Genomic DNA, 461,373 nt, shown 5'->3' with positions numbered 1-461,373 from the left:
CATCCTTTAAAAACTTCTTCCAATTTTCATCATTACTCGGAATTTGCTTTCCTTCCCATAACGGAAGTGTATAATTTTCAGCTTGTACTTTTGGCCATGTGAAACTTTCTGCACCAATTGATTCCACTTCAATATTTAAATGATTTTTTTTCTTTTCTACATTCACTTTTATTTTTTGATCTGGATATTCCCAAGATGTACGCCCCTTGTCTTTTTTTACATTTGATACCTTCATTTTCGGTAACGGCTGTGACGCCTGTTCCTTTACACCATCATGTTCCACAGTTAACGTGAAAGTCTCTGGATTTACATCGTAAGTAAACTCTTTATACGTCGCTTTCTTTATTTTAGACTCTTGTACAGTATTGTTACCTTCTACATCACACCCGACTAAAGTCGAAAATGACATCGTTGTAAGAAGACATATTGCTATCATTTTTTTCATCTTCTGCACCTCCACCACTGAATATACAGGGGCTTTGTTACAGGAATGTGGCAAAAAAATAGAACTAGCATAAACTAGCTCTATTTTGAGTATTAAAAATAAGCGTGTATGGACAACTATAATTTATTTAAAGTATATGTAGTACAATCCTCACTACTTATAAAAACAAATAATTCATAACTTTAACGTGCATTTCTTAACTAAAAAAATAAGTGTATATAATATAGCCTAAAACTAGCACTAAAATTACTAGCGCTGTACCTTTCCAATTCATACCACCTGTCATATCAACTGGACTACCTGTTTCAGCTCTGTTTAATCCATCCTTTAAAGAACCAGTAGGATTATTTTTCAATTCACTTTGCCGTATACGTTCTCTTTTTTCTTCCGGTGACTCTTTCTTCATACGATCACCTCCAAATGAATACATACTTTACTAAATTATACATTATTACTTTCCTTTTATATGCCAACTGAAAAGATATTTACAACAAAAAAAGCTAGCAATGCTAGCTTTTTTATAATTCTATATGTTCTTCTTTATTTACAGTAATTCCTTTATGATCGATTTCTAGCTCACACACTTTCATAGACGTAAATACTCTCGCTAATTGCTCAGCAATTTCTTGGCGTTTCTCATATGGCGTTAATATAAAAATGGATGGTCCTGCACCGCTAAGCGCTGTGCCGTATGCACCAAACTCTTTTGCACATTTACGAATAGATGGTAATAACGGTACGAGTTCTAAACGATATGGCTCGTGAAAATGATCCCTTTCCATCATTTCACCTACAACTTCCCATTTCTTTTGACAAAACGCAGCTACCAATACGTTGCTGATCGCACTAGCCTTAACAGCTTCATGAAACGGAAACATATCTGGTAATACAGATCGGCTTTCATCTGTATTTAACTCTTCATTCGGTATAAGAGAAATTACACCTAATTCCTTACTTTCAATTCTTACAACCGAAACATTCTTTCCATCAAGTGCTCCGATTACAGTGCCCCCTAATATAGAAGCAGCAACATTATCAGGATGTCCTTCAAAATTTGTAGCAATTTGAACTTTTTGATCAGTTGTTAAGTTCAAATTTCCTAGTTGATTCGCAAGCTCTATCCCTGCTACAATTGCAGATGCACTACTTCCTAAACCTCTTGTTAGCGGAATATTGCTAGTAACTTCTATTATATAGGGTGACAAAGAGGGACACACTTTACATGCCGTACTAACGATTAAATTTTTATCGTCTGTCGGAATTGAATCATCAAAGGAATGGATGACTTGCCATTTATCAGCTTTCTCTTTTACTACTACATGTAAATACAATGACAACGCTATTCCTACTGAATCAAATCCAGGTCCAACATTCGCTGTACTAGCAGGAACACGAATACTTAATGGTATCACGACATAATCACCCCTTTAATATGCTCTTTAATTTGTTCTATATCATTTGAAACACTTGCAATATCTAATGTATTAGAAGAAATTGCGATATCAGGATCTTTCAAGCCATTTCCAGTTAAAACTGCCACAACTGTTTCCCCTTTTTTGATTTTTCCAGATTGAACATGTTTAATTACGCCCGCTAATGAAGCATTTGATCCCGGCTCAGCGAAAACTCCTTCCGATTTTGCTAATAATCTATATGCATGCAATATTTCCTCATCTGATACCATATCTATTTCACCATGAGACTGCTCAGCAGCCTCTACTGCATATGACCAACTTGCTGGATTACCGATGCGAATCGCTGTTGCAATTGTTTCAGGTTCTTCAATGACATGTCCTTTTACAATAGCAGCTGCTCCTTCCGCTTCAAATCCGTGAATTCTTGGCTTCTTATAGCCTTTTTCTTTCTCATATTCACAGAAACCTTTCCAGTACGCTGTAATATTTCCAGCATTTCCAACAGGAATCGCTAACACATCTGGTGCACTTTGTAACTGATCACAAATTTCAAACGCTGCAGTTTTTTGTCCTTCAATTCGATAAGGATTCACAGAGTTTACTAATGTAATCGGCTCTTCCGCAGCAATATTTCTTACAGCCTTAAGTGCATCATCAAAATTCCCTTCTATTGAAATGATTTCAGCACCATAGGCAACTGCTTGCGCTAATTTTCCGTGAGCAATCTTTCCTTCTGGAATTACGATAATACATTTCATTCCAAGGCGTGCCGCATATGCTGCGGCCGATGCTGATGTATTACCTGTTGATGCACAAATGATTGCCTCTGAACCTTCTTCTTTCGCCTTCGCGACTGCCATTACCATACCACGATCTTTAAAAGAACCTGTCGGATTTGCTCCTTCATACTTACCGTATAACTGAATTCCTAATTGTTTTGATATATTTAATAACGGAATAAGCGGTGTATTCCCTTCCATTAAACTCACATCAGGTGTATTTTCATTCACCGGTAAATAAGAAGCATACTGTTTTAATAATCCTTTATACATATTGTTTTTCCTCCTCAATAATGTAGTAACTGTTTATTTCACTTGCGACATCTTCTATCGCTCCTAAAACTCGTTCGAATTGATACTTTGAAGTTTGATGTGTCACAACAACGACTTCTGCAAGTTGACGATTTAAAGGTAACTGAATCACTTCTTTTAAACTTACAGAATAATTAACGAAACATTCTGTTATTTTTTGTAACATCCCTGGTTCGTCTCGTAATGAAATACGTAAGAAATATTTCGAAACGACTTCATCATCTCCCTGTAATTCGTACGGTTCTGGTTCTTTTAGCACACTTTTATTTTTATGAACTTGATTCATATTTTTAACGATCGAAATAATATCACTTACTACAGCAGAGCCAGTCGGTAACTTCCCAGCTCCAGGTCCGTAAAACATTACTTCTCCCACCGCTTGCCCGTGAACATACACTGCATTAAATTCATTATTTACATTCGATAATGGATGATGACTTGGTAAAAGAGTCGGTTCTACACTTAAATGAATGGCTGACCCTTGTTTCTCTGCTTTCCCAATTAATTTCATAGTAAATCCTAATTTTTCAGCCATTTGTAAATCTTCTTTTTCTACCCTTCGAATCCCTCTCACTTGGACATCATCTAATGAAACATTCATCGAAAATCCTAAGTTTGCAAGAATTGCTACTTTTCTCGCCGCATCTAGTCCATCTACATCAGCTGTCGGGTCTGATTCTGCAAATCCTAATTTTTGCGCCTCTTGTAACGCCTCCTCATACGACCATCCATTTTGACTCATCTTTGTTAACATGTAATTTGTTGTACCATTTACGATTCCCATTATTTTTTCAATTTGATCTGAAGCTAATCCGTCTGTTAACCCTCTTAACACTGGAATACCACCCGCTACACTTGCTTCATAACATAAATCACAATCATTTTCATTCGCTAATCGGAGAAGCTCTGCACCGTATACAGCCATTAAATCTTTATTTGCTGTTACAACATGCTTCTTATTTCGTAAAGCCTTAATGATATGCTGTTTTGCTTCTTCAATTCCGCCCATTACCTCTACTACAATATCAATATTTGAATCATTTAGAACTTCATCGACATGACTTGTTACTACGATTCCATCAATACAAACATCACGTTCTTTTTCTAAATCACGTACAACGACTGTCTTCACTTTCACTTCATACCCTGTATCAAGTGAAATTTTTTTATAATGTTCTTTCAAAATATGGACAACACCACTTCCGACCGTACCTAATCCTAACACCCCAACATTAATAACGTTATTCATCTTCTAATCTCCTCCTACAATTTTATTATTTATCTCTATCAATCACCTTGCTCTGCTTTTTAATCATGCAGGTGGTGGTTATTTCCGTACGTACAAATCGTTTCATGTTACTGCACCTCCTTTCAAAGTAATAAAAAAACACACCCATCCCTAGGAAAGGGACGAATGTGTTTTCGTGGTTCCACCCTTGTTCCAACCAGGGCGTACTTCTCCCTAGGTTGCTCAAGTTCAGATAACGGCTGATTCCGTCAATAATTACTAGATTACTCGTTCACTATTGAAGTTCAAAGGTGGTAAAATCATTTCTCGTGTTAGGAAGCTCACACCCTTGACTTCCCTCTCTGTAAACCGTAAAAATGATTTCATGTCCTTATCGTTACTTTTCGTTCATGTTTATTTGTTAACTCATTATACTCGCATAAAAAACAAAATCAATACTATTTTTTAATTATTTTTAATTTTCAATCTGAAAATCCGTAAAAAAACACACTCATCCCTAGGAAAGGGACGAATGTGTTTTCGTGGTTCCACCCTTGTTCCAATCCAGACGCATTTCCTCCTAGATTGCTCAAGTTCAGATAACGGCTGATTCCGTCAATAATTACTAGATTGCTCGTTCACTATTGAAGTTCAAAGGTGGTAAAATCATTTCTCGTGTTAGGAAGCTCACACCCTTGACTTCCCTCTCTGTAAACCGTAAAAATGATTTCATGTCCTTATCGTTACTTTTTCGTTCATGTCTATTTGTTAACTTATTATAGTTATCAACTTTTTAAAAAGCAAGCCTATTTTTACTAACTATTTTCCAAAACTTCTTTTATTATATTTTACAATAGCATTATTCATCTACAAATGGATCTACCTATTTGTAATTTTCTCTACTTATAAATTAACATTTTATATATGAATATCCCATTAAAAAAACATAGATACTCGTCTACCAAAAAATATATTAATATATTTTTATTAATACAATCTTTTCGTATAACTTTCTTCTAAAGAACGTGCAACATCTTCTTCTGAAGCATTCACTTTCGCATGCTCCAGCAACATTTTTGCTGCTGATGGTAACTCTTTTTTATTTAACCAAGATTCTGGATTCCACATATTAGAACGAATAAAAGCTTTTGCACAATGAATATAACACTCTTCTATTTCAACAACAATTCCAAGTAACGGATTGCGTCCATTCGCCTGCATTTCTTGCAAAATTTCTTCATCGTTTGTAATATACGCACTGCCGTTTATTCGGAGCGTCTCCCCAAGTCCAGGAATAAAAAAGAGTAACCCTACGTATGGATTTGAAATAATATTCAAAATGGAATCTATACGGCGGTTTCCTGGTCTTTCTGGAATGATAATTTTATTATGATTTAATACGTATACAAATCCAGGTGCATCTCCTCTCGGTGAAGCGTCACAATCTCCTAATTTATTTGCCGTAGATAATACTAGAAAAGGAGATTTAGACAGAAAATCTACGCAATGATGGTCTAGTGATGAAATAACTTTCTTTAACGCTCTCTCACTTGGTTGCCCCAATATTTTCCTTAATTCTTCCTCTGTTGAAATAATCGATTTTATTTCCTTCCTCTCTATACCCACTTATAACCTCTCCTTTTTTCTTTATTTTCCCAAAATTCAATACGAATATTGTATAATAAAATTTGCAGAAAGGGGAATTAAAATGACGGAGTGGTTAACAATATTTGATACTGAAAAAAATATACTTGGGAAGAAATTACGTGATGAAGTGCATCGTGACGGTGATTGGCACGAAACATTTCATTGTTGGTTTGTAGAAAAAGATGATGAAGATATGTTTTTATATTTCCAATTACGCTCTAAAAATAAAAAAGAAGCACCGAATATATGGGATATTACTTCAGCCGGACATATTATGCATGATGAAGATGTACAAAGTGGTGGTCTTCGTGAAATTGAAGAGGAATTAGGGCTTTCTTTCCAAACGACTGATTTAGCATACAAAGGCATCTTTGAAATAGATTATGAAATTTCAAATCTTACGGATCGCGAGTTTTGTCATATGTATTTCCACCATGTCATCAATCCACTTCCATTCGCACCAGGTGAAGAAGTAGACGATGTGATGAAAATACATGCAACTTCTTTTCTACAACTATTAAAAAGAGAGATTTCATCTTTTACGGCTATTTCTGTTTTAAACAATAAACCGATAACGATAACATTTGAAGACATTTATCCATATGATCTTGCATACTATGAATTTGTTGTTGAACAAGGAAAAGACTTACTAGAAAATAATAGTTTATAAATAAAATAGGACTCCTAGCATTATATTGCGTGGAGTCCTATTTTTTCATTATTGTTCAAGTATTTTTAATCTACTCTCTACTTGTATAAATAAACGAATGATTAATAACAGCATAACTATCATAATCGCTATCATTGTATGTGGATATCTAAACAGTATACTAATAACACTTCCAATGAACATCATCATGAATCCGTTTTGCTTCATCACTTCTGCACTATACTTATTACCTGCATCCCATAATTCTTTATTTTTCATAGATCGTTTCGTACGATAACCATATGCCGCATTAATATCGGTCGGTGGATTTTTTTGAAGGATAATTGCCGCAAATATAAATATAATACCTATTAAAATACTCATTCCTATGTTTATTAGTGCATACATCAATTATATCCCCTCCTAACCTATACCTTCATTATACGACACAATCCTGTTTTTCCCAATTTATAACACAATCATTTTCTTTCTTTTGATGTCTGGAACATACTTGGAAGCGTTACAAAACGCGCCCCTTTCGTTTTTAACTGCGGAATGATTTTGTCTAATGCATCTACAGATCCTTGCAAATGCCCACCTGGTGTTGAATGCTGAAGGATGACACTTCCAGGAAACGAATTCCCTAACACATTATTTGTAATTGTTTCAGCGCTTATACCTTTCCAATCAACTGTATCAACACTCCACTGTACAATCATAAAATTTTGCTCTGTTGCCCACTTCAATTGATTTTCAAGTATTTCACCATACGGAGGACGAATAAACTTCGGTGCATAACCAGCTAAACGATTTAATATTTCTTCTGTTTTTATAATTTGATTACGGTACTCAGCATCATTTACTTTCGCTAAATTAGGATGGCTATACGTATGATTTCCAATTACATGCCCTTCATTCGAAATACGTTTTACTACATTCGGAAACTTTTCTGCATTTTCACCAAGCAGGAAAAAAGTCGCTTTTACATTATGTTGTTTTAACTTATCTAATATTTTTGGCGTGAATTCTAAATCTGGTCCATCATCAAATGTAAGAGCAACTTCCGCTTTATTGTACGGTCCTGAAAATGCATACGCATATTTTTCGACCCAAGAAAATGGTGTCCATGATCCACGCTCATCTGCTTTCATCTGTACTTCATAATTTTGAGGGATATATGCGTATGGCAATGAGCTTATATAGTCTCCATAATAAAATGAGTTATATGGCATATAGGCGTACGAAACATCTCGTTCTAGTCCCCATTGATATGGAGCAAACATTTGTGGCGAATAAAAATAATACATGATAAAAACCTCCCTAAAGTTTCATATGTGATTCCTCTGCACTTTGTTAGAGAAATTCCCATTCATGAACAAAAATAAGACTGTCCGTAATTTGGACAGTCTTACTGCTTACTATTATTAATAAATCGATGTACTATCTTTCGGTAAAGCTTTCACATGTTTTAAATAGCTTGTCACTCTGTCATCATCACCTTGCGGGTATTGATATCCATAAGCATTAGCAATTTCATTCGCTACTTCCCTAAATAAATTACCCATGACAAAGAATGACTCCCATATGTTTTCATATTCTGCATTAGAAAAAGTTCTTTTAAATTGCTCCCACATATCCTTTTCCATATACTGTTCAAATTGCTTCCCAAACTTTCCTGCATTACCTGTAAAGTCTGTTTTCATACCAATATGCCATTCTAGCATAACGATGAACATATCTCTTACTGGACCATCAAGCATCCCTTTCACATAAGAAAGCTCTTCTCTCCATAGCCCTTTTGCCACATTCGTACTACACCACCAAAATTCATTACAACAATCCAAAAACTCTTTTTCTGTAGGCTTTTTTATTAAGTAGTCTTTATCGCTTGCTGGTGGAAATTCAACCATACAATTATCTTTATCCAGAAGCAGTTCACTTAAACTATCTTGTCCAATGAACTTATTTATTAAATCAAATGGAACGAGCGTTAAATCAATTCGATTTCCATCCATAAACTGCATTAAATACGGAAATTTCCCGTCTGCGTCCGCAGGAACTAATGACATTTCTTCTGGCATTTGTACAATCATTATTTCTCCAAATCTATGAATCCAATTATGATTAGACGTAAAAGATTGTATATCATTTACAACATAGACAATATCATAGTCTTGAAAACAATCTTTTTTCACATTTTGATTTACACGTGATCCATTCATGATGACAGCTCGAATTCGTTCATCCTCTTTTGCTATATTCATAATTAAGTCTAGCATTTCTTTTTCAGTTCTCATCTATTGCTAACCTCCAATTTTTATATAAACTTATATTTTTAAGTATGTTGGAGGTCCACGAGCTAGCTCTGTTGCACACGATTCATGTTATAATTTTTGAAATTTCTTTTTCACTTTTTTATCTCCTTTCGTCATTATTTTACGACTGCGATTACAAACCCATCATAGCCTTTACTCCCGACAGTTTGAAGCGCTATAGCACTAACACATGGCTCAGCAGCTATTAATTCTTAGAAACAAAATATTCCTTTTAAAAGCTATTTATCATTTACATTAGATTATACAGAGCATTTCGTTTCATGTAAAAATAAAGAAGGGACATCTACTCCATTACAGAATAAATATCCCTTCTTTCGTTTATACATTTATCCCTTACGGATTTGTAGACCAAAGTCCTGCTGATTTAATAAATGTACGTTTATTTAATTTCAGCTGTGCTACGATAAACTCTGCAATATCTTCTGCTTGCATTACTTTATCTGGGTTTCCGTCAGTTAATCCTAAATCTACAGCCATATCCGTTGCTACTGTACTTGGAGTTAAAGCTGTTACACGAATATTATGTTTGCGAACTTCCATCGCTAACGATTCTGTTAAGCCAAGGACACCAAATTTTGAAGCACTATATGCACTTGTTACAGGCGCACCTTTTTGTCCTGCTGTAGATGAAATATTAATGATATCACCTGATTGTTGTTCAATCATACTTGGTAAAGCTGCACGAGTTGCATAATATACACCCATTAAGTTTACTTGAATAATTTTTTCCCAATCAGCAACGTCTAGTTCTAAAAACTTACCGAATTTAGAAATACCAGCATTATTAATTAAAATATCGATAGATCCTAAACCGTTTTTTAACGTTTCAATTGCAGTCGTTACCTCTTCATATGAAGATACATCAGCAGTCGCAATAACAGCTTTTACGCCTTCTGCTTCTACTTCTTTCGCTACAGCTTTTAAATTTTCTTCTGAACGAGCTAATAGACCTACATTTACGCCTTCTTTCGCTAATGCGATCGCTACAGCACGACCAATCCCTCTACCTGCTCCTGTAATTAAAGCATTTTTGCCTTGTAATAATTCTGCCAAATATAACACTCCTTAATCGTCTCAGTTGTTTATTATTATATTAAAAGTGTAACTATATTTATGTAAAAAGGCAATGATGCACTTTCATGTGCGTAGGTTACTTATAGGTAACTATGGAAAGTTTTTATTTATAAATCTCATGTTTTTTCCATTATTCATGTAAAATAAAAATAAATCCAGCATAGGAGAGGGTATGTGTATAAAAAGAAAAAAATGGCTCTTATCACTAACTGCAGTCGGACTATGTATCATATTTTTGACTATGTACTTTATATTTGGTAATCCACTACATTATAAAGTAATAGAAAAAGATACTAGCGACTATCTCCATACTATAAAAGGATATAAGCAAAAAGAAATACAAAGCATAACCGGAAAATATACTCCCCTTTATAATATCGGCTATTATGCAACAGTAGTATATAAAGACGAACCTTATTTTACATACTCTTATACATACGATAATAATAAAAAAATAATACAAGACGACGGCATTTTAGGAAGACATACTGAGTCATTTGAGAATCTTAATTTAAACTGGTCATTGTTTGACGAGTTAGTAGCCGGTATACATAAAAATTTGCAAGAAAAGGGATTAAGTAGAAAGAAGGATTATTCTATACGATCCGTTCACTTCATTGATATAGATGATGATAAAAACGGTGCAGAAGCGTACGTTGACTTTAAGAAAGATAAAGAATCAGATTAATCATACCGTATGAATAGCGAAGGAAGAGCTTATCAATATAGTTGCATTAACAGGGAATGTGTATTTAAAGAGATATAGTGTTAGAAGATTTTCCTCCTAACACTACTTTTCTTCATATTTAGGAATACAAACAATAAATTCTGTCCCATTCCCTTCTTCACTCTCGACTTTAATCTCCCCTTGATGAAGGTCAAGTACCTTTTTTACAATGGCTAAACCTAAGCCACTTCCTCCATAAGCACGATTTCGTGAAGAATCTGCTTTATAAAAACGTTCAAAAATATGTTGTTTCTGTTCTTCTGATATACCAATTCCCGAATCGCGAATACTTACTTCTACTACTTTCTCATATTCTTGTAACTGGATTGTAATTGTACCGCTACTTGGAGTAAATTTAATACTATTATGAATTAAATTAATCCAAACTTGACTCATACTTTCTTGGTCTGCGGTTATATGCACTTTTTCTAAATCAAGGTCTAATTCAATTTCTTTCTCAGCCCAGAGCGGTTCACTATTTAATACAATTTGTTTTAACTGTTGGTCTAATCGATAAGTCACTCTTTCTGGTGTATACTCTTCTGACTCTAAAAGAGTTAGTTTCAGTAAATTTTGACTTAGTTTAGATAATCTCGTCGTTTCTGTCTCAATAATGGTAAGATAATGCTTTCTTTTTTCCTCAGAAAGATTATCGTCTTGTAGCGCTCTAGCAAAACCTTTTATAGATGTTAATGGTGACTGTATTTCATGTGAAACATTCGACACAAATTCCTGACGCATTTTCTCCATCGCATTTAGTTCATCTGTCATATCATTTATACTTTTTACGAGTACACCAATTTCTCCATCATACTTTTCTTCATTTCGTATTTTTACTGAGAAGTCTCCTTTTGCAATTTTTTGTATCGGTTCAATAATAGTCCAAATCATTGCCTGTCGTTTTGGCCTCATTAATACACCGATCAACACCCAAATAAAAACAATAAATACAAAGCCGACCATATCACTGATTAAAAAAGTAACAAACGGCGATACGTTTATTTCCAGAGCATCTAATATACTAGATGCTACATAAAAAGCGATAGACCAAATTATAGTGAGAAAAGAAAAGAGCGCTATTATCGCTCCCGTTACTTTCAACATCTTCAACTTACTCATTTGTTTTCTTTTTCTCATTTACTTACCTCTAAGCGATACCCTAAACCTCTTATCGTTTTAATACTAAACTTCGACTTCTCTTCTTGAAACTTCTCACGTAACCGATTTATATGGACATCTAGTGTACGTTCATTCCCTTCAAAATCATATCCCCATACATCTTCAATTAATTGCTCTCTCGAACAAGTTCTTCCCGCTTTAGAACCTAAAGTAAAGAGCAATTCGAATTCTTTTAGCGGTAACGTAACTGTTTGTTCTCGAGTTGTAACTTCAAATGTTTTACGATTTAACAGTACATTTCCAACTTGGATTGATTGCGATACTGTAATTTGGTAACGTTTCAGTAATGCCTTTACTCTCACTACTAGTTCTATCGGATCAAATGGTTTTACAAGATAATCATCTGTTCCAAGATGAAATCCTTTTACTTTTTGAGACGTCTCTCCTTTAGCGGTTAGCATTAAAATTGGGATATCATAGTACTTCCTTAATTCAAAACATAAATCAAATCCATCCATATTCGGCATCATAATATCGAGAATAACCATATCGACTTTCACTTCGTCCATTTTCTGAAGTGCATCTAGACCATCAATTGCCTCATATGTTTGAAAGCCTTCCCGCTCTAAAAAAACAGAAACAAGTTCTCTAATATGCGGATCATCATCCACAATTAATATTTTAGGTATCAAAAGAACCATTTCCTTTCTACTCCGCATCTATTTTATTACTGTTCAAAACAAATAATCAGTGAAGCAAATTCCCCACTGATTATTCATTTTATAATGCAGCCTCTTTAATTTTCAATTGTTGCGTTGCAAATTCACGATACATGTCATGTGTGCGTAACAATTCATCATGCGTACCGCTTCCTGTAAGATTCCCTTTTTCTATAAAGATAATTTTATCTGCATCTACTACAGTAGAAAGTCTATGTGCAATAACTAACGTTGTTCTGCCTTTCATTAAGTTATTTAATGCCTTTTGAACGACAGACTCTGATTTACTATCTAAACTAGAAGTTGCCTCATCTAACATAAGAATTTGTGGATTTCTAAGTAACGCTCGGGCAATGGCAATTCGTTGTCTTTGTCCTCCAGATAGCTTGACACCTCGCTCTCCAACTTCTGTTGCATATCCATTCGGTAAGTCATGAATAAACGCATCAACATATGCCATCGCTGCTACTTTTTCAATTTCTGCATCAGTCACTTCGCCCTCAACACCGTAGCAAATATTATCACGAATCGTTCCATCAATTAACGGACTATCTTGTGATACGTAACCGATTTGACGTCGCCATGACTGTAGTGAATAATTCTTAATTGAGTCTTTTCCTAATTTAATAGCACCGCTAGTTGGCTCATAAAAACGTTCTAATAACGAGAATAGCGTCGTTTTCCCACTACCACTTGGTCCTACGATCGCTGTTACTTTGCCTGATTCAATTGTGAAATCAATATTCTTTAACACTTGCTCTTCTTCGTTATACTCGAAATGTACATTTTCAAGAACGATTGGCTGCTTAGCATTTGTGACCTTCACACCAGTTTCATGATCTTCTACTTCATATTCTAAAATTGTATTAATTCTTTCCGTTGCACCAATTGCCTTTTGGAATTGTGTAAAGAACATAGATAGTTGACTCATTGGCATTATAATTTGAACTAAATATAAAATAAACGCTACAAGTTCCCCTGTAGTTAATGCACCGCTAGAAACTCGCATTCCACCATACCCTACGATAATAACAAGCAATGCCATTAAAACAAACGACATAACTGGTGAAATTAACGCTTGCACTTTTCCTTCTTTCAATCCAAATTGCAATAACTTGTCGATACCTTTATTTCCAGTTTCATATTCTCTTTTTTCTGTGTTCGAAGATTTCACTAAACGAATTTCTGATAACACTTGTGTTAGTACACTAGTAAAAGAAGCCGTTTCATCTTGAAGTGCTTTTGAAATCTTATACATTTTTCGTCCAAGTGGAACTAAAATGAGTACTGATAATGGAATAACCGTTAAAAGTAAAAGTGTCATTTTCCAATCTAAAACAAATAGTACAATTAAAGATCCGACAATTGAAATACCACCTGTTAATAAGTTTGACAAATGCTCAGAAATTAATGTTTTCACAACTCCTGTATCATTTGTCATACGGCTAATTGTATCACCCGTTCTATTTTGATCATAATAAGTTACCGGTAAAATAAGCACCTTTTTCCACAAACGTTCTCTCAGTCCAGCTACAATCTTCTGTCCTATATAATTTAATAAATATATAGACAATCCTGCAGCTATAGTTTGCATAATAAAGAATGCAATTAGTCCAACAATTTGCCCTGTACTAATTGAAGAAAGTGAAAAATTATCTACTAACCCCTTCGTTAACATCGGAATAAATAAACTCGCTCCCGTAGAAAGCAAACTCATTAATAATGCAAAAGCAAGAATCCCTTTCGGAGGATTTGTATCTTGAATAAGGCGTAAAAACTGCCTCCAGCTCCCTTTTTTCTTCATTTCATTTCTAACTTCCATTCCACTGTTCATCTCCTCGTGTTAAACCAAACTGTTCTTTCTAAAAATAGAATACAATACAAATGTAAACTGAATGTAAACACGCTTTTTCTGTTTTTACAAAATATACATAAAAACGCATCTTTACAACAGATATAAACATCTGATATTATTACCTGGTACTTAATATTATTCTATGCGAATTATAAATAACCAATTTACAATACTATATAAATCTCCCGTTATTGAAAGGAGTATCCTTTTTGCAAACAAATATACATTCCGAAAAGGAAACAATCATTTTTATTCATGGATTAGTCGGCAATCGTCGTGCTTTCAAAAAAGAGCATAAACGATTTTCCGCCTCTTACAACATTATTACTTATGACTTATTAGGTCACGGCGACGATAAAGGAGAAGCTATCGAATTTTCATTACAGCGTCTCGTAGATCAATTATTGAATTTATACGAAAAAGAAGGCATTAAAAAGGCCCATATTTGCGCTTTAAGCTACGGCTGTTATATCTCTACAATTTTTGCACAAATGCACCCAGAAAAAGTTTTGAGCATTTGTCATATTGGTGGACATTATAATAACCCATCCCTTTTATATAACGTATTTCAAAAGTTTTGGGAAAAGCGAGGAGACGATTACTCTAAATGGCTCTCTCAATACGCGAATACTATTTTTCCAAGTGGCATATTAAAGGCAAATCCGTTTGCAGTCATTTCAAGAAATATTTATTATCGTTTCGGATTGCAATTACATTCATCAATCATTGCCCAATCATTACGACACCGGTTAGAATTCGACTTGAAATCTAAATTAAAATCACTTCCCCACCCTATTCTATGGGTAATGGGTGAACACGATCATCTCTATAAATCTTGTCTTTTTGATTTAAAGTCCATTCTTCCTAACGTTTTATATAAAGAAATACCGCTTGCAGGACATGCAGCAAACTTATTTCGCCCGAACTACTTTCATGACCTATACGCTCGATTCTTAAATGGGAAGTTACAGTAAAAACTACTACACTCCCAGTTTATCCAACTATAAAAAGGCTTCCCAAGTTTCCCTGGAAAGCCTTTTCTCTATACGAAAAGTATATAAACTACTTTTTCTTAGTATGCTTTTGTATAACCTAATAGGTGCTTGCTCCAGTAAGAGTTGCTTACAGAACTAATACGTACACCAGTTGCATCAGTTTCTGCACTAATGAACTGACCGTTTCCTAAATAAACACCCATGTGAGAAGGACCTGATTTATAAGTATTTTGGAAGTATACTAAATCACCTGGTTGTGGATTGCTAGTTTTTGTTTTAGAGCTCCAGTATCCAGCAACTGTTTGACGAGCGCCTTTATGACCAGTTTGATTTAATACGTAGTGAATGAATCCACTGCAATCAAAACCAGCAGGTGTTGTACCAGCAGTTCTGTATGGTGAACCATTTAATGATCTAGCGAATCCAGCGATTGAAGATGTATTTCCACCTGTTGTTGGTTTTTGTACGTCTTTACCTGGTTGTTGAACGTTATTTGTAACGTTATTGTTATTCGTAACGTTGTTTACTCCGCCTTTTACAAACTTAACGAAGTCTGCGCTTACGTAACCTGTACGGCCGTTATGGTTAATTTTGTACCAACCATTTTCAGCGCCAGTAACGTTTAATACTTTACCTTGTGTTACGCCACCGATTACAGCATTATATGTAGCTGGGCCTGTACGTACTTTTAAAGCACCAGTGTTAACAACATAAGAACCACCAGTTTGAACTGAAGTAGTATTGTTGTTTGTAGTTGGTTGTTTTGTTTCGTTAGATACAGCAGAACCACCTTTTGTTACGAAGTCTTTGCTTACGTATCCAGTTCCACCATTGAAGTTGATTTTAAACCAATCTTGTACTTCACCAACAACTTGTACTGTTTTACCTTTATTTACAGAGCCTAATACTGTATGAGATGTACTTGGGCCTGTACGAACGTTAAGTGAAGAAACGTTTACTGTGTAAGTACCAGTTCCTTGTTGAACAGCAGTTCCTGTTTTACCACCAGTCGTTACGAAGTCACCACTTACATAACCAGTCTTACCGTTTACAGTTACTTTGAACCAACCGTTTTCTTGTCCAATTACTTGTAGTACTTGACCTGATTTCACTTTAGAAATCACGTTATGTCCTGTACCAGCACCTGAACGAACATTTAATACATCAGCAGTTACTGTGTATTTTAAGTCAGATTTTGTTTCTACAGTTTTTGTTTCAGTTACAGTCGTTTGAGTTTGTGTTTGTCCATTAATTTCTTTTAGCGCTTCGTTTGAAACTTGTGCTTGAGCAGAATCCATACCTGGAACTGCAACACCTACTACAGAAGCTGCTGCTAAACCTGCAATTACTTTTTTCATAAGTTGTCTTTACTTCCTTTCCCTACTATCCTCTTAAAAAAACTTATAAACTTAATACATTACAATATTATCAAAGTAAAATATTCATTAAGTTCCATTTTTTAACAAGAGATTTATTTTTCACACAGAGTTCATTTTAAATGAACGAAGTGAATTCCGTGTGAACTTCATGTGAACTTTACCATTAAACTTAGTATTTTTGCAATGCTTTTTTCAAATTCCTTATGTATTTCATTGAAAATTCGACATTTCATTCATTATATTAATATACATTGCCTATCCACTCTGAAAAACTCTATTAATCTAATACAATGCAAAGAATGTATTTTCTAGTAAATTTCTTCCCATGAAGTATACTCTTATCATGACAAAAAATACTATTTTTATCAATAGTATAATATTTTTAGAAAACTATTTTTGATACTATCTTTCACTTTCAAAAGATTTGACGATTTGTAAGATTTAACTTCAAAAATTATGTTCTAATTTGACGAAAATAAACACAAGGCTACCCATTTTTCACTATCTATGGAATTTGCAGGATATTTATATTATCATATATATAGTAGTGTTTTAAATTCATACATTTTTTTACCCTGCACTGAAACCTATCGAACTTTTATAGGTCCTGTACATTGAATTTTAAGATGGAAGTCTTATTGCCCGCAAATAGCGGAATCAAAAAGGAGGTATATTTATGAAAAATATAATAGATAATCCTATCAATAAAAATATAGAACTGTACTATGCTTTTTTTCAATTCGTTTCAATTATTACCTTACAAAAAATATCAACTATTGAAACACGTAAAAACGAATTAAAAGATCAGATGAAAAATTCCTATCAAAAAAATCCTTATTACTTATAAAAGGTGAACAGGTTGTATCCCTGTTCACCTTTTATCGTTCCTACATTATTTATAAATTTTCACACGGTTTTCTAAAGGTTGGTATTCTTTTTCACCAGCAGATACCACCGGTTTACCAAACGGCATTTGCGCAGTAAGTTTCCAGCTTTCTGGAACTTCCCATTCTTTTCTCACTTCTTCATCAATTAATGGATTGTAATGCTGCAATGTAGCACCAAATCCTTCAATTTCTAAAGCTGTCCAAATTGCAAATTGTAACATTCCTGAGGATTGCTGAGACCAAATTGGAAAGTTCTCTTTGTATAATGCGAAGTTTTCTTGCAGTTCTTCCACCACTTGACTATCTTCGAAGTATAGAACTGTTCCATAACCACTTTTAAATGCATTCATTTTTTCTTCAGTAGATATAAAGTTATTTTCAGGTACAATTTTTCGTAACGTTTCTTTCGTAATATCCCATAACTTATCATGTTGTTCTCCAAGTAAGACGACAACGCGAGCGCTCTGAGAGTTAAAAGCTGAAGGTGTATGTTTTACAGCATGATAAATCACTTCTTGAATTTTCTCATCAGAAACTACTTGCTCTTTACTAATTGCATAAATAGATCTTCTGTCTTCAATTGCTGAGTAAAAATCTTTTGCCATCATAATTCCCTCCAATTTTTCATTTGAGGCTTTTTCATATGTACACATCATATTACGCCTCTTAAAACTTATCATTAATAAGCTTCTAACTTTAGAATATCAACAAACAATAATAAACTCAAATGATAACACTCATATTTCTCCTTTTCACTTCCTAATGCTAAAAATAAAAAGACAATTTGTTGTTACTAATAATAAGTAACAACAAATTGCCTTTCTTACATGATGATTGAACTCAATATTTTACTTAATTAACTAAGCCAAATGCATAAGTCATTAGCTTATTCGTCTCTGTAAAACGCTTCGTTTTACCTTTCGTTCCCATAACAACTGTAATAATACGTGTATCACCTTGTTTTGCTGTCCCCGTGAAACAATACCCCGCGCTATCTGTAAATCCTGTTTTTAATCCGTCTATTCCTTCTATATATAAAGCTTTATTATTTTTGTTTAACATATCATTTGTACTTATAACATTAATATTATTAAATGCTAACTGACTTTGACGCAAGTGAGTCACTTCTAATATTTCTGGATAATCTTTTATAAGATTATACGCCAATTTAGCTACATCAGCAGCTGTCATCTTCGTCTCACTTCCATCAGGTTCTTGTAGTCCTGATGCATTTGCGAATTTAGCATACTCCGACATTTTTAACTGCTTTGCTTTTTCATTCATAAGCTGAACGAAATCTTTCTCTGTTTTTGCCATATGTTCTGCTAAAGCCACAGCCGAATTATTTGCTGATTCAATCATTAATGCATGGTACAAATCTTTAACAGTTAATGTGTCATTAACTTGGACTGGGATTCTCGCACCCTCTGTTTGTGCCGCTTTCGCACTCATTTTCACCGGATCTTCCCAGCGAACTTTCCCATTATGTACATTTTCTAATAGAAGGTAGGCTGTCATCATCTTAGACATACTTGCTGGCGCAAAAGCTTCATTTTCATTATGTTGATAAATAATATCTCCATTACTCGCATCGATAATCATAGCTGCTTTTGCATCAATTTCCGGTGGTATGTACTTTGGTGGCACTACTTTTTCAATTAATCCTGTTTTAGGTAGTTCTGCCACCTGTAAAGGTTGTCCCTCTACATTTGTTGCACTCTTTTGAGTTCCTTGGAATAAGAACCAACATATACCTAAAATAATGACTACTAGGATCGTCAGCCTTCCCCATTTTAACCGCTTCATTTCAAAACTCCTTTAGCAAACCATTTATACACTCACATTTAACCATAACAACAATTACTTTAAATCGTCAAGGCAAAAAGCATATTTATTCATCTCATACATTTATGTTACACTTAAAATACCGAAATATAAGAATATTCAATGTTTCGTTATCTTAATTTAACTATTTAATAGAAAGGATTCTTACGATGCTACTTCCAAAAACCTTACAATACGGGGACACAATCGGCATTTATTCGCCCTCTTCACCAGCAACCTATACTTCTCCAAAAAGATTTGAACGAGCGAAATCTTACTTACAACAGAAAGGATTTCACATATTAGAAGGTTCACTAACAGGTCGATATGATTATTACCGTTCTGGCAGTATACAAGAGCGTGCCGAGGAACTGAATGCTTTAATAAGAAATCCTAATATATCTTGTATTATGTCGACAATTGGCGGTATGAACTCTAATTCAATACTACCTTATATTGATTATGACGCTTTTCAAAATAACCCTAAAATAATGATTGGTTATTCAGATGCAACAGCTTTATTACTTGGAATTTATGCAAAAACAGGAATTCCAACATTTTATGGTCCAGCACTCGTCCCCTCTTTTGGAGAATTTGAACCTTATGTTGATTATACATACAACTATTTTGCAGAAACATTACTACATGATCAAGCACTTCCTTACAATATAAAACCGCCTTTATTTTGGTCAGATGAATTTATTAATTGGGAAGAGAAGACGAAAGAAAAAGAACGTAGACCCAACAATTGGATTTCCGTAACGAATGGCCAAGCTACTGGACGTATTATTGGCGGGAATTTAAATACAATAGAGGGAATTTTGGGTAGCCCTTATATGCCAAGCATTCAAGAAGGCGATATTTTATTTATTGAAGATAGCTCAAAAGATGCAGCTACTATTGAAAGAAGCTTTTCATTGCTTAAAATTAACGGTGTATTTGATAAAGTTTCAGGTATAATTCTTGGAAAACATGAGCAATTTGATGATTGTGGTACAAATCGCAAACCTTACGAAATATTATTAGAAGTACTGCAAAATCAAAGAATTCCTTTACTTGCCGACTTTGATTGTTGTCATACCCATCCGATGGTCACTTTGCCTATAGGTGTTCAAATGAACATGGATGTAACTAATAAAACAATACATATTTTAGAAAAATGGAAGATATAAAGGACGCTTATATTATAGGAAGAAAATATGATAAACGTTTCCATTAGGAAACAAAAAAGGCTCCGTTCATCACGGAGCCTTTTTTTATTATTGTCCTAAATTTTGAACCTTGTCTTTCAATTCACGAACTTGATCTATCGTCTGCATAAGCTCAGAGTTTTTAAACTCTTCTACATTCACTTTTCCTTCTTCTATCTTCGTCATCGCCGTATCAATTAATGTATTTAACTTTTCGTTATATCCGACGATTTGTTGATGAAGATCCTTTGCTACATCAGGTGGCGTTAATTCATTGAATGCGGGTATATCTTGTTTAATTTCACTAAGCTTCATTTCTAACTCTTTTCGAGCTTCGCTATCATTAACGGCTTTTTCAGCTAATGCTGGTGCATCATTTGCAAATGCACTTATTTCATTTACATAGTCTGTCGCTTGTTGAGCATAATCTATGGAGTTCTTTCCTTGCTCTACTAGTGAACATCCCATTAAACCAATTGAAACTATACATACTAATAAAATTGATTTGATTTTCATTTTAGACTCCCTTCGTCATTATACTTGTCTGTAATCTTCTTTATCATAACTTCTAGCTAAATCACCTACAACCTTTTTCAAATAGATATTTAACCTCTCACATGCCCTATTATTGTTACAACATCTATTTCTATATGTACGCTAATAATATCTTCAATTATATCGGTATATCCTTGTCCTATAGCTGCTCCATAGTGTAATGTAAGCCCCTTCTTTTCATACACTGATTTCGGTACTGAAAAAATAAATCTCCTCAAGTTTCTTTCATCAGCAGGCTCCATAATTAAAACAATTCCATCCTCTTCAAACATATACACTCGCCCTCCAACTTTACATTCACTATGGCTCAGTATTGCCTTTGTCAGCTAAATTTAAAACCCAAAAAATAAGTTGCACATCTCTCTACAATTAAAATAAGAAGCATTAATTCTTTTTTAAGGTTTAATGCTTCTTCAAAACTTTGATTTAACTATCCATAATCCGTATTCAATTCCTCTCAATTCTTCATTTCCGGACAATATAGAGTACATCAGTTTCAGATAAACCAACTTTCCTCGCACTTCTCATTCCTTGTTTTTCAGCTATGTTATACAAATCAACCTTAAATCCTACATTCATTAATCGTTGTATAAATCCTGATTGATTATAAATTCTTACATGCTCTTCATGACCAAAAGCTAATTTTCTCAATTTTGGCGTTAAAATCAATTCATTCTCTATAATAATATCTACATTCATTACGATTGGAGCTTGAATAATTCCCCATCCATTTGTTTTTAATACTCTATATAACTCTCTCATCGCTTTTTCATCATCTTGAACGTACTGTAATACATGACCACATAAAATCACATCAAATGTATCATTTTCATATGGAATTCTAGTAACATCAATTTCCTGCATTAATGGATCCTTTGGTTCAATATCTCCACATACATATGTAATATTTTTATACTGATCAAACCAACTTCTTAACTTCGCTTCTGGTGCGATATGAAGTATAGTATCATTTCCACGTAATAAGTCCGTTTCCATTTCAATATATACACGATATAACCTTTCACGGTCCATCGAATCACATACCGGACAAATCCCCGTATCTTTATTCCACATCTCGAATTTATATTTTGGAAAATCGTAATGTTCTGGCCAAGGAGAAAATTTTTCAAATTGTTGATTGCAAAATTGACAATAGCAGACTTCTTTCTCAAATATACGATTAACTAGCTTATTAAGTTCCTTCTCTATCTTTTCATTATCAATTTGATTTAATTGACTATTTTTTACCACATTCTTAATTATTAACACCGCATTTTCCAAACAATGAGTTAAACATTCTTTATAATCTTGCTCACAATTTAAAAAACCACTATTATATGCATCTAGTATTAATTCAATCCATTCTTCAATTGTCTTTAATATAAATTGTATTTGTTTTTGATTTTCCCCACTATGTTGTCTAAAATAACTAAGGGGTTCCTCTATATAAACTACTTTCCCTTTCCTCATCATATCTAGCCATGTTGCAATGTCATTAATAGCAGCGTAACCCTTCCCCTTAAAACACCCAAAACTCCCTCCCAAAAATTTTCGATTAAACAGAACTGTTGTAGGCTCACCAACTACATTTTTTAAGTTTTTTAACATATAATCCCCTAATTCTTTCCCTTCAAAAAGTGTAGTTTCTTTGGCGATTTTCATATTCAATGTTGATGGTGGTAATACTTTTCCATTCTCATCAATGAATTCACGATATGACGTCACGAACGAAATGTTTTCTAGACTAAAAAAACAGTTCATCATTCTTTTAATCTTTTCAGGATGAAATAAGTCATCTTCTAATAAAAAGTTTATATAATCTCCATTTGCAAGTTCTATACACTTATTGAAGTTCTCTGCTTCTAATCGAGGTTTATTCTTAACATATGTAATACATTCATATTCACTTAAATATGGTTGGATCATTGCTTGAACTTCATCGTTTGTACTATCGTCAGAAATTATTATTTCAACATTTTCATATGTTTGATTCAAAGCACTTTTGAGAGCTAATTCCAAGTAATGAGGTTTATTATAGGTGGGAATCAGTATACTGACTTTCGGTAAATGAGAGTTGTTATTCCGATACTGTTTTTTCTTTTCTATATTTATTCCCTTTCGCTTAATTTGTCTGTAATAGTCTATTGTATATAATATTGATGATGGAACTAATTTTTTTGCATAGTCTAGGAAATTAGTTATCGCTTTATATAACTCTTTTTCAGTAGATAAAAACCCATACTTTTCTCCAACTATAATACTATGTGAAAAATCCTCTACTCCATCTATAAGTTTATTAGATTCATTCAACTGTTGACCTGGATGTAATCGGAAGTAACTAAGTGTCTCTGCTATATATACTGCTTTTCCTTTACTTAATAAAGATAACCATGAGGCTATATCTACATTACATAAATACCTTCTCTTATCAAAAATTCCATACGGCTCTTGTAAATCATTTTTACGAAATAAAACTGTTGTCGGTTCTCCAATATAATTTTTTTGCTCCACAATTACCCTATTTCCTAATTCAGTTCCCTCTATAATCGTATCCTCTTCAAATAAACGGACAGTTGAATAAATATGTCGTAGTTCTTTCCCTTTATCATCAATTACTTGACGATGAGATGTTACAAGTTTGATTTCATTATCTAGATCATTGACAAAATACTTCATCATTTTTTCAATTTTATTCATATGAAATAGATCATCATCCATTAAAAAATTTATATACTCACCGTTCGCTTCATTAAATAACATTAGCGCATTTTCAAATTGTCCGAGAGTTGACCTGTTTTTTATATAAATAATATTTGAATGATCACATAAGTATTTTTGTAACACTTTTTCCGTTTCGTCATTCGTGCTATCATCTCCAACAATAATTTCTATATTAGAATACGTTTGTTCTAATACACTACACAATGCTTTTTCAAAGTATCTAGGACGATTATAAGTAGGAATTAATACACTTACCAACGGAATTTGCTCTATCGCCTCTTCACTTTTTTCAAAATGATTCCCCATCTTTCCCCTCCATCTTTTCGCATATTATTTATATACGCGACATAATATCCCATTATTTAAACCGTATGAAACCTTTATACTTTTATGCAATCCCATAACAAAATATCCTACTTTTTATTCATTTGATTTATATCATAAAATAATGCGAGACAAATAAAACGTAACTTTCATCAAAGGGGCTTCTCCATCCCTTATAATTATCTCCCTCACCAATCGGACTTTTACGTACAGTTAATCTCCCACCTAACTTCCTCACATCAGCCGGATCTTGAGCTAAGAGTCTTATCCCCTGCAAATAGTGGGATAAATCTATGCCTTTATTTCTTAACAAAAAAATAGCTGCACCATTAGGCGTAGCTATTTTACAAGTATTACTTATTCAAACTATATTCCTTTATCTAAATCATAAAGCTTTCGATACTTCTCATTTTCTTTCAGAAGTTGTTCATGACTCCCTTGCATCACAATTTGACCTCGATCAAGGAATATAACTTCATCTACATGCTCAATTCCTACAAGGTGGTGCGTAATCCAAATTACTGTCTTTTCTTCTGTCGCAGAAAACATTGTTTCTATTAGAGACAATTCTGTCTTTGGATCTAAGCCGATTGTAGGTTCATCCAGCACAATGATTGGTGCTTCTTGCATGAGCGTTCTAGCAAAAGCAACCCGTTGTCTTTCCCCGCCAGAAAACCTTTTTCCCATTTCATGCATTTTTGTTTGTAATCCCTCTGGAAGGGTAGCAATATGCGAAGCTAATTGTGCTTTCTCTAAAGCTTTCCATATCTCTTCATCCGTAGCCTCTGGTTTACCAATTCGTACATTATTTCCAATTGTCGTATCGAATAAATGCGGCTTTTGATTCAATACAGAAATATATTTTGATAAAAGATTCGTATGAGCATGTTCACTATTTAATAAAACTTCACCATGTAACGGTCTTAGCGCACCTGTTAACAATTTTAACAAAGTAGATTTCCCTGTTCCGCTTCTTCCTAAAATGGCGATTTTCTTTCCTGCCTTTATTTGTAGTGATACTTCTTTCAATACGAATTCAATACTACCTGGGTAACTGTACGATACATGATTTAATTCAATGTCTATATGTTTTGATGCAGCATAATCTTTATCTCCATGTAATTCCTTTTCTTCGTGTAAAACATCATTACCTTCTATTTGATTTAGACGATGAGCAGATTCTACATATGATGGAATGCGATCAATAGCATCTGAAAGAGGAATAAGCGCGTTTGTGACAGATAACGTCATCAAGACGAAAGCCGCAATAACGGTAGGTGCAATTTGTTCACTTGCCGCCTGATTTCCAGTCCATATGATCATTGAAATAACTACAATACCAACTACTAATTGAATAATACTGTCCCGAATATGATTCCAGCGTTTCATTCTTTTTTCCGTTTTTAACAACTGCGCATTTTGTTCTACATACTTATCAATGAATTCATCTTTTCTACCACTTGCTTGCCAATCAGATAATCCAAAAACTGCGTCTGTTAGTTGTTGATACAAACGGTTTCTTCCTTGTTTTAAAGTAACATGATGTCGCTTCATTAAAAGTAATGATACAAATGGAAGTAGAAAGACGATAATCGCTAGCATACACCCTGCAATAAGTGCAAACACTACGTCAAACGCACCGATAACAAGTACGAATATGCTATATACAACTAATGCTAATATGCTAGGAAATATTGTACGTAAATATAGGTTTTGCAAATGCTCTATATCTTCGGATAACACCCCTAACATATCGCCCGTTTGAAAGCGTGAACGGAAAAATAACGCCTGCGGTTCTACTATTCTATATAGTTTCGTTCTCATTTTTTCTAATATGCGTAATACGACATCGTGTCCAACTAAACGCTCTAAATAATGAAATACCGCTTGCCCTATACTAAACGCACGTGTTGCAACGATAGGAACATATACAGCCATTACATTTTCTGGTCGAAGAGCAGATTTAGAGATTAAATAACCTGAAATAAAAAGTAACATCGCACCTGAACTAACTCCAAGAAGACCAAGGAAAATAGTTACAGTCATTCTACCTTTATTTTGCTGTATATAAGGTTTAATCCAGTTACTCATCTCTATCCCCTCTCTTTCCTATGAAAATGTAATGCCTCATTCTTTAAAAGCTCTTCATACGTTCCACTTTCTATCATTTCCCCTTTATTTAAAATAAGAATATGATCCATCTGTTTCATCCAGTGAAGACGATGCGTTGCAAGAAATACTAACTTACCTTCAAACAGGCGTAACATCGCTTGCTTTATTTCAAATTCAGTTTCTATATCAAGATGTGCCGTAGGCTCGTCTAATAAAATAATTGGCTTTTTACTTAAAAGTGCACGCGCCATAGCAACACGTTGTTCTTGCCCGCCACTAAGCATACGTCCACCTTCTCCAATTTTTTCGTACATCCCGTTCGGAAGCGATGTAACAAGTGAACGTAGACCAACTTCATTAATAACTCTTTCCACTTCTTCATCCGTTGTATTTGTTTCGTAAAAACAAATGTTATCTTTTAATGAAAGCGGGAAAATATAAGGTTGCTGCGGAATATAAGCAATATTCTTTTGCCACTCTTCACGAGTTGCCCCGTCAATTTCCACACCATTTACGATCATCTTTCCAGCTGAAGGAGTTAAAAATCCTGCTAATACGTCGATTAACGTTGATTTCCCTGCCCCACTTTCACCAATTACACCTATAGCGCCAGTGCCTTTCCAAGTAAAATCAATTCCCTCTAATATAGCTTTTTCAGATTCATCACTCTTTACTTTTACATTTTGTAATTTCAAGTTACTAGTTGAATTCCATATTAAGTCTACATTAGATTCTTTCTTTCCTATTTCTTTTTGTTGCTGTAAAATCTCTTCTATTTGCTCCATTGCTAGTTGTCCATCTAACGTAGCATGATAATTTGCTCCAACTTGTTTAATTGGCAGAAAATATTCCGGAGCTAAAATTAAAATTGTAAGGGCTGGCAGTAGTACAATTGTCCCATCTATTAAACGTATCCCTAATCCGACTGCCACAAATGCGATTGATAAACTCGTAAAGAAATCTAATGCAAAAGAAGAAAGAAAAGCAACTCGCAAAGTACGCATCGTTGCTTTTCTATATCTTTTACTTACTTTTTCAATCTTTCCTTCGTGCTGTTTACTTTTACCTAAATACTTTAATGTTTCTAACCCTTTTAACGTATCTACAAAATGATTAGAAAGTACACGATATGTCTCATACTGACTATCCGCCATTTTCTGCGCTGCTAATCCGAGTAGAATCATAAATATAATTACGATAGGAATCGTTACAACTAAAATGATTCCAGACTCAATATCTAGCGTAAAAACATATAGTACAATTAGTCCCGGTACGATACTACTTCTAATCATTTTAGGAATTGTTAATTCAATATATGTTTTAAATTTCTCAATACCTTCTATTGATAAGGTAACCAGATGACCCGTTCCAGCAGTTTGAACATACCGTGGACCTAATGTGAAATACGCCTCTATTAATTGTTTTCTCAGTAGCGATCCTGTTTTTTCAGCGAAACGTTCCACTAATATTTGCGATACTCGAACTAGCATGTGACGTACTGCAAACGCGACTCCAAAATAAAACGTTTCATTTAACACAGATTGCACTGTTTCTCCTTGAAATAAAAACGTAATAGCCCTCGCTAAAAACACTGTTTGTGCAATAATACTAAAAGCTTCTAAAATGCTAATGATTGTTAACACTACATATAAAACTCGGCTACCAGGATACGACGGAAGTCCTCTTTTTCTTTTCATTAGTACTCCAAATCTTTATCTGACTTAACAGGTTGTCTAAACACATAGAAACTCCATATTTGACTTCCCAAAACAAATGGCAATATAGCAATTGAAAAATACGTCATCAGTTTTAGTGCATAATCTCCTGATGCTGCATTATAAATTGTTAAATCGTATATTGAGCCTAACGAGCTAATTAAGACACGTGGGAACATGCCGGCAAACACACTCGCACTTAGTAAAATGATTGTTAAACTCGTCATAACGAAAGCCCAACCATCTCTTCTTCTTTTATTTAATAATGTTGATGCACATAATGCTACAAAAGCGCCAATCGGAACCATAATCCACTCTGTACCATGACCAGTGAATATATCTGTTTTCCATAACCCTACACCGGCAAAAATTAGAAGTGCTATAATTGCAAGCGGTGCAATTTTCAACGCAGCAATACGTGCGCGTTCTCTTAACTTACCAGTTGTACGTATAGTAAGGAATTGCAATCCGTGAACAATACATAGCAGAAGGAACATAACTCCTCCAAGTAATGCAAATGGATGTAGTAATTGTAAGAATCCACCTACAGCATTTTTCGTCTCATCAATTGGAATACCTACCATAAAGTTAGCAATGGCAACTCCCCAAAGAATAGGCGGTAGTAAACTTCCTAAAAACATACCCCAATCCCAAAAACCTTTCCATTTATGATTATCTATTTTCGCACGGAATTTAAAGGAAACACCTCTAATAATTAAAGCGAGAAGCATAAATACAAACGGAATGTAAAACCCGCTAAATAAAGTTGCATACCAGTGCGGGAATGCTGCGAACATAGCTCCACCTGCACAAACAAGCCATACTTCATTCGCGTGCCAAAATGGACCAATTGTATTTAAGTAAATTCTTTTCTCTAAATCGTTTTCCCCTAAAAACCTTGAAACTATACCTACACCGAAATCGAAACCTTCAAGTACAAAGAAGCCTACGAATAAAACTGCAATAATGATAAACCACAACTCATTAAGAGATAACATACTCATCCTCCTTATCAAATGGATCATGGCTTTGAGAATCCTGTTTCGCTTTCTTATTCTCATGTCCTTTAATAGTACGAACGAATAAGTAAATAGTAATTCCACCTATAATTAAATATAGTGATGTGAACGAAACTAAAGAGAATAATACTTCTCCGAACGTAACATTTGGAGATACAGCATCTTCCGTTTTCATAACACCGAAAACTACCCAAGGCTGACGTCCCATTTCAGTCATAATCCATCCTACTGTATTACCGATAAACGGTAGTGCAATTGCATACACCATTAATTTTAAATACCAAGTTTTTTCAGCTAATCGATCTTTTCTTGATAAGAACCATCCGTACGCTCCTAGAAGAAGCATAAACGTTCCACTCATTACCATCGCTCTAAAACTCCAGAACATAGTGTGTACTGGTGGAATATAGTCTCCAGGCCCATATTTTTCTTCATATTGCTTTTGAATTTGATTCATCCCTTCTACTTGACCGCTAAATTTATCAAATGATAATAGACTTAGCATATAAGGGATTTGAATTTCAAACGAGTTTTCTTGCTTCTCTGCATCAATTTTCGCAAATACTGTAAATGGCGCTGGATCTTCACTCGTATTCCATAACGCTTCAGCTGCTGCCATTTTCATTGGATGTGTCTTAATTAATTGTTGTGCTTGCGCATGACCGAAGAATAATACTAGCGCAGTTGTAAGTGTTCCAACAATGATAGAAATGCGGAACGATTTTTTAAACACTTCAGTTTCTTGAGCTTTCGTTATTTTCCATGCACTCACACCTGCAATAAAGAATGCACCAGTTGCAATCGCCGCTGTAATTGTATGCGGGAATTGTACCCATAATTGTGGGTTTTGAATAATCGCTAAGAAATCATTCATTTGTGCACGTCCATCTGCTGCCATTTCATATCCTACTGGCGATTGCATAAATGCACTTGCAGTTAAAATCCAAAATGCTGATAACATTGTTCCAATTGAAAGGAGCCAAATACATAACAAATGAATTCGCTTCGGTAATTTGTCCTCACCGAATACCCATAAACCTAGGAATGTAGACTCTATGAAAAATGCTAATAACCCTTCAATTGCAAGTGATGGACCAAACACATCACCTACGAAACGTGAATAGGTTGACCAGTTCATGCCAAACTGGAATTCTTGTAAAATACCAGTTACTACACCTACCGCAAAGTTAACTAGGAATATTTGTGTCCAAAACTTCGTCATCTTCTTATAAATTTCTTGTCCCTTTACCACGTATAACGTTTGCATTAACGCAATGATAAAAGCTAAACCAATAGACAGCGGAACAAAAAAGTAATGGAAAATCGTTGTTGATGCGAATTGTATTCGTGCCAATTCGAGCGTTTCCATACTACAATCACTTCCTTCATAATTTTTTATATCGTAATTTCAATTGAGTTGTATGAATAAAACAACTCAAATCTTAGAAATATAGAAAGATAAATTTGTTTATGTACTTTTAGAAAATATAAATTTTCAGTTTTCAAGATAATTACAAAAGAACTTTCTCATAAAATTTACCTTTTCACTATTTCAGTAGTGTTTTATCCGTTAATCGAATTGTATAATATACCTGCATAGTAAATTCAGCTGATTTTTGACGTATTATTGACATCATTTTGTCTGAAATATGTCTTTTGTCATTTTTTTGAATTAGATTTTTCTCATTAATAAAATGTATTTTTTAATATAAGACTTACTTCCATATCAATAAAATAATCATTTTTCTCTTCATACACTTGACTTTCACGCAAAAAAATGTCCTCTAAACCAACGGGGAAATCAGTTGGTTTTTTGTCAATAGAAAAATATATTTCTAAAATTCAAACACGAAATAATGTTATTCAAAAATAGAAAATACCCTCCCTCTTTCTAGACTAAAAATTCATTTTTTTGTCATTTTTCCAAACTGAATTCATACATAAAAAAATACCGAGAATCGATTAGACTCTCGGTATTTTTTAAATTATTTTGCTGTATGTTTTCTAACAGCTGGTAAAATTTCAGTAGCAATTAATTCGATGTTTTTCTCAATTTGATTAAGTGGTACACCACCAAAATCAATTTGTGCCATAAAACGTTGTTGCCCAAACAATTCATATTGGTAAAGCATTTTTTCAATAATTTGTTGCGGGCTACCAACCATTAACGCGTCACGGTAATCTACCGCATTTGTAAATTGTTCTTTCGGATACCCACCACCACGCAGTGTAAGCATACCAGCATTAATATGAGGATAGTATTCATTAAATGCATCTTGTGAATTTTTTGCTGTATAAAATAAACTCGTTGTTGCAACTGGCAAACTTGCTGGATTAAATCCACTTTGCTCAGCAGCCTCACGATAAGCATCTACTGATCCTTTAAAGTTAATAGCTGGACCACCTAGTGTTGTTATCATCATTGGCACACCCGCGCGTCCTGCTTTAATGGCACTAGCTGGTGGGCCACCAACTGCACGCCAAATTGGTAAGTTATTATTTTTAGCTCTTGGAATAACCGATGCATGTGCAAGCGGCGCTCTGAACTGTCCGTTCCATGTTACATATTCCTCTTTATTAATTTTCAATAAAAGATCCATCTTCTCTTCAAATAACTCTTCATAATCATTCACGTCATAACCAAGTAAACTATATCCCCCAATACGGGACCCACGACCAGCCACGATTTCTGCACGTCCATTAGAAATCAAGTCAATTGTAGCAAAATCCTCATATACTCGTACCGGATCAGATGTACTTACGATCGTTGCTGAACTTGCAATTTTTATATTTTTTGTAGCTTGTGCAATAGCCCCTAAAATAACTGTATGAGCTTGCGTTGTAAAATGCGTTTGATGACTTTCACCGACAGCAAATACATCAAGTCCAGCTTCATCCGCTAACTTAGCTGTCTCAATTAATTCATGAATTCTTTGTTCTGCACTAATTTTCTCTCCGTTATGTGGGTTTAATACATGATCCCCAATTGAATATAATCCAAACTCCATTCCTTTACTTGTATCCATACGGTATTTTTCCATAGTTGCTCTCTCCTTTAATGAAGTGTTATTAGTTTCTCTTTTTAAAACGTTGGTAAGTCACATGTATATCCCTATTACCTACACCTTCACTTGATTAGTCAATTGATGGTGTAAAAAAAATTACTCATGTGGTAATTCTTTTTTCTCACTATGTTTATGAACTTTCGTCATTAGCTCGTATAATATTTTCTGCTCTTCTTCATTTAATACATCATCAAAAAAAGATGATTGAAATGCAAGTTGCTCTGGCAATGCTCTCTCTAAAGCTGCTTCCCCTTGCTCTGTCAAACTAATTGTTTTCGTTTTCCAATCTTGCTTTCGTACAATATATCCTTCTTTTTCAAGACGAGTTAACATTCGAGAAATACCACCTTGTGTAACAGTTACCTTTTCAGCTAACTCCATTTGCGTTAGTGGTTGATACGTACGTATTTGCAAAAGCACATCAAATTGAGCTGTCGTTAAATCAAATCGTTTTAAAAACTCATTTGACATCTGATTACTTTGGTTCGTAAATCGTATTAAACGTAACCATATTAATGACCCTATCGTATTATCACGCATATTTGATCACTTCCTATCGTGAATCTTACTATCACTTTACTACGCAAGTGATAAAAAAGCAAGAGAAAAAGTGAAAAATATCTCATTAGAAAATAACGATAAGAAAGAATTCATATTCAAATGAATTCTTTCTTATCGTTATTCTTAACTTTCCATTTCATTCATTGCTATATTTAAAGCTGCCACCGCTTTTGGCCAGCCAACATAAAAAGCCATATGTGTTATTAATGCAATCATTTCATTCTCCATAATTCCATTTTGCTTTGCCAGCCGCAAATGAAATGGTAATTGTTCTGTCTGATTAAGACTAATTAATGCCGCCACTGTACATAAACTTCTTTCTCGTAATGTTAAAGTGTCATCCCGCCACACTTCCCCGAACAATATCTCTTCACTATACTGAGCAAATGCAGGTGCCTTTTCTCTCATTTTCTCTTGAATACAATATTCAATGGATTCATTCATCATTTCACTCCCCCTTCACTTTTACCAATTGTGCCAATCCTTGACCAAATGACCAATTTTCAGCAGATGTCTCATTTAGCGTAATAAAAATATCTGCACTTTTTATACTAGAACATTCAGAGATCTTCGAGGATATCGACTGATACAGATCACTTTTCTGTTTTATCGTTCTTCCCGGTCCACATGTAATAGAAACATAAATCATATTATTTGTTCTCTTTTCTCCTCCTTCCAACAAATAATATGGATTATATAAAAAGTGATTTTGCGAGTAAGATAATAACAGTTGAAAATAATCATTTTCAGGGATGTTAAAATTTTCAATTAATGAAAGATGAATACATTCACCTATCTTTTTAATCTCTTCTTCATTTAGTTTATTTTCATGATAATAAACGTTCACAAAAGGCATACATTTTCATTCCTTTTCTTAATTTAACTTCTACAATTTTTCAAAGTGAAATGTGTAAAACCTCATATATTGTAATTTCCTCTATCTCTTCAATTTCAGGCTTTACTTCATAAAATTCAAACTGACTATACCCCCACTTATCTGGGTTATACACTATTACATTCCCTTTACACTCTTCTGTATTTTGAACATTCTGATTAAAAATTTTAAATTGAGTTCCAATCAATGAATTATTTTGAGGGATACTCCCTGTATATTCAACAACATATCTACATTTTTTAAAATCATCACTTAGATTAACAACTAATGGAACACCTATATTTATTTGTTGCCACCCAAACGATTGTAAAATATTATCGTAATACCCTTCAAATATGAATTTATTCATCCCTTTATGACCATTCCAAATATATAAAGGTGCATAACAGTTATAGAAATTCCCGTCTTTACCTGCCTCAGTAATTAAATAAGCTTTAAAATTTAGGTCTTGAAAACCATCCGTTTTATACCCATTATCCATTACCCTTTTCTTAATAATCTTCATGTCATAATCTTTCGGCAAAATGATCTTATATTGCATTCCAATCATGTTTATCACTCACTTTCTATCTTATATACAAAATGATAAACCGATAATTGACTAACGTAAAATAGGTATAAATTATGTTTAATATCATTTATAATGATACCGTATAAGGGGCTGTGATAAATGGAAATAAATGATCTTATTATATTCAAAACTGTAGCTGGCGAAGGTTCTATTAGTAAAGCTGCTAAAGAGTTAGGATATGTTCAGCCAAACGTAACTGAACGAATCAAAAAATTAGAACAAGAATTAGAAACTCCTTTACTACATAGAGATAATAAAGGCGTTTCCTTATTACCTTCTGGTGACATTTTATTAGACTATACGAATCAAATATTAACTTTAGTAGAAGAAGCGAAAGTTAAAATTAAAACGAGTGGTTCTTCTTATATAATAGCGACGTCACAATCTATTTTGACCAATTATGTAAGTAAGCGTATTAAAGAAAATTTCAGGAATTATCAAATATATGTAGAAAATAGTAGTCATTTGCATAAATTACTGCAACAACAAAAAGTTGATATGGTCATTACTTATGAAGATGATCCCAATGCTGCTTTTAAAAAAGTATTTACTGCTTCCATTTCCGTAGGCTTATTACAAGCGAAAGGAGCGCCTATCATTGACTATTCAAAGGAACTCTTCTTCGTTAGTAATGACAAAAAGTGCCCTTTTAGAAATAAGACGATACAATTTCTAACAGATAATAATTTATCTCAACTTCAACTCCAACAATTAGATTCTTATTCGCTTATGGAAGAGTTTATTCAGGACGGTAAAGGAATAGCCTTTTTACCGATTAAAAATGATAACTTAGTGCCCATTGAAGATGTTCCAATTGAGAAATTAGCTGTTCACTTTTTTACAAATCAAAACTCTTTAAAACAAATACCTAATGAATTATTTGATTAGGATAATATCTTTAAACTAACTAATTACACCCACCCATAAAAATCCCTCCTTTACGAATCTAAAAGAGGGATTTTCATATTCTATACAATTGATTTTTCACACATTTTGCTCCACTTCTGCACTTTTCTCCTTCTTATTCCGTTTCATATTCTTCAAACTCTTTACCGTTCCAACTAATCCTTTCGGGAAAACTAGCAATACGATAATGTACAATAACCCAAGAATAATCGTCCATCGTTCAAAAATCGGATACGCTGTAGCTAGTTCTGATAAATAATATTTCAGTGATTCAATAATTCCAGCTCCAGCAATTGCTCCAATTAACGTTCCAACGCCTCCAATCATCGTCATCAATAATGCATTTAATGTCATTTCAATTGAAAATACAGTTGTATTAACAAAGCGCAGTGTAATAACAAATAAACCACCACTAATCGCAGCTACTACTCCTGCCACAATACTAGCAATAATTTTATAATGAAGAACTTTATATCCTAGTGCTTCCACACGTTGCTCATTTTGTGAAATTGCCTTTAATACTTTTCCAATAGAAGATTTGGTGAAAAGACGTAACAGAACAAAAATGATAAGTAAACATATAAGTGTTACATAATAAAACGTAAAACGATCACGGAATACGTCTGGTACACCAAATGTAAAACCATCCCCTCCGTGAGTGAGCCCACGCCATTTTTCAGCAAGTACGAAAAACAACTGTGAAATAGCAAGTGTTAACATCGCATAAAAATGACTTTTCAGCCGCAAAGAAAGCAAACCGATTATATAACTAACGATTGCTGAAATGATAATTGCAGCTACTATCCCTATGAAAAAGTTTGTTATGGATACTCCTTGCCGATCAAATAAAAGCGCTACGCCATATGCTCCTATTCCAAAGAACATACAATGTCCAAATGATACAATTCCTGTATATCCAAGCAATACATCAAAACTCATTGCAAAAATAGCAAAGATGAAGATTTGAGTGAACAAAATTAACAAACTACGTGAATCATTTACGAATGGAAATACACTTAAACAAATGAGCATACATACTCCGAAGTATACTTTAATTCGATTTGATGTGCTGTTCACCATTTCACCCCTTTTCACCAACAAGTCCATTTGGCTTCACGATTAAGAAAAATAGTAACATTAACATATTGATTGCAAGTGATAAATCTGGTATAAAATACGCTGTAAAAGCACCAGCTAATCCGACAATTAAAGAAGCGATTGCCGAACCTTGTACGCTTCCTAATCCTCCAATGATTACTACTATGAAAGCTAAAATCGCATACTGCATACCCATCTCAGCGAAAATAACGCCTGAATACGGTGCTAATAAGAATCCTCCCAACGCTGCCATCCCTGCTCCTAATAAAAAGACGAAAGAAAATATCGCTTTTACGTTAATACCGAGCGCTTGAACCATCTCTTTATCCATTACGCCTGCACGTATCATAAGACCTATCTTTGTTTTTTTGAGCAATAATAGTAAGGCAATGTAAATGATGATCCCAATTAAAATAACGAATAAACGATATTTAATTAATATAACGCCTCCAAATGTAAAACTTCCTTGTAGCCATAATGGTAATTTTGCAGCAATTGGATTAGGTCCCCAAAATACTTTAATACATTCACTAAGTACAAGCATTCCTCCAAGCGTCACAAGAAGCTGGCGAACATGATTTCCATATACCGGTCTAATAAGAAATCTTTCTAAAATGAATCCAAGGAACATTCCCATAGCTATTGCCCCAATTAAAGCTAATACATAACTACCTGTCATATTAAATAGCCAAACACCTGTAAACGCTCCCCACGCAAATAAACCACCATGTGCGAAGTTTAGAACGCTCATTAAACCGAAAATCAGTGAAAGACCTGATGCTAATAAAAAAATGAGCATCCCTGTTGAAATCCCATTTACAAATAAATTAATTAACACATCCATCCTTCTCACCTCGGATTCATGTTAAGAGATTCCTAAATATTTATGACACATTTCCTTATCCTCTTTTAATTCATGCATAAAACCGTTATGAACAATTTTTCCGTTATCCATAATATAAAAGTAATCACCAATTTGACTAGCCATCATAAAATTTTGTTCAACGAGTAAAACTGTTGTTTTCTCCTTCATTTTCAAAATGGCTATCATTAACTTTTCTATCATAATAGGGGACAAGCCTTTACTCGGTTCATCAATAAGTAATAAACCATCACTATTAATAAATGCTCTTGAAATTGCTAGCATTTGCTTTTGTCCTCCGCTTAATAGTCCGCTTTTTTTGTACCAAAACTGCTTTAAATCTGGAAATAGTTCAAGCATCCACTCAATTTTTTCTTCCGCTTCTTCTCCCTTTCCCCTAGCAAGAGCGAATGTTTCTTCTACTGTCAGATCGTGAAAAATACCTTGATTTTCTGGTACATACCCTATTCCTTTCCTTGAAATTACATGTGTAGATAATCCATTTACTTGTGTGCTATCATAATAAATTTCACCATGTGCAATATGATGAAATCCCATAACCGAACGTAATGTCGTAGTCTTCCCTGCACCATTTCTTCCAAACAGTACAGTAATCGTTCCTTTCTCAACAGCAAGAGATACCCCTTGTAAAATATGAAACTGATCTAAATACGTCTCTATATTATTCACTTGTAATAGTGCCACTATATAATCCCCCTAAATAAGCACTTTGTACTCGCTCATCTTTCATAATTTCTTCGGGCAAACCTTCAGCCAATAACTCTCCATGGAATAAAACGATAAGATGATCTGACAAACCTAGTACCATATCCATTTTGTGTTCAATAAGTACAATTGTACTCTCTGGATGTTTCTTAATATTTTCAATCACTTGTAAAATAGCCGGTACCTCTTCAACTGATATACCTGCGGTCGGCTCATCAAGCAGTAACACATCCGTTTTTAAAGCTAATAACATCGCAAGCTCTAACTTTCGTTTTTCTCCATGCGCTAAATCTTTCGCTAATACATGTTCTTTCTCCTGAAGTAATACTGTTTTTAAGAAACGTCTCGCCTCTCCAACTTGTTGCTTAAATTTTGCCGAACTTGGAAAAAAACTATAGTAATCTTGCACGAATGATTGAACACTTAAACGAACATTTTCAAGTACTGTTAACTCCGGGAATATATTTGTAAGTTGAAAAGAACGACCAATTCCTAATCGCGTTCGATCCGAAATTGATAATTTTGTAATCTCTTGTCCTTTAAAATATACTTCACCCTTCGTTGGAGAAATTTGTCCACTTAGTAAATTAAATAACGTTGTCTTTCCTGCACCATTCGGTCCAATAATGGAAATGAGCTTTCCTTTTTGTACTGTTAAATTCACATCTTTAATAACATGATGCTCGCCAAAAGATACGCTAAGATTTTTCGTTTCTAGCAAATGTGTCACAAAATCCCTCCCTTTAAAGCTTTAAGTATGAAGGAAATACGTATAAAGAGGGTATGCCCCTCTTTATACAAAAACAACAGAAAATTCAGTCTATTTATTTTGAACTGGTGGTTCTGTCTCTTTCATCGTTAATTCTCGCTCTAATACTGGCACTGGATAATCAACACCACCCTGCTTTTTCAATGTGATAGAATACAGTGTCTGCATCGCTTGGTGATCCTTTTCTCTAAACTTCATCTTTCCTTTCGGTGTATCAAATTCCATTCCTTCCATTTTCTTAATTAATGTATCTACATCTGTATCACCTTTTGTTTTCTTTAAAGCTTCTACAATTGAAATTGCCGCTGACATTCCTCCTGCTGTAAATAAATCTGGCACCGCACCATTAAATCGTTTTTTATGTTCTTCCACTAACCAATCATTCACCTTATTTTTCGGGAGTGTGTGATAATAAACAGAAAAACCTTGCATTCCTACTAACGCATCCATAGTTTTTAATGCTGGTATATCTGGTGCACCTGTAGAAATTTTAATACCTTGCGCTTCCACATTCATATCTTTTAACTGTTTCCAAGGTGAGTTTGCCCCTGCCCAAACGATAAATAAATAGTCTGGTTTTGAGCTAATGATATTTTGAATATTTGCAGTGAAGTCAGTCGAATTTGTATCTGCGTATTGCTCGTTTACAATATTTGCCCCTAATTTCTTCGCTCCAGCTTTAAATGCTGCAATTCCCTCACGGCCGTAAGCATTATCTTGTGCTAATGTTGCTATTTTCACATCTTTTTTAGCGATTGCCGCCGCACCAGCGACTGCATCTTGAGAGGAATTTCTACCTGTTCTAAAAATATATTTATTCCAGTTCTTCCCGGTAATACTATCAGCTACTGCTGGTTCTACAACCATTATTTTTTCATATTCTTCAGCTAATGGTAAAACCGCTAATGTATCACTTGAACTAGACGATCCGACTAAAAAATCGACTTTCTCTTCTTCTAATAACTTCGTAGCTTTTTTAACCGCTACATCAGCTTTTGTTTCCGTATCTTCTACAACAAACTTAATCTTCTTCCCTTCAACTTTGCCAGTTCCACCAGTTGCATAGTCTAACCCTAATTCAAATCCGTTCATGGTTTGTTTTCCATATGATTCTAATGGACCTGTTAATGAAGCAAGAACACCTACCTTAATCGTCTTGTCACCCTCTGTACTTGTTTTCTTTCCTGAACAAGCTGCCGTTATTAATAATGAACCTAAAACACAACCAGTAGCCATCATTCTTAGCCATTTACGTTTTTTCATCGACATTGTTATCCTCCCCATACTTTACTTTCTGATAGAATCAAACACGCCAAAGTTACCCAACCGTAATTATGACTTTGCCTTTGAATCATACAAACAAATCTGTTAAAAAATTTAATGAAGTACCTTTACATTCGCCGCCCCTTTCCAAATACCTCCATTTTCCATATGTTCATTTAGAATTTTTCACCACCTAATCACAGTAGCTGCCCACGTATACCCAGTCCCTGCACTAACTACTACTGCAATATCTCCGGTCTGTAATTTTCCCTGTTCATTTGCAAAGTGAAGACCAATGCAAGGATCAAGCGCTGACATATGTCCATAATGATCTAAATATACAACTTGTTCTTCTGCTAGCCCTAGCCCCTGTATCAATTCTATTAACATAGAACGTTTTGTATGCAGTGGTAACAATACTTTAATATCTTTAGGAGTAAATCCACTTTTTCTTAACGACTCCCGAATAACCTTATCGAAATTAGGAGTTGAAATCCTGTCTAGACGTTCTTTCATACTAATAGGATCTATTACATCAATATAATGCTGTCGATTCTCAACTGTATCGTAGCTCGCAACCTGCTTCGATCCACCTGCTGGAATACGAACATCTTCATGAAATGAACCATCTGTTATAATCGCACTTCCTAATATTTCACCGTTTCTAGCGTCTTTTTTCACTAAAGCTGCACTTCCGCCATCAGCGAAATTAAACATAAAACGCGAGCGTGGATTATCATAATCTACAATTTGAGATTCTTTACATCCACCTACTAATAATATATTTTTAATTGAGTTATCGGAGTAGAGCATATCTTTTGCGACTTTGAGAGCAATAGGAAAGCAAGAACTAACATTCATAATTTCAAAAGCATAAGCATTTTTCAATCCAAGTTCATGCTGAATTTTGGGGGCACTAGACCATACGTGGTAATCTTTATGTGGACTGCCAAAATAAATGACTACATCAATAGATTGAGGATCTACTTGTGATAATATTGGCTTTGCAGCAGCAATAGCTAAATCTGATGCATGCATCGTTTCATCTGCGACATGTTTTTCATATAATCCAAACTTTTCTATAATAATGTGCTCAGGAATACCTGTTTTTTTAGATAGGTCTGCAGCCGTCTCTACGTCTTTTGGGAAGAAAACACCAGTCGATTCAATCCCAATATTCATTAGACTACTCCTCCTTCTTTTGGTACCATCATTGTAGCTACACCTGTTAATACTAAATCTCCTTTTTGGTTATGACACTCTGTTAACAATTTCAAAACTCTCTTTTCTATCATAAATTCTTGTACTGTAGCCGTTGCTGTAATTGTATCTCCTATAAAAACTGGCGCTGTAAATTTAATAGTTTGCTCCATATAAACGGATCCTTTTCCAGGTAAATGAATACCAAGCAATTGCGATAATAGACTAGAAGTTAGTAAACCATGTGCTATTCTTTGATTAAATCTAGTTTTTTTCGCATACTCATGATCAATATGGATCGGATTAAAATCCCCACTTAAACCTGCAAATAATACAAAATCCGTTTCTGTTATTGTTTTACTACATGACGCCTTTTGACCCGTGCTGTACATCGTCATCTCTTCACCTACTTTTCAATTGATTTGCTAACTGTGCTTTTTGAATTTTACCAGTTGCATTTTTAGGCAATTCTTTTAGAAAAATAATTTCTTTCGGTAGTTTATATTTTGCTAGAAATAAACGACAATGTTCAATGACTTCCTTTTCAGTTAATCCACTGCTACTCTTTTTTACAATAAAGGCGATTGGAATCTCTCCCCACTTTACATGTTTCCTACCAACGACCGCTACCTCATATACGTCCGAAATCTGATTAATGACCTGCTCTACTTCAAGTGGATAAATATTTTCACCACCGGAAATTATCATTTCTTTTTTTCTACCGACAATGTATACAAAACCATCTTCATCAACTTTAGCTAAATCTCCCGTATATAACCAACCATCTTGAATCGTTTCTTTTGTTGCATCTGGTCGATTCCAGTACTCTTTCATTACATTCGGCCCTCTTATAAGTAACTCTCCAACTTCACCGATTTCAACCTTATTTTTGTTTTCATCAATAAGTATATAATCACAAAACAGAACCGGTTTCCCAATTGAACCTACTTTACGTCTTGCATCTTCTTCTGAAAGCATAAATACGGTTGGTGATGTTTCAGTCATGCCAAAGCCTTGCCCAAATAAAAATCCTCTATCTATAAATTCTCTCATCAACTCTTCTGGACATGGAGCACCACCGTTATAAAACCAGCGGACTGATTGTAAATTTGTAGTTTCAAACTTTGCGCAATTAATGCTTGATGAATTGTAGGTACTCCCATCACTACAGTCACTTTATGTTTTTCTATCATGGAAAGAGCTGTGGTTGGTTCGAATTTTCTTGGAATAATAATTACCCCACCTGCAAATAAAGTTGGAAATGCGAATAAACCAATCCCACCAATATGAAATAAAGGTAATAATACAATAGAGCGGTCGTGAATAGTTAGATCAATCGCAAATGTATTATTTAGCGCATTCCAAAACATATTGTCTTGTGTAAGTACAGCTCCTTTCGGTTTTCCAGTTGTCCCTGAGGTATAACATATAATAAAGGATGCGCTTTCATTTATCTCTTCAAAGTTATCCATTTTTTTATCTTCTATTTCTTTTAAACTTTTAATCGAAATCACACTTTGTACATACGATATCTTCTGCATTGACAGTGCCATATTTTGAAATGTTTCCTCTACAAATAACAATGTAGTCCCACTATCTTTTAACTGAAATATTAGTTCATTTTCTGTTAACCTTATATTCAGTGGAACAGCAATACATTCTACTTTTGCTATAGCGAATAAAAGCACAATATATTCCAAGCTATTTTGCGATAAAATAGCTATCCTTTCTCCTTTTTGCACATGTAAACCGTAAATTAAATATGCGGCTACTTTATTTACATACTCATGTAACTGTTTATATGTCATTTCCTCCTCATCTGTAATAATGGCAATGCGATCTGGATGTAAATAGGCCCGTTTTTCAATCCAATAAGCAATGCCTTGCATATGTTCCCCACTCCCTTATCTCTTTCTCAATCCTTCAAATATTAATGACATCGCTGCTTCAAATACATCTTCTGGAACATCTTTCTCTTCCCAATAACCCCATCGCATACCTAGAAATTGCCCAATTGACATAAGACAATACGCAATTGTTTCTGTATCAAGTTGTTTAAACTCTCCCGCTTCCATACCAGCTGATAAACTTTTTAAAAATCCGTTTGCGAGCTTTGCATAGTACCATCTATATAAATTATCATCAACAACTACCGCCTGTTGTACAATGTTATATAGATTAGGACGATCTTTCACCCACCGAAAAAATGCCTGAAAACCTCTTCTTTGTGCCTCTTCATAACTTGATATCCCCTTCATTTCTTCTTTAATAATTAAGCGTAACTCACGGTTCAATCTGCGAATCAATTCATCAAATATATCTTTTTTAGATGGAAAGTAATTATAGAAAGTTCCGTGCGCTACCTTTGCTTCTTGTGTAATATTCACGATAGAAGCCTCGTAATATCCTTTACTACCAAATACCTCTTCTGCAGCACACAATAAATTCTCTCTCGTTTCTAATCCTTTTGTTGTTAGGTTTTTTACATCCATTATTATTTTTTCTGACACCTGAATCACCTCTTAGATTTGATTATAAATATATTTCTGAATTTTACAATTATTATTGTTAGACAAAATCTGCAAGTGTTTTTCTACATACAAAAAGGCCTAACTAAAAAAATAAGTTAGGCCTTTAATCTTAATTAGAATTATTTTCTACTTTCTCTAACACTTCAGCCAATTGTTTCTTATCTAGCCCTTCCCCTATTACTACCAAGTTCGTTGGGAAACCAAAGTCTTGTTCCAGTAAAGTTGGTACCCCAAATGAATATTGGAATAGGTGCGGGTATTTATCTCCATGGAATTTCACAAATCCTTTTACACGATAAATACTATCTGGTAAATTTGAAAGCCATTCATATAAATTGTCTTGATCAATCGATTTCGTAAATTGATATGTCATCGTTTGTATATGTAAATGCTGTTTGACATGTAGTGTCTCATGTTCCGCGTCATTTGCAAATTCAGCTTCTTCTATGTCTCCTAAAGATATATTACAATATTTTGTTTCAAACAATTTCGCATGATTATTTATCTCTTTCACTTCTTCTATTACTTTGTTCTTATCCGCATCTGTTAGTAAATCTGATTTATTAATTAAAATGTGGCTACCAAACTTCAGTTGCTCATGCAATAATTGCTGAACGTTTGCACTTAATACACTTCGATTTAACCACCTTACTGCATCTAATACAACGACAATTGATTTCACTTCTAAGAAAGGTGCTAAAATTGGTGATACACATGCATCTAACACTTCAATTGGATGCGCAACACCTGTCGTTTCAATATATATGACATCTGGTCTTTCTTGCTGATATAACGAATGCAATTGTATTTCAAGCTCTTCTTTTAGCGTACAACAAATACATCCTTTCAGAAGTTCTCTTAAAACATTCTCTTTTCCAATAATATCGGTATCTACCGAGTATTCACCAATTTCATTCATTAATACTGCAACTTTTCTATTTTTCTTTTTCTCCGCTAACAATAAATTTTGTAATAATGTTGATTTTCCACTACCTAAAAAGCCACCTAATATATGAATTTCTACTTTATTCATGTGATCGACCATCCATTTCTTTACTTTAAACGTATTCAAAGCGTAATAATTACGATTTATATTAATTATTTTATTAAAAGAATAGTGATTTGTAAATATATCTTCACTGTTCGTTTACTTCATAAGCAACTCGAATTCCAGACTCTATTGCTCCTTGCATCCATCCATGCGTTAATGTCGTATGCTCTCCTGCAAAGTGTACTTTTCCAGATGATGGTGTAATATACGGAAATAACTCAAGCTCTTGACCTGGTTCGAAGGCCGTAAATGCGCCGCAAGAATACGGGTTTTTACTCCAGCTAAAAGATGTTCCGGTAACAAACTCACTATAGACGATGTCACCGTATATTTCCGCTAAATTTTTTAATGCGTATTGAATGCGTTCACTATCTGGTAAACTATCCCATGTTAACGCCTCATCTGCCCACGTATAACTCGCTAAGACGGTCGCTGCCCCTGGTGTATGAATGCCATAACTCGGATAATATGTAAACCGTATAGGTAAATCTGTAATAGATTTACCACCACACTGTCCCGCTTTCTCCCAAAATCGACTTTTAAACTCTATCGCAATTTTAGTTGCAGCAATATAATTTAATTCACGAATTGCTCGTCTTTTAAAATAAGAGAATAAATGGTATGGCTGAACTTCTACAAATCGTAACGCTGAAAATGGAATTGTAATAATAGCCATATCACTTGTTATAGTAAATCGCTCTAACGTTTGCTCACGACTTCCTTGTAGCATTACTTTATTATCTTCTTGTATAATTTTCTCTACTTTATATGACATAAAAATATTATCCTTTAGCTGTGGCAAAAATGAATTGGGTAATGCATCCATTCCACCCATAATCTCATAATATTTTGTCGTTGAAGTAAAAAAGATCATTTCACGTAATACTTCAATTAAAGACATTCCCATATAAGCTTCCATATCAAGAAGTACCCCAACCATATCTATTGCACCGTCTGAATAATATTCAGTTAAAAATGAGCCGAGCGAATATGTTTTATACTTTTTTTCAACGATAATCCAGTTTTTATTAGGATCTTTTTTTATAAAATTTAGTATGGGTTCTAATACTACTAACATTAACTCTTCTGCCGTTCTTCCTTTTTCGTTTTCTAAAGTTGGATACCCAAGTATACTTGGATTTTTTTCAAATACGCTCAACCTCGTTTTAATATTATTCGTATATATAATATCTGAAGCGGTTTTATTTATAAAAAGATTTAACGGTAATTTAAATTTACGAATGTAAGCTAAAGTTAACTCGTGTGTTTCAGGAATTCGCATTGGCCCTGCATTAAAATATAAACCAGAGCTAAATGGTTCACGAATCGTATATATTCTTCCGCCTATTCGGTTATTCGCTTCTAAAATTGTTATGTTATGACCTGCTTCTTTCAATAACGATGCTGCAACTAACCCTGAAATCCCTGCACCAACAATAATAATTTGCTTTGGATTATTCGTTTTAACGAGCCCCACATTAATAACATGAAGCATTCTTTCCGTCGTTAATGGCTGCATCATACCCTTTTCCCCTTTAACAAAGGATTTTATTGCATTATATTCGGTTAACTTGATTCCTATGTTTCATGCAAGAAATTGCACGGATACATTTTCAAATACTTGAATATCTTTTATAAAATGTAATAAACTAGATATGAATCTATAGAAGTAAGACGTATTATCTTACATAATAAAATCAATGAAATTGCGAGGAATTTTGAAATGAAAAAAGGTATTAACCGTGTAGTATTAGTAGGAACAGGAGCGGTTGGATGTAGTTATGCTTACTGCATGATTAACCAAGCTGTAGCTGAAGAGTTTGTTTTAGTTGATGTAAACGAGGCAAAAGCTGAAGGAGAGGCAATGGATTTAAGTCATGCTGTTCCTTTTGCGCCAGCTCCAACTAGAGTGTGGAAAGGCAGCTATGAAGATTGTAAAGATGCGGATCTTGTAGTCATTACGGCTGGATTACCACAAAAACCAGGCGAAACACGTTTAGATTTAGTTGAGAAAAACGCAAAAATCTTTAAACAAATCGTTCGCAGTATTATGGATAGCGGATTTGATGGTATCTTCTTAATCGCAACTAACCCTGTCGATATTTTAACTTATGTAACTTGGAAAGAATCTGGTTTACCAAAAGAACGCGTAATTGGTTCTGGTACGACACTTGATTCTGCTCGTTTCCGCTATATGTTAGGTGAGTACTTCAATATTGGTCCACACAACATTCATGCTTATATTATTGGAGAACATGGTGATACGGAACTTCCTGTTTGGAGTCACGTATCGGTTGGTATTCAAAAACTACAAACACTTCTTGATAAAGACAACACATACACACAAGAAGATTTAGACAAAATCTTCATAAACGTTCGTGATGCAGCTTACCATATTATTGAGCGAAAAGGTGCAACTTACTACGGTATCGGTATGTCACTTCTACGTGTTACTAAGGCCATTTTAAACGATGAAAATAGTGTATTAACTGTTTCGGCATATTTAGAAGGTCAATACGGTCAAAAAGATGTTTATATCGGTGTACCTGCTGTATTAAATCGCGGCGGTGTTCGTGAAATTTTAGAAGTAGAATTAAGCGAAGAAGAAGAATTAAAATTCGATCACTCTGTTCAAGTTTTGAAAGAAACAATGGCTCCTGTTCTTTAATCGTGTATTCAAAAAAGCAATCCAATTTACTTTGGATTGCTTTTTTATTTTGACTATTCCTCCCCTATGATAAATGTTACTATTATCCACAATAGAAAGGAGTGATTTCATGAATGACTCTTGGACAATTGTAATCCTCTTGTTGGCTATTTCATCCTTAATACTTTTCCTCTTCTTAATCATCAGGACTCTATTTCCAACCCAAAAATATGACAAAAACCTCGGATTCATTCTACTTATTATATGCTTATTAACAATACCGATAAGTATCTTCCTTATCGGAGGATGGGCAGGTATGGGAATTGGCATAATCGCATTATTTCTTTTTACTGCTGTTACTATAGCTTTAATTGCAAATAAATTCATTAAACTTCCACCTACTAAAAAAAATAAGTGAACCTTTAATTGGTAGCCCTTCATCCCTCCCTACTTTTTATTAGCCTCTACCCTTTAGAATTTTTCAGAATACAAATAACCGATGTTTTCGTCCTTTGAAAACATCGGTTACTTTCTATTATTTCCTATTTTTTAATCGATTCCTCATTATTTACATCAAGTACATCTAATAAAAAGATAAAAATTGGTATCCCGATAATAAGCCCCCATATTCCAAGGAAATGCTCTGAAAAGATGAGAATCATAAATGTATAAAAGATTGGTAAATTCGTTTTCGCAGACATGAACTTCGGGTTTAAAAAATAACTTTCAAGAGCATGGATTACTGTAATGAACACAAGTATGTATACAACGTACATAACTCCTCCTACGTTATAAGCAATAATACAAAGTGGAAACAAGGAAATGATTACACCGGCAACAGGAATCAACCCTAGTAAGAAAATCATGACAGCCAATACGAGAAGCTGTGGAAATCCTAAGACGATTAATGCAATGACAGTAAGAATGCAATTGACAACTGCAATTAAAAACTGTGCTTCAATTACTTTACCGAACGATCTTGCAAACCTTTCACCAAAGTATGCAATCTCCTCATAAAAAACCTTCAGACTACTATCTTTAAATTTCGAAGTAAATGATATTATACGTTCTTTTTCTAACAAGAAAAATAAACTTAAAATAAGAGAGAGTAGTATTTGCAAACTGACTTTTCCTATATTTGCAATCGATTGATAGATGACATCTACACCTTGTTCTATATATTTTGATACTTCCATCCCATTAATTGTTGAAAGTGCATATTTAATGATCTCATTATCAGGTGGATTTTGAAAAAACAATCTAAACTGATAAATGAGTTGGGAAATTTGTATCGTTAGCACAGGTAAATATTTATATAATGTTGTGCCGATAAAAGTAACTAATATTATATACAAACATGCGATAACAATTTTACGATTCACTTTCAATTTCTTTGAAATAAAACGTTGAAACCGATCCATTAAAAATGTCAGTATAAACGTAATTAATATTAAATTGATCATACTTTTTAATCCATATAACACAAGCGCTACTATTATTAAAACGAGAAACCGTTGGAACCCTCTACTTCGAAAAAAATTTTTCACTTCATTCATTAAGATTTAACCTCCCCCTTCAATGGATGGAAATTGAATATATTACATTTTATGAACTTCTATAGACATTCTTTCTTACTAATTGAAAAGAATCCTTTTTTCTTTTTATATTGTTAGATTCTTTTTGTATTAGACCACCAACATATTTTAGTAGAACTCTTTCTTCGTTTTATCCTTTACAGTTTTGGTGATTTTCTATTTTTAGACTGCTGCTCATACGCATACCCCATATTGAACAGTTCTTTCTCACCGAATTGCTTCCCGACAAACACTGCACCTACTGGCTCTCCATTGTTATCATATCCTGCTGGCACCGCTAATTCCGGATAGCCAGCTACAGCTGATAGAAGAACTTCTTCGTTGTTAATCATAACTAAAGCATCCAAACCCTTTTCTACTAAATATCTATCCAGCTCTTTTCTCGCATTACCTTGGCTCGTTTGCACTACTTTTTGAAACTCATCTTTCGTTATAGCAGATTTTTCAGATCCCTCAATTAATGTTTGTCCGTATTTTATTCGTCTATTATTATCCTTTTTATTAAAAGCGATAATCTCTTCTAACGATTTTACCGGCACATCTTTTTGCTTTGAAAGAAAATCGTTAACATTATGTTTGAATTCATATTCTAATGTTTGTAGATTATCTACACCCTCAGCGTTTAACTGAATATCATCCTTCAAGATTGCCCCTGCATCTTGAAGGTCTTTTCTTATCTTTTCTGCTACTTCTTTTCTATTGTCATCTTGTCGATCTATTGAAAATAGCACTCCTACTCTTTTCCCTTTCAAACCGTCTATTGATAAATCCTTCGCAAAATCCACTCTTTCTTTGCCTTTCATTTTTTCTGTCATAGCATCTTTTTCATCATAACTTACCATTATATTAAATAACGTCGCGGCATCCTTTACCGTTCTTGCCATCGGTCCTGCTGTATCAAGTGTTTCAGCTAACGGAATAATACCTGATCTACTCACCATACCTAGTGATGGACGTAATCCAACTACGGATTGCTGCGTCGCTGGTGCTACAATTGATCCAGTCGTTTCCGTCCCGATTGCAAGTGGTGCAAAATCTGCCGCAACTACTGTAGCAGATCCAGAACTTGATCCCGATGTATCAAACATAATCGGACCGTATGGATTCAAATTTTGTCCTTTTTTCCCGCTATATCCGCTAGGCATTGTAAAAGATAAATAATTTGCCCACTCAGACATATTCGCTTTTCCTAAGACGAAAGCACCTTCTTCTTTCAACTTCTTCACGACCGTCGCATCTTCATCTGCAATCCAATCTTTTAACACATAAGTGCCCGCGCTTGTCGGCATCACCTTTTCCGTTTGTACATTATCTTTTACGATGACCGGCATGCCGTATAAGTTCGACTTCTTTTTTAATAACCTTTCTTTATCTAACTTTCGCGCTTCTTCCATTGCATTTGGATTAATCTCTGTAACAGCATTTAATGATATTCCATTTTGGTCATGTTCTTGTATTCTAAAAAGATATATACTCGTTAACTCTTCATATGATAATTTCCCATCATCAATCATTTTTTGAAGCTCACCTATAGTCGCATTTACGACTTCTTTTTCTTTTATCTTTACGCTTTCTATATTAATTCCTTTCAACTGGTTATATATCGGTTTTAATACTCTCTCTTTATCATATACGATACGCTCAGGTTCCTCTGGAAAATAATTTTTATACAAGTAATATCCTCCGGCACATGCCAACAGGACAATTCCTCCAGCAATCGATAACGTTATCTTTACCCACTTTTTCATGTTGTTTCCTCCACTCTAAAAGTTGCTCAATTGTATTGAAAAAGAGAGTTATCCTTATAAATCTCTTTAATTAAAATGCTAAATGAAAAAATGAAGCATTTCAATTTCATTACTTCTTTTTTTGCATTTGCTTCACTAATAATTCCTTCACTTGATTATACGTTAATCCTGAATCTTTATTTAAACGTTTTACTTCCTCAACATCAGTACCTACTACTGTATATTTTTTCTCATCATTCATTTTTCCACTTCCCTTTCTATTACATTATTTCTAATATTTTTTCCCTAAACCTTTAGAAATTAATACAAATAAGGAAACTGTCCGAAATTTAACACCTAAGGGCAATTACGTAAGAGGAAACGATAAAAAAATGTCGAATGTATATACTTGTTGAATTTAAGGGCTTGGAGGGTACATTTTGAAAACATATGAGTTTAAACATAACATTCCAACATTAGAAGAGTACAAATATTTGTGTGATTCTGTTGGGTGGACTAATTATATGAATTTTGATGTAGCAAATATTTCACTGAAGAATTCTATTCACTGCATCACAGTGAGAGATAATGAACAAATAATCGGCATGGGGCGAATTGTTGGTGACGGATCTATCTATTTCTATATTCAAGATATAGTAGTTCATCCAAATTATCAGAAACATGGTATCGGGAAAGAAATCATGCATCGTTTAGTTACATACTTACATGAAAATGCCCCTGACAAGGCGTTTGTCGGTTTGTTTGCATCAGGAGGTAAAGAATCGTTCTATGAGAAATTTGATTTTAAGGATTACTCACCAAACATGACGGGGATGTTTACTGTCATTTCAAAAACATAATAGATTTTTAATTGTAGAGAAAGACTTCGATTCCTATGTAGGAAATTGTGCTTGCAGTAACAGTTTAATATTACATACGAAAGGAGAGTACATATATGGCTGTACTCTCCTTTTATTTCACTCTTTACATATTAAATTTCTTAATAAAATTTCACTACATCTTCAGTAGGTAAGAATGTTCTTTCTCCTGGTTGTTCATTTGGCTCACCAAATGGCATTTGTCCTACTAAGCTCCACTCTGCTGGAATGTTCCAAGTTTCTTTCACTTCAGCATCTACAATCGGATTGTAATGTTGCAGGGATGCTCCAATTCCTTCAGCTGATAATAACATCCATACAGTATGTTGTAACATTGCATTTCCCTGATGAGACCAAAACGGGAACTGCTCTTTATATAATGGTGCATTTTCTTGCATTTTTTCTACTGTTGCTTGATCTTCAAAGAATAGCACAGTCCCAACACCTGTATAGAAACCTTTTAATCTTTCTACAGTTGCTTCGAAGTTTTCTGCTGGTACGCGGGCTCTTAATGTTTCTTTAACAATATCCCAAAACTTTTCATGCTCTCCATCCATTAATACAACCATACGGCCACTTTGCATATTGAAAGATGTTGGTGCGTGTAAAGCTGTTTTTAAAACTTCTTCAATTCTTCCTTTCGTAATTGCATCGTTTTTTGTTACTTTACGAATAGAACGACGGTTCACGATTGCTTCTTTTAAGTTTGTTGTAGTTGCTGACATTTTCATTCCTCCAAATATTTGTTTTATAATTTATTTTGTTATTTCATAACAAGTGAATTAGCAATATCCATCTGTATTACACTGCATACCTTCAAATGAATTTGTTTTTTCCTTTTCAATTTCTTTATCAATGACTCTTTGTAGCGTTTCTTTACTAGCAAGTCCTTGAATGACTTCCTCTCCAATCATGACAGTTGGAACAGCCATAATATTCGCTTCATCATATGCGTGCTGAATTGCTTCTTGATGCTTTTCTTTATATTTACGAGTTACTAAAGCATCTTTAAATTCAGCTTCAGGAAGGCCTACTTCTACCGCTAATTTTGTTAAAACATCGATATCTTCAATGTTTTGCTCTTCTTGGAAAAATGCTGTGAATACGCGGTGATGATACTCATTTCCAAGTCCACGTTCTTTCGCAAATTGACATCCTTCAAAAGCTAAATGTGTATATGGATGCGGAGAAACACGCGGCAAACGCATATCAATTCCTAACTTCTCCGCAGTTGGAAGAATGAAAGCATCCCATGAACCTAATTTTTCCGGTTCATTCCATGGATCTATTTTTGAATATGGACTTGGACGTAATTCAAATGGCATCCATTCAATCTCTACATCATTCTCTTTCGCTACCTCATCTAATGGACCTTTTGCTAAAAAACAAAATGGACATATAAAATCTGAGTATACTTTCATTTTTACAGTCATAATTTTTACACCTTACCTTTATAGTTGTAATCAAATAGGTTACATTAATGATAAAAAAATATAAATATGATTTAAGCATTCATTTTTTCTTGCAAAGTTTCAAACAACTGCCCCATCGTAATATTTCTTAAAACTTCTTCCATCGCAGATTGCGCTTGTATTAATATAACTTCTAATACAGCTTGAATATTTGCTCCAATCGGACAGTCTGGATTCGGTTTCTCGTGAATATGAAATAATTTATCCTCTTCCACTACATTCACTGCATGATACACATCTAACAATGTGATTTCATGTAAATTCTTTAATAATCCCGCACCACCTGGACCGCGGTTTACATATACAAAATCCTCTTGTTTCAAGTACGACATGATTTTGCGAATGACTACTGGATTTGTGTTTACACTTTCAGCCATATAGTCTGAAGTACAAAGTGAAGATGGATTGTTTTTCAAAATAGATAAAATATGAACAGCTATAGAAAAGCGGCTACTAATTTTCATCGTGATCACCACCTTGATGTAATCATTATAGTTACAACAAAAAGATAAGTCAATCCTTTTCATAGATTTTTTATATACAAATAAAAAAAGTGTCCCATTATGATATATGAGACACCTCTTTTTATTCTGCAAATAGCACTTGAAATTCTTCAATAAATAGCTGCACAGCGATTGAGGAATCCTTTAATGAAGGAACAGCTAAAGCAATTTCTCTCCATACTTGTGGTTCCAATTCTCTCGTTTGCACATTCTGTGGTAAATTCGTTAAAGATAATTCGGCTAATATTGCAATACCTAGCCCTTCTTGAATCATATTTAAAGCTGTAGTAACGGTCGATATTACATACTCAGCCCGAAGTGGTACGTTTGCTTGTTTAAACATATCAATAATGGGTGGTTCATATCCGCCCTTACATAATATGATCGGCTCATTCTCTAAATCACTAATTGCAATAGAATCCTTCTTACAAAGAGGATGATCCTCTCTTAAGATAGCAACCATTTTCCCCTTCGTTAATGGGACAATCTCCATCTCTTTATTAGGCAAAATAACAATTCCTATATCAACAACCCTCGATACTAACCAATCTTCAACTTCTTTAATCGTTCCTTCACAAAGAACGATTTCTAAGTTCGGATACTTCTCCTTAAAATGATTTATCATTTTGGGTAAGAAATGTGCAGAAGCACTCGGAAAACTCCCAATTCGAATCGTCCCCACTTCGTGTCCTTTCTCCATCGCAACTTCTTGTTCAATCTTCTCTACACCGTTCAAAATCTCTCTAATATGTACAAGAATTCTGTTTCCTACATCCGTAACAATTAGCCCTTTTCGTTTATCACGTATAAGAATCGTAACTCCTAACTCTGACTCAATACTTGAAATGGCATGACTGACAGCTGGCTGCGTCATATTTAACACCCGAGCAGCCTTCGTAAAACTACCTAACTCAACAGTTTTTATTAATACTTGCAGTTGTGTAATGGTCATAACTAATCACTTATACTCCTTATAAAAAAGATTCATTTTATTTATTACAGTCGATATCATATCATAGTGAAATGAATAACAACAAGGAGGTCTTACCGTGACACAGCTTTCTCGAACTAAGACGGCCATAATCCTTACCTTTCTCGTTTTCATGTGGGGAATCAATTGGCCTTTATCTAAGTTTGCCTTGCATTATACACCACCCGTTTTATTTGCAGGCGTTCGAACTTTAATTGGAGGATTCATTTTACTCCTGTTCGCATTACCGAAATACAAAGAGTTACACTTAAAAGAAACTTGGCATTTATACGTTATTTCTTCTTTACTTAACATCATTATATTTTACGGATTACAAACTGTCGGCCTTCAATATATGCCTGCTGGGCTATTTTCCGCCATCGTATTTCTACAACCCGTTTTACTCGGTATTTTCTCATGGATTTGGCTTGAAGAATCTATGTACGGTTTAAAAATCTTCGGGCTTGTTCTTGGATTTATTGGCGTAGGTGTCATTAGCTCTAGTAGTTTAACTGGACATATTTCTATTATCGGAATCCTTCTCGCGATAGGATGCGCTATTGGCTGGGCACTTGGAACAGTATTTATTAAGAAAACTGGGCACCGCGTTAATTCCATTTGGATGGTAACACTGCAGCTTATTATTGGCGGGCTTTGTTTAATTGGATTTGGATCAGAGTTTGAAAGCTGGTCTAGTATTGCTTGGAGTATACCGTTTGTTAGTGTACTACTCTTTATTTCATTCTTTGTTATTGCAATGGGATGGCTTGCATACTTCACTCTTGTTGGAGCTGGTGAAGCAAGTAAAGTTGGTGCTTATACATTCCTTATTCCTCTAATTGCTATAATTGTAAGTTCAATTTTCTTACATGAGGCCATTACTATTAGCTTATTCATCGGACTATTATTTATTGTGGTGAGTATTTGCTTTGTAAATATAAAGCCGAAAACACTTGCTGTAAGGCAGCAGGTTGAAGTGAAATAAAAATGAAAAAGAGCCTGCTGTTTGTAGGCTCTTTTTCACCCTTTTATCAGTACAGTTCAGTTACGGAGAGTTGTATTAAAAGGAATTTTTTTCTTTTTTATTGTATGATTATACTTAAGTAGTAAGAATATTACCTCTACTATAATGGACTAACAATTCTAATCATAAGGGGGCATTATATGGTTTTACAGTATAAAGAATTTGGAGATTCAAGCTCACCACTTATGGTTTTTATTCATGGGGGCGGAGTCAGTGGTTGGATGTGGGACAAACAAATTAAACATTTTACTAACTATCACTGCCTTGTTCCTGATTTACTTGAGCAAGGAAAAAATAGAAGTAAAGATCCTTTCTCAATAAACTTTAGTGCTGAAAAAATCATAGAACTAATTGAAGAAAAAGGACAAGGGAAAACTGTTATAGTAATTGGTTTTTCATTAGGCGCTCAAGTATTAATTGCTATGCTCAGCATGAAACCAAACTTAATTCAATATGCTATGATAAATAGCGCATTAGTTAAACCAATTTCTTTCTCTAAAACATTAATAAGCTCTCTTAGCTTAACCTACTGTTTAGTAAAGAGTAAGACATTTTCCAAAATACAAGCAAAATCAATGTACATAGATGAAACACAGTTTGATAACTATTATCATGACAGTTGTCAAATAAACAAAAATACATTTGTAAGGATATTAGAAGAAAATATGTCCTTTACAATACCAAAAAGTTTCAAAGATGCTAATAGTAATATATTAGTAACTGTTGGAGACAAAGAAAAAAGAATTATGAAGGACTCAATGACTGAAATCCTTGAAAATAATACGAATTGCACAGGTATTATCATTCCTGAAATTGGTCATGGCATCTCTTTAGCAAATCCCATACTATTTAATACTATAATTGAAAACTGGCTCGAACATGATATCCTGCCGGAAGACTTCATAATCGTCAATTAAATTCCAGACATCAATAAATTTCATTATAGAGTGGCTATAATAGTGCCGATATCCTCATTCCTTCTAATCCATAGACCTAATAAAAAGGTCTCATTATTTACGATGAGACCTTTCAATCTTACTTATCTTTTACGACGTACTACAAAAACACACGCACCTACCGACGATACAATCGCCAAAATAGATAAAACAATCGCTATCAATTGCATGTTACTAGTAGCTTCATTCTTTTCTAGACTAGACACTTCACCATGTTCTCCTGTTAGTGACGTACCTTTTGCAATTGTAGTAAGTGAGTGTGGTTTTTCAGCTTTTTCATCGCCTGTCCATTCAACAATTTCTCCGTCTTTATATTGTTGATATGCATCCCAAGCTATTTTTTGTTCTTTATCAGGGTTTTTAGCGACGAAAGTAAATCGCTGGAACTGACCAGGTAAAATCCCTTCTCCTGTTGCTTCCCATACTACTGTTTTCACTTTTCCATCATTATCTTTTTGCTCTTCCACTCTCCATCCTGGCACTGGTTCATACTGTTGGAACTCCACTCCAGACGGTATTTTCAATGTGATTTTTGTCGTTGCTACATTCTTTTCAACTGGTACTTTTATCGTGTAAGTCTCCCAAGAGTTAACGTCCGAAGTTGCTGGTTTCACAGTAACGTGCGCACTAACAGGTAATGAAAAAATCCCCATTGCAATAATGGTTGCGATTATTGTTGTACCCAATTTTTTTATTCGTTTCATTTTCTATTAGCTCCTTTTTATCTATACCTTCTCTTTATCTGCCGCCTACTATAAATTTATAATCCGTATCAAAGCTATCAAGAGATTTTGTTAATCCGTGCACTTGTATATTCCAGTTTCCTGTCATGTTAATATACATACCTTCCGCTTCATATTCTCCTGGTGAAACGGCGGAAACTTTAAATGAACCTTTTCCCATGTTCATATCTAATGATTGCGTAGTTAAAATAATTTGCTCCATATCGGTAACAGGTTGTCCGTTCTCATCCTTTAAAGTAATATGGAATGTATTTTGTCCTACTTTATTAGGACTTACATGTAAAGTAAGTTCATATCCATTATCTAATTGTTTACTCTCTGTAAAAGGTCCAGTTGGAGGCATCGGCGGTGTTTGTACGTTTGTCATAAAAGCTACGATTATGAAAATAATAATTCCAATGGTAAACTCTATTTTCACCGTAGCGCCTAATCCTTGCTGCGCTCTCATTTTCCCTTTTACATAATGTACAATTCCCAATATCCCCATGAAAATGAATAAAAGCATCTTCACTAATAAAGCTAATCCATACTTCGTATCAAATAACGAGTGGATTGTTGGAATAAAGAATGTACTGTTAAAAAGACCAGTTATTAAAATCACAATGACAGCACCTGTTGCCCACGGTGAAAAACGCTTAATCATATCCCAATACTTACTCCACTTGTCATCCTCTTTACGTAAAAGAAGAATAATGGATGATAGACCACCAATCCATAATGAAGCTGCGAATAAATGTAGAAAATCCATAACGACAGCAATATCTTTAAACTTCAAACCATATGCATGACTATTAAATGCTTTCATAACAAGTATCCCAATAAACAATACTATCGGAATGCTCCATACTTTAACCGACGACAGCTTCTCACACTTCATCGCAAAATAGGTAACAACTATAAGCGAACTAATAAGAACCATTTGAGTAATCCATACATATCCAAAAACAGAAAGCTGTAACGTTTCTTTTAATAGTAACAGATCGGATGCTTCTAACCATGAAACATCAGCATTTATTTTCGCTTGCAATGGTAGATTGAATAGTAAACTAATGAATATACCAATTAATGAGATCCATATTATTTTTTTACTTCTTGATTGAACCGAGATTGCATTCCCTTTATACATAATAAGATTAAAGAACAGTACTCCTATAAATAGTGAGAAACTTGTATATAGAACTCCACGTTCCATAATCATGTCTATTTGTGGGACATACCCCATCTCTTCTACTTGTATATCGTCTGCTCCCGCTTCTGCTGACCCAATTCGGAACGGAATAACCCCTTGAATAGGATGCCCATCAGCAGAAATCACTTTCCACTGAATAGAGTAGAGTCCGTCTTTCAAATTTTCTTTTAATCCTGCTTCTAATAACTTTTTGTTTTTCTTTTCGATATGAGCATCTTTTAAATCTACTCTTTTACCTGATGTATCTCTTACAAACAATGTATTAAAATGCGAAACTTGTATATCCTCATCGAATTCAATTTTCACAACAGATGGTGCCTTCTTCAACGTTTCATTTTCAGCAGGGTTTGATTTCACAATGTGCGCATGAGCAGATGCACTTTTCGGCATCGATATGATAAGTACACATGCAATTAATAACCATGCCCCTAACCTTTTTATTACTTTCACAATCATTTCACTTCTTTCTTACTCATCGCTATACTTCCATTCCTTTAACTTTCCAAGTTCAATTCTCCGGAGAAATATTAACCTGATTAAATATAAATTTCTATACAATATAACTCTTTATTTCTCTCTCACCTCTAAACTTCCAATACAATAGTAACTACCTTGATAGATACAACTTACATTTTTAAAGTCGATTGTTATTATATCATAAAATATATTTATGTAAGTTCCTAAAGAAGAAAAGTTATCGTGAATCATTTGTGAAGAAAGTGTGAAATACATAAATAAAAAGGTATTACGTTATTACGTAATACCCTTCTTCCATCATAAAATTTCTCTACTTCTCTTCCGGATAATCACAATACTCAATGATTGTTCCCTCTGTATCTGCTGGGTTAAGATAAATTAACCTTCTACCGTGCTTATTAATCCGAAGTGTATGCTCTAATGTTCGAATACCTTGTTCTTTTAATTCTTCTAAAGCTACATCTAAATCATCAACACGATATGCAACGTGATGAACACCTTTACCTTTTTGCTTTATAAATCTGGCAATTGGTGAAGTCGTATTATTCGTAGGCGCAAGTAATTCAATTCTATCTCCATCCACTTCAAGAATGGCGACTTCACTTTCAACACCAGGAGCTTCACTTACGTAACGATCTATTAAAGTTCCTAACAACACCTTTTCATAAAAACGTATCGTACTATCTATATCTCGAACTGCGATGCCGATATGATCAATTGTTTTTTTCATTTTATTCCCCTACTACTTTATTTTTTCTCATTATTAATAGTAACAAAAAAAGTTATAGAAACAAATCTATAACTTTTTTCATTTAACCTATTTTCTTATTCGTACTTGCTGCTGGTTGAACTTGATTTTTTACTTTCATAATGCTAATGCCGTATCCGATTAGTCCACCAATAAGTGCTGGTAAAATCCAACCTAATCCTACTTCTTGCATCGGAAGGAATTTAGTGAACACTCGGCTTACTACTTCAATGTTAACTCCAGCTGCACTTAATCCATCGAATAAGCTAATGATAAATGTTACGATTAAGCTCACTTGATAAACTTCAGCTCTTCCTTTGAATAATGAATGGAAGAATGTTAAGAAAATCAATACAATGGCTAGTGGATAAATTGCTGTTAATACTGGAACAGAAACTGCGATTAATTGTGTTAATCCTACGTTTGCAACAATGGCACTAAATACACATAACGTGATTGCAATTGCTTTGTAAGGAACATTTGGGAATAACTTATGGAAGAATGAAGAACATGCTGATACAAGTCCCACACTAGTTGTTAAACAAGCTACTGTAATCATTAATCCTAATAATACTCCGCCATATGATCCAAAATAGTAGTTAGAAACTTTCGCTAATACTTCTCCACCGTTCTCTAAATGTCCAAGCTTTGCAACACTTGAAGCACCCATATAAGAAAGAGCTGTATAGATAATTGCTAAAATAGATGCTGCAATGATTGTTGCTTTTGCACAAACGACCATAATTTGTGTTTTCGTTTTTGCACCTTTTTCTTTAATTGCATTAATGATAATAATTCCAAATACGAATGATGCAAGTGTGTCCATTGTTAAGTATCCTTCTTGGAATCCTTTAAAGAATGCATGTGATGTATAAGCTTCCACTGGTGCTTGCATATCTCCAATCGGATGTATAAAAGCAACGATTACTAAAATACCAATGAAAGTTAACTTAATTGGCGTTAAGATTTTTCCAACAATATCGACAATTTTCGCAGGATTTAGCGAAAAAAAACAAGTAATGCTAAAGAATACAATTGTGAAAAGAATTAAAGGTGTAGAACCTAATCCTTCTGGCATAAACGGTTTAAGACCAATTTCATAAGAAACATTTCCTGTTCTTGGTATTGCAAATAACGGACCAATCGCTAAGTATAAAACTGTTGTAAACACAATCCCGAACACTGGGTGAGCACGACTTGCTAATGACTGTAAATCATCTTTACCCGAAAAACCAAATGCTAGTACACCTAGTAACGGTAACCCTACACCTGTTACTAAAAATCCAGCGTTTGCAATCCATACATTCTCTCCTGCCGATTGACCAAGCATTGCCGGGAATATTAAATTTCCTGCTCCAAAAAATAGTGCGAATAACATTAAACCAATAACTACTATGAACGAAAACGGTACTTTGTTCGTCATAATATAACCTCCATTCCAATCCTTTTATCTCATTTCCATTTTTAACTAATTGAATTTTCTGAATATTTAACTTAAGTATCAACTATTCTTGACCTCATTATAGTTTGAAATATAATATTTTGCAATACTATTTTCAAACTTTTCTTTTATTTTATAAATATACATTTTTTAACATAGAAATAGACTAAAAAACCAACATGGTCATCCATGTTGGTTTTTTATATTTACTATCAATTAAAATTTCGCCGCTACTTTTTTAACGTTCTCTAAACCTTCTTCAACAATTTGTTGTGAACGATCTGGATATTGATTGTGTCCTTCAATTACAACAGTCTCAGGATTTGTAATTCCCCAGAATCCAAGTACAGTTGTTACATAATTAACTGCCATTTCCATAGGAGCCATTTGTTCTGAAGAGTAATCTGAACCACGCGCGCCTAATACAACGACCTTCTTATCACCAGCTAAACCTTCTGGGCCATTTGCTGTATATTTAAATGTTTTTCCAGCTTGAGATAAATATGAAATATACGTAATTAATGGCGCTGGCACTGTGAAGTTCCATAGTGGAAAGGCAAATACAATTTTATCAGCTTCTAAAAACTGATTTAAATATTGATCTACCGTAGCTACAGCCTTCTCTTCTTCTGCTGTTAACTCCATTCCTTGACTACGTTTATATCCACCTGAAATAGCGATATTTCCGTAATACGGCAGATCCAATGCAAATAAATCTAACTCCGTAATTTCTGTATTTGGGTTTGCTTCTTTATAAGCACTTACAAATGTTTCATACATTCTTGAACTAACTGCTTGCTCCGCTGGACGATCGTTTGCTTTTACAAATAATACTTTTGACATTGTTTTATTCTCCTCTACTTTTGTATTTTCTTCTTTTTTACCAAATAACGAGCTAAATAATCCCATTTTCTTCACCTAAACTTTCTTATCATATTCATTATTCATCATCACAAAAATTCTTATTCTAATAAAAAGTTCCAATAGATACCTTAAGTAAAGATACAAAAAACTTTTTTGTTATTTAATTACCTTATGTAAGTGATTGTAATATAGCAACTTACTTTAGTCAAGTAACTTTTAATAAAAAAATAAATCTCAAATTAAAAACATTTACTAAAATACAATTGAACACCAAATACGACTTTATTACTTGTATAATAAAATTAGAGAGGAAAATTCATATTTAGAAAGGATTTATTCATGAGCACTATAGAAAAGATTCAAACTTTTATTATTCTTTTTGCTGTTACATGCGGCATCGTACTCGGACAATTTAATTTCATACATATGTATGCAGACAAATTTATTGTTCCCTTCTTATTTTTCATGCTATATGGATTATTCCTCAGCATCCCATTAAAAGAAATAAAAAACGGATTTCGCAATTTAAAATTTGCTGGAACAAGTCTTACTATTAACTTCTTATGGACACCTTTACTCGCTTGGGGATTAGGAGCACTATTTCTTTCAGATCACCCAGCACTTTGGGTTGGATTTATAATGCTAATGGTTACTCCATGTACAGATTGGTACTTAATCTTTACTGAAATAGCAAAAGGTAATGTAGCACTTTCTACAGTGATTTTACCAGTAAATTTAATTTTACAAGTACTACTACTTCCCATTTATTTATTTTTATTCGCTGGTGTTATGAAGACTGTAGCCGTTTCTGTTTTAGTAGAAAGTATTGTTATCGTAATCGTCTTACCATTTTTACTTGCACACGCTACAAAATTCATTATGAATAAACTGAAAAAAGCTGAAACACTCGAGAATAAACTCATTCCGTTTTTCAGCTCTGCGCAAATTGTATTTTTAAGCTTAGCAATCATAGCGATGTTTGCATCACAAGGTAAATATTTACTACAAAATATGAATGTCGTTTTATTATTACTCATTCCTGTTCTATTGTTCTTCATCATTAATTTTGCACTAGGACAATTTATCGGGCGCGTTATGCGTTTATCTTATAAAGATACAGTAAGTTTAAACTTAACAACGTTAGCAAGAAACTCACCTGTTGCACTTGCTATTGCTGTAACCGCTTTTCCAGACGAGCCTCTTATTGCACTTGCACTCGTTATTGGACCGCTAATTGAATTACCTGTACTTGCTTGTGTTTCACAGGTATTATTACTTATTAAGAAAACAAAGCAATATACATAATAAAAAAAACGTCCTACTTTGGGACGTTTTTTTATTTTCGAGAACTTATAGAAGTAACGATAATTATCGGCTCTAAGGATTTTATACGTGATAGAAAATTAGCTTGTCGTTACATTTACAATGTCTTTCTAATTAAAAATTATAGGAAAAGTAAATATTACGAAAGCTGCCCAAAGTCCGTAGATTGGCAAATACTTCGTAACGGCATCTTGAATAGCTGTCGGTCCTGATTTGTTTTGCAAGAAACGCATATAGGAAAACATAATCCAAATGAGATTTGCCCAAATCAGTATGTTTACGCCTAAAACAGCAAGTCTATTAGGTGTAATACCGTAAGAAGAAAGCCTGAATACGATGGCTGACAATGCGACAGTATCAATAATAAGTGCCAAAACAATTAAGGCAAAATTTATATAATCTGAAATGCTCTTTTTCTCGTCTGAATCACTCTCAACGATAGAAAATATAGTAACAGCCAATACACCAAGGAGTATTCCGTTGAAGGCCATTAGGAAATTGCGGTCCAAGAATGGATTTTTTCCACTCCATATAACCGTTATAAGATAAATCACCAATGTAATCAGTACAAGCGGACTAAAAATTTTAGCTATATATGGTGTAATATTTTTAGCAAGTTTAAGGTTCATTGATACTAAGTATGCAGCCACTACAGCGAGAGCGGCAGCTCCAAATAAAACAACATTACTAAAATAGAATTCTCCTATATCCAAGTCAACAAAGCTAAATAATCGCATTGTGAATAATGCTAGTATCATTCCGCTCACTGCCATGCTCGCGTAGAGAAGACCATATTCTAAATTAAATTTAATATAAGCTAATCTTGTACTGCCTTTTAAATATTCATTTCCCGTAAACGCAAGTCCCAATAAGACCCATAACAATATAGGAAGATGTAAGTACGCAAGGATACTGCTGTCTTTATAATTTAATGGCAACATATTAAGATAAAATCCGACAATTAAGAACAACGCTGCAAGGAAATAAATAATACTTTTCTTCGGAGTATTATTGTAAATAAAATAAGCAGCAATAAAGGGTATTACACCAAAAGCCAAGTTAATTGGAGCAATTGCTTCCTGCTCAACAAAGTGGAAAATGATTCTAGTGCTTAGCCCTGCTAAAATAGCTAACATACCCATGAATAAGAAACCTTTTTGAAACAGCGATATTTTCTCTTTATTTGCCGTCTCCTTGAAATGCAATCTTTCATACCAAGCAGCTAGTACCTGAGAATCAGGATTTTCATCCCATGCTTGTGAGAATGACTTTTTAAAAGCTTTTGGGTCTTTTCTATACATTCTCTCCAACTCATGAGGATTATCCATATTTTCAATAATCAAATTGTGATTGTTCATAGTTTTACCTCCTCTAATAAAAAACAGCGTTGTTACCTTTCTATAAAAAGCACCTCACTGATTTATCATGATATTGATTTTAATACAAAATTTATTGTTTTACAATAAATAATTATCAATTATAAGGATTTTTTTATTGTATATTTTATTTTAAATAAAAATAAATAGTACTACTTATTCAAAAAAATATCCTATAGAATAGACTTTTTTAAGTGTCTATTCTATAGGATACAGTTTAATTATCATATTTTTTTATTTGTTGAAACCACTTGTCGTTACATAAAAAAGTTCTTTACTAACAAGTAGCATAATCAATACATTTATGAATTAGTAAAGAACTTTTTTATATTTAACTATATAGCAACATTTAACTACAAAAGTAGCTTAAGTAAAGAACTTTTTTATATTCATTCAAAATTCACATTATATCAAAAACTTTATAATTATATTTTATCATCACATATTGTTAGTTAAAAGTCTTGATTGCACGGTAGTAGATAATGCATGCATTTAAATTCCGATTCATTTCTGCATTAATAGTGAGATAAGTAGACATACGGCTATATTCAAGAATTTTTGGATTTCCTCATCTTAAAAAGTAATTTAACAGATCCTAAATTAACTTTGTATCTATTTTTATTAATCAAATGTTCTTTTCAGATTTAATTTTTTACATGTTTTTACATCTCTTTTAGATAAAATTACATTAATTTCAAGTTATTTTACCACTATTTCTTATAGAACAGTCTCTTCTAATCCAATCACATCGGTATCATGTTTATTAAAAAACTTAATATAGCTTATTATGAGATTGGACTTGTTCTTCTAGATAATTTTCAACTTCTGGTTTCACTCTATTATAAAGACTCGCTAATTCTTTTATCTTAGGAACAGTAACCATTTGGGCACTGAATTTATTATCTAATAAATGTTTTATCCTTCTTTTCTGAAAGTCCTCCTTAGTTTCTATAACAGAATCTACATATTCTCTAAATAACGGATAATTATCCCCTTTTCTTATTAATAAATCAATAGATATTCCTATTTGAGTTAAAAGAGCGCTTTTTGTGATTTTCTGTAATGCCCCCTTTTCGCTCTCAAATACAGCCCAGTCTGAGATAACCCCTTGAGCGGCCTGCAATAATTTATTGTCCTTTTTTATATAGTACTGATTACTATTCCTCTGCCTCCATCTCACAGGTGGTAAATGTTTCTCCAACCATGCCTTATCATACTTTTGTATCCAAGAGAATGCTGCTCGGTTTAAAGCTTTTAGTTGAGTGCGCTTGAAGTTAGGATTCTGGGTAAAAATAATTTCCCACTCTTCTTTATACTTTTTGGTTTTTTCTTCATTGAACAATTCCTTAATCCTTCTCGTGGGTCGATTATTTATATTTTGTTTACCACTAACCATTTGTTTTTTTATGCTCCTCACTGTCGGACAGCTCATCTTTGTAATGCGACTAATTTCTCTGATAGATAAATTTCGAGATAATAATTTTTGGAATTCATTATTCCATATATCCCCTCTTTCAATTATGCGTAAAGAAAATTTAGTAATCTCCAGAGGTGTTTGTTCAGGTAAAATCAATCTATATTTAAATCCGCAATTACATGTAAAATCACCTTGTAATCTCCTATAAGCCATGTGCGTATCAGTTTCTAAAGTTTCTACACAATCTTCTAAATAATGGTCTGCCAAAGGATTCATACAAATCCACGGACCTGAACCAAACGGTTGATAAATGTAATCATTTTCATAAAATTCTCTTACACTACCGCATAACAAACGCATTATCAATATGTGCCTTACTGGATGTAAATATCTAATCCTATGCTTCTCTGTAATATATCGCACCCAGGATAAAGGATTATCAGGACTTAAATATGAATTAAATAAATCTAAAATTTCTTTGGGATAAAAATCTAATACCTTTTCTGCTAACAAATGTTTTCTCTTAACTATTGGATAAGCAATCCCATGAATTTTTAAAAGTTCCATATATTTATCATAATAATACTGATGTGGGTGAACTGTTAAATTCTCACTAAACAAATACTCAATATCCTTAGCAATATCTAGTAAAATTTCAAATGATTTGTCACTGACCTGTATTTCTTCTACATTTGCATGCACATCATTGATATTAGGCATAATAAATTTATTATATTCCTTTTTGAGATTATTTCTGGGGAGCTTGGTTAAACAAATTTTATGCTTTGTGCAAACTAACACCCCTGACACTTGATGAAATCTATTCCAAAAACCTTCTCCATACGTTTCAAATTGATCTTTCAAACATTTTTTACAATAATATAAGTGTTCTTTTCTCTTTACATCGTCAGCAAGTTCTCGAATTACACGCGTTGAATATAAAGATTTATCCTGTCTCTTGACCTTAAGTAGAATATTATGATAATTATCCTCTTCCATAAATTGGCGAAAGAAAGGTAATATAGAATGTTTTTCTATAAAATAGTCTGCAGTTAGATCCTTCGATACATCTTTTAATTTTTCTACGATTAAATCCATTCCATTAGGAACATCAACATCAAATTTTTTTGCATTACTTCCCAATAACCTTAGTAGTGTTTCACGTTTAGATTTATGTCCAGAGTGATAATGATAACGAGCTATAATACTATAAAATAACTCATTTTCGTATGGGGTTGGAAAATAACAAATCATAATAACTCCTTTCTAATAGCGCTTTCAAACTTTTTCTTGTTAACTCATTTACAAATTAGTTGTATCCTACACTTAATAATTGAGAATTTATGTTCAATTCTTTAAAAATTATTCAATACATAAGTTTTAACTTTGATCCAAAATTATTTTTTTGCTTTCATTAAATTTTTTCATTCTGTATGTTTTCTTCTAATCCATATGTTAAAGCCAGCGATGCTGATTGCTGTAATAAAAATTTAAAGCTTTTCTTTTCTCCATATTCCTCTAATACATTTTCAACAGAAACTTTAGCAACTTCGTAGTCTATTTCCATATTTTGCAGCTTTTGAATAATTCTTATATCTAAGTCATCTTTAGAGTTTTGACTACACAGAGCTTCTTGCTGCTCTAAAAAATAGTTCACATTAACTACGTTAGTTACTTCGTTCAATCCAGAATCTAATGTATCATCTAGTGTACTCAATACTATATCTTCATACCTTGCCATATTAGATTTTTTTCCTGTTTTCATTGCCTTAAGAACTGGTTGAAGTGACTTTAAATAATTTTCAGAAACTCGTTTAATGATAATAGGTGTTATGACTTACTTTTTCTTTTTCATGGTTTCCATTTGTACAAGCATGAATAACTTAACTGCAATTGCAATTATTCCTTGACTGTACTCATAGATTATTTTACTTAATTCAGGGGTCAATTCTGTATATTCTAGATTCCATTGATAGCGCCATAACCCTTTTAACAACAACTGCCATTCTCTATCTGTTTCTTTATGATGCATCCAGACTAGATCCCCTTGGCCACACATTCTCCGGATCTGTCTTAATGCTCTTTTATACAATACTTCTGTTTTGGGAGTCCCTATAAATATAATCGGGATTTTACATGTATTGTTTAAAGTAACAAAGAAGTTCAGCATCATTTCTTCACCTTGGTTTTTTGCTATACTTAGATGTTGAATTTCATCTACAATTAATACTCCTATACCATGCTGAACTATATGACTTTGCATAGCTATAATGAGTTTGGACACGGTCACGTGTGATTTATTATAAATTTGTTGCGTATATTGAGTCCCTAATACACTGTCGAGTTTTTTAAAAAAAGCACCAATTAAACCTTTTAATGTACCATCATGAGGGCAATCTATTTTTAGGTAAACAATTTGTTTCCTAATAAACGGTCGGCCTTTATATTCTGTATGCTGGATGACTTGAGGATAAGTGGAGAGCAACCTGTTTAAACTCCTTGACTTTCCAATACCTGAAGTTCCAACAATCATAAAACCCTCGCCTGGTATTTCACAAACATTTGTTAAAGGTATTTCACCTTTTTGTAAATTATCATATATTTGTCTGAGTAATAATTTTTCTTCTTTATCCATGGGATTTCTACATAGATATCCTTGCCTAAGAGCTCTGTCAAATAGATTATATAGAGCCATCTGTCTGCCATATGGCTGAAAAAAACTGTTTAAACGCATTACATAATGATAACGTAACTCTTTTGGGTGTAATCTTTCCTCTTTATTAAAATGTGGATAAACCGCTAAAGATTTACAAAGACTTTCCGTACTAAGTATAGGAGGCAAAGTCTCTAAGAATGGATTTCCTTCATATTCCTTTACTTGTTGAGGTAAGTATACCGCCTTAGGGTGAAAGCAATTTTCTTCTATGTAGATATTATTAACCATTTTCTTCCTCATAGTTTCCTTCCTCCTCCATTAGCTTTTCATATAGTTTTAGTTGCTCTATCTCATATTCATTTAATTCTGCTTCTTCTTGTTCATATCCTAAGGATAATGTTCTTTTATGTAATTTCTCGCCCTTTTCTTCTTTATTTTCAATTAAAAATGCTTCTTGTGGTTGACGTTCAAAGTTATCTTCTGTTCTTCTGTCTCTAATATTTTTTATTTTTGCTGTGTTACTTTCTTCAAATATCGGGATAATACTTTTTGTTCGCTGCTCTGCATCAGCAACAACTTCTTCAACCCTAGACTGAAAAGTTAATTTTCTTTCTAAATCCTCTCTTATCTTAATCTGCTTTAATTCTCTCTCTGTTTTTTGTAGATATTCTATTTCACTTATACTTTTACCATAATACGCACTAGTCCTGTCCATTTCACAAACTATATAACCACTTTCATTTTCATCTTTAATATAAACAAACGTCATATTTCTCGGATCAAAAAGTAACCTAATTTTCCAACCATTATTTCTAGCTTTTTCAAACCAATGTTCTTGTATTGCTTTTGTGCACGTATACCTCATGTTTTTATATTTAATCCCTTCACCAGAAACTCTTCCTACATCTACAGACATAAAAGCAAATTTCAATTCTTCCTTCAGAAATGTCCCTAAGATCCCTGAGCATTTTTCAATTCCCCAATTCCAAATATTATTTGGAGTAGGAATTACTCGATCTCTTATCATAGCTTCACTTAATTCATAGTGTTCAAGTATTTTTTGATTATGCATTCTTATATATTCAATAATGATTTTACGAATATCTTGAATTGTAAGAACTGCGTTTAGTCGGTAATCTGGTGCTCCTCGTTTCCCAAAATTCTTTTCGACGTATCCTGGTAATAATGGCTTGGCATTCTGTTGAAGAAGTCCTAGCGCACGCTCTACGATACCTTTCAAATCCGCTCTATATGGAGGGGTATTTTCAAGACGAATATTAATTCTATCCGCTAGCTTTTGGGCTTCTTTTCCGATTAATTCTCCTCGATCGGCTAATAGTGCTGCTGGCAAATTAGATGCTATCCATTCACCCGGTTCAATTGGGACTCCCAGACTTTTGCAATATTCTTCTTTATCACTAACGGCACAATAAAGTGCTAATCTGGCCATCTCTAGTGACGCAGATCTAGTATCTACATGAAAACCAACTATCATTCTGCTAAATACATCAACTACAAGATATAAAGTTGGTCGGCCTATGATTGCGTTATAATTATTCGAAGATACAACATAGACGTCTGCAATTGTAGAATCAATTTGATATAAACTACCTGGCCCATAAACATAATCGTTTGATTTGCCTAAGATGGCTCTTTGGGTTAAATTATGTTGCTTTTCCCCTAAACGTTTTATTGATACCTTATGTGAACTGGTTAATTTTTTGGCCCAATAAACAAATTGAACATATGAAGGTGGGTTTGCGTTTTCTTTAAACTTCAATACGGTCTCGCTACCGAAATTTAACTTATTCATAAAATTTTCTGCTAAAAACCTTTCATATGTATAACGGAGGGAATTTTCTTTTTGATTCATATAGTATTTTTGAAACGCATTAACGATAAGTTTTTTTACCTGCTGAGTTATATTAATACCTTCTCCATGAGTATCTTTATCTTTTTTTGGTCTACCAATTTTCATATGTCCAAGATTCTTTTCTTTTCCTTTTCCACCACAATTTTTATAATTAGCAACTATCGCTCCTTTATTTTGACCATTTTTCCAATACATTCTTAATAACTTATATAGAGTTGGTTTTGTGTGTCCTTGCTCAATATATGGTTTCAAAATTCTTCCTCTTGCCTTGCTGTCAAATATAGCTGGAATATTCTCTTCTGATAGTAACTGTTGAATTAAGTTCCAACTTTTTTCTATTCGTATCCTTTGTGACGCATTTAACTCCTCTTCCATGTATAACTTATAATAAGGATCTGATAGACTTACTCTAATCATGTCATTTTGAATATCACTTATAACATCAAGTACATTTACCTTGATAGGAAGAGCATTGCTATCATTCAAGGCAAAAATGTACGTGACTTCTTGTTTAGAATCTATCCATAAAACTCTATAGTAGATTTTATCTTCATCTGTATCTTCTTCTAAAATCATATTATGGTATAAAATGGTCATCGAAGGCCTCCTTATCTACATAAAAATCATTCCTATCTAACATATGCATTTTAAAATCTTGTTGTAAGTTAATATTTATAACATGGTGAAAAACTAAAAAATTAAAGAATGTTAGTGCTGTTCCATTCTTTAAAAGATTTTCTCTTGTAAAGACTTCTAAAGATTGTTCAAGACATGAAGTAGATTCATTTAGATAAACAACAAATTTTTCTAGTAAGTAAATCATTTCTTTGGTTAACATAGAATAACTCATAACTATATTTGCACTTCTAATTCTTTTTAAATTATTAACAAGAGGAAGAGGCACTTCTAATTCTTTTTAAATTATTAACAAGAGGAAGAGGCACGTCTCGTTCAGTTATAATTCCCCAATCTATATTTTTTTGTTTCCAATAGCAACGTTCAATTTCAAATTTCTCCTGAACACGCTTTTTTTCTAATTCATTTGAGGGTTTAACTGTCCTTGCAATTATTTTTTCACAATGATTTTCATTTATCGTGATTATAAAATCTGTACTCATAACATAAGGTGTATTGCTTTTACTATCTGTTGGATATTTAATCTTCTTTTCCTTTGCAATCTCCATTGCTAATTCTAAATCTAGTAGTGGATATTGCTCCCGAATATCGATAACATCCTTTGAGTAATCTAACAATAAAAAATAGTTATACTCAAGACGAGATAAAAAATGGTGCATTCTTTTTGTTTTAAGACCTAATTCCCTAGATACAATACCGTTTGATGGAAAGTCATTTACTGTTATCCACGGGAGGTATTCTGAACCTTCTCCTAATCCTCTACCTTCATCAATCCATTTCCCCATCTTTTTCCATGTCCACATTCTTCCACTCTTCATGATTAAACCGCCCTCTCGTAGTAACAGCTTTTATTAGGGTTAACAATATCCCGAATATTCAAACATTTAAACCGGAAACTCCATCAAGAAAATCTATTACTTAATAAATCATGTAAATTTTTTATCCATTTAATTAAAAAATAGAAGGCATTTGTATCTTTAAACATACAAATGCCTTCTATTTTTATTATTGATATAAGTTTATTAATACTTGTTTTAACTCTGGTTTTATTGCAATAATTGAGCGAACTGCCTTTACTTGTTGTTCTGCATCTTCCACATTAGAAGCATGACCTAATTCTAACATTAGTCCCGTTGCAACTGTACCTGTACGATTACGTCCACCGGAACAATGGAAAAATACTTTCTTATCTTGTTCAACAGCTTCTTTGACCGCTGCAATTGCATTTCTTACTGATTCATCTTGCCCTTCTACACCTTCTACGATTGGATAAGCATGACGTTTTGTTCCAGCCGGAAATCCTTCTGGTTCCTCTCCTCCAGCACGTAAATCAAACACCTCTGTGATCCCATGCTTTTTTACTGCGTCTTGTATAGCGTCTACTCCACCAATATATACTTTTCCTTTTACTAGTTCGTGATAGTTAGTCATGTTTGTTAAGCTCCTTTAACTGTTAGTTAGCAGCAGTTAGATCCGCCACTGATAACAAGGCCTGCCCCTTGTTGATCTTCTACATAGTCTAGTGTCAATGTATTTACTAATTCAACAACCTTTGGATCCATAGCAACTTGAATACCATTTACTGTTTCTGTGACATCGTTTTCTTGTGCTTCGCCTAAATTAATACCGTAGCTAGGACCACAGCATCCAGCACCATCAAATGTAAAACGTAATGTTGAAACACCGTTTTCTTTCATAGCAGTTTCAATAAACTCTTTTGCTTTATCTGTAATATTCATTTTCATTTCTCCCCTTCATAGTAACTGATTAAAAATGTTTTATTTCACTAAAGCTTTAAGTTTCTCATATCCCACAATATCATCCGATTGCCAAGGGATGATAACACAGTTATTTTGTGATTCCTTTTGAACCGCTTGAATCCATTGTACTTCAGACTGCGCTCTCCCTCTTAACACGAAATCAATTGTATGTGTTGCATAAAAACTTTGATTGATTACCCACCATTTTGGATTAATATCTGCACGTTTCAAATCTTCTTGTAGACGGCTTGCTTCATGTACTGGCGTAGCCTCCGCTAATGTTACAATGACAACACTTGTTTCCTCTGGATTACGAAGACGCGGTAATAAGTTCTTCACAGACTGTGGTACTTCACCAGAAGAGCGTGCAATCTCCTTATGATACGTTTGTGCCGCATCCAACAACAATAACGTATGACCCGTTGGCGCTGTATCAATAACTACAATTTCATCATTTGCTCTTTCAACAATATCCGCTAAAGCACGGAAAACTGCAATTTCTTCTGTACAAGGAGAACGTAAATCTTCTTCTAAATACGCTAAACCTTCTTCGTCAACCGTATCTTTTGCTTGCTCTATAACTTCCTTACGATAGTTTTCAACTTCTACTTTTGGATCAATTCGACTTATCGTAATATTCCCTTGTTCCCCATGCATAACATAATCAATATGTGCTGCGGGATCAGTTGTAGTTAAGTGTACATGGTGTCCTTTTTCAGCCAGACCAACTGCAATTGCAGATGCTACCGTAGTCTTTCCAACACCACCTTTTCCCATTGTAAAAATTACTCGTTTTCCAGATTCTGAAAGATTAGTAATCAATGTCTGAAGTGAAGGAATTGAGACAGCATTTGCTTCTTCATTCGAAATCGAGAGATTTTCCATTGGTTGAACCAGCTTTCTCATATTCTCTATCCCAGTAATGTTAAACGGTACTAATGGAACTTCATACATAGGAAGATTCTTTAATTCTTCTGCCATATTTTCTAACGCACTTGATTGTCTCTTAAACAGCGCATTTGAGACATCATCATTTTGTACATAGTCTTTCAAGATACCATTTACAAGTAGAAATTGATTACTAACACCAATTTCTTTTAATTCATGAGCTGCACGTTCCGCTTCTTGTAATGGAGAACTATCTGGTCGTGTGACCAGCAATAGCATTGTTTGATTCGGATTGGATAGTGCCTGAACCGTTTGATTATATAATTCTTTTTTATCTCCAAGACCTGCTAATGGTCCTAAACAAGAAGCTCCATGAGTACTTTCTTCCAGGAAACCACTCCAAGCCGTAGGAAGTTGAAGAAGACGTAACGTATGACCTGTTGGCGCTGTATCAAATATAATGTGATCGAATTTCGATGTTAATTCTTTATTGGTAAGTAACGTAGAGAATTCATCAAATGCGGCCATTTCTACTGTGCAAGCTCCAGATAATTGCTCTTCCATCGTTGCAATAACTGTATCAGGGAGCTTTCCACGGTATGGACCAACAACATGTTCTTTATATTCATGTGCTGCTGTTTCAGGATCCAAGTTAGCTACTTGTAGATTTGGAACACTTGGAATTTCTTTCGGTTTATTCGTAAGTTCTATTTCGAACACATCTTGTAAATTAGAAGCTGGGTCAGTACTTATTAATAAAACTTGTTTCCCCATATCAGCTAATGTAATAGCTGTTGCACATGCAGTAGATGTTTTTCCTACTCCGCCTTTACCAGTAAAGAATAAAAATGGTGTGAATGCTATTGTGTTTGGGTTATATAAGTTTGTCATTGCCTTTCACTTCTTTCTCTATTTTTTCACGTTTAACTTTAAACGTACGACTGGCTTTTGACTCAACTCTTCTTCTGTTATATCTGTTAATTGTGTAAGTTCTTCATTTGTCAGGTGACTTTTTTCTTTTACTACTTTTCCATCTACCAAAGTTACAGGCAACACGTCTGGTCCTTTATCTGTTAATAGTTGACTAATAACTTCATTATTGGCAAATGCATCTGGTTCACTTGCCAAATTATAACGAGTCACATCAATTCCTTTATTCTTCAAGTTGTTAACAGCAACTGAAATACGAATTAACTCTGGATCAACACTTGGACCGCAAACTCCAGTAGAACAACACATTGCAGGATCAAAAATTTCAATCTTTTTCATCTCTGATTTCTCCCCTTCTTTATAAAAAAGCCGAGAAAGAATTCTCGGCCTATTTTATTTTCAATTATTCTCCTGTTTCAGCATACTTTTTAATACGTGCGCCAATTTCATCACGAACTCTTTGGAATACAGACCATTCTTGACCCGCTGGATCATCAAATCCCCAGTGAACTCGTTTTACATGTGGTGGTGTTGTCGGACATACATCATTTGCGTGACCACAAAGTGTTACAACTAAATCTGCTTTGTCTAAAATATCACGGTCAATGATATCAGATGTTTGGTCCGTAATATCAATGTCTACTTCTTTCATTGCTTTAATTGCATTCGGATTTACTCCATGTGCCTCAATACCAGCAGAAAGTACATTCCATTTGTCACCTAAATATTTTTTACCCCAAGCTTCTGCCATTTGGCTACGACATGAGTTTCCTGTGCATAAAAAGTAAATTGTTTTCTTGTTTTCCATGATAATTCCACCTTTATTATGATTGTTTATTTTTATTGTGTTTGAAAGTATTTACGTTGGAACCAAAGTGCTACATTTACAAGTGCTATCATAACTGGCACCTCAACTAAAGGTCCGATAACTGCTGCAAACGCTGCACCTGACTGAATTCCAAATACACCTACAGCTACAGCAATCGCTAATTCAAAGTTATTACTTCCAGCCGTAAACGCTAATGTTGTTGATACCCCGTAACTTGCACCAATTTTTTTGCCCATAAAGAAAGAGACAAAGAACATGATTACAAAGTAAATGAGTAATGGAATTGCAATACGTACAACATCAAATGGTACGCTAACAATCACTTCTCCTTTTAAAGAGAACATCACAATGATTGTAAACAGTAATGCGATTAAAGTAATTGGACTAATCTTTGGAATGAATACTTTTTCATACCATTCTCGTCCTTTCGTTTTTACAAAGATCAAGCGTGTTAGCATTCCTGCGATGAATGGAATTCCTAAATATATAAACACTGATTTCGCAACCTCAGCCATTGTTATATCTACAACAGCACCTTCAATTCCTAACCATTCTGGAATAACTGTTACAAATACATAAGCATATACTGAGAAAAATAACATTTGGAATACAGAGTTAAATGCCACTAATCCTGCCGCATATTCTGTATCACCTTTCGCTAAGTCATTCCATACGATAACCATCGCAATACAACGAGCTAAACCTATCATGATTAAGCCCACCATATATTCTGGCTTATCTGGTAAGAATATAACAGCCAAAGCAAACATTAAAACAGGACCAATAATCCAGTTTTGTACCAGTGATAATACTAATACTTTTACATCTTTAAAAACGCGCCCCATCTCTTCGTAGCGAACTTTTGCAAGTGGTGGATACATCATTAAAATTAGGCCAATCGCTAGTGGAATGGACGTTGTTCCTACCTGTAAACTATTCATTCCATCAACGAATCCAGGTGATAGATATCCAACCCCAATCCCTACTGCCATCGCAAGAAAAATCCATAGGGTTAGATATCGATCTAGGAAAGACAGACGTTTTTTCCCCGTGTTGCTCATCCCTCTCACTTCCCTTTCTAACTATTTATTAACAACCACACCGGAGTGTAGGATTGCTCTTCACAATTTGTTTAATTTTCTCTGTTTGGTCTGGTACATGCGCTAAAATATCTTCTAAAAGCGTGTATAAATCACTTGCTTGATTTAAAGAGTAATAAATCCACTGACCTCTGCGCTCTTCCTGTACTAAACCTAAATCCTTTAACTTTCGAAGATGCTGACTGATAGAAGGTTGACTCATATCAAATACTTCAAGAAGTTCACATACACAACATTCACGTTGTTTAAGGATTGATACAATTGTTAATCTTGTTTTATCTCCTAATAATTTCAGTAATTGGGATGCTCTTGTTACTTCTACAACTGTTTTTTCCATATCTACACCTACCTCTTTATAATTACATAAGCATATGCTTATATGTTGTGTAAAAATAAAACGTATTATTCCTTCAAATTAGCTTATTCTCACTTTCAAAATAAGTATATAACTATTTGCTTATATGTTCAACTGAAAACTCTCACCTTTACAGAACCTTTACATTCGATTTCCTTTTTTAAAATTTGTGCTCTTTTTCTTATCCCAAAAGATATAAATGATAAATCCTATAGGTCCTGTTAAAAAGATAAATATCAACCATATCAGAAAATGTTGCTTACTAATTTTATTTTTTCGATATTCGAGCGTAACATATGAACACATGTAAATTATCAAAAGATATATACCTACAATTAGCAATTGATCTAACAATCCTATCCCCCCATTTTTTAATAGATAATTCTTAGGTGTTTTTTTAAATCATATCATAAGTAAATAATTATATGTCTATATAAAGGGTGATAAACTTTATAAAACCCCTACTAATTTAAATAAGGATTTACTTATCTGAACTATGCTTAAGGATTCGAGGTATATGTAAATAATTACGTTATAAAGGTATTCACATACCCTTCAAATGTGTAAATACCTTTACCATTTATATTTCAGATACAACTTTATTTATTCTGCAGTTAACAATTTTTCCATGATCATCACATCTACATGCTCGCCGTCCATTATTCCCTGCTTTTCAAACACTCCTACTTCACGATAACCCATTTTACGATATAAGCCTTGCCCTAGATTATTAAAAGAAAAGGTAAATAAAACAAATTTATAGAATTCATTTTGCTGTCCGGTCTTTTCTAAAGCTAAAAGTAACTTCTGTCCCAAACCTTTTCCACGATACTCTCTCTTTATGTATATAGATAGCTCCCCTACACCCCGATAAGCGCATCGATGACTATATGGATTAATAGAAGCCCAACCGACAATTTTAGAATTCTCTTCCATAACAATTACCGAATATCTTTTTTCTCGTTGGAATAGCCATTCCATCACATATGTATCTGTTTTTATTTCTGTCTCTAAAGTCGCAATACGGTCCTCGATACCCTCATTATAAATAGTCATAATTTCTTGTACATCTTGTTCAATTGCTTTTCTAATCTCCATACTTATCTCCCCCTTATTCACCTCATATTTTTAAGTAGCTTATTAGCTTTCTCACAACAAATTTAGCATCTGATCCAACTCCCCTTAATGTCGCAGAAGAAAACGAACGCTGACCTTCTAAACCAACATAATACAAACCTTGAACTTCTGTACTTACACCAGCTATTTGTAAAGGTTTCCCTTCTGAATCCAGTGCTCCAATAGCATTGAAGTAAGAGAGATTAGGATGATATCCCGTTGCAAAAATTACTGTATCGATTGGCTCCTTCTTCCCATCAGGCCAAACTACACCATCAGTGTAAAAAGATGTAAACATAGGCGTTTGATCTGGATTCCCCCTAGCTAATCGTTCCTTGTAATCACCTAAATCGATGACTCCACCTGAACTCGGTGCTGTTTTTCCAAATCGCCAAAACGGAAAGGTATCTATGCCTAATACCTTAAGCCAAAAATGTAAATCCTTCCCCCACACTTTTTGTTTTATGAGTTGAACAGGCTTTCGTACAGCTAAAGATACTTTACTTACATCGGCCAATTCAAGCGCAATTTGGACAGCTGAATTCCTCCGCCCCACCACCACTACTCTTTGGTTAATATAATGATTCGGACTCCGGTACATAGCGGAATGTATAACATTCCCCTTGAATTTCTCTTGATCCTTTATTATCGGATTAAACGGACTGTGGAAAGAGCCAGTTGCATTTATAATAGTTCTAGTCAGAAATGCCTTTCCAGAGACTGTTTCGACTTTAAATATTTCATCTTCTCTTTCTACAGATTCAACTCGCTGATTTGTCATTACTGGTAGTTGGAATTTTTCCGCGTAATTTTGCAAGTAATCAATTACTTCATTTCTCGTAGGATAATCATTGGGATGTGCTGGGAACTTCATTCCAGGTAAAGATGAAAAGCGTGCCGGAGAAAACAATTTCAGACTGTCATAATAACAAGGCCAAGATCCTACAGTCTGCTCACTCGCTTCTAATATTAAAAAGTGTAATCCCTTTTTTTGAAGGTGATAACCAGATGCAAGACCAGCCTGCCCTCCTCCGATTACAATGGAATCTAATATTTCTTTCATCTTTATCCCACCTTTTGATTTTATTTGCATTTTGCAACTAATATATATAAGGAGTTATTTCTCTGAGAACTTACAGTATAAATTGAATTCGATATCGAAACGCTAAACGATAAGACGATAACAGTCTCTAAATTCATTAATATATGAGAAAATCCCCTGTGAATATTCATATACTTATCAATCAAATTTACGTTTCGCATAAGCCTCTTTAAAATGCATTTAATTAAGTTGTTTCAATTCTTGATAAGCTTCAAGGAAATTCTGATAAGTTTCTTTTCCTAAACTATTAACTTGGAGCCCAAACATGCTTTGAAAAAGATAATCTTTTGCTTTTTCAACGTTACATTGGTGGGCATTCATTATTAATCGCATGTAGGATAAAAAATAACTCTTTTTCAAAGTACCTGCATGATTAATAACCATTTCATTGTATTCTCCTTTCAAACTTAATTCTTCTATAAGGAAACGTAAAATAAATTACGTCTCCTTACAGGTACTTTCCTTAACAACACGAATCTGTTCCACAACCTGAATCATTGACTTTATTAGTTGTTAAATTTACGCTACAAACACCAGTCTCCGGCAAATCAAGTTCAACTTTTTCTGCTGATTCATAGTCTCCAGTAAGATATGCGACGATAGATCTAACTTGTTCATAACCTGTTGCCATTAAAAATGTCGGTGCCCTACCATAACTCTTTGAACCTACAATATAGAAGTCTTTTTCCGGTTGGCGAAGTTCTTTTTCACCGTGAGGTCGAACTGTACCACAGCTGTGCAAATTAGGATCAATAAGTGGTGCTAATGTTGCTACGCTTTCAGTAGTAGAATCAATAGAAGTACGTATTTCACTTATTATAGATAAGTTAGGACGATTACCTGTATTTACAATCATCTCATGAACATCATTGATTTTTATTTCTTGTTCTTCTTGATGACCTACAATATCCATTCCATCCTTTGTTCTAACTACGTGTTGGATTTTATATGGTGTGATTACTTCCACACTTCCTTCATCAACTAATTGATGAATACGGCTACCTAAGGCACCACGTGCTTCAAGAGCATCTTTTTCCTCTCCACCATAGGCTTCTTCCGCACGTTGTTTCCTCATGATCCAAACAATATTAGTTTTTGGATTGGATTCTTTTAATTTAGCTAACTCCAATAAAGCATTGATTGCGGAATGACCACTTCCAACAACAGCTACACGCTTATTTACATATCGTTTTTGCTCTTTTCCTAAAATATCTGGAATTCCATAAAAAATATGTTTTTTGAGAGATTGTTCTTCTTTCAACCAAATACCATTAGAATTTGCAGGATTTGGATTTCCCCACGTACCTGAAGCATCTAATACCGCTCTAGCTTCATAAACTTGAAGTGCACCATTTTTTTCTGTATAGATCATGAATGGCATTTTTTCACGATTTGCTGTTTTCATTTTATCTGTATCTTTTCTACCTATAGATAGTACTTTAGTATTCAAGTGGATAAATGGTTTAATTTCTGGAAGATTCGCAAGTGGCTGTAAGTATTGTTTTACAATTTCTTTTCCTGTTGGTAATGCTTTTATGTCTGGTGATTCCCAATCATGCTGTTCAAGAAGATCCAAAGCCGCTTTATCTATGTTATATTGCCAAGATGAGAATAGTCGTACATGACCCCATGTAAGAATGTTTGATCCAATATTTTCTCCAGCTTCTAATAAGATAAATGACTCACCATGTTTTGCTAAATGTGCCGCCGCTGCCAACCCTACAGGTCCTCCCCCAATAATGGCTATTGGTAACTGTTTTAATCTCTGCATATCAGTATTGTTTTGTAATGTTTGATTTTCCGTTCCACAACACTCTTGTACTTTGAATGAAAGTTGAATAGGTTTCATGAAAAAAACCTCCTTATTTTATCTAAATTTATAAGTGTAGTTCCTTAATTGGATTCTTTAAATCAAAAAAAATTGATTTAAAAGCTAGGATTATTGTTCAAGTTTAATCACTTATCAAAAAGTTTTGTTAATCAAGAAAAATTGATTTAAGATATATTAAAATACTCTTTCGCCCCAACCAAAATTATGACATAGGACGAAATATACAGCATAATTGCTCAGATAATAGTGCATCTACTTCTTTTTTATTAATATTATAGTAACTCCATGTTCCTTTTGTTTCTTTCGTAATAAGGTTTGCATCAAGTAAAAGTTTTAAATGATATGAAAGTTTTGATTGTGGTAATTCAAGAACACCTGTTAAATCACATACACAAGTTTCCCCACGCTGGCATAATTCGTACAAAATGTGTAACCTTTTTTTATCTGCCAATGCTTTAAACTTCTTTTCATATATTTCAAAAGTTTGTGTAGCTGATTGATTATACAATTTTATTTCTTTCATGGTAATTTCCTTTCATCAATTTTTTTTGATATATCCAATATATACATTTCCATTTCTTTTTGCAACTGATATATTAAAAAAATCGATTTATCATATCTAAATAATACATACCTATGTAAACGAACATTACCTTAAAATCATACAATTTCTATCAGTGGTATGTTCATAAATTCCCGAATATTCCCTCGATTCAACCTACCTTATTAAATTGATAAATATTTTGTAGTGTTATTTCCTAAATTTTCTTCTCTTTAATTAGTTGTTACTCATCATGACTGAAAAAACTTCTTTGTGAAACAACATTCTATTTCTCAACAGTAAAGGGAAAAACATTAATTATAATACATCAATCCAACCTTTATCCACCCTTTTTATTATACAAGAGATGATAAAATTCAAAATCACCTTCAATAATACTCCATATGTAAGAAGAAAAGTTTTCTTTATGAAAACTTTTCAATTCGGCTTTTATAGACAATTTAACTGTGTTTAAAAGCAACAGCAGTACGTAGTAATTTTAGTTCAACTCTATAACTTCCCATCCAGCTTGCATAGCTAATTGTTTTTTTTCATCTAAACTCTTTCCAAAGTTCTGCTTGTTAATAGCTACTGCCGCCAGATGTGTCGGTCTACTTAAGGCAACATAAGCCGTTTTTAATCCATCTCTGATTACTTCATATAATTTCCGATCAGACTTTGTATAATCCCAATACTCACCAATTAAAAACTCGAAAATCTCAGTACAATCATAGAATAATTCTGGATTATTATAATCTCCTTTTGGTACTTCGGACTCTAAAAGAAGAGTCGCTTTATGTGTTTCCCCTTTCACTGCATGGACTGTTCCAAAATAGATTTCTTGCTCTTTTTGTTCAATCTGCTCAGATATAGATTGCTCTTGATTCCTTTGATAGCTAATATAAATTCTTTCAGTATGATCACAGACATAATTAATAGCTCTGTTTAACAAATCATCTCTCTTAAATATTATTCCTTCCAATTCAACAATTTCTTTATACATTTCAACAATTTTCTCTTTTATACACTCGCTTACTATTCCTTTATTTAAATAAACCTCTTTTATATATACTGCCATATGAGCTTTTATACTTAAGTACTCTGGTTTTCTTAATACATCATAAAAATATTTACTCGAATACGCTGCTTTTTCTTTGAGTGCATGTTCCTTTATATACATTAACATCCCTTTTATCATTAATTCATAAAAGCTTTTAATTATTGTTTCAGTTTTAGGTTTTACATCGCTATTTTTTTTATATTTTTTATGATAACTTTTAACTTCATCGTGATATAAACCGACTACTCCTATTTTTTTATTACTATCTCTAAATTCTACTTGTTTTTCTGATAAACTATTTACTATATTTAGAAATTCCTCTATTACATTTTCCTTCGATTTATACAACAATAAATAAGGTTTGAAGGATTTTATATTGGGATTACCTTTTAAAGCAGTATATTCTTCTATACATGCTGTTTTCAGCACATTTGAAATACTATTCCCAAATCTTGTACTATAGGATAACTCGATTGGATCCACATCTTTTTCTTGTGATGGTATCCACGCATCTTTTTTATTACTAAACATTGTATAAAGTGATTGATAAGGATCTCCAAATTTCTGCAATATTGTTGATTCGTTGTTAAATATTCTTTTTAACAAATCATATTGAATATTACTCGTATCTTGTGCTTCATCAATAAATGCCCATGAAAATCGGTTTGCAAATGCATTTTTCACTTGTTTTTCATACTTTTTTATATACCATCTTGAAAAAGATAATATATCATTATGTCTAAAAATCCCCTTTTCTAACATGTTTTTAAATGTATCAACTAATGCGTCCTTATAACCATCACCACAGTAACCTAATATATCAATTTCACTTTTGTCATAAAATTCTAAATAAGTTTCTTTTATCCTACTTGTTGGCGGAGCATATGTATAAGTTAAAGGTTTATATTCTTCAAAAATCTCTATAAATTGCTTTTTATACATATCTTCATCGTATACTATTCCCTTTTTATTTGGATAAAGTTCTTGATAAGCTTTATGAGCAAAAAAGTAATTAAAAAATTCATGTATAGTACCTATAAAATTCGGATATTCAAGATCTGATATTCCAATTTTTCTTAACTGGTTTTTAATTTCATCTACAGCTACATTTGTATGTGTAATAATACATATTCCTTTTTCTTTCTTGCTATCTTTTATTCGTTTAATAACTAATGCGATTTTAGCTATTAAAACTGTTGTTTTTCCACTACCTGGTCCCGCAATAATATTTGCATTCTTCTCTGCCAAGATTACAGATCTTTGTTCACTTGAAAATTCACAATTGACGGGGAGTATAATTTTTTCAATATTTCTTAACTCTTTTATTAAATCTTCTTCTAACAATTTTGTCTCCACGTGTTCCACATCTAATAGCGTCATCATACTTCTCCCCCTTTTGGTGGTTCTGTAACATGATAAATTGCTTTTATTAAGTAATTTAAATAGGGGTCTTCTAACACTTTCCCTTTAAGTACCTTTTGATTTTCTTCTATTCTTTTTGCAAGTTGTTGAGCTACTATAGCTTTAGAAATATATTTATCATTCAAAGGTTTATATACCTTATAAGCAGCTTCTTCTCTCGTATCATCATTTTTTAATTCAGTAATAATTTCATTTAATTTTTGTTGATTTGCTTCACTATTTGGTTGTTTATAGCGAATTGAATGAATTACTTCCGCAAGTGTTACACCTAAAGAACTTAGAGCCAACTCATATTCCAACGTCCAATGAGGGGCAACAAAAACACTTACATTAGCTTCTAGTTCTTCAAAGTCCGACTCGATATGCGATTTTTTATTTTCTCTTAGTTTTATTACTATATCTTGATTAATATTTTTTGAAAGGGATTCTTTTAACATAGTTTCTTGTTCCTTACCCAACGTTATAGAATACCTCTCCATTTCACCTTTAAATTTAGTCATTGACGTGAATGTTTGACCTATTAATTCATTATAATCATTACTATCAATTTTCTCCCCGACTATTTTCCTTAAATCAAACTCATCTACAATAATCAGAACCTTTTTATCACTTTTTATGTTTTTGCTCTTTTCCTTATCTTTGTAAAATTCTACAGGTCGTACATCAACATCTGTAATAATAGAGACAGGCATTTTTAATGTTGAGTAACCATCATTAATCCATTTCTTTGATCTTGAAAATATTTTTGCATATCGTTTAAAAGCAGTATTCCCAATATTTACAATAGAAACGCCATATCTATGTAATGGTCTATCTATTAATTCCGCCAAGGCAGGAAGCAATAAGTTCTCTGCATCTCCTTCTACAAAAATGACTCCTTTTGCAAAAAACAAGTTAGCCTTAGTTGCATCTAGAAAGCGCTGTAAAAATTCGTAATCTTCCTCATCTAGACTAGTGTTACTAGGTCCCATTGGATATGCTTTATTATCATGAATTAGTATTATATGTTCCAAAGATGTAGATGCAGTTAGAGTTGTACTATGAGTTGATAGAATAAATTGTCCTTTATATTCAGAGCTACTTTCTAAACTTTTTTGCAAGTATTTTATTAATCTAAGCTGTGCTTGAGGATGTAAATGTGCCTCTATTTCTTCTATTAAAGTTAAATTTGATCCCATTTCTATTCCATCATTTAATAAAAGTAACTCTGCCGCAATAAATAGCAAGTTTAGGCTACCCAATCCAGATACCTGATCATCTAAGTCTAAACTTAATTTTTTTAGAATATCACTTAATTTAGCAGGAGCTACTTCAAACTTTGGTTTATATGTTTCTTTTCCTGTTGTCGGTAGATTAAAAAATTCATCTAAATAATTGGAAATCTCTCCAATAATCGTTTTATCGTCTATAGGCTTTGTAAAATATCCCTCAATTTGTTGATTAGTTTCTCCAACAATGTCTTCTAATTCATGGTTACCTTCTGAAGGAATTTTAAAAGCAGAATAACTCTTTAAAATTTGAGCAAGTCTAGATTTAAAGCCAGGTCTTAATTCATTTTTAGCGTCTCTTAAAGGCTTTAAATAGGTTGCTTTTATTAATTCTTTAGCAGAACCTTCTAATCTAACATCCGCATTTGCAGGGCCTGCCTTTACAAATTTCTCTATTTTTTCTCCAACTATTTCATTTTTAATTTTTTTCGCTGTAAGTCGAATAATTAATTCATACTCATTTACTTCGTTAAATGATAGCCATTCTAAAAATATTCCCGCTTCTGTTTCAGTGAGATCAGCGAAAATGCATTCTATTTTCATCTCACTACTAGAGGTTCCATGTTCATCAACATAGAAATCTCCTTCTGTTATCTTCAAATTTTCAGAACTTACTGTCCCTAAAGTGAAATGAATAGCATCAATAATCGCACTTTTCCCTGAATCATTTTCTCCAATCAATAGGTTAAAATTCTTATGAAATTTTAATTGAAGGCCTGGGCTATTTGCTTCATTTTCTCCAAATTTCCTGAAATTCCAAATTTTAATTTCTTTTAAAAACATTACTAATCCCCCTACCCTTTATCATTCTTTAATTCTTATATATAATTTTAAATTTTATGTAAGTGATTTACAATCTTTTTAATCTCATCTTTATACTATCTAACTTTATTTTCCCAGCGCTTCCGCTTTATTATATCGATTCTTGGCGGTCTACACACATGATATATTGATTTATAAAGCGTGGCAATATTTGTTAAGTTTTATAACGGGATGTAGAATAGATATGATGGATATACAACACATTTCATTTACATACGCAAACACACGCGCAGGAGGAATAAAATGCAGCAAACCAAACTAGAAATAGACTACATTAGAAAACAAATAAAAGACCTTATACAAAATAATTCGCATAGAGAAGTAACCTTTGAAACGAACCATAAAATTCCAGGGATTTATATGCTGTACATTAATCACCTTACATCTGATACGATTGTCCCTTTTTATATTGGGCAAACAATAGATATACAAAAAAGATATGGTAATCATGTGAAAGAATTAATGGCATTAAACCGTATTTCTTATGAAGAATATAGGAAATATTTCTTTGTGTATAATTCACCTTATTTTAACGGTTCATATAAAGCGTGCAAAATTTTTAAATATATGGTAGAAAATCAATGTACCATTCAAGATTTAAAAATGGTAATTTTAGAAGAAGTGGATATTCCTTATTTAAAAGAAGTAGAACAAGAGTACTTTGACAGACTTGCTCCTGCTTTTCTAGGGTTTAATCAAATGAATACGATTCAAGAATTCAACCTTATAAGAGAAGTCACAGATGAGACTATCTCGAAATTTTTACATGTTTTACAGAAGGATCTAGCCGATATATTTCAGTATTACAAGTATGGTTACACCAAATTCAACTATGAAAATTGTTTTCCAAAGAGTTTAGCATTTATAGAGAAAAGGAAAGAAGAATTACAGGAAAGTTCAATTTCACAGTATAAAAAAGTGAAAAGTGATTTAGAGAAATTAAGAAATCAATTTCCGGCCGACCAGCCAATTTGTGATACAGAAAAGTGTCAGAAACTCATAGATGCTGCAGAGGATGCGTTTGAACGTTCAGAAGCAATATACAAAGAAGCTGTTCTTTCACTTGAATCAAGCCTTATCCAAAAATGTGAAGAATTAGAGATTTATTCAACCAAAACGCCCATTAATAATTTTATAAAGAGTATTGTTACTGATGAGAAAGTAAAATTTAAAAATTACTTTCTTAGATACATGAAATCAAAAGAGTGTCAATTAGATTTTTACGACTTGTTGGATGAGCACATCCAATTAGTAGAGGATGCATTGGTTGACCGAAATACAAAAGAAGAACAAATTCAAATTGTGAAAAATGCTTATGATGAGTGTTTATTTGCGAATAGTAAACAAGAATATCAACTCATTTTTCCGTCTGTTCCTTATCCTCGCTTCCCGTTAAAAGATCAATTAAAGGGACAGGATTTCAAGAAGCCAAACGAACAAAGTATCAACACATGTGAATTAACATTCTACATTTCAAATGATGGAGTACAAAGGAACTACGATATATATACACAACCCGAAATTTTAAGAATGTATTATTTGTATACAAATCAAGAGGGGCAAAGAATAGAGAACGAATACTATATCGAAAATACCTTTACAACTACATGTCAATCTGGCATTAGGTATATTCTAGAAGGTTTTTATAAGCATTTGCATGTGAACAAGTTTAAACTTTCAAGTTTATTTGATGGGTATTTGGATAATTCATTTATTTCACTTGCAGCAGAATATAAACACGGAATGAACGACTATACCATTCAAGATAAACCACTCATTCCATTAGAAAACGTGTTTAAAGAAATTCAACAGGTTACGGACGAAAAGACTACATTTCGAATCTATGCAACAGAAAGTGCAAAATGTCTATCTTACTGTATGAGTGAGAACCAGAAAAATCATCCATTTGTGGAAAGATTACTAAAAATGAGAGTGAAACGAATTAAAAGATAAAAAATTCATACTCTATACGTACGTTTTTCTCATGACATACTTTCGTGTCATAAAATAAAAAGGACCGTTTTTGGTCCTAATAACTCTTCTTCAACGTGGAAGACAAATAGTTTATGCTAGTGATGAAATTAAATGAACTAATAGAAAATAAGAAATAAGAATTAGTAGAACTTGGTGAACGTCGCTTCACTGTTATTACAACAAAATGAAGGTGAAGGGGCGGATCAATAATGAAGAAAATTAACTTACTTATTGCCGGGGTGCTAACTTTAGGGTTAGCAGCTTGCGGTACAGAAAAAACAGAAGTATAAACAAAAAAAACGAAACAAGAAGTAGCGAAGCCAGAAGAACAATAACGGCAAGCGCAGTTAAACAAATAGAAAACGAGGTCCGGTACAGTAAAAGGTGTTTGGCCCTTTTACTGTACCGGAGTTACGTTTACTTTACTTTTTTCGGTACTCTGCATCTAGGAGGTAAATCCGTTGACCACGGCAAGGTTTTATCAACTGTGATTTCTGATATCATTTTTGTTCCACCGCTTGCATCACTTGTGGAGTAAAAGGTACATCTAATTCGATGGTTGCTTCTTGCATGTAATTTCGAATGGTGGCATATATGTTTTCTTCCATTACAGGGACATTCATAGAAATCCAATTCACACGCTCAATTTTATTTTCCTCTTCAGTTTCAGGTGATAACTTTTTCAACCAGTAATATAACCGATGAACCGGTAAGCTCTGTTTTTGACACCAAGCAAATTTGGATGATCCACTGTTTTAATATTCTTGAATATAAGTTTCCCATTCTTTCTTTAATTTGTGTCTTTTCATAAAAAAACTCCACATGTGTATGTAAGGAGATTACCTCATGAGTTATTTCCAAATTGTAGGTGGGGAATATTTGACGCTTACTTATAAACGATTTTTTCATTTATAATCCATTCAAAATCATAAAACCAAATACTCATGTTTTTAAAAAACCTGTTCCAAGGATATTTTATGTTTATCCCCTTCTGTTCGTTCTGTTGGGGCTAAACTTTCCCCAACCCCCTTTTTATTTTTATTAGATATCATCTGTAATACTCTCCGTTTTGCTCCTTTCTTGAATTTGGTTTTAAATTCTATGTCAGGTGCCAAAACCATACTGTGTACGGGAGATATTTGATTTTTATCTGCTAATATACCTGTCCCAAATAAAAATACCTGTTCAATTACATATTCATCATTTGGATAGCGTAACCTATTTTTTATCTTTTTGATTACTTTCTTTGTTTCTACATTGTCCCAATCTTCTTCTGTAGCTCTCTTTATTTTCTCTATTATCACATCAGTTAGCACATCTCCGCTCAAGAATGCTTGTACTTGCCAATAAGTCCAATTCCTCCATGAAATGTCTTCATTAGTTTTTATGTAATCTTCCCTCTGTTCTGCTCTGCTTTCTGGTGTTCCATCAAGACGATATTCTTTATTAAAGGTTGGATTCGACCTTTGTATTCCATCAATTTCCATGAAAAATCTCATATGAGCATTGAGTTTTGTTAATCGATATAACTCAACCTTATAGGTAAAGGTAAAACCCTCTTCAGCATATAAAGCAGAACCATCATCCTTTCCCGTAAGATGAATACTAACTCTTTCTGCAAGATTCTGAGCCTCACCAATATAAATAATCTTATCGTTCTTATCTCTAAAGACATAAACACCACTTTCTTTAAATTTCTTTAATAATCTTCGTTCCCATACATATAAGTCTGTTCTTATATAATTAACGTTTAATTTTCTCGTCCAAGCACTAATAATAATCATCCTCCCCCCAGAGTTAATCTATATTTTGATTCTACTAGAAACTTCTCTTTATTGTAACTATAAAATATTCGAAGTTTTTGATAAGACTTTCGGGACATCAATTAGAACATTGTAAATTTTTCAATTATATACTTCACAACCTATCATAAACATTCATTTTTGATACACAGAAAAAAGAAAAAACCATATTGATTAGGCTTTTCACTACTCATTTATAAACTAAAGGTTAATTGTCATTACCCAAATAGGTACTTATTTCTCTAAACATTGAATTAGTTGCCTCAAAATGTTCCTCACAAATATTTCTTTGTTCATCTAAAATCCCTTCTCCACCGTCAGTTGCTCCTCTCGGTTGTTTCATTCTTACATTATTTTCAGTTATAGTAAAAACTTCACATTCCTCCTATTTTGATTTAATGCTTAATTATATTTTTCGTTATTTTTAATTATATCCACAGTACCTTTGTAGCTTCTCATAGGCTTCTACATATAAACTTACAAACATCAATTCCTTATTTTTAGCCCATTCAGTATCACCTAAGTTAATATTAACTTTTTTTTCTACCCTCCTTTAACCATTGATAATTTTTTTCTAAACAAAGATACTGAGCTTATACAATCATTAATGATCCTAGCACTTTTTGTTTTTTCAACACCTGGTGAACCATAAAACATTAATACGATTGGCTGGTTTGATTGTTTATTAATTAAAGGAAATAAGGATGCTATTATCTACTTTAAAATATTATCTTGTTCTAAAATTTTCTCATTAAAAAATCATTCAGTTTTAACTTTCGAACATAGAATAGGAGGTGCACCAGTTCAAAAACACCGAAGAAAGGGATGAGGTCATCCTCTGTGTTTAATGATGTGAATTTGAAATATAGTTCGACAATTTATAATAAGGTCTGATTGTTTATAAATTGGAAGACTTCTAACCTCTTCAAAGATTGCATTTAACTTTTTTAACGCCTACAGTGGAGCACTCACATCCTATAGGCCCTGTTAATGTAACATTCATGTTCGTTCTATTAAGAACAGTAACAATTCCTTTAGAATCATCTTTTTAAACAATTATTTTATCTTTTAAAGATTTTTATTATTAGTACACAAAAGTCTACAATTATAAAATAAAAAAAGCATGACGTAAAATCGTCATGCTTTTTTATAACAATAACTTTTTCAAACCTAACCTGTTACAGAACATTTTCCTCGGTAAAGAACTTTTTTATTCAGTAAAGGACTTTTTTATTCAGTAAAGACCTTTTTTATCGGCTAACACCACTTAATTCTCAAACACAAAATTAATCTTATTATCTTTCCACTCTAATTTCGCATCAAATGTTTTCTCGCCCTTTGTAAAGCCTTTAATTAAATCGGTCTTTTCACCTTTTAAGAGCTTTGTCATATTCTTTTGCGAAATTGTTTTGCTTAATATCTTCTTTGAGATGGTAAAATCACATTGTGTTGTATTGTAGTTAGAACAACCGTAAAACGTTGATTTATCAATCACATCGCCATCACATTTTTTACAACTACCAACCTTTTTACCTGTTGTAAATTTCGATCCTTTTCGTTCAATCGATTCAACATGTAGTCCAGTGAAATCCCACTTCTCAGACATTTCCACCGCATCTTCAATAATTTTAGCTGATAACTTTTTCGTTTGTTCCATAAATGTAGCTGGTGATGCTGTGCCTTCACCGATTTCCGCAAGGCGCTGCTCCCATTTTGCGGTCATTTCTGGTGAAGCTAGTATTTTATCTCCGATTGCGGTAATTAATACTTTTCCTTTATCAGTCGCATACACTTGGTTTTTTTTCACATCTATATATTTACGGTCTTTCAGCATCGTAATAATTCCAGCGCGCGTTGCTTCTGTACCTAAACCTTCTGTTTTCTTTAATACTTTCTCCAGCTCTTCATTCTCTAAATACTTACCCGCCGTTTTCATTAACGTAATAAGTTGTCCTTCTGTATAACGCTTCGGTGGCTGTGTTTTTCCTTCTTTCACTTTTACCTTTACAACTTTTCCTTGTTCACCTTCTGCGACAATTGGAAGAATTGTTTCGTCATCTTTATCATCTTGGAAAATAACTTTACGCCAACCTTCTTGAATTTGCTGTTTTCCTTTTGAAATGAATTCAGCACGTTCATCTACAAGCGTTACAATCGTTGTATAGTCAAAGATTGCAACTTCATAATGCGCTGCAATGAGTCTTCTTACGATCATATCGTAAATTTTCTTCTCATCACCTGATAATCTGCTTGGGTTTGTAACTTGCTCTGTCGGAATAATGGCGTAGTGATCTGTTACTTTCTTTTCATTCACATAACGCTTATTATTCATAATCGATTCAACTGGAGCTGGTAATAACCCTTTATATTCATCAAACTGACTTAGCTTCTGCAAAATATCAGGGAACGTCGCTGCTTCTCCTTGTGTAACATAGTTAGAATCTGAACGAGGATAGGAGACAATCCCTTTTTGATATAGTGCTTGCGTTATATCGAGCGTCTTTTTCGGTGAGAATTTGAATGCTTTATTTGCCGTAGCTTGCAGTGACGATAAGTTAAATAAAAGCGGTGGCTGAAACTCTTTACGCTCCGTTTTCATTTCCTTCACTACTGCCGGTTTCCCTTGGCAAAATGCCGCAATTTTATTTGCCATATCAGGGTCTTTTAAGCGGGATTCACTATCCTTCTCCCATTTCCCCTCATACTTCTTTCCTTCTATATTAAAGGTTGCGAACACTTCCCAAAACGGCTCTGACTTAAAGTTTTCAATTTCTTTCTCTCGCTTTACGATCAATGCGAGTGTCGGTGTTTGTACACGACCCGCTGAAAATACATCGTTCATTCCTTTTTTCTTTAGCAAAATACTAAAGACACGCGATGCATTCATACCAACGACCCAATCCGCACATGACCTTGTATACGCCTCATAGTACGTATTGATTGTATCTGATTCATCTAGTAAATTTTTAAATCCTTGGTAAATAGCTTGCTTCGTTAAAGATGAAATCCAAAGACGTTTCATCGGCTTTTGCACGTTGCAAAGATTAATAATATTTCGTACGATTAATTCCCCTTCACGCCCGGCATCGCCTGCGTGAATAATTTCTGTTACCTGTGGATTATGTAACAGCTGTTTCACAACGTTAAATTGCTTATACTTTGATTTTGTTACTTCAAATTGAAAACGCTCTGGAATCATCGGTAACGTATTAAGTGACCATTTTTTCCACTCCGCGTGATAATGCTCTGGATTACATAACTGCGTCAAATGACCAATTGCCCATGTACAGTACGCTCCATTTGGAAATAACTCATTTGCTTCTACTTCTAAATATCCATCTTTCCGGCGATATTTAAATTGTGAAACAAGAGCCAAACCTTGATCTGGTTTCTCGGCAATAATTAATTTCATTTTATAACTCCCTATCCGTATTCCAGTGTTACTTTCATTGTCTATCTGTTTAGAGGCGATGATAAAGCAACAATCTTATTTATCATTCGCGGTTTGTCTCGCAAATGGGAGACCTATAATATTATACGCTTATTCTTTATGGCTTCACAATAGAAACTCTTCATTTAACTCTTACATTCACATGCTCACAATTAAAAAGCCTTCCCCAAAAAACCAGAAGCCTTCTTGCTTACCTTTATGAAATTGTGCAGATAATTTGCAGATATAAATAAGCATAAGAACTCTCCATATGAACATATGATGGAATGAATGATAGGACAGGGAGGTATCATAATGTTCGCTTACACATTAACAGCCTTAACACTTTGTTGTATCTCAATTCTTATTACATCATATATTTTTAAACGTAAGGGTACCCTAATGGAGTATATGGTATTTATTATGTCTTTTAGTATGAGTATCGGTTTAAGTATTGGTTTTTATTTCGGTATTCTTTTTAAAGGAGAATTACTCTATTCTACTTTGCTTGCTATATTAATTAGTGGTTGTATCGGTTTTTTAGTCGGTCTACGTTTTCACCTATATACTGCTTTAGAAGGAATGTTCTCTGGATTAATGGCGAGTATGATGGGAGCAATGATTACAGAAATGTTAAACGCTCAACAAGCTCATAGTATACTGTTTATTAGCCTTTTACTTACGATAACAATAACTATGTCATGTATAATTCAACTTGTATCAGAAACTTTTTCTACTTTTATCCAAAGGCGTTTTTTGTTATTACTTTCAATTAGTGTAGTAATTATCTTCGCTGTATTTGTAACATTCCCAGATCATACTCCTCCACCTTCAACCGAGCATGATCAACATATACATTGATACTTGCACCGAAATTAAATAAGCAGCTATCCATAAGATAACTGCTTCATATTATTCTGGCTTATTAGGAATGTTTGGATTTGGAATATAGTCAGATTTATAATCTATATATTTCACTTCTGTTACCATCCCCGCTGAAGCATGGTGTAAATCATGACAGTGGAACATCCAATCACCCGGATTGTCTGCTACAAAGGCTACTTCATATTCTTCTCCTGGTTTTAAGTTCAATGTATCTTTCACAATTGGAGAACCTTCTATCGGTTTCCCATCTTTACTCAACACCTGGAAGAAGTGACCATGTAAATGCATCGGGTGATCGTCCATTTTAGAACGATTCACCAATTTTACTTTTACTAAATCACCCTTTTTCACTGAAATTGGGTCGATATCCGGAAATACTTTTCCGTTAATTGTATATACCATTTTATTTCCATTCATTTTCGTATTTAAGTCCATATTATATGTGGTAGTATACTGCTGATTTAACGTGAAACCACCAAGTTTTTTAGCACCATATGTCGTCATATCTAATTTCGGTAGTTTTTCTTTTTCGTTTGCTTTGTCTTTCATCTCTTTACTACCTTCATATTCAATAACAACTTTCATGCCTTTTGCACCTTTATTTTCTGAATGATCTTCAACATACCATTTCCCAAGATTATTAGCATTAAATTCAATATCATAACGTTCACCCGGTGCGATTGAAATGACTTGATCCTTTATAACTTTTGGATCGTTTATTGGTTGACCATCTGTCGCAATTACTTTTATATCATGACCGTGAACATGTATATCATGTGATAGATAACCAGCATTAACGAGTCGAAGACGAACTTTATCTCCCTTATTCACTTTTAATGGTTCTACTAAATCCCCGCTTTTACCATTGATTGTGAATAAATCATACATACTCATATCATGACCTTCCATCTTCATATTTCCATGTTCCATTCCTGTCATATTGCCTGAATCTTTTTTATCACTGCCCATGTCCATATCAGAATGATCCATGCCTTTCATATCATCATTCTTTTTCGTATTTTCATTATCCTTAGATTTATTACCTGTTTGCCCTTTTTTCATTTCTTTTAACTGCTTATTAATTTCGTCTGTATCTGTTACCCATTCATCTAACATTAATGTGTAATCTTTATCATACTTTTCATTTGTATCCTCTACAATAAGAGCACCATATAATCCTCTATCTAATTGATTGACAGAATCTTGATGTGAATGATACCAATACGTTCCTGGGACGTTCGCTTCAAATTCGTAGGTAAAACTTTTTCCAGGTTCAACCGCATCTTGCGTCACACCTGGAATTCCATCCATATTATTTGGGACAGGATACCCATGCCAATGAAGAGATACTGGTGCAGATAATTCATTTTTTAATGTTACTTTCACCTTTTCACCTTTTTTCACCCGAATTTCCGGACCAGGAGATGAACCATTAAATGTCCAGATTGGAACAATAACACCGTTACTTAACTTTTGCTTTTCTTCTTTCGCTATTAAAGTAACTTCTGGTCCTTTTTCAACTTTCATTGGTTTTGCAGCTGTTTCAGTCTGTGGTGTTTTTTTATCATTCATATTTTTATGATCGTTTTTTGTATTTGTGGTCGCAGAACATGCAGCAATTAAGGATATGACAGAGACTGTAACTGCTATTAATACAAATCGCTTCATGAAAACCCCCTCCTTTTTCTTTTTCAAAATCAGTATAAAAAATGATTTTCAAGAAAATATGGAGATGTGCAATGAGCTAAATAAAAAGACGCCCAAAATTGAGCGCCTCTACTAGTGATTATTTCGTAACAACTTCATCTTCTTTTACATTCACATTATTTTCTCTCATAAACGCTTCAATCTCTTCAACTTCTCTAATGATATCTTTTGACAAGTTTTCATGTCCGTCTTTCGTTACAAGAATATCATCTTCAATACGAATTCCAATTGATTCTTCTGCAATATAAAGACCAGGTTCAATTGTTATAACCATACCTTCTTCTAACACTCTATCTTTATATGTTCCTACATCATGCGTATCTAAACCAAGGAAATGGCTGACACCGTGATAATAGTATTTCGATAACTCTTCGTCTTCTTGAATTAAATCAATTGCTTTACACTCTTCTGCCAGTACCTTTTTTGTATGCTCATTTAATGCAACAAACTTTACTCCTGGCTTAATGAGCTTCGTTGTTTCTTTCAATGCTTTTAATACAATATTATACATTTGTTTTTGGCGACTAGAGAATGTTCCATTTGCCGGGAATGTATAGCTAATATCAGCATTATAGTAGTCTTTTTGAGCGCCTAAATCTAGTAGCACTAAATCACCATTTTGAATTTGTGCATCATTATCTTCATAATGAAGAACTGTAGCATTTTTTCCACTTGCCAAAATTGTATGAAACGCATGGTGTTTAATACCTGCAGATTTCAGCGTAAAATCAAAATGAGCTTCTAATTCATATTCCATCATGTCTGCTTTCGCATGCTTTAACACATTGTAAATACCATCTTTCGTTACAGCAATCGCATCTTTAATAATTTCAACTTCTTCTTCAGTTTTAAACACTCGTAATTCACAAATATTCGGATATACATTACCAATTAATACGTGTGGATATTGTTCTCTTATATGTTTAGCAAACGTTAAAACTTTTGTCTCCGTACCATTCCACTCTCGGCGCTCTAAATCTAAATATATGTGCTTCGCGTTTTCTGTAAAAAGTATATTTGACATTGTCTTTTCAAAGCCATCTAAATATACAACTTTCTTTACACCTGAAATTTTCTCTGCTTCTTCACTAGAAACTGTTTTACCAACCCATTTTTCCATTACTGGATCTGATTTTTCAATGAAAAGTATTTCTTCTACACTATTTCCAAACTTCTTCAACATGAAAATAACATTCGGCTCATCGATTCCTGTTACATAGTAAAAATTTCGATTCGGCACAAACTTATAATGTCCATCAGCTGACATTTGAGGTGCTTGTCCAGCAAATAAAATAGTAATAGACTCGTCTGGTAATGTTTTCGCTAATCGTTCTCTATTTTGAGCAAAAAATGTTGATTTCATAATAATCCCCCTAGCGTTTTATGTATGATTAAAAAACTAATTATCTAATCAATTCATTTTATTATTGTTATAATTTTTCGTCAATTAATTGTGTTTATATAGAAAATCTGACTTTCATTACTAGGCACTCATCACTCCATAATTTCTTGACATTTATTCTATATACTTAAAATCTCATATATAGGAAAGGAGCCACAACTTTGAAACATTATGTAGCAACAGGTTTAGCAATTACTTCTTTATTAATCATTACAGGATGTTCTAACAACGCCGAAATAGCACCGGCGAAGAAAGAAACGGTGCAATCTCAGCCAAAAAATATAGAAACAGCAAATACGAGTCCACAAGACTTCTATAAAGAAATTACATCTGGAAAAATTGAGCACATTCACGGAATTGGCTATGCAGGAAATATGCCTGGGGTTTCTATCGCCACTCATAGCGGGATAAAAGTTTATCAAAATGGAAAATGGCTTGAAACTAAGACTGGATTACATGATTATATGGGCTTTCAGGCAACGAAGAACGGGTTCTTTGCCAGCGGTCATCCTGAACCAGGAGCAAATTTAAAAAATCCTTTAGGATTAATGAAAAGTTCTGATGGTGGTAATACCCTCGAAAAGCTAGCTTTTTATGGAGAATCTGATTTTCATAACCTTGCTGTCGGATATAATACGGAAGCAATTTATTTATACAATGAACGTCCAAATTCTAAATTACAACAAGGTTTTTACTTCAGTACGAACAATGGACAAGAATGGAAAACTAGTAAGTTGAAGGGGCTTTCAGGTCCGATTCATTCCTTTTCAGTACATCCAGATCAATCTAGTGTAGTCGCGGTAAGTGCCAAAGACGGTGTTTACTTATCTACTGATTACGGAAATACGTTTGAACTATTCTCTACATCACTTGAATCGACAGCAGTTACATTAAGTAAAGAAGAAGTTATTTACGCCCCTATCAATAAGCAAATCGTAACGAAGAAATCAATTGCTACAAATGAAGAGACAAACATACAAATTCCAGCTTTAGATGCTAAAGATGCAATTATGTACATATCACAAAACCCTCAAAATTCAGCTGAAATAGCATTTGCGACAATGAAAGCTAATGTGTTCCTTTCTACAGATGAGGGTAAAACGTGGAAAAAGATTATGAAAGAGGGAACGTTCCAACAATTGCCGATATAGTTAATACTACAATCTGCTTAAACGCCATTTTTTCATTGTACATCGGCTTTTGAAGTGATTCATACACGACAACTAATATTGAGCATCTTTTCTATTTCAAGTATTTGTAGTTTTTTTCATTCTTTATCCCCACATACACTTACAAAACAAGGCATGTTTATAAGCATTGACACACATTAAAAGATACGTTACAATAACTATACATTAGTAAGTTACTAATGTAATTATTTCTAACTAGAGGTGAAGAAAAATGAAAAATATTTTATTCCGTATTAACGAATTATCAAAAAAAGAAAAAACATCTGGATTAACAGTTGATGAAAAACAAGAACAACAAATGTTACGTCAAAACTATACAAAAACATTTCGTGGAAGCTTAGATTCCATTTTATTAAACACAAAAATTGTTGATCAAAATGGTCATAACGTAACACCAGCCGCATTACAAGATGCTCAAATACGTTTAAAATTAAGTAAATGAGTTCCGAGCTAAAGAATTTCAATAAAACATAAACAGAGCTGGATTTCCTATATAGAAATTCCAGCTCTGTTTATTGTCTTTTCTAATTTAGTAAACAAGCGATACATCACAATTCTCCACGATATAATCATCGTAAATGCGAGTAAGAAAAACATTCCGCTTAACTCTGCTAAATCAATTGATTGACTTAAATATGATTTTAACGCTATTCGTACAGCTAATAATCCGACTAAAATAAATATGAATGCTTTTGACGGTTTCATATATATATGTTCATTTCTTATTTCGAGCTTCGTTGTTTTAATTAGAAATATAGAGAAAATAAGTCCTATACTAATCGCCTCTACTATTTCTAACGATGTTAATCGAAACTCCGGTATGAAGTACATCATTGCACCAGTACTCATAAAAATTGGCGGCAATATAATTTTCTTTTTCGTTACCGGCTTCTTCGCTGCTTTAAAGCGCAGAAACATCACTCCAACAGCCATACAGACTGCTACGACACTTGATAAAAGTGCGATCATACTCTCCACTCCTATCTATTTAAAAGACTTTTTTAGCAAAATCATAAACCAATAAGTAACTACATGCCGCATTATAGAATTTCTTCATTATATTCCTACTGCTGTATACTTTCCATATTTGCTACAATCATTTTACACAAAGTTTATGAATGGAATATGAACAAAATATTACATTCTATTTTTGAAAATAAAAAATCCATTCCACAACTATTAATTGCGGAATGGATTTTTACTTATTTTAAATCTTCTATTGAGAAAGCACCTGGAAGTAATTGCTCAACCGTCACTTCTTTTTCATCGCCTTTTACATTCGTTAGTAAAACTGGCATTTTCGGTTCACAGAATTCAGCAATTACTTGTCTACAAGCACCACATGGTGAAATCGGTCCGTCCGTTTCGCCTGTAATAACTAAGTAACTAAAATCACGCTCACCTTCTGATACTGCTTTAAAGATCGCTGTTCTTTCTGCACAGTTACATAAACCGTAAGAAGCATTTTCTATATTGCAACCAGTATAGATTTTACCTTCTTTCGTAACTAACGCTGCACCAACAGGAAATTTCGAATACGGAATATATGCTTTCGATAACATCTTATTTGCTTCTTCGATATATTTTTTCTTATCCATATTATTTCCTCCCCAAAGTAAATGTAATTATGATTAGTCAGTAATCACTGTATGAACTAAATTAGGAGCCACTGCTGTTTCAGCAATAGAAATGTTCTCATAAATTTTAGCTTTTACATCTTCTACATTTTCACGGTTTGCATAAATTGTTACGAATGGCTCGCCTTCTTTTACTGCATCGCCAACTTTTTTACGTAACATTAATCCTACTGCTAAATCGATTTCATCTTCTTTCGTTGCACGGCCAGCACCAAGTAACATAGCTGCGATACCGATTTCATCTGCAACAATGTTCGAAATAACACCTGAAGTTTTAGCAGGTACATCAATTACGTACTTCGCCTGTGGCATTTTTTCTGGATTGTCTACAATTGAGCTATCTCCACCTTGATTACTTAAGAACTCTTTAAACTTCTCAGTTGCTTTTCCGTTTTTCATCACTTCAATTAGCATTTCACGAGCTTCTTCTAACGTATTTGCTTTTTTCGCAAGTACGACCATTTGACTTCCTAATACAAGTACTAATTCTGTTAAATCTTCTGGACCTTCACCTTTTAACGTATCAATCGCTTCTTTCACTTCTAGAGCGTTACCAATCGCAAATCCAAGCGGTTGTGACATATCTGAAATAACAGCCATAGTTTGACGTCCTACATTATTTCCGATACGTACCATTGCATGTGCTAATTCTTTTGCATCTTCTTCTGTTTTCATAAATGCGCCAGCACCTGTTTTTACATCAAGTACGATTGCGTCAGCACCAGCTGCAATTTTTTTACTCATAATTGAACTTGCAATTAAAGGAATTGAGTTAACAGTTCCTGTTACGTCGCGTAATGCATAAATCTTTTTATCTGCAGGTGTTAAGTTTCCTGTTTGTCCAATAACAGCTACTTTGTCACGGTTTACAATATCAATGAACTGCTCTTTCGTAATTTCAACGTGGAATCCTTCTACCGCTTCTAATTTATCAATTGTTCCGCCAGTATGTCCTAAACCACGACCAGACATTTTTGCTACTGGTACACCTAAAGCAGCTACTAATGGTCCTAATACTAATGTTGTTGTATCACCAACACCGCCAGTTGAATGTTTGTCTACTTTAATTCCTTCAATTGCTGATAAGTCGATCGTTTCTCCAGACTCAACCATCGCCATCGTTAAATCTGCACGTTCGCGATCTGTCATATCTTTAAAGAAGATTGCCATTGCAAGTGCACTCACTTGATAATCAGGAATACTTCCGTCTGTATATCCATTAATAAAGAATTTGATTTCTTCAGTCGTTAATTCTTTGCCATCACGTTTTTTTGCAATAATATCTACCATTCTCATTACAATCACCATTCCTTTTTATATGATATAAATCTATTAAAATAATAAGCCAACGATTGTTGCTGATAAGAAACTTACTAATGTTGCACCGAAAAGTAATTTCAAACCGAATCTTGCGACTACATTCCCTTGCTTTTCATTTAAGCTCTTAACTGCCCCTGCAATAATTCCAATTGAAGAGAAGTTTGCAAATGAAACTAAGAATACAGATATAATCGCTGTCGTTCTATCTGAGAAATTAAAGTTTCCTTGTGCTAAATCTGTCATAGCGACAAATTCATTTGATACTAATTTTGTTGCCATAATATTTCCGGCATTAACTGCTTCATGCCAAGGTACACCCATAATAAATGCAAATGGTGCAAATACATAACCAAGTATTTCTTGGAATGAAATACCGATTACACCTTTAAATACGGCATTAATGAATGCGATAAGAGCAACGAAACCGACTAACATAGCTGCTACTGTAATCGCAACTTTAAATCCATCTATAATATATTCCCCTAATACTTCAAAGAAAGTCTTTTTCTCTTCTTCTTGTACTTCTAACATATCTTCTTCTTCAGTAACTTCATACGGATTAATGATAGAAGCAATGATGAAACCACCGAATAAGTTAAGCACTAAAGCGGTTACAACATATTGTGGTTTTAATAACACCATATACGATCCAACGATAGACATTGAAACGGTAGACATTGCAGATGCACATAATGTATACATTCTTTTCTCTGGCAATAATCCTAGTTGCTTCTTAACTGAAATAAACACTTCAGATTGTCCTAAAATCGCAGAAGCAACAGCGTTATATGATTCTAGTTTCCCCATTCCATTTACTTTACTTAATGCTAGACCGATAGATTTCACAATAATAGGTAATACTTTAATGTGTTGCAAAATACCGATTAAAGCTGAGATAAATACGATTGGCATTAATACACTTAAAAAGAACGAAAACTCTTTTTGGTTTACTAATCCACCAAATACGAAATTCACACCGTCAGCGGCATATTTTAATAGCTCTCCAAAACCATCTGCTATTCCGCTAATTAATATATTCCCTACACTTGTATTTAATAATAAAAACCCCAAAATGAATTGTAGTATAACCATCGTTATGATTGGGCGATATTTGACTTTCTTTCTATCATTACTAGCAAGCCAAGCGATACCTAAAATCAATACGAGGCCAAAAATACCAATTAAGTATTTCATAAGCCGTCTCCTCCCATTCGTATCCGCTTACATTTTTTTCAATTGTTAAAGCAATAGATACACTTTACTTTGTGTATCCATTGCTCTTCACTTCATTAATGATTAGTAGTTATCTGTAGCACCTTTTGCATCATTTAATACGATTGCAACACTAGCACTTGCTCCAACGCGAGAAGCTCCAGCAGCTACCATTTTGTCTGCATCTTCACGTGTACGAACGCCACCAGATGCTTTTACACCAACGTTTGGTCCTACTGTTTTACGCATTAATGCGATATCTTCAGCAGTTGCTCCGCCAGTTGAGAATCCAGTTGAAGTTTTTACGAAATCAGCACCAGCTTTTACTGATAATTCACAAGCGCGTACTTTCTCTTCATCTGTTAATAGGCAAGTTTCAATGATTACTTTTACAAGAGCTTTTCCTTTTGCTGCTTGTACTACTTCATAAATGTCTTTTTCAACGAACTCGTTATCGCCGTCTTTTAAAGCACCTACGTTGATTACCATATCAACTTCAGTTGCACCTTTTGCAATAGCATCTTTTGTTTCAAATGCTTTTGTTTCAGTTGTGCTTGCTCCTAATGGGAAACCGATTACAGTACAAACATCTACGTCATGTCCAGCTAATTCTTCAGCAGCTAGCTTCACCCATGTAGGATTAATACAAACAGAAGCGAATTTATATTCCTTTGCTTCTTCGATTACTTTCATAACATCTTCTTTAGTAGTATTAGCTTTTAAAATTGTATGGTCAATTAACTTTGCAATGTTCATTATCTTCACTCCTCATATCTTTTAACAACTTCATTCTAACTCTTAGTTGAACAAATGTAAATACACTTTTGAAATTTTGTTCACTCTTTTTGGAAAGTTATTTTCTTGTAGTAAATAAAGCGCATTCTAACTAAGAAACACTTCCTATTTAAAATCAAAACTTTTATATTAACAATGGTAGTATGTATCTCAATATCCATAATTATTTTTTAAAAGGCAATTTATATTCAAAAAACACTTCCGTAATTTATATATAACAAAATAAAAGACTTTCTCAAAATTAACATCTTGAGAAAGCCTTTTATTTCTAACCTTTTTTATAATATAACAGTTCTTTTGCTGTATGCTGATCGATAATTAATACATTTGCATACCCGCCGCGTAACGCACCATCAATTGCTTTTATTTTTCTATTACCACCTGCAACTAAAATCGAGCGTTTCTTTAATTTCAGTTCTTCTAACTCAATTCCAATGGTCCGCTTATTAATTTCTTCACTACTAATATTTCCATCCGCATCAAAGAATCGTGAACAAATGTCACCGACTGATTGTTTTTTGAGTAAACTCGTTTCATCCTTATCGAAATAGCCTAATCGGAATAATAGCGCTTCGTCTCGCACTGTTCCTACAGTGAAAATTGCAATATTCGCTTGTTTTCCCATTTCGATAATGTGATGAATATGTCGATCCTGCTCTACTAATTCCTTTGTCACTGCATTATCAAATATTACTGGGAGTGGTAAATTTCTTGGCGTCGTTTGAAAAGCATCTGCAAATAAAGCTATCGTCTCATTCGCATATGTATTTACACTCGAATGACTAATACCACCTTTTAACTGGACAACTTCTACACCTTTTACATGTTGCGGTACGATTTTTCTAGCGATTTCATACATCGTCATTCCCCAACTTACACCAACGATATCACCAGTTTTAACCGTCTTTTCCATATACTCAGCTGCATATTTACTTATATACTCTGTAGTCGTTGCATATTCTGGCACTGGAGAAAATACGACATGTGCCTCTAACAAGTTATACTTTTCTTTCAGTAAATTCCCAACGTTATCTAAATCAGCAAATGGATCGGCTATACTAATTTGAACAAATCCTTTTTCTTTCGCGTACTTTAATAATCTAGAGATCGTCGGTCTTGAAATATTTAATTTATTTGCAATTTCTTGCTGACTATAATCTGATTGATAATATAATCTTGCAACTTCAACGCTTAATTGTTGTTTATCTTTATCCATAGTAACTCGTTACATACCCTTTCCTGTATTTCCTTTTCGTTACAAGCATTATACAGCTTTATGTAAGAAATTTCGACTATCGAATTTCATCTACTTGAACTTCTACTACACTTATTATATACAATGAAAACTTATTGTGTAGATTTACAAACTCAATATAGATACGCTTGAACACGTAAATCGATTTATATGTAATTCATTCTTTTTTCTTTTTCTGTAGTAACGATAACAAAGCCTTCCAATAAGAAATATGAAACATCGTCTAAAAGCTATTCAAATACCCCTCATAAACAGAAGATACATTTTATGAGGGGTATTTATTCATTTTAAGTATAAATAAATTGGATGGAAACAATGCAAGTTCCCACTTATTTAGAATAAGTGAAAAGATGATGCTTTATTTGTTCAATAAAATATTGATGGTGTATATTATCGTTAGATACGCGACTTGCCATAATGGCTCCCTCCATTGAAGATGCAAGAAAAGAAGCGAGCGATATAATGTCTATATCTTCTTTAAGTTCTTGTTCCTCTATTCCTTCCTTTATGAGAGAGGACATTAACATTACTGTATCATCATAGCCTTTTGCTGCTGCTTTTTGTAATTCTGGAAATACTCCCGTACTTTCAACTGCACTATTAAGCAATGGACAGCCTCCAGCAATAGGTGGATTGTTAGCTGCATCTTGATATACAAGGAAAATTGCAAGAATTTTATCGATTGCTGTCTTTTTATTTTCCATTGCTTTATGAAAATGACTCCACATAATCTCACCACTTTTATCGTAGGCAGCAAGAACAATTTCTTCTTTATTTTTGAATCTACGATAAATAGCTCCTTTAGATAGTTCAGTAGCTGTCATTATATCCTGGATGGATGTGTAAGTTATCCCATTAGTATTAAATAAATATAAAGATGTTTCAATAATCTTTTCTTTTACCTTATCAACTTTAGTCATGCTTGGTGGTCCTCCTAATAAAACGAACTTAATATTTAAGCTGATTGTTACTATAATTTTTTTGAATTTTTATTGTAAGTATAAATAAGTTTGAAGCAAAAATATCTTATCAATCCCTATCTTATAGGAACCTAAAACAATACAGTTTGAGGTTCATTAAATTATTTTACCCATAACATTCGAATGAATTTTCTGTTAATAATAACATGACCAATTGGTTAATTTAGTCATATTATATAACTAATTCTATCTAAAATCATAGAAGAAGTAAAAATATATAGTTAATTATAATGTATAGACATATAACTATTATATATAATTTTTATTAATATGTTTAGCTAAGGGGCGTAAGCTACTCCCACCCCTTCATTTCATTCTATAAAAGGTTAATCATTAATGATTGCTGTAATTTGATTGTAAATAAGCAACTAACATATAATTACATTTGGTTTTTACCATGTTAATTTTATTAATAATTTGTAAAGGGGGTTTAAAAGACTAGAAACTTGTAGTATTATTAGTTTTCGAACCGAACGGTCCGGTCTGGAAACTAATATTAATGAAGGAGAACCTAATGCAGAAAGAAAAATCAAAGATGCTAAGTAATTTAATTATGGAGGTAATGAATTGAACTTTATTAAAATGAATCAAAAAGAACTTATTATGCTAATAATTTATACACTGTTTGCACTACTTCAAATTGGCTTGTTCATATTATTTGGCCTATCACTTTTAACTAACAGCAATTTAGTTGAATCAGAATTTGCTCTTAGTGCCATCGGTTTAACTGTACCTGCTGTTGTAGGAATCATTTTCTTTAGGAAAGAGATTATTGAAAGTTTTACTTATTTTAAAAAGAAGACAATTTTGAAAATAGTAAGTATTCCTATGGTGGTTTTATTTACGGTAATTGTAGAACAGATTGTTATGCGTTTTCTAGCAACTGGTCAGCCAGAGAACCAAGCACAGCTCCTTGAAACGGGCGCGGAGATACCTCTTATACTTACATTGCTTGTATTTGGTATTCTCGGTCCAATACTTGAAGAACTTATATTTCGTTATATAATATTAAATCGTTTTTCGCATTATATTGGTACTGCTATTGCATCCATCATTTCAATTATAATTTTTACAGTGCTGCATACGAACCAGCTTTCGGATTTTGCTCTTTATTTACCTGGCGCGGTGATACTTACTGCGGCTTATCTTATTTCTAACAGATCCCTTGCATATGTTATGGCGATACATATGTTAAACAATTGCATTACTTTCATTCTAAACTAGGTTTGTTTCTGTTGCAGAGTTTAAAAAATAAAAACAGATGTTGATAAATCATTAGACATTGACTAATGATTTATGTAACTCCTTGTATGTCGAAAAACCGCAGTTTGGGTGTAAACTGTGGTTTTTTTATAGGGGGCCAACACATCAACATCAAACTAAGAATAAGAAAAGGAAATACCATGACTAATATATGCTCTCCTTTTATTCCATTACAGTAAAAATTTTTGGAAAATATCCAGAATTTTATTAGCCGATTAGTAATTGAAGCACAGTTTGTTCCACAACCCTTAAGTTATAAGACATAAAAATTAAATTGCTTAGTTAAGATAAGAGATAAATAACCACCACTATTTATCTCTCGTTTCATTTACATATTTATTTTTGGAAAAACAACCTAACTCCAAATACTAATAATACTGCGCCCGTAATACCCTCAATTGTACGGTTCACTCGTTCTTTTCTTAAAAAAGTTCTTAATTGACGTATGAGTGAGATATAAAGTAAATACCATATTGCTGTCAAAGTCGTAAAGATGACTCCTAATAAAAGAAATTGGAGGAAATGATTTTGATTACTCACAATAAATTGGGGTAGAAAACTAAGAAAAAACACAGCAGTTTTTGGGTTTAAAATTGCCGTAGTAAATCCTTGTCTAAAGCTTTTAATTGTTCCAATATCCTTAGAATTCACTCCCACTGAACATGACATATCTTCTTTTTTAGAAAAAGCACTTTTAATTGACTTTACAGCTAAGTAAATTAAATAAAAAGCCCCAGCATATTTTATAAATGTAAATAACATAGCAAACTTCATTAAGATAGCAGAGAGTCCTAACGTAGCCATTATTGTATGAATCATCATTCCAGATACCGTTCCTAAGACGGTCTTTATCCCACCGTTTTTACCATGTGAGATAGTATTTTTTGTAACTAGTGCAAAACCGGGACCAGGCATCATTATAATTAGCATTGCTGTAAGGATAAATAATAAATAATTTTCCATGTTCTGGTGTTTCCTTTCCAATTTTTAGTTTTGATTACAGTATAGCCTTTTTCATTAAAACATTAAATATTAAAAGCTTGATCAGAAGTTTATCTAGATTATTAGTATCAATTTGACTAAACATTACCCAAAAGCTACATTAATAAAACACATGAAAAATTTATTTATCAAATTAAAAGTCCAACTCTCACTAAAAACGAGATAAAAAATAAACAGCAGAACTAGTCCACTGTTTACTGCGCCACGCCTTCATGTAATTTTTCTGTATAATCTTTTACGTCTTTCCAGCTATCTTTTGCTGTATGTAAATCTTCTTTTATAAACGTAAATTCTTCAGGGGTGATTCCTTTTACATTTTGTAATAAGTTATTATATTTTGACCCTACTGTATACCATTGATTTGATATATTTTGCAGTGCTGTAATTGCTGCATCAATTGTTTCGGTCATATTTGTTGTTTTATTTTTTACATCAGTCAATATTGCGACTTCTGCTTGTGCTCCAGAAATTCTATCCTTTAAATTGGCAATTTCTCTTTCTGCATTTGCGATATCTTTTTTCGCAATGGCAATCATCGGTCCGCCAGCGAGACATGTTATTAACGCTACGCAAAGTACACCACCAGCAATGACCATATCATTACTCTTTTTGATTGAATCGTTATATGTATTAATTTGTTGCTCTAGAGCTGGGATACCGGCATTCGTACTTGCTAAAATCGCTGTTAATTGATTTGTATCCTCTTTAAAACTATTTGTATCTTTCGCCATTCTATCGCGAAAAGCTTTCAAACCTCCTAATAATACATCTACCTCATTTTGATTCTTTACAATATCCGCATACAACTTTTCTAAATCCGCTTTTAACTTTACGCTATCTTTTTGCTCAATCGCAATTAACATGCTATTATAATACGCTTGAAAAGTATTATTGTAATTAATAATATTTTGATCCGTTTTCATAATTTGAGGCTTCATACTATTTAACCAATACGTCGCGTTAATCTTTGCATCTCTTTGATGCTGAATCATATTTCCTTTAAACTCACCATTAATGGAACTTATTTTACTCAAATCAGTCTCTTGCTGATTTTGAATTAATTTTGCATATGAATCCATTGCGAATATGCTCGATGTCGTTTGCGCCATTACATCTTGGAATCCAGCTGGCCCTAACGAATAATTTTTCGCACTTTCTTGTAATGTTTTTACATTTACTTCTGCTGCAAAAGGATGTAAAGGAAATGCATTACTCGTTGCCACCCCAGCAATCATTAACGTTAAAAGGCATTTTTTATAAAATCTTTTCTGCATATTTTTCACCTATTTTCTTTATAAGGGTATAAAGTGAAACTTTAATCAGTGGGGGTTTTCTTCATCCCCCACTGATTATTAGTTGAACCAATCGGACTTTTAGGGGCAGTTGATCCCCCACCTAACTTCTTTGCTTTCGCTGAATTTTGAGGTAAGGGTCTTACTGCCCCTTAAAGTGGGATAAAAAGCTCCTGCTCACAAATGAACAGGAGCTTCAAACCAATCATCAATACTTAACGCTTTAACGATTCGTATTCAATTATGCTTTTTTCGTATCTACTACTTTAATATCTTCCGCATAAATCTTTTCTGCATAGTCTTTAATGTTTTTCCAGCTATCTTTCGCAATGTTTAAATCTTCTTTAATGAAAACAAGGTCATTTGGACTAATTGAATCTACATTTTGAAGTAAAGAATTGTATTTTGATCCCATTGTGTACCATTGGTTTGAAATATTTTGCAACGCTGTAATTGCAGTATCAATTGTATTTGTTAAATACTCAGTTTGTGTTTTAATGTTCGTTAACCCAGCTACTTCTAATTGCGCAGTTGTAACTTGTCCTGTTATCTTTTGAATTTCTGCTTGTGCATTATCAAGCTCTTTCTTCGCTAATACGATTCCAGCTGTACCACCGCCTACTGCTGCTGCACCACCTGCAATTAATGCGACTCCTAGCGGCGTTCCTGCACCTGTAGCAATAACTACTGCACCACCAATAATTGCAATTGGCCCTAGAGCTGTCGCAACTGATGAACCGATAATAATTGCATTATATTTACTAATGGCTTCATTGTACGTTGTAATTTGATTTTGCAGAAGCGGGATCCCTGCATCTTGACTAGCTAAAATAGATGTAATTTGATTTGCATCACCTTTGAAGTTTTGTGTATCTGACGTCATTTTATTTCGGAATTTCTTCAAGTCTTCTACTAACTGATCCACTTGCGCTTTATTTTCATTAATACTACTTGATAATCTAGTTAAGCCTTTCGTAAGAGTCGCTTTATCCTTTGCATCAACTGCAGCAACTAAAGTATCATAATAGTTTTGGAATTTCGTATTGTAGTTAATGATATTTTGATTCGTTGAAATAAGCTGTGGTTTTAATACATCTAACCATTGCTTCGCATTTCCTCTAGCTGTATCTTGGTGCTGAATTACTTTCCCTTTTAAAGCCGCATCAACAGACGATACATTTCCAAAGTTAACATTACCTTGTTTAATAATTGTTAAAGCGTACAGATCCATTACTAAAGCATTTGAACCTGTTCTTTCCATTGCATCTTTTAGGCCTTCTGGTCCTAATGAGTATTCCTCGTAGTCATTATAAGCTTTTGCTACCGCATGAACTGGGGCTTGTTTCACCGTGCTTTCAGCTGCATACGTATGAGCCGGCATAATATTTCCTGCTGCAAATACTGCCATAAGTGCTGATAGAGCCATTACTTTATAAGGTTTTTTTGTCATTTTTCTTCTCTCCCTATATCGTTACTTATTTTTAATGTACTTCAACGTTTGTAACGTAATCTTCAAATTGATTCGTTTGTTTATTCATTTCATCACTTACTTTTTTAATTTGGTTGAAATGTTTTTGTAGTAAACTACTGTCTGTATATGTGCCTTCTTCAACATTCTTTTGAATTTGGATCATATTATTGTTTAAAACTTTCCAATCCGTTAATAACGTTTCTAAAGTTGCAATTTGGCGATCAATTAGTTCTGTAAAGCTACTTACTTGATCTTCAACGAATGTAATTTGTGTTGCCTCTGCTTCAGTTTGTGATAACTTTTGAATAAGTGGCAATAGCTCTTTTTGCTTTTGCTGAATGCGAAGAGCGGCTTCTCTCGTTTGACTATCTGCAGCATTTACAATTTCATTACTTAAAGTACCGATAGAAACGAAATCAATTGTCTTCGTTTGTGCAGTTTGATTTGTAATTGTAAATACTTGTTTACCGATATTAATAGAACCTTTAATAATTTCTTGCGGTCTATTCAAAATAGTCGTTAACTCTGCTTGAATTTCTCCTTGAATTCTTTTTATATCTTCTCTTAATTTCACAATATCTCCACTTGATCCTTGTAGTGTTTTTATTGCTTCATCAGCCTTTATCGATAAGTTGTTACTATCTTTGTCTAATACCGTTTTAAATCGATTTAACTCTAATAAATCTTGCTCCATACTCTCTTGGATACTTTGTACTTGCAATTGTAATTTTCCATATGCACCTGTAAAATCTGCTTTTGCCTGTTCATCTTCATTTACGTTTCCTGCTAGTTCATAGAGCTTACTATAATAACTATTAAATCTAGTACTATATCTCATCATCTCTTGATTTAAGTCGATTAGCTTCGGGTTATATTCATCAATCCACTCTCTTACATTTGCCTTCGCAAACTTTTGATGATTCGTCAAACTACTCATCGCATTCACCTTAATGTCTGGCTGTTGTAAAATAACTAATCCGTATGCTTGTATAAGCGGTGACTGTGATCCTAACATTCTAATTGAATTGGATAATGTATTTGGAGCAATCACATTTTGTGCATATACTGCTTTCACCTCTATTTGCCCCTCCTTGGCGTAAGCGCTTACAGGAATAAAGCAACTCGTAGATACTGCTGTAACCAATAACCCTGTAATTAAAGTCTTTTTCACTTTAACTCCTCCTATGTATTAGCAACTATTACTATCGCATTTTATTATTCTATTTTCTTGCATATAGTTTGAGATGGTTAAAATAGAGAACGTTCTCACCGCGATCCATGTATGAACCACCTCTCCCAACTTTTATTGCTACAGTACTTACTTATCGTTATAAAACATTTCATATGTGATTAGTATGAATAACATTGTATAAAATTTCTATTTTATAGCAATCTCCACATTCAAACAGTGAATATATTACATAAAAATATTATTCATTTTAAACTAAATAACGTACGTAAATATGAAATTTCGGTTTGTTTTCATGTAAGTTTTGTACTGTAAGGTCATTTAAACACAGCTATTTATATAACGTAAAGAAGTATTTTCATTCCCTTTATTTCCAAGCTTTCATGTCTTTATTTCAAAATATAATCCGCTTCACTTTTTCAATTGAAATATCCATATATCACAAGAAAAACCTCTACTTACTCATAGACACAAAAATTATATTGATATATCTTTTTAACTCGTATGCAATTATGCATAGCATATACATAAAAGGGATAGCTTCAATTTCTTGAAGCTATCCCTAAAAATCTTCTTACTTTTTCAAATGATATGGAACTGTCGTAATAACAACATTTCGCTTATAGAGTAAATACGCACGAATGAGTAAACTAGATTGATTATGAAGAATGTTATGCCAACCTTTTTTCGGAATGAACTGTGGTATAACTACAGTTACTCGGTAATTTGATTCACTCGCTTTATATTGCACTGTATCAATAAACTTTGTTAGCGGTTGAAGAATACTTCTATAATGAGAATGTAACGTAACAAGTCTTACTTCAGGTTGCCACTTCTTCCATTTCTCTTCAAATTTCTTTTCCTCTTCCCTGTCAAAAGCAACATATACAGCGATAACTTGATCTGCAGAAAGAGACTTCGCATAATTTAATGAATTCTCTACTACATGTGTCATACCAGCTACAGGAACGACGATTACATTTCCTTCTATTGGAACAATTCTCTCACAAGTTTTTAAACTTAATTGATCGCCTACTGCATCATAATGCTTCTTAATTCGGTGGAACAGGAATATGATTGCAGGTAAGAATATAAGGATCGACCAAACTTGTGCGAATTTAGTTAAAAAGAACATACTCATTACGATAAAACTAATGACTGCTCCTATTAAATTGACCGTTAATCTCAAAGCCCATCCTTCAGGTTTTTCACGAAGCCATTTTAATACCATACCCGTTTGAGAAAGGGTAAACGGAATAAATACACCTACTGCGTATAACGGAATTAAATGTTCCGTTTGTCCTTGGAAAGCTACAATTAAAATAATCGATGCGATTCCAAGTATAATAATTCCGTTTGAGTATCCTAGGCGGTCTCCTCTAATCATAAACATTCTCGGTATAAACTTATCTTTTGCAAGATTAACTGCTAATAGTGGGAATGCAGAATAACCTGTATTAGCAGCAAGAATTAATATTAAAGCAGTTGTACCTTGTATGAAATAGTACATGAAATTACGTCCAAATGTTTGTTCAGCAATTTGTGAAACAACTGTTACTTCTTTACTTGGAGAAATTCCGTAATAATAAGCTAAGAACACAATTCCTGAAAATAAAACTGCAAGTAATGCACCCATTGCAAGCAATGTTTTCGCTGCATTGTTTGGCGCAGGATCTTTAAAGTTCGGAATTGCATTTGAAATTGCTTCAACACCTGTTAAAGCAGAACTACCTGATGCAAATGCTCTTAGTAATAAAAATAAACTAATCCCTGCAACTGGTGTTCCAATCGGCGTGTGTAAAGTTGGTGACACGTGCCCCGTTAAAATATTGTATATCCCTACACCAATTAATATAAATAGTGCCAAAACGAATAAATAAACAGGATATGCTAAAACGGAAGCTGATTCCGTTACACCTCTTAAATTTAAGATGGTAATAAATATAACAAATATAATCGCAATGATTACATTATGTGCATGTAAACTAGGAAAAGCAGATGTGAGCGCATCTGTACCTGCAGACACACTTACTGCAACAGTTAAAATATAGTCAACTAATAAAGATCCTCCAGCAATTAAGCCTGGATTCATCCCTAAATTTTCTTTTGATACAACATACGCGCCCCCGCCATGCGGATAAGCAAAAATAATTTGACGATAAGATAAAATAAGGGCCGTCAATAATACTAATACCCCAACAGCGATTGGAATGGAATACCAATAAGCGATCGCTCCAACACCTGCTAAAGCAATTAAAATTTGCTCTGGACCGTAAGCAACTGATGACAATGCGTCAGAAGATAAAATAGCTAAAGCTTTCGTTTTATTAAGCTTCTGTTCTCCAAGCTCTGTTGATTTTAACGGTCTTCCAATTAAAAATCTTTTAATAGATGAAACCACTGCTGTCCACTCTCCAATAATTTTGTACGAACTTTTCTGCTAGTTATAGCGGATAAACGATTTCTTCAGAAAACAAAAAATGTCTACAAGCCATAACGAAATAGACTTGTAGACATTATATTTTTTGTCGCACAAGCTCCACCTTCCTTCTCAATATAACGCTTACGAGGTTAGCTGTCGGATTCGGGCCTATGAGTAGCCCTACCTTTTTCAAGGATTCACCCCATTGGATTAAGAACTAATCCATAAGAACGGGTCCCCCGCACCATGCGGTTTCAGCGATTTAGAAAATTGAAACTGTGGATTATAATACTCCTTTATTTTCAAAATGTAAACAAAAATTTTTAAAAAGAAAAAATTAAAATGATTGCGCATAATCCGCCGGTAAATATACATAATGAATACTAAAAAATCAATAAAGGAGACCTATATGACTAAAGAAAAGAAGCCTATTTTTTCCGATTCCTATTTAGATGCATTAGCAAATGAAATTAATCAATTATACGGTAAACGTGAACAGGAAATAAATTTGACAGATAGAACAAAAAGAAATAAATGATTTGTCATAAAAAAAGAAAGCAATACACTTATATATTGCTTTCTTTTTTATTTTTTCATACATCCAATTGTATTGCTGATTTGTTAGAGGTCATTTCTTCATACACTTTCAAATTTTGATATACTGATCCTAATAATGGTGCTTCTATAGAAAATTGTTCCGCTACATCTAGTAAGTATCCTTGTAAGTGCTTCGCTTCAATAGACGAACCTTTTTCCATATCACGCTGCATCGATGACTTCATATTATACGAAATTTTATCAATTGTTTTCATATGTTCTTGGACAATATTATCTTTAATTGGTGCTCCTACACATCTCATAATTTGCATACATTCTTCAAATAAGTTTTGGATAAAATCGCGTCCACCTTTGCTTTCACGAATCGGTCCTATCGGTGCCCGCATTAATGTTGTCACACCTGACATTACAGTAATAAATAAATATTTATGCCACATATCTTGCATAATGTTTTCACTTAAAATAAAACTAGATTTCGTACCTGCAAATGCTTTAGAAATATGCTTTATTCTCTCTGAATCTTGAGACTTCATTTCTCCAAACACAAGTCTGTTGGCAGCGCTAGTTTGTACAATTTCTCCTTGATCGTTTAACGTCGTCTCGATAAAGCATAAACCGCCAATTACTTTATCCTCACCGAGTTCCTTTTGTAATAGTGATAAATGAGCGATACCATTTAGCAACGGAATGATTACAGTACTTTCGCCAACAAACGGTTTCAAATCTTGAACTGCCTCGTTTAAGTGATACGCTTTTGTTGAAAATAGAATCACATCAAATGGAGCAGTTTGATCTTCTTTCGTTATTAATTTCGGTTGGAAGGAAAAATCACCGTTAATACTTCTGATTACAAGTCCTCTTTCCTCCAATTGTTTTTTACGTTTACTACGAACAAGAAACGTAACATCTTCCCCTTTTTCGACTAATCGGCCACCAAAAAATCCTCCAACGCCTCCCGCTCCTAATACTAAAATACGCATACAACATCCCCCTTTTCAAAATACAATTTTATAACATTCAGTATACATAACATTATACATGTCCCCTACTAAATAAGCTGAATTTTCATTCTTAATCAAGTATAAAACAGTGGTTATTTTCAAATGAATTTGGGCATGTTGTTTTTATAGCATATTTGGAAAGGAAACAATGTAAATGGAGGCAATACATACAATCGAGGAAAAAGATGTAACAACAGCTATATTTCAATTTATATTCCCGTTTTCTTTTAAAACTGGGTATGAACAAAATATGTTCCCTTTCTTACAGAAAAATGACTTTCGTCCTTTTCGACTCGATCATCTTGAAAATGAAAATACATACTATGGAAAGTTTCAAGTTTCACATCAAAATATGGAAGCATACTATCTTTCATTTACAAATAAAATTTTATTTCCTCATTCAGAGCATCAAAAGGGGTTACAGCGCTATTCTAAAGACCTTAACTTAACTGGACATTTAACAACAAATCTTATTTCCGTTCCATTTAAGATTCATTCTATTGACGTAACACTTTGTCCTTATGAGCTTGGCTTCTTAACAATTCGGACAGAAGTAGAGACCGCTCCAAACATGACATTATCAGAAGCAATTGAATTCGCCGCCCGCTTCCGTGTACTTGAAACTAAAAATGATACAAATGAAACGATTTGTATTGAATGTAATGGAAAAAAGTATTCCCAAGTGGAAAGATTCATTTTTGGTTATTTATTTCATGGCGTAACAGATTTCTTTGAGAAGAAGAGATTAAGAAGTTCTTACTTTCAAACCTTTCCTTTCTTTGAAGACCAAAGAATGTACGTTCAAACTTTATTATCTATAAAAGAAGATATGGAACTGAATGAAGTGGATGTTTATCGTACTTCCAGCCTTTCTGGGTTAACAAGTGATGGCAAGGCATATGTGAGTGCAAATAATCTGCTTTATATTCATGATTATTTAAAACAACATGCTTACCAAAGATGGGCTCCGAATCGCTATTTCATAATGGAAGAACATATATTCACATGTGTAACAAATGAAGGAGAACGCGAATTTATTAAACTTGCGAGTCAAATGTATGGGGAGTTTTATTACGCTTTATTATTAAATCTATTTCATAAAATTGTTTTATTAAAAATGGCGAACGCTTATGCTGAACTAAACATTGAACAAGATACAAATGAAATAGAAAAATTAATTTACTCAATCAATTCGTTTACGGCGAATTACTTTTCTTTAGAGCTAGTATCCCAATCACAGAGTGAAGACATTTTCTTTCGCTTAAGAAAGCTTTTTAACATCGAGGGGTTATACTCAAATGCAAAACAAAATCTTGATAGTTTGTTTAAATATCAAGAAAATGTCTCAGCTAAGAAAGATAGCCTTTTATTATTAATTTTAACGCTCTACTCTGTAGTAGGCCAAATGTTAGGGTTTACTATGATTGATCTCTTAAGAAATACCGATTCAAACAAAATATCATCGCCACTTGAATTTTTCGCACTCTTAATAGCAATTAGCGGCATCGTCATTTCACTTATTTTAGGTGCGCAAAGTTTATACCAATGGAGTCTACAACATAAACGAAGAAAAGCATGGGTAAAACAAACTGTTCTTTCTGCTGTGAAAGAGAAAGATGATAAAAATTAAAAATGCGTGGCGCATTTCAGTGAGTGAAATTTATATCAGCGGTTTTTCGATTATATCAGCGCAACTCGAAATATATCGGCGATTTTCAAAACATATCGACTTACCGACAATAACTGACAAAAATACATCATAAAAAAGTACTCCAAACTAAAAATTGGAGTACTTTTTTTACACTAATTTAGCTTACTTCCCTGCTTCGATTTTCTCTAATGCAGCAGCTACTTGCTCTTCAGTTAATTCGTGTTGTATTACGTAGCGATTACGTGGGCTTACACGACATTCATGAGAACATGCACGTAAATATTTCGCTTCGTTTTCTTCAGAACATAAAATTTTCTTGTTACATTCTGGATTTGAACAGTTTACATAGCGCTCACAAGGTTCACCTGTAAAGTGGTCTTTACCAACAATAACATGTTCTTTTTGGTTTACTGGTACAGCGATACGCTCATCGAACACGTAACATTGTCCATCCCAAAGCTCACCTTGTACTTCTGGGTCTTTACCGTACGTTACAATACCGCCGTGAAGCTGGCTTACATCTTCGTAACCTTCACGAACTAACCAACCAGAGAACTTCTCACAACGAATTCCGCCAGTACAATAAGTTAAAATCTTTTTACCTTCAAGCGTTTCTTTGTTTTCTCTAATCCAATCTGGTAATTCACGGAATGATTCAATATCAGGTTTGATTGCACCTTTAAAGTGACCTAAATCAAATTCATAATCATTTCGTGCATCAATGATAACTGTGTCTTCTTGTTTCATTGCCTCATAAAAATCTTTTGGCTCTAAATACTTACCAGTAATTTCGTGTGGGTTAATGTCATCTTCTAGACGCAGTGTAACTAATTCTGGACGAGGACGCACGTGCATTTTCTTGAATGCATGCCCCTCTTCTTCATCTATTTTAAATACAATACCGTCAAAACGTGGATCATTGTTCATCGCTTCCATGTATTTCTCTGTTTGTTCTACAGTACCAGAACAAGTTCCGTTAATACCTTCTTTTGCTACAAGAATTCTACCTTTTAATTCAAGTGAATTACAAAATGCTAAATGCTCTGCCGCGAATTCTTCTGGGTTTTCAATTGTTGTGTACATGTAATATAGTAATACTCTATATGGTTTTGTAGTTGCCAATGTGTTTCTACCACCTATCTAATTTTTAAAATCATGTATAAGTTAACGTTCATATCAAAACATATATAATAAGAAAATGAATCCCATTTTCTTTTCTTTATACTATTTTCTATCAGTTAACAAAAATAAAAAACAAGATTACACACCAAAACACTGTGGTTATGTTGCAATCCCAATATATTATATATCATACAAATGCAATTCCATCAATTAATATGCTATATTATCGGCTTTATGTTCACATAAATTTCAAAAATAGCCCTTTAATTCATTATGTTTCCCCACGTCATCACACCATAAACTCCCAATTTTTTATAACATCACACTATCAATTGCGTAAAGGCATATAATTTGCACTAAGGAAACATTTGTGTTCAAATAAAAATATCACCAATACATTTAAATGTATTGAAATAAACAGTAAGAATACTTACAATAATTTCATCAAGTTAACATTTCAAAGGGGAAAACGACTATGAATAAAGATATATCAAAAGATGAACAAGTCCCTTCTCAAAGTACAACTGTTCAATCAGCGCATTTAGCATTAAGCGGACAAACGAAAGGTTTAAAAAGACTACTACCCTTTTTAGGTCCCGCTTTCATCGCTTCAGTCGCTTATATTGATCCTGGCAATTTCGCGACAAATATTGCCGCTGGATCACAATATGGATATTTATTACTCTGGGTAATTCTCGCTTCTAATTTAATGGCTGTATTAATCCAAACTTTATCAGCTAAATTAGGAATTGCTACAGGCAGGAACCTTCCTGAAATAGCTCGAGAAAACTTCCCAAAGCCTGTATCCATCGGCTTATGGATACAAGGTGAACTCGTTATTATGGCTACTGATTTAGCTGAATTTATCGGGGCAGCACTCGGATTGTATTTATTATTTGGAATTCCGATGTTACCTGCCGCTTTAATTACAGCAGTCGGCTCATTTATTATTCTTGAGTTTCAACGCAGAGGATTTCGTCCATTAGAAGCTATCATAACAGGAATGATTTTCATCGTTGTTATTGCTTTTGGTGTACAAGTCTTTTATGCAAAACCGGAATTAAGTCCTCTACTTTCAGGGCTCTTCATTCCAAAATTCCAAGGTGTAGACAGTATATTACTTGCAGCAGGAATTTTAGGTGCGACAGTTATGCCACACGCAATTTATTTACATTCTGCCTTAACGCAGCGCCGCGTAGTCGGAACAAATGATGAACAAAAGAAAAAGATTTTCCGCTTCGAGTTTATTGATATTATTATTGCAATGGTTATCGCTGGAGCAATCAACGCAAGTATGTTAATAGTAGCAGCTGCACTATTCTTTAAAAACGGCTTGCATGTTGAAGACCTTGATGTTGCTTTTAACCAGTTTAGTACTTTAGTCGGTCCAGTATCAGCTGCTTTATTTGGAATTGGGCTCTTATCAGCAGGACTATCCAGCTCTTCTGTCGGTACAATGTCAGGCGATATTATTATGCAAGGTTTCATTCGAATGCATATTCCGTTATACTTACGCCGCTTTATTACAATGATTCCACCTCTCGTTATTATTGCTTTAGGCGTGAATCCAACTTACGCTCTCGTAATGAGTCAAGTTGTCTTATCATTCGGCATTGCTTTTGCATTAGTACCACTGATTATGTTTACAAGTAGTAAAAAAATAATGGGTGCACTCGTTAACCATCGTATTACAACATTCATCGCGTGGATCATTGCCGCACTTGTTATCGTTTTAAATATTTTCTTGTTGTATCAAACTTTTGCAGGGTAATAAGAAAAGGTATTCCAATAAAAACGGGAATACCTTTTTTAGCGAAGTAATTCTCTTCTACTTACCAATTATGTATGTACCTCTTTCTGGCATTATCGCACCTTTTTCCGTTCGAAAGTAAAGTGGTAATCCTTCCGAAAGAAATATGCTTACCTTGGATGGATCCTGCCTTTGATGATGAATATGCAAATGCGGCTCACTTGAACTTCCTGAGTTACCGACCTGAGCAAGTAATTCTCCTTCATTTACATGTTGTCCTTCTTTAACTTTAATTGATCCTTGCTTTAAATGGGCCAGAACCATAAATGTCCCTGATTCATCTAGTCGTAAATAAATATGATTCCCCGCCATTGACTGAAAATCATCCTCTCCTGGAACTACATCTTTTTCATTATTATTGATAGATACAACTGTTCCAGAAGCTGGTGCCATTACTTCGGCTCCATATATTCCATAATCCTCTAGCTTACTACTTTTCACTTCAGCAGGCGGAATAAGAATATCATATGCCCAGCGTTCATTTGGTTTTATAACATGATAGTTCGTTTCTAATCGATTACCGCCCCATCCCACTAATGCTCGTTCATTCAAAGGAAAGCGAACTACTGCTTTAGGATTCATAGAATGTACATCTGCTGGGTAAGCAAGTCCCCCTATGTTAGCAAACCACCCTAAAGGCCAAGCTCCAATTATAGAGAAAAGAACGATGAAGAGTAATATTCTATCTATTCGCTTTCTGAAAATGCCTTTCCACACAAATAGTAATATTGATCCTATCAAAATAAAGAGTGATACTATGCTAAAGGCTTGTATACTCCACCAAAAAATGACTGATATAAAACCTTTAGCTAAATAAACTACACTCCAACTTATAATTAAAAACGCAACGAAAATTATTAATACATATTTCTTCCACATGTTGTATCCCCACTCTCATATCTTTGTTCTACATAATACGAAGTAAAAGTTACGACATATAAAAGAAATACTTACGAATTTCTTACAATTCTTTATAATGCGGTAAAACGATGGTGAAAACAGTTTCTTTCTCGTTACTGCGCACAGTGATATCCCCTTTATGAAGCTCTGCTATACTTCTCGCAATTGCAAGCCCCATCCCTTTTCCACCCGTATAAGAGCTACGTGATTTTTCACCACGATAAAACTTCTCAAAAACGTAAGGAAGGTTCTCATTCGGAATACACTGTCCAAAATTTTTAATTTCTATTTCAACATTCATGTCTCTTTTAGAAATTTGAATCAAAATCTGTTTTCCGTCTTTCCCGTACATAATACTATTACTAATTACATTTTCGAAAAGCCTCACCATAAGCGCTACATCCATTTCCACATGTAACTCCTTATCACCTTTCATATAAAAGCTCATATTGGCATCATCTAGTTGTGGTACAAAATCAATCATGATTTGTTCAATGAACGCTTTCATATTTACTACACTTGTATGTAATTCAATCTCCCTATAATTTATTTGACAATATTCTAATAAATCATCTACTTGATTTTTTAATTCATAACTTTTTCGCTTTAATATACTTACATACTGTTCACATTCTTCTTTATTTGAATGAAGCTGATTTCCTAACAGGTCTGCGTAACCGATTAGAGATGTTACAGGTGTTCGTAAGTCATGAGAAATATTGCTAATCATTTCATTTTTCGTTTCCTGCGATTTTTTTTCATTTTCGATAGACTCTTTTAAACTTTTAGCCATTCTATTAACATTCGCTGCTAATTCACCAATCTCGTCATTTTTTGAAATAGGTATATGTATTTCCAAATTACCACTACTTATTTCCTTCACACTCTTGTTAATTTCAGATAATCTTTTCATCATTGTTTTTGTCATGAATGCAAAGTATATTGTAGTAAAAGTTAAAAAAGCTATTATATATAAAAGTGAATATTTTTCCTCTAATCCGGTAACTTGACTATATATATTTCCAACTACAATTTGAAACGTTATTATACTTACAGTTGCTAGCAAAATACTGCATATGAATGCACTAAAAAACTTAGCTCTAATGCCTTGTAATGATTTAATCTTCAATTTTATATCCGACTCCCCAAACATTTTGAATAAACTTCGGCTCTTTTGGATTCTCTTCAATTTTATTTCTTAATCTTGCAATATGAACCATTACTGTATTATTACTTTCATAGGCTCTTTCTTTCCAAACGCTCTCATATATTTCTTCAATAGTAAACACACGATTCTTTGCAGCGGCCATTAAGAACAAAATATCATATTCAGTTCTCGTAAGATTGATTGTTTCTCCATATAACATTACTGTTCTAGACAGTTCATCTATTTCTAAACCTCTAATGTTTATTTTCTTTTCTATTTCTTGGGCAGCATTTTGATTGAAATATGTATACCTTCTTAATTGAGCTTTCACTCTCGCTATAAATTCAATTGTACTGAACGGCTTCACAATATAATCATCTGCTCCAGTACTAAATCCTATTACTTTATCTACATCCGATGATTTTGCGCTTAAAAACATAATGGGTAAACTATGTTTCTCTCTAATCCTTCTACACAATTCTATTCCATCCATTTGTGGCATCATAATATCCAAAATAGCAAGTTGAATACTGTTATTATTTATTATTTTTAAAGCCTCTTCTCCATTATGAGCACTAAAAACTTTAAAACCTTCTTGCATTAAATTCACGTTGACAAATCGAACAATATCTTGATCATCATCTACAATTAAAATTGAGTTTTTCTCCATATACAAACCTCTTTTTGAAATATATTCCACAATCAATTTTATCACAAATCCAAACCGTACTTACCTCTTGAATAATCTTTATTTTCAGTCTAAATTATACAATAACAACACATTCTAGTTTCAGAAGAAATGGAGTGAAAGCATGTTTCCTATATTGAAAACCGAGCGACTCATTTTACGAGAACTTACCGAAGGAGATGCACCGAGTATACTACAATGCTTTTCTAATACTGACGTACTGCGCTATTATGGTCAAAAACCATTACAGGATGTTGATCAAGTGAAACAAGTCATTCATAACTTTAAGCTCAGTTACAATGCAAGAAGCGGTATAAAATGGGGAATCGAATTAAAAAACAAGAAAGAACTCATTGGAACAATTGGGTTTCATGATTGGTCTTCTGAGCATAAACGAGCCAATATCAGTTATGCCTTTCTCCCTGAACACTGGGGAAATGGATATGCGACTGAAGCGGTTTCTGACGTTATATTATACGGTTTCCACACACTTCATCTAAAACGGATCGGGGCAATTGTCTTTCTTGAAAATGAAGCTTCCAATAAAGTACTATTAAAATTAGGGTTTGAAAAAGAAGGCGTTCTAAGAAATTATATGTATCAAGATGATATCCCATATGATACGAATTTTTATTCTTTATTAAAATCGGTTTAATAGAATACATGTGTAAAAAACTTGTTTCAGTACAACAGTTATAGGTAGCGAATTTTTAATGAAGGATGCGAAGTACTATACATTATAAAACATTAAAAAAGGGCTATGAGTAAGCTTTTACTCATAGCCCTTTTTTATGTTCTTTTTCTGTTTTCGCAATGCTTTTGGTACGTATACGCAGAAAGGCTCACTTTCCATATAATCCCCCGTCATTGCATATGCTCTAGAACGAGATCCCCCACAAACATATCGAAACTCACAAACACCACACTTTCCCTTATACTTGTCAGGATTACGAAGATTTTGAAAAACAGGGGAGTTTCGATAGGTTTCAGCTAGCGAATTTGTTCTAATATTCCCGGTTTTAATCGGCAATAACCCACTTGGATATACATCTCCAATATGAGAAATAAATACAAAACCGTTTCCATCATTCACCCCTTTTGGAGCACGCCCAAGCCCATTAACTCGCCCCGTCATCCCACTCATCAATACATCCTGATATTGAATGACCTGTTTTTCCTTTTTATGTTCTTTCATTTTTTCTTGGATCACAACACGTCTATAGTGCTGACCAGCTGTTGTTTTAATATCAAAAGAAACCTTTTTACTAAGTTGATATAGCCAACGGAATACCCTTTCATGTTGAGCTGGTGAAATCATATCTTTTTCCTTCCCTCGCCCTATTGGAACTAAGAAAAATATACTCCAGAGTACACATTCTAATTCTTCTATTAACACTGCCATCTCTTCAAGTACATCCACATTATAATTAGAAACAACAGTATTAATTTGAATAGGAATTTTTAATTCATGCAAATAACGAATCGCATTCATCGTTAATTGAAATGACCCTTCTGTCCCTCTAAAATGATCGTGTATTTCAGCTGTTGGTCCATCTAAACTAAATGCCCATCTAGCAAGTCCTACTTCTTTTGCTTTTTGAATCGTTTCTTTCGTAACGTTCGGGGTGGCACTTGGTGTCATAGATACTCGAACACCTTTTTTCACTGCATATTCCGCAATATCATATACATCTGGACGCATTAATGGATCTCCACCAGTAAATACAAGCATTGGATTTTCCATTTCATATATATCATCAATTAGTTTCTTTCCTTCTTCAAATGTTAGCTCTAGAGGATGACGATGATACTGTGCTTCCGCACGACAATGCAAACATTTTAATTGACATGCTCTTGTCAACTCCCATATTACAATAAATGGATTATTATTAAAATCAAGATTCATCAATATTAACCCTCCCATCAATTGATATTCTAATTGTAAAGTTATATATGTATTTATGGTGTGAGATGTATCACAAATCATTCTCTTCCTACTCTACTGTTGATCTAATGTTTCTACCTTCCTCTTCACCAATTACAGAATCTCTTTTTTTAATATAAATACCCCTTTAGACTAAATTATCTAAAGGGGCAAAACTACACAACTTTTTATTAACATCTCTGCTTTCTTCAATTCATCAAATTTAAATTAAGTTTTTTTAAATAGTATTTTTAAAGTCTTTCAACATCATTACCTCTTTTCTAAAACCATAAAGAACGTACTATCTGGTAGCGCAACAGCATTCCCAGACTCATCTGTAAACTCGATTTTCTCGCTAAGATGGTTTGTATATCCATCCTGCAAATAGTTCATAGCTTGAACGATATTTACTTTATCTCCAAAGATACCCTTTACGAAGTCCTTATAGTCGTTTGGCGTAAAAATTCCAAACTGCTCCTGCACTTCATGAACAAAGGAATCCTCGCCCCAAGTATACGTATATAAGAACTCCATTGCATCATTAACAGGCATTTTGACTGTATTGTCTGCAAGTACCTCATACTGGATTATACGCCCCTTAAATTCTTGGACATACTGCTCTAAGAACTTCATTCCGCCTGCATCTTTAAAACGAATCACCCGCATTAACCTTTTATCTTCGGTCATGATGCCATCACGAATGATAATACGGCCTCCTGGCTTTAACACCTCATAAGCACTCTGCAGCCCCTTTTTAATTACTTCATGATTAAATTTCCTACCTTCATACTCGATATAAGAGAACAGCTCATGAAGGATAGAAGAATATACAATCGTATCAACCGATTCTTTTTCAAATGAGCTGCTTAAATTGATTGCATCCCCTTTAATGACGTTCCAAGAACGCCCCTCGTTCTGCTTCTTCTTTTTCAACGTATCAATCACGTTTTCGGAAATATCGATACCGTAGATTCGTTTATCCTCGGTCTCTTCTTCAATCATGTCTAGCATGACACCACCACCGGCTCCGACATCTACAATCATATCTCCCTTTATATAATCAAGAATAATTCGTTTATCATCAGCCGAGCTATTCATATGCTCCAGATACACTTCTTCGTTATGGAATCTATCATATGCATCCTTTCGTAACCCGAAGAAATCAAACAGCAGCACATTTGCCCGAGCATGCATCATATCTATCTTTTCTGCCTCTACACAGAAGGTAATTAACGCCTCACCTACAGCAGAAAACCGAAACGACACATACGCAGTCTTCATATCTTCATCGACTTTAACCTGAAAAGAAACATGCGTTGTATTCGGTTTCTCGTTCTCACGGTACTCCCGTAGATACTTCTCAATAACTCGCTTACGATACACGTTGTCCTTTTTTTCGCCTTTGAAATCATAATGTAGCTGCTGCATCAATTTCTCGAAATGTATATGCTGAACCTTTCTAGTGCCTATCTCATTCTTTAACATAACAAACACTGTCCAAATATCCTCGAAGCTAAGAGCATGCATAGACGGTTCTACATACCACAAATCCTTACTAGATAGGAATGTTTGAACGTCACTCTTCTCGCTCCCCATAATTATATCTTTTTCAAATGCTGACTCCTTATGTTTTGGCGTGAGTCTATGTATACGAGAAGTAAATGGCTCCATATAACCATCAAACAGACCATCAATTGTAATCTTCACATCGTTCTTCACTTCACTCCACAAAGCTTTTGATACGCCCTCAATAATGCATTGGTTAAGATAGTATAGAATCTCCTTTAACCTAACGTCTCCGTATTCTTCTTTATATGTGTTAATTAAATCAACATGAGAGTCCAAACGAGCCTCCCCGCGTATATACTGCCCGATTAATCCATGTGTTCTAATTAAATCTTGAATAAACAAATACTCAGTAGAGTTTAAGTTTGTCTCTACACGTTCAATAAACTGAATATCACTAAAGATATCAGCAGAACCCTCGTTATGTACCAATAGATTAATCCCTTTTTTCTTCCATTGCTCCCGCTGTTTTAAAGATCCTACCTTTGCAAGCTCACTATACGTTAGTACCTTTTCAATAATACGATATGCTTCTTCATCTAAAGACAGTCCATCTAACACTTGCAGCGTACGGTGTACATAGTACAACACCGCATCTGTTTTTAATGCACCAAGTACTTGTACATTCTCATAGTTTTGATGTATCTCCTCTGCCTCAATTAGATGCTTTAACCACGTAGGGATTGCAACAGAACTCCCTTCAATATATGTATTTAGAACTTCAATGCTTTTCAACTTATTTCCCCCCATATATAATCAATATCGGTAGTAAGATCTAGGACACCTTCTCCAAAAAGAGCATCACCTTATGTCCCTCCTCCTAAATACTACTACTTGCTTTTTACCATCTACATCTCTTTCGAATAAAAATGTATCAAACCCAGTCTTTTTATCGTGTAAAAGAGAGTTATAAATTCCGTTACTACCATGCTAAGGTTGTAACATATTTTTTGTTGATCTCTTATTTTAACTTCATTAGGAATTTCGGAAGATCACCTCTTAAATTGATAAACATATGTTGTGACAGAATCAACTGAAAATGGAAACGGCAAGCGGGTGCACTCCACTTGCCGTTTTTTCATAGCTTAGTATGTACTTGAATTTCTTTCGCTTTCTCTTTTTCACCCTTCACGCGTACAATTAAATCATATGATCCGGATTTTGGCGCTTCAAAAGAAAGCAGACCTTCTTTTTGAGAAGTAACTTCTTCTTCATAAATAACCTTATCATCTTTTGTAACTTGCAATAAAATCGTACCTTCCTCAACGGCTGCTTCATAAGGAATTTCCACATTTCCTTTTTCAGCTTTAACCGTTTGCACATCGTAATACCCTTGCAACGAACCAATTTTTAAAGTCGTTTCTCCATTTTTTTGAACCTTTGTGACTTGTGTTGCTGTATTGCATGCACTTAACAATACAACAAGAGTGAGAACCATAAATACACGTATTAATTTCATAGAAATTCCCCTTTTTTATGTATATGTGAATTAAGATTCATTCTTTAACTATTTCAAAAACACCAACACCTAAAAAGAATCACTGCTTTTCTTCAATTTCTTTTTTAAATAATTTTTGAAACTCTAATCATTAAAAATCCTACTTTTTCTTACTTTAATTGTTTCTAAAATATAGATAAGAACCCCTAAACCAAATATCTTTTCAGCATTAGAAATATTATTACCTAATTTAATAATAGGTACATTTAATCCGAATCTTTCGCTCCATTCCAAAGGCATATATCCTCTTTTACAGTTTATTAATATCCGGTTATCCATTGTAAGAAAAGAAGTTTCGAAAAAATCAAATTCAACTTCTACTTCAGAAATTTTTATCTTTTTTTCATTCGTTAAAGCACCACGTACCATTCCAAATCCTTGTATCATATTTTCTTTAAACATCCCTACACAATTATAATTTGAATCATAAATAGCCCAATCATAATTTTCAACTTCACTATGAAAATATGCTAGAATTTCTCCATCACTTGCTTCCAATCCAAAAACTTGTTTATTTTTTAAAACAGGTAATGTTGAAGAAACCATCTTTGTTCCTGCTACATATATCCCATCAGGAGTATATAAGCCCAAATGTTTATTATTTTCAGGTAATTCTAACAAAATATAAGTATCGATATCCCAAAACTTCAAATCATTTTCAACTATATTTTCTTTTAATAAATCACCTTTTCTTAGTTGCCAAAATCCAATACCAAAAACAACAAATGAAACTATAATAATAAAAATTACTGGTCCCCAATTAATATTACCTCGAGTATTATATATACCAATTAATCCATAAAGAAAGAGCCCAATTCCAATCAAACACTTAAACTTCCCCTTTTTTTATAAAACTCAAATAATTCCACCCAAACACCTCTATCAACTCATCTTAATACCCCAAATTACCTTTTAAGTATACCAAGGACAAAATATATAATCTAATATTTTTTTGTATAATTAAAAACAAACATAGTTACAGAAAGAAAATGCTTATATGCTGATTTGTACTACATTCCCTTACTCCTTGTATGCTATATTTCTATTCTTCTTTTTACTTAAACAAACTGCTCAATATTATTTGTTGCAACTTCTTATGAATACGTAACCGTAACTACAATTTTGCACTTCTCTTCTTTATATGCTGGGAATACCACCAAAGGATTTCCCTCTCCCCTGTAAAAAAACCTTACTTTTAAAAAGTAAGGTTTTTTGTATTTATTAATTTATGATATAAGCATTCTTATAAGTATAAACACCACCAAATTGATGCTTTTCAATTCCTTTTACATAATCCTTTTGTACGTAAGCTGAGCCAATTTGGTAAAGCGGTGCGACCGCAGCATCATCTAACAGAATTCGCTCGGCCTCTTGCAATACTTCCCATCGTTTCTTCTGATCTAGTACTAGATCGTTTTTCGCTTTCTTTATTAATTCATCATAGTGAAGGTTAGAATAATTCATTTTGTTATTTAGATTACCCGTCGTAAATAGTTCTAAATAACTAATTGGATCTTTATAGTCAGGTCCCCAATTTGCCATAGATATATCGTAATCACCTGTTTGTTCTAACTGTAATTTTTGCTTAAATGGCTGTTGTTTAATTTGTATCGTTAATCCTTGTAAATTCTTTTCTAAATCACCTTTTATATATTCTGCCATACGTTTTGCGTTATCTTGTTCAAACGTTAAAAACTCGAGGTTTACTTGCTCTACTCCAAGTTCTTTTTTCGCTTCTGCCCAAATCTTTTTCGCATTTTGCAAGTCGTATGAAGAAAGATCTCCGTTTTCTTTTCTAAAATCTTTACCAGTCTCTTCATTTACATGACCAACTGGTACCAATCCACTGGCAGGTTTTGCCCCGTTATTAATAAAATGAGCAACAAAGTCCTCTTTATTTAACGCAAATGAAATAGATTGACGTACCTTTTTATTTGCTAACGCATTATTTTGTTCGTTAAAACGTAGCATAGCAATTCCAGGTTCGCTCGACATATGTAATTCCTTACTTCCTTTATACTTGTCTACAAATTGAGAATTAATAGGCACCCGGTCCAAATCACCAGCTTCGTACAAATTAACAACCGTCATTGTATCCTTTACAATTTGAAATTTTATTTCGTCTAATTTCACTTTCTTTTGATCCCAATAAGTAGCATTCTTCTTTAATTGAAACTCTTGTTCATGTTTCCATTTCTCTAATACAAATGGGCCGTTATATATGAGATTACTAGGTTCCAATGCATAATTCTTTCCTTGTTCTTTCAAAAATGATTCATGCTGTGGTAAATAAATAGGTAATGCCAACAGCTGTAAAAAGTAAGGAATTGGCTGTTCTAGTTCTACTTCTAACTTATAATCATTTATAACTTTAACCCCAAGTGCATCAAGGGGCATTGTTCCCTTATTGATCTCTTTCGCATTTTTCACACAAAATAGCATGTATGCATATTGAGACGCTGTTTCAGGGGTAATTGCACGTTTCCACGCAAACATAAAATCATTTACTGTTACATTATCACCATTTGACCATTTTGCATCTTTACGCAAATCGAATGTATATTTTTTACCGTCTTCACTTCTTTTAAACGATTTTGCTACTGCTGGAATCGGCTGATCTTGATCATCTAATACATACAACCCTTCAAATATGTTTTGCATAATGTGTGCTGACGTACCATCCATCGTTTTCGCTGTATCAAGAGAAGGAATTTCTTCTGATACTGTTACGTTTAATACTTGTTTTTTTGCCTCTTTATCACTTTTATTTTCCTTATTATTACAAGCTGTTAATAATAAAGATGTAACAAGTGCCATTACCATTAAATGGCTCTTTTTTCGCTTCATGAGTTGTTCTCCTTAAATATAAAATATTATAAAGCGTAATATATTATAGCAGAAATACTACCAGAAAGATGCGACATTCTTTTGAATATTTATTCGTTCAAGAAAAAATCTACTCTTAAAAAAAGGATAGCTAAAGATTGAATATTTAATCTGCGCTGTTTGCTCAAGTGTTTATAAAAAATCTCTTATTGCATACCTCTCTTTTTATTTTAACTTTTCTTCTGTTTCATGTAAATTTCCCCATAACTAACTTAATAGACGTATAGGATACAGTTTGGTTGGGATATCTTCCTATCTCCATTCAGCAATGCCACTTTGTTTTTTGGAATTCAGGTCAAGTAGAAAGTGATATTTTACAAATCTTATACACTTAAGGATTTTGTAAGGATCAAGTAAGAAAAACGTGAACTTTGTTTCGTATAGTCAAAATATAAAGTGAAGGAAGAAAGGTTAGGAGTTACCAGAGCGATTACGACAAAATTAGAACTGTTGGTTTTAGATGAACATATCAATGATTTAGACATTGTTACAACAGGACCTTAATTTATCATACCTATTTTTCACCATCACATATTGGAGGTTAAAACATGAATAAAAAAAAGAAAATACAAAAATCAATACTTTCCTTTACCCTACTCTTTTCTTTAGGCATTTCATCTTTTCCGCTTACAACAGCTATTCACGCAAATACACGTGAGGAACCATCTGTAGAAAAAAAACGAGTCTCTTTAACGGAGCGTACATCATTATTTTTTGAATATCTCCAGCAAGATAAGTATGCAGAGGCACTTCAGTTGACGTCTGCTGCTTTTCAATCCAAGTTTACAGCAAACACATTACAAAACTGGTGGACACAGAGTGGCTGGAGCGGGATAAAAAGCATGGGGCCCCCCGTGATCAAAGAACGAAACTTAGTCCATCAGACGGTGGAAATGCCAGCAGTTATCGAAGGAACTACCATACCGCTACTCCTTAAATTTACACCTGGCGGGAAAGTAGATGAAATTGGAGAAAGGCCTCCCAAAGAATCATATACCATACCGCATCCTAGCTATGATCAACCTGACTCTTATCAAGAACGTGAAATCGTCATCGGAAATTCCACCTATCCGTTACCAGCGACATTAACGGTTCCGAAACATAAGCCTGGTGAAAAGCTACCCGTAGTTGTTCTTGTTCATGGTGCTGGCATCCATGATCGCGATAGCACATATATGGGAACAAAAATCTTACGCGATCTTGCGGTGGGCCTTTCATCCAACGGAATTGCAGTGTTGCGCTATGAAAAACGTACCTTAGAACACGCATTAAAGATGAGTGCAGAACCTGTTACGTTAGACCGTGATACTACAGATGATGCCATATATGCAGCAAAATCAGCAGCGCAGCAGGAAGGCATTGATCCAAATAATATTTTCATTCTTGGACATAGTCTAGGAGCTGGCGCAATGCCACGTATACTAAGCAAATCACCTTCTTCACTTGTTAGAGGAAGTATCTTACTCGCACCACCTGCACGCCCCTTGACTGACATTGCCATTGATCAGAATCAATACCTAGGGGCGTCAAAGGAAGTAATCGATGAACTAAAAAGACAGTTCGCTTTTATCCAAGACCCTACGTTCAATCCTGAGCATCCTCCAACTGGCTACAATTTGGGATCGCCTCATTTTATGTATGATGTTTCTAGGTGGCGTCCTGTTGAAGAGGCAAGATCACGAAAAGAACCTTTACTGATTCTGCAAGGAGCACGCGATTATCAAGTAACAGTAAAAAATGAATATACAAAATGGCAGGAAGGGCTTTCAAACCGCAGGAATGTTCAGTTCAATGAATACCCAAAATTGAATCATTTCTTCACAGAGGGTGATGGGGAATTAAGTCTTCCTAGTGAATATGAAATCCCTGCTAATATTCCTGAATACGTAATTCAGGACATTATTAAATGGGTCAACGCGACAAAAGAATAAGAAACATCAAAATCCTTTCAATAATCATTATTACGGGAAGGATTTTTGAAACTAGTGATTTTATCTAAATTATTCTCTTCTTTTTATTAATAAAAAGGGTCAGACACAAAAACAGGCTATGGAGAAGACTTTCTCCACAGCCTGAAAATACCTATCTTTGCAAACCTCGTTTATATCGACTTGCTTCAAATATAATACGCTCTTCATCTAATGTTTTACATTCACCATTCCAAACGACATGTTTTCCGTTAATAATTACATCGCTTATATCTTTTCCACTAGCTGCATATACAAGGTGTGATAACACTTCATCCGCTGGTTGTAAATGAGGCTTATTAGACGGATCAATTGCAATGAAATCAGCACACTTTCCAACCTCAAGTGATCCTGTTTGTTTCATACCGATTACTTCAGCAGCTCCTTTAGTTGCAAGTGTAAGAGCTGTTTCAACCGGTAACGCTGTTGCATCTTGGTGAATACCTTTTTGTAATAAAGTTGCGATGCGCATTTCTTCAAACATATCTAAATTGTTGTTAGATGCCACACTATCTGTTGCAATTCCTACTTTCATTCCCGCTTCTAGCATCGCTTTTACATTCGCTATACCAGAACCTAGTTTTAAATTACTATTCGGATTATGAGCTACTCGAACGTCATGTTCTGCTAAAAATGCACGCTCATTGTCATTTAATACTACACCGTGTGCAATAACCGTCGGTCGTTTAAACAATCCGCAACTTGCTGCATATTCTACTGGACGTTTTCCGTACTGTGCTTCAATATCACGTACTTCACGCTCTGTTTCCGAAAGGTGAATATGAACCATCGTTTGATTTTCTACTGCAATACGTGCACACTCTTCTAACAGTTCTGTACTGCATGTATATGGGCTATGCGGTGCAACCATCGTAGTTAACATACCACTTTCGTTATAGTAACGCTTCACATATTTCTCAGCTTCTTCAATTGCTTTCTTTTCATCCTCTTTCGTTCCGAAGCTAAATAAAGTTCTTGAAACAGCAGCTCGCATCCCGCTCCTTGATACCGTTTCCATAATTGCATCTTGATCTACTCCAATTGGATTAAACATATCAGAGAAAGATGTTGTACCACTTTTCACCATTTCAAGTAATCCTAATTCCGTACTAGCAACCGCAATTTTGGGAGTAAACTGACTTTCAAGTGGCCAAATTCTCGTCTCCAGCCATGGTTGTAATAACATATCATCACCAATACCTCTTAAGAGACTCATTACAACGTGTGTATGTGTATTTACAAGCCCTGGTAAAACCCATTTCCCTTTCATGTCAATTACTTCATCTACTGCAAAATCATTAGCGAATTCTCCGCTCTTTACATCTATAATTTGATCATTTTCTACAATGATATATCCATTTTCTATCACTTCGTTTTGTTCATTCATCGTTACGATTGTAGCGTTTACATAAGTTGTTTTCAAAAGTATTTCCCCTTTCAACTCTATGAAGTTCCCTTTAATAAGTTACCACCATTATAGTAACTTATTAAAGATTAAGAGTCAAAAGATAATTTCAATTCTTTCATTATCTTTTCCTTCAAAATGCTATATTGTTTTTCATTTGTATCTGCAAATGCTTCTTCCCGATTTGATTTCACATCCAAATAATTCAATCTTCCCTTGAACTGAGTATCTGTAAAATCAGACCTCTTTCCATCTATACAGTTATAAAAATGCCACTCCTCTCCAACTTTTGTCTTTTTAATTTTCCCTCCGCATATTTCTTGAACGACTAGAGCCGTTACACCACACTGTCCCTTTGCTGGATTTTCACTTGTCCACTTTGAACTTGTTTCAATCGACCAAGATTTCATTAGTGCTTCATATATTCTTTTTCCCTTTATATGATCCATTCTCAGCTTCTCCTACTATAAATAGTTTTACACATCATATTTCAAAAGGGGCAGTAAACGACCTTTAAAAACCGTTGATGGTGCCTCTCCGATTAACTTTGCTCCCATCTTCAAGTAATATCCTTTTGCATTCGGATCACTATCAATCGTAAAACTTTTTAACCCTAGTTCATTTGCTTTTTCTATTACATACTCCCAAAGTATTTTCCCGTAGCCTTTACCTTTGTAACGAGGATGAATGTATAAGAAATCGAGAGCTTTATCATTACGTAAAAATGAGAAAAATCCAATTTTCGTATTATCGTTTTCTAAAACATATACAAAATTATTTTTTATGTAATCTTCTGTAATTGTCAAATCTTCCTTACAAGCAAGTATGAATTCTTCACTATAATCCCACGTTGCTTTTGATTGTAGTGCGAGTTCACTTAATTCATTTGCCTCACTTAATAACGCTTCTCTTATCTTCATAACTCTCTCTCCTCACCTTTGATATGTAAACTATTAAAATGATTCGAAAAGTAATTTAAAAAACCTCTTATTTCCGTAAATAAGAGCTTACTTTTATAATTCTTCATAATAGGTAACAATTTTTTAAAAGAAAAAACGCCATTCCTGAAAATTGGCGTTCTTTTCTTTTAACCTTTATGGCATATTATATTAAGAATCATTTTTGCACTTCTAAACAGTTTCTACTACCTCTTCAAGCATTGTTCCATTTTTAGCATAATTCGTATGCCAAGAAAAAGCTTTTTCTAAAACATGAGGGGTTTGTCCACCTCTTGTTTGTGCTTCTTCGTAATAAGCTCGTAGCTGGGCACGATACATTGGATGTGCACAATTCTCAATAATGAGTTCCACTCTTTCTCTTGGCGCTAGTCCTCTTAAGTCCGCATATCCTTGTTCAGTGACGATAATATCTACATCATGTTCCGTATGGTCTACATGTGAAACGAAAGGAACGATACTTGAAATGTTACCACCTTTTGCTATCGATTTAGTAACAAAGATAGCTAGACGTGCATTCCTTGCAAAGTCACCAGAACCACCAATACCATTCATCATTTTTGTACCTAAAACGTGAGTAGAGTTAACATTTCCGTATATATCTAATTCTAACGCCGTATTAATCGAGATTAATCCAAGGCGACGAATGATTTCAGGATGATTAGAAATCTCTTGCGGGCGCATCATTAATTTGTCACGATATTTTTCAAAGTTAGAAAATACTTGTTGCATTTTCTCTTCCGAAAGCGTGATTGAGCAGCAGGAAGCGAAATTAACTTTCCCAGCATCCATAAGATCAAAGACCGCATCTTGTAAAACTTCAGAATACACTTCTAACTCTTCAAACTCCGAATCTAACATTCCATGCAGGACTGCATTAGCCACCGAACCAATTCCCGATTGTAACGGAGCTAAACGATTTGTTAATCGGCCTACTTCGACTTCTTTTCGAAGGAACTCTATTAAATGCTGTGCCATAATAACAGTTTCTTCATCTGGAGGAACAATTGTCGATGGCGAATCCAGTTGATTCGTAAACACAATTCCCTTCACTTTTTCAGCATCAATCGGGATACCAATTGTTCCAATTCGATCATCCGTTTTCACGAGCGGAATTGGAAGTCGTTCCCCTTGTTTACCTGGTCCATATAAATCATGTAGCCCCTCTAGTTGCGTAGATTGAGCCATATTCATTTCAATAATAATGGACTTAGCATTTAAAGAGAATGCTAAGGAATTTCCAATTGAAGTCGTTGGAATAATCATTCCGTCTTCAGTAATCGCAACCGCTTCCAAAATAGCGAAATCTATATCCATAACGTCAGCACGAAGTAACTCTGCTGTATGAGATAAGTGCTGATCCACAAATAAAAAGTCTCCGTTATTAATTCCTTTTCGCATAGTCGCATCAGCTTGGAAAGGCAATCTTTTCCCTAAAATTCCTGCCTCAGCAAATAATTTGTCTACATCCGAACCTAAGGAAGCCCCTGTATAAACATTTACTTTAAAAGATTTATCATTTTTAACTCGGTTTACAAGTGCAAACGGGACTGCTTTTACATCCCCAGCACGTGTAAATCCACTTAACCCTAAAGTCATTCCACTTTCAATCCATGAAGCTGCTTCTTCAGGTGTAACTACTCGATCTTTGAAACGTTGATCCCTAATTCTATCTAAATTATTCTCCATATGTAATCCCTCTCCTAATGAATATTCATAATTATTTTACACATTAACACTGTCAAAATAGGGATTTTCTTACACAATGCCGAAAATTCAGATAAAACAGCGAATCTAGGTTCTAAAGCAGAAAAATCTAGAATCCTAGAAGCTTACGAAAATAACTAGCATATGATTGACTTACTGGTACCCTCTCTCCGTTATCCATAGAAAGTAAAAAAGTAGAATGCGTATCAGGATAAATCGCTTTAATATGATTAACATTTACAATAAATGAACGGTGGCATCTAATAAATGAATCCTTCGGAAGCAAGTATTCAAATTCTTGTAGCGAGTATTTATGTGTTCCTGTTAACTCTTCTGAATTCACATATGTCTTTTTATCTTTCGCCTCTAAATACATAACCTTTGAAAAAGGAACTGGAATCCAGCCGTCTGTTGTTTTTAAAGTAACGACTGATTTGCCATCTGTTAAGGCTGGATAAATTGCCGTCACACAGCCTTCAATCTTTCCATCATTTGAAAATGGCACGGCCATTCCATGATAAGGAATACCAAAAACATCTCGGTTAATAAACTCTGAGGCTTTTTGCTTCGTCATCATTGCCTTATGGGCAATCGTTCCTTCCTTAATAGGATCCCCGGCGCTAATCTTTAAATCAATTCGTTTACTTGGCCGATAGTAAATATATTCTTTTGTATTTGAAACTGCGATTGAAATTTCATCTGAAAATAGTTCCCCAACAACATCCAATAGTATACCTAACGTTTTATCTTCCATTCTATTAACACCTCATTCACTATTATACTACTATTATGAACGAGCATCTGTTGCTTTTAAATGCAGCGCAAGTTCACTTAGTTCACTAGCTTTAATTACTATCAATTTTCTTACTTTCATAATTGTTTCTCTCCACCTTCAAAATATGAACTACTAAAACATTGCGACAAGTAATAAAAAAATTTTATTTTTATAGACTTTAAATCAACTTGCTTCTTATATTATTTACATTATAAAATAGAAAAGTATTCTAAAAACATTTCATTTAGGGGGGATTGCCTATGCCGTTGGATTCCATTTCAGGTAACGAATATTCCAACATTTAAAGGAGTGCCTGAAATTTGTTAAACTCATATATCAATTCATTTTTATATAAAAATACAGAAAAATTCAATGGGACAATTTTAATAGCTCATAAAGAAGAGACTCTTTATAAACAGTCATTTGGAAAAGCTAATTATAATTGGGACATACCTAATACATCTACAACGAAGTTTCGTATTGGATCAATAACTAAAATCTTCACAGCAGTTTCAATTTTAATGCTTGTGGAAGAGAAAAAATTACAGCTACATGATACTTTAGATCAATTTATTCCCGATTTCCCAAAAGGAAATCAAATTATGATCAAGCATTTACTAAATCATACTGCTGGAGTCGGTAATATTACGGCTCAACATGACTTTTTATTGCAAGCTTGTCAACCTCGAACACCAGATGAACTAATACAATGGGTTATTGCATGTCCCTTTGAATCGAGCCCTGGTAAAAAATTCAATTATTCGAATTCAGGTTATATTATATTAGGAAAAATTATTGAAGTTATAAGTGGAATGTCTTATGAAGAATTTCTTGAAAAGAAGATTTTCTCCCCACTCTCTATAATGAACACAGGTATTGATTTAAATCACACTATTCAAAAGCATAAAGCAACTGGGTATGAGTTACATCCAAATCATGGCCTACAGAACGCAGGATTTATTCATATGTCCAATTCATATTCAGCTGGTGGATTAATTTCTACAGCCGAAGATTTATATAGATTTGATAAGGCACTAAAAGAAAATCACTTATTATCAAGTAGGATGACGTCTCGCATGTTTACTGCAGAATCTTACGGATATGGTTACGGTTGGAATATTGCTATGGCTGAAAAAAATAATAAACTTATATTCCATCACGGCGGAATTAACGGCTTTACGTCTTCCTATTTACGATTAATTGACAAAGAGGCTACAATCATCATTTTAAGCAATGTATCTACACTATTAACATCGACTCTTGCTAATGAAATAGGTTCTTATATAGAAAGTAATTTTTAAAACTATTATGATTTGTAAAACCGTTCAGCATTTTGAACGGTTTTACAAACAATTTAGTTCACCTTAGCCCCATAACATCTTGCTACTGCAACTGCCTGCGCTATATCTAATTTCACATTTTTTAAATCAAAACTTGTAAAATCAATTCTATCAACTATCGCTCCTTTTAAATTTGCACCGCTAAGTTTCGCCTTACCTAATTGTGCACCTGTTAAATCCGCTTCACGTAAATCTGCCTTTTCTAAATTGCATTCATATAAATCAGCTTCAATGAAACGTATACCTTTTAACATTTGTTTACTTAAGTTCGCGAACCTTAAATTCGTATATGACCAATCACCCGATATTATAGTTATTCCGTCTAAATTCGCTTCTTCAAAGTCAGAACCAGTCATTTTACATTCTTCAAACTTCGATACGAATAAATTTGCACCAACAAACTTACAATTTGCAAATGTAGTTCCTTGATGGATAGAAGCGTTAAAAAGAGCACCGGTAAAATCACATTCTATGAAATTACAATTTTCAGTAGAAACTTCCGATGCATCTATCCCTCTAAAACGGCATTTTATGAAAGTACAATTTTTCAATTCCTCTTCTTTAATCAAAACATCTTGAAAATCTATTTCTACATATTCTTTATTTACAAATTCACTCATAACTATTCCTCCATTTCCTCAAAGAAACCTCACTTCAAAAAGTGAGGTTTCTTCTCATACGATATGTCCATCTAACCAAGAAATCAAATCTTGAAATACTTCATCTCTATTTACTTCGTGGAACATTTCATGTCTTCCATTTTCATATAAACGCAGTGTTACATCTTTCACACCACATTTTTTATAGTTTTCATATACTTCTTTTACACCTTTCCCCATATCCCCAACAGGATCACGATCTCCTGAAAAAATATGTATTGGAAGGGTTTTCGGTGTTTTCTTGAACTCTTCTAGTTTATTTACTTCTAATACACCAGAAAATAATTCTCGATAAAAACTCGTTGTACAAATGAATCCACATAACGGATCCGCAATATATTTATCTACTTGGCTATTATCTGAAGATAGCCAATCAAATTTTGTACGATTTGGCTTAAAGTGTGAGTTAAAGTTTCCGAAAGATAAGAAATTCAGCATCGGACTTTTCGTTTTCACTCCGCGCAGTTTCATTTCAATTGTTGCTACTTTATGACCGATGATACCTAAAAATCCTGGGTTTCCACCAGTTCCTGAAATGAGGAATCCATCATATAATTCGCCTCGAAGTTGCACAGCTCGTCTTGATAAGAAAGAGCCCATACTATGTCCGAGTAAAAACAATGGACATGAATGCTCTTCTTTTATCATTTCCGAAACAAAGATAACATCAGACACAGCCTCATTCCAACCTACATTTGGTTCAAAATGACCATAATCTTCTTCTCTTTTCACCGTTTTCCCATGACCTTTATGATCATGTGCATAAACACCATACCCTACTTCTAATAACGCAGCAATAAAGTCTGTATAAACACCTGCATGTTCTGTCATACCATGTGCAATTTGAATAATCCCTTTCGGTTCACCTTCTGGTAACCACTTGCGTAAATAAATTTCTGATCCATCCAATGCCGTAACGAAACTTTCCTGTACCTTCATTTCGTCAGCCCCCAAATCTATTATGTATCTCAAAAAATGAATACCCATTCATTATTCTTACTATATATTATATGCAATTGCCTTCATTATGACAAATGACTCACTTTTCCAATTAGCTCTTAAACTAATATATTGACGAACATAAAATAAAATTATATAGTAACTTACATAAAGTAATTAAAATATTTTTTGGGAGGTTTCTACTATGATGCCATCATTATTTTTAGCACACGGATCACCGATGCTCGCTATTCAAGATACAGACTATACACGTTTTTTAAAAACACTTGGTGAAACATATAAACCGAAAGCTATTGTTATTTTTACTGCTCACTGGGAAAGTGAAGTATTAACGATTTCCTCATCAGATAACGAATATGAAACAATTTATGATTTTGGAGGTTTTCCTCCAGAGTTATACGAAATTAAATATCGTGCAAAAGGTTCTTCTAGCGTTGCATCTATGTTAGAAACAAAATTTAAAAACAAAGGTATTCCAGTCCATCATAATATGACGAGAGGTTTAGATCATGGCTCATGGACACTCCTCCACCGTATGTATCCAGAAGCAAACATTCCTGTCGTCCAAATATCAGTCAATCCATTCCTTTCTGCAAAAGAGCAATTTAAGATTGGAGAAGCACTTAAAGGACTTGGACAAGAAGATATTTTAGTCATTGGTAGCGGTGTTACCGTTCATAACTTACGAGCATTGAAATGGAATCAAACGACACCTGAACAATGGGCAATTGAATTTGATGATTGGATTATTAAACATATGCAGATTACTCATAAAGATGCATTATTTAATTGGGAGCACAATGCCCCTCATGCACAATTAGCAGTACCAAGAGCAGAGCATTTTGTTCCTTTATTTATCGCTATGGGAAGTGGTGAAAATAACGGTGAAATCATTCACCGCAGTTACGAGCTTGGTACGTTAAGTTATCTTTGTCTCCAATTTTAAAGAAAAGGCTGAAGCAATCGTTGCTTCAGCCTTTTTTCGTTCACTTAGTTAACTAACTTCCAAATGTCGTTTCTCTGATACTTCTTCGTTCTTATTATGAAAATAAACCCAAATGCATGCGATAAATAATAGTGATGAAGTAGAGAAGAACACATATTGGAACCCTGCATGCGCCGCAATTTGTCCACCAAGTACTGGTCCAATCATATTTCCTAAAAACTGAAACGATTGATTATACCCAAATATTCGTCCCGTCACATGGGTTGGCGTATGTTGTTTTAGTAGTGTTTGTACGGAAGGTAATAATCCTGCTTGTGCGATACCTAATAAAAATCGAAGAATTAATAGTTGCCAAGCTGAGGTTACAAATGCTTGCGGAATAAAAATAATTCCTGCAGCAAACAATGCTACAACTAACGTTTTTTGAGGACCAATTTGATCTGATAGTCGTCCGAGTCTTGGTGCTGCCAAAATAACTGCTAATCCTGTCGCTGACATCACTGCACCCGCAATTGTTTCAATATGTGCAGTATGAGGACCCACTAAATTTTTCACGTATAATGTAACAATTGGCTGAACAGACATATTAGCAAGTTGAATAATAAATGTTGTTACAAATAAACTAATAATTAAATGCTTTGCTGGAACCATCGTCCATACTTTTTTCGGTTGTACTTTTTTTGCTTGAGCGGAGTGATTCTCTTCATGTAGGAAGAAAAAAACGATGAGAAAAGAAAGGAATAAAAAAGCTCCTGTAACAAGAAAAACATGGCGCATTCCAATTAACTCAGACAAATATCCTCCAAGTAACGGGCCAAGTAAAGAACCGCTCACGCCCCCAGTTGAAATTGTGGAAATTGCCCAACCTGAATGCTCTTTCGGCGTTTCTGCTGCAATAAATGTCATCGCCGTTGAAAGAAAACCAGATACTGCTCCCATCAAAAACCTTAGTGCGACTAGTTGATATACATCCGTTACAAACCCCATAAGCGTCATAATAATCGCCATACCAAGGCTAGCACGAATTAGCATCAATTTCCGTCCATGTATATCACCAAGCTTTCCCCATATTGGTGATACGATCGCACCCATTAAAAATGTTATACCAAATGCAAGTCCCGACCACTGTGCAATACTAGAAGTGCCAGTCACTCCTAACTCCTCAATATAAAAAGATAAAAAAGGAATTACTAAACTCATACCGGCTGCAGTGGTAAAACAACCTAGCCAACAAATCATCAAATTTCGTTTCCAGCTGGCCATTTTCACACCTTCTTTCTTTAGATACCCATTCTACACCCTTTCTTATAAAAAGTTTAGTAATTTGCTTTATTTGTAAGATTTACTACAAAACCCGCTATTTTCTAGTAAGAATCACTACATCTCTACATCTTTTTCATAAAAAAACCAACTCCCCTATATGAAGTTGGTTACTTATTCTCTATCGGTATTAAACGAGCATTACAATTTCTTTCATAAAACTCAATCGGACCTGCTTGTCCAATAATGGCGTATTCATATCCATCCTGCTTCATACTCTGTAAACAAAGATGTAACAATTGCTTACCTACACCTTTCACGCGATTTTGCTTCGCTGTTCCCATTGGACCAAACAATCCCTTCTTTCCTCTCACTACATCGTAACAAGCGAATCCTACTATCACTTCTTCTTGTTCTGCTATAAAAATAGGTACATTTTCTTTATATGTACGAAATCCATACTCTATTGAACGTAACCAACGTTCACCAAATTCCTCATTAACAAAACTTGCTAATTTTTCAAAATCAGAAAGGTTAGCTTTTCTAACAGTACAAGTTAAATCATTATAAGTAGGAGCAAAACATTTTAGATCAACCGCTAAATCTCTTGGTTCAGCTATAATATGTAACATACCTTTTTGTATTTGTGCATTTTCAATAAACGTATCTGCGCGAAATAGTGCATACATAACATGTCCTTCATTCATTATTACTTGCTGGAAACGTTCCATACGTTTCTTCGCTATTTGTAAAATTTCTAACGCCTTATAAGATACCTTGTATTGTCCTATTTTTTTATACTCTTGATCCGTTAAATCGTATTCTTTTCGTAATAAAAGTTTTTCTAAAAAATCCGTACCCACGTTACGAAACAAATACATATACAACTCGCTACATACTCCCGTACCTTCTTTACACATACCGATAAACAGATGAACTGGTTGAATGATATTACTTTCTGCCTCTTCGGCAGCAATATTCAATATGTTATGAATGCGTTTTGTAAATTGAAATCCCTCCATATGTATCTCCACCCCCTATTACTTTACTATTAAACCGTAACCGTAAATAAGTGAAACGATTATTCCAACTACCAATATACCTGGCAGTAAATTTGCCACTTTAATTTTAATAATACCAAGTAAGTTCAGGCCAATAGCGGCTATCATAATACCACCTGTAGCTGTCATTTCCACTATAAATTGATTCATTAATGCTTTCGGGACAACACTATTAATTTGCGTTGCAAAAACCGCGATACCACCTTCGTATAAAATAACTGGAATTGCCGAAAATACTACACCAATTCCTAAAGTTGTCGTTAATATAATAGAAATAAATCCATCGATAATCGCCTTTGTAAATAAAATATCATGATTGCCGCGAATCCCACTGTCGAGTGCACCAAGTATCCCCATCGCGCCAATTGCAAAAATTAAAGTAGCTGTTACAAAGCCTTCTGATATGCTCCCTTTCCCTTTCGATCCAACTTTATTTTCTAACCAATCCCCTAACAGTTTTAACTTTCCCTCTAGTTGGAGCCATTCTCCGATTACCGTACCAATTACTAAACTTAGTATGACAACAAGAAAGTTTTCACTTTTCAATGCCATTTGAAGTCCAAGCACAGTAACCGCTAAACCGATTGCATGCATAATGGTTCCCTTCATACTTTCTGGAATCCTATTAAATAATTTACCTAGTAAAGTACCAAGTATTATACAAACCCCATTTACAACTGCTCCTAATATAACCATTTCTCATTCTTCACCCTTCGAATTCTTTATTTCTATATTTTGGTTTATTCATTGATTTACAGGTTATCTATATGTTAACTTAATATTGAGAATATTAACAAATGTTTTTTTCACAACATAAACCGCAATTTTTTGTAGTTATACATAATGTGAAGCTTTACTTAACGTGAGGGTTTTTTGCCCACAAATTGCGGTATAAATTCAAAAGGGACGGTATTTATGAAAACTTTACTAAAACGATTTCTGTTAATAGCCTTTTGCATTACACCAATTGTTTTATTAATTAACTACTCTTTTACTTCAAAAGCGAAAGACAAAACCGATTTGCAAAACAAATCTAGTAAAACAGCTTCAACAAATGAAAAGAAAATAGAAAATCCGGAAATCACACTCACCTTCTCTGGTGATACAATGTTCGATTGGCAATTACGTCCTGTAATCGAAAAAAACGGGGCTGATTATCCATTCCAGCATGTAAAAGAAGAAATAACAAAAGCTGATATTTCTTTCGTTAATTTAGAGTCAGCATTTACAACGAGAGAAAAGAAAGCTCCTGGACAACTGTTTTGGATTAAAAGTGATCCATCCACGCTTCAAGCTATAAAAAACACCGGATATGACATCGTAAATATCGGGAATAACCATACACTTGATTATGGGCAAGAGGGATTATTAGACACAATCAATCACGTAGAAAAATTAAAGTTCCCTTATATCGGAGCCGGAAAAAATGCAAAAGATGCATATACAGCACGAGAAATGAATGTAAAAGGGAAAAAGTTTAAATTTCTATCCTTCGTTCGATTTATGCCTGCTACGAATTGGGTAGCTGGTGGCAATAAACCAGGTGTTGCGAACGGATATGATTTAAATCTTGTAACAAATACAATTAAAGAGCAAAAGAAAGATGCAGACTATTTAATTGTCTATATGCATTGGGGCGTTGAAAAATCAAATCGTCCGGTAGAATACCAAAAACAATATGTACCTAAAATGGTTGAAGCAGGAGCTGACGCGATTGTCGGAAGTCACCCACATTGGCTTCAAGGATTTGAGTATTATAATAAAGTTCCTATCGCTTACTCATTAGGAAACTTTTTATTCCCAAGTTACGTGAGCGGGAAAAGCGCCGAAACCGGCGTATTAACTTTAACTTTTAAAGGAAAGGATGTCCAAATGTCATTCAATCCTTACATCATTCGCAACAACCAAATCTCTCCTGTAAATGAGGAGGAAAAGAAAAAAGCTCTACAATATTTACAAACAATTTCAACTGATGTAGACATTGATGATACAGGGAACATAAAAAACAAACGAAACTAGACAACGCAAGATCTATTTCTCTGTAATATACTTTACAGAATAGGTGATGAACATGCTGAAAGATTTATTAGAAAATGTAAGTTTGTTAGAAAACATTTATAAAATATCTATAGCCGTTCTACTTTTATGTTCATTTTTCTCTGTTAGACTTCTAAAAAAAATAAAACGCGAACGAAAACTTACTACCTTTGAATTTACTATGTATGTAATTATTCGCATTGCGATACTCGTTTGGTTAACTAGCTTTATCCTTCTTGAATATGGAAAGTATATGGTTTAATTATAAAAAGATAGATACAAGCAGCATTTCCGCTGTTTGCATCTATCTTTTTTATTTCTAGTAAAACCGTATGCTAGCTCTTTCCTTCTATTAAATAAGTAAATCAAACAAAATAGGATTTTTATTAAGCTCCATAAATTGAATATTATTTTCTTTAAAACGAGTAATTAATTGCTCATAATCTTCTTTATGTTTCAACTCTACGCCAACTAACGCTGGACCATTTTCTTTATTATGTTTCTTAATATATTCAAAGCGCGTAATATCATCTTCTGGTCCTAATCCTTTATCAAGAAATTCTCTTAGCGCACCTGAACGCTGCGGGAATTCAATGATGAAGTAATGTTTTAATCCTTCGTAAATGAGCGAACGTTCTTTCATTTCTTGCATTCTATCAATATCGTTATTTCCACCACTTAGCGTACATACAACTGTTTTACCTTTTATTTCATCTCTATATAAATCAAGCGCTGCAATAGATAGTGCACCAGCCGGTTCAGCTACAATTGCATTTTTCTTATACAGTTCTAAAATCGTCGTACAAACTTTTCCCTCTGGTACTAAAACAATGTCATCAATTACATCTTTACAAGTTTCAAATGTTAACTTTCCTACCTTTTTAACAGCTGCCCCATCAACAAAACTATCTATTTTCTCTAATGCGACATTTTCATTTTGAAAAAAGGCCTCTTTCATAGATGCAGCTCCCATCGGCTCTACACCAATGACCTTTGTAGCAGGACTAACACCTTTCACATATGTACCAACACCTGATGCTAACCCACCACCGCCGATTGCTGTAAAGATATAATCCACTGGTTTCTCCATATCATGCATAATTTCAACTGCAACTGTCCCTTGACCAGCAACTACATACGGATCATCAAACGGATGAACAAACGTCTTCCTATTTTCTTCACAATAGCGCTGTGCTTCTTGGAACGAGCTATCAAATGTATCACCTACTAATACAATTTCTGCAAAATCACCACCGAAAAATTGTACTTGTGATACTTTTTGTTTAGGCGTTGTCGTCGGCATGAAGATTTTTGACGGAATCTTCAATAAATTACACGTATAAGCAACTCCTTGTGCATGATTACCAGCGCTTGCACAAACAACACCATTTTGTAATTGTTCTTTTGATAAACTTTGAATTAAATTATACGCACCACGAATTTTGAAAGAGCGAATCAATTGTAAGTCTTCTCGTTTTACATAAACGTCACAATCATATTTCTCAGATAGAACCGTATCACGTTGTAACGGTGTTTTAATAACGATATCTTTCATGCAATTATGAGCCATTAAGATATCTTCAATTTTCACTCTCTCCTTTACCTTCTGCACCATTATATATCATCCTTATCTCTTTTAAATTGGCTCAATCAAAATTCGGGATTTTTAAAACTGCACCTGTATTCGCCGATGTTACCATCTGTGCATAACGTCCAAGCCAGCCAGTTTTCACTTTCGCTTCTGGTCGTTTCCATTCTTTTTTACGCTTATCTAATTCTTCGTCACTAACTCTTACTTCTAACAATCTTTCCTCAACATCAATACAAACGATATCTCCTTGTTCAAGAAGTGCAATCGTTCCACCCGCAGCTGCTTCTGGCGAAATATGCCCTACTGAAATACCACGTGAAGCACCAGAAAAACGACCATCTGTTAATAGTGCAACATCTGCACCTAATCCCATACCAGCAATCGCTGACGTTGGTGCTAACATTTCTGGCATACCAGGGCCGCCTCTTGGTCCTTCATAGCGAATAACAACTACATCCCCTTTCTTAACCTTACCAAGCATAATGCCCGCAAGCGCCTCATCTTGTGAATTAAAAATAACGCAAGGTCCTTCAAATCGTTTTACTTCAGTTGCCCCGCTTTTAATAACTGCCCCGTCTTTCGCAAGATTTCCTTTTAATATACGTAATCCCCCTTCTTCACTATGAGGGTTTTCGAGAGAATGAATCACTTCCTTATCTTTAATCTCTGCATGAGCAATATTTTCTCTTAACGTTTGCCCAGTAGCGGTAATACGATCTAAATGAAGTACCCCTTCTTTTCGGCTCATCTCTTTCAAAATTGCACTAATCCCGCCTGCACGATCAATATCTTCCATATGCCAATTGGAAGCAGGACTTACTTTACATAAATGTGGTACACGTCTTGAAACGGCATCAATGCGGTTCATATCGTAATCTAAACCCGCTTCTTGTGCGAGAGCTAATGTGTGCAATACTGTATTCGTAGAACCCCCCATGGCCATATCAAGCGCGAACGCATCATCAATGGCTTCTTCCGTTACAATGTCTCTTGGTTTAATATCTCTTTCAATTAAAACCTTTAATTTTTCTGCTGCTTGTTTAATTAATTCTTCGCGTCTTGGATCGATGGCTAAAATACTTCCATTACCAGGAAGAGCTAAACCTAACACTTCACATAAACAGTTCATAGAATTCGCTGTAAACATACCGGAACAAGAACCACAAGATGGACAGCCATGATCTTCAATATCCTTTAATTCTTCTTCTGAAATTTTCCCAGATTGATAGGCTCCTACTCCTTCAAAAACAGAACTTAAATCGACAACTTCTCCTTTAGATGTTTTTCCAGCCGCCATCGGGCCACCTGAAACAAACACAGTTGGAATGTTAATACGAAGTGCAGCCATCATCATACCAGGTGTAATTTTGTCACAGTTTGGAATACAAATCATGCCATCAAACCAATGTGCATTTACAACCGTTTCTACTGAATCTGCAATGATTTCGCGACTCGGAAGCGAGTAACGCATACCGATATGCCCCATCGCAATACCGTCATCTACTCCAATTGTATTAAATTCAAATGGAACCATACCTGCTGCACGCACTGCTTCTTTAACAAGTTTTCCAAACTCATTTAAGTGCTTATGACCTGGAATAATTTCAATAAAAGAATTACAGATAGCTATAAACGGTTTATCAAAATCTTCATCTTTCAAACCAGTTGCTTTTAATAAACTACGGTGCGGTGCTTTATCAAAACCTTTTTTAATCATGTCACTTCTCATCTTGTCAAATCCCCTCTTACGTATTTTCACTTACAATCACTTACTCTATTTCTTTACTAATTCTTTCGGTGCATGAATCCAGCTCATCATTTCACGAAGCTCTGCTCCTACTTTTTCTAACTGATGATTTTGTTCTGCTTTTTTCATCGCATTATACGTTGGACGTCCCGCTTGATTTTCTAAAATCCATTTCTTCGCGAATTCACCTTGCTGAATTTCTGTAAGTACTCGTTTCATTTCCTTCTTCGTTTCATCTGTAACAATTCTCGACCCTGTTACATAATCTCCGAACTCTGCCGTATCGGAAATAGAATGGCGCATGTTCGTTAAACCGCCTTCGTACATTAAATCAACAATTAACTTTAATTCATGTAAACATTCAAAGTATGCAATTTCAGGACGATACCCGCCTTCTGTTAATGTTTCAAAACCAGCTTTCACAAGTGCCGTTACCCCGCCGCAAAGTACAGCTTGCTCTCCGAATAAATCCGTCTCTGTTTCTTCTTGGAATGTCGTTTCAATTACGCCTGCACGTGTACACCCTACACCTTTTGCATACGCAAGTGCTACACTTAATGCCGTGCCTGTTGCATCTTGATGCACTGCGACTAATGCCGGAACACCATTTCCTTCTTGGAATACACGGCGAACGAGATGACCTGGACTTTTTGGTGCGACCATCGCTACATCTACGTAACTTGGCGGATTAATTTGTCCGAAGTGAATATTAAATCCATGTGAGAAAAGTAACATTTGTCCTTCACGAAGATTCTCTTCTACTTCTGCTTTATACACATGTGCTTGCTGTTCATCCGGCAATAACATTTGTACAACTTGCGCGGTTCGAACCGCTTCTGAAACAGACATTACTTCAAATCCATCTGCTTTTGCTACTTCATACGATTTACCAGATCTAACACCAACTACAACTTCTACACCTGAATCACGTAAATTTTGTGCCTGCGCATGCCCTTGAGATCCATAACCAATTACCGCCACTGTTTTCCCTTGTAATAACTCTAAATTTGCATCTTTCTCATAATACGTTTTCATATTCCATACACTCCTTATAATTTATTTACTTGCAGTACATCAATTAATTTTTTCAACTGACCAACAAGTAATGTCGCTTCATTTTCAGTACAAACTGCTGTGAGTTTCATTTCAGAAACGCCACTAGCATCTCTTTCGTTTAAATGTAAAGAAGAAATATAATAACCACGCCGAGCAAAAATCCCACTTATACGTAATAAAACGTTTGGCTCGTTATGAATAACGAGTGAAAAAGTATGACTCATTCTTCCCACCTCTTCATAATCATTTCGTTATTCCCTTTGTTTGGCGGAACCATCGGAAATACGTTTTCAGCTTCTTCTACACAAAAATCAACTACGACAGGACCTTCATGAGCAAATGCTTCTAACATCACTTGTTTCGCTTCTGTTGAATTTGTCGCTCTTAATCCCTTCACTCCATAAGCTTCTGCTACTTTCACAAAGTCTGGTGATCCAATTTTTGATTCCGATAAACGATTTTCATAAAACATTTCTTGCCATTGCCTTACCATCCCTAAAAATTTGTTATTTATAATAAACACTTTTACAGGGACGTTATTTTCAGCAATTGTTTGTAGCTCTTGAATGTTCATTTGAAAAGAAGCATCGCCTGCAATACAAATGACGAGTTCTTCTACTTTCGCAAGCTGAGCACCAATTGCCGCCGGGAACCCAAACCCCATCGTTCCTAGTCCGCCAGATGTGAGAAAAGTCCGTGGATTTTTCGCTTTATAAAAATGCGCAGCCCACATTTGATGCTGTCCTACTTCTGTCGTTACAATCGCTTCACCATTCGTTAATTCACTTACTAGACTAATAACATGCTGTGGTTTTAACTCCCTTTCTTTTTGGTTGTAGGAAATAGGGTATTCCTCTTTCCATCCCTCGATTTTCGTAAGCCATTCATCTGTCTGTGTATCAATCGGCATATGTAACAACATATGTAACGCATTTTTCACATCTCCAACAACCGGATATTCCACAGTTACATTTTTATGGAACTCCGAAGAATCTATATCAATATGTACCTTTTTTGAATGCGGAGAAAAGAGTTCTAATTTTCCTGTTACACGATCATCAAAGCGAACACCTAAAGCAAGTAGTAGATCACATTCTGTTACAGCCATATTTGCAGCGTACGTTCCATGCATACCGAGCATTCCTAAAAACAACGAATCTCCCGGCGGATATGCACCCAGTCCCATTAAAGTGGAAACGACAGGAATACGATGCTCCCTCGCAAATTTGATGAGTTCATCAGATCCACCCGAATGAATGACACCTCCTCCAATATAAAGAAGTGGGCGTTTTGCTTCTGAAATGGCTTTAGCTACCTCTTTCAGCTTCATACTGTCTGGCATAGGCTCTAATTTATATCCTGGAATCTCAATTACTTCATTATAAAAACTTGTTACATTTTCATTTTGAACATCTTTTGGAATATCAATTAATACTGGTCCCGGCCGCCCACTTTCGGCGATGTAAAAAGCTTCTTGTACAATGCGTGACAAATGATTTACATCACGAACTTGATAATTATGCTTCGTAACAGGTACTGTAATCCCGACAACATCTGCTTCTTGAAATCCGTCTTTTCCGATGAAAGGTTTTGCAACTTGCCCTGTAATGACAACTAAAGGAATCGAATCCATATAAGCATCTGCTAAACCCGTAACTAAATTTGTCGCCCCTGGGCCAGAGGTAGCAAAGACTACCCCGACCTTTCCAGAAGCTCTCGCATATCCTTCTGCCGCATGAATGGCAGCTTGTTCATGACGAGTTAAAACGTGCTTCAATCTACTTCCGTATAACGCATCGTATACTGGCAAAATCGCTCCGCCTGGATAACCAAAAACAGTCGTTACACCTAGTTTTTTCAAACATTGAATAACGTGTCCGGCACCTGTCACTTCTTCACACTGTAATTTCTCACGTGTTGTATACTGCTCCATTTCAATTAACTCCTCTCCCTACCTACATTAAGCTTTCCGCCAATCCTGGAACACGTACTCCTCTTTCTCTCGTTAACTTTTTAAATTCCTCTGTTAATTGTTTCGTTACACTTCCTGGTTTCCCATCTCCAATTTCTCTTGAATCAACTTTTACAACTGGAATTAATTCTGCTGCCGTTCCTGTTAAAAACACTTCATCTGCTACATATACGTCATGGCGAGTAAAGGGTCTTTCCTCGCACGGAATATGAAGTCGCTCACATAGCTCAATAACACTATTTCTCGTAATACCTTCTAACGCTCCTAAATACGAAGGAGGTGTTAACACCTTTCCATCTTTCACAACGAAAACATTATCTCCAGATCCTTCACAAACATATCCTTGTTGATTTAACATAAGTGCCTCTAGCACTCCTGCTTGCGCCGCTTCAATTTTTACAAGTACGTTATTTAAGTAGTTCATTGACTTAATGCGTGGGTCCAATGCATCTGGCGTGTTGCGTCTTGATGCAACAGATACAACGCTTAATCCATTATCGTAAAATTCCTGAGGGAATAACTTTAATTGTTCTGCAATGATAATAACGCTCGGTTTCACACAACTTCTAGGATCGAGCCCTAAATCACCTTTTCCTCTTGAGACAATTAACCGAATGTAGGCGTCCGCATACTCATTTTTTTGCAACGTTTGTAAAACCGCTTCTTCCATTTCTTCAACCGTCAATGGGATTGTAAGTAAAATAGATTTTGCCGATTCATATAATCGTTTTACATGTTCTTTTAAACAAAATACATTTCCACCGTAACTACGAATTCCTTCAAATACACCGTCTCCGTATAAAAAACCGTGATCATATACTGAAACAACTGCCTTTTCCTTTTCTACAAATTCCCCATTCATATAAATGTACTGATTTCCCATCTCACATCGCTCCTCTTTTTTTCTCTCTATTTTTGCAATCTATTTCTATATCGATTGCTGAGATGAGTATTTTAACAGAATATTCAGTATATAAACATTAAAAATATACTCGTCTCAACAATCGATTACTTACATACTTGTAGCAATCCATTGCTGAGACGAGGGAATCGCGGTACCACTCAGCTTCCTTACACTTCTCACGAAATATAAGCTCTGCAAGTCCAATTAGACTTTTGTTTTTCTATCGGAAACAACTCCGCTACTTTTTACTAGTTTCAAAGGTAGTGCTCCGAGGTGATCTTCAATGATTAAATTGTTACCACCTTCACAGCTTCTAGGCGGCTCTCTGAAACAATTTTTATCATTTACTCTCCTCTTCTACGCATTCTCTTATTCGATATTTTAAAATAAAAACTCTCGCCTCAGCAATCAACTACTACAATTTAGTAGCTTTGATTGCTGAGGCGAGAGTTTCGCGGTACCACTCAGCTTCCTTATACTTCTCGCGAAATATAAGCTTTGTAGGTCCAATTAGACCCCCGTCCTTTTACCGGAGACGATGCCGTCGCCCTCTACTCAGTTTCCCTTTCGCAAGCGATGCTCCGAGGTGATCTTCAATGATTCGATTGTTACTACTCTCACAGCCTAGGAGCAGCTCTCTGAAACGATCATAACCATCTACTTTCCTCTTCTTTGCATATGCAACATATAAAGTAAGAAAATTCTTAATTCGCTTTTATTTGTTAAACGTATTATAGGACGTTGTTCTTTTCATTGTCAACATGTTTTTCTAAAAAAAAAAATAAAATTCAATCAATTCAAGAGAAGTCTATTTATTTTTTCTCAAAACAAAATCGGAATGAACTTCTTACACATGCTCATATATTACTTAAGTATGTTCGCATTACTACATAAAGAAAAATAACTTAATAACATATAAAATTTTATGAGGAGATGAGAAAACTATGTTAAAAGGAAAAGTGGCATTAGTTACAGGAGCAAGCCGAGGAATTGGACGTGCTATTGCAAAACGTTTAGCAAACGACGGTGCCTTAGTTGCTATTCATTACGGAAATCGAAAAGAAGATGCTGAAGAAACTGTGTATGAAATTCAATCAAATGGCGGATCAGCTTTTTCTATCGGTGCAAATCTTGAATCTTTACATGGTGTAGAGACCCTTTATAGTTCTTTAGATAACGAATTACAAAAAAGAACTGGTGATACTAAATTTGATATTTTAATAAACAACGCTGGAATTGGTCCTGGGGCTTTTATTGAAGAAACGACTGAACAATTTTTTGATAGAATGGTTTCAGTAAATGCTAAAGCACCATTTTTTATCATCCAACAAGCCCTATCTCGTTTACGTGACAATAGCCGAATTATTAATATTTCATCCGCTGCCACTCGTATTTCTTTACCTGATTTCGTTGCCTATAGTATGACGAAAGGCGCTATTAATACAATGACTTTCACATTAGCAAAACAGCTCGGATCACGGGGAATAACAGTGAATGCAATACTTCCTGGATTTATTAAAACAGATATGAATGCAGAACTCTTGAGCGATCCAATGATGAGACAGTACGCCACTACTATTTCCGCTTTTAATCGCTTAGGTGAAGTAGAAGATATTGCCGATACTGCGGCATTTCTCGCTTCTCCAGACAGCCGCTGGGTTACTGGACAATTAATTGATGTTAGCGGAGGATCTTGCTTGTAATTTCTTAATCTACTTACGCAAAAAAGCCAGCATTTTTGCTGGCCTTTTTCACTGTGTAAAACGATATCCTACTCCCCAAATTGTTTCGATGTATGATTTATCGAATGGATCGAGTTCAATTTTTTGACGAATATTTTTCACATGTACAGCAACCGTTGCTGCATCACCAATTACATCCATCCCCCATACAGTTTCAAAGAGACGATCTTTACTAAATACTTGATTTGGATGTTCTGCCATACAAGTTAATAAATCAAATTCTTTTCCTGTTAACATGACCTCAGCTCCATTTACAAATACACGCCTCGCTGATTTATCAATAAGCAATCCTCGAATACGAATTTCATCTTTTATTTGTTCTCGTTTTCCTGTTAAACGATCATAACGAGCTAGATGAGCATTTACACGTGCCACCATTTCACTCGGACTAAACGGTTTTATAATATAATCATCTGCTCCAAAACCTAACCCTTTAATTTTATCGATTTCCTCTTGTTTTGCGGATACCATAAGTATTGGTATGTCCTTTTTCAATCGAACTTGTTTACAAATCTCATATCCATCTATTCCCGGTAACATTATGTCTAAAATTAACAAGTCATAATCCTCCAGAAGAACTCTTTGTAAACCTTTTTCGCCAGAGTAATCAATATCTACTGTATACCCAGCAACCTCTAAATAATCCTTTTCTAACTCTGCTATAATTGCTTCATCTTCAATAATTAAAATTCTTTTCAAGATGCTCTCCTTTTTCTAATTGATTTTTTGTAATGTAAATGCCAGCGTCGTTCCTTTACCTTTTTTGCTTTCTACCCAAATATCACCACCATGTTGTGTGATAATCTGATGTGCGATTGACAAACCAAGTCCGCTTCCACCTGTTTTAGAATTTCTAGAATGATCTGCACGATAAAACCTTTCAAATATATGAGGTAACGCCTTCTCTTCTATTCCCATCCCATTATCTTTTATGTAAATCGTTACATAATCAATAGATTCAGTCATACGAATTCCTATATAGCCCTCTTCTTTATCCATATACTTCACACTATTCCAAATGATATTTGTAATAACGCGTCGTAATTTTTCACGATCACCTTTTACCAAAATAGAAGTATCCTTTTGAGCATCCCATCTCACTGCAATTCCCTTATCTTGTAATTCAAGCTGTAGTTCTTCTATACAATCAGATAAGTATTGATTAATTTCAACCTCTTCAAATTGAAACGGTTCCTCTTTTAAATCAAGTTTTGAAAAGAGAAAAAGCTCGTCAATTAATTGATCCATATCAAACACTTTATGATAAATAATCGTTAAATATTTATCTAATTGTTCTGGAGTTCGAGCGATACCCTCTTTAATTCCTTGTACATAACCTTTAATAGCCGTAATTGGCGTCCGTAAATCATGAGAAATATTTGAAAGTAACTCTTTACGATTTTTTTCATATTGCATTTGCAACTCGACTGATTCCTTCAACCTGCCGCGCATCTCTTCAAACGATAAACTTAATTCACCTATTTCATCTTTCGCAAGTGGCTTTACTTGAAATTCTAAATCACCCTTTTGAATTCTTTCCGTTGCCTGCTTTAATGAATGCAATGGTTTAATAATACTCCGTGATATAAAATATGTTAATATTCCATTCGTAATAATTAACCCCATTATTAAAGAGAATACGAAATACGGGAAAAATTCTCTAATCATTTCTTCTAAAGGGTTTACATACTCAAATACAAAAATACTAACCTTATCCTTCTCTGCATCGTAGTAATCAAATTGCTTATAGTAAAAAGAATTACCCTCTATTTTCACAGCCATTCCTTTTCTTTGTCCTTCCGTTTCAAATGCGGGTAGGTATTTATTAAACGAAGAAATTTTAAAATATGGGGATGAATATGTAAGCTCATCATTTTTTCGAATTAGTAATCCTGCTTGATTATCGTTTAATTCTTCATCAGTTTCCTTTAAAAAATTTATATCCTCCAATTTATCTGGAGCATACGATGAAAGAATTTTCAACCTACTAAAAATATCATCTTCATCTTCTTTTGTACGAATATCACCCTCCTGCTCTTTATCAATGAGAGAATGACTATTTTGATTAAGACCAATGATTGCTTTTGCAATACGAATATCACCAAATAAAGTAACACTAATTAACATAACTGCTATACCGCAAAAAACGATTGGAATAATTACCATCGCAACATACGACAACAGCAATCTAATACGGATTGACATTACAGAACTCCTATGAATATTATAATTTTAGCTTGTTACAGAATTCATCGGAAACGAAACTTGACTCATCCAAATACCAGCTAATAATACGAGTATAGCTAGAACAATTTCTAAGAGCAATAAACGGCGATTAACTGTTCCGATATCGTTACCCCATGTTTTCGTTTGTCTCCATGCTACAATTGTAATTATACATACAGTAAGAATCTTTATATTTAAAAGGTTCGTCCATATTGAATTGAAATTAAAAAGTACCCAATTCCTTGTCTGTAAAAACACAATTAATTCCCCAGAAAGAAATGCTAGAACAAATGAAATACTAGCAATAATACTAAAATGTTTACGGAAACGCTTTTGATCAAATGTAATTTTGTATAATGTTGTCCACGCTATAACAAGAGCTAAATAAATAAGTGCTCCTAGCCACACTGCAATACTCATAACATGGACCATTCTAATTATAACTGCTGCCCAATTTGGATTAGTAATCCATACATGACCTGTGAAAGAAAAACTCACAACAAGAAATCCCCAAACTAGCGCATACCATTCGTTCCCCATACGCTGCAAAGACATAAGAACTAATAATAGCAGTTGAATCATAATAATAACTGAAAATGGCGAATGAATAAGTAAACTTCCTTTCGGAATAATTGACTTATATACTATTAATTCGGCTATTAATCCTACTACAAGTATAGAGAAGAAAATCTTTTTCATATTCTTCATTCTTTGCAATATGGAAGGTAATCTATAACATTTTACAAACATATCGAGCCACTTTACTCCGGCTCCAATTAAAATCATTCCCTCTACAATATAGCGTAGTGTTACTATCATAACATCTGAAAATACTGAGCCACTCCCACTCGCATTCCCCTCTACCACTACATTAGTTTGTACTTCTTCTCCAATTGAAAAGGGGTATCCACCCTCACTCGGATGTCCGTCTGCAGAAATCATAGACCACCTTACTGTGTAAGTACCATTATTTAAGTTTGGTAATTTCACTTTTATTTTTGTTGGATTATCTAATATTTCAACCTTTGATACTTGCACTCTCCTTTCACTTTGATCTAGCAGTTCAATATTGACTACATTTCCTGTAACTGGTTCACTAAATTCAAGAATAATCTGTTCCGGTTGTACTGTAAGAACCTCCCCCTCTTTAGGGATGGTTCCTACAACACTTGTATGAGCAAATACACTACTATGAGAAAATAAAAATATACTTACACTTGTTACAATAAATACTATCATTCTATAAAGCATGAAAACCTCCGTATTATTATTCTGGATGATTACCTGAGTGATCTCCGGTAGAAAATGGAGTAGTTACCCCCTCATAATTCATCATCGTATGCATTCCTTTTTCCGCATGAACGAGATGATGACAATGAACCATCCATAGTCCACTATTATTTGCCTCTAAAGCAATTTCATATTCTTCTCCCGGAAAAACATTAACTGTATCTAAGTAAATTGGACTTCCCTCCATTGGTTTACCATTTTTAGAAATAACCTGGAATGTATGTCCATGCAAATGCATTGGATGAATTTCTTCTCCCTTATTTTTAAAGCGAATCTTAACTTTATCTCCTTTCTCTACTTTAATGGGCGGAATATCAGGTGATGTCTTTCCATTAATCGTATACACCCATTTTTCTTGTCCATTTACATCTTTCACGCCTTCTGCCAAATCCATATCATAGACCTTTGTAAACTTTGAATCTATCGTAAACTTGCCAACTTCTTTTTCTCCATATTTCGTAAAGTCAAACCATGGATAACTCTTTATATCAATAGGTTTTTTCGGCAAAGAACCGTTCCCAATAGTCGTCGTTAACATTCGATTTATTTTCTTAGAGGGATCCACATTAATAAGTTTTACACTCATTGTTTCCGGCATTTTAAAAACAAGGTCATAACGTTGTGCAGCTCCCATCGGAAGAATTGCTTTATCTAGCTCGTCCCCACCTTTTATATCACGACCATCTAATGCGATAATTTGAAATGGCGCCCCAACTAAAGTCATTAAATGCGTATTATTCCCAGCATTAATTAAGCGAAGGCGTACTATTTCACCTGGTTTTGCATCTAATTGTAGCCCCTCACTTGTATCATTTAATGTAAATACATCGTAATCATCTCCATCAGGTAAATCTTTAAGTTGATCATTGCTTGGTATCATAAGCGGACCTTCTAAAGTTTGCGCCTTTTCATTTCGAATATAATTGCTAGGATAGCTATCCCAATCTTTATCTTGTTCGCCATTATGCTTACCGGTTTTTATGACTCCTGTTTTCCATTCATGGATCGCCACTGTATAATCCTTTTCATATTTTATAGCTGATTTATTCGGTTCTATAACAATAGTTCCAAATAGTCCCCGCTCTGTTTGTATCGCACTTTTTTGATGTGAATGATACCAATATGTCCCTACCTGATCAGCATTAAATGCGTATGTATATGTTTCCCCTGGTTTTATAGCATTTTGCGTAACACCTGGAACACCATCCACCGCCGCCGGGACATCTAATCCGTGCCAATGGATTGTAACTGGTTCTAGCAATTCATTTTTCAAATTTACAACAACACGTTCTCCTTGTTTAACTCGAATTTGAGTACCCGGTGATGTTCCATCAAAGGTCCATGCATTTACCTTTTTCCCATTTCCTAAATCTAAACTTGCTATTTTCGCCTTAATATTAAAAGTTTTTGTAACTCTGTCTTTGGCATCTGAATTAGCAAGCGATGTAATTGATTCTGAAGTAGATGTGGCATCCTTTAACTTCTTTTTTTCATTTGAACCTGGGTAATTATTAATTAAAAAATATCCGAAAATAACTAACCCTAATAGTAAACATGCTGCAATCAATATATTTCTTAAATCGCTTTGTATAAATTCCTTTTTCATATTAGTCTCTCTTTCATTTTTTGTTGTAAACTATTAAATTTCATACGTGGATTCATTGGTCTTCACCTCACATATTCACTTCGCTTTACATACTAACACTCAGAAAAAAAGAAACTTTGAAGGAATTTTAAAGACTTTATAAAGAAATATATTTCAATTTTCCTTTACTTCTAAATCTTTTTTATTGCGCAAAAAAACTTTTTGTATAATACTATATAAAACATATATATTTAGGAGGATTACAGCAATGTCCGAAAAAACATACGAACTCGCAACCTTTGCAGGCGGTTGCTTTTGGTGCATGGTAAAGCCATTTGATGAACTTCCTGGTATTCATAAAGTACTTTCTGGCTATGCAGGTGGTCATGTAGAAAAACCAACATATGAACAAGTAAAAGCTGGTACATCTGGTCATTTAGAAGTTGTACAAATAACATTCGATCCTTCTATTTTTCCATATGAAAAATTACTAGATTTATATTGGCCACAAATCGATCCAACTGATGATGGCGGACAATTCTTTGACCGTGGCCCCTCTTATCGCACTGCTATTTTTTATCATAATGAAACGCAAAAAGAGCTTGCTGAAAAATCAAAACAAGCTCTTGCAGAAAGCGGTATGTTTAAAGAGCCAATCGTAACTGAAATTCGCCTGGCTGCACCTTTTTATGAGGCTGAAGAACACCATCAACATTTCTATAAAAAGAATCCAGAGAAATATGCTACTGAGCAAAAGGAATCTGGTCGTGAAGATTTTATAAAAGAAAATTGGCAAAAAAAATAATAAAAACGGATCGTGCTTTTTAGTACGATGCGTTTTTATTTTTGATAAAAGTACCATACAATGATAAAAACAACAGCTGTTAATGCCCAAAGTACTATCTCGTTTTTAGTTTTATTCTTTTTATTAGTCATTTTATTTTCTCCTTATAGCTATTTAACATATTCAAGATTTCCTCTGTTTCATTGTCCACCTTATATACGTGAATACATCCTTACAAATTCTTATAACAAGACCACCAACGATTCCGATTGCAATTGAAATTACTAACATCTGTACAAAACTAAGAGTAGTTGTGTATGTTATGTAGATAACAATACATATAAGTAAAACATCCGGTAAAGAAAGTAAAAACTTTTTAAGCATTTCTTCAGCTCTCCTATGTCTTATTTATAAATTATATCTCTCAAAAAGGAAATCTATTACCATTCTCAAAATAAAAAACCTCCAGTTTAAGCACTAGAGGTCTTCCATTTTATTTCTTTAATCTCTCAATAAAATCATGTAATTTATCAAGTGATTTCATATTCTGATTACAAGCTACACCATCTTTGCAAATATAGTTTCCTTTTTTCACGAAGGTTCCTTGTACATCACCTTTAATTTCAACTAAAAACATTCCTACTTCTTCATGTCCATGACATAATGAACAAATGCTTTTTTTATTTAAGCTTTGGAACGTTCCTTGCAGACCAACAAACTTATTTTCATCATTTTTTGCTATTATAAATTTCCTGCTTGATCCTTTATCAATCCAGCTTAAATAAGATAATTCTTTCATATCCAGTTCTTCCATATCAGGAAGTTTTAATTTTTTTGCTTTAGGAAATAATTTTTTTAATGTTTGCGCTGTAACTTCCTGAAACGGAATGACATACGGATTTATTTTCGTTAAAAATGATTCTGCATCTTCTCTATTTTGAACTGTTAATACGGTATCAATTAACTCTTTCTGTTCATCCGTTAAATTCTCAAATACATGTATTATTTTTTCAATCGCTAATGATTTTAACGCTTGAATGACACCTCTATCATTTGCCGTTGCGTGCCCATTTGCTAAAATATAAGCTTGTGATTTTATAAAATTATATTGATCACTTCTAATAAAAGCTTCCATCTTTATCACTCCATACAAATTGTTGATCTAGTTTTATTGTATACAATGATTCAGCTTTTTGATATGTAAAAGATAACTTAGAAACGAATATTACATACATCGATTATATTCTACCGCTTCATTTCCTGACAAAAGAAACCATCATCTGTTTTCCATTCTGCATATAATACGTCTTCAAATTTAGTAATTCCTTTTTTCTTTATTTGTTTATAAAGCCATCCTTCATCAAAGCCCGCTTCCCTCAAATTATCCTTAACTACTTTCCCGTCGCTAATTAATGAAATAGGTAAGTAAACTGGCTTATGTTTTATATTCAAGTCATTTATAGTGGGAGATTCATATTTACTTTTTTTCAATACACTTATGTTTCCGTTAGGTTCCAATATCATATATTCAACTTCTCGGATTGAAAATATATCCTTTTGTTGCCTAAGCATTTGTTGTAATTGGTTAATATCCAAATGATTCGATTTTAATTGCTCTCTGTCAATACGCCCATTACGGATGATAATAGAAGGAGATCCTTCAAAAAACTTTCTTGTCCTTCTAAATTTTTGTGTTATTGCTTCTATTGCATAAATTAATATTACCCATACAAAAACAGCATATAAAATAGACCATACTCTCACATCAGGATCGTATACAGTGTTTCCAACTAGTTCTCCGATTACAATGGCGGAAATAAAATCAAAAGGTGTTAACTGCGATATTTGTGTTTTCCCTAATATTTTAGTAGCAATTAATAAAACAAAAAAACCAACAAAAAGTTCTATCGTTATTTGCCCTAGATGATTCATAATCGTTCACCTTTCTGTAATATGTAATATAACGTTTTTATTTCTATTCACATTTCTATACGATACAATTGTGATTCATTTTTTTCTATTATCATGCCCATTCACACCCCATATATCCAATACAGGCAAAGTAAAAAGAGTCTAGTTCAATTTAATAATTGAACTAGACTCTTTTATTTTCATTTAGAATACACAATTTTTTTAATCGTTTCTCCGGAAAGAAAATGCTCCTCTGCAAGTTGATGGATGGAAATTCCGCTTTTAAACGCTTCTTTAATCGCTTTGTTTCTTTCATCTAATTGTTTTCTTCCTCCAGATCGTGTACCCCATTTATAATGCTTTGTTTCTTGTTTTGGAATGTAAATTGTTTCACCTTGTATATACTTTTGAATTTCAATAATTAAATTTTCTGGTAAAACCGTCGCAGCTTTAACGTATTTCATTTCTGCTCGCCCCTTATTTTTTATGGTTCATTTCAATAAGGTGCAAAGCCAAATATAAAAAATGATACGAGTTCATTTAGGCGATTGTATATTACTTGTCTACCTCACGCAAAGTATCGCCATTTCCATACTTGGCTTTGCATGAGACGCTGCAGTGTCCGGCAATTGAATTATAATCGCCATATAAACACCTCCTAATATACCTTTTGCATTTTATTATATGATAAATTCCTTCCCCTTGCATCCACATCCTTTTTAAAGCATGAAATTACTTAGTTTGATATAATACTTTTTAGTCCAATCCAAAAATATAGTGAGGTTACTTTATGAAAAAGAAAATAATCATTACAATCGTTACATTATTCATTATTACTGTAGCATTATTTGGAACATACAAATTGATGAACGCAAGAAGTTTTCAATTGTTTGGAGATTTAACAAACCGAGTAGAAACAAATGAAAAAGTAATTGCTTTAACTTTTGATGATGGCCCTACGAACAATATTAAACAAATATTACCACTACTAGATACATACAATGCAAAAGCTACATTCTTTTTAATCGGAAATGAATTAGAGAAAAACCTATCGTTAGGAGAAGATATCGTACAATCTGGACACCAAGTTGGAAACCATACATATTCTCATAACAGAATGGTTTTTAAAACACCTTCTTTTATTAAAGAAGAAATAGAAAAAACGAATGCATTAATCCGCCAAACAGGATTTACAGGTACAATTGATTTCAGACCACCTAACGGAAAAAAGCTAATTGGTCTGCCCTATTATTTAAATACAAACAATATCGAAACAATCACATGGGACCTTGAACCTGATACCTTTTATAAGTCTGCTGCTGATAAAATTGAATATGTTAATAAAAATGTAAAACCAGGTTCTATCATTTTACTGCACCCTATGTATGATGAGTCTAATGAAAATTTACAGACCATCGAAGGTATTTTAGATTCTTTATCTAAAAAGGGCTATCAGTTTGTAACAGTAAACGAACTTCAAAAAAGAGCAAAATAAAAAGGTAGCGTATCATACAATGATGCGCTACCTTTCTTTATTAAATAATGCCAAGTACATTTAAGAATACGATAATAATCGCAATTGGTGCGATAAAGCGAAGTAAGAATAGCCATAATACGAATAATTTATAGCCTTTATTTTTACTTACCCCAAGCTCTTTCATTAATACATCTTTCTTCATTTTTAAAGGAACGAAGATAGAAACTAATAAAACACCAAGTGGCATTAATACGTTACTAACTGCATAATCCGCTAAATCAAAGACTGTCTTTCCAAAAATCTTCAGATCACTTAATATACCGAATGATAATGCTGATGGTACTCCAACAACGAAGATTAGTAATCCTACGATTAAAGCCATTTTTTCACGTTTTCCTTTACCTTTTGCAGTTAAAGATGCAACGCTAATTTCTAACATCGAAATTGCTGATGTAATAGTAGCAAAGAAGAATAGTAATAAGAAAACGATGAAGAATAATTTCCCGAATGCCATTTTACTGAAAATAGCTGGCAATACGATAAATAATAGCCCCGGTCCTTGAGATGGCTCCATTCCAAATGCGAACACTACTGGGAAAATTGCAAGCCCTGCAAGTAATGTAATTACAAGCGTTAAAGCTACGATAGAAAATGCTGAACGTGGTAAGCTTTCTTCTTTCGGTAAGTAAGAGCTATACGTTACCATAACGGCTACCCCGACAGATAGAGAGAAGAACGATTGTCCCATTGCATATAATATGACTTCTGATGTTACGTTTGAGAAATCAGGTTGTAAGAAGAAACGAACCCCTTCTCCAGCACCATCTAACGTAAGTGCACGAACGATTAAAACAAAGAATAAAACGAATAATGCTGGCATAAAATATTTATTTACTTTTTCAACACCATTTTGTACACCTTTACTTACGATGAAAATAGTAATAAGGATGAATAATAGCTGTGATCCAACTGCTAAATACGGATTGGAAATGATTTCACCAAACGTAACTTCGTATGCCCCATTTCCTTCCCATAGTCTACCTGTAATTGCATTCCATAAGTATAATAAAATCCAGCCTCCTACAACACTGTAGAAAGAAAGTAGTATGAAACAAGTTACAATCCCTAATTTCCCTAACCACGGCCATCGTGTTTTTGGTGCGATTTCTCTATATGCATCAACGGCCTCTTTTTGTGTACTTCTTCCGATAACGAATTCAGCTAATAATAGCGGTAAACCAATTAATAATGTGAAACCGATGAAAATAAGGAAGAACGCGCCGCCCCCTCCAATTCCGGCCATATACGGGAACTTCCAAATCGCCCCTAGACCAATTGCTGAACCTGCTGCAGCTAATACGAAACCTAATTTTGATGTCCATTGCTGTGAATTCATCTGTTAATCTCCTCTCTTTATCTTTTTCTGTTTTACAATTCAGTATTTATATTGTTCTATCCACACTCTTTTCTAATACGTTCACTTCCTTCCTACTAATAAAAAAACGCCCCTACGTAAATACGTAGGGACGACAAAAATATCGCGGTACCACCCTAGTTATGAAGATACAACAAAGTTAGGACCTAAATAAAAAACGTCCCTACGCAAATACGTAGGGACGATAAATTATCGCGGTACCACCCTAGTTATGAAGCCACAACAAAGTTAGGACCTAAATAAAAAACGTCCCTACGTAAATACGTAGGGACGATAAATATCGCGGTACCACCCTAGTTGTGAAACAATCTTCACCACTTTATTTGATAACGGTATAAACTACCGTCTTTCATTTCCTCAAAATATGAGATTTATGAAAGATGCTCCAGGACGAACTTCATGAATAATCTATATACTGATTCACACCAACCATCAGCTCTCTGAAATAGGGAGATATTCACTACTATACCCTTTCATTGCCCAAATATTATTTTCCGAATTGATTACTATCATTTTTATCACACATTAAAAATAGTGTCAACTTATATTTTGAATTTTTATGTATTACTTTCTTTTTTAAATTCGAAATATGACTTTTAAATGAATAGTATTAGAACATTTATGGTTTATACTGTATTAACTTCGCTAACGGGTTTATAGTAGTATACGATGAATGCAAGACAGCAAGAGTAGGAGGATAGAATTTTGTCTACTTCAAAAGTTTTAAAAGGTACTGCTTTATTAAGCGGTGCAACAATGATTTCACGTATATTAGGTTTTATATACTTCTTCCCTTTTCAATTACTAGTCGGAACACAAGGGGTCGCTTTATATGGATATGCATACTCTTGGTACGGTATTTTATTAAGCTTCTCAACAGCTGGTATTCCTATTGCCGTTTCCAAATTTGTTGCAAAACATAATGCGCTTGGTGATTATAGTACAAGCAAAAAATTATACAACTCTAGCGTAAAATTAATGCTCTTTATGGGCTTTTTAGGATTTCTAATTTTATTTATTGGGGCACCGTACATATCACAATTTATTATTCGCTCGAAAACGCCAGATCCACAATTTATAGCCGACGTAACACTTACGATGCGAGCATTAAGTTTCGCACTTATTATCGTACCAGCTATGAGTGTTACACGCGGTTATTTCCAAGGTTTTCAACATATGAAACCAAGTGCTGTTTCTCAAGTCGTAGAACAAATTGCGCGTGTTGTTTTCATTTTAGTTGGTAGCTTTATCGTCTCAAAACTATTAGGAGGTTCCGTAGCCTCTTCTGTTGCAGTTGCCACGTTTGGCGCTGTTATCGGAGCGCTTGCCAGCGTTTCGATTTTAATGCTGTACTGGAAAAAATATAATAGATTAAAGCCTCCCGAAGGAGAATTAAAATCAAGAGCATCGAATATCCCATTAAAAAATATTTATATAGAATTACTTCGATATGCAATCCCAATTGTATTTGTCGGTATTGCAATTCCGCTCTATACGTTAGTAGATCAATATACTGTAGCTGATGTCCTGAGGGCGATGGGCGAGCCGTTAGAAACAGCGAATGCAGTTTTCGCTTATATAACGAACTATGCCCAAAAGTTAATTATGATTCCAGCTTCACTTGCAACTGGATTCTCATTAACGATCATCCCGGCAATAACGAAATCTTATACAAGCGGGAAAATAGAAGAATTACAAGAACAAATTGCAAAGATATTTCAAGTCTTATTATTCTTCACTATCCCAGCTGCATTCGGTCTTGCTAGCATCGCTTACGATGCATTCCGTATGGTTTATGTAAATCCTGAAATTGCACTTGGTGGATCACAATATTTAATTTCATTTGCACCTTCTGCTATATTAAGTGCGATTTTCACAGTTTCAGCAGCTATTTTACAAGGAATCGATTATCAAAGAAAAACGATGATTGCTTTCTCATTCGGTATTCTCGTTAAAGTTTTAGTAAATACACCGCTCTTACATTTATTTGGCGGACACGGTGCTGTACTCGGAACAATTCTTGGATACCTCGTTTCCAATGTTATTATGTTGTACTGCATCATTAAGTTTGCGAAATTTAAAATTGGTGAAACAGCAAGAACAGTGCTTCTTATTACAATTTACTCCGCAGCAATGTCTGCTGTTGTAATTGCTTTAAAAGCTATTTTAAAATGGTTAATTCCTGGACAATCTTATATGGAATCACTTCTCATTGTTGTTATATGCGGCACTATAGGAGGGATTGTTTACCTTTTATTCGTCCTAACGAGCGGACTTGCTTCACATATTCTCGGTGATAAGATTCAACGATTACCAGTACTAGGTAAATTAATTAAATAAAAAGAAAGAAGGGATGTAACGCATTGTTACATCCCTTCTTTTTTACTTCGCATATTGAATATGTTTTTGTTGTTCCGCAATATGTAATTCTGGCGCATGTTGTTCTACTAAATGTAATAGCTCTTCGATTAACACTTCTAACTCCTGTACACTATACTCCGGTTTCCCTATTAACGTATTCGCCATACGCTCATATAAGTTTTCAGGCTTAATACTCATTCGTTCCACATTATTCGGCATCCATTTAAACGCAGGGTGATGCACATACATTCGGTTTAGACCAAATAAGACCCCAAATATATTTCTTTGCACTTCACAAATAACATCATATAGCATGAGCCAGTCTTTTCGTTTTAAAAGCGCCTCTCGATTATGCCAACGATTGCTTAACGAAAGATTTTCTGAAATCATCCGTTTCGCTAGATTTTCCGGATATGCTTCGACTCTATCTTTTAATTCATTCACTTTCTTTTCTCCATACAAACTAACACCGTCATGAACGGATGATACGATACATTGTTTTTCATAACTTATATCATATTGATTTACCACATCCGAAATAACTTTCTCTACTGTTTCAGTTAAAAAGTTACTAATCTCTAATTTAATTCCCTCTTTTGTCAAATATGTTTCCGACCATTCTTCTTCCTCGTAAGGATGATATGACAAAATTGTTCCACCAATATGATTAATAGGCCCTTTACGATCCCCATCCTCTGGTGGCATTGACCATAAAATATGTAATTCTATATCTGAATGTTCATCTTCTAACCTTCTAGCTACTGAGCCTGCTAAAATAATAGCCTCCACTTTTGGGTTCTTCCTATAAATCTCTGACATTTCTATTGCTTTCTCTTTTAATCCCACTTCATTTCCCCCTATAGTTGCAGTACAGCCTTACTTTATTTATTTCTATATTACAAATTGTATTCCCTTTTCAAAGTCCCACTAAATCATATTTCTACCCAATAACGCTGAACAATTTCCCCAGTATGAGAAGACACCACTTCATCTTCTAACACACCGCCAACCTTTTGAATCGTTTTAGCAGAGCTGACATTCGATTTATCACAAGTTATTAACACTTTCTTCAATCCTAATTTTTGCGCTTCACCTAATGCTAGTTTCAATTGTTTTGTCGCATAACCTTGGCGACGTTTATCCGGATGTACACTATATCCAATATGACCACTTTCCCGCAATAATTCTTCGTTTAATCGATGTCTAATATTCACAAAACCTATAAGTTCCCCTTTTTCAAAGCTTAAAAATTGGCTAGATGGTACTCGATTACCTTGTAAGTTTTCTCCCACTTCTTGTATACTCACTTTCTCAAACCATTCATCGAGAGAATCAAAATTTTGTAAAGAACTACTGCCGTGTGGTTGTTCTCCTGATTGTAAAAACGCATGTTTATATTCCATAATTTCTCCACTATATTCATGCATTGGTTTTAATAGTTTCATTGTTATTCTCCCCCTCTTTACAACCTAAAACAAACACCTTACTCGTAACAATTTCACGAGTAAGGTGTTTTTATCATTTTTATTCAAATAATCCCATGCTCAAATATCGTTCTCCCGTATCAGGTGCAATACATAAAACTTTTTTACCAGCGCCTAATCGTTTTGCAATCATAATTGCTGCGTAAACAGATGCTCCAGACGATGGCCCAACTAATAATCCCTCTTGTCTAGCTAAGTTTCTCATTGTCGTTAAAGCCTCTTCGTCTGCAATTTGAATAATTTCGTTATACACTTCCGTATTTAAGTTTTTCGGGATAAACCCTGGACTTGTTCCTACTAGTTTATGAGGACCCGGAATACCACCTGATAAAACAGGAGATCCTTTCGGTTCTACTACTGCAACATATAAATTTGGTAGTTTCTCTTTTAACGTTTCACCAGTCCCAGTAATCGTTCCGCCAGTTCCTGCCGTTGCTACGAATGCATCCAGCTCTCCATCCATTTGTTCATAAATTTCAAGTGCAGTTGTATAACGATGAATATTCGGGTTTGCTGGATTTTCAAATTGTTGCGGAATAAAACTATTCGGTATTTGCTTTTGCAGTTCTAACGCCTTCGCAATTGCTCCTGGCATTCTTTGTTCTGCCGGTGTTAACACTACTTCCGCTCCGTATGCTTTCAATAAATTTATACGCTCTTTTGACATATTGTCTGGCATAATTAAAATCGCTTTATACCCTTTCGCAGCTGCATTCATCGCTAAACCTATTCCTGTATTACCACTTGTTGGCTCAATAATTGTATCTCCTGGCTTAATGAGACCATTCTCTTCTGCAACGTGAAGTAAATTATAGGCAGCACGGTCTTTCACACTGCGCGATGGATTAAACATTTCTAGTTTTACATATACATCCGCTGCGTCTTCTGGAATAAATTTAGATAATCGGACGACAGGTGTATCTCCTATTAATTCTGTTACGTTTTCACATAATTTCATGGCGCATCCCCTATTCTATCGTTTTCTTATCACTTGGTAATAACCAAGAAGTAAGTCCAATTAATGGTAGACAACTACATAGTAACATAATGAATTGTAGACTATATATATCAGCCAATTTCCCTAGGACTACAGATCCTAAAGCTCCGAGTCCAAACGCAAGCCCTACAATTAATCCAGATACCATCCCTACTTTTCCCGGTACAAGTTCTTGCGCATAAACAACAATTACACTAAAGCTACTTGAACTAATAAAACCGATACATAAAAATAGCGGTACGACCCATACGAGCGAAACGTGAGGTAATAAAAGTGCAAGCGGTGCTGAACCTAGCATTGAAAATACAATAATTGTTTTCTTTCCAAATCGATCTGCTAACGGTCCACCGAAGAAAGTTCCTAATACACCAGCAATCATAAATGCGAATACGAAATACTGTGCATTTTTTATCGATAAACCGTAATGCTCAATTAAATAAAATTGATAGAAGTTCCCGATACCAGCACCGTACCAAGATCGTACAAAAGTAAGAAAAACAAGAAGTAAAATAACAAATTTAATGTGTGAACTTACAATTGCATTTTCCGCCTCAAGCGCAGCCCTCTTTTTTCTTCTCACAGCGCCAGTCGCTAATTCATTCCTATACCAATTTGATACGAAAATTAATAGCACTATTCCTACCGCTGCAAAGGCTGTAAAACCTAAAGAACCAATTTGGCCGAGCGGCACGAAAATTAATGCTGTAAAAATAGGAGCTAGAGAATTCCCTGTATTTCCTCCCACTTGATAAATTGCTTGCGCTAAACCTCGCTTTGCACCAGCTGCCATATAAGCAACTCGAGCCCCTTCTGGATGAAAGACTGCGGAACCCAATCCGATAAATAAAACAGAAATAATAACAATAATAAAGTTCGGTGCAAAAGCAAGTCCAATCATCCCAAGCATACTCGAAAACATTCCGAGCGGTAATAAAAATGGTGACGGTTTCTTATCCGAATACATACCAAAAACCGGTTGCATAATCGATGATGTCATATTTAACGCAAACGCAATCCACCCTACTTGCATATAGGATAAATTCATCGTTTTTTCCAAAATAGGAAACAACGCGGGCACAACTGCTTGCATCGAATCATTTAAAAAATGACCGAAACTAATCGCAAATAATATTCGATATATTGTCGGTGTTTCTACTGTGTTTTTTTGCGAAACTGCCTGCATATGTGAATCTCTCCTTTCTGTACAAAATATATATTTATTACAGTAGGTGTAATAAATTCTGACTTTTGAAACATTTCTATTCTATACTGGTTTCATTTCTTTTTCCAGAAATATCACTTTTCACATAATATATTTTCTCTATATGTTTTATCGGATTTATTTATAGAAATTTTCTATATTTTCTTTTATACTAAGGCAGAGATGAAGGAAAGGATGACAACTATGAAGAAAAAAACAAAAGGAATCGTTGCACTCTCAATCACATTATCTATGTTTTTAACAGCATGTGGTCAAAAACAAGAGGCAACAACTACTGGAGAAAAGAAAAAAGAATCTTCAAAACAAGTATTAAACATTGTAGAAGCTGGGGAAATTTCTACACTTGATTCATCTATCGCAACCGATGGGTTTTCTTACGCTGCTTTAAACAACGTAATGGAAGGATTATATATGCCTGGGCCTGACAATAAACCTGTTCCTGCAGCCGCTGAATCATACAAACTGAGCGAAGACGGAAAAACATATACATTTACATTACACGATTCAAAATGGTCAAATGGCGATCCAGTAACTGCTCATGATTTTGAATATGCATGGAAACGTGCCGTAAATCCAGAAACTGCTTCTGAATACGCACATATTATGTTCGATATTAAAAACGCAGAAAAAATAAATAAAAAAGAATTGCCAATTGACTCATTTGGTGTAAAAGCAATTGACGATAAAACATTAGAAGTACAGTTAGAACACCCTGTTCCATACTTTTTAGGTTTAATGGGATTTGCAACATTTTATCCTCAAAACAAAAAGGTTGTAGAAGCACAAGGGAAAAATTACGGACTTGAAGCTGCAAATGTAGTGTATAACGGGCCGTTCCAATTAAGTGAATGGAAACATGATACAAGTTATAAAATGACAAAAAACCCGAACTACTGGGATAATAAAAATGTGAAATTAAATGAAATTAATGTAAATATCATAAAAGATACTTCAACAGCTGTTAATTTATTTGAAAGTAAACAAGTAGACCGAATTACGATTAATTCAGAGTTTGTTGATAAATATCAAAAAGATCCGAGCTTAAAGAAGATGGAACGTCCTTCTGTGACGTTTTTCCGATTTAGTCAAAAGAACCCTTTGTTAGCAAACAAAAATGCTCGTAAAGCTATTTCGCTTGCTTTTGATAAACAAGGAATCGCAACAACGATTTTAAACAATGGTTCTATACCTGCAAATGCATTCGTTCCAAAAGGATTCGTAAAAGGACCTGACAATAAAGATTTTCGCAGTACAAGTAATGTAAAAGTAGAAACAAATGTGAAAGAAGCTAAAACACTATGGGAAACTGCGAAAAAAGAAACAAACTTACAAAATGCTTCTCTTTCAATCATAACAACTGATGAATCTAACGATAAAAAAATTAGTGAGTTTTTAAAAGGTGAACTGGAGAAAAACTTACCTGGCTTAAAAATCACATTACAGCCCCTTCCAGTAAAAGCATTTTTAGATCGTGAAGGAAATGGTGACTATGAAATTTCACTTTCTACATGGGGACCAGATTATCCTGATCCTACAACATTTTTAAATATGTTTGTCACTGACGGACCGTTTAATAAGATGAGTTATTCAAACAAACAATACGACGAATTAATTGAAAAAACTAGCTCTACTTTAGTAACTGACTTACCAGCACGTTGGAAAGCGTTCCAAGATGCTGAGAAAATCTTACTTGAAGATGATGCAGCTATCGCTCCAATCTTCCAATCAGGACTTGTATATTTAGAACGTCCAACAGTAAAAGATGTTGTCATTCGTCCATTTGCAGGAATTTATTCTTATAAGTGGGCCTCTATTACAGAATAAGAAAAAGGCGATCCTAACATATATTAGGATCGCCTTTTTTATTAAATTGCAAAACGCTTATACTTTTCGTAGTCACTCGTCTTACATTCTACTTCTAGTTTCGTACCTTCGTTTTCATAACTTGTAGATAAAACATGCGCATGAGTATTAAAATAAGAAACTACCTGTCCTTGATCATACGGAATTAACATTTCACACTTCGTATACTCTTTATAAATGTGTGAACGAATCATTTCGACAAGATCTTCTATCCCAACATGTTTCTTCGCTGATAAATAAACGCAATCTTCTTGTACTTTCGGAATTTCAACATCTACCATATCTGATTTGTTATAAGCATAAATCGTCGGGATATTTTCTACTCCAATTTTCTTTAGCGTTTCATTTGTAATATCAATTAACTGTTCATAATTTGGATTTGCATAATCTACAACGTGAATAAGTAGGTCCGCTTCTGCTACTTCTTCTAACGTTGAACGGAATGCTTTCACGAGGTGATGCGGTAATTTGCTTACAAATCCAACTGTATCTGTTAATAAGAATGATTTGTTATCTGGCAAATCAATATTTCGTACAGATGTTTCTAACGTCGCGAATAACATATCTTTTTCGAATACTTGTTTTTCTTCGGTACCATTGTAAATTTCAAGCATCGCATTCATCGTCGTTGACTTTCCTGCGTTCGTATAACCGACTAAAGCTACAACTGGTACTTCATTTTTCTTACGCTGCTTTCGCTGCGTTTGACGCTGGGCAACAAGAGCTTCTAAATCTTTATTTAAAACTGAAATCTGTTCTTCAATTTTACGACGATCTAACTCTAATTTCTTCTCACCGACACCTTTATTTTTCGTACCAACTCCGCCGCTCTGTCTTCCTAATGATTCACGAAGACCAATTAAACGAGGCATCATATACTGAAGATGGGCCACCTCTACTTGCAGCTGTGCTTCTTTCGTTTTCGCACGTTGCGCAAAAATATCTAAAATTAATATGGTACGGTCGATTACTTTACAATCTAAATCCGCTTCTAAATTTCGAATTTGTGAAGGGGATAATTCGTCATTAAAGATTACCATATTCGCATCTACTTCATTTACATACGCTGCTACTTCTTCAATCTTTCCTTTTCCAATATAATGTGACGGATTTACTCGTTGTAAATTTTGCGTCACTTGCCCAATTACCTCTACATCACAAGCTTCTGCAAGATTTGTTAACTCTTCCATCGAATACGCAAAGTCATCTTCATTACCTAAATTTACTCCAACTAAAACAGCTCTTTGTAATAATTCTTCCATATATTTATTCCTCCATTTCGATTACGTAAAATAAAAAACACAGGTCACTGCCTGTGTTTTCGTAAACGGATAAGGGTTCACCAAAAAAATAGAAGAAAGCTATACTTTCATCCTATCTCATAGTCATTAAGTCCCAAGATCATATACGTATCCACAATAAGTGTTCACCTATACGATCCCATTCTATTAATAAAGGCAAAACAAAAAGAGGGCGTATTCGTCCCTCCCTCTTTTTCACATATAAGCTTCATAAAGGGTTCCTTTAAAATAGGCAGACCAATCCCGTTCACTCTGTACACAGACAGAGCCTTTGAGCGCTATTCAATTATTGGCACAAAGTATTGAGACGTAATCTGATTAAGATCAAAGGAAGCCCCTCCGTTCATTTTAAGTTACATAAAGTGTAGCATAAGTAATTCGCTTTCACAAGATTAAACCACCTATAGAAACAGAAAGAAAATCTTTATATATTTACTTTAATCGTCATTTTTTGCGCGTTCTTCTTACAATAAAAATCACAAGAGCTACTATCAGTAACAGGCCTATAGAAAGAGTAACAACTTGCCACCAACTAAAACCGTTCACCATGTCACCTTTTAAATCGACTTTCTTCGTTCCACTACACATAGATGTCTCTAACTTTTCTTCTCCTCTATAAGAAGAAAAAACCAAATACTCTCCTCCCTCCGCAAAAGGAAATGTACAGCTATTAAAACTTGTATATATAATAACTTGCGAAGAGTTTGTCCCTTTCCAAATTTTCTTCACTTCAAAAGAAGCTGCATTCAAAGATGGATTACCTCCCTTTGAACGCAGCTTCTTTGATTTTAATTTTATTTACCTGTCCGAGACCATATCACAACAGGAATGAGCATGAAAGCTAACACTCCTCCAGCTAATGACAATGCCGCATAACTTGAATTCGCTACTACCATACCTGACATGGCTCCGCCTGAAGCTCCAGCTAGCGCAATAAATACATCTATTTTCCCTTGTGTTTTTGCACGTGTGGAAGGTATAGTTGCATCAACAATTTGAGCAGTACCACTTATTAAACCGAGGTTCCATCCTAATCCAAGTAAAGACAAAGCAACAATTAATAGTATTAAAGAATCACTCGGTGCGATTGCAGCTATAACACCTGCTGCTAGTAAAATTACTCCGCCAGCTATACTCATCGTAGTTCTTCCAATTTTATCAATTAACATTCCTGTAACGAGAGATGGAAGATACATTGCACCTACATGAAAACCAATTACAAGACCTACTGCACTTAAAGCGTGACCGTGGTGTCCCATATGAACTGGCGTCATTGTCATAATCGCAACCATCACGATTTGTGTAAGTATCATTACGATAGCTCCAACCGTAATGCCTCTTTTGTTTTCTTTCGCTTCCTCTGTTACTGGTTGCCCTTTATATGTATGCTCTTGTTTATATGTTTCTATCATATTAGCAATAAGTAACGGATCTGGACGTAGCATAACAAAAAGGACAAGACCCGCCAGTATAAACGCCACTGCTGATAATATGAACGGACCAGCAAGTTCAGGAATTCCAATTGAATGAGCAAACCTTCCCATTACACCTACTAAATTCGGACCAGCGACTGCACCAAAAGTCGTCATTACCATAGTGATACTAATAGCTGTTGCTCTTTGCTTCTTATTCGCTAAATCCGTTCCAGCATAACGTGCTTGTAAATTCGTAGCTGTGCCTGCTCCATATATAAGTAAAGAAACTAGTAAAAGAATAATACTATTTGTTACAGCTGCCATCACAACTCCAATAGCCCCTAGCCCGCCTACTATAAAACCTCCTGCAAGCCCTATGCGGCGACCATACTTTTGCGATAACTTCCCAACAAAGAAAGCTGCTACCGCAGATCCCATTGTAAACATAGCAGCTGGTAATCCTGCAAATGCATCTGTTCCAAGCATTTGCTGCGCAAGAAGTGCACCTACTGTAATTCCAGCAGCTAACCCTGCTCCGCCGAACATTTGTGAAATGCTTACGATTATTAATGTTCTTTTGTATAATTTTTGTTGCTCATCTTCTGTATACATACGATTGCTTATTAAAGCACTCGCTTTATCTAGCATTTCCTCACCCTCCTTTTGAAATTAAGCCCCTTTGTTAATGTACTATAGAACAGCAAAATCCCCAAATTTAAAATGCTGAAATTTATTTATACATGTAAAGAACCCCACGGTTTACATTTTCCCATTACCGAGGGGTTCCCAAAATTACAGGGTGACTCTACTTTATATTTCCTATACAAACCTTGTACTATTCTACAACTACATCTTGATTCTCTTCAAATCCTTCTGCCTTACCTTCTTTCATTTCATAATAATAAGAAGGCAATTCTATACCATGCTCTACAAAATAATCCTCAATTAACGAAATAATCACTTTCAACGTTTTCAATCGAGCGTATAATTTATCGTTACTCGCGATAATTTGCCATTTTGCATTTGGCTTATTCGTTTTTTCAAACATGTCTTCCATCGCTTCAACATACTCATCCCATTTTTCACGATTACGCCAATCTTCATCTGTTATTTTCCATCTTTTCAAAGGATTGTTCTCTCTACCTTTAAACCTCTTTAATTGTTCTTCTTTACTAATATGGTAGAAGAACTTCCCGATTATATAATGATCATCTGTTAATAGTTTTTCAAAATCATTGATCTCATCATACGCTCTCGTCCACTCTTCCTTTGTAGCAAAACCTTCAACACGCTCAACTAACACACGGCCATACCATGAGCGATCAAAAATGGTGATTTGTCCGTATTGAGGAAGTTTACGCCAGAAACGTTGTAAGTAATGGTACCGTTTCTCATGAGGTGCTGGTGCTCCAATTGGATTTACTTGAAACCCACGCGGATCAAGGTGTTCTGTCACTCGTTTAATCGCTCCACCTTTTCCAGCCGCATCCCAGCCTTCCATAACAAGCATAACTGCGATTTTTTCTTCTTTCAAAATTTGCTGCAACGCTAATAAGCGTCTTTGATATTTTTCAAGTTTCTTATTGTACTTAGATTTTGATTCAATTCTTTTCGTTACATCTACTTTAGCAAGATATCCATTTCCCATAAAACAAATCCCCCTTGTTGTATGACAATGTTATTTTAACATATTATTGGGAATTTTTTCACATTAGAAAAAGCTGTGTAGAAAAATCTCTACACAGCTTTTATAAAGAATACAGCAGTTAATATAACCGTAATAACTGTACCTACAATATAAGATGTGTTTAGCGGAATGTTAAAACCAATTTTTGCATTTAAAATATACACTACCGTCATGAGCGTCATAAAGATTGCTGGAATCAAAGAAACGATATATGGTTTTCCTTATTAAATCTATTCCAATGATAAGGCTTAGTACAGCAATACTTATATACACAACTACTGCATACCAAGGATTCAATTCTAATAGCACTCCAGAAATAAATATATACAAAAATAATAGTTGCGAAAAAATACACATTCCTAGCCCGCCATTCATAACAGCCCCCTACATTTTATGGTATATACTCACATAAAGAGAAGATAATAATTAATAAATCCGTTACAGAATGGGAGCTCTCTAAAATGAAACGAAAAATATTTACTCTCTTTGCACTAGTCTGTTTAGCACTACCAATACAAGCTAGTGCATACACATTTCAATCACTACCTATCGAATCAAAGTCAAAACAGTGGTATATCGAAATTGATAAATCTTATAACGCAAACAAACAAGTAGTACAGCCAAAACAGAATTTATACGATACATATCGTTTACTCGTAAAAAACATCGGTAATGATGTATCAAATGTAGCTGTAGAAATCGTTGATAACACTCCTACCTCTAAAACTACTTTTAATCCTACTACATTACATAACAACGTTTCAAAAAGTCAGACAAGCTTTGACTACATCGTATTCCCTTTAGACTTTAACAGCCATAATTTCAAAGTCGTCATTACTTGGGAAGAAAACAATTTCTCTTACAACGGGCATCCGGTAAATGAAGGGAAACAAATGAAGCAAACATTTGTGTTTAATGAAGAGTAAGCCCTAATTTGCGTAGGGCTTACTCTTTATTTACAAAACCAGATTGAATTGCTTCTGTTACTTCTTTTGCGATTTCACATTCCTTTGCTTCCATGCTAATTTTCTTATGCCAAATATGTATGGAAGGCTTTTTGCTACAAAGATGTTTTATTAATACTAGTGAATTATACGTTAACGTATTTTCTCTATGGGTAGCAATATAAACTGTGAAATTTTTTGCTTCAAAGATCTTTTCCTGCAAATTGTATTGGCTGTCCAATTCCTTTGCTACTATATCGTTCAAGTTTTCTATAATCATATAAGTTATTCTCCTTTCCCTTATATCATTAATCAAATCGTCGAATACTCGGTACACATAATGCTACTCCAATTGTTACAAGTACTAAAATAGCTAATGTTATAATCGTTATCTCGCCACCTATGACAGTAGCTAGCCATCCTACAACTACATAACCTAGTGGCAATAAAGCAAATGAGCCTAACATATCAAGGCTTGCCACTCTTCCGAATGCTTCTTCTGGTACAAGCTCTTGTAAACTTGTTTCCCAAATGAGCCCAAATATCATCATACCGAACCCCTCAATTGCCATTAACACTATTAAGGCAGGTGTCCAAGAAACGAAAGGCATAGTTAAAAGTGCTATTCCACTTATTAACACACCACCATATGCAAGTAACCCTCGCTTGTGCCATTGCTCCTTGCCCCCAAAAATGAGTGCAGCAATTACAGCTCCAACACCAGAAGATGCCATTCCTAATCCATACACGTATGCTTCAAAATGATGATGAACATTAAATAACCATGGAATTAATACAACGATAATCCCTGCATAACAAATATTTATGAAAGAAAAGACTAAAATTGTAATCCATAGCCACGGATGACTTTTCAAAACTAAAACACCTTCCATAAACTCTTGTTTGTAATCAATCTTACTCTTTTCAATGGATTTTACTTTTTTAAACTTTATTTCTCTTAAAAATAATAAACATAAAAATGATAACAAATACGTTACTGCATCCAATCCAAATCCTATTCCAGCAGATGCAACTGAAACGATCAATCCTCCAAGAGCCGGCCCGATTAGTCGTATACCTTGATTACTCATTTGTGTTAATGCATTAGCCGCATTTCGAATTTCCGGTACAAATACTTTCGCTCTTACAGCCGCATACGCCGGCTGAAATATCCCTTCCATAAGCCCATATAATGCTACGAGTACATATAGAAGTGGAATTGTTAAAACGTCCATAACTATAAGTGTTGCAAGTAATAGCATTAATATGCAGCGTATTATATCTGTAAATAACATTAATTTCACCCGATCAATTCGATCTACGACTAATCCAGCAAACGGTAACGCAAGAATATTAGGAAGCATATACATTGCCATAGTCATTCCCATTACAACTGTTGAACCAGTCAATGAATACACAACGACTGGCAAAATAACCATCGTTATCGAACTACCTAAAGTCGAAAGTAATTGCCCAATCCATAAAAATTTAAAATGTGGGGACGTTTTAACGGGTAATAACAATTTACCGACATAACTTACATTTTTCTCTGTTCGTATTTCTCCTTGCATACCTCTCTCCTCTTTTCAAATTAAATTAACACCAAATAAAATGCAGAAAATTCATTTTTCAATACCTTTAATTATATATGAAACTGTTAAATTATTGGTAAAAATATAAAGTGAAACTTTAATCAGTGGGGGTTTTGTTCATCCCCCACTGATTATTAGTTGAACCAATCGGACGTTTACGGACAGTTGATCTCCCACCTAACTTCTTTGCTCCAACTGAATTTTGAGGTGGGAGTTTTACTGTCCGTTAACGCGGGATAAAATTGAAACTCATAATACCTCTACCAATATTACATATTGAATATAAATAAAAAGGTGTTTTCATAAATGAAAACACCTTTTTTGTCTATAATTTTAAGTTCTTCTTCAATGTCCAATACTTTTCTTGAGTATTTTCAAGTGAAAATTCTACCCAGCCGTTTGGATCTTCACGATATACATTTACTTTCGTACCATTTTCTAATTTTCCAACTTCATTTTGTGTAACATTTGGTACACTCTTAATTGGATTGTTAAACGGGAATGGAACTTGGTAGTAAGATCCTACCGATTGAACTGTAGCTTTTGCATCTTTTGTATAATCTTTATATGGAATCGCTTCGCCTAGTGCATTTACATTTAATGTATTAGGATTTTTCGCTAATCGTTTTACATTTTGATAATCTTTGTTATTGAAAGGCTTAATACGTTCCATAATATTAGCGATTTTTCCAGCCCATGCTTTATCTGTTGCATACTTAACATTCATAGCAGGTAATGTGTAACCATTGAAATGAGGAGCGCCTTCTTCTAAGTAATTCTTTCTTACATAATCAGCATTGTATGAAATACTTTGCCCGTACGATGGTAAATATTTTGCATATGCAAATGGATCCCAATCAAATGCCTTTAAGCCAAATAAATTATGTTTACGATATGCAATTTCTGATTTCCCGTAACCAGATTCTAAGATTGCATGTGCAGCTAAGTATAATGCGCTCACACCATACTCATTTTGTGCTTGAATAAAATCTTTACCCGTTCCAATAAGCGGACTGTCAGGATGCCATTCTTTAATAAAATTATCAATCTCTTGTGCCGTTATGTTAGATGGTAATGTCACATCTAGATTAATATATGAAGGCTGTTCAACAGGAACATCCTTTTTAATTTGCATCGCTTTATATAATAGTTGTGCATAGCTTTCACGTGTTAATACACCTGATGGATCAAATCCTCCAAGGTTATTCCCTGCTGCTACACCGTTGGATTGCAATGCACTAATTGCTTCTTTTGCCCACCAATGTGTTGCATCTATATCATTAAATGTATGGGGTGCTTTTACTTCTAGTTTAAATGCTTTTTGCAAAATAACAGACATCTCAGCACGAGTTAACGATTCTTTCGGTCTAAATGTTCCTTTACCATCACCTACAAAAATCCCCATATCTGTTAATGCCAAAATTTCTTTTTGGAACATCGTCGTTCCTGCACTAATATCAGAGTATGGATTTTTATAATCGGTTTTTGCTTCTGGTTTTAATGCGCGATACATTAATGCTGCTACTTGCTCACGAGTTACAACATCTCCGAAGCCAAATTTACCATTATCGTAACCTGCAATAACCCCTTTTGACGTTAAATCAGTAATCGCTTCAAGTGCCCAATGATCTTTCGGAACGTCTGGAAATTCTTTTGTAGATGCAAACGAAGTTGCTGGAGCCATCACTACTTGAAGTGCGACTGTCACTGCTAACACATTAGAAATAACTTTTTTCATAATTTTTTTAACACGTTATGTATATGCTTGTCCCGTGTTAACTTGCCTCCCTTTATCGTATAATTTTCCCTATTAAACTAACAAACTCTTAATTAGTCAACAGTAAAAGTATACGTGATAAAAATAAACTAATCTACCATTATTTTATTCATAATTAGTATAATACGATATATCTTTTTATCCTGATATAAAATTACAAAAACTTACATAAAAAGCCCATCTCTATATAGACGATGGGCCTAGCAATCAATATTGTTATTTTGTTAAACGAGATTTTGAAACATCAAAACCTTTCCACTCATAATAATCTAAAATACCCGCATAAATTGCCTCAGCAGCTATTTGTCTTCCAGATTCTGAAGCTAACTTCTCATAATCCGCGCTGTTATCTAAGAATGCTAGTTCAGTTAATACTGCAGGCATCTCATTTTCTCTTAGTACATAAAAGTCTTCTGGTTTCACACCACGATCTCTTGTATCTAGAGCTTTAACTAATCTCTTTTGTATTTTATTGGCTAACATATAACTATCTTTTTCACGCTCAGTTAATTCTTTCTTTTCAGATCCTTTATAATAAAAAGTTTCTGTTCCATGTCCATCATGTTTTTGAGAAGCATTTGCATGGATACTTACAAAAACATCTCCATTATGTTCTTTCGCGAAATCTACACGATTTTTAAGGTCTTCTCCTTGGTTTTCACCAAGACGAATATCTGTTTCACGCGTTAACATTGCACGAAATGGAGTATTTTTCTCTAGTAAACTTTGTAATCTTTTAGATGTATCTAATACAATATCACTTTCATGTAATCCTTGCGTTGCCTTCCCAGGATCTGTTCCTCCATGGCCAGGATCAATAATGATTACCTGTTCTACTAAAGGGTTACCTATTTTAAGCGAGTCCGTCTTTGCAATAAACTGCGCTGCTTCTGCTTTAGTTAGAATTTTTTTCGGCTCCCATTTGTCACCAGTCCCAACAGAAATCCCTAATTCAACTAGAATGTTAGCTTTTTCTTTACCCCAGTTTAATGTTTCTAAATCTTTGAATTTAGTTGCTGGAGTACCGCTTACTTTAGACTCTAATTTGTAAGCTTCTACAAGAAGAGATGCCATTGAAACACGGTCGATTTTTCCGTCTGGCTCAAATCCATTGCCTGTTCCTTTAACAACGCCAGCTTTTTCTACAGCTGCAATGATTGGAGTAGCCCAATGTTTTTGAGAATCCGCGTAAGATGGTTTAGCGTTTTTATCGATTGGTAAGTTTAAAATTTTAGCCATCATTGTAGCTGCTTCTGCACGAGTGATTTCTTTTCCAGGCTCGAACATTCCTTTTTCGTTACCTGTAACTGCGCCTCTTTCTGCTAAGTAGTTAATAGAAGTTTCTGCCCAATCCCCTGCTGGAACATCTGGAAACATTTTTGTTTGTGCGAAACTACTAGATGAATAAGATAATATGCTAGCTGCGATTACTCCTGCTGCGATTATTCTATTTTTCATAGAATATATTCCCCTCTCAAGTACAATGTATTTATGTAACAGACTAATTATAGTTCTGAAAATTAGTAATAGTCAATTGCAATTTGTATAATTTTGTATTATTATTGTATTTTTTGTCATATATAACGCTAGTTAAAAACTATAAGGTTTTATAAGGGAGAGATTCACATGAGCAACAATTGGAAAAATATAGAACACCGTATTTACACGATGTGTATGATTCAGCGGAATAACGAAGTATTGCTAATACAGCGCCCCGATCATCTAGGCTTCCCTGGCCACATCGCTCCTGGCGGAAAAGTAGATTTCCCAGAAAGTATCGTTCAAGCTGCTAAACGAGAAGTAAAAGAAGAAACTGGATTACTTGTTTCAAACTTAACTTTTAAGGGATTAGATGAATACGTAAATCCGAAAGAAAATGTTCGATATATGGTATTTAATTATTGGACAGACTCATTTGAAGGCGAACTTCTTATGAATCCTCCAGAGGGCGAATTATTATGGGTACCAATCGATACAGCATTAAATCTTCCTATGCAAAATTGGTTTAAAGAGAGATTCCCATTATTTTTTGAAAAAGGTACGTTTGAAATTCAACGTGTTTGGGACCGCGACTTAGATAAACAAGTTGCTATGACCATTACGCATACGTAGAAAAGCTTGGGATCTCTCCAAGCTTTTCTTACTTCCCCTCTATTTTCTTAATCTCATACTCAATTTCTAAAAACTTAACCCCAAATATCCACATTCTATGTTTTGCTACTAATATTTGATCCTTGTTCTCTTTAATAATAAAAGTTTCTGCTAACGGTAAACGTATTGTAAAGAAACGAGTATGTAAATAAATCCCCTCATCTCCCTTACCATTTCTTCTCAGCTTACTAGTAATGATTAAATCATTACCCTTATTACATACTTTCAAAATCCCTGTCATATTCGAATATGGTAAAGGTAATGCAATATTCATGTATGTCTCGTTCTCATATGTATGTTTTGAGTAAAGAGCTACAAAAATAGATTCTTCTGCTTCATTTTTTCTTAGCCAAGCCCTTACATTCTCTCTTCCATCCTTCTCATCTATTATCCCGATGATAGAGCCGTGCATCGTTTCCCACTTGCCGCCCATTCCTAAATGTATTTGCCCTACACGTTTACTCATTTTCTCATAGCAAAATGCTACCGGGCGGAACCAGCGATTCCATTTAATATGTGATTGTAACTCATACTCTTTTGTATTTTCATAAAAGTGAACAATACTTAAAGGAATCTTCGTCACGTCAAATGCCTCACTATGAAAATCATTCATATTATCAACTAAACCTTTGTATTCTTTGCTATCTATTAAATTTCTGTTATGTAAAAATGCTTCACCAACTGTCGCATTTCCTCTTAACCCGCTCATTGGTTTCCCGTAATATTTATAATTCGGGGCACTATTTTCAATCATCCAGCCGACAAATGCTGGTAACGCTACTCCAATTCCATTGACAACACCGTGAATCCAAACCATTTGAGCAATTGTAATCGTCATTACATGTTTCAAATTCCCATACGAATATATAAGTGAAAACATAATTGTTACCATGAGTGTGCTAGACGATATAATTAGGAGAATCTTTGCACTAATAGCATTAAATTTCGCGCGCCAAACATAAATACCATAACTATAAATCGCACATAAATATAGGAACACAGCAAAAAATTCAAATACTCTTGAGTATGTAATCCCGATCGCAACTGTCATAGGTGAAATGACGATGACAAACATAATAGCATCATATACTTTACTTCTCTTTTCTCTTTTTCTCCCAATTAAGCCAGCTGATAATGGCAATAGAAATGCCGAATAATGAAAGTGTGCAGCAGTAAGCAACACGATGTCGGAACTAAAGTGCATAATGGAGAGTTTTGCTACAGAAGCAAAAAACCAAAAACCACCTAAAAACAAATATATAAACGCACTATCGATAGCTGTCTCTTCTAGCGGTTTCCATCCTCTTTCTAGTAATCTACTCACACCAAATAATGCAACAATCCCTGTATATACAAACCAAAGTAACGCAAAAAAATAGTGGTTTGTAACGAAAGCTAACATTGCACTCATTGCTGCGATTGGATATAAAAACGATACAAATTTATAAAAAAATACATATGATCCATTTCTTGTTTTCTTATCAATGATACAAAATGACATCGGTATAAATAACAAAATAGATAATAAAATAATTGCTTCCACTGGGTTTATATTTGACCACTCGCATATTAGAAAAATAATATAACAAGCAAGCCCAACTATTATATTTTTCATTTCATTTATTTCCTTTCCACAAATGTTCCCTTATATGAAAATAATGAACCAATTAACGGATTTCGTACTTGTACATGAATTCGAAAGCATTGCCTTGTTTCATCATAACTTTCTACAATGGTGGCCTCCCCGTATAAAAATCTAGGTAACGGGACTTTCCTTCCGAACATGTAAAACCATTGTTTCTTTGAAGAAATATGCATTGCCCCCACCTCATCAATATGAAAATTTAATGTAGATACAAGTAAGTGCGGTTCACCAAAATAATCTACAATTTCATTATTCTCTTCATCCAACTGCATAACGGCATTAAAATATCTTTTTTTATTGTGAAAATAAAAAGTACGATTCCACCGCACAAGTTCATGTCCATGTTCATCCCGCTCAGCCGTATTATGTATTGTAAATGGCACTTCCTTCCCCCGCTCAGAGAAAAATATACGGAACTTCGATGCAATTTTTAATATTAATTTTACAAAAAAAGAACCTCCATAAATCTCATCCATCTTTCCTTCTCCAGTAAAGCTATTTTCTTCCGTAATTTCATAGCGTTTCTGTAATTTCGGATGAAGATTTTTATAAGAATCCCCTAATAGTCTTTCATACAAATTAGCCATACATTATCCCTTTCTCTTCCTCCTGCAATTTTTTGCACTTGGCAAATTCATGCTATTTATATAACCGGCAATCGATAACCCCATGAGTAGAACGTTTAATGTAATTGGATTAAACGGTTCTGTAAGGCTTGCGACATTCGTAAATCCTGCCGCTATTGTTAAGGCTATTAACATAAAAATATGTACGACAAATACTTTTCGCTTTTGAAATGGCAACAGCCATAGGACACCAAAAATAATTTCTAGTAATCCAATTATTTTAAGTACAAAAATACTATGTTCCGTTGAACCAATCATCACCGATAGCATTTTTACTTCTTCTGAATGAGTAAATACTAATTTTGGCACTATCCCTTGATACATCCATACAAAGGCAAATAAAAAACATACGAGCCAATATGTCATTGTTCTTCTAATTAGTAACCTAGGGTGAAGTCCCTTCTCTAACCATAATTTTAATGCATCAAAGCTCCAAGCAGTCGCCCAGCCTAATAACGGCCGAAACATATAGAAATCTATTATATTCCCTATACGACCAAACCTCGTATCATAATCATATTGCGTCTCAAAATGAATGTGTTCTTTACGAGGGGTATACTTCCAATAACCACGCCCTGTTTGAATAAGAGATAATTTATTATCCGTCCAAAATTTTAAAGAAGAAATACGTTCTCCCGTTTCTTTTCTTATTTCACCTATCGATTCCCCTTCTCCAGCTATTTCAAGTCCAAATCCAATTTTTGTTTTATATAAAAACTTCTGTGGTTCTCCTTCTTTTTTCTCTAAATACGAAATTTCAGTAAAGCGGGCATCCCATTCTGTATGTATATGTGGTTCTTGCGTGTATTCCCATAATTTCTCCATTGTTGTGTTCATTTCTGCCGAAACATAAATAGGCTTTTTCCTCTTCATACTTCCACCTCCAATGCACTATAAATTTAATGTACATGCAACGAATTTATTTTGCTACATTTTTCACAAACTTTCTTTTGCAAAAGAAAGAATTTTTAAAATTTATACAAAACACTTGATTCCCCGAAAAATTTAAATTATTATAAAACAAATGTTACCAACAACTTCATAAATCAAACACTCTCGCCTAAAACGTGAGATAGAGGTTGCGATACTTATGATTATTCTAATGGAGACACAGAGATGTCTATGAAATTAGATGAAAGGAAGTATTGCCGAAATTGATAAATTTCTCTGCATTTATCAATTGGGGCTGTTTTCGAATAGAAACAGAACTGTCATATGTACAAACGTGTACGTATGAAGAGCTATCTACAAAAAAGAGATATCATTTTTATGATATTCCTTTTTTGGCGGTTTTTTTATTAGCTCCGTTTTCTGTTTCCCTTTTCCTGTAACAGCACCATCCTCACTTATTTGAGATGGTGTTTTTTGTTTTTCTCTGGTAACTACAGGAATATTGGGATTTATATATGTCCTAATCTATTCTTAAAAATGGATGAAAGAAGGAATTCGTAATGGAAACGATTGTACAAAAATTTGGTGGCACTTCTGTCGGAAGCGTTGAGCGTATTCAACATGTAGCAAATTTAATTATTGAAGAATATGAACGAGGGCATAGTATCGTCTCTGTCGTTTCAGCAATGGGCAAAAGTACAGATGAACTTGTCGCACTTGCTAACGCTATTACAGAAAATCCGAGTAAACGTGAAATGGATATGCTTCTATCTACAGGAGAACAAGTGACTATTTCATTATTAACGATGGCACTACAAGCGAAAGGTTATAACGCGATTTCATTAACAGGATGGCAAGCTGGTATTACGACAGAATCTGTACATAGTAGTGCACGGATTACTGACATTCATACAGATCGAATTCAATCTTATCTTACTGAAGGTACGATCGTTATTGTAGCTGGCTTCCAAGGAGTTAGTGAAAACCATGAAATTACAACGCTTGGCCGCGGTGGTTCTGATACAACTGCTGTTGCATTAGCTGCTGCACTGAAAGCAAAAAAATGTGATATTTACACAGATGTGACCGGCGTCTATACGACAGACCCACGAGTTGTAAAAGATGCTTATAAATTAGATGAAATCTCTTATGACGAAATGTTAGAACTTGCAAACCTCGGTGCTGGTGTATTACACCCGCGTGCGGTTGAGTTTGCTAAAAATCATAATGTCATTTTAGAAGTTCGCTCAAGTATGGAACAAGAAAATGGAACAATTGTAAAAGGAGAATGTAACATGGAACAACAATCAATCGTTAAAGGTATTGCATTTGAAGATAATATTACACGCGTCACAATGAAAGGTTTGGAACAAGGTGCACTTTCAACAGTTTTCTCTACATTAGCAGCGGCACATATTAATGTAGATATCATCATTCAAAGTATTACAAATGAAGGAACTGTTCACCTCTCCTTCTCAATCCATTCTAATGATTTAAAAGAAACATTAGAGGTATTAGAACAACATCAAGAAACATTACAATATGAATCTGTAGAATATGAAAATCATTTAGCAAAAGTATCCATTGTAGGATCTGGTATGGTCTCTAATCCTGGTGTTGCTGCGAATATGTTCACTACTTTAAAAGAAGAAAATATTCATATTAAAATGGTAAGTACATCAGAAATTAAAGTGTCTGTCGTTATTGACCGCCTTCATTTAGTAACAGGTGTTGAGGCGCTGCATCAATCATTTATGGCAAAAATCGTGCCTTTAGTGCAGATGAGTTAATTTCTACTAGTAAAAACTTAAAACAAATTATATGAATCTATTTCCTTCCTATATAAATAGAAACAGGGTAAGACTATTTTGTTGAAAACTCGAAGTTATTCTGTCGAATAGCAATTACTGTATCAAATTCTTGAAACTACTTGAACATAATAAGTTCGCGCATATTTAAATCGTAGAGGGTTTACGGAGTCTTGTTCGTTAACAAGATGTTATGCACTGTACCCGAAAACACCTTGTCACATGTTCCTACACTGTGACAAGGTGTTTTTTGTTTAGAAGAGATTTTAGTATAATTATGAGGAGAGTTAAACAATAAATTTATACATATAAGGAGACAAAGACTATGGCAAACAACAAATTACTAAGAATGGACAATATTAGTATCGTTGTAGAATCTCTTGATAACGCAATCTCTTTCTTCGAGGAGATTGGATTAAAACTTGAAGGGTGCGCTACTGTCGAAGGTGAATGGGCTGGTCGCGTAACCGGACTCGGTTCTCAGTGCGTAGAGATTGCTATGATGGTTACACCAGATGGCCATAGCCGCATTGAACTTTCGCGATTTCTTACCCCACCTACTATTGCAGATCACCGGACAGCACCTGTAAATGCCCTCGGTTATTTGCGCGTCATGTTCACCGTTGAAGACATTGATGAAATGGTATCGAGACTTACTAAGCATGGTGCTCAGCTCGTTGGCGAAGTAGTTCAGTACGAGAACTCATATCGACTTTGCTACATTCGTGGAACGGAAGGAATTTTAATCGGTTTAGCGGAAGAACTCGGTAACAAGTAAGTAATGTTTTTCTGAATTAAAAATATTTGAAAGATATTCTTTCTTAATAAAGCTTAAATTTTCAACCACGTCCTAACTTTAGAACGTGGTTATGCTTGTTTCGGTTTTTTAACATACTATCAATATCCCTAAATTATTATAAAACAATTCAATTACTCGTTATATTCTTTCCTAGGAAATATAACTGACTCTTCTCACTTCTTACCATATATATCTTTTCTTTAAAAAAACGATCTGAACTCATTCAAAATCACTTTCTTTACGTCAGAGTAAAAAACCATCATGAATAGTGCTATTCCTAATAATATCTCTTGCATTCCTTCATAATCAACGAAAGCACTCACAATTAGTAAACCAAATCCAATGTAGAAACCAAATTCATTCTCTTTCTCAAAATCTTCATCTTCTTCATCAATATGTATTTTCTCTTTAAAACCTTGGTACCCTTTTATTAATTCATCTAGCGTGACATTATACATTTCACTCAATAAAATCAAATTTTCAATATCAGGGCAACTTTTATCATTTTCCCACTTATATACCGCTTGCCTCGTTATACCAATCTTTTTAGCAACATCTTCCTGCGAAAATCCTTGTGACTCTCGTAATCTTTTAAGTTGTTGTCCTAAGCTCATAACGTCCCCTCCTTTAACAAATTATTACATAAAAGGGTCCAAAAAAGAAAGAAACCATTAGTAAAACTCACTGTAAACCATTCGTTTACAACATAAAAAAGAGAGGATAACTCTTTGAGCTACCCTCTCTCACTTCTATTAAAACAGATGAATGTTTTCTTTCTTGCAAGCTTCACGTAAATCGTCAGGCCATACAGAAGATTGAACTTCACCAATATGTGCTTTACGTAAGAAGTACATGCACATTCTTGATTGTCCGATACCACCACCAATTGTTAATGGTAGTACGTCTTCTAAAATACCTTTATGGAAATCGTACTCACGTTTGAAGTCTTCACCTGTTTTCGTTAATTGCTCATCAAGTGATTTGCTATCAACACGAATTCCCATTGATGATAATTCGAATGAAGATTGTAATACTGGGTGCCAGAATAAAATGTCACCGTTTAATTTCCAATCATCATAATCAGCTGCGCGCCCATCATGCTTTTCACCTGAACGAAGTGCATCACCAATTCCGATAATGAAGACTGCACCGTGCTCTTTTGCAATTGCGTGTTCACGATCTTTCGGTGTTAATTCTGGATATTTATCTTCTAGTTCTTGGGAAGTGATGAAAACAATTTCTTCTGGTAAATACTTTCCAAGGAACGGATACTTTTCAAATAAGTGGTCTTCCAAATCTTTGAATATTCCATAAATTGTTTGTACTGTTTTTTGTAAGTAATCTACAGTACGCCATTCTTTTTGAACGATTTTTTCCCAATCCCATTGGTCAACGTAAATAGAATGTGTTGCATCAAGTTCTTCATCACGACGGATCGCGTTCATGTTTGTATATAAACCTTCACCAGCTTCATATCCATATTCATGTAATGCGAATCTTTTCCACTTCGCTAGTGAATGAACAATTTCTAATTCTTCTCCTGAATGTAACATATCAAATTCAATTGGACGTTCTACACCGTTTAGGTGATCGTTTAATCCTGATTTTTTCGTTACGAATAATGGTGCAGATACGCGGAATAGTTCAAGGCGTTTTGCTAATTGATCCTCGAAAAATGTTTTAACTTCCTTAATTGCGATTTGAGTCTCTCTTACTGTCATTAATGATTGATACATGGTGGTTTCCTCCTAAAATGTTTGGATGTTGTGAAAAGAAGCCAACAAAAAAAGCCCTTCTTTCCCAAAAAACTGGGACGAAAGGCTTTGGTTCCGCGGTACCACCCAAATTAGCAACAGAGGTTGCTCACTTATACAATACGGAGATGAAATATCTCGATACTGTTCTTCTTGTAACGGCGAAGTTCCCGGCTAAGTCTACTTTCCTGTAAAGGATTTCGGTTAGCAACTCCAGGAGGTTCTTCATAATAGGCTTCGTATCAGGCTCACACCACCCCTGACTCGCTTAGACTACTTCCTACTACTACTCGTCCTTTCATAGTCGTTTTGTTGTCACATCTCTGAAACATTTTATTAATGATTATTCTATACAAAAAATAAAGAAAGTCAATAAAAATTTAAAAATATTTTTCAATTCTTTATTTTACGGCTTTATTGATTGTTGCTAATTTAACATCTTTACTTTTTCTGTCTCGTCAATCCAAAAAACGTTTCACTAACCGAGACTAACATATACACAACAAGTAATGTAATCGTTCGAAATATAGAATCCGCAGTATTTCGTATTATTTTCATTTTCTTTGTAATTCCTTTCAGTTTACGTGCAAATTCGTGTTATACTATAGCATTCAAGCAGTTTATTTTTACTTAAAGCAATCATAGTCATTTATAAAGAGTATGTTCTAAATCATTGACTATTATCAAATAAGATTTTTATATAACGGAGTGATCATATGAGTAAAACGAAAGCAAAACCGAAAAAAGGTGTAGGACAAGGTACAGGAAGTAAAGGATGGAATCGTTGGCAATCAAGTGCAAAGAAAAAGGCAGCTGCCAAGCCATATAAAAGTAAAGGGACTAAAAAGTAAATTCTGTATTATCTCTTTACTTTCTTCAAAACAAATTATAATTATTACACTAAAAAAGCTATGCTCTCATATATTTGAAAGCATAGCTTTTTATCCCGCTTTAACGGGCAGTAAGACCCCATCTCAAAATTCAGCGAAAGCAAAGAAGTTAGATGCGGGATCAACTGCCCGTTAAAGCCCGATTGGTTCAACTAATAATCAGTGGGTGAGGGATTCATCCCCACCCACTGATTAAAGTTTCACTTTATATTAAATCATTAAAATATCTCGTATTTCTTCCTCCGTGATTGATGATAATTTCTCTTCTCCTGGCTCAATCACTTCAGCGATTAAATTTTTCTTACTTTCTTGCAGTTCATGCATTTTTTCCTCAATTGTTCCGTGGGCCACTAACTTAATAACTTGTACCGTATTTTTTTGTCCCATTCGATATGCTCTATCTGCTGCTTGTTGTTCAACAGCTGGATTCCACCATAAATCATACAATATAACCGTATCAGCACCCGTTAAGTTAAGACCTGTACCACCAGCTTTTAAAGAAATGAGAAATAGATCCCCTTCCCCTTCGTTAAACCGGTCACATAGCTCTACACGTTCCTGCGAAGGTGTATTTCCGTCTAAATAAAAGTATGGAACCGCTTGACGATTTAACTCACGACCGATAATGGACAGCATCTTCGTAAATTGAGAAAAAATTAAAATTCTCTTACCAGTACTTCTACATTCCTCTAGTATCTCTAACAGTTGTTCAAACTTAGCTGAGCTCCCCTTGTAATCATCAACGAATAAAGCGGGATGATTACAAATTTGTCGCAATCTCGTTAAGCCAGCTAAAATTCTAATTTTATTTTTACGTAACGTATCTTTGTCTAAATGTTTTAACGTTTCTTCCCTTAATTTCGCTAAATAAGCAGCATATAGTCTCTTTTGATCTGGTAATAATTCCGATGACTGTAGGTGCTCTATTTTATCCGGAAGCTCCTGTAATACGTCTTCTTTTAGTCGTCTTAATACGAAAGGTTTTACGCGCTTTGCTATATCTTCTCTCCTTAAATCACCGAATTCTTTTCTTCCTGGTAGTAATTCTGGAAATACGACGTGGAAGATAGACCATAGCTCTTCTAATGAATTTTCTACAGGAGTTCCCGTTAGTCCGAAACGATATTCAGCTTGAATTGTTTTCACTGCTCTTGCAGTTTGCGTTGTAGGATTTTTAAACGCCTGTGCCTCATCAAGAAATAGTGTATGAAACGGCCTCGCATACGATCTTATATCTCTTCTCAGTAACGGATATGACGTAATTACGACATCAAATTCCGCTACGTCATTTAAAATTTTTCGTCGTTCTGTTTGATTTCCATCAGCAATAACCGCTCTAATATGCGGGGCGAATTTTTTCAATTCACTAAACCAATTGTAAACGAGAGAGGACGGTGAAACGACTAATATAGGCAGCTTCTTCTCTCGAATTTCAGGCAAAACAGAATCTATAAAAGCAATGCTTTGCAGCGTTTTTCCAAGTCCCATATCGTCTGCTAAAATACCGCCAAAACGGTAATAGGCAAGTGTTTTCATCCACTCGAATCCGTATACTTGATACTCTCTCATTACAGCATGTAAAGTTTGTGGTACTGTAAACTTTAATTTTTTCGGGTTTTGAATACTTTCAACTAAATCTTGCACAGAATCATCTAAACTTAAAACATTACCTTCGTGAAGTCCGTTCATCCATTTCACACTCCGAATAAGCGGAACATTCACTTCTTCCCCATGTAAAAATTCTTTTCGAATACCTGATTCTTTTACAAACTGATTAATTTCATTAAACTCTTTGCTCTCTAGTGATAATAAAGAACCATTCGCTAATCGATAATATTTGCGTTTCTCTTCAAGAGCCACTAACACACCTTTAATTTCCGCTTCCGGTATTCCTTTTATATCAAAACGAAATGATAACCAATCAATTCTTTCTTTTCTTCTCACTCTAATTAGAGGTGCGGTATCGCCTTTATGAATGCGTAATTTAATTGCTGTTGTCGCGTAAATATCAACTAAGCCTTTTAACGTTGGAACGACATGATATAAAAAGTTATACTCAGCCTCTTCATTATGCATAAAATAACCGCCTTCTGTTTTCGCGAAGGCACTTTCACTCATAATGTCCAAAATCTCTTTTTCCTTTTTCTCATCACGATTAAAAACAGATGGTTGCCCGTCTTCTTCTAGCGGATTGATCACGACGTTTCCATAATGGAATTCAAGACCTGCTAACAAACGATTTTTCACTCGATCTAAATACAGTTTCGCTTTTAAAGACGGCGTTTCAACACGATCCGATATTACTTCATCAATGCGTACCGTTCCAAGTTTCATTAATCCAGGCACAACTTTCGCTACAAAATGTTCCATCTTACTTTCAGGAATATAAAACTGATTGCTATTTGAGCGACTCATCATTTTTTGCAATTCAATAAGCCGCATACAATCTTCCATAGGTAAATCATATAATTTCCCATCGTAAAGAGCGTTGTTATACATTTCCATAACTTGAACACGATTCAGGCCATCTATATGAAGTGTGAACCCACCATTATTTCCTTTCGTAAACTCAAAATATAATGGCAATAAACCGTTTGACATTTGCAAGCCATGAAACAGTTGCTCATTTTGTTTCAGCTGTACATACTCTACTTTAGAAAGTGAAGAGAGCATATCTTTCCACGAAGCTGGCGGTATGAATATCATACTTTCATCTTGTTTCGCATGTACTTCTAACGCATCTTCATACATTTTTTCATTATGATACATTTTAATAAGCTGCTGAATAACCGCATCGGTCTCTTTCCTGAAGCTATGTACATCTGGCGTGTATGTAAATTCATTAGAACAATGAAAAGCCTCTCTTTTCTCCACTTTAGAAAGAAATTCTCTAATATGCTTTATAAAATATGTTTTCGCAAGTTTTAACTGAATTCCAAGAAGGGCCCCACCACTTTTCGTCGCTACTGGTGAACATATAAACGCAACTTCTAATATTTCACGTGTATCAAAGCGGTGTTGTTTACTTTTTGGCCGCAGTGGTTTGTCTGCAAACAACTGAAACATCCCGCTCGTTAATTGATCATTTCCGCTCATATTTTCGGCCATTCCGCCCGTTTGCTGGTTATAATTTATTTGTATTAGTACAGCTGCAACATGTTGACAGTACGTTTGAAAAGACGCTAATGAAGGACAACTACATCTCGCAACTACATCACCTTTTTTCGCTTTTTCTACTGTAACATGAAAATCTTCATTCCCTTTTACCGTCGCCTCACAAATTCCTTTCGTTTCATCATAATGATTCACGATTACTTTATTTGCTTTATAATAAGCTTCGCCTCTTTTATAAGAGGTCTCTCCGCATACTTCTTTTATAATCGATTTATTTAATGTAAAACTCATTGTTTTGACACTTCCTTAATGTAAAACCATTTTCTCTTACTTAACATTTTACATGCTCAACGAGAAAATATAAAATGTTGATTCAACAAAAAAGATGCTTATTTATAAGCATCTTCTTCACTCTATCTCCATCAACCGTTTCGCCTCAAAATACAACACTTGAATAAATTTTTTCGTATTAATTCGTATATGGCCAGAGGCTGCTATTTCATCCTTTGTCATTTCTGTCATCCGTTTTCTAACTACAGTGAAATCAAAAAATTTCGGAGCATAACTTTCAAATTTCGGATTTGAAAAGTCTGTTAGTCCTAGAGAAGCTAAATGATTCAGCGATTGATAAATTGCTCTTCTTACACGTTGTTCAGAAGCTTTTCTCTCTTTATCTATATCTGCATCCGAAGCTATATGATCTAATTTTTTTAATGTTATTTGGTGAAAAATATCTTTTAACGCAGGGAATCCAAATTCAAATGTTTGCGCCTTTTCTTTCCCATATAAATATTCCAGCATATTAAGTAAATCTTTACTTCCATTCTCTCCCGCGATACCGAGTTCTGCTAGTAAGAAGCGTCCGGAATCTGATATCTTTTTTTCTTCTTGCACTGTTTCATTACGCATTTGCGGCTTTTCCCACTGAAATACATTATTTAATGATTTTTGAATGTCATATATAGAACGTTCCAAACGAATACGCTCTATTACTTTTCGTACAACCGATACTACTTCTATTTTGTTTAGTGGTTTCGTAATATAATATTCCACACCAAGTGTATACGCCTCACCAATGAGCTGTTTCGATTCAACTTGAGAAATCATAATAATTTTCCCAGTAAATGAAGACGCTATATGACGAACTGTTTCGATGCCATCTCTCATCGGCATTAGTAAATCAATAAATAAAATATCTACTTTTTTATAATTTAGCTGTTCTGCTTCAATAAACGCTCCATCTTCCGATTCTCCAATTACTTCCCCAAGATCGCCATCTTCAATAATTTGCGAAAGCATCGAACGGAAAACTTCATCATCATCTACGATATAATAAAACAAACCTATTCCCCTTCCCGCTTTAAACTGCCCTCCGGTAAACAAACGATAAACTTACACCCTTTTCCGGCTTCATTGTCTTCTAATCTTACTTCTCCGCCGAGCTCTGTTACCATTTCATGTATGTAAGAAAGTCCAATGCCTGTTGACGGCGTTCCCGTTTGATCATACTTTGAAGTAAATCCGGGCTTAAATACTAATTTCTTATACTTTTGTGCTATACCAGGCCCATCGTCAATTACTTCAAAGACTACATGTTGCTCTCGTTTATATAATTTAATATGAATGAGACCTCTATCTTCAATTGCTTCTACTGCATTCGCAACTAAGTTATTAAAGATTGATAGCACTGTATACACGTGGTATGCAGCGTGTTCACCTTCTATATGTTTAGAAAAACGTATATCTTTACCTAGCATTTCAGCATACTTTTCATTTATTCTTACAATCATTTCTGTAAGCTCATGACCTTCTACATACTCCGCCACATTTTTATCTAATAGCAGTTTAGATAATCCTGCAAAAATTCTTTGATTATCTTTTTTTATTTCGTGCACTTCTCCTGCTATTTTCAATGCTGTTTTACTACTGGAATCATCGTTTGCTTGTAAATTTCGATATAGTTGATATGCTTCTTGTGTAATCAACTCTGCATTTTGTAACGTTTTTTTCAAATGAACTGATTCTACATATAAATTTGAAAGGTGCATGAACATTTTTTCATTTTCTTTTCGAACTTGTGATTCTTTTAGTTTCGTTTCATATAAGTTCATCATATTTAAAAATCCAAGCGCAAAGAAACTACGGAAAATAGCAATAATAATAAGTTTATTTACTTCAGAAACTGTTATCGTTGTACCGAGCACGACCATATGATAAATCGCTAGTTCTGACATACTTGCGATAATTTCAATTGTAATTCCAAGGCAACCAATAACAATTGGTTTCTGATGAAACTTATTCACCCTACAAAGTGAAAAAAGACTTCCATAAATAAAATAATAAAAGAACACAGGATAACGCAAATAAAATGATTCTGTCATATGAAAGGAACCTTGCATAACCCAGTCAAGACATATGCGAAATAAAACGACACATATACCGACAAGAATCCCTGCAGCTGCTGCTGGTATTCTTCTTAAAAATAGTAATAAAAAAAAGAAAAGCGGTGTCCCAAAGCTAACGCGAAACATATCATTAAAAGGATGAAAATTAAGCTCTCCAGCAATCGGAACAACAACCATTAATATAATTAAAAGAGATATATCTTTCTTCCATAACTGATTCCAATTCAAAGGTGCCACTTCCTATACTTTTTGTCAGTAGTAAAAGTGAAAGCCCGCTTATATAATAAACGGGCTTTATTTCTATATTCTAACCTTTTCTACCGCTTTTATTTGGCGATACTCAGGCTCCCAGATTGCTTCTTTCACTGCAATCTTGATATCGTTATCACTTAAATTCTCTCTAGCTACACCTTCTGCAACGGCAACTTTCGCTACTTCAATTGCAACCATTTCCGAGATGTTACGTAACTCTTCAACTTCTGGCAAAATAGGTGCTCCTGGCTGACTTGTATCTACCATGCTTGCAACTGCTTCAGCAGCTGCTGCGAACATTCCATCCGTCATGACGCTTGCACGTACGACAATTGTTCCAAGACCAAGCCCTGGGAAAATAAGTGCATTATTTGATTGTCCAATCACATACGTTACACCGTTATATGTAACTGGTTCAAATGGACTTCCTGTTGCAACTAATGCTCTTCCTTCTGTCCACTCTATTAAGTCTACTGGTTTTGCTTCAGCAAGTGGCGTCGGATTCGACATTGGTAAAATGATTGGTCTTTCTACGTGAGAAGCCATTTCTTTAATAATTTCTTCTTTAAATGCGCCTGCAACAGTTGATGTACCGATTAAAATTGTCGGTTTTACATGCTTCACAACTTCAGCAAGTCCAATCACATCATTTTGTTTCCACTCACTTACTTCCGCTTCTTTTCTTGCATACGGCATTTGGAAATCAAGAAGATCTTCCATATTATCTGTAACTAACCCGTTACGATCAATACACCAGAAACGCTTATATGATTCTTCTTCTGATACGCCTACGCGAACCATTGCATCTCTAACTTGATCTGCGATACCGATTCCAGCTGTACCAGCACCAAATACAACAACGCGGTGTTCACTTAGCGGTACACCCGAAGCTTTCACTGCCGATAATACAGCAGCAAGCGAAACTGCACCTGTACCTTGAATATCATCATTAAATGTACAAATATCATGACGATATTTATCTAAAATTTTTCGTGCATTTCGAGAACTGAAGTCTTCCCAATGTAAAAGTGCTTTCGGGAATTGTTTATTTACCGCTTGTACAAACGTATCAATAAATTCATCGTAAGCTTCACCAGTTATACGAGGATGACGATTTCCAATATAAAATGGATTGTTTAATAGTTCTTCACGGTTTGTACCTACATCTAAAATTACTGGTAATACACGACTAGGATCGATTCCAACTGCGGCCGTATAAACAGCTAACTTTCCGATGGCGATGTTAATACCACCAACGCCCCAGTCACCAATTCCAAGTATGCCTTCTCCATCTGTAACAACGACTAAATCAATATTTTCTGCTGTTGCACCTATATTGGCGAATGCTTCTTCAATGCCTGATGGATCGTTAATTGATAAATACACACCACGTGGTTTACGGTATTCATGACTATATCTTTGAATCGCTACACCGACTGTTGGTGTATATACAATTGGTAACATTTCGCGCAGGTGATCTGTTAAAATACGATAAAATAGTACTTCATTTCGATCATGTAACGCTGTTAAGTATACGTTCTTTAATAAATCATCCGGCTGAGAACAAAATTGTTCATATGCTCGGCGTGCTTGTTCTTCTAATGTTAAAACTGCTGGCGGTAATAACCCTTTTAAACCTAATTCTTCTCTCTCTTCTTGCGTGAAAGCGACCCCTTTATTTAAAAGTGGTGTTGATAATACTTCTACTCCTCTTAATGTCGTTTCTAATGAACCATTAGAAGCTACTGTAAACTTACTCATAACATCCCTACCTCTATTCATATATAGCATTTCTATATTGTAAACAAAAAAGAGGGGCTTGTCCCCCTCTTCTTTTAATTTTTCTTTAAAAGAGTTGCTCCTGCAATCCCTGGGTGTGTCATTTCGAATGGATCTAGAATTAACTCTAAGTCTTCTTGTGACAGTACACCATTTTTCACACAAAGTTCTCGAACGGATTGCCCTGTCGCGATTGCTTCTTTCGCAACGCGAGCTGCTGCTTCATAACCGATATGAGGGTTCACGGCTGTAATAATTCCTACACTCTTCTCAACATACTCTTTTAAGCGATCTTCATTCGCTTCAATTCCTTTTAAGCAATTATCTGTAAAGGCACGGAAACCGTTATTCATAATGCTAATTGATTGAAGTAAGTTGAAAACAAGTACTGGTTCCATAACGTTTAATTCTAATTGTCCTGCTTCTGAAGCAAGGCAAATTGTATGGTCGTTACCAATTACTTGGAACGCAATTTGATTAATTACTTCTGGCATAACAGGATTTACTTTCCCTGGCATAATTGATGAACCTGGTTGACGAGCTGGTAGCATAATTTCCGCTAAACCAACGCGTGGACCTGATGCCATTAAGCGAAGGTCATTCGCGATTTTAGACATATTCATCATACATACTTTAAGTGCTGCTGATACTTCTGTATATGCATCCGTATTTTGCGTTGCATCTACTAAGTCTTCTGCGCCAACAAGTGGTAGTTCACTAATTGCAGCTAAATGTTTTACAACTGCTTCAATATATTCTGGATCTGCATTTAAGCCTGTACCAACTGCAGTTGCTCCCATATTTACTTCATATAGATGTTGACGTGATTGCTTAATACGCTTCATATCACGTTCAAGTACGCGAGAGTACGCTTTAAATTCTTGTCCAAGACGAATTGGCACAGCGTCTTGTAAATGTGTACGACCCATTTTAATAACATGGTCAAACTGCTCTGCTTTTAATTCAAACACATCGTGCATATAACCCATCGTTTGTAATAAACCTTCTAATGCGTTTAATGTTGCGATATGAATCGCCGTTGGGAATGCATCGTTTGTTGATTGTGCCATGTTTACATGACTATTTGGACTAATATAATGATAGTCTCCCTTTTCCATTCCTAATAATTCAAGAGCACGATTGGCCATGACTTCATTTGCATTCATGTTCATTGAAGTACCTGCTCCGCCTTGAATTGGATCTACGATGAAATGATCATGCCATTTTCCATCAAGAATTTCTTGAGCGGCTTCTGCGATCGCACCGCCCTTATTCAATTCCAATCTTCCTACATCTGTATTAGCAAGTGCTGCAGCTTTCTTTACAATTGCGAACGCTTTAATTAAGCCTTCATGAATTTTGTATCCTGTAATTGGGAAGTTTTCAACTGCACGCATTGTTTGTACGCCGTAGTATGCATAGTTTGGTACTTCTTTTTCACCTAAAAAATCTTTTTCAATTCGAACACCATTTTTAACTTCAGTTAATGTTGCCATGATTATTCACTCCTTAACGATTTCTTATGCTGCTTTTGTTTCTTTGACTGTTTCTACATATTGTTTTGCTTTCTCATTATCGAATTCGCCTTCCCACTTCGACATAACAATGGCCGCTAATGCATTGCCTAATACATTGACAGATGAGCGAATCATATCTAAAATGCGGTCAATTCCCGCAATTAATGCGATACCTTCTAGTGGTAACCCCATTGAACCTAACGTTGCTAATACAACAACGAACGATGCACCTGGAACTCCCGCCATACCCTTGGATGTTAACATGAGAACGAATAATAACGTTATTTGCTCTGTCAGTGACATGTGCACACCGTACATTTGTGCAACAAACAATGCCGCTAACGCTTGATAAATAGCCGATCCAGTCAAGTTAAATGTATAACCTGTTGGAATAACGAAAGAGGCAACTGCCTTTGGACAACCGAACTCTTCCATTTTTCTCATTATATTAGGTAAAACAGCTTCTGAACTTGCTGTCGTAAATGAAAGAATAAGTTCTTCTTTTAAAATTTTCATTAATGTAAAAATGTTTACGCCAACCATTCGTGCATTAATACCTAATACAATCACAACGAATAGTATAACAGTTACGTATACAGCTAGCACTAGTTTTCCTAAAGGAAGTAGTGTTGCTACACCAAATTTTGCAACCGTAACCGCAATTAATGCGAATACACCAAATGGCGCAAATTTCATAACTTGATTTGTAACCCAAAACATCGCTTCGAGTACACCTTCAAAGAAGTGGAAAACAGGTTTCCCTTTTTCTCCAATTGCCGCAACTCCTAAACCGAATAATACTGAGAAGAAAATAATCGGTAATAAGTCACCTTGTGCAATTGATTCAAATACGTTTTTCGGTACGATATGAACAATCGTCTCAGCGAATCCTTGCTTCTCTGTAGCATCTGCTGTTTGTTTATAAGAAGAAATATCACTTTGCTGTAAGTTATTCATATCAACGCCAGTACCTGGCTGGAATATATTAGCCGCAAGTAATCCCATTAAAATAGCGATTGTCGTAATAATTTCGAAATAAAGAATTGTTTTTCCGCCTAGTTTTCCAAGCTTCTTCATATCTCCTACACCAGCTACTGCAACAATTAATGCTGAAATAACAATCGGCACTACAATCATTTTAATTAAGTGAATAAATATATCCCCAACTGGTGTGATATAAGAAATAGCCGTTTTATTACCATAGAAGATTGCCCCTACTACAATCCCTAAAACAAGTGCAACGAAAATTTGTGTTGCCAATCCGAATTTTTTCATTTATGTTCATCCCCTTTATGCGAACGCTTTCATTTCGTATTTATAAAAGCTTACTCACACATCATATAGGCGAACCTACAAAATCATACAAAAACCTACAAGTTCGTCACAAAAAATTCGAAAATTTTTCTTTTCTTTTTCATTGACACCTTTTCATGAAAAAGAAATAATATATACTTGATAAGTAATCAGATTGTTTCGTATAATCAAAAAGATATATACTTACAACAAATCGAAATGAAAAGGAGTGGATAGTATGAAAAATTATGTACAAAAATTCGTTCTATCTTCTTCTTTTCTTTTTCATTTTCTTAAAAAGGAACAAAGGCATTTGCCTTTGTTCCTTTTTTATTGCGATCTATATAGGGGGAATTGTTATGAGACCATATAAACGTGTCTTAATTAAATTAAGTGGCGGTGCACTTGCCGATCAAACAGGAAATAGCTTTAACTCCAAACGATTAGAACATATCGCAAATGAGATTTTATCCATCGTTGATTTAGGTATTGAAGTATCTATCGTCATCGGAGGCGGGAACATTTTCAGAGGTCATTTAGCTGAAGAATGGGGCATTGATCGTGTAGAAGCTGATAATATCGGTACACTAGGTACAATTATTAATAGCTTAATGCTACGCGGCGTTTTAACGAGTAAAACAAATAAAGAAGTGCGCGTTATGACTTCCATCCCGTTTAATGCTGTAGCTGAACCATACATTCGCCTACGTGCAGTACACCATTTAGATAGCGGCTATATCGTTATTTTTGGAGGCGGAAACGGGCAACCGTTCGTTACGACAGATTATCCAAGTGTTCAAAGAGCCATTGAAATGAATAGTGACGCAATATTAGTCGCAAAACAAGGAGTAGATGGCGTCTTTACTAGCGATCCAAAGCATAATAAAGCAGCAAAAATGTACAAAAAACTAAACTATAACGATATTGTTAGGCAAAACATACAAGTAATGGATCAAGCTGCTTTACTACTTGCCCGTGATTATAATTTGCCAGCACACGTCTTTAACTTCGATGAGCCGGGGGTTATGAAAAGAATTTGTTTAGGTGAGCATGTGGGGACTTTGATTAATGATGATGCTTCATTGCTTGTGCATGAGAAATAATTATTTCTCATAAAAAAGGGTGTCTATAAAAGACTCCCTTTTCTTTAAACTTTATAAATAAAAATCAACCAATCCCGCTAACTTTTCCTTACAACGCTCCCAAAACGATAACTTCTCAAAAAACTCTTTCGTCATTTCCTTTGAATCACGAAAATCTTTTGTTAATGCCTCATTCACTTCTGATACGATAGTCCCACCATGAATATACAAATTCATCTCATCATTAATATAAAAACTACGTGCCGTTATGTTCGTTGTACCGATAACAGTTAGTTCATTATCAATCAGCATTAACTTCCCATGAAACATTCCTTTTTTATAACCATATACTTTAATTCCGTTATGAACAGCTTGACGAATATACGGATACGCCGCCTCTTTAATAAGAGGAATATCTGGTTTATATGACCAAAGTATTTTCACTGTCACACCACGTTTTTGCGCTTCCATTAATGCATTCATAAATTCTTTATTTTTCGCTATAAAATAAGGTGTTATAATTATGATTGAATGCTTCGCTTGTTTTATTAATTCAATATATGTTTCCGCGACGTGATGTCCATTGTAGCTAGCCATCGTATGTAATGTATTCCCTTTACTAGCTTTATTCGTACTTCTTTTTATCTCTTCTTTCGTATCTCGTTTCCAATCTAAAGCGAATTGTTCTTCTAAATCTTTTGCCCCTTCTCCCCTAAGCCGCACATGATAGTCACGCCAATATCCAAATCGCTTATCTTTTCCTAAGTACTCATCTCCTATATTAAAACCACCCGTATAACCAATCTCCCCATCAATCGTCGTAATACGGCGATGATTACGATGGTGAAGTGAATAAAACCCGAATGGTAATTCAGGTTTTCTACTATACGTAAAATGAACACCACTTTCCCGCAATTCATTTATCATCTTTCTTTCAAATGATAAATCATTAATGCGATCCACTGATAAATAGACGTTTACTCCTTCTTTTGCCTTCTCTTTTAATAAATTTAAAAAAGTATGGCTACTTTTATCATCCGACAAAATAAAAAAATATGTATAAATAGATTGCTTCGCTTCTCTTATATCAGCAAATAACTGTTTATAAAACGACTTCCCTTCTACATATAATTGAAAATCACTATAGTGGGGAGCATACTCTGTCGGCATATTTTTGCCAGCTTCCATTTTCCTTCCTAAGGTAACGTCAATATGCATCCAAATTAAAATAAAAACGAAAATAGCAATAATAATAGAAGTAACTCGCAATATTTTTTTAATCATTTTAATTTCCTTCCGCTCGTTTTCTTTCCTCCTTTCTATTTTGTCATTCAAATTTACATTTCATGCTTCATACAAAAAAAGGGTGCGACTTAACGTCGCACCCTTTTCATATTAAACAAAATTTCTCGCATCATTATTTCTTCCAAACTTATAAATAGCAATTAAGAAGAATGCAATTGCGAAAGCGAATAAAATTAAAATGTTTAAATACAACTCCGAGAATGGTACTCCTTGTTGTAGTTTTGATACTGTGTCTAATAGCCATCTCTGCGGAAGAAAATCAGCTACTTTTTGTACCGCTTTTGGCATAATATCATACGGAAAATAACATCCGGCCAGTAAACATGTCGGTACAATAACCATATTTTGCAGTGCATTTGCTGATGCTGAGTTTTTCGAAAAAGCGACAAGGACTAACGATATTCCAATCGCTATTAAAGCAAATAGCATGAGTACGCCGATCATCACTATAAAAGGCATATTGATATTCGTATGAAAAACATTCGTTAGGAATAAGATTGTAATCAGAATTTGTACTGTTAATAGCATCATATTTACCCCGACATTAGATAATATGAACTTCTTCCCATCTATCGGCGTTGATAAGAGTCTAAAATACGTTCTATTTTCTTTTTCTTTTAAAATATAACCTGATAAGTTCGCTGCTGAAAATAGCATAAACATAATAAGATAACCCATCGTTTGGTTTGTCATATCTTTATTTTTCGAAGTATCTTCCAGCGTCTCAGTTTTCATTTTAAATGAACCTTTTTGATATCCTGCGTACATACTATCAAATGCACTTTGATCTGTACCTGCTACTTTACTAATAGCTGCTACATTATCAATATAATTGTATAAATGTGATTTTATAAATCCTGTTACTTGATCACCTTTAATCGATGAAATTTCAATATGAGCGGGTTTCCCTTCTCGAACACTTTTTGAAAAACCAGAATCTAATGTAATAACTCCATCAAGTTTTTTGGAAGTGAGTTTATCTTCTACTTCAGATTCTTTAATTTTACTTATCTTTACATGATTTAATCCTTCTAAAAATTTCACCGTATCATTTGCTATAGATTGATTTTCGTTATTTATAACCCCGATATTTAACATCCCTTGCCCCACATTCCCATACATTGAGAAGGAGATTAGCGTTCCGATTATGGGCAAACTAATAATAATGAATAACCCTTTTTTATTTTTCAAAAGTACAGATAACGTTTTTTGTATGAGCCATAAAATATCTTTCATACTATAGCCCCTCCCGTCTACGTAATGCAATAATTGCAACTAATAAAAAGAGTGCCGATATGCCAAGATTTAAACATATTACTGGCAGCGCTGCTCCTACATCATTTGCATAAATAATTTTCATAACAGCTGTGTTTGCCCACGTTAATGGTGATAAATTCGTAACGAAATTTTCTTCTATTACGAAATATGCACCACCAAAAATGGAGGCTAATTGCACAACTACAAGAATAATCGCTCTCGATGATTCAGCTGTTTTCGTAATATATCCAATCCCTAAACCGAAGCTAATTGCTAGAAAGATTTGTGTTAATAAAATAATAAATATGATTCCAAGATGTTCGCCCCAATTCGCTTGAAATACAAATTTGCTAAATAACATAACAAGTAATACGCAAAGGGCATTTGCTACTAAGCTACCAAGTACTTTTCCAATGAATATTTCAGCCTTACTTATAGGTGCAGCAATGAGACGATCTCCTGTTTTGCGTATTCGTTCTCCTCGAATTAAAGAACTCGCTCCCATCCCAGCATATAGTGCAATCATCGTTGTCATTACAACCGCATAGTAATCCATAGAACCTGGTTTTTTTGCAGCTTGTAAAGATATTTCTTTTATATAATCATTATGATTTCCATTTGAAATAACTGTGTTCACCTTACTAGGATCTACTTTTGCAACTTCGATTGCTACATTGTACTTATCAACAAATGTTGTAAGCATGCCCTCCACAACACTTCCCTCAATACTACTTTTGTCACTTCCGTACAATTTTGCACCATCTTTATTTAACTCTACATAAGCAGCATATTTATTTTGCTTCACTTCTTCTTTCCCATCTATACTATCGGAAGCTTTTTTAAAATGAATACCAGATTTATCGACTTCTTTCGTAAATGCTTCAAACGATTGAGAAAATGTGCTACTCGATTCATCTTTATACAGCACTTGTATATCCTTAATCGATTGACTATCACTATTAAATGCATTACTTAACGCTGTTCCTAACACAAGCATAAGTACGACCGGAAATGCTAACATAAAAACTAAAGTTCTTACGTCCCTGAAATCTCTTTTAATATGCATAACTGCAATATTGAAGATGTTCAATTGATGAACCTCCCTTTACCTTTTCTTCATTTACCTTTTATTTATCTCGTAAGTTTCTTCCAGTTAACGTAAGGAATACTGTTTCTAAGTTTGGAGCCTGCTCCTCTAACGAGCGGATTTCAATGTCATGATTAATGAAGTGCTGAATAATTTTATTTAAATTGTTTACTCCTGCATCCGAGTTTACTTTAATTACGTTCTCTTCAATTTGAACAGCTTTTACACCGTTTATCTCTTTTAACTGGTCTACATCTAAATTTTCTACTGACTTCACTTCAACCCAAACGTCTTTCGTATCAGTAATAATCGCTTTCAACTGCTCTTTCGTACCTTCTGCAATTACTTTACCGTGATCTACAATTGCTATTTTCGTACAAATCTCTTCTACTTCTTCCATGTAGTGGCTCGTGTAAATAATGGTACTTCCCATTTCATTTAATTTTCGAACAGATTGGAGAATATAGTTTCTTGACTGTGGATCAATTCCAACTGTCGGCTCATCCATAATAATTAACTTCGGTCTATGAGCGATTGCACAAGCGATATTCAGTCTTCGTTTCATCCCGCCTGAAAAGTTTTTCGGGTAACTTTTATGTTTATCACTAAGCCCTACAAACTGAAGTGCTTCCTCTACTCTCGCTTTTAGTTCGGCCCCTCTTAACCCGTACAATCCAGCAAAGAATTTCACATTTTCATAGGCCGTTAACTCTTCATAAATCGCAATATCTTGCGGAACGATACCGATATTCATCTTCGCAAATCGATTATGTTTCTTTATATTTTTTCCTAATATGCTAATTTCACCTTCATTACTTCTTAACAACCCAGCGATCATATTTATCGTTGTACTCTTACCAGCACCATTTGATCCTAAAAAGCCAAATATCTCTCCTTCTTTAATAGATAAAGACATATTATCTACCGCGATGAAATCACCAAATTTTTTCGTTAAATTTTTAATTTCTAATGTATTCATCATTTCACCCCTATTTCGGTTTCTCTGCTGTTTATTATAAACAAAAAAAATGAACCTGCTCAGTGCAGAAGTTCATTCTTTTCACATGAAATTATTCACTTTTTTCATATGAGATGATTCATCCTCATCACCATGTCCTATATGGGTAATAACATTGTTACTGAAAAACCACTTGTTCCATCTACAATAATTTTTCCGTTTACTGATGCTGTTCGCTCCTCCATCCCCATAATCCCGAGGCCTTTCTTAACGAGAGCTGCACCTTTTCCGTTATCCTTCACTTGTACTTTTACCATCTTATTAAGTACATGAATATCGATTGAAATGACTGTCGCATCAGCATATTTCATCGCATTTGTTAATGCCTCCGTAACATTTTCACCAATAATCTTCCACTGAATCGGTGAAATCATATCTAAATTCCCTTTATATACGAAAGGAATATTTATTTCATGCTTACCGGCAAATTCCTCTATGAATAATTTCATACGGTGAATACCAATTTGCTCAGTTGGTGGCTTCATATTTTTTAATGTAACCCGAATGCTTTCAATCCCGTCTTTTGAAATATGAATTGCATTTTGTAATAACTCCGCAGATTTTTCTTTATCTACCTCCATTAATCTCTTTGCTGCCTCCATTTGAATTAGCGCTCCTGTCATCGAGTGGCCAATTTTATCATGAATTTCTTGAGAGAGCCGGTTTCTCTCTTCTAACTTAAATGTGTACTCCGATTGCTTTATGTACTCTTTATTTTCATTTAAGCTTTTTGTAAGTCGCTGCATATCTTTTCGCATCTTATCATTTTGTGATTCAAGCTTTAATACACGCGATATATACCGTTCTGCCATAGTTAATACGATGAAGGCAAATGCAACAATTAATCCATATGTCATTCGAATACTTTCATCTGTAAAGATAATAGGAACCATCATCATGATAAAGAGCTGCCATTTCTTCTCTATATAACGAAATATAAGTTCATATAAGTTCAATGGTAAAAACAAAATAAAAAACGGATGAACCTTCCATACAAATAATATAACTACTCCAATTGATAGAGAAGTTAATATGTTTTTGTGCGTATCTTTTTTACATATAGAAATTAGCACGTTTACAGAAAGATATAAAAGCAAAGTCAGTATAATCCATGGTAAGTTCGCAACATTTAAATAAATGTAACTAAACACAATATATGTAAATACAATTAGTTTACTTACAATTAACCAAAATTCCATATCTTTAATCTACTTTCCCTGTTAAATAATAAATCGCAATTTGTGTACGATGTTCAAGTCCAGTTTTCCCTAAAACTGATGTAATATAATTTGCTATCGTTCCTTCTGATATGAAAAGTTGCTTTGAAATTTCTTTATTCGAAAAACCTTTCGCAATTAACGCGATAATACTAAGCTCTCTTTCTGTAAAAAGACTCTTATCTATTTTACATTCGTCCTCTTTGCTTTCCATTAAATTGCACTTAATTTTATCAAGCACTACATCTTGCATAACAGTTTGACCGTTAAATACTCCTTTTATTGCATCACGAATACGCTCCGGATCATTATTTTTTAATAAATAACCTTTCGCTCCGTTTTTTACTGCGTCCAAAATATATTCATCATCATCGAACGTCGTTAAAATTAGCGGTTTCGTTTTCGTCTCTTCACAAATGAATTTCGTCGCCTCTACCCCGTTCATATTTGGCATACGAACATCTAAAAGAGCGATATCAACGTCGTTCTTTTTGCAATATTCCACTGCTTCTTTCCCGTCATTTACTGTATCTACTACTTCGAACTCTTCATATGTATTTAAAATAATTTTCATGCCTTCTCTAATAAAAGAATTATCGTCTGCTATTAATATTTTAATTTTCATGTTTGTTAGTATGGACCTTCTCCTACTAACATTCACATCCTTTCTTCCCGTAACATTTCCCACTTGCTCATTATATACTTCTTTTTACCATTTTTTCACACTTTTTTTCATATAGCCTCCTTTCTAAAAATATATTATTCTTTTTTTACAACATGTGTAGGGTGACCGGTCATTTCTTACGTCTATATAATAGAATGCGTCAAAAAGGAGGGAGAGACCCATTGAGGAAAAACAATTAATTGAAAAAGCACAGCAAGGAAGCGAACATGCTTTTCGTATCCTTGTGCAAACATATCGTCACTATATTTTCCAAGTTATCTTTTCTATTTTAAGACATGAAGAAGATGCGAAAGATGTTACACAAGAAGTATTCGTAAAAATTCACGCCTCTCTCCCTAATTATCAATTTCGCGGATTAAAAACGTGGATGGCGCGTATTGCCACCAATCACGCTATTGATTATAAGAGAAAAAAAGCTAGAGAAAACGAAGAACTCTCCTTATGTAAAGAAACTGAGGAAAATATAAAATCCTCTCATAATATTGAGGCTTTATTATTGACGAAAGAGCAAAAATTACTCATTGCTCAAAAACTGAGAGAACTTCCCGAAAATTACCGTGACGTCGTTCTCTCACATTACTTAGAAGAAAAAAGCTATCAAGAAATTGCTTTACAGGAAAACATCGAAGTGAAAACAGTCGAAATGAAACTGTATCGAGCAAGAAAATGGATTAAAAAACATTGGAAGGAGGAAGAGTTTCTATGACGCATTATTCAAAAGAAGATTGGCGCAATTATACTTTAGATTTTTTAGAAAGCAATGAACGTGAATCTATGGAAGAACACCTTTATGAATGTGATCATTGTTTAGCACTTTATATGGAAAGTATTGATGAACAACATGAAAACCTTCCAATGATAAATGATGATTCATTTACGAACGAAGTTATGACGCAAATTGATTTTGAAACGCTACAACCTAATGAAAATATAAAAACAAACTCACTAAAGCGTACGATTATTCACTACATAATTGCGACCGCGGCTACCATTATTTTTATGGTAAGTGGTTTATTCCAATATATTTTCACAGCGACATCAAATTTCGAGAAATCTTCAAAACATAACGAGTCTTCTATCTCACAACAAATTGTAAACAAATCGGTCGATACATCAAAAAAGGACGGAGGTTTAAAGCATGAATAAAAATCCCTTTTTAGCACTTGTATTAGGGCTAATTCCTGGGCTTGGACATTTATATTTAAAGAAGTTTGGACGGTTTATTTTATATGGCGGAGGGGCTTTATTACTATTTTCCATTGCAGTTTTTTGCGTAGTAGAATTAATAGCGCGCGAACTTGCTTTTCTTTCTCTATTTTTACTAGCCGTGTTATGGGTGGTCAACTTACTAGATTTAGTTATCACAATTATTAACCAATCGAAAAAACAAGCAACCGGAGAGTTGACAGAATCCTCTAAAGAGAGCGAACGATTTTATATCATTCTTCTTTCCATCATCCCTGGACTTGGTCATTTTCAATTAGGACTTATGCAACGTGGTCTTACATTTTTAGTAGCTTGTACAGGAATCGGAAGTATGATTATTTTCGTTGCCCTTTTAACATCTCAAGAAAGTTTCCTTATCTTTCTCGTGACGTTACCTGTTTTATGGATTTATAATTTCTTCGATGTTGTTCAGCAGCTCCAGAAAAAAGAACGTGGTGAGCAATTAGTTGACCGCACTATTTTTGAAGAGTTTGAAGAGCACCGTGAACAAGGAAAGAAAAGCAAAACATTCGCTTCTATTTTAGCGATGTTTCCTGGAGCAGGACATATGTATTTAGGCTTACAGCGCCGTGGCCTTCAGCTTATGGCAGCCTTTTTACTTTCAATATATTTACTCGACTTATTAAGACTTTCAGCGTTTTTATTTTTAGTACCAATCATTTGGTTCTATAGCTTTTTTGACGCTTTACAGCAAACTTCAAAATACGGAAAAGAACGTGTAAATGATGAACCTATCATTGATTATTTTATCAATCATCAAAGATGGATCGGTATTGGGTTAATTATACTCGGTGGTTATTATTTATTAGACCAAACACTCCTTCCTATTTTGGACAATTATTTTGCATCTCTATTTAACATTCATCTTAGCGAGCTGTATTATCGCTATTTCCAAACATCTATCGTTGCACTTCTCTTAATTGGTGGCGGCTTTAAATTGTTACTTGGAAATAAAGAAAACAAAGGTGGTACGAAAGAATGAGAACATGGCGCGTTGGAACATTTTCAATGGGGCTTTCTATTATTGCATTAGGATGCTTTTTACTATTTTCAGTTATAAAAGGTACTGAGGTATTAGATTCCTTAACAGCATGGTGGCCTGTTTTACTTATTATACTTGGCGTGGAAATTTTACTTTATCTTCTATTTTCTAAAAAGGAACAACCCTTTATTAAATATGATATTTTTAGTATTTTCTTTATCGGCGTTTTAGGAAGCGCCGGAATTGCTTTTTACTGTTTATTATCAACTGGATTGCTAGAAGAAGTTCGCCATTCTATTAATACAACTCGGCAAACGGGTAATATTCCAGACGGACAATTTGATATACCTGAATCTATCAAAAAAATCGTAGTGGATGCGGGGCATCGTCCTCTAACAATAGAGGGAAATAATACAAATCAAATTCACCTTCTTGGAACATATGAAATGACGACGAAAGCTAATGAAAAACTCAATTTAAAACAAGAAGATTTCCTTTCCGTTCAAACAGCTGGGGAAACGATGTATGTCACTTTAAAATCATTACCAGTTCAACATAAGTTCTTTAACTCAACACCACAAGTGACACGGACACTTGTACTTCCGCAAAATAAAAGTGTGGAAATTCGCGCTTCTAATAACGAACTATCTCTTTATCCAGGTCAATTACAAAACAATTGGTTTGTACAAGAAAGCTCAAGAGTGTCTGTCCATCTTGCAAAAGAGAGTGATGTATCTTTAACAGCAGTAACAAATCAAAAAGAAACACATGGCAGCACACCTTGGGAACAAGTTGAAGATGTAACGAAAAAAGAAGATACTACTTCAGAAGAAAATCCAGAATTCAACGGGCAAGAACATTGGTATAAAAATTCGATTAAAACCGGGAATGGAACGTACAAGTTAAACATTGAGAAAGCTTACAATTTAAATATGAGTGTTATTGAAAAATAAGAAACCTTCCACAATTGTGGAAGGTTTCTTTCATATAATCGCTTTAATTCCTTCTAACACTAATCCGATCATAAATCCGCAAACAGCTCCGTTTACTCGGATCCACTGTAAATCTTTACCGACGTTATTTTCAATCATTTCAATTAACGTTTTATCATCTAACTTATCAAGATTTTCTTGTACAAGTTTTCCGATTTTCGAATGATTCTTTTCCACAAGTGTGACAACTTGTTTTTGTAACCACTCTTCTATTTTTTGAACAGTCTGTTCATCTTCTTTTATTTTATTCATTTGCGTTTGTAAAAATGGAATAACATACTTATCCGCAAATTCTTCGTTTTTCACAAAAGTAATTGCCCTTTGTTGTACTTGCTCCAGCATCTCTTTAATTTTGTCAGTAGCATTCCAATTGGCAATCCATTTTTCTTTCCAATTTTCTAATTCTTGTAGTAACGCTTCATTTTCTTTTACATTTATAATTTCTTGACGAATTTTCGATAATATAAGTTGTCTCGTACTATTATCTGCATCTTGTAAGCTGTTAATATTGCTAATAATAAATTTTTGCAAAATGCCGCCAATTTTATCTTCATCTACAATATTCATAAACGATTTCAAAGTAAACTGTAAGAAACCATCTACTTTTATGTTTTCCATCGCCTTCATACCTAAGCTTCCGAGCTGGTATCTGGCTTCATCTTGCGCTGTCCAATCTTTCACTTTTACTAAAATGTAATCAAGTGTCTTTTCATCATATTCTTGAACCACCAATTGATCAACAAGTACTTGTAATATGTTACTTGTATTAATTGTATGCAAATACGTTTTTAATTCTTTTTCAATAATAACAGCTAACTTTTCCGTATCTATCGTAACAATCGCCTTCTCAGCAATTGTTACAATTCCCTTTTTCACAGCGTCAGACTGCATTTCTCTCTCAGCGATTTGCAGCACCATTTGCGCTAGCTGCATTTCTTTTACTTTATTCGTAATACTTTCTTTCGTCAGCCACTCATTTTCTAACGTATGAATGAGCCCTTTCGTTACTCGTTTACGATTTTTAGGTAATAACGCTGTATGCGGAATTGGAATTCCCATCGGATGACGGAATAATGCTGTAACTGCGAACCAATCCGCAAGTCCACCAACTAACCCAGCTTCAAATCCCCCTTGAATAATCTCTCCAGCTACCGTCCCTTGAAACGGGATAGAAGCGGCAAAGCCTACTCCCATAACCCCAAGCGAAATACCCGCTATATATTTAGTCTGTAATGACATCGTATACACATCCTCTTATTATGTAAAATAAAGCTTTTTTGTTATATGTATTTCATATTCGTTCTTTATATCTATACTATAATGAACTAATGCGAAAATAACAAAGAATTTTATGCACATGAAAAAAATGAGGCTGTAAAAAGCCCCATTTTTATTTTAACGTTAATGCCTCACCTGTTTTATAATATCCATTCATCACATCTTCTGGAACCATACTACCACCAGTTCCCCACACAATATGAGTACCTTTCTTCACCTTTTCTGTTAACTGTTGTTTTTGTAGATACTCATCTTCTTTACATACTTTCACCGGTCCTATCATACCGGCTAACGCAGAAGGTTCTAAATAAATATTTTCCGTATCTGCTAGTTCTTTCAACAATCTATATAACTCTTCATCACTTACTGTGTAATTTCCACTCAAAAATGGTTCCATCGTTTTACCGACAAATCCAGACGGTCTTCCTACCGCTAGTCCGTCCGCGTCTGTTACATTATCAATCCCGATATCTTGAACAGCAATCTTATCATGAAGTCCTGTCATTAAACCGAGTAACATACAAGGAGAGTGCGTAGGCTCCGCAAAGAAACAGTGCACGTTGTCTTTATACAATAACTTTAAACCGAATGCGACGCCACCAGGTCCGCCTCCTACTCCGCACGGAAGGTAAACGAATAAAGGATGCTCTTCATCTACTACAATCTCTAACTCTTCTAATTGTTTTTGTAGACGCGATGCTGCTACTGCGTATCCTAAAAATAAATCATGTGAGTTCTCATCATCTACAAAATAACAGCTAGGATCTGCATCTGCTTGCTGACGCCCCTCTTCTACTGCTTTACTATAATCCGCTTCATATTCAATAACGTTTACACCTTTACTTCTTAATAAATCTTTTTTCCATTCTTTTGCGTCTGCTGACATATGAACAGTTACGTTAAAACCTAGTTTCGCACTCATAATCCCAATACTTAGCCCTAAATTACCTGTAGAACCTACCGCAATTGAGTATTTTGCAAAAAACTTTCTACATGTATCACTGTCTAAAATAGAGTAATCATCATTTTCTGTTAACATTCCATGCTGCGAAGCTAATTGCTCAGCATGTTTCAGCACTTCATAAATGCCGCCTCTAGCTTTAATTGACCCTGATATCGGAAGGCCACTATCACATTTTAATAGTAATTCTCCTAGTATAGGTTTTCCGTAATTTTTTTCCAAAGACCTTTTCATAGAAGCTATCTTCACTAAAGGTGATTCTATAATGCCCCCCGTTTCTTTCGTTTCTGGAAAAACTTTCGCAATGTATGGTGCAAAACGTTTTAATCTTTCTTCCGCATCTTTTACATTCTCTTCATTAAGTGGCGAATCTTTTATTGCCGTTTCATACTTTTCCATGTTCGGATTCACCCAAAAAACTTCTTCTGTTGCGATTAATTTATTTATTAGTGGATATTCCTCTATTAAATTCTCTATTCCCTTCATTTCTCTTCCTCCTCATAACCTTGTAGCTTACGATTCAATAAATTATAATTAAATTAATTTTAATATAGTTTAACACAAATTATTCACTTTAGTTAATTTTAATTTAATTTATTTAAATATAATTTAATAAATAGTAAGGAGCCTTTCATTATGGAAAATATAGATATTGGTAAAAAGATTGAAAAACAAAGAAAAGAAAGAGGGTTAACGAGTAAAGACTTAGCAAAGATGGCCGAGATTACACCATCTATGTTAAGTCAAATTGAGCGCGGGTCTGCTAACCCTTCTATCCAAACATTAAAAGTACTCGCTAAAGCGTTAGATGTTCCAACATTTAGCTTTTTACTTGAAGATACAAATACAGACGATTTAATTGTACGTTCTCATAAGCGAAAAAAAATGATTATCGATAATTTATCATATGAATTGTTATCACCTGATTTCACAGGAAATTTAGCAACAGCAATTATGACTGTTCCTCCGAATACAGCTTCATCAGAAAATGTACTAGAACATAAAGGGGAAGAATTGGCATTTGTATTAGACGGAACAATTACATTGTATTTAAACGAAGAAGAGTACACTTTAGAAACGGGTGATAGCGTAAAAATACCCGCTTATTTAAAACATAAATGGGTAAATCAATTCGAGAAAAATGCCATTGTTTTATTTTCAGTTACTCCGCCGATTTTTTAATATAAAATAAAAAAGATAGCCACACATGGACATACTCCATATGTAGCTATCTTTTTATTTTTTCGGCACCAATAAAATCCCTAAACTAATAACAAAGAAGCTCATTATTTGCTGTATTGATAAACCAAATAGAACCGATTGTTGTTCACTAATAAGTGAAATAATAATATGAGCAACACCCTCAACTATTAGAAAAACACTTATGTTCTTTCCATTTCCGAGTCTTTCATTTTTCATCCATAACAAGCCCATTATGCAAAAGGCAAGGATGATCTCGTATACAAAAATGGGGTGATATAAAAATTTAGATTCGTATATTTTCACACCCCAAGGCAATGTCGTTTGTACACCTACTTTTTGGTGGAATAGAAAATAAAAACCAATACTCATACATAATCCAATAGGCATGGCATCAAGTAAAATACGAAGTGAAAATTGCTCCTTTTTACTTTTCCAAACAATGTATACACTCGCAATTATGCATCCTGCTATAATATGCTTCATACTTCCTATAGCTAATAGTGCTTGCACTGGCGACCTAAAAGCCCATACTGGATTTAAAAATGCCGGTGCAAATTTCCACACAAATACGATGATTAGAAATGCATTTGTTACTGCATCCATCATTTTTTCATATGGTACACTTTCGTTCTTCATCTTTCGTTTCATCAACATAAATCCAAATAGACTTCCAATTATAAGAGATACGGGTTGTAACCTCACGATCCATTCCATCAATACAAAATCCCCTCTTTAACCCTCAATTAATTTCTTAAATTTCTCTTCTAATTGATCTGGAGGTAATACGCCTCGTACTTGCTCTACTATAATTCCATCTTTATTAACAAAAAATGTCGTTGGTAAAGAAAATACTTTATAATCTAACCCAGCTACTCCATCCATATCTAGTAAAACCGGAAACTCAAACCCATAGCGATCCGCAAATGCACCTGCTTCTTGTACTGGGTCACTTACAGTTGCATTCACCGCAAAAATTTCAACGTCCTTTTTATATTTATCATACATACGAACTAAGTCAGGTGCCTCCATTTCACATGGACCACACCATGATGCCCAAAAATTAATAAGATACGGTTTTCCTTTTGCATCATTTAACGAATGCAACTTCCCGTCTAATCCTTTTAACGTTATGTTTGGCGCTTTAAATCCTACTTGTGGTAATACTTCTGTTTCTTGTAACTCCGCTTGTTTTGCTTTTCTTTCTTGTTCTTCTTTTTTTGTATTATAAAAGTTCACTCCGGCCCAAATTAGTGCCCCGGCCAGTATAATCGCAATTAGTTTCTTCACTTTTCTTCCTCCTCATTATTAAAAGCCTGTAAATCCACCGAATAGACGAATAAAGAATGCTGTAATTTTCGTCATTTGATTTGTATACAATAAGATACCTGTTACAATCATCATTCCGCCGCCAATTTTCATCATGACATTGGCATATGTAACGATCCATTTTATCTTCCCAATAAAGAATGCCATCACGAAAAACGGAACCGCGAACCCAAGAGTATATGCGGTAATATAAAGAAGTGCTCCTTCAGGATTCGTCGCACCAAGCATGAGTACAGCTGAAAATATCGGTCCAACACATGGCGTCCATCCTGCTGCATATGTCATACCGACTATAATAGAGCGAATATACCCAGTCGATTTACTTCTATACTGCACTTTTTTCTCTGCCATAAGCCACTTAGGTTGAAATAAGCCTGTCATAAACAATCCCATCAAAATAATAAAAATCCCACCAATTTGTTGAATCAATTTTTGGTTAGATGAAAATGTTATTCCAATCCAGCTTACCGATAACCCTAACGCATAAAATATAACCGAAAATCCAATCACAAAAAATACGGTATGCATAATCGCTGATTTTTGCATCATACCACGATTTTCTTTTAAATCTTGAATTGACACACCTGTAATATATGATAAATAAGATGGGTATAGCGGTAAAGAACATGGTGATATAAATGACAATACCCCTGCTCCAGCTACAAGCCAAATTGTTAAATCTGCTGCATTCATTTTATTCCCCCCAAAACACTACATCGAGTAGTGTTGATTCGTAAAAAAAAGAGGCTATATGCACTCTCCGACAATAAGTACAATCGACATACAGAATAGACCTAATGTGACATACACCGAGTTCGTATGTAACGGAATCGTAAGCTTAACAACCTTTTCATTTAACACTTGCTCGATTCGTAAATTTATTGCTGTTTTTGCAAATGAAGCTGTCACACATCGATTTTCCATCGTCTTTATTTTAATTAATTTTAATAATGCACTGCCTAACTCGAATTTAGATTTCATTTTTCGCATTGCATACTTATCTGCAGCTAACTCCTGATACACATGATAACGCTGCAATAGCCCTTTTAATATCGGGATATATATCATTCCTTCTGCTAATAACGTAAAACAAAATAATTTTAATGGATCTCGATTCGTTTGATGATATTCTTCATGAAAAATAATCGCATCCATTTCTTCATCTGAAAATGTTTGAAGCATCCCTTCTGACATGACAACTTTCGGACGAAATAACCCAATTGTAAATGCCGCAATTTCCTCGGTCGGCAATATATATATTTGCTTTCCTTTTCGAATGAAAGGGATAAGTACTTTTTGTAACTTTTTACTATAGAAAAATTGCCGCCAAATTCTTTTGCATACGATGAACACAGTAAGTAGTAAAAATCCAGCAATTACAATACGAATGAGCGATAATTCCTTCATATGTTGTTCTAACTGGAACAAGCAAAAATTCGAAAGAAAGAAAGCCTTATTTTGAAACAGAAATGGATATGTAACATAATACACTAACATACTGAAAAAGAGGGTACTAACAATGACTGCTAACAATACGATTTTACGCATTTGCCATTTCATTTTATTGATCCTCTTTTTTCAACTGACTCAATTTGTCTTCTAATTTTTTTATTAAAATCGGATCGGCCTGTTCTAACTCATCTAGCATATGATTTACAACTAAATCTCCAAACTCTCCCATCAATTCCTGTGTCATTTTCTTCGTTTGATTGGATAAGAATTCTTCTTTTGTTTGTACAGCACGATATATGCCACTTCTTTTCACAGTCTGTTTTTCTAAGTGTAATTTCTCCACTAACCTGTTCATAACTGTCATAACAGTATTAAAATTCACAGTTGATTCTTCACTTAACTTCTGCTGCACTTCTTTAATCGTAATACCCTCGGTAGACCAAACAATCTCCATAATTTTCGCTTCAAGTGGTCCAAAAAAGTGATTTAACCCTTGCTCATTTAACTTATAGTTTTGAGTAAACATAGTATGTCTCCTTTCACACTACGAATTGTAGTATAAATTAAATGAAAGGTCAAACGCGAATGATATACACTAAAATTCACTACCCTATCCTATTCATTGTAAACCTAACTTCTCTCCAAATGTCTCAAAGAGATACTGCTCTAATATTTGTACACTAAACGTTTCATTACGCCCAAGTGCAAATAATTCCCGATCTTTCGCTACGATAGTATCTAACGGAATAACGACATTATCCACTATTTTTGTAATTTCAATGATGTTATTTTTGACATTTACCTCTGTTTTAAATTCAATATTTTCCAATACGATATGTGAACGTCTTCCTGATGTAAAAAAAGTAAAGTTAGGATTTTTTACAACGCCAATTTCAGCCTCTAACGCATATAAATAGTGAAAAATTATATCTCTATGTCCATCTTTTATTATTTTTTCATCCTTCTCATCATCTAAGTATTCTTTCACTTTCGCTGCAAACTCAAATCGAAAATCCACTCTTTCACGCTCCCTCTATCCATTCTATAATAAATAAATAAATATATTGAAATAATTTTACCATATTGCGATATAAGTTCCTATTAAAAGTAAAAAGTACTTTTCAAATCTCTATTATTTCTAATTCTTTTTTAATTCAATATTAATTACTACGTCGTTATATTAATTTAAACATATTTTTCCTGTTTTTTGAAATAATAGTATGAAATATTATATATCAATAAACTGTTTCTAATTCATTTTTCATTTAGCTATCATCACCATTGCTATTCCAATATACTGAAGGTACATTTTCTACTTATTCATTACATGATAGAAGGAATGTAACTCTCTTCTATCGAATTTTTATATAACGAAAATGATTAGGTGGTGCTTTACTATGAAATTAGCTGTCATTGGTGGCGGTGATTTACAAGATTCAAATCACTCGCCTATTAATGAGCGACTTATAGAATTAACAAATAAACTGTACCCAAAAGTATTATTCATTCCTACAGCTAGTCATGATGATGAGAGCTATATAAAATTATTTTTAGACACGTTCGAAAAACAATTACACTGTGAAGTACAAATTTTACGTACTATAGCGGATACACCTTCTACATATGAAATAGACGAAATGATTCAATCAGCTGATTTAATTTATCTCGGTGGCGGGAACTATATTCACATGCTTACACAATGGAAAGAACATAAACTTGACGAAAAATTATTATTCGCTTTGCAGCAAGGAACGCTCATTGCGGGATGCAGCGCCGGTGCTATGTGCTGGTTCACATCTAGTATCCGATCAGATTATGAAGGCTCTGGTTATATAGAGAGCAATGGCTGGGGGATTGTGAACAAAAGATTTTGTCCACATTATAATCAATTAAATAGAATGAACGCCTTCCATTCCTTTTTACAAAATCATCAAGGTAATATAGAAGGAATTGCATTAGAGGATAATTGCGCTCTATATATTACAGAAGAATCTTTTGAAATTATCGGTGAACCTGAAAAAGCGTGGGAGTTTTATATGAGTGATAACAAACTCATTAGACAACATTTTGATATCACTTTAAAAAGCTATTTGTAAACCTACACTTACAAAAAATGTCCCTAAGTATAATAACTTAGGGACATTTGCATGAGTTAACTTACTAATCGTGTAATTCGTTTCTTCTGCCATGAAAGCTTATAATATGCATACTGTAAAATTAAGCTGACAATAAATGCTGCTGGGTACCCAATCCATATTCCTTCTATACCAAGACTTGTGTGATAAGAAAGGTAATACGCTACAGGTACTTCAACAAGCCAAATTGATACAACACCGATAACAGTTGGCCATAATACTGTACCACTCGCTCGCATTGTCGCACTAATAATTTGTGCATGACCGAAAATTAAATAACTCCATAACGTAATCATAACGAGGCTATGAGCAATTTCAATTGTAGTTTGACTCGTTAAAAATAGTGATAGAATGTCTCTTGAGAACAAGTAAATAAGAGATATTAGCACACCACCGATGACGTAGTTCATAATAATTCCAGCCTTCACAACTTTCTGCAATCGATCAAATTGATTTGCACCAATTGATTGTGCTGCAAAAATAGAAACTGTAATACCAAGGCTAACGGCTGGCATTTGTACATAACTGGCAACTTGGTTCACGACGCCATATGCTGCTGTTGCATCCGAACCGTAACGATTTACAAACGCGATTACCGCAATTTCAGATAATGAAACTAATATCATATTAATACTCGCTGGAATTCCAAGTCGTAGCAATAGCTTTAATAACTCCCCATCCATACGAAGATATTTCCTCACCGTACTATCTAATTGTAGTGGGTGATTTTTCTTCTTTAAATACACTAACATGACAATAAACGTAATAACTGTAGATATAACAGAAGCATAAGCTGCTCCATACACATCTAATTTCGGAGCTCCTAACCATCCAAAAATAAGAATCGGTAATAAGATCATATTTAGCGCTGTACTTACAATTAAAAAGTAAAATGGCGTTTTAGAATCTCCTGTACCCCTCATAAACGTTGTGTATGCAAAATATAAAAATAAGACTGGCATCGATATAAATAAAATACGCGCATAATGAACACTTATATCAATAATATTTTCTGGCGTTCCCATAAGGCGCATAATATCCATCGCAAACATGCTACCTACTATCGCCAACACAACTCCAATAATAAAGGTAAATGTCAGTGTCGTACCAACGATTGCTTTTAAACGATCTTCGTTTTTAGCACCAAACGCCTGACCAATTAAAATCGAACTACCTGAACCAATACCAATTACAAATGAAACGAGTAAGAAAAATAACGGGAAGAATGCGGATATGGCCGCTAAATCATTCACTCCAAGCCATCTTCCTACTACTACCATACCGAATAATTGTCCAATTGATTGTAGTACATTACTTAATAGTAACGGTACTAAAAACATGGACATCGATTTCCAAATTGGTTTGCTCTCACTCTCTAGCTTATGTGATTCCGCACCTTCTTTATTGTTATCTGTAGGTGGTTTCAAATTTCATTTCTCCTTTTATTAAACTTCTATCTCTTTGTATAGTTGTTATAATGATATGCTTCTATTCATTTTCTTTTCCGCACTACTATAACTTCACCCAATATTGGCTTCCATCAGCTGTTCTATCTAAAAAACCATATTCAATTAAATATCTTCTTAAGGTTACAAAATCCGGGTATACGCTTTCTATGACAGTATTTACTTCTTTTTCAGTGTACTTTTTATTACTATCAAACTTCGTCACTAAATGGCGTAATATAATTAATTTACGCTTTTGCTTTTTCGGGAATTTAGAAAGTGGTCCATCTAATCCTTCTGTAAAATGTGCTTTTAATACTTCCTCATTTTCTTCTTCCGTAATATTGTAGCGATCATCTACCATCGTTGCGGTTCTATGAATGGGTACAAATTTCGTTTGTACTTTTGATTTTTCTTCCGACAGTTCCATTAACGCTAAAAACACTTTCGCTTGCTTCATTTTCTCTCGAAGTGTAAATCGATGATTACGAATGGTTGAAGTACTTCCGCCATCCATCTCTTTTACAATCTCTTTATCATTCAGCCCCATATGGAAAAACTGAACCATCTTCTTTTGCAAATCAGTTAAACCAGTGTATTTCTTATCAAGATCTAATAAATAATCAAACATAGACGTATGTTCATTTTGCACATGCAATTGTACAAACTTCTCTGCTTCATACAAAACTTGATTATCTTGATAAATTACGCCCTTAATAAACGATTCTCCACAAGCTAAACAAATATACTCCTCTGCTTCCTCTTCAAACACATACCCTTTCTTCAATTCCTCAACCGAAGCGTCCCAAAACTTCTCTGAAATATCACTCACACTAAACACTCCTTTAAATTGTTTATTAATAAATAAACAAATTCCAATAACGTTTACTATTACTTCATCATCTTAACATAATTAAAATAAACTTTTCAATGTTTCGTTTACCTATTTTACAAACTTTTATAAAAATGTCTATTAGATATTCTTTAAAAAGGACATAAAGCAATAAAAAGCGAATGTATTTAATAAATGAATTACGATAGGATGTGAAACAAAACATGACTATTCTGCACGACCCTTGGTTTACTGTTAAACAAATTGCCCAAAATACATATGCAATTAGTGAATACGGACATTGGGAGAAAGTACATTCCTTGTTACTTGTAGGCGATACTACCGCACTCCTTATTGACACTGGACTAGGTATCGATAATCTGAAGCGTATAACTGACCAACTAACAACCTTACCAATTACTGTTGTCACAACACATGTCCATTGGGATCATATCGGTAGTCACTCACAATATGAAGAGATCTATGTACATGCTTTAGAAGCAGATTGGCTCATTAACGGGATAAAATAAAAGGACTTCCTATTACTCAAATTAGGCATGACATCGCTCGTGATATCACTTTACCTACACCTAAAACATTTCAACCTGAAACATTCAAGCCTTTTCAAGGAACACCAACAAAATTACTACAAGATGGAGATATGATTGATATCGGAAATAGGAAAGTTCAAATTATACATACGCCAGGTCACTCACCTGGACATATTTGCTTATACGATTATGAAACTGAGTTTTTATTTACGGGAGATTTACTTTATGAGGGCACAATTTTTGCGTTTTATCCATCGACAAATCCTGTAGATTTAGTCCGGTCTCTACACAAAATTACAAATTTCTCACCTATTAATCGAATTTACGGTTCACATCATACACTTGGTCTCTCACCTACTATACTAAAAGAAGTGAAATACGCTATTCAATATTTAATTGATAACAACCTAGTTCAACACGGAACCGGTATTCACTCCTTCCAAAACTTCAACATTCAATTTTAACTACAAAAAAGGTATTTCCGTATATGGAAATACCTTTTATCCATTATATATTCTATTTATAACCTCGACTAAAGCTTTACTTACCTGTACAAATAGATGTTTTCGATTTCGATCTTCAACAAATGTATTAACACAACTACCCATAATCATCATACAACTAATTATGACTAACGCTACCTTTCTATTCTTGTAAGTCACTTCATGCCACTCCACTATTACAAAACTTCTTTTGAATTTATCCCATCAAGAAATTTTACATGAATAATAAGCTGAAGGAATATGCAATTCTGCATATTTACACGTTTTATCACGATGTTATGATTTAATTTAGTTAAAGAACACGTATACCGGGGTGACTAACTTGAAATTTAAAGCGAAAAAAAATCCATTTCACGTCATTTTTATTTCATTATTTATCATAATTTTTTTCATTTCGCTATTCTTCCAAAATGAAAATTCTATTTTTTTCACTCTCATGATGCTGCTAAATGTCATAAATCTTTCTTCCTTCTATTTTTCTCACTACCATATAACTGCTTCATCTCTTATTGTAAAACACGGTTTCATATTTCATACCGAAATTCCATTTGAAGACATTCGTCACGTTAAATACTCTGGTAAAAAACTTCATTCAATGAAATGGACTAGACAGCAATTAGAAATCCATTACAATTTATTTGACTCCGTAACTGTTTTTATACCCCAAGAAGAAGAAAAATTCATTTCAGTCTTAAAAGAAAACTGTCCGCATATGAAAGTATTGAATATGTCTGCTAACAAATAATATATTTTGGCACTTACAGTAATACAAATAGAAGAGATAAATATTAAAGAAGCCAAGACTCTATCATAAGAATCTTGGCTTTGTCTATTATTCTTTCGGAGCAATCATTTTTTTCGGATCGACAATTTCATCGAATTGTTCTTCTGTTAGTAGTCCAGATTGCAGTGCTGCTTCTTTTAGCGTTAACCCTTCTTTATGAGCATGCTTCGCAATTTTCGCAGCATTTTCATATCCGATATGCGGATTTAATGCTGTAACAAGCATTAATGAACGATTCACATTCTCTTTAATTACTTCTTCATCTGCTTCAATACCAATTGCACAATTATCATTAAATGAAACAATTGCATCTGCTAATAGATGAGCAGATTGTAAGAAATTATATGCAATAACTGGTTTAAATACGTTTAACTCAAAATTACCTTGGCTCGCGGCAAATCCGATTGTTGCATCATTTCCCATTACTTGCGCTACAACCATCGTTAACGCTTCACTTTGCGTTGGATTTACTTTACCTGGCATAATAGAACTTCCTGGCTCATTTGCTGGAATAATAATTTCTCCTAGACCACTACGTGGACCGCTTGCCAGCCAGCGTACATCATTAGCAATCTTCATTAAATCAGCTGCTAATGCTTTTAATGCACCATGCGTATATACAGCTTCATCATGGCTCGTTAATGCGTGGAATTTATTTGGTGCAGAAATAAATTGCTTTCCTGTAAATTGGCTAATTTCCTCTGACACCATCTCACCAAATTTAGGATGAGCATTAATACCTGTTCCAACAGCAGTACCACCAATTGCAAGCTCTTTCATATATGTATTGCTCTCTGCAACCATACGCTCTGTTTTTTCAAGCATACGATGCCATCCACTAATTTCTTGTCCTAATGTTAAAGGTGTTGCATCTTGTAAGTGCGTACGACCAATTTTTATAATATGTTCAAATGCAGTTACTTTTTCTGCTAACGTTTCTTTTAATTTCGTAATTGCTGGTAATACGTGATTTTCTACTGCAATTACACATGCTACATGAAGTGCTGTTGGAAATGTGTCATTTGAACTTTGAGACATGTTCACATCATCATTCGGATGAATATGTACGTCAGATCCGATACGATAAACTTAACTAAATCTATACAATTCAATCAAATTTACACAAGTTAGTGCTTCATCGTGTTCTCGCAGCCCCAAAGGGACGAGGGGTATAACACTCCACACGAGGCAGTATCGTTACCTCCTATTATCAAGCATTTATTTTTACCCATCTTGATAAATTTATCGACGCATTTACATCCCTATCGTGATGGCTATTGCATGAAGCACAACACCACTCACGTATTTTTAAACTCCACTGTCCTTCTGGTTGAACTGAATGGTCGTATTTAACGCCGCAACATGAACAAATCTTGCTTGAGGCGAACCATTTATCAGCTTTTACATACGCAATGCCATACTTCTCACACTTGTATGACAAACATTGAAAGAAGAAGTTTAATTTTTGAAATGAAAATGCTTTCGATAGTTTTTTGTTTTTTAACAGGTTTGAGATAGATAAGTCTTCCACAACAATCCTCATTGGTTTGGTTTTCACCAATTTAGCTGTTGCTTGATGGATATGGTTATTTCGGATATTCATAATTTTCCTAGATAACCGCAGGTGCTCAGTTTTCGCTTTTTTATATCCGGCAGACTGAATTTTTACACCTTTTTTAAATCACCTAGACATATCTCTTTGCGCTGACTTTTTCCTTTTCAAAAGTTTTTTAACCTTAGCATCTTTGTTTATATTTCGTTCTTTCATACCATTAGAAGCTACAAAAAGTTCTTTTAAACCAACATCCACACCAATCGACTCATTCGTTAGTTCTTGGGATTCAAAGTTTTCTTGGAACCCTACACTCATCCACCAGTGACGACCATCAAAGGTAACTCTTGGATTGGATGGTTTTTTATTTCTTGGTAGTTGTTGGCTTGTTTTCACTTCTCCAATAGACTGAATATGAACGACTTTCTTTCCTATAATCAGCCTTTCATAATTGGCATAAAATCCTTGAATCAAATCTTTTTTGGATTTATAAGAAGTGTGATAACCATTTTTGTACTTTTTGAACGAATGTTTTCTCGCCATATCAAAATCTTTTGAAGCCTGTTTGGGAACTTGTGCATTAATGTCTTTTAACCACTCATATTTCTTTCGCTTCTTGATCTTTGTAAATCGTTTCTGTAAAGCTAACTGTGAAACAGATTTTCCAAATAGCTTATAGTATCTATCACTCATTCTTTTACAATAGTTATAAGCAAATCTCGCAGCACCGGCATGGTTTCTAAGCACTTTTTCTTGTTCAGGCGTTGGAATCAGTCTGACTTTCTTCGCCAATATCATCAGAATGTAACTCCTTTAATGAAAGATTTGTTCTTCTGAATCGTAGCGTGTTCCACCAGCATTCTCCTGAGACTACCAGGATACAAACCTGTTAATTCCGATACTTGACTAACTCGTGAAAATTTCATTATTACTCTCACCTCATTGAACCAAACATAGCACGTACGTTCGATATTTTCAATGAAGTTTGATAGATTTAATAAAATTTATCTTGTTCAACTAGGGGCGCAACTCCTTAGCCAGTTCTCTTATGAACTTCTCATGTTTTCACATGAGCGCAGACTATATGTTTATCTACTTAAAGATAGAGGATTTTTCCACCACCATAGGCTTGTGATGTACTCTCGTCAGTTATACGAGATAGTCGTTGAACGTTCATCTTATCACTTTTGACTTAGATGATTCGAGGCGGAAGACCCATTGTTCTAATGTTTAGGATTTAACCTTGCACCATCTGATTGATTTTTTCTGCTTTCGCGACATTCACGCTCGCTATTTCTAGCCACGTTGTAGTTCAATCAGCTTTAGGGATTGCCCGCAGTTAACCCTCACTACTAGCCAATCACTTGACTAGCAGGGCTTACTGATATATTTAATTAACTTTCGTTATAATTGGTTAAATAAATCGTAACAGTTAATTACCCTTCTCTTTCAAAATTTGATTCCCTCGATTTGCAATGACTTCATTTACATTCATGTTTGACTGTGTACCACTACCTGTTTGCCATACGACAAGTGGAAAATGTTCATTCCACTTCCCCGCAATCACTTCGTCAGCTGCCGCCACAATTGCTTCTGCTTTTTCTTCTGATAGCTTTCCTAATTTTTGATTACTAAGCGCTGCACTCTTCTTTAAAATGGCAAATGCTTTTACAATTTCAAGCGGCATTTGCTCTGTTCCAATCGGGAAGTTTTCTTTACTACGTTGCGTTTGTGCTGCCCATAATTTATCAGCTGGAACTTTTATTTCTCCTATTGTATCTCTTTCAATTCTGTACTCCATTTTTTCATCCCCTTGAAAATAAAATACCTACATTTTTCATTTTAACAGACTTTCATTCAAATGATAAGAGTTCTCACTCGTGTATATAAAAAAAAACTTCTGCCATCGCAGAAGTTTTTTTTTATGATGCTTGCTTTCCTTTTTCAACGTCATCTACATACCAAATAAATTTGCCAGTATATCCGTAAATAACCGCTAAAATTAACGATACGAAGCTTAACCACATAAATGGAACGTATGAGAACGTTGCTACACCTAAAATACCAGCCATAAAAATACCATTGTCAGACCATGGAACCATACCTGAAGTTAACGTTCCACCTACTTCTGAATTACGTGCTAATACACGTCGGTCTATTTTTAATTTATCATAGCTATCTTCCATAATTTTCGGTGTTAAAATTAGTGATACGTACATCGCACAACCGAATACATTCGCTAAGAATGCCACGATTAATGTAGACAATGTTACATTACCTGCAGAATTTAATTTCTTCTCAAATTTTGATACGATTACTTTTAAAACACCTAGTTTTTCAAGTAATCCACCAAATCCTAAACCGAAAATAATAACGGCTACTGATCCAAGCATACCGTTAATTCCACCACGGTTTAATAACTTGTCCACAAATTCAACACCAGATTGAATTGAGAATCCGTTATACGCTGTTCCAATCGCCTCTCCAAAGTTCATTCCTTGGAAAAGAGTTGCCCAAATCGCACCAATTAAAGCTCCCATTGCAATTGTTGGCATAGATGGTTTCTTCATCGCTAATAGTGCGATAACAATGACCGCCGGAACAAGCATCCATATTTTAATATCAAATTCCTTTAATAAAGCTTCTTTTAAAAACTCTACTCGATTCAAATCTACATTATCGCCGCCATACATCCAACCAGCTACAGTAAACATAATGCTAGTAATAATGTAAGCCGGGACGTCTAATACGAGCATAGCTCGAACGTGAGCAATAACATCTACTTTCGCCATAGAAGCTGCCAGAACTGTACTATCAGAAAGTGGTGATAGTTTGTCGCCAAAATAAGCTCCTGAAAGAACTGCACCAGCAACAAGCGGAAGTGGTAATCCAAGTCCTTCACCAATCGCCATCATGGCAATACCTGCTGTTCCAACTGTTCCCCATGATGTTCCTGTCGCGATAGAAGTTATCGAACAAATAATTAATGTTGCCAGTAAGAATATGCTAGGGTGAATAAACTCTAATCCATAATAGATTAATGTTGGTACAACGCCACCAGCGATCCATGTTCCAATTAAAGCACCTACTGCAACTAAAATCAGTATTGCTTCTAATCCGTTAGAAATCCCTTTCGTAATTGCATCTTGCAATTCTTGATAACGAAATCCTAATCTTAATCCAAGCGCAATTACTAAAAACCATGAAATAAATAGCGCTAATTGAATTGGGAGATCAAAAATCGTTTGGAAGGAAAAGACAACAGCAAGAAATAGTAATAAAAGAACTATGATTTCTAGCATCGATGGTAATCTTACACTTTTCATTTTTTTCTCTCCTTACAAGTCGATAACATGACGTATGTCGTCTTACATGTATGTAACATACAATTAGCGAAGACAAAACAAAATTTTCATATTATTTCGATTTATTTTTCCAGTATAATATATTGGACACCTTTTCTATTGTAAAAGTAGATGTTACTTTTCGCAATGGAAAATATAAAAAATGTTACATTTTTATATAAAACAATCCAAGAATAACTTTTTTAATATTTGTCATTACAAAACTTTTTACTATGATCCTCACCTTTTAAGGACTACCATTTTTCTCCACAAAAAAAGCACACATCATTAAAATGATGCATGCTCCACTTTTATTTATACATATTTTGTATTTCTTCTTTATTCTTAAGTATTTCCACAAACTGATCGCTACAACCTTTCGGAAATAATACTCCGAGCCCATATGAATGTTCAAACTGAAAATGAGGGTACTTCGCCTTGACCTCATCCCAAAATTTATACACGCCGAAGTTTCGATTTTTCACCTCAATATCATGAAATAACACGATACCGTTATTCGCAAGTTTCGGTAACCACGTTTTATAATCATGAGAAACTGCTTCATACGTATGATAACCATCAATATGCAACAAATTTATCTTTCCATCTTGAAACTGATCCACAGCCTCGTCAAAAGTAGACCGAATTAAATTCCCTATTTGAGGATAACTCGTGCTCACGAATTTACTCACTATTTGAAAAACACCTTCTCCGTATGGACCTGTATGCTCATCTCCTGCCCAAGTATCTACAGCAAAGCATTTTGTAGATAATCCTCCATCTTTTACCCCTTGGCAAAAACTAAAAAAAGAAGCTCCTAGATGTGTACCTAACTCAACTAATATTTCTGGCTTTTCAAATCGTACTAAATCATAAGCGAAGTTTAAATGCCCCACCCACGCAGAGTTCATACGAATATATGGACTATATTGATCAAATTCGAATGTTGGTTTATGAGTAACCCAGCTCATCACATTTCTCCTTCTACACATATTTTTAACAAACCAAATTACTCTTATCTTTATTTTTTTATCATTGTAATTATGATTTTATTTCACAAAAAAATGAAAAATTAACTCTTTCTCATTGAGGTAAAGCATCGTATACATATGGGTCTGTAGGCGTATTGATTTTCTCTACTTTGCTTACTTGTACAAGTGGAAATAGTGTTCCTTTATATGTCGTTTCGTCCAACAAACCTGTTATTTTCACCCATGTTTCCGGTGGGAGTTTTTTTACGTTTTCCCCTGCAACAATCATCCCCCAGACTGATGCATCCGCAATACAACAAGTTATGCCGTATCGCGCCACTACCACTTTATCCCCCGTCACATCCTTATCATTATATATGAACCCTGAGAATGTAATTTCTTTCCCTTTAAACCCTTTTACATCTTGGCCAATTATACTCATTGTTTGAATATAATCCTTATCCTCTACTTTTATTTTTCGTTGTCCTAACATACTTTTTTCTAATTGCTCTTCTACTTGATCTGTCACTTTTAAATTCGAGGTTTCATCTTGTTCTTGCCAATCAGGATTTACCTGTATTCCCTCTTTTCCGTTCTTTTCTATACTTCTCGCCTGTACACTTTGATTCATACCCCTTTTTCCGGCTAAACTTCCGTCAATTGTTACACCTCCAAATAAAAAAGCACTAATAATTGGAACAACAAATAAAACATATACAAAGAAACTTTTCATCCCTGATTTTAATGCTGTATGATGCTTACAACAATTACAATCATCCTGTTTTTCTCTCCCATCTCTCCAAACTTGTAATGAACCAAGAAGTAAAATTACTACAAAAGCGATATACGTAAATTTAATCATTTTTGGAGCGATAAAATTATAAATATTCCCTGTTACAAGTAGTTTAAATAAGAGCAGTGCTAAACCAATTAAAATAATGCCACGAATATAGCGATGATAGGCCTTCTGTTCCTTTTTCCCCACTGTTTCTCACCTCCTATAACGTTGTAATTTGCACGATTGTGTACACTGATAAAATAATAATTCCAATCAAAAAGAATACAAATTTCTTTTGAAAATATGCAAATAGCATTAACGTATTTTTCATATCAAGCATAGGTCCAAATACAAGAAATGCGAGAAGTGCTTTTACAGAGAAAACATGTCCAAAAGATGCCGCTATAAATGCATCGGCTGCTGAGCAAATTGATAAAACATAACCCAATCCCATCATAATAATTGGGGAAATCACTTCATTGTGCGCCACTGTATCAAGTACATTTCGATCAAAAAATGTTTGAAATACACTCGCAAAAAAAGCACCAATCAACAAATATTTACCCGTATCAAAAAACTCATCTACAGTGTGATTCACGACATTCCCCCAGCTCTTTTTTTCTTTTTTCTGAACCGGATCCTCTATATCTTTTAAAATATTTTTCCCACGATAGAAATAACACACAATTATCCCTACTAATAGCGCCGCACAAATTGTTATCCCAAAGCGTGCATATACAACTACTTCATTTTTTTGAAATGCATATACGGTAGATAAAAGAACAATCGGATTCATAATAGGTGCACTCAATAAAATTACAATTCCAACATGAAGAGGGAGTCCTTTTTGAATAAGTCTTCTTACGATTGGTATAATGACACATTCACACATCGGAAAAATGATTCCGACAAATACCGCTGGAATCATTGCAACAATCTGTGATTTCGGCATTACTTTTTGAACCATATCTTCCGTCACAAACACTTGAATGAGAGAAGAAACAATTACCCCTAATAAAATAAAAGGTATTGCTTCAAATATAATACTTAAAAACACCGTATTCACATTCAACCATTCTTTTGGCATACTTTTATGCAAATTTGCTAAACTTGTAAAATCTACGAAAAATAATAAAAAAAGAAAAATAGCAATAAGGGCTATTCCTATTAATTCTTTTGAAGCTCTATTAAAAACCAATATGATCCCCCCACTTTATTCATATTAGACCGTATACTTGTCCAAATTCCCTACACTACTACAGCACAAATTTGATAGTTTATTCCTATTCTTAAATCGTAATCATTATGATTTATTATTGATTTTTTCTTTTTTATCACTTAATATAAAACGTAATCATTACGATTTAAAGGAGAGATCATTTTATGAAAAAAGTACCTATCACTGTATTAAGTGGTTTTTTAGGAGCTGGAAAAACCACTCTACTACATCATATTTTGGCTAATAAGAGCAACTTAAAAGTGGCTGTTATCGTTAATGATATGAGTGAACTAAACATTGATGCGTCGCTTATAAAAAAAGGTGGGTTTTCACGTACGGAAGAGAAATTAGTAGAAATTCAAAATGGTTGTATCTGCTGTACACTACGAGAAGATTTAATGATAGAAGTGAGTCGGCTTGTTGAAAACGATGATATTGACTATATAGTTATTGAATCTTCAGGTATAAGTGAGCCGATTCCAGTTGCCCAAACATTTACTTATACTGACGAAGTACTTCATATCGATTTAACGAAAAATTGTCGCCTCGATACGATGGTTACCGTTGTAGATGCAAATAAATTTTGGGATGACTTTGCAGATGGTGAAAGTTTATTAGACCGTAAACAGGCTATCGATGAAAATGATACTCGAGAAGTTATTGATTTACTAATAGACCAAATTGAATTTGCGAATGTCATTATTCTTAATAAAATTGATTTAATAGAAAAAGAAGATAGGATAGAACTTCATCATTTATTACAAAAATTAAATCCAGGTGCAAAAATTATTGAAGCTTCATTTAGCAACGTACCATTGCAAGAAATTTTAAATACAAATTTATTCAATTATGAGGAAGCGAGTCAATCGGCGGGCTGGATGCAAGAACTAAATAGTGACCATCATACACCCGAAACTGAAGAATATAGTATCAATTCCTTTGTGTACCGTCGTAAATCCCCTTTCCATCCTCAACGCCTTATGAATTGGCTAAAAAAATGTCCTGTAGATGTTGTAAGAGCGAAAGGCTTTTTCTGGCTCGCATCTCGTAATAATATGATAGGGCTTCTATCTCAAGCAGGTTCCTCTATTACAATTCAAGGAGCCGGTGAATGGATAGCGGCATTACCTGAAACTGAAAGAAATCAAATTATTACAGAAGAACCCGAAGTATTGAAAAACTGGGACGAGCAATATGGAGATCGAATAACTGAGCTCGTATTTATCGGGATTGATATGAATCGTTCTTTAATTGAACAATCATTAGATGATTGTCTATTAACAGAAAAGGAAATGGAACAAAACTGGAATACATTTGTTGACCCTATTCCAGCTTTTACTTACACTTTATAATTCAAAATAGAAAGGCTTCTGTAAATGGAAGCCTTTCTATTTTATCGTTTTCTTATTTAACAAACTTCTTTCATTTGAATAACAACTTTACATCAAGTAAGAAATTTCAGTTTATTTCTTATACACTCTGTGATATATTGCATACTGTATACAATATACTTTTTTGAAAGGAGGACTATATACATTATGGATCCAAATCGTTTAAAAGGAATCCTTATGGTTGTAATTGGTGCTTGTTTATGGGGATTGTCCGGAACAGCTGCACAACAACTTTTTCAATATGAACATGTTTCTACTGAATGGTTAGTTACAATCCGATTGCTAATATCGGGTGTTATCTTGCTCATTATTTCATCATTCGGAACGAACAAAAAAGAAATATTCGGCATATGGAAACAAAGATCTGATGCTACTAAAATGATATTGTTTGGCCTATTTGGTATGCTTGCTGTACAGTACACGTACTTTGCTTCTATTAAAGAAGGAAATGCCGCCGTTGCAACATTATTGCAATATTTAGCACCTATATTTATTACTGTATACTTACTTTTCAAATGGAACGTTCGTCCATCAAAAATTGATTTCATTTCAATTACCCTTTCATTAGTAGGCACTTTTCTCTTACTAACAAATGGGTCGGTTCATAACTTAGCTGTTTCTACACCAGCTATTATTTGGGGTATTTTATCTGGATTATCTCTTGCTTTTTATAGTTTATATTCAAAGGGATTACTAGAAAGATGGTCTTCCTCTGTTATCGTTGGATGGGGCATGATTATTGGAGGTATTGGTGTAACGATTGTACACTTTATTTCGACGAAAGAATTCATTTTATTATCAACTATGAAATATGTAAAACTAAGTACTCTACCGCTCATCACATTTGTCGTCATTTTCGGGACACTTATTGCATTTTATTTATACTTAGACAGCATACGATACTTGACACCGAAAGAAACGACATTATTCGGTTGTACTGAACCACTTGCAGCTATTATTTCTTCCGTACTTATATTACATGTACCGTTTCAATCTTTTCAGTTATTAGGAGCTTTTTGTGTCATTGTAATGGTGCTCATCTTAAGCCAAAAACCGGATGAAGGGAAACCTAAATCAAAGCTTGTTCATGAGAAAAAGGAAAATATACAATGAAAGGATTGAATTCACTATGCCTATCCCTCAAAATTATAAAAAACAAGGAAGAGTTTCAGCGAAATCACTCGTTTTAAATCAATTACAAGATTGGATTATTGAAGGTGTACTGAAGCCTAATGAAAAAGTTAATGATGGGGAATTGGCTGAAGCACTAGGAGTAAGCAGAACACCTGTGAGAGAAGCACTTCAAATATTAGAGCTTTCTGGATTAGTGGAAATGGTACCTGGGCAAAAAACAAAAATTGCTCCTATTAAGTTAGATGACATACCTATTATTTATGAAACGATGGCTGGTCTTCACTCTATTATAGGAAAGCAAGCACTTCAAAACATTACAGACGCTGATTTGAAACTACTTTCTGAAATAAATGATGAGTTTCAGCGCTCTATAGAGAAGAAAAACGCAAAACAAGCTTTACAACTAGATATACAATTTCACAATACAATTTCTTCCATTGCTAAAAATCAATATATTGAACCGTTTCTAGAAAATATGCAACTTCACGTTTTACGTCTTGAATATTTATTTTTCCAAAACTTTGTTCCAGCAAGTCAATCTATTGAAGAGCATCACTCTATCATTCAAGCACTGCAAAAGCAGGACGAAAAACAAATGGAACTAATGATGTCTCAAAACTGGCTTCGTCCAATGAAAGAAATATCAAAAATAATGTCTATGAAATAATAATAGAGCTGGTTACACAAAATCGTAACCAGCTCACCTTTTACTAATCTATATAGCTATGCCTGAATATCTGCATAATCTTCCATATCTTCGTACTCTTTTTCCAATTCCTCTAAAGACAGCTCGTATAATTGTCGGTCGCGAATCTTAAACACACCTGCTCCAATTAACTCATCGATTAAATGCCTCTTACGATTTTCAACAGCAAAACGGAGTTGACTACTCATCTTTTAAAAAACTCCTTTCTACGATCATTGAAAATGATAATCTTTATCAATTACCACTTTTGATTATAAAAGATGACTCTTTATAAGTAAAGTAATTTCATGAAATATTTACCTTACAAAGTATTTGTGGCCACATTATATATATGTATGCCCCGCGAAAAATGTTATGACACTTTTTCTTATCCTTTTTCTTTCATACTTTGCAAGTTGTCTCACTATGAGTAAATTCACCATCTATCTCTACTTGAATGGTGACATGTTCTACATGAAACTTCTCTTTTAATACGTCCGTAGCCTCTTTTAGTACACTTTGCGTTTCATTTCCTTTAATAATCAAATGGCAAGTTAATACTTGAAAATCAGATGTGACAGACCATATATGCAAATCATGAACTTCTTTTACAACCGTAATATTTAATAATGTACTTTTTACCTCTTCAATATTTATATGCTGCGGTGCACCTTCCATTAATATATGGACCGTATCACGTGTTACACGCCATCCACTAATAATGACTAAAATAGACACAAGAATACTAGCAATCGCATCTGCAGCATTCCATCCAAAAAATTTAATACATAGCGCTGCAATAATGGCTCCGACTGATCCTAATAGATCACCTAATACGTGTAAGAAAGCACTTCGTAAATTCAAATTACCTTTCACATCTCCGCCCCTCATTAATATCCAAGCTGATAAAATATTAATAAGTAGACCAAGTACAGCAATAATGAGCATCCCATTACTAGCAATCTCAACTGGTTCTTTAAAACGGCGAATTGCTTCAATAAAAATGTATACTGAAATGACTATAAGAACGACGCCGTTACATAATGCCGCTAACATTTCGATTCGCTTATACCCATATGTTTTCGCAGCTGTTGCTGTTTTTTCTCCAAGCTTAAACGCAAGTAAACTTAACGCTAACGATACCGCATCACTTAACATATGCCCCGCGTCAGATAGTAGTGCCAAACTATTTGTTACAAATCCCCCAATTACTTCAGCAATCATAAAACTCGTCGTTAATACGAAAGCAATTAGCAACGCCTTTTTATTGTTAGAATGACCGTGATCATGTGAATGTCCCATACAAATGCTCCTTTAAGTGCTATATCTGTATGTTAGTATGAAACAAACTCCCCATCTTTATCCCGAATTAACGCTCATAAACGTCCGCTTCCTCTATCTATACACTTCGCTATTTTTCAAACAAGTCCTTTTTCTCAACAAAAAATAAGACTACTTCTTTTTCAGCTTCATATTGTTTACTAATGAAAGAAATTTGAAGGAGGTTATGAAATTGAAACGACTATTTCTCTGTATGGAACGTGAACTTATCGTTGTAAAAGAACGATACGGTAACTATGAAACCGCATATCACTTACAAAATATGCAACCTACCTGTATTGCAGTTGATCCATTCCAAAAGAATCGCGTATATTGCGGAACATTTGGACGAGGTTTATGGTTAAGCGACGATGGTGGGGATTCGTGGAGACCGATTGGAGATTCATATCGGTACTTTGATTTTCCTAAAGAAGATGGTATTTTACATTCTTCTATTACTTCTATAACGATAAGCTCAAATGAACAAGTTAACGGCTATGGCGTCGTTTATGTCGGCACAGAACCGAGCGCTTTATTCCGTTCGGAAAATGGCGGTGAAACGTGGACGGAACTTAAAAATATGAAATCCTTATTATCTTCTTATACGTGGGCTTTCCCGCCTAGACCTTTTACTCATCACGTACGCTGGATTACAGTTGATCCAAACAATCCTAATACAATCCACGTTTCAATTGAAGCTGGTGCTGTTATTCAAAGTAATGATAAAGGGCATACATGGATTGATAAAAAATTCGGTGCTCCTATCGATGCTCATCAATTGCTTATGCACCCTGACGCTCCAAATCGCCTTTATGCATCATGTGGTGACGGATTTATGGGCGGACCTGATCGTGCATACCTTGAAAGTTATAACAGTGGAAATAGCTGGATCTCATGCAGTGAAGGACTTGAACATCATTATTTATACAGCATGGCTATTGACCCAGCTGATTGCGATACAATTCTCGTTTCTGCCGCACCAAGCGCTGACCTCGCCCATCACCATATTCCTTATGAATCTTATATATATCGTAAAACGAAAGATACTCCTTTCCAGCAAGTACAACAAGGTCTACCATCTGCAATCGGTACAGTCATTTCGATGTTTGCGACAAATCCAGCCGAACCACATACGTTTTACACGTTAAATAACAATGGCGTGTTTCAATCCAATGATAGCGGCGAATCATGGGATCAACTAAATATTCCTTGGAAAGACGAATATAAAACGCAGCATCCTCATGCCTTACTCGTAACTAGTTCTTAACGAAAAGCGACTGCCTAATGGTTTTAGGCAGTCGCTCTTCTATTTCTTTAAATCAATTATGATATCATCTAGAACAATATCTTTACTCTTCGCTTCTTTTTTCGGAACTTCAATTTTCTTCTCTTTTCCATTCACATACTCCACTCCACCATGATTTTCAGGTGTATGAACTCGCAAGTGTACGCGAGGGGTAACGATAAGCTTTGTTGCATTTTCGTTTAGTTTTTGGAATGTAGCACTCCAACTACTTTTATGTGGCTCTGCTACTGTACTAGTTCCACCATTTCCTTCACCTGCATAATGATTTCCTAAATCATCTTTTATTTCTAATTCCACATCAGCGCTATCCCATATACTTCGTAACGCCTTAGATTCTTCCTGATTGAAAAAAACGATAAATGACATCGGGGTTACTTCCATTTTGTCTATATTTACTCTTATTAATTCATTTTCAGAAGCCCCATTAACCTTTACTTCCTTACTATCCATTGCCTTTAAACTAAGTGCGAAATTCCAATTCCCCTTAATTGAATTACCTTTATAATCCATCCTAATTTCTTCCATATCCCACCAAACATTTGCAACATCTAACCTTTTACTACTATTACCACTCATTGTAGTCATACCTACGTACTTTTTCTCTCCAACTTTTGTTACTTGAGAGCTTCCTCCCCCGCCATTAAACCCCATCACCTGCGGATATCCAAATATATTTGGCTTCTCCCCTAAATCTTTATCACTCTCAATAGAGTATGTGATTGTGATTGTTCTACCATCAAACACAGCATCATTAATTGTAACCTTAACCCCATTACTCTCCCTCGTCATATTCAACTCAGTCGAAAACTCTTTATAATTTTCATATAACCCTGTTCTACCATTATCTAAAAATCGGAATATATCACCTACAATTGGTAATCCCCCTGCATATGTGGGAAATCCGATACCAAGCGTTGCAACTGATAATCCTACTAAAATAGATGCAGCAGCGACACCTTTTTTCCAACTTTTCATCTTTTTCTTCGTACGTATCGATTGTTTTAAGTTACGCTTCACTTTTTCTTTTTCAGTTTCAGAAGCCTCAATTTCCTCAATTTCCTCAAGTTCTTTCTCATCTATATCAATATCATTTAATAGTTCATAAATGTCTTTCATATGGCACTACCTCCAAAACTAATATTCGTAGCATTTTGTTGTAGTTTCTTTTTCCCACGGTACACTCGATTATCGATTGCTGCCCGAGTTAACCCTAACTTGTCTCCTATTTCTTCTGTCTTCATACCGAGAAGATATTTCATAATGAACACCTTTTGATCTAACGGTTCTAATTGATTAATAAGCTTCAATAATTCTTCTCTATCTTCCATAACAATTAATTCATCTTCCGCTGACTTTTCCGTACTAATATGAAACTCATCTGAAATAATTTCTACTTTTCTAGTTGCTTTTCGGTAATAATCAATCGCTTTAAATTTCGCAATCGCCGCAATCCATTTTTTAAAGTCACTTGGCTCTCCATGAAATTTATTTGCGTTATTCCAAATGGAAAGAAATATATCGTTTACACATTCCTCAATGAGTCCGTCATTTTGAACTGGAAGAAGAACTTTGTGCGTGATTCCTTTTATGAGTGGTAAGTATGTATCGACAACGAATTCCAGCGCATCTTCTTTTTGCCGTTGTAATCTTTTTATATAATTTTTCTCATTTGATTTCATGTAGCGATTCCCCTTATTTTTTTGTAAAAGCTTTTACACCCTATATAACGTCTAAAAAAATATTTTCTCTCATTTTTTTATTATTTTTTGTATGTAATGGAATACTTTCCCTTAGCCATTGTCTCACATAACTATGCATTACAAGAAAATTTTCTCAAGTCTGCAATTTAATTCATGTAGTACACTATTTATATGGTAATCCTTTAACTAGATGTACATTTTATTTCATTAATCTACTTTTCAACATTTTAAATTAGGAGATGAGATGTGTATGTGTGGAATTACAGGTTGGGTAAATTGGAATAAGGATCTTTCCAATGAACATGCTATTTTAGAAAAGATGGCCAATAGTATCCAGCATCGTGGTCCGGATGCTGAAGGATTTTGGTTTTCACCTCGTGCGGCCTTTGCACACCGGCGTTTAATTGTAATTGATCCAGAAGGCGGGGCACAGCCGAAGACATTTCGTGCTGGTGATTATACGTATGCTCTTACTTATAATGGAGAAATTTATAATTTCCGTGAGCTGAGGGAACAACTTAGGAAATGTGGTCATGCATTTGAAACGCATTCAGATACAGAAGTGTTACTACATGCTTATTTAGAATGGAAAGAAGAATGCGTGCAACATTTAAACGGAATTTTCGCTTTTGCCTTATGGGATGATCAAAAGCAACAACTGTTTTTAGCACGTGATCATTTAGGCGTAAAGCCACTCTTTTATACAGAAAGAAATGACAGCATTATTTTCGGATCTGAAATTAAAGCATTATTAGCTCATCCATCTGTTCCTGCTGAAATTGATGCGAATGGCATAAATGAAATATTTGGATTAGGGTTATTTCGAACTCCAGGATGTGGCGTCTTTAAACATATTCAAGAAGTACGTGCCGGACATTCTATAACATTTACATGTGATAAAAAAGTAGTTACGAAGTACTGGAATTTAAAAAGTAAGATTCATACAGACTCTACCGAAGATACGTCATCGCATATTTTATCTATTTTACAAGATACAGTAAAAAGACAATTAATTGCCGATGTTCCTCTCGTTTGTATGTTATCAGGCGGATTAGATTCTAGCGGTATTACTGCACTAGCGGGAAAAGAATTTGCTGCTGAAAATAAAACACTTCATACGTATTCCGTTGACTTTGTAAATAGCGCAAAAGATTTTGAGCTGACATTTGCTCGCACTGGTTTAGACGCTCCTTGGGTAAAACGCGTTTCTGAACATGTAGGAACATCACATCATGATATTATTGTGAATGCTGAAGAATTAGCAAATCACTTATTCGTTCCCCTCCGTGCAAAAGATTTACCGAGTGCTGGCGAAATGGAAACTTCACTATATTTACTATTTTGCGAAATGAAAAAAGATGCGACCGTAGCTTTATCCGGAGAATCTGCTGATGAAGTATTCGGTGGATATCCTTGGTTTCATCAAGAAGAATTACTATATGTAGATAAATTTCCTTGGCTAACAAATTGGAAAAATACATCTCCGCTTCTATTAAATGAAGTAAATAACCACTGTAACTTAGAAGATTATATTGATACACGATTCCAAGAAGCGATTCTTGAAGTACCTACTCTTGAAGGTGAAAGTAAAAAATCCGCGAAACAACGTCAAATGTTTTATTTATTTTTAACGAGATTTCTCCCATTCTTACTTGACCGGAAAGACCGTATGAGTATGGCTGTAGGATTTGAAGTTCGCGTACCGTTTTGCGATTATCGATTAGTTGAATATTTATGGAACGTTCCTTTCAACATAAAAAGCATTGATAATATTGAAAAAGGCATTTTACGTAGAGCACTACAACCTGCTTTACCTGACGATGTACGCAATAGAAGAAAAAGTGCTTACCCAACTTCACAAGACCCACATTATTTACAAACAATCCGTCATTTATCACTCGACATGTGCAGCAATAAAAACAATCCTATTTTCTCATTTATTAATCATTCTACATTCCTTGCCATTGCCGATGAAAGCAATAAAAACATTAACAATTTTGAAGCAAGAAGTGCTATGGAATACATGCTTCAAGTAAATGAATGGTTGAAAACATATCACATCCATATCGCTTAACAAAAAGGAGTTCAAGGATAAAAACCTTGAACTCCTTTTATATTAATTAGCGCATCTTTTATTTTCAGTATCGATGGACCATCCAATAATAGTGGCACAATCTCTACCTTTCCACTGCAGTACATTTGTTAATACTGGCTCAATCTGTAAGCAACTTCCGTCGTGCAATATTTCTAATAAAGATTGATCATCATCAAACCTTCGTTTATCACACTCTAAAATACCGTCCGTTGCCATTACAATGTGATTCATTCCTTTTTCTAATCCTCTTACACCTGACGTAAAGCAAGGTGTATTTGCTGCGAAAATATTTTTTCTACCGATATATTCGTAATTTTTTCGTTTATTTAATCGCCCTTTACCATTCTTCGTTTTCTCAGAATGAAATAAATATGCGAAGCAATCACCAACTGATAGCCAATATAAAAATTCGCCTTTTCGCAAACAAATTATGCATGCAAGTTCCTCATCATCTTGATCACATTTTTCAATAAACAATTCATCTGTAAATAACGCTAATAAGTACATATGTGTATGATGAAAAGCTAAATGTATCGGGTAGGAAAATAACTCTTTTAATTTCTCTTTTCTTTCTGAAATTGCTTCTATTATATAATTTATATTTTTTGTTTTGTGGTGTGTATCAAAAATCATAACAAATTCAAATTGTAATTCAGGGTCCCACCAAGCAAGCACCGCATCTCCTCGTTCATATGCATCACTTTCTTGATTTCCCCCATATACGCCGACTGAAAGAGGACCACATTTTTCAACATGTATTTCATCTACATACATCTGTTCATGACTCATCCATTTGAATGTATTCACAGCTATCATCCTCTCTCTTGCTAAATGTATACCTTTACACATAGATTACCTTATATTTCAATAAAAATAAACTTTTTCAACATTTTTTATCCAAATAAAAGGATTTTATTTCTACCCTCACGAATATATCTTATTGTACGATATAAAAAAAACAGGGGGATTTATCATTATGAAAGACATTAATCAACATTGGGAGAGCATTTATTATCACTTACGATATGAGTATGAGGACAACCTTTCTCACCAAGCCATTCGTATTTTACAACTCATTTCTCGTGAGAAAGATATAACAATTGGAAAAGTCGCTACTGAGCTTAGTCTCTCTCATAACACAGCGTCTGAACATGTAAAGCGCCTTATTCAAAAAGGATTTATCATGAAAGAAAGAAACAAACAAGATGAAAGAGTGGTGAACCTTACATTAACGAAAGAAGGCATTGAAGTATTAGAAAAGCATACTTTACTAGATAAAGAAAAGATAAAGATATTAGAATCACAGTTATCGAAAGAAGAACAACAATTAATCGAAAAAGCTTTTTCGTTATTAGCGAAGGAGGCAAAGTATGCATTTCCTCGTTAAAGTAATCGTTTCGGCACTTATTATCGGTGTTATTACTGAAGTAGCTAAACATTATAGTACGATTGGCGGCTTTATTGCTGCCCTTCCTCTCGTTAGTTTACTGAGTCTATTTTGGATTTCTTTCGAAGGCGGGAACAAACAAGAATTAAGTCAATTTGCTATAGGCGTATTATATGGATTTCCTGCATCCGCACTATTATTATTTATCGTCTATATTGGTTTAAAAAACTCATTTTCACTTAGTACATCTGTCCTACTTGGTATAGGTGTTTGGTGCATTGTTTTTGCTTGTCAAAAATTATTTCAAGCTTAGTTAGGAGGGTTTACTATTTATAAATTTGTAGAGGTATTGGGGCAAACTATAGAAGTATATATAAAAGGATGTAATACACAAACTGTAGTCATTCAAACCGGAATGGGTTGCTCATTTTATGATTGGTTTCCTATTATAGAAAAGCTTTCACAACACTTTACAGTCGTTTCATACCATCGCCCAGGTTACGGAAAAAGTGATCTAGGAAATGATTCGCGTACTATAAGGCAAGTGACAAAAGAATTACATATTTTAATACAGAAATTAGCTATTCACGAGCCTATCATTCTAATTGGTCATTCCTACGGAGGCTTATGTGCACAACATTTTGCGATGTTACATGAAGATAAGTTGCAAGCACTTATTTTAGTTGATTCTACTTCCATGAACTTACACCGATTAGATGAACTTCATTTACCAATTTCTGATCAAACGGATTCGGATGATATGTGGCTTAAAAAATATAATACATATTCCAAAATGGATGTAGACATGCTTTCTAATGAACTAAAACCTATGCTATCCGGTCAATCAAGACAGCAAATTGAATTTTCTACCTCTCCTCTATTGTATAAAGCAACAGCTTCTGAACTATATGAATGGAAAAATTGTGCTCACTCAATAAAAGAGCTATATAAAACATTAGAAATAGCATTAATCGTTATCGGTAGAGATCCTCATTATTCTATTACTCAGTTGACTGAGGATGGCATGCCAAAAGAGGAAGCGACACAACTTGAAGCAATGTGGCAAGAACTGATTCATGAACAATTACAACTCTCAATACATAGCCAATATATACTTGCCGAACATGCTGGTCACGGAATCGAAAATGATCGACCTGATATTATTATTAAAGCAATTCAATCTCTATAAATAAAAAAAGGAAGCAACTAAAGCTGCTTCCTTACTTATCTATTCATAATCTTCTTCATCATCGATTTCTTCGTAATACGCATTCCCATTACTTACATAAATAGGACCGTTCGCAACATCAATACGTAATACCCATGCCCATGGCACAGCTAAACGCTTATGTATTGCTCGCCAAAAGCTCATTGATTTTCTTTCGTACTCCTGGAACTCCTGAAGTAACTCTTTGTAGGAGGAACCGTCTAACTGAATATTTGCTTCTAGCAAACGAGAATGGGCATAGTACTGCAGCTCTAGTTCAGCAGCAATTTCCATTTCTTCTTCCGTTGCCATACCTATAATTGTTCCATCTGCTGGTACAATTTCATATACGTTGTGAACTTCAATAAGCCCTTCTTTCTCTTTCTCAAACATGTAAACAGCCTCCTTTAACATATATATTTTTTGTTACAAAGTCATACTTCTACAATAACTTCTCTCTTTCCTCTTTTTTTGATAAACTTTTACAAATTATTTATCTGATAATCTGTAGACTCTATTCTTTCAGCAGAAATGAAACAATAATTATCAAAAGTTATTTTATACACGTCAGGCATATGGAGGTTTTTCCAAAACTGAAGATCATATTTCGAGTCGAAATAATTCATTAGTAATACCATAATATTTCCATGCGTACCTATTGCAATATTCTTACCTTTATATTTTTTTAATATATTTTGCATACATATTACAGCACGCCTTTGCGCCACATCATTCGACTCTCCGCCTTCATATGCAAAACTCCAATCCCCCCACACATTCTCCATAGCATCATTAAAATCTACTACTGGCTCTGAACTTAATAACCTTTCTTTTAAATCTTCTTCTATTTCTATTGATACATGATATGTATTCGCAATTCCTTGTACAGTTTGAATTGCTCTTTTATACGGGCTAGAAATCACAACATCAATATGTTTATCTTTTAATAAGTGTGTTACATTCTCTGCATCTAAGTGCCCTTTTTCAGATAAAGGACGCTCCCGTTCTTCTTTTGTATAGGTAGAATGGGCATGGCGAACGAAATATATTGTCGTCATTTGTTCATCCCCCTTTTTTATTTCTATTCAAATTCAATAAATTAACATCAAATTCCTTTACTTTTATAATACATGCTGTCAATTTTACATGTTGCTTTTCATATTAATGAAAGGGAAACACCTTAATACGGCGTTTCCCTCATTTAACATCATCTTGTTTACATAATAAAATTATTCCATTATAACTTCTTTCTAAACTCTTCATCCACTATAGCATCTTGAATAAAATAATCTATATTATTTATCAGCTTTTGATATACAACTTGATCTTCTATATCGTTAAACATAATGACAACTTCTACTTTATTCCCTTTCTTATCTGTAGTATACAAGCTTTTTGTCAATACGAATGCGGTAGAACCACCTTTTTGACCAGCATATTCTAACTTACTATTTTTAACTGTTCCTTTGAAAATGTTCTCGATCTCTGCTTGCATTGTTTTTGGAAAATAACCCCTGCTATTTATCTTTTCCATTATACTCATATAATCTTTAGCGTTTGCACCCACTAATCGATCTGACCAAATTCGCTGAAATTCCATATCTACCTTTAATGGAATATCCCGTTTTTTCCATTCTTCTTCATCTTTCATCCATTCATGAATTTGTAACACATGTTTATTATATTCTTCCTTTGACATGTTACGTATCATTTCTAACGATTGATTTTCTGGCTCATGAAGCTCTTTTTCCACATACCCTCTCATATATAGTGAAGCAGTATACGAAGAGAACTTGTCATGACTAGTAAGCTCTAACTCTTTTAAACTATCATTTACTCTTTCTATTCCAAGCTTATCTAACAAATATGTCGTATTTGCATTAGAGCTATAATGAATCATTCCTTTTGCAACTTCTTCTAAAGCAATTTGTCCATTTTTCACTAATTCTCTCGCTTTTGCATCCTCTAACCAATCAGGATGTGCCCCACCATCAGTGTTTTTAACATAATATTTTTCTAGCTCCTGCAATGAAATTTGTTCATCACGATTGATTTTTCCTTCTGACACTTGCTTAGCAAATTCAACTGCTATTACGATTTTTGCCGTACTCGCTAATGGTAATTTTACATTTTCATTTATAGATGTTACTATTTCCCCATTTTTTCTAATGAGTAATGAACATGTTTTATCACCTTTATGTTCTTTTATGTACTTTAATACGTAATTCGGATCTTCTTTTGACAAATAGTACTTCATAATAAAAAAGAAAGCTATAATGGCTACTATAATGACACATAAAACGGTTCCTATAATCTTTACTATGTTCACGATATGCCCCCTTTACTGAATTCCCTTCTATATAATTATAACGAACGGAGTTACAAAATTATACAAAATAGAATATCTCTTCCTAAAAAAGAAAGAGTTATTCTATTTCACATGATGTTATTTGTCCATTTAACGTAACGACTATATTTGATTCGTCACTTTTTTTCACACTATTTATTCGATTTGAGTTAGGAGGACCAATTACAACTGATTCCTTAATTGGCGAAAGGTCTTTCTCTAATTTTTCTGCACTTACACCGTATGCAGCTTGAAATACTTCTGGCGGTGTTAATCTCAGTATGTCTGACCCTTCTGCTGTTTCAAACTGATCGTTATTGAAGAACAAATGTAATTGTACTTCTTCTGTTACCGCTGTGATCCAATGCCACCATCCCATTGGAATAAAGACAGTTTGCCCCGCTTTCACATGATAATTTTGTAATTGATTCGTTTCTGGATTTAAGATAGATGTAATTGCTTCTCCTGATACAACAACATCCAATTCCCACGCATTCGGATGCCAATGCGGTTCTCGCATATGTCCTTTTGTCATAAACAAATCAACAAACGCTCCTCCTATCATCGCTGGTAACTGCGTTGACGTAACTTCATATGCAACGTTTTTCTCATCCCTTTTAAAAAAGATATTTTTTCTTGAATCAAAGAAAAGATTTGGAGTTCCTGAACTTTTCTTTAAATTTTTATTATCTGGAACATAACCTGAACTACTCATTTTATCCCTCTTTTCCACTCCGAACATTTCGACTTTCACACTGTATCGTATGGAAAAAATGTATGAATGTGCCTAAGCATTGATATAACAAAAAAACATGCCTTCATAAGGAGAGCATGTTTTGTGATATTCTTCACATTATTTAGCTAAAAATAAAATTTTTACTTACCATGATGTAACATTAAATCACTAAGCTCTTCTTCAATGTGATTTAATTTCGCAACGCCTTCTTTCCATTTATGAATATAACGTGAAACCCCGACAATAAATAAAACAATAATTGTAGAAAGAATAATACCATATACGATTGCTACAGTACTCATAGTTACACTTCCTTATAATTAGTAATGTGGTTATTAGTTATATTTTTATTATAAACCTTTTTCTTTTAAAATACTTCGATTTCAACTTTTTGTAACAAAATTGATTTTTCTAATATTTCGTTCATAAAAATGGCATATTTTTCACAAATTATACAAAACTTCACCTTATGTACTATTACCATATGAGTTATATTATTTAATAGGAAAAAGGGGATGATATACTATGACGACTTGGTTTATTGTAATGTTAGTTGTATTTGGGGCATTTAAAATTATCGTTTCTAGCCTTCCGAACTCTGTTATTGAATCCATTATTAGCAAGTACGAAACACATCCACAACTGGAAGAAGAGAATTCGACAGTTACAATCAATGGAAATAACTTAGAAGGCGAACAAAAATCTAAAATTATTCATGATTTTAACGAAGGTTTATTTTTAGATCGCTATTATGCACCACCACACAATGAGGGTACTCCTTTAATTATTAATGCAAAACGCGGCAAAAAAGATTTTACATTTTATATTTATAGTCATGAAGAGCATGTTGATGTTGTAAAGCAACATAAAAAGAAGGTCGTTGCTTATAGTTTACGCTCTAAAAACCTTCAAAATAATGATATGTTCGTGTCAGCTGATTTAGCTTAATACCCATATATAAAAGGAATCCATGGCATATGGATTCCTTTTTACTATTTATTGAAAAATAAGCTCTGTCTTCAAACTATCTTTCGGTAACAACCATCCTTTTTGTTCTAAACTCTTCATTAATAATTCTCTTTGTTCTTTCGCAATACTTTCCTCATTGGTTTTAAACGACAGTTCTATTACGAAATCATCTTCTATTTTCCCTGTATTACTTAGTGGCCAAACTTCAATATTCGTTTTACTATTTTCAAACTCCCCTGTATACCTTTTCATTAATACAGGACCATAAATACGGGAATCCCTTAACATCTCTTCTCCCCAATTCGTATACAGCCATTTATTCATTTTCCCTGGTAACTTTTCTATTAACATGTTTTGAGCAGCTTGTTCGTCTGGTAGATCAAGTACTCCATATCCTTTAGCACTGTAACTTTTCTTATTTGAAATACTTAACGTTTTCTTCTCAAATCCCCAGTCTATTTCTGCCTCATAATTATCAGTTTTACTGTCAAATCCATCTTTTTTAGCTACTTCTAGTGCATCTTGAATTACACCGTTTTGAATCGGGTATCTTTTTTTATATGTTAGCTCAAAATCTTTACTAAATTCTTTCCTTCGAATTCTGGCAAACCAGCCTTCATTACTTAAATTTTTATTTGCCGTATCTAAAAACTGTACTTGTATTCTTTCATAATTTGTACCAGCCTGGAAATGCTCTAGTACATCTTGCTTCATCTCTTTGTTAGGACCTAGTACTTGTTCTGGCTTTAATAATAACTTCACTTCAAAACTAGGTGTCATTGGACTAGCAGTAAACCCTTCCTTAACTTTATAAAGGAAGCAACAAAAGAAAATACTTACGAATACAAATACTCTTTTCATATACCTATCCCCTTTACATTTCAAATGACTTCTATACGTTCCATAGTAAGTGAATATACATTTTCATACCCTGCCGTGCTAAGCTTTTTCTGTAATCGATCCGTATCCTCTTTCAAAGCGTGTACTAACACCGTATGTTCTGGTGATAATGTATTTAACATCTCTTTCACATCTCTTATACTTTGGTGAACTTTGTATAGAACCCGTTTCACCCTACATTCTTTACCTACACGTTCTTTCAAAACTTTTTCTGCAAAACTCCCTTTGGCAATATGTCCCGTAAAGATAATAGAATTTCGTTCTTCATGTCGGAGTTGTTCATAATATAACTGAGCTCGTTTCGTTTGCATATTCGCATCACTCATTACAACTATTCCATAACTATTTTGCATGCATATGTCATGATCCATAACTATTATGTTTCTTTTTAAACGCTCTACAATCTGTTCCAGTTCTTCATTATTTTTTATCCAATCTTTATATACGAACATCTCTTGGAATCCAGCTAAGATTTCTTTATCTACTATGATGGGAAGTTTTTTATATTTTTCATATAAATACAGTACGATATCTTGCGCCCTACCCAGTGGGGGCAGTGGTAGTAATGCTACCCCTTTACTTTGCACCACTCGTTCAATTTCTGCACATAGTTCGTCTACTCGTTCATTTTGCGAAACATCATCAGTGTGATATGCGGCATCTACGATGGCAACTTTTATATCGCCACGCAATTTCTCAGGTAAATTAGCTCGTAGTATGTTAGACTCTGCTGAATAATCGCCAGAATAAAATACATATGTATGACTCATATCCACTAAAAACCAAACAGCCCCTAATACATGTCCACTATACCCCCATTGAAAACGCAATGTTGGAGTAATTTGTATCCATTCATTTGGATTACTAATCTCATCAACATATACATAATTTAAATCTTTTATGTTTTGGTCACTATAAGGTACATTCCATCCTCGCGTCACATTGTATTTTCTCCATTTTTCATAATAAGCTGGAAGTTGCTCCTTCGTATAACGAGTCGTCCAAATTTTTTTCTTATATCCATACTTCGCTAATAAAGGTAAACCCATCGTATGATCTTCATGAATATGTGATAAAAATACTGCATCTAAAAACGGCACAACTTCCCTCTCTATTTTTGGATAACTATCCTCATATGATCGATTAATACCACAATCAAATACTATTTTCGTTTCTTTATTTTTTACGAAGTAGCAGGACCGACCGTATTCTCCCGCTCCTCCCCATACTTCCATCCTCATCATGCTACCCCTTTTCGTTTTTGCTCCATATGCTGCAGAAGTAATAAACATAGTGTTGTAAGTCCAACTGAAACGACGGCCATCGCCATTCCAATAGATACTTCTCCTTGTTCAAATTGAGCAAAAATAAATGTTGCTGACGTTTCTACCGATGGAGGTAGTACGAGAAGCGATGCTACTAACTCCCTTATCGAGATTGTAAATGTCATCGCCCATCCGGCAAGAATACCCGGGATAATAAGAGGTAATATTATTTTTCTAAAGATATACATGTAATTCCCAGAAAAAATACTTCCTGCCTGCACAAGAGAATCATCAATTTGCCCGAGTGATGCTTTTACATACTGCACCGTATAAGGTAAAAAAAGAACAACGTACGTTACGATAACCATGACTGGTGTATTGTAAATGGACAGAGGCATATAAGGTGAATTCCAAAATAAAATAAGCCCTACAACCATCACGATTCCTGGTACCATATTCGGTAACATACCGCACATATCAAGCCATTTTTCAGAGGACTTTTTCCCCTTTCGAATCATAAGTGCCAAAAACACTCCAATCATAACAGCAATAATCGCTGTTATAAGTGAAAAAAGAAAACTGTTCCATAAAGCTTCTAATCCTGGAGATCCGATTGTAAATAATGCTTCATAATGGCTTGTTGTAAAATTATTCAGATGCAAACCGCCGCCTCTTAATTTCGATAATGAAGCAATCAGTATAGAAAAATACGGGATTCCAATTGATACGATTAATAAACCAATTACATAAACCCATGCTACAACGCGCGTAAATATAGACAAAGTATACCTTTTAGATTTCACACCTTTTCCACTAACCATTGCATATGAGTACTTTCGATTCAATACATTTTGCATATACCAAATGAGCATACACGCACTAAGTAATAAAGAAGATAATGCTGTTGCACTACTAAAATCAATCGGCCAACTCGAAATAAATTTATGAATCTCAGATGTTAACACATGAAATCCTATCCTTCGTCCGAATGTAGCTGGTGTCCCAAATTCAGCAATCGTCTTTACGAAAATGAGTAAGGCACCCATTACATAACTTGATACCAATAGCGGCAATATGATTTTTCGTAAACGATAGAAAAAGTTTCCACCATGAACTGCTGCTGCTTCTTCTTTACTACTCCCAATTTGAAGTAACGTATTTTTCAACATAAAATAAAGGAATGGGAATAAATGCAGACTCATAATTAAAACCATACCTCCTAAACTAAAAAACGAGGATGATATCGTCTTTAGCATCGGAAAAAACTGTTCGAAATAGCCGTTAGGTTGCATGAACAAAATCCAGCCCATTGACCCAATATACGGCGGTGTCATAAATGGGATCATAAAAACAACATCTAACTTGCTATACTTTCCAACATCTGTTTTGCTCATAATGAACGCTAATGGAAATGCAAATACGGTAGCTCCTATTACTACAAGTACACCGAGAAGCATCGAATTTAGAAAAATCCCAGCTAATCCACCACTCTGCATCACTTCAAAAGGCTTTAAAAAATTCCAACTACTATTTTCATATACACTAGAAAATAAAATGAGAAAAAGCGGAACGACGATTAACATCGCCACAAGTAACAACGCTACCGTCATTCCAATTTGCCTTACTGATACGAATCGATTTACCATGTAATCACCATCTTATTGAAATACTTTCTTAAATTGTTTTCCTATTTCATCCTGTTCTTTCTCCACTGTTTTCCAATCAATATTTAATACTGGAATCTCTTCTACATTCGGTCTATTTTCAGCTTTTATATCTGTTCTACCAGGCAATAAATATGCTTTAGAAATTTGTTTTTGCACATCATCTGATAATAAATAATCAATAAACTCTTTTGCACCTTCTACATTTTTACTATCCTTCATAATGCCTGCTGCGCGTGGACTAATGACTGTTCCGCTTTTTGGATATACGATATCAACTGGTTCACCCTTTGCTTTTGCACTGTACGTCATATAATCAACACCCGCAATGACCATATCTTTTGCACCTGTTACTACTGGATCTAATGCTTCTTGGTTTGCCCCCGCTACTGTAACTTCATTTTTCTTAAGCTGTTCAAATAAATTCCATCCATCTTTTCCATTCTTTTTCACGTATCCTGTTACAAAGTCTAAAGCCGAACCTGAAAGTGCTGGATCCGGAAAATTCACCTTCCCTTTCCATTCTCCTTTTGTTATATCGCTCCAATCTTCAGGTGCTGCCTTCACATTTTTTGTATTGTACACAATTCCTAATGCTGAAGCACTATATCCGAAATAATGCCCTTTATCATCCGACCATTCAGAACGAAGCTTATCAGCTTGTTTCGCTTCTTTATAAGCTAACGTTTGACCATCTTTCTTTAATCCTTCCATCGCTGGTAAAGAAGCAAGTACCACTACGTCAACGACTGGTTTTTTCTTTTCAGCTTCCATTCTCGCTAAAATCTTACCTGTTGTTCCTTGAAACATTTCCACTTTTATACCCGTTTTCTTTTCAAAGTCCTTTTGAATTTTTTCTGCTAATCCTTTTGGTCCTGCACTATATACAACAATTTTCTTTTCATTCGTAGTTTTACTTTTTGCATCTGCATTACCTGTCTTTGAGCTACACCCTGTTACTACTGCAGAAAACAGTAAAGTACATACAAATAAAGACTTAAGCGAACTGAATTTCTTCATACGATTCTCCCCCTATATGATGAATACATTTTTTTGGTACATATAACGATACTGGTTTCCCAATGCTTAGTTTACTATTGTGATAAGCTGTCCATATTCCGAGTGTCCCCATGTTTACTTTCACTTCATAACGCTCTCCTACATATGTAACGTACTGAACTTCACCTGTATACATTTCGCACACATCATTTTTTGTCCAGCTCACATGCTCTGGACGAATCATTTTTTTACCCTCTACAAGCCAATTTGCCTTACCAACAAATTTTGCAACAAATTCATGAGACGGTTTCACATAAATATCTTCTGGTGTTCCTTTTTGTAATACCTCTCCTTGTTTCATTACAATAATTTGGTCTGACATTGACATAGCTTCTGTTTGATCGTGAGTGACATACAATGCCGTTAAACCGATCGAATGAACGATATCCATAAGCTCTAATCGCATTTCTTCTCGCAAAATTGCATCGAGTGCACTAAGCGGTTCATCAAACAAAATAAAATGCGGTTTTGTTACAATTGCTCTAGCAAATGCGACACGTTGCTGCTGTCCGCCAGAGAGTTCATGCGGATATCTTTTCTCCATCCCTTGCAAACGAACTCGCTTTATTGCCTCTTCTACTTTTTCTCGTAATTGATTCGTTTGCTTTGTAGCTCTTAAACCAAATGCAACATTTTCAAAAACAGTCATGTGCGGCCATAAAGCAAAATCTTGAAATACCATACCGATATTACGTTCATGAGGAGATGTTTTTATTTTTTTAGCAGAAGAATACATGCACGTATCTCCGAAATATATTTCACCTTTATCTGGCTCTTCCAGTCCTGCAATCATTCTAAGTAATGTCGTTTTCCCGCATCCCGAAGGTCCTAAAAGTGTGGTGAATTCACCTTGTTTCATAACAATTTGTAGCGGTTTTAACGCCTGCGTTTTTCCAAATGCCTTTTCTAATCCACTAATTGTAATATCCATTGCTTCACCTCTCTCCCCTCATTCTTAACCTGCTTTCATTCTATATGGAAGATTTATACTGAATGTTAATGTACTGTAAAGATTAAATTAAAAAACTTCTAATAAACTATTTATTTCTATAGATTTTTTCTATAGTTAAAATAAAAAAGGCGGCAATTCATAATGAATCTCTTAAAATTAGAAATTGTAGTACTTATTAAGAAATACAAAAAGCTTACAATCGTTGCAGAAAAACTTGGCGTTAAACAACCAACTATTACATTTCATATAAAAAGCTTAGAAGAAGAACTCGGTGTATCTCTATTCGAATTACGTTCTGGAAGGTATTTCTTAACAGAGGCTGGTGAGGCTTTGCACCATTATGCTTGTAAAATAGATGCACTTATGAAAGAAGCTAGACGTGTCACGCAAGAGTTTAAAGATTTTCATAAAGGTGCTATAACAATCGGCGCTAGTTATGTACCAGCGACTTATCTTTTGCCAGAAGTCGTTCATCAATTTCAATGTGAATTTCCCAATATAAAAATAACGCTACTAGTGAAAACAGCCCCTGAAATTCGAATGATGCTACAAAATCACGAAATCGATCTTGGGATAATTTCCGCTGCTCCATTTGATGAACCACTTTTAAAACAAACGAATATAATGCCCGATACACTTGTTCTTGCCTTTTCCAAAGAACATCATTTTTCAAAGAAAGACAATGTATCGTTACAAAATATCGAAAAGGAACGCATACTATTGCATCGTAATCCATCTACAACGAGAGATTTACTTACAAAATGGATGTTAGCTCATAACATTACATTCCAATCAGAAATTGAATTAGATTCATTAGAAACGATGAAACAAATTTTAAAATACGGTAATGGGGTTGCCTTTATTTCTAAACTTGCTATTGAACAAGAAGTACAACGAAATGAACTACGCTACATTCCCATCCCTGGATTTGAATTCCAACGTAACATTTATACGATTCATCATGAGGACAGATGGAATTCTAAAATTATTTCTTTTTTACTACATAACATCACTTCTTATGCAGAAAAAAATTAAAAGGCTGTCGTGTATAACGACAGCCTTTTAAACTATAACTCTATTTATTTTTCTTCGCTTCAATTTTTGCTTGTGCCTCTTCAGCCTTATCTAATGCTTCTGAAACTTTCTTCTCTTTTTCTTTCACGTCATCTATACTATCTACAGCTTTAATGAGTTTATCGATTCCTTCTTCTTCTACTTTTCTACGCTTTGCTACTCTTTCGTTCACTTTCTCTTCTACATCTTTTGCTTTTTGAAGCATATTCTCTGCATTTGATGTTACAGCTGTTTCAAGTGCATCGTCTTTTTTCATTTGCAACACTTCATTTGCAATGTCTTTCGCTTCTAAATACTTACCGTCTTTTAATGCTGTTGCTCCGTGATCCATTTTCTCGGCCATTTCTTTATATGATTTCGCTTCATTTCCTGATTTCTCTTTTTCTGCTTTTTCGAACCACATTGTTGCATCACTATATTTTTCATCTTTCAATGATTGCATACCTGTTTCAATATATGTGTCATAATTGCTACATCCAGCCAGTACGACTAATAGAAAAAGCATAACAAAACTTAATTTTTTCATGCTGTTGTCTCCTTTTCTTTGCAAGCTCACTTTACTTTAACATACATGAAAAAGAGTTTCAAAAACTAAAATACTAATTTAGTCATTTTTATAATGATAAGTCAAATTTTTATTATTTTCTTATTTTTAAGCGGACACATCTACTTGTTTTTTCGCCATATGTTGCTTTACTCCAACTAATACAACTAACAATAAACCTCCGCCTATTGTCATCATAACAATGCTAGTTGGCAACATATCTAATAGTAGTCCATATACAATCATACCAAGCGGCGCGATTGCAGTCGCAATTGTTTCAAGTAGGCCAAACACACGCCCTAGGTAGCTCGGATCTGTCGTTTTTTGCATATGTACTTGCATTGGAATGTTTACAATCATAATTGCTATACCAGTTAACATCATAAAAGCAATATAGTAAATAAAACTTGCTACTTTTGGAATGATAACTAACAACGGAAAGACTGTACATAAACTTAAACCTGCAAACAAAAACAGTCCAGTATAAATAGAACGAAACGGATTATTCACTTCTTTACGCACTGATAAAGCAATCGCTCCCATTAGCATCCCGACTGCTAACATTCCCTCTACAGTACCGAGTTGCTTTGAAGATAAATGCAATGTATGGACGATAATGTACGGAAGTGCAACTGTTAGACCACACGCAAAAAAGTTTACCCACAATGCTATTTTCATTAAACCATATATTTCACGTTGTCTTTTTACATATAAAAAACCTTCTTTTATACTCGTCAAGAAATGCTCTGTACTTTCAGCCACTTCTTTTTTATATAAATCAAATACGATAAATAATTGCAAAATAACCGCTAAAAAGAACGTAATGCTATTCAATAGGAAAAACGATTTAATTGAAAAGAAACCATATACAACTCCGCCAATAATCGGCCCTAAAATATTTGATAAAGAAGCCGCCGTTTGATTTAAAGCACTCGCTTTTTGAATACGTCCTTCATCTACTAAACTCGGAATAGACGAAGTTAATGCAACAGAATAAAAACTTGCACAAATTGATAATAATGCTGCTGAAATATAAATAAAAAGAAGTGACGGCCCAAAAGTAGTCGCAAGAATAAACATAATAAGCATCGTTAAACTACTTAATAAATCAGTACCAATAACGAGCCATCTTCGATTCACACGGTCTGCTACAGCACCCGCAATCGGACCACAGATCATCCGTGGAAGTGATCCGCAAACGAGCGTAGTTGCAAATCCCATCCCTGAACCAGTTGTCTTTAATACGTATAATCCCATTGCAAACGTATAAATACCCGCCCCTAACAAAGACGTCATTTTTCCAATCATCATTAAAATAATATTTCTCGTTGCAATCTTCATTTTCGAATCATTTTGACCTATACTTACATCCCCCATAATGACACTCTCCCCTTAAAAGTTAAATTGTGTTAAACTTATTATATAATCGACTTTCTAATTTTTACAACAAAAAGTTAAATACAATTTAACTTCCCAATTATAAAGGAGCAATAATATGGCAACTCTCGGTGAAAAAATTAAAGCGTTACGTAAAGAAAAAAAACTTACACAAACAGATCTGGCAGGTTCGAAACTTACAAAAAGTATGCTTAGTCAAATTGAAAATGGAAAAGCTACACCTTCCATGAAAACATTACAATATATCGCTGAAAAACTTGAATGTGAAGCGAGTTTTTTATTAGAAGATGATGATGGAGAAATTGTAGAACTGATTACAAAAATGGAGCAACTCATAAAGGAAAACAAATGTGATGAAGTGTACAAGACTTTACTACCTATCGTTCAAAAAGAGCTCCCTTCTACTTTAAATACGGCTCGTATATACAAACAATTCGTAACTGCTGCGGTGATTATGAAAGATTACAACATTGAATCTTACGTAGAAAAAGCTGTTTCTATTTTCGAAAAATATAAGTTATACCGAGACAGTACGGAAACAAAATTAAAATTATCTTTTGCGATATTTACACGTAAAAAGTATGCAGAATGTTTACAACTTATATCTAATATTAGAAATGATTATGAAGAGAAACATTTAGAAATGGATCTCATTATACATATTGATTTATGTTTATATGAAGCCATCATATTACTAGCATGTGGCGATTATGAAAAATGTGAAGAAACGATATTAGAGACACTCGCATTTTCAAAAAAACATCAAGTGTATTATAAAACAGATGTATTTTACCGGATTTTATCTTACCAAAAAGTCATTACAGTTGATAAAGAGCGTTATTTATATTACATAAAAAAATCTGAACAATTTGCCATTTTTACAGAAGATACTCTATCCATTGCGATGACTAATATTTTAAAAGCTTACTACTACAACACGATTACTAATGAATATACAATCGCATTAAAACATCTAGAACAATATCGAGAAAAACTAAAAGATCAGCCCATTTTTCAAGACGACGGATTGTATTATCTTGAAAAAGGAAAATCTTTATACGGATTAAAACGTTACGAAGAAGCTTTAGAAGCATTGCAACGTGGCATTATACCGGATTATATAAACCATCCATTGGATCAATCGTGGCTTACAACAGCAGGTGCATATCGTGCACTTTGTTACGTCAAACTGAATGATAAAAAAAGAGCTCTTGAAGAAGCAACAAAAGCAAATGAAATGATACAATCGTATCCGGATTCTATTTTCTCTTCATTTATTAAAGAAACATTACAAATAATACAAAAACTTTAAGAATGTCTCTAAATGGTATATTATTCCTCTTTTTTAGCAAAGATAATAATGATGGGAGGAATATAAATGAATATTCAACGTGCAAAAGAGCTTTCTGTGTCATCTGAACAAGCGAATGTCAGTTTTCAAGGCATGCCTGTTACAATTCAACACGTCGACGAAAGCAACGAAACCGCCCGCATATATGAAGTTAAAAATCCAGGACGCGAATTAACGGTTCCAGTTAATAGCTTAGAGGAAATATAAAAAATGCCACTTCGATTTTGAAGTGGCATTTTTCTTTTTTCTATATAAAGTGAAACTTTAATCAGTGGGGGTTTTCTTCATCCCTCACTGATTATCAGCCCTCACCAATCGGACTTTAATGGGCAGCCCGACCCCCACCTAACTTCTTTGCTTTCGCTGAATTTTGAGGTGGGGGTCTTACTGCCCATTAAAGCGGGATAAATGTCATTCCTATTTTCTCCTTAGTAATCCATATAAACCAATACAAATTACAATGAAACCTACTATTCCGCAAGCTAGTTTTATCAATATGTCTCTTGTTTCATAACTTCTAACTTCGACTACACTCTTTTTCAGACGTTCCATTTCATTTTGCTCACTTTCTACTCGCTCCCCATATACTAACAAACGATATTTGCTTGATGTATATGGTTCACATGTAAGCAGTGTAACTTTATCTTTTCCTTTTATTACATTTAATTTATCTACTTGATTTGGATAAATGATTTCACGGCCAATTACTTTATACACGTGCTGCTTTCCAAATACCTTTACATAGAATACATCTCCATCACTTAACCGATCAAGATGACGAAACATCGTTGCCCCGTGATATCCACGATGTCCTGCCAATACAGCATGTGTATCATTCCCACCAATCGGTAATGAAGTCCCTTCAATTTGCCCTACTCCTTTACTTAAGTTTTCTTGACTTGCTCCTAAGTAAATTGGCAACTCCTCATTTATTTTCGGAATAGAAATCGCACCAAATATTTCATCTTTATTTATAAAATGTAACGGTTCCGTACTTATTTCATCATCCTGTACAAATGGGTCACTCATTTTGAAAGTAGTTTTCCCTAACGATTTATTATACGTTTCCATCTTTCGAAACTTTTCATTTACATCTTCTGTTTTTAAATCATCAACCATTTTTTCATAACGTATCACTTCTGTCTTATACACATAATCGTTTATATAATTAGCAATCATTGGATATAAAAATAAGGATAATCCTGTAAGAAACAATACTATGCTTATAAATCCCCTTCTCACACACTCACCACACAATACATACTATTTTCGTTTTTTCAAATAGATTATTAGAAGAACGATGCAAATAATACCAATAGGAAAAACGATCATCCAATCTTCTAAAATGAAGGACTTTGTAATCATTTCCTTTTCTCCAGCATCATATGGAACACGGTGTCCTCTCACTAGTAACCTGTGCGTGTTCACTCCATAAGGGGTACACGTAATTAATGTTGCGTAATCTTGTCCTTGTACTACTAATAAATCTGCTGTCTCGTTTGGTAATACAACTTTTATTTGATCTACCTTATAGGCAAGTACTTTATCTAAGGAATGTATATAAAAGATATCATTCTGTTCGACTTTATCTAAATGAGTAAACATGAGTGCTGAGGGTAAACCACGATGCCCAGTTAAAACTGTATGCGTATTTTCTCCCCCTACTGGTAATGAAGATTCGTTCAGTTGTCCAATTCCGCGGCTTAGCACTTCTTCCGTCGTCCCCTGATAAATTGGAAGATTTACATTAATTTTAGGGATTTCTACATACCCCATAACATCCCCTATATTTAACATATCTACATATGAACTTTTCCCCTCATCACTCTTTTCATGAAATGGGTCCGAAAATGTTTGCGTCGTATTTTGAACGTTCTTATTATACTCTCGCGCTTCAGTTTCTTTACGCTCAATCTCTTCTTTCTCCAGCTTCTTTACCGCTTCATCATACATACTTACTTCTGAATAGTGGGTTCTCGTTGCAAACCAATTACTCACAGTTGGATATAGAAATATACTTAATCCTAGTAAAAAAATACTTCCAAAAATAATATTTCGCTTCATAACATCCTCTTTCACTTCGGATAGAATGTGGAAAAGAGGAAAGCATTATGCCTTTCCTCTTTTCCAAACTCAATTATTATAAAATGTGAATTAAGAATTCTTCACAGGTTTCTTTCTAAAGAAGATAAACGCTGCTGTCACCATTAATAACAGACCAACTATCGTGAAGAGAATTGTTCCCATACCACCCGTTGCTGGAATAATCCATCCACTCTTATTATTCTCAACTTGCAAATCAATTACATTTTTATCTTTATCTATTTTAATCTCAATCGGATCTCTTAATTTTTGGTATTGTTCTACCGCACCATCTTCGTCTTTATACGTTGGTGCTACCGTTTCAACAATTTGATATTCACCGTATGGGATTTCATTCCATGTAATAATACCATTCGCATCTGTGATATCATCCATTTTCTTGTTGTTTACTGTTACAACATTTCCTTTTTTATCTCGTAATTCGAATCTCGCACCTTCTAATTTCAAATCCTTATTCTTTCCGTCAACTTTTTCAATCTTAATAGTCCCCATTGTCGGTGTAACAATAACTTCATTAGATGGCTTTCCATCTTTTTCTGATGTAACATCATCTTTGTTTACAAAATCAAGTACTGCTTTGTTCGGAATTTTCACTCCAGATTCAACATCACCTTTAATTTTCGCAGTAATCTGTAAGTGTAATTTTCCCGCTGTTATTTTCGAAAAATCTTCTATCGAAGCAATAACCTTTTGTCCAGCTACAATCACATTTACAGTACTATCAGCAACCTTTTCACCATCAATCATTACTACTGGAGTCCCAACGATTTCTAAACGATCATCTAAAACATCTGTTACGACATAATTTTTATACGTTTGAATATCCTCAGGAAGCAATGTTTTAATATCATACGTATACTCTTTTTCACGATTTATTCCCGCATTTTTAGAATCATCATTAATCGTTTTTTCAATTGTCGGTTCTTTATAGTTCTTAACTTCTTTTTCTAGCTTCACTAATTTACCAGTTTCTTTAATAGAAAAAGGATATTCTTCTTTACTTGTTAAATAACCTTCTGGAGCCTTCTCCTCAATAAAATAATAGTCTCCATACTCTAACGACTCCACATGAATCTTACCATCTGTTCCTGATACTAATGGATGAGGTGTTTTTACTTGTGTGTGTGTTCCATCTTCATTTTTCTTAAATAAATGGAATTCCGCACCTTCTAATACACGACCGCCCTCACCTTTTTTTATTAACTCTACTGGAGCGCGTTTCGTTTCATTTTTTGGATAAATGTGAACATCGTAATTTAATTCTTTACCATCTGCACTCGTCATTGGAATATCAACTATAAACTTAGTCTTATCCAACTCAATATGTTCTGGACCTTTAGTAGCTTTTACTTCATAACGTCCTAAAGGAAGATTTGAAAAAACTGCTTCTCCATTAGCATCTGTTACTTTTGTAATAGAACTATCTGTTACTTTATCAATATTTTCTTTTACTATTTTCCCATCAGAAGTTTGCTCAAATGATGCGATACGTTTAATTTCAAATGTTACGTCCTTTAAAGGTTTTGCTCCATCTGGGACACTTTGTCCTTCTTTACCATTGCCCTCTACACCAGGCTTCGCATCCTTACCTTGCTCATATTTATGAATCGTTAACGTACCTGTACTTTTAGTCTCAGCACTAACCGTCATATTCATTAATGTTGAAAAAGCTAAAATACAAATTAAAAAAGTGCTAAAAATCTTTTTCATCAAATTCCACTCCCCTATTGTGTCTACTGTTTTTGCAAACTACTATTCTTTCTTTTTCTAAAGAAGAAGAAAGATGTAATGAACATCAACATTCCACCAATTACGTAAAAAATAATTGTTCCTACGCCACCCGTTTCCGGGATAATCCATTCATTTTTACTATTTTCTATTGTTATCTTTTGTGTCGATACATCGCTAGTCACATTAACTTCAATTGGCTCTTTCATAAGCATGTACCCTACTGGTGCTTGTACTTCTTTTAACTTATATTGTCCAACTAATAGTGGATGAGAAACTGCCAAACCGTTCTTATCTGTTGTTAATTCCGTTACTACATCGCCATCTTTATTTATCACTTGAAACACTGCACCTATTAATTTGAGTGTTTCGTCTGTCCCATCTACTTTCTCTATCTCTATTTTCCCAAAAGTAGGTGGTATAATTACCGCTTCATTTGATATAAAACTCTTTTGATCAATTAGTAATTCCGCTTTATTTCGTATACCGCCATTTGCAGTATACGTTTCTAAAGTATCCACACCCATACTCATATCCAGCTTTGATGTAATGTGCATCGTATACGATTGATTCATAAGATATTCGTAACTGCCGCCCTGCTTCGGCAGTTCAATTTTCACCTTTTTCGACTGCTCATCGATTTCTGGTATAACTTGTACCTCTTCACCATTGGTATTTACAAGCCTTACTTGTTCAACTTTTAAAATATCTTCTAACTCATCTTGTAATACGATTTTCTCCAAGTATGCTACATCATTTCCAAAATGATAGTTTACATGCCATGTAAATTCTTCATTCTCACTTTGCAATGTTGCCTTTTCAACTTCTTTTTCATCTGCATCAGACACCGTTTTTATAACCTTTTGTTCCTTCGCTTCCACTTTCGTTTTTACATTTGGTTTTTCTGGTGGTAAATCTTTACCATCAGGTGTTTTCCCTTCCACAACCGCTATATTTTCTATTTCTTTCGTTTTTAGCGATTCCTTTGTAACCTTCACCTTAAAAGTTACAATTCGTTCTTCTGTATCAAATACATCACCAACATTAACTTTAACTGTATGATCCTCATACGATCCCGCATCTTCATCTAGCGCATCAGTTAACGAATTCCCATTCATTTTCATACTATCCGCTATATACTCCACTCCGTCAGGAAGCTTATCAGCAATGCGAACATCTTTTATAAGTCCATTTTCAACTTTATTCCGAAGCTTAATTTTATACTCAAGCTCATCGTCTACATGTGCTTTTCCATCTACTCCACCCGTTACTTCTTTCTTTGCATCTAGTTGTCCGTACAACGGATTAACTGATGTTTCGACTTCTGGCTTCTCTTGTTCTGGTACACTAATAGACTCTACCACTGCACTATTTTTGATTTTTTTATTTGCCATTTCTGGTTTGACAACGACTTCAAATGAAATTGCCCGTTCTTCATCTCCATTAAGGTCACCAATATTAGCATATATAATTCCATCTTTTATATGTGCACGATCATCATCTTCCGCGTCTGTTTGTTTCTTTCCATCTATCTTCAATGTATTCGGAACATACTCTATCCCTTCAGGTAGTGGATCCGTTACAGTGACAGCTTTTAATATAGAGTCGGTTACACTATTTTTAGCTTTTATCGTGTACTCAAGTTTATCTCCTACATTAAGAGTTTCACCATTTACATTTTTAGCTAGTTTTTCAGCCTCAAGTTTACCTTGTTTCACATCAATATTAGGCTTTACTTTTACTACTACTTTATTAGAAGCGTTATCCTCGACTTTACTTCCTGTCAGCTCATCAATTCCTCGAACAATAGCAGTATTAGGAATTTCACTTTCTATTTTTCTTCCTCTTAATTTCGCCTTAAATTCAACAATTGTTTCAGGCGTTTTATCAGTATAAATTCCGCCTTTTGAAGCATTTGCTCCTTCACCAATTCTAATCGTTAACTTTCTCGTCTTCTCATCATAATCAACTTGATCATCCATCAATTGATCTGTTTGATCTCCTGCGTTCGGACCAGAAATAATTTTCACCGATCCAGGTATAAACTTTAATCGGCGGTCTAGAACATCTTCAATCTTTGTATCAATTGCACTCGAATTCGGCTCAATATTTTTGACTTTTAATCGATATGTGATTTCCTCACCTGATTCGTATTTCTCTTTCACATTAACGACTGACTTCTCAATATCAAGCTCTGGCGCTGTTGCATTCACCGCAAAAGCTAAAGTGTTTAATACGTAGTCATCACCAGATGTGTATGCTCTCAACTTAATTTCTTTTTGTCCTGGCTGAATATAACCTTCTGGTAATTTAATTAGATCCGCATCAATGCCTAAGTTATTTCGATAATCTGGCAGAAATGTACCCGGGTACTTATCACGCATATGTTGTCCATATTCAGAAATAGTTGAGTTGAATATATTATTAAGAGGATTTAATTCATCAGTGATTTCTTTAAATTTATTTTTACCGTCAATATCAATTTCAAGTTTATCATATAGCCAGTACCGATCACCCTGCACAGCAAATACAGATACTTTCGGATTTAATTGGCCACTTTTAGCTGCCATAAAATCTTTTAGGGTAAACACTTTAAATCCTGAACTACCTGCTCTCTTTAACCCGCCATCATACACAGTGAATGCTTTACGCGTTTGTGACTTATCCTTCGTGATAACTAGCATATACCACCCCGCAAAAGAGTAGTACCCATAACTATAGGCAGTATTCGAATTAGGATAAGGAATATTCGCTACAGTATAGCTTCCGCCTTTTGAATTAGACATTTGCAAAAGTTGTGTCACATCTGCATAATTTGAATAATACGTACCATTTATTCCGAAACCACTTCCTAACCCACTTCCGAAATACGTATGTTTTGGCACAACATTAAAATGCTCCCCAGTTGGAGTTGAGAACTTTATAGGTGCAGTATATTGCTGTGGTGTTAACTCATAACGTGTTGAACTCCAATATAACCCTGCCCATTCAATCTCAGCTTCACCTGGAATAGGAATATATGCCTTTGAAGAGTTGGATGTTTCTGGATCATCATCAACATCGATTAATTCACGGTAATATTTTGCTGGTGCCGTGTCCCATGTCACATCATTAATATCAGAATATAAAGCTTTTTCTCTTTGTTTACCTTCAGCTTTTATTCCTAAATTCACATTCCCGGTAGAATACATATCCCCCTTATGAATAGATTGATAAGTCGGTGCATCAAACCCTTCTGCATCTGTAACTGCTGCTTGTGCCGTATCAATTGGACTTAAAAACTGCAACTGAGATAATAGCAAGAATAAACTCATAACAACTATAAATGCATTTAATAGTTTTTTATTTTCTTTCATACTATTGTACAAAGAGGTCACCTCCTTAATTACAATTTATTAGTATATTATATGCATATACTTTATACGTATTATTCTAATATAAATCTTACTATTTGTTAATGAAATATATTGTTAATTTTAAATTTTATAAATTTTTATATAAAGATTCTTAAATTAACAAACTATTTAATTATAATTAATTTTATGTTAAAAAAATATAAATCCAATACTTTCCATCTATTCTATGATATTCTATATAATGGTAATTAAAAAATCCTTATAATAAAATATAAAAGGTTTTATAATTCCATACCCTATTAATAAAGGAGGCTTTTCATGAACCTTTCTATTTACGAAGGTTTAGGTATTATTTTTCTCTTAATAATTATGATTTACGCTCTCGCCCATAAATATTTATGGTCAAAAAAATTACTTATTATTCTATTTCTCGTTAGTAATGCTATTTATCTTATTTGGCGAACTTTTTATTCTCTACCTACTATTAATCTCATAAGCATTATCGCTGGTATTATATTGTTAGTTACTGAGTGGGCTGGTTACTTACAGTCCATCGTTTTCAGCATTATTTCATGGAAACCATATAAGCGGAAAGAAGTACCGTTATCATCTTTCAAAAAACTACCTACAGTTGACATTTTTATCGCAACTTACAATGAGCCACTCGATTTATTAAAACGAACTGTCGCTGGTTGTACAATGATGAATTATCCGAAAGAGTTGCTAAACATTTATATTTGTGACGACGGACGCCGTGAAAGTGTAAAGCAGCTCGCGACAGAATTTTCTGTCCACCACATAACTCGTACAGAAAATACGCATGCAAAAGCGGGTAATTTAAATCATGCCATGCTTCATTCGAAAGGTGATATTATCGTCACAATGGATGCTGATATGGTACCAAGAGCAAACTTTTTAGAGCGAACGATTGGCTATTTTTCTAAAAATAATGTTGTATTTGTTCAAGCACCACAAGTGTTTTATAATGCTGATCCATTTCAATATAATTTGTTTTTTGAAGATAACATCGCCAATGAACAAGATTTCTTTATGCGACAGTTAGAGGAAGGGAAAGATCGATTTAATGCTACGATGTATGTTGGTAGTAATGCTCTATTTCGTCGTACTGCGCTAGAAGAAATTGGAGGATTTGCAACTGGCGTTATTACTGAGGATATGGCAACTGGTATGTTACTACAAGCGAACAAATGGGAAACTGTATTTGTCAATGAAACACTCGCTGTTGGATTATCTCCAGAAACCTTTAGTGATTTATTGAAACAGCGTGATCGCTGGTGCCGAGGGAATATTCAAGTCGTAAAAAAATGGAATCCTTTCACTATAAAAGGATTATCTTTTATGCAGCGTCTTTTATATGCAGATGGAATCCATTATTGGTTTTTCGGCGTTTATAAAATGGTATTTTTACTAGCACCACTATTATTTTTAGTATTCGATATTTATAGTTTAGAAATTAATTTTATGCACTTATTTATGTTTTGGGCACCTGCCTTTTTAACGTCACAGCTTATTTTCAAAGCTGTTTCTAATAAAAAACGAACGACAACGTGGAGTCATGTGTATGAAGTTGCAATGGCTCCTTATATGGGATTTGCTATTTTATCAGAAACGTTCTTACGGAAAAAGTTTCAATTTCATGTAACGAGAAAAGGTGTTCAAAATAACACGAGGCATTTTTTATGGATTGCAAGTGTTCCTCACCTCGTGTTACTCATACTAACAATTATTGCACTAATTCGGGCAACACTTATGCTCTTATACCCTGAGCAATATCATATTGAAAGAGAAAGTTTATATATTAATATTTTCTGGGTACTATACAACGGGGTAGCTATTATCACTTCATTATTTGTAGCATTTGAAAGACCGCGTTTCCGAAACTCCGAGCGTTTCGTAGTGAATTTACCAGGTACTTTATATACTGAGGATATGACCATCTCTTGCCGCGTTCTTGATATTAGTGAAACTGGTGCACGTTTTGAAGTAGATTCATCCATTCCATTTGAAACTTTATCAAGCCTATCTTCCTATACATTATCTTTTGGAGAGGTAGAAAAGATTCATAGTACAAAAAAATGGATTCGGAGACAAACAAATTCCGTGCAAGTTGGTGTGTCATTTGATGATGTATCTCATGAACAATATTGTAAACTCGTTCTTCATCTATTTAGTAAGCCGGTTAATGACCGGGTGGAAAAAGTGTACGATAAGGCATTTCTTACACTAGCAATTGCATCTTTCATAAAAAACACAAAGAAATCACCAAGGCAATTTCGCAGGCAACATATACGTGAAGAACTTATGGCTCCTGGAACATTACATATGAACGGGATGCCAATTGAAGCGACCATTATCGACTATAGTACCGGTGGGTGCCAAGTACAAACGAACACCCCACTCGCCATTGACCAAATTATACAAGTAACAATGTATGAACGTAATATTCAAAAGAAAAAGGCACAAGTATGTTGGATTCAAAAAAAGGGCCGTAAAATATATGCTGGATTAAAATTTACAGCGTAAAAAAGAAAAGAAGCCTCATGCTTCTTTTCTTTTTTCATATGCTAAAATATGTATAAAAGGGGGAAATCATATGAAACATGCTCCACAAAAAACGAGTCATTATTATGCAGTTATATTCACTTCTAATTTATCAAATGATACGACAGATTATAGTGCCGCCTCTGACAAAATGGAGGAACTTGCAAAACAGCAACCTGGATTTCTAGGTGTAGAAAGTGTACGAGATCATTCGGGACTCGGAATCACAATTTCTTATTGGGAGTCACTTGAGTCTATTGAAAACTGGAAACAAAACGCCTTACATAAAGAAGCGAAAAAAAGAGGCCGTGAGCAATGGTATGAAAACTTCCATCTACGTATATGCCTTGTTGAGAAAGAATTTAAGTTTCAAAGAGGTACTTTATAACTATGAAGAAAAAATTAGCTCTCGTTGTTGTTCATGAAATATATGGTGTGAACGACCATATGCATCACGTTACCAACCACTTCACTTCATCTCATATAGATGTATTCTGTCCTAATCTGCTACAATCGCAGCCTGCATTTCATTATAGTGATGAAGAAAAAGCATATCATTTTTTTATGAATCATATTGGATTTGAAGATGGAAAAAAGCAAATTGAAGAATTCATTACTCATCTTTCTAATAGTTACACACATATTGGACTTATTGGCTTTAGTGTTGGTGCTACCATCTCATGGCTATGTAGTAACAATCCGAAAATAGATTTTATTATCGGATGTTACGGTTCCCGTATACGTGACTATATTCATATAAAACCAACATGTTCTACTTTACTTATTTTCCCTGAAAAAGAAGCTAGTTTTTCAGTACCCTCTTTCATTCAAACATTGCAGCAACAAAATAATCCTTTATTAGAAATACACCAACTAAACGGTGAACATGGTTTTCTAAATCCGTACACTGAAAAATATAACGAGCACTCTACAAATCAAGCATATAATGTAATAGATTCATTTCTTATAAAGGAGATCTAAATGACACTTACATTACTCTTACTTATTTTCATATTCATTGCCTTTTTCTCAGCGCTAACTATCATTTTTTTAACCGTAAAAAAGGGGGAGTTTTCCAAGCGCCCCTACTTACAATCTATTATCGTTTACATTTTATTTTTTACAAATTGGATCTTATATTTAACAACTTTTTATACGTTACTCCCCGAGAAAGTTAGCGAGTTCATATTCTTACCCATTTGGTTTTTCCTTTGTATATTAGGTTTTATCACTTTCTGGCGCGAATGGAGAAATAATCGTGTGTTCTCAATATGTATCGGTTTTCTTTCCTGTTTTAGTTTTCTATTTGGGTTATTGTTGTTACTTCTTTCGGGGATGTGACTGTTATAAAGAGGATATAAAACCTCTTTATAACAGTCTTTTTCGTACCATGACGAAAGGAATTATTAAATAAAGAGCGTAAGCAATAACCATCCAAATGGTAAATGACATGATTTGCTGTGAGGATAATTGTGAGAATATATTAGAAGAATGATACAAGATGTAAGAATCTAAAGTTAAACCAATCGCTGTGCCACATATACCTAACTTAATAACTGCATATTTTGAAGTATCCAATTTTTGATATAACCACATTACAAAATATAAAGCTATAGCTGTCCCTAATTCAAGCAACGTCATTTGTAGAAAAAATCTATTTGAGGTGTACTCTAATAAGACTAAAGAACCAAAGACAACAAAGAACGTCGAGGCAATAAACCAAATTCCAATAGAAAATAAAATAGTGAGCCAAAGTTTATTATTCACTACCATTACCTCCCTTTTGTAGCGCTATGAACTTTTCCAATAGTAGGTGCAAATCACCATATACTTTGTCGCTAGAAAAAGATGGATTGAATAACGCTTGCAATGCCAAACCGTCAATTAATGCATTACATAAAACGCTCCACGTTTCAATTGAAATTTGAGATGTCATATTATCTCCTACTATTTCATTTAACACCCTTGCTAGTTCTTGATTTTCATACTGTAACAGTTCACCAATTTTATCTTTCATCGCATCATTTTGCAATCCACTAGCCACTAATTGAAAAAACAAATGATGATACATTGAATCTTTCACGCATCTACTTTCAGCAGACTGTAAAGCCTTTTCTAACTGTACATCCTTTCCTATTTGTTCCCACGACGCTTTACAAAACGATTCAGTTACTTCAAGTAATAATTGATCTTTCGTTTTAAAATGATAATATACGGTACCTTGTGTAACTTGAGCACTCTCTGCGACTGCTTTTAATGTCAACTTTTCCATCCCGTGCTCTGCAATAATTTCTTTTGCTGCTTCTAGTAACTTCTCTTTATTAACAATATTCGGTTTTGCCATTTCTATAACCACCTTTTAAGTTAGTCAGCTAACTAACTTAAATTATACAGAAAAATCAGATAAAACAAAAGAAAGAAAAGCCACCATTCAACTTTTCTTCCTTCTATGTTTACCTTTAGACTTTACTGTCACTGATTCACAAGGTGTATAATAAATTTGAGGTGTCGCTCTATCAACAAACATCATAAACGTAATAAAGCCGATAATAAAGAAAATAAATAACGTTAACAAAATTGCTCCTATCGTTAAAAGTATCATAACACCACCCCTATATTTTTCATGTTATTACACCTTTCGCTATTATATGAGCGTAATCCTTTTTAGAAAAAGAAACGTAACAAAATAATCACAATCACGCCAGTTAATACTGTACCTAATAAACTACGAGTATATATTGCAACAAGAAATGTTGGAATTGCTGCAATAAGGTAATCCCACTGCACCGTCTCATGCATAAATAATACTTGTGCTAAAAGTGCTGCTAATATCGCAATTGGTATGTAATTTAACCATTTTAAACCCCAGTCTGGAATTTGTAGTTTGCTAAATACGAGTAGAGGTAAAATACGCGGCACGAGTGTGACAGCTCCGGCTGCTAATAAAAGTAATAATACGTCTAATCTCATTTCCATTTTTCAATCACCACTCCAATCGTCGCAGCTAATAATGTTGCGATAATAACCGCTATACTATCTGGCATAAATAAGTGTGAAACATATGCGATGACAATCGCTACAATTGCAACAGTAAGATGAATTGCTAGTTTCGGTTTACTACTTATGAGCTGAAGTACAAATAACCCGATAAACATTGCTGGTAATGCATAATCCATGCCGTACGTATGCGGATCTGGTATCCACTCACCAAACAACCCGCCAATAATAGTAGCAAGAATCCAATTTAAATATGCTGTGACATTTAAGCCCATCATCCATCTGTCGCCTACATATCCTTTTTGCGCTGCGTGCTGTACTGCAACGCCGAACGTTTCATCTGTAATTTGAGAACCGATTAGTAAGTTTTTAAATAGAGGCAGTTTCGTAAAGTATGGCGCAAGCGCAGCACTCATAAGAAGGTGGCGCAAATTAACAAAAAATACGGTGAAAATGATCGCTGAAGCAGGTGCACCAGCTGCATACATACCAGCTAATATAAATTGGGCAGAACCTGCATAAATTAAAGTGGACATAAACGCAATTTCAATGATGGAGAAACCAGCTGTTTTTGCAATTACACCAGCTGCTATACCGATGCTTAAATAACCAAATACAGTTGGTAAACAATCTTTTACTCCTTGCTGAAATGTATCATCGCTCTGCAAAGCTACATGTGCCTGAGCTTTACTCATTCCTATCATCCTCCATTCCTTTCATCGTTCGTTTTCCTGTCACGACATGAACTAAATCAATATTTTCACGCCATAATGTATCTAGCTTATCCGCTCCAAACTCCTTGGTGATTTCTTCAACCATAATATCGTGCCGGACATACTCTGTAGCTACGAGAACTAGCGCTGGGTCATACGTTGTAACGGCCCATGAAGTGTTATCATTTGAGAAGTTGGCAATTAATACTTCTTCCCCGTCACGCGCGATTACAGTTAAATGACCACCCATTCTCTTTTCAACAACGTGGGGCGTCATATAATTATGGTGAAACGTCGCTCCTATTTTTGTATCTGGAGCGCCAAATAAGATTGAAAATATATGTACACCTTCCTTTTCTTTTTGACGAATATATGGCTCAATTTCATGCACTTGATCTTCCCATACAGAAATCCATAACTCTTCCTTCGCCCTATTCATTATATTGCATATTTCTTTTACAACACGATCATTTGAGCGAATATGCGAAATTACATCTATTTGTCGCTCTTGTTCTAAACCATTTAATTTCTCATCTAAAAATTCAAAGGATTTTTCAAAATCTTTTCGCATTCTATCCATTAACTCCGTAGCTGGTACTGGTACATATTTCACCGGTTCAGTAGGAACGATATGCACCGCTCCTTTATCCATCAATTTACCGAGCACTTCATAAATCATCGAACGAGGTACTCCTGTCTGTTTACTCACTTCATACCCTGTTACTGGGGAATGTTTTAGTAGTCCAATATACGCTTTACATTCATATTGGGAAAAACCTAACTTTTGTAATTCTTTTATAATTTCATCCATCATTACCCCTCACAATCTATATAACTTTCATTTCAAAACGATCTATGTATGTTAGTAGTTATTAGTATACCTACTAATATAAAAAAACAGACCCACAAAGTCAATTGATAATTCTGAAATTTAAATCAAAAATAAAAAGCCTTCTTACGAAAGGCTTTTCTACATACTATCTCACCTATTTTAGCTGCAACGTATTTGATAAATTCTCCTCCAAATGTTCTCGTAAAGTAGAACCTGTATATTCTTCCCTAAATATACCGGCCTTCACGAATAAAGGAATAACTCTACTTAAGAATAGATCTAGTGACTTTGGAGGTCCTCCTGGAATAGCGATAAATCCATCTAACGCCCCGGCCTCAAACCTATCTATAATTTGTTTCGCAACGTCTTGCGCTGTACCAACCGCAACCCAATGAGCCGATCCAACAACTTCTGGTCGTTCGAGTATTTGTTCAAGTGTTGGTTCATTTTTAATAATGTAGTTCCGTAATAATTCAGCGTGTGTTTTACTGCGAACAGTTTGATCACGACTTGGCAACATCTCTTCCGTAATCTTACTTTCTAGCGGAATTCCTCTAGCGTCTAGTCCGAGAACCATTTCGAGTAACGAGTATCTTTTCTCTTTTGTGAGATGTTGATGTGCTTGCCTATGCATTTCTAACGCTTCTTCATATGTATCACCTATAAAGAAATATAACCCAGGCAATACACGTATATCATCTTGCTTTCGGCCATGCTGCTTTGCTCTTCTTCTTAAATCTTGACGCAGTTCCATCCCTGACTCTACATCCGGCGTTGCAGCAAAAATTGCATCCGCAACAGAAGCGGCGAAATTCCGGCCTGACTCTGAAGCACCAGCTTGAAATAATGGCATTTCTCCTGAAATGTGCTGCGGAATATTAAGTGGACCTTTCACCTTAAAGTATTCGCCATTATGCTCAATAGGCTTTACCATCTCTCTAATCACATCAGGATTATCTACTTTCAATACTTCATTAGGATGACTCCCCCAAAGCTTTCTTACTAATGCTGTACATTCTGCCGCTTTCGCGTATCGCTCTTCAGATGATGGCATACCTTCCTCACCAAAGTTTTCAGCACCGTCAATAGATGTAACAATATTCCACCCTACTCGGCCGTTACTAATCCAATGTAAAGATTGTAATTGCCTTGCTAATATATATGGTGGGTAAAACGAAGTTGAAGCAGTCGTAACGACACCAATTTTTTCTGTTGCATAAGCAATAGCAGTGAACAGTAATGTCGGATCTAAAATGACATTTCCCTTATTACGAGCAATTAAATCCGGGTGCGCCACTAAATAATCTGCCTTAAAAACAAAATCTAACTTCGCCTTTTCTGCCCGCTTTGCTAACTCTACTTGTTCGTTAATTCCTGAATTAAATATACTATCTTCTTCTTTCTTTCTAGAAATTAAACATAATCCAATGCAAAGTTGTTTTTTTGTAGACATATACACACCATCCCCTTGTTTTTAATTTACCTAGTTAAGCAATGTTGCTGTCATTATGAAATTCCATTCCTATGAAAATAGATAAAATGATATTGATAATCATTATCATTTTATGATGTAACTGTAATAAAAGCAATAATAAAAAAGACTTCCGCTAACGGAAGTCTCCTATCTCAATATTTCATTCGCTTCTTTTTCATAAATTTTATCAAATGAAGTCATAACACGTTGTGATGCTGAAATCATTCTTTGATCGGTCATAAGATCTGCCATCTCTTTCGTCATATCTACATTTGAATTTTCTAGCATATGGTTTTTTACTAAGCCTGTTCCGTTCGGTAAATCAGTAATGTTTCCTTCTGCTAGTGTAAAGCTTTTGTTCTCTCGTTGCACAAGACGATTATTCGTTTCTGCATCTACTGTTTTTGTTTGCAGGCGAGCAATATTATTTTGTGTTCCCTCATCATATAATGTGCCATCTGCTTGTACAGCGATCTTCGCTCCTTCTGGAATACGAACACGTTCATTATTTACATCCATCACATAAGCGCCAGATGATGTTTGCAAGTAACGATCACTATTTATTGTAAAACTACCATCCCTCGTTAAAAACGTTTCATCATTTTTAGATGTAACGAAAAATGATGTTGTACCGTTTGCACCATCATCTAAAAAGAAATCTGTAGCACTATTTGTCATTTGTATATTTCCTTGTACTAAGTTCACATGCGTTGCGGCTGGTACTACAGCGTAATCGACTGAGCCAATATTTGTTACAGCACCATCTCCGCGGCGATATGTATCTTGTACATCGAATACTTTAGAAGTCATATTTTCTGCTTTGAATCCTGTCGTTTGAGCATTTGCAACGTTATTCGAATGAACATTAATACGCTGCATGTAATTCATCATACCCATAGAACCTATATAAAGACCGTTCATACTCGTTTGAATAAGGCAAGTGCCTTATCCTTCACCTCTTTTCTATGATGTTTGCAACATTTGTTTCGCTAAATGTTCCGCTGTAGCGATATGTATATGTTGCTTCACGTCTTGTCCATCTGTCATTAATACAATGGGAGCTGATGATACTGCTGGAATTTTCAACAATTCACCACTACTTGCCGTTTCATCAAATTTCGTAAATACGATACCATCAATATGAATATCTTTAAAATTTGTAATGATTTCAATCATATCTTTACTTTTCATCGACGCTGATAACGTTAAACAAATATAATCTGGCTCTACTTGTCCCATCGTTTCAATCATTTCTTCCACTGTTTCTGACGCACGATAATTTTTCCCAGCTGTATCAATTAAAATATAATCGACACGCGCTTCTTCTTTAAAATACGTAAGCGCTCTTGTCATTGCATATTCATCACGGACAGCGATTACTTCAAATCCAATTGTCTTTACGTAATCTTGCAGCTGCTGTACTGTTCCAATGCGTGAATGATCTGTTGTAATAAAACCGACCGTTTTGTTCTTACTGTGAAACTGCCATGCCATTTTTGCAAGTGTCGTCGTTTTTCCAACACCAGTTGGACCTATTAATGCAATTGTTTGCACTTCTTTTTCAAATACGTTTTCCGTATTGAAATGCGACCTCATATCTTCTAATATATATCCGATCACTTCTTCTTCTGTAATCATCGTCGCATCCTCAAACTTCACTTTTAACTTTTCAGCATATGCATGAATGAAATATTGTTCTACATCGTTTTGCTCTAGCATGCGAATTACTTTTTGAATAATAAACGGTACAGATTCTTGCTTTTCTTTTTTTACAACCACTTCTTCTTTCTTGACAGGAACGACTTTTTTTACAGCTTTTTGCTTTTTCGTTTCTTCCGTCTGTTTCACAACGACGATACCTTTTTCAAACAACTTTAATAGTTTCTCTTTCTTTCTCGTCCATTCTTCACTATTTCCTGTTTGCATCGCCGCGTATGACATAGGAGTCGTCACGTTTTCTAAATTATGCAGTACCGATTGAATGCCGTTCGCCTTCACAATTTGTTCTGAAGGATCGTTCACAACATCCATTAATTGTTCATGAAACTGAGCTGTACCTTCGTTCACTTCTTCCTGTTTATCCTCTGGAAAAGCAACTAACATTTCATAATTCTTTTTCCAAAAAAACGGGATATTGCGTTTTACGCTTTCATCGACAACGTAATAATAATCTGTACCATATTGGTCAAATAATTTTCGATACAATTCATTTTTCGAAGCTGCTTTTATTCGCATTAACGCTTCTTTCTTTTCTGTATTTTCCATTACTTCACCCCCTACTATTCAATGTAAGCAATTTGATCTACAACAATCTCTGGTGCTAATTCGCTAATACAAAGTACTTGTGCCTCTATTTGATAACGCTCTAGCAGTCTTACAATCGCAAACCTGAAATCTTTTCTACGCGTTAATAATACTGGTTCTCTTCCCATTAACCTTGCTTGTTTAAATACGCGTTGTACTTGCTCAACGACTCGCGATTCTAAATCTAAATCCCAGTTTAATAAATAGCCTTGATAAGAATTGTTCACAACGTCCGCATCTAATTCGATTGAATCTGAGAAGAGCGCCGCATAAATTTTACCGTCAGGATTTTTCGCATTTTCACAAATAACTTTTGAAATACATTCACGGACGAATGACGTTACACCGTCAACGTGATTTTGATAAATTTCTTTTCCGTCAATAATACCTTCAATAATGGTTGGTAAATCACGAATAGAAATACCTTCTTTTAGCAGTTGTTTAATAACATTTTGAACAAGTGATAAGTCGATTTCTTTCTTCTTAATCTCTTCTAATAAAACGCCGTTATCATTTTCAAGCGAGTTAATTAAGTCTTTTACATGTTGACGCTGAATTAACTCATGAAGATTACGTCTAACGACAACATCTAAATGCGTAATTAATATGCTAAGCGGCTCTAATACTTGATAGCCTTTCATTTGTGCATCTTGTACCATATGCTCTAAAATCCAATATCCATCTTCACCGAAAATTGGATCTTTCGCTGGTTCTGCATCTAAATCGGCCATTACATTCGGTGTTTTCAGTGCTAATAAGTAACCTGATTTTAAAACACCTTCAGCTGCCTTCGCACCTTTAATACGAATAATGTAACGTCCTCGTGGTCTAAAACTCGTATTATCTTTAAAGTTAATACCAGGAACGTTAATACCGAGGTCGGTAATAATCGACTTCCTCATAAGAACAACTTTATCACGAGCTGTTTCCCCGTTAATTTTCTGCTTTACAAGTGCTGCTAAATCTAAACCGAGTTCTACAATAATTGGATATTTATCTGTAAATACTCCAAATGAATCTTCCACTTGTTGCAGTTGCTCATCTTCTCCTTGAATCATTTCTATTTCTTTTTGAAGCTCGTCTTCTTTTTCTTTCTTTATTCGGTTTTTATTACGAATTCCTAAGAAGACAATTGTTCCACCAACGAGTGCGAATGGTAGAAATGGTAGCGGAGTAAAAATACCCATTGCTATAAATAAACCACCGAGCGCATATACAACGACTTCATGTGCTAATAACTCTTTAAAGATTCCTTCAGTTACTGTATCCGGTGAACCGTCAAATACACGCGTTACGATAATACCCGTTGAAATTGCAAGCATTAAAGAACCAATTTGGTTTACGATTCCGTCACCGACAGTTAACTGTGTATAGTGAATAGCCGCATCTGCAAAACTCATTCCTTGCTGCATCATGCCGACAATTAAACCGAAAATAATGTTTACGAATAAAATGACAATCCCGAAAATAACGTCCCCTTTAATGAACTTCCCGGCACCATCCATAGCTCCGTAAAACTCTGTTTCCATATTTAATTTTTTTCGTTTTGCCTGTGCATCTTTTTCAGTAATAATACGCTGATTTAAATCCGCATCGATTGACATTTGTTTCCCTGGTAAAGAATCAAGTGTAAAACGAGCTGCAACTTCAGCTGTACGAGATGCACCGTTTGCAACGATAAACTGGAATATGATTAATACTGTAAAAATAACGATACCAATTAATAAGTTCCCGCCAATTACGAACTGGCCGAACTCTTCAATAACATGACCTGCATTTCCATCTGTCAAAATCGCTCGCGTCGTCGATACGTTAATCGATACGCGGAAAATCCCGATTAATAACAACATCGTTGGAAATGACTTTAATTCATCCCACTCGTTAATACTTGTTGCTCGCATATAAATAAGCACTGACATACTTAGTAAAAAAACGATAACGATATCAAGTATAAATGGTGGGAGTGGAATTAAGAGCGCCACTACGAATGACGCTGCTAAAAAGATAGAAAAATAGGTTCTTGCAGAATCTATCTTAAACACAAGAGATCTCCTCCAACCGCGCTATTACACTTCAAGTTCATTCGTTTGAATTAAATAGCGCATAACTTCAATTACAGCTACGTATAAATCTTCTGGAATCGTCTCATCTTCCTCGACTTGATAATATAAAGAACGAGCTAGCGGACGATTTTCCACCATTGGTATTTCTTGTTCACGGGCAAGCGTTCGTATATATAATGCGAGCTCATCTTCCCCTTTTGCAACGACAATTGGTGCTGCGTCAACGTGTTTATTGTAACGAAGTACGACCGAAATATGAGTCGGGTTATTTACAATAAACGTTGCGCCATCCATCTTCTTCGCAATTGTTCCTTGCAAAATCGCATGCATAAAGTTTTTTCGTTTCCCTTTTACTTGCGGGTCCCCTTCATTATCTTTATGCTCTTGTTTTACTTCTTCTTTTTTCATCTTAATATCTTGTTCGTACTCCCATTTTTGATAAATAAAATCAATAATAGAAAGAACGATTAATATAATTAAAATAGCTAAAAAGATAAATTTAATTTGCCTAATAATTTCAGTAAGAGACGCAGTCCAGTTAAATCCAATCATACTTACGATTTTCTCTAAATTCTTTTTAAAGAGAACGTAAGAAACGTATCCGATTAATCCCATATAAAACAGTGATTTCAAAATATCTACTAAACTTTTACGACTAAACAACCTCGTAAAATAGTTTTTCGGGTTAATACGCGACGCTTTCGGCTTAATAACTTTAGAAGAAAATAAGAAACCGACTTGAATCATATAATTGAATAAATGAAATGCGTATACGAGTATTAATATCGGAGCTGATACTTTTAGTAATAAAATACCCATTAAATAAAAATACTCGGTTGAATCTGTATTTTTTCCAATTTGATCAAACAGCACCGCTACAGAGTTTGCAATCTCAAACCCTAGCCAATCTCCGAAAAAGTAAACGACAACTGCTAATACAAGTATGGAAAATAAATTATTTAAATCTTTACTCCGGGCAATATTCCCTTCTTCACGCGATTTCTTACGCTTCTGCGGGGTGGCCTTTTCTGTTTTATTATCCTTTGCCATGCGCGTCCCCCTACTTCGTTAAGAAAAAGTTAAATAGTTTCGTATATTCTTCAAGCAATACGTCCGTCATATTTTTAAACACATAACCGAGCATCGGTACACTCATCGCAATAAACAAAATACCACACGTAATTTTAATAACGTACGCATTCATAAAAACGTTTAATTGCGGAGCGTTTTTTGCGATTAAAATTAAAACAAAGTTAATGATGAACAAACTTCCCATAAGCGGAAGAGCAATTTCAACCGCTGATGTGATCGCAAATAATAACGTTGCGAGTAGACTATCTAGAAAACTAGTCGTCAGCAATTTTGAAATCGCCTCTGTATATTGAAACGACTTTAAAATCGTGGCAACGAAATAATTAATGCCGCCAAGTGAAATAAAAATAATGAGAAAAAATATATCAAAAATGGTTGATAATAAAGTAGACTGTGATCCTGCATTTACATCAAACAAACTTGCCTGTGATAAACCGATATCAAAGTCTAAAATATGCCCTGCCATTTTTGGAATGTTCCACAGCATTTCTACAATTTTTGAAAGTGATAATCCAATTACAATTTGCGTACCTGCATAAGCTGCCACGTCCCAAACTGTCTTGATGTGCGAGACATCAACTTGATCAGCCACTGTAATGGAAAGAGCAAGTCCAACTGTAACCTTCGCCATTGCTGGAATGGATCGACCTGAGAAAAACGGTAAAAAATATAAAAATGAAGTAATGCGGCAAAACGCAAAAAACGTCGCCGCCCATAATTCCATATTCATTTCAGTTCACCCATCTTAGTACGAACGCAATAGCGATGGAATTTTATCAAATAAATCTAAAATAAGCGTCGTTAACTCTTGAAACATCCACGGACCTAAAATGATAATAACGAGTACGATACTCGCCATTTTCGGTAAAAACGTCAGCGTTTGCTCTTGAATTTGCATCATCGCCATAATAACAGCGATTATAATAACGACAATCATACTTACGCCGGCAACCGGCATTAAAATCATAACCCCTTTATAAAAAAAGGTTTGAAAAATATCTATAATTGGTGACGTATTCATTTATATGACTCCTATCACATAGCATCAAACGCTTCAGGCGACCGTTTTAAACATAATGTCGACGATTTTTGTATATCCACCTAAATATACGAAAACGAGTATTTTAAATGGTAAACTTAAAATCATCGGCGGTACCATCATCATCCCGAGGTACATTAAAAGTGTACTAATAATCAAATCTATAAATACAAACGCTAAATAAATGAACATCCCCGTTAATAATCCCTTTTGAATTTGCGTTAACGTAAAGGATGGTACGAGCGTAAATAAGGAAAGATCCTTTAAATCTTTCGGCAACTCTTCTCCGCGCACTTTCAGCATCATCTTTAAATCATGCTTATACGTATGCTTTGACATATACTCTTTCATAATCGGAGCTGTCGTCTCCGCAGCTTGACTTACTGTTATTTTCTCTTTCGTCATCGGATCCCACACATCGCTCTTTAGCTGCCCAAGTACAGGCTGCATCGTAAAGAGTGATAAAAATAATGCGAGTCCAACAAGTACTTGGTTCGGTGGTAAATTCATTACCCCAAGTCCTTGACGTGTAATCCCAAGAACGATCATAAAATAAGTAAAATGTGTAAATAATAGAACGATAGAAGAAGATAATGATAAAAGGGTAACGAGCGCAAATAACTGTACACTTGAATTGCTCGTAAACTCTTTTCCATTTTCGAAATTAATAAAACCGTTCGGGGCCGCATACGCTGGATTTACAAAAATAATTGAAAAAACGATAGAAAATACGAAAATAACGGCTAATAATGATAACTGTTTCTTTATTCTCATGATGGATCCTCTACTTTTTTCGTTTCACTCTTCACCGCGTCTTCTAGTGCTTGTTGAAACTGATTTCCTGTTCCTGTTAATTGCACAGATTGTACACCGTTATTACTAATAACAGTGAACACTTGCTTGCCATCCACTTCAAATAAAAAGGCACTCGTTTGATGATTTAAATACACGCCGTCTTTCACTTGAATATGGCCATTTTCACCTTGTTTAAAAAACTGCTGCTTGCGTGTCTTTTTCGTCATATAATATGCACCGTAGCCGAGCGCACCAAACAGTAAAACGACTTGAAATAAGGTCGTCATATACGACATATGACTCCTCCTCTACTCTTTATCTTGCATTTGACTTTGCGCTTTCATAAGCGCAGCTTGCTTCTTATCGGCTTCAATTTCAGAAATGATAATACCGAACTTCTCGTCCATTACGATCGCTTCACCGATGCCGACTTTCATATTACTTAAATACACATCTACTTTATGTCCTAAGTTTTTCTCTACTTCCAGAACATCGCCAACTTTTAACTGTTTCACATCACCAAGCGTAATAGATGACTTTCCAAGCTTTACACCAAGTTCAATCGAAATATCTGAAACGGTATCAATATGTGCTTTACCCGCTTCATTTCGCTTTCCTGCAAAATCTTCTAATCCCATTAATGACACAGGAGATACTTCATGCTTCATATGGATCCTCCTACTCTACAAAACTTTTAAATAAGAGCGCCTTACGCGTTCCATCTTTTCCAATAAAACAATTAAATTTATGCTTTCCATCTACATAACCAAGTAATTCGTCCGAAACTTTCGTATGAAGCGGAATAATATCGCCTTCTTCAATTTGTTCAATCTCACCCATTGTCATCTTTTGCTCGCCAATTGCAACGTGAACAGGTTTATACACTTGATTTACTTTCACTTCCACTTCAGACGTATACTTTTTACGCTTATCCGAAGAATGTTCGACAATATTTTCAGACGTTAACTTATCCATAATTTCTTCAACAGATAAGAACGGAATACCGATACGCACCGTCGTATTCCAAAAATCTGTTTTCATATTTACGTTCAGTAATGAAATGATATCACTCGCTGTCGTAATCTTTAATGCATTCGGGTCTGTCTCCGTCGTTACAAATTTCGGTTCAATCGCAACAACGCTTTCAAATGATTGCTCTAAATTTTTACAAAGGAGCATAAAAATATTATCCAGTGTTAAAAACTCAAATGCTGTAAGTGGCCTGCGCATCGTAAAGTTACGCTTACTATCTCCGCCAAGCCAACATTCATGAATATAAATAACGAACGCTAAATCAATCTCAATAACAATTTCTCCAAGCTCCGGGAGGCCAAGATCAATAACGCAATATAAATAGTAATCTTTCGGCATTTTCTCCACATACTCACTCGTAAACGGAACTTGCTCAACCGTTGAAGGCTCTAACTCAATCGGAATACGCATACGTGCTGCCAACGTCTGTGACGTCTGTTTACCAAATGTAGAAGCAATTGCTTGCAAGCTACGTAAATGCTCAACACCGAACTTCTCCGGTCTATTAAAATCATACTCTTGAAATTTCTCTTGCTTCCCTGCTTCTTGTGCAAAAGCTGGCATTTCCTCGCCTTCATTTACCGCCTTCAGCAGGGCATCAATTTGTTCTTGGCTTAATTTTTCGCCACTCATGACAATCCCCTTCCCTACCTTTTCAATTCAACGATTTCAACGTACATCTTCCCATTTTTCGTCAAAATCTTTCCGGTTCCAATCTCTTCATTCTCAAGCATAAGACGTACCGTATTTTTCGTTGAATTTTCAAGACGATACAATGTACCTTTCGTTATATGAAGCAAATCTTCAATTTTCTTTTTCGTATTTCCGATTTCAAAATAAATTGTTAACGGAATATCATCTTGTAATTTCAAATCTAGCCAACTCCCATATCATGTTCACAAAAATTTCATGTTCTCTCTATATATGAAATTTCTTATTTTGAAACGTCGATATTTAATATTTTTTTAATATATCCTTGCGTTTCTTTAAATGGCGGTACGCCTCCGTACTTTCTCACATTACCAGGACCAGCATTATAAGAAGCAAGTGCCAATACTAAGTCGCCGTTATTTTTCTTTAAATAACCGCTTAACTCTTTCACACCGCCCTCAATACTTTCAGCTGGTGAAAATGGATTTTTTATACCCATCTCTTTCACATTCGCTGGCATAAGCTGCATAAGACCCATCGCACCTGCATGTGACACCGTTTTCGGATTAAAATTAGATTCTACTTCAATCATTTTTTGAATTAACGTTTTCGGAATTCCGTATGTACGACTTACCCGATCAATAATATCCTCATATTTCCCCTCATTGGAAGAACGTATTTTTTGAATATTATACTTCTTCGTTAATTCCCACGTATCAGCAGCCTCATTTTTCGTTTCTGGGAAACGTCGTTCAAACTCTTTTTGTGCGACTTGCACTTCATCTACGTTCTTCGTTTCAGTCTTTTCTTCAGGCTTACTCGCTTCCTCTACTTTATTAATAGATTGTTCCGTTTTATTTACGACCGTTTCTATTTTCGTAGATTGTACCGGCTGACTCATATCCTCTACCTCTACCTTTGCCGGCTGCGTAGTGCCCTTCGTCTCCTTCGCAGGTTCACTCTGCAACTTCTCTTGAAAACGACTACTAACGAATGCTTGTGGACTACTTAGCTTTTGCTGAATTTGCCCTTTCTTATATGCAAGCACTTCTTTTACTATATTTCCAACTAACATAATATCACCTTTTCGGTAAACAAAGATAATCTAATATTAGAGTTTTTTTTTAAAGTTTGCAATAATCCTTTTAATAATTATGTAATAAAAAAATGAATATATTGTTAAACTGTTATTTTTTTATATTTATTAATTCGAATTTTTAGTTGACACCCACTACGACAGGGATTACAATAAATCTCGAAATTGATTTTTTTGCATATTACCGTTTTTCAATTTGCAGAAAAATCAATATAAAAAAATGGGGGTTCTTAACATGAGAATTAACACAAACATTAATAGCATGCGTACGCAAGAGTACATGCGCCAAAACCAAGAAAAAATGAATACAGCTATGAACCGTTTATCAAGCGGTAAACGCATCAATAGTGCTGCGGATGATGCAGCGGGTCTTGCTATTGCTACTCGTATGCGTGCACAAGAAAGCGGGTTAAATGTCGCGTCTCGTAATACTCAAGACGGTATCTCTTTAATTCAAACAGCTGATTCTGCATTAGGCACAGTATCTAACATTTTACATCGTATGCGTGACCTTGCTGTTCAATCTGCTAACGGCTCAAATGGAGAAACAGATCGTGACGCTTTAGATGGTGAATACCAACAGCTAATTACCCAAATTGGATACATTGCAGATAATACAGAATTTAATGGAACAAATCTGTTAAAAGCTGATACTACAATTTCCATCAAATCTACTGATAAATCAAAAGCTAGTACAATTGACATCGAAACTAAAGCAGTTGACGGAAGTGGTTTAGGTAGTATTACAGGTACTGATGGTACTACAGCAGATGAGGCAATTGAAACAATAGATACAATGATAGATGCAATTGCAGGAAACCGAGCTACATTAGGTGCTACATTAAATCGTTTACAATATAATGCCGAAAACTTAAACAATCAATCTACAGCTATGTCATCTTCAGCTTCTCAAATTGAAGATGCTGATATGGCAAAAGAAATGTCTGAAATGACTAAGTTCAAAATCTTGAACGAAGCTGGCATCAGCATGCTTTCTCAAGCAAACCAAACTCCACAAATGGTAAGTAAATTATTACAATAATCCATTTGATGCTTTATTAAAAATACATCTCTCCCCTTATGGAGAGATGTATTTTTTTACAATAACTAAGAAGGTGTTCCTATACTCTATGGTATATCTTCAATTAAGACGAAATCCTTTTCATCATATGCAAATAAAATTCCTATATACTCAACAATCAATTACATTGAACAAACTCCTAAACTCGCAGATAGTTCTTCTACAAAAATAAGTAACAAACTTCAAAAGAGAAAACATACGTTACAATCTACTAGTCATTCTAATATAAAAGAGTGTTTAAAATTAAAGAACTTAACATCTTCATTATAAACTCTCACGAATATGCTAATAAAAATGCGTGATTTTATTATGAATTTTCTTAATAAAATCACTCTTAATCAAACCGTTATAAATATAGAATCCAAAAGATTATCAGAACCACTTACTCATGCCAATAATACTACAGATGTAAATACACTTGATTCTACAACAAGTCTATCATTCTCCTCATTAAGTAAAAAGGCAGCCTCTTTAATGAAAAGTACTCTTAAAGTTTCAACAAAGACTAATGCTAGTAAGACAATTACAAAAATAAATATTACATCCCAAGAAGTACAACATCATCATATTGAAATTAATGTAATGATACAACGCCTTCAATTACATATTGGACACTTAAATACTCAAAACATATCCCTGTATTCTATTCCATCTATAGGTAAGAATTATACAACGAAAAAGCTCAGTGAATTTGTGAAACATAAATTATTATCAGAAACAGCAATATGTAAAATTCCCCTTATTTTTTCTTTTCACTTACCTATTCATTTTAACTATACCATTAATGTTTATTCGATTAACATGTTCCTATCCCCCTTCTCTGTTCAGCATTCTAATGTCAAATTTCACTTTTAACATGTCTTATTTTGATTATGTTTTTTATCCTCTTCTATCTAAAATCCCTCCAAGAAAGTTCAAAAAGCATCAGGTATTTTCTTTTCAGAAATGTCCTGATGCTTTTTTATAAATAATTATAAAAATTATTTATTCATTTACTCCGCAATATAATCTTTTGCTGTGCGTGCACTTTCTAGCTTATTATTCTTTGTGATAGTAACATAAACTTTTCCTGCCTGTTCCCCTAGTTGTTTAATCTTTACATTTACTGCTGTCTTTTTATCTCCTACAGTTCCTGTGCCCAGTTTTTCCCCTTCTGTTAATGCGTCATAAACATTTACAACATCACCTGTAGCTAACCCTGTTACTCTCACAATATCATCTTCACCATCATTGTTTAGCACAACAATATTGCTTGCTTTTAGAGCTTCTGATACTTCTGTTGCGTATTTTACTGCCGTTCTACTACTTTCATCTTTATTTGGTTTTGTCACAGTTACGTACACTGTTCCACCTGTTGATTCTAATAAGTCTTTCATTTCAATTGTTGCTTCTTTTCCACCTTCAGCTACTGCTTCTGATGTCGCTTTTGCTTCTCCATCTTTCGCTACGTTGTATACTTTTACAATGTCACCTTCTGTTAAATCTGTTACTTGGATTGTATCTTCTACACCGTTTTTATTGTTTTTTACTACAATTGTTTTTGCTGCTGGCGCTGCTGATACTTCCGTATCATACTTCACTGCTGTTCGTGGGCTTTCTAAACCATCTACACCTTTTACGCTCACGTACACTGTTCCACCTGTTGCTTTTAAAAGATCTGCTTTTTTAATCTCTACTTCTTGTTTCTCTTTTTCTACTGTTTCTGTTGCTAATGCATTTCCTTTTGTTGCTACGTCATATACCGTTACGATATCGCCTTCAGCTAAACCTGTTACTTTAATTGTATCTTCTGCTGCTTTTTTATTATTTGCTACTGTGATTGTATCCGCCGCTGGCGCCTTTGTTACTGGCTCTGTTTCGTATTTTACTGCTGTTCGGCTACTTTCATCTTTATTTGGTTTTGTCACAGTTACGTACACTGTTCCACCTGTTGATTCTAATAAGTCTTTCATTTCAATTGTTGCTTCTTTTCCACCTTCAGCTACTGCTTCTGATGTCGCTTTTGCTTCTCCATCTTTCGCTACGTTGTATACTTTTACAATGTCACCTTCTGTTAAATCTGTTACTTGGATTGTATCTTCTACACCGTTTTTATTGTTTTTTACTACAATTGTTTTTGCTGCTGGCGCTGCTGATACTTCCGTATCATACTTCACTGCTGTTCGTGGGCTTTCTAAACCATCTACACCTTTTACGCTCACGTACACTGTTCCACCTGTTGCTTTTAAAAGATCTGCTTTTTTAATCTCTACTTCTTGTTTCTCTTTTTCTACTGTTTCTGTTGCTAATGCATTTCCTTTTGTTGCTACGTCATATACCGTTACGATATCGCCTTCAGCTAAACCTGTTACTTTAATTGTATCTTCTGCTGCTTTTTTATTATTTGCTACTGTGATTGTATCCGCCGCTGGCGCCTTTGTTACTGGCTCTGTTTCGTATTTTACTGCTGTTCGGCTACTTTCATCTTTATTTGGTTTTGTCACAGTTACGTACACTGTTCCACCTGTTGATTCTAATAAGTCTTTCATTTCAATTGTTGCTTCTTTTCCACCTTCAGCTACTGCTTCTGATGTCGCTTTTGCTTCTCCATCTTTCGCTACGTTGTATACTTTTACAATGTCACCTTCTGTTAAATCTGTTACTTGGATTGTATCTTCTACACCGTTTTTATTGTTTTTTACTACAATTGTTTTTGCTGCTGGCGCTGCTGATACTTCCGTATCATACTTCACTGCTGTTCGTGGGCTTTCTAAACCATCTACACCTTTTACGCTCACGTACACTGTTCCACCTGTTGCTTTTAAAAGATCTGCTTTTTTAATCTCTACTTCTTGTTTCTCTTTTTCTACTGTTTCTGTTGCTAATGCATTTCCTTTTGTTGCTACGTCATATACCGTTACGATATCGCCTTCAGCTAAACCTGTTACTTTAATTGTATCTTCTGCTGCTTTTTTATTATTTGCTACTGTGATTGTATCCGCCGCTGGCGCCTTTGTTACTGGCTCTGTTTCGTATTTTACTGCTGTTCGGCTACTTTCATCTTTATTTGGTTTTGTCACAGTTACGTACACTGTTCCACCTGTTGATTCTAATAAGTCTTTCATTTCAATTGTTGCTTCTTTTCCACCTTCAGCTACTGCTTCTGATGTCGCTTTTGCTTCTCCATCTTTCGCTACGTTGTATACTTTTACAATGTCACCTTCTGTTAAATCTGTTACTTGGATTGTATCTTCTACACCGTTTTTATTGTTTTTTACTACAATTGTTTTTGCTGCTGGCGCTGCTGATACTTCCGTATCATACTTCACTGCTGTTCGTGGGCTTTCTAAACCATCTACACCTTTTACGCTCACGTACACTGTTCCACCTGTTGCTTTTAAAAGATCTGCTTTTTTAATCTCTACTTCTTGTTTCTCTTTTTCTACTGTTTCTGTTGCTAATGCATTTCCTTTTGTTGCTACGTCATATACCGTTACGATATCGCCTTCAGCTAAACCTGTTACTTTAATTGTATCTTCTGCTGCTTTTTTATTATTTGCTACTGTGATTGTATCCGCCGCTGGCGCCTTTGTTACTGGCTCTGTTTCGTATTTTACTGCTGTTCGGCTACTTTCATCTTTATTTGGTTTTGTCACAGTTACGTACACTGTTCCACCTGTTGATTCTAATAAGTCTTTCATTTCAATTGTTGCTTCTTTTCCACCTTCAGCTACTGCTTCTGATGTCGCTTTTGCTTCTCCATCTTTCGCTACGTTGTATACTTTTACAATGTCACCTTCTGTTAAATCTGTTACTTGGATTGTATCTTCTACACCGTTTTTATTGTTTTTTACTACAATTGTTTTTGCTGCTGGCGCTGCTGATACTTCCGTATCATACTTCACTGCTGTTCGTGGGCTTTCTAACTCTTCTACATTTTCAACACTTACATATATTGTCCCAGTAGTTTTTGCATTTTTTGCAATTTGTTTGATTTTCACTATACCTATTTCTAGCTCAGAATCTCCCTTTACAATTGCTTTCCCTAGCTCTTTCCCTCCACTAGAAGCATCATAAACTCTTACTGTAGCCCCTTTTTTTACACCTTCCACTTTTACTTCATCTTCTACACTTGCTTTATTATTCACTACTGTTATCATTTTTACAGCCGGTGCTTTTGTTACTGGCTCCGCAGTATATTTTATCGCTGTTCGGGAACTTTCTTCCTTTTCTTTTTTCGTCACAGTGACATACACTGTGCCACCTTTTGCTTCTAATAAATCCTTCTTAGAAATTGTCAAAGATTTACCCTGCTCTTCTACTGTGCCCTCTGCTAATATCTCTGTAGATTTGATTGTACTATAAACTCTTACTTTATCCCCTGCTTCCAATTCACTTACTTGAATCGAATCTGTATCACCAGTTTTTTTATTTTCTATTTTTACATATGTCGCTTTTAGATCACCAGATTTCTCTACTGCTGCAAAAGCTGTAGAAGTTGGATGAATAGCAGACATCAATAATATTGAACTCATACCAAGACCTGTTAAAAATTTTGTATTTTTATTTTTCATTTTTATAGCCTCCCAAATCTTATTTTTTATTTATAAAAATAATTTTATATTTTTATTTTACAATACTATATATTAACGATTTATATTATCCTACTTTTTTTAAAAATAAGCTAGATAGTTAATTAAATTTTTTTATAAAAATATTTAATTAACTATCATTTAAAGTATTTCTGAGAATTGTTTCACTTAAAATTTAATTTTCAAACTAGTGGCCAATAAAAATACAAGCAACTGTCATATATACTCATAATCCCCTTATATGAAACCCAATATCGAATGAATACTAACTTAAAAATTTTAACAAAGAACTAAATATTGTTTCTACTCGTCTATAGAATATCTTAATTACGAGTTGTGCCCATACAGGTATAAATATTTTTTTATTAGTTGCTCAACCTTCCAATGTTACCGCTCCAAAAAGAAAACGTGATTTGCATAGATAACGAGTTTCAAATATTAACAGAACAAATTTTCTATATGGATTAAGCTATAGTACTCAATAATCAATTTTTATTTAATGGGTAAAGTGTACAATATCAGTAAATATATTCCACCCTACTATGGATAAAGAACATCTAATCCCCTTTTTATATCCTCCCGTACCGTCTAGTAGTATAATAAAAGTGTTTCAACCTACTAATAAAGAAAACGAACTAGATTATCTAATCCTGATGGATAGGCGAATAATAGCTCTTAATTGCAATATAACTTTGTTCGTATAAACCTTTTAAATGGATAGATTTTAGAAAATCTTCTCCCAGTAATGTTCTTTCTCGTTTCACGTGTGATTTTTCACTAAGCATCTAGGTACGGATACTAGATTTTACTAATAATATTTAGCTAATAAACATTTATAATTCTCTACTGATACACCGTTAATTGTAATTAATATATCTTCTTTTACTTAACACTTTTTCACAACTGGCACTTCGCTGTAATCAAATATAGCAAAGAAGAAATGAAATACCTAGATTGATGTAAACTCTTAGTTTCCTAAAAATCATTCCTTTTCGAATATCTTTACCTCGGAAAGAATCCTTATCTCTTTTTTAATTAAATGCTTCATTTTCACATATTCTCCCTTTTCCCGGAACGATTTCATACAAAACAAAAGGGAAATACATATAAACTATGTATCTCCCTTTTATTTTATACCCAATTTTTATTACTGCGTTACAGTCATAACCTGCCCACTACGATCAACCATAATTTTCATTTTACCGTCTTGTGCATTATATAACCCTAATTTATGCAAATCTTGTTTACATTCTTTTACGAAGAAAGGTAATGTGCGAATTTGATCGATATCAGAGCTCGTAATGAAATGAATTAAATGATGCGTCATTTCTTTTATATCATGAACAAGCTCTTCCTTTTCTCGCTTAAGCCTTTCATTTTCAACCCGTAATATATGTAGTTCACCTTCGAGTCCACGAGCATTCTTTTCATCTTTTGAACGCTCTGCGGCCATGCTAGAAAGCTTATAGATTCCTTCCATAAACTGATGTAGTTCATGCTCTTTTCTTTCACTACACTCGTTAATCGTTTCAAAATTATCAACAATGCCAGATATAACTGTTACAAGATTTTTTTCATTCTCTATATTTTGAATTTCTTTTCTTAATTCTTTCTCGTTTCCTTTTTTCATCTCAACAATCGGTTCTTTTACAGGCATGTATTTTCGCTTTCGTCCTGGTTTTTGTTTTTCAATATTTTCAAACGGTATTTCACATTTTTTTAATTTGTAATACGTATTTTGTAATTGACTTGCTGTTTTCGGAAAAAGATTTAGTTCTTTTTTACTAACGTATTTTGAAATATTAATAATGTTTAAACCGTGACGTTGGGAAAATTGATACACTTCATACAGTAACTCTAACTCAGACTTCAGCCATGTAATTGTAGATTTTTCATACGCCCGCATCCCGCCATTTTTTTCTATATCTATTTGAAATAATACCATTCTATTATATAAATCAACTAATTCTTCATACTCTACTCGGAATTGTTTCTCTATTTTTTTTAATTCCTCTTCTAGTTGCACATCGTTCATTTTATTATTTGACATGTTTTGTAAAAGACTTAATACATTGATTGCTGTGTGGTGATACATAATCTGCGCCACGCCCCCTCATCCTTTCACAATTCTCATCTGACTCCCATGTCTTTTCAGAAAATAGAAATTTTTCCATATCAATATTATAACATTTCAAAATTATCTGTCAAATATTAAACATACAAAAATGTATAGAAAGTATAGAAACAGGAAAATTATTTTTAATTAATATGTATAATTACATATTAATTATATTATATGGTATTCTGGATGTACTTTCACCAAAAAAGTTTGCGTTACTACGCAACCTTACTAGCATATTCCAAAAATACGCTCTCTTATGTTTTCAAATAAACAAGCCCGTTATTTATTCATTAAACGAATTGAAAATCTCGAAGTAGAGACTATTCATATAGTCACAAACACTCCAGAAACGTTTAATCTTTCTACCTGTACAGTTAGAGTATAGAATGCAAAAAAGGAACTAGCCAGTACTACTTACACATGGCTAGTTCCCTCCTCCCTACTAAAAAAATAGAGTTGTATATCAGTTCTTCAAACCCTCAATCAAAGGCTCTTTTCTTCTACTGACCTAAAACCACTCCATATATCTGATCTCACATCGCATGGGGCTCTATTAGGCACTAACCGCCACCACGAATGGCTAGAATATAACGCAACTATACACCGGTTCTTCTCAAACTCTCTCGGTATACCACTTCCTACATTTACCCAAAAAAGCTTCATATCTCTGGTCTCACATCGCATAGGGCTCTATTAGGCACTGAAACGCTCTACGCATGGTTAGAGCTTCTATTCCAGCTAAAAAAAGCTTTTCAAAACGTTTTTTACAGCACTAACTTATCAACTAAACCAATTAACTCTTGAATATCTGGCTTACTTACTTGAGCATTTGCTCCTACAGCTTCGCCTTTATGGAATAATTCATTTGTAATTAATGAAGAGAAAATAATGACCGGTAAACGATTCATTACTTCACTATCCTTTACCACTTTCGTTAAATGATGTCCATCCATTTTCGGCATTTCAATATCCGTAATTAGCAAGTGAATATGTTCAAACATTTTTTCCCCTTGCTCTTTCGCTAATTTTTCAATTTGTGCTAATGCTTCGGCGCCATTGCTGAAGAAATTCATTTTCGTATATCCAGCTGATGATAATGTTTCTTCTAATATTTGACGAAGCATCGCTGAATCTTCGGCAATATAAATCACTTTTTCAGCTCGATCTGTTTTCTGTTCTAACCCTGCAAGTGATTTATTGTCATAACCAGTACCGCTAATTTCACATACAATTTTCTCATAATCCAATAGTAAAATGATTTGCCCATCCAGCTTTACAATACCAGATGTCGTTTCTTCTAGTCCCATAGACAATGAAGCTGGTTCATCAATTTGTTCCCACGAAATACGTTGAATTCGATGCACTTCATCAACACGGAAAATAACTTTCATTTGATTTAATTCTGAAATAATAAATTTCGTTTGATCAAGTGGCTTTGTCGATTTTAAATTAAGAGCTGTCGCTAAGTTAATAACAGGTAAAATTTCACCGCGTACTTGAACAACACCTTCAACTGCATGATGAGATTCTGGCACAGTTGTAACAGGGAATGGATTAATGATTTCACGTACTTTCATTACGTTAATACTAAATAGGTTTTCACCAACAGTATATGTAACAATCTCTAATTCATTTGTTCCGCTTTCTAATAAAATACTTTGTGCTTGTGACATAAAGATGTCGCTCCCCTTCCATTAATTCCGTATATCTAATTATTAAGCTTTATTAAACCAAAAAAGTCAACTATCTATATAAAAAATATAGATAGCTGGACGATTGATTTATTTAAAAAGACAATTAATCTTGTATAAACGAAGCAAGTGCCTCTAATAACACTTCTTGTGCTCCTACAATTTCTGTCGGCATCGCTTCCCACTTTTTCGAAAGCTCCGTTTCTACTCTTATTCTTAGCTCCGAATCCATTTCTTCTAGCACATATTCTTTCGTCGCTATATCAACATCAAGTAGCGCAAGCGCATATAATTCTGGATCATTTATTTTTTTAAATAATTGTTTCAATATAGCTGGTGCTATATGTTTTAATTTTTCAATATGAATTTCCTTATCCGAAAATAGTAACTCATATTGAATAAATGTAACATTTTCTTTAATCACTTTAAAATAGCAATTATTTTTTTTATCATTTACAAAATAACCGTTCGGATCTGCAATAATACTCTCTACTTTACGAATTAAATCTGGCAAACTACTCGCCGCCATTACAGTCCGCTGCTCAACCTCACTTGGCGAAATGAATGTAACGCGATACTTATTCTGCGCCATCCTCCTCACCTCTCCTTTTATAAAAATCTATCAACATAAACTATCCAAAAGGCACTGACCTACTATGAAATGATTATCTCATTCCCAACCATTCCAGTACCTCTCATCCCTATGTTCTTACAACTACTTGCGGATCATAGCTGTTATCTACACCTCGCTTAAATCTTCTTACACTCCCCTAGTAACTCTCCATATCTCTGGTCTTACACAACGGTCGAGCACCTACATAAGCACTGACCGATACCACATACCGCCAGGCCCTCTCTCAAAACCTAAAAAAGGGCTTTTAAAAACTTTTTAAGAGCTTTTAAGAACTTTTCAGTAACTCGATGTTATTGAACCAAAACGCTATTTGCTGATCCGCAACATTTGGCAACGTAACAAAAAACTCACGGCACTTCATCTCATCTTTAAATAGTTGATACTTCCACTCGCCTTCACTACCAACACTTACGAAATAAAATTGGTGAATACGGCCAATGATTGCTTGTTTTTCACCAAATGAATAGGGAGGTACTTGCTTAATTTCAAATTGATCCGGTAAATATACATGCTCTTCTCGTTCCATTTTTAACACTTGCTGGGCAAGTTCACGTTTATTTTCGAAAAAAGGCAATTGTAAAATTCGCTCTTGTCTTGTCATACGAATAAAAAACCCTTTCTACTACATTACAATTTTTCTTTATTATATATTATCGAATTAAGTTTACAACTTCATTTAGTACTTCATCTGACACTTTAATTACTTTCGCATTTCCTTGGAATCCACGTTGATATAACATTAAATCAACGAATTCTACAGATAAATCTACGTTTGAACTTTCTTTCGCTCCACCACGTACATTACCTGCGCCATTCTCACCTGCAACTCCTACTCCTGGGATACCTGCTGATGGTGTTGCAATATAATTACCATTTCCTGATTTCATTAAACCGCCTGAGTTCGGGAATGTAGATACTGCTAATTGTCCTACAACTTTCATACTACCATCTGAGTATCTCATCATAATAAAACCACCGTCAGAAATCGAGTAATCATTTGCAATTGCTGCTGGACGTCCCGTTACTTCTGTCGCTGCAATTGTTTTTCCAGTTGGATAGTTCGTTAATCCACTTAAATTTAAGTCCAATTCACCAGATCCAAAAGGAATTTTCACAGTTCCACCATTTATAATTTCCTCTGTTTGAGGATCTCTTTGTACATCAACATCCAGTTTTTCTAACTTACCTACTTTATCGAATTTAAGCTCTTTTGTTAATGGTGTCCCACCAGGACCATTAATAGGCGAAAACTCTTTTTCATTTTTCGAATTGTTTCTTAAAGATAAAGTATACGTATATTCACCCGCAATTGGTGTTTCTACTGGTTTACCTCCTACCATCTCTGTTTTTGTTTTTTGTTTAATATCCATACGTAATGTTAATGAATTTCCTTCATCATCATATACTGTAAAATCTTTTGATGCTGTTAATTGATTACGAGATAAGTTCCCACTAATTGACGCTTTATCAGTTTGAATACCACCAACAGCTGTTCCGATTGGAATTTTAATTGGATTGGGTTGTGATGAGAAATCTATATCTTGTGTTCCCGGTTTTACACCATATCCTAGTACGTATTGACCACCAGTAGTCGTTACAAAGTTATCCATCGACACACCGAATGTACCTTTTCTTGTATATTCTACATTTCCACCATTTCTATCACCGACCATAAAGAAGCCAGTTCCTTCAATTGCCGTTTCCATTTTATCGCCTGTTAAAGAAATTGAACCGTCACTGTAATCTGTAGCTGTCCCACTAAATTTCACACCATTACCAATACTTTTTGGATTCGTACCAGCATAAGAACCATCACCACGAGAACCAACAGTATTATTATATAGTAAATCATCAAATATAGCTTTTTGCTTCTTGTATCCTGTTGTTTGTGCATTCGCAATATTGTTTGAAGTAACACTTAATGCATTTTGCGTTGCATTCATTCCTGTAATACTTGTATATAGCGCTTTAATCATAACTTATGTACACTCCTTATTTATTTTCTGAAACCTCTTCAGTTTCTCCAGTCGTTTCTGTATTTTCTTTTTTCTCGTCTTCTGGATTTGTTTCTGCTATCGGTTTATCTGAAACTCTTTCTACGAAACGAAGTGAGACAACTTGATTATCAACTATAAGTTGCACATCGTTATTTTCGGCAAGCCGAACTGTTTCCACCTGACCAGTCACTTGCTCTCCCTTATCATTTACACCTCTAACGTACTTTCCTAAAAACTTCATCCCTCCATCAAGAGCCGTCGAATACATCGTTGATTGCAGTTTATCTACTGCTTTCGTCATATTCTGTACTTGCTCCATAAGCGATAGCTGTGCTGTTTGGTTCATCATTTGGTTCATATCCATCGCATTAAACGGGTCTTGATGTTGAAAGCTTGCTAAGAAAAGTTTCAGAAAATCATCTTTATCCATAATACCGGGTGTTTTTTGAGTACTTGCTGATACTCCGTTTGCTTGTTGAGCTGTCGACTGTGCACCAGTAACAGATGCGTTTTTTGTTTGTGCCCCTGCTTGTAACGGAATATGATTTGTACTCGTTGTATTTAATCCAACTGTTGGCACACTTTATTCCTCCAATAATCCCGCAAATTCTTTTGCATGTTGTTTTTCATGTTTCGTACTTGCTAATTTTTGTTTTTGTCTTTGCTCTTGTTCTCGCTGTTCTTTTCGATTTTCATCTTTATCTGAATAGCTAATTTGAATATTGATTTCTTTTTCTTTTAACTTCAGTCTCAATTCATCAAAAATGATTTCAACACGTTTTTTCGCATCATGTTTTTCCATTTCTACGTGAACATCAATTTGATCTCCATGTTTTTTCATAAACACCGTTAATGTACCAAGTTTTTCTGGGTTTAACTGAAATAACACACGTTCTTGTTTCACTACAAATTTTTGCAACGCTTCTACTTGTGCTTCCATTTTCTTTCCTAAGTCAGGTAACGTAACTTTCTCAGCGCCACTATTTGATTTTCCTATTTGATCCGTATCCGTTGCTTTATTTAGTAACTCCGCACCCGTTGAACTCGAATCGTTTAACACATCACCTTCCGGCAACTCTATCTTTACATCATCGCCCTCAGCTTTTGGAAGATCTACATCTAAGTCTTTGGCATCTTCTTGTTTCTTTGCAATATTACAAGTTTCTGTTTCTACAATTTTTAATGCTTGCATCGTTTGCTCTGGCATCTTCATTTTGTCTAATGCCATTTGTATTGTATCTTCTAAACATATAGCATTTTTGATATTCATATTTGAAAGAAGTTCTTGTAATTGTTGTAATTCTGCTGCGGGTAATTCGTTAAGTTTTATATTTCCATATTCTTTATACAGCTCTTGTATTTTTTGTATGTATTGATATAACAATTCTGGTTGCACACGTAATTGCTCAATTGCAACCATTTGCTCAGATACAGCTAATAACAACTGTTCTGTCTCTTTTTTTTCTTCTTTCTTTACAATTGGCTCTTCTTTCGTTACTGATTGTTTAGAAAGAATATATTCTTTTTTTTCTTCTTTTGGTGCTTCTTCTCGTTTCATTTTCTCCGTTTTCGGCTGCTTTTTATTTTCCATTCTCATCGTACGATCGAATGAAGAATCTTCACTTTTTGATTGTACTTCTAGCCCTTTTTCTTTTTGCGGAGGTAAACTTTGTTGCACCGGTAATACAGACTGTATCACTATATTCACCTCATCCATTCATACACATTTTCAAATCAAGAAGCATTTTTTCTTCCTGCTTTTCTCGTACTTTAGCAAGCTTTCTACAACCTTCTTGATACATCTCATCAATGACACGTTCTTTTTCTTTTACTTGCTCTAAAAGGCTTTCATTTTTTTGAATAAAATCTTCCGTTTTTTTAATTTTCCGATTCCATTCTTCTATTCTTTCAGGTGAAAAAGTATGTGACGAAAGCATGCCAGCCATTATACGCTGCCCAGTTTGTACGACTTTACTACGCGATTTTACTACATATAAATCATATTCTTTTTTTTGTTCTATTTTTCTTTTTTCACCTGTTAATTCATACACTTCTTTCAAAATCTGTTCTTTTTCTTGATTTATTTGCAATTTTATCGTGTCGTACTGCTGCTTATCCACCTGTTTTTATAGCCCCTTCCTATTATAACGTTCTCTTTTTCTATTATATAGTTTTTTCCCAAAAAAATCTGTGAAATATTAAAAAACAAAAAAATAAGACCTCTTGGGCAGAGGTCTTATACTATATGGTGCATCGCTTCAACAATATCATCAAATTGGAAACTATCAGATCGACCTTGTTTTAAAAACGTATTTATACCTTCTACTTTGTTTTTACATTCAAAAATATAAGCATTTTCTGCATTTTCTTGAATCGTTCCTAATTTAAAATACAATTCATTTTCTTTATAAACAGATAAGATTTTTCTCATTTCATTTGCAAGTTGCCAATGAAATGGCGAAACGATTTCTTCCATAATCCTACTCACTGAGTCTAGCACTGAAATAGCAGGGTAATGACTAAGTGTTGCAAGCTCACGTTTTAATACAATATGTCCATCTAAAATACCACGCGCTAAATCTGGTACAGGGCCGTTTAAATCGTCTCCATCGACGAGTACGGTATAAATACCTGTTATAGATCCCTTTTGTGTTTTCCCAGAGCGCTCTAATAGCTTCTTCATATAACTTTCCATTAAGAGTGTCTTACCACCAATCGGCAACTCTTTAACGGCAATATCAACGCTTCTGCGGGCATCCGCAAAACGAGTAACAGAATCCATCATAAGTAGTACGTTATTGCCTTGATCACGGAAGTATTCAGCAATAGACGTTGCAAGCTTCGCTGCACGAAGTTGCATTAGGTGACTTTCATCTGACGTCGCTACAACAACGACGCTTTTTCGCATTCCCTCTTCACCTAATTCTTTTCGAATAAAGTCTTTTACTTCTCGGCCACGTTCTCCTACTAAACTAATAACATTAATGTCAGCTTTTGCGTTTTTCGCAATCATTCCGAGTAAAGTAGATTTACCAACACCAGAACCTGCAAAAATACCAATCTTTTGACCGATGCCAATTGTTAGCATGGAATCAATAGATTTGATTCCCGTTTCAAATACATCGGTAATTTCTTCACGTTCAAATGCATGAATAGGCGGGGCATCTAGTTTTATTTTTTGTAGTGGAATATTCTCTGCATCCTCATTTAGTACTTCGCCATTTGCACTTAACACTTTTCCGAGTAAATGATTGCCACGAGGTATAACAACATCTTCTGCAATTAGTGTAACTGAATCTCCGTAACATACTTTTTCTGTTTGTTCAAATGGAAGTAACATGTTGTTCTCTTTTTCAATCGCAATCACTTCACATAAAACATTATGTTCTCCAACGAAACAAACATCACCAATTTTCGCCTTTGGCCCTTTCGCTACAAAAAACTGTTCTTGTACACTATGAACTTTACCGACTTTCGTATAAAACGGCGTTTCAATAAATGTATTCCATTTTTGGTTTTCATTCATTAATAGTCGATTCATACATTTTGCTCCTCAAATAACTTCTCTTCTTCCCATTTCTGGCGAAGTTTCGCAAATATAGGTGCAAATTTAAATTCAAAGAACTCTTTCTCTTCTTCTAGAACAAATTCACCGAACTGTAAGGAGAAATCATATTTCCATTCTACTAATTGTAGTAACCAATATTCTTTCGTATTTTCCTTCTCTTCTTGAATACGTTCAAATGTTTCTGGATGTACGGTAATGATTAATTTTTCAAACGAAGTAGGCAACGTTTGAACGATACCAGTTAAAATGGGTAACACATCAAGCAATCGCGAATCTACTGCTTGATTCACGATTTTTTCTGCTAGATGAAAAGATTGATTCCATAATAACTCTGTCCATTCATATGCTGTTTCTTGTTGTTCTTTTTGAAACTGCATATGTGCCGATTCTATCTCTTTCATTTGCTGCTGAACATGCATTTGGAATTGTTCTTGATCATGTAATAACTGCTGACGCTCTCGTTCTAACATTTGTTGTTCTTGCCTTAGCTGAGTCATTTCCATATGTAACGATTGTTGCTGCGCAAGAAGTTCTTCATGATCTACTTGGATTTCTTCTTCTACGTGAGCTACTATTGGTTTTGGAAATTGTAATTCATACGTTTCTTCAGAAAAAGAAACAGAATTCTTCGGAATTCTGTTTTTAAATAAGGACATCATCTTCACCTCTTTGAACGATAATTCTTCCTTCCTTCTCTAGCTTTTTCACTGTGCCTGTAATCGTTTGCTGTGCCTTTTCAGCATCCGTCATCTTAAGCGGTCCTAAGCCATCTAATTCTTCTAGAATCATCTCTTTACGGTTTGAAGACATACATGTAAATAATTTCTCTTTAATTTCTTCTTTTGCAATTTTAAGTGCTTTCGCAATAACACCGTTATCTGTAATTTCTTCTAATACACGACGAAGTGCAAGATCTTCAAGTCCGAGTAAGTCTTCAAATACAAACATGTTTTCTTTAATTTTCTCAGATAACTCATAATCCATTTCATCCAACTTTTGAAAGACTGTTTTTTCAACACCTCGTGAAACATTATTTAAAATGTTTACTATTGTTTTCAAGCCATCCGTTTTATTAATTGCATTAAATGCCATATTATTTAATTTTGATTTTAATAAATCCCCAATTTGATTTATTAATTCACCATCAACTTGCTCTAGCTTCGCAATCCCCATTACCGTTTCTACTCGCTTATGATCTGGTAATCTCTCAATTAATTGAGAAGCAAGCTGCGGTTTAATATAAGAAGCGATAATTGCAATTGTTTGTGGTGACTCATCATTAAGTACAGTAAGAAGCGGTTCTAAATCTGTAAGTGAATTTAAGAATTCAAACGGATTATCTTTGTTATACCAAAGATCTTCTAATAATTTTTCTAGTTCGTCTTCTGGCATGTTTTTAAATATGCGACGAATATATTCTTTATCCGGAGTCACTAGGTTTAATTCTTTTACATTTAATTCATACAAGAATTCCCCTAGTACATTTTCTAACGTTTCCGGTTTATATACACGAAACTTCGCGATTTCACGAAGTAATACTTCTTTTTCCTCAGCTGTCATATATTCAATGACTTTTGCTGCCACCCCTTCTTCTAATGTACGAATAAGGATGGCAGCTTTTTCTTTGGAGGAGATTTCATCTAACATCGTTGTTCCTCCCTTACTGTCCATTTAACCATTTTTTAATTACTTTTGCAGTTCCTTCTACATGTTCTTTCGTAGCATCATGCACTTGTTCATCTAACGTTGGTTCTTTCGGTTCTTCTGGTTCTGGTTTTGGCTCTGGTACTATTTTTTCTTCAGGAATTTCCATGATACTTTCATTACTTGCAGCAATTTCCTCTTCTGCTAAGTATTCTTCATATTCCTCTTCTTCTTTCTTTCTCTTACGTCTTGCTAATAAGAACCATACTAGACCACCAATCGCTAATAAACCAGCTGGAATTCCACCGAATAACCACCAGTTTATATCGCTTTCTTCTGGTTCTTTCTTCTTCTCTTCTTTCGGCTGATCAAACTGAACAGTTACAACGTTAACTTGACCGTTTGTAAAGTTTCCATTCGGATCAGCTTGAAGCCCAGCAGCTGTACCGATTGCTTCTTTGAAAGTAGTCATATCTATTTTTCGTTTTACTAACGTATCGTTGTCTACCCATACTACAACATTTGTTTTCGTTAATTCTGGGTGTTTCTTAATTGTTTCAACTGTTTTATCTATTTCATAGTTTTCAATTTTGTTACCATTTTTATTATCATAGACGATTTTACCATTTTGATTATTGTTCGTACCGTAGTTTGGTACTTCGCCGTTTGCTGTAATACCAGCGCCTTGTTTCGTCTCTGCTCCTTCTTGTGCAGTAGAGCTTTCTTCTTGCTCTTGTTTACTACGAAGTACACCTTTATCACCATATTTTTCTGACTGGCGTGTAACTTCGTCGTAGTTTACAGAGACTTTCGTATTCACTTTATATTCATTTGGCTTAAACATCGTCATTAACGTTGCATCGATATCTTGCTTTAATTTACCTTCAATTTGGTGTTGCATCTCTACTTCTTTCTCATAAGAAGAGGAACTACTAGAATGTGCTTCATCTGCCCCTTTTGAGATAACACCTTTTTTACTATCTATAACACTCACTTCTTCGGCTTTTACACCAGGAACTGCCGCACTAATCATTTGCTGTATACCCGCAACTTGATCAGCCGTTAATAATTGACCACGCTTCACTCCAACCGTAATCGCCGCTGTCCCCTTTGCTTTCTCTTCATCAAAAATTGTCTCTTTTTCAGGTAATGTAATTTGAACATTCGCCGTTTCAACTGTCGCAAAGTTTCTTACAATATCTTGTTCCAATTGCTTTTTCGTACCGACAATTTGTTTCATTTTTTTATCTTGCTCACTTGAACCGAGCGAGCTTTCTAATAAAATTTCCTCACCGCTTTTAGAATTAAACGGTAAGCCCATCCCATTCATTTCTTTTCGAACCCATGGAGCATCATTTTTTTGCACACGAATCGATCCATCGGCCGCTAACTGATAATCGACACCTAACTTTGATAATTCTGCTGTAATCTCTTGCTTATCTGTATCATTTAAATTTTGATATACAACAACATATTTATCTGGCAAGGTGAAGTATAAAAGTGCTCCTGTTACAATCGCTAAAAGCGCAGCGCCGATTACTAACTTATGCCACGTTTTTAACGATTGGATAACATTTTTCATCTTTTCCATTTAAACACACCCGTCCACTTTCCTAAATTTGCATATTAATTAGTGACTTATAATTTTCAATAAGATTATCACGTACGAGAGCAGCCGTTTTCATTTGAGACTCAGCCTTCTTCTGCTGAATTAAAACGTCATGCGTTTCTCCTACCCCTTTAGTTAGTAAATCATATACTGCTGTTTGCGCATTGTTTTGTGTTTGATTCATATCTTCCAATAAATCAATAAACTTTTTCCCTTCAACTACAGATGTTTGAGAAGTTTTCGGTGCACCAATTGACTGAATTGCTCCAAATGGTTGCGTATTTAACATTGGTTGGATTTTCATATTGCTATATTCCCCCTTATCCTCGGCCAATTTCTAAATCTTTATCAAGCATTTTTTTATTCGCATTTAATACACTTGTATTTGCTTCGTACATTTTTTGGGCAACCATTACATTCGTCATTTCAGCAGTCACATCAATATTTGGATAACGTACATATCCTTCTTCATTTGCATGCGGATGTGTTGGGTCATACACTAAGTTTTCAGTTTTATCTGCTTCAATACTTTTTATTTTTACTCCATTTGTAGGAGACCCATCTAACATATTTGCAAAACTATTGTTTGATTCTAGTACTACACTACGACGCTCATATAAATTTGCCCCCGGAGCAGCCGTTGTATTTGCATTTACAATATTGTTAGAAGTAACTTCCATCCACTTTCTCGCTGTCGTTAGCCCTGAGCCACTTGCATTAATTGCCTGAAACATCGTTGTCTCTCCTTCTACTTTTAACGTCCGCGTGCCGCTTGGTTAATTGCATATTGTGTATTAATCGCGTTAATTGAAATACCGTATAACTGATTTGCTTTCATTAGATCTAGCATTTCTGTCGTTACATCCACACTATTTCCATCTTTATTCGTTTGCATTGATTTTGTTTGAATCTTTGCATATGTATTTTTCGTATTTACTGTCGGTAAGTGCATTTCATTCGTTTGATATAAATTCGGATTACTCTTTAAGTCTGCAGCATTGTTCTTATATAATGCACTACTTTTATTCATTTGCTCAGCAAATGCTACATCTTGTGCTTTATAGCCGGGTGTATTCGCATTTGCAATATTACTAGAAACCGTATTTCGTTTCGTCACTAAATAATTCATATAATGGCCTACATCACTCACTAAATCTGGCATATTCCACACCCTTTCTTTACTAATTTCATGATCCACTGATGGAAGTTTCACTTCATTATTTATTTTCTTATATGTATTTATTAAAATATTAACAATCATGTACCCTTACATATTTTATTCCATTTTTTCATTGTTGTCTTTAGAAAAATACAAAAATATAAAAAAGAATACAAAAAAACTGTATACACGCAATAATCTATGCAACATTTCAATATATGATCTACAAAACAAAGTTCATTTTTACATTATTTAGATTACTACTTTTTTCATTACAGTCATAAAATGAAACCTCAATCAGCGGAAGTCTTTATTTAAACAAAGGAATGGATCCCCTCCAAAAAGGGGAATCCGTTTCTAAACTCTATCATTAAAATTTACCGTAAAATGAGTTAGCTTTCATGCGTCCATCATTTGTCATAATCATTTCTTCCAAAATCTTTTGCTTATCTCGAATATGCTGCGCCGCCTTAATAATGAATGGACTTACTTCTGCTGCAACTTGCGCACGCGTATCCTCATCCAAAGTCATCATCCAGCGATTTAACATTTCACTCTTCTCAGCAAACTCTTCATCTGACACTTGCAATTCACCGATTTCATTAAAACAGCCGACAAACGTTCGATAAATATCATTGTTCATTTTCAAGTGCTCCGCGGTAACCATCTATTAAATCTTGTAACACTTTCACAATCGCATCAATATCTTTTGCTTCACGTGTTACTTTCATCGTTTGAATTTGAACGCTAATCCAATCGTATAAACCATAAAGACTATCATATAAATCTTTCGTAATCTCAGGGTTTAATTGAAGCTTTAATTCTTCAAAAATACGTTCAAGTTTTTCAAGAAGATCGTTTCCTTCTTGTAGTTTAAAAGCACTTAAAATTTCTTCTAGTTTATGAAATTCAACAATACATCTTTCATAAACAAAAATTGTATTTTTAATCGGATTACTCGTCATAATATCATTTTGCATATAACGTTGCCATGCTTGCATACAATCACTTCCTCAGCTTTCATTAATCATCACTTTTTTGTTTTGTCATTGCTTTAATTGTTTTTAGTTGGCTATCAAGCTCAGCTAATGTACTTTCTAGTTTTTGATATTTATCAACAATTGCTTCTTGTCTTTGTTTATTTAGTTCATCGATATCCTTAATTTTTCTATCTATTTTCCTTATTTGTTCATCAATACTTTTAGAGCGTTTTCCTATAACTCCCTCATCACCAAAAATACCATCTAAGTTTTTTTCCATCTCATGACCAATTCCATTGAACCCAAAGAAAAATTGTTTTGCAGCTTCAGGGTTTGCTTTAAAAGCTGTATTTAATTTTTCTTCATCTAGTGTCATCTTACCAGTTTTATCAACTTGAATACCGAAAGAAAATAAATACTTATTGTCTTGAGAATATTTAAATAGATTCGACATCGTATTACTAAGTGAAAAAGCAATATTACTCCCTTGCATCGCACCATTTTTACCAGCAAATAAGTCTAAATTCTCAACAGCTTTATTATATTCATCTTTCATTTTTTTAATTAAATCAATAGAATCCTTTACATTTGAGTCTTCAATAGTAATTTTTATAGGTTCACTTGTTGCTTTCTCTAAATTAATAGTTAAACCTGGAATTGTATCAATTTTATTAGATGTACTCGAATCTTTAATCCCATTTATCGTATATTCAGCATTTGTAGCTGCTGTTATTTCATTAGCAATCGTAAATACCTTCTTATTAGTATCCTTGTCTATAGATGAATTCACTAAACCAATTTCCTCTAAAAAGCCTTCTTTACCATCTACTAAATTTATTTCTCCTTTTTCTCCAGCTGTAGTAGACGTAAAGAACAATTGTCCACCTAGTGAATATACAGACACTCCATAGTTCCCATTATTAATTTTATTTACTAAATCTTTATAAGTCATATCCTTCGACACTTTAACTTCTTTACCATTAATTTCAAACGCAACATCTTTTTCAAGTTTTGCATCTAAGTCTATTTTATTCTTCGGATTATTGGGGTCAGATAAATCTACTGACCTTGTTGTAATTTGATGACGTTCTGCAACTTTTTCAACTGTAATATTGTATGTTCCCGCAATAGCAGATGCATCTGCTTGTGCAGTAACAAATCCCTCTTTTGATACAGATGTTTTCTTCTCATTCCCTTTAAAAGCATACATATCTTTAAAAACTTGCACAAAGTTATTAAATTCCTTCTTCATACTAGCATAAATATTTCGCTCATTACTTAATGTTTGCTTTTGATTGTTGTATGGTGTTTTTTTCATTTCTAAAGCTTGTAGCTCTAAATTTACTAGATTAGAAGTATCAATTATATTATTACCAAGGTTCCAAATTTGTTGTCTACCACCCAAATTAGATACTGCTGTTCCCATAAAACATCACTCCTTTTCTACATATAATCTAAAATACTCGTTTTACTCATCGTACTAACTGCCTTAAGTGTTGCTTCATATGTTGCGTTTATGTACGCCAACTCTGAAATAGCTGCTGCTAAATCAACATCTTCAATCTCTTTCCGATTTTCTTGTAACGCTAAGTTTTGTTCACTTAAAATCGTTTTAAACGTATCAACCGTATTCATCGTTGAACCAACTTCCGTCGTACGGTTAATAACACCATCTAAATTTTGCTTATTTTCTTCTAAAAACGGTTGTAATGCTTTTTGATCACCACTTTGCAAAGCATCATTCATCTTCACTAACGTTTGAATAACAGGCGTTAATAAATCCTCACCTTTACGAAAAGCTTTAATTTCATAGCCATCGTTTAGCTTCCACATGACATCCTTTTCGCCACCTTGGTATGTACCATCATCCGTAAATGGTGGTTTTCCTGCGCTATCCCCACCAAAAAGGTAACGTCCTTGTTCTTTCGTATTCGCTAAATAAACAACTTGTTTTAGAAGTTGATCAACTTCTGCTCCAATTGCTTTCAATTCTTTTTCACTATTTGTACCATTTAATGCTTGTATCGTTAATTGATCCACTCTCGTTAAAGACTTCACAATACCTTGTAATGTATTTTCTGTCTGACTTAGCACATTTCTAGAATCCGCGATATCCTTTTGCATTTGTTCAATATTCGCCAATGAATGTTGAATCGCAAATGATTTTCCCGCTGCAAGTGGGTCCTCACTCATAAGAAGATTTTTCTTGCCTGAAGTTACTTGATTTCGATGATATTGCTGTTGCACATTCAAATCCATTAACTGATTTTTTGCCCAGTTTGCATTTTGAAATGTAGATACTCTCATTTCTATCTCCTCCTTTATCAATTTTAAATTGATTTGAAGAAGAAACCGGAACTATTTCCGGCTCTCTTCTTCCCTAACTTATCCCACTACCGCCTCTACACTCTGCTGGCACTCTCTTCAAACATAAAAGAAAAAGGTTTTGTTTTTACCTCTCATTATCTAATAATCGAAAACAGACTATCAAACACTTCATTCATCGTTGTAATAGCTTTAGAGTTCGCCACGAAATATTTTTGGAAAGCCATTAAATTAACCATTTCCTCTTCCATATTCACGCCTTCGATGCTCATTTTTTCTTGCTGAATTCCTTCTAATAAGTCTTTATGTATCTTTTGGTAAGCATTTACTGAACTTTTATCAGAAGCTACACCTACTAAAAGTTGATCTAGCCCTTGTTTATACGTAAGTCCATCTTTAAAGTCTTTATCAGTAATACCTGCAAGATTATTTGCAGTTTCAGCTGAAATTTTCATTTTCGAAATATCTTTTGTAAAATCAGGGTTTATTTCAATCTTTTTCGCATCTTCTCCAACAAAGAAGTTTTTTTTCATAACTGTATTTACTTGTTTTTTTAATGAATTTACAAATTCATTTAGATTATCTTTATAACTAGTAATCTTTGCTTTCGTATCAATTGCTGATTGAATTGCTCCATCATTTAATGGGATATCGGTTCCGTATATTTGTACCGACATAGGATCCTTATCCTTCTGCAATTGAAGTGGATATGTATCTTGTCCATTTACTGTTAAAACACCGTTCATTCTAACACTCGCGATATTAGGATTTACAGATTCATACGATACTTCTATCTCTGCATACTTAGACATTTCTGTCATAATACGATCACGTTCATCTAATAGTTGATTCGGTACTTGTGTGCCAGCTTGTCCGATTTTCTTGTTCGCTTCTGCTAAACTAGTAGCAAGTCGATTAAATTCTTCTACGTGAGCTTCAATATCTGTTGTTGTTTGCCTTTCTATTTCTTCAAACTGCTTAGCAAGTCGATTCACTTGGTTCGTAAACTTCCCAGTTTCAGCAATTAATGTGTCGTAATAGTTCGATTGCTCTGGATTTTTTGCCACTTCACGAAAAGCATTAAAAAATCCGTCCATTAAACTAGATAATGAGTTTTTACCCGTCGTTCCTACCATAGACTCTACTCGTGACAAAGTAGAATTCATATATGCATAGTAAGAGAACTGTGACATTTGATCATTAAACTGTTTTGTCTTCACTTCATCTGTAATACGATCAACACCTAACGTTTGTACACCATAACCAATTCTCTGTTCCGGCGTATGACCATTACTTGCTCCAGCAGAACCGAAATTCACTGCTTGACGCACATAACCAGGCGTATGAATGTTAGATAAATTTTGTTTCGTCGTTTGTAATCCCATTTGTGCCGCTAACAAACCCGATAGCGGCGTATTATAATCAGATAGTCTCATTATGTTTCACTTCCCCTTTACAATAGTTCGTTCATAAAGATTTGTGAATTATTGTTTCGCTCTAAATTATATTCAGAAACGGAATCCACAATACTTTCTGTAGTTTTTAATAGTACGTTTAAGTAATATTGATTTTTCAAAAGAATCATTTTTACATTTTCTTCTAATCCAGCTACATTTTTTTGTAATTCTTCCATTTTTCCAATTTCTTCATGAGAAAAATACGAAAATAACGCACTTACGCGAAATGATTCCACGCCCTGTTCTTTACAAAACTGAACAACCATTTCTTCAAATGAACTTGATAACTTTTTTAAACCATCAATGTACTGCAATTGCTCTACTTGTAACTTTTGAACTGCATTTACATTTTTATGTTTTAAATTCTCATATATTTGTTCTCCGAGCGCTTGAATGTTTTCATATGCTTTTTGAATAATAACGAGCTTTTCATATAATTGTATGTACATATCGTTTCCTTCCCTTTTACAAGACTAAATTTACAATTAAACCGTGGATTTCTCCAATCTGATTTAACATTTCTAAATGTCCCGTTTTCGTATTAATTAAATTCATAACATCTTCTAACTCATTTAATCCCATTTCCGCCTGTTTCACAATCGTCATTTTCTGTGAATATCCATAACGTGGATGACGCGACATGACATCTTTATATTGCAATACATTATCTACGTAAAAATTCAAAAATGATTTTACTGTATTTTTGTATTCCATTACATTATCAAGCGTTAATTCCATTTCAATTTTCTCTTTAATTTCTCCAATGTTATCGACAAATGCTTCCATTTGTTCTAGCAATTTATCTTTTTTCGGATCTGCATGCAAATTATCCGAAAATGCAAGTCCTGTCCTGACATTTGCTTCTTTCGGCATTTGAGTAGCAGGCGGTATATGCGATAAAATTGGATTATGCGAGATCGAACGCAGCATATATATCACCTATTTATTTTTTTATTTCTTCCTAAACTTAATCGTAAAATCCAGTTATTTATAATTATACTCTGAACACTAATATTTTGCAGTTATTTTTTATAAAAGATATGTTACAATTTAGCATGAGGTGGCACAAATCTATGAATATTTTTCTTTGTGGTTCAAATCAATTAACAGCATTAGATCAAGAAGAAATAAAAAAATTTTTAACTGACTATGCTCACAAACATAAAATTTACATATTATGTTATAAATCTATCGAAAATGAGATTCTTCGTTTTTTCATCGAAAACGAAAGACTCGCTCAAAATTTATGCCTTTACACGCTACAGCCGTTACAAGCATTAACAGATGAATTTCAAGAGGTCGTTGATTACTTAAAAAGACATGGAGCCGAGTATGTTGCTTTTGATCATCCTTCCGATTCCATTTACCGATCAGATTATATGTTTTTTGTAAAACAAATAATTGAAGATACCGATTTAGTTCTCTGTTTTTATAATGGGGACAAGCATACATCTGTCATTCCCGTTGATGTTGCAAAAGATGCAGGAATTGATGCTGTTATTTATGATTTACCTGGTTTACATGAAAAACAGATGAAAAAAAACTTTGAACAAAAAATCCGTATGATGTAAAGGGGGAGGCACAATATCGTTATTGTGCCTATTATAAATATGATAATTGAACAAGATTATGATCATTTTATCGCAAGTTTTAAACAACAATTTAATATGGATATCGCTTCATATAAACAAGATAGAATGCGTCGTAGAATCGATGCTTTTATTTCGAGAAAAGGCTTTGAGAACTACACTAATTTTTTAAGTAATTTACGTACCGATCAAAATTTATTTTTAAGTTTTATTGATTATATTACAATTAACGTTTCAGAATTTTTTAGAAATAAAGAACGTTGGCAAACGTTAGAGACGAAAGCACTACCAAAATTACTTAAACAAAATAACGGAAAATTAAAAGTATGGAGTGCCGCTTGCGCTGCCGGTGAAGAACCATATACACTCTCTTTGATTTTATCGAAGCATCTATCTCCATTTCGTTTTGAAATACAAGCAACAGATCTTGATTTTCACATTTTAGAAACTGCAAAACGCGGTCAATATACAGAACGTTCTTTAAAGGAATTACCTATCGATTTGAAAGAGCGTCATTTCACAAAAGAGAATGATATATATTCATTACATCAAAATATTAAGCAAAACGTCACGTTCAAACAACACGACCTGTTAATGCAGTCGTTCGATACAAATTATGATTTAATCATTTGTCGCAATGTAATGATATACTTTACTGAAGAAGCAAGGGTAAAACTTTATGAAAAGTTTAGTCGTTCTTTACGAAAAGGCGGCGTATTATTTGTTGGTAGTACCGAACAAATTTTAACACCTGAACGTTATAATCTTCAGAGATTTGATACATTCTTCTACGAAAAAATATAAAAGAGGTCGTCACAATGTAAAGTGACGACCTTTTTATATAACTCGAATTAAAATAATAGCAACAATCCATACAAAGAGAAAAAGAAATGTCATAGACCATTTATGTTCTTGCATCGTTTGTTTCAGGGCCTGTGATAATTGTGTCATATTCATTTCTGCGAGCGCTCTCCATACACTTACATCCCGCTCTTTAGCAGTGCGATCTGTAACGCTAATTAAAATAGTTTCGTTAGACAATTTCGTTATGTAAGCAGTAATAACCGTTACCATTAAATTTATATTTCCTTCTGACGAATCGCTTTCCACTCTAGAAAGGAGTGCACTTACATCTAGTAACGGAATATGTACCTTTCTACCAAATGATAGTTGTACTTCTGCGAAATCATACGTTCCATCTAACAAGGGAAGTTCTTTTATATGCGCCTGCTTAACAAGCCCTTGTAAACTTCTCATTACTTGTTCAAATACTTTTTCTGTTTGCTTCCCTTCACCAGATAACGTATGTAACTTTTTAAAGAGTTGTAATACTGTATCCATCTCTTTAGAAAGCATTTCCTTCATAACCTTTCCATCACCTAAACTCGCAAGTAAAATCCCTATTTCATTATTTCTCGAAATAATCTTAGACTGTCCAGTAAACACTAGATTACTATGCTTTCGTTCTTTCTGGATTTCATGTTCCGAAATAGCTGCAGGCTGTTTTAATGGTTGTAGCGTCTTATTTTCAATTGTCGTACGTTTAATCTCCATCTAAGCGCCTCCACTACTATGAAATTATTAGCCCCATTCTTTATTACTTTTTAAAACTAAAAACAATACGAATAAACCTGACATGATAGCAAATACATTAGAAGCTTGTATTCCCTGTTCGCTATTTGCTTCTTTCTTCTCTTCTGGCTCTTCTTTTTTCTCTTTCTTTTTAGAAACGACTTGATTGTTATTATCTTTATCTTTTTGAGCCTTCGCTTTATTTACTTCCTTGTTGTCTGTGAGAGGCTCTTTTATAACATAATTAATTTTTTCTTTCTCTTTCAATGGTTCTTTTATAAGATCGTTTACTTGCTCTTCTTTTTTCGGAATTTGAACAACTGGCGGTTTTTCTTCTGGAAGCGTGATTTCTACTTTCGAGTCTTCCTGCTTCTCAGTTTCTTTCTTATCTTCTAATTTATTTTCATTCTCTCGTTCTTCTATCTTTTTATCATCTTCTGTTTTTTGCTCCAAAACAGAAACGATATACTCACTTTCCTCAACGAGTTTATTGCCGGCCGCATCCACTATCTCTACAAGTAATTCGTATGAGCCAATTGGCAACGCATCCGTTATTTCAAATACTTTTTGCCAATCCATATCACGCTTATTGTAATCTAATAAAAATGTAGTCTCTTTATTTTCTTTCCCCTTTAATGTCACGCGGACCTCTTTCACAACCGATTCTTTGTCTGCTGCCTTCACTCGCACACGTATAGAATCGCCTTGTTTCCGTTCAATTAAGTTCTCTGTTGCTTCATCAATAGTAACCTTCTGCAACTTCGGTAACTCTTTATCTATAGTTGGCGTTTCATTATTTATATGGATGAGCGGGACTTTCACTTCATTTTCAGTGAGTTCTTCTTTCTCATTTTCTTTATAGCTTTGAATGAGCTGCAGATTCCAATCACCTTGCAAATCAAAAGTTTCGACCTTGTAGTTAGCAATCCATCGCTTCGTTTCCTCTTCATACTTAAACGATAGCATTCTTTCTTGTTCATACTGATCGCCGTTTTTGGGCAAGCGCAAAATACCTTTTATACTTTGAATATTTTGCTCTTTCGGCTCTACAATAACCCGCACTTCTTCGCCAACTTTTAATTCTGGCTTATTTACTGTAATAACCCCTTGATCCGTCTCTATCTTTTTTTCGACCTCTTGTTCATTTGCTACTTCTTGTTGTTCCTCTTTACCTTGATTCACTTCCACTTGCTCTGGCCGCTCTTGCACTTCTTTGTTTTCTTCTTGCATATTCACTTCATTTATTTTTTGAGCTGGCTCAATTTGTTCTTCCGCCTGACTTTGCAGAGGGACGAACAGACACATATGTATAAATAACCAGCTCATTAGAAAAAACTTTACGTTTTTCATCCACTAACTCAAACTCCTATTTCAACGACTTATAGCGATTTCGTCACTTTTACTCCGAAAAATCCATCTACATTTACAAGTTCACCATACGCCACTAATACATCATTTACATAAATACGAATTGGTTCGTCAATATCCTCATCTAGTACAACTGCTTCATTCTCTTGTAAACTTAAAATATCTTGAATTGTTTTCACTGTGCTTCCAAATACAAATTTCACGTTCATCTCTACATTTTGTAGGATGGATGTGTCCATGTATACTGGTTCCATTTGTTTTACTTCTTTAAATTCAATAGGTTGCACAACAGGTTCTACAATTTTTTCTTCTTCAATTTCTTCCGTAACAATCTCTTCTTCCTCTTCCATCATTGGATATAGAAGTCTTCTTACCATTTCTTTCGCTTCTGAAATCGGTAAAATTTGATACATTTTCGATTGAAGCAGGTCGCCAATTTCAAGGTTGAACGTAATTTGGACGAGTTCGTCCACTTTCATTGACTCTCCCAAATATTCCATTTCTTCTTTTAACGTTACGAATTTAACATTTGGTGGTGTCATGTCCATTTTTTCTTGAAACATTTCTGACATCGCCGTCGCAGCATGCCCCATCATTTGGTTCATGATTTCTTTTATACCGCTCAGTTCTAATTCACTAAGCTCCTTCTCTGGATCAACTTCCCCTGTTCCCATCATCATTAAATCTACCATTGTTAAAGCGACATCTTTCGTAAATACGAATACATTCTCATTCTTTAGTCCTTCAACAAAATCAACATTTAAAATAACAAACGGGACTGGTACTCCGTCATAATGACGAACATTGATTGATTCTACATTGGGCGTACTAATTGTAACTGGCTGATTTAATAGTGTTGACAATACTGTTGAAGCTGAACCAATTGAAATATTTGCAATTTCACCAAGGACATCTTTCTCTTCTTGTGTTAAATGCTCTTTTTCAACTTGTTCTTCTACAATCTCAGTTTCCACTACTTCCGCTGGCTCGTCTTTTTCTTCTACTCCACCAGATAATTGCATTAATTTATTTACCATTCGTTTCGCATGTTCAACTGAAACAATTTGCACAAGTTTAGAGTTTACAAGATTATCTATCTTTAAATCAAACGATACTTTAACAACCGTTTGATTCCCATCAATCTCAGAAATTTTCTCCATTTCTTCTGATAACTTTACAACTTTAATTGTCGGCGGAGACATATCTACTGTATCTTGAAAGAATTCTGACATAGATGTAGCTGCGAACCCCATCATTTGATTCATCGCTTCTTGTACAGCACTTAGCTCTAATTCACCAAGTTCTTTTCCGTCTTCCACTTCACCTGTTCCCATCATCATTAAATCAGCAATGGATAATGCAACATCTTGCTTAAGGACAAGAAGGTTTTCCATATCTAATCCTTTTGTAAAATGAATGTTTAATACAACGTGTGGAACTTCGACGTCGCTTGAATCATATAAATCTACCAATTCTATGCGAGGAGCAGTAATGCTTACTTGCCTATTTAAGATTGTTGATAATACAGTCGAAGCTGAACCAAATGATATATTTGCAATTTCGCCAAGAATATCGCATTCTTGAGGCGTTAAATGCTCATTTTCTTTTTCTAGCACAATTGTGCTCGTATCCCCTTTTGTGTGTTGCTCAGGCATTTTCTCTGCCTCCTCATTTCTGTTTTTCTATCAAACGATATAAACTCACATTTTATTTTAACAAACTTATTATATAAAACGTTAATATGTATTTATTCCCACTTTTAGATTCGTAACGATTAACCAAAAAGCTCCCCAATTGTATACAAGTGGGGAGCTTTCCTTCATTCCTATTATAAACCTTCTGGGTTTAAAATGAGGACCACTCGTCCATCACCGAGAATTGTCGCACCAGAGAAATAATTAGAACTCTCTGCAAAGAAGTCACCTAATGACTTTAAGACTATTTCTCTTTGACCGATAATTGTGTTTACAATAAGTCCATAGCTGCGATGTGTATTACGAACAATTAACACAGGAACCATTTGACCATCATATGACGCAAACGCCTCATCTACTGTTTTTTCACCAAATACAGTACTTAAATGCTTCACTTCAATAATTTGATTACGGTAATTTAACACATCTTTTCCTTGTAAGGATTGGATGTCTTCCCTCTTAATCCGAATTGCTTCAACAATATTACCAAGAGGGAAAGCATAACGTTTATCATTCGTTTGAACAAGCATAGATTGAATAATAGACAACGTTAATGGCAGTTCAATTCTAAATGTACTACCTTTTCCTTCTTCAGAATCAATAATTAAATGTCCACCTAAACTATGGATCGTATGTTTCACTACATCTAATCCAACGCCACGCCCAGAAAGGTCTGATACAACTTCAGCTGTACTAAATCCTGGTTGGAAGATTAAATCAAATACTTCACGGTCCGTTAATTTATTTGCTTCAGATTCTGTTACAACACCATTTTTAATCGCTTTTTCTAATACTTTCCCTTTATGAATACCATTTCCATCATCCGTAATTTGAATAACGACATGATTTCCACTATGAAACGCTTCTAATTTAATCGTACCAGTCTCATTTTTACCTGCATCACGACGTTGTTCAACAGTTTCAACACCGTGATCAATTGCATTACGAATTAAATGAACGAGTGGATCACCGATTTCATCAATAACAATTTTATCAACTTCGGTGTCTTCACCTGTAATTTGTAAATCGATTTTCTTCCCTAAATCTTTCGCTAACATACGTACCATACGTGGGAAACGATTAAAGACTGTTTCAATTGGCACCATACGCATGTTTAGTAGTACATTTTGAATATCTTTTGAAATATCACCTAATCGATTTAAATGCTCAATTAATTCCTTGTTTTGAATTGCTTGTGCCAATTCATCTATACGGCCACGCTCAATTACACTTTCTTCAAACATGTTCATTAATCTTTCAATTTTTTCTAATTGAACACGTATGGAACGATTTTCCACTTTACCATTTTTCGTTTTTGCAGCGCTTTTAGCTGGTGTAGCATTAGCTGATTGCTTCGATTCTTCTTTAGTTGGTTCCACATGCGTAGCTACTTGTATATCTTCCTGCACGGCTTCTTGTGTACCCAATTCTTTCGAGACTACTTCTTTTAATGTATGCCCTTGCTTCACTTCTACTTTCTCAATTTCAGAAACATGAAGCACTACTTGTTTTAATTCTTCTTCACTTTGATCAGTATCCATAAATACTGTGAACTCAAACCCGAAAGCATCTGCTTCAATTTCTTCAATACTTGGAACTGTTTTTTGTACATTCCCTACATTTTGCAGTGCTTCAATACACATAATTGCACGTACTGCTTTTAAAATAGCATGTTGCTCAACAGTTATATGCACTTCATGCGAAACTGCATCATCATTATTTATAGGTTGTTGCTCAATATATTCCGCAGGAGTTTCTACATTGCCATTCAATAATGCTTCTAATTTCTGCTTAGTTGTAATTACATCAATATTGCCCATTCCGCCTTGTTGCACATCTGCAACCATCTTCTCCAAATTATCAATGCACTCAAAAATCACATCAATAATCTCCGCATTTACAACTATATTCCCATGACGAATTTCATCTAAAACGTTTTCCATTTTGTGCGTTAAATCCGCCATTTCCGTAAATTCCATACTCGCTGACATACCTTTAAATGTATGGGCTGAGCGGAATATTTCTCCCACAACATCCATATCAGTGGGATTTTGTTCTAAAGTTAGCACATTTTCATTTAGCGATTGTAAATGTTCTTCTGATTCCTCAAAAAATATATTTAATAGATCTGTTTGCATTTTAATCCCCTACCTGTCTAACAAACATTTCATTCATGTATAACAATTTAGTGTTTTAAAGCAAGAAAAAAGGGGGCCACACGCATATCCGCTATCAATGTTTAGATTCCTTGTGGCACCCCTTCTATATTAGCTGTTTGCTACTTTTGTTAAAGCTTCGATTACGCGATCTGCTTGGAATGGCTTTACAATAAAGTCTTTTGCCCCACCCTTAATTGCATCTAATACCATACCTTGTTGTCCCATTGCAGAACAAATAACAACTTTTGCACTTGAATCAATTTTAATAATTTCTTTTAATGCTTCAAGTCCGTCCATCTCTGGCATAGTAATATCTAATGTAACAATATCAGGTTGAAGTTCTTTATACTTTTGAATTGCCTCCACTCCATTTTCCGCTTCTCCGATTACTTCAAATTCAGAATTACTTTTTAATAAGTTTTTAATCATTGTTCGCATGAACATCGCATCGTCTACAACTAAAATTTTATGTGCCATTCTTTTTGATTCTCTCCTTCTATGTATAAATATATCTTAATATTTCACCTTATCATTCTCACTCATTATACAAAATAAAATGATAAAATTTAATATTTTTTTAAAAGAATTTTCGTATTTTTATTATTTATTATCAAAATAACAATATACTATTCTTTTATATAAATGACAACGCGACGGTTTTTTTCCCAATTTTGTGGTGAATCATTTGGTACTACTGGCTTAGTATCTGCATATCCGACCGCAGCTAGCCTTTTATCGTCCACATTATACACTTCAATTAAGTGATGAATCATATTTGCCGCTCGTGCGGAAGATAATTCCCAGTTTGAAGGGAATTTGTCGTTATGAATCGGTCTACTGTCTGTATGTCCTTCTACAACAATGGGATTTGGTACAGATTGGAAAAATCCAACTAATTGGCTTATTATCTCTTTCGCCTCCGGTTTAACGTTCGCATCACCCGTATCGAATATTAAATTATCTACTATAACGACACTTACCCCTGTGTCCTCTCGATATACATTCACTTGACTAATACCGTTATTATCTACATATGCTTTTAACTTCTTATATAATTCATCCATTCTTTTTTTCGAAATCATTTTTTCATCATTTTTTTCATGTGAAATATCTGGTATTGTATTTTCCATTACTTTTGCATCTACTTGCTCCGTATCACTAAACTTTTCAAGCATCTTCGACAATTTTACTGCATCCTGCTTTGATGTAGCAACTAGTAATACAAAGAAAGTTAATAATAACATCGTTAAATCTGTAAAAGTCGTCATCCAACGAGGCGATCCCTTTTGCGGTCGTTTCATCATAACCATACCACTCCTTGAAATATTAGGCTGCTCGTTTTACTTTTTTTATCTTTGTTTCGTATACATATGTATCGAGTTTCAACTTTAATTTAGAAGGAATTTGACCGCGATATAATTCTGAAATCGCTTCAATAACAAACTTCTTCTCTGTATATAAATCTTCAATACCTCGATACACTTTTTCAGCAAGAGGGATTGCAATCATATTTGCAAGTACTGATCCATACAATGTCGTTAACATCGCAACTGCCATCCCTGTACCAATTTGCGATGTGTCTTGCAAGTTTTGAAGCATAATGATAAGACCGATTAAAGTCCCTATCATGCCCCAAGCCGGAGCGAAATCGCCAATTTTATCTAGTAATGCTGCCCCTTTTCTTAACTCATACACTTCCGTTTCAACATCTTTCATTAACACTTCTTTTAATTCATCTTCATCGTAACCACTTAACATTAATCGAATTCCTTTTTGAATAAAAGGATTGTCTACTTGCTCTCCATCAACTTCTAAAGAAAGCAGGCCGTGTTTTTTAGACTTTTTCGAAAAATCAACAAACAAATCCGTTAACTGTTCTAAATCTTCTTCTTTTCTATGTAAAACAGTAAAAATACTTTTCGTATATTTTTTTATTTCTCCAAATCGATATGCCACAACAACTGTCGCTGTAGTTCCCCCTATGACAATTAAAATAGATGAAACATCTAAAAAGTTTTTAAAAGCTTTTATTCCGCCCCCGCCAAGCATAATTGCCGCTATTACTATGGCAAAACCTACTAGAATGCCAACTGGGCTAGAAATGTCAAACTTTCTTTTTCTTCTTTGCGGTCTAGCAAATCCTTGATTTTCGTCTCCCATATTTCTGCCCTTCCCTTTTCATTTTTATAAAACATTTTTTTATTTTAATAATGCGTTTTCACATATAATTTTTATTATACGCTTTCTATCTATTTATCGCAATATACTCATAAAATTGACACAATTCATTTCCATATTAAAATTATAGTATGGAAATATGAGGAGGATCTCGATGGAACATAACATTTTACAAGTCATTGCACTAGCAGAAAAATTAAAATATGAAATGCGACATAGCTGGCTTTCTAACGGACGTCAAGAAAGCGTTGCTGAACATACGTGGCGCATGTCTCTCATGGCCATTTTAGTTGAACCTTATTTAGATCAAAAAGTAAACATTGAAAAATTACTTAAAATGGTTATTATTCACGACCTAGTCGAAGCTGAAGCTGGTGATATTCCTGCTTTTGATACAATGAATAGTCATGAATTACAATTACAAAAACAAAAAAATGAGCAAGAAGCCATTTTAAATATTAAACGAACATTAAAAGGTTCTCTCGGTGAGGAATTATATGATTTATGGATGGAGTTTGAAGCGAAAGAAACGTACGAAGCAAAAGTTGCTAACGCACTTGATAAACTTGAGGTGAAAATTCAGCATAACGAAGCTGATATTGATACATGGCTACCAATCGAGCATAAAATGACATTCCAAGTAGCAAAGCATACAAACTTTGATTCTTTCCTATCTAAATTACAAAAGATCATCGAACAAAACGGAGAAAAGAAATTATTAGATGCCGGCATTGACGTGGAAGCTTGCAAACAATAATGAAAAGACACTCATATTGAGTGTCTTATTTCATTATTGTTGATATAGCTTGCTTGTAAATAAGTTGTTGTTTTCCATCAACTAACATTAAAACAGTAAATTTATCTATCGCAACAATTTCTCCTACTATTCTAACGCCACTCTTTAAAAAAATTGTAACGATACCTTTTTCTTCTTTTATTTGTTTATATAGCTCTTCTTGTAAATGTTCCAAATACTGTTCTCTCCTTCTTTTATAAAATATCTTAATATAAAAAACTACAAATTATTTATTTATGTACTTTATCTTTTACATTCATAAACTTATTAATTAGTATATCTAAATCTCGGCTAAATAACAAAACTTTATCATGATCCAATCCATGTCTAGCAACAAGTTGAATTAGCTCTTTCTTTTTGTTTTCTATTTTATTGTGTAATTTTCCCATCTCCATCTCTTTACTAAAACTCCCTTTTCCCATAATATTACTTGTAAAATTATAGTACAAATTCACTCATAAAAAAATATAAAAATGGTTTTTTTTACAATTTTTATATTTTTTTATGAATAAATCGCAAAATATATAACAATTCATTCACATATCCCTAGCTAAATATACAATCAAAATGACCATACAGGCGTTTGTCTAATTACAAAAGAGACTGGCTCCTTTTCCATACAAAAAACATACTGTATATAGTAGTCCATGAATTATATAGATTAATTTACTCAAAAGGAGGAAAACATATGAGCTATGGTGGAAGTTGCGCTGGTTTCGGCGGTGGATTTGCTTTGCTTATCGTACTATTCATCCTTCTAATCATCATCGGATGTAGCTGTTGGGGTGGCGGCGGATACGGATACTAATATATCCTATCCTTAACAAATGAACGAAAAACTATACGAAAACAGCTCATATTTGAGCTGTTTTTTCATACTTTCGTATGAATTTATGTCCCTCTTTTTTGTGATTTCAACTCATAAAAAAAATGTTTACTATGAAATAAGAAACATTTTTACTTAGGAGGATTACAATGATTAAAGGTCTTTACGAAGCACATTTACCTGTCCGTAACTTAGAGATATCAATATCTTTTTATGAATCACTTGGACTGAAATTATATAAAAGAGGAGATGATATTGCTTTCTTTTGGATTAAAGAAAATGAAAGTTGGCTCGGCCTTTGGGAAGGCACAGAATACAAAGTTAAGTATCACCCCTCTTTACGACACATCGCCTTTCAAGTATGCTTACATGATTTAGAAAATGCGATTCATTGGCTAAACCAAAAAGGAATTTCCGCACGAAAGGACTTTGGAATGGAACCAATTGAACCAATTGTTTTTCCAGAATTAGCACATGCCGCCGTATACTTTAACGATCCTGACGGAAATAGTTTAGAATTGATTGCACAATTACCTGTTGGACTTCCTACAGAAGAGAAAGTGTATTTAAGCGAATGGAAAAAACAAGTTCAAGCAGCATCATTACATAAGGATTAAGCTTTTTATGTCAGTTTCTTATTCTGCACTTCTTAAAACAAATGATGACTTCAAAAAACTATTTTACGGGCAAACATTAAGTGTACTTGGAGATTGGTTTCATACTGTAGCTTTATTAACATTCGTCTATAGTACAACGGAATCACCTTTTATGGTCGCCCTTACTTTGATAAGTAAAGGTTTACCACAGCTTCTTCTTAGTCCATTCATAGGTGGAATTGTAGATCGTTTTTCTAAAAAGAATATTATGATTTTTACCGATATTACACGGGGAATTCTAGTCCTTACATACTTACTCGCAAGCTATAATATTGAAATTATTTTCATTGCTAATATATGTTTATCTGTACTTTCTTGTTTATTTGAACCAGCTAAACAAGCAACCTTAAAGAATATCGTACACCAAAATCATTTCGTAACTGCTAACTCTCTTTCTAGTACAATGAATGGTTTTATGTCCATTATGGGGGCTTCTTTGGGCGGGATAATTGCACAATCATTACATATTGAGTTCGCTTTTTTAGTAAATAGCCTATCATACTTTATTTCAGCTTATTTTATTTATAGTATGAGTATCACTTCTCATACTACTTGTAACAAGAAAAAAGCCTTTTTTACTGATATAAAAGATGGTTATACATACATATTACAAACAAAAATCATTTTAATATTAATTCTTGTCGGCATTTCATGGGGCATTATTGGCGGCGCTTATCAGCTACTTCTAACGATCTATGCCGAAAAAATTTTCCACACCAACATTGGAGTTTTATATTCGGTTCAAGGGGCTGGGCTTATCCTTGGAAGCCTCCTCGTTAATCTTTATCTGTCTCATAATAAAGAGAAAATGAAAAAAGCATTTGGTTGGGCCTACTTACTACAAGGAATTTTCTTTCTCGGATTCATTTTATCTGATCAACTTATTATCGGTATCATTACTTTGCTCTGTATGCGCATAGCAGGAGGAATCATCGTTCCGCTTGATACGACATTACTTCAAACGTACACGCACGAAAATATGATTGGTAAAGTTTTTTCCTTTCATTACTCTATTTATGGTTCACTTATACATTTATCTATGCTCATTACAGGATGGCTATTAGAAATACTTTCTCCTCAAATCATTGGTAGTTTACTAGCTATATGCTGTATCTTTGTAAGTTTCATATGGCTTTACCTGTTTTATCGCGGGAAACTTAGTGAAGAATCTACTATCACTTAATAGCATGTTTATGTACATGCTATTTTTATTTGTGTCGAAATATAAAGGAAAAAGGCGATTTATTTACCTTACGTTCTAATTTTTTAGAATGTACAATAAATTTAGATTATAAGAAAGGAGATGCCATTATGTTTGACGATAGACTTACTATTTCGGCTGAGCAGCAGAAGCTCATTTCTAATGCAACTCGCATTCAAATTCTTCACCTTTTAAAAGATGAAGCACTTACTGCAAAGCAACTCGCTACTAAACTAAACAAATCTGCCGGTAGCGTACATTATCACGTTCAAATTTTATATGATGGAGGGTTACTTGAATTAGTAGACACGAAGGAAAAACGAGGAATTATTGAAAAATATTATAAAGCAAAAGCTGCTCATTTCTATATTGAAGAAAGCGGCACAGAAGGAACGAATACAGGGAGTCATATTGTTTCTCATTTATTTTTAACTCCGGAAGAATTACAACAACTTACTTGGGAAGTTTCACAAGTTTTATTACGGTGGGAAAACAAAACCGCTCGTCAATCAAACTCTGAAGAGGAATACGCTATTTCCTGCAGGATAAAAAAACAATGAAAGAAAGGTCCAGCTGCTCATGAAAAATAAATTATTATTATTGTCAGGAACAGGAATTTCTCGTTTAGGTGATTTTATGTATCTCGTCGCCCTAAACGTAATGGTGTTACATAGCACAAACTCCCCTGCTGCTGTAGCAGGATTATGGATTGTCGGTCCAATTGCGACCGTTGTTACAAAAATATGGTCTGGTAGTATAGTAGATCGATTAAACAAACGGTCCATTATGCTCATCACAGATATAATTCGAGCAGTTCTCATTGGCTTCGTTCCACTATTTGATTCTATTTGGGCCATTTATATTTTTATCTTTTTAACTCGCATCGCTACATCATTTTTCGATCCAGCTTCACTCACTTATAAAACGATGCTCATACGAGCAGAAGAACGCGCTCAATTTAACGCTTGGAATAGCTTATTTACAAACGGAGCTTTCATTATTGGTCCTGCTCTTGCTGGAATACTTCTCACCACGTACTCAGCATCCTTTGTAATTTACTGCAATTCACTTTCCTTTCTACTTTCTACTATTCTCATTTATTTCCTGCCTAATATTACGTTACAAACAAAGCAAAACGAAGAAGTTGCAAATACTTTCGTACAAACATTACGAAGTGATTGGAAACAAGTTTTTTCATTCGCTCGAACTGAAACTTATATCATTCTCATATTCGTTTTATTTCAAGCCACTATGCTTGTTTCTATGGCGCTCGATTCACAAGAAGTTGTATTCACAAATCAAGTACTGTTTTTATCCGTCATGGAATATAGCATGCTTGTTAGTATAACTGGTGCTGCATATATTTTCGGTTCATTTCTTGTTTCTCTCTTTGCTAAACGATTACCGATTCAACATTGTATCGGATTCGGTACGATATTCACAGCAATAGGTTATGTGATTTTCGCCTTTTCAAATTCATTTATAGTCGCGGCAGGCGGTTTCATTTTACTGGGCATTTCTTCATCATTCGCTGGTACTGGCTTTATAACATTTTATCAAAATAACATCCCAGTTCATATGATAGGACGTATCGATAGCGTGTTTGATTCAATAAAAAGTTTTATCCAAATCTTTTTCATTTTAGCAATTGGGGCATCCGCACAATTTCTTTCCGTTCGAATCACTGTAATAAGTAGCGCATTACTCATTCTTTTCCTTTCCTGTTTATTAGCAATCCGAGTAATGACTCCTTCACGTGAAAAATATTTTAAGGCTACAGGATCATCATCGGAATATTAATTGCAACGTCAACTCCCCCCACTGATTAAAGGTTCACTTTATGTTAAAATATGTATTGGACCTAATTATGTAGGAGGGCTATTTTTGGAGATTATATTCACTTTCATATGTATTATATTAGTAGCTTCTATTTTACAAACAAGCACAGGTTTTGGCTTTTCTATTATGGCAACACCTTTCTTACTCATGTTATTTCTACCACAAGAAGCTATACAAATAAATATCATTTTATCATTAATTATTTCCATATCACTCATTTGGAAAATAAGAACGGACATTGATTTTATTCTACTGAAAAGATTAATTTTCGGAAGTATAGTTGGTGTTCCTTTTGGTATTTTCATTTTTATTTCCATTAACATCAATACGTTTAAATTAGCAATTAGCGTCCTGCTTTTACTATTAACATTGATGCTAATCTGTAACTTTAAGATTCAATCAACCAAATCTAGAGATTTCTTAGTGGGGGGATTATCCGGTCTTTTAACGACAAGTATCGGTATGCCAGGACCACCCCTGTTACTGTACTTTACAGGAACTGATACGAAAAAAGAGAAGTTAAGAGCAACTACTTTAGCTTTTTATCTATTTATATATTTCATTAGCCTACTAACTCAAATACTCTTTACTGGTACAAACAAAACAATTTGGGAATCAAGTTTTTATGCTATTCCAATCGTATTTCTAGGTTTGTATATAGGTCAAATTATTTTCAAATGGCTTAATCAACGAGTTTTTAAAATATTTACGTATATTCTTTTGAGTTGTACAGGTATATATCTTCTTATTGAAAGTTTGCATTTGTTATAGCAGGTGCTTTAGTTTGTGCCATAACAGATAGAATTTAAAATGAAGTATTGTTTTATTTATAAACGTAGTAATGATAAAAAGCGGCTATTTTGCCGCTTTTTATTTTCAAATTAAATATTTTAAAACTAGAAGCCCACCTATCACTATTACAAACACATTGAAAAAAATCAACCAACCTTTTTCAAAATCTTTATATCTCTCTTCTTTCACTCCACGTTGTTTTAACTTCTCAATTACGTTTTTCAATTCTTGTTCATGCTCGGTACTTCCTAATTGTATATAGTTATTATCTATAGTAATTCCATATACGTTCTTCATTTTTTTATGTCGCGAAACTGCTTGAATTGAGTTTATTAGTACATTGTATTCATTTAATTTTTTAAAATAACAATCTAACGCTATAATGTGTAACCTTGTATTAGTTAAAACAATGTAATAATAAAAGGTAGCACCTGCCGTGAATATATTCGGTATAACTTTAGAATTTACAAGACTTCCTTCTTCCACTAATATTTCACATTCGATTTTTTCTCCTTCTTGTAACTCTTTACGAACTGATTCTTCCAACATTTGCATCGTTAATTTCTTCAATAACTCCCCGTTTTTCACATAATACTTATCTATATTGATAGACTCATTTGCTTCTTTCTCTAAACGTGTAATCTCTTCCTCTGAATATTGGAGCTCATTTAACATAGATAATAATCTTTTATCCATATTACACACTCCCTTTCCACAGTTTTTGAATTTTTTTCTTCCCGCGTGAAATTCGATTATATATAATCCACCGTTACTTTTAATTCTTTCGCAATATCGTCAATGGAATATCCATCAATATACCTCTTTAAAAATATATATCGATCTTTCTTATTTAAATCTTGAACTATTTCCATAATCTCTTCTTCTTGTTCTATTTCATATCTATCAGGGACACCTGTATCTATTTCTACGTCTTTATCGATTTTATTCTCTTTATATGCTTTCTTTTTATATTCCAGTGCCTTTAATTTAGTAATACCAATCATCCAAGATTTTAAGTTCCCCTTGTCTATATCAAATTGATCGATATGAAACCAAATGACAGTAAATACATCGTTATAACAATCATCCACATATTGTTTCTCCATAGGGGTACTTAATGATTTATGAATAATGTACAAAATTAATTTTCCATATTGATCAATCACTTCTTTCAAAGCGTCTTGATCGCGTTTTTTCATAGCTATAATTAAATCCTCTTCAGAATTGAAAATCATAAGCATCTTCCTTCCTCAATTCCCTTTTAGCAGCTGCCTTTACTTACTATTGGCATTTCATTCTCATTTTCTATCACTTTTGTAAAAAATTATTAATTTTTATTTCTATGTATATGATAACAAACAAAATACCTAAGTTCAGAAAGTAGTATCTACATTCTGAACTTAGGTATTAGCAATCAAACTATTCACTTATGCCAACGTTTCATCACAAGTCTCTTTTACGTTTTTAAAATATTGCAAGTTCTCCTTCGCTTCAGCTTCATTAAATAAATTGAGTTGCTTCATTATTTCAGTAGCAAATTCAACGTACGCAGACCCTACCGCTGTTATTATTTTTCCATCAACCGTTACATCTTTGTTTTGTTTATATTCCCATTCATGTAAATGAGCTAATTGTTTTTCATCTGATGTTAATGATGTTGAGAATTTCTTCTTATTCAGCACCCCTGCTGCATGTAATAAAGATGTTCCGGCACAAATACCCGCTATCCATTTATTTTGCTTATGTAATTTGTTCACAATAGATAACAATTGTTCATTTTCTAAATGATCAAAAATATGTCCGCCTGGTACGATAAACACTTCATAGTCCTCTATTTTAATTTGCTCAATAGAGACATGTGGTTGACACAAAAAACCGCCTTCTCCTGTAACTGTTTTTCCGTCTACAGTTGCTGTTATTATTTCAAATTGCTTACTTATCAAAAATAAACTCGCTATATTCACTTCAAATTCTGCAAACCCATCAAACAAAAAAATTAAGGCTTTTTTTCATATTATCTCCTCCCCCTATACTTATTCGAAGACAATCAACTTTCTCCTCCAAAAAAAAAGCAAACCTGCATCACAGGTTTGCCTCTTTGCTCTCTTTGCTCACTTCTTATTAAATCCTTTTTCACTTAAAAACTCTTTCATATGCATTCTTTTTTCTTTAGACATAAATGAACTCATTGATTCCGTCCATGTTACGTTTTTTTGATTTGATGATCTTTCTTTATAATACGCGCTCATCGTTTCGTCGTATTCGTTTAATAATTCATCATATTTCTTTTCATCATATCCATTTTCATGAAGGATAGCTGTTACTGGTAAACGTGGTTTCACTCCATGATCTTCATCTGGTACACCGACTGTCATTCCGAATACAGGATATACTTTATCTGGTAAATGAAGCAATTCACTCACTTCTCTTGGGTTATTACGAATACCACCAATGTAACAAATACCGTATCCTAACGATTCTGCTGCTAGCGCTAAGTTTTGCGCAAAAAGTGAAGCATCTACTGTCGCAACGATAAAATCTTCTACTCCTTCATGCTTTATCTCGGTACCATGTTTTTCACATGCCATTTCAAGTCGTTTTAAATCTGCACAACAAACAAAGAATGCTGCACAGTCTTTCACGTGACGATTTCCGGATAGTTCAGCTAGTTTAGCCTTTAGGTCTTGATCGGTTACATATATAACAGAATAAGCCTGTACAAAATGCGAGGAAGCAGCATGCTGCGCAGCTTGCACCATTCTTTCTACTACATCTTTCGGAATAGGTTCTTCTTTATATTTACGAACTGAAACGTGTTGCTCCATTTTATGTATCATCTCATTCATGAAAATCACTCCTTTTTCTCTTCCTAATGAAAAATTAACATATCTTTTTCAATATTCACAACTTATAAGCACAAAAAGAGCAATTCTTTTTGAATTGCTCTTTTTAAAACGTTTATTAATACGGTAAATGAAATTATACCGACAGATTTACATCATATTATTTCTTATCTTATTACGCCGTTTTCAAAACTTTAATACCTTTTACGATATTCCAAATGAAGTAGTAAATTCCTACAAGAATGAACACTGCATATGTGATCATCATTCCAATTCCAGCACCGTCAGATTGATTGAATCCTAAACCGAATATTCCTGATATCGCTAATCCTCCGAATAAAATTGCGTACGGGAAAATATGTGACCAAAATGCTTTTTTCGCGTGGTATTTCACTTCATCTTCCGCAACGAAGTACACGATAATTGGTAGTAAAAATGGTGCAAAAAAGATACTAAAGTAACATAATGAAGATAATATATTATTTCCTTTCATCCGATTCACCTCTAAATAGTTTTTGTTATCTTCATTATGTCAGGAATCCATTATAGAAACTATCGCTTTACCTTTCATGAACGTGACATATTTGTAAGATTTCCATCAAAAATAATCCCGCCTAGATTTCCAGGCGGGATTACTTTCTCTATATTCGATTCATAAACCAATATTGCGTAATGGCTAAATACTCACGTATATTCGATGAAATAACAATTCGCTTCGGTGTTTCGGCCGGAAGACCTTCTAATTGTAACCCTTGCTTAGCTGCTATTTTTTTCGCTCTAAACATGTGGAAATCGTTTGTTACAATCATTCCTTTTTTCATATTTTCCGGAATTAAAGGTTTTGAGAATGTAATATTTTCATCTGTACTCGTTGACTTATCTTCCATAATAATGCGGTCTTCTGCAATTTTTAATTTCATTAATTCATTTTTCATTGCTAATGCTTCTGAAATATCTTCTCCTTTTCCTTTCCCTCCAGACACGATAGCAATTGCTTTCTCATGTGATTTCAAATACTCAGCTGCTTTATCAATACGATATTGCAATGAGTACGATGGTTTCGTTCCGTTTACTTTCGATCCTAATACAATGATGTAATCAGCATCATAGGTCGCATTCATTTGCCCATGCTTATAAATGTTATATTGTAAAAAGCCCGCATAAACAACGCAAACCATTATAATTCCTATCATATACTTCATTATTTTCTTCTTTCTCATATCCACATACTCCTATGTTCTTTGCTTCTTTCATGATAATATCCATTTATTTGTTTGTATACAGACAAATTCCAACCAACCCTAATTTATCCTCCAAAAGGTAATATTTCTATTATTTTCGGGAATAGTAAGTACAACTTCGCACGAAGGAGTGTCCCTATTGCTTCTCTTTTTATGTAACGTATCATTCTTTTTCATCTTATTTTTACTATCGCTTAAGATGCTCGGTAAATCCGCGTTAGCACAACTAACGCCTCATGATTTTGGGGCTATTATCTTTTTATCTTATTTAGCTTTTCAAGCCATACCAGTCTCTGGTGCCTTGCAAGCCTTCCTCGGTATGGTCGTTATTACATGTTTACATTTACTCCTTACTAAATTGAGCTTACTCAACAAACTAAATCGTTTCATTCTTGGACACCCCATTATTTTAATTAAACATGGTGATATAATTTTTGAGAATTTACAAAAAAGTAGATATCCGATCGCCGAATTACTTTCTAACCTTCGCGTCGCAGGATATCCAAGTGTTCATGAAATTGAATATGCAATTTTAGAAGCGAATGGAGCCATTAGTATTTTACCAAAGAGGGAGCTTGTACCATTAACTCCGAAAGATTTGAACATAGATGTTTCATATGCCGGATTACCAATTGCCCTTATCGTTGATTCACAAATTCAATACGATAACTTAAAGTTAATTCATAAGGACGAAAAATGGCTATATCAAGAATTAAAAGAAAAAGGCATTACAAATATAAAGACTGTTGCTTTCGCATCTGTTCAAGAAACAGATGGATCTTTTGCAATTAGTTTAAAGGAATAAAAAATCCCATTAATTTCTTAATGGGATTTTCTTCATTATATTGCTTCTTTCTTTCCCGCCATATTTAATGGAACAGGATGTTTCATACGATTCATCGTAAATACGATAATTGCTGTCAATACTTCCGCTACTGGCATAACGAGCCAAATTCCATTTATACCAAATAATTTCGGCATAATCCATAACAATGGAATGATAAATAATAACCCTCGACTCATTATAATAAGTATTGATTTCTTCGTTTGTCGCACGGATTGGAAGTACTCTCCATACACAATGTTATAGCCTAAAAATACATATTGGATAAAGAACAAGCTAATACCCGTTAATGTTAACTCCAATAGCTCTGGAGATTGGACATCAAACAGACCAATAATATATTTCCCGAAGAATAATCCGACAATTATTGCGACGCCTCCAAGTACAACTGCAATTTTCACAGCAAACTGCAATCCTTCGCGCAATCTTTCTGATAAATTTGCACCGTAGTGGAAACTCGCAATTGGTTGTAACGCTGCTCCAACACCGAAGAATAGTAGTAATGTCATCGCGTGAATACTATTCACCATCGCATAGGAAGCGACACCTACTTCTCCTGCATATTGAACGAATGCAATATTAAAACCAATCGTTACAACCGCCACTGTACTTTCTGCTGTAAAACTTGGGAAACCTATTATCATAATTTGTTTCACTGTATCCCATTCAAAATGGAATTTCGTCCACTTTAAAATACTACTTTTTCTAAAGAAGTGAGATAATAATACAAGGAAACCAACCGCTGCCGAAAGAATAGTCGCTGAAGCAGCACCTGTTACGCCCCATCCAAAAATGAAAATAAAGATATAGTCAAACACTATATTTAAGACAGCCGTTACAACTAAACCTGCCATTGCTAAATTAGGATTTCCATCATTTCGTATAAACGTACTTAAAATATTTTCTAACACGTATATCATTCCAAATGTTAATAACACGTGTAAATAGTCTAACGCATACGGTAGAATCACTTCGTTTGCACCGAATAAGTATGCTAAATCTTCTATTCTCCATAAGCAAATCGCCGCTAAAACACCTACGATAACAACTGCTACCGTCATAGATTGCGTAAAAATAGACCTTGCTCTTTCTATTTTATTTTCACCTAATGCAATGGAATATAACGTTGCGCCTCCCATTCCAATCCATAATGAAATAGAGAAGAAAATTGAAAACGCTGGAATAGCCACGTTTACTCCTGCTAATCCATTTGCTCCAACTCCCCGACTAATCATTACCGCATCAATTACAATATTAACTGACATTAATACCATTCCTAGAACAGCTGGTATTAAATAAGAAATAAATAAACTTTTTATCGGTTTTTCTCTTAATTTTTCTGTTGCTTCCATACTATTATGCTCCTTTTTTCAACTCTCTTTTCTTAGTTTAAACCTTCAAGTTACTTGAAGGTCAATAGAGAATTTAAAAAATAGGTAACTTAATTATCGTGTTTAATACCAATTTGTAATGATACGAGTGCTACAACTTATTGCTTTATTTTTTCATTATAGGAATTTGAATTTCTGTTACTTGCTCCTCTGGATTTTCTGTTACAGACCAATCGATTAATCCAATCTCAATCGCATCTCCACTTACTTCATATCCTTCTTGATCAATGTATGCAAGTAATTCCTTATACGTTGCATCTGTTTCTTCATACGGTCCATGATGATAAGAACAAGCATATAAACCTTCCTTAATCTCATCTGAAGTATGCACTTCATACGGCATATAATCCAAAAGAATAAATACGCTACTATACGCTTGAAACTCATTTTGCATGAATCCTTTTTTCGAAACAGTTACACCAATATCTCCAGAAAATAGACTATCATCCATTTGTCTCATATTTTTTTGCAACGAATGGATGTAGTACTCAAACATGTCATCCGTCGTATTTGGAGCAACCGCAATTGCTGTAATTTTTCGACGCGGGATCTCTTTCATTACCATTTGTTTAGCTTTTGCTTTTGTTGCTTCCTTAATCAAATGAATTCTATGCTCCATTTTCGCCAAAGCATACTCAATTTCTCTTTGTTTTTTCAACATCATTTCTTGTTGTTTTTCCAACAAATTGAGTGCGTATGCCGGATTTCTTTCATCAATATATTTCTTAATTTCCTTTAATGGAATATTTAATTGGCGTAAAAACTTAATCGTATCTAATAGTGAAAATTGATCGATTGTGTAATAGCGATAATTTGTTTGTGGGTCCACAATCGACGGATGAAAAATTCCTTTTTCATCATAATAACGTAAAGTAGATTCCGCTATATTATGCATTTTTGCCATTTCTCCAATTGTAAAGCGTTTGTTTAATAACATCTTGTATTCCCTTCCATTTCTATTTATTTCATTATATGTTCATTCTGTTTTCAAAACAAAAAAGAATTCCCACAAGAGAATTCTTTTTATTCATTATTACACCTCTATAATTATAGGAAGAATCATCGGTTTTCTTTTCGTACTCGTATATATATACTTCCCTAAAGCTTCTCTTACTTCTCTTTTCAAAATACCCCAGCTATTCACTTTCTCTTTCTTTACATTATTAATCGTAATAACAGCTAATTTATTTAATTCCTTCAAAAATTCTTCTGAATCACGAACATAGACAAATCCACGAGAAATAATATCAGGACCTGAAATTATTTCTCCATCCACTTTATTAAAAGTAATAACTATAACGAGCATTCCATCTTCTGAAAGTTGTTTTCGATCACGTAATAATGCATTTCCAACATCACCAATTCCTAATCCATCTACATATATATTTCCTGCTTGTATTTTTCTCGATTGAATTGCCACTTGATTACTTATATCTACAACATCTCCATTACGAACGATAAAGATATTCTCTTTTTCAACACCAATTGATTCTGCTAACAAACTATGGTGATGTAGCATTCTAAACTCTCCATGAATTGGGATAAAATATTTTGGCTTCATTAATGTGAGCATTAACTTTAATTCTTCTTGATATGCATGACCAGATACATGGACTCCAGTAGAACTGCCTGATCCGTAAATCACTCTTGCCCCCAATGCAAATAAGTTATCGATAATTCGCGAAACATTACGTTCATTTCCTGGAATAGGAGTAGCAGCTATAATAACTGTATCTTCTGGTAAAATATCTACTTGTCTATAGTTTCCACTAGCTAAACGGGCTAAAGCTGCCATTGGTTCTCCTTGACTTCCTGTACAAAGTATTGCGACCTGCGATGGATCTAAATGATTTACCTCATTTGCTTCAATTAACATACCATCCGGAATATTTAGATAACCTTTCTCTAGAGCAACTTCTACTACATTTACCATACTTCTACCGAGCAAAGCCAGTTTTCGATTTGTTTTTATACAAGCTTCAACTATTTGCTGAACACGATTCACATTAGAAGCAAAAGTAGAAATAATCACTTTCCTATTTGCTTTCATAAATATTTCCTCTATCCGTTCCCCTACCGACCTTTCTGATGGGGTAAAGCCAGGTCGTTCTGCATTTGTACTTTCAGATATTAAAGCTAACACACCTTCACTACCTATTTTAGCCATTTTATGAATATCAGGATGTTGATTATTAACTGGTGTTAAATCAAATTTAAAATCACCTGTATGTACTATAGTACCTTCTGGTGTATGAAAAACAATACCGAGACAATCTGGGATACTATGATTCGTTTTAAAAAAAGTTGTCTTAATAGCACCAAAATCAATTTCTGATTCTGAATGAATAACGATTAATTCTGTATCATCTTGAAGGTTATGTTCCTTTAATTTAATTTCAATTAAACCTAACGTTAACTTCGTAGCATAGATTGGTACGTTTAGTTGTTTTAAAAAATATGGTATTCCGCCAATATGATCTTCATGTCCATGCGTCACTACTAATCCGCGAATTTTTTCTTTATTTTCTTGCAAGTATGTGACGTCTGGAATGATTAAATCGATTCCTAATAAACTTTCATCTGGAAATTTAGATCCACAGTCAATAACGACAATATCATTTTCAGATTGAATAACATACATATTTTTCCCAATTTCATTTACTCCACCTAAAGCAACAATAGACACGTTGTTTTTTAATGACTTCAAATTATAAACCCTCCTTTTCACAGTTATAACTCGTGAAATAGTATTTAGGCTTTATTATTCGTAATGAAAAAGGACTTCATACTATTTCATACATATAAAATTCACACGCTACTCTTATACCCATATCCCCTATAACACAGGTTCTCTCTAAAAAAGCTCCCATTTTTTCATTGATTTTTTGTAAAATCTATTATATATTAATTACAGGTTCAAATTACGAGTTCAAAAGAACTTGTAATCAGACCCTTTGTTTAATGGGTTTTACATATTTTCATTAGGCAAATTCCGAGAAATCGTATGATAAAAATAAAAATGATAAGGAGAGGATCCGATGGAATTCGAATTTTTCTTTCAAATTGCACTTATTTTATTAAGTACAAAGCTTGCTGGTGATCTTAGTGTTAGATTAGGTCAACCTTCTGTACTAGGTAAATTAATTGTCGGTATCGTTATCGGTCCAGCTGTATTAGGTTGGATTGAAAATTCAGAGCTTCTAACACAATTAAGTAATGTCGGTGTTATTCTTTTAATGTTTATGGCAGGACTTGAAACAGACTTAGATGAATTAAACGCAAATCGTAATTCTTCTTTAGCTGTTGCCCTTGGAGGTATCATTCTTCCGTTCGTAGGTGGTTACGTTTCTGGTCTTGTTATGGGAATGGAACAAGGAAATGCTGTATTTTTAGGATTACTTCTATGTGCGACAAGTGTTAGTATTTCCGTACAAACACTTCGCGATTTAGGAAAGATGAAAACACGTGAAAGTACAACTATGCTGGGCGCAGCTGTATTTGATGACATTCTTGTCGTTATTTTATTAGCATTTGCAATGAGCTTCTTAGGTACAGACGATGTTAACTTAACAATGGTTATCTTGAAGAAAGTTGTATTCTTCGCTTCTATTATTTTAATCGGATGGAAAGGTGTTCCTGCGATTATGCGCTGGTTATCACCGCTACGCGTATCTGAGTCTATCGTCAGCGCGGCTCTCATCATCTGTTTCTCATTCGCATATTTCGGCGAACTATTAGGAATTGCTGGTATTATCGGTGCTTTCGCAGCTGGTATCGCTATTTCTCAAACGAACTACAAACATGAAGTAGAAAAGAAAGTTGAACCAATCGCTTACGCTATGTTCGTTCCAGTATTCTTCGTAAGTATCGGTATGAATATTACATTTGACGGTATTGGCAATCAAATTTGGTTCATTCTAGCATTAACAGTAATCGCTGTATTAACGAAACTAATCGGATGTGGATTCGGTGCACGAATGACTGGATTTGACGCTAAGTCTTCAGCAATTATTGGCGCTGGAATGGTTTCTCGTGGTGAAGTTGCACTTATCATCGCAGGAACAGGACTTTCTTCCGGTCTACTAGCACAAGATTACTTTACAGCTATCGTTATTGTCGTTATTTTAACAACAATGATTACACCACCAATGTTAAAATACACTTTTGGTGCAAAAGATAAAGCAATGAAAGCAAGTAAATAAGTTTCATATGATAAAAGGAGATTGCTATCTTATAAGATAGCAATCTCCTTTTTTTGTTTTATCTTTAAACAAGCCCGTTCTTTTTTAACCATTTTTCAAAAATAATTCGCGCTTCATCATCATCAATATCATTACGAAATGAATACACCATAATGCCATAATCATCTATATATTCACCTAGCTTCATTTCCTCCACTTTCTTATAAAAATCGTCTACTTCATAGTGCGGAATATAAGCATCCCAAACTGGTTCATTTATTCTTTTGTACGCTGTCACTTCCAAATCATATCCATCTTCATAATATCCGATGTGATAATGTTGACTAGGATCATATTTCTTCATAATAGTTCCCCTCCCTTTGAAAAATTTATCATATTTCACTTTATAAACAAAAGCGAGCTGTATATTACAGCTCGCTCGATTCATTAAATACGTTCCATTGCTGTCTTCAACGTTCCCACAACGAAAGCAATCTCTTCACTTGAAATAATAAGCGGTGGTGCTAGCGTTAAAACGTTATTATACCCTGCTGTTGTCATACCGTTTCGTCCTATAATTAACCCTTTTTCTTTACAAGCATTTACCACACTTGCAATTTTGTCGTTATCAATTGGCTCTTTCGTCTCTTTATCATTTACTAGTTCAATTCCCACTAGTAGACCTTTCCCTCTAATATTCCCAACAAGTGGATGCTCCCCCATTTCTTCTTTTAATTGCTCTAATAAAAGAGAACCCATTTGTGCAGATCGCTCAATTAAATTTTCATTTTCCATAATTTCTAAGTTTTTAAGCGCTAATGCACAAGCTGCAGGATTTCCACCAAATGTATTAATGTGACGGAAGAATTCATATTCTCCCTTTCCTTTAAATTCTTCATATATTTCTTTTTTCACAGCTGTTGCTGATAATGGTAAATATGCACTCGTAATCCCTTTTGCCATTGTAATAATATCTGGTTTCACATCATAATTCATAAATCCAAATGCCTTTCCTGTACGCCCAAAACCGCAAATCACTTCATCGCTAATGAGCAAGGCACCGTGTTTTTGACACGTTTCATGAACAGCTTTCATATAGTCTTGTGGCGGCATTAAAATGCCTCCGCCCGTAATAATTGGTTCCATAATAAAAGCTGCAATCGTTTCACTTAATTCCCATGTCATAACACGATCTACTTCTTTCACACATTCTACATCATAAATGTTCTCTCTTTCTATTCCAGGCATACGATAGCAATCTGGCGGCGTTACATGTAAAAAACCTGAAGCAAATGGCTCATATTGATATCTACGCTGCGCTTGTCCCGTCGCTGCCATCGTTGCCATTGTATTTCCATGATATCCGCGGTAACGTGACATAAATTTATAACGATGCGGTTCACCTTTTTGAGCATAGTATTGCCTTGCTATTTTAAAAGCTGTTTCGTTCGCTTCCGAACCACTATTAGAGAAGAAAATAACATACTCTCCTCCAAGCCACTCATTTAATTTTTCTGCAAGCTTTATAGCCGGTTCATGCGATTGTGACATCGGAAAGTATGATAATGTTTGTAATTGCTTATAAGCCGCCTCTGCGAGCTCTTTTCTGCCGTATCCACTATTCACACACCAAAGACCGCTCATACCATCTAAATATCTTTTTCCTTGTATATCTTCAACCCAGCACCCTTCTGCTTTTGCCCCTACCATTGTACTATTTGGACTAAAGGGACGCATTCCGTGCCAAACATATTGCTCATCTTTTGCTAATAATTCATCAGTCTGTTTCGTTTTCATCATTTCTTCCACCTTCCATAACAACTTATTTTTCACAAAAGCTGCGCTGGTGCCATGATGGTTTAATTTTCTCCCTGCTTATTTTCATTCCACAAAATTAAGACAAAATCCTACTTACAATAAAGTAATATTTACAAGAAAAAAAGAGCTTTTCTTATATTTCGAAAAGCTCCTCTCTTTTTAATGGGATGATGCATCACTAATACCATGACCAGTATTAGATTTCACAAGAATTTCATCAAACTTCGCTGCATCTTCTTTCTTACTAGATAAAACAGTTCCTAAATATGCTGCAAGGAATCCAAGCGGAATGGAAATAATTCCAGGTGTCGTATATGGGAATAGCGCTTCTCCAACAAATATAGCTTTTCCAGCTACAGGGTTCCAGACATTTGGACTTAACGCTACGAGAACAATGGCTGATACAAGACCAACAACCATACCCGAAATGGCACCTGTCGTATTGAAGCGCTTCCAATATATTGTGAATAATATAACCGGCAAGTTTGCACTCGCTGCAACTGCAAATGCTAATGAAACTAAAAATGCTACGTTCAATGTTTGAGCAAATAACGCTAGTATAATGGATAATACCGCTACTCCAATAGACGCATAGCGAGCCATTGACACTTGCTCTTTTTCCGTTGATTTCCCCTTGCGGATAATTTCATTATAAAAATCATGTGCGAATGCGGATGCTGCTGTTAATACAAGACCTGCCACTACAGCTAAAATCGTTGCAAAAGCAATTGCTGATACGAAAGCAAATAAGAAATCTCCGCCCAACGCTTTCGCTAATAAAGGTGCTGCCATATTACCAGCAGGATTTGCTTTAATAATTGCTTCATTCCCTACAAATGCCGCTGCTCCAAATCCTAAGAAAATTGTCATAATATAAAATGCACCAATTAACCACGTCGCGTATACAACAGATTGACGTGCTGTTTTTGCATCACGCACTGTAAAGAAGCGTACAAGAATATGTGGTAATCCAGCTGTACCAAGAACTAGTCCTAAATTTAAAGATAGCGTATCAAGGCCATCTTTATACTTTACTCCTGGATTTAAAAACGAATCTTTTAACGGTGTAGCTGTCTTCATTTGCGCGAACATTTCAGTCACACTAAAATTAAATTTTGCGAAAACGATAACAGAAATAATAAATGTACCAGCCATAAGTAATACAGCCTTAACAATTTGTACCCAACTCGTCGCAGTCATTCCGCCAAAAATAACGTACACTGTCATTAATGTACCAACGATTAAAACAGATGTCGTATATTCAATCCCTAATAATAATTTAATAAGTGCACCAGCCCCAACTAATTGTGCAATCATATAAAAAATCGAAATCGTCATCGTATTAAGCGCTGCAACTCCGCGAACTTTTTTCGCATCAAAACGCGCCGCAATCATATCTGCTAATGTGTACTTTCCTAAATTTCGAAGCGGCTCTGCAACTAAGTATAATACAACTAAGTAAGCAACTAAGAAACCGATGCTATAAAAGAATCCATCAAACCCAGTTAACGCGATCGCCCCAGCTATACCAAGAAAGGACGCAGCAGACATATAATCTCCCGCAATGGCCAGACCATTTTGCCAACCAGTTAATCCCCCTCCAGCCGTATAAAACTCACTTGCATTTTTCGTTTTCTTCGATGCAAAATAAGTTATGACGAGTGTACCAAGTACGATGATTAAAAATAGTGCAAAAGCGGTTATATTCAAAGTCAGCCCCTCCCTTTTTGCATGTCTTGCAGAATGTTTTGTGAGATTTTATCAAAGGATTCCGCTTTTTTACTGTAAATCATACATAATGACCACGTCATAATAAATTGAGCAAATGCAAACACCCATGCCCACGTAACATCACCGAATGCTGGTGTATTGAGTACCTTTGAATACGATGTTAAAATAGGTAACGCAATAAAAAAGCTTAAAAAGAAAATACTCATTGGAACGATGAACTTCTTTTTCGTATTTAATAGCAATTGAAATTCTTCTGACTGAACAACCTCTGTATAATTCACCTCATTTTGCAACTTACGTGCTGACGTTTCATCTCGTTTCATTCTCTAATCCCCTCTCTTACTAAAAATACAATTCCCCCTTGCATGCCTAAAGACTAAATTTTATAAATATTCAGAAACTTATTTTCATTTTAGACAATCCATACATTCCTGCAAAGATTTTTCGATAGACATTTTTCGGCAATTTCCCCTAAGTTTTTAATATACTTTTTCAGCATAAAATTTGCGTACTTCACTTCCGCATCAGCCAAGCTTTCATACTCGTTATAACAAAATAAAAAAGTAGTGCTTAACGCACCACTTCTGTTTTTTTCTCTTTTTCTAAATTACGAGCTGTTTCGCTTAATTCAACATTTTTTCCATCTTTAAGCGTTCCAAATAGGAAATCGAATACCGGATTTGAAACACCGAACCAAAACTTTTCATTTTTATAATGGTGTAATATGTGCTGTTTTTTTAGCCATCGCCCAAACTTAGTAACGGGACGAATTGGCTTATGTGCAATATAATGTTTCCATTCATAAACGAGAAGCATAATAATCATTCCGATTCCGAATGAAAGTGTAATAGTAATGCTTTTTGTTATAGCGTATGATATAAGTAAATATATAGTAAAGCTCGGTATACTAAACCATACAGGTAAAAATAAAAGTTTTAAATCATCTGGATATACGTGATGATCATAATGTAATCTTCTTAACATTTTTAATAAAAATACGTTTTTAGGTGGTTTTAAGTGAAATAAAAACCGGTGTGTCATATATTCGTTAAGTGTATAAAAAACAATCCCAAACAAACACGCTAACATACCGATCCATGTGAAAAATTGCATTTTTAAAATAATGATGAAAACTAATAGAATACTATACATAATAACGATATCATGTTGTAAAAAGAACTCTTTCCCCACTCTCTTCATCTTCCTTCCTCCTTTTCCAAAAAAACAGCCGCAACTTATCGTTACGACTATTTCTTTTATTCTATTCTATTCACTTTACAAATTTGCCTGCTGCTCTATTGTCGAGAAAAAATTGTTCGATCCAAATATATTTTGCTTCGGAATAATATGTTCCACCGCAAATACTGTTACTTCTCCTCTTTGAACCTCTCCAATAATAAGCCCAAATATTTCATTATTTACCGCAAACGTCGGTTGCTTTGTTTGTAGTAATCTTGCTGCATTATGAAATACCGCTTCATATAGTGGATTTCTATCGGTAATTTCTTTTCGGATTTTTGGTGCTAACGTAATAATAATTTCTTTTCCGTCAATAGTGGTTCGATACATAAAAATCTCCCCTTCAATCTTATGTGAACAACTGTAAAGCTTTGTATGCAAAATGGATAGAATATCCTACTAAAATAATACCGGCTCCGGCTGTTATATAGCCTAATGCTTTTTGCTTTAATAATGTTCTGCCAAAATGGACAGAAAAAGCGATATTTAAATTCCACAAAATAATACCAACGATAATACAAAGGCTGTACAAAAAGGCTTCTTGTTTCGTTACCTTCGTAAGCAATGAGCTAAGTGTACTTCCGTATATACCAAACCAAAAAACAAGATTTAATGGATTGGATATCGCAATTAAAAAACCTGCCATAAACGATTGTTTCAGCCCACCTACCTCTTCTTTTTTATATTCCATATTCGAGTGGGAAATTCCTTGTTTTACACTTTGAAATCCTAAATAAAATAATAAGAAAAACCCTGTACAATACATAAAAGCTTGTACATATGTATACATAAACACAGAAGATAAACCGAAATAGATGAGAAGCATAAACAAAATATCTGCAGTCATTCCACCAATTCCAACAACCCACGCATGCCAAAAACCTCGTTCAATTCCTCGTTTTAACATTTCAATATTAATCGGGCCTACTGGTGCAGCTAATGAAATACCTAATACAATTTGTTGTATAATCGCTCCAAACATCGCTCTATCCTTTCTACTTCCTTTACTATTAAGTAATGATGTAATGATTAAAAATAGACTAGCTTTCATCAAAATATTTACTATTAAAATACCCTTTTTTATCCAAAATATGCAAAAGAGCCATCTAGATGATGGCTCTTACTTTTCTAACTTATGAAGAAAAGGACATTTTCCTTTTATCGGCTCTACATCGTCTCCTATGAAATATTGTTTCCATTCGCGATGATCCGGATCGCCATAATGACTAATGTTAGGATGCTTCGGCAGCTGATCCCACTTTTCAACCCGCTCGCGGACCGTTTGTCTTGAATATGCTCCTTTAGGACGATCCCCTTCTAATCCATCAAAGATGGTACGTGGTTGAAACCCAATAACGAGAGAATTTCCTAAATGTCTCGTTTTCCGTTGTTTATAAGCTGGCGCATTTCCAAATGCGAATATCGGTTCACCACCAAATGAAAATTCCCATAAGTAATGGTCTGGGTCTTCAGGAATTTGCTTCGGCCATGTTTGATCATCGTTTTCATGTAAATATTGTAGTACTTTCCAAAAGTAATCCCGATAATATTCCAGTGAGTGTTCCTCACATTCCGGTTCCACAAAGAGGAAAAATCCTCTTCTTACAATTGGGCGCTCTTTCATTAATTCTAAAAAAGATAACATTGTATGTGGCAAATGACTCCAATCATTATGAGAGAGGAAGGAATAACGAAGTTCATTCTTTTTCAAAGCTGTTAAGCCGAAATAACACGGGAAAGTTGGTTCTAGCACAACACTCGAAAAATTTTGAAATTCTTTTGTAACCCAATTCGGTATGTCCGTTCTCGTTCTCATTCCTTCATTATCTAATAAATAAGACTCATTCATTCATTCTTTCACCTCATTATGTATAGCATTCAATTAAGAATATTACATACTCGGCCTGTCCTATACCTATTTATAAATTCGGCTGAAAAATTATTTAAAAATACAAAAAAATAAAATCGCTTACTTGACTAAATTCTACCAATTCGTGTATATTTAAATTAATCATTTAGCAGAATATTCAAGATTATAGCATTTTTAGTTTATATTATCTTTTCAAATGAATTTCACTAAATGAAAAAAGCAAATGTTTTTAGGAGGAATTGTAACATGCAAGGAAAAGTAAAATGGTTTAACAACGAAAAAGGTTTTGGATTTATCGAAATGGAAGGCGCTGACGATGTATTCGTACATTTCTCTGCTATTCAAGGCGACGGCTACAAAGCTTTAGAAGAAGGTCAAGAAGTATCTTTCGATATCACTGAAGGAAACCGCGGACCTCAAGCTGCTAACGTAGTAAAACTTTAATCCAACATATGACAGGAGGTTACCTAACTTGGTAACCTCCTTTGTTATTCCTTTGTATATTTCCGTTTTCCAGAGCAAAAACTATGTGAAATGCGCAATATATAAAGGAGGAATTAACAATGGGATCAGAAGTAAATGATTTTGAAGAAGTAAAATTCCGTGTAGAAACAGCACAAAAAATGGTAGGATCAGCGACAATTTCAATGGATCCAGATACATTAGAGCATGCTACTACTGCTGTAGAAGCCGCTCGCTCCCAGCTTGAAATTATGAAGTCTGTGGCAACAGATTTAGATGAGCCCTTTTTAATGAATGAGGAAAAAAAATTAAGCAAATGCGAGCATCAACTAAACGAAGCTAGACACTAAAAAACATCCAGAGAATTTTCTCTGGATGTTTTTTCATGACAACTGTTCTCCATACTTTTTCAACGTTTCTCCAACTGTACATTGCCTAATACAAAAGGAATGAGCATAATACTTACTATTTGTCTTTCGATTATGTTCTCGCAAAAAACACCCTTCACAATACGTTTCTAATAAGTCATTTACCTCTGTAATGAGTTGCTTTTTATCCACCTTTGCACCTCTCTATTCGGTTATTTCTTTATGACTATCAATGACTGTTCCTTCTAATGCTTGCGTAGCTAATTGATGCGCTTCTTTATTTTGTTTTCTAGATATCGGCTCACATACAAGTTTTAATTTCATTTGCTTCGCTTTTTGTTCAATTTGATCTAAGTAATGATTTAAATGCTCATCATAACAAGGCCATTCTCCAGCCAATTGCTGCAGTACAACTTGAGAATCACCGCGAAGCGTAACTGCTTCATACTTAATTGCTAATTCCTCGAGTATATTCATTCCGTATAGTAATGATGCATATTCCGCTTCATTATTATCATATATACCTTCTATATATGCATTACGGCGAATTCGGTATTTTATATTTCCTTTTTTATAGTATACACATATACCTACTCCAGCTTCTTTCGTCTGTACATCATAACCACCATCAAAATAAATGAGTATTTCTTGTAGCTCTTCCTCCACTTGTTTACTCAGCTTTTTCATTTCTTTTAATGACCATTCTGCATCCATTTCATCATAAAATGATAGTTCTTTCACTCTTCCTGTTTTCTCAAAATCATCTGCAAATTGTAGTACATCTTCTATGTTCATATAATCTGTCGTTAATTCCGTCTGCAAACCACGCTTCGTTTTATACAACCAATGAATTTTATATTTCATACTAGATTCCCCTTATATAAGACTTCTTATATGTAGCCAGCTAATGAAAGCCTCACTTTATTTTATTATATTTTATCAATAGTCACAGCATTATATTCAATGTGATTACATACAAAAAGAGCTATCCTTTTAGGAATAGCTCTTTCATCTATTACATAAATCTTTCAAATTGTACTCGCTTATTAATCCAGTACATTACAGGCATACCAATCGCCATGACAACAAATTCACCGATTGCACATGTTAACCAAGTCAACATAAACGGTAAATCAAATGCAAGATGAAGTTCAATTGCAATCATAAACATAGTAATTGTAAAAATAACTGTATTAAAAATCATACGAGCCCAAACACCTTTAATAAATCGCATAGAAATAATCGTTGCAACTAATGCAAGAATAGATTGCCCTACTCCAAATACTAAATCGTAAGCGATCATTGGTGAGAAAAAGAGATTCGTTAAAAATACACCTAATACAATTCCGTAAATTGCTTTCTTATTAAATACAACAAGATGATTAAACATCTCTGAAATACGAAACTGTACATTCGTAAAGCCAAATGGCTGAATAAGCATAGAAACAGCAATATATAATGCCGCTAAAATACCATTACCGACTAAAGTTCTAATATTCATGACAAAATCTCCTTAGTTTTTTTACGTGGGATGGTTTCGAACCACGTTATTCGTTTTTTAAGCAACAAGATTATATTCTACGCAATACACACTCTTTCGTCAATAGATTCCTATCATTAACTACCTTTTTTCTTTTAGACAACGTATAATAAAACATATGAAAGTTTTAGGAGGTTTCACTTCATGACAGCAACAATTCAAAATGAAAAAGTGATCGTTTCCATTTCTGACAAAGGTGCAGAATTACAAAGCGTTCGCTTAAAAGAAGATAACACTGAATACTTATGGCAAGGCGATTCTACTTATTGGGGGCGCCGCGCACCAATTTTATTCCCAATTGTCGGTCGATTAGTAGATAATACATACTACGTAGATGGTAAACCATATTCTTTAACACAACACGGCTTTGCTCGTGACCTTACATTCTCTGTGAAAGAACAAAGTGAAACGAAAATCACTTATATTGTTACTAGTAATGAAGAAACATTAAAAAAATACCCATACGAATTCGAATTACTTGTTTCTTATGAGCTAGACGGACAAATCGTTCATGTAACATATGAAGTAACTAATCCTGCTTCAAAAGAGATGTTCTTCTCAATCGGAGCACATCCTGGTTTCAACTTCCCGTTATTAGAGGGCGAATCATTTACAGATTATCATTTATCCTTTAATGGTTCTGAACGCTTAGAAACTAGCGTATTAGAAGGTCCTTACCTTTCAAGCAAAAAACAATTAATCGCTGAAAATACGAATGAATTACCACTTACATACGATTTATTCAAAAATGATGCACTTATTTTTGAAAATATGAATACGGATGAAATCTCTATTCGTTCTCATAAACATAATAAATTTGTAAAAGTAGAATTTGATGGCTTCCCATTTGTCGGCGTATGGACACCAGGCGAAAATGCACCTTTCTTATGTATTGAACCTTGGTACGGAATTGCCGATGAAGTAACTCCAGCAAAAGATTTCAAGGAAAAAAAAGGAATTCAATCTTTACAAACGAATGAAACATTTACATGTCGTTATAGCATTACAATCGGCTAATTACTCTATCCCCTACTTCAAAGAAACATATAAGTAGGGGATCATCTTATCATTTGGAGGTTTCTCATTTTGATTGAAGTATATATTGATGGTGCATCAAAAGGAAATCCTGGTCCTTCTGGTGCGGGAGTATTTATTAAAGGGGTTCAACCAGCTGTACAATTATCATTACCCCTTGGGACAATGTCCAATCATGAAGCAGAATACCACGCTTTACTTGCGGCATTAAAATATTGCACGGAGCATAATTATAACATTGTCTCTTTTCGTACAGATTCGCAACTTGTTGAGCGAGCTGTTGAAAAAGAATACGCAAAAAATAAAATGTTTGCGCCACTATTAGAAGAAGCACTGCAGTACATAAAAAGTTTCGATCTCTTTTTTATTAAGTGGATTCCAAGTAGTCAAAATAAAGTTGCTGATGAGTTAGCTAGAAAGGCTATCTTACAAAATTAACGGGGGTATGAGTGTGAAAAAAGATTGGATTGCTCCTCTAGCTTTATTATTTGTCTCTTTTATTTGGGGAGCTACGTTTGTTGTCGTTCAAAATGCTATGTCTTTCGTTGGCCCATTTACTTTTAATGGTATTCGCTTTTTATTCGCCGGAACTATTTTATTGTTCGTTCAAATGATTTTCGCAAAAAAAACTTCAAAACAAGATATAAAACAGAGTAGTCTTGCCGGATTAATCGTTGGATTCTTTTTATGTGTTGGCTATGTATTACAAACATTCGGCTTACTTTATACAACCTCTTCAAAAGCAGGATTCTTAACAGGGCTTAGTATCGTTATGGTGCCCATTTTGTCTTTTATCTTTTTAAAACAAAAAGCTACTATTTTTATCGTAATGGGCATTGCTGTAGCAACGGCAGGTTTATACTTATTAACAGCTGGTGATTCATTTCAATTAAACATTGGAGATATACTCGTTCTCGGTTGCGCAGTTGCTTTCGCTGCTCATATTCTCGTTAACGGCTTCTTCTCTAAAAAAATATCACCTTTATTGTTAAGCACATCGCAAGTATTAGCTGTCGGTATATTTTCTTCTATTTGCGCCTTTTTGTTTGAAGATTGGGAAAAATTATTTTCAGTAGCACTATGGACGAATTCTTCCTTTTTATTTGCTCTCTTTCTAACTTCCCTATTCGCGACATCCATTGCTTTTTTCATTCAAACATCAGCGCAAAAACATACGTCTCCAACGAGAGTAGCCATTATTTTCGCAATGGAACCCGTTTTTGCTGCCTTAACAGGCGTTCTCGTTGCAAACGAACAACTTTCTATTTCTGCTATTATCGGATGCCTATGTATTTTCCTAGGCATGGTTTTTGTTGAATTACCTTCCAAAACAAAAAAAGAAGCGCAGGCTGCGTGAAGTTACGCTTGTAACTTCCGCATAAAAGCCTTAGCGCTTTTTTTATCTGTAATCTCTTCTTCTTTCAATCGTTCTAATAACGCAACAAAATAACTGCCATCAAACTGAAATTGATGTTTAATTGTCGCTTCTATTGCCGCGTTCACAATTCCATCAGATGCACCTGTATACCCTTGTCCGAACATAATAAACCCTTGTGCTTCCTCTGATAGTTTAAATCCTTTCGTATGTAAGAATGAAAGATAATCTTCTACTGTTTGCATGTTATTCCCACCTACTCAAAAATTCTCCATCTCCTATCATACATGTTTTTACACGCTATGAGAATGAAATTTCTTTGACAACTTTGTAAATCAATCGTCTACTTCGCTTGAAATGGAGGATTTCCTAACAATATAAAGGAATATGTACAGTGGAACTTATTTCATATTAAAGGGGAGACACGATGAAACAAGCACTATTAATTATCGATGCGCAACAAGAATTAATTGATGGAAATGAGCAAGAAAATGAGGTGTTTCGTAAAACCGAGCTATTATCGACACTAAATACAGCCCTGCAGAAAGCAATAGATTCCAATGCCCTTATTGTTTTCGTAAGAGATATCGATGTTGCTTCTGGTAGCGGAGAAGGATTTGAAGTACATAATCAAATTAAAGTACCTCAGTCTGCAATCCTTATTAATAAAGCAGCCACAAATTCATTTTACGGTACTTCGTTACTTGAACTTTTAAAAGAAGAAAAAATCAATCATATTGTTATAGGCGGCTGTAAAACAGAACATTGCATCGACACCGCCGTTAGAACAGCCACTGTACAAGGCTTTGATGTTACATTAATTAAAAATGGTCATTCAACCACTGATTCTAACGTATTGTCTGCAGAGCAAATTATTAGTCATCATAATAAAACTTTACATGGGCATTATAACGTCGATCATTTTTCTATGGTAAGAGATATCGAGGAAGACCTCTTTCAACCAACTCACGACCAATATCGTGATTAAATTACCTAAAAAAGAATCCTTACGTGAAAAGGATTCTTTTTTCATCCAAAAATTTGCGCTGCAATGCTATATAGCTCATTATTCCGTTTTAATAATTGATCACTATTTCTCATCATAATTGGTGGTGTATTAACCTTTTGAAAGCCAACAGCCTCTAATTGATTTAGAAAATCTTTTTTCCCCTCTGGTACATCAATTCTTACTTTACCATGATGTCCTCTTGCTAAATCATGTACAATTCTCATTGCCATCTCATCATTTTTAGCAACGACTGGACCTATTATTTTATTTTCGGGTGTTTGTACACTCAAACCATATCCTAATGCATTTTGTTCCTTATCCTTTACAACGATACACTGTTCACTTTGCATAATTCTTTTCGTTAAAAACTCTTCTCTATTTGTTCCAAACGCATATTCATCTAATTTTATTATTTCTTCTAAATCATACTCTTTATAATTCATTATATAATCTTCATTTCCTATACAATAATCATTCACATTGTACGAGTTACATATGTATTTAGAAACATAGCTTACTGTTCTAAATCCTAATTTTTCATATAAAAGTTTTCCCTCGTCCGTAGCAATAAGCATTATTGGAGTTTGAGCTGATACAGTCATAATGCATGAATTTGTTATCACCTTTCCAATCCCACTTCCCTTATAATTCGGATGCACAATCACCATTCCGATAGACGCTAATTCCTCCCCATATAATATAATTGCTGCGCTAGCAATAAGTTCCTTCCTCCCACTCCACACACCGTATACAATACCTGAGTCAAAAATAGTCTCAATTTCTTCTCCGTTATAATCCCAGCCAATATAAGAAGATAATGAAACAATATCATTTATACTTTCTTTTCTAAGACGCTCCACTCTCATTTCCAAGTCAATCATTCTCCATCTCTTTATCTAGACTCTTAAATCATTCTTTCCGAATCAACCTGTACATGTTTCCCTTTATTTGTCACATACATATCCTATTTTGACCAAGACTATATTGTAAATGAGGTGACAACATGCCCATTACGAATCGATTTTCTACCACCACTAACGGCGCACTCGCAATTACAGGGAATACTTTAGGCTTAAGTAAAATTAGTAATCAAAACCGTGCTGGTACAATCGGGGCAATTGGTGCATTCGCAACTACGAATACCGCTTTACAAGTACCTACTTTTCCTGCTGGTACAACGTTAAACTATACACAAAATAGTTCTACCGCCCTTTTAAATATCCCTGCTGGTAGTACTATTCTTTACGCAGAACTCGTTTGGGGAGGAAACTACTTATCTCGTGATCAAAATATTACGAGTGTATTAGGAAATCCTATTTCTTTTACAACACCTGTGTCAACATACTCGATTACCCCTTCAAGTGTTACAGCCTCTAATCAAACATTCGTTTCTGGATCTGTCACATTTGGATTCTATACACGATCCGCAGATGTAACATCGCTCATTCAAGCCGGAGGGGCTGGCTCTTATACAGCCGGCTCTGTCCCTGGACTTGTAGATCCTATAGATGCTTCTAATGGAACAATTAATTCAGCTGGATGGACACTTATCGTTGCTTATCAAAACGGGACCTTGCCTGCAAGGAACTTAACCATTTATGTAGCTGGTAACCGTGTTTCTGCGGAAACTGGTAGTGCCGATGTATCTGTTTCAGGATTTTTAACACCTTCAGGAGGACCTGTAAGTGGGAGGTTATTTTTAAGTTCTACTGAAGGAGATGCTGATTTAACTGGGGATCAAGCATTATTTGGACCAAATTTCAGTTCATTAAATGCTTTATCCGGGCCAAATAATGCTGTAAATAATTTCTTCGGTTCTCAAGTGAATAATGCTGCCGGAAATTTAGATACAACTGGGACATTTGGAACACGGAATCAAAGTGCTTCTACAAGTACAAATATCTCGGCAGGAAGGCAAGGCTGGGACATTACTTCTATTGATATTTCTCCTTATTTAACAAATTCCCAAGTATCCGCTGCAATCCGTTTAACAACTAACGGAGACGCGTATATGTTAAATACAGTCGGATTACAAATTAATATAAATTCACCTAACATACAAGCAACGAAAAGCGTGAATAAAAGTGTCGCTGCAATTGGAGACGTCCTCACTTATACCGTTACGATCCCTAATACCGGACTTCTTCCCGCCAATAACGTTATTTTTATAGATAGTCTTCCTAACGGCACTTCCTTTATACCTGGCACTGTAACGGTAGATAACATACCACAAACAAATGCAAATCCGGCTGCGGGTATATCTCTTGGAACAATTAATAACAGCGCTTCTCGTACAGTAACTTTCCAAGCAACTGTCGTTTCTCTTCCAAATCAAAATCCGATTTCTAACACTGCGAACATTACATTTCAATATACACCAATAGCCGGTGGAACGACTTTTAACGGTCTTGCAACAAGCAACTCTGCAGGAACACAAATTAACCTCGCAGATATTAATGGAACAAAATCAGTTAACAAAATCTTTACTGATATTGGCGAAACGTTAACTTACAGTATTGCCTTAGCTAATATAGGAAATATCGCCGCAACGAACGTTTTATATACAGATCCGATTCCTAGCGGGACTACTTTCATTCCAGGAAGTGTAACTGTTAACGGGGTTACGCAAGCAGGCTCAAATCCAGCTAATGGTATAGCAATTGGATCTATTGCTGCTAATTCTACGACTACTGTTTCATTTCAAGTATTCGTTCCTTCTATTCCCCAAACAAATCCAATATTAAATAGTGGTACAACAACATATCAATATATTCCTGTACCAAATCAGCCTGCAGTAAGCGGGACTGATACGACGAATATTGTCTCCACTCAAGTGAATAATGCTACTGTAACAATGACGAAAGCAGTAGATAAAATTTTTGCAGATATTGGTGATACGCTAACGTACACTGTTTCCTTTACAAGTACAGGTAATACGAATGCAAACAATGTTATTTTTACAGATGTCATTCCTACTGGAACAACATTCGTTCTAAACAGTCTAACAATTGACGGTACGACACAAGTTGGAGCAAATCCCGCCACTGGTGTGAATATAGGATCTATTCCAACTGGTACAACAAAAAATGTTTCATTTCAAGTAGTAGTAAATACAATTCCAGCGTCGAATGTCGTATCTAATGGTTCAAGCGCTTCTTATCAATATACCGTCAACCCTAGCCAATCACCCGTTACGAAAAACATTTCTTCGAATCTCGTTTCCACTCAAATTAACAATGCGAATGTAACATTAACAAAATCAACAAATAAACCATTTGCTACAGTTGGCGAAACAATCAGTTATACAATTCTTATTACAAACAGTGGAAATACAGCTGCAACTAACGTACAACTAACGGATCCACTTCCAAATGGAACGATATTGACTCCTGGTACTGTAACACTAAACGGAGTTTTGCAAAATGTAGATTCTCTCGTTGCTTTACCTATCGGAACAATTCCTGGCGGAGCTACTTTTACTCTTTCTTTCCAAGTAACAGTTATCAATATTACCGCCCAAAATCCTATCATTAATAATGCTTTCGCTTCTTATCTATATACTGTAAACGCAAGTCTGCCACCAACTTCAAAAACAGCAAATTCTAATTCTGTTACATCAACAATTAGACTAGCAAACATTCAAGCTACTAAGTCTGTAGATAAAACATTTGCGGAAGTTGGAGATGTATTAACTTATACCTTTTCTCTTACAAACGATGGAAATGTTTCGGCGAACAATGTAGTACTATCCGATTCAATTGCGAATGGTACTGCCTTTGTGCCAGACAGTGTTATAGTTAACAATGTTGCTCAGCCAGGTGTTACACCAGCTAGCATCAATATCGGTAGCATCAATGCGAATACTACAATTTCTGCTTCATTCCAAGTATTAATAACTAACATCCCAAATCCAAATCCTATTTCAAATAGCGCTTCAATTCTCTATAACTTTATCGTGGATCCAAATGCTTCACCTATAAATAAGAACACTACTTCAACCACTACATTTACTCAAGTAAACGATGCAAATGTCATTTCAACCAAAGCAGTGGATCGAGCGTTCGCTACCGTAGGGGATATATTAACTTATACCGTTACTTTGGCGAATGCAGGAAGTGTTTCCGCTGATGGTCCTACTTTTGTTGATACGAATCCAGACGGTACTACCTTTATCCCAAACACTTTCCTTATTAATGGTGCACTCCAAAATAACGCCGATCCAAATGTCGGTGTTCCGTTACCTTCTATTCCTGCTAACGGCTCACTTACTGTCTCTTATCAAGTAACTGTCACCTCTTTACCAGCGCAAAATCCAACAATAAATTCATCTAGTACACAGTATAGCTTTATTCTAAATCCAGGAGATCCACCAACTATAGAAACATCTTTAAGTAACACTGTAAGTACACAAATCAACTTAGCAAATGTAATTATTTTCAAGGATGTAGATTTAACTATCGCCGATGTTGGGCAACCAATCACATATACAATTGCCCTAGCTAACCCTGGAAATACTCCAGCAAATAACGTAGTCGTTACCGATATACTCCCTCCTGGTACGACACTTGTACCAAATAGTATTTTTATAGGCGGTGCTTTACAGCTAGGTGCGGATCCAAGTGTTGGTCTTCAAGTTGGTACGATTCCCGCTGGCGGCATTACAACAATTGTTTTCCAAATTAGTGCAAATAGTTTACCTTCACCTAATCCAGTTCAAAACAGTGCTGCACTTCAATATAGCTTTATTGCAGATCCAAATTTACCTGCTGTTGTTAGGAACGCTATTAGCAATATCGTAGCTACACAAATTAATACTGCTAATATAGTTGCTACGAAACTAACAAGCACAAACTTTGCTGATGTTGGCGACATCATAACGTATGCAACGATTTTAACGAATAACGGCAATATCCCTGCCTCTAATGTAACGTTTACAGATATCATTCCAGCTGGTACCATTTTCCTTCCTAATACTGTAACGATTAACGGTGTCCCTATAGCTAATGCAAATCCTGCTAACGGCATTTTAATTGGTACAATTGGAGCGAATTCATCACGTACTGTTGCATTCCAGGTTTTTGTACCAACTATTCCTAGTGCAAATCCGCTTACAAATCAATCCGGCACTACTTTCCAATACACATATGACCCATCTAAACCAGCTATAATGCAGATGGTTGCCTCCAACACCGTACAGACAACTATTAATAACGCTACGATTACCTCTGTAAAATCTGCAGATAAGCAGTTTGCGAACGTAAATGATATCATTACGTACACGACTACTTTAACGAATAACGGAAACACACTTGCATCAAATATAGTGTTTACCGATGCAATTCCAAGCGGTACATCTTTTATTCCAAATAGTGTAACAGTAAATGGGAATATACTGCCTAATGTAAATCCAGCGAATGGAATAGCAATTGATCCAATAAATCCGAATGCAAATACGATAATTTCGTTCCAAGTGCAAGTAAATTCCATCCCGAATCCGAATCCAATCCCGAACCAAAGTAACACAACGTACCAATATGTAGTAGACCCGAACTTACCTCCAGCATCCGCCAATGCATCAAGTAATGTAATAACAACTCAAATTAACAACGCTACTATTATCGCAACGAAATCAGTGAACACACCGAATGCTGCAATTGGAGATATCGTTACTTATACGATTGCAGTTACGAACACAGGAAACATCCCTGCTAGTGCTACAGTTTTAACAGATGGACTTGGACCAGGTGCATCCTTCATCCCGAATTCTGTTACGATAAATAACGTATCTCAACCTGGTTTAGATCCTTCATTAGGTATTCATTTAGACGATATTTCACCAGGAGGGACTACTTTTATTACATTCCAAGTGAAAATTCTTGAGATTCCTCCTAGTGGCACTTTAACGAATAACGCCCTTGTAAATTATGAATATACAGTGAATCCAAACCAAACACCTGCTGTTGGAAGCACTGTAACAAACACGACAGTTACTCCAATTATTGACGCTACTTTAGTTTTAAATAAAAATGCGAGTACAACTTTCGCTACGATTGGTGATATGATTACATTCACTTCATCTGTTACAAACACAGGAAATACTACTGCGAACAACATTGTATTTACAGATACAATTCCAAACGGTACCACCTTTGTCCCAAATAGCTTTAAAATAAATGGTGTAACAATCCCGAATACAAATCCACAAAACGGTATCAATATTGGTAACTTAAATGCAAATGCATCGATTACACTCAGTTTTCAAGTAAACATTACAACTCTTCCAAACCCTAATCCAATTCCTAACAAATCATCGCTTCAATATAGCTTTATTGTTGATATAAACGAACCTCCTGTTTCACGAACAGTTCAATCCAATAAAACTTTTACACAAGTAAATACTGCCTCCGTTATCGCAACAAAAACTGCGAGTAATGCATTTGCCGCTGTTGGAGATACAATTACGTATACAACTACTCTCACTAATAGCGGAAATACTACCGCTAACACACCTGTTTTTATCGATATATTACCACCTGAACTTTCATTCGTACCTGATAGCGTACAAATTAACACTATCCCACAACTCGGCTTTAGACCAGATAGCGGGATTTCTTTAGACGCAATTCCAGTTGGAGGAACGACAACAATTAGTTTTCAAGCGATCGTCGGCTCAATACCAGCTACAAACCCAACATTGAATCAATCTAGCACAACTTATTCTATCATTGTGGATCCTACCCAGCCGCCAGTGACAGAAACCGCTACAAGTAATCCAACTTTAGTGCAAATTAACGAAGCAATCATCCAAGCAACGAAAAGCGTGGATCGTCTATTTTCTGACATCGCTCCTGGAAATTCATTTTTAACGTATACAGTTTTATTAGACAATATCGGGAACACGACTGCTACGAATATCATTTTTACAGATCCAATTCCAAATAACACAATATTCATAGAAGATAGCGTTCGAGTAGGTGGAGTTTTATTACCTGGGGTAAATCCAGCGAATGGAATACCAATTGGGGATATTATTGCAGGAGATTTTATAAACGTTACCTTCCGCGTGCAAGTAGTTAGTATCCCAAATCCTATTTTTACAATCGGACCTGGAGGGCCAAATTCACCGGTTGTAAACGGAGCTTCCATTGATTATCAATTTATGACAGGACCTAATTTACCACTTGTTTCACGAAGTACGACATCTAATTCTGTTTCAACACAAATAAATTCTGGAGAAGTTGCGGCAATCAAATCTGTAGATAAAACTTTCGCAACGATTGGCGATACAATTTCTTATACTATTTCTTTAAGCAATCCTGGAAATGTAGCATCACAAAATGTGATATTTACTGATATTTTACCTGAAGGCACAACATTTATTTCTGGAACTCTTATAAATGAATTAGGCACTCAACAAATTGGAAATCCAGCGAACGGGATTCAGGTTGGAAATATAAACCCTGGCAGTACGGTTTCTATTACGATAAACGTACTTGTTACAAACATTCCAAGTATAAATCCAATTTCGAATTTTAGTTCTGTGCAATTTGAACATGTGGTCGATCCTAGCCAACCTGCCGTATCACAAACGAATGTATCTAATGCAGTTTCAACAACAATTAATAGTGCAATATTAAATACGACAAAAACTGTTGATAAATCTATTATTTCCGTCGGGGATACACTTACGTATACAACTACGATTACGAATACAGGAAATACACCAGCAACGAATATTACTTTTACAAGTACCATTCCTCCTAGCACTACTTTCGTACCAGATTCGGTCACAATAAATGGTATCCAACAGTTTGGTGCACAGCCAGCACTTGGAGTAACTATACCAAATATCGCTCCAGGTGAAACAGTAACTGTTACTTTCCAAGTAAATGTTATTTCCGTTCCCCCTTCAAGCTCGATTATGGGTAACGATACGATTTTATACTCTTATACTGTTGATCCAAACGGAGCCCCTGCTACTACTTCTACTTCAACGAATATTGTTACAAACCCTGTATTAGATGCTATGATTACGATGATTAAATCAGTCGATCAAACACTTGTAACGCTAGGTGATACCATTACCTATACGACAATTTTAACGAATAGTGGTAATACAAATGCTACGAATATTACGTTCATTGACCTTATACCAGATGGGACAACATTTATTGCTGATAGCGTTACAATTGATGGCATCACACAAATTGGACTTAATCCTAATACAGGCATAACAATTGGAGCAATTGCTCCTAACAGCTCAATAGCAATAGCATTTCAAGTTACCGCTACTTCTACTCCTGTTCAAAATCCTATTGCCAATTCCGCTAGTGCTTCTTACACATTTATCGCTGATCCTAATGCCCCTATTGTTTCAAGGAATGTTACTTCAAACACAGTGTTTACTACAATTAACACAGCTACCATCCTTTCATTAAAACAAGTCGATAAATCCTTTAGTCGTATTGGAGACACACTCACCTATACCGTCACCCTATCAAACAACGGAAATTCCGCCGCACAAAATGTTATATTCACTGATACAATGCCAAGCGGAACTACATTTATTACAAACTCTTTTTCTATTAATGGCATTCCCCAAAGCGGTGCGGACCCATCGAACGGTGTAAATATTGGGACTATAACAGCTGGGACTACAGTAACAGTTTCGTTCCAAGTAACTGTAACTTCATTACCAACCGAAAACCCAGTTGTAAATTTCTCATCAACATCGTATCAATTAGTCTCACCGCCTGATGCAGAAACTTCAATTAGCAATCCTGTTTCAACGCAAATTAAAGAAGCTATATTATCCATGACGAAAAACGAAAGTGTATCCTTTATAGACGTCGGGCAAACTGCCTTTTACACTACTTCTATTTCGAATATAGGAAATGCGGATGCGACTACTATTGTATTCACGGATGTATTACCGAGCGGACTCACATTTGTTCCTAACACATTAACTGTTGATGGTATTTTACAACCTGACGCGAATCCAAATACCGGTGTATTACTTGCAACACTTCCGCCTAATGAAATATATAGTATCGTCTTTCAAGTTACAGTGAACAGCATCCCACCTATTAATCCTGCACCAAATACAGCATCAACGACGTATGAGTTTACTGTTGATCCTGTTAATCCTCCCGTTTCAAGTACAGCTAATTCTAACACGACGCTTCTTCAAATAAACAATGCAACTATTATTAGTACAAAAACAGCAAATCTTAGTTTTGCGGATGTTGGTAATACAATAACATTTACACTTAACCTTCCTAATACCGGGAATGTTGCTGCAACCGATGTTACCGTTATCGATATACTTGATAGCAATTTAAGTTTCGTCCCAAACAGTTTTACAGTTAATGGGCAAACTATTCCAAACGCTGATTTATCTACTGGTGTAAATATCGGTTCAATTAATGGTGGAAGCACATCAATTGTCACATTCCAAGCCATCGTTTCAGCCCTTCCAATCAACAACCCTATTTCTAATTCAGCACTTACCAATTACCGTTATATTGTTGATCCAGATCAGCCGTTCATTTCAACTTCTAATCAATCTAATACAACGACAGCGCAAATTAATAGCGCTATCCTTACTGCACAAAAAAATTCAAATGTATCAACAGTAGATATTGGGCAAGATATTATCTACTCCGTTACGATTACAAATAGCGGAAATGTTAGTGCGACGAATGTTATTTTTACCGACCTAATTCCAGATGGAACTTCCTTTGAACCGAATAGTTTTACACTTAACGGAACTACCATCCCAAATGCAGACCTAATTACAGGCGTTCCAATTGGTGATATCGCGCCAAATCAGTCTGTCATCGTAGCATTTCATATTAATGCCGATGAAATTCCGCCTATAAATCCAATTACCAATCAAGCTAGCGTTAGCTTCCAGCATATCGTTAATCCAGCTAATCCTCCTGTTTCAAAAAACATTAATTCAAATAGTGTTACAACAACAATTGAAAGTGCTATTTTAACTACTACTAAAATTGGAGATAAAGCTTTTGCAACAATTGGTGATACGATTACGTATACAACTACGATTACGAATACAGGAAATATCCCTGCTAATAACGTTATTTTCTCAGACCCTATACCATCGTGGACACAATTTGTTGCAGGATCAGTTATTGTTGATGGTACTCCGTTACCATCCGCTTCTATCACCAGCGGTATTGGCATAAATACGATCATTCCAAATCAAACTGTAACAATCATATTCCAAGTTCAAATCGTAAGTAATCCAACAACATTCACACCTGAACTCCAAAACTTAGGATTTGTAAACTTCCAATATAACGTAGGAAATGCATTACAGGCTCAGCCTGGAAATGTGGAAACGAACGTCTTCGTTACTTCTATTAACTCAGCAATACTTTCAGCTGTAAAAACTGCTAGTACAGCCTTTGCGAATATTGGAGACACGATCACTTATACAGTTCTAATTCAAAATAGCGGCAATACAAACGCTACGAATGTAAATTTCTCAGACCTCATTCCGGCAGGAACGACCTTTGTTGAAAATAGTTTTGCTGTAAATGGAAGTACCATTCCAGGTGCAAATCCAAATAACGGAGTTAATATCGGGACCGTGAACGCGGGTAGTTCCTTAACTGTTACTTTCCAAGTCGTAGTTACATCTACTCCACCTTCGAACCCAATTACAAATGTTGCATCTATTCAATACGAATTTATAGTTAATCCGGCCTCTCCTCCTGTTACAGGTACAATAACTTCTAATAGTGCTTCCACACAAATTAATAACGCGACTGTTACTACTGTTTTAGAAGCAAATCGTACAATCGTATCTATCGGCGATATCATTACGTATACAGCAACATTAACGAATACTGGAAACTTCCCTGCAAATTCTGTATTACTCATTAACGGAGTTCCTGAAGGGGCATTATTTGTTCCAAATAGTGTTACGCTTAATGGAATTTCACTTCCAGACGCCAGTCCAACTCTCGGTATTCCAGTTGGCATTATCGCACCAGGTGATTCTGCTACGATTACGTTCCAATTTCTTGCAAGTTCTATTCCACCGCAAGGAGCGATTATAAATCAAGCACTTACAAGTTACACGTATATTGTCGACCCAAGTCAACCTCCAGTTACAGCAACATCTTCATCTAATACGGTAAATACAGCTGTCGTTGATGCATCACTATCTGTAATTAAAAATACAGATTCCCTCGTACAGTCTACTGACGGTACAATCACTTACACTGTAGTCATTCAAAATAATGGGAATACAACTGCAAATACAGTTACTTTAACAGATTTAGTCCCAGAAGGAACTGCATTTATTCCGAATAGCGTGACCATTAATGGCGTTTCAGCCCCAGGTGCCGATCCAAACGTAGGAATCCCCTTAAACGCCATTGCACCTTCAGAAATCGTCACAGTCACATTCCAAGTTATCGTGCAAGCAATTCCAAGCGTGAATCCAATTTCAAATATAGCCCGTATTGACTATACTTTTATCGCCGACCCAACTGCTCCTATCATCTCTCGAACCATTACGTCTAATCCAGCTTTCACACAAATTTCGGATGCAAATGTTCTTTCTTTAAAAGCAGTCAATGCAGAGCAAGCAACAACAGGGGATATTTTGACCTATACGATAACACTAGAAAATACCGGAAATATTCCAGCTACTAATCTATTATTTTCAGATACGATTCCAGAAGGGACTACATTCGTAGAAAATAGTTTTACACTTAACGGAACAGCTATACTTGGTGCAAATCCAAATGTAGGTGTTACTTTGCCTAACCTAGCAGCAAACGCTACTCACCTAATTTCATTCCAAATTCTAATTAACGATTCATTCTCGCAACAATCGATTACAAATCAATCTAATACAACATATACAATTCAACCAGACCCAGGACAACCGCCTATTACTGAAACATCTACAAGTAATATTGTCATTACAAATTTCGTGCTAGCACAATTGACAGTTACAAAAACGTCCAATCCAATAACTGTAGATATTGGCGGAACTATACTTTATATTTCTGAAGTGAAAAATATCGGCAATGTTGACGCAATAAATATTACTTTTACAGATGCTATTCCAGCTGGGACTACATTCGTTCCAGACAGTGTCACAATTAACGGTGTACTTCAGCCTGGTGTAACTCCAGAAAACGGAATACCAATTGGAACGATTCCACCAAACAGTTCCAAAACAATACTATTTCAAGTACAAACAAATAATCCACCTACTGAAACCGAAATTGTAAATCAATCATCTGTAAATTACCAATATGTAAGTATTCCTACAGCTCCACCAGTGAATCGCACTGCAAATTCTAATATCGTTACAACATCACTTCAAAATGCAAATATTATTTCTGTTAAACAGGCGGATGTTACTTTCGTATCCACCGGGCAAAATATCACCTACACAAATACACTACAAAATATAGGAAATGTTCCAGCTAACAATACGGTGTTCATTGACAACATTCCAGAAGGGACTATATTCATTGAAGATAGCTTATCAATAAATAATATAATTCAGCCTGGTGCGAACCCTGAAAATGGAGTAACTCTTGGCACGATACAACCAGATGAAACAGTCACTATTTCATTCCAAGTACAACTTATAAGCATACCAGAGGGCAACACAGTCATTAACATTTCAGACACTTCGTATGAATACCAAATTGATCCTAGTTCTCCTATTATTCAGCGCAGGTCGTTATCAAATGCAGTAAATACTGAAGTGCGGACGGCAAGTGTTAGTGCAATTAAATCCGCTAATAGATCCATTACACGCATCGGTCAAATCATCACATATACAGTCGCAGTTACAAACGCTGGTACAGTACCTATTACAAATACTCTCCTAATTGACGCAATTGCTGCTGGCACCACATTCGTTCCAAATAGCATTCTTGTAGATGGCATACCAAGACCTAACGAAAATCCAATTACCGGAATCACCCTTGATATTATCCTTCCAAACAATACAATTATCGTTACATTCCAAGTAAATGTAGTCTCTATACCTTCTCAAAATAACATTAATAATGTCGCCGTCATCCACTATGAGTATCAGCCAGACCCAAGCGCACCACCAATCTCAGAAACAACCTCTTCCAATACTACAAATATACAATTTATTGATGTGATTCTTATCACTACAAAAACCGCTAATACAGTATTAGCTAATATTGATGAAACCATTATATATACAGTCTTTATTCAAAATAACGGATCCACTACAACTAACTCCATCTTTTTTACTGATATTATAGAAGATGGAACAGTATTTATTCCAGGGAGTGTAACAGTTAACAATACTGTACTTCCTGCAGCAGATCCGAATATCGGCTTCTCCATTCCTAATATTATGTCAGGTCAAGCGACTACAATAACGTTCCAAGTTTCCGTTACGAATTTACCTACCATAAATCCAACGCCTAATACTGCAAACATCGTCTACGATTTTATTTTCAATCCTGACTTTGCACCAATTCAAAAATCTACTACTTCCAATACTACTTTCGTTCAAATTAATGACGCTGATATCGTTTCACTTAAAACTGTTGATTTGACCTCTGTAACAATTGGTGACATTTTAACTTATACAACAACTTTAACGAACACAGGAAATACGGATGCTACTTCTGTTGTGTTTACAGACAATATCCCTGATGGAACAACCTTTATTAACGGTAGCGTGTTAGTAAATAATATTCCTCAGCTTAACGCCAATCCAAGTGCTGGTATACTTGTAGGAACAATTGCTCCTAACATTTCTATCCCAGTCACGTTTTCCGTTACTGTGGTATCTCTTCCAGCTAGCAGTCGTATTCAAAACCAATCAACTTCTCGTTATACGATAAACGAGGCAGAACAAATATCGACTAGTAATATTACCTTCACTGAAGTTATTTCTGCTAATGTACTCGCTATAAAAACAACACCTATCCAATATGCTGACCTACAAACGATTATCCCTTACACAATTTCCATTACAAACAATGGGAATATACAAGTAGAAAACATTATCGTTACAGATATCATCCCAGCAAATACGAGCTTTATAGAGAACAGTGTTATTGTGAATGGCACCGTTCGTCCAAATGACAATCCACTTAGCGGGATACAAATTGATAACATTCCACCTAATACGACAGCAACTATTCTATTCCAAGTACGAGTTACTTCAATTCCACAAACAAATCCAATCTCTAACACAAGTACAATTGAATATCAATACACGATACCGAATCGACCACCTATTACCGAAACTATCATTTCGTCTGCTGCCACAACAGAAATTAATCACGCAAATTTGAATAGTAATAAAGCTGTGGACCTTGCATTTGCAACAATCGGTGATACGTTAACGTATACGATTACGCTCAATCAAACTGGTAATGTTGCAGCAAATGATGTAGTTATTCAGGATACTATTCCTCAAGGTACTACATTTATAGAAAATAGCGTTATTGTAAACGGAGAAACTCTTCCGGGAGTTAATCCAGTAAGCGGTATACCAATTGGCACTATAATTGCTGGTGGAGATGCTATCGTTTCATTCCAAGTTTCTGTGACTTCTATCCCAACACCAAATGAACTCAACAACAATGCAATTACTACCTTTAACTATATAGTCAACCCAAATAGCGCACCTGTTACGAATACGACGACAACAAATACAGTCACAACAACCGTTCAAAATGATAATGTCATTGCCATAAAAGCTGTTGATTTCACAAGTGCCTTACCTGGTCAAACTTTAACTTACACCATTACGATTACTAATAGTGGTAATATCACTATTGAAGATCTTCTGCTAGTAGACACGGCACCTGTAGATACGACATTCGTTATTGGTAGTGTTACGATTAACGGAACCAATCAACCTAATGCGAATCCTGAAAATGGTATTGCGTTAGGAGCTCTTGTTCCTAATGACTCTGTTATTATTACATTCCAAGTGACAATATCTTCTTCTACTCTTCAATCTATAATCAATAACGATGCTACTATTTCCTATACACCTATTGTCGGTCCAACCGAACCACCTATTACGATCACAAGGCAAATAAATACCATTACAAAGCAAACAAATACTGTTACAACGACAATCATTGATCCAATGGTTCACATTGAAAAAACAGCTGACAAATCTATTGTCGTGACAGGAGATATTATTACGTTCACGTTAGAGATATTTAATGATTCTCCAATCCCTACAGTAAGTACTTCCATTATAGACAGCATTCCAGCTGGTACAACATTTATAGAAAATAGCGTAACAATTAACGGTACTCCTGTTCCGAATGTTCGCCCAGATACTGGTATTAATATCGGCTCTTTACCTGCTGATTCAGTAGCAACGATAACATTTAAAGTTCTCGTCACTTCTATCCCTTCAAACAGTACCATTATCAATTCCGCGACAGTTACAGCCGCCTTCCAATTGACACCGCAGGACCCCATTATCACCTTTATTGTTAATTCGAATATTGTTCGTATACCAGTTCAATTCGTAACTGCGACAGTCACGAAAAACGCTTCCGTCAGCTCAGCTTATTTAAATCAATATTTTGATTATACAGTGCGTATTACGAATACTTCTGATATTTCACTTTCAAATGTTTCGTTACAAGATACCATTCCAGCAGGTTTACAATTTATAAACGGCACTGTCTTTATTAACGGGGAACGCTCTCCACTAGCGAATCCGAATATCGGTTTCCAAGTAGCTACTAATTTGGAACCGAACGAAACAATTATCGTGTTATTCACAGTGCAAGTGATAAATCCGCCTGTTAATAATGAATTTAAAAATAGCGCAAATGTTTCATTACAACTTCAAGTCTCGCCTACGGATCCACCAATTACAGTAACGGTTACAAGTAACGAAAACATCGTCACCTTTGTTCCAGGAAATCCAGATGAAACACTTCCAAATTTTAATTGCTTCTTTGACGGGGAACGTTTTATACGTATCACTCCTCGAAATATACGAAACTACTTTTGGACTTGGATATGGTGGCGTTAATGTAAACAAAAAGAGATTGTAGTTTGGTTGAAACCAAATTACAATCTCTTTTTCATTCCCTTTATCGTACTACCTAATAACTCGTCCAAGCATTTACAACCAATCATCTCAAGTTATTTTAGTCGTAATAAGTTGGCCAGCCTCATTAATAGTTACTTTCCATTTCACTCCACTAGTAGTCTTCATAATAATACCTTTACTTGCTTCTATTTCAATATCTCCAAACATTCTTCCACCAGTTGTCGCTAACCAAGCATTCCCATTCTCCATAGAAGACCTCGCAAACATACGATTAATCCGAAAACGTTTATGGTCTTGAACGTAACCACTGAGTGTAATTCTTATTTTATATAACTGACTCGCCTTCATATTCGATATAATTGTATCGCCTACATTTAATGGAACATCCGATGCAACAACCCAATTTCCAGTTGCACTTAATGCATATTCAATTTTAATTTTCTTCGGACTCTCTCCCCATCCAAAATACATTCCAAAACAATTCAACATTTTGATTGGATTTTTCGTGAAATCTAGTTCAATCACAACTGGATTACTATCTGGAACATCGATATAGTTTACACTTTGTTCATCTATTAAATTAAAACAATTTGCGAGATTCCCCCCGTAAGGTAATTTCCCACTTGCTTGCTTAACAGTATACTTCTGCTGAGCGTTTACTAAAATATCATCTTGGTTCCCTATTAAATGAGGTTTATTTAAAGTAATCGGCAACTGAATCCGAAGAGATTCTTCATAGGTAGACTTACAAACATTGTATTGTCCTTTATCTACAATAGTTGTGGAAAGTAAATTCGAAAAAAGATAGTTACGATGCGAATTAGAAGAAAATTCAATGACAATCGGTTCGCTACTCATCCGGTACGTATCCCAAATCATACAATCAAATGTATTATAGGCACCCGTACAACGAATTACTTTTTTCGTTTGCTGTCTACATTGCACTTGAATATCATGAAATGTATTGCCTGAACTTTCATTTGGCAAATCACTATTTCCATCTACTTCAATCCCATACACACATCCATCAATAAATATAGATTGAAATACATTTGCGTTAATCCAGCAAGGTGTATTTATATCATCTATATATTCTGTCTTCAAATGTATTGCAGTTTGAAAGTTTTTAATTTGAATAAAGTTAACTTGAAAGAAACTAATATAATCCCATGCTTTTTGACAATAGAAATATATAGCTTTTCCTTTATAGGATGTCGTTGTATTTATTATATTTACATTTGATATAGTAGATTGATTAGGCACTTCTATTTGTTGTGAACCTGAAACATAAATAACAGATGACTGAAATCCTTGATTTATAACTTGAATCGTACCACCAGTTATCGAAGCATTATTTTTTAGCTCAAACGCATTAAAATCTCCATCAATTTGTAGTATTACAGTAGGGTCTAACTCTAGTCTTACGTTTGATTTAATAATAATTGGCTTTAAAATTTTGTACGTATTTACACCTGTAATTCTTACCGTGGAAATCCGATTCGATACACAGTATTCAATCGCTTGTTGAATTGCTATTGAACTATCATTTCCCGAGTTCGGAACTGCTCCAAAACAATCAATATGAACGCTATTTTCTGGTGCACAATCTTCTTGGGAAGAAATATATTCTGACAAAATAAATTCACTCCTCATATTACCTTTTTCATATAATATGTGAGTTTTCTCTTAAAAGTTTCTATAATAAAAAAAACAAACGACTTGCACGGTCATTTGTTTAATTCATATATATCTTTCGTTTCTTCTATCATTTTAGTTAATGAGAAATATCTCTCTGCTTTCTCTCGTGCTTTCAGTCTAATACCATTCACCTTTTCCTCATTTCCTTGTAGTTCCTCAAGCGCCCTTGCAAATCCTAACTCACAATATTCAGACAACAAAACGCCTGATTCTCCATCTATTACCGCTTCATTTATTCCGCCGACATCTATTGAAATAATTGGTGTCCCTGTCGCCATCGCTTCAATTACCACCATTGGAAACACTTCACGAAAAGATAATAAAAGTAAGGCATCCATATTCCCTATAAATCCATGTGGTTCAGAAATATTCCCTAACATCTTTACACTTTGCTGCAATCCATACTTTTCTATCTCTTTCATAATAGACTCTTTCTCCGGTCCATCACCAGCAATATAAAACAAAAAGTCATCTCTTTTTTTTAACACATTTGCAATTTTTACAAATAATTGATGGTTTTTCTCTTTGGATAATCTAGCTAATATGCCTACATTATAAGTAGATTCTGTCTTTTTCTGCTGGAATAAAAACTTTTCAATATCCACACCGTTATAAATCGTCTTTATTTTTTCTTCAGCTACATGCATTGAAATTAAATTATTCTTTTCAAACTCACTTACTGTAATAATATTGTTCACATATTTATTCATGAAATAACGAAAAAGCGTTGGCATTTTCTTTTCTAATATCGTTACATTATGTTTCGTATACACGACTTTTATCTTTTTTTTCATAAACTTTTGAAGTAGAGAAGCATATAATACCATCCGCAAACTATTCGCATGAATAAGTTCTATCTTCCGTTTACAAATTTCGTTCCGTAAGTAATAAATATTTCTCAAATGATTCCATCGACTAAGCAACATAAAATTTTCTTTTCTAGTAAGAGATTCATATAGTTCTCCATCACCTGCAGCTGTATAAACTTTAAAATCCTCATAACGCAAATTGCTTTCCAATTTACAGAAATAACTTTCGGCTCCTCCAGTTATCAATTTATCTGTCATCAACAGTATATTCATAATTGCGTCTTCCCAACTACATTGATTTTATTTTTTCTATAGGCATGATAAGCATACTTACTAAAATAGTAAAAGATTTGTACTGCATTTAGTCGTTTTTGTTCCCTTAATAATTTCCAATACCGAAAAGCTGCTCTCATTTTATTTCTCGAAACAGAATTTTCTACAATTCTATACTTCGCTAACACTTGCTGTATTCCTTTCGCTTCATGCCCTTCATGTAATAAATTCAGCCATAGCGCTGTATCTTCTGGCTGCACACTAGGCATTTCAATATGCGGAATTTTTTCACGATCAATCATTACTGTTAAACAACCGATAATTGTATTTCCTGCCAAGCAATGATAGTCAACAGATCTTGGTACATTCACTTCTCGATTTAGTTCATTACCGTTTTCATCGATTAAACGATACGATGTATATGAAAAGGACGCATTCGTTTCTTCCATAAATAATAATTGTGTCTGCAATTTATGTGGCAACCATATATCATCACTATCTAAAAAAGCAATATACCTTCCTCTTGCCTCTGCAATCGCTAAATTCCGAGCTTTAGCAGCACCACCATTTTCTTTTAATGATAATACTCTAATACGCGAGTCCCCTTCTATTAGCTCTTTAATTTTTTCAAGAGATTGGTCAGTTGAAGCGTCATCAACGATAATCATTTCCCAATTTTCATATGATTGATTTTGTACAGATAAAATCGTCTCACCTATAAATTGGATACTATTATAAGAAGGTGTTATTACAGAAACATGAGGCGCCTTATTATGTGCTGATAGACATTTTACCATCTACCTTTCCCCTTCCTTCATATATTGAAATGTACTTCACAACAATTGCTAAAAATAAAAAGAACGCTTCGTTAATAATGAGTGACAATGACATCATCTGAAATAAAAATGCAATCATTGTCAATAAAAGATACGGTTTTTCACGAAACAGAGTATACTGCGTTAACTTGAACATTAATATGAATAAAAAAGCGCTATATAAAAGAAAACCTATTGTACCCGATTCAGACAAAATTTCTAAAAATGTATTGTGCACATATAATTTTTCATTAAATTGAAATTCATAATAATTCGAAAAATTAAATGCACCGATTCCGATATATGGATTGGATAAATAATATTTAAAAGCAGCTTCCCATAACGTAAATCTACCACTTCCATTATCGTGCGAAAAATCAGAAATCCGCTTATTCAATATGTCATCCAATTGGCCACCCATTACACTATTCGATAAACTAAAAATTACTACGCCAAACAATAGTAAACTCATCATTATTTTTATTTTTTTTGCAAAACTAGATGTACATACATATACAAAAACGACAAGCACAAGCGCTAATATCCCTCCCCTTGAAAAAGTTAATAAACTTGTCGTAACACATAAAATCAATCCTAAAATGTTCGTCATATTATGTAGGTTTGTCATATAATACATAAAAAATATTGTATTATAAAAAATAAAAATGTTAGGATCATCTAGCAAACCAATTAATCTTGGATACCCTCTATCAACTAATAGTCCCGCAAAAATTTCCCTTTCTTCTCCACCGTATAATCCAAAGTGCTGTAAACCGACTATATACAGTATTAGGCTTACAATATTAAATACTAATCCTACATAGGCAATAGATGATTCCAGTGTTGCTATTTCAACATTTCCTACTAAATTTCTCATTATAAAATAACACCCTAAAACAAGTAGCACACCAAAAATCATACGAATACTAGCATGTAAATATATAGAAAGAATTCCACTGAAACAATAGATGAAATAAAATAGTAAAAATACAATTTCATGAAAATATAGCTTTTGAATATGAAATTTTTTAACTGTTAAACAAAAATATATGACTAAAAAAATCATATATATCTTCAATGAAAACCCAATATATATGTTGTATTTACTTAACATGACAAATAATATTAAAAGCATAATCCATTTCATCGATATTTTAACATTATTTTCCATATGCTATATCCCCTGTTTCGTAATATAATCCTTTTTGCGTGTTTTTCTTATAAACGAAAGAAGAAGTTTTTTCAGCTCATAATCATATAGGAATATACCAACTACTACGATTAACGTATTAAGAACGAGCGCAATGAAATGATATGTATGCAATATATATTGCACTCCAATAAAAGTTACACCAAAATAAATTGTATAAGGTATAACAATTTGAAATACAATTTTCCCCTGCACTGCACTTACTGCTATATATCCAACTAAAGCTACAATTTCAAATAAAACCATAGCATAAGCTGCTCCTATCACTCCACCAATACTACTAAAGCTATAAAGCATAATCCCACCTATTACTAATGCTATACATTGCACAACCGTTCTTTTATTTTGACGTCCACTCGTTGTTAAGCCGTCAGCTATAGCAATATTTAAACTTTGTAGCACAATGAGAAATGATAATATTTGGAGTGGCTCTACTGCATTTCCCCATTCCTCACGAAAAAATATAGAAATAAAGTATGGCGCTAAATGATATAAACCTATCGTCATACATATTCCCACAATCGCCATTGATTTTATTTGAAGTAAGTTTAATTTCGTATGCTCTTCTAAATTATTCTGATTATAATGCCTAAAAAGCACTGGATAAAATGCACCTGCAATCACTCCTGGCACTTGATATAAAGCTGCTGGCATCCGATACGCCACTGCGAAAACACCTACCATACTTAATGGCAATGTATAGTTAAGTAAGATAGGTGCTAATTGCGGGGTACTCATTATTAAAAAACCGCTAATAATAAAAGGTGTCAATTGCCAAAATAACGCTTTATGAATTACGACTTTCATATTCATACTCGTCTTTCTTTTCATTACATATATACTGAATAAACCACCAATCATATAACCAAATCCATATAAACGAGCAGTTATATAAACTGGTAACTCTCCGAAAATACAAAAACATGTAATGATAATGACAACTATCGCTGATACAACTTTAATAAGCGCTATATACTTCATACGCTCCGTTAGCTGAAAGTAGGCAATCCCTATATTTTGCCAAGTTAATCCTATTAACATGAAAAACATTACGTTTATCATCATATAAATCAAATTTCTATCCGCATACATATAATGAATAGCAATATAGCCGATTATAGAAATAAAAATAAGTAAAATCATCCTTACTTTTATATACGACGATAAAATCGTCTCTAAGTCTACTCCATCTTTTGCCCCTTCTCGAAGAAACGTATTCGTAAGTCCTAAATCTGTAAAAAATAACATAACAAACGTCACTGCTACGGCAACACTAAACATCCCATAATTTTGTGCATTTAAAAAATTTGCTAAAGCAATTAAACTAACAGCCTGAAGAAGATTAGCTAAAATCGTGCTATAAAATAGATGGATGATATTATTGAAAATAGATCTCCCCATACCTGCTCTCCTTTGCAAGCAACCTACTTACATATATTTATCTTGCACCATTACCGTTCAATACTATTAAAACGGTTTTACATAAAATACGAACGTCCATTCCAATCGTTTTCATTTCAATATACTCCATGTCCCATTTTAACTTTTCTTTCGGATCAAGGTTATACCCTCCATTTATTTGTGCCCATCCTGTTAACCCTGGTTTCACAATTAAGCGACTTTTAAATTCTGGAATATACGCATCAAATTGTTTATAAAAATACTCTCTTTCTGGTCTAGGTCCAACAAAAGACATCTCACCTTTTAAAATATTTAAAAGTTGCGGCAACTCATCAATTCTCGTTTTTCTTATAAACGATCCAACTGTAGTAATTCTTGAATCATTTTCATCTGCCCATTGTGGCCCATTTATTTCAGCATCTTTTACCATCGACCTTAATTTGAATACATTAAATTTCTTCCCATTAATCCCTAAACGTTCTTGAAAATAAATTGGAGCTCCTGCTGTTTCGAAAACAATCACAATACAAAAGAACAACATAATTGGTAGCGTTAATAGTAACAATATGAGTGAAAATATTATATCAAACAAGCGTTTCATACTTCGATTCAAAATACTGGTCTTTTCTTGAGCCGGAATCGTATACAACTTGGCTTGATTTGTTTCACGAATCATAGATCGTTACCCCCACATTCAAGAATATAAAACTATACCTATTAATTCACATTCTTTCCGCTTTATATCCGCTATTACTTTTTGCACGGTACGCAGGGAATCTTTTCGCTTTTTGACTGCTAAAACTACCCCATCGCATTTCCCTGCAATAATGTGCGTAGCAGGAAGCTCAAATACTTCAGAGGAATACAAGAAAATGTAATCAAAATCTTCTTTCCACTTCGTAATTACATGATCAAATTCATCCGTAGCAACTAAAGGTGTTCCCAGGTGTACTGTTTTTTGGGCAGGAATACAATATAAGTATTTAGATAAATTACTAGAAAAAGATTCATAACTACTAGGGAATTCGCTTATTATATCGTTCACCGTTTTCGTATAATTGATTTGTAATAGTAGATGTAGTTTAGGATCAGAAAAATTCACATCGATAAGTAGCACCTTTTTTTTCATTTCCGCAAACACTAGCCCCATATTTACTATAAGCGAAGCAACAACGCCTCTATCCTTTGTTGAAGTTACTGTGAACACTTGTTTTCCCGATTTTTTCAACTCATGATACACAGTATAAAACTGCTCTTTCATTAGAGCATCATGCGGATCAAATGGCAGCTTTTTCTTTGTCTTAAACATCGACATGTTCACCTCGATATATAGATGATTGCGCATCAACTTCTTTAGATTTCTTTTTTCTATTCGGTTTCATATTTATGTGACCAATAACAGATACGGTCGTTATTTTCTCTAAATCTTGTTCCACGTATATACGCTCATCAAAATAATCTCGAAATACAGCTAAACCTACCCCAACAAAAAAACTAACAATTAAAGAGATAGGAATGATAAGTTGAAATTTCGGAAACAACTTTTCAGCTTTTTCCTGTAACTCTGGGTCAGTTAATATTTTTATCCCCTGTACATTTGTATACTGTTGAAAGCTTTTTTGAGATTGTTCTGCCAATGACTTTACAATTTCTTTGACGAGTGTAGGATCCGAATCTTTTACTGTGACAGTAACGATTTGTGAGTTGTCCATATTCACCACTGAAATTTTTTGTGCTAATTCATAAGTTGATTGCTCTAATTTTAAAGTCTTTTTGACTGTTGAAATAATGAGTGGACTTTTTAAAATATCAACATACGAAGTTACGAGCTGCTTATTTTCTTGTGTTTTATTCACTGCATTCTCCTTATTAAACCCATCTAAATTCCCAACGAGAATTTGCGTTGAATATTGATACGAAGGCTTTAATACGTACATAGAGATAAGAACTAAAGAAGCGGTTAAACAACTCATTGTTAAAATGATCGTTACGAATCTTCTTTTCAATAATTGTTGAAAATCTTTTATACTCATTTCCTGCTTCAATTATTTCACCGCCTTTGTCTGATTAATATTCTGCAAATCATTCTTTACAGACAACCCTTTCTTCTTTGTATTCGCTTGCTTTGTTACATACTTTCCGACTCTGAATGCAAATTTTTCTACAAATATATATGAAAGCATTGCAAGTATAAACGAAAAAACGAGTGAAAAAATTAAAATAATAGGCAACGGCAATATTTCATGGAGCATGTATATAAGGGAAAATAACGATATGATATGGTATAAATAAAGACTGTAAGAAATCTTCCCCAAATATAACAAGTATTTATTACGCAGCAAGGATGACAAAGTTGATACTGACAAACTTAATATAACAAATAAACATGCACTTATCGCTACTACGTAGTCTCGAAATATAAAATTATTGAGCAATTTAATTTCTCCAATAAGCCCTTCATACATATAAAGTAAAATCGCAAATAAAAACCATGCAATTTTCTCATTTTTAGTACGATTACTATAAAAAACTATTACATTTTTTTTATATTTCGCAACTAGTGCTCCTAGTAAAAACAGCACTGTGTAATGTAGAGTTAATGCATAACTAGTTAATGTCAAACTTGAGTGAAATAATAATAAAATCACGACAGAACATATACTAAAACTAAATAATGACAATAATGAACCCCTCAACGTTTTTCGTAAACAAACCATCAAAACTAACGGGAAAATCATTGATATTCGCATTTCATGAACAAGTGACCAAATTACGCCGTTATATGCATCTGTATTATATTTCCCAACCAATAATATATGCTGCACAATTAAGCTTAAAGAACTTTCAATCGTCCATGAGCGATTAAACCATTCACTTAAATGAGAAATTCCATATTCACTCATTGTAGTTTGGCATAAAATAGCTATAAGTATTGCTACGATATATGGAATATAAATTCTGCATATACGTTTTAAAAGGAACGACCCATAACTATCGTAGTTGTTTTGAATGGATCTATACAAAACAAACCCACTCAAAACAAAAAAGATAATAACAGATTCGTTACCACTACTAAAAATTAAGCGAGCAGGCGTTTCTTTTAATAGATACATAACAAATGGTTTATTATCTTGATAACTGTAATTTTGAAATACTGAAAAAATCATTAAATGATGACCAATCATTACTACCAATGAAGAAATTCCTCTAATTGAATCCAATTCTTCATACCTATTCATCGCTTTATATCAACTCCTAATGAAATGATACTAATCATTTCAAAGCGACACCATTATTCATATTCCTCTCCTTTCTTTTCATTCCAATTTTTCATATTAAAATGATTTATAGCGTAATTTTGAATGTATTGTAACACTTTTTGTAATATTATTAATAGTGAATTTTCTATATTGGTATATGCCAATTTCAATCTCGAAAAATGAAAAAAATTGGCAGAAAAACACTATGAAAATATCTTATATATTTACAAAAATTAAAGAGAGAAATATAGTTATTTAAATATAAAACAAAAAAAGATAGCCTTTATCGGCTATCTTTCTTTATTTAGTTGCTAGAGCCACTATATGCTACATGTCGTTTCTCAATTCGTTCCTCAATTTCTTTCATATTTTCTTTATTATTTAATAGTGATTGTTTATTTTCAATTAATAATTGTTTAAAAGATTTTCTCACTTTTTTTCTCATTTTTATTGTCCTCCTTGGGGGATGGTTTATATAAAGTGAAACTTTAATCAGTGGGGGTTTTCTTCATCCCCCACTGATTATTAGTTGAACCAATCGGACTTTTATGGGCAGTTGATCCCCACCTAACTTCTTTGCTGTCGCTGAATTTTGAGGTGGGGGTCTTACTGCCCATTAAAGTGGGATAAAAGATAAAGAATTATCTGGTTGTTCTTATAATAATTGATTGTTGTGAATTCCATTTGAACTTCATATGAAAATTCCGTTTATTTTCTGACAACTTTGTGAACACGAAAAAAAGAGATTCTCCTAAAACCGTTTTGAAGTTGCTATTTTCATCATCTTATGTCGAATTATCTCTTAAAATATTTATATATTTTAAGAGAAATTCCACATACTTTCACATACTAAAATTCTCTTTTTCAAAATAATAAAGAGGGATGTTGCATAAGTCGAACTTTGACTTATGCAACATCCCTCTCTCAAAACTATTTACAGCATATTGATTAATATTTCAGGTCTTCCCCAATTCATTTCTTCACAAACGAATCTTAGCTTTTCTTCATCCATTGTGTGTAATCCTTCTTCTAGTGAACATGAAATTGGAACTTCACAATGAATTTGCGCTAATTGTAATGAAATATTTAAATTCTCTAAATCACTTTCAATCTTCGTACGTTGTGCTTTCGTTAAAGATGCCACATTTTCTAGTACAGTTGCTACTGTACCATGCTCTTGAATAAGCTTATATGCTGTTTTTTCACCGATACCTTTTACACCTGGATAATTATCGCTCGTATCTCCCATGAAAGCTTTTGCATGCACGATTTGCCACGGTTCCACACCTTTTTCTTCCATAATTTTCTCTGGTGTGTAATACTCGTAATTTCCAATTCCTTTACGCAGAAGCATAACTGTAACGCTCTTATCAACAAGCTGCAGTAAGTCCGTATCACCTGTTAAAATGTAAACTTCCGCTTCATTACAATATTGTTTTGCAAGCGTACCGATGCAATCATCCGCTTCATACCCTTTCATACCGATAACTGGAATAGACAATTTCGCAGTCATTTCTTGTACTAAATCAAATTGCGGAATTAATTCTTCAGGCGGCGCTGCACGATTCGCTTTATAATTTGAGAACGATTCTGTTCTAAATGTCGTACTTCCCATATCCCAGCATGTTACGATGTGTGTCGGTTCAATTGCTTGCATAGCTGTTAATAAATGTTTCATATAACCATGAATCCCGTTTGTAGGGGTACCATCTTGTCGTTTCATAAATTGTCCATAGACACTTGTTGCATAAAAAGCACGAAATAATAGTGCCATACCATCAACTAATAATACTTTTTTCATAATTCCTCTCCTACTACAAAAAATAATAACCTCACGTCATCACGTAAGGTTATATAAATAGATTACCATTCTACGTTTTTTCAACTTTGTCTATTATACATTGTTTTTGTATATTTAGCATCATTTACACATTAAGACGTTCTACTGCAACAAGTATGAAGAATTCCTGAATACGTATTTTTCCCAGTAGAAACAACTACAGCTTTTGCATTTCCACCAACAATATACGTCCCTTTGAAACATACATTTTCAAGTTCAAGTGGATTATAGTCTTTCATTCGTTTTAGAGGAATAAATCGTTTACGCTCAAGATGATAGCAACTTTCAAATTTCTCAATACTTGCATCTTTTCCTGTTAACACAGATTCATTTACTAATAAATCATTCGCGTAAATGATACGTACATCTGCTGGTACTGTATCACCTTCTGAAAGAAAAATCATATCGCCAGGAACAAGCTCTTGTACTGGCAAAGTCATCATTTTCAATTCACCGTTTAAACCCGTTACACTAGAACATTCTACTCGAGACACAGTAATTTTCTCACATTGTAATCCATCACGCACATGTTGTTTTGAAAGACCTGGGATCATTCTAGTTAGCTTCATCATGACTTCCGCAATACGCGCTCTTTTTGAAATTAATTCATTTCGGCCGTATACTTGAATACGTTTTTGTGCCTCTTTCATAGATAATCCGTCTCTTGTTGTTTTAAAATACGCAAATACAGATTTTACATCTCTCGTTGCGATTTCAATTAATAAATCTTTATTTTTTTGAAGCATTGTTTGTTCTTTCATTGATTTTTTACTTAATTTATATGACGTGTTACCCACAGTTTTGTTTGCATATAACATATTATCGTCTCCTCCATTACAACATAGGAAGAAACGCTTTGTTTCTCAATTTATCCACTTTACTGTGAAAGTGTCTAGCGCTTAAACATACATATAAACGCTACATGATGATAAATATAGAGGGAGGAACAAGTCGTTTCCTGCCTACATCATATATTTTTGATTTGAAGTATATGGGTAACGGAACCGAGTCAGAATTTGACATGCTCCTCACCTCCTCGTTTCATTTTATAGTTTATACTATGAAATTACTCATAGCTTTGTAACAAAAAGACCTTTACTCCGAAAAGAGTAAAGGTCATGACATACACAAATAAACGATTCCTAATACAATTAGAAATCTACGGACCTCTCCCTCGCCGAGTTTTAGCACTGTATAGCATAGGTTCATTACCAGCTACGTTAAGAAAAACCTTAATTCGATCATTCCTGTTGACCCATTGGCGTCTCTCGACATTTTTGGGCAGTAGCATTTCTCTATACAGGAGCCTCACCTAACAGAGACTTATTTTAATTACATAGAAAATGTTACTCTTATTTAAAATAGATGTCAACACTTTGAATGGAATCTTTTCCTTATTACAACAACCCCCTCTCATAATACACTACTTCTCTTTCGACTCATTAAATGAATCAAACACACATTTCAAAATTAGCAAAAATAAAAACCTTACGTTTAAACGTAAGGTTTTTAATAAGTTATACAACCAGCAATTACAATCCCAATTGAAAGCGATACAAACATAAGAAAAAGACCGACTGCTTGATTATCTTCTTCAAGACTTTTATTTATATTAAAGCGTGGTGTAAGCCACTCAGCTAAATAAAAGACGATAATTTGAGCCAAAATCCCAACTGCTCCCCACGAAACCATATCAAGAAGTGAAATAGAATTAGCTGCTGTTGAATATAAAACAATAGCTAACCCAAGTAATCGCCCTCCAAGTACATAGCTTACCGCCTTATTCCCTTGGGCCATTAGCTTAAACTCTTTTACTTTCGTTGTTACTTCCATTAGGAAAAGACCAAGGCATAAAAGGCCAAGTGTTACTGCTAAATATAATAAAAAATTAATCATATACTTTCCTCCTTTTTTATACCTACCGGTAAATAGTACGATTCATTCCCCGTAATTTTTTCCCCCGCACGAATACCGATACTACTCGCTTTTCCGGCAATTAAAAACGAACCAAACACATACGACAGTTTCTCCATCCCTTTTTCTGTTTGCAAGGATATGACTGGAAGTTCTGTATACTTTTGAAATATCGGCAGTGACGCTTTATACGTTTGATGTGCATTTTGAAGCATAATATGTTCGTCCTTATCGCGAATGGTAATTGTGTCCCCTTCTCTACCAAATGAAGGTTTTTGAACGAAAGAACCTTTTCCTAAAAATAAATCTGGTTCTAAATATGTAGGTAACATATATTCTTTAATCCATTGTTGTTCCTCATTTGTATAAAAGGCCCCTTCTTCTGCTAACCCCCAAATAAGACACTGGATTGATTTTGGCTGAAGTAAAAATGCTGACAATGGATTTATTATAAAAAGCTTTCCGGCTTTTACAAGCTGCAACAGTTCCACACCTACAAAATCTCCTGTTTCAGGATCTTGATCCTCAATTAAATCTTCTATCGGATATGTTTGGCGATATAAAACATCAATCTGTACTCCATCCCTATCTACTAAAGCATCTTTTGTAATTCTAAGTTCTGACATTGGTACTACTTTATTTTCAACATGGCATAACTGACTCAAATATATGGTCGTATTCCAATCCTCAATATGTTCATGATGTGCTGTAAAAACAACATTTGGATTGTCTATTCCCTTTGTCGCTTCCATTACAGCTTTTGTAATACCAGAAGATAGTAATCGCTCTTGATTAGAGTTTGGATCATCATAGCCTAGTTTCTCGCAAACTTTCCCATTCATTTGAAAGCATTCCATAATAAAAGTTGGTGTATCACTATTAAACTCAAGCATTTTAATTTGGTTATCAGCTGTTAAAACGAAATCAAATCGCGAAATAACAGATTCAGGATATAACCCTTTCATTCTAATGAACGATAAGCTCGCAGGAGGAAACCCAAGTTCAAGAAGCTGTTCGTCACTTAAATTACGCAAAAGTCTAGCAATCTTAAAAAATATTTTCCCCATTCGTTCAGTTGCTAATTGTAATTGTTTCATAGTCTCATTTGTTATAGAGAAAACATGAAACAAACTATACTCAGATTCATATAAATCCGACCAGAAATCCGGATATTTTGAATAAAACTCTTTTCGATCCCTTATGTACTGCGACATATTTTAGCCCCCAAATCCTCCCTTTGAACCACTTCCAATCCCACCTTTAAATTCCGCAGACGATTGATACGATTTAAACGCCGATGAATTTTTAAAAGTGGATTTATTTTGATAGTATGTTCCGCCATAGAAATAATGCCCACGATAACCTGAACTACTATCATCACACTGCCATACCCCAAGTTCATCATCCCAATCCCAATCTGAACAACTATTATCATTCGGTTTTGGGGGAAGATCTTGTGCGCAGCCAAATAAGGTGCCGGTCATTAAAGACGTTACGACACCGCCTACTAGCCATTTCGTTTTTTTCACCTTCGCACTCCCCTTTTTAAATTCTATTCCTATTATATAGGATGACATGATAAAGTAGAAGAAAAAGGAAGAAGAGGGATGAAATGCGCTTAGAATATCGACTTAATGATGAAACAAAAGGGTATCCTGCTTTATGGAACTACGCAAATATTTCTAATTCTGAAATCATCGCACGCATGACTTGTGAATATTTTATAAAAGATAAAAATACATATGTTGTTACTGCAACTTCAGTAGATCCAGATGGAACAGCAGTTATATATATTCAACAAGAAACTTTTTCTAACGATCCTTCAGATCCTACTTACTTCCACATCGGTTTTGAAATTAGAGAGCTAAAGGATACGAGTTCAAACTTGATTGAAAGTAAAGATGTATGGAACTATGAAGAAATTTTGCCATCTCTTCATTCAGATATTATATATATTCAGCGCGACGGCATGCATATGGAGTTCACTTTAGATTCAAGAGAGATTGATGAAGACAGAAAATGCTATATTTATTATGGAAACTTCACAGGTGAATCGAGATAAAGTGAACCTTTAATCAGTGGGGGTTTTCTTCATCCCCCACTAATTATTAGTTGAACCAATCGGACTTTAATGGGCAGTTAATCCCCCACCTAAATTCTTTGCTTTCGGTGAATTTTGAGGCGGGGTTCTTACTGCCCATTAAAGTGGGATAAAATGGATATATGTATGCAACAAAAAAACCTTACGTATAAAACGTAAGGTTTTTATATAGCCCCACATATGCCGTTCTCTCTAGATGTCCATAAACCTGCTCTCACAGGTGGATGCTCTCACAAATGTTTGTAACTTCCTTCTTAAAAAGATGGCATGTTAGCTACATTTAAATATTGAACTTCCATATTAAACTTATTGGTTTAAGACATACATAAGCTACGTACACCGTAGGAATTTTATATAATGTTAGTTGAAATAAGACCCCCGCACGTGCCGCTCCTCGTAAATGTCCAAAAACCCGCTACTCGCAGGTGGATGCCCTCACAGTTACCGTACATCTTCCTCCACAAGGAAGGCTTGATGATGGTCGCTAAATATTGAGCTTCCGTATAACTAACATCGGTTTTAGACATAAATAAGTTACGTACACCGCAGGATGTATTATTTACTTGTCGTTATATTATCACATTGTTTCCAATGTGTAAAATACAAAGTTTTTCGAGCAATCTCTTGCTTGTGACCTTATTTTAATACAAATTTTTTTTGCATGCAAGTGATTAATCTTCTTCTTTTGCAATTTGATTTTCTGGATAGGAAATCCAATCACTCCAGCTACCTGCATACAATTTCACATTTTGGAATCCAGCTAATTTCAATGCAAGGATGTTTGGACATGCTGTCACACCAGAACCACAATACACTATTGTTTCCTTATCTTTCGCAAGATTTTGGAATCGTTCTTGTTGCTGAGCTTCATTCTTAAATTGTCCTGATTGCAGTATTCCATCCTTCCAAAAATGGTTTACTGCTGTTGGAATATGTCCTGCTTTTGAATCAACAAGTTCCTCTACACCAGCATAACGTTTTGGCTCTCTAGAATCAATTAACGTAACATCTGCACCTGCATGAATATTCTCTTTGACCGTTTCCATCGTTACAAGCATATGATCTTGTACATTTGCTCTGAATGCTTTTCGTTTAGCAACAGGAATTTCCGTTGTTATCGGTAGTCCATTCTCTTTCCAAGCAGGAAATCCGCCGTCTAATATATATACTTTCTCATGTCCTACATAACGGAGTAACCACCATAAACGAGAAGCATTTGCGCCAGCTTGACTGTCATACGCAATTACTGTCGTATGTTCATCAATACTAGCTCGTGAAAGCTTGTCTGCAAACTCCTCAATATTTGGCAACGGATGGCGACCACCGTGTTCTGTTACAGGACTTGATAGATCTAAATTTAAATCAAAATATAACGCATGAGGGATATGTTCTTCCTCATACTTTTCTCTACCCCAATTAGGATTCGCTAAATCAAACCGACAATCGATTATACGGACGTTCTCATCTTCTATATGCTCACGTAGCCATTCGACTGTAACAATCATCTTTAACGACCTTCTTTCTCTTGCAAACGACTTACATACTCCATAACCATTTCTTCTGTAACATATTTACGCTGCAAGGTAACACCATTTTTTGCAAGATCATTAATTTGCTTTGTTACAACATTAATGACATCAACCGAAAATTCTTTCCCATTTGACGCAAGAGATACGGCTGCTTCAATAGCTGCTTCACGCTGCGCATCTAATTGTAAACATGCTTTTACACTTTCATTTTGTTTACGAGAATGTGCTGTAATTGCTTTATGTACTTCCATCTTCTCTTCCCCCTAAATAAGTTATATGTTCTAATTCAATTCCATTGCAAGCCGAATCATATCACGGCATACAATCCCATTTTCAATAATCTCTTCTTCATAATGCTTCGAAAAGTAATCAAAATCAATAGAAAAAATACGAAATCCACATTTTTGATATAAAGCAAGTTGTGAAACACTAGAATTACCTGTACCAACTTCAAGTTTTGACATACCATATCCTTTAGCAGTTTCTATAGCATGACTTAATAGCTTCTTTCCAATCCCTTTTCCTTGCAAATGCTCTACAACCGCAATATTCATAATTTCCATCGTCTTCGGTCTTGTTTCCAAAAGAACGTACGCACCGATAACTCTCTCCTCTTGCTTAGCTACATATGTTAATCCTCTTTGTACATATGCATCAATTTGCTCCTCACTTGGATCAGCAAGCAATAATAAAGGTTTCGGTATAGCTTCTTTCGAAATAAGTTCTATTACAACAGGCATAAAAATTTCCCTCTTTTCTATTGTTCTAATCCCTCCTTGTCTACCATAAATAATAGAAAGGAGGGATTCACCATGGACAACAATGAGAAAAAGTGCAACGTCATCTCTATTGATGGAAAGAAGAAGAAAAGCGACACGTATTCCTATCCAAAATTAGTAGTAGAAAACAAAACATATGAATTTTCTTCATTCGTCTTATGCGGTGAAACACCAGACGGCAGACGGCTCGTTCTTACTCATATGATTTCTACCGATGAATTTGCTGGGTTTGTCAAATCTTTAGATACAGTACTGCAAAAGAAAATTGAACGAATCTTTTTCTCATAACGACTAGATCACATAAATTTCTTTTTCAATCTCCACTAACTGCTTTTGCAATTGTTCTTTACTTTGTTCATATAGTGATACATCAATCGTTTCAGCCAATGCAAATAATATACTTTCATAATAATTCATCACATCTTGCTGCATCACTGTTTGGAATACATTCCATTTCATATCCCATTCTTGTTTATAATGATGAACAAATAAATCTTTTTCATCAGCTACATAGTTTGATACGAAAGGCTCTAATACAAGTTTAGCCTCTTCTTGCATGAAAGCTTTATCGTTCTTTTCAAAAAAGCTTTTTTCATTTTTAAAATGTGTCAGCGCTTTTTTGAAATCTTTGATTTTCACTGAAGGGAACGGTTCTTTATGTGTGATATCTTTATACTCATAATCCACTGTTCCACTCATAGAGATTGATTCATTTTCTACTTTACAGTTCACCACAATTTCATTCTTTGCACGCTTCATCGCTTCATCTATCCATTTTTCAAGGCGTAATGATGTCGCACGCATTTCTTGTAATAAATCATGCTGAATAAATGCGACTAATTCCATAACGCACTGTTGCAACTGCACTTTCACATTTCCGTCCGTTCGAAGCGATGCTGGATTAATAAATTCAGTAAACACATCGTTATAGCGTAGGAATAGACGCTGTTGTACGTAATAAAGCAATTCTTTCACTTCATTTTGCATCGCTTGCTCTTCAGCAAGCACACTATATGATGAAATAATATGAAGTAGTTGATCACGCTCTGCTTCATATTTTTTCGTTTGCTTCTCTTTCTCCTCATTCCCCTGCTTTGCACCATTTATCATATTTACTAAAAGCTGATCCGCTCCTTGCAACGCACCATATAAAGCATGAACAGATACGAGCATTAAATCTCTCATCATAAAGGATGTAAATGATTCCTCGAACTTAGCAACCCCAGAGTTTTGTAAAATACCGTATTTCTCTTTTTCAATATGTTTTCCTTGTTTCTCTTCAAGCGCACATAAACTTGAAATCGCAAATAAACGCGGATTCCTAATACCGTATTGCAGTAGCTGGTCTGCAATATACCCTTTTACCATTTCAAGTTCTTCTTCAGACTCTGCTAAATCGGCCGCATTAATTAAGAAGAACATTTTATCAAGAGCGAAAGTATCCTTTACACGACCAAGCTGGATTAAAAATTCACGGTCAGCACGGGAGAACACATGATTATAATACGTTACAAATAAAATAGCATCTGCATTTTTAATATATTGGAACGCAACGTCCGTATGACGGGCGTTAATAGAATCCGCTCCTGGCGTGTCTACAAGCGCTACGCCTTGCCTTGTTAATGCACAATCATAATAAAGCTCCATGTACTCAACAAAACACGATTTTTCTTCATTCGCTACATAATCAGAAAACTCTTCTAATGTAACTTGTACTTGCTCCCCTAAATGAGCAGAAACTGTATCATACCCTTTTTGTACCGCTCGTAAAAAGCTAAATGTTGTTTTTTGCTTCCCAGTTGGTGAAGGATATTTCATAACTTTATCAATTTGTGCTAACGCTTCATCTAACGTAGTAATCTCATAATGAAATAGCTTATATACAGCTTTCATATCTTCTAATAAAGCTTGCTTTGATTTAAATTGAACTATTACTGTTCCGTGTGGTTTTTCTTCTGTAACCGGCAAAATTTGATTAATTGTTGCCGTCGTCGGATTTGGTGACACAGGAAGTACCTTCTCACCAAGCAATGCATTAGCAAATGATGATTTCCCAGCGCTAAAAGCTCCGAATAACGCTACTGTAAATTGTTTCGTTTCCACACGACGCCTTTTTTCTATTACTTCTTGCTGTACATGTTTCAGCGCTGGCAACGGCTCTAATATCGTTTCAGCTTTCTTCACTTTCTCTAATATACGCTGAATATTTAAAGCTGCCGTTCCTTTTATCTCTTCTTCACGAGCTGCTACGTTATCATTTACAATTTCCTGCGCTTGTAATGTAAATTTCTCACTAACAATTTGTTTTTTACTTTGTAATATCTCCTCTATTTGCAATCCTTCTGGTGTAGCAACACGCTCATGCCAAACATTTTGTAAATAGCTTTCATATGTCTCCAAATTGTTACTGTATTGCAATTTCGTTTCTTTTGCCGTTTGCAACATCGTATATTTTTCAATCTCTTCTTCAATGCGAGCAACTGCTTCCTTCACCTTTTGCTTTAAAACAACTGCACTTTTATCAAAAATTTGCTGTGCTTTTGTAAAATAACGTTTCTTCAGTTCATTCGCTACATCCGCTGTATAAAGAAGTAAGTAATCACCTGTGAAACCTGCCCCTTGTTTAATAACTTCAGCCAACATTTCTGGCCTAAAAGCAATCTCTAAAGCATATATGTCTTTCCCAAGTTCCTCTGTAAACAATCCTTCTTCTTTTAAGAAGGCAACAATAAACTCTTTTACATGAAAATCAAGTTGCGTTTCAACAGTCTTTTGCAAAGCAGAATAAAAAGTATCTAAACGTCTCTGTTTTTCTTGCTCCGTCTTTCCTTTCGCAAATAGCAAACCAACCTTAAATTTTGTTAATTTCGTTTCTAAATACGCATTTGCCAACTCTCTCATTTCAAATGGCATTAAATACGCGTTATCTAATATAGCTTGTAAGCCTTTTATAAATTCGTTTCTCACATGAGACTCTTTACTAGCCTCGCGATGTTTCGTTTCCGTTAGCTCTTCTTTCTTTTCAACTATCTCTGAAATGGAAAGCGGTGATGCTAACTCTTCCTCATATTTCAAAAGAGCTTTTTCATTTTCAGAAAGAATAAACGAGAAATGTTCCCCCATTAAATATTCTGTTTCTCTCTCCATTCCATCTCTTACATACTGCTCTTTTTCTTTCATAATAGAAGTAATTAACGTTTCTAAGCTTCCAATTTCATTATGTGGATGGTTCATCATTCGTAATGACGTATAATACACTCCATCTACTTCAATATCCCAATTAGAAAACGATTGTTTTACACTACCTTTATAATTTTCAAACGATAATTCGTTTTCTTTATGTTTATCTATTTGATTTACAACGAGATAAACCGTTTTATTACGTTGTTTCAATTCTTTAACAAATTGCAAATTCACTTCCGATTGGACGTGATTATAATCCATCATATAAAAAATTACGTCTGCTAGATGCAGCGTTGATTCTGTCGCTAGTTGATGGGCATCATCTGTTGAATCAATCCCTGGTGTATCAACTAACATAACTCCTTCAGGAATTGGCGCATCATTCCGATAAATGTGAACACCAATTACCTCATCACCATCTTTACAAATTTGTTTTAATTCTTCAGCTGAATATGCACCGTCATACTCGTACTGCTCTCCAGATTTAACTGTTACAACTACACGATCCATTCCTTTTTCAATTTTGACAACGTTAGCGCTTGTCGGAATTGGACTTGTCGGTAATAACTGCGCTTTATATAGATGATTCATCATCGTTGATTTTCCTGCCGAGAAGTGACCGCAGAACGCAATCATAAGTTGCTCTTGTTTATACTTTTGAATCACCTCAAACAACTTTACACTATTCTCTGCATCGCCGTGTTTTTGCCACTCTTCATAAAAACAAACAAGTTTTTTCATACCGTTTGTCTGTACTATGTTTGTCATCCCCTTGTTCCCCTTTATCCAAGATGTATATACTTTTCCCCGCAATTTGCGAGCTCGTAATCAGTGAGAGTTACACCTATCCATTGATTACAGTTTCACTTTACTATCATACTAAATTTTCAGCATATTCTCATTAAAAATAAAAAATCCCTTTCATTCTTTTTACAAATGAAAGGGATTTTATGTCATATCACTCATTTTGCTGTTCCTACTCCATTTAAAACATACTTTGCAATAACTGCATATACAGCTACTGTACCTGCTACTAATGCATATACCATGCTGATGCACCAACCTTTTTTTGATAATGATTATCACTTTTGAATACATTTTATCATTAAAGATAATCATTATCAACACTTTTCATAAAGAAAGCCCCTTATAAGAAGGAGCTTCACTGCCTGTTTTGAAGAAGGTTAAAACTTGTTGTGCACTCTTATTATATCTCATAATACACATCTTAACAGTTTTAAAAATTGGAAATTACCTATATACCCTCCACCTTACATTTTGTATAATAAAAGGGAATTACTTAACAAGGAGGAAAATAATGACACAAAACATTTCACAAGGCGAGAGGATACATTCCATCGATATTATTAGAGGAATAGCTGTACTAGGTATTTTTCTTGTTAACTGGCCTGTTATCGCTGGGATTGACTCACGTGATCTTTCAGGAGTTTATGAAGGGCTAGATAGCTATATCCGTCTATTTTACGATATGTTTATTCAAACAAAGTTTTATACAATCTTTTCGTTTTTATTCGGACTAGGCTTTTATATTTTTATGACTCGTGCTGAAGCGAAAACAGATCGACCAAAAACTTTATTTGTTCGTCGCTTACTTATTTTATTATTATTCGGTTTCTTACATTACGTTCTTTTATGGGACGGAGACATTTTACATAGTTATGCAATCGCTGGATTCTTCTTATTTTTATTTTATAAGAGAGAACCTCGTACCATTTTAATATGGGCAATCGTTTTATTAAGTATTTTTCAATTTATTATGCTAATTGCTAGTATTGGTATTGCCTTTATGCCAAAGGAGGAACTCGGGTTATCCTTACCAATCATGCCACTTGAAGACTGGATGTCACAAATACAAAATCGTTTCCATGCATTTTATGCTAATGGGATAGGGCTAAATATTTCAATGCTGCCAGAAACACTCGGATTATTTTTACTCGGTTTATACGCTGGTAAAAAAGACATTTTCCGTCGCACGAAAGAGTTAGATCCAAAACTAAAAAAATGGCAAATCATTATGTTCGTTTTAACATTACCGTTTTGGTTCTTTATGGTTCGTTATTTCTTATCAACATCGTCATATGAACCACTTTATATGCAAGGACTTGCAATGTTTAGCGGCAAAACATTATTCATATTCTACATTTTCACGCTCATGCGTTTATTACAAAAAGAAAGATGGCAAACATTATTACGCCCATTCCAATACGTTGGCCGAATGGCGTTAACAAACTACATCTCGCATACAATTGTTACATTACTTGTATTCGGACTATTACTCAAAAATTATTATCCTGCTCCATTGTGGGTAGGACCACTATTTTGCATCGGTTTCTACACATTACAAATCTTTATTAGCCGCTGGTGGCTGTCACGCTACCAATTCGGGCCACTTGAATACATTTGGCGCCTTGGTACGTATGGAAAAATGATGCCACTTAAAAAGAAAAGCAAGGTCTCATAACGAGACCTTGCTTTTTTATGCTTCTCTTACCGCACTTTGCATAGCAACTGGCTCTTCTTTTACTTTCACTTTACGCTGCGGCACCATATTGAATACGATATTTAAAAGTACTGCTGACGCACTTCCAAGTACAATTCCGTTATCTGTTAAAATACGAATATTTTCAGGAAGTTGTGAGAATAAAGTAGGAACGACTGTAACTCCAAGTCCAATTCCGACAGAGCATGCAACGATTAATAAATTTTCTTGTTTACCAAAATCAACGCTACTTAACATTTTAATACCATATGCCATAACCATACCGAACATCGCTAACATTGCACCACCAAGTACTGATTTCGGAATGATTGTAGTAATAGCTGCGATTTTTGGAATGAACCCAAGAACGATTAACATACCACCACAAGTATAAATAATAACGCGATTTCTTACTCCAGTTAATTGAACAAGTCCTACGTTTTGAGAGTATGTTGTATATGGGAACGCGTTGAAAATACCACCTAACACCATTGCTAATCCTTCTGCGCGATACCCTTTTGTTAATTCTTTTTCACCGATCTTTTTATTGCAAATATCAGATAATGCAAAGTAAACACCTGTTGCTTCTACAATGCCTACGCAAGCAACTAAAATCATCGTAATAATTGGCGTCAATTCGAACGTTGGTGTACCGAAATAAAATGGCTGAATACCATGGAACCAATCCGCTTCTCCAACTGCTTGCAAGCTTACTTTTCCCATAAATGCTGCAACGATTGTACCGAACAATAGACCTAGTAAAATAGAGATTGAACGAATAAACCCGTCAAAGAAACGATACATAATGATGATAAATAGTAACACACCAAATGCTAATGCTAAATTTTCAAGACTACCGAAATCTTTACTTCCTACTCCTCCAGCCATATCATTAATCGCTGCTGGAACAAGTGTAACTCCAATTACAGTAACGACAGATCCCGTTACAACAGGTGGAAACAGCTTTACAAGCTTTCCAAATAATTTCGCAAAGATAACAACGAATAACCCGGCGGCAATAATTGCTCCGTAAATAGAAGACACGCCGTATTGTTTCCCAATTGCAATCATCGGCCCAACCGCTGTAAATGTACAACCAAGCACAACTGGAAGTCCAATACCGAAAAAGCGATTTGATAGTGCTTGTAAAATTGTCGCAACGCCGCACATTAATAAATCAATTGAGACTAAGTATGTTAATTCTTTTTGATTTAAACCAAGTCCACCGCCCACAATAAGCGGAACGATAATTGCACCAGCATACATAGCGAGCATATGCTGCATACCGAGCGATGCGATTTTAAATGGATGTTGCTTCATCGTTTATTTCACCTCCGCAGTTTCTTGCTGTACAAATGTAACTGCGTTATTATCAAGTGATGCAATTTCCGCTAGTGACTCAACACGAACTCCTTGTTCACGAAGCTTCTTTCCTCCATCTTGAAATGCTTTTTCAATAACAATCCCAATACCTGCAATACTTGCTCCCGCTTGCTCTACTAAACTCATTAAACCTAAAGCAGCCTGACCGTTTGCTAAAAAGTCATCGATAATTAACACGCGATCATTTTCATCGATATGATTTCGGGATAATGAAATTTCATTCGTTTCTTGTTTCGTAAATGAATATACGTTTGCAACATACATATTATCTTGTAACGTTAACGATTTACGTTTTCTTGCAAAGATTACTTTTACACCAAGTTCTAATGCAGCCATAACCGCTGGTGCAATGCCTGAAGATTCAATCGTCACGATTTTTGTAATGTTCTCTTCTTTAAAACGTTTAGCAAATTCTTTTCCGATTTCTTGCATAAGTACTGGGTCAATTTGATGGTTTAAAAAAGCATCTACCTTTAATACGTCACCAGATAAAACCTTTCCTTCGTTCAAAATCTTTTCTTGTAATAATTTCATGTTTGTTCCCCCTCTTATGCAATAAAAAAACTCCAAAAGCCGCCACCACTCGTTACAAGTGAGAGACGCGCTTTTGGAGTTTCGCAAAAAAGAATGCTAAACAAGCAAATATATTCGTCCTCACTCATAGTCAAAGTATTTACGGTACTTCGGTAGAAACTTGCAGGCCATATCCCCGCGATTATATGAGTGTAGCTAACTATTTATTTTATAGATGGATTATAACGCACTTTTTATACTTTGAAAAGTATTTATTAACAAAACACGTACAAATTTTATCAAAACATCATTTTCGTTCGAGTTTTGTAAACTCTTACATATTATTTCAAAGCGTCGTTAAAACGATTGGCCCATCTTTTGTAATGGCAATTGTATGCTCATATTGCGCTGATAATTTCCCGTCCATCGTTCTTGCAGCCCATCCATTTAAATCTACTTTCGAATATCGCATACCTACATTTACAATTGGCTCAATTGTAATTACCATTCCTTCTTGCAGCTCAGGCCCTTGTCCTTGTTTCCCAAAATGAAAAATTGCTGGTTCTTCATGAATCTCCTTACCGATTCCATGTCCCGTAAAGTCTCTTGCGACAGAAAAGCCTTCATTTGCTACGTAACTTTCAATTGCATAGCCAATATCTCCAACATGATTACCGATTACCGCCTGATCAATTCCTTTATACAATGCATTCTCAGCTACTAACAATAACCTTTCTGCTTCTTCTGAAACATTTCCAACTCTATACGTCCAAGCAGAATCTGAAAGACCACCATTTAAGTTTACTACCATGTCAATTGTTACAATATCGCCCTCAGTTAAAGGTACATCCACCGGAAACCCATGACACATTTCATCGTTTATAGATGCACATATCGCATATGGATACCCGTTATATCCTTTCTGCTGAGATATTGCACCGTGCTTTTCTAAATATGCTTCAACAAACGTATTAATTTCTTTTGTCGTAATACCTGGTTTCATCATTTTTGCAATTTCCCTATGACATGAAGCAAGTAACTTCCCGGATTCGTGCATCAAATCTATTTCATTTGTCGTTTTAATTGTAACCATGCTTACCTCTACCTTCCTTGCTAAACTTACTATTTGCTACTAATACAAATCCTCTTCCAAAACTTCCAATTATAAAAGCTAACATCATTTCTTCTATTTTCCGAATGTAAATTTTTATTTAATTCGTTTTTACATAGTACATCTAGTATTTTTTGTTGATGTTTACTTATAAACAAAGTATAGTAACACTATACTATTAAAAGGAGGATTGTTAAAGATGATGCATGCAGGAAGACTACGTCAGCAAACTTTGAACAATAAGTAACTTAATATGTTCAAAGGCTCTGTTTTCATAAAGCAGAGTAAACGGGATTAGTCTGCACATTTTTAATAATCTTCAACGGAAGAATACACTTTCCATATGAAGAAAGGCAGATATACATCTGTCTTTTTTTCGTATATTTTTTTGATACAAAAAGAGACGTTTTTTCATTATATCCTCGTTTACTCTTAACCACAGACAGAAGCCCGTCTGTGGTTTTTTTATGATTACATTTCTTTAATCATATTGATGTATTTAGAATGATTAGTAACAGAAAACGTGTGAAAGCATTAAAATCAGAATAAACATTTGGAGGAAACAAAAATGAATACACTTAAAGTTAAACAATTAGCAAATAAAGAAGGCCTAAATATCTTAGAAGATTCAATAGAAATTAATGAATCTGGCGTTGACTTTCAAGTAGCACACGTTACAGAACAAAACGGGGATAAATGGATACTAAGAATTCCTCGTAGACCAGAATCTATGAGACATGCCCTACGAGAAAAAGAAGCGTTAGAAATTATGAAAAAACATGCAGAATTCCAAGTTCCTGATTGGTCTATATTTTCTGAAGAACTAATTGCTTATAAACAACTAAATGGCATTCCTGCCGCTACTATCGATATAGAACAACAAGGTTATGTATGGAAATTTAACGAAAAGAATGTACCAACCGAATACTATATTTCATTAGGAAAAGTTCTAGCGAATTTACACACATTACCTCAGCAAAAATTTAATAATACAGGTGTTGAAATTCTAACTGCTAATGAATTAAGAACTTCTATGAAACAAAGGATGAATCGAGTGAAGGAACAATACCATATCAATCAAAACTTATGGGATCGTTGGCAGGCATGGCTAGCTGAAGACTCTTTTTGGCCATCTCACGTAGGAGTAACGCACGGGGATATACATCCAGGTCATATCCTGGTTGATAATAAAAATAATGTAACTGGTTTAATCGATTGGACAGAAGTAGGAATAGCTGATGTATCTATAGATTTCACATCGCATTATCTACTCTTCGGAAAAGATGGACTAACAAAATTAATTAGCTCTTATGACAACGCCGGCGGTAAAACATGGTCAAGAATGGATGAACATATTATCGAACTTCTAGCAACAAGTAGTATCACTGTTGCTGAATACGCTCAAGTATCAGGTTTGAAAAACATGCATGAAGCAGCTGTACACATGCTAGCAACTGAAAATTAATGAAGTTGCTAAAAAACATTAAACTAAAAAACATTAAACTAAAAAACAGAAGAACCCTCTTCTGTTTTTTGTTATTTTTCACATATATAATTCATTTTCAAAAACTCAAAACAGCTACCATTCGTCTTCTGTATAAACGTTCCAACTGCTTCAAATCCTGCCCTTTTATATACTTTAATAGCTCTTTTATTAAATGTCGCTACTGATAACGTTATATAATTGCATCCGTATTTTTCTTTACTAAAAGCTAGTCCAGCATTTACGAACTGTAAACCAAATCCATTTCCAGTTATATCAGGTTTCATTCCAAGACCTATATCAACCGTTCCATCATTTATTTTACAAACAGTAAAATAACCAATGAGAATGCCATTTTCCTTTACAGAAAATGTATGATCCCCTCTACTCTCATCATGTAAAAATTCAGCTAAATCTTCTTCATCTGCCTCTATATCGTAAAAGGAATATTTCCCTTCATAGTACCAGTTGTATGCAATTTCTTCTGCTTCTTCTTGCTTCATTACTGTATATGTATAAACCATTCTTCTATCCCCCTAAAAAAAAGAGCTGCAAGTAAGCAGCTCTTTTTTATAACTCATAAATTTCTTTATACTTTGCTTCTAAATAATCTGCTAAGTAATTCGCATTTAATCCTTCGCCTGTTACATCTTCTAAAATTTCAAGCGGCTTTTTCGTTTTACCGTATTGATGAATGTTTTCTGTTAACCATTCACGAATTGGTGTTACGTTTCCTTCTTCTAATAATGCATCAAAGTTCGGAATGTCTTTTACCATTCTTTGCTTAAACTGTGCTGCATACATATAACCAAGCGCATAAGATGGGAAGTATCCAAATGAACCACCAGCCCAGTGAACATCTTGTAATACGCCTTGTGCATCGTTAGCCGGACGAATTCCTAAATATGCTTCCATCTTATCGTTCCAAGCCGCTGGCAAATCCTTCACTTGTAATGTACCATCAAATAATTCTTTCTCAAGTTCATAACGAACCATGACGTGAAGCGGATATGTAAGCTCATCTGCTTCTATACGAATAAACGACGGCTTTGATTCGTTAATCGCATCATAAAACTCATCTACTGATATATCATTGAATTGACCATCGCTATACTCTTTTAATAAATCATAATTTTTCTTCCAGAATGATTTATTACGACCGATAAAGTTCTCAAAGAATAATGATTGTGACTCATGAATACCCATAGATGTTCCACTACATAGCGGTGTACCTTCAAATTTCTCTGCAATATTTTGTTCATATACAGCATGACCACATTCATGAATTGTTCCAAACACAGCCATACGGAAATCTTTTTCGTCATAGCGTGTCGTAATACGAACATCCCCTCTATTTAATGTAATCTCAAATGGATGCACCGTTTCATCAAGACGACCTGCTTCAAAGTCATAATTCAGCTGCTTTAATAGTTCTAATGTAAAATTCTTTTGTTTTTCTTTTGAAAAATGTTCTGATAAAGCACTTGTCTTTAATCTCTTTTGTGACTCCGCTATTTCTTTTACGAGCGGAACGATACGCTCACGAAGTTGACCAAATACATGATCTAACACTTCTACTGTAATACCCGGCTCATACATATCTAACAATGTATTATATTTGTATGTTTCGTAACCCCAATATGTAATGAACTTCTTTTTAAATTCAACTATTTGTTCTAAATAAGGACGGAACATTTCGAAATCAGATTTTTCGCGGGCTTCTTCCCACACACTTTCCGCTTTCGCTTCTAATTTTACATACGCTTCATATTCCGCTTGTGGAATTTTTTTATTTCTATCATATTCTTTACGACACTCTTCAACCATTTTCTTCGTCGTTTCAGAAAGTTTGTCTTCACTTATTAAAGCTTCAAGCTCTGTTAAATAATTTCCCATCTCATCTGAAGTCGACATAGCAAACACTTCTGATGAAAGCATACCAATTACTTCTGAACGCTGGTCCACACCTTTTTTAGGCGCACCTGTTCTTAAGTCCCAAAACATTAAACTTAATGCTTCTCCGTAATTTTGTATCTTCTTCACATATGTTAAAAATTGTTTTTCTACTTCATATGTAGCTACTGTCATCGTATAAAAACCTCCCTTTTCTACCTCAAACTTAATTCGACATGAAAATCTAAATTCCTTTTATAATAGAAAAAAAGCTTGGCAAGCGCCAAGCTTTCTCCTTATAATTCTTTTCCTTCTACCGGTAGCACGTTTTTCACCGCTTCTACCACTTTCTCATCTTCTGTATCAGATAAGAAGATTGAAATAGCACCTTTATCGTCGCTCGTACGAATTAAACGGCCAATTCCTTGACGAAGACGTAAAATCATATATGGTACATCTACATCCCAGAACGGATCATTAACATGTTTACGCTTCGCTTCAAACACAGGGTCGTTTGGAGGGAATGGTAATGACCAAATGATAACATGAGATAATGATGAACCAGGAATATCTAAACCTTCCCATAAATGAACGGCACAAAGTACAGTCTCTTCTTCATTTTGGAAACGAGAAACGAGCTGACTAATTTCTTGGTCCCCTTCATATAGGAACGGAACTGACATTTGTTCTTTACTTACATATTCTTTAAACGCTGCAAGCTCTTGTGTTGTACGGAATAATACAAGTGTACGTCCATTTGTTTTTTGTATATTTTCAAGTGTATATTGACACTTTCTTTCCCATTCATTTTCTTTCGTATGCGATAGTAAGTTTACTGCCATTTGCTCTTCATAATCAAATGGTGAGGCAACTGAGAATGATAAGTAATCTTTTACCCCTAAGCTATTTGCTGTAAACGCGAATGAATCGTTATTAGATAATGTAGCAGACGAGAAGATATACGGGATTTTCTTCGAGAATACTTTCTCTTGTAACACTTCTTCAACTGCACGTGGCATAATCACTAACGTGAAGGCTCCATCACCTTCTTCACCCCATGTAATTACATTTTTCTCGTGCATGAACAGACGAAGTGAATGTTCTAACACATCTAAATGTTCATCAACGATATTTAAATCATACGTATTTACTGTATGCATTTCACTTTCAAATACTAATGCATCACCGACTTCACCAATTTTCGCATAAAGTCGTTTTGCTTCAGCTGTTACTTTTTCTGTCACAGTAATTTCCAAACGATCCGAACCGGCAATTTCCTTTTTATTTTCTTGTAACACATCAAAGAATCGCTCTGTTTGCCAAATAGTTTCTTCTACTAAATGTGCAAACTCTTCACGAATATCATTTTGTAATAATCTCGTTAAAAGCTGCTCCATCATCGTTTGCTTTAAACGATATGTTAAAGCTTTTTGAGCTGCATATTCTACAAGATGTCCTTCATCGAATACAACGCAACTACTTTCTGGTAATAATGGAATTTGTCCTTCACGCTTACGAGCATCGTACGTCCAAATATGATCCATATAGAAATCTTGAGAACAAATAATTAAATCTGCTGCTTTACGATAATGTTCACGTGAAAGAGTTTGACCGCAACGATGACGAGAATCACAAGTGAAGCAATCTTGGAAGTAATCCCAATTTACTTTTGACCATTCTTCGTCATTTAATAGTGGAAATTCTTTTCGGTCACCGTAGTGAGTAAAGTTTTGCATCGTACCGTGATCGAATACGAATTGCGGTAATTCATAATATACGTCTTCAATTACTTCTGGAGCTCGTCCACTCATAACATCTTCAAGCTTACGTAAACATAAATAATTATCCATTGATTTCGCAAGTCTTACATCTACTGATAAGCCTAACGCTTCAGATAATTTCGCAATGTCTCCTTCTTCTTTCACAAGCTGCTCAATTAACGTTTCATCTGCACAAGCGATAATAGCTGGCTTTCCAGTATAACGCGCATAGCAAATTGCATATAGAAGATATACAATTGTTTTCCCTGTTCCTACACCTGCTTCTGCAAACATTACTTTCTTTTCTTGGAAAGCACGCTCTAATTGAAACGCCATAAAAATTTGTTCATCACGCTCTTCAAAGCCTTTTTCCGGAAGGATGTCGTAAAACACATCTCCAATCCACTCATTCAACTTATCATAAAAATTATCTTGTTTTCCTACTTCAAATGGTAATCTCTTCTCAGTAAACATCCTTAGCCTCCAACCAAAAAGTTTTTCTATAAAAAGATATAGCAACCGCTACTCATATGTATGCAGTCACTTTCCCCTGTTGCCATACATAGAAATACACGAAAAAAAATTTTCCTTTCGAAAAAGGAAAATTTTCTTCTATATTAATGACTTTAAATACCGTTTATCAATCGCTGTTTCATGTGAAAGAGCTGACAAATATTCTTCTTGTGCTTTTTGTATTTCATCTACAACCACACCTTGGCTATCCACTTCTTTTCCGAGCTCGTCATACGTACGGTGAATAGCTTTTTGAATCATTGATAATTGGAAACTATCCATATCAGTTCCTCCTTTACGCAATACATAATAGCCAGTATATGCGCGCTGGAGGAGTTTTATACTATGAGTTACGCGGTGGACGTTTTCCGAAGTATTGATAGTAATCTGTACGGATAAATCCGTTAAATAGTTTACGTTTCTTCGATGCATCTTTTCCATAACACTTCTCAAATGCTTCGTAACTTGTTAATACATACGCTGACCATGTATCTAATGGACGGAATACTTGTCCCATTTCTTTGTACAATTGTTCAACAAGTGCTTTTTCACTTAAACGTTCCCCGTATGGAGGATTCGTTACAACATAGCCATAATCCTCTTTTGTCGTGAAATCTTTTACTTGCATTTGTTTAAATGTAATTAAATCACCTAAGCCTACTTCTTCTGCGTTATCTTGAGCAACTCGAATCATACGATGATCGATATCTGATCCAATAATTTGCAGTCGTTGATCATAATTCGCCAAATCTTCAGCTTCTTGACGAGCTTCACGCCAGTTTTGTTTACCTACCCAGCCCCACTCATCTGATGCAAAGCCACGGTTAAATCCTGGTGCGATATTTTGTCCAATTAATGCTGCTTCAATCGGAATTGTACCTGATCCACAGAAAGGATCCACGAAAGGACGATCTGGCTTCCAGTTTGTTAACTTAATTAAAGACGCAGCTAATGTTTCTTTTAATGGAGCTTCCCCTTGATCCATACGGTATCCACGTTTATGAAGCCCAACACCACTTGCATCAATTGTTAATGTTGCAATATCCTTAAGCATTGCAATCTCAATGCGGAATAGCGGACCATCTTCTTCAAACCAAGTTGTACGTTTATACGTTGTTTTTAATTTTTCAACGACAGCTTTTTTAACGATACGTTGGCAATCTGAAACACTGAACAACTCAGATTTTAAAGACTTACCAATTACAGGGAATTCTCCATTCTCTGGAATATAATCTCCCCAGTTTAATGCTTTCGTTTTCTCAAACAGCTCATCAAATGTTGTCGCTTTGAATTCGCCAACTTTAATTTTCACACGGTCCGCAGTACGTAACCATAAGTTCGTGCGACAAATCGCCTTTTCATCTGCTTCAAATGTTACTTTGCTGTTTTCTACTTGGCATTCATAACCAAGATCACGAACTTCTCGGGCAACTAACGCTTCAATACCCATTGCCGCTGTTGCGATTAAAGTAACTTTTCCCATTTGCATTCACCTCTTATGTATATTCAAACAATAATTAATAGCCATTTATCCTATTAATCATTACATTTTACAAAGAATTTTCTCATTAACCATTTTAACTCATAAACTATAACTTCATACAAATAAAAAGCCCTCCTCTAACAAAGGAGAGCTGAGTTATTTCATAGTTGGTTCATAACGTTCTGTAAGCCATGTTCTGTTCCTTTGTACTGCAAACGGCCCACGCCTCGTACTCCGGTGGCAATCATCTATCTACAGGTTATACAACCTGTCCTTTCCCATCGTTCATTTCCTTGGAAAAGATTCCCCTACCATTATTTGGGTTTCTCGCTCGTGGGGTTTACCTCGTTCCACTCCTATCATTTCTTCAAGGACTTCGTCACTGTGGCACTTTAAAGGTAGTCAAACCATATCCGAAGACTTAGGTTTTTTCCCTGCCGTTAAACCAGCCTTACAGCCAGAATACCCTAGCTTATGAATTGGCTAGGCACGAACACTACAGCCATCTCAGGCCGTGCGAGCATGGACTTTCCTCTACAACGTTGGCGTTGCAGCGATTACCCAAACGTTATGACATCCATTAGTATAGTGGAAACAAAAAGATTTTGCAATGTTTTTTTCTATGTAAAATGCTTTAACCTTTTTACCACTAGAATTTATTCGTATAACTTACTTCCAAATACAGCTTTTTCTAAATTAGATAGACGTTTTAAAATGTCCGTATTCGTGTTGTTATATACAGGTTGTGCAACTGGTGTTTGTACAACTGGTTGTTGTGGCACTTGTGTTGCTACTAATTTTTGTTCCTCTAATTCACGCTTTAAACGAGCATTTTGTTGCTTTAATTGCTCAAACTCCTTGTGGAAAGCTTCATAGTCTTTAATGATCATATCAAGAAACTTGTCTACTTCTTCTTGTTGATAGCCTCTCATGCCTGTTTTAAATTCTTTTTCTAAAATATCTTTCGCTGTTAATTTAATTTTATCCGAAATCATTTTCTTCACCTCAAATTTTTGCCAAAACTTTCATTACCTAAATTTTTTCAGAAACAATGCCTTTTGTCAATCATATATACGAGTACTATATTACATATTACTCAGCATTATTCCACTGTTCCTCTTCTATTATATCTTGTAAATCGGAAAAAAGAATGAAATAACTATGATAATTTTCTATTTCTCCTTTTTTCTTTGCTGCTTCTACAATATATTTAGGACTCCCTGGTTTCTCTTCATCATATACAGCTAAAAGTGCATCACTTTTTTCAATAAAAAATTGATTTTTTAATTTAAATTGCTCTGGGCTTTCGTACTTCCGTTTCGTAATACTATCAATATGGTCTGCTTGAGAGAGAATAAATTCGTAATATTCACGGTTATCTTCCTTCCAGCTTTCTTCTTGTTCTAAAAACGGGGTAAATACCGCTAATTTTAAATCTGGATATTCTACTTGAATTTCAAAAACAACTTCAGCAGCCCATAATTCGACCCCTAACTGCCCACTTATTATGACCCATTCCAAACCTTCTTCTACAAAAGTAGTTAACTTTCGGTGCAATGCCTTTTTTATACATTCCACCCCTGGATGATCATTTTTAAATATACCAAGTTCAAATGGCTTATATCCCGTTACAGCAATAATTTTCATATCAACACTCCAATGACAAAAAAAAGAACTAGCATTTCGCTAGTTCTAACATATCATTTACTTTTTAAATATTCCACCAACGTTTGGTCCAATATTCGGACCTACTGGTGATACATTGTTTGGTCCAAATGGTGATACATTTGGTCCTGGTCCAAATGGTGATACATTCGGTCCTGGTCCAAATGGTGATACATTCGGTCCTGGTCCAAATGGTGATACTTGATGACCGTGGCCACACGGTCCACATCCGCCGCCAAATCCTGGATCAACTGGGTCTACAACATTTACATTTGAGTTTGTTTGTGGGAAGAAGTTTTGGTTTTTAATTTGCTGATGATGTACATGTGTTGTATGCGTCGGGAAAATGTGTGGCACCACCGTTGTTGAAAAAGAATGTGTTACGCACTGTTTCGTCGGATGAACGACAGGAGCAGTTGTACAAATAGGTCCTACAGGCTTATGCCCTCCAAAGCAAGGATGACAATGATGCATAGTTTTTCTCTCCTCTCTCGTTAAAGAAAATCTGATTACACTTTACATTATGAGAAAAGAGGGAAAGCCGTTTGTTATATATACCCATTTATTACAAGGAAATTTGTCTAGTCCCCAATTCATATGCAATATTTTTTATAGACAACCCTCCAAAATTACTTACCAAAAAAACCTCCAACTTGCTTTACAATACCTGTTACTTGATTCATTGCATTCATCATTTGTCCAGCAGTATTCATCATTTTATTTACATCATAGTTACCATCTGAGTTTTTAAATTGGGAAACAAAACTAGAAAACTGACTCGGTTGTTGTTGTTTTTGTTTATTCTGCGTCGGATACGGTTGTTTTGGTGGATAAAACATTGCTTGTTGATTTCCATAAGGGGATGGCGGCATATAATATTGCGAATTCATATACGGCTGCTGTTGTTGGTTCATATAAGGTTGCTGCTGTTGCTGCTGTTGTTGTTGTTGATTCATAAACGACACTTCAAATGGCTGATAATAATTTTGATTTCCATAATAAGGTTCGAAAGGATACATATTATACCGTAAATATGTATCTGCATTATATTGGTACATATTTTGCTGGGGATATGGATTAGCTTGCTGATATGCGTTAGGTTGTTGAAACATGCATTCTCTCCTCCTTCTCATAAGTTTCTACATATATAATATGTACCTACAAAATAATATGTGTGACGGAGTATCTGTCTATTTTTGTCGGAAGTTTAAATTTTTAAAAAATTAAAAAAGAAAACCCTTCCATGCTATGATAATGAAGAAGAAGATTCTCATGGGGGAGGAATCAACATGGTATTAGGGGATTTAAAACAAGCGTTTTCTCAAAAAAAGGGGTATTACACAGAGAATGTAAATGAATTGTTAGACTTTGCGAGACATTGGTATCTCGAAGGAAAAATATGCATTTCAGATTACCGAACATTAATAAAAGAATTAGAAATAAGCGGTGCAACAAAACCGACAACAATGACAGAAGCATAAAAAAACAAGAGGGTTTCCCCTCTTGTTACTTACATTGCTCAATTATATTTTGCAAAGTATACGAAATAGCTTGATGTGTTTCAAAGAATCGCTTACCCTTACCTTTATTTACAAAACATTGCAGCACATTTGTTTGTAAATTATCGTACACTTGATCAATTTGCTGTACATGTATATACTTCGGTTTTTCTTCCTTAATCCATTTATAAGCTAATTCTTTCCACACTTTTAATTCTTCATCTACCATATCTACAAACGGTTTCATATCCTTATAAAAATCGTATTCAACCATTTCTCTTTTTTTCACATTTGCTTCATTATTATACTGCATTAGTTTTTCCGAAGACTGTATTAACGCTTCATACACCATTTTATTCCCACCTTATTATGCACTCACTACGACGTTTTGAAATGCCTTCACCCAATTCCCTTTTTCTTCGTGATGCACTAATTTATTTTCCATATGCTCAATATGCATTTCTGTTATTTCTATCTTATTACATATTTTTTCGCTCTTATCCTTCAATGCATGATTCATTCTAATCCCTATATTCATTTCCAGCAAATCGAGAGAACTTAACATTTGATCCATCGTTTTCATTACATCTTCCTTCTGAACCATCGCCATATACAAAACGCCTCCTTCTTTGCTTTTCCTTTGTCATGTAATTTCGCCGAATGATTTCTCACTCCTGCCTACATGACAAAACTAGTTGTTATTCGTCAAAGAAATCATTTTGTATGTCATTTATAGAAATGGTAACAATACAAAAAGGAGGTGTATGAAAATGGCAAAGAACAAAAATGAAAAAAAGAAAAAACAAAGCAAACAAAATAAACCCGAAACTGGTAATCCAAAGTTAGATGGTCCAAACTTCCCTGCTACATAAAGTGAAACTTTAATGATTTTACAAAAAGCTAATTTCTGAAACATCCTTAATCTCTTATGTTCATTACGTTTTGAGATTAAATTTTTAGCACTCGTGGCAGGATTACTTCACATTAAGAAGTCCCGTCTTCGTAAATGAAGACGGGACTTCTTTTTTATTATATCACGAACTCATCTATCCTTTTAATAAAACGATTTACGATAGAAGCAGCATAAATTTGCTCCCTCTTTCTTTTATACCATTCTGTTATATCAACTTCTCCCTTATACTCTTCTGGCAAAAACAGCTCCTTTATTTCCTTATCTCTACAAAACCAATCTCTCATACTTATCTCCTCATGCACAACAACAGGATAAACCTCTCTAAGGGCTGGTGTACAAGATTTTCTAGCTTCTCTTACATAACATTCATAATCTGCTCTGGATCCTGTGTGTGTAGTTTGTAATGCAAACCTATGGAATAAACTTTTATAATTCGGATGAAATAGTAACTCCCCTAATTTCTTTCCTAATTCTATACGCTTTTGTAACGTTTCAAATTGATAAACTGAAAAACCATACATATTCCCTTCAATAGTTGGAAAAATAACGGCGCTCACATGAAGCATTTCTTGCAATTTAAAAAGCGCTGTATGAAATACATGTTTTTTAAAATATGCATTCTCAATAATTGGTTTTTGAATTTTATTTTGTTCATTTATAATAAGCGCTGTCATGAGCCTATTTATATCTTTTTTCTCCCAAAAATATATCCATTCTTTTTCCATGAAAATTGACACGTTGAAATATTGTAACAAATAGAATAGTGGTACCTGCCTCCTCTTACTTTCTTCGTATAACAATAGCTGCGGAAAAGCATCTAAAAAAATAATCCAATTCGCCTGTTCATACGTCAAAAACAAATGTTTTTTTACTGTTTGAGGTAAAATAGTAGCATAATACCTCCCTTTTAAATCAGTCATATTCCATCCCGCATTTCTCGAGACCATACTCGCTAAAAAGGCCCACCTAACTTCACTATTTCTTTCATAGTAGTCTTGATAAGACTGTGTTCGAGAAATATTGTCCCTATTAGCTATTTTTATTTCCCTCTTAATGTTGTAGACGATTGTTTTTTCTTCTTCTGTACATTCCATATTTTTACGATATTGCTTAATTTCTCTATAATCATTCCATGTAAACATGAACAAGTCATCATACCTTTCTTCAAAAAGGTCACATCTTTTTTCATTTTTTTGTTATAATCACCTTTGTAAGTAATTCTTAGCAAGTTGGGAGTGGACACACTATGACCATTCGTTACCCAAATGGAAAACGGTACAATCAAGCTTCACAACCTCATAAAACACCAATTAAAAAACATACTTATAGTAATAGAGGTATGTCCCTTGAAGAGGAATTGAATGAAACGAATGAATATTACTTAACCCATAATATTGCATGCGTACATAAAAAACCTACACCTCTTCAAATTGTAAAAGTAGATTACCCCGCTCGAAGTGCTGCAGTGGTAAAAGAAGCGTATTTTAAACAACCTTCTACAACAGATTACAACGGTGTATATAAAGGGAAATACATCGATTTTGAAGCGAAAGAGACAAAAAATAAAACCAGCTTTCCACTTCAAAACTTCCACCTTCATCAAATTGAACATATGAAGCAAGTAATCGCTCATAATGGAATTGCATTTGTTATTATTAAATTTACACTTTTTGATGAACTTTATTTATTAGATGCAAAACATATTATTGCATTTTGGAAACGTCAAAATACTGGTGGACGAAAATCGATTACGAAAGAAGAAATAGAAGAGCATGGATCTTTATTATCATGCGGTTATCACCCTCGGATTGATTATATCCGTGTACTAGACACGGTTTATTTTTCGTGATAGAGTCATCACTAAGGCTCTTTTTTCGACTTTTGGGGAGAGAATGAAAGGTAGGAGAAAGTATAATGTCAGATAATTATCGTTCTCGTACAGAACGAAATCATGTAAAAAATCAAAAGCAAGAAACAAATACAGAGAAAAAACCAAAGAAAAAAGGCTCCTTTTTTAAAAAATTCCTTATAGGTTGTCTACTTCTTGGTATCGTTGGTCTTGTAGCTGGCGTTTCCGCTTTCTTTGTTATGGTAAAGGATGCTCCAAAATTAGACAAATCAAAACTTGTTAATCCTTTATCAACAAAGTTTCTTGATAAGAATGGGAACTTTTTCTATGAATACGGTGCTGAAAAACGAACCCACGTTACGTATGATCAAATTCCAAAAGTAGTTGAAAATGCATTCCTTGCAACTGAGGATTCACGTTTCTATGATCATAATGGGATTGATTTTAAACGAACTACAAAAGCAGTTATGGAAAATGTCACTGGAGGATTCGGGTCTCAAGGTGGTAGTACGATTACACAACAAGTAGTCAAAAACTATTTTCTAACGATGGACAAAACTGCAAAGAGAAAAGTGCAAGAATGGTACCTATCTTACAAATTAGAGCAACAATATTCTAAACATGAAATTTTAGAAATGTACTTAAATAAGATTAACTTAGGTAACCGTTCGTACGGTATTGCAACAGCAGCAAAAAAATATTATGACAAAGATTTAAAAGACTTACAGTTACATGAAGCTGCAATGCTTGCAGGCTTACCCCAAGGTCCTAATATTTATGATCCAACAAAACAAGACAACGTTGAACGGGCTACACAACGTCGTAACGTCGTATTATCATTAATGAATCGACATGGTTACATAACAAAGGATGAAATGAATAACGCAATGAAAATCTCTGTAACTGAGGGTCTTCAACCATCTTCAGAAGTAACAGAGATGAAGTATCAAGCATTTTTAGATGCTGTTGTAAAAGAAGTTGAAAAAGAATATCCTGATGTAAATATTGGTTCCGATGGTTTAACGATTCATACAACACTTGATCAAGATGCTCAAGATTATGCTGAAAAAATTATGGATGGCAATCTTATTAAGTATCCAAACGATCAATTCCAAGGATCATTCGTATTTATGGATACACAATCTGGAGAAGTTCGAGCAATTGGAGCTGGGCGTAAAGAAAGTAAGTCTACTTTCAAAGGTCATAATATGGCCACTGATTTAAAACGCCAAGTCGGTTCAACAATGAAACCAATTTTCGACTACGGACCAGCAATTGAGAATTTACAATGGTCTACATACCATCAATTAAATGACTCAGAGTATACGTACTCCAATGGTAAAAAAATACGAAATGCAACAAATAGTTACAAAGGTGACGTTTCACTACGTGAAGCACTGAAAAAATCATTAAACATTCCGGCTTTAAAAACAGCTCAAGCGGTTGGTCTTCCTAAGTCACAAGCGTTTGCTGAAGGCTTAGGTATGACATTTAAAGACGGCAAAACATATGAATCAACAGCAATTGGTAGTAACGATAGTTCTCCATTACAAGTAGCTGGGGCGTATGCCGCATTTGGCAATGACGGTGTGTATAATAAGCCTCACTTCGTAAAAGAAGTCATCTTCCCAGACGGGAAAAAGAAAAGTTTTAAACCGAAAGAACAACGTGCAATGCAAGACTATACAGCTTACATGGTGACTGACGTTCTTCGTGACGTAGTAAAACCTGGTTCTGGTGGTACAGGTCCAACAGCATACGTTTCAGGTATTGACGTAGCAGGTAAAACAGGAACACAAAACTTTGACGAAGACGCTATAAAAAAATACGGTATTCCAGCTGATGCAAACAGAGATAGCTGGTTCGCTGGATATACACCGCAATATACAATGGCAGTATGGACTGGTTACGAAAAAAATGGCCCAGAAAACTACATTAGTGATCGTTATACTCGAATTGCACAGCAAATGTTCCAAGTAATGATGAGCAAATTCGCTACAGATAAATCTCGTTTCGAACGCCCTTCTTCTGTACAAGAGCTAAATGGTGAATTGTACGTAAAAGGTGCTAAGAAAGATGCAATTAAACAAATTAAAGTAGATGCACCTAGTGGTCTGAATGTCACTTTCGATGGCGCTAGCACAGTTACACTAAACTGGTCTGGACCAGCAGCAGTTGATGCGTATGCAGCAAGCTATAAAGCGACTGACGGTTCAAGTGGTAGTTTATCAGTAAAAGGTACAACAGCTACTCTTGGTGGTATTAAACCAGGCGTTACTTACAGTTTCTCCGTAGTAGCGAAAAAAGGTACTGGAACAAGCCCAGCAGTTGGAGCATCCTTCACTGCGCCTGGCGGAACTCCAGACGCGAAGAAAACTGAAGATGAGGCTGCTAAAAAGAAAGCCGAAGAAGAAGCTGCTAAAAAGAAAGCTGATGAGGACGCTCAGAAAAAAGCTAATGAAGATAAATTAAAACAAGAAGAGGCTCAGAAAAAGGCTGCTGAAGAACAGCGTAAACAACAAGAGCAGCAACAAGAGCAACAACGTAAACAACAAGAAGAAGCTCAGAAAAAGGCTGCTGAAGAAGAAGCCGCTAAAAAGAAAGCCGAAGAAGAAGCTGCTAGAAAGAAAGCTGAAGAAGAGGCTGCCAAAAAGAAAGCTGAAGAAGAACAGCAAAAACAAGAGCAAGAGCAACAACAAAATACCGGAGGAGATACACCTCACGCAGACGGAAATGTTGTTACAACAGAATCTTAATACAAAAAAGAAGTCCTTTTCTCTTAACGAGAAAAGGACTTCTTTTTTGTTATCATTTTCTTTACATATAACTTTTCTATTTCAATATACAACTGTGCTAACTGAATATAAGAATGATAATTATTTGGTTTCTTTATAATGAACGAATATCGCTCCATAAAATTAACTGGTTGTACTTCCAATTTGCTCGTGTAATCTTCCATTTCATTCAAACTTTGAACAGGTTGCTCATTTAGCCAATATACAATTGAAAGCAAATGTGCTGCAAAAAGAATCATTGGGCCTTCAGCTTCTTGCTTATTTCTGTTTCGAAATAGTGTAGCAATATCTTCATGCTTACTTTTCCATACATTCAATAGTACTGGAATACTATTTTCAATTTCATTCCACGGCTCATATTGTCTTTCCATATCATATATAAAGTAAGTATTTTGTATGATTTCTTCAAAAGGCTGTTCTGTATAATACACAACCGAATGTATACTTGCTTTAAAAAATGGTAAGCACCGAAACTCTTTCGGTATTTCTATAACTCGCTCCATCCTTTATTTCCCCTTCATTCGCTTCTTTCCTTCACGACATACTTCTAGTAAAGGGCACTCTTCACATTGTGGTCGCTGTGCTTTACAGTGATAACGTCCAAAGAAAATCATACGGTGATGTGTAACGCTCCATTCATCCATCGGAACTTTCTTCATTAATGTCTTTTCTACTTCTAACACGGAATCTTTCCATCTACAAATCGCTAACCGTTTACTTACTCTCTCTACATGCGTATCAACAGCAATTGCCGGAATACCATATGCTACCGAAACAACTACATTTGCTGTTTTTCTCCCTACTCCTGGTAATTTCGTCAGCTCGTCACGGTCTTCTGGAACTTTTCCGTTATAATCATCCAGCAACATTCGGCACAATTTTTGAATGTTTTTTGCTTTATTTCTATACAACCCAATAGAACGTATATCTTGTTGTAACTCTTCTAGGGAAACACTTAAATAATCTTCTGGCGTTTTATATTTTTGAAATAAATTTTTCGTCACTTTATTTACAAGTACATCTGTACATTGTGCAGATAATGCTACCGCGATTACTAGTTCAAATGGATTATCATGAATTAGTTCACAATGTGCTTCTGGGTACATATCCGCCATTGTGTCTAAACAATAGCGAATTTGCGTTTTATTTAACATATACTGCCTCCTACATTACTGCTCCAACCAATTATAAAAAGGTACTTTCCCAGTAAATTTCGTCTCTTGTTTTGTCGTTTGCTGCGTTCGTTGTTGATTTGCTCTAAATTTTCGTCCTTGGTTTTGGGCTTGATCTACTGTTTTAATACCATTCTTTTTCCACTCAAATAAAATACGATCAATATATCGGAAATTAAGCTTACCACTCATTACAGCTTCCCTGAGGGCCGCTTGAATTAAATTCGGATGATGTTGATCTTGATCTTCCCACATTCCTAACGTCTCACATTCAAATGGAGAAAGTGGTCTTCCAAATTCTTTTTCAAATACTGTATATAAATTTACTTGCAATTGTTTTATTTCTTTTTGTTCTTCCTCTATTGATTCATTCATTAAGAAATGCAATATTTTTTCCCAAAGCGGTTGTAAAGAATAACTTTCACACATCATCGCTTCTGATCTTTGTCCACCTTCTAGTGATAAAAAACCTTTTTGAATCAACGTCTGAATGACTTCCATACATTTCATTTCACTAATTGTCATCCGTTCTGAAATCTCTGACGGAGTCGGAAACGTATTGCCCGATTCTAAAAATGTGTGTACATGAAGTACAACCATAAATTCCGTTTCATTTAACCCTAATTTTTTATAATGCATCATAAGTAATTTTGGAATTGCAATGCTTCCCTGCTCAAACCACTGTAACATCATTTTCTTTTTCATCACCAAACACCTCGCTCTCTAGTATAACACACCTTTCGCTATTTCTTTTTGCCACAATTCGTCAAAAAAACCTCCCTATTATGTAGGAAGGTTTTTTGTATTGCGTTCATAAAATATTAGGGTTAAGCTTGCACTTTACTTTTCATAAACGTATGAATGCGTTCTAATGCTTTCTCTACTTGTTCAAGAGATGTCGCATATGATAAGCGAACGTTATTCGGAGCACCAAATCCTGTACCTGGTACAAGAGCCACTTTTTCCTCTTCTAATAAAGCTTTTGCCCAATCATCAACGTTTTCGTATCCTGATAAAGCTACAGCTTCTTTTACATTAGGGAATAAGTAAAATGCACCTTGTGGTTTAATGCAAGTAAAGCCAGGGATTTGAATTAATTTATCATAAATAATGTTTAATCTCTCTTCAAATGCTTGACGCATTGTTTCTACAGGTTCTTGTGAGCCTGCATATGCCGCAATTGCGCCGTATTGAGCGATTGAAGTAGGGTTTGACGTACTATGACTCGCTAAGTTCGTCATCGCTTTAATAAGCTGCTTATTTCCTGCTGCATATCCAATACGCCATCCTGTCATAGAATGAGATTTAGATACACCATTAATAATAAGTGTTTGTTCTTTTAATGCATTAGAAAGCTGGGCAACCGAAGTATATTCTGCTCCACCATAAATTAACTTTTCATAAATTTCATCTGAAACGATTAAAATATCGTGTTCTAAACATACTTCTCCAAGCTGTTGTAATTCTTCTTTGCTGTAAATCATTCCTGTTGGATTGCTCGGTGAATTAATAATAACTGCTTTCGTTTTCTCTGTAATTGCCTCACGCAGCTGCTTCGCTGTAATTTTGTATTCATTGTCTTCAAGGCCTTCTACATAAACTGGCTTACCACCAGCAAGCTTTACTTGTTCCGGATAACTTACCCAGTAAGGCGTAGGGATGATAACTTCATCTCCTTCATCAAGTAACACTTGGAATAATGTATATAATGCATGCTTTGCGCCGTTACATACAATAATTTCAGACGGATCATACGCAATTCCTTGATCGCGAGTAAACTTCTTCACAATTTCTTGTTTTAACGCTTGTAATCCACCTGTTGGTGTATACTTCGTATGTCCTTCTAACATCGCTTTATGTGCAGCATTCATAATATGTTCTGGCGTATTAAAGTCAGGTTCTCCTGCTCCTAATCCAATTACATCATGACCTTCTGCTTTTAATGCTTGTGCCTTTGCTGTAATTTCTAAAGTTGCAGATGGTGTTAAAGCAGCTACTCGCTTTGCTAATTTCATTTGTAGTTCCCCCTACATCTATTTTTCAATGCTGTATCGTCGTAAAAACTGACCATCTTCAAATGCAAGATAGTAATAACTATAACGATTGTCATCATCAATATATGTAACTTCCCATAGTGGTATATTATTTTCAAAGCCTAATTTTACTTTTAAAATTTCTTTAGGCTTACTTTTGGGTTCTTTACTGTCATCTCCGACTTGTTCAATCGTTCTTTGTAAAGCATCTTTTTCAGAAATACCTTCGCTCTTTTTCCTTACTATAGTTTCCCCTTTTTTATTAGGCACCCAAACGATAAGTTGTTCTCCTTTTTCATCTGTACCTTGTACGACTGTATATGAAGATTCTCCGTTATAATAATCAACAGATTTTACTTTTGTAAGCTTTGCCTTTTCTTTCGCAATTTCTACAGATTTTGCCTCTTTAGGGATTTTCTTTTCCATTGCTTTATTGTAAACATACGCCCCATATATTCCGCTAGCAACGATTACGATAACGATTGCAAAGATCCACTTTTTCATTGTATCACTACGTTCTGTAAATCGTAAATACAGCTGTTTCTTTATCTTTTTCGTCTAATGCTAATCCGAACATGAGGTCCTGCTCTTTTAACGTACGATTCAAACTATCAACAATTTTATACAAGTCAGACGAATATTTAATACGCGTCGTTGATAGGACTTCGATTTTCTTATCCATGAAAAAACTCCTCCGTTACACAAAAATTTCTAATTATAGAAGAACGCAATGCGGTTACAATAAGAGTACATTCTTTACAACCCCTGCTTCATCACCCATCTATTATAGCAGGACATGTACTGCAAAAAAAGGTTTCAAGTCGAAAACCAATACATTTTGTATACAAGAAGTAAGAAAAATAAAATTCCTCCTACCCACATTTTTTACGCCTGAAGTTTAAACGTACTTCAGGCGTATTTTTTCTTCCAATTTTATTCAGTTGGCTGTCCCTTTAATTTGTTCTAACAATTCTACTAGAGGGCCTTCATAGAGCGGGACAGTTGGGATTGATTGTAAAAATCGTTTTCCATAGGAAGCGCTCGTCAAACGACGATCTAATACAAATACTGTTCCGGTATCTGTACTTGTTCTAATAAGACGACCAAATCCTTGCTTGAAACGCAGTATGGCTTGCGGAAGTGCTAACTTAGCGAATACGTCCTCTCCTTGATTTTTTAACCACTCTCCTTTTGCTTCCATCATCGGTTGATGAGGAGGAGTAAAGGGCAGCCGGACAATAACAAGACAACTAAGTGCATCTCCAGGTATATCTATCCCTTCCCAAAAACTACTTGTTCCTAATAAAATCGATTTATCGAATTCTTGAAATTTACGGATGAGACGACTTCGGCTCTTATTATTCACACTTTGCGTTAATAATAAATACCCTTCTAATTCATCATCATTTTTCAAATTCGTATACGCTTCTTTCAACATTTCATATGAAGTGAATAAAACGAGCATTCTACCTTTTGTAGCTTTCGCTATTTTTGCAATATGTGCCGATACAGATTCAATATATTCTTCATTACTTGCTTGCTTAATAAAAGGCACATCCGTTGAAACCATTAATTTCATCTGTTCTTCAAAACGGAATGGTGACGGGACTTGTAATGTATTTGGAGCAAAATCATGTAAACCTAGCTCCTCTTTTATATAGTCAAACGAATCATTTACTGTTAACGTTGCTGATGTGAAAATAACACTTTTTTTCTGTGTTAAAAATTCATCCGCAAATCTTTCACCAATATGAACAGGCTGTGCATATAAAACGGTTGAATGAATGGTTCCCTTCGTTTCAGTTTCCATCCATGTCACGTATGAATTTTTTTCTAAAATGAGTAATTGTAAAGATTGTTCCATCTTTCTCAACAACTCAATTAAATGCATAAATTCACCTGTAACAACATGCATCTCCCATTCTAATTTACTTTGCAATATATCAACTTGCTTCTCAAGTGTAGTTAACAATTTTCTTACATCGTATACAAAACGATTTGTTAACTCGGTAATGCTATCCCATAACTTACCTTTCTCTACTTCCGTGTTATATCGATAAATGAGTGGCATATTGCTTATCCCTTGTTCCTGCTTTGTTTGCTTAAAGATAAAAGCACGTAGCATTTGGAATAGCTCATCCGCATCAAATTTCAATTCCTTCAAACTATGACTCACCATACGGAAAGTGGAACGAGAGGCTTGCTCTGATTTTTTCATCATTTTATATACTTTAGAAAGTACATCATCTGTTTCTAGCGTACCAAGACGAGATAAAACTAGCTGGAAATACATACAGGAGAACTGTTCACCTAACGTTCTACTCGCCGCTTCCTCAATATGATGAGCCTCATCAAAAATAATATGTTCACATGAAGCAAATAGTGGTTCTTCACTTGAAAAATCTTGAAATAATAACGCATGATTTGTAATAACGATATCTGCAAATAACGCTTTATTCTTTGCACGTTGATAAAAACAACGGCTATACCAGTTGCTTTGCATCCCGCCTGGACTATGTACATCGCTACAAATACGGTTCCAAAGTAACTTTCCGCCCTCAGGAATATTTAATTCATCTCGATCGCCAGTTTCCGTTTGCAATAACCATACTAAAATTTTTGCCTTTGTGAGCGCCATATCATAATTTTTCTCTTCCTCTTGCAAAGCATATTCAAATTTATGCAGACAAAGATAATGCTTTCTTCCTTTCAAAAGAGCTACTTCAAATGAAAATGGCATTATTTTCTGTAATAATGGAATTTCTTTTTCTAGTATTTGTTGTTGCAGTTGCACTGTTTGGGTACTTATGATGACAGGTTCCTCTTTTTTCGTTGCAAAATAAATACTCGGAAGTAAATATGCAAGAGTCTTCCCTGTTCCTGTTCCTGCTTCAATTAGCGAAAACCTAGAATCTCTTAGTGCTGTATATATTTCCTTCATCATAATTTGTTGGCTTTCTCTTTTTTCAAACTTTGGCATATTCAATTCAAGTTTCTCAACTGTCTTATGCAAGAAAGCATCAAATTTTAATGAACACGTTTCACTGAGGTTTAAAGAATAATTCCGTTTTCGAAGCGCAATGTTTCGATACACTTCATACCCCTCTGCCTCTTTTTTACCATGCATCATTTTCTTTAAAATATTTTCAGAAAGTACATCCGCTATATCACTTTGAAAAACATCGCTCAATTCATAAAGCGATTGTAAGGTGACAAGTGGTAACTCTTCAATTTCATTTAAAAATTGTAAAAACAATTCCGCTGTTGCAAGAGCATCGCTATCCGCACGATGCGGTTGATCGTGCTCTAATTCATGTTGTTTAGCTAAATCACGTAATTTATAACTATCAGCCGTCGGCAAAAGAATTTGCGCCAATTCGACTGTATCAACTTTAGGACAATGTACTTCTGTATATCCAGCCTGCCTTAATTCTTCCGTTAAAAAATTCCAATCAAAGTGAACGTTATGTGCAACGAAAGCTGCACCTTGTAATAGCTCAACAACCATCGGGGCTACATCTTGAAATAACGGGGCTTGCTTAACCATACTCTCATCAATCCCTGTTAGTTCTGTAATAAATGGCGGAATCTCTCTCTTCGGATTAATAAAAGATGAAAAAATCTCTAATATCTCTCCATCTTCCACTACAACAGCTGCAATTTGGGTAATTTTATCCTTCCCATCCTTCCAGGAGTTCCCTGTCGTTTCTAAATCCACAACGACATAACGCTTACTCATATATGTAACACCTCAATTTCTTACCTATCAAACACAAAATTATATAATGTTACTATACCACGTTTTATCTCATCTTAATGAAAAGATGCACAAAAAAGCTATCTCCGTAATAGAGATAGCCTTCTTACTTATAAGATCGTACCCGCTTTTTCAGCACCTAACATTTCAATAATTTTATTCTCATCATCTAATACTGCAATTTTCGGCTCTTGTTTATGAATATTTTCTTCTGCCACTAAACCGTAGCAAATAATAATAACTTTATCTCCAGGCTGTACAAGCCTTGCAGCTGCACCATTTAAACAAACAACACCGCTACCGCGTTCTCCCTTAATAACATATGTCTCTAAGCGAGCACCATTATTGTTATTTACAATTTGTACTTTTTCATTTTCTACAATATTTACTGCATCCATTAAATCTTCATCAATTGTAATACTACCTACATAATTTAAATTTGCTTCTGTTACTGTTGCGCGGTGTAACTTCGCTCTCATCATTGTGCGAAACATAGATGCTCCCCCTTATTCAACCGTTAATGTTATATTGTCAATTAATCGTACATTCTCAAATTTAACTGCGATCGCTAAAATAATTCGTCCTTCAATTTCATCCATTTCTTGTAGTGAAGGATAAGCATATAAATCAACATAATCTACAGTGCCTTTCGTATACGTCTCAATATACTCTTTCACAAGAGTTGTAATGATTTCTGCATTACGTTCGCCTGCCTCAATTCTCTCCTTCGCTACACATAGACTGCGGTATAATTGAGGGGCCTCTTCACGCTCTTCTTGTGATAAATACACGTTACGAGAACTCTTCGCTAATCCGTCTTCTTCCCTTACAATATCTACTGGTACGATCGTAACCGGAATATTAAAATCAGCGACAAATCCTTCAATAACAGCAACTTGCTGCGCATCTTTCATACCGAAATAAGCACGCGTTGGTAATGTAATATTAAATAGTTTCATTAGTACAGTCGCAACACCAGCGAAATGACCAGGTCTTTGTTTGCCACATAATACATCGGTACGCTTCACAACTTCTACTGTTGTCGTTTGTTCTACTGGATACATTTCTTCTACGCTCGGATAAAATAAATAATCTACACCGTTTTCTTTTGCTACATTTTCATCTCTATCAATATCACGAGGGTATCGATCTAAATCTTCATTCGGTCCAAACTGTAGCGGATTAACAAACACGCTTAACACTACAATTTCATTTTCTTTTCTTGCCTGACGTAATAAAGTCGCATGCCCTTCATGTAAATAACCCATCGTTGGGACAAAACCAATACTTTTTCCACTTGCATGCAGTTCTTTTGTAATTTGCTGCATCTCTTGCACTGTAGTTACGATTTTCATTATTGTTTTCCTCCGTATAACGCTAAGCACTCTTCCTCTTTCATTGTGAATGAATGTTTTTCTTCTGGAAATTGCCCTGTCTTTACTTCAGTAACGTATTGTGAAATCCCTCGCACAATCTCCCCTTGAACAGACGTATATTGCTTCACGAATTTCGGAACACGATTTACGCCGTATGAGATAAGATCATGATAAACAAGTACTTGCCCATCTACTTTTTTCCCTGCTCCAATTCCAATCGTCGGAATTGTTAATTGCTTCGAAATTAATTCCGCTAATTGCATTGGCACACATTCTAACACAAGCGCAATTGCACCAGCTTCCTCACATCTCTTCGCATCTTCTATTAATTTCCTTGCACTTTCAGCATCTTTTCCTTGTACTTTATACCCACCTAGTACTCCTACAGATTGAGGAGTTAAGCCTAAGTGCGCCACGACAGGAATTCCCGCGTTCGTCAAGTAATGAATCGTTGATACCACTTCCCCTGCACCTTCTACCTTCAGTGCATGAGCACCACTTTCTTGAACGATGCGGCGTGCATTCACCATCGTATCTTGCAGCGACACATGGTACGACATAAATGGCATATCAGTTACAATAAACGTCTCTTTCGCTCCTCGGCGTACAGCTTTCGTATGATGAATCATATCCTCTACTGTTACAGGTACTGTTGAATCGTAGCCGAGCACAACCATCCCAAGGGAATCTCCAACTAGAATCATATCAACTTCAGCTTCTTCTGCTAACTTAGCAGATGGGTAATCATACGCCGTTAGCATTGTAATCGGCTCACCTTGCTCTTTCATTTTCAAAAAATCTGTTTTTGTTTTCAAAAACTACTCCTCCTTTATGCAGGAGAGAGGAGATGGCCGAAATCATATAAAAAACCCCTCTGGCCATAAAAGGGCAGAAGGGTTGTGTGTTAGTCGGCATTATTCATCCCTCTGTCCCAGTCCGTTATTGGATCAAGGCAGAATCCAAGTTATTATTTTTCATATTGCTTCGAATCATGGTGCAGTTCGATCTGATACTGCCCACATTCGAACTAATTATAGCAAACTCCAAAAAGGAATTACTACATTTTTTTGAAAAAATAATTTTTATCCCCATTACGGTATGTGAAATTTTTACAATTAACGCACTTATAGAAAGGAGAAACAGCTTTTTTACACGCATTGTATAACTCGTGAACTAATGATGCAGGTTAATTGGGGAAAGTACTTACAAAAGGAGAATTACGAATGTCTATGAACAAATGGTTATTTCGATTCACCGGTCTACTTGTGATAATTGTAGGGATGATAACTTTTAGCTCCTTCCATGCATTTGCCTCAGTTAACGTCGTAACACAACCTATCGATGCAACGAAAGTCATTGAAGTTGAACTGAATGATGATTACTTTAACCCTAATGTCGTCACGATTCCGATTGAACAATCCACAACCTTTCTTTTGAAAAACAAAGGTAAAAGCGAGCACACCTTTACAGTAAAAAAACTCGGCATTGACGTCGTAGTCGAGTCAGGAAAAGAAAAAAACATTACCGTAAAACCTAAAAATACTGGTACATATGAATTAATATGCCGGTACCATCTTCTGAAAGGAATGGAAGGCAAAGTAATAGTCAAATAAAAAGAAGTTCCAAAAAGGAACTTCTTTTACTTAATTTCGATATCCGCAGAATGAATGTGATGTACTTTTCCTTCGTGGTCCTCTAGAAGCAATACACCATCCTCTGTAATTCCTTTTGCTACCCCTGTAATCGTCTCTCTCATCATTCGAGCGGTAATTTCTTTCCCGATGCTCACAGCGTAACTTTCCCAAAGAATTTTAATGACAGAGAAACCATTTTGTAAATACTCTTCATATAATTTTTCTAGTTGTAAAAAGATTTGTTGCATAAGCTCCGCGCGAACAATCGGCTTACCAGATTCAATTGCTAAAGAAGTAGCAATATGCTGAATTTCCTCATCAAAATGTTCTTGCTTTTGATTCGCATTAATACCAATACCCATAATGACAGCATTAATTTTATCAGGATCCGCCTGCATTTCTGTTAATATCCCTACAGCCTTTTTACCTTGAATTAAAATATCATTTGGCCATTTTATTCCTACGTTTACACCCGTGCACTTTTCAATTGCTTGTGCAACGCTAACAGCTGCTAACAAAGTAAGTTGTGGTGCATGATGAACCGGAATCGATGGACGTAAAATAATACTCATCCAAATTCCTGTTCCTTTTGGTGAATACCATTTTCTGCTTAAACGACCTCTGCCCGATGTTTGTTCTTCTGCCACAACAATTGTTCCTTCTTCTGCGCCTTCATAAGCAAGTTTGGCTGCAATATGCTGCGTAGATTCAACAGTTTCTTCAAAATATACCGTTCTACCAATATGTTTCGTTTGTAGCCCTAACTGAATTTCATTAGCAGTTACTTTGTCTGGCTTACCTGCAATTCGATAACCTAATCGACGCACAGCTTCAAGTTCATATCCCTCATTCCGAAGGTCCTCCATATGTTTCCACACAGCGGTTCTTGAACAACCAAGTTTATCACTAATCGTTTGGCCAGATACAAACTCGCCATCCGCTTCTGAAAAAACTTGTAATAACTGCTTTCTTATAGTAGATTGCATTCTTGCAGCCACTCCCTTATACACTCTTTCTCATTAACTACGTTTCCTTGTACGATTGCTTCCTCAATGTTTTGAATCATTTCAGCAACCCACGGACCTGGCTTTTTATTTGCCCAGTTTAATAAATCATTCCCCGTCACATTCATTTCTTGTCGACTCTTGATTGGTAATACTTCAAACAACGTTTGTACTCGTTTCACAGATGTATTGTCATAGCTTTCAATCATCGCCTCATATACTCTTTCTGCCATTTCAGCGATATGAATTCCCGTTTTATATAGAAGGACTGTATCCCAATCCTTCTCCTTTCTCGTACGGATTGTTAATAAAACTGCGACGATATCTTTTATTTTTTTATTCGAAAACTTCCATTGACGTAAAAAGACAGATGGATGTTCTTCCCCGATACAATATAAGAAAAATGCCCATGCCTCAATGTCTGTTTCAAAAGAATCCCATTTATACTGCGTAGCTTTTACCAATCTCTCTTCTGACATTTGTAAATATGGCAGATGAGAGAACAGCTTCGTTTCTACTAATTCTTGCAAACCCTTCACACAATATGTGCCAGTTAACAGCTTCTCAAACTCCACTGTAATTCTCTCAATTGCTATATGTTCCAGCAAATTCCCATATGTTTCAATTGCTTGTTTCGTGTTATTTTCTAAAGAAAACCCTAACGTACTTACGAACCGAATACCACGCATCATTCGCAGGGCGTCTTCTTGAAAACGATCCGCAGCATTTCCAACTGTCACAATCTCTCTCTTTTGAATCGCTTCCTGTCCAGCAAATAAATCAACCATTTCGCCTTCTTCTGTCATAGCAATTGCATTCATTGTGAAATCACGACGTTTCAAATCCTCTTCTAATGAACGAACAAATTGAACACTGCTAGGTCTTCGAAAATCTTCATATTCGCTCTCTGTTCGAAAAGTGGTTACCTCATAAGGTTCACCATTTTCTACTACAATTACAGTTCCATGCTCAAGACCAACAGGAACATGCCTCGGAAATATTCCCATTACTTCTTCTGGTAAAGCAGATGTCGCAATATCAATATCTCCAATCGGTCTGTCGATAATAAGATCTCGTACGCTCCCGCCAACAAAGTAAGCCTCATGTCCTTGTTGCTTTAAAGTCTCAATAATAGAACTAGCTTTTTTAAATCTTTCCATTTTTGTCATCCCTTAGTACATCATAATAAATCGTTTCATATTGTGAGACGATTTTTTCAGAGCGGAACTGTTCGTAAACACTTGCTCTTGCTCGCTCTCCCATATTACGGTGAAGTTCTTCATCCTTTAATAGCTGGATGGCTTGATTTGCCACTCCTGTTGGATCACCAACTTCACATAAATATCCTGTTTCACCATGTTGAATGACTTCTGGAATACCCCCAACCCTTGTTCCGATACAAGGTACACCACACGCCATCGCTTCTAATAAAACAAGACCAAAACTCTCCTTCTCTGATAAAAGCAACATTAAATCACTCATCGCTAGTAGCTCTGCAACATTATCTTGCTTCCCTAAGAATAAGACGCGATCTTCAATATGTAGATTTTTCACTAACTGTAAAATCGTGCAAAATTCTGGTCCATCTCCAACAAGAAGCAACTTCGCATTTACTTCTGTAACAATTTTAGCAAATGCCTGCACTACATCTTGCACACGTTTCACTTTACGGAAATTTGAAATATGAATGAGTATCTTTTCACTCTCACTTATACCGTATTCTTTCTTTAATTGAGTCATATCACGCTTGAAATATACACGTTCATCTATAAAATTATATACTGTTTGAATGTCTTTATTTGGTTTGACAAGCTCATGCGTTTCGTTAATTAATGAATGCGAGACAGCCGTCACAACATCGGATTGCTCAATACCAAAACGAATTAAATTATTTAACGAAGGGTCGGAACCTAACACAGTAATATCTGTTCCATGCAAGGTTGTAACAATTTTAATACGCTCTCCAATCATTTGTTTCGCTAAATAAGCACAAATGGCATGTGGTATTGCGTAATGCACATGTAAAATGTCTAGGTTTTCTCTTTGTGCAACCTCTGCCATTTTACTCGCTAACGCTAAATCGTATGGTGGATATTGAAATACAGAGTATTGATTTACCGTCACTTCATGAAAATAAATGTTTGGATACACTTTATTTAACCGGAATGGTAAACCCGATGTAATAAAATGAATTTCATGCCCACGCTCCGCTAATTGCTTTCCTAATTCTGTTCCAACAACTCCAGAACCACCTACAGAAGGATAACATGTAATACCTATTTTTAATTTCATTTACATCCCCCTATTAAATCAGCATGTAATAAAACCGGTTTCTTACTCATAAATCCTTCGGCATATAAGACTCCAACTTCTTTTCCAAACATTTTCTCACGAGCGACTACAGTTTCAACGTAACCTTCTGTTAACGGCGTTTTCACACCATCACTCCCTGTTGAAAACTGACTTTCATACGCTTCTAATGCTTCCACTTTTTGCGATACGTACTCACTTATATCTATACAGAAATTCGGTTTATGAAAACCATTAATCATATAATGATAAAAAGACTCCACACGATGTGGTGGAACCTCTGGCATATATTTACGAATTCCCGCTGAAAAAATAGCTTCTTCCACAAGTTTTGCACAATTTGCATGATCTGGATGACGATCTTCATAATACGGCGCAAAAACTAGTTTTGGTTTATATGTACGAATCACCTTTACAATTTCACGTATATATTCTTCTTTCATATACAAACCACGGTCTGGCATCGCTAAATTTAGTCTCGTTTTTACTCCCATTATACGAGCTGCCGCCTTAGCTTCTTCTTTTCTTAACTCTATCGTTCCATTAGAAGAAAGATCAGCTTCTGTTAAATCACAAATACCTACTTCATACCCTTGCTTCGTATATTTAGCAATGGTACCAGCCATGCCGATTTCAACATCATCGGCATGAGCACCAAACGCTAATATATGTAATCCACTCATAATTGTTCCCCTCATTTTCTAAACTTGCGGTAATCTAAATCTCCTCGCTCTAATGCGTGCATTAACATTTCAGCACTTGCCATATTTGTTGCAAGTGGAATCGCATATACATCACATAAACGAAGTAATGCATTTACATCTGGTTCATGCGGCTGAGCAGTTAGTGGATCTCGGAAAAAAATCACCATATCCATATCGTTTTTTGCAATCATGGCACCAATTTCTTGATCGCCACCAAGAGGACCCGATTGATATCTTGTTACAACTAAACCAGTTGCCTCCATAATACGAAGTCCTGTCGTTCCTGTTGCAAATAATTCATGTTGTTCAAAAATTGGTTTATATGCGTATGCAAACGAAACCATGTCATTTTTCTTTTTGTCATGTGCGATTAAGGCAATTTTCATCCGTTGTCTCCCCTTTAGTCGATAATGTTTTCTAAACCGTACACAAGATGATCTAGATTCATTACTGTCTCAATTGATAGTTTTACACCAGACATAAATGATGCACGATTAAATGAATCATGGCGAACCGTTAACATTTGTCCATCTCCACCAAACATTACTTCTTGGTGTGCGATAAGTCCTGGTAAACGTACACTATGAATGTGAATGCCGTCTACATTTGCACCACGAGCACCTTCTAGTTGTTCTACTTCATTTGGATGGCCTTGCTGCTTTGATTCACGATTTTGACGAATTAATTCTACTGTTTTTACTGCTGTACCAGATGGTGCATCTAACTTTTGATCATGATGCAATTCAATTACTTCAACATCTTGGAAATACTTCGCTGCCATTTGTGAGAATTTCATCATAAGAACTGCACCAATTGCAAAGTTAGGAGCGATAATTGTTCCTACTGCTTTTTCTTTTGCAGTCTCTGTTAATTGTTTTAGTTCTTCTTCTGTAAATCCAGTTGTACCAATAACAGAACGAAGTCCACGCTCAACTGCTAGTGTTACGTGTTGTTTCCCAACTTCTGGTGTTGTTAAATCTAACAACACATCAGCTTCTACTTCTTCTAAACAAGTATGTAAATCTGCGTAAACAGGTGCATTTAGCGCTGGCATGCCTGGTAAATCTGAAATTTTCTCTCCGCCATGTTTATAATCTACTGCTGCTACTAAATTAAAATGTTCCGTTCTTTCCATAAGAAGGACTGCTTCATGTCCCATACGTCCTCTTGGTCCAGCGATAATTACTTTAATTTCTTTCATTATTCTTTCTCTCCCTCATCAATACGTGTCCAGCGATCTTTATCGCGAGTATTAAATTTATTCATTACAATGTTATGCGCTGTTTCTAAATCAATATTTAAACTATTTGCCATACAAATCATAACAAATAATACATCTCCAAGCTCTTCTTCAATACTACGTTCTGTTTCAGTTGTTTTCTTCGGTTTCTCACCATAATAATGATTCACCTCTCTTGCAAGCTCCCCCATTTCTTCCGTTAAACGAGCCATCATTGCAAGTGGACTGAAATAACCTTCTTTAAACTGACCAATATATGCATCTACTTCTTTCTGCATATCCTTCATCGTTTTTGCTTCCATACAATTCACCTCTAATCCTTCCTCTTTCATGTTAGCCAATTCATCGCGATTTGACAAATATTATTCCCCGCCAAACACCTATTTGCTACCCTTTTTTGGATAGAATATAATAAAGTGAAACTTCTTTTGCGATTTTTGCAAAAGATTAGTTGAACCAATCGGGTTCCTACGGCTGGTTCGACCTTCTTCAGCGCTTTATCTCCTACCAGCCGTTGGAACGGGGTAAAGTGAAACTTCTTTTGCGATTTTTGCAAAAGATTAGCCCAGACCAATCATTTTTATAGACTCCTTTAGTTTTACTAACAACTAGAAATTACTTGTCATTATGTTTTTACCGTTTCAACAGAGCAATACCATTTACATAATTAGGGGGATTTCTATATGACATCAAATTTGAAGATTCGAAATATCATTTTCATTTTAATCGGTTCCGCTATTTTTTCTTTCGGTATTGTGAATATCAATATTGAAAATCACCTTGCAGAAGGTGGATTTACCGGTATTACACTATTATTGTATTTTCTATTTAAGTTTGATCCTTCTTACTCAAACTTAATTTTAAATATCCCTATATTTTTTATTGGTTGGAAGTTACTTGGAAGAACGACATTTATCTATACACTAATCGGCACCTTTAGCGTATCTTTATTTCTATGGATTTTTCAGCGCTACGACGTTCTTAACTTACATTTAAACTTACAAAATGATATGACACTCGCGGCTTTATTCGCCGGGGCATTTATTGGTATCGGTCTTGGCATAATATTTAAATATGGCGGGACTACTGGCGGTGTAGATATTATCGCGAGACTCGCTCATAAGTATGTTGGCTGGAGTATGGGGAAAACGATGTTTATGTTTGATGCTATCGTCATTATCGTCTCTATTCTTACCTATTTATCATATCGCGAAGGCATGTATACGTTAGTTGCTGTTTTTATCGGGGCGAAAGTCATTGATTTTATGCAAGAAGGAGCCTATGCAGCGAAAGGAGCAACAATTATCTCAGATAAAAATGATGAAATTGCTGCCAAAATTTTATCTGAGATGGAGCGCGGTGCAACCTTTTTAAAAGCTGTTGGATCGTATACGAAAGTGGAACGGAACGTATTGTATTGCGTTGTCGCTAAAAATGAAATCGTGAAATTAAAAAATATTATTACTTCAGTAGATCCTCATGCCTTCGTCGCTGTAAGTGACGTACATGATGTAGTTGGTGAAGGTTTTACATTAGATGAAAATAAAAATCCGTTACATACATAAACCGAACTAGAAAAGCGCTTTAGCTTTTCTAGTTTTTTATTACATATTTTTTAAGCTCCTCTAAATCCTCATAAATAAGCTTCAATAAACTCCGATTATAAAAAATGGAAGCCGGATGAAAGGTCGGGAAAATATGATATTCTTCCTCTGACCATGTAAACGCTGCACTTTGCATATCCTTTAATTTTTGAATGGGCTGTTTTAATAATTGTCCGTGAACATCAGTTATTTTTTTATTTTTTCCTGTTAAACGTTGAAGGCCGATATTTCCAAGTGTGACGATAAGCTTCGGATTTATTTTCTCCAGTTCATAATCTAACAAAGGCGCATGGGCGAGTATTTCTCCTTGATTTGGCGTTCTATTATACTTTTTCTGTATGATTTCACCATTTCTTTCTTTTTTCTCTCGCCACTTATACGGTCTGCTTCGTACAGCGCTCGTAATATATACTTCTTCCCTAGTAACGTGAATACGTTCTAAAAAAACCATTAATTGTTTTCCCGCTCTCCCGCTAAACGGAATTCCATTATGAATTTCCGTTTCACCAGGCGCTTCTCCTAGCAACATAAATTTTGGATTTTCAGGACCTTGTCCACTTAGAAAGCCTTCTAGCTGATAAGGAGCACTACGTTCTTTCACTTGTTTTACTAAGTGACTTGGATATTTCATTTCCCCACCACCTTTCCGCATTACTTCTATTATTTCTATTTGCAATACATTATATAATTCAATCCACAATACAAAAAAGACTATCAAATGATAGTCTTTAGTCGTCGCTACGCTGCATACCAGTATACATTAATACGAGACGTAATAATTCAAATACCGCTACAGCTGCAGCTGCTACATATGTTAATGCTGCCGCATTTAATACTTTACGAGCTTGCCCATATTCATCAGTTGATACGATACCTAACGCTTCAATTTGTTGCATTGCACGCTTGGATGCATCAAACTCAACTGGTAATGTAACGAGTTGGAACACAACACCTGCTGCCATTAAAATAATTCCTAATAACAATAGTTTTGACATTGTTGCAAATATACCAATCATAATAAATACCCATGATATATTCGATCCAAAATTCGCCACAGGAACTAACGAATGACGAATACGCATAAAGTTATAATCTTGTGCATCTTGAATTGCGTGTCCTACTTCGTGTGCTGCAACTGCTGTACCAGCAACTGAATGACCGTAATAGTTGTCTGTTGATAATCGAACTGTTTTCGCAGTTGGATCATAATGGTCTGATAAATGACCTGGCGTTTCTTCTACAGCTACGTTGTATAATCCATTCTCATCTAAAATTTTTCGAGCCACTTCCGCTCCTGTCATACCTGATGTTGAATAAACTTGTGAATACTTGCTATAGGCACTACGTACTTTTGACTGTGCATACAACGGTATGATCATTATGATCGCGAAGTAAATTAAATAAAACATCATGAACCTCCATTGAAGTTTTAATTATAGTACTTCTCATTCTATTTTCTTCTGTCATCATTGTCAATGAATAAACCTTACAATCTGTATCTTTATTTATTACATTATCTATTCTTAGAATGTACATTACTTTTTCTTTTTTCTCTCTCTCCTTTATACTTTCTCCATCCAACATAAGTTAATGTGAATAAAATAAGACCTCCAGTAATTGTCATAAACCAAATGAGAGAGGGTGCAATTTCATCTTTTTTTACTGTGTGAAATATTTTTTGTAAATCGCCTTTAATGATTCCTACTTGCATTTGTCCGCCTTTTGTTTTTAACATAACGTTACGAAATTCATCCAAATAAGATAAATGAGCGTTTACACGTTGCACTTCATTTTCTGGCAAGGCAATCATTAAGCTTGGATAAATAATGTTAAATTCATGTAAAAATGTGTTTAACGTTTGTTGAAACTGTCCCGTATCTTCTTTTGACATCGCTTTTTCCATTTGAGAAAAGGCATCCATTACTTTTCCTTCTCTTTCCATCCAAAGCGGTTGATACTTTGATACTTGTGCATCAACAGCGAGCTGCAGGGCTAACACATTATCAATTTTAACTTGTTTACTTGCAGATTCTTCCGCGAGAGATTGTTTCGCCCTGTCATAAGCTAACGAAATAACTCTAACTTGATCTGGTGTTACTTCTTGCTTCTTTTCATTCCCCTTTATGACAAACTGCTCCGAGAAATGTTGTAATACTTGTACTGCTTTTTCATCTTCATTACGCTTCACTAATTGTAATGAGTCATCTAACAACCCTGTTAGTTCACTCCACTCTTCAGCATATATACGTAACGGAAACATTATAATTAGAAATGCTATCAATCCAATTAATGTTCTCTTCATCACGGTCCCCCCTATAACTACTAGTACAAAATATGTTAATTGGGACAAGAATAGAACAGAACTGGACCGAAAAATATATTACCGTTTTACAAACAAAAAAATTCTCTTTAAACAGAGAATTTTTCCTTTGAAATCCTTTTCTTATTTACGAAATATCTATACAAGCTATAAGAAATTATGCTACCGAATAAAATAAATAATAAAATAGCACACGCAGCATGCATAAAGAATTCTTCTGGTAACATTAATATAATCGGATCCGTTTCAATATCAAACATCCAATAATCATTACTAAATAACAGCTTATGAAATAATACAAAACTCTTTTCAAAATTAATAGCGATCGGTAACATAAGCGCTATCGGAAAAATAATTGTTAAAATTGATCCGTGTAGTAAAAACTTTTCATTTTTCTTTTTTAATAAATACATGCCACCTACTATTGCAATCATAATTGTCGCATACATCACATATTGAATTTTCACTAAAATATTTTTAACATCTACAAAATGAATACGGCCATTTGTAGACATGTCTAATGTAGGCAACTGTAATGCTCCGTCATAAAACGGGGATAAATATGTGATAAGCACATCATAATTTCTTTTAATATCAGCCTTCGTCATATCCGCTAAGTCTGGAATGTTTAAAAAATCAATTTCAAAATAATATAGCCACTTTCCGTATACAACCGCCGTTGTTGCGAGTGCAAATATAGAAAATGCTATGCTATATGAAACAACTATCGTAATCAATCGATCCAATATTTTTGTACCACTCTTATTCTTCTTCATTTTCTCCCCCTAAATGTTCATAAAGAAAACTGTTTTCGGTTCTCACGTAAGCAATAATAATATGTAACACAAAGCACTGTGATACTTAGCCAGAACGTAAAATAACCAATTTCTCCTACAAACAAATGCATAATTCCATACCTCGGCATTTGCCAAAATAAATAATCAATTGCATCATTATGTAATGTCCATATAGCCGCTACCGCAAAGTGCCATTTTTTTATACGGTAAAACGGCGCATATAGCACTGCTTGTACTGCCATCGCAAAATGCGAAAGCATTAACATATACCCAATAAGACCAATAGGACCTTTGACATAGATCATAACCCCATTTACAACAACAGCCCATATACCATATTTTATTAACGTAACAATCGCTAGCGCCTCTATTAATCCCCAATTTCTCTTTATTAAAAAAGCAATTAAAACAAAGACAAAAAAGAGACTCGCCATCGGGCTATCGGGTACAAACGGCCAAAATATAGGTGAAGTTTCTTTTAATTGATTTCCATACCATATAAATCCGTATATCGTACCTAATATGTTAACAACTAATAAAAAAAATAATACAGAGCGTTGCCTTAACATTGCATACAAGTAAACCAAGCTGTATGTCCAACACCTTTCAAACAAAGTCATTCTTTTCTCAAACTCTACTCTATTATATAGTAAACTTTCTTTCATCAAAATAAAAAGCTGACTACAATTTTTTTGTAGTCAGCTTTTTATTATTTTTTATTATACTTTGCAACGAATTCCGAAAGCTTCTTCAGTTCCTCATCTGTACCTTTAAATATTCCTTTAGGCATTGAACCTTTTCCGTCTTTCGCAATTTTAGCAATTTCTTCTGGCTTCAAAGTTAAGTTTTGCAATGCCGGTGCTGCTGCCCCGCCTTGTAAATTGTCACCATGACATGTTAAACATGTATTTTTTTGCATTAATTTATAGCCATCATCATTTTTATCAACTGGTGCTGTTTTTACAATTGCTCCTTGTTTTTTTGCAGCTTCCCAGTCGTGGTGTGCTACAGATTCCCAAGTTAAAAAGATAATCGACGCAATTGCTAAAAGCATAAATCCAGTTGCTACAGGGCGCTTCAATGGACGTCTTTCTGGGCCTCGATCAAGAAATGGAGCTAACAGTAATGCGCCAAACGCAATCCCTGGCATAATAAACGCTCCAATTACGGTAAATGAGCCAGAAGCATAAGAATACTTTAATAACTGATACAAGAATAAGAAATACCAATCTGGAAGTGGTATATATCCGGCATCAGTTGGATCCGCCATTCTCTCAAGCGGTGACGGATGCGCCACTGTTAAACATAAATAACCGATTAAAAAAACTGCACCAACCATCCATTCTTTTAACAAGAAATTTGGCCAAAATGCTTCTGTTTTCCCTGGGTATTCAGAATAGTCTTTTGGAATATTTGGTTTCCGAGCTACCGGTACCCGAGAATCTCCTACAAACTTCATCCCTTTGCCGCGATGCATAATCTCCCTCCTTTAGTTCTTTCCCCTTTAATTTAGCAATCTCTTATAGCGGACCGGAAATACCTTGTTTGCGAATCATGATGAAGTGGAAGGCCATTAAACCTAGAAGTGCTGCTGGTAAGAAGAAGACGTGAATAGCAAAGAAGCGAGTTAATGTTTGAGCGCCAACAATTTCGGAATGACCAGCGAGTAATGTTTTAATATAAGGACCAATAAGCGGCGTTTGCTCTGCAATTTGAATCCCTACTTTCGTAGCAAATAACGCTTTCATATCCCACGGTAATAAATATCCGGTAAAACCAAGACCTAACATAACAAAGAAAATAAGAACACCAACAATCCAGTTTAGCTCACGAGGCTTTTTATATGCACCCTGGAAGAAAACTCTAAGTGTATGTAAAAACATCATTACAATTACGAGACTAGCACCCCAGTGGTGCATACCACGAACAATTTGCCCATATGCAACTTCATTTTGTAAATAATAAACCGATTCCCAAGCATTTTTAATATCAGGCACATAATACATCGTTAAAAACATTCCAGACAAAATTTGAATTACAGTAACGAAAAAGGTAAGTCCGCCAAAGCAGTAGACGAATGCAGAAAAGTGATGCGCCGGGTTAACATGCTCAGGTACTTCATGATCGGCGATATCACGCCATATTGGTGTAATATCTAACCTTTCATCTACCCAATCATAAATTTTATTTAACATCTACTTTGCACCCCCTTTTGGCTTCGCTTTTCCTAGATACAGTGTTCCATCTTTCACTTTAGATTCATAAATATCAAGCGGAGCAAGGGGCGGCGTGCCTTTAACGTTCATCCCGTCTTTTGTGTAACGGCCCCCATGACATGGACAAAAGAATTGATTTGGATGTGCTTTGTCCGAATTCCAGTTAACTGTACATCCTAAATGTTTACATACCGGAGAGAACGCAACAATGTCTCCGCTTTCATCTTTATGAACCCAAGCTGATTTTGGCTCTTCGGACTTGTACCAACCATCAACCTGCTTCACCTTAAAGTCGAAACGTTTCGGCTCTGTTGTAATATCCTTTACTTGTGCAACAGCTACCATATCTGTTCCTGCTTCTTTTCTTAACACCGGATCAAGCGCAAATCGCGTCATCGGCATTAAAATACCCGCTGCCATAAAGCCTCCTACCCCTGTAAGGGTGTAATTTAAAAACTGTCTTCTTGACACACGATGTTCTTTCTCGCTCACGAAAATTTCCCCCCTCTATCAGAAATTGTCCCCTCGTGATAAATTATATAAAAAATAAAAACTAGGACACTATCATGATATAATACGCTCATGCACAGGTCAATATCATACTACTCATAATAATAAGAACTTTCTGTTTATTATTACTTTCCCCATTTTTCTTCTAACATCACCATTATATTTTTTATATGTGCATGAATAACTTCTCTTTTTGCTTGATCACTAAATTGTTCTAACGCTAATGAAGGAAACCAAAATAAATCTCCCTGCAATTCTTGCATATCTTCTTTCCATGAAAAATCACTTGTAACATAAGCAATATGCTTAAAACCTTGCTCTTGTAAATGATTTGTCCATTCTTGCAAACGACCTTTTTCATTTTTTTGACTTTCTACTAAATACGTAAATGCAGGTAGTAAAAGCACTCTTCCTTTATATTCTCTTTCCAGCTCCATACTTAGCAATTCGATAAATTCGCCTTGTTCTACTACCGTTTTCATTTCTTTTGCTGCTGAAATTGATAAAAGTGGTATAACACCTGTATCTACATACTCTCTTGCTTGCTCAAACTGTTCTACATCTTTTACAATCCATTTCAAATTACTTCCCTCCTTCCCTCGTAAATGACAGAACTTTCACTTTATATATATTAAACCATACTAAAAGAGGTAAAAAAAGAAAAACTACCTATATTAAGGTAGTTTTTCTTAAAAAGTCTGAAATTTGTAAAATTTTATGAATCCAAATGAATTCTACAACAACTTTAACTCAGCTGTTAACTTATGAAACGCTTCCTTATCTTGCTTATCTAGCGCTTCATCAATTTGTTTCAACAGACGTTCTCTTCTAAAAGAAAATACACTTTCTTCTAAAAATCTTTCTGCAAGTAAACGATCTTTTTCATTTACTTCAATATGCTTTGGTAAATACGGGTTTTCTTCTAATACAGCTACATAATTGGCATTTTGAAACGATGATTTAAAATTGAGTTGAATATAAATATCCTCATCTCGATTTAAACGAATATCATGAAACGATTTTTCAGCATCTGTTGTCATAACATTTTGTTTAAAAAAGTGAAACGGTGTATCTTTTACACAATTCGCGGACATCACTAAGCCACGCGGACAATATTTTGCATGCTCTACGAAGTGGACTTTATGCATCAATTGGTCGTGACTCATTAAATAATTCAAAATCCATACACATTCACGCTGTTTCAGTTGGTAATTATTCAAAAACCATTTTACAAAATCCTTCTTCTCGTTTACAGAAACAGGGGTATTCATAGCAATTAAGTCCCTCCTCTGTCTTTCTCTTTTCTTTTTAGATTCAAGAAGCGGCATTCAGTTTCCTTCCAACTTATGAAAAATCCTCTAAATTATATAACAATTCTTCAATATGAATTTGTGTCGGGTCTAGTTGTATTAACTGAGTAAATACTTCTTTCGCCTCTTTTCGCATACCTTCTTCCAATAAGAAATAACCGTACTCTTCCAAGAAGTCTGGATGATTCTTAAAAGAAGTATATGCACTTTCATAGTGTTTTAATGCATCCGAATACATTTCTAATTGTTTTTTTGCAAACGCAAGATCCCAAAGTAGTTGTGTATCTGGTTCTCCGCTATCAATTGCACGCTCTACAACAGCAATTAGCTCTTCATACTTTTCTTGTTCCTTTAAGATATACGCATATTTTAATGTTGCACCTAGATGTCCTGGATCTAACTCAAGCGCTTTTTGAAGTACTTCCTCTGCTTCCGCTATTTTTCCTAATTTCGCCGCAATGTTCGCTAATTCTACATAAAATGGTACAGAAAGCTCATCTACTTTAATTCCTTCATGAAGTGTTTCATAGCTTTCTTGAAGCATTCCTTCTTTTTCATAGCTTTTCGCTAAATACATGTAAAGAGATGCATACTCAGGATCTAATTCTTTTAGCTCTTGCCAAGCACCAATTGCTCGTTGATATTCTTCACCTTGATATAACGTAAAGGCATATCCAAATAATGAGTGAATATCTTTTTGTTCCTCTAAACCTGCTTCGTAATAAGAAATCGCTTCTTCCCAATTTCCAATCGCACTTAACGTTTCTCCGAGGCGAAGTGCAATGACAACACCACCCATTACTTTATGCTCCGCTAATAGCGACTCATAATAAGTAATTGCCTTTTGTTCTTCCCCTTTACTACTATATAACTCTGCTAATCCAAACGTAATAACAGGCTCGTCAGGCATCATTTCTTTCGCCTTTAATAGTTTTTGTTCTGCTACATCATCGAAACCTTGCATTTGGAATAAATCCGCAACAAGTAATAACGATTGAACATATAAATCATCATTTTCCGGAATATCATGAAGTACTTCAATCGCTTCATCTTCTTTATCTAGATCAATATATAATTCTGCTAAAAATACAGTGAATTCACTTTCTTCCGGATACAATAAACGTAAATCTTCTGTAATAGCTAACGCTTCATCTGTAAATCCAAGTGTATGATAATAGCGAGCGATATCATACTTCTCTTCATCATTCGCAATTTTTAATTGTTCTTTTAATAATTGTAATCCTTTTTCCGCTTCACCATTTTCAATATATGAAACAGCTTGTTCAAACTTTTGCATAAACGTCTCCTTTAATTATAAAGAATATTCTTTTCTGTTCATTTCACCCGCTATTTGCAGGCAGCCCAATTGGTGCGGGCTAATAATCAATGAGGGATGAATAGCCCCACTAATTAAAGTTTCACTTTATCATAAGCAACTAGGTGTAACAACGCTACCTTTAGAAAGAGCATACTTCTTCTTGTACTTTCACTCATAACGATTCGAATATGACACCGATACCGCATTACTACTTTCTATTGTACCGTTTTCTTTCATTACCGTGCAAATAACTTCCCTTATAAATTATTGGCCCGCACGAACTCTTTACAGTTCTTCTTTATTTAAATAAAAAAGACTCCTATATTAGGAGCCTTTACAAACTCTTAAGAGTATGTTTCTTCTTTCTTTACTTGCTCGTTTACAATCTCTTTCAATAGTTCTATAATTTCATCATTTTCTTCTTTCAAACCGACAGTAATACGAATACCATCCTGTATACCAAATGCAGCGCCAGAACGAACAATATAGCCTTTCTTCATTAATCGTTCGAAAGCCTCATTACCAGGAATACCAAGTTTTAAGAAAATGAAATTTGTTTGAGATGGATAATAGAATACGTTATATTCCTTACAAAATGCGTAATATTGATTTAATCCTTCTTCATTCTTTTTCACACATTCTTGTAAAAACGTTTGATCTTCTAATGCAGCAAGTGCTACAGATTGCGCTACAGTCGATGTGTTAAATGGTAACCTTGCTACTTCTAGTTGCCCGATTAACTTCTCATTACCAACCGCATATCCAATACGGAAAGCAGCTAAACCATATGCTTTTGAAAACGTGCGTAAAATCATAAGGTTTTCATACTTTTCAAGAAGTGGTAATGTTTGCGGATAGTCTTCTGCTCCCGCATATTCATAGTATGCTTCGTCCATAATAACGAGCGCTGACTTAGGAACTGATTCTAAAAATGAAAGTAAGTTTTGTTTCTCTACATATGTACCTGTTGGATTATTCGGGTTACAAATCCATACAATCTTCGTTTTATCATCTACTTGCTGTAACATCGCATCTAAATCGTGAATGCCATCTTTAAGTGGTACTTCACGAACTTCTGCTCCTTCAATAACAGCATGGTGATGGTATTGCGAGAATGTTGGATTCGCCATTACAACATTTGTTCCTTCGTGTAGTAATGCACGGCTAATCATTTGAATGACTTCATCTAATCCACTACCAAATAACAGTTGTTCGGCCTTAACACCTAACTGCTCTGCTACTTTTGTTCGAAGTTCAAAGGCATACCCATCTGGATAAAGAGCGTATTGACTCGCTAAAGAAGTTAATGCTTCTGTTACACGTGCTGAGCAACCGAATGGATTTTCGTTCGATGCTAATTTCACAATTTTTGATAACCCATATTCCCTTTTTACTTCTTCAATATTTTTTCCAGGTACATATGCTCGCAAAGTTAACAATTGCTCTTTCACTCTCATTTTTCTTCCCCCAGTCATTTTATTCAATTCGATTACGAGACGGTTGTCATCCCTCACTGTAATCGTTTATCTTAACCGCCACTATTACGAGAATACCTCTAACACTTCTTAAGCCATATCCTTTTGAAATGCCTCTAACGCAATATGAACAGTCTCATCTGGAATAGATACGACATTCACTACCCCATATTCCTGCATTAATACCATATGAATTGCTCCAGCATTCGCTTTCTTATCTTGTTTCATCAACCCGACGAGGCGCTCTACATTCAAATCACTTGGCATTTTTGGATAGCCGTACTTTAAGAACCACTGCTTCATCTCTTCATAAGAAAGATCAACATTGTACACTTGCTCACTTAAAAACAAAGCAAATAACATTCCAACCGCTACCCCGTCACCGTGAGTAATGTTTCCATATCCTAGTTCTTTTTCAAGAGCATGGCCTAACGTATGTCCAAAGTTCAAATGAGCACGTACACCTTTTTCTGTTTCATCTTGCGATACAATGTTTGCCTTTACAGGAATCGCCTTCGTTAATATATGGATTAATTTCTCATCACGAAGATCTGATAATGTTTGCACTTCTTCTTTCAGCCAATGATACAGTTTTACATCACCAATAAGAGCATGTTTTATCACTTCTGCATAACCTGAACGCCACTCTTTTTCAGGAAGAGACTGTAAAAACGGCGTATGATATACAACTGCTTCTGGTTGATGGAATGCCCCTATCATATTTTTACCTAACGGGTGATTAATCGCTACTTTCCCACCTACTGCGCTATCGTGAGCTAATAAAGTTGTTGGAACTTGAACGAAACGAATTCCACGCATAAACGACGCGGCAACAAAACCAGCTAAATCTCCAATCATCCCGCCTCCAAGTGCGATAATTAAAGAATTTCTATCTAATTTATTTTCAAGAGCTGACGTTTGGGCCGCATAGAAATTTTCAAAAGACTTCTCTTTTTCACCACTCGGTACAACGAATGAAAATACATTTTTCTCTATTTGCAACGCATCTATAACTGTCTGTAAATGCAAAGACGCAACAGCTTCATCTGAAATGATCATAATGTTTGATACAGATGGCTGCATGTTTTGAACGATTGTTTTCAAATGTGACAACGATTCTTTTCCTACGTGTACATCATATTCTTTTGATTTCGTTTGAATATGTATGTTTTCCATTAAAATCCCCTCGCATATTCATTATGTTTCTCAATATTTTCACGAATAAGGTCGATACGATCTAATCCGAATTGTTCTATTAAAGCTGTCGCTAATTCCCAAGCTACAACCGCTTCTGCAACGACACTAGCCGCTGGAACAGCACAACTATCTGAACGTTCAATGCTTGCTGTAAAAGGCTCTTTCGTATCAATATCGATACTTTGAAGAGGTTTATATAGTGTAGGTATCGGTTTCATCACACCGCGCACAACAATTGGCATTCCAGTGGTCATTCCGCCTTCTAAACCACCTGCGTTATTTGTTCTTCTTGTATATCCATTCTCTTCATTCCAAAGAATCTCATCATGAACTTCGCTACCTGGTCTATGTGCTGCCTCAAAACCAATTCCAATCTCGACACCTTTAAAAGCATTAATGCTCATAATTGCAGCCGCTAATTTTGCATCTAGTTTTCGATCATAATGTACATAGCTACCGACCCCAATTGGCATTCCTTCCACAATTACTTCAACGATGCCACCGATGGAATCACCATTTGATTTCGCATCATCAATTGCTTTTATCATTTGATTACCAGCTTCTTCATCTAAACAACGTACGGGTGATGCTTCTGTAATGCTTTTTAATTCTTCAATTGAACGATACGTAGTCTCCTTAGCCTCAATGCCGCCAATTTCAATTACATGGCCCGCTACTGTAATACCAAGCTCCGCTAACACTTTTTTAGCAACCGCACCAGCAGCAACACGCACTGTCGTTTCACGAGCTGAAGAACGTTCCAGTACATTTCTCATATCTCTATGACCATATTTAATCGCACCATTTAAATCAGCATGTCCAGGTCTTGGTTTTGTTACTTTCCTTTTCATCTCTTTTTCTTCTTGTTCCGTTAACGGCTCTGCACCCATAATTTTTGTCCAATGTGCAAAATCACGGTTTTCAACAACAAGTGCAATTGGAGAACCTAATGTCTCTCCATGTCTAACACCACTTACAATTTGCACTTGATCTGTTTCAATTTGCATGCGTCTACCACGCCCATATCCCTTTTGCCTTCTAGCTAACTCTTCATTTATATCATCGGCTACTAAAGGTAAACCCGCTGGTACACCTTCTATAATCGTTGTAAGTTGTGGACCATGAGATTCACCAGCTGTAATATATCGCATACGTTATTCCTCTTTTCGTATATGTATTTATCTCGCTATATTAAGCAATAATATTATCCTTCATTACTCTACAAATAAAAAATTATATAATACATCGGCCATTCGCTTATTCCCCGATAAGCCGTTTACTTTACATATCAATATATCATAACAGCTCAAAATTCGTAACTAATTGAAATAAAAAAAGTGCAAGAAGAATACCCCTATTCTCCTTGCACTTTCTACTATTATCACAGTGATTAAAGCGTTTACAAATTATTTCAAAATAATTAGTAAATCCATTCATTCATTAATTTTGAGTAGTCAACTAATTCTTCTTCTTTAAAGAAAATAGCAATCTCGCGCTCTGCACTTTCTAACGAATCAGAACCATGGATAATGTTTTTCGCAACAGTTACACCGAAATCTCCACGAATTGTTCCAGGAGCTGCTTCATGTGGTCTTGTTTTACCCATCATGTTACGAGCTGTATCTACTACACCTTCACCTTGCCATACCATTGCGAATACAGGGCCAGATGTAATAAAGTCTACTAATTCACCAAAGAAAGGTTTTTCTGTGTGCTCAGCATAGTGTTGTCCAGCAATTTCCGGAGTGACTTGCATTAATTTTGCACCAACTAATTGAAAGCCCTTCTTCTCAAAACGAGCTACAATTTCCCCAATGAAGGCACGTTGTACACCGTCTGGTTTAACCATTAGAAATGTTTTTTCCATAAAAAATCTCTCCACTTCTGAATTATGTATGTAATTGTATATCCCCACACACATATTAACACCCTTATCACAATTGTGCAATAGTTTTGAAATAGAGAGATTATTTTATTTTTTAGAAAAAACACTAAAATTTTCGTTTTCCAATATACTTTGCTACATTTTGTAACGCATACTTCGCTTGTCCACGCGGGAGTGGTTTTATAATTTCTAATGCTTTATGTAAATAACGTTCACTAAATGCAAATGCTTTATCAATAGCAGCACTATTCTTTACAGCCTCAATAATTTCTTTCATTTCATCCGCTGTTGTATTTTCATGTACAGATTTGATTTTCTTACAAAGAACCGGATCTTCCATCGCATATAAGGCAGGAAGCGTAATATTCCCTTGTAGTAAATCTCCGCCAGCAGGCTTTCCAAGTTTCTCTTCTGTGGAAACGAAATCTAAAATATCATCAATTATTTGATACGACATCCCTACGAAATACCCATACCAAAACAGACGATTTACCGTATCACGATTAGCGCCAGCAGCAATCGCTCCTAATTGGCAACTCGCAGCAATTAATAATGCTGTTTTTCGCTTTATTCTTCTTAAATACGTTCTTAAATTTTGATCATAGTTATACTTATCTTTAATTTGTTCAATTTCACCTTTACACACTTCTAAAATGGTATGCGATAGCGCCTGATGCGCCTCAGGAATTTCGATATTTGTAATACATTCAAGAGACTTAGCGAATAGATAATCCCCTGTATACATTGCAATGCGATCTCCCCATTTCGCATTCACAGTTGCACTACCACGACGTAAAAACGCAGCATCAATAACATCATCGTGAACAAGAGAAGCCATATGAATAAGTTCTAACGCAACAGCTACATGCTTAATTGCATCTAACTTATAATCTCCAAATTTCCCCGCAAGCAACACAAATACAGGACGAATTCGCTTCCCACCAGCTTCAATAAGTTGTAATGCTGCTTCTTCTACTAATGGCTGTTCAGAAGCAACTGTCTTTTTTAATTCTTTTTCTATCACATTAATATCCGATCGTAAAAAAGAGTACATAAGTTGTAACTTCATATTGTTCACCTTAACCTAAAACTTCTTTTTTCTTTTTCTATTTTGATTCTGGTTTCATACCTAAGTGCATCGCTGCTACCCCAAAAGTAAACGGCTTCACTTGTACACGTTCAAGTCCAGCTTTTTCGAACATATTAGCCAATTCTTTCATACCAGGGAATGTACTAGCAGATTCTTGTAACCATGAATATTCTTTATAACTTTTCGCAAATAACTTTCCAAATAATGGCATGATGTATTTAAAGTATAAAACATACCCTTGTCGAAAACCAATCATTGTTGGCTGAGATGTTTCTAAACAAATTACTTTTCCACCTGGTTTTACTACACGCGTCATTTCTTTTAATACGTGCATATAATCCGGTACGTTACGTAAACCAAATCCAATCGTTACATAATCAAATGTGTTATCTTCAAATGGAAGTTCCATTGCATTCCCGTGTAGAAGTTCAACTTGTTTTAATTGTAACGCCTCTACCTTCTGCTTACCGACAGATAACATATTTTCACTGAAGTCTAAACCAACAACCTTACCCTGTTCACCTACCGCTCCAGCTAGCGCGATTGTCCAGTCCGCTGTCCCGCAGCATACATCAAGTGCCTTACTACCTGGTTTTACATCCATAATGCGCATCGTCTCTTTACGCCACGCTTTATGTCTTTGAAAACTAATTACAGAATTCATTACATCGTATTTATCAGAGATTTTCTCAAATACATCATGTACTCTTTCTTCTTTTGATTGTTGCATGCTCGTACCTTCTTCCAATGTAAAATTGCTTATGTCTTCGATTTATCTCTTAACACAGAGTTTATTTCGCTTATATCTGTGTGATTTTCTAAAAATTGATTTTCTTTCTTTCTGAGTTCCATCATCCATCCATTCATAACTGTTTCTGCATCCGCTTTATCGTCCAAAATCTCTTGAACAGCTTGAAAAACAGGTGAATGTTGTTTATCAGCGTATCGTTCACATTCTTTTTGAAGACGATTTTCCCCTAGTACATACGTTATAAACGGCTTCCAATGTGATAAATGAAAATGATCACATGTTTTTTGTAAGAGTGCAGACTCAATCGTTACTACACTTTCCATTATGTCATCGATCGTTTTATGCGCCCTTTGATATAACATTATTTTGTGTTCATTAATTTCTTTAATTCCTTCAGCAAGCGCACGAATTAAAACAATATCACGATTCATAGACAATAAGTAATAATATAACCCGCTATAGTAATCACCAGCAAGCACTGTTAACTGGCGACGTTTATGCGATTCATTTGCTTCTTCCCCTGCCTTATTTGATACTCTTTCATGTGTATCAAGCGCAATTTGAACAAGCATAATCGTTACTACATAATGCTCAATTTGTTCTATATGTAATTTTGCACTTTTTAAAGCACCATATAACAATGCTATTTTCTCTTCATCAATATATGGTTCTTCAATATAGTTTATAAAATAAGGATGGCGTAATTTCTCCATCAATTTCTCTCTTATACCCGCATACCCTCCGTAGATGTCACACACAAAAATCACCCTTGTTTTCTAATTCATAAAACTTATTATAACACATACATTCTATTTTCTATAACCAAAACTTGGCTACTCTTTCCAAACTTCCACCGAATGAAATAACATCTTCCATTCTTGTAAGTAGTCTTTCTATTCTCACTCTGCCTTCCTAAAACTATATCATTTATTTACAAAAAAAAAAAAGAAAAGCAGTTTCCCACTTTTCTTTACTTCGTTTTAATAAAAGATAAAATTTCACTACGTGCCGCAGCATCATTTTCTAACACACCACGTACTGCTGTTGTTACTGTTTTCGCACCTGGCTTTTTCACGCCACGCATCGTCATACACATATGTTCCGCTTCTACTACTACCATTACACCATGCGGCTCTAGTACTTCCATAATAGAGTTCGCTACTGTTGATGTAATACGTTCTTGTAGTTGTGGACGACGTGCAATTGTGTCTACAGTGCGAGCTAATTTACTTAACCCTGTCACTTTTCCGCCTTGCGGAATATATGCAACGTGAGCAACTCCATAGAATGGAACTAAATGATGCTCACACATCGAATAAAACGGTATATCTTTTACTAGTACAAGCTCCTCGTGATCTTCTCCGAACACTTTATGCAAATGTTCTTTCGGATCTTCATGCATACCTGAGAACACTTCTGCGTACATTTTCGCAACACGCTTTGGTGTATCAAGTACTCCCTCACGATTTGGGTCATCTCCGATTGCCTCTAAAATAAGGCGTACTGCATGCTCAATTTGTTCTAAATTAACTTTTGCCATCCGCTAGCCCTCCCGAAAACCTAAAAGTGATACGAACACATTCTAGCATATTTATGTTTTTAAAAGCAAAAAGAAGAGTTTCCAAAAAGGAAACTCTTCTTCCCTGTTAATATGTAAGGATTATTTAACCGCATCTTTTAACGCTTTACCAGGTTTGAATGCAGGTACTTTACTTGCTGCGATTTCAATCTCCTCACCTGTTTGTGGGTTACGACCTTTACGAGCCGCACGCTCACGAACTTCGAAGTTACCGAATCCGATCAGTTGTACTTTATCACCTTGTTTTAAAGCTTCTAAGATAGAATCAAAAACAGCGTCTACTGCTTTTGTTGCGTCCTTTTTAGAAAGGGAACTTGCTTCTGCAACAGCATTGATTAAATCTGTCTTGTTCATGCCATTCACCTCCTCCCAAAGATAAGACTGTATAATGATCATAAAATGAGTCTTACTTTCATTTGTAGGCAATTTTTGCAAATTCTATACTACAAAGATGTAGATAAATCATTATCAACGCCTATATTATACGATTCTCCTTTATAATTCAATATTTTTAAGGAAATTGTTACTCTTAAAATGTGAAAATCTGATGAAACTTGACAATTTACAACAATATATTAGATAATGACTGTTTATTTTTCTATTTTATATGCAAAAATTAAAAAAATCCCTCTACGATGAGAGGGATTTTTTTCTTATAATATAATCGCAATTAATCCGCCAGATCCTTCATTAATAATTCTTTCTAACGTTTCTTTTAATTTATATCTCGCATTTTCTGGCATTAAAGATAGTTTCGCTTGAATACCTTCCCGAACAATAGAGCTAAGCGAACGCCCAAATATATCAGAGTTCCAAATTGATAATGGGTCATCTTCAAAATCTTGCATTAAATAACGAACTAATTCTTCACTTTGCTTTTCAGTACCAATGATCGGCTCAAACGTAGACTCTACATCTACCTTAATCATATGAATAGATGGAGCTACAGCTTTTAATTTCACACCAAACCTTGAACCGTGACGAATAATTTCTGGCTCATCTAAGCTCATGTCAGCTAACGCTGGTGCCGCTACACCATATCCTGTTTGCTTCACCATACGCAGGGCATCCGCCACTTGATCGTATTCTATTTTCGCATGAGATAAATCGAGCATAAGCTTCAATAAATGATCTTTCCCTCGAATTTCTACCCCTACTACTTCTTTTAAAATTTGATCGTATAATTCATCTGGTGCATATAAATCAATCTCCGCTACGCCTTGCCCCATATCAATGCCAGCTAGGCTCGCTCGATCAATAAATTCATACTGACTAAACTGCCACACGACACGGTCCACATCACGAAGACGTTTTATATCCTTAACAGTCTCTTGAACAGCTTCTTGATAACTTTGGCGTAACCAATGCCCTTCATTCAGCACCATTACCCAGCTCGGAAGGTTCACATTCACTTCTAAAACAGGGAACTCAAATAACGCCTCTCGAAGCACATTGTACACATCTGTTTCTCTTAAACTTTCGACACTCATCGCAATGACTGGAATATCATATTCTTCAGATAAACTTTGACGCAATTGCTCTGTATCCGGATGATACGGCTGTACAGTGTTGATGATCATAATGAAAGGTTTTCCGACTTCTTTTAACTCATTTACGACGCGTTCTTCTGCCTCTATATAATCTCTTCTTGGAATTTCACCAATCGTTCCATCTGTTGTAATTACAACACCAATTGTTGAATGTTCTTGAATTACTTTACGTGTTCCGATTTCTGCAGCTTCATGGAATGGAATAGGTTCTTCATACCAAGGAGTATTAATCATGCGCGGGCCATTCTCATCTTCATAGCCTTTTGCTCCTGGAACCGTATATCCAACGCAATCTACTAATCGAATATTCACTTCAAGTCCTTCATCTACTTCGATAGAAACCGCTTGGTTTGGAACAAACTTCGGTTCCGTCGTCATAATTGTACGGCCAGCTGCACTTTGAGGCAGTTCATCCTGCGCCCTTTGACGGTCAGACTCATTCTCAATATTAGGAATAACTACAAGTTCCATAAATTTTTTAATGAATGTTGATTTCCCTGTTCGAACAGCTCCTACAACTCCAAAATAAATATCACCGCCTGTGCGTTCCGCAATATCTTTAAAAATATCTACCTTTTCCAAGTGATTCCCTCCCTCAATATTTTTGGGAATAATTCCACGTTTATAGTCAACTAATACCTTCTCTAACGTTGCCTATAATATCTGATATAATATAATGGTATTCTAGAAGTTCGGACAATATATCATATAATTTTGTCCAATTTCATATGACTATTAAAAAATACCTTTTGTTTGCATCATAAGTTGTGCAACATAAAAAACCTTTCTTCTAGAACTTATTCACTAAAAGAAAGGTTCATGACTTATGATTTTAAAAAAATTGGTTCTCCATTCTTTACCGTATACGGCAAAGAATACGCCGGTGCAAATGGAGAATCTTTCGAAAGTATATTCCGTATATCTTCTCCCTCCTTAAATTGCCCTTCATTTTTTTTCAGCGCTTCATATAAATCGATTCTATAATCAACAAAAATTTCTCCTTTTTCATTGATTACAAACGGAAGTCCTTTACCAGAATACGGACTTGTCACTTGCGGTACATCTTTATATCCTAGTTTTTTGAAATCTAATTCATACACTCCATCTGAAATTACCTTTTTAAAAGGTGGATATTGATGTTCATCCCGATACATCCGAAGCTTTAATGATAATTGCTGAATTTGTTCAGCCATCCTAACATCAATTAACTTTACTGTTGGGTTTGTTTCAACATCTATTAATACGTACTGATATACTCCTCCGCTTTCATACGCGTTCCCTGGCGCTTCTTGTATGTAACGCGGAGCAATCTTTTGAAAATCAATTGGATACTTTTGATAAATAGGCGTATTCATCTCCCGGGTCTTAATTGGTAATATCCCATCATTTTGCTCCTTAAATGTCGCAACGGCTTTTTGAACGACCTGTAGCTGATCTTCATAAGGAATAGCATTTTGTTTCATATTTTCTTTCGGATACAGGCATCCTGTTAAAAGGCTCATACAACAAAATATTAAAATAATATGGACTTTTTTCACTAGCAATCACCTTTTCATACTAATATAACTTGCTCTGTATGTAGCATTTTCGCGACCATTTCCTTTACTGCTGTACAGGTCCACTAAATACAACAAGAAAAATAACAATTCCTGACACAACCATAAGGGTGTAGGCTACCAAAGCTGTAATCCCTTTCAAAATTTTATTCTTTATTTTATATCTGCTTAGCAAAATAAAACTTACTGCAAAAAACATAAATCCAATTGCCCCTAACGCAAACCACATTTTTATAAGCCCTTCCGACATATACACACCCCTTTTTATTAATCTATTTTTATACTATTTTAACAAATTAAAATCTTTAAACAAATACAAAAAATAACATTTCACTACAAATTGTGAATATGTAACGTTAATCAGCAGGTTTTTCCGTATTTCCATTCATTTAGATAAACATAAAAACCGAAGCGAGTGTATCTCTCGCTTCGGTTGACCAAATATGCCCAAAACAGCTCTATTCCCATACTTTCATGGCTATCATATGCAATCTACAAACTCTTTGTTTCTCATATTTTATTTTTTAAACATTTTGCTTAACGAGCCAAAATCTGCCGGCATATTATTGTTAATAATCGCTTTTACGATTTGATCCTCTTGTTCTTTTGGCACTTCACGTCCTGCCATAAGAGCCACTTGATGAATCAATTGACGAAGCACAGTCTCATCGCGTAAATTCGCATTCTGTACAGATGATGCTAATTTAAAAATATCTTCTTTATTCACTTTCGCTTCTTTTTCAATGTTATTAAAAATGTTATTATCCATTCTTTTCACCCTCTCCTCAAGTTACTCTTCATCCTATGCAAAAATAAAAAAATGGTGAAAAGACCCAAAAAAATAAAAAGCGACAGAAGTACAATTGTACTTCTGTCGCTTTTCTTTAAAGTAAGTCAGGTATAGCTTCCACTTCGTGTTTTCGAACACGCCCCATTAATGAGCCTACTGCATCTTTTACATTATTCCCATTAAATAGCACGTCATATAAAGCAGCTGTAATCGGCATTTCCACTTCCATTTTCTCTGCCAATTCATGAGCAGCTTTCGTTGTTCTTACACCTTCCACAACCATACCCATACTTTCTAACACTTCTTCTAAAGAGTGCCCTTTTCCAAGTAAATTACCCGCGCGCCAATTTCGGCTATGAACACTTGTACAGGTTACAATTAAGTCTCCCATACCAGTTAGACCAGCAAACGTTAACGGATTTCCGCCCATTTTTCTTCCTAAACGAGCAATCTCTGTTAAACCACGTGTCATTAGTGCCGCTTTCGCATTATCACCTAATCCAAGACCATCAGTTATCCCAGCAGCTAACGCGATAATATTTTTTAACGCACCACCAAGTTCAACTCCAACGATATCTGGATTTGTGTATACACGGAAGTAACTATTCATAAACAAATCTTGTACTTCCTCAGCCGCCTCCATACGCTTTGCCGCAGACGTAACAGTTGTTGCTTGACGTAAACCAACTTCTTCAGCATGACTCGGCCCAGACAGTACAACAACATCTTTAATTAAGTCCTCTGGAATTTCTTCCTCAATCACTTCCGAAATACGTTTTGACGTACCAGGTTCAATTCCTTTACTTGCATGAATCCAAGTAGTCGGACCCGTTACATATTTCTTCATATCTTGCAATACTTCTCTGTACGCTTTCGTTGGTACTACAAGAAGTACTACATTTACATCTACTAATGCTTCTTCTAAAGAAGAGTAGGCTACGATTGTGCTTGGCAATGTAATTCCTGGAAGGTATCGACTATTCTCATGTTTTGTATTAATTTCATCCATAAGTTCAGAACGATTTCCCCAAATACGTACATCATGCCCATTGTCAGCTAATACCATCGCTAACGCTGTTCCCCAGCTACCTGCTCCAACTACTGTGATTTTTGTCATAAAATCACATCCTCTCCATTAGTCTCTTGCTCTAGCGATAATGTGAATCGGCGTTCCTACAAAGCCAAATGATTCACGTAAACGATTCTTTAAGAAGCGCTCATATGAGAAGTGCAATAATTCTGGATCGTTTACAAACACAACAAATGTTGGTGGTTTTACCGCAACTTGTGTTGCATAGAAAATCTTCAGACGACTACCGTTATGCGTTGGCGTTGGGTTCATCGCTACCGCATCCATAATTACATCATTTAATACATTCGTTTGAATACGGATACTGTGACTCTCATTTACCTCATCGATAACCGGAATTAACGTTTGTGTACGTTTTCTCGTTTTCGCAGATAAGAACACAATCGGTGCGTACTCTAAAAATTGGAAGTGAGCACGGATGTTTTCTTCAAATGCTTTCATTGTTTTCTCATCTTTTTTCACTGCGTCCCATTTGTTTACAACGATAACGACAGCTCGCCCTGAATCATGAGCATATCCAGCGATTTTTTTATCTTGTTCAATAATTCCTTCTTCACCGTCTAAAACGACTAAAACAACGTCAGAACGTTCAATCGCTCTTAGTGCACGAAGTACACTATACTTTTCTGTACTTTCATACACTTTCCCTTTTTTACGCATACCAGCTGTATCGATAATTACATAATCTTTACCGTCTTTACTATATGGTGTATCGACAGCATCACGAGTTGTTCCTGCTACATTACTAACAATTACACGTTCTTGACCAAGAAGGGCATTTACAAGTGATGATTTCCCTACGTTTGGACGTCCAATTAAAGAGAAACGAATTGTATCTTCATCATATCCGTCTTCTTCAATCTTCGGAAAATGCTGTGCAGCTTCGTCTAATAAATCACCTAATCCTAATCCATGTGTACCTGAAATTGGGAATGGTTCGCCAAATCCTAATGCATAAAAGTCATAAATATCACTGCGCATTTCAGGATTGTCCACTTTATTTACCGCAAGTACAATTGGTTTTTTAGAACGATATAAAATTTTGGCAACTTCTTCATCCGCTGCTGTTACACCGTCACGACCATTTGTCATAAAAATGATAACATCTGCTTCATCAATCGCTACTTCAGCTTGTTGACGAATTTGTGTCAAAAACGGCTCGTCTCCAATATCAATTCCACCTGTATCAATAATGTTAAATTCATGATTTAACCATTCTCCAGCGCTATAAATACGGTCACGCGTTACACCTGGAATATCTTCTACGATTGAAACTCTCTCTCCAACAATTCTATTGAAAATAGTAGATTTCCCTACGTTCGGGCGGCCTACTATTGCTATTACTGGTTTCGGCATATACTTTCATCCTTTCAACTTGCTTCTGTTTATTATGTAAAAAACCCTTCTTTGTGCAAGAAGGGATTTGCATTCCAGAATATTTCTCAACGTATCAAAACACCTCACATTATAACACACGTTGCTAATGTTTCACAATAATATATACATTCTCTTGTAAGCGATGCGCAATACCATCTAAAATTGCCTCTAAATTATTTGCAACAAATTCTAACTCCTCTGTCGATTCACAGGTAAACAAAGGAGCACCACCAGCAAATTTCTCCGGCGCTGTTGTAATAACTGCGAGAATTACACTTTCTAACATCATCCCTTATCTCCCCTTCCTTTCGGGGCTTCCGATGACATATGAACAGCACTTTCTAACGTCGGCACATTCCCTATGACACCTATCGCTTTCTCTGCATCTTGATCTTGCGGCAAGACAAAGATTCCAACCCTACCATCTTCTAAATCACGCTTTGCTAACGGCACAAGCGCCGGCGTACCAGAATCTCTATAAATCCCCAGGGCAACAGAAACATCATGCAAAATAGCCTGCCGTTGTCCTAAGTTGGAGATTGTCACCATTGCATCAATTGATTTCGGCTTTAAAATAAAACCCATTCCATATTTCATAATTTCTTCTTGTCTTGCTGGCAATCCAATATTCATAATATAAATATTATCAATATACAGCCCTGCTCCTTCAAAACGAAGTGGAACATGCTCGATATCAACAAGATCATGTAACCTTCTGCCAGACATTAATTTTTTCGCAATAAAAAATGCGATGATAGCCATAATTACTCCAGCAATCCATGAACGGAACCCTATATACGCAAACGTCGTCGCAAACGACGTTAACATCGCCAAATAGTTGCGACTTTCAAAAACTAATGCAATTCCTTCAATGTATGTATTTCCACGCGGTACGAGCTCATAACCATCTAATTGTTGCAATGTATTTCTTTCCATATTACGTACATCACGAAACTGTGTTGCTGCTAACGTAAGAAACGTAATGGCAGAAAAATCTTTTTTCAAAATGGACGGAATTGCAATCGCTCCTAAAGCGGCTGCAATTAACCCCATCGCAATGTGAATAATTTTCCCATGGAGCCTCGTCGGATATTGCCGCGTATCCGTCCGGAGCATTAGCACCCTCGTTACTGTCCCCGCTATTACGCCGCATAAAATGGCCGGTGTATATTCAGTCATGTATTACCCTCGCCTTTCTTTTACGTGTTTTTCTCTTGAACTGTTCCATATATATTGATGCTTTTGCAATCCAAAACAAAATTGCCATGAACAATGTGGAAACGGCGACGATATCAAAAAACGCTAAACTTCCGTAATCATAAGGGAAATGTAACTTTCGAAAAATAAATGTCACTAACAATTCTCCCTGTAACATTCCTATATAAAGAGAACATAATCGTAATATGCGATCCTCATGTAATAAAACCGATGCATACACAAGGGCGCTGCTTAACAAAAACAACCTGTCCACCACAATCCAAATTGGATCATATACTTCTAACAAATGAAAACTTGTATATAACATTGCAATAATAAGTGCCGAAAGTAAGCTATATATTTTTTTCCAAATAGAATAGAGCGTGATTCCTATAAAAGCAACAATACAAAGCAAAAGTGCATTTACTGATACCGTGAATGAAGCAATCGTTACATGTAACGGAGAGCAAATAATAAAAATCAATATACAAGCGCTTATCTTCCACCGAATAGAGTCCTTTTTCATAAAAAATGTTACGACGATCCACCCTATCCAAGCTACAAAATAAAAAGTACTCCCTTCCATCATTTCACCTCCTATGTTTTCCATTATGGGAACTTTTTATGAAAGTTAATCCCCTTTCTTCGCGCATAGTTTTTTCATATAACAGCAACACTTTTAATAAGGAGGTGCTATTCATTATGGGTAAAGATCGTCAAGAAAGAAAACTAAGAGAATCACGCCGCGTTGAATCTGACCGTGACCAATCACTACAATATCCGGGTGCTACTGGACTTGATACACCAGAGCAAGCTCGAAAACAAAATCAGCACTAATGAATACAAAAAGACGGTTTCGATATTGTACGAAACCGTCTTTTACATTTTTGTTTATATTGAAATAATATTTTATATACAAATCTTCCTATGCTTTATTTTTATCCCTCCCTATTTCCCTTGACAAAATTAAACCTTTTCAACAATTCAGTAACACACTATCTACATTTTTCTGTCGTAACTTTTACAACATAATGTTTATATATAAGAATTATTTCATTTTTACAGAATATTTATTCCATCCCTCACTTTATATTACTAAAACGAATAAAATACAAAAAATCAACCAAACGGTTGATTTTTTTATCTTCTACTATAATGCGTCGTATCAATACCACGTTGCGTTAACCAATGATATGTTTCGCCCTTTACAACAAGAGGTACAGATTGCAATTCTTCTATCGTCTTCGCACCGAGAGCTGTCATAATAAATTTCAAATCTGTATGTAAAAGGTCAATTTCATCCACTAACTTCTCGATACCATCTTGCATTAAAATGCGTAAAAAGTAACCAGCAAACGCAGTTGTATTCGCCCCTAATGCGATTGCTTTCGCTACGTCAAGCGCTGTTTGTATACCCCCAGATGCAATAAAAGAGAGGTTATTATTTGTAGAGGTTGCTTCAATAATCGAGGTAGCTGTTTGTATGCCCCAGTTATTAAAATAAGAAAGCATTCGCTGTCTTCTTTCATTTTCAACAGCAGCAAAATTCGTACCACCTTGTCCACCAATATCAATTGCCGTTACACCCACGCTCGCTAACTGTTGCATTGTTTCCTTACTCATCCCAAATCCAACTTCTTTCACAATGACAGGAACTTTACTATTTAAAACAATTTTCTCAATGCGCTGAAGTACACCAGTAAAGTCACGGTCTCCTTCTGGCATCGTTAACTCTTGTATGACATTTAAATGAATTTGCAATGCATTTGCTTCAATCATATCAACGGCACGCTCTGCCTGTTCGATAGTTGCCTCACTACCTAAATTAGCAAAGAAAATACCATTCGGATTTACTTTTCTGATAATCTTATAAGAAGCAGCCTCACTTTCATCTTTTAACGCCGCCATTTGCGAACCTACAGCCATAGCAAGATTATGATGTTTCGCTACATATGCTAATTGCTCATTAATATGTAACGTTTTCTCTCCTCCACCACCAGTCATCGCATTGATAAAAATCGGCGAACTTAGTGAAAGTTCGCCGATTTTTGTTTCACATGTTATTGTGTCATAACTTGAATTTGGCAAACCTTGATGCACAAAATCAATATCATGAAAGCCATGCGTACGAGACTGACCAGTAGAAAGAGCGTATTCAATATGATCTAATTTACGTTTTGCCCTTACCACTTGTACCCCTCTTTATTTCTTTAATTTTTTCAGTTGTTCACCAATAATATCACTTAATTGGAAAGTAGCAGAATCTGCATTTGGTTCATACTGACTGTAATCTTCAATTACATTATTTTCCTCAAGCGCTTCTTTTATACTTAAAGAAATACGTTTCTCTGCTACATGGACTTCAAGCACTTTCACTTTTACCTCTTGTCCCATTTCCAATACTTCATTTGGATTTTTCACGTGACGATTTGCAATTTGAGATACGTGCACAAGACCTTCAACGCCAGGTAAAACTTCAACGAATGCACCGAATGTAACAAGACGTTTTACGACTCCTTCACGAATATCTCCAGCTTTTAGTTCGCCAGCAACATTTTCCCAAGGTCCTGGTTGAGCTGCTTTAATTGATAAAGAAATACGTTGTGTATCAGCATCAACAGATAATACCTTCACCTTTACTTTTTGACCTTGCTCTAATACTTCAGAAGGTTGCTCTACACGTTCGTGTGAAATTTGTGAAATATGAACTAAACCGTCCACACCACCAACATTAACGAAAGCACCAAAATCAGTTAATCGTTGTACTGTTCCTTCAACAACGTCTCCTTCTTTTAATGAAGAGATTGCTTCTTTTTTCTTAGAATCTAGTTCTAATTCTACTACTGCTTTATGTGAAAGAATCACGCGATTTTTTTCGCGGTCTAATTCAACAATTTTCACAGCTAATGTTTTGCCTTTATAGTCAGTAAAATCTTCTACATAATGTACTTCTACAAGTGAAGCTGGGATAAAACCACGAACACCAAGGTCCACAACTAATCCACCATTCACAATATCTTTTACAGTAACATCAAACACATGACCAGAAGTGAACTTCTCTTGTAATTCTATCCATGCTTTTTCTGCATCAACAGCACGTTTAGATAGGACAAGATCTTCTTCTTCTAATTTAATAACCTTTAATTCTAGCTTTTGATCTAATTCTACAACATCGCTTGCTTTTTCAATATGAACGTTAGCTAATTCACTAATTGGAATTACGCCATCTGTTTTGTATCCAACATTTACAAGCACTTGTTTTTCTTCAACTTTCGTTACAGAACCTGTAACAACGTCACCAACTTGTAATTCTTTTGAATCCATAACTTCTTCATTCATTTTCTCTACCATGGAAATACCTCCCTACAGAATTGACAAAGCATTTTTTATGTATATACGAAATGAAAACAATTGTTTTCATTTGCATGTTTAAGAATTTATCATCACATACTCAGGCTTCATCCATTTCACTAGAAAATATATTAAACCTATATAAATAGTATACAGCAAAATCATCTTGAAGAAAGTATGTTTTGAAATATAATAGCGAATATATTCTGAAAGTTTTATCTCTCTTTTACTAACTTCTTACAAATCCGATCATTTGTCAAGGAAAGAGACTCACAATTCACGTATCCTTTACATTTCTATACAAACAAAAAAGAAAGAGGCTATCCCCTTTCTTTATTTCGCAAACACTCCTGAAACAATACTCATAATTTTTTGGACAACTTCTTCAATTGATAAAGAAGTTGTATCTAATTCCAATGCATCATCAGCCTTTTTGAGAGGAGAAACTTCGCGTTCTGAATCTAATTTATCACGCTGAGCAATTTCTCCTTTTAACTGCTCTAAATTAGAATCGAAACCTTTATTCATATTTTCTAAATGTCTTCTTTCCGCTCTTTCTTCAACAGAAGCAAGCATAAAGATCTTCACTTCAGCATCTGGTAACACATGTGTACCGATATCACGGCCATCCATTACAACGCCGCCTTTTTCCGCTAACTCTTGTTGACGACGTACCATTTCTTCACGAACAAGACGATGTTTTGCCACAATCGATACTCGATTCGTCACCTCAGGTGTACGAATTACTTCCGAAACATCTTGTCCATTTAAAAATACAAGTTGTGTATTTTCTCCTTGCTGAAACTCAATTTTCACATTTTTTACAACTTCCATTAACTGCTCTTCATTTTCAATATCCACTTTTTGCTCAAGGGCTGCATATGTAATCGCACGATACATTGCGCCTGTATCAATATAAACGTAAGAAAGCTTCTTCGCTACAACTTTCGCAACTGTACTTTTTCCAGCGGCTGCTGGACCATCTATAGCAATTGAAATTCGTTTATCCATTGTAACACCTCATTTTTTCACTTATAAAACAAAACGAAAAGCAGGTATTCTCCTGCTTCTTCTCATTTGCTTCACGTCATTAAATCCTCAATTATTGTAGCATAATCCTTCATAGAAGAAAATGAAAACTACCTATTCACCTGTAAGATTTCTACTTTGTTTTTTACCATGACACCTTCATAATAAACAATTTTAGATAAATATTTAACTGATCCCTTATGTATAAATAACAATTGCACAACAGAAAGACAAATGAATTGTATTATTAATATACGTATAAGAATTCTCTCCATCTTTTTCAACGTAATAGCTCCCTCCTATACTATATTTGCACATTTCGTTTCGTGATTTTATACAACGTACATATAGCAGTTAATTTTATTGTCATTTTCGAAGCATACTTTTATACATTTCCATTGTCGAATTTACTCAAAACATGTTATGTTCTAAATGTATTTTTTTACTTGAAAGGGGTATAAGCATTGAAAAGAATCCTAGTTTTACACACAGGTGGAACAATTGCAATGGAGGAAGACAAAGAAACTGGTGTCGTACAACCAGGTGAAAAAAATCCTCTTTTAAAATTTATTCCTGATTTAGAAGGCGATGTGGATTTAATCGTTGAAGACGTGTTCCATCTACCATCTCCTCATATGACACCGAGCGAAATGTTACAGTTACAAGTCATCATTGATGAAAGAGTAAAACAAGACAACATTCATGGCGTAGTCATTACGCATGGTACGGATACATTAGAAGAAACTGCCTATTTCTTAGATTTAACGGTACAAGCAACTATTCCGATCGTTGTGACAGGCGCAATGCGCTCTAGTAATGAATTAGGTGCTGACGGTCTATATAACTTCTTATCAGCTGTAAAAGTCGCTAGCAGTAATGAAGCCGCAGAAAAAGGCGTTTTAGTCGTATTAAACGACGAAATTCATTGCGCTACAAATGTAACGAAAACACATACAAGTAATGTAGCAACATTCCAAAGCCCACAATATGGACCAATTGGTATGGTAACAAAACGTGGTGTTGTATTCCACCATGCTTTAGTACATCACGAAACATATTCAGTAAAAAAAGTTTCTAAAAATGTAGTCGTTCTAAAAGCGTACGCTGGTATGGACGATACATTGTTAGCAGCAATTGAAAATCTTCCAGTAGACGGGATTGTTATTGAAGCACTTGGACAAGGTAATTTACCTCCAAGAACACTTCCTAGTCTAGAACGATTAATAAATAAAGGAATTCCTGTCGTATTAGTTTCTCGCTGTTTCAACGGCATCGTTCAAGATGTATATTCATATGAAGGTGGCGGCAAACAATTAAAAGATATGGGGATTGTATTCACATACGGTTTAAATGCTCAAAAAGCACGTATTAAATTATTAGTTGCACTAGAGAATACAACTTCACATGAAACAATCCAAAATATGTTTATGCACGATTAAAAAAAAGCTGTCGAAGTTTATTTCGACAGCTTTTTTTACATCTCTCTTGTTGCAATGGTTTGCGCAATCGCCTCTCCATGAAATCGACCATTCTCAATAAATATTTCATTTGCATTATTTCCAGCAGCGATTACACCTGCAATGAAAATATTTTCAGCGTTTGTTTCCATCGTATCCTCTGCATAAATCGGACGTCCTGTCTCTTCATCAATTCGAACACCCATCTTCGTTAAGAAGCTATGATCAGGATGGTAACCAGTCATCGCAAATACAAAATCATTTTGGATTGTATTTGCCTCGCCATCAACTGTATACGTTAACGTATGTTCAGTAATTTCTTTCACATGGGCCTCGAAATGCATGTGAATTGTGCCATTTCGTACTAATGCCTCAAACTCCGGCAAAATCCACGGCTTTACACTTGGTGAATACTCACTTCCGCGATATAGTACCGTTACACGCGCACCTGCTTTAACAAGTTCTAACGCGGCATCTACACTCGAGTTTTTTCCACCTATAACTACTACATCTCGATCAAAATAAGGATGTCCCTCTTTAAAATAGTGAGCTACTTTCTTCAATTCCTCACCTGGAACATTCATATAATTTGGATTGTCATAATATCCAGTTGCTACAACAACATATTTCGCTATATATATTTCTTTACTTCCGTCACGCTTTGTTGTCTCAACATGAAAAACTTCTCCATCTTTTTGAACTTTCTCCACTCGCTCAAAAGCATTTACACGTACAGATTTACGCTTTACTACTTCACGATAATACGCAAGCGCTTGATTTCGAACTGGCTTACGATTTTCCGTAATAAAAGCTACATCACCAATTTCTAATTTTTCACTAGAAGAGAAAAATGTTTGATGAGTTGGATAATTATAAATCGCATTTACAATGTTTCCTTTTTCAATTACTAACGGATTTATCCCTACCTTTTGCAACGAAATTGCTGCTGCTAATCCGCACGGACCGCCTCCAATTATGATAGCTGTTTCTTTCTGCATACCCGGCTCACTCCTAGTCTTCTACCAATACACTATTTATAAAAACAAGAAAAAACCTACTTACAGCAGTAGGCACCTATCTTTATTGTATTCATTTTTCATATATTTGTCATCTAAACGAAACGTACATCCGATAGACATCTGCTAAAAACTGCTGAAATTTAATACCTTGTTTCCCTAATACATTTTCAGGATCAATCTTTCTAGCTGGGTCAAGGGTTTTGTGTGATACGATAGCCTTTTTCGGATTCAAGCCGAAATTTTGACATAAATACGCATGGTACCACGTAAAACGGGTATACGCTTCCCAAAAATTAACATTACCGCCATAACAAAGTTCCACTCCAATGGCCGCCTTATTTGCATCATAACCATATAAATCATTATCCGTCGACACACCATATCGAACATGGTAGGCCACTTCATTTATAGGGATAATTTCCAATATTGTTTTGTCATCTATAAATGTATGTGCCGAAGCTTTCGGTTGTATTTCATTAAAATAATCCCGATTCCCTATCGCATTGCTACCAGGATTCCCCGTATCATGACTTACAATAAACCTGACTTTAGAAAGAGGGATTCCCGGCCGTGAACTTCCATATCCAATATAATTACGTTCTATAGGAAACATCGCCATTACTACCAACTCCCGCTTCAGAAGATTACCTTACTTCTTTATATATGTATTCGGTAGCAATGCCCTTATAGCATATTTCTTACACGAAGAGAAAATCGAAAATATTTGATGTGAACACCATAAATAATAAAATACTTACAGCAACGCCATAAAAACCGTAAAACCAAACACAATCTTCTTTCGTATCTAAACCGAAAAATGTATTTACTGATTGTAATAATGTGCCGCGCTTACTTTGTTTGTTTCTTAATACTTCCACTCGCTCTACAACATCTGCTGGCATCATAAATCTTTGGTCTACTGTCATTTTCATCATTTATCTCTCCTTAAAATCATTTCCGTTTTGTTTATCTAAGGAAAGTATAGCACGTTTGTTCGCGCAGAACAAGCGTTCTTTTATTTTTCTTTTTTATTTTTCAGCCAACGAAGTAAGAATCGTGATTACAAAGGCGATAATCGGCCCTACTACAACCGCACCAAATATTAAAAACAGCAGTCCTTCCCCGAACACCCGAACGATACTTGTTTTTTCGGATTTCGTCGTTCTCGCGAGTTCTCCCTCTAACCTCTTAACCTTTTCTTCTAATAGTTCTACTCGTTCCATCATTTTATTTTCCATATACAACACCTCACTCTAATACTTCAACAAAAAAAACGTGATTCCCTCGAAAGGAATCACGTTTTCTCACATTATAATATTATACCCAACCTCTGAAGCGACTTGCTTCAGCCATTTTACGAACACCGACCATGTACGCAGCTAAGCGCATGTTCACTTTACGAACTTGTGCTGTTTCATAAATAGAATCAAATGATCTTACCATTACTTTTTCTAAACGTTGTTCTACTTCTTCTTCAGTCCAGTAGTAACCTTGGTTATTTTGTACCCACTCAAAGTAAGATACCGTTACACCACCAGCACTTGCTAATACGTCTGGAACTAGTAAAATGCCGCGATCAGTTAAAATTTTAGTTGCTTCTAATGTTGTTGGACCATTTGCGGCTTCAACAACGATTTTCGCTTTAATATTATTAGCATTTTCTTCTGTAATTTGGTTCTCAATTGCAGCTGGAACTAAAATATCGCAATCAAGTTCTAACAATTCTTTATTTGAAATTGTATTATTAAATAATTTTGTTACTGTACCGAAGCTATCACGACGGTCTAATAAATAATCAATATCTAATCCGTTTGGGTCATGCAATGCACCGTAAGCATCTGAGATTGCAATAACTTTCGCACCTGCATCATGCATAAATTTAGCTAAGAAGCTACCAGCATTACCGAATCCTTGAACAACAACGCGTGCACCTTTAATATCAATGTCGCGTTTTTTTGCAGCTTCGCGAATACAAATTGTTACACCTTTCGCTGTTGCTGTTTCACGTCCATGTGATCCACCTAATACAAGTGGCTTACCTGTAATAAATCCTGGTGAATTAAATTCATCGATACGGCTATACTCATCCATCATCCATGCCATAATTTGAGAGTTTGTGAATACATCTGGAGCTGGAATGTCTTTTGTCGGTCCTACGATTTGGCTAATTGCTCGTACATAACCGCGGCTTAATCTTTCTAACTCACGGAATGACATTTCACGTGGGTCACAAATAATTCCACCTTTACCTCCGCCGTATGGTAAATCAACAATACCACACTTTAAACTCATCCAGATTGAAAGTGCTTTCACTTCATTTTCTGTTACATTCGGATGGAAGCGAATTCCACCTTTCGTTGGACCAACAGCATCATTATGTTGTGCACGATATCCTGTAAATATTTTAACAGTCCCGTCATCCATACGAACTGGTATTTTCACTGTCATCATACGAATTGGTTCTTTTAATAATTCATATACTTCGTTTGGATAACCCAATTTTTCTAATGCTTCACTAATAACAATTTGTGTCGAATTCAATAGTTCAAAATGTTGTTCCCTTTGTTGTTGTGTTTTTGTTTGAGTTCCCTTTTCGGCTACCATAGTAAGTAAACCCCCTGTAATTTCACTTGTTTAGTAAACCTTCATTGCCTAGTATACACCGTTAAATTTGGAATGCAATAGAAAACGCTAACAAATATATACAAACTATTTTTTATTGCAAGCGTTTTCACTATCATTATAGTCCTTTTGTTGCTTTTAGAAAAGTAAAATACTTAAATATTTAAATATTTTTTATTTTACTTACATACAGCAATCTGGAAAGATACATTTAAGTAAATAAAAAAACAAAACCTTAGCTATATTTTATTAGCCAAGGTTTTGTTTTTTCACAAAGTAATTGTGTATTTGTTCAATTGCTTGAGAATCCATTAATTCTTTACCATATTCCATTAGGCGATAAATAGTTGCCGTAGACGGATTGCCATATTCCGCTAAAATAGCTATAAAATCTGCCTTCAGTAATTGAATTTGCTCCTCTTCTTCCATCCAAAGATAGAAACGTCCATCCCACGTATATAATTTTCCGCCAGTTACATCAAGGTTATATAAACGATTCGACAGGTTAATTACGTCATCTAGTGTAGCAAACTCATAAAGTATATGCTCGCTTTCATCTAGAGTCACTTGCATTTCAATAAACTCGTCACGGAACTCATCATCTGTATCAACTTCTTGATGTTCTTTCGTTACAATTACGACCATCCCTTGCGCTTGTAGAGAAAATACTTCAACTGCAATCGGACCATCTGCTTCAAATCCTAATTCCTTATTTGCTTCTTGCATCATATCACGAAATAATTGCTGTACTTTCGGTGCATTTCTCCACAAATCTTCTTTCGTTAATCCTCGTTCAGATAAATCATCAAATGTTAAGAAAATTTTTATTTTATTGTAATTTAATCGTTCCAGCCTCATCTCATACCCTCCCTACGTAACCAATGAATATAATTTTTATTATATGAAATAGAAAATAGATGGTTCTTTTCGAACAACTATTCTAACATTTTTAACCAATCATCCCATTCTTCTTTCGTATCACCAATTAGGTTTGTTTGAATGTTCAACTGATCTCGAGCACTTAGTTCTCCTATAACACCAACAGAAAAGGCCTCATTTTTTTCTTGTAATACATTCACGTTCTTAAGTTCTCGTCCATCATCAAAAGAGACTACTACATATGTAGGTTGTATTTGCTCAACAGCTAATAAAATACAATCTTCTGCTAAGCTTGACCTAATATATATCACCTCATATCCTTTTAATCGTAAATACGTTGAGAAAACAAACCCTTTCAACATATTATTTTCTAACACAACAACTTTGTGTATAGAAGAAAACGATGATGCATTATGATACACCATCCCTAGACGAGTTTGTAAAAATGATACGACATATTGAAACTGCATCATTGTAACTTCATTATTATTTTTTAACGTTAACAATTTATTTGACACTTGAAGAACAATACTTGCTATCACTTTTTCTGTTGCATAAAT

441 protein-coding genes, 3 other RNA genes, 11 pseudogenes, 5 riboswitches and 6 other annotated features (2 of these 466 cut by a window edge) are annotated in these 461,373 nt (G+C 34.7%); of the genes and pseudogenes, 93 read left to right on the top strand and 362 right to left on the bottom strand.

The genetic code is table 11. The features are described from left to right. The 6 genes from VF726_RS04135 to VF726_RS04110 all read right to left on the bottom strand — a co-directional run. Nucleotides 1-445, bottom strand: partial view of a glycoside hydrolase gene (locus tag VF726_RS04135; RefSeq protein WP_440166066.1) — the beginning only. It extends 1,859 nt beyond the left edge of the window; only the first 445 of its 2,304 coding nucleotides appear in the window; the start codon lies at nt 443-445; its stop codon lies off the left edge, out of view. Between the two features lie 196 nt (nt 446-641). Beyond that, nucleotides 642-851, bottom strand: coding sequence for a DUF6366 family protein (locus VF726_RS04130; protein ID WP_429604746.1), 210 nt, complete (start codon nt 849-851; stop codon nt 642-644). A gap of 112 nt (nt 852-963) precedes the next feature. Further along, the gene (gene thrB / locus VF726_RS04125) at nt 964-1,857 is read right to left on the bottom strand and encodes a homoserine kinase (RefSeq protein ID WP_440166064.1); all 894 of its coding nucleotides are present in this window, start codon (nt 1,855-1,857) and stop codon (nt 964-966) included. Beyond that, on the bottom strand, nt 1,854-2,912 hold the full coding sequence (gene thrC, locus VF726_RS04120) for a threonine synthase (protein WP_071757907.1): 1,059 nt from the start codon (nt 2,910-2,912) through the stop codon (nt 1,854-1,856). The genes thrB and thrC overlap by 4 nt, the downstream gene beginning before the upstream one ends. Beyond that, nucleotides 2,905-4,200: a homoserine dehydrogenase gene (locus tag VF726_RS04115; protein WP_440166062.1), complete on the bottom strand. Its 1,296-nt coding sequence runs from the start codon at nt 4,198-4,200 to the stop codon at nt 2,905-2,907. Before VF726_RS04115 ends, thrC begins: the two co-directional genes overlap by 8 nt. Nucleotides 4,201-4,354: 154 nt before the next feature. Further along, nucleotides 4,355-4,586, bottom strand: a binding site (T-box leader). 114 nt (nt 4,587-4,700) lie between these two features. Then, nucleotides 4,701-4,932, bottom strand: a binding site (T-box leader). 234 nt (nt 4,933-5,166) lie between these two features. Then, complete coding sequence (locus VF726_RS04110; RefSeq protein ID WP_440166060.1) at nt 5,167-5,805, bottom strand: pyridoxamine 5'-phosphate oxidase family protein; 639 nt, start codon at nt 5,803-5,805, stop codon at nt 5,167-5,169. Nucleotides 5,806-5,887: 82 nt separating this feature from the next. Here VF726_RS04110 and VF726_RS04105 point away from each other — a divergent pair, with 82 nt between their 5' ends. Next, the gene (locus tag VF726_RS04105; RefSeq protein ID WP_440166058.1) at nt 5,888-6,496 is read left to right on the top strand and encodes an NUDIX hydrolase; all 609 of its coding nucleotides are present in this window, start codon (nt 5,888-5,890) and stop codon (nt 6,494-6,496) included. 48 nt (nt 6,497-6,544) lie between these two features. On the opposite strand, the gene VF726_RS04100 is transcribed toward VF726_RS04105, so the two are convergent. The 5 genes and pseudogenes from VF726_RS04100 to VF726_RS04080 form a co-directional block, all read right to left on the bottom strand. Next, nucleotides 6,545-6,883: an SdpI family protein gene (locus VF726_RS04100; protein ID WP_440166701.1), complete on the bottom strand. Its 339-nt coding sequence runs from the start codon at nt 6,881-6,883 to the stop codon at nt 6,545-6,547. Between the two features lie 71 nt (nt 6,884-6,954). Then, nucleotides 6,955-7,782 (bottom strand): peptidoglycan-N-acetylglucosamine deacetylase, encoded by an 828-nt coding sequence (locus VF726_RS04095; protein ID WP_440166056.1) that lies wholly within the window; start codon nt 7,780-7,782, stop codon nt 6,955-6,957. A gap of 117 nt (nt 7,783-7,899) precedes the next feature. Continuing rightward, nucleotides 7,900-8,772 carry an aminoglycoside 6-adenylyltransferase gene (locus VF726_RS04090; protein ID WP_440166055.1) on the bottom strand — a complete coding sequence of 291 codons (873 nt, stop codon included), beginning with the start codon at nt 8,770-8,772 and terminating at the stop codon, nt 7,900-7,902. A gap of 134 nt (nt 8,773-8,906) precedes the next feature. Beyond that, nucleotides 8,907-9,002: pseudogene (locus tag VF726_RS04085) on the bottom strand (O-methyltransferase); the annotation flags it as partial. 142 nt (nt 9,003-9,144) lie between these two features. Further along, nucleotides 9,145-9,864 carry a 3-ketoacyl-ACP reductase gene (locus VF726_RS04080; RefSeq protein WP_000818985.1) on the bottom strand — a complete coding sequence of 240 codons (720 nt, stop codon included), beginning with the start codon at nt 9,862-9,864 and terminating at the stop codon, nt 9,145-9,147. A gap of 193 nt (nt 9,865-10,057) precedes the next feature. Between VF726_RS04080 and VF726_RS04075 the strand changes: the two are divergent. Beyond that, nucleotides 10,058-10,651 (top strand): annotated as a pseudogene (locus tag VF726_RS04075) (DUF3139 domain-containing protein). A gap of 24 nt (nt 10,652-10,675) precedes the next feature. Here VF726_RS04075 and hitS read toward each other — a convergent pair. The 3 genes from hitS to VF726_RS04060 all read right to left on the bottom strand — a co-directional run bounded on the left by hitS (nt 10,676) and on the right by VF726_RS04060 (nt 14,272). Then, nucleotides 10,676-11,749 carry an envelope stress sensor histidine kinase HitS gene (gene hitS / locus VF726_RS04070; RefSeq protein ID WP_440166052.1) on the bottom strand — a complete coding sequence of 358 codons (1,074 nt, stop codon included), beginning with the start codon at nt 11,747-11,749 and terminating at the stop codon, nt 10,676-10,678. Next, a complete protein-coding gene (gene hitR / locus VF726_RS04065) occupies nt 11,746-12,423 on the bottom strand; it encodes an envelope stress response regulator transcription factor HitR (protein WP_440166699.1) in 678 nt (225 codons plus the stop codon). Before hitR ends, hitS begins: the two co-directional genes overlap by 4 nt. An 88-nt stretch (nt 12,424-12,511) precedes the next feature. Beyond that, on the bottom strand, nt 12,512-14,272 hold the full coding sequence (locus tag VF726_RS04060) for an ABC transporter ATP-binding protein (protein WP_440166050.1): 1,761 nt from the start codon (nt 14,270-14,272) through the stop codon (nt 12,512-12,514). A 242-nt stretch (nt 14,273-14,514) separates the two neighbouring features. Here VF726_RS04060 and VF726_RS04055 point away from each other — a divergent pair, with 242 nt between their 5' ends. After that, the gene (locus tag VF726_RS04055; RefSeq protein WP_440166048.1) at nt 14,515-15,279 is read left to right on the top strand and encodes an alpha/beta fold hydrolase; all 765 of its coding nucleotides are present in this window, start codon (nt 14,515-14,517) and stop codon (nt 15,277-15,279) included. Between the two features lie 98 nt (nt 15,280-15,377). Here the strand turns inward: VF726_RS04055 and entFM are convergent, their stop codons facing one another. Beyond that, on the bottom strand, nt 15,378-16,658 hold the full coding sequence (entFM, locus tag VF726_RS04050) for an enterotoxin EntFM (RefSeq protein WP_440166046.1): 1,281 nt from the start codon (nt 16,656-16,658) through the stop codon (nt 15,378-15,380). Nucleotides 16,659-17,355: 697 nt separating this feature from the next. On the opposite strand from entFM, the gene VF726_RS04045 reads away from it, so the two are divergent. Beyond that, the gene (locus VF726_RS04045; RefSeq protein ID WP_440166044.1) at nt 17,356-17,526 is read left to right on the top strand and encodes a DNA mismatch repair protein MutT; all 171 of its coding nucleotides are present in this window, start codon (nt 17,356-17,358) and stop codon (nt 17,524-17,526) included. A 45-nt stretch (nt 17,527-17,571) separates the two neighbouring features. Here VF726_RS04045 and VF726_RS04040 read toward each other — a convergent pair whose 3' ends face one another. Beyond that, nucleotides 17,572-18,174: a nitroreductase family protein gene (locus VF726_RS04040; protein WP_440166697.1), complete on the bottom strand. Its 603-nt coding sequence runs from the start codon at nt 18,172-18,174 to the stop codon at nt 17,572-17,574. 244 nt (nt 18,175-18,418) lie between these two features. Next, nucleotides 18,419-19,372, bottom strand: coding sequence for a D-alanyl-D-alanine carboxypeptidase family protein (locus tag VF726_RS04035; RefSeq protein ID WP_440166042.1), 954 nt, complete (start codon nt 19,370-19,372; stop codon nt 18,419-18,421). A gap of 188 nt (nt 19,373-19,560) precedes the next feature. On the opposite strand from VF726_RS04035, the gene VF726_RS04030 reads away from it, so the two are divergent. Then, complete coding sequence (locus tag VF726_RS04030) at nt 19,561-20,562, top strand: S66 family peptidase (protein WP_440166040.1); 1,002 nt, start codon at nt 19,561-19,563, stop codon at nt 20,560-20,562. A gap of 87 nt (nt 20,563-20,649) precedes the next feature. On the opposite strand, the gene VF726_RS04025 is transcribed toward VF726_RS04030, so the two are convergent. The 12 genes from VF726_RS04025 to VF726_RS03970 form a co-directional block, all read right to left on the bottom strand. Then, on the bottom strand, nt 20,650-21,096 hold the full coding sequence (locus VF726_RS04025; protein WP_440166039.1) for a DUF6376 family protein: 447 nt from the start codon (nt 21,094-21,096) through the stop codon (nt 20,650-20,652). Nucleotides 21,097-21,185: 89 nt separating this feature from the next. Beyond that, entirely contained in the window at nt 21,186-21,407 is a 222-nt protein-coding gene (locus VF726_RS04020) for a hypothetical protein (RefSeq protein WP_440166037.1), read from the bottom strand. A gap of 193 nt (nt 21,408-21,600) precedes the next feature. Next, nucleotides 21,601-24,162: a glycosyltransferase gene (locus VF726_RS04015; RefSeq protein ID WP_440166035.1), complete on the bottom strand. Its 2,562-nt coding sequence runs from the start codon at nt 24,160-24,162 to the stop codon at nt 21,601-21,603. A gap of 384 nt (nt 24,163-24,546) precedes the next feature. Next, nucleotides 24,547-26,271: a thiol reductant ABC exporter subunit CydC gene (gene cydC / locus VF726_RS04010; protein ID WP_440166033.1), complete on the bottom strand. Its 1,725-nt coding sequence runs from the start codon at nt 26,269-26,271 to the stop codon at nt 24,547-24,549. Between the two features lie 2 nt (nt 26,272-26,273). Beyond that, nucleotides 26,274-27,989, bottom strand: coding sequence for a thiol reductant ABC exporter subunit CydD (gene cydD / locus VF726_RS04005; protein ID WP_440166031.1), 1,716 nt, complete (start codon nt 27,987-27,989; stop codon nt 26,274-26,276). Continuing rightward, a complete protein-coding gene (gene cydB / locus VF726_RS04000; RefSeq protein WP_016088315.1) occupies nt 27,989-29,005 on the bottom strand; it encodes a cytochrome d ubiquinol oxidase subunit II in 1,017 nt (338 codons plus the stop codon). The genes cydD and cydB overlap by 1 nt, the downstream gene beginning before the upstream one ends. Then, a complete protein-coding gene (gene cydA / locus VF726_RS03995; protein WP_071757893.1) occupies nt 28,992-30,395 on the bottom strand; it encodes a cytochrome ubiquinol oxidase subunit I in 1,404 nt (467 codons plus the stop codon). The genes cydB and cydA overlap by 14 nt, the downstream gene beginning before the upstream one ends. A 616-nt stretch (nt 30,396-31,011) precedes the next feature. After that, nucleotides 31,012-32,067: an LLM class flavin-dependent oxidoreductase gene (locus VF726_RS03990; protein ID WP_440166028.1), complete on the bottom strand. Its 1,056-nt coding sequence runs from the start codon at nt 32,065-32,067 to the stop codon at nt 31,012-31,014. A gap of 120 nt (nt 32,068-32,187) precedes the next feature. Next, on the bottom strand, nt 32,188-32,631 hold the full coding sequence (locus VF726_RS03985) for a MarR family winged helix-turn-helix transcriptional regulator (RefSeq protein WP_001205521.1): 444 nt from the start codon (nt 32,629-32,631) through the stop codon (nt 32,188-32,190). Between the two features lie 144 nt (nt 32,632-32,775). Further along, nucleotides 32,776-33,099 (bottom strand): carboxymuconolactone decarboxylase family protein, encoded by a 324-nt coding sequence (locus VF726_RS03980; RefSeq protein ID WP_440166026.1) that lies wholly within the window; start codon nt 33,097-33,099, stop codon nt 32,776-32,778. 1 nt (nt 33,100) lies between these two features. Beyond that, nucleotides 33,101-33,508: a tautomerase family protein gene (locus VF726_RS03975; protein ID WP_440166024.1), complete on the bottom strand. Its 408-nt coding sequence runs from the start codon at nt 33,506-33,508 to the stop codon at nt 33,101-33,103. A 40-nt stretch (nt 33,509-33,548) separates the two neighbouring features. After that, nucleotides 33,549-34,097 carry a DUF4865 family protein gene (locus tag VF726_RS03970; protein WP_440166022.1) on the bottom strand — a complete coding sequence of 183 codons (549 nt, stop codon included), beginning with the start codon at nt 34,095-34,097 and terminating at the stop codon, nt 33,549-33,551. Between the two features lie 120 nt (nt 34,098-34,217). Here VF726_RS03970 and VF726_RS03965 point away from each other — a divergent pair, with 120 nt between their 5' ends. Further along, nucleotides 34,218-35,006, top strand: coding sequence for a LysR family transcriptional regulator (locus VF726_RS03965; protein WP_440166020.1), 789 nt, complete (start codon nt 34,218-34,220; stop codon nt 35,004-35,006). A gap of 96 nt (nt 35,007-35,102) precedes the next feature. Here VF726_RS03965 and VF726_RS03960 read toward each other — a convergent pair whose 3' ends face one another. From VF726_RS03960 to VF726_RS03910, 11 genes and pseudogenes are all read right to left on the bottom strand, one after another. Further along, nucleotides 35,103-36,056: a branched-chain amino acid ABC transporter permease gene (locus VF726_RS03960; protein WP_046197779.1), complete on the bottom strand. Its 954-nt coding sequence runs from the start codon at nt 36,054-36,056 to the stop codon at nt 35,103-35,105. A gap of 49 nt (nt 36,057-36,105) precedes the next feature. Continuing rightward, entirely contained in the window at nt 36,106-36,966 is an 861-nt protein-coding gene (locus tag VF726_RS03955) for a branched-chain amino acid ABC transporter permease (RefSeq protein WP_440166018.1), read from the bottom strand. A 21-nt stretch (nt 36,967-36,987) separates the two neighbouring features. Then, nucleotides 36,988-37,689 carry a branched-chain amino acid ABC transporter ATP-binding protein gene (locus tag VF726_RS03950; RefSeq protein WP_046197657.1) on the bottom strand — a complete coding sequence of 234 codons (702 nt, stop codon included), beginning with the start codon at nt 37,687-37,689 and terminating at the stop codon, nt 36,988-36,990. After that, nucleotides 37,667-38,440, bottom strand: a complete 774-nt coding sequence (locus VF726_RS03945) for an ABC transporter ATP-binding protein (protein ID WP_046197658.1) — start codon at nt 38,438-38,440, stop codon at nt 37,667-37,669. Before VF726_RS03945 ends, VF726_RS03950 begins: the two co-directional genes overlap by 23 nt. 90 nt (nt 38,441-38,530) lie before the next feature. Continuing rightward, entirely contained in the window at nt 38,531-39,748 is a 1,218-nt protein-coding gene (locus VF726_RS03940) for a substrate-binding domain-containing protein (RefSeq protein ID WP_000062023.1), read from the bottom strand. A gap of 180 nt (nt 39,749-39,928) precedes the next feature. Beyond that, nucleotides 39,929-40,924, bottom strand: a complete 996-nt coding sequence (locus VF726_RS03935; RefSeq protein WP_440166014.1) for a 3-oxoacyl-ACP synthase — start codon at nt 40,922-40,924, stop codon at nt 39,929-39,931. Further along, nucleotides 40,924-41,340, bottom strand: coding sequence for a MaoC family dehydratase (locus VF726_RS03930; protein WP_001976845.1), 417 nt, complete (start codon nt 41,338-41,340; stop codon nt 40,924-40,926). Before VF726_RS03930 ends, VF726_RS03935 begins: the two co-directional genes overlap by 1 nt. A 4-nt stretch (nt 41,341-41,344) precedes the next feature. Beyond that, nucleotides 41,345-42,831 (bottom strand): annotated as a pseudogene (locus VF726_RS03925) (o-succinylbenzoate--CoA ligase). A 15-nt stretch (nt 42,832-42,846) separates the two neighbouring features. Further along, a complete protein-coding gene (locus VF726_RS03920; RefSeq protein ID WP_440166012.1) occupies nt 42,847-43,452 on the bottom strand; it encodes a TetR/AcrR family transcriptional regulator in 606 nt (201 codons plus the stop codon). A gap of 130 nt (nt 43,453-43,582) precedes the next feature. Beyond that, the gene (locus VF726_RS03915) at nt 43,583-44,506 is read right to left on the bottom strand and encodes a CobW family GTP-binding protein (protein ID WP_440166010.1); all 924 of its coding nucleotides are present in this window, start codon (nt 44,504-44,506) and stop codon (nt 43,583-43,585) included. A gap of 103 nt (nt 44,507-44,609) precedes the next feature. Then, complete coding sequence (locus tag VF726_RS03910; RefSeq protein ID WP_440166008.1) at nt 44,610-46,046, bottom strand: flavin monoamine oxidase family protein; 1,437 nt, start codon at nt 46,044-46,046, stop codon at nt 44,610-44,612. Between the two features lie 201 nt (nt 46,047-46,247). On the opposite strand from VF726_RS03910, the gene VF726_RS03905 reads away from it, so the two are divergent. Together VF726_RS03905 and VF726_RS03900 are read left to right on the top strand one after the other, a co-directional pair. Next, nucleotides 46,248-47,192, top strand: coding sequence for an L-lactate dehydrogenase (locus tag VF726_RS03905; protein ID WP_016088332.1), 945 nt, complete (start codon nt 46,248-46,250; stop codon nt 47,190-47,192). Between the two features lie 109 nt (nt 47,193-47,301). Further along, the gene (locus VF726_RS03900) at nt 47,302-47,589 is read left to right on the top strand and encodes a YesK family protein (RefSeq protein WP_440166004.1); all 288 of its coding nucleotides are present in this window, start codon (nt 47,302-47,304) and stop codon (nt 47,587-47,589) included. 124 nt (nt 47,590-47,713) lie between these two features. On the opposite strand, the gene VF726_RS03895 is transcribed toward VF726_RS03900, so the two are convergent. The 3 genes from VF726_RS03895 to VF726_RS03885 form a co-directional block, all read right to left on the bottom strand. Then, complete coding sequence (locus VF726_RS03895; RefSeq protein WP_440166002.1) at nt 47,714-48,727, bottom strand: AI-2E family transporter; 1,014 nt, start codon at nt 48,725-48,727, stop codon at nt 47,714-47,716. Nucleotides 48,728-48,903: 176 nt separating this feature from the next. Then, nucleotides 48,904-50,514: an amidase family protein gene (locus VF726_RS03890; protein WP_440166000.1), complete on the bottom strand. Its 1,611-nt coding sequence runs from the start codon at nt 50,512-50,514 to the stop codon at nt 48,904-48,906. Nucleotides 50,515-50,623: 109 nt separating this feature from the next. Further along, nucleotides 50,624-50,755, bottom strand: coding sequence for a hypothetical protein (locus VF726_RS03885; RefSeq protein ID WP_048527332.1), 132 nt, complete (start codon nt 50,753-50,755; stop codon nt 50,624-50,626). 178 nt (nt 50,756-50,933) lie between these two features. Between VF726_RS03885 and VF726_RS03880 the strand changes: the two genes are divergently transcribed. Next, on the top strand, nt 50,934-51,353 hold the full coding sequence (locus VF726_RS03880; RefSeq protein ID WP_440165998.1) for a GNAT family N-acetyltransferase: 420 nt from the start codon (nt 50,934-50,936) through the stop codon (nt 51,351-51,353). Between the two features lie 140 nt (nt 51,354-51,493). Here VF726_RS03880 and VF726_RS03875 read toward each other — a convergent pair whose 3' ends face one another. From VF726_RS03875 to VF726_RS03860, 4 genes are all read right to left on the bottom strand, one after another. After that, a complete protein-coding gene (locus VF726_RS03875) occupies nt 51,494-52,096 on the bottom strand; it encodes a nitroreductase family protein (RefSeq protein WP_440165996.1) in 603 nt (200 codons plus the stop codon). A gap of 57 nt (nt 52,097-52,153) precedes the next feature. Further along, a complete protein-coding gene (locus VF726_RS03870; protein ID WP_440165994.1) occupies nt 52,154-52,804 on the bottom strand; it encodes a DsbA family oxidoreductase in 651 nt (216 codons plus the stop codon). 71 nt (nt 52,805-52,875) lie between these two features. Next, entirely contained in the window at nt 52,876-53,307 is a 432-nt protein-coding gene (locus VF726_RS03865) for an Rrf2 family transcriptional regulator (protein WP_440165992.1), read from the bottom strand. A 121-nt stretch (nt 53,308-53,428) separates the two neighbouring features. After that, complete coding sequence (locus VF726_RS03860) at nt 53,429-54,298, bottom strand: LysR family transcriptional regulator (RefSeq protein ID WP_440165990.1); 870 nt, start codon at nt 54,296-54,298, stop codon at nt 53,429-53,431. Between the two features lie 97 nt (nt 54,299-54,395). Here VF726_RS03860 and VF726_RS03855 point away from each other — a divergent pair, with 97 nt between their 5' ends. Both VF726_RS03855 and VF726_RS03850 read left to right on the top strand, forming a co-directional pair. Beyond that, nucleotides 54,396-55,301 (top strand): DMT family transporter, encoded by a 906-nt coding sequence (locus tag VF726_RS03855; protein WP_000192802.1) that lies wholly within the window; start codon nt 54,396-54,398, stop codon nt 55,299-55,301. Between the two features lie 179 nt (nt 55,302-55,480). Continuing rightward, nucleotides 55,481-56,257: an alpha/beta fold hydrolase gene (locus tag VF726_RS03850; protein ID WP_440165987.1), complete on the top strand. Its 777-nt coding sequence runs from the start codon at nt 55,481-55,483 to the stop codon at nt 56,255-56,257. 122 nt (nt 56,258-56,379) lie between these two features. Here VF726_RS03850 and VF726_RS03845 read toward each other — a convergent pair whose 3' ends face one another. From VF726_RS03845 to VF726_RS03825, 5 genes are all read right to left on the bottom strand, one after another. Then, complete coding sequence (locus tag VF726_RS03845; RefSeq protein WP_440165985.1) at nt 56,380-57,000, bottom strand: YcnI family copper-binding membrane protein; 621 nt, start codon at nt 56,998-57,000, stop codon at nt 56,380-56,382. A gap of 34 nt (nt 57,001-57,034) precedes the next feature. Beyond that, complete coding sequence (locus VF726_RS03840) at nt 57,035-58,684, bottom strand: copper resistance CopC/CopD family protein (RefSeq protein WP_440165983.1); 1,650 nt, start codon at nt 58,682-58,684, stop codon at nt 57,035-57,037. A 331-nt stretch (nt 58,685-59,015) separates the two neighbouring features. Further along, on the bottom strand, nt 59,016-59,435 hold the full coding sequence (locus VF726_RS03835) for a VOC family protein (protein WP_000750833.1): 420 nt from the start codon (nt 59,433-59,435) through the stop codon (nt 59,016-59,018). An 82-nt stretch (nt 59,436-59,517) separates the two neighbouring features. Beyond that, nucleotides 59,518-60,876: a branched-chain amino acid transport system II carrier protein gene (gene brnQ, locus VF726_RS03830; RefSeq protein WP_440165981.1), complete on the bottom strand. Its 1,359-nt coding sequence runs from the start codon at nt 60,874-60,876 to the stop codon at nt 59,518-59,520. Between the two features lie 234 nt (nt 60,877-61,110). After that, complete coding sequence (locus VF726_RS03825) at nt 61,111-61,803, bottom strand: FMN-dependent NADH-azoreductase (RefSeq protein ID WP_440165979.1); 693 nt, start codon at nt 61,801-61,803, stop codon at nt 61,111-61,113. 294 nt (nt 61,804-62,097) lie between these two features. On the opposite strand from VF726_RS03825, the gene VF726_RS03820 reads away from it, so the two are divergent. Beyond that, nucleotides 62,098-63,063 carry an arsenic resistance protein gene (locus VF726_RS03820; protein WP_440165977.1) on the top strand — a complete coding sequence of 322 codons (966 nt, stop codon included), beginning with the start codon at nt 62,098-62,100 and terminating at the stop codon, nt 63,061-63,063. 128 nt (nt 63,064-63,191) lie between these two features. On the opposite strand, the gene VF726_RS03815 is transcribed toward VF726_RS03820, so the two are convergent. The 21 genes from VF726_RS03815 to VF726_RS03715 form a co-directional block, all read right to left on the bottom strand. Further along, nucleotides 63,192-64,439 (bottom strand): DUF4153 domain-containing protein, encoded by a 1,248-nt coding sequence (locus tag VF726_RS03815; RefSeq protein ID WP_440165975.1) that lies wholly within the window; start codon nt 64,437-64,439, stop codon nt 63,192-63,194. A 790-nt stretch (nt 64,440-65,229) separates the two neighbouring features. Next, nucleotides 65,230-67,128 carry a TnsD family Tn7-like transposition protein gene (locus tag VF726_RS03810; protein ID WP_440165973.1) on the bottom strand — a complete coding sequence of 633 codons (1,899 nt, stop codon included), beginning with the start codon at nt 67,126-67,128 and terminating at the stop codon, nt 65,230-65,232. Nucleotides 67,129-67,288: 160 nt separating this feature from the next. After that, complete coding sequence (locus VF726_RS03805) at nt 67,289-67,591, bottom strand: hypothetical protein (RefSeq protein ID WP_440165971.1); 303 nt, start codon at nt 67,589-67,591, stop codon at nt 67,289-67,291. Between the two features lie 120 nt (nt 67,592-67,711). After that, nucleotides 67,712-68,830 carry an ATP-binding protein gene (locus VF726_RS03800; protein WP_440165969.1) on the bottom strand — a complete coding sequence of 373 codons (1,119 nt, stop codon included), beginning with the start codon at nt 68,828-68,830 and terminating at the stop codon, nt 67,712-67,714. Beyond that, nucleotides 68,811-71,000, bottom strand: a complete 2,190-nt coding sequence (locus tag VF726_RS03795; RefSeq protein WP_440165967.1) for a DNA-binding protein — start codon at nt 70,998-71,000, stop codon at nt 68,811-68,813. The genes VF726_RS03800 and VF726_RS03795 overlap by 20 nt, the downstream gene beginning before the upstream one ends. Beyond that, the gene (locus VF726_RS03790; protein ID WP_440165965.1) at nt 70,981-71,253 is read right to left on the bottom strand and encodes a hypothetical protein; all 273 of its coding nucleotides are present in this window, start codon (nt 71,251-71,253) and stop codon (nt 70,981-70,983) included. Before VF726_RS03790 ends, VF726_RS03795 begins: the two co-directional genes overlap by 20 nt. A gap of 34 nt (nt 71,254-71,287) precedes the next feature. After that, nucleotides 71,288-71,842, bottom strand: a complete 555-nt coding sequence (locus tag VF726_RS03785; RefSeq protein ID WP_440165963.1) for a TnsA endonuclease N-terminal domain-containing protein — start codon at nt 71,840-71,842, stop codon at nt 71,288-71,290. A 202-nt stretch (nt 71,843-72,044) separates the two neighbouring features. Next, entirely contained in the window at nt 72,045-72,470 is a 426-nt protein-coding gene (locus tag VF726_RS03780; protein WP_440165961.1) for a protein-tyrosine phosphatase family protein, read from the bottom strand. A gap of 26 nt (nt 72,471-72,496) precedes the next feature. After that, a complete protein-coding gene (locus VF726_RS03775; RefSeq protein ID WP_001027743.1) occupies nt 72,497-72,778 on the bottom strand; it encodes a HesB/IscA family protein in 282 nt (93 codons plus the stop codon). Nucleotides 72,779-72,817: 39 nt separating this feature from the next. After that, complete coding sequence (gene arsA / locus VF726_RS03770) at nt 72,818-74,578, bottom strand: arsenical pump-driving ATPase (protein WP_440165959.1); 1,761 nt, start codon at nt 74,576-74,578, stop codon at nt 72,818-72,820. An 18-nt stretch (nt 74,579-74,596) separates the two neighbouring features. Beyond that, entirely contained in the window at nt 74,597-74,956 is a 360-nt protein-coding gene (gene arsD / locus VF726_RS03765; protein ID WP_267999150.1) for an arsenite efflux transporter metallochaperone ArsD, read from the bottom strand. Nucleotides 74,957-75,020: 64 nt separating this feature from the next. Beyond that, nucleotides 75,021-75,425, bottom strand: coding sequence for an arsenate reductase (thioredoxin) (gene arsC, locus VF726_RS03760; protein WP_000428327.1), 405 nt, complete (start codon nt 75,423-75,425; stop codon nt 75,021-75,023). A gap of 32 nt (nt 75,426-75,457) precedes the next feature. Then, nucleotides 75,458-76,507, bottom strand: a complete 1,050-nt coding sequence (gene arsB / locus VF726_RS03755) for an ACR3 family arsenite efflux transporter (RefSeq protein ID WP_000072357.1) — start codon at nt 76,505-76,507, stop codon at nt 75,458-75,460. Between the two features lie 28 nt (nt 76,508-76,535). After that, nucleotides 76,536-76,883, bottom strand: coding sequence for an ArsR/SmtB family transcription factor (locus VF726_RS03750; protein ID WP_000416313.1), 348 nt, complete (start codon nt 76,881-76,883; stop codon nt 76,536-76,538). A gap of 621 nt (nt 76,884-77,504) precedes the next feature. Beyond that, nucleotides 77,505-77,999, bottom strand: coding sequence for an arsinothricin resistance N-acetyltransferase ArsN1 family A (locus VF726_RS03745; RefSeq protein WP_440165954.1), 495 nt, complete (start codon nt 77,997-77,999; stop codon nt 77,505-77,507). Nucleotides 78,000-78,021: 22 nt separating this feature from the next. Continuing rightward, on the bottom strand, nt 78,022-79,080 hold the full coding sequence (locus VF726_RS03740) for a flavin-containing monooxygenase (RefSeq protein WP_440165951.1): 1,059 nt from the start codon (nt 79,078-79,080) through the stop codon (nt 78,022-78,024). Nucleotides 79,081-79,299: 219 nt separating this feature from the next. Beyond that, a complete protein-coding gene (locus tag VF726_RS03735) occupies nt 79,300-79,503 on the bottom strand; it encodes a hypothetical protein (protein ID WP_088115784.1) in 204 nt (67 codons plus the stop codon). 79 nt (nt 79,504-79,582) lie between these two features. Next, nucleotides 79,583-80,968, bottom strand: a complete 1,386-nt coding sequence (locus VF726_RS03730; protein WP_440165948.1) for an FAD-dependent oxidoreductase — start codon at nt 80,966-80,968, stop codon at nt 79,583-79,585. 184 nt (nt 80,969-81,152) lie between these two features. Continuing rightward, nucleotides 81,153-81,473, bottom strand: coding sequence for an ArsR/SmtB family transcription factor (locus VF726_RS03725; RefSeq protein ID WP_047956533.1), 321 nt, complete (start codon nt 81,471-81,473; stop codon nt 81,153-81,155). Between the two features lie 517 nt (nt 81,474-81,990). Continuing rightward, a complete protein-coding gene (locus tag VF726_RS03720; RefSeq protein WP_440165946.1) occupies nt 81,991-83,934 on the bottom strand; it encodes a UvrD-helicase domain-containing protein in 1,944 nt (647 codons plus the stop codon). Further along, complete coding sequence (locus tag VF726_RS03715) at nt 83,931-86,024, bottom strand: AAA family ATPase (RefSeq protein WP_440165944.1); 2,094 nt, start codon at nt 86,022-86,024, stop codon at nt 83,931-83,933. Before VF726_RS03715 ends, VF726_RS03720 begins: the two co-directional genes overlap by 4 nt. Before the next feature lie 282 nt (nt 86,025-86,306). Here VF726_RS03715 and VF726_RS03710 point away from each other — a divergent pair, with 282 nt between their 5' ends. After that, nucleotides 86,307-88,016, top strand: a complete 1,710-nt coding sequence (locus tag VF726_RS03710) for an excinuclease ABC subunit C (protein ID WP_440165942.1) — start codon at nt 86,307-86,309, stop codon at nt 88,014-88,016. Between the two features lie 521 nt (nt 88,017-88,537). Here VF726_RS03710 and tnpA read toward each other — a convergent pair. The 3 genes and pseudogenes from tnpA to topB form a co-directional block, all read right to left on the bottom strand. Next, a pseudogene (gene tnpA / locus VF726_RS03705) lies at nt 88,538-88,780 on the bottom strand (IS66 family insertion sequence element accessory protein TnpA); the annotation flags it as partial. Nucleotides 88,781-88,987: 207 nt separating this feature from the next. Then, nucleotides 88,988-89,821, bottom strand: coding sequence for a GIY-YIG nuclease family protein (locus VF726_RS03700; protein ID WP_440165940.1), 834 nt, complete (start codon nt 89,819-89,821; stop codon nt 88,988-88,990). A 1,285-nt stretch (nt 89,822-91,106) separates the two neighbouring features. Then, the gene (gene topB / locus VF726_RS03695) at nt 91,107-93,251 is read right to left on the bottom strand and encodes a DNA topoisomerase III (protein WP_440165938.1); all 2,145 of its coding nucleotides are present in this window, start codon (nt 93,249-93,251) and stop codon (nt 91,107-91,109) included. A 333-nt stretch (nt 93,252-93,584) separates the two neighbouring features. Between topB and VF726_RS03690 the strand changes: the two genes are divergently transcribed. Next, nucleotides 93,585-94,130 carry a hypothetical protein gene (locus VF726_RS03690; protein ID WP_440165936.1) on the top strand — a complete coding sequence of 182 codons (546 nt, stop codon included), beginning with the start codon at nt 93,585-93,587 and terminating at the stop codon, nt 94,128-94,130. Between the two features lie 51 nt (nt 94,131-94,181). On the opposite strand, the gene VF726_RS03685 is transcribed toward VF726_RS03690, so the two are convergent. Continuing rightward, nucleotides 94,182-95,822 carry a multicopper oxidase family protein gene (locus VF726_RS03685; RefSeq protein ID WP_440165934.1) on the bottom strand — a complete coding sequence of 547 codons (1,641 nt, stop codon included), beginning with the start codon at nt 95,820-95,822 and terminating at the stop codon, nt 94,182-94,184. 118 nt (nt 95,823-95,940) lie between these two features. Further along, nucleotides 95,941-97,224, bottom strand: coding sequence for an aminopeptidase P family protein (locus tag VF726_RS03680; RefSeq protein WP_440165932.1), 1,284 nt, complete (start codon nt 97,222-97,224; stop codon nt 95,941-95,943). Nucleotides 97,225-97,424: 200 nt separating this feature from the next. On the opposite strand from VF726_RS03680, the gene VF726_RS03675 reads away from it, so the two are divergent. Together VF726_RS03675 and VF726_RS03670 are read left to right on the top strand one after the other, a co-directional pair. Then, on the top strand, nt 97,425-98,414 hold the full coding sequence (locus VF726_RS03675; protein ID WP_440165930.1) for a F510_1955 family glycosylhydrolase: 990 nt from the start codon (nt 97,425-97,427) through the stop codon (nt 98,412-98,414). Nucleotides 98,415-98,664: 250 nt separating this feature from the next. After that, nucleotides 98,665-98,895: a DUF896 domain-containing protein gene (locus VF726_RS03670; protein ID WP_071757868.1), complete on the top strand. Its 231-nt coding sequence runs from the start codon at nt 98,665-98,667 to the stop codon at nt 98,893-98,895. Between the two features lie 47 nt (nt 98,896-98,942). On the opposite strand, the gene VF726_RS03665 is transcribed toward VF726_RS03670, so the two are convergent. The 7 genes from VF726_RS03665 to VF726_RS03635 form a co-directional block, all read right to left on the bottom strand. Beyond that, entirely contained in the window at nt 98,943-99,422 is a 480-nt protein-coding gene (locus VF726_RS03665) for a CcdC family protein (protein WP_440165928.1), read from the bottom strand. Between the two features lie 233 nt (nt 99,423-99,655). Continuing rightward, nucleotides 99,656-100,051: a cytidine deaminase gene (locus VF726_RS03660; RefSeq protein WP_000358539.1), complete on the bottom strand. Its 396-nt coding sequence runs from the start codon at nt 100,049-100,051 to the stop codon at nt 99,656-99,658. A gap of 33 nt (nt 100,052-100,084) precedes the next feature. Further along, nucleotides 100,085-101,386 carry a pyrimidine-nucleoside phosphorylase gene (locus VF726_RS03655; protein WP_440165926.1) on the bottom strand — a complete coding sequence of 434 codons (1,302 nt, stop codon included), beginning with the start codon at nt 101,384-101,386 and terminating at the stop codon, nt 100,085-100,087. A gap of 36 nt (nt 101,387-101,422) precedes the next feature. Continuing rightward, nucleotides 101,423-102,604, bottom strand: coding sequence for a NupC/NupG family nucleoside CNT transporter (locus VF726_RS03650; protein WP_000876170.1), 1,182 nt, complete (start codon nt 102,602-102,604; stop codon nt 101,423-101,425). A 102-nt stretch (nt 102,605-102,706) separates the two neighbouring features. After that, nucleotides 102,707-103,378 (bottom strand): deoxyribose-phosphate aldolase, encoded by a 672-nt coding sequence (gene deoC, locus VF726_RS03645; RefSeq protein WP_001017444.1) that lies wholly within the window; start codon nt 103,376-103,378, stop codon nt 102,707-102,709. A gap of 307 nt (nt 103,379-103,685) precedes the next feature. Next, entirely contained in the window at nt 103,686-104,633 is a 948-nt protein-coding gene (locus tag VF726_RS03640; RefSeq protein WP_440165923.1) for a sugar-binding transcriptional regulator, read from the bottom strand. Between the two features lie 368 nt (nt 104,634-105,001). Then, entirely contained in the window at nt 105,002-105,592 is a 591-nt protein-coding gene (locus VF726_RS03635) for a TetR/AcrR family transcriptional regulator (RefSeq protein ID WP_440165921.1), read from the bottom strand. A 627-nt stretch (nt 105,593-106,219) separates the two neighbouring features. Here VF726_RS03635 and VF726_RS03630 point away from each other — a divergent pair. Further along, the gene (locus VF726_RS03630; protein WP_440165919.1) at nt 106,220-106,876 is read left to right on the top strand and encodes a lysostaphin resistance A-like protein; all 657 of its coding nucleotides are present in this window, start codon (nt 106,220-106,222) and stop codon (nt 106,874-106,876) included. Nucleotides 106,877-107,251: 375 nt separating this feature from the next. On the opposite strand, the gene VF726_RS03625 is transcribed toward VF726_RS03630, so the two are convergent. From VF726_RS03625 to VF726_RS03605, 5 genes are all read right to left on the bottom strand, one after another. Then, nucleotides 107,252-107,878, bottom strand: coding sequence for a LysE family translocator (locus VF726_RS03625; RefSeq protein WP_440165916.1), 627 nt, complete (start codon nt 107,876-107,878; stop codon nt 107,252-107,254). Nucleotides 107,879-108,111: 233 nt separating this feature from the next. Beyond that, nucleotides 108,112-109,191, bottom strand: coding sequence for a non-hemolytic enterotoxin NHE subunit C (nheC, locus tag VF726_RS03620; protein ID WP_440165914.1), 1,080 nt, complete (start codon nt 109,189-109,191; stop codon nt 108,112-108,114). A 259-nt stretch (nt 109,192-109,450) separates the two neighbouring features. After that, nucleotides 109,451-110,659 (bottom strand): non-hemolytic enterotoxin NHE subunit B, encoded by a 1,209-nt coding sequence (nheB, locus tag VF726_RS03615; RefSeq protein WP_000162968.1) that lies wholly within the window; start codon nt 110,657-110,659, stop codon nt 109,451-109,453. 31 nt (nt 110,660-110,690) lie between these two features. Further along, nucleotides 110,691-111,851, bottom strand: a complete 1,161-nt coding sequence (nheA, locus tag VF726_RS03610; protein WP_440165912.1) for a non-hemolytic enterotoxin NHE subunit A — start codon at nt 111,849-111,851, stop codon at nt 110,691-110,693. Between the two features lie 592 nt (nt 111,852-112,443). Next, the gene (locus VF726_RS03605; RefSeq protein ID WP_440165910.1) at nt 112,444-114,270 is read right to left on the bottom strand and encodes an APC family permease; all 1,827 of its coding nucleotides are present in this window, start codon (nt 114,268-114,270) and stop codon (nt 112,444-112,446) included. A gap of 144 nt (nt 114,271-114,414) precedes the next feature. Then, a riboswitch (cyclic di-AMP (ydaO/yuaA leader) is annotated at nt 114,415-114,561 on the bottom strand. A 139-nt stretch (nt 114,562-114,700) separates the two neighbouring features. Between VF726_RS03605 and VF726_RS03600 the strand changes: the two genes are divergently transcribed. Further along, complete coding sequence (locus VF726_RS03600) at nt 114,701-114,829, top strand: hypothetical protein (RefSeq protein WP_440165908.1); 129 nt, start codon at nt 114,701-114,703, stop codon at nt 114,827-114,829. A gap of 55 nt (nt 114,830-114,884) precedes the next feature. On the opposite strand, the gene panE is transcribed toward VF726_RS03600, so the two are convergent. Further along, entirely contained in the window at nt 114,885-115,829 is a 945-nt protein-coding gene (gene panE, locus VF726_RS03595) for a 2-dehydropantoate 2-reductase (RefSeq protein WP_440165906.1), read from the bottom strand. A 175-nt stretch (nt 115,830-116,004) separates the two neighbouring features. Here panE and VF726_RS03590 point away from each other — a divergent pair, with 175 nt between their 5' ends. Beyond that, nucleotides 116,005-117,480, top strand: a complete 1,476-nt coding sequence (locus VF726_RS03590; protein ID WP_440165904.1) for a hypothetical protein — start codon at nt 116,005-116,007, stop codon at nt 117,478-117,480. Between the two features lie 183 nt (nt 117,481-117,663). On the opposite strand, the gene trhO is transcribed toward VF726_RS03590, so the two are convergent. Beyond that, nucleotides 117,664-118,623 (bottom strand): oxygen-dependent tRNA uridine(34) hydroxylase TrhO, encoded by a 960-nt coding sequence (trhO, locus tag VF726_RS03585; RefSeq protein WP_000246224.1) that lies wholly within the window; start codon nt 118,621-118,623, stop codon nt 117,664-117,666. 475 nt (nt 118,624-119,098) lie between these two features. On the opposite strand from trhO, the gene VF726_RS03580 reads away from it, so the two are divergent. Further along, nucleotides 119,099-120,394 carry an Nramp family divalent metal transporter gene (locus VF726_RS03580; protein ID WP_440165902.1) on the top strand — a complete coding sequence of 432 codons (1,296 nt, stop codon included), beginning with the start codon at nt 119,099-119,101 and terminating at the stop codon, nt 120,392-120,394. A 57-nt stretch (nt 120,395-120,451) separates the two neighbouring features. Here VF726_RS03580 and VF726_RS03575 read toward each other — a convergent pair whose 3' ends face one another. The 3 genes from VF726_RS03575 to VF726_RS03565 form a co-directional block, all read right to left on the bottom strand. Then, nucleotides 120,452-121,312 carry a peptidoglycan DD-metalloendopeptidase family protein gene (locus tag VF726_RS03575; RefSeq protein WP_440165900.1) on the bottom strand — a complete coding sequence of 287 codons (861 nt, stop codon included), beginning with the start codon at nt 121,310-121,312 and terminating at the stop codon, nt 120,452-120,454. An 82-nt stretch (nt 121,313-121,394) separates the two neighbouring features. Continuing rightward, complete coding sequence (locus tag VF726_RS03570; RefSeq protein ID WP_440165898.1) at nt 121,395-122,462, bottom strand: sensor histidine kinase; 1,068 nt, start codon at nt 122,460-122,462, stop codon at nt 121,395-121,397. Then, nucleotides 122,452-123,150, bottom strand: a complete 699-nt coding sequence (locus tag VF726_RS03565) for a response regulator transcription factor (RefSeq protein WP_440165896.1) — start codon at nt 123,148-123,150, stop codon at nt 122,452-122,454. Before VF726_RS03565 ends, VF726_RS03570 begins: the two co-directional genes overlap by 11 nt. Before the next feature lie 142 nt (nt 123,151-123,292). Between VF726_RS03565 and VF726_RS03560 the strand changes: the two genes are divergently transcribed. Next, on the top strand, nt 123,293-123,823 hold the full coding sequence (locus tag VF726_RS03560; RefSeq protein WP_440165894.1) for a GNAT family N-acetyltransferase: 531 nt from the start codon (nt 123,293-123,295) through the stop codon (nt 123,821-123,823). A 117-nt stretch (nt 123,824-123,940) separates the two neighbouring features. On the opposite strand, the gene VF726_RS03555 is transcribed toward VF726_RS03560, so the two are convergent. From VF726_RS03555 to VF726_RS03535, 5 genes and pseudogenes are all read right to left on the bottom strand, one after another. Beyond that, entirely contained in the window at nt 123,941-125,074 is a 1,134-nt protein-coding gene (locus VF726_RS03555; RefSeq protein ID WP_440166695.1) for a TIGR04053 family radical SAM/SPASM domain-containing protein, read from the bottom strand. Nucleotides 125,075-125,362: 288 nt separating this feature from the next. Then, nucleotides 125,363-127,408, bottom strand: a complete 2,046-nt coding sequence (locus VF726_RS03550; RefSeq protein ID WP_440165892.1) for a class I SAM-dependent methyltransferase — start codon at nt 127,406-127,408, stop codon at nt 125,363-125,365. A 328-nt stretch (nt 127,409-127,736) separates the two neighbouring features. Further along, a complete protein-coding gene (locus VF726_RS03545) occupies nt 127,737-128,117 on the bottom strand; it encodes a BA_1872 family lipoprotein (RefSeq protein WP_440165890.1) in 381 nt (126 codons plus the stop codon). Nucleotides 128,118-128,240: 123 nt separating this feature from the next. After that, nucleotides 128,241-129,025 (bottom strand): annotated as a pseudogene (locus VF726_RS03540) (ABC transporter ATP-binding protein). Between the two features lie 352 nt (nt 129,026-129,377). Beyond that, complete coding sequence (locus VF726_RS03535; RefSeq protein ID WP_440165888.1) at nt 129,378-131,003, bottom strand: peptide ABC transporter substrate-binding protein; 1,626 nt, start codon at nt 131,001-131,003, stop codon at nt 129,378-129,380. Nucleotides 131,004-131,590: 587 nt separating this feature from the next. Between VF726_RS03535 and VF726_RS03530 the strand changes: the two genes are divergently transcribed. Further along, the gene (locus tag VF726_RS03530) at nt 131,591-132,973 is read left to right on the top strand and encodes an alpha/beta hydrolase family protein (RefSeq protein WP_440165886.1); all 1,383 of its coding nucleotides are present in this window, start codon (nt 131,591-131,593) and stop codon (nt 132,971-132,973) included. A 151-nt stretch (nt 132,974-133,124) separates the two neighbouring features. Here VF726_RS03530 and VF726_RS03525 read toward each other — a convergent pair whose 3' ends face one another. From VF726_RS03525 to VF726_RS03505, 5 genes are all read right to left on the bottom strand, one after another. Further along, a complete protein-coding gene (locus tag VF726_RS03525; protein WP_440165884.1) occupies nt 133,125-134,450 on the bottom strand; it encodes a bifunctional S-methyl-5'-thioadenosine deaminase/S-adenosylhomocysteine deaminase in 1,326 nt (441 codons plus the stop codon). Between the two features lie 53 nt (nt 134,451-134,503). After that, nucleotides 134,504-134,863, bottom strand: coding sequence for a YunG family protein (locus VF726_RS03520; RefSeq protein ID WP_440165882.1), 360 nt, complete (start codon nt 134,861-134,863; stop codon nt 134,504-134,506). Between the two features lie 27 nt (nt 134,864-134,890). Further along, a complete protein-coding gene (locus VF726_RS03515) occupies nt 134,891-135,334 on the bottom strand; it encodes a GNAT family N-acetyltransferase (RefSeq protein ID WP_440165880.1) in 444 nt (147 codons plus the stop codon). A gap of 210 nt (nt 135,335-135,544) precedes the next feature. Continuing rightward, nucleotides 135,545-137,059 carry an acetyl-CoA hydrolase/transferase family protein gene (locus tag VF726_RS03510; protein ID WP_440165878.1) on the bottom strand — a complete coding sequence of 505 codons (1,515 nt, stop codon included), beginning with the start codon at nt 137,057-137,059 and terminating at the stop codon, nt 135,545-135,547. Nucleotides 137,060-137,186: 127 nt separating this feature from the next. After that, nucleotides 137,187-137,831: a LytTR family DNA-binding domain-containing protein gene (locus VF726_RS03505; protein WP_440165876.1), complete on the bottom strand. Its 645-nt coding sequence runs from the start codon at nt 137,829-137,831 to the stop codon at nt 137,187-137,189. 341 nt (nt 137,832-138,172) lie between these two features. On the opposite strand from VF726_RS03505, the gene VF726_RS03500 reads away from it, so the two are divergent. Beyond that, on the top strand, nt 138,173-139,153 hold the full coding sequence (locus tag VF726_RS03500) for a serine hydrolase domain-containing protein (RefSeq protein ID WP_440165874.1): 981 nt from the start codon (nt 138,173-138,175) through the stop codon (nt 139,151-139,153). A 53-nt stretch (nt 139,154-139,206) separates the two neighbouring features. Here VF726_RS03500 and VF726_RS03495 read toward each other — a convergent pair whose 3' ends face one another. After that, a complete protein-coding gene (locus VF726_RS03495; RefSeq protein ID WP_440165872.1) occupies nt 139,207-139,812 on the bottom strand; it encodes a pentapeptide repeat-containing protein in 606 nt (201 codons plus the stop codon). Between the two features lie 54 nt (nt 139,813-139,866). Further along, nucleotides 139,867-140,790: an alpha/beta fold hydrolase gene (locus tag VF726_RS03490; protein ID WP_440165870.1), complete on the bottom strand. Its 924-nt coding sequence runs from the start codon at nt 140,788-140,790 to the stop codon at nt 139,867-139,869. Between the two features lie 205 nt (nt 140,791-140,995). Between VF726_RS03490 and VF726_RS03485 the strand changes: the two genes are divergently transcribed. Beyond that, a complete protein-coding gene (locus tag VF726_RS03485) occupies nt 140,996-141,757 on the top strand; it encodes a DODA-type extradiol aromatic ring-opening family dioxygenase (RefSeq protein WP_440165868.1) in 762 nt (253 codons plus the stop codon). A 48-nt stretch (nt 141,758-141,805) separates the two neighbouring features. Here the strand turns inward: VF726_RS03485 and VF726_RS03480 are convergent, their stop codons facing one another. From VF726_RS03480 to VF726_RS03470, 3 genes are all read right to left on the bottom strand, one after another. Continuing rightward, complete coding sequence (locus tag VF726_RS03480) at nt 141,806-143,020, bottom strand: multidrug efflux MFS transporter (protein WP_098667637.1); 1,215 nt, start codon at nt 143,018-143,020, stop codon at nt 141,806-141,808. Between the two features lie 167 nt (nt 143,021-143,187). Further along, entirely contained in the window at nt 143,188-144,039 is an 852-nt protein-coding gene (locus tag VF726_RS03475) for a GNAT family N-acetyltransferase (protein WP_440165867.1), read from the bottom strand. Nucleotides 144,040-144,057: 18 nt separating this feature from the next. Beyond that, nucleotides 144,058-144,774: a DUF554 domain-containing protein gene (locus tag VF726_RS03470; protein ID WP_440165866.1), complete on the bottom strand. Its 717-nt coding sequence runs from the start codon at nt 144,772-144,774 to the stop codon at nt 144,058-144,060. 219 nt (nt 144,775-144,993) lie between these two features. Here VF726_RS03470 and VF726_RS03465 point away from each other — a divergent pair, with 219 nt between their 5' ends. Both VF726_RS03465 and VF726_RS03460 read left to right on the top strand, forming a co-directional pair. After that, the gene (locus VF726_RS03465) at nt 144,994-146,097 is read left to right on the top strand and encodes a CapA family protein (RefSeq protein WP_440165864.1); all 1,104 of its coding nucleotides are present in this window, start codon (nt 144,994-144,996) and stop codon (nt 146,095-146,097) included. Between the two features lie 52 nt (nt 146,098-146,149). Next, the gene (locus VF726_RS03460; RefSeq protein WP_440165862.1) at nt 146,150-146,377 is read left to right on the top strand and encodes a hypothetical protein; all 228 of its coding nucleotides are present in this window, start codon (nt 146,150-146,152) and stop codon (nt 146,375-146,377) included. Nucleotides 146,378-146,467: 90 nt separating this feature from the next. Here VF726_RS03460 and ilvA read toward each other — a convergent pair whose 3' ends face one another. The 6 genes from ilvA to ilvE are packed head-to-tail and all read right to left on the bottom strand — an operon-like array spanning nt 146,468 to nt 153,364. Continuing rightward, nucleotides 146,468-147,730 (bottom strand): threonine ammonia-lyase IlvA, encoded by a 1,263-nt coding sequence (ilvA, locus tag VF726_RS03455; protein WP_440165860.1) that lies wholly within the window; start codon nt 147,728-147,730, stop codon nt 146,468-146,470. Nucleotides 147,731-147,761: 31 nt separating this feature from the next. Next, entirely contained in the window at nt 147,762-149,435 is a 1,674-nt protein-coding gene (ilvD, locus tag VF726_RS03450; RefSeq protein WP_440165857.1) for a dihydroxy-acid dehydratase, read from the bottom strand. Between the two features lie 45 nt (nt 149,436-149,480). Then, nucleotides 149,481-150,488, bottom strand: coding sequence for a ketol-acid reductoisomerase (gene ilvC, locus VF726_RS03445; protein ID WP_440165855.1), 1,008 nt, complete (start codon nt 150,486-150,488; stop codon nt 149,481-149,483). Between the two features lie 14 nt (nt 150,489-150,502). Further along, complete coding sequence (locus VF726_RS03440) at nt 150,503-150,733, bottom strand: ACT domain-containing protein (RefSeq protein ID WP_440165853.1); 231 nt, start codon at nt 150,731-150,733, stop codon at nt 150,503-150,505. Further along, nucleotides 150,730-152,442, bottom strand: a complete 1,713-nt coding sequence (gene ilvB, locus VF726_RS03435) for an acetolactate synthase large subunit (RefSeq protein ID WP_440165851.1) — start codon at nt 152,440-152,442, stop codon at nt 150,730-150,732. Before ilvB ends, VF726_RS03440 begins: the two co-directional genes overlap by 4 nt. Before the next feature lie 22 nt (nt 152,443-152,464). Continuing rightward, entirely contained in the window at nt 152,465-153,364 is a 900-nt protein-coding gene (gene ilvE / locus VF726_RS03430) for a branched-chain-amino-acid transaminase (protein ID WP_000528138.1), read from the bottom strand. 151 nt (nt 153,365-153,515) lie between these two features. Next, nucleotides 153,516-153,754 (bottom strand) — a binding site (T-box leader). A 67-nt stretch (nt 153,755-153,821) separates the two neighbouring features. Further along, nucleotides 153,822-154,067 (bottom strand) — a binding site (T-box leader). A 262-nt stretch (nt 154,068-154,329) separates the two neighbouring features. Here ilvE and VF726_RS03425 point away from each other — a divergent pair. Further along, nucleotides 154,330-155,088 carry an SDR family oxidoreductase gene (locus tag VF726_RS03425; protein ID WP_098520277.1) on the top strand — a complete coding sequence of 253 codons (759 nt, stop codon included), beginning with the start codon at nt 154,330-154,332 and terminating at the stop codon, nt 155,086-155,088. A gap of 48 nt (nt 155,089-155,136) precedes the next feature. On the opposite strand, the gene VF726_RS03420 is transcribed toward VF726_RS03425, so the two are convergent. Genes VF726_RS03420 through VF726_RS03405 form a run of 4 tightly spaced genes read right to left on the bottom strand, consistent with a single transcriptional unit; the run spans nt 155,137 to nt 160,249 of the window. Continuing rightward, a complete protein-coding gene (locus VF726_RS03420; RefSeq protein WP_440165847.1) occupies nt 155,137-155,826 on the bottom strand; it encodes a response regulator transcription factor in 690 nt (229 codons plus the stop codon). Nucleotides 155,827-155,841: 15 nt separating this feature from the next. Then, entirely contained in the window at nt 155,842-157,332 is a 1,491-nt protein-coding gene (locus VF726_RS03415) for an ATP-binding protein (protein WP_440165845.1), read from the bottom strand. Nucleotides 157,333-157,359: 27 nt separating this feature from the next. Continuing rightward, nucleotides 157,360-158,604, bottom strand: coding sequence for a copper resistance CopC/CopD family protein (locus tag VF726_RS03410; RefSeq protein WP_440165843.1), 1,245 nt, complete (start codon nt 158,602-158,604; stop codon nt 157,360-157,362). A 16-nt stretch (nt 158,605-158,620) separates the two neighbouring features. Further along, nucleotides 158,621-160,249, bottom strand: coding sequence for a multicopper oxidase family protein (locus VF726_RS03405; RefSeq protein WP_440165841.1), 1,629 nt, complete (start codon nt 160,247-160,249; stop codon nt 158,621-158,623). Nucleotides 160,250-160,496: 247 nt separating this feature from the next. Between VF726_RS03405 and msrA the strand changes: the two genes are divergently transcribed. Beyond that, nucleotides 160,497-161,033 carry a peptide-methionine (S)-S-oxide reductase MsrA gene (msrA, locus tag VF726_RS03400; RefSeq protein WP_440165839.1) on the top strand — a complete coding sequence of 179 codons (537 nt, stop codon included), beginning with the start codon at nt 160,497-160,499 and terminating at the stop codon, nt 161,031-161,033. Nucleotides 161,034-161,195: 162 nt separating this feature from the next. On the opposite strand, the gene VF726_RS03395 is transcribed toward msrA, so the two are convergent. The 4 genes from VF726_RS03395 to VF726_RS03380 all read right to left on the bottom strand — a co-directional run bounded on the left by VF726_RS03395 (nt 161,196) and on the right by VF726_RS03380 (nt 163,387). Continuing rightward, entirely contained in the window at nt 161,196-161,396 is a 201-nt protein-coding gene (locus VF726_RS03395; protein WP_440165837.1) for a hypothetical protein, read from the bottom strand. Between the two features lie 109 nt (nt 161,397-161,505). Further along, nucleotides 161,506-162,147 (bottom strand): FusB/FusC family EF-G-binding protein, encoded by a 642-nt coding sequence (locus tag VF726_RS03390; protein ID WP_440165836.1) that lies wholly within the window; start codon nt 162,145-162,147, stop codon nt 161,506-161,508. A 110-nt stretch (nt 162,148-162,257) separates the two neighbouring features. Next, nucleotides 162,258-162,944, bottom strand: a complete 687-nt coding sequence (locus tag VF726_RS03385) for a DUF421 domain-containing protein (protein WP_440165834.1) — start codon at nt 162,942-162,944, stop codon at nt 162,258-162,260. A 179-nt stretch (nt 162,945-163,123) separates the two neighbouring features. After that, nucleotides 163,124-163,387, bottom strand: a complete 264-nt coding sequence (locus VF726_RS03380; protein ID WP_440165832.1) for a CD3324 family protein — start codon at nt 163,385-163,387, stop codon at nt 163,124-163,126. 326 nt (nt 163,388-163,713) lie between these two features. Between VF726_RS03380 and VF726_RS03375 the strand changes: the two genes are divergently transcribed. Then, on the top strand, nt 163,714-164,418 hold the full coding sequence (locus tag VF726_RS03375) for a polysaccharide deacetylase family protein (RefSeq protein ID WP_440165830.1): 705 nt from the start codon (nt 163,714-163,716) through the stop codon (nt 164,416-164,418). A 40-nt stretch (nt 164,419-164,458) separates the two neighbouring features. On the opposite strand, the gene VF726_RS03370 is transcribed toward VF726_RS03375, so the two are convergent. Next, entirely contained in the window at nt 164,459-165,796 is a 1,338-nt protein-coding gene (locus VF726_RS03370; RefSeq protein WP_440165828.1) for a sodium-dependent transporter, read from the bottom strand. Nucleotides 165,797-166,098: 302 nt separating this feature from the next. Continuing rightward, nucleotides 166,099-166,321: a binding site (T-box leader), on the bottom strand. 219 nt (nt 166,322-166,540) lie between these two features. On the opposite strand from VF726_RS03370, the gene VF726_RS03365 reads away from it, so the two are divergent. Next, entirely contained in the window at nt 166,541-168,175 is a 1,635-nt protein-coding gene (locus VF726_RS03365) for a putative polysaccharide biosynthesis protein (protein WP_440165826.1), read from the top strand. A gap of 42 nt (nt 168,176-168,217) precedes the next feature. Here the strand turns inward: VF726_RS03365 and VF726_RS03360 are convergent, their stop codons facing one another. From VF726_RS03360 to VF726_RS03345, 4 genes are all read right to left on the bottom strand, one after another. After that, the gene (locus VF726_RS03360; protein WP_440165824.1) at nt 168,218-169,042 is read right to left on the bottom strand and encodes a DUF4037 domain-containing protein; all 825 of its coding nucleotides are present in this window, start codon (nt 169,040-169,042) and stop codon (nt 168,218-168,220) included. A gap of 86 nt (nt 169,043-169,128) precedes the next feature. After that, nucleotides 169,129-169,641 (bottom strand): GNAT family N-acetyltransferase, encoded by a 513-nt coding sequence (locus tag VF726_RS03355; RefSeq protein ID WP_440165822.1) that lies wholly within the window; start codon nt 169,639-169,641, stop codon nt 169,129-169,131. Nucleotides 169,642-169,720: 79 nt separating this feature from the next. Further along, nucleotides 169,721-170,638 (bottom strand): cysteine synthase A, encoded by a 918-nt coding sequence (gene cysK, locus VF726_RS03350; RefSeq protein ID WP_440165820.1) that lies wholly within the window; start codon nt 170,636-170,638, stop codon nt 169,721-169,723. Nucleotides 170,639-170,648: 10 nt separating this feature from the next. Beyond that, nucleotides 170,649-171,860, bottom strand: coding sequence for an MFS transporter (locus VF726_RS03345; RefSeq protein ID WP_440165818.1), 1,212 nt, complete (start codon nt 171,858-171,860; stop codon nt 170,649-170,651). Nucleotides 171,861-172,082: 222 nt separating this feature from the next. On the opposite strand from VF726_RS03345, the gene VF726_RS03340 reads away from it, so the two are divergent. Next, the gene (locus tag VF726_RS03340) at nt 172,083-173,723 is read left to right on the top strand and encodes a peptide ABC transporter substrate-binding protein (protein ID WP_440165816.1); all 1,641 of its coding nucleotides are present in this window, start codon (nt 172,083-172,085) and stop codon (nt 173,721-173,723) included. Nucleotides 173,724-173,764: 41 nt separating this feature from the next. Here VF726_RS03340 and hflX read toward each other — a convergent pair whose 3' ends face one another. The 5 genes from hflX to VF726_RS03315 form a co-directional block, all read right to left on the bottom strand. After that, nucleotides 173,765-175,024, bottom strand: a complete 1,260-nt coding sequence (gene hflX / locus VF726_RS03335; protein WP_440165814.1) for a GTPase HflX — start codon at nt 175,022-175,024, stop codon at nt 173,765-173,767. Between the two features lie 483 nt (nt 175,025-175,507). Continuing rightward, nucleotides 175,508-175,840, bottom strand: a complete 333-nt coding sequence (locus VF726_RS03330) for a cobalamin biosynthesis protein CbiN (protein ID WP_440166693.1) — start codon at nt 175,838-175,840, stop codon at nt 175,508-175,510. A 17-nt stretch (nt 175,841-175,857) separates the two neighbouring features. Next, nucleotides 175,858-177,126 (bottom strand): MFS transporter, encoded by a 1,269-nt coding sequence (locus VF726_RS03325; RefSeq protein WP_440165812.1) that lies wholly within the window; start codon nt 177,124-177,126, stop codon nt 175,858-175,860. Between the two features lie 187 nt (nt 177,127-177,313). Next, nucleotides 177,314-178,126 (bottom strand): polyphosphate kinase 2 family protein, encoded by an 813-nt coding sequence (locus VF726_RS03320; protein WP_440165810.1) that lies wholly within the window; start codon nt 178,124-178,126, stop codon nt 177,314-177,316. Nucleotides 178,127-178,297: 171 nt separating this feature from the next. Beyond that, a complete protein-coding gene (locus VF726_RS03315; RefSeq protein ID WP_440165808.1) occupies nt 178,298-178,540 on the bottom strand; it encodes an alpha/beta hydrolase in 243 nt (80 codons plus the stop codon). Nucleotides 178,541-178,626: 86 nt separating this feature from the next. On the opposite strand from VF726_RS03315, the gene VF726_RS03310 reads away from it, so the two are divergent. After that, nucleotides 178,627-179,091: a hypothetical protein gene (locus tag VF726_RS03310; protein ID WP_440165806.1), complete on the top strand. Its 465-nt coding sequence runs from the start codon at nt 178,627-178,629 to the stop codon at nt 179,089-179,091. A gap of 19 nt (nt 179,092-179,110) precedes the next feature. On the opposite strand, the gene VF726_RS03305 is transcribed toward VF726_RS03310, so the two are convergent. The 4 genes from VF726_RS03305 to VF726_RS03290 form a co-directional block, all read right to left on the bottom strand. Continuing rightward, nucleotides 179,111-179,389, bottom strand: a complete 279-nt coding sequence (locus VF726_RS03305; RefSeq protein WP_440165804.1) for a hypothetical protein — start codon at nt 179,387-179,389, stop codon at nt 179,111-179,113. Between the two features lie 28 nt (nt 179,390-179,417). Further along, the gene (locus VF726_RS03300; protein WP_440165802.1) at nt 179,418-180,680 is read right to left on the bottom strand and encodes an MFS transporter; all 1,263 of its coding nucleotides are present in this window, start codon (nt 180,678-180,680) and stop codon (nt 179,418-179,420) included. Nucleotides 180,681-181,026: 346 nt separating this feature from the next. Then, nucleotides 181,027-182,439: an S-layer homology domain-containing protein gene (locus tag VF726_RS03295; RefSeq protein WP_440165799.1), complete on the bottom strand. Its 1,413-nt coding sequence runs from the start codon at nt 182,437-182,439 to the stop codon at nt 181,027-181,029. 255 nt (nt 182,440-182,694) lie between these two features. Beyond that, on the bottom strand, nt 182,695-183,936 hold the full coding sequence (locus tag VF726_RS03290) for an N-acetylmuramoyl-L-alanine amidase (protein WP_440165796.1): 1,242 nt from the start codon (nt 183,934-183,936) through the stop codon (nt 182,695-182,697). A gap of 168 nt (nt 183,937-184,104) precedes the next feature. On the opposite strand from VF726_RS03290, the gene VF726_RS03285 reads away from it, so the two are divergent. Next, complete coding sequence (locus VF726_RS03285; RefSeq protein WP_440165794.1) at nt 184,105-184,590, top strand: 8-oxo-dGTP diphosphatase; 486 nt, start codon at nt 184,105-184,107, stop codon at nt 184,588-184,590. A 28-nt stretch (nt 184,591-184,618) separates the two neighbouring features. Here VF726_RS03285 and VF726_RS03280 read toward each other — a convergent pair whose 3' ends face one another. Genes VF726_RS03280 through VF726_RS03270 form a run of 3 tightly spaced genes read right to left on the bottom strand, consistent with a single transcriptional unit; the run spans nt 184,619 to nt 187,773 of the window. Then, nucleotides 184,619-186,244, bottom strand: a complete 1,626-nt coding sequence (locus tag VF726_RS03280) for a YndJ family protein (protein ID WP_440165792.1) — start codon at nt 186,242-186,244, stop codon at nt 184,619-184,621. 5 nt (nt 186,245-186,249) lie between these two features. Beyond that, a complete protein-coding gene (locus VF726_RS03275) occupies nt 186,250-186,861 on the bottom strand; it encodes a DUF4166 domain-containing protein (RefSeq protein ID WP_440165790.1) in 612 nt (203 codons plus the stop codon). Between the two features lie 3 nt (nt 186,862-186,864). Further along, entirely contained in the window at nt 186,865-187,773 is a 909-nt protein-coding gene (locus VF726_RS03270) for a DoxX-like family protein (protein WP_440165788.1), read from the bottom strand. Nucleotides 187,774-187,965: 192 nt separating this feature from the next. Beyond that, nucleotides 187,966-188,152: riboswitch (Lysine riboswitch) on the top strand. 199 nt (nt 188,153-188,351) lie between these two features. On the opposite strand from VF726_RS03270, the gene VF726_RS03265 reads away from it, so the two are divergent. Next, entirely contained in the window at nt 188,352-189,581 is a 1,230-nt protein-coding gene (locus tag VF726_RS03265; protein WP_440165786.1) for an aspartate kinase, read from the top strand. Nucleotides 189,582-189,924: 343 nt separating this feature from the next. Continuing rightward, complete coding sequence (locus VF726_RS03260; RefSeq protein WP_440165784.1) at nt 189,925-190,377, top strand: VOC family protein; 453 nt, start codon at nt 189,925-189,927, stop codon at nt 190,375-190,377. Nucleotides 190,378-190,598: 221 nt separating this feature from the next. Here VF726_RS03260 and VF726_RS03255 read toward each other — a convergent pair whose 3' ends face one another. After that, a complete protein-coding gene (locus tag VF726_RS03255) occupies nt 190,599-191,012 on the bottom strand; it encodes a helix-turn-helix domain-containing protein (RefSeq protein ID WP_440165782.1) in 414 nt (137 codons plus the stop codon). 138 nt (nt 191,013-191,150) lie between these two features. Next, on the bottom strand, nt 191,151-192,134 hold the full coding sequence (gene asnA / locus VF726_RS03250; protein ID WP_061676615.1) for an aspartate--ammonia ligase: 984 nt from the start codon (nt 192,132-192,134) through the stop codon (nt 191,151-191,153). Between the two features lie 70 nt (nt 192,135-192,204). Next, nucleotides 192,205-192,463 (bottom strand) — a binding site (T-box leader). Nucleotides 192,464-192,868: 405 nt separating this feature from the next. Here asnA and VF726_RS03245 point away from each other — a divergent pair. Then, entirely contained in the window at nt 192,869-193,003 is a 135-nt protein-coding gene (locus VF726_RS03245; protein WP_000047588.1) for a DUF3934 domain-containing protein, read from the top strand. Between the two features lie 249 nt (nt 193,004-193,252). Here the strand turns inward: VF726_RS03245 and VF726_RS03240 are convergent, their stop codons facing one another. The 6 genes from VF726_RS03240 to VF726_RS03215 all read right to left on the bottom strand — a co-directional run bounded on the left by VF726_RS03240 (nt 193,253) and on the right by VF726_RS03215 (nt 203,384). Continuing rightward, nucleotides 193,253-196,447 (bottom strand): DEAD/DEAH box helicase, encoded by a 3,195-nt coding sequence (locus VF726_RS03240; protein WP_440165779.1) that lies wholly within the window; start codon nt 196,445-196,447, stop codon nt 193,253-193,255. A 117-nt stretch (nt 196,448-196,564) separates the two neighbouring features. Continuing rightward, a complete protein-coding gene (locus tag VF726_RS03235; RefSeq protein WP_440165778.1) occupies nt 196,565-197,497 on the bottom strand; it encodes a response regulator in 933 nt (310 codons plus the stop codon). A gap of 2 nt (nt 197,498-197,499) precedes the next feature. Continuing rightward, complete coding sequence (locus VF726_RS03230; protein WP_440165776.1) at nt 197,500-198,798, bottom strand: sensor histidine kinase; 1,299 nt, start codon at nt 198,796-198,798, stop codon at nt 197,500-197,502. Between the two features lie 63 nt (nt 198,799-198,861). Further along, nucleotides 198,862-200,574: an oxaloacetate-decarboxylating malate dehydrogenase gene (gene malS / locus VF726_RS03225; protein ID WP_142286565.1), complete on the bottom strand. Its 1,713-nt coding sequence runs from the start codon at nt 200,572-200,574 to the stop codon at nt 198,862-198,864. Between the two features lie 74 nt (nt 200,575-200,648). Beyond that, nucleotides 200,649-202,088, bottom strand: coding sequence for an aspartate ammonia-lyase (gene aspA / locus VF726_RS03220; protein ID WP_061676611.1), 1,440 nt, complete (start codon nt 202,086-202,088; stop codon nt 200,649-200,651). Nucleotides 202,089-202,112: 24 nt separating this feature from the next. After that, nucleotides 202,113-203,384, bottom strand: coding sequence for a cation:dicarboxylate symporter family transporter (locus VF726_RS03215; RefSeq protein ID WP_000713281.1), 1,272 nt, complete (start codon nt 203,382-203,384; stop codon nt 202,113-202,115). A 377-nt stretch (nt 203,385-203,761) separates the two neighbouring features. Between VF726_RS03215 and pyrH the strand changes: the two genes are divergently transcribed. After that, nucleotides 203,762-204,505 (top strand): UMP kinase, encoded by a 744-nt coding sequence (gene pyrH / locus VF726_RS03210; RefSeq protein WP_048527234.1) that lies wholly within the window; start codon nt 203,762-203,764, stop codon nt 204,503-204,505. 51 nt (nt 204,506-204,556) lie between these two features. Here the strand turns inward: pyrH and cls are convergent, their stop codons facing one another. The 6 genes from cls to VF726_RS03180 all read right to left on the bottom strand — a co-directional run bounded on the left by cls (nt 204,557) and on the right by VF726_RS03180 (nt 210,993). Continuing rightward, the gene (gene cls, locus VF726_RS03205; RefSeq protein ID WP_440165772.1) at nt 204,557-205,768 is read right to left on the bottom strand and encodes a cardiolipin synthase; all 1,212 of its coding nucleotides are present in this window, start codon (nt 205,766-205,768) and stop codon (nt 204,557-204,559) included. Between the two features lie 111 nt (nt 205,769-205,879). After that, nucleotides 205,880-207,025, bottom strand: coding sequence for an ABC transporter permease (locus VF726_RS03200; protein ID WP_440165770.1), 1,146 nt, complete (start codon nt 207,023-207,025; stop codon nt 205,880-205,882). 1 nt (nt 207,026) lies between these two features. After that, complete coding sequence (locus VF726_RS03195) at nt 207,027-208,136, bottom strand: ABC transporter permease (RefSeq protein ID WP_440165768.1); 1,110 nt, start codon at nt 208,134-208,136, stop codon at nt 207,027-207,029. A 37-nt stretch (nt 208,137-208,173) separates the two neighbouring features. Further along, nucleotides 208,174-209,112, bottom strand: coding sequence for an ATP-binding cassette domain-containing protein (locus tag VF726_RS03190; protein ID WP_440165766.1), 939 nt, complete (start codon nt 209,110-209,112; stop codon nt 208,174-208,176). A gap of 137 nt (nt 209,113-209,249) precedes the next feature. After that, nucleotides 209,250-210,350: a sensor histidine kinase gene (locus VF726_RS03185; protein ID WP_440165764.1), complete on the bottom strand. Its 1,101-nt coding sequence runs from the start codon at nt 210,348-210,350 to the stop codon at nt 209,250-209,252. A gap of 4 nt (nt 210,351-210,354) precedes the next feature. After that, entirely contained in the window at nt 210,355-210,993 is a 639-nt protein-coding gene (locus tag VF726_RS03180) for a response regulator (protein WP_440166691.1), read from the bottom strand. Nucleotides 210,994-211,276: 283 nt separating this feature from the next. Between VF726_RS03180 and VF726_RS03175 the strand changes: the two genes are divergently transcribed. From VF726_RS03175 to exsE, 4 genes are read left to right on the top strand one after another with little or no spacing between them, the layout of a single operon-like run. Continuing rightward, nucleotides 211,277-211,759, top strand: coding sequence for an RNA polymerase sigma factor (locus tag VF726_RS03175; RefSeq protein ID WP_001195472.1), 483 nt, complete (start codon nt 211,277-211,279; stop codon nt 211,757-211,759). Further along, nucleotides 211,756-212,199, top strand: a complete 444-nt coding sequence (locus VF726_RS03170; protein WP_440165762.1) for a hypothetical protein — start codon at nt 211,756-211,758, stop codon at nt 212,197-212,199. Before VF726_RS03175 ends, VF726_RS03170 begins: the two co-directional genes overlap by 4 nt. Further along, nucleotides 212,192-213,262 carry a hypothetical protein gene (locus VF726_RS03165; protein WP_226640197.1) on the top strand — a complete coding sequence of 357 codons (1,071 nt, stop codon included), beginning with the start codon at nt 212,192-212,194 and terminating at the stop codon, nt 213,260-213,262. The genes VF726_RS03170 and VF726_RS03165 overlap by 8 nt, the downstream gene beginning before the upstream one ends. Next, the gene (gene exsE / locus VF726_RS03160; RefSeq protein ID WP_440165760.1) at nt 213,259-214,215 is read left to right on the top strand and encodes an exosporium protein ExsE; all 957 of its coding nucleotides are present in this window, start codon (nt 213,259-213,261) and stop codon (nt 214,213-214,215) included. The genes VF726_RS03165 and exsE overlap by 4 nt, the downstream gene beginning before the upstream one ends. A gap of 30 nt (nt 214,216-214,245) precedes the next feature. On the opposite strand, the gene VF726_RS03155 is transcribed toward exsE, so the two are convergent. Next, nucleotides 214,246-215,493 carry a DUF445 domain-containing protein gene (locus VF726_RS03155; protein ID WP_440165757.1) on the bottom strand — a complete coding sequence of 416 codons (1,248 nt, stop codon included), beginning with the start codon at nt 215,491-215,493 and terminating at the stop codon, nt 214,246-214,248. Nucleotides 215,494-215,644: 151 nt separating this feature from the next. Continuing rightward, on the bottom strand, nt 215,645-216,979 hold the full coding sequence (locus VF726_RS03150; RefSeq protein ID WP_440165755.1) for a D-serine ammonia-lyase: 1,335 nt from the start codon (nt 216,977-216,979) through the stop codon (nt 215,645-215,647). Between the two features lie 150 nt (nt 216,980-217,129). Between VF726_RS03150 and VF726_RS03145 the strand changes: the two genes are divergently transcribed. Continuing rightward, nucleotides 217,130-217,675 (top strand): helix-turn-helix domain-containing protein, encoded by a 546-nt coding sequence (locus VF726_RS03145; protein ID WP_440165753.1) that lies wholly within the window; start codon nt 217,130-217,132, stop codon nt 217,673-217,675. Between the two features lie 54 nt (nt 217,676-217,729). Here VF726_RS03145 and VF726_RS03140 read toward each other — a convergent pair whose 3' ends face one another. The 6 genes from VF726_RS03140 to VF726_RS03115 form a co-directional block, all read right to left on the bottom strand. Next, the gene (locus tag VF726_RS03140; protein WP_440165751.1) at nt 217,730-218,410 is read right to left on the bottom strand and encodes a prolipoprotein diacylglyceryl transferase family protein; all 681 of its coding nucleotides are present in this window, start codon (nt 218,408-218,410) and stop codon (nt 217,730-217,732) included. Between the two features lie 18 nt (nt 218,411-218,428). Then, nucleotides 218,429-218,983 carry a TlpA family protein disulfide reductase gene (locus tag VF726_RS03135; RefSeq protein WP_440165749.1) on the bottom strand — a complete coding sequence of 185 codons (555 nt, stop codon included), beginning with the start codon at nt 218,981-218,983 and terminating at the stop codon, nt 218,429-218,431. A gap of 18 nt (nt 218,984-219,001) precedes the next feature. Continuing rightward, on the bottom strand, nt 219,002-219,715 hold the full coding sequence (gene ccdA, locus VF726_RS03130) for a cytochrome c-type biogenesis protein CcdA (RefSeq protein WP_440165747.1): 714 nt from the start codon (nt 219,713-219,715) through the stop codon (nt 219,002-219,004). Nucleotides 219,716-219,769: 54 nt separating this feature from the next. Further along, the gene (locus VF726_RS03125; RefSeq protein ID WP_440165745.1) at nt 219,770-220,582 is read right to left on the bottom strand and encodes a M56 family metallopeptidase; all 813 of its coding nucleotides are present in this window, start codon (nt 220,580-220,582) and stop codon (nt 219,770-219,772) included. A gap of 1 nt (nt 220,583) precedes the next feature. Continuing rightward, nucleotides 220,584-221,000 carry a BlaI/MecI/CopY family transcriptional regulator gene (locus tag VF726_RS03120; RefSeq protein ID WP_440165743.1) on the bottom strand — a complete coding sequence of 139 codons (417 nt, stop codon included), beginning with the start codon at nt 220,998-221,000 and terminating at the stop codon, nt 220,584-220,586. A gap of 93 nt (nt 221,001-221,093) precedes the next feature. Continuing rightward, nucleotides 221,094-221,492: a DUF3942 family protein gene (locus VF726_RS03115; protein ID WP_440165741.1), complete on the bottom strand. Its 399-nt coding sequence runs from the start codon at nt 221,490-221,492 to the stop codon at nt 221,094-221,096. 379 nt (nt 221,493-221,871) lie between these two features. Here VF726_RS03115 and VF726_RS03110 point away from each other — a divergent pair, with 379 nt between their 5' ends. Next, nucleotides 221,872-222,570, top strand: coding sequence for a peptidase E (locus tag VF726_RS03110; protein WP_440165739.1), 699 nt, complete (start codon nt 221,872-221,874; stop codon nt 222,568-222,570). Nucleotides 222,571-222,626: 56 nt separating this feature from the next. Here VF726_RS03110 and VF726_RS03105 read toward each other — a convergent pair whose 3' ends face one another. After that, nucleotides 222,627-224,036: an MATE family efflux transporter gene (locus tag VF726_RS03105; protein WP_440165737.1), complete on the bottom strand. Its 1,410-nt coding sequence runs from the start codon at nt 224,034-224,036 to the stop codon at nt 222,627-222,629. Between the two features lie 85 nt (nt 224,037-224,121). Further along, on the bottom strand, nt 224,122-224,886 hold the full coding sequence (locus VF726_RS03100) for a DUF2087 domain-containing protein (RefSeq protein WP_440165735.1): 765 nt from the start codon (nt 224,884-224,886) through the stop codon (nt 224,122-224,124). Nucleotides 224,887-225,110: 224 nt separating this feature from the next. On the opposite strand from VF726_RS03100, the pseudogene VF726_RS03095 reads away from it, so the two are divergent. Then, a pseudogene (locus VF726_RS03095) lies at nt 225,111-225,901 on the top strand (MBL fold metallo-hydrolase). Between the two features lie 361 nt (nt 225,902-226,262). Further along, nucleotides 226,263-226,685 (top strand): PH domain-containing protein, encoded by a 423-nt coding sequence (locus VF726_RS03090; protein WP_087958264.1) that lies wholly within the window; start codon nt 226,263-226,265, stop codon nt 226,683-226,685. A gap of 87 nt (nt 226,686-226,772) precedes the next feature. On the opposite strand, the pseudogene VF726_RS03085 reads toward VF726_RS03090, so the two are convergent. The 7 genes and pseudogenes from VF726_RS03085 to VF726_RS03055 all read right to left on the bottom strand — a co-directional run. Then, nucleotides 226,773-227,801 (bottom strand): annotated as a pseudogene (locus VF726_RS03085) (class II fumarate hydratase); the annotation flags it as partial. A 133-nt stretch (nt 227,802-227,934) separates the two neighbouring features. Further along, nucleotides 227,935-229,074, bottom strand: a pseudogene (locus VF726_RS03080) (RNA-guided endonuclease InsQ/TnpB family protein). A gap of 640 nt (nt 229,075-229,714) precedes the next feature. Continuing rightward, nucleotides 229,715-230,077 (bottom strand): annotated as a pseudogene (locus VF726_RS03075) (lyase family protein); the annotation flags it as partial. Between the two features lie 121 nt (nt 230,078-230,198). After that, nucleotides 230,199-231,602 (bottom strand): Na+/H+ antiporter NhaC, encoded by a 1,404-nt coding sequence (nhaC, locus tag VF726_RS03070; RefSeq protein ID WP_440165732.1) that lies wholly within the window; start codon nt 231,600-231,602, stop codon nt 230,199-230,201. Between the two features lie 329 nt (nt 231,603-231,931). After that, the gene (locus VF726_RS03065; protein WP_440165730.1) at nt 231,932-232,591 is read right to left on the bottom strand and encodes a class I SAM-dependent methyltransferase; all 660 of its coding nucleotides are present in this window, start codon (nt 232,589-232,591) and stop codon (nt 231,932-231,934) included. Nucleotides 232,592-232,703: 112 nt separating this feature from the next. Further along, a complete protein-coding gene (locus VF726_RS03060) occupies nt 232,704-233,576 on the bottom strand; it encodes a TIGR03943 family putative permease subunit (RefSeq protein WP_440165727.1) in 873 nt (290 codons plus the stop codon). Between the two features lie 13 nt (nt 233,577-233,589). Continuing rightward, entirely contained in the window at nt 233,590-234,567 is a 978-nt protein-coding gene (locus tag VF726_RS03055) for a permease (protein ID WP_440165725.1), read from the bottom strand. A 185-nt stretch (nt 234,568-234,752) separates the two neighbouring features. Here VF726_RS03055 and VF726_RS03050 point away from each other — a divergent pair, with 185 nt between their 5' ends. The 3 genes from VF726_RS03050 (at nt 234,753) to VF726_RS03040 (ending at nt 237,780) form a co-directional block, all read left to right on the top strand. After that, nucleotides 234,753-235,940, top strand: coding sequence for a GTP-binding protein (locus VF726_RS03050; protein ID WP_440165723.1), 1,188 nt, complete (start codon nt 234,753-234,755; stop codon nt 235,938-235,940). A 186-nt stretch (nt 235,941-236,126) separates the two neighbouring features. Further along, nucleotides 236,127-237,092: a DMT family transporter gene (locus VF726_RS03045; RefSeq protein WP_440165721.1), complete on the top strand. Its 966-nt coding sequence runs from the start codon at nt 236,127-236,129 to the stop codon at nt 237,090-237,092. Nucleotides 237,093-237,108: 16 nt separating this feature from the next. Next, nucleotides 237,109-237,780 carry a GntR family transcriptional regulator gene (locus tag VF726_RS03040; protein WP_440165719.1) on the top strand — a complete coding sequence of 224 codons (672 nt, stop codon included), beginning with the start codon at nt 237,109-237,111 and terminating at the stop codon, nt 237,778-237,780. Between the two features lie 56 nt (nt 237,781-237,836). Here VF726_RS03040 and fbpA read toward each other — a convergent pair whose 3' ends face one another. Both fbpA and VF726_RS03030 read right to left on the bottom strand, forming a co-directional pair. After that, entirely contained in the window at nt 237,837-238,007 is a 171-nt protein-coding gene (fbpA, locus tag VF726_RS03035) for a Fur-regulated basic protein FbpA (RefSeq protein WP_000098301.1), read from the bottom strand. Nucleotides 238,008-238,200: 193 nt separating this feature from the next. Beyond that, nucleotides 238,201-239,100: a cation diffusion facilitator family transporter gene (locus VF726_RS03030; RefSeq protein WP_440165716.1), complete on the bottom strand. Its 900-nt coding sequence runs from the start codon at nt 239,098-239,100 to the stop codon at nt 238,201-238,203. Between the two features lie 211 nt (nt 239,101-239,311). Between VF726_RS03030 and VF726_RS03025 the strand changes: the two genes are divergently transcribed. Beyond that, nucleotides 239,312-240,385 (top strand): WD40/YVTN/BNR-like repeat-containing protein, encoded by a 1,074-nt coding sequence (locus VF726_RS03025; RefSeq protein ID WP_440165714.1) that lies wholly within the window; start codon nt 239,312-239,314, stop codon nt 240,383-240,385. A 39-nt stretch (nt 240,386-240,424) separates the two neighbouring features. On the opposite strand, the gene VF726_RS03020 is transcribed toward VF726_RS03025, so the two are convergent. Beyond that, nucleotides 240,425-241,540, bottom strand: a complete 1,116-nt coding sequence (locus VF726_RS03020; RefSeq protein WP_440165712.1) for a DUF4179 domain-containing protein — start codon at nt 241,538-241,540, stop codon at nt 240,425-240,427. Further along, nucleotides 241,537-242,103, bottom strand: a complete 567-nt coding sequence (locus tag VF726_RS03015) for a sigma-70 family RNA polymerase sigma factor (protein ID WP_440165709.1) — start codon at nt 242,101-242,103, stop codon at nt 241,537-241,539. Before VF726_RS03015 ends, VF726_RS03020 begins: the two co-directional genes overlap by 4 nt. A 271-nt stretch (nt 242,104-242,374) precedes the next feature. Here VF726_RS03015 and asnB point away from each other — a divergent pair, with 271 nt between their 5' ends. Continuing rightward, nucleotides 242,375-244,198, top strand: coding sequence for an asparagine synthase (glutamine-hydrolyzing) (asnB, locus tag VF726_RS03010; protein ID WP_440165707.1), 1,824 nt, complete (start codon nt 242,375-242,377; stop codon nt 244,196-244,198). Between the two features lie 42 nt (nt 244,199-244,240). On the opposite strand, the gene VF726_RS03005 is transcribed toward asnB, so the two are convergent. Beyond that, nucleotides 244,241-245,068, bottom strand: a complete 828-nt coding sequence (locus tag VF726_RS03005; RefSeq protein WP_440165705.1) for a protein phosphatase 2C domain-containing protein — start codon at nt 245,066-245,068, stop codon at nt 244,241-244,243. Nucleotides 245,069-245,195: 127 nt separating this feature from the next. On the opposite strand from VF726_RS03005, the gene VF726_RS03000 reads away from it, so the two are divergent. The 3 genes from VF726_RS03000 to VF726_RS02990 are packed head-to-tail and all read left to right on the top strand — an operon-like array spanning nt 245,196 to nt 246,795. Further along, nucleotides 245,196-245,606: a MarR family winged helix-turn-helix transcriptional regulator gene (locus VF726_RS03000; protein ID WP_440165703.1), complete on the top strand. Its 411-nt coding sequence runs from the start codon at nt 245,196-245,198 to the stop codon at nt 245,604-245,606. After that, nucleotides 245,590-245,919, top strand: a complete 330-nt coding sequence (locus VF726_RS02995) for a DUF3147 family protein (protein ID WP_000545634.1) — start codon at nt 245,590-245,592, stop codon at nt 245,917-245,919. The genes VF726_RS03000 and VF726_RS02995 overlap by 17 nt, the downstream gene beginning before the upstream one ends. Nucleotides 245,920-245,955: 36 nt before the next feature. Beyond that, on the top strand, nt 245,956-246,795 hold the full coding sequence (locus VF726_RS02990) for an alpha/beta fold hydrolase (RefSeq protein ID WP_440165700.1): 840 nt from the start codon (nt 245,956-245,958) through the stop codon (nt 246,793-246,795). Nucleotides 246,796-246,834: 39 nt separating this feature from the next. On the opposite strand, the gene VF726_RS02985 is transcribed toward VF726_RS02990, so the two are convergent. From VF726_RS02985 to VF726_RS02960, 6 genes are all read right to left on the bottom strand, one after another. Next, entirely contained in the window at nt 246,835-247,206 is a 372-nt protein-coding gene (locus tag VF726_RS02985) for a hypothetical protein (RefSeq protein WP_253621535.1), read from the bottom strand. A gap of 89 nt (nt 247,207-247,295) precedes the next feature. Then, nucleotides 247,296-247,871 (bottom strand): histidine phosphatase family protein, encoded by a 576-nt coding sequence (locus tag VF726_RS02980; protein WP_440165698.1) that lies wholly within the window; start codon nt 247,869-247,871, stop codon nt 247,296-247,298. Between the two features lie 179 nt (nt 247,872-248,050). Further along, nucleotides 248,051-249,142, bottom strand: a complete 1,092-nt coding sequence (locus tag VF726_RS02975) for a serine hydrolase (protein WP_440165696.1) — start codon at nt 249,140-249,142, stop codon at nt 248,051-248,053. Between the two features lie 97 nt (nt 249,143-249,239). Continuing rightward, nucleotides 249,240-249,875, bottom strand: coding sequence for a cupin domain-containing protein (locus VF726_RS02970; protein ID WP_440165694.1), 636 nt, complete (start codon nt 249,873-249,875; stop codon nt 249,240-249,242). Between the two features lie 161 nt (nt 249,876-250,036). Next, nucleotides 250,037-250,198: a peptidase gene (locus VF726_RS02965; RefSeq protein ID WP_098776925.1), complete on the bottom strand. Its 162-nt coding sequence runs from the start codon at nt 250,196-250,198 to the stop codon at nt 250,037-250,039. Nucleotides 250,199-250,263: 65 nt separating this feature from the next. After that, a complete protein-coding gene (locus VF726_RS02960; RefSeq protein WP_002052063.1) occupies nt 250,264-250,380 on the bottom strand; it encodes a hypothetical protein in 117 nt (38 codons plus the stop codon). 41 nt (nt 250,381-250,421) lie between these two features. Between VF726_RS02960 and VF726_RS02955 the strand changes: the two genes are divergently transcribed. Continuing rightward, nucleotides 250,422-250,844: a YfmQ family protein gene (locus VF726_RS02955; RefSeq protein ID WP_075310251.1), complete on the top strand. Its 423-nt coding sequence runs from the start codon at nt 250,422-250,424 to the stop codon at nt 250,842-250,844. Between the two features lie 48 nt (nt 250,845-250,892). Here VF726_RS02955 and VF726_RS02950 read toward each other — a convergent pair whose 3' ends face one another. From VF726_RS02950 to VF726_RS02930, 5 genes are read right to left on the bottom strand one after another with little or no spacing between them, the layout of a single operon-like run. Continuing rightward, nucleotides 250,893-251,726, bottom strand: a complete 834-nt coding sequence (locus VF726_RS02950) for a hypothetical protein (RefSeq protein ID WP_440165691.1) — start codon at nt 251,724-251,726, stop codon at nt 250,893-250,895. A gap of 20 nt (nt 251,727-251,746) precedes the next feature. After that, on the bottom strand, nt 251,747-253,009 hold the full coding sequence (locus tag VF726_RS02945) for an MBL fold metallo-hydrolase (protein WP_440165689.1): 1,263 nt from the start codon (nt 253,007-253,009) through the stop codon (nt 251,747-251,749). Then, a complete protein-coding gene (locus VF726_RS02940; protein WP_440165687.1) occupies nt 253,006-254,676 on the bottom strand; it encodes an ABC transporter permease in 1,671 nt (556 codons plus the stop codon). The genes VF726_RS02945 and VF726_RS02940 overlap by 4 nt, the downstream gene beginning before the upstream one ends. A gap of 12 nt (nt 254,677-254,688) precedes the next feature. Further along, the gene (locus tag VF726_RS02935) at nt 254,689-255,714 is read right to left on the bottom strand and encodes an ABC transporter substrate-binding protein (protein WP_429672523.1); all 1,026 of its coding nucleotides are present in this window, start codon (nt 255,712-255,714) and stop codon (nt 254,689-254,691) included. Continuing rightward, nucleotides 255,692-256,684, bottom strand: coding sequence for an ABC transporter ATP-binding protein (locus VF726_RS02930; RefSeq protein ID WP_440165685.1), 993 nt, complete (start codon nt 256,682-256,684; stop codon nt 255,692-255,694). The genes VF726_RS02935 and VF726_RS02930 overlap by 23 nt, the downstream gene beginning before the upstream one ends. Before the next feature lie 162 nt (nt 256,685-256,846). Between VF726_RS02930 and VF726_RS02925 the strand changes: the two genes are divergently transcribed. Beyond that, entirely contained in the window at nt 256,847-257,740 is an 894-nt protein-coding gene (locus VF726_RS02925; RefSeq protein WP_440165683.1) for a LysR substrate-binding domain-containing protein, read from the top strand. A 40-nt stretch (nt 257,741-257,780) separates the two neighbouring features. Here the strand turns inward: VF726_RS02925 and VF726_RS02920 are convergent, their stop codons facing one another. Both VF726_RS02920 and VF726_RS02915 read right to left on the bottom strand, forming a co-directional pair. Then, nucleotides 257,781-258,305, bottom strand: a complete 525-nt coding sequence (locus VF726_RS02920; protein WP_440165681.1) for a hypothetical protein — start codon at nt 258,303-258,305, stop codon at nt 257,781-257,783. A gap of 126 nt (nt 258,306-258,431) precedes the next feature. Further along, on the bottom strand, nt 258,432-259,700 hold the full coding sequence (locus tag VF726_RS02915) for an MFS transporter (RefSeq protein ID WP_440165679.1): 1,269 nt from the start codon (nt 259,698-259,700) through the stop codon (nt 258,432-258,434). 118 nt (nt 259,701-259,818) lie between these two features. On the opposite strand from VF726_RS02915, the gene VF726_RS02910 reads away from it, so the two are divergent. Then, a complete protein-coding gene (locus tag VF726_RS02910; protein ID WP_440165677.1) occupies nt 259,819-261,033 on the top strand; it encodes a helix-turn-helix domain-containing protein in 1,215 nt (404 codons plus the stop codon). A gap of 66 nt (nt 261,034-261,099) precedes the next feature. After that, nucleotides 261,100-261,279, top strand: coding sequence for an H-type small acid-soluble spore protein (locus VF726_RS02905; RefSeq protein ID WP_071723071.1), 180 nt, complete (start codon nt 261,100-261,102; stop codon nt 261,277-261,279). Between the two features lie 210 nt (nt 261,280-261,489). On the opposite strand, the gene VF726_RS02900 is transcribed toward VF726_RS02905, so the two are convergent. From VF726_RS02900 to VF726_RS02885, 4 genes are all read right to left on the bottom strand, one after another. Then, the gene (locus VF726_RS02900) at nt 261,490-262,314 is read right to left on the bottom strand and encodes a class C sortase (RefSeq protein WP_440165674.1); all 825 of its coding nucleotides are present in this window, start codon (nt 262,312-262,314) and stop codon (nt 261,490-261,492) included. 21 nt (nt 262,315-262,335) lie between these two features. Continuing rightward, entirely contained in the window at nt 262,336-263,136 is an 801-nt protein-coding gene (locus VF726_RS02895) for a class C sortase (RefSeq protein ID WP_440165672.1), read from the bottom strand. Between the two features lie 90 nt (nt 263,137-263,226). Next, on the bottom strand, nt 263,227-264,885 hold the full coding sequence (locus tag VF726_RS02890) for a SpaH/EbpB family LPXTG-anchored major pilin (protein ID WP_440165671.1): 1,659 nt from the start codon (nt 264,883-264,885) through the stop codon (nt 263,227-263,229). Between the two features lie 23 nt (nt 264,886-264,908). Further along, nucleotides 264,909-268,259: an isopeptide-forming domain-containing fimbrial protein gene (locus VF726_RS02885; RefSeq protein WP_440166689.1), complete on the bottom strand. Its 3,351-nt coding sequence runs from the start codon at nt 268,257-268,259 to the stop codon at nt 264,909-264,911. Between the two features lie 318 nt (nt 268,260-268,577). Here VF726_RS02885 and VF726_RS02880 point away from each other — a divergent pair, with 318 nt between their 5' ends. The 4 genes from VF726_RS02880 (at nt 268,578) to VF726_RS02865 (ending at nt 272,162) form a co-directional block, all read left to right on the top strand. After that, complete coding sequence (locus tag VF726_RS02880) at nt 268,578-270,803, top strand: glycosyltransferase (protein WP_440165669.1); 2,226 nt, start codon at nt 268,578-268,580, stop codon at nt 270,801-270,803. Nucleotides 270,804-270,873: 70 nt separating this feature from the next. Next, nucleotides 270,874-271,209, top strand: a complete 336-nt coding sequence (locus tag VF726_RS02875; RefSeq protein ID WP_440165667.1) for an antibiotic biosynthesis monooxygenase family protein — start codon at nt 270,874-270,876, stop codon at nt 271,207-271,209. 2 nt (nt 271,210-271,211) lie between these two features. Continuing rightward, nucleotides 271,212-271,802, top strand: coding sequence for a dienelactone hydrolase family protein (locus VF726_RS02870; protein ID WP_440165665.1), 591 nt, complete (start codon nt 271,212-271,214; stop codon nt 271,800-271,802). After that, nucleotides 271,803-272,162: a hypothetical protein gene (locus VF726_RS02865; RefSeq protein WP_440165663.1), complete on the top strand. Its 360-nt coding sequence runs from the start codon at nt 271,803-271,805 to the stop codon at nt 272,160-272,162. A 27-nt stretch (nt 272,163-272,189) separates the two neighbouring features. Here the strand turns inward: VF726_RS02865 and VF726_RS02860 are convergent, their stop codons facing one another. The 19 genes from VF726_RS02860 to VF726_RS02770 form a co-directional block, all read right to left on the bottom strand. Beyond that, nucleotides 272,190-272,588, bottom strand: a complete 399-nt coding sequence (locus VF726_RS02860; RefSeq protein WP_440166687.1) for a DUF5367 family protein — start codon at nt 272,586-272,588, stop codon at nt 272,190-272,192. After that, nucleotides 272,581-273,165 (bottom strand): TetR/AcrR family transcriptional regulator, encoded by a 585-nt coding sequence (locus tag VF726_RS02855; RefSeq protein WP_440165661.1) that lies wholly within the window; start codon nt 273,163-273,165, stop codon nt 272,581-272,583. Before VF726_RS02855 ends, VF726_RS02860 begins: the two co-directional genes overlap by 8 nt. Nucleotides 273,166-273,252: 87 nt before the next feature. Next, nucleotides 273,253-273,423: a DUF3951 domain-containing protein gene (locus tag VF726_RS02850; RefSeq protein ID WP_063224060.1), complete on the bottom strand. Its 171-nt coding sequence runs from the start codon at nt 273,421-273,423 to the stop codon at nt 273,253-273,255. A 62-nt stretch (nt 273,424-273,485) separates the two neighbouring features. Beyond that, entirely contained in the window at nt 273,486-273,797 is a 312-nt protein-coding gene (locus VF726_RS02845; protein WP_000425945.1) for an AzlD domain-containing protein, read from the bottom strand. Then, the gene (locus VF726_RS02840; protein ID WP_440165658.1) at nt 273,788-274,513 is read right to left on the bottom strand and encodes an AzlC family ABC transporter permease; all 726 of its coding nucleotides are present in this window, start codon (nt 274,511-274,513) and stop codon (nt 273,788-273,790) included. The genes VF726_RS02845 and VF726_RS02840 overlap by 10 nt, the downstream gene beginning before the upstream one ends. Then, nucleotides 274,506-275,342, bottom strand: coding sequence for a TrmB family transcriptional regulator (locus VF726_RS02835; RefSeq protein ID WP_440165656.1), 837 nt, complete (start codon nt 275,340-275,342; stop codon nt 274,506-274,508). The genes VF726_RS02840 and VF726_RS02835 overlap by 8 nt, the downstream gene beginning before the upstream one ends. A gap of 175 nt (nt 275,343-275,517) precedes the next feature. Continuing rightward, nucleotides 275,518-276,816, bottom strand: a complete 1,299-nt coding sequence (locus VF726_RS02830) for an NtaA/DmoA family FMN-dependent monooxygenase (RefSeq protein WP_440165654.1) — start codon at nt 276,814-276,816, stop codon at nt 275,518-275,520. Between the two features lie 168 nt (nt 276,817-276,984). Then, complete coding sequence (locus tag VF726_RS02825) at nt 276,985-277,758, bottom strand: flagellar basal-body rod protein FlgG (RefSeq protein ID WP_440165652.1); 774 nt, start codon at nt 277,756-277,758, stop codon at nt 276,985-276,987. 42 nt (nt 277,759-277,800) lie between these two features. Next, nucleotides 277,801-279,102: a flagellar biosynthesis protein FlhF gene (flhF, locus tag VF726_RS02820; RefSeq protein WP_440165650.1), complete on the bottom strand. Its 1,302-nt coding sequence runs from the start codon at nt 279,100-279,102 to the stop codon at nt 277,801-277,803. Nucleotides 279,103-279,116: 14 nt separating this feature from the next. Then, a complete protein-coding gene (flhA, locus tag VF726_RS02815) occupies nt 279,117-281,183 on the bottom strand; it encodes a flagellar biosynthesis protein FlhA (RefSeq protein WP_440165648.1) in 2,067 nt (688 codons plus the stop codon). A 24-nt stretch (nt 281,184-281,207) separates the two neighbouring features. Continuing rightward, nucleotides 281,208-282,254: a flagellar type III secretion system protein FlhB gene (flhB, locus tag VF726_RS02810; RefSeq protein WP_078401711.1), complete on the bottom strand. Its 1,047-nt coding sequence runs from the start codon at nt 282,252-282,254 to the stop codon at nt 281,208-281,210. 10 nt (nt 282,255-282,264) lie between these two features. After that, nucleotides 282,265-283,026 carry a flagellar biosynthetic protein FliR gene (locus VF726_RS02805; RefSeq protein ID WP_001055718.1) on the bottom strand — a complete coding sequence of 254 codons (762 nt, stop codon included), beginning with the start codon at nt 283,024-283,026 and terminating at the stop codon, nt 282,265-282,267. A gap of 15 nt (nt 283,027-283,041) precedes the next feature. Beyond that, nucleotides 283,042-283,317: a flagellar biosynthetic protein FliQ gene (locus VF726_RS02800; RefSeq protein WP_001098085.1), complete on the bottom strand. Its 276-nt coding sequence runs from the start codon at nt 283,315-283,317 to the stop codon at nt 283,042-283,044. A 33-nt stretch (nt 283,318-283,350) separates the two neighbouring features. Continuing rightward, on the bottom strand, nt 283,351-284,109 hold the full coding sequence (locus tag VF726_RS02795; RefSeq protein WP_001220582.1) for a flagellar type III secretion system pore protein FliP: 759 nt from the start codon (nt 284,107-284,109) through the stop codon (nt 283,351-283,353). Then, a complete protein-coding gene (locus VF726_RS02790; RefSeq protein WP_000121176.1) occupies nt 284,106-284,426 on the bottom strand; it encodes a hypothetical protein in 321 nt (106 codons plus the stop codon). The genes VF726_RS02795 and VF726_RS02790 overlap by 4 nt, the downstream gene beginning before the upstream one ends. 12 nt (nt 284,427-284,438) lie before the next feature. Beyond that, nucleotides 284,439-284,798 carry a flagellar motor switch protein FliN gene (gene fliN / locus VF726_RS02785; protein ID WP_000680010.1) on the bottom strand — a complete coding sequence of 120 codons (360 nt, stop codon included), beginning with the start codon at nt 284,796-284,798 and terminating at the stop codon, nt 284,439-284,441. A gap of 10 nt (nt 284,799-284,808) precedes the next feature. After that, nucleotides 284,809-285,795 carry a flagellar motor switch protein FliM gene (gene fliM, locus VF726_RS02780; RefSeq protein WP_064459929.1) on the bottom strand — a complete coding sequence of 329 codons (987 nt, stop codon included), beginning with the start codon at nt 285,793-285,795 and terminating at the stop codon, nt 284,809-284,811. 14 nt (nt 285,796-285,809) lie between these two features. After that, nucleotides 285,810-286,034 (bottom strand): flagellar motor switch protein FliN, encoded by a 225-nt coding sequence (locus VF726_RS02775; protein WP_000775712.1) that lies wholly within the window; start codon nt 286,032-286,034, stop codon nt 285,810-285,812. Between the two features lie 62 nt (nt 286,035-286,096). Further along, complete coding sequence (locus VF726_RS02770; RefSeq protein ID WP_440165638.1) at nt 286,097-286,888, bottom strand: lytic transglycosylase domain-containing protein; 792 nt, start codon at nt 286,886-286,888, stop codon at nt 286,097-286,099. A 256-nt stretch (nt 286,889-287,144) separates the two neighbouring features. Here VF726_RS02770 and VF726_RS02765 point away from each other — a divergent pair, with 256 nt between their 5' ends. Together VF726_RS02765 and VF726_RS02760 are read left to right on the top strand one after the other, a co-directional pair. After that, nucleotides 287,145-287,951, top strand: coding sequence for a flagellin N-terminal helical domain-containing protein (locus VF726_RS02765; protein ID WP_001222389.1), 807 nt, complete (start codon nt 287,145-287,147; stop codon nt 287,949-287,951). 348 nt (nt 287,952-288,299) lie between these two features. After that, on the top strand, nt 288,300-288,845 hold the full coding sequence (locus tag VF726_RS02760) for a hypothetical protein (protein ID WP_440165636.1): 546 nt from the start codon (nt 288,300-288,302) through the stop codon (nt 288,843-288,845). Between the two features lie 137 nt (nt 288,846-288,982). Here the strand turns inward: VF726_RS02760 and VF726_RS02755 are convergent, their stop codons facing one another. From VF726_RS02755 to VF726_RS02640, 24 genes and pseudogenes are all read right to left on the bottom strand, one after another. Further along, nucleotides 288,983-292,543 (bottom strand): hypothetical protein, encoded by a 3,561-nt coding sequence (locus VF726_RS02755; RefSeq protein ID WP_440165634.1) that lies wholly within the window; start codon nt 292,541-292,543, stop codon nt 288,983-288,985. Between the two features lie 631 nt (nt 292,544-293,174). Continuing rightward, nucleotides 293,175-293,346 (bottom strand): annotated as a pseudogene (locus VF726_RS02750) (molybdopterin molybdenumtransferase MoeA); the annotation flags it as partial. A 362-nt stretch (nt 293,347-293,708) separates the two neighbouring features. Then, complete coding sequence (locus VF726_RS02745; protein ID WP_440166685.1) at nt 293,709-294,656, bottom strand: DNA-binding domain-containing protein; 948 nt, start codon at nt 294,654-294,656, stop codon at nt 293,709-293,711. Between the two features lie 791 nt (nt 294,657-295,447). Next, nucleotides 295,448-296,356: a chemotaxis protein gene (locus VF726_RS02740; protein ID WP_000075958.1), complete on the bottom strand. Its 909-nt coding sequence runs from the start codon at nt 296,354-296,356 to the stop codon at nt 295,448-295,450. Nucleotides 296,357-296,480: 124 nt separating this feature from the next. Further along, nucleotides 296,481-296,966, bottom strand: a complete 486-nt coding sequence (locus VF726_RS02735; RefSeq protein ID WP_000068318.1) for a hypothetical protein — start codon at nt 296,964-296,966, stop codon at nt 296,481-296,483. Nucleotides 296,967-297,273: 307 nt separating this feature from the next. Next, complete coding sequence (locus tag VF726_RS02730; RefSeq protein ID WP_440165631.1) at nt 297,274-297,609, bottom strand: DUF3964 family protein; 336 nt, start codon at nt 297,607-297,609, stop codon at nt 297,274-297,276. A gap of 49 nt (nt 297,610-297,658) precedes the next feature. Further along, entirely contained in the window at nt 297,659-298,984 is a 1,326-nt protein-coding gene (flgE, locus tag VF726_RS02725; RefSeq protein WP_440165629.1) for a flagellar hook protein FlgE, read from the bottom strand. 16 nt (nt 298,985-299,000) lie between these two features. Further along, nucleotides 299,001-299,585, bottom strand: a complete 585-nt coding sequence (locus tag VF726_RS02720; protein WP_440165627.1) for a flagellar hook assembly protein FlgD — start codon at nt 299,583-299,585, stop codon at nt 299,001-299,003. 3 nt (nt 299,586-299,588) lie between these two features. Beyond that, nucleotides 299,589-300,704, bottom strand: a complete 1,116-nt coding sequence (locus VF726_RS02715; protein WP_440165625.1) for a flagellar hook-length control protein FliK — start codon at nt 300,702-300,704, stop codon at nt 299,589-299,591. Between the two features lie 10 nt (nt 300,705-300,714). Then, nucleotides 300,715-301,125, bottom strand: a complete 411-nt coding sequence (locus tag VF726_RS02710; protein ID WP_098080157.1) for a cytoplasmic protein — start codon at nt 301,123-301,125, stop codon at nt 300,715-300,717. A gap of 116 nt (nt 301,126-301,241) precedes the next feature. After that, nucleotides 301,242-302,546 (bottom strand): flagellar protein export ATPase FliI, encoded by a 1,305-nt coding sequence (gene fliI, locus VF726_RS02705; RefSeq protein WP_440165623.1) that lies wholly within the window; start codon nt 302,544-302,546, stop codon nt 301,242-301,244. Further along, a complete protein-coding gene (locus VF726_RS02700) occupies nt 302,543-303,229 on the bottom strand; it encodes a FliH/SctL family protein (RefSeq protein WP_395761416.1) in 687 nt (228 codons plus the stop codon). Before VF726_RS02700 ends, fliI begins: the two co-directional genes overlap by 4 nt. After that, complete coding sequence (locus VF726_RS02695; RefSeq protein WP_000883361.1) at nt 303,216-304,220, bottom strand: flagellar motor switch protein FliG; 1,005 nt, start codon at nt 304,218-304,220, stop codon at nt 303,216-303,218. Before VF726_RS02695 ends, VF726_RS02700 begins: the two co-directional genes overlap by 14 nt. A 13-nt stretch (nt 304,221-304,233) precedes the next feature. Next, complete coding sequence (locus VF726_RS02690) at nt 304,234-305,808, bottom strand: flagellar M-ring protein FliF C-terminal domain-containing protein (protein ID WP_440165621.1); 1,575 nt, start codon at nt 305,806-305,808, stop codon at nt 304,234-304,236. Between the two features lie 22 nt (nt 305,809-305,830). Beyond that, nucleotides 305,831-306,130: a flagellar hook-basal body complex protein FliE gene (gene fliE, locus VF726_RS02685; protein ID WP_000701682.1), complete on the bottom strand. Its 300-nt coding sequence runs from the start codon at nt 306,128-306,130 to the stop codon at nt 305,831-305,833. Nucleotides 306,131-306,146: 16 nt separating this feature from the next. Next, a complete protein-coding gene (gene flgC, locus VF726_RS02680) occupies nt 306,147-306,560 on the bottom strand; it encodes a flagellar basal body rod protein FlgC (protein WP_042511534.1) in 414 nt (137 codons plus the stop codon). 20 nt (nt 306,561-306,580) lie between these two features. Next, entirely contained in the window at nt 306,581-306,988 is a 408-nt protein-coding gene (gene flgB / locus VF726_RS02675; protein ID WP_440166683.1) for a flagellar basal body rod protein FlgB, read from the bottom strand. A 367-nt stretch (nt 306,989-307,355) separates the two neighbouring features. Then, a complete protein-coding gene (locus VF726_RS02670) occupies nt 307,356-307,628 on the bottom strand; it encodes a hypothetical protein (RefSeq protein WP_001058074.1) in 273 nt (90 codons plus the stop codon). Then, the gene (locus VF726_RS02665) at nt 307,618-307,986 is read right to left on the bottom strand and encodes a flagellar export chaperone FliS (RefSeq protein ID WP_440165617.1); all 369 of its coding nucleotides are present in this window, start codon (nt 307,984-307,986) and stop codon (nt 307,618-307,620) included. Before VF726_RS02665 ends, VF726_RS02670 begins: the two co-directional genes overlap by 11 nt. 22 nt (nt 307,987-308,008) lie before the next feature. Further along, nucleotides 308,009-309,391 carry a flagellar hook-associated protein 2 gene (locus tag VF726_RS02660; RefSeq protein WP_440165615.1) on the bottom strand — a complete coding sequence of 461 codons (1,383 nt, stop codon included), beginning with the start codon at nt 309,389-309,391 and terminating at the stop codon, nt 308,009-308,011. Between the two features lie 17 nt (nt 309,392-309,408). After that, on the bottom strand, nt 309,409-310,272 hold the full coding sequence (locus VF726_RS02655) for a flagellar hook-associated protein 3 (protein WP_001266393.1): 864 nt from the start codon (nt 310,270-310,272) through the stop codon (nt 309,409-309,411). A gap of 155 nt (nt 310,273-310,427) precedes the next feature. After that, a complete protein-coding gene (gene flgK, locus VF726_RS02650; protein ID WP_440165613.1) occupies nt 310,428-311,726 on the bottom strand; it encodes a flagellar hook-associated protein FlgK in 1,299 nt (432 codons plus the stop codon). 17 nt (nt 311,727-311,743) lie between these two features. Further along, nucleotides 311,744-312,196 (bottom strand): hypothetical protein, encoded by a 453-nt coding sequence (locus tag VF726_RS02645; protein WP_440165611.1) that lies wholly within the window; start codon nt 312,194-312,196, stop codon nt 311,744-311,746. Nucleotides 312,197-312,212: 16 nt separating this feature from the next. Next, nucleotides 312,213-312,677 (bottom strand): YaaR family protein, encoded by a 465-nt coding sequence (locus tag VF726_RS02640; protein WP_000946323.1) that lies wholly within the window; start codon nt 312,675-312,677, stop codon nt 312,213-312,215. Nucleotides 312,678-312,820: 143 nt separating this feature from the next. Between VF726_RS02640 and VF726_RS02635 the strand changes: the two genes are divergently transcribed. Together VF726_RS02635 and cheR are read left to right on the top strand one after the other, a co-directional pair. Beyond that, nucleotides 312,821-313,318 carry a hypothetical protein gene (locus tag VF726_RS02635; RefSeq protein ID WP_064470780.1) on the top strand — a complete coding sequence of 166 codons (498 nt, stop codon included), beginning with the start codon at nt 312,821-312,823 and terminating at the stop codon, nt 313,316-313,318. A 39-nt stretch (nt 313,319-313,357) separates the two neighbouring features. After that, nucleotides 313,358-314,140, top strand: coding sequence for a protein-glutamate O-methyltransferase CheR (cheR, locus tag VF726_RS02630; RefSeq protein ID WP_440165608.1), 783 nt, complete (start codon nt 313,358-313,360; stop codon nt 314,138-314,140). A 33-nt stretch (nt 314,141-314,173) separates the two neighbouring features. On the opposite strand, the gene VF726_RS02625 is transcribed toward cheR, so the two are convergent. From VF726_RS02625 to VF726_RS02595, 7 genes are all read right to left on the bottom strand, one after another. Next, nucleotides 314,174-314,890, bottom strand: coding sequence for a hypothetical protein (locus tag VF726_RS02625; protein ID WP_088095855.1), 717 nt, complete (start codon nt 314,888-314,890; stop codon nt 314,174-314,176). 27 nt (nt 314,891-314,917) lie between these two features. Next, the gene (locus VF726_RS02620) at nt 314,918-316,258 is read right to left on the bottom strand and encodes a transglycosylase (RefSeq protein ID WP_440165606.1); all 1,341 of its coding nucleotides are present in this window, start codon (nt 316,256-316,258) and stop codon (nt 314,918-314,920) included. Nucleotides 316,259-316,287: 29 nt separating this feature from the next. Next, on the bottom strand, nt 316,288-317,931 hold the full coding sequence (locus tag VF726_RS02615) for a flagellar motor switch protein (protein WP_440165604.1): 1,644 nt from the start codon (nt 317,929-317,931) through the stop codon (nt 316,288-316,290). Nucleotides 317,932-318,104: 173 nt separating this feature from the next. Continuing rightward, the gene (locus VF726_RS02610; RefSeq protein WP_440165602.1) at nt 318,105-320,108 is read right to left on the bottom strand and encodes a chemotaxis protein CheW; all 2,004 of its coding nucleotides are present in this window, start codon (nt 320,106-320,108) and stop codon (nt 318,105-318,107) included. A gap of 129 nt (nt 320,109-320,237) precedes the next feature. Further along, nucleotides 320,238-320,606 carry a response regulator gene (locus VF726_RS02605; protein ID WP_000940576.1) on the bottom strand — a complete coding sequence of 123 codons (369 nt, stop codon included), beginning with the start codon at nt 320,604-320,606 and terminating at the stop codon, nt 320,238-320,240. Between the two features lie 149 nt (nt 320,607-320,755). Beyond that, nucleotides 320,756-321,433: an OmpA family protein gene (locus tag VF726_RS02600; protein ID WP_000977942.1), complete on the bottom strand. Its 678-nt coding sequence runs from the start codon at nt 321,431-321,433 to the stop codon at nt 320,756-320,758. 22 nt (nt 321,434-321,455) lie between these two features. After that, on the bottom strand, nt 321,456-322,289 hold the full coding sequence (locus VF726_RS02595; protein ID WP_440165600.1) for a flagellar motor protein MotP: 834 nt from the start codon (nt 322,287-322,289) through the stop codon (nt 321,456-321,458). A gap of 172 nt (nt 322,290-322,461) precedes the next feature. Between VF726_RS02595 and VF726_RS02590 the strand changes: the two genes are divergently transcribed. Continuing rightward, complete coding sequence (locus VF726_RS02590; protein WP_242301182.1) at nt 322,462-323,064, top strand: HD domain-containing protein; 603 nt, start codon at nt 322,462-322,464, stop codon at nt 323,062-323,064. Between the two features lie 25 nt (nt 323,065-323,089). On the opposite strand, the gene hfq is transcribed toward VF726_RS02590, so the two are convergent. Both hfq and VF726_RS02580 read right to left on the bottom strand, forming a co-directional pair. Then, nucleotides 323,090-323,278: an RNA chaperone Hfq gene (gene hfq / locus VF726_RS02585; protein ID WP_098093065.1), complete on the bottom strand. Its 189-nt coding sequence runs from the start codon at nt 323,276-323,278 to the stop codon at nt 323,090-323,092. 55 nt (nt 323,279-323,333) lie between these two features. Beyond that, the gene (locus VF726_RS02580; RefSeq protein WP_002096752.1) at nt 323,334-323,552 is read right to left on the bottom strand and encodes an aspartyl-phosphate phosphatase Spo0E family protein; all 219 of its coding nucleotides are present in this window, start codon (nt 323,550-323,552) and stop codon (nt 323,334-323,336) included. A 239-nt stretch (nt 323,553-323,791) separates the two neighbouring features. Between VF726_RS02580 and VF726_RS02575 the strand changes: the two genes are divergently transcribed. The 6 genes from VF726_RS02575 to VF726_RS02550 all read left to right on the top strand — a co-directional run bounded on the left by VF726_RS02575 (nt 323,792) and on the right by VF726_RS02550 (nt 328,396). Next, the gene (locus VF726_RS02575; protein ID WP_000120179.1) at nt 323,792-323,911 is read left to right on the top strand and encodes a YjcZ family sporulation protein; all 120 of its coding nucleotides are present in this window, start codon (nt 323,792-323,794) and stop codon (nt 323,909-323,911) included. Nucleotides 323,912-324,078: 167 nt separating this feature from the next. Continuing rightward, nucleotides 324,079-324,546, top strand: a complete 468-nt coding sequence (locus VF726_RS02570) for a VOC family protein (protein ID WP_440165595.1) — start codon at nt 324,079-324,081, stop codon at nt 324,544-324,546. Nucleotides 324,547-324,553: 7 nt separating this feature from the next. Then, on the top strand, nt 324,554-325,768 hold the full coding sequence (locus VF726_RS02565) for an MFS transporter (RefSeq protein ID WP_440165593.1): 1,215 nt from the start codon (nt 324,554-324,556) through the stop codon (nt 325,766-325,768). A gap of 128 nt (nt 325,769-325,896) precedes the next feature. After that, nucleotides 325,897-326,346 carry an ArsR/SmtB family transcription factor gene (locus VF726_RS02560; protein ID WP_440165591.1) on the top strand — a complete coding sequence of 150 codons (450 nt, stop codon included), beginning with the start codon at nt 325,897-325,899 and terminating at the stop codon, nt 326,344-326,346. A gap of 19 nt (nt 326,347-326,365) precedes the next feature. Beyond that, nucleotides 326,366-327,586, top strand: a complete 1,221-nt coding sequence (locus VF726_RS02555) for an MFS transporter (RefSeq protein ID WP_440165589.1) — start codon at nt 326,366-326,368, stop codon at nt 327,584-327,586. 84 nt (nt 327,587-327,670) lie between these two features. Next, nucleotides 327,671-328,396: a sulfite exporter TauE/SafE family protein gene (locus VF726_RS02550; protein WP_242301177.1), complete on the top strand. Its 726-nt coding sequence runs from the start codon at nt 327,671-327,673 to the stop codon at nt 328,394-328,396. Nucleotides 328,397-328,501: 105 nt separating this feature from the next. Here VF726_RS02550 and VF726_RS02545 read toward each other — a convergent pair whose 3' ends face one another. The 6 genes and pseudogenes from VF726_RS02545 to VF726_RS02520 form a co-directional block, all read right to left on the bottom strand. After that, nucleotides 328,502-329,113 (bottom strand): flagellar motor switch protein FliG, encoded by a 612-nt coding sequence (locus VF726_RS02545; RefSeq protein WP_242301176.1) that lies wholly within the window; start codon nt 329,111-329,113, stop codon nt 328,502-328,504. 1 nt (nt 329,114) lies between these two features. Continuing rightward, nucleotides 329,115-329,658: pseudogene (locus VF726_RS02540) on the bottom strand (sigma-70 family RNA polymerase sigma factor). A 186-nt stretch (nt 329,659-329,844) separates the two neighbouring features. Then, the gene (locus tag VF726_RS02535) at nt 329,845-330,414 is read right to left on the bottom strand and encodes a type 1 glutamine amidotransferase family protein (RefSeq protein ID WP_440166681.1); all 570 of its coding nucleotides are present in this window, start codon (nt 330,412-330,414) and stop codon (nt 329,845-329,847) included. 114 nt (nt 330,415-330,528) lie between these two features. Next, the gene (gene nfsA / locus VF726_RS02530) at nt 330,529-331,263 is read right to left on the bottom strand and encodes an oxygen-insensitive NADPH nitroreductase (protein ID WP_434611547.1); all 735 of its coding nucleotides are present in this window, start codon (nt 331,261-331,263) and stop codon (nt 330,529-330,531) included. A 172-nt stretch (nt 331,264-331,435) separates the two neighbouring features. After that, nucleotides 331,436-331,753, bottom strand: coding sequence for a DUF4870 domain-containing protein (locus tag VF726_RS02525; protein ID WP_000678038.1), 318 nt, complete (start codon nt 331,751-331,753; stop codon nt 331,436-331,438). Nucleotides 331,754-331,901: 148 nt separating this feature from the next. After that, entirely contained in the window at nt 331,902-332,453 is a 552-nt protein-coding gene (locus tag VF726_RS02520) for a YdcF family protein (protein ID WP_440166679.1), read from the bottom strand. Nucleotides 332,454-332,640: 187 nt separating this feature from the next. Between VF726_RS02520 and VF726_RS02515 the strand changes: the two genes are divergently transcribed. Then, nucleotides 332,641-333,306 carry a DUF421 domain-containing protein gene (locus VF726_RS02515; RefSeq protein ID WP_440165586.1) on the top strand — a complete coding sequence of 222 codons (666 nt, stop codon included), beginning with the start codon at nt 332,641-332,643 and terminating at the stop codon, nt 333,304-333,306. Nucleotides 333,307-333,341: 35 nt separating this feature from the next. Here the strand turns inward: VF726_RS02515 and VF726_RS02510 are convergent, their stop codons facing one another. From VF726_RS02510 to VF726_RS02500, 3 genes are all read right to left on the bottom strand, one after another. Beyond that, the gene (locus tag VF726_RS02510) at nt 333,342-334,697 is read right to left on the bottom strand and encodes an MATE family efflux transporter (RefSeq protein ID WP_440165584.1); all 1,356 of its coding nucleotides are present in this window, start codon (nt 334,695-334,697) and stop codon (nt 333,342-333,344) included. A 145-nt stretch (nt 334,698-334,842) separates the two neighbouring features. Next, complete coding sequence (locus VF726_RS02505; RefSeq protein ID WP_000925928.1) at nt 334,843-335,673, bottom strand: MerR family transcriptional regulator; 831 nt, start codon at nt 335,671-335,673, stop codon at nt 334,843-334,845. 96 nt (nt 335,674-335,769) lie between these two features. Further along, on the bottom strand, nt 335,770-337,443 hold the full coding sequence (locus tag VF726_RS02500; protein ID WP_071679351.1) for a ribonuclease J: 1,674 nt from the start codon (nt 337,441-337,443) through the stop codon (nt 335,770-335,772). A 331-nt stretch (nt 337,444-337,774) separates the two neighbouring features. On the opposite strand from VF726_RS02500, the gene VF726_RS02495 reads away from it, so the two are divergent. Next, nucleotides 337,775-338,938: a cation:proton antiporter gene (locus VF726_RS02495; protein ID WP_000393884.1), complete on the top strand. Its 1,164-nt coding sequence runs from the start codon at nt 337,775-337,777 to the stop codon at nt 338,936-338,938. Between the two features lie 64 nt (nt 338,939-339,002). On the opposite strand, the gene VF726_RS02490 is transcribed toward VF726_RS02495, so the two are convergent. From VF726_RS02490 to VF726_RS02455, 8 genes are all read right to left on the bottom strand, one after another. Further along, nucleotides 339,003-339,365, bottom strand: coding sequence for a DUF3986 family protein (locus VF726_RS02490; protein WP_139254166.1), 363 nt, complete (start codon nt 339,363-339,365; stop codon nt 339,003-339,005). Next, nucleotides 339,365-340,714, bottom strand: a complete 1,350-nt coding sequence (locus VF726_RS02485; protein WP_440165580.1) for an aspartate aminotransferase family protein — start codon at nt 340,712-340,714, stop codon at nt 339,365-339,367. The genes VF726_RS02490 and VF726_RS02485 overlap by 1 nt, the downstream gene beginning before the upstream one ends. A 180-nt stretch (nt 340,715-340,894) precedes the next feature. Further along, the gene (locus VF726_RS02480) at nt 340,895-342,445 is read right to left on the bottom strand and encodes a solute symporter family protein (protein WP_242301165.1); all 1,551 of its coding nucleotides are present in this window, start codon (nt 342,443-342,445) and stop codon (nt 340,895-340,897) included. A gap of 2 nt (nt 342,446-342,447) precedes the next feature. After that, nucleotides 342,448-342,789: a DUF485 domain-containing protein gene (locus VF726_RS02475; protein WP_242301164.1), complete on the bottom strand. Its 342-nt coding sequence runs from the start codon at nt 342,787-342,789 to the stop codon at nt 342,448-342,450. 247 nt (nt 342,790-343,036) lie between these two features. After that, nucleotides 343,037-343,666, bottom strand: a complete 630-nt coding sequence (locus VF726_RS02470) for a sterol desaturase family protein (RefSeq protein ID WP_440165577.1) — start codon at nt 343,664-343,666, stop codon at nt 343,037-343,039. A 75-nt stretch (nt 343,667-343,741) separates the two neighbouring features. Next, complete coding sequence (locus VF726_RS02465) at nt 343,742-344,035, bottom strand: cytoplasmic protein (RefSeq protein ID WP_242301162.1); 294 nt, start codon at nt 344,033-344,035, stop codon at nt 343,742-343,744. A 19-nt stretch (nt 344,036-344,054) separates the two neighbouring features. Then, a complete protein-coding gene (locus VF726_RS02460; RefSeq protein WP_000466560.1) occupies nt 344,055-344,687 on the bottom strand; it encodes a LysE family transporter in 633 nt (210 codons plus the stop codon). Between the two features lie 138 nt (nt 344,688-344,825). After that, nucleotides 344,826-345,554: a YqcI/YcgG family protein gene (locus VF726_RS02455; protein WP_440165575.1), complete on the bottom strand. Its 729-nt coding sequence runs from the start codon at nt 345,552-345,554 to the stop codon at nt 344,826-344,828. Nucleotides 345,555-345,821: 267 nt separating this feature from the next. Here VF726_RS02455 and cspB point away from each other — a divergent pair, with 267 nt between their 5' ends. Next, nucleotides 345,822-346,019, top strand: a complete 198-nt coding sequence (gene cspB, locus VF726_RS02450) for a cold shock-like protein CspB (RefSeq protein WP_001161731.1) — start codon at nt 345,822-345,824, stop codon at nt 346,017-346,019. 119 nt (nt 346,020-346,138) lie between these two features. Beyond that, nucleotides 346,139-346,387, top strand: a complete 249-nt coding sequence (locus tag VF726_RS02445; protein WP_000534395.1) for a DUF2564 family protein — start codon at nt 346,139-346,141, stop codon at nt 346,385-346,387. A gap of 33 nt (nt 346,388-346,420) precedes the next feature. Here the strand turns inward: VF726_RS02445 and VF726_RS02440 are convergent, their stop codons facing one another. From VF726_RS02440 to VF726_RS02430, 3 genes are all read right to left on the bottom strand, one after another. Next, nucleotides 346,421-346,597, bottom strand: a complete 177-nt coding sequence (locus tag VF726_RS02440) for a zinc-finger domain-containing protein (RefSeq protein ID WP_000358801.1) — start codon at nt 346,595-346,597, stop codon at nt 346,421-346,423. 12 nt (nt 346,598-346,609) lie between these two features. Beyond that, nucleotides 346,610-347,269: a ribonuclease H family protein gene (locus tag VF726_RS02435; RefSeq protein ID WP_440165570.1), complete on the bottom strand. Its 660-nt coding sequence runs from the start codon at nt 347,267-347,269 to the stop codon at nt 346,610-346,612. Between the two features lie 151 nt (nt 347,270-347,420). Then, nucleotides 347,421-347,906, bottom strand: coding sequence for a QueT transporter family protein (locus tag VF726_RS02430; protein WP_001026467.1), 486 nt, complete (start codon nt 347,904-347,906; stop codon nt 347,421-347,423). 6 nt (nt 347,907-347,912) lie between these two features. Further along, nucleotides 347,913-347,957: riboswitch (PreQ1 riboswitch) on the bottom strand. A gap of 132 nt (nt 347,958-348,089) precedes the next feature. Between VF726_RS02430 and VF726_RS02425 the strand changes: the two genes are divergently transcribed. The 3 genes from VF726_RS02425 (at nt 348,090) to VF726_RS02415 (ending at nt 350,337) form a co-directional block, all read left to right on the top strand. After that, the gene (locus VF726_RS02425; RefSeq protein ID WP_440165568.1) at nt 348,090-348,962 is read left to right on the top strand and encodes an aldose 1-epimerase family protein; all 873 of its coding nucleotides are present in this window, start codon (nt 348,090-348,092) and stop codon (nt 348,960-348,962) included. A gap of 69 nt (nt 348,963-349,031) precedes the next feature. Then, the gene (locus VF726_RS02420) at nt 349,032-349,418 is read left to right on the top strand and encodes a reverse transcriptase-like protein (protein ID WP_000573873.1); all 387 of its coding nucleotides are present in this window, start codon (nt 349,032-349,034) and stop codon (nt 349,416-349,418) included. Nucleotides 349,419-349,431: 13 nt separating this feature from the next. Further along, nucleotides 349,432-350,337: a DMT family transporter gene (locus VF726_RS02415; RefSeq protein ID WP_440165565.1), complete on the top strand. Its 906-nt coding sequence runs from the start codon at nt 349,432-349,434 to the stop codon at nt 350,335-350,337. Nucleotides 350,338-350,339: 2 nt separating this feature from the next. Here the strand turns inward: VF726_RS02415 and VF726_RS02410 are convergent, their stop codons facing one another. Beyond that, entirely contained in the window at nt 350,340-350,600 is a 261-nt protein-coding gene (locus VF726_RS02410; protein WP_063224108.1) for a DUF6123 family protein, read from the bottom strand. A 182-nt stretch (nt 350,601-350,782) separates the two neighbouring features. Here VF726_RS02410 and VF726_RS02405 point away from each other — a divergent pair, with 182 nt between their 5' ends. Next, nucleotides 350,783-351,343 carry a cysteine hydrolase family protein gene (locus VF726_RS02405; protein WP_440165563.1) on the top strand — a complete coding sequence of 187 codons (561 nt, stop codon included), beginning with the start codon at nt 350,783-350,785 and terminating at the stop codon, nt 351,341-351,343. 41 nt (nt 351,344-351,384) lie between these two features. Here the strand turns inward: VF726_RS02405 and VF726_RS02400 are convergent, their stop codons facing one another. Continuing rightward, on the bottom strand, nt 351,385-352,245 hold the full coding sequence (locus VF726_RS02400; RefSeq protein WP_440165561.1) for a GNAT family N-acetyltransferase: 861 nt from the start codon (nt 352,243-352,245) through the stop codon (nt 351,385-351,387). Nucleotides 352,246-352,367: 122 nt separating this feature from the next. Here VF726_RS02400 and VF726_RS02395 point away from each other — a divergent pair, with 122 nt between their 5' ends. Next, nucleotides 352,368-367,421 carry a DUF7507 domain-containing protein gene (locus VF726_RS02395; protein WP_440165559.1) on the top strand — a complete coding sequence of 5,018 codons (15,054 nt, stop codon included), beginning with the start codon at nt 352,368-352,370 and terminating at the stop codon, nt 367,419-367,421. Nucleotides 367,422-367,529: 108 nt separating this feature from the next. On the opposite strand, the gene VF726_RS02390 is transcribed toward VF726_RS02395, so the two are convergent. From VF726_RS02390 to VF726_RS02320, 15 genes are all read right to left on the bottom strand, one after another. After that, the gene (locus tag VF726_RS02390; RefSeq protein ID WP_440165557.1) at nt 367,530-369,077 is read right to left on the bottom strand and encodes a hypothetical protein; all 1,548 of its coding nucleotides are present in this window, start codon (nt 369,075-369,077) and stop codon (nt 367,530-367,532) included. 92 nt (nt 369,078-369,169) lie between these two features. Then, entirely contained in the window at nt 369,170-370,222 is a 1,053-nt protein-coding gene (locus VF726_RS02385) for a glycosyltransferase family 4 protein (RefSeq protein ID WP_440165555.1), read from the bottom strand. Next, entirely contained in the window at nt 370,219-371,019 is an 801-nt protein-coding gene (locus VF726_RS02380; protein ID WP_440165553.1) for a glycosyltransferase family 2 protein, read from the bottom strand. Before VF726_RS02380 ends, VF726_RS02385 begins: the two co-directional genes overlap by 4 nt. Beyond that, nucleotides 370,994-372,208, bottom strand: coding sequence for an O-antigen ligase family protein (locus tag VF726_RS02375; protein ID WP_440165551.1), 1,215 nt, complete (start codon nt 372,206-372,208; stop codon nt 370,994-370,996). The genes VF726_RS02380 and VF726_RS02375 overlap by 26 nt, the downstream gene beginning before the upstream one ends. Nucleotides 372,209-372,211: 3 nt before the next feature. Further along, a complete protein-coding gene (locus VF726_RS02370) occupies nt 372,212-373,648 on the bottom strand; it encodes an oligosaccharide flippase family protein (protein ID WP_440165549.1) in 1,437 nt (478 codons plus the stop codon). A gap of 37 nt (nt 373,649-373,685) precedes the next feature. Then, the gene (locus VF726_RS02365) at nt 373,686-374,324 is read right to left on the bottom strand and encodes a sugar transferase (RefSeq protein ID WP_440165547.1); all 639 of its coding nucleotides are present in this window, start codon (nt 374,322-374,324) and stop codon (nt 373,686-373,688) included. Between the two features lie 18 nt (nt 374,325-374,342). Continuing rightward, complete coding sequence (locus VF726_RS02360; protein WP_440165545.1) at nt 374,343-374,963, bottom strand: CpsD/CapB family tyrosine-protein kinase; 621 nt, start codon at nt 374,961-374,963, stop codon at nt 374,343-374,345. Continuing rightward, nucleotides 374,950-375,693 carry a YveK family protein gene (locus tag VF726_RS02355; protein WP_440165543.1) on the bottom strand — a complete coding sequence of 248 codons (744 nt, stop codon included), beginning with the start codon at nt 375,691-375,693 and terminating at the stop codon, nt 374,950-374,952. The genes VF726_RS02360 and VF726_RS02355 overlap by 14 nt, the downstream gene beginning before the upstream one ends. Next, nucleotides 375,694-376,887: an acyltransferase family protein gene (locus VF726_RS02350; RefSeq protein ID WP_440165541.1), complete on the bottom strand. Its 1,194-nt coding sequence runs from the start codon at nt 376,885-376,887 to the stop codon at nt 375,694-375,696. Between the two features lie 325 nt (nt 376,888-377,212). Then, nucleotides 377,213-377,353 (bottom strand): FbpB family small basic protein, encoded by a 141-nt coding sequence (locus VF726_RS02345; RefSeq protein WP_048527108.1) that lies wholly within the window; start codon nt 377,351-377,353, stop codon nt 377,213-377,215. A gap of 489 nt (nt 377,354-377,842) precedes the next feature. Further along, nucleotides 377,843-378,709, bottom strand: a complete 867-nt coding sequence (locus VF726_RS02340; protein WP_270705612.1) for a 5'-3' exonuclease — start codon at nt 378,707-378,709, stop codon at nt 377,843-377,845. A 131-nt stretch (nt 378,710-378,840) separates the two neighbouring features. Next, nucleotides 378,841-379,566 (bottom strand): P-type ATPase, encoded by a 726-nt coding sequence (locus VF726_RS02335; RefSeq protein WP_270705613.1) that lies wholly within the window; start codon nt 379,564-379,566, stop codon nt 378,841-378,843. 343 nt (nt 379,567-379,909) lie between these two features. After that, nucleotides 379,910-380,075, bottom strand: a riboswitch (M-box (ykoK) riboswitch). Between the two features lie 182 nt (nt 380,076-380,257). Continuing rightward, entirely contained in the window at nt 380,258-380,644 is a 387-nt protein-coding gene (locus VF726_RS02330; RefSeq protein ID WP_060630227.1) for a DUF350 domain-containing protein, read from the bottom strand. Continuing rightward, on the bottom strand, nt 380,641-381,876 hold the full coding sequence (locus tag VF726_RS02325; RefSeq protein ID WP_440165538.1) for a glutathionylspermidine synthase family protein: 1,236 nt from the start codon (nt 381,874-381,876) through the stop codon (nt 380,641-380,643). The genes VF726_RS02330 and VF726_RS02325 overlap by 4 nt, the downstream gene beginning before the upstream one ends. A gap of 3 nt (nt 381,877-381,879) precedes the next feature. Beyond that, a complete protein-coding gene (locus VF726_RS02320) occupies nt 381,880-382,191 on the bottom strand; it encodes a hypothetical protein (RefSeq protein ID WP_440165536.1) in 312 nt (103 codons plus the stop codon). A gap of 83 nt (nt 382,192-382,274) precedes the next feature. On the opposite strand from VF726_RS02320, the gene VF726_RS02315 reads away from it, so the two are divergent. Then, nucleotides 382,275-382,724, top strand: coding sequence for a hypothetical protein (locus tag VF726_RS02315; protein WP_001235514.1), 450 nt, complete (start codon nt 382,275-382,277; stop codon nt 382,722-382,724). A gap of 206 nt (nt 382,725-382,930) precedes the next feature. On the opposite strand, the gene ssrS (VF726_RS02310) is transcribed toward VF726_RS02315, so the two are convergent. The 5 genes from ssrS (VF726_RS02310) to VF726_RS02290 form a co-directional block, all read right to left on the bottom strand. Then, a non-coding RNA gene (gene ssrS, locus VF726_RS02310) (6S RNA) lies at nt 382,931-383,114 on the bottom strand. 21 nt (nt 383,115-383,135) lie between these two features. Further along, a non-coding RNA gene (ssrS, locus tag VF726_RS02305) (6S RNA) lies at nt 383,136-383,318 on the bottom strand. A gap of 116 nt (nt 383,319-383,434) precedes the next feature. Continuing rightward, complete coding sequence (locus VF726_RS02300) at nt 383,435-384,268, bottom strand: sulfurtransferase (RefSeq protein WP_440165534.1); 834 nt, start codon at nt 384,266-384,268, stop codon at nt 383,435-383,437. Between the two features lie 2 nt (nt 384,269-384,270). Beyond that, nucleotides 384,271-384,543 carry a YpbS family protein gene (locus VF726_RS02295; protein ID WP_000451820.1) on the bottom strand — a complete coding sequence of 91 codons (273 nt, stop codon included), beginning with the start codon at nt 384,541-384,543 and terminating at the stop codon, nt 384,271-384,273. Nucleotides 384,544-384,573: 30 nt separating this feature from the next. Further along, nucleotides 384,574-385,032 (bottom strand): GNAT family N-acetyltransferase, encoded by a 459-nt coding sequence (locus VF726_RS02290; RefSeq protein ID WP_270705623.1) that lies wholly within the window; start codon nt 385,030-385,032, stop codon nt 384,574-384,576. 72 nt (nt 385,033-385,104) lie between these two features. Here VF726_RS02290 and VF726_RS02285 point away from each other — a divergent pair, with 72 nt between their 5' ends. Further along, nucleotides 385,105-385,359: a DUF3931 domain-containing protein gene (locus VF726_RS02285; protein ID WP_000369740.1), complete on the top strand. Its 255-nt coding sequence runs from the start codon at nt 385,105-385,107 to the stop codon at nt 385,357-385,359. A 3-nt stretch (nt 385,360-385,362) separates the two neighbouring features. On the opposite strand, the gene VF726_RS02280 is transcribed toward VF726_RS02285, so the two are convergent. Then, entirely contained in the window at nt 385,363-389,022 is a 3,660-nt protein-coding gene (locus VF726_RS02280) for a dynamin family protein (RefSeq protein WP_440165530.1), read from the bottom strand. Nucleotides 389,023-389,572: 550 nt separating this feature from the next. Between VF726_RS02280 and VF726_RS02275 the strand changes: the two genes are divergently transcribed. Next, a complete protein-coding gene (locus tag VF726_RS02275) occupies nt 389,573-390,736 on the top strand; it encodes a DUF418 domain-containing protein (protein WP_440165528.1) in 1,164 nt (387 codons plus the stop codon). 15 nt (nt 390,737-390,751) lie between these two features. On the opposite strand, the gene pbuX is transcribed toward VF726_RS02275, so the two are convergent. The 3 genes from pbuX to VF726_RS02260 form a co-directional block, all read right to left on the bottom strand. Continuing rightward, complete coding sequence (pbuX, locus tag VF726_RS02270; RefSeq protein ID WP_087958159.1) at nt 390,752-392,074, bottom strand: xanthine permease PbuX; 1,323 nt, start codon at nt 392,072-392,074, stop codon at nt 390,752-390,754. Between the two features lie 3 nt (nt 392,075-392,077). Next, the gene (locus VF726_RS02265) at nt 392,078-392,671 is read right to left on the bottom strand and encodes a xanthine phosphoribosyltransferase (protein WP_270705631.1); all 594 of its coding nucleotides are present in this window, start codon (nt 392,669-392,671) and stop codon (nt 392,078-392,080) included. Nucleotides 392,672-392,778: 107 nt separating this feature from the next. After that, nucleotides 392,779-392,880, bottom strand: a riboswitch (purine riboswitch). A gap of 116 nt (nt 392,881-392,996) precedes the next feature. Beyond that, nucleotides 392,997-393,743: a type I methionyl aminopeptidase gene (locus tag VF726_RS02260; protein WP_440165525.1), complete on the bottom strand. Its 747-nt coding sequence runs from the start codon at nt 393,741-393,743 to the stop codon at nt 392,997-392,999. A 586-nt stretch (nt 393,744-394,329) separates the two neighbouring features. Here VF726_RS02260 and mphL point away from each other — a divergent pair. Beyond that, entirely contained in the window at nt 394,330-395,226 is an 897-nt protein-coding gene (gene mphL / locus VF726_RS02255) for a macrolide 2'-phosphotransferase MphL (protein ID WP_440165523.1), read from the top strand. Between the two features lie 71 nt (nt 395,227-395,297). Here the strand turns inward: mphL and VF726_RS02250 are convergent, their stop codons facing one another. The 10 genes from VF726_RS02250 to VF726_RS02205 all read right to left on the bottom strand — a co-directional run bounded on the left by VF726_RS02250 (nt 395,298) and on the right by VF726_RS02205 (nt 403,670). After that, complete coding sequence (locus VF726_RS02250) at nt 395,298-395,768, bottom strand: GNAT family N-acetyltransferase (RefSeq protein ID WP_440165521.1); 471 nt, start codon at nt 395,766-395,768, stop codon at nt 395,298-395,300. 46 nt (nt 395,769-395,814) lie between these two features. Then, the gene (gene ypwA / locus VF726_RS02245) at nt 395,815-397,332 is read right to left on the bottom strand and encodes a carboxypeptidase (RefSeq protein WP_440165519.1); all 1,518 of its coding nucleotides are present in this window, start codon (nt 397,330-397,332) and stop codon (nt 395,815-395,817) included. A 101-nt stretch (nt 397,333-397,433) separates the two neighbouring features. Next, nucleotides 397,434-399,371, bottom strand: a complete 1,938-nt coding sequence (locus VF726_RS02240) for an ATP-dependent DNA helicase (protein WP_000493699.1) — start codon at nt 399,369-399,371, stop codon at nt 397,434-397,436. 138 nt (nt 399,372-399,509) lie between these two features. Then, nucleotides 399,510-399,692: a DUF3921 domain-containing protein gene (locus VF726_RS02235; protein WP_166702199.1), complete on the bottom strand. Its 183-nt coding sequence runs from the start codon at nt 399,690-399,692 to the stop codon at nt 399,510-399,512. 61 nt (nt 399,693-399,753) lie between these two features. Next, nucleotides 399,754-400,893, bottom strand: a complete 1,140-nt coding sequence (locus tag VF726_RS02230; RefSeq protein WP_000521224.1) for a THUMP domain-containing class I SAM-dependent RNA methyltransferase — start codon at nt 400,891-400,893, stop codon at nt 399,754-399,756. Nucleotides 400,894-401,073: 180 nt separating this feature from the next. After that, an RNA gene (rnpB, locus tag VF726_RS02225) (RNase P RNA component class B) lies at nt 401,074-401,462 on the bottom strand. Between the two features lie 87 nt (nt 401,463-401,549). Further along, nucleotides 401,550-401,888 carry a cell division regulator GpsB gene (gene gpsB / locus VF726_RS02220; RefSeq protein WP_000622433.1) on the bottom strand — a complete coding sequence of 113 codons (339 nt, stop codon included), beginning with the start codon at nt 401,886-401,888 and terminating at the stop codon, nt 401,550-401,552. A 97-nt stretch (nt 401,889-401,985) separates the two neighbouring features. After that, the gene (locus tag VF726_RS02215) at nt 401,986-402,540 is read right to left on the bottom strand and encodes a DUF1273 domain-containing protein (RefSeq protein ID WP_440165515.1); all 555 of its coding nucleotides are present in this window, start codon (nt 402,538-402,540) and stop codon (nt 401,986-401,988) included. A 57-nt stretch (nt 402,541-402,597) separates the two neighbouring features. Further along, complete coding sequence (locus VF726_RS02210) at nt 402,598-403,032, bottom strand: CotD family spore coat protein (protein WP_440165513.1); 435 nt, start codon at nt 403,030-403,032, stop codon at nt 402,598-402,600. 155 nt (nt 403,033-403,187) lie between these two features. Next, nucleotides 403,188-403,670: a YppG family protein gene (locus VF726_RS02205; RefSeq protein ID WP_440165511.1), complete on the bottom strand. Its 483-nt coding sequence runs from the start codon at nt 403,668-403,670 to the stop codon at nt 403,188-403,190. 177 nt (nt 403,671-403,847) lie between these two features. Here VF726_RS02205 and VF726_RS02200 point away from each other — a divergent pair, with 177 nt between their 5' ends. Further along, nucleotides 403,848-404,039, top strand: a complete 192-nt coding sequence (locus VF726_RS02200) for a YppF family protein (protein ID WP_048527089.1) — start codon at nt 403,848-403,850, stop codon at nt 404,037-404,039. A gap of 25 nt (nt 404,040-404,064) precedes the next feature. Here the strand turns inward: VF726_RS02200 and VF726_RS02195 are convergent, their stop codons facing one another. Both VF726_RS02195 and VF726_RS02190 read right to left on the bottom strand, forming a co-directional pair. Further along, nucleotides 404,065-404,409 carry a YppE family protein gene (locus VF726_RS02195; protein WP_048527087.1) on the bottom strand — a complete coding sequence of 115 codons (345 nt, stop codon included), beginning with the start codon at nt 404,407-404,409 and terminating at the stop codon, nt 404,065-404,067. 15 nt (nt 404,410-404,424) lie between these two features. Continuing rightward, entirely contained in the window at nt 404,425-404,667 is a 243-nt protein-coding gene (locus VF726_RS02190) for a hypothetical protein (RefSeq protein ID WP_001252039.1), read from the bottom strand. Nucleotides 404,668-404,752: 85 nt separating this feature from the next. On the opposite strand from VF726_RS02190, the gene VF726_RS02185 reads away from it, so the two are divergent. After that, nucleotides 404,753-404,929: a phage portal protein gene (locus VF726_RS02185; RefSeq protein WP_440165508.1), complete on the top strand. Its 177-nt coding sequence runs from the start codon at nt 404,753-404,755 to the stop codon at nt 404,927-404,929. A 157-nt stretch (nt 404,930-405,086) separates the two neighbouring features. Here VF726_RS02185 and VF726_RS02180 read toward each other — a convergent pair whose 3' ends face one another. After that, nucleotides 405,087-406,112, bottom strand: coding sequence for a DUF2515 domain-containing protein (locus VF726_RS02180; protein WP_440165506.1), 1,026 nt, complete (start codon nt 406,110-406,112; stop codon nt 405,087-405,089). Nucleotides 406,113-406,216: 104 nt separating this feature from the next. Here VF726_RS02180 and recU point away from each other — a divergent pair, with 104 nt between their 5' ends. After that, on the top strand, nt 406,217-406,819 hold the full coding sequence (gene recU / locus VF726_RS02175) for a Holliday junction resolvase RecU (RefSeq protein WP_270606207.1): 603 nt from the start codon (nt 406,217-406,219) through the stop codon (nt 406,817-406,819). A 65-nt stretch (nt 406,820-406,884) separates the two neighbouring features. Further along, nucleotides 406,885-409,575 carry a PBP1A family penicillin-binding protein gene (locus tag VF726_RS02170; protein WP_440165504.1) on the top strand — a complete coding sequence of 897 codons (2,691 nt, stop codon included), beginning with the start codon at nt 406,885-406,887 and terminating at the stop codon, nt 409,573-409,575. A 23-nt stretch (nt 409,576-409,598) separates the two neighbouring features. Here the strand turns inward: VF726_RS02170 and VF726_RS02165 are convergent, their stop codons facing one another. The 10 genes from VF726_RS02165 to panB all read right to left on the bottom strand — a co-directional run bounded on the left by VF726_RS02165 (nt 409,599) and on the right by panB (nt 418,767). Continuing rightward, the gene (locus VF726_RS02165; protein ID WP_440165502.1) at nt 409,599-410,117 is read right to left on the bottom strand and encodes a YpoC family protein; all 519 of its coding nucleotides are present in this window, start codon (nt 410,115-410,117) and stop codon (nt 409,599-409,601) included. A gap of 3 nt (nt 410,118-410,120) precedes the next feature. Then, complete coding sequence (gene nth, locus VF726_RS02160; protein ID WP_440165500.1) at nt 410,121-410,768, bottom strand: endonuclease III; 648 nt, start codon at nt 410,766-410,768, stop codon at nt 410,121-410,123. 15 nt (nt 410,769-410,783) lie between these two features. Beyond that, nucleotides 410,784-411,491, bottom strand: coding sequence for a DNA replication protein DnaD (dnaD, locus tag VF726_RS02155; RefSeq protein ID WP_440165498.1), 708 nt, complete (start codon nt 411,489-411,491; stop codon nt 410,784-410,786). Between the two features lie 122 nt (nt 411,492-411,613). Then, nucleotides 411,614-412,801 (bottom strand): aspartate transaminase AspB, encoded by a 1,188-nt coding sequence (gene aspB / locus VF726_RS02150; protein WP_073517791.1) that lies wholly within the window; start codon nt 412,799-412,801, stop codon nt 411,614-411,616. A gap of 18 nt (nt 412,802-412,819) precedes the next feature. Further along, a complete protein-coding gene (locus VF726_RS02145) occupies nt 412,820-413,323 on the bottom strand; it encodes a cell wall elongation regulator TseB-like domain-containing protein (protein ID WP_440165496.1) in 504 nt (167 codons plus the stop codon). Nucleotides 413,324-413,330: 7 nt separating this feature from the next. After that, complete coding sequence (locus tag VF726_RS02140; protein ID WP_000358352.1) at nt 413,331-413,501, bottom strand: YpmA family protein; 171 nt, start codon at nt 413,499-413,501, stop codon at nt 413,331-413,333. Between the two features lie 255 nt (nt 413,502-413,756). Continuing rightward, a complete protein-coding gene (gene dinG, locus VF726_RS02135) occupies nt 413,757-416,558 on the bottom strand; it encodes an ATP-dependent DNA helicase DinG (protein ID WP_440165493.1) in 2,802 nt (933 codons plus the stop codon). Nucleotides 416,559-416,686: 128 nt separating this feature from the next. Further along, nucleotides 416,687-417,070 (bottom strand): aspartate 1-decarboxylase, encoded by a 384-nt coding sequence (gene panD, locus VF726_RS02130; protein WP_048527069.1) that lies wholly within the window; start codon nt 417,068-417,070, stop codon nt 416,687-416,689. 12 nt (nt 417,071-417,082) lie between these two features. Next, a complete protein-coding gene (gene panC / locus VF726_RS02125) occupies nt 417,083-417,931 on the bottom strand; it encodes a pantoate--beta-alanine ligase (protein ID WP_212955230.1) in 849 nt (282 codons plus the stop codon). Continuing rightward, nucleotides 417,931-418,767, bottom strand: a complete 837-nt coding sequence (gene panB, locus VF726_RS02120) for a 3-methyl-2-oxobutanoate hydroxymethyltransferase (RefSeq protein WP_212955231.1) — start codon at nt 418,765-418,767, stop codon at nt 417,931-417,933. Before panB ends, panC begins: the two co-directional genes overlap by 1 nt. 408 nt (nt 418,768-419,175) lie before the next feature. Between panB and VF726_RS02115 the strand changes: the two genes are divergently transcribed. Beyond that, entirely contained in the window at nt 419,176-419,565 is a 390-nt protein-coding gene (locus VF726_RS02115) for a cupredoxin domain-containing protein (protein ID WP_212955232.1), read from the top strand. A 26-nt stretch (nt 419,566-419,591) separates the two neighbouring features. Here VF726_RS02115 and VF726_RS02110 read toward each other — a convergent pair whose 3' ends face one another. From VF726_RS02110 to VF726_RS02080, 7 genes are read right to left on the bottom strand one after another with little or no spacing between them, the layout of a single operon-like run. Next, nucleotides 419,592-420,572: a biotin--[acetyl-CoA-carboxylase] ligase gene (locus VF726_RS02110; RefSeq protein WP_440165490.1), complete on the bottom strand. Its 981-nt coding sequence runs from the start codon at nt 420,570-420,572 to the stop codon at nt 419,592-419,594. After that, complete coding sequence (locus VF726_RS02105; protein WP_440165488.1) at nt 420,557-421,750, bottom strand: CCA tRNA nucleotidyltransferase; 1,194 nt, start codon at nt 421,748-421,750, stop codon at nt 420,557-420,559. The genes VF726_RS02110 and VF726_RS02105 overlap by 16 nt, the downstream gene beginning before the upstream one ends. After that, complete coding sequence (bshA, locus tag VF726_RS02100) at nt 421,737-422,882, bottom strand: N-acetyl-alpha-D-glucosaminyl L-malate synthase BshA (protein ID WP_440165486.1); 1,146 nt, start codon at nt 422,880-422,882, stop codon at nt 421,737-421,739. The genes VF726_RS02105 and bshA overlap by 14 nt, the downstream gene beginning before the upstream one ends. Next, on the bottom strand, nt 422,879-423,583 hold the full coding sequence (gene bshB1 / locus VF726_RS02095; protein WP_000015666.1) for a bacillithiol biosynthesis deacetylase BshB1: 705 nt from the start codon (nt 423,581-423,583) through the stop codon (nt 422,879-422,881). The genes bshA and bshB1 overlap by 4 nt, the downstream gene beginning before the upstream one ends. An 11-nt stretch (nt 423,584-423,594) precedes the next feature. Further along, a complete protein-coding gene (gene mgsA / locus VF726_RS02090; RefSeq protein WP_000684766.1) occupies nt 423,595-423,990 on the bottom strand; it encodes a methylglyoxal synthase in 396 nt (131 codons plus the stop codon). A gap of 14 nt (nt 423,991-424,004) precedes the next feature. Further along, complete coding sequence (dapB, locus tag VF726_RS02085) at nt 424,005-424,805, bottom strand: dihydrodipicolinate reductase (protein ID WP_098345136.1); 801 nt, start codon at nt 424,803-424,805, stop codon at nt 424,005-424,007. Beyond that, nucleotides 424,805-425,146 (bottom strand): nucleotide pyrophosphohydrolase, encoded by a 342-nt coding sequence (locus tag VF726_RS02080; protein ID WP_001992677.1) that lies wholly within the window; start codon nt 425,144-425,146, stop codon nt 424,805-424,807. The genes dapB and VF726_RS02080 overlap by 1 nt, the downstream gene beginning before the upstream one ends. Nucleotides 425,147-425,527: 381 nt before the next feature. Between VF726_RS02080 and VF726_RS02075 the strand changes: the two genes are divergently transcribed. Next, nucleotides 425,528-426,409, top strand: a complete 882-nt coding sequence (locus VF726_RS02075) for a YitT family protein (RefSeq protein ID WP_098521185.1) — start codon at nt 425,528-425,530, stop codon at nt 426,407-426,409. Between the two features lie 28 nt (nt 426,410-426,437). Here the strand turns inward: VF726_RS02075 and VF726_RS02070 are convergent, their stop codons facing one another. From VF726_RS02070 to VF726_RS01930, 29 genes are all read right to left on the bottom strand, one after another. Then, entirely contained in the window at nt 426,438-427,079 is a 642-nt protein-coding gene (locus tag VF726_RS02070) for a uracil-DNA glycosylase (RefSeq protein ID WP_440165482.1), read from the bottom strand. A gap of 97 nt (nt 427,080-427,176) precedes the next feature. After that, a complete protein-coding gene (locus VF726_RS02065) occupies nt 427,177-427,860 on the bottom strand; it encodes a zinc metallopeptidase (RefSeq protein WP_087958132.1) in 684 nt (227 codons plus the stop codon). Nucleotides 427,861-427,961: 101 nt separating this feature from the next. Beyond that, a complete protein-coding gene (gene ypjB / locus VF726_RS02060; RefSeq protein WP_440165480.1) occupies nt 427,962-428,750 on the bottom strand; it encodes a sporulation protein YpjB in 789 nt (262 codons plus the stop codon). A 107-nt stretch (nt 428,751-428,857) separates the two neighbouring features. Continuing rightward, the gene (gene lit, locus VF726_RS02055; protein ID WP_440165477.1) at nt 428,858-429,544 is read right to left on the bottom strand and encodes a lipoprotein intramolecular transacylase Lit; all 687 of its coding nucleotides are present in this window, start codon (nt 429,542-429,544) and stop codon (nt 428,858-428,860) included. A 17-nt stretch (nt 429,545-429,561) separates the two neighbouring features. Continuing rightward, nucleotides 429,562-430,152 (bottom strand): DUF1405 domain-containing protein, encoded by a 591-nt coding sequence (locus VF726_RS02050; RefSeq protein ID WP_440165475.1) that lies wholly within the window; start codon nt 430,150-430,152, stop codon nt 429,562-429,564. A gap of 122 nt (nt 430,153-430,274) precedes the next feature. Further along, on the bottom strand, nt 430,275-431,042 hold the full coding sequence (gene qcrC, locus VF726_RS02045; protein WP_098345131.1) for a menaquinol-cytochrome c reductase cytochrome b/c subunit: 768 nt from the start codon (nt 431,040-431,042) through the stop codon (nt 430,275-430,277). Between the two features lie 43 nt (nt 431,043-431,085). After that, nucleotides 431,086-431,760, bottom strand: coding sequence for a menaquinol-cytochrome c reductase cytochrome b subunit (qcrB, locus tag VF726_RS02040; RefSeq protein ID WP_000932700.1), 675 nt, complete (start codon nt 431,758-431,760; stop codon nt 431,086-431,088). Next, nucleotides 431,761-432,273: a menaquinol-cytochrome c reductase iron-sulfur subunit gene (gene qcrA, locus VF726_RS02035; RefSeq protein WP_048527045.1), complete on the bottom strand. Its 513-nt coding sequence runs from the start codon at nt 432,271-432,273 to the stop codon at nt 431,761-431,763. Nucleotides 432,274-432,416: 143 nt separating this feature from the next. Next, a complete protein-coding gene (locus tag VF726_RS02030; RefSeq protein ID WP_166702170.1) occupies nt 432,417-432,872 on the bottom strand; it encodes a YpiF family protein in 456 nt (151 codons plus the stop codon). A gap of 153 nt (nt 432,873-433,025) precedes the next feature. Further along, entirely contained in the window at nt 433,026-433,562 is a 537-nt protein-coding gene (locus VF726_RS02025; protein WP_151631068.1) for a ReoY family proteolytic degradation factor, read from the bottom strand. Between the two features lie 73 nt (nt 433,563-433,635). Then, complete coding sequence (locus tag VF726_RS02020; protein WP_001168676.1) at nt 433,636-434,898, bottom strand: tetratricopeptide repeat protein; 1,263 nt, start codon at nt 434,896-434,898, stop codon at nt 433,636-433,638. A gap of 365 nt (nt 434,899-435,263) precedes the next feature. Beyond that, nucleotides 435,264-436,376, bottom strand: coding sequence for a histidinol-phosphate transaminase (gene hisC, locus VF726_RS02015; RefSeq protein ID WP_440165468.1), 1,113 nt, complete (start codon nt 436,374-436,376; stop codon nt 435,264-435,266). Nucleotides 436,377-436,484: 108 nt separating this feature from the next. Beyond that, nucleotides 436,485-437,570 carry a 3-dehydroquinate synthase gene (gene aroB / locus VF726_RS02010; RefSeq protein WP_440165465.1) on the bottom strand — a complete coding sequence of 362 codons (1,086 nt, stop codon included), beginning with the start codon at nt 437,568-437,570 and terminating at the stop codon, nt 436,485-436,487. Next, entirely contained in the window at nt 437,570-438,742 is a 1,173-nt protein-coding gene (gene aroC / locus VF726_RS02005) for a chorismate synthase (protein WP_440165462.1), read from the bottom strand. Before aroC ends, aroB begins: the two co-directional genes overlap by 1 nt. Before the next feature lie 269 nt (nt 438,743-439,011). Beyond that, nucleotides 439,012-439,458 (bottom strand): nucleoside-diphosphate kinase, encoded by a 447-nt coding sequence (ndk, locus tag VF726_RS02000; protein WP_000415885.1) that lies wholly within the window; start codon nt 439,456-439,458, stop codon nt 439,012-439,014. 124 nt (nt 439,459-439,582) lie between these two features. Beyond that, the gene (hepT, locus tag VF726_RS01995) at nt 439,583-440,545 is read right to left on the bottom strand and encodes a heptaprenyl diphosphate synthase component II (protein WP_048527036.1); all 963 of its coding nucleotides are present in this window, start codon (nt 440,543-440,545) and stop codon (nt 439,583-439,585) included. Nucleotides 440,546-440,582: 37 nt separating this feature from the next. Beyond that, nucleotides 440,583-441,296 (bottom strand): 2-heptaprenyl-1,4-naphthoquinone methyltransferase, encoded by a 714-nt coding sequence (menG, locus tag VF726_RS01990; protein ID WP_048527034.1) that lies wholly within the window; start codon nt 441,294-441,296, stop codon nt 440,583-440,585. A 29-nt stretch (nt 441,297-441,325) separates the two neighbouring features. Further along, a complete protein-coding gene (locus VF726_RS01985) occupies nt 441,326-442,075 on the bottom strand; it encodes a heptaprenyl diphosphate synthase component 1 (RefSeq protein WP_440165459.1) in 750 nt (249 codons plus the stop codon). A 212-nt stretch (nt 442,076-442,287) separates the two neighbouring features. Continuing rightward, nucleotides 442,288-442,857 (bottom strand): GTP cyclohydrolase I FolE, encoded by a 570-nt coding sequence (gene folE, locus VF726_RS01980; protein WP_001151482.1) that lies wholly within the window; start codon nt 442,855-442,857, stop codon nt 442,288-442,290. Nucleotides 442,858-442,977: 120 nt separating this feature from the next. Further along, nucleotides 442,978-443,250, bottom strand: a complete 273-nt coding sequence (locus VF726_RS01975; RefSeq protein ID WP_001043860.1) for an HU family DNA-binding protein — start codon at nt 443,248-443,250, stop codon at nt 442,978-442,980. Nucleotides 443,251-443,549: 299 nt separating this feature from the next. Next, complete coding sequence (spoIVA, locus tag VF726_RS01970) at nt 443,550-445,028, bottom strand: stage IV sporulation protein A (protein WP_000416519.1); 1,479 nt, start codon at nt 445,026-445,028, stop codon at nt 443,550-443,552. 242 nt (nt 445,029-445,270) lie between these two features. After that, complete coding sequence (locus VF726_RS01965; RefSeq protein ID WP_440165454.1) at nt 445,271-445,984, bottom strand: hypothetical protein; 714 nt, start codon at nt 445,982-445,984, stop codon at nt 445,271-445,273. A 64-nt stretch (nt 445,985-446,048) separates the two neighbouring features. Then, nucleotides 446,049-446,252, bottom strand: a complete 204-nt coding sequence (locus tag VF726_RS01960) for a DUF2768 domain-containing protein (protein WP_001288997.1) — start codon at nt 446,250-446,252, stop codon at nt 446,049-446,051. 267 nt (nt 446,253-446,519) lie between these two features. Then, on the bottom strand, nt 446,520-446,771 hold the full coding sequence (locus tag VF726_RS01955; protein ID WP_000369753.1) for a stage VI sporulation protein F: 252 nt from the start codon (nt 446,769-446,771) through the stop codon (nt 446,520-446,522). Nucleotides 446,772-446,886: 115 nt separating this feature from the next. After that, complete coding sequence (locus VF726_RS01950; RefSeq protein WP_440165451.1) at nt 446,887-447,909, bottom strand: NAD(P)H-dependent glycerol-3-phosphate dehydrogenase; 1,023 nt, start codon at nt 447,907-447,909, stop codon at nt 446,887-446,889. Nucleotides 447,910-447,927: 18 nt separating this feature from the next. Beyond that, nucleotides 447,928-449,238, bottom strand: coding sequence for a ribosome biogenesis GTPase Der (gene der / locus VF726_RS01945; protein ID WP_048527026.1), 1,311 nt, complete (start codon nt 449,236-449,238; stop codon nt 447,928-447,930). Nucleotides 449,239-449,362: 124 nt separating this feature from the next. Then, nucleotides 449,363-449,548 carry a capping complex subunit for YIEGIA gene (locus VF726_RS01940; protein ID WP_061677809.1) on the bottom strand — a complete coding sequence of 62 codons (186 nt, stop codon included), beginning with the start codon at nt 449,546-449,548 and terminating at the stop codon, nt 449,363-449,365. Then, the gene (locus tag VF726_RS01935; RefSeq protein ID WP_440165448.1) at nt 449,545-450,438 is read right to left on the bottom strand and encodes a YIEGIA family protein; all 894 of its coding nucleotides are present in this window, start codon (nt 450,436-450,438) and stop codon (nt 449,545-449,547) included. Before VF726_RS01935 ends, VF726_RS01940 begins: the two co-directional genes overlap by 4 nt. After that, nucleotides 450,431-451,042 carry a YphA family membrane protein gene (locus VF726_RS01930; protein ID WP_440165446.1) on the bottom strand — a complete coding sequence of 204 codons (612 nt, stop codon included), beginning with the start codon at nt 451,040-451,042 and terminating at the stop codon, nt 450,431-450,433. Before VF726_RS01930 ends, VF726_RS01935 begins: the two co-directional genes overlap by 8 nt. 116 nt (nt 451,043-451,158) lie before the next feature. On the opposite strand from VF726_RS01930, the gene VF726_RS01925 reads away from it, so the two are divergent. Next, on the top strand, nt 451,159-451,293 hold the full coding sequence (locus tag VF726_RS01925; RefSeq protein ID WP_000513900.1) for a YpzI family protein: 135 nt from the start codon (nt 451,159-451,161) through the stop codon (nt 451,291-451,293). A gap of 303 nt (nt 451,294-451,596) precedes the next feature. Here VF726_RS01925 and VF726_RS01920 read toward each other — a convergent pair whose 3' ends face one another. From VF726_RS01920 to VF726_RS01905, 4 genes are all read right to left on the bottom strand, one after another. Continuing rightward, complete coding sequence (locus tag VF726_RS01920) at nt 451,597-452,646, bottom strand: type 2 isopentenyl-diphosphate Delta-isomerase (protein ID WP_440165442.1); 1,050 nt, start codon at nt 452,644-452,646, stop codon at nt 451,597-451,599. A gap of 12 nt (nt 452,647-452,658) precedes the next feature. Continuing rightward, on the bottom strand, nt 452,659-453,807 hold the full coding sequence (gene rpsA, locus VF726_RS01915; protein ID WP_440165440.1) for a 30S ribosomal protein S1: 1,149 nt from the start codon (nt 453,805-453,807) through the stop codon (nt 452,659-452,661). Nucleotides 453,808-454,140: 333 nt separating this feature from the next. Next, the gene (gene cmk / locus VF726_RS01910; protein ID WP_440165438.1) at nt 454,141-454,818 is read right to left on the bottom strand and encodes a (d)CMP kinase; all 678 of its coding nucleotides are present in this window, start codon (nt 454,816-454,818) and stop codon (nt 454,141-454,143) included. A 128-nt stretch (nt 454,819-454,946) separates the two neighbouring features. Further along, a complete protein-coding gene (locus VF726_RS01905; RefSeq protein ID WP_440165436.1) occupies nt 454,947-455,120 on the bottom strand; it encodes a DUF5359 family protein in 174 nt (57 codons plus the stop codon). Nucleotides 455,121-455,300: 180 nt separating this feature from the next. Here VF726_RS01905 and ansA point away from each other — a divergent pair, with 180 nt between their 5' ends. Beyond that, nucleotides 455,301-456,275: an asparaginase gene (ansA, locus tag VF726_RS01900; RefSeq protein ID WP_071757508.1), complete on the top strand. Its 975-nt coding sequence runs from the start codon at nt 455,301-455,303 to the stop codon at nt 456,273-456,275. Nucleotides 456,276-456,310: 35 nt separating this feature from the next. On the opposite strand, the gene VF726_RS01895 is transcribed toward ansA, so the two are convergent. From VF726_RS01895 to VF726_RS01865, 7 genes are all read right to left on the bottom strand, one after another. Further along, nucleotides 456,311-457,291: a YpdA family putative bacillithiol disulfide reductase gene (locus tag VF726_RS01895; protein ID WP_440165434.1), complete on the bottom strand. Its 981-nt coding sequence runs from the start codon at nt 457,289-457,291 to the stop codon at nt 456,311-456,313. 109 nt (nt 457,292-457,400) lie between these two features. Further along, on the bottom strand, nt 457,401-457,931 hold the full coding sequence (locus VF726_RS01890; protein ID WP_001240645.1) for a peptidoglycan recognition protein family protein: 531 nt from the start codon (nt 457,929-457,931) through the stop codon (nt 457,401-457,403). Between the two features lie 79 nt (nt 457,932-458,010). Next, a complete protein-coding gene (locus VF726_RS01885; protein WP_166702159.1) occupies nt 458,011-458,247 on the bottom strand; it encodes a DUF3961 domain-containing protein in 237 nt (78 codons plus the stop codon). A 93-nt stretch (nt 458,248-458,340) separates the two neighbouring features. Further along, complete coding sequence (locus tag VF726_RS01880; protein WP_440165432.1) at nt 458,341-458,550, bottom strand: hypothetical protein; 210 nt, start codon at nt 458,548-458,550, stop codon at nt 458,341-458,343. Between the two features lie 79 nt (nt 458,551-458,629). Continuing rightward, nucleotides 458,630-459,916 carry an NAD-specific glutamate dehydrogenase gene (gene gudB / locus VF726_RS01875; RefSeq protein WP_000225171.1) on the bottom strand — a complete coding sequence of 429 codons (1,287 nt, stop codon included), beginning with the start codon at nt 459,914-459,916 and terminating at the stop codon, nt 458,630-458,632. 267 nt (nt 459,917-460,183) lie between these two features. Then, nucleotides 460,184-460,792: a genetic competence negative regulator gene (locus tag VF726_RS01870; protein WP_440165429.1), complete on the bottom strand. Its 609-nt coding sequence runs from the start codon at nt 460,790-460,792 to the stop codon at nt 460,184-460,186. A gap of 77 nt (nt 460,793-460,869) precedes the next feature. Beyond that, nucleotides 460,870-461,373 carry the 3' portion of a MerR family transcriptional regulator gene (locus VF726_RS01865; protein ID WP_440165427.1) on the bottom strand. It continues 360 nt past the right edge of the window, so the window shows 504 of its 864 coding nt (coding positions 361-864); the start codon falls outside the window, past its right edge; it ends in the stop codon at nt 460,870-460,872.

It is taken from the genome of Bacillus sp. Brlt_9, assembly GCF_051948935.1.
In the GTDB taxonomy this organism is placed as follows: domain Bacteria; phylum Bacillota; class Bacilli; order Bacillales; family Bacillaceae_G; genus Bacillus_A.
The sequence above is the reverse complement of the archived record's forward strand: the minus strand, read 5'-3'. Positions and strand labels throughout refer to the sequence as shown.

What these genes read in the sequence shown, in the direction of transcription:
- VF726_RS02080 (WP_001992677.1), bottom strand. Translation starts at nt 425,146, where the DNA reads ATGGAAGCAAAAACGATGAAGGATATGCAGAAAGAAGTAGATGCATAT.
- VF726_RS03470 (WP_440165866.1), bottom strand. Translation starts at nt 144,774, where the DNA reads ATGGTTATATTAGGAGCAGTTGTAAATGGGGTTTGTATAATACTTGGT.
- VF726_RS02610 (WP_440165602.1), bottom strand. Translation starts at nt 320,108, where the DNA reads ATGCAAACAGATCTATTAAATATATTTTTTGAGGAATCAGAAGAACAT.
- VF726_RS02385 (WP_440165555.1), bottom strand. Translation starts at nt 370,222, where the DNA reads ATGAATATACTGTTGATGACAGATAAATTGATAACTGGAGGAGCCGAA.
- VF726_RS03875 (WP_440165996.1), bottom strand. Translation starts at nt 52,096, where the DNA reads ATGTCAGCAACTACAACAAACTTAAAAGAAGCAATCGTGAACCGTCGT.
- ilvD (WP_440165857.1), bottom strand. Translation starts at nt 149,435, where the DNA reads ATGAGAAGTGACATGATTAAAAAAGGTTTTGATAAAGCACCGCACCGT.
- VF726_RS02070 (WP_440165482.1), bottom strand. Translation starts at nt 427,079, where the DNA reads ATGAAATATCCAAGTCACTTAGTAAAACAAGTGAAAGAACGTAGTGCT.
- VF726_RS04115 (WP_440166062.1), bottom strand. Translation starts at nt 4,200, where the DNA reads ATGAATAACGTTATTAATGTTGGGGTGTTAGGATTAGGTACGGTCGGA.
- VF726_RS02950 (WP_440165691.1), bottom strand. Translation starts at nt 251,726, where the DNA reads ATGAAAAGAGTATTTGTATTCGTAAGTATTTTCTTTTGTTGCTTCCTT.
- dnaD (WP_440165498.1), bottom strand. Translation starts at nt 411,491, where the DNA reads ATGAAAAAGAAAATGATGTTACAGTGGTTTGAGCAGGGAAGCATTGCA.
- VF726_RS02955 (WP_075310251.1), top strand. Translation starts at nt 250,422, where the DNA reads ATGACGACTTGGTTTATTGTAATGTTAGTTGTATTTGGGGCATTTAAA.
- VF726_RS02935 (WP_429672523.1), bottom strand. Translation starts at nt 255,714, where the DNA reads ATGAAGAAATTCAGTTCGCTTAAGTCTTTATTTGTATGTACTTTACTG.
- VF726_RS02800 (WP_001098085.1), bottom strand. Translation starts at nt 283,317, where the DNA reads ATGAATACGTCACCAATTATAGATATTTTTCAAACCTTTTTTTATAAA.
- VF726_RS02615 (WP_440165604.1), bottom strand. Translation starts at nt 317,931, where the DNA reads ATGCCTGAGCAACACACAAAAGGGGATACGAGCACAATTGTGCTAGAA.
- VF726_RS01950 (WP_440165451.1), bottom strand. Translation starts at nt 447,909, where the DNA reads ATGACAAAAATCACAGTAGTTGGAGCAGGTAGCTGGGGAACAGCGTTA.
- VF726_RS02770 (WP_440165638.1), bottom strand. Translation starts at nt 286,888, where the DNA reads ATGTTAGTTGGAAATATAGTAAAAGAAGTGCTTGCATATAAGAAAGGG.
- VF726_RS02765 (WP_001222389.1), top strand. Translation starts at nt 287,145, where the DNA reads ATGAGAATTAACACAAACATTAATAGCATGCGTACGCAAGAGTACATG.
- VF726_RS02395 (WP_440165559.1), top strand. Translation starts at nt 352,368, where the DNA reads ATGCCCATTACGAATCGATTTTCTACCACCACTAACGGCGCACTCGCA.
- VF726_RS03580 (WP_440165902.1), top strand. Translation starts at nt 119,099, where the DNA reads ATGAATAAAGATATATCAAAAGATGAACAAGTCCCTTCTCAAAGTACA.
- VF726_RS03475 (WP_440165867.1), bottom strand. Translation starts at nt 144,039, where the DNA reads ATGGAGGGATTTCAATTTACAAAACGCATTCATAACATATTGAATATT.
- VF726_RS04045 (WP_440166044.1), top strand. Translation starts at nt 17,356, where the DNA reads ATGAAAAATATAATAGATAATCCTATCAATAAAAATATAGAACTGTAC.
- VF726_RS02345 (WP_048527108.1), bottom strand. Translation starts at nt 377,353, where the DNA reads ATGAGAAAAAAAGTGAGAAAATCTTTTAAACAATTATTAATTGAAAAT.
- VF726_RS03260 (WP_440165784.1), top strand. Translation starts at nt 189,925, where the DNA reads ATGGCAAACAACAAATTACTAAGAATGGACAATATTAGTATCGTTGTA.
- cysK (WP_440165820.1), bottom strand. Translation starts at nt 170,638, where the DNA reads ATGAAATTATGTGAAAACGTAACAGAATTAATAGGAGATACACCTGTC.
- VF726_RS02165 (WP_440165502.1), bottom strand. Translation starts at nt 410,117, where the DNA reads ATGGAGCGAGTTATAGAAATACCGAAAGAGTTTCGGTGCTTACCATTT.
- VF726_RS02570 (WP_440165595.1), top strand. Translation starts at nt 324,079, where the DNA reads ATGATTAAAGGTCTTTACGAAGCACATTTACCTGTCCGTAACTTAGAG.
- VF726_RS02285 (WP_000369740.1), top strand. Translation starts at nt 385,105, where the DNA reads ATGGACAACAATGAGAAAAAGTGCAACGTCATCTCTATTGATGGAAAG.
- VF726_RS01880 (WP_440165432.1), bottom strand. Translation starts at nt 458,550, where the DNA reads ATGGAAAATAAAATGATGGAACGAGTAGAACTATTAGAAGAAAAGGTT.
- VF726_RS03485 (WP_440165868.1), top strand. Translation starts at nt 140,996, where the DNA reads ATGATGCCATCATTATTTTTAGCACACGGATCACCGATGCTCGCTATT.
- VF726_RS02635 (WP_064470780.1), top strand. Translation starts at nt 312,821, where the DNA reads ATGAATATTTTTCTTTGTGGTTCAAATCAATTAACAGCATTAGATCAA.
- VF726_RS03745 (WP_440165954.1), bottom strand. Translation starts at nt 77,999, where the DNA reads ATGGAGATTAGAAAAGCAATTGAACAAGATGTACAAGAAATTATGACT.
- VF726_RS03505 (WP_440165876.1), bottom strand. Translation starts at nt 137,831, where the DNA reads ATGGAAGATAAAACGTTAGGTATACTATTGGATGTTGTTGGGGAACTA.
- VF726_RS03255 (WP_440165782.1), bottom strand. Translation starts at nt 191,012, where the DNA reads ATGAGCTTAGGACAACAACTTAAAAGATTACGAGAGTCACAAGGATTT.
- VF726_RS03120 (WP_440165743.1), bottom strand. Translation starts at nt 221,000, where the DNA reads ATGTTTACTCAAAACTATAAGTTAAATGAGCAAGGGTTAAATCACTTT.
- VF726_RS03835 (WP_000750833.1), bottom strand. Translation starts at nt 59,435, where the DNA reads ATGAAAAAAACAATTGATCATATCGGCATCGCAGTTCGAGATATAGAT.
- VF726_RS03285 (WP_440165794.1), top strand. Translation starts at nt 184,105, where the DNA reads ATGAGCAACAATTGGAAAAATATAGAACACCGTATTTACACGATGTGT.
- VF726_RS03710 (WP_440165942.1), top strand. Translation starts at nt 86,307, where the DNA reads ATGCAGCAAACCAAACTAGAAATAGACTACATTAGAAAACAAATAAAA.
- VF726_RS03715 (WP_440165944.1), bottom strand. Translation starts at nt 86,024, where the DNA reads ATGTTTTTAAAAGAAATTAAAATTTGGAATTTCAGGAAATTTGGAGAA.
- aspA (WP_061676611.1), bottom strand. Translation starts at nt 202,088, where the DNA reads ATGGCAACATTAACTGAAGTTAAAAATGGTGTTCGAATTGAAAAAGAT.
- flgK (WP_440165613.1), bottom strand. Translation starts at nt 311,726, where the DNA reads ATGAGACTATCTGATTATAATACGCCGCTATCGGGTTTGTTAGCGGCA.
- VF726_RS01960 (WP_001288997.1), bottom strand. Translation starts at nt 446,252, where the DNA reads ATGTCGGAAGGGCTTATAAAAATGTGGTTTGCGTTAGGGGCAATTGGA.
- VF726_RS02140 (WP_000358352.1), bottom strand. Translation starts at nt 413,501, where the DNA reads ATGGATAAGAAAATCGAAGTCCTATCAACGACGCGTATTAAATATTCG.
- VF726_RS03440 (WP_440165853.1), bottom strand. Translation starts at nt 150,733, where the DNA reads ATGAGTCATACTTTTTCACTCGTTATTCATAACGAGCCAAACGTTTTA.
- VF726_RS02240 (WP_000493699.1), bottom strand. Translation starts at nt 399,371, where the DNA reads ATGTTTACTGAGAAGAGATTACCATTTGAAGTAGGAAAACAAGATAAT.
- pbuX (WP_087958159.1), bottom strand. Translation starts at nt 392,074, where the DNA reads ATGAAGCAACATCCATTTAAAATCGCATCGCTCGGTATGCAGCATATG.
- VF726_RS04100 (WP_440166701.1), bottom strand. Translation starts at nt 6,883, where the DNA reads ATGTATGCACTAATAAACATAGGAATGAGTATTTTAATAGGTATTATA.
- VF726_RS03425 (WP_098520277.1), top strand. Translation starts at nt 154,330, where the DNA reads ATGTTAAAAGGAAAAGTGGCATTAGTTACAGGAGCAAGCCGAGGAATT.
- VF726_RS04105 (WP_440166058.1), top strand. Translation starts at nt 5,888, where the DNA reads ATGACGGAGTGGTTAACAATATTTGATACTGAAAAAAATATACTTGGG.
- VF726_RS03200 (WP_440165770.1), bottom strand. Translation starts at nt 207,025, where the DNA reads ATGAAAGATATTTTATGGCTCATACAAAAAACGTTATCTGTACTTTTG.
- VF726_RS03955 (WP_440166018.1), bottom strand. Translation starts at nt 36,966, where the DNA reads ATGGATGTGTTAATTAATTTATTTGTAAATGGGATTTCAACAGGGATG.
- VF726_RS03545 (WP_440165890.1), bottom strand. Translation starts at nt 128,117, where the DNA reads ATGAAATTAATACGTGTATTTATGGTTCTCACTCTTGTTGTATTGTTA.
- VF726_RS03270 (WP_440165788.1), bottom strand. Translation starts at nt 187,773, where the DNA reads ATGAAGAGGAAAAAGCCTATTTATGTTTCGGCAGAAATGAACACAACA.
- VF726_RS03700 (WP_440165940.1), bottom strand. Translation starts at nt 89,821, where the DNA reads ATGATTATTATTAGTGCTTGGACGAGAAAATTAAACGTTAATTATATA.
- VF726_RS04095 (WP_440166056.1), bottom strand. Translation starts at nt 7,782, where the DNA reads ATGTATTATTTTTATTCGCCACAAATGTTTGCTCCATATCAATGGGGA.
- VF726_RS02985 (WP_253621535.1), bottom strand. Translation starts at nt 247,206, where the DNA reads ATGTTTGAGAAAGAGAAAGAAGGGCTTATTGAAGTTCACAACGTATAT.
- VF726_RS02365 (WP_440165547.1), bottom strand. Translation starts at nt 374,324, where the DNA reads ATGATTCGTGAAACAAATCAAGCCAAGTTGTATACGATTCCGGCTCAA.
- VF726_RS02235 (WP_166702199.1), bottom strand. Translation starts at nt 399,692, where the DNA reads ATGGATAGTTTCCAATTATCAATGATTCAAAAAGCTATTCACCGTACG.
- VF726_RS03980 (WP_440166026.1), bottom strand. Translation starts at nt 33,099, where the DNA reads ATGATGAATGAATCCATTGAATATTGTATTCAAGAGAAAATGAGAGAA.
- VF726_RS02230 (WP_000521224.1), bottom strand. Translation starts at nt 400,893, where the DNA reads ATGGGAAAAGTTACTTTAATCGCAACAGCGGCAATGGGTATTGAAGCG.
- VF726_RS02980 (WP_440165698.1), bottom strand. Translation starts at nt 247,871, where the DNA reads ATGACGACAATATATTTCGTTCGCCATGCCCATTCTACCTATACAAAA.
- VF726_RS03885 (WP_048527332.1), bottom strand. Translation starts at nt 50,755, where the DNA reads ATGAATGATGAGAAAAAATATACAGTAGTAGGTACTGATGTTGAGGAA.
- VF726_RS03125 (WP_440165745.1), bottom strand. Translation starts at nt 220,582, where the DNA reads ATGAAATGGCAAATGCGTAAAATCGTATTGTTAGCAGTCATTGTTAGT.
- VF726_RS02190 (WP_001252039.1), bottom strand. Translation starts at nt 404,667, where the DNA reads ATGGCGATGGTTCAGAAGGAAGATGTAATGAAAACGATGGATCAAATG.
- ndk (WP_000415885.1), bottom strand. Translation starts at nt 439,458, where the DNA reads ATGGAAAAAACATTTCTAATGGTTAAACCAGACGGTGTACAACGTGCC.
- VF726_RS03045 (WP_440165721.1), top strand. Translation starts at nt 236,127, where the DNA reads ATGGATCCAAATCGTTTAAAAGGAATCCTTATGGTTGTAATTGGTGCT.
- VF726_RS03935 (WP_440166014.1), bottom strand. Translation starts at nt 40,924, where the DNA reads ATGAATATTGGGATTGAATCGACTGGTGTTTTCTTCCCAAAAGACGTA.
- VF726_RS02290 (WP_270705623.1), bottom strand. Translation starts at nt 385,032, where the DNA reads ATGCCTGTTGTAATAGAACTTATTTCGAAAGAAGCTATACCGAAACCT.
- VF726_RS02640 (WP_000946323.1), bottom strand. Translation starts at nt 312,677, where the DNA reads ATGCTGCGTTCGATCTCGCATAATCCAATTTTATCGCATATACCGCCT.
- arsB (WP_000072357.1), bottom strand. Translation starts at nt 76,507, where the DNA reads ATGAGCAACACGGGGAAAAAACGTCTGTCTTTCCTAGATCGATATCTA.
- asnB (WP_440165707.1), top strand. Translation starts at nt 242,375, where the DNA reads ATGTGTGGAATTACAGGTTGGGTAAATTGGAATAAGGATCTTTCCAAT.
- VF726_RS03600 (WP_440165908.1), top strand. Translation starts at nt 114,701, where the DNA reads ATGACTAAAGAAAAGAAGCCTATTTTTTCCGATTCCTATTTAGATGCA.
- mgsA (WP_000684766.1), bottom strand. Translation starts at nt 423,990, where the DNA reads ATGAAAATTGCCTTAATCGCACATGACAAAAAGAAAAATGACATGGTT.
- VF726_RS03970 (WP_440166022.1), bottom strand. Translation starts at nt 34,097, where the DNA reads ATGATTGGAATGCAATATAAGATCATTTTGCCGAAAGATTATGACATG.
- VF726_RS03890 (WP_440166000.1), bottom strand. Translation starts at nt 50,514, where the DNA reads ATGAAAAAGTGGGTAAAGATAACGTTATCGATTGCTGGAGGAATTGTC.
- VF726_RS02545 (WP_242301176.1), bottom strand. Translation starts at nt 329,113, where the DNA reads ATGGATAAAAGATTATTATCTATGTTAAATGAGCTCCAATATTCAGAG.
- nth (WP_440165500.1), bottom strand. Translation starts at nt 410,768, where the DNA reads ATGTTAAATAAAACGCAAATTCGCTATTGTTTAGACACAATGGCGGAT.
- VF726_RS02340 (WP_270705612.1), bottom strand. Translation starts at nt 378,709, where the DNA reads ATGAAAAAAGTATTATTAGTTGATGGTATGGCACTATTATTTCGTGCT.
- VF726_RS03495 (WP_440165872.1), bottom strand. Translation starts at nt 139,812, where the DNA reads ATGAGTGAATTTGTAAATAAAGAATATGTAGAAATAGATTTTCAAGAT.
- VF726_RS03380 (WP_440165832.1), bottom strand. Translation starts at nt 163,387, where the DNA reads ATGAAATACGTTAAAGCTGCGACGGTTTTACCAGAAAATTTAATTATT.
- VF726_RS03465 (WP_440165864.1), top strand. Translation starts at nt 144,994, where the DNA reads ATGAAAACTTTACTAAAACGATTTCTGTTAATAGCCTTTTGCATTACA.
- VF726_RS03000 (WP_440165703.1), top strand. Translation starts at nt 245,196, where the DNA reads ATGAAAGACATTAATCAACATTGGGAGAGCATTTATTATCACTTACGA.
- der (WP_048527026.1), bottom strand. Translation starts at nt 449,238, where the DNA reads ATGCCGAAACCAGTAATAGCAATAGTAGGCCGCCCGAACGTAGGGAAA.
- VF726_RS02215 (WP_440165515.1), bottom strand. Translation starts at nt 402,540, where the DNA reads ATGAAAATTATTGCTGTAACGGGATATAAGCCATTTGAACTTGGTATA.
- VF726_RS03910 (WP_440166008.1), bottom strand. Translation starts at nt 46,046, where the DNA reads ATGATGCAGCCATTAACGACGGAAAGAATGCTTCATGTTATTAATGTG.
- VF726_RS02655 (WP_001266393.1), bottom strand. Translation starts at nt 310,272, where the DNA reads ATGAGAGTATCTACATTTCAAAATGCAAACTGGGCAAAAAATCAGTTA.
- VF726_RS02460 (WP_000466560.1), bottom strand. Translation starts at nt 344,687, where the DNA reads ATGTTTGGAGCGATTATACAACAAATTGTATTAGGTATTTCATTAGCT.
- VF726_RS02885 (WP_440166689.1), bottom strand. Translation starts at nt 268,259, where the DNA reads ATGAAAGAAAATAAAAAACTATTAAATGCATTTATAGTTGTTATGAGT.
- VF726_RS02250 (WP_440165521.1), bottom strand. Translation starts at nt 395,768, where the DNA reads ATGGTTTATACATATACAGTAATGAAGCAAGAAGAAGCAGAAGAAATT.
- VF726_RS02505 (WP_000925928.1), bottom strand. Translation starts at nt 335,673, where the DNA reads ATGTTATTAAACAAACGCTTTACAATTGGAGAAATGGCAAAAATGCAT.
- VF726_RS01975 (WP_001043860.1), bottom strand. Translation starts at nt 443,250, where the DNA reads ATGAACAAGACAGATTTAATCAATGCTGTTGCAGAAGCAAGTTCCCTT.
- VF726_RS02435 (WP_440165570.1), bottom strand. Translation starts at nt 347,269, where the DNA reads ATGAAATATAAAATTCATTGGTTGTATAAAACGAAGCGTGGTTTGCAG.
- VF726_RS03370 (WP_440165828.1), bottom strand. Translation starts at nt 165,796, where the DNA reads ATGAATTCACAGCAATGGACATCAAAATTAGGTTTCGTATTAGCTGCA.
- brnQ (WP_440165981.1), bottom strand. Translation starts at nt 60,876, where the DNA reads ATGACGAACAAAGTACCGTTTTCGTTCATAGTAGTTATTGGTTTAATG.
- nfsA (WP_434611547.1), bottom strand. Translation starts at nt 331,263, where the DNA reads ATGAATGAGATGATACATAAAATGGAGCAACACGTTTCAGTTCGTAAA.
- VF726_RS02490 (WP_139254166.1), bottom strand. Translation starts at nt 339,365, where the DNA reads ATGAATCGAGCGAGCTGTAATATACAGCTCGCTTTTGTTTATAAAGTG.
- VF726_RS02940 (WP_440165687.1), bottom strand. Translation starts at nt 254,676, where the DNA reads ATGGTAAATCGATTCGTATCAGTAAGGCAAATTGGAATGACGGTAGCG.
- VF726_RS03185 (WP_440165764.1), bottom strand. Translation starts at nt 210,350, where the DNA reads ATGGAATTTTGGTTAATTGTAAGTAAACTAATTGTATTTACATATATT.
- VF726_RS02495 (WP_000393884.1), top strand. Translation starts at nt 337,775, where the DNA reads ATGGAATTCGAATTTTTCTTTCAAATTGCACTTATTTTATTAAGTACA.
- panD (WP_048527069.1), bottom strand. Translation starts at nt 417,070, where the DNA reads ATGTTTCGCACAATGATGAGAGCGAAGTTACACCGCGCAACAGTAACA.
- VF726_RS03785 (WP_440165963.1), bottom strand. Translation starts at nt 71,842, where the DNA reads ATGTGGACATGGAAAAAGATGGGGAAATGGATTGATGAAGGTAGAGGA.
- VF726_RS04025 (WP_440166039.1), bottom strand. Translation starts at nt 21,096, where the DNA reads ATGAAAATCAAATCAATTTTATTAGTATGTATAGTTTCAATTGGTTTA.
- VF726_RS01955 (WP_000369753.1), bottom strand. Translation starts at nt 446,771, where the DNA reads ATGGATAATAACATTTTTAATAACATTGAAAAAGAAGCGAAAGTGAAT.
- VF726_RS02905 (WP_071723071.1), top strand. Translation starts at nt 261,100, where the DNA reads ATGAATATTCAACGTGCAAAAGAGCTTTCTGTGTCATCTGAACAAGCG.
- cydC (WP_440166033.1), bottom strand. Translation starts at nt 26,271, where the DNA reads ATGAGTAACTGGATTAAACCTTATATACAGCAAAATAAAGGTAGAATG.
- VF726_RS02115 (WP_212955232.1), top strand. Translation starts at nt 419,176, where the DNA reads ATGTCTATGAACAAATGGTTATTTCGATTCACCGGTCTACTTGTGATA.
- VF726_RS03850 (WP_440165987.1), top strand. Translation starts at nt 55,481, where the DNA reads ATGGTTTTACAGTATAAAGAATTTGGAGATTCAAGCTCACCACTTATG.
- VF726_RS03940 (WP_000062023.1), bottom strand. Translation starts at nt 39,748, where the DNA reads ATGTCGATGAAAAAACGTAAATGGCTAAGAATGATGGCTACTGGTTGT.
- VF726_RS02485 (WP_440165580.1), bottom strand. Translation starts at nt 340,714, where the DNA reads ATGAAAACGAAACAGACTGATGAATTATTAGCAAAAGATGAGCAATAT.
- VF726_RS03930 (WP_001976845.1), bottom strand. Translation starts at nt 41,340, where the DNA reads ATGACGATGTACAGCACGGGTCAAAAGGCGTCATGTAGTAAAACAATA.
- VF726_RS03480 (WP_098667637.1), bottom strand. Translation starts at nt 143,020, where the DNA reads ATGGCCAGCTGGAAACGAAATTTGATGATTTGTTGGCTAGGTTGTTTT.
- VF726_RS03655 (WP_440165926.1), bottom strand. Translation starts at nt 101,386, where the DNA reads ATGAGAATGGTAGATATTATTGCAAAAAAACGTGATGGCAAAGAATTA.
- VF726_RS02795 (WP_001220582.1), bottom strand. Translation starts at nt 284,109, where the DNA reads ATGAGAATAAAGAAACAGTTATCATTATTAGCCGTTATTTTCGTATTT.
- VF726_RS03030 (WP_440165716.1), bottom strand. Translation starts at nt 239,100, where the DNA reads ATGGGACATTCACATGATCACGGTCATTCTAACAATAAAAAGGCGTTG.
- ypwA (WP_440165519.1), bottom strand. Translation starts at nt 397,332, where the DNA reads ATGACAGTAGCTACATATGAAGTAGAAAAACAATTTTTAACATATGTG.
- VF726_RS03395 (WP_440165837.1), bottom strand. Translation starts at nt 161,396, where the DNA reads ATGCTTAAAAAGTTTTTACTTTCTTTACCGGATGTTTTACTTATATGT.
- VF726_RS01935 (WP_440165448.1), bottom strand. Translation starts at nt 450,438, where the DNA reads ATGACTGAATATACACCGGCCATTTTATGCGGCGTAATAGCGGGGACA.
- VF726_RS02620 (WP_440165606.1), bottom strand. Translation starts at nt 316,258, where the DNA reads ATGAAAAACGTAAAGTTTTTTCTAATGAGCTGGTTATTTATACATATG.
- flgC (WP_042511534.1), bottom strand. Translation starts at nt 306,560, where the DNA reads ATGTTTCAGGCAATTAATGCAAGTGGCTCAGGGCTAACGACAGCGAGA.
- VF726_RS02930 (WP_440165685.1), bottom strand. Translation starts at nt 256,684, where the DNA reads ATGGATATTACAATTAGTGGATTAGAAAAGGCATTTGGAAAAACGCAG.
- malS (WP_142286565.1), bottom strand. Translation starts at nt 200,574, where the DNA reads ATGAGTAAGTTTACAGTAGCTTCTAATGGTTCATTAGAAACGACATTA.
- VF726_RS02865 (WP_440165663.1), top strand. Translation starts at nt 271,803, where the DNA reads ATGACACTTACATTACTCTTACTTATTTTCATATTCATTGCCTTTTTC.
- bshA (WP_440165486.1), bottom strand. Translation starts at nt 422,882, where the DNA reads ATGAAATTAAAAATAGGTATTACATGTTATCCTTCTGTAGGTGGTTCT.
- VF726_RS03145 (WP_440165753.1), top strand. Translation starts at nt 217,130, where the DNA reads ATGGAAAATATAGATATTGGTAAAAAGATTGAAAAACAAAGAAAAGAA.
- VF726_RS02025 (WP_151631068.1), bottom strand. Translation starts at nt 433,562, where the DNA reads ATGAATACCCCTGTTTCTGTAAACGAGAAGAAGGATTTTGTAAAATGG.
- VF726_RS03810 (WP_440165973.1), bottom strand. Translation starts at nt 67,128, where the DNA reads ATGATTTGTTATTTTCCAACCCCATACGAAAATGAGTTATTTTATAGT.
- VF726_RS02445 (WP_000534395.1), top strand. Translation starts at nt 346,139, where the DNA reads ATGGGATCAGAAGTAAATGATTTTGAAGAAGTAAAATTCCGTGTAGAA.
- VF726_RS02525 (WP_000678038.1), bottom strand. Translation starts at nt 331,753, where the DNA reads ATGAAAGGAAATAATATATTATCTTCATTATGTTACTTTAGTATCTTT.
- VF726_RS03385 (WP_440165834.1), bottom strand. Translation starts at nt 162,944, where the DNA reads ATGAATCATCTAGGGCAAATAACGATAGAACTTTTTGTTGGTTTTTTT.
- VF726_RS03405 (WP_440165841.1), bottom strand. Translation starts at nt 160,249, where the DNA reads ATGAAAAAGGAATTTATACAAAGCGATTTAAGAAATATATTGATTGCA.
- hitS (WP_440166052.1), bottom strand. Translation starts at nt 11,749, where the DNA reads ATGAGAAAAAGAAAACAAATGAGTAAGTTGAAGATGTTGAAAGTAACG.
- VF726_RS03280 (WP_440165792.1), bottom strand. Translation starts at nt 186,244, where the DNA reads ATGAAAAATATAATAGTTGGGCTTGCTTGTTATATTATTTTTCTAATA.
- VF726_RS02335 (WP_270705613.1), bottom strand. Translation starts at nt 379,566, where the DNA reads ATGTTATATGCAAACAAAACTGTGGGTAACACGTCATATAAATTAAGT.
- VF726_RS02665 (WP_440165617.1), bottom strand. Translation starts at nt 307,986, where the DNA reads ATGCAAGCATGGCAACGTTATATGCAAAATGATATTATGACGAGTAAT.
- VF726_RS02370 (WP_440165549.1), bottom strand. Translation starts at nt 373,648, where the DNA reads ATGGGGAGATCTATTTTCAATAATATCATCCATCTATTTTATAGCACG.
- dinG (WP_440165493.1), bottom strand. Translation starts at nt 416,558, where the DNA reads ATGAGTAAGCGTTATGTCGTTGTGGATTTAGAAACGACAGGGAACTCC.
- VF726_RS02110 (WP_440165490.1), bottom strand. Translation starts at nt 420,572, where the DNA reads ATGCAATCTACTATAAGAAAGCAGTTATTACAAGTTTTTTCAGAAGCG.
- VF726_RS04020 (WP_440166037.1), bottom strand. Translation starts at nt 21,407, where the DNA reads ATGTTTGAAGAGGATGGAATTGTTTTAATTATGGAGCCTGCTGATGAA.
- VF726_RS03345 (WP_440165818.1), bottom strand. Translation starts at nt 171,860, where the DNA reads ATGCAGGCAGTTTCGCAAAAAAACACAGTAGAAACACCGACAATATAT.
- VF726_RS03660 (WP_000358539.1), bottom strand. Translation starts at nt 100,051, where the DNA reads ATGGATAAGAAAAAATATATCGAAGAAGCAAATAAGATGTTATCGAAA.
- VF726_RS03775 (WP_001027743.1), bottom strand. Translation starts at nt 72,778, where the DNA reads ATGAATATTACAGATAAAGCAAAAGAGTTTATTGAAACTGCTATGAAA.
- VF726_RS03680 (WP_440165932.1), bottom strand. Translation starts at nt 97,224, where the DNA reads ATGAAATCAACATTTTTTGCTCAAAATAGAGAACGATTAGCGAAAACA.
- VF726_RS03155 (WP_440165757.1), bottom strand. Translation starts at nt 215,493, where the DNA reads ATGTCATTACAGACTAAATATATAGCGGGTATTTCGCTTGGGGTTATG.
- VF726_RS02920 (WP_440165681.1), bottom strand. Translation starts at nt 258,305, where the DNA reads ATGAAAAAATTAAGTTTTGTTATGCTTTTTCTATTAGTCGTACTGGCT.
- VF726_RS02065 (WP_087958132.1), bottom strand. Translation starts at nt 427,860, where the DNA reads ATGATGTTTTATTTAATTTACTTCGCGATCATAATGATCATACCGTTG.
- VF726_RS03735 (WP_088115784.1), bottom strand. Translation starts at nt 79,503, where the DNA reads ATGGTTATTAATCATGCAGGTACTTTGAAAAAGAGTTATTTTTTATCC.
- fliM (WP_064459929.1), bottom strand. Translation starts at nt 285,795, where the DNA reads ATGAGTGGCGAAAAATTAAGCCAAGAACAAATTGATGCCCTGCTGAAG.
- asnA (WP_061676615.1), bottom strand. Translation starts at nt 192,134, where the DNA reads ATGTATCAATCATTAATGACAGTAAGAGAGACTCAAATCGCAATTAAG.
- cydB (WP_016088315.1), bottom strand. Translation starts at nt 29,005, where the DNA reads ATGTTATCTCTTAATGAGTTGTGGTTTATCATTATTGCAGTTTTATTC.
- cspB (WP_001161731.1), top strand. Translation starts at nt 345,822, where the DNA reads ATGCAAGGAAAAGTAAAATGGTTTAACAACGAAAAAGGTTTTGGATTT.
- VF726_RS03870 (WP_440165994.1), bottom strand. Translation starts at nt 52,804, where the DNA reads ATGACTGTAAAAATGAAAGTATACTCAGATTTTATATGTCCATTTTGT.
- arsD (WP_267999150.1), bottom strand. Translation starts at nt 74,956, where the DNA reads ATGAAAAAGATTGAAATTTTTGATCCTGCAATGTGTTGTTCTACTGGA.
- arsC (WP_000428327.1), bottom strand. Translation starts at nt 75,425, where the DNA reads ATGGAAAACAAGAAAACAATTTACTTTTTATGCACAGGAAACTCATGT.
- VF726_RS02895 (WP_440165672.1), bottom strand. Translation starts at nt 263,136, where the DNA reads ATGAAGCGAAATATTATTTTTGGAAGTATTTTTTTACTAGGATTAAGT.
- VF726_RS03625 (WP_440165916.1), bottom strand. Translation starts at nt 107,878, where the DNA reads ATGGAAAATTATTTATTATTTATCCTTACAGCAATGCTAATTATAATG.
- aroB (WP_440165465.1), bottom strand. Translation starts at nt 437,570, where the DNA reads ATGGAAAACATACATATTCAAACGAAATCAAAAGAATATGATGTACAC.
- qcrB (WP_000932700.1), bottom strand. Translation starts at nt 431,760, where the DNA reads ATGTTAAATAAAATTTATGATTGGGTAGATGAAAGGTTAGATATTACA.
- VF726_RS02840 (WP_440165658.1), bottom strand. Translation starts at nt 274,513, where the DNA reads ATGAGTAAAGCTCAGGCACATGTAGCTTTGCAGAGCGATGATACATTT.
- VF726_RS03740 (WP_440165951.1), bottom strand. Translation starts at nt 79,080, where the DNA reads ATGAAAGAAATATTAGATTCCATTGTAATCGGAGGAGGGCAGGCTGGT.
- VF726_RS02965 (WP_098776925.1), bottom strand. Translation starts at nt 250,198, where the DNA reads ATGAGTACTGTAGCAATCGTATATGGTATTATTCTTTCTACAATTATT.
- VF726_RS02870 (WP_440165665.1), top strand. Translation starts at nt 271,212, where the DNA reads ATGAAGAAAAAATTAGCTCTCGTTGTTGTTCATGAAATATATGGTGTG.
- VF726_RS02875 (WP_440165667.1), top strand. Translation starts at nt 270,874, where the DNA reads ATGAAACATGCTCCACAAAAAACGAGTCATTATTATGCAGTTATATTC.
- VF726_RS03320 (WP_440165810.1), bottom strand. Translation starts at nt 178,126, where the DNA reads ATGGGAAATGGATATCTTGCTAAAGTAGATGTAACGAAAAGAATTGAA.
- VF726_RS02565 (WP_440165593.1), top strand. Translation starts at nt 324,554, where the DNA reads ATGTCAGTTTCTTATTCTGCACTTCTTAAAACAAATGATGACTTCAAA.
- VF726_RS02845 (WP_000425945.1), bottom strand. Translation starts at nt 273,797, where the DNA reads ATGGAAATGAGATTAGACGTATTATTACTTTTATTAGCAGCCGGAGCT.
- VF726_RS02695 (WP_000883361.1), bottom strand. Translation starts at nt 304,220, where the DNA reads ATGTTAGATGAAATCTCCTCCAAAGAAAAAGCTGCCATCCTTATTCGT.
- VF726_RS03375 (WP_440165830.1), top strand. Translation starts at nt 163,714, where the DNA reads ATGAAAAAGAAAATAATCATTACAATCGTTACATTATTCATTATTACT.
- VF726_RS02325 (WP_440165538.1), bottom strand. Translation starts at nt 381,876, where the DNA reads ATGTCGCAGTACATAAGGGATCGAAAAGAGTTTTATTCAAAATATCCG.
- VF726_RS02910 (WP_440165677.1), top strand. Translation starts at nt 259,819, where the DNA reads ATGGCAACTCTCGGTGAAAAAATTAAAGCGTTACGTAAAGAAAAAAAA.
- ilvA (WP_440165860.1), bottom strand. Translation starts at nt 147,730, where the DNA reads ATGGTGCAGAAGGTAAAGGAGAGAGTGAAAATTGAAGATATCTTAATG.
- hepT (WP_048527036.1), bottom strand. Translation starts at nt 440,545, where the DNA reads ATGAAGTTACAACTTATGTACTCTTTTTTACGATCGGATATTAATGTG.
- VF726_RS02200 (WP_048527089.1), top strand. Translation starts at nt 403,848, where the DNA reads ATGGTATTAGGGGATTTAAAACAAGCGTTTTCTCAAAAAAAGGGGTAT.
- VF726_RS02575 (WP_000120179.1), top strand. Translation starts at nt 323,792, where the DNA reads ATGAGCTATGGTGGAAGTTGCGCTGGTTTCGGCGGTGGATTTGCTTTG.
- VF726_RS02890 (WP_440165671.1), bottom strand. Translation starts at nt 264,885, where the DNA reads ATGAAAAAGATTTTTAGCACTTTTTTAATTTGTATTTTAGCTTTTTCA.
- VF726_RS03845 (WP_440165985.1), bottom strand. Translation starts at nt 57,000, where the DNA reads ATGAAACGAATAAAAAAATTGGGTACAACAATAATCGCAACCATTATT.
- VF726_RS04060 (WP_440166050.1), bottom strand. Translation starts at nt 14,272, where the DNA reads ATGGAAGTTAGAAATGAAATGAAGAAAAAAGGGAGCTGGAGGCAGTTT.
- msrA (WP_440165839.1), top strand. Translation starts at nt 160,497, where the DNA reads ATGTCCGAAAAAACATACGAACTCGCAACCTTTGCAGGCGGTTGCTTT.
- VF726_RS03240 (WP_440165779.1), bottom strand. Translation starts at nt 196,447, where the DNA reads ATGAGTTTTACATTAAATAAATCGATTATAAAAGAAGTATGCGGAGAG.
- aroC (WP_440165462.1), bottom strand. Translation starts at nt 438,742, where the DNA reads ATGCGATATATTACAGCTGGTGAATCTCATGGTCCACAACTTACAACG.
- VF726_RS02315 (WP_001235514.1), top strand. Translation starts at nt 382,275, where the DNA reads ATGCGCTTAGAATATCGACTTAATGATGAAACAAAAGGGTATCCTGCT.
- panE (WP_440165906.1), bottom strand. Translation starts at nt 115,829, where the DNA reads ATGCGTATTTTAGTATTAGGAGCGGGAGGCGTTGGAGGATTTTTTGGT.
- fliE (WP_000701682.1), bottom strand. Translation starts at nt 306,130, where the DNA reads ATGAAAATCCAACCAATGTTAAATACGCAACCATTTGGAGCAATTCAG.
- VF726_RS02835 (WP_440165656.1), bottom strand. Translation starts at nt 275,342, where the DNA reads ATGGATGAAATTATAAAAGAATTACAAAAGTTAGGTTTTTCCCAATAT.
- VF726_RS02170 (WP_440165504.1), top strand. Translation starts at nt 406,885, where the DNA reads ATGTCAGATAATTATCGTTCTCGTACAGAACGAAATCATGTAAAAAAT.
- flgB (WP_440166683.1), bottom strand. Translation starts at nt 306,988, where the DNA reads ATGCCAGATTTAGTGAGTGATGTAGGCCATTATATGAATTATTTAGTG.
- VF726_RS01870 (WP_440165429.1), bottom strand. Translation starts at nt 460,792, where the DNA reads ATGAGGCTGGAACGATTAAATTACAATAAAATAAAAATTTTCTTAACA.
- VF726_RS03720 (WP_440165946.1), bottom strand. Translation starts at nt 83,934, where the DNA reads ATGATGACGCTATTAGATGTGGAACACGTGGAGACAAAATTGTTAGAA.
- VF726_RS04040 (WP_440166697.1), bottom strand. Translation starts at nt 18,174, where the DNA reads ATGATGGCAAAAGATTTTTACTCAGCAATTGAAGACAGAAGATCTATT.
- VF726_RS03915 (WP_440166010.1), bottom strand. Translation starts at nt 44,506, where the DNA reads ATGAATAAAGTAGAAATTCATATATTAGGTGGCTTTTTAGGTAGTGGA.
- VF726_RS03520 (WP_440165882.1), bottom strand. Translation starts at nt 134,863, where the DNA reads ATGGATCATATAAAGGGAAAAAGAATATATGAAGCACTAATGAAATCT.
- VF726_RS03960 (WP_046197779.1), bottom strand. Translation starts at nt 36,056, where the DNA reads ATGCTCATTTGTTTAAGTGTATTTCCATTCGTAAATGATTCACGTAGT.
- VF726_RS02465 (WP_242301162.1), bottom strand. Translation starts at nt 344,035, where the DNA reads ATGTATCGAACCACTATTGACGGAAAAGAAATTATTATTACGTTAGCA.
- panC (WP_212955230.1), bottom strand. Translation starts at nt 417,931, where the DNA reads ATGAAAATCGTAACTACAGTGCAAGAGATGCAGCAAATTACAAAAGAA.
- hisC (WP_440165468.1), bottom strand. Translation starts at nt 436,376, where the DNA reads ATGAGAGTGAAAGAGCAATTGTTAACTTTGCGAGCATATGTACCTGGA.
- VF726_RS03725 (WP_047956533.1), bottom strand. Translation starts at nt 81,473, where the DNA reads ATGAAAGAAATAAAATTGTATAATCAATCAGCTACACAAACTTTTGAA.
- VF726_RS02560 (WP_440165591.1), top strand. Translation starts at nt 325,897, where the DNA reads ATGTTTGACGATAGACTTACTATTTCGGCTGAGCAGCAGAAGCTCATT.
- VF726_RS02555 (WP_440165589.1), top strand. Translation starts at nt 326,366, where the DNA reads ATGAAAAATAAATTATTATTATTGTCAGGAACAGGAATTTCTCGTTTA.
- nheC (WP_440165914.1), bottom strand. Translation starts at nt 109,191, where the DNA reads ATGCAGAAAAGATTTTATAAAAAATGCCTTTTAACGTTAATGATTGCT.
- VF726_RS02265 (WP_270705631.1), bottom strand. Translation starts at nt 392,671, where the DNA reads ATGAAATTATTACAAGAAAAGATTTTGAACGAAGGAAAGGTTTTATCT.
- VF726_RS03800 (WP_440165969.1), bottom strand. Translation starts at nt 68,830, where the DNA reads ATGAGGAAGAAAATGGTTAATAATATCTACATAGAAGAAAATTGCTTT.
- cls (WP_440165772.1), bottom strand. Translation starts at nt 205,768, where the DNA reads ATGATTAAAAAAATATTGCGAGTTACTTCTATTATTATTGCTATTTTC.
- VF726_RS03825 (WP_440165979.1), bottom strand. Translation starts at nt 61,803, where the DNA reads ATGGGATTATTTAGCTCGTTATTTGGTAAAAAAGAAGAAAATACAAAA.
- VF726_RS02410 (WP_063224108.1), bottom strand. Translation starts at nt 350,600, where the DNA reads ATGCAAACAGTAGAAGATTATCTTTCATTCTTACATACGAAAGGATTT.
- VF726_RS02300 (WP_440165534.1), bottom strand. Translation starts at nt 384,268, where the DNA reads ATGATTGTTACAGTCGAATGGCTACGTGAGCATATAGAAGATGAGAAC.
- VF726_RS03575 (WP_440165900.1), bottom strand. Translation starts at nt 121,312, where the DNA reads ATGTGGAAGAAATATGTATTAATAATTTTCGTTGCGTTTTTAATTATA.
- ilvE (WP_000528138.1), bottom strand. Translation starts at nt 153,364, where the DNA reads ATGGGAAATCAGTACATTTATATGAATGGGGAATTTGTAGAAAAGGAA.
- VF726_RS03150 (WP_440165755.1), bottom strand. Translation starts at nt 216,979, where the DNA reads ATGAAGGGAATAGAGAATTTAATAGAGGAATATCCACTAATAAATAAA.
- VF726_RS03390 (WP_440165836.1), bottom strand. Translation starts at nt 162,147, where the DNA reads ATGGAAGCTTTTATTAGAAGTGATCAATATAATTTTATAAAATCACAA.
- VF726_RS02740 (WP_000075958.1), bottom strand. Translation starts at nt 296,356, where the DNA reads ATGTCACAAGCACAAAGTATTTTATTAGAAAGCGGAACAAATGAATTA.
- nheB (WP_000162968.1), bottom strand. Translation starts at nt 110,659, where the DNA reads ATGACAAAAAAACCTTATAAAGTAATGGCTCTATCAGCACTTATGGCA.
- VF726_RS03265 (WP_440165786.1), top strand. Translation starts at nt 188,352, where the DNA reads ATGGAAACGATTGTACAAAAATTTGGTGGCACTTCTGTCGGAAGCGTT.
- VF726_RS02375 (WP_440165551.1), bottom strand. Translation starts at nt 372,208, where the DNA reads ATGGAAAATAATGTTAAAATATCGATGAAATGGATTATGCTTTTAATA.
- VF726_RS02425 (WP_440165568.1), top strand. Translation starts at nt 348,090, where the DNA reads ATGACAGCAACAATTCAAAATGAAAAAGTGATCGTTTCCATTTCTGAC.
- VF726_RS03165 (WP_226640197.1), top strand. Translation starts at nt 212,192, where the DNA reads ATGAATAAAAATCCCTTTTTAGCACTTGTATTAGGGCTAATTCCTGGG.
- VF726_RS02970 (WP_440165694.1), bottom strand. Translation starts at nt 249,875, where the DNA reads ATGAGTAGTTCAGGTTATGTTCCAGATAATAAAAATTTAAAGAAAAGT.
- VF726_RS03325 (WP_440165812.1), bottom strand. Translation starts at nt 177,126, where the DNA reads ATGCTAGATAAAGCGAGTGCTTTAATAAGCAATCGTATGTATACAGAA.
- gpsB (WP_000622433.1), bottom strand. Translation starts at nt 401,888, where the DNA reads ATGATTTCGGATAAAATTAAATTAACAGCGAAAGATATTTTAGAAAAA.
- hflX (WP_440165814.1), bottom strand. Translation starts at nt 175,024, where the DNA reads ATGGAAGAATTATTACAAAGAGCTGTTTTAGTTGGAGTAAATTTAGGT.
- VF726_RS04130 (WP_429604746.1), bottom strand. Translation starts at nt 851, where the DNA reads ATGAAGAAAGAGTCACCGGAAGAAAAAAGAGAACGTATACGGCAAAGT.
- VF726_RS02075 (WP_098521185.1), top strand. Translation starts at nt 425,528, where the DNA reads ATGACATCAAATTTGAAGATTCGAAATATCATTTTCATTTTAATCGGT.
- recU (WP_270606207.1), top strand. Translation starts at nt 406,217, where the DNA reads ATGACCATTCGTTACCCAAATGGAAAACGGTACAATCAAGCTTCACAA.
- VF726_RS03550 (WP_440165892.1), bottom strand. Translation starts at nt 127,408, where the DNA reads ATGGGGGGAAATAAGTTGAAAAGCATTGAAGTTCTAAATACATATATT.
- VF726_RS03515 (WP_440165880.1), bottom strand. Translation starts at nt 135,334, where the DNA reads ATGAAGATAAGAGAAGCGTTATTAAGTGAGGCAAATGAATTAAGTGAA.
- VF726_RS02945 (WP_440165689.1), bottom strand. Translation starts at nt 253,009, where the DNA reads ATGATGAGGATGGAAGTATGGGGAGGAGCGGGAGAATACGGTCGGTCC.
- VF726_RS03895 (WP_440166002.1), bottom strand. Translation starts at nt 48,727, where the DNA reads ATGAATGAAGTGAAAAATTTTTTTCGAAGTAGAGGGTTCCAACGGTTT.
- VF726_RS03190 (WP_440165766.1), bottom strand. Translation starts at nt 209,112, where the DNA reads ATGAATACATTAGAAATTAAAAATTTAACGAAAAAATTTGGTGATTTC.
- VF726_RS03565 (WP_440165896.1), bottom strand. Translation starts at nt 123,150, where the DNA reads ATGGAGAAAAACTCAATTTTAATTGTAGATGATGATCAAGATATTGTT.
- VF726_RS02995 (WP_000545634.1), top strand. Translation starts at nt 245,590, where the DNA reads ATGCATTTCCTCGTTAAAGTAATCGTTTCGGCACTTATTATCGGTGTT.
- VF726_RS03555 (WP_440166695.1), bottom strand. Translation starts at nt 125,074, where the DNA reads ATGAATCTTGATTTTAATAATAATCCATTTATTGTAATATGGGAGTTG.
- VF726_RS02145 (WP_440165496.1), bottom strand. Translation starts at nt 413,323, where the DNA reads ATGAAAAAGTGGATCTTTGCAATCGTTATCGTAATCGTTGCTAGCGGA.
- VF726_RS03245 (WP_000047588.1), top strand. Translation starts at nt 192,869, where the DNA reads ATGAGTAAAACGAAAGCAAAACCGAAAAAAGGTGTAGGACAAGGTACA.
- VF726_RS03530 (WP_440165886.1), top strand. Translation starts at nt 131,591, where the DNA reads ATGAATAAAAAAAAGAAAATACAAAAATCAATACTTTCCTTTACCCTA.
- aspB (WP_073517791.1), bottom strand. Translation starts at nt 412,801, where the DNA reads ATGAAATTAGCAAAGCGAGTAGCTGCTTTAACACCATCTGCAACTTTA.
- VF726_RS03110 (WP_440165739.1), top strand. Translation starts at nt 221,872, where the DNA reads ATGAAATTAGCTGTCATTGGTGGCGGTGATTTACAAGATTCAAATCAC.
- VF726_RS02330 (WP_060630227.1), bottom strand. Translation starts at nt 380,644, where the DNA reads ATGATTAATTTTTTATTATATTTAGCAGTAACACTTGGCCTTTTATGC.
- VF726_RS02350 (WP_440165541.1), bottom strand. Translation starts at nt 376,887, where the DNA reads ATGAATAGGTATGAAGAATTGGATTCAATTAGAGGAATTTCTTCATTG.
- VF726_RS02805 (WP_001055718.1), bottom strand. Translation starts at nt 283,026, where the DNA reads ATGAATATGGAATTATGGGCGGCGACGTTTTTTGCGTTTTGCCGCATT.
- VF726_RS03975 (WP_440166024.1), bottom strand. Translation starts at nt 33,508, where the DNA reads ATGCCTTTTGTGAACGTTTATTATCATGAAAATAAACTAAATGAAGAA.
- arsA (WP_440165959.1), bottom strand. Translation starts at nt 74,578, where the DNA reads ATGACAAACTTATATAACCCAAACACAATAGCATTCACACCATTTTTA.
- VF726_RS02105 (WP_440165488.1), bottom strand. Translation starts at nt 421,750, where the DNA reads ATGGAAAGATTTAAAAAAGCTAGTTCTATTATTGAGACTTTAAAGCAA.
- gudB (WP_000225171.1), bottom strand. Translation starts at nt 459,916, where the DNA reads ATGGTAGCCGAAAAGGGAACTCAAACAAAAACACAACAACAAAGGGAA.
- VF726_RS02625 (WP_088095855.1), bottom strand. Translation starts at nt 314,890, where the DNA reads ATGGAGATTAAACGTACGACAATTGAAAATAAGACGCTACAACCATTA.
- VF726_RS03590 (WP_440165904.1), top strand. Translation starts at nt 116,005, where the DNA reads ATGGAGGCAATACATACAATCGAGGAAAAAGATGTAACAACAGCTATA.
- VF726_RS03650 (WP_000876170.1), bottom strand. Translation starts at nt 102,604, where the DNA reads ATGAAATACTTAATTGGTATTTTTGGCCTCGTATTGATTTTAGGTATC.
- VF726_RS03865 (WP_440165992.1), bottom strand. Translation starts at nt 53,307, where the DNA reads ATGAAAATTAGTAGCCGCTTTTCTATAGCTGTTCATATTTTATCTATT.
- VF726_RS03965 (WP_440166020.1), top strand. Translation starts at nt 34,218, where the DNA reads ATGGAAATAAATGATCTTATTATATTCAAAACTGTAGCTGGCGAAGGT.
- VF726_RS03985 (WP_001205521.1), bottom strand. Translation starts at nt 32,631, where the DNA reads ATGCGTGATAATACGATAGGGTCATTAATATGGTTACGTTTAATACGA.
- VF726_RS02735 (WP_000068318.1), bottom strand. Translation starts at nt 296,966, where the DNA reads ATGGCGCAGAATAAGTATCGCGTTACATTCATTTCGCCAAGTGAGGTT.
- pyrH (WP_048527234.1), top strand. Translation starts at nt 203,762, where the DNA reads ATGAGACCATATAAACGTGTCTTAATTAAATTAAGTGGCGGTGCACTT.
- cydD (WP_440166031.1), bottom strand. Translation starts at nt 27,989, where the DNA reads ATGAAAAGAAAAAGAGGACTTCCGTCGTATCCTGGTAGCCGAGTTTTA.
- VF726_RS02960 (WP_002052063.1), bottom strand. Translation starts at nt 250,380, where the DNA reads ATGGTAATAGTACATAAGGTGAAGTTTTGTATAATTTGTGAAAAATAT.
- VF726_RS04030 (WP_440166040.1), top strand. Translation starts at nt 19,561, where the DNA reads ATGCTACTTCCAAAAACCTTACAATACGGGGACACAATCGGCATTTAT.
- VF726_RS02825 (WP_440165652.1), bottom strand. Translation starts at nt 277,758, where the DNA reads ATGAACGGTCTTTATATAGGTTCTATGGGTATGATGAATTACATGCAG.
- VF726_RS04090 (WP_440166055.1), bottom strand. Translation starts at nt 8,772, where the DNA reads ATGAGAACTGAAAAAGAAATGCTAGACTTAATTATGAATATAGCAAAA.
- ilvC (WP_440165855.1), bottom strand. Translation starts at nt 150,488, where the DNA reads ATGAAAACGTATTATGAGAAAGATGCAAATTTAGAGTTATTACAAGGG.
- qcrC (WP_098345131.1), bottom strand. Translation starts at nt 431,042, where the DNA reads ATGCATCGCGGCAAAGGGATGAAGTTTGTAGGAGATTCTCGGGTACCG.
- VF726_RS03840 (WP_440165983.1), bottom strand. Translation starts at nt 58,684, where the DNA reads ATGATTGTGAAAGTAATAAAAAGGTTAGGGGCATGGTTATTAATTGCA.
- dapB (WP_098345136.1), bottom strand. Translation starts at nt 424,805, where the DNA reads ATGAAAGAAATTAAAGTAATTATCGCTGGACCAAGAGGACGTATGGGA.
- VF726_RS02595 (WP_440165600.1), bottom strand. Translation starts at nt 322,289, where the DNA reads ATGGGAGACGAAAATCAAGGATTTGCTAGACCGCAAAGAAGAAAAAGA.
- VF726_RS03900 (WP_440166004.1), top strand. Translation starts at nt 47,302, where the DNA reads ATGAATGACTCTTGGACAATTGTAATCCTCTTGTTGGCTATTTCATCC.
- VF726_RS03560 (WP_440165894.1), top strand. Translation starts at nt 123,293, where the DNA reads ATGTTTCCTATATTGAAAACCGAGCGACTCATTTTACGAGAACTTACC.
- VF726_RS02915 (WP_440165679.1), bottom strand. Translation starts at nt 259,700, where the DNA reads ATGGGGGATGTAAGTATAGGTCAAAATGATTCGAAAATGAAGATTGCA.
- VF726_RS03460 (WP_440165862.1), top strand. Translation starts at nt 146,150, where the DNA reads ATGCTGAAAGATTTATTAGAAAATGTAAGTTTGTTAGAAAACATTTAT.
- VF726_RS03295 (WP_440165799.1), bottom strand. Translation starts at nt 182,439, where the DNA reads ATGAAAAAAGTTATTTCTAATGTGTTAGCAGTGACAGTCGCACTTCAA.
- fliI (WP_440165623.1), bottom strand. Translation starts at nt 302,546, where the DNA reads ATGAATCGACTATTAATGAATGAAAACCAAAAATGGAATACATTTATT.
- VF726_RS03860 (WP_440165990.1), bottom strand. Translation starts at nt 54,298, where the DNA reads ATGACCATTACACAACTGCAAGTATTAATAAAAACTGTTGAGTTAGGT.
- VF726_RS02020 (WP_001168676.1), bottom strand. Translation starts at nt 434,898, where the DNA reads ATGCAAAAGTTTGAACAAGCTGTTTCATATATTGAAAATGGTGAAGCG.
- VF726_RS03275 (WP_440165790.1), bottom strand. Translation starts at nt 186,861, where the DNA reads ATGGCTAATTTGTATGAAAGACTATTAGGGGATTCTTATAAAAATCTT.
- VF726_RS03140 (WP_440165751.1), bottom strand. Translation starts at nt 218,410, where the DNA reads ATGGAATGGATCGTGAGGTTACAACCCGTATCTCTTATAATTGGAAGT.
- flhB (WP_078401711.1), bottom strand. Translation starts at nt 282,254, where the DNA reads ATGGCAAAGGATAATAAAACAGAAAAGGCCACCCCGCAGAAGCGTAAG.
- VF726_RS02275 (WP_440165528.1), top strand. Translation starts at nt 389,573, where the DNA reads ATGACACAAAACATTTCACAAGGCGAGAGGATACATTCCATCGATATT.
- VF726_RS02360 (WP_440165545.1), bottom strand. Translation starts at nt 374,963, where the DNA reads ATGTCGATGTTTAAGACAAAGAAAAAGCTGCCATTTGATCCGCATGAT.
- VF726_RS02730 (WP_440165631.1), bottom strand. Translation starts at nt 297,609, where the DNA reads ATGACAAGACAAGAGCGAATTTTACAATTGCCTTTTTTCGAAAATAAA.
- VF726_RS02925 (WP_440165683.1), top strand. Translation starts at nt 256,847, where the DNA reads ATGAATCTCTTAAAATTAGAAATTGTAGTACTTATTAAGAAATACAAA.
- VF726_RS02645 (WP_440165611.1), bottom strand. Translation starts at nt 312,196, where the DNA reads ATGTACATACAATTATATGAAAAGCTCGTTATTATTCAAAAAGCATAT.
- VF726_RS02260 (WP_440165525.1), bottom strand. Translation starts at nt 393,743, where the DNA reads ATGGTTACAATTAAAACGACAAATGAAATAGATTTGATGCACGAATCC.
- VF726_RS02700 (WP_395761416.1), bottom strand. Translation starts at nt 303,229, where the DNA reads ATGTCCTTATTTAAAAACAGAATTCCGAAGAATTCTGTTTCTTTTTCT.
- VF726_RS01925 (WP_000513900.1), top strand. Translation starts at nt 451,159, where the DNA reads ATGGGTAAAGATCGTCAAGAAAGAAAACTAAGAGAATCACGCCGCGTT.
- VF726_RS02280 (WP_440165530.1), bottom strand. Translation starts at nt 389,022, where the DNA reads ATGACAAACATAGTACAGACAAACGGTATGAAAAAACTTGTTTGTTTT.
- VF726_RS03005 (WP_440165705.1), bottom strand. Translation starts at nt 245,068, where the DNA reads ATGTGTAAAGGTATACATTTAGCAAGAGAGAGGATGATAGCTGTGAAT.
- VF726_RS02790 (WP_000121176.1), bottom strand. Translation starts at nt 284,426, where the DNA reads ATGTCGTATATGACGACCTTATTTCAAGTCGTTTTACTGTTTGGTGCG.
- lit (WP_440165477.1), bottom strand. Translation starts at nt 429,544, where the DNA reads ATGAAGAAGAATAAGAGTGGTACAAAAATATTGGATCGATTGATTACG.
- VF726_RS02690 (WP_440165621.1), bottom strand. Translation starts at nt 305,808, where the DNA reads ATGGAAAAGATGAAAAATGTTATCCAATCGTTAAAAACGTGGCATAAG.
- VF726_RS01890 (WP_001240645.1), bottom strand. Translation starts at nt 457,931, where the DNA reads ATGGCGATGTTTCCTATAGAACGTAATTATATTGGATATGGAAGTTCA.
- VF726_RS03355 (WP_440165822.1), bottom strand. Translation starts at nt 169,641, where the DNA reads ATGAAACTATTAAAACCAATGCATGAATATAGTGGAGAAATTATGGAA.
- VF726_RS02755 (WP_440165634.1), bottom strand. Translation starts at nt 292,543, where the DNA reads ATGAAAAATAAAAATACAAAATTTTTAACAGGTCTTGGTATGAGTTCA.
- VF726_RS02430 (WP_001026467.1), bottom strand. Translation starts at nt 347,906, where the DNA reads ATGAATATTAGAACTTTAGTCGGTAATGGTATTTTAGCGGCATTATAT.
- VF726_RS02670 (WP_001058074.1), bottom strand. Translation starts at nt 307,628, where the DNA reads ATGAACAATGATATTTATCGAACGTTTGTCGGCTGTTTTAATGAAATC.
- VF726_RS03730 (WP_440165948.1), bottom strand. Translation starts at nt 80,968, where the DNA reads ATGAAACCTATTCAACTTTCATTCAAAGTACAAGAGTGTTGTGGAACG.
- VF726_RS02660 (WP_440165615.1), bottom strand. Translation starts at nt 309,391, where the DNA reads ATGGGAACAGCAGTATCTAATTTGGGTGGTAGACAACAAATTTGGAAC.
- VF726_RS03180 (WP_440166691.1), bottom strand. Translation starts at nt 210,993, where the DNA reads ATGAAAATTAAAATATTAATAGCAGACGATAATTCTTTTATTAGAGAA.
- VF726_RS03215 (WP_000713281.1), bottom strand. Translation starts at nt 203,384, where the DNA reads ATGAAAAAATTCGGATTGGCAACACAAATTTTCGTTGCACTTGTTTTA.
- deoC (WP_001017444.1), bottom strand. Translation starts at nt 103,378, where the DNA reads ATGAACATTGCAAAGTTAATTGACCATACAATTTTAAAAGCTAATACT.
- VF726_RS03510 (WP_440165878.1), bottom strand. Translation starts at nt 137,059, where the DNA reads ATGGAGAATAATTTAGATAGAATTAGGGATCAACGTTTCAAAGATCGA.
- VF726_RS01885 (WP_166702159.1), bottom strand. Translation starts at nt 458,247, where the DNA reads ATGATGAAAATGACAGTAGACCAAAGATTTATGATGCCAGCAGATGTT.
- bshB1 (WP_000015666.1), bottom strand. Translation starts at nt 423,583, where the DNA reads ATGAGTGGATTACATATATTAGCGTTTGGTGCTCATGCCGATGATGTT.
- VF726_RS03905 (WP_016088332.1), top strand. Translation starts at nt 46,248, where the DNA reads ATGAAAAAAGGTATTAACCGTGTAGTATTAGTAGGAACAGGAGCGGTT.
- VF726_RS01895 (WP_440165434.1), bottom strand. Translation starts at nt 457,291, where the DNA reads ATGCAGAAAGAAACAGCTATCATAATTGGAGGCGGTCCGTGCGGATTA.
- cydA (WP_071757893.1), bottom strand. Translation starts at nt 30,395, where the DNA reads ATGGAAACGCTCGAATTGGCACGAATACAATTCGCATCAACAACGATT.
- VF726_RS03050 (WP_440165723.1), top strand. Translation starts at nt 234,753, where the DNA reads ATGAAAAAAGTACCTATCACTGTATTAAGTGGTTTTTTAGGAGCTGGA.
- folE (WP_001151482.1), bottom strand. Translation starts at nt 442,857, where the DNA reads ATGGCAAAAGTTAATTTAGAACAAATTGAGCATGCAGTACGCCTTATT.
- VF726_RS03795 (WP_440165967.1), bottom strand. Translation starts at nt 71,000, where the DNA reads ATGACCATTTTATACCATAATATGATTTTAGAAGAAGATACAGATGAA.
- VF726_RS03750 (WP_000416313.1), bottom strand. Translation starts at nt 76,883, where the DNA reads ATGGAAAAAACAGTTGTAGAAGTAACAAGAGCATCCCAATTACTGAAA.
- VF726_RS03020 (WP_440165712.1), bottom strand. Translation starts at nt 241,540, where the DNA reads ATGAAAGACATTTATGAACTATTAAATGATATTGATATAGATGAGAAA.
- VF726_RS02295 (WP_000451820.1), bottom strand. Translation starts at nt 384,543, where the DNA reads ATGGAAGTACATAAAGCAATTACAGCACATTCTCGTAAACAAAATGAA.
- VF726_RS04015 (WP_440166035.1), bottom strand. Translation starts at nt 24,162, where the DNA reads ATGGGGAATCATTTTGAAAAAAGTGAAGAGGCGATAGAGCAAATTCCG.
- VF726_RS03640 (WP_440165923.1), bottom strand. Translation starts at nt 104,633, where the DNA reads ATGGATAAAGATAAACAACAATTAAGCGTTGAAGTTGCAAGATTATAT.
- menG (WP_048527034.1), bottom strand. Translation starts at nt 441,296, where the DNA reads ATGCAACAATCAAAAGAAGAAAGAGTACATGATGTATTTGAGAAAATC.
- VF726_RS02195 (WP_048527087.1), bottom strand. Translation starts at nt 404,409, where the DNA reads ATGGTGTATGAAGCGTTAATACAGTCTTCGGAAAAACTAATGCAGTAT.
- cmk (WP_440165438.1), bottom strand. Translation starts at nt 454,818, where the DNA reads ATGGATAAACGAATTTCAATTGCTATAGATGGTCCAGCAGCCGCTGGA.
- nhaC (WP_440165732.1), bottom strand. Translation starts at nt 231,602, where the DNA reads ATGAAAAGTGTAAGATTACCATCGATGCTAGAAATCATAGTTCTTTTA.
- VF726_RS03015 (WP_440165709.1), bottom strand. Translation starts at nt 242,103, where the DNA reads ATGAAATCAAATGAGAAAAATTATATAAAAAGATTACAACGGCAAAAA.
- VF726_RS02760 (WP_440165636.1), top strand. Translation starts at nt 288,300, where the DNA reads ATGAATTTTCTTAATAAAATCACTCTTAATCAAACCGTTATAAATATA.
- VF726_RS03535 (WP_440165888.1), bottom strand. Translation starts at nt 131,003, where the DNA reads ATGAAGCGAAAAAAGAGCCATTTAATGGTAATGGCACTTGTTACATCT.
- VF726_RS03310 (WP_440165806.1), top strand. Translation starts at nt 178,627, where the DNA reads ATGAAACGAAAAATATTTACTCTCTTTGCACTAGTCTGTTTAGCACTA.
- VF726_RS03290 (WP_440165796.1), bottom strand. Translation starts at nt 183,936, where the DNA reads ATGAAAAATAGAATAATCGCAGCAGGAGTAATCGCAGCTAGCATATTA.
- ccdA (WP_440165747.1), bottom strand. Translation starts at nt 219,715, where the DNA reads ATGAATGCAGCAGATTTAACAATTTGGCTTGTAGCTGGAGCAGGGGTA.
- VF726_RS02600 (WP_000977942.1), bottom strand. Translation starts at nt 321,433, where the DNA reads ATGATGAAACGACCGCAAAAGGGATCGCCTCGTTGGATGACGACTTTT.
- VF726_RS01930 (WP_440165446.1), bottom strand. Translation starts at nt 451,042, where the DNA reads ATGGAAGGGAGTACTTTTTATTTTGTAGCTTGGATAGGGTGGATCGTC.
- VF726_RS03490 (WP_440165870.1), bottom strand. Translation starts at nt 140,790, where the DNA reads ATGAAGGTACAGGAAAGTTTCGTTACGGCATTGGATGGATCAGAAATT.
- VF726_RS03635 (WP_440165921.1), bottom strand. Translation starts at nt 105,592, where the DNA reads ATGACTAAAGTTGATAAGGTAAAAGAAAAGATTATTGAAACATCTTTA.
- VF726_RS03685 (WP_440165934.1), bottom strand. Translation starts at nt 95,822, where the DNA reads ATGAAGCGATTTGTATTAATAGCAGTTACAGTCTCTGTCATATCCTTA.
- VF726_RS01940 (WP_061677809.1), bottom strand. Translation starts at nt 449,548, where the DNA reads ATGATGTTAGAAAGTGTAATTCTCGCAGTTATTACAACAGCGCCGGAG.
- fliN (WP_000680010.1), bottom strand. Translation starts at nt 284,798, where the DNA reads ATGAAGCATGAAGTATCTCCTGTGTCATTAATGGGATTAGAAGATTTT.
- VF726_RS02520 (WP_440166679.1), bottom strand. Translation starts at nt 332,453, where the DNA reads ATGATAGGAATTATAATGGTTTGCGTTGTTTATGCGGGCTTTTTACAA.
- VF726_RS02745 (WP_440166685.1), bottom strand. Translation starts at nt 294,656, where the DNA reads ATGTATCACCACACAGCAATCAATGTATTAAGTCTTTTACAAAACATG.
- VF726_RS03305 (WP_440165804.1), bottom strand. Translation starts at nt 179,389, where the DNA reads ATGATTATAGAAAACTTGAACGATATAGTAGCAAAGGAATTGGACAGC.
- VF726_RS03300 (WP_440165802.1), bottom strand. Translation starts at nt 180,680, where the DNA reads ATGCAAGGAGAAATACGAACAGAGAAAAATGTAAGTTATGTCGGTAAA.
- VF726_RS03040 (WP_440165719.1), top strand. Translation starts at nt 237,109, where the DNA reads ATGCCTATCCCTCAAAATTATAAAAAACAAGGAAGAGTTTCAGCGAAA.
- VF726_RS03665 (WP_440165928.1), bottom strand. Translation starts at nt 99,422, where the DNA reads ATGATCGCACTTTTATCAAGTGTCGTAGCAGTCTGTATGGCTGTTGGA.
- VF726_RS02455 (WP_440165575.1), bottom strand. Translation starts at nt 345,554, where the DNA reads ATGAATGAGTCTTATTTATTAGATAATGAAGGAATGAGAACGAGAACG.
- VF726_RS03990 (WP_440166028.1), bottom strand. Translation starts at nt 32,067, where the DNA reads ATGGAAAAATACCGTATGGATACAAGTAAAGGAATGGAGTTTGGATTA.
- VF726_RS02180 (WP_440165506.1), bottom strand. Translation starts at nt 406,112, where the DNA reads ATGTTTACATGGAATGATTATAGAGAAATTAAGCAATATCGTAAAAAT.
- VF726_RS03415 (WP_440165845.1), bottom strand. Translation starts at nt 157,332, where the DNA reads ATGTCAATCCGTATTAGATTGCTGTTGTCGTATGTTGCGATGGTAATT.
- VF726_RS03820 (WP_440165977.1), top strand. Translation starts at nt 62,098, where the DNA reads ATGAGCACTATAGAAAAGATTCAAACTTTTATTATTCTTTTTGCTGTT.
- VF726_RS03815 (WP_440165975.1), bottom strand. Translation starts at nt 64,439, where the DNA reads ATGAACAATCACAATTTGATTATTGAAAATATGGATAATCCTCATGAG.
- VF726_RS02470 (WP_440165577.1), bottom strand. Translation starts at nt 343,666, where the DNA reads ATGAAGAGAGTGGGGAAAGAGTTCTTTTTACAACATGATATCGTTATT.
- flhF (WP_440165650.1), bottom strand. Translation starts at nt 279,102, where the DNA reads ATGGAAAATACAGAAAAGAAAGAAGCGTTAATGCGAATAAAAGCAGCT.
- VF726_RS02205 (WP_440165511.1), bottom strand. Translation starts at nt 403,670, where the DNA reads ATGTTTCAACAACCTAACGCATATCAGCAAGCTAATCCATATCCCCAG.
- VF726_RS03065 (WP_440165730.1), bottom strand. Translation starts at nt 232,591, where the DNA reads ATGAGCTGGGTTACTCATAAACCAACATTCGAATTTGATCAATATAGT.
- VF726_RS02590 (WP_242301182.1), top strand. Translation starts at nt 322,462, where the DNA reads ATGGAACATAACATTTTACAAGTCATTGCACTAGCAGAAAAATTAAAA.
- VF726_RS02510 (WP_440165584.1), bottom strand. Translation starts at nt 334,697, where the DNA reads ATGGAAGCAACAGAAAAATTAAGAGAAAAACCGATAAAAAGTTTATTT.
- VF726_RS03170 (WP_440165762.1), top strand. Translation starts at nt 211,756, where the DNA reads ATGACGCATTATTCAAAAGAAGATTGGCGCAATTATACTTTAGATTTT.
- exsE (WP_440165760.1), top strand. Translation starts at nt 213,259, where the DNA reads ATGAGAACATGGCGCGTTGGAACATTTTCAATGGGGCTTTCTATTATT.
- VF726_RS02210 (WP_440165513.1), bottom strand. Translation starts at nt 403,032, where the DNA reads ATGCATCATTGTCATCCTTGCTTTGGAGGGCATAAGCCTGTAGGACCT.
- flgE (WP_440165629.1), bottom strand. Translation starts at nt 298,984, where the DNA reads ATGATTAAAGCGCTATATACAAGTATTACAGGAATGAATGCAACGCAA.
- cheR (WP_440165608.1), top strand. Translation starts at nt 313,358, where the DNA reads ATGATAATTGAACAAGATTATGATCATTTTATCGCAAGTTTTAAACAA.
- VF726_RS02605 (WP_000940576.1), bottom strand. Translation starts at nt 320,606, where the DNA reads ATGGCACATAAAATTTTAGTTGTAGACGATGCGATGTTCATGCGAACA.
- VF726_RS03410 (WP_440165843.1), bottom strand. Translation starts at nt 158,604, where the DNA reads ATGCTTTATAGAATGATAGTATTTATTGTAACAAGTGTAAGTATATTT.
- VF726_RS02830 (WP_440165654.1), bottom strand. Translation starts at nt 276,816, where the DNA reads ATGTCTACAAAAAAACAACTTTGCATTGGATTATGTTTAATTTCTAGA.
- thrC (WP_071757907.1), bottom strand. Translation starts at nt 2,912, where the DNA reads ATGTATAAAGGATTATTAAAACAGTATGCTTCTTATTTACCGGTGAAT.
- VF726_RS02380 (WP_440165553.1), bottom strand. Translation starts at nt 371,019, where the DNA reads ATGGTAAAATGTCTATCAGCACATAATAAGGCGCCTCATGTTTCTGTA.
- VF726_RS03780 (WP_440165961.1), bottom strand. Translation starts at nt 72,470, where the DNA reads ATGACTAACTATCACGAACTAGTAAAAGGAAAAGTATATATTGGTGGA.
- VF726_RS04035 (WP_440166042.1), bottom strand. Translation starts at nt 19,372, where the DNA reads ATGAAGCGGTTAAAATGGGGAAGGCTGACGATCCTAGTAGTCATTATT.
- VF726_RS02475 (WP_242301164.1), bottom strand. Translation starts at nt 342,789, where the DNA reads ATGAAACGAGATGAAACGTCAGCACGTAAGTTGCAAAATGAGGTGAAT.
- VF726_RS03340 (WP_440165816.1), top strand. Translation starts at nt 172,083, where the DNA reads ATGAAGAAAAAAACAAAAGGAATCGTTGCACTCTCAATCACATTATCT.
- entFM (WP_440166046.1), bottom strand. Translation starts at nt 16,658, where the DNA reads ATGAAAAAAGTAATTGCAGGTTTAGCAGCAGCTTCTGTAGTAGGTGTT.
- VF726_RS03790 (WP_440165965.1), bottom strand. Translation starts at nt 71,253, where the DNA reads ATGAGTTATTCTATGTTAACCAAAGAAATGATTTACTTACTAGAAAAA.
- VF726_RS03670 (WP_071757868.1), top strand. Translation starts at nt 98,665, where the DNA reads ATGAAAAATATTTTATTCCGTATTAACGAATTATCAAAAAAAGAAAAA.
- mphL (WP_440165523.1), top strand. Translation starts at nt 394,330, where the DNA reads ATGAATACACTTAAAGTTAAACAATTAGCAAATAAAGAAGGCCTAAAT.
- VF726_RS02855 (WP_440165661.1), bottom strand. Translation starts at nt 273,165, where the DNA reads ATGGCAAAACCGAATATTGTTAATAAAGAGAAGTTACTAGAAGCAGCA.
- rpsA (WP_440165440.1), bottom strand. Translation starts at nt 453,807, where the DNA reads ATGGTAGAGAAAATGAATGAAGAAGTTATGGATTCAAAAGAATTACAA.
- VF726_RS03315 (WP_440165808.1), bottom strand. Translation starts at nt 178,540, where the DNA reads ATGAATGGCGGGCTAGGAATGTGTATTTTTTCGCAACTATTATTTTTG.
- VF726_RS02400 (WP_440165561.1), bottom strand. Translation starts at nt 352,245, where the DNA reads ATGATTGACTTGGAAATGAGAGTGGAGCGTCTTAGAAAAGAAAGTATA.
- VF726_RS03690 (WP_440165936.1), top strand. Translation starts at nt 93,585, where the DNA reads ATGTTCGCTTACACATTAACAGCCTTAACACTTTGTTGTATCTCAATT.
- VF726_RS02880 (WP_440165669.1), top strand. Translation starts at nt 268,578, where the DNA reads ATGAACCTTTCTATTTACGAAGGTTTAGGTATTATTTTTCTCTTAATA.
- ypjB (WP_440165480.1), bottom strand. Translation starts at nt 428,750, where the DNA reads ATGAAGAGAACATTAATTGGATTGATAGCATTTCTAATTATAATGTTT.
- VF726_RS02850 (WP_063224060.1), bottom strand. Translation starts at nt 273,423, where the DNA reads ATGATACTTTTAACGATAGGAGCAATTTTGTTAACGTTATTTATTTTC.
- topB (WP_440165938.1), bottom strand. Translation starts at nt 93,251, where the DNA reads ATGAAATTAATTATTGCCGAGAAACCAGATCAAGGTTTGGCTCTTGTT.
- VF726_RS02405 (WP_440165563.1), top strand. Translation starts at nt 350,783, where the DNA reads ATGAAACAAGCACTATTAATTATCGATGCGCAACAAGAATTAATTGAT.
- ilvB (WP_440165851.1), bottom strand. Translation starts at nt 152,442, where the DNA reads ATGGAGCAGTATACAACACGTGAGAAATTACAGTGTGAAGAAGTGACA.
- fbpA (WP_000098301.1), bottom strand. Translation starts at nt 238,007, where the DNA reads ATGAGTAGTCAACTCCGTTTTGCTGTTGAAAATCGTAAGAGGCATTTA.